This window comes from Candidatus Pseudomonas phytovorans (assembly GCA_029202525.1).
Taxonomy (GTDB): domain Bacteria; phylum Pseudomonadota; class Gammaproteobacteria; order Pseudomonadales; family Pseudomonadaceae; genus Aquipseudomonas; species Aquipseudomonas phytovorans.
Genome location: CP119325.1, coordinates 1,457,491 through 1,918,863, shown reverse-complemented (window position 1 = coordinate 1,918,863; position 461,373 = coordinate 1,457,491). Strand labels below are relative to the sequence as shown.

Genomic DNA, 461,373 nt, shown 5'->3' with positions numbered 1-461,373 from the left:
CCCTTGAAATCAGATCTCGACCTGGGTTCCCAGCTCGATTACCCGGTTCAGCGGCAGGTTGAAGAAGCGCAGGTTGCCGTTGGCATTCTTCAGCAAGAACGCGAACAGGTTACCCCGCCAGCGCGACATCCCTTCCAGCCGTGAAGCGATCACCGTCTCACGGCTGAGGAAGTAGGTGGTACGCATCGGGGTGAAATCCAGATCGTCCAGGTGGCACAGCTTCAATGCCGCCGGCACGTCCGGCTCGTCCATGAAGCCAAAGTGCAACAGCACGCGGAAGAACCCGTCGCCATAAGCCTCCACCTCGAAGCGCTCCTGCTCCGGCACCCGCGGCCGGTCTTCGCTGACCACGGTCAGCAACACCACCTGGTTGTGCAGCACCTGGTTATGCAGCATGTTGTGCAACAGCGCGTGGGGCACGGCATCGGACCGGGCAGTGAGGAACACCGCCGTGCCTTCGACCCGGTGCGGCGGCTGTATGCGGATACTGCTGATGAACAGCGGTAACGGCAGCGCACCTTCGTCGATGCGTTCGACCAGGATCTGCTTGCCGCGCTTCCAGGTGCTCATCAGCAGGAACAGCACGCCACCTGCCAACACCGGGAAGGCACCGCCCTGGACGATTTTCGGCACGTTGGCGGCGAAGAACAGTCCATCGACAAACAGGAAGCCCACCAGGATCGGCACGGCCAGCACCGGTGGCCACTTCCACAGCAGCAGCATCACCGCCGACACCAGAATGGTGGTCATCAGCATGGTGCCGGTCACCGCCACGCCGTAGGCCGCAGCCAGTGCGCCGGACGACTCGAAGCCGATCACCAGCAGCACCACGCCCACCATCAGCGTCCAGTTCACCGCACCAATATAGATCTGCCCCTGCTCGTCGCTGGAGGTGTGCTGGATCTGCATACGCGGAATGTAGCCCAGCTGGATGGCCTGACGGGTCAGGGAGAAGGCCCCGGAAATGACCGCCTGCGAGGCGATCACCGTGGCCATTGTCGCCAACCCGACCAACGGCAGCAGCGCCCAGCTCGGCGCCAGCAGGTAGAAGGGATTGCGTGCCGCCTCCGGGTTTTGCAGCAACAGTGCACCCTGGCCAAAATAGTTGAGCACCAACGCAGGCAGCACCAGGATGAACCAGGCCCGGGCGATCGGCTTGCGGCCAAAATGCCCCATGTCAGCGTACAGGGCCTCGGCGCCGGTCAGCGCCAGCACCACGGCGCCGAGGATGGCCACGCCCATGCCCGGGTGAACCACGAAGAAGTTGACCGCCCAGCCCGGGTTGAAGGCCTTGAGCACTTCCGGGCTCTGCGAGATGCCGTGCACGCCCAATGCGCCCAGCACCACGAACCAGGTGACCATGATCGGGCCGAACAGCTTGCCGATTTTCTCGGTCCCGTGCTTTTGCACCAGGAACAGCGCCACCAGCACCACCAGCGAAATCGGCACCACCCAGTGGTCAATACCGTCAAACGCCAGGCCCATGCCTTCCACGGCCGACAGCACCGATACCGCCGGGGTGATCATACTGTCGCCGTAGAACAGCGAAGCGCCGATCAAGCCGCAGATCACCATCAACGTACGCAACAGTGGGTAGGCGGCCGTGGCTCGCCGCGCCAGCGCGGTCAGCGCCATGGTGCCGCCCTCGCCCTGGTTGTCGGCGCGCAGGATGAACATCACGTACTTGAACGACACCACCCACAACAGCGACCACAGGATCAGCGACAGGATTCCCAACACGCCATCATGGTTGACCGGCACCCCGTAACCGCCGGTGAAGACTTCCTTGAGGGTATACAGCGGGCTGGTGCCGATATCGCCATAAACCACCCCGACCGCCGCCACGAGCAGGCCCACCGACCGCGCCGCCCCCTGCTTCCCCGCGTGCCCGCCCTCGGCGTGACTGCTTGCCTGAACCATCGACCACTCCCGCAGACGGCCATCTCGGCCTTTAGTATTCACTCGCGCACCAGGCCTCCAAAGGCACCTTCACGCAACGGCGCGAAGCATAGCGCAGCGTTCGTCGTATTTCTGCTGGTCAAGCGACCTTGCGCTCGCTAGAATTGCGCACTTTTTGATCAGAGGCGCTAAAAAGCGCCCGTCAAGATCGCCCGCGATTCCGGCCGGGCGACCTGCATTCAATACCGAGGTTAGTCATGTCCACCACGCCCGCCACCCCCAAGGTAGGTTTCGTAAGCCTGGGTTGCCCAAAAGCCCTGGTCGATTCCGAGCGCATCCTTACTCAGTTGCGCATGGAAGGCTATGAAGTCGTGCCCACCTACGAGGACGCCGACGTGGTGGTGGTCAACACCTGCGGCTTCATCGACAGTGCCAAGGCCGAGTCGCTGGAAGTGATCGGCGAAGCGATCAAGGAAAACGGCAAGGTCATCGTCACCGGCTGCATGGGTGTCGAGGAAGGCAGTATCCGCGATGTGCACCCAAGCGTGCTGTCGGTGACCGGCCCACAGCAGTACGAGCAGGTGGTCAACGCCGTGCACGAAGTCGTGCCGCCACGCCAGGACCACAACCCGCTGATCGACCTGGTGCCGCCACAGGGCGTCAAGTTGACCCCGCGCCACTACGCCTACCTGAAGATTTCCGAGGGCTGCAACCACAGCTGCAGCTTCTGCATCATCCCGTCGATGCGTGGCAAGCTGGTCAGCCGCCCGGTGGGTGAAGTGCTGAGCGAGGCCGAGCGCCTGGTCAAGGCTGGCGTAAAGGAAATCCTGGTGATTTCCCAGGACACCAGCGCCTACGGCGTCGACGTCAAGTACAAGACCGACTTCTGGAACGGCCGCCCGGTCAAGACCCGCATGCTGGAGCTGTGTGAGGCCCTGAGCAGCCTGGGCGCCTGGGTCCGCCTGCACTATGTGTACCCATACCCGAACGTCGACGACGTGATCCCGCTGATGGCCGCCGGCAAGATCCTGCCGTACCTGGACATCCCGTTCCAGCACGCCAGCCCGAAAGTGCTCAAGTCGATGAAGCGCCCGGCCTTCGAAGACCGTACCCTGGCGCGCATCAAGAACTGGCGCGAGCAGTGCCCTGAGCTGGTGATCCGCTCCACCTTCATCGTCGGCTTCCCGGGCGAGACCGAGGAAGACTTCCAGTACCTGCTGGACTGGCTGACCGAGGCCCAACTGGACCGCGTGGGCTGCTTCCAGTACTCGCCGGTAGAAGGGGCCCCGGCCAACGACCTGGGCCTGGAAGACGTGCCGGACGACGTCAAGCAAGCGCGCTGGGACCGCTTCATGGCTCACCAGCAGGCCATCAGCACTGCCCGCCTGCAACTGCGCATCGGCAAGGAAATCGAAGTGCTGATCGATGAAGTGGAAGAGCAAGGCTCGGTAGGCCGCAGCTTCTTCGATGCCCCGGAAATCGACGGCAGCGTGTTCATCGATGGCGACCATGGCTTCAAGCCAGGCGACAAAGTACGTTGCCGTGTAGTGGATGCCGACGAATACGACATGTGGGCTGAGCCTGTGTAAAGCGGTTTAAGCCTGAAAAGCCCCTGCCCCGGCACTCCCCACAGGGAATGACCGGCGCAGGGGCTTTTTTCGTCAGAACGTGTGAAACAGCATCAACCCGCCTTCGGCATCCGGGCTGGCATCGGAAAAGCCTTTGACCGCGTAGAGCTGTACTTTCCATTGCTGGTTGAGCTTGTGGGTGAGGAACAGGGTCAGCTCCTGGATCTGCGAGCCGGTCGAGACCACTTTCTGCCGCCAATCGTAGGAAGCGCCTGCCGATGTGCCGACCGCCACCGGTATGGCGAAACCGAGGCTGGCGAAGATCGGGTCGTCGAAGTTGCTGTCGGGCGGGTCGCCAAACTTTTTCCAGCCCAATGTGGCGAAGCCGGTGACCGGGCCAAAGCCTTTGGTGATGTCGACCTGGGCGGTGTAGTCGTACTCGCCGGTGCCCAGGCACTGGTCTTCATCAGCGGTGGGGAATTTGACCTTGCCGATCAGGTCGAGCATAAGGCCGCCGTCACTGCCATCGAGCAACGCATAGCCGGCGCTGGCAACCGTATCGCCCAGCCCGCTTTCCACATCATGGCAACCACCAGGCAAGGGGTCACCATTGGGGCCTACTTCAGGGTTGGTAATGCGCAACCAGGGCACGGTGACCTTGTAGGTCATGGGGCCGGTCTCATATTTGCCGACCACCGGGATGTACCAGATCTCCGACGTGGTACCGGTGCCGTAGTCGCCACTTGAATAGTCCATACCCGTAGCGATGCTGAAGCTATCGGCCAAGGCGCAAACACTGGTACATGACAGCACGCAGGCGATAAGAGGAAGCGCGGGTCTCGTCGGCATCTCAGTACCCGTTGGGCAAGTTGGGTAGGAATTACCCCAGCCTAGTTGGCTAACGCCCCGATCGCTCCGGATGCTCCACTTTTTCCGGGGTCTCTACCTTTTCCGGCTTTTCGACCTTCTCGATTTTCTCGACCTTTTCTACCTTTTCAGGCAGTTCTATCTTCTCCACCTTTTCGACTTTTTCTACTTTCTCGACTTTCTCGACTTTCTCGACTTTCTCGACTTTCTCGACTTTCTCGACTTTCTCTACCTTCTCGACTTTCTCTACCTTCTCGACTTTCTCTACCTTCTCGACTTTCTCTACCTTCTCGATCTTTTCAGGTTTCTCGACCTTTTCTGCCTTCTCGACTTTCTCCGGTTTTTCGACTTTCTCTATTTTTTCAACCTTTTCGACCTTCTCGGCTTTTTCCACCTTTTCGACTTCGACCTTTTCTACCCGCTCAGAGCGGCCGCTGTTGCTGTTCTCGGGCTGCTCCACGGTTTCGGCACGTTCGGACTTGCCCGACTTGTCCACGCTTTCGGAACTGCCGCGCCCACTCGAATCCTCAACGGCGCTCTGTCCATTGTGGTCGTCATTGCTTTCACTACGATCGCTGGTGGCATCGCTCGCGCCATGGCCGCTGCTACTGGAGCCATCGTTACTACCACTGTCATGCCCGCTGCCATGCCCCGAATGACCTCTGTCCGGATTGTCGGCACGGTCATCCTGGAACTCCACGCGGGTTGCCCGCAGTTCGTGGCTGCCGTTAAGCACCCCACTCACCCGAACGCGTTGATCAAGCGCCAATACCGCGGGCTGTCTGCCCACAATCACGGTGCCCTGCCCCAACGTCACATTGATGCCGCCGACCACCAGTTGCCGTGCCTGCACGCGCTGTACCAGCCCTTCGACCACCGCCTGCTGGACACGGCCAGCAAACGGCAGGCTCGGGTCTGGCCGGGTTTGTGCCACTTCCAGCTGGCGCCCGGTCCACTGGCCGCGCACCAGCACTTCCCGCATGGGGGCTACGCGGGTCCCCAATTGCAACCCCTGCAGGTTACCTGGGCGGTCGATTGCACCTATGGCACTCGCCTCTCTAAGGTCCGGCGCCCGTTCGATACGGGTTGCCACCACCTCGCCCTTGGCGTCGCGCAGGCCGCTGACCCGGACCGGTTCGCCAGCACGCAGCCCCTCAGCGACCCGCGCACCGGCTGCGAGCCGCACGGGCTGGCCCATCACCCGCAACGGGGCCGAAGCATTGGGGAGCGCTGTCAGCGGCCCTTCGTAGACGTTGAGAATCGAGATACGCCCTGCCTGAAGACCGCGCTGTGTGGCAATTGCCTCCACTGCAATAACCTGCCCGATTGCCAGGTGGGCACTGCTGGCGGGTGCACCGTTTTCACTTACTGGTACGTCTTTGCCGTAGTGGACTTCCATGCCATTGACGCAGATCGAAGCAAACCCGGTGATGGTGCCGACAATGCCGGTACCACCCGTACCGCCTGGGCGCAGGATCGGCGCGCCGGTACCGCCCACCCCGCCGTTACCGTGATCGAAGTAGGTGCCGTCCACACCCTCGGCCACCGCGCCGGTACCGCCGGTTCCGCCGGGGCGTTGCGGAAGGGGCGCACCCGTGCCGCCGACGCCACCATTTTCACGGCGTACACCGGTACCGCCCGTGCCCCCCGGCATCTGCAGGGCTGCGGCACCGGCCATGCCCACTTCGTCGCGGCTGACACAAACCGGGGCTGCGACTACCTCGGCAGGCGCCACCAGGTTCAACCCCAAGACCAGGGCAAAGGCAACCACACTGAGGCAGCGCTTGAGGGGGGTCATGGTCCTGGCGTCTTGGATATATCGGGATCGGTAGCTTCAGTGTAGAAATAAAGCCCGACAGTGATGCGTTGACGTTGCTCGATGCTGGGTTCATCAACGCTTTCCAGATCTGCTGCGAGCCGGCTGAAGGCAAGCAGCGCCTGCATGCCGTCTTTGGCAACCACGTCACGCAATTGCTCGACGCTGGCCGGGCTCAGGGCATCGTAGTGCGTGCTGCGTTCAAAGAACGGCAGGCCTTCGCCGCTGAGGTTGTGCACCGCAGCGCAGGCATGGTCATGCAGGTTGTGGCCGAAATATGCGGCTTTTTCATCGAAGCCTTGCTGCGGCACGAATGCCTGGGCTTCCAGGTGCACGCAATCCTGTTCATCAAGCCGGACGATGCCAAGGCGTAACCACTCATCCAGCACCACCCGGCCACGGATATCGGTGCTGACCGTGGCCACCAGGGCATCGAATGAGCACTCGCCACCCACACTCGCCAAACGCGGCAATGCCAGTGCCTGGCCAGGTGCCGAGCAGAACGGCGGGCGGGTGGTCCATGCAGTCACCAACTGTGCGCCCAGGGTGATGTTCGCCGGCAAGGCCTCGAGTGCCGTGCCACCTTCGCTGCGCAGCCGCCGGACATCCTTGCGGTGCACACCGGTAAGCAGGCTGACGCGGCTGTCGGTGGGCGCGGTGCCATCCAGGCGAAACTCGCGATGGGCTACGTCGACGAACACCTCCTTCAGAAGATCGGCGAACACCGTGTAGGTCACCCCCTTGCGCAACATCAAGCGCACCAGCGGGCGCATGACGCGCCGCAGTGCGCTTAACATCGAAGGGGGTAAGGTTGGGCTGATCAACGCCTGTCAGCTCCTGCTGTTGTCATCACCCGGTTCGCCACCCACATGGTTGCCGTGATCGTCACCAGGTTCACCACCAACGTGATTGCCGTGATCATCGCCAGGCTCGCCGCCGACATGATTACCATGATCATCCCCGGGCTCACCGCCAACATGGTTGCCATGATCGTCACCGGGCTCACCGCCAACGTGATTGCCGTGATCGTCACCGGGCTCACCACCCACGTGATTGCCATGATCATCACCCGCTTCAGCATGGTTGCCGCTGCGTCCGGAGTTTGAGTCACCGGCTTGGCCCTGGCCGGAGTTGCCATGGCCGCTGCCACTGTTGCCGGCATGGCCGCCGCCTTCTCCTCCACTGCCGTGGCCGCCACCGCCGCCACTACCACCACCGCTTCCACCGCTTCCACCGCCACCGCCGCTTCCGCCGCCACCACCGTGGCCACCACCGCCACCGCCGCTTCCGCCACCACCACCGTGGCCACCACCGCCACCACCGTGGCCGCCACCGCCACCGCCACCGCCATCTTTGGCGTAGGCGCTGGAGCCATGAGAAACCGAGTCAGGGATCAGAACAATCGACGTCGACAGCACGCCAGCTACAGCAACCGCTAGTAAAGCCTTCTTGAACAGCAGGTGGATTTGCATAGTCCGTCTCCAGATCGTCGCCACGAGAACGCCAAATCAGTCAGGAATCTTGTTTTCGGTTGTTCTTTTCTTTATGTGGGATTTTTTCCCACGCTTAATTAATAGACCCCTGCCCCCCTCGGTTCAAGCGCAGCGCGCACAAGCCGACCGGTGGTTGGCCTGCTATGTTTTCCTTATCGCCATGGAGGACCACCGGCATGCAATCGCTACTGACGCTGCAAACCCCGCACTTGCGCGACTACGGCGAGCTGGTACAGGTCTGGGAGGACTCGGTACGCGCTACTCACGATTTTTTGCCAGACGGCTACATCGTTTTACTGCGGGAACAGGTGCTGCGCCGCTATCTCGACGCGGTGATGCTGATCTGCTGCAAGGACCGGCAACGCATCTGTGGCTTCGCCGGGGTCGCCAACGGGCGCGTGGACATGCTGTTTGTTGCACCTGACTACTTTGGCAAAGGGGTGGGCAAGCGCCTGCTGCGCTATGCAATCGACGAACTGAATGCCGAGCGCCTGGACGTCAACGAGCAAAACCCTCAGGCCTTGGGCTTCTATCTGCATGAAGGCTTCGAGGTCACTGGCCGATCGGAAACCGACGGGCTGGGCCAGCCCTACCCCCTTCTGCACATGCGCCTGAGCAAAACGGCGTAAATGACACAGATTCCCAGCCCCTCTGCCACTCAGGCAGGTACAATGCTGGCCTTTCCCTGCCTTTGCGAATTGCCGTCATGTCCGAACCCGTCCGCCTGTCCAAACGCCTTATCGAGCAACTTGGCTGCTCTCGCCGCGATGCCGAGCTCTATATCGAAGGTGGCTGGGTCACGGTCGATGGCGTGGTGGTCGAGCAGCCGCAGTTCAAGGTCGAAGACCAGCGCGTCGAACTGCTCCCGGGTGCCCGCGTCGAAGCACTGGAGCCGGTAACCCTGCTGCTCAACCAAGCGGCCGGCGTGGACAGCGAAACTGCCCGCGCCAGCATGAACATGGGCAACCTCAGTGAAGCGCACAGCGAAGGCGTACGTGCCCTGCACGGGCATTTTACCCGCCAGGCCTGCGTGGCACCGCTGGAACGCGGCGCCAGCGGCCTGCAGGTATTCACCCAGGACTGGCGGGTGGCCCGCAAGATAGAGGCCGATCTGCGTAAACTGGAGCAGGAGTTCATTGTCGAAGTGCGCGGCGAGACCACACCTCAGGCGCTGGAACGCCTGGCGCGCGGCGCCACACGCAACGACCGCGAGTTGCCCAAGGCCAAGGCCAGCTGGCAGAACGAGACCCACCTGCGCATGGTCGTGAAAAACCCCCAGCCCGGGCAGATCGGCGAACTGTGCGCCTACCTGCGCCTGGAACTGGTCAGCATGCGCCGCATTCGCCTGGGTGGCGTGTCGATGGGCAAGCTGCCCCTGGGCCAATGGCGCTACGTGGCGACCACCGAACGTTTCTAAGCAATACGCCACGCACCCGCGTGGCACCTGAACAGGATTCTGCAGCAATGAACCACAATGACGTCCTGCGCAGCCTGCGCTACATGCTCAAGGTGAACGACGCCAAGATGGCCGAGATCATCGGGCTTTCCGGCCTCGAAGTGCAGCCACTGGTATTGGCCACCTACCTGAAGAAGGAAGAAGAGGAAGGCTTTGTACGTTGCCCTGATCGGGTAATGGCACATTTCCTCGATGGCCTGGTGATCCACCGCCGCGGCAAGGACGACAGCCGCCCGCCGCAGCCGGTCGAACTGCCCGTGACCAACAACCTCATCCTCAAAAAGCTGCGGGTGGCCTTCGAACTCAAGGAAGACGACCTGCATGTGATCCTCAAGTCGGTCAACTTCCCGGTCAGCAAGCCTGAACTCAGCGCGTTGTTCCGCAAGGCCGGCCACGAAAACTACCGCCCATGCGGCGACCAGTTGCTGCGCAACTTCCTCAAAGGCCTGACCCAGCGCGTGCGCGGCTGAGTGGCCATGCAGCATACGGTTGCCCCCGTCGGTATTGTCCGCTCCTGCTTCAAGGAAAAATTCGCCATCCCGCGCCAGCCCCGGCTGGCGCCTGCGGCGCGTGGCGTGCTTGAACTGCTGCCGCCGTTCGACCAGGGTGATGCGGTCGAAGGCCTGGAGCAGGTCAGCCATGTCTGGCTGCTGTTCCTGTTCCACCAGGCCCTGGAAGACAAGCCGCGCCTGAAAGTGCGGCCTCCGCGTCTGGGCGGCAACAAGAGCATGGGCGTGTTCGCTACCCGCGCCACCCACCGGCCAAACGGCATCGGCCAGTCGGTGGTGCGCCTGGAAGGTGTGGAGCCTGGGCGCCTGTTGCTGTCCGGGATCGACCTACTGGACGGCACGCCTGTACTGGACATCAAGCCCTATGTGCCGTATGCCGACAGCATTGCAGACGCCAGCAACCAGATGGCCAGCGCAGCGCCCGTCGCGATTGCCGTGCAATGGGGCGACAACGCCCTGCCCCAGGCCCGCGAGCATGCACTGCGGCTGGGCGAGCCGCTGGTGGAACTGATCGAGCAATGCCTGGCGCAAGACCCACGGCCCGCCTACCAGCTGCCACCCCCGGAGCGCGTGTACGGGGTGAAGTTCTGGGATGTCCAGGTGCGCTGGCATTACCCTCAGCCGGAGGTGATCCGGGTGTTGGAGGTAGTGTTGGCCTGAGCTCTAATCAAGCCTGTCACGCGCATGAAAAAGGCGACCCGAAGGTCGCCTTTTGCGTTCTACTGCCCCGCGATCAGCGGGCTGGGCCTTCGGCGACGCCCAGGTCATCGGTCGGACGGGTATCGACCAGCGGCGCACCACCAGAAGCCAGTTCCGAGGCCAGCTTGTCGTTGTCCATTTCATTGACCCACTTGGCCACCACCACAGTGGCAACGGCATTACCCACCAGGTTGGTCAGTGCACGGGCTTCGGACATGAAGCGGTCGATGCCGAGGATCAGTGCCAGGCCGGCTACCGGCAGGTGGCCAACAGCCGACAGGGTGGCGGCCAGCACGATGAAGCCCGAACCGGTCACGCCGGCAGCACCTTTGGAAGCCACCAGCAGCACCAGCAGCAGGGTGATCTGGTGGGTGATGTCCATGGTGGTATCAGTGGCCTGAGCGATGAACACCGCAGCCATGGTCAGGTAGATCGAGGTGCCGTCCAGGTTGAACGAGTAACCGGTCGGGATGACCAGACCAACCACCGACTTCTTCGCGCCCAGGCGCTCCATCTTGGCCAGCATGCGTGGCAGGGCCGACTCCGAGGAGGACGTACCCAGCACGATCAGCAGCTCTTCACGGATGTAGCGGATCAGCTTGAGCACGCTGAAACCGTGGGCGCGGCAGATACCGCCCAGCACCACCAGCACGAACAGCAGGCAGGTGATGTAGAAGCAGGCCATCAGGTAGCCCAGTTGCACCAGCGAACCCACGCCGTACTGGCCGATGGTGAAGGCCATGGCGCCGAAAGCACCGATCGGGGCCAGCTTCATGATCATGTTGATGATGTTGAACATGACGTGGGCGAAGCGGTCGATCATGTCCAGCAACGGCTTGCCGTAGCTGCCCAGGCGGTGCAGGGCGAAGCCGAACAGCACCGAGAACATCAGCACCTGCAGGATATCGCCGTTGGCGAAGGCGCCGACCACCGTGTTGGGGATGACGTTGAGCAGGAAACCGACGGTGGTCTGCTGCGCGCCGGCAGCGGCGTAGGCAGCCACACTGCTGGCGTTCAGGGTGGTGACGTCGATGTGCATGCCAGCGCCTGGCTTGACCACGTTGACGACGACGAGGCCGATGATCAGGGCGATGGTGGAGACGACTTCAAAGTACAGCAACGCGTAGCCGCCGGTCTTGCCGACCGACTTCATGCTCTGCATGCCGGCGATGCCGCTGACCACGGTACAGAAGATGATCGGGGCGATGACCATCTTGATCAGTTTGACGAAGCCGTCACCCAAGGGTTTGAGGGCAACGCCCGTTTCCGGATAGTAGTGGCCGAGCAGGATACCGATGGTGATGGCAACGATCACCTGGACATACAGGGATTTGTACAGCGGCTGACGTGTCGTCATGGCTCATTTTCCTCAAGTGTGCCGGTTCACCCTTCCCAGGGTGATGGGGCACCTGAATCGCTAACCCTCCTGCACCTGGAGGGATTTGTCGTTGTGTTCGAGCTGCCTGGGCAGGCCTCTGACATGATCCATAGCAAGGGTGGTGCCAAAACGCCCATGAAGGGTGCAACGGCCGTATTTGCTAGGGATAAATGCCCAACGACGGGGCGATTTGCCTGAGAAAGCTGGCGGATTTCCGCCCGGTGGCGGGATTTGTACAGGGGTGTTGGCGGGAATCCGCCCTTTGTGGTTTGCCTGTGCCGGCCTCTTCGCGGGTGAACCTGCTCCCACAGGTATTGCGCAGTACCTGAATGCAGCGCGGTCCCTGTGGGAGCGGGCGAGCCCGCGAAAGGGCCGGTACTGGCTAAGAATCACTCCAGGTTGAAGGTAATCCTGAACGCCGCCCCACCCAAAGGCGAATCCCCCAGGCTCAGCACAGCGTCATAGCTGTCGACGATATCCTTGACCACCGCCAGCCCGATGCCCTGCCCCGGGTGCTGGCTGTCCAGCCTTTCGCCACGCTCCAGAATGCGCTCGCGCTGGTCGGCCGGCACCCCAGGCCCATCGTCTTCGATACACAAGATCAACTGCCCGGGCGCCTGCTCCAGGCTCACCCGCACCTGGCCCAGGCTCAGGCGGTAGGCGTTTTCCAGCAGGTTGCCGAGCATTTCCAGCAAGGCGCCCTTCTCCATCGGCACCTGTGCCGCATCAGGCAACTCCAGGGCCACGTTCACCTGCTTGTCCCGGTACACCTTGGCCAACGTGCTGCACAGGCTGTCGAGCAACGGCCGCAGCCTCACGCTGTGGCGCACCAGGCCGCTCTTGCGCAGGCTGGCGCGTTGCAACTGGTAGTCGATCTGCTGGCTCATGCGCTCGATCTGGCTTTGCAGCACCCGTGCCTGCTCGCGCTCACCGCTGCGCTGCTGCAGGCTTTCGCCCACACCTTGCAACACCGCCAGTGGCGTCTTCAGGCTGTGCGCCAGGTCATCCAGCGAATCGCGGTAGCGCGTGCGCTGCTCACGCTCACTGCGCAACAGGCGGTTGAGCGAGCGGGTCAGGCGCAGTAGCTCGCGAGGGTGCTCGCCGCTCAAGCCATCGCGTGCCCCGGACTCCACCTCATCCAGCTCGTGGCTGAGCCGGCGCAACGAGCGCAGCCCCCAGGTCAGGCCTGCCCAAAGCAGCCCCATCAGTGCCAGCAAGGCCGCACCGAAGCCAAGGTAGAGTTTTTCCCGCAGGCCATTGAGGGTGGCCTTGTATTCGCTCACCGGCTGCAGGGCAACAATGCTGTAGGCGGCGCTCTGGCCACCCAACAACTTGATCTCGACGTCGTAGACGAAGAACTCTTCGCCATCGGCCTGATGGATACGGGCAAATTCGTTGCCGCGCCCGTCGTAGCGTGGGCGGTAGTTGATATGCCGGTCAGCGGTGGCCCGCGACTGCCAGACCAGGTTGCCGTCGCGGTCGAAGATGTAGCCGAGCAGGCCGGTATACGGCAGGTTGTAACGCTCGTCCGGCAGCAGCGTCGGCATCTGCAACTGGCCATGCTCGATGCGTGCTGCGGAAATCAGCGTGGTCACATCCGAAGCCAGGCGCTGCTCGATCGATTCCTGCAGGGCCAGGCTGAAGGCCTTCTGCAAAGCAGGCAGCAGCGCCAGCATGAACAGCAGAGCCAGTACTGCGGCGGCCAGCATCAGGCGCACCCGCAGCGAGCGGATCATCGGCAGCGCTCGGTGAACAGATAGCCCAGGCCGCGAACCGTGTCGATAGGTTTGAAGCCGCGCTCGCCTTCAAGCTTGCGGCGCAGGCGGCCGACCAGAACTTCGATGACATTGGGGTCGCGCTCTTCGTCTCCCGGGTACAGCTGCTCCATCAGGCGGTCCTTGGCCACCACCTGCTGATGATGGCGCATGAGGTATTCGAGAATGCGGTATTCGTAGGCGGTCAGCGCCAGCGGCTGTTCGTCGAGGGTGGCCTGCTTGCGGTTGAGGTCGAGTACCAATGGGCCTGCGGCGATGGTCGACTGGGTGAAGCCGCTGGAGCGGCGCAACAGGGCGTTGAGCCGTGCTTCCAGCTCTTCGAACTGGAACGGTTTGACCAGGTAGTCGTCGGCACCGGCGGCCAGGCCCTCGACCTTGTCCTGCCAGTTGCCGCGGGCGGTGAGGATGAGAATGGGGAAGGTCTTGTCCTGGCTGCGCAAGCGCGTGATCAGCTCCAGGCCACTGATACCGGGCAGGCCCAGGTCGATGATGGCCAGGTCGAAGTGGTACTGCCCGGCCTGGTACAGCGCCTCCTCGGCATCGGCGACCGCCTCGACCACATGGCCGCTTTCGCCCAGGCGGGTGTAGAGGTGATGGCGAAGCAGCGCTTCGTCCTCGACCACCAGCAGTTTCATGTGCAGCTCCTTATGTGTATTGCCTGTACCGGCCCTTTCGCGGGCACGCCCGCTCCCACAGGAATCGCACAGTTTCTGAAGCTTGTGCAGTACCTGTGGGAGCGGGCGTGCCCGCGAAGAGGCCGGTACAGGATAGCGCGGCTCGCCCGTCAGAACTTGTAGCTGGCTGCCAGGTAAGTCTGGGCACTGCTGGTCAGACGCAGGGTGCCGTCCTTCGGCCCGCCATGCTCACCCACTTCGGTCGCAGCATTGGTGCGCAGGTAACGGTAGCCCAGCTCCACCGAGGCCCTGTCGGTGATGTCCTGGATCACGCCGGCCTGCAGGCCGTAGGCATAACCGTAGTCGGTATCCCGGCTGGCGCCTGGCGAGTCCTGGGTGAGCTTGGTCATGCCCAGGCTGCCACCGCCGAACAGCTTGGTAGTATCACCCACCGGCAGGAACAGGTCGTAACTGCCCAGCAGGTTTTCCTGGCGCAGCTTGAGGCCGCTGTGGTCACCCGAGACGTTGTCATAGGTCATGTAGTAGCGGCCCTGATCATTGATCTTGCCCACACGTACACCCCAGGTGTCGTCCTTGCCGATGATACCGTCGGCATTGAGGCTGTCGGTATTGCGCTGCAGCAGGCCCGATTTGCGAACCTTGTCGCTGGTCTGGCCGTAGGTCAGGCTGGCGAAGTTGTCGTCGGCGGCCTGGGCGGAGGTGATGCCAGCGGCGCAGACGGCCATGGCGGCAAGCAGGGTATTGAAGGTTTTCATGGCTGGATACTCCAGTTGGGTGCGCTGTTTCGGTCTGGAAGCTAGAGTAAGGAAGGCACCCTGAACCGCGACTGAACCCTGGCTGAACCCCGGCTGAACGAACTGTCTGCAAGACAAGGAGTAGTAAAGATGCGTGCCCTGCTGGCCCTGACCCTGATGTGCAGCGCCGCCCTCGCCCAAGCGGCAGTGGTGACCCGCGAGATCCCCTACCAGGACGCCGACGGCAACCGCCTGGTCGGCTACTACGCCTACGACGACGCGCTGGACGACAAACGTCCAGGTATCGTCGTGGTGCATGAATGGTGGGGCCTGAATGACTATGCCAAGCGCCGTGCAAGAGACCTTGCGGCCCTGGGCTATAAAGCGCTGGCCATCGACATGTACGGCGATGGCAAGCACACCGAGCATCCGCAGGATGCCCAGGCATTCATGGCCGAAGCGATGAAAGACCCGGCCGCGGCGGCAGCGCGCTTTGACGCGGGCCTGGATTTGCTGAAAAAACAGCCGAACGTCAACAAGCATGAGCTGGGCGCTGTGGGCTACTGCTTTGGCGGCAAGGTGGTGCTGGACGCCGCACGCCGGGGAGTGAAACTGGACGGTGTGGTGAGCTTCCATGGCGCGCTGGCCACTCAGACGCCGGCCAAGCCTGGTGTGGTGCGTGCGGACATCCTGGTTGAACATGGCGCGGCGGACAGCATGGTCACCCAGCAGCAAGTGGACGCGTTCAAGGCGGAAATGGATGCGGCCAAGGTCAACTACCAGTTCGTCAGCATTGAAGGGGCCAAGCACGGGTTTACCAACCCCGATGCTGACCGCCTGAGCCATGGCGACCATGGTGGACCGGACATTGGCTATAACAAGGCGGCAGACGAGAGCTCTTGGGCGGATATGCAGGCGTTCTTCAAGAAGGTGTTCAAATAAGGATTGCCAGGGGCCGCCTTGCGGCCCCGGCAATCCCACCTCCCACACCGCCGCTGCGGCTGGCACAATAGCCCCATGAACACTCTCCCCGCCTGCTGCGCCCCACTCCAGCACCACTGGCCCTTACCCCGCCCGCTGCCCGGCGCGGTGCTGGTCAGCTGTACCTTCGACCCTGCCCGCCTGGCACCCGACGATTTCCAGCGCGCCGGCGTGGTGCCCAGCGCCAGCCTGCAGCGCTCGGTGGCCAAGCGCCAGGCCGAGTACCTGGCCGGTCGAGTATGCGCCCGCGACGCGCTGCAGCGCCTGGACAGCCGTGACTACGTGCCGGGTACCCATGAGGACCGTTCACCGGTCTGGCCGGCGGGCATCCACGGCTCGATCACCCACGGCAAAGGCTGGGCCGCCGCCGTGGTCGCCGCCGAAGGCAGTTGCCAAGGCCTTGGGCTGGACCAGGAAGCCCTGCTGGATGACGAACGCGCCGAGCGGCTGATGGCCGAAATCCTCACCCCGCCCGAGCTCGAACGCCTGGACCGCCGCCAGCTCGGCCTGACGGTCACCCTGACCTTCTCGCTGAAGGAAAGCCTGTTCAAGACCCTCTACCCGCTGACCCGCCAGCGCTTCTATTTCGAACACGCCGAAGTGCTCGACTGGTCCACCGAAGGCCTGGCGCACCTGCGCCTGCTCACCGACCTGTCGCCGCAGTGGCGCCACGGCGCCGAGTTGCAAGGCCAGTTCTGCCTGCAGGACGGCCACCTGCTCAGCCTGGTCAGCGTCTGACCTTTACAGTGGCGCCTGCTGCCGTGGCCAATTCAGGCTGAAGCAGGCACCACCCAGCGCTTCGCTGCGCCCCACCGTCGCCCGGCCCGTGTGCCAGTAAATGATTCGCCGCACGATAGACAGGCCCAGGCCATGCCCACCTGACGCACGGGTGCGGCTGTCATCCAGGCGAGTGAACGGGGTGAAGATGCGGTCCCAGAAACCCTCCGGGATCCCCGGGCCGTCATCCTCCACATCGATGCGGCACCGCTGCTGGCCCAACTGGTAGCTCACACGCACCTCGGCGCCGGCGTGGCGCATGGCGTTGCTGACCAGGTTCTGCAGCGCCCGGTGCAGGTAACGCGGCTCGGCTTCGACCCAGGCCCCTTCGGCATCCGCGCCCTGGCAGTCGCCGCGCACCACCCGCACCTCGGCACGCAACGGTGCCAACTCTTCGATCACCCGCGCGAGCAAGGCATCCAGGTCGACCCGCTGGAACTTCAAGGCCGGCGCACCTTGCTCCAGGCGAGCGTAGGTCAGCATTTCGTCGACCAGCTTATCCAGGTCCTGGATATCCCCGTCCATGCCCGCCAGGTGCTTGGCCCGCGCCTGTTCGGTGGTAGCACTTTCGATCATCTCCAGGCCAAAGCGCAGGCGCGCCACCGGCGTGCGCAACTCATGGGACACCGCCCGCACCAGCTCGCGCTGCATGGTCAGCGAGCGTTGCAGGTGCTCGGCCATGCCATTGAAGGCAGCGGCCAGGCGCCCCACCGAGTCGGCGTCACCAGCGGGCACGCGGGTGTCCAGGCTGCCCTGAGCGATGCGTGTGGCTGCCATCTCCAGGCCCGACACGCGGCGCTCCAGTTGGCGCACCAGCAGGTAGACCACCAGGCCGATCAGGCACAGGCCGAGGAAGGTAATCAGGATCAGCAACTGTGGCGGGTACGGGTTGAGCTGGTGCAACGGGCCGATTTCCAGCACCCAGGGCGAGCCTGCCAGCCCGGCAAACACACGGATCGAGTCGCCGTCCCTGCCGAGCGCCATGACCGTGTCACCCTCCTCGACCCGGCGCCGCTGGTCATCGTCCAGGCTCACCCGCTCGATGCGTTGCAGGGCGACGCCAAAGCCGAAGCCCTTTTCCTGCTTGATCTGCGCCAGCCGCTGTTGCTGCTCGGTGATCGGGTAGCGCACCAGTTCATCGGCCAACAGATACAGCGTGGCCCGCGCCAGCTGCTCACTGATCTGTTTGATCTGCGCCACCAGCATCAGGTCTTCCTGGCCGACCTTGCGCAGTACTTGCGCCGCATGCGGGCCGGTCTTCTCCACCACTACCAAGCCGCGATACAGGCGTGCCCGCTGGCCGCCGTCAAGGCTGCGCGCCGTCATTGGCTGCAGCGTCAGCGGCACACCCAGCAGTCGCTCCCACATCAGCAGCGAGCGCTTGCGCTCAGTTGTATTCTGCTGTGCCAGGTTGTCAGCCATCAGGCTGAAGGTGCCCTGGGCCAGGCCCTCGCGGTGCTGGGCGGCGCGTACTTCGTTGACCAGGTGCAGGCTGAGTACGCCGAGCAGGGCCACCAGTACCAGCACAGCCAGCATGCCGCCGTAGATGCGTAGAAAAATCGAGTTGTTCATGGTGCTTCGCCGACAAACAGGTAGCCCTTGCTGCGCAGGGTCTTGATCAGCCGAGGCTGAAGCGGGTCATCGCCGATCTTGGGGCGGATTTTCGAGATGCGTATGTCGATGGAGCGGTCTTGGCCGTCGTAGCCGACGCCACGCAGTGCAGTAAAGATCTGTTCGCGGGTCAGTACCCGGCCGGCGTTGCTGGCCAGCAGCCAGAGCAGGTCGAACTCGGCGCCGGTCAGCTCGATCAGCTGTTCACCCAGGCGCGCCTCACGCAAGCGGTTGTCGATGCGCAGCGCGCCGAAGGCCAGGTCCTGGCGCTTGTTGTCAACGCCGTCGCTGCGGCGCAGCAGGGCCTGGATGCGCGCCAACAGCAAGCGTGGGCGCACCGGTTTGCAGACGTAGTCGTCGGCCCCAAGGTCCAGGCCCTGGACCTGGTCAAGTTCGTCGCTGCGTGCGGTAAGCATGAGAATCGGCCCGGGGTACTGGTTGCGTACCCGGCGGCAAATGCTCAGGCCGTCTTCGCCGGGCAGCATGAGGTCGAGGATGACCAGATCGGGCTGGCTGTCGACGATGCGGCGCGCGGCGCGGGCACCATCGCCCTCCACCGCGACCTCGAAGCCGTTGGCCTGCAGGTACTCGGCGGTGAGCTCGGCCAGGCGCTGGTCGTCTTCGACGATGAGGATGCGGGGTGCGGGGTGGTCCATGGCTCTGGCCTTTACTTGTTATTTTTCTGGTGGCTGTACCGGCCTCTTCGCGGGCACGCCCGCTCCCACAGGGACCGCACCGTTTCCAAAGCCTGTGCAGTACCTGTGGGAGCGGTCGTGCCCGCGAAGAGGCCGGTACAGGCAACTACCCTTTTAACCTGAAAGCAACATTACAGCCGGATACTAAGCCCCGCCCCCGGCACTGCCAACCCACTCGTAGCGCCCTGGACTGAACCGTTTTTTGTGATAGGGTCCGCCCCCGAAAAAAACTGCCCAAGGCCGGCAAGGCGCAGAAAAATACTGCAAACCACTTGGCACAAGGCCTACAGCGAATACTCACCTTTCACCCACAATCTACCCACATGTTATCCACAGGCGCTCGCCTTGCAAAGACGCCAAGACCGCATTATCTTGTATGCCGAACGCGGCAAACCACTATATGTTGGGTTTAGCCCCAAATCGCAAACACAAGTCAGCGCGGAAATTCAAGCGCTTTTTCTGGCTGAACTTGGCGCGATTTCAACAGCCAAACCGCTCCAGCGGCAAACTGAACAGCAGTTTTTGGGCACGTCCCAAAACCTTTGACTTCGGCCAGGGAGCGGCAAGCTATTGCCCCTTATTCCTGAGTCTGTCCCGAAGTCGGTACGCCCGAGTTGGCGGATGCGTGTGCATTACGCGTCCCCGCGAGGGTCATCGAGCAAGTGGACGGAACGGTGGGCGCCCAAAAGGCGCCTGAACAATATAGAAACTGTGGAGACACCCACCCATGCAAACCGACACAACTCGCGAGAACCCGCAGGCCCAGGTGCCGCAGACCAACGATTCCAATCAGGATCTGGCTGCCACCGCCCCCGGCCAACTGCGCGTGATCAAGCGTAACGGCACTGTTGTCGCCTACACCGACGACAAGATTACCGTGGCCATCACCAAGGCGTTTCTCGCAGTTGAAGGCGGCACCGCCGCCGCTTCGTCGCGCATCCACGACACCGTAGCGCGTCTGACCGAGCAGGTCACCGCCACGTTCAAGCGTCGCATGCCATCGGGTGGCACCATCCACATCGAAGAAATCCAGGACCAGGTAGAGCTGGCCCTGATGCGCGCTGGCGAGCAGAAAGTTGCCCGCGACTACGTGATCTACCGCGACCAGCGCGCGAAAGAGCGTGCCACCCGCGCCCACACCGACGCCGTGGTCGAGCCGCACCCAAGCATTCGCATCACCCTGGCCAACGGCAGCCTGGCGCCGCTCGACATGGCCCGCATGAACACCATCATCAGCGAAGCCTGCGAAGGCCTGGCCGAAGTGGATGGCGAGCTGATCCAGCGCGAAACCCTGAAGAACCTGTACGACGGCGTGGCCATCAAGGACGTCAACACCGCCCTGGTGATGACCGCCCGTACCCTGGTAGAGCGCGAGCCGAACTACTCGTTCGTGACCGCCCGCCTGCTGCTGGACACCCTGCGTGCCGAAGGCCTGGGCTTCCTTGAGGTTGCCGAAAGCGCCACTCACCACGAGATGGCCGACCTGTACGCCAAGGCCCTGCCGGCCTATGTGGCCAAAGGTATCGAGTTCGAACTGCTGAACCCTGCCCTGGCCGACTTCGACCTGGAGCGCATGGGCAAGGCGATCAACCACGAGCGCGACCAGCAGTTCACCTACCTGGGCCTGCAGACCCTGTACGACCGCTACTTCATCCACAAGGATGGCGTGCGCTTCGAGCTGCCGCAGGTGTTCTTCATGCGTGTGGCCATGGGCCTGGCGCTGGAAGAGAAAGACAAGGAAGCCCGCGCGATCGAGTTCTACAACCTGTTGTCGTCCTTCGACTACATGGCCTCGACCCCGACCCTGTTCAACGCCGGCACCCTGCGCCCGCAGCTGTCCAGCTGCTACCTGACCACTGTGCCGGACGACCTGTCGGGCATCTACCACGCGATCCACGACAACGCCATGCTGTCGAAATTCGCCGGTGGCCTGGGCAACGACTGGACGCCTGTGCGTGCACTGGGTTCCTACATCAAGGGCACCAACGGCAAGTCCCAGGGCGTTGTACCGTTCCTGAAAGTGGTCAACGACACCGCCGTTGCCGTGAACCAGGGTGGCAAGCGCAAAGGCGCCGTGTGTGCTTACCTGGAAACCTGGCACCTGGACATCGAAGAGTTCATCGAGCTGCGCAAGAACACCGGTGATGACCGCCGTCGTACCCACGACATGAACACTGCCAACTGGATCCCTGACCTGTTCATGAAGCGTGTCTTCGATGACGGCAAGTGGACCCTGTTCTCGCCTTCGGAAGTGCCAGACCTGCACGACCTGACCGGCAAGGCCTTCGAAGAGCGTTACGAGTACTACGAAGCCCTGACCGAGTACAACAAGATCAAGGTGTTCAAGACCATCCAGGCCAAAGACCTGTGGCGCAAGATGCTGTCGATGCTGTTCGAGACCGGCCACCCGTGGCTGACCTTCAAGGACCCGTGCAACCTGCGTTCGCCGCAGCAGCACGTGGGCGTGGTCCACAGCTCGAACCTGTGCACCGAGATCACCCTGAACACCAACAAGGACGAGATCGCGGTCTGCAACCTGGGCTCGATCAACCTGCCGAACCACATCGTCGATGGCAAGCTGGACACCGCCAAGCTGCAACGCACCGTGAACACCGCCGTGCGCATGCTCGACAACGTGATCGACATCAACTACTACTCGGTGCCGCAAGCGCGCAACTCGAACATGAAGCACCGCCCGGTTGGCCTGGGCATCATGGGCTTCCAGGATGCACTGTACCTGCAGCACATCGCCTACGGCTCCGACGCTGCCGTCGAGTTCGCCGACAAGTCGATGGAAGCGGTCAGCTACTTCGCCATCCAGGCATCGTGCGACCTGGCCGATGAGCGTGGCGCCTACGAGACCTTCCAGGGTTCGCTGTGGTCCAAAGGCATCCTGCCGCTGGATTCGCAACAGATCCTGATCGAAGCCCGTGGCCAGAAGTACATCGACGTCGACCTGAACGAGACCCTGGACTGGGCACCGGTGCGTGCCCGCGTACAGAAAGGTATTCGTAACTCGAACATCATGGCCATCGCGCCAACCGCGACCATCGCCAACATCACCGGCGTGTCGCAGTCGATCGAGCCGACCTACCAGAACCTGTACGTGAAATCGAACCTGTCGGGCGAATTCACCGTGATCAACCCGTACCTGGTCCGCGACCTGAAGGCCCGCGGCCTGTGGGACTCGGTCATGATCAACGACCTGAAGTACTACGACGGTTCCGTGCAGCAGATCGAGCGTATCCCGCAAGAGCTGAAAGACCTGTACGCCACCGCGTTCGAAGTCGACACCAAGTGGATCGTCGATGCTGCCTCGCGTCGCCAGAAGTGGATCGACCAGGCTCAGTCGCTGAACCTGTACATCGCCGGCGCCTCGGGCAAGAAGCTGGACGTGACCTACCGCATGGCCTGGTACCGTGGTCTGAAAACCACCTACTACCTCCGTGCCCTGGCTGCGACCAGCACCGAGAAGTCGACCATCAATACCGGCAAGCTCAACGCCGTTTCCAGCGGTGGCGACAGCGCCCCGGTCCAGGCAGCCGGCCCAGCGCCAGTGCCGAAGGCCTGCGCGATCGACGAGCCGGATTGCGAAGCCTGCCAATAAGGTTTCAGCACCGCTGAAGTGAACATGCCGCCTCAACCGCCTTCGGGTGATTGGGGCGGTATTTTTTTGCCCGCAAAACGCCGGGTTACCCGTGCAACTGTGCGGGTTTATCGGGGCGTCGAACCGCCGCGAAAGGGCCCGTGCAGGCAACACAAGCCCTAGGCCATGACCAAGATCAAAACACTATATACAGTGGGGAAAAAAAATAATCACACAAGATATAGGATCAACTCTCATTTAGAGCTAGACTCACACCCCGTAGCAAACGGTGAACAAGAGCACGTGATGCAGGTCGAAAAATTACGCCGCCCGTGCCCTTTGCCACCCCGATTCAAAGTGAATTCCGGTATACTTTGCCCCCCGAAAAATGGGTTGAGTAATGAGTGACTGCGTGAAGCAGGCCCTACCGGGCCAAACCGCAGGTTTCATCGTTGCCATACAGCTTTCAGGCACCCAGCCCGCTCACTCGAGCAACGGCCAGGCGCTGATCCAGAAACTTTCAAACGTGACGAGAGCCCGCTCTCACCGCCTGCCGTAACGCCTGATTGGCCTTACGCAGTACAGGCATCACTTCAAAATCCAACCGGTTGCCACACGCAACCCTCAAGCAGGAGCCAAACCATGCTGAGCTGGGACGAATTCGACAAAGAAGACGGCGAAGTAGCCGCCAAAGGCCACACCCCTGCGCAGGCCGCTGCCGCCGCCACCCTCGACAAGCTCGACAGCGCCGGTGGTGCCGCCGCCCTGGAAGCCCGTGCTGCCACCGCTTCTGACTCCGAAGCCGTCAAGCGTGCCAAAGCCTCGCTGAACGACCTCGACATCGCCGAAGGCCTGGCCGAGCTGGAAGGTTCTTCTGCCCGCGTCGCGGTAGACGAAAAGCGCATGATCAACTGCCGCGCCGACCTGAACCAGCTGGTACCGTTCAAGTACGACTGGGCCTGGCAGAAGTACCTGGACGGCTGCGCCAACCACTGGATGCCGCAAGAGGTCAACATGACCGCCGACATCGCCCTGTGGAAGAGCCAGGACGGCCTGACCGAAGACGAGCGCCGCATCGTCATGCGCAACCTCGGCTTCTTCTCCACCGCCGACTCGCTGGTTGCCAACAACCTGGCCCTGGCCGTGTACCGCCTGATCACCAACCCGGAGTGCCGCCAGTACATCCTGCGCCAGGCCTTCGAAGAGGCGATCCACACCCACGCCTACCAGTACTGCATCGAATCGCTGGGCATGGATGAAGGCGAGATCTTCAACATGTACCACGAGATCCCGTCGGTCGCTAAAAAAGCCGCCTGGGGCCTGAAGTACACCCGCGCCATCTCCGACCCGGAATTCAACACCGGCACCGTCGAAACCGACAAAGAGCTGCTGCGCAACCTGATCGCCTACTACTGCGTACTGGAAGGCATCTTCTTCTACTGCGGCTTCACCCAGATCCTGTCGATGGGCCGCCGCAACAAGATGACCGGCGTGGCCGAGCAGTTCCAGTACATCCTGCGTGACGAGTCGATGCACCTGAACTTCGGTATCGACGTGATCAACCAGATCAAGATCGAGAACCCGCACCTGTGGGACGCATCGATGAAGGAAGAAGCGACCCAGATGATCCTGCAAGGGACCCAGCTGGAGATCGAATACGCCCGTGACACCATGCCACGCGGCGTGCTGGGCATGAACGCCGCGATGATGGAGGACTACCTCAAGTTCATTGCCAACCGTCGTTTGACCCAGATCGGTTTGAAGGAAGAGTACCCGGGGACTACCAACCCGTTCCCTTGGATGAGCGAGATCATGGACTTGAAGAAAGAGAAGAACTTCTTTGAGACGCGGGTGATCGAGTATCAGACTGGTGGTGCGCTGAGCTGGGACTGATTGTCCGGGCTTAACATCGAGAAGGCTGCCGAATGGCAGCCTTTTTTATTGGCTGGGAAGTGGCAGAACATGTTGCTGTATTGTGGATGCGCGGGGTTTAGCGGGCAGTTTTGACTGTGCTGGCCACATCGCGGGTGAACCCACAAAGTTCGAGCTAAGCAGGAAACTTGATGCTGGGCCAGGGAGCGCTCGATCTCATCCGGTCAGTCGCTGCGCAAATGGAGGGGCCCCGCCCACGCCGACAAGGGGGGTACGGCACCAACGAGGATGCCGGGACTGGACATGCCAGTCTACGTGGTCGAGGGCGAGGCCTGATTTGAAGGTAGCGCAGGGAAGCGGCAGGGTCCACTACCAGCCCGGATTGATTTGTAAACCATGTCTCCGGTTTGCTCGAAAAGCAAACGCTGACGTTGTCATCGTATGTCTTTACAGAGTGCGCGATAGAGCTGCTACGCGTTGATTTTCGGGTGCTTCAGCTGTAATCAATAGGCCATTATGCGTTGACAGCCCACATCCCCCTTGCTAATAATCGCCCACAGTTGTACGACAACACATAACAAAAACAACAATCAGTGGACGAACTCATGTCGACACCCATCTCGCTGCACCCACGTCTTTTGCACACCCCTCTTCCCCCGGCTTGCTGGCGTACACCTTCCAGCACGTAGCGCCCGGTTACCGCGCATTCACCCCAGGCCCTTACTGGCCCGTTAACTACCCGCCCCTGCCGCAGGCCGCTTGTGCGTGCCCGGTGGACGGGCTGCCATACCCTTCGGGAGCACAACAATAATGAAAATCTGCCACACCCTGCCCTTCGCCCTGCTTGGCGCCGGGGTTATCGCCGGCCTGCCGGGTACCAGCCTGGCTGCGGGTTTTGTCGAGGACAGCAAGGCCACGCTCGGGCTGCGCAACTTCTACATCAACCGCAACTTCACTAACCCCAGCAACCCGCAAAGCAAGGCTGAAGAGTGGACGCAAAGCTTCATCCTCGATGCCCGTTCGGGGTTCACCGAGGGGCCGGTCGGCTTCGGCGTAGATGTGCTGGGGCTGTGGTCGGTCAAGCTTGATGGCGGTGGCGGCACCTACGGCACGGCGTTGCTACCGCGCCATGACGATGGCAAGCCGGCAGATGACTATGGGCGCCTGGCGGTGGCGGGCAAGGCGCGTATCTCGAAGACCGAGCTGAAAATCGGCGAGTGGATGCCGGTGCTGCCGATTCTGCGTTCGGACGACGGGCGTTCGCTGCCGCAGACGTTCCGTGGCGGGCAGGTCACCTCCAACGAGATAGCCGGGCTGACTGTGTATGGTGGGCAGTTCCGCGGTAACAGCCCGCGCAACGACGCCAGCATGGAAGACATGAGCTACGGCGGTGGTGTGTCAGACCGTTTCAACTTTGTCGGTGGCGAGTACAAGTTCAACAAAGACCGCACCTTGGTCGGGCTTTGGAATGCGGTGTTGAAGGACGTATATCAGCAGCAGTATCTGCAACTGAGCCACAGCCAGCCAGTGGGTGACTGGACCCTGGGCGCCAACCTGGGCTACTTCCATGGCGATGACGACGGCTCCAGACGCGCTGGCGAACTGGACAACAAAACCTACTCGGGGATGTTTTCGGCCAAGTACGGGGGCAGCACATTCTGGGTCGGGCTACAGAAAGTTGATGGCGATACCTGGATGCGTGTTAACGGCACCAGTGGCGGCACTCTGGCGAACGACAGCTACAACTCCAGTTTCGACAACGCCAATGAGCGCTCGTGGCAGGTACGCCATGACTTCAACTTCGTCACCGTCGGGGTGCCGGGGCTGACCCTGATGAACCGCTATATCAGCGGGCGCGACGTGCACAGCGGGGTGGTGACTGATGGCAAGGAGTGGGTGCGTGAGACGGAGCTTGCCTATGTGATCCAGAGCGGGGCGTTCAAGGATTTGAGTGTGAAGTGGCGTAATTCGTCGATTCGGCGGGATTACAGCAATAACGAGTTTGATGAGAACCGGTTGATTTTCAACTATCCGCTCTCGTTGTTCTGATCAAGACCTGCGGCTGGATGGCACGGGCTTCGCCCGTGTTCGCGGCGGTTCGACGCCTCGATGAACCCGCTCCCACAGGTGCGACGCTACCCGCGAGGTTGTTGCTGTCCCTGTGGGAGCGGGTTTACCCGCGAAGAGGCCGGCAAAAGCCACACAAGCCTCATTGACAACCACCAGACGCACCGCCAATAATCACCGCAGTCATACGACAACCTACAACAATTAACAACAAGAGCCGGCCATGACCACTACCCCCCTCAATCGCCTGCTGCTCACCGGAGCCGCAGGCGGCCTGGGCAAGGTCCTTCGCGAACGCCTGCAAGGCTACGCCGAGGTCCTGCGCCTTTCCGACATCAGCCCCATGGCACCTGCTGCAGGCCCGCATGAAGAGGTCATCACCTGCGACCTGGCCGACAAAGCTGCGGTACATGCCCTGGTCGAAGGCGTCGATGCCATCATCCACTTCGGCGGCGTGTCCACCGAGCACTCATTCGAAGACATCCTCGGCCCCAACATCTGCGGCGTGTTCCATGTCTACGAGGCGGCGCGCAAGCATGGGGTGAAGCGCATCATCTTCGCCAGCTCCAACCACACCATCGGCTTCTACCGCCAGGACGAGCGCATCGACGCCCACTCCCCGCGCCGCCCCGACAGCTACTACGGGCTGTCCAAGTGCTATGGCGAGGATGTCGCCAGCTTCTACTTCGACCGCTATGGCATCGAGACCGTCAGCATCCGTATTGGCTCGTCGTTCGCCCAACCGCAAAACCCGCGCATGCTCTGTACCTGGCTGAGCTATGAAGACCTGGTACAGCTGATTGAGCGCGGGCTGTTCACGCCCGACGTTGGCCACACCATTGTCTACGGCGCCTCCGACAACCGCACCGTATGGTGGGACAACCGCCATGCCGAGCACCTTGGCTATGCACCCAAGGACAGCTCGGAGCCCTTCCGCGAAGCCGTGGAAGCCCAGCCGGCGCCCGCCGCCGATGACCCAAGCATGGTCTACCAGGGCGGCGCCTTCGCCGTGGCCGGGCCGTTCAACTGACTCACGCACGCCAGGAGGCACGCCATGAATTGCGAACTGATCGTCGACGCCCGCAACGGCACCGGCGAAAGCCCCGTGTGGCACCCCAGCGAACAGGCCCTGTACTGGGTCGATATTCCCGCCCGCCAGTTGCACCGCTGGCAGGCGGCCGATGGTAGCCATCAGGTCTGGCAAGGCGACGAGATGCTGGCCTGCATCGCCCGCAGCGGCCAGGGCTGGGTTGCGGGTATGGAAAGCGGCATCTTCCAGCTACAGGCCAGGGCCGATGGCAGCCTTGATAGCCGCCTGCTCAGCAGCGTGCCGCACGCCCAAGGCGGCATGCGCTTCAACGATGGCCGCTGCGACCGCCAGGGCCGCTTCTGGGCCGGCACCATGCTGCTGGACATGCAGCAAGGTGCCCACGTGGGTGCGCTGTACCGGCATGATGGAGAAAGCCAGCTGCACCTGCAGCAAGACGGCATGATCGTGCCCAACGGCCTCGCCTTCAGCCCCGACGGCACACGCATGTACCTGTCCGACTCGCACCCCAACGTGCAAAAGGTCTGGGCTTTCGATTACGACATCGACAGCGGCACGCCGCACAACAAGCGGCTGTTTGTCGACATGCGCGCCTACCCTGGTCGCCCAGATGGCGCGGCAATCGACCAAGAGGGCTGCTACTGGATCTGCGGCAACGATGCCGGGCAGATCCACCGCTTCACCCCTGACGGCCGTCTCGACCGCTCGCTCAGCGTGCCGGTGAAAAAGCCGGCGATGTGCGCCTTCGGTGGCGCCAACCTCGACATTCTGTACGTCACCTCGATCCGCCCCGCGGGCACAGACCTTAGCGACCAGCCACTGGCTGGCGGGGTATTTGCCCTGAACCCTGGCACCAAGGGCCTGGAGGAACCTGCCTACCGGGGCTGACGCCCCTTGCCGTACCCACACTTGCACGCACGAAACCAGATAATAAAAACCACGGAGTTTCATCATGACGTTCAAACGCAAGCTGCTTCTTGCCGTATTCCCCTTCGCCTGCAGCCTGGCCATGCCCGCCTCGGCACTGGACATCAAGTTCGCCGAAATCCACCCGGCCGGCTACCCGACCGTGGTCGCCGAGCAGAACATGGGTAAAAAGCTGGAACAGGCCAGCAACGGCGACATCACTTTCAAAATGTTCGCTGGTGGCGTGCTGGGCTCGGAGAAGGAAGTGATCGAGCAGGCGCAGATCGGTGCCGTGCAGATGACCCGCGTCAGCCTGGGGATCGTCGGCCCGGTGGTGCCGGATGTGAACGTGTTCAACATGCCGTTCGTGTTCCGCGACCATGATCATATGCGCAAGATCATTGACGGCGACATCGGCCAGGAAATCCTCGACAAGATCACCAACTCCGATTTCAACCTGGTGGCGCTGGCCTGGATGGACGGCGGCTCGCGCAGCATCTACACCAAGAAGCCGGTACGCAGCCTGGAAGACCTCAAAGGCATGAAGATTCGCGTGCAAGGCAACCCGCTGTTCATCGAGATGATGAACGCCATGGGCGGCAACGGCATCGCCATGGACACCGGGGAAATCTTCAGTGCCCTGCAAACCGGCGTGATCGATGGTGCCGAGAACAACCCGCCCACCCTGCTTGAGCACAACCACTTCCAGAGCGCCAAGTACTACACCCTGACCGGCCACCTGATCCTGCCGGAGCCCGTGGTGATGTCCAAGACCACCTGGAACAAGCTCAGCCCCGAGCAGCAGGCACTGGTGAAGAAGGTCGCGCGTGAAGCGCAGATGGAAGAACGCGCGTTGTGGGACGCCAAGTCTGCCGCCAGCGAAGAGAAGCTGAAGGCGGCTGGAGTCGAGTTCATCACTGTCGACAAAAAACCGTTCTACGACGCCACCGCTTCGGTACGCGAAAAATACGGCGCGCAGTACGCCGACCTGATGAAGCGCATCGACGCCGTCCAGTAACGCCGGCCCCTTCCTGAACGACCTCGGCAGTGCGGCGCCCGCCGCCCTGCCGCTTTGGTGATGCCCATGAAAAACCTTTTTCTGCGTGCGAACGACACGCTGTATCGCGGCTGCATCTGGATCGCCGGCCTGTCGATCCTGACCATGTCGCTGATCATCCCTTGGGGCATCTTTGCCCGTTACGTGCTCGGTACCGGCTCCAGCTGGCCAGAGCCGGTGGCCATCCTGCTGATGGTGGTGTTCAGCTTTGTCGGTGCCGCCGCCAGCTACCGGGCCGGGGCGCACATGGCCGTGGCAATGGTCACCGACCGCCTGCCCCCACTGCAGCGCCGGCTGGTCGCGCTGCTGGTGCAGGTGCTGATGATTGTGGTGTGCGTGTTCATGACCTGGTACGGCACCAAGCTGTGCATCACCACCTGGAACCAGTTTCTGGCGTCGTTGCCGGGTGTGCGGGTGGGCATGACCTATGCGCCGATCCCGGTGGGTGGCGTGCTGACCCTGGTCTTTGTGCTGGAAAAACTCCTGCTGGGCGACCAGAGCCACCGCAAGGTGGTGCGTTTCGACCACGTAGAAGAAAGCGAAGGAGCGGCATAAATGGATGCGTTCATTCTGTTGGGCAGTTTCATCGCACTTATCCTGCTGGGCATGCCCGTGGCCTATGCCTTGGGCCTGTCAGCGTTGATCGGTGCCTGGTGGATCGACATTCCGCTGCAGGCGATGATGATCCAGGTGGCCAGTGGGGTTAACAAGTTCTCGCTGCTGGCCATTCCGTTCTTCGTACTGGCCGGTGCGATAATGGCCGAAGGCGGTATGTCACGGCGGCTGGTGGCCTTTGCCGGGGTGCTGGTGGGCTTCGTGCGTGGCGGCCTGTCGTTGGTCAACATCATGGCCTCGACCTTCTTCGGAGCGATCTCCGGTTCGTCTGTTGCCGACACCGCGTCGGTGGGCTCGGTGCTGATCCCGGAGATGGAGCGCAAAGGCTACCCGCGTGAGTTTTCCACTGCCGTGACCGTGAGCGGCTCGGTGCAGGCACTGCTGACCCCGCCCAGCCACAACTCGGTGCTGTACTCGCTGGCGGCAGGCGGCACGGTGTCGATTGCCTCGCTGTTCATGGCGGGTGTCATGCCCGGTTTGCTGCTGAGCGCGGTGATGATGGGCCTGTGCCTGATCTTCGCCCGGAAGCGCAACTACCCCAAGGGTGAAGTGATCCCGCTGCGCCAGGCGTTGAAAATTGCCGGTGAGGCGCTGTGGGGCCTGATGGCGATGGTCATCATCCTCGGCGGTATCCTGTCGGGCGTGTTCACCGCAACCGAGTCGGCAGCCGTGGCGGTGGTGTGGTCATTCTTCGTGACCATGTTCATCTACCGCGACTACAAGTGGCGCGACCTGCCCAAGCTGATGCACCGCACGGTACGGACCATCTCCATCGTGATGATCCTGATCGGCTTTGCCGCCAGCTTCGGCTACGTGATGACGCTGATGCAGATCCCGTCGAAGATCACCACGGCGTTCCTGACCCTGTCGGACAACCGCTACGTGATCCTGATGTGCATCAACTTCATGCTGTTGCTGCTGGGCACGGTGATGGACATGGCGCCGCTGATCCTGATTCTCACGCCGATTCTGCTGCCGGTGATCAACGGTATCGGCGTGGACCCGGTGCACTTCGGCATGATCATGCTGGTGAACCTGGGGATCGGGCTGATCACGCCGCCGGTGGGGGCTGTGCTGTTCGTGGGCTCGGCGATTGGCAAGGTGAGCATCGAATCGACGGTGAAGGCGCTGCTGCCGTTCTACCTGGCGTTGTTCATGGTGCTGATGGCGGTGACTTATATTCCGGCGATCTCGCTGTGGCTGCCTAGCGTAGTGTTGTAAAAAAAGCGGGGCCGCTTTGCGGCCCATCGCCGGCAAGCCAGCTCCCACAGGTATTGCGCAAGCTTTGAAAGCGGTGCGGTCCCTGTGGGAGCTGGCTTGCCGGCGATGGGCTGTGAAGCAGCCCCCTTGGCCCTCCCTGCAAACGGATCCTGCACATGGCTGTCCCCTCCTCTGCTCTCCCCCTGTTCCCACGCAAGCTGGCCATTGCCCTGCTGGCTCTGCTGGCCTGCTCATTCGCAGGCAACCACATCGCTGCCCGCATCGCCTTCGATGACGGCACCGGCGTGTTGCTGGCGATTCTCTGTCGTTCGGGCATCACCTTGCTGGTGCTGGCCTGCCTGCTGCTATGGCAACGCCAGGCGTTGGGCATGCCCGCTGGCACCCGACATTGGCAGCTGCTGCTTGGCCTGCTGATCGCTACCCAAAGCCTGTGCCTGTACTCGGCGGTGGCGCGCATTCCGGTGGCCTTGGCGCTGCTGGTGGGCAACACCTTCCCGATGCTGCTGGCGCTGCTGACTTGGGCGCTGGGTGGCGCACGCCCCACTGGCCGCACCGTGCTGTTTATGGGCCTGATCCTGTGCGGACTGGTACTGGCGCTGGATGTGCCGGCACGCCTGTCCGACAGCGGCGCGGCCAACCCCCACTGGGTGCCAGGGATCAGCCTGGCCTTCGGCGCCGCTTGCGCCTTCGCCTGTGCCTTGTGGATCACCGACCACAAACTGGCAGGCGTACGCGGGCCGGTGCGCAGCCTGCTGACCTTGCTGATCGTGTTCTCCAGCATGCTGGTTGCAGGCGCCAGCGGCGTGATGCCATCCGGTTTGTCACTGCCCGGAAGCAGCAATGGCTGGGTGGCCTTGGCCAGCCTGGTGGTGCTCTATGGCCTGGCCTTCACCTTGCTGTTTGTGTGCGTGCCACGGCTGAACATGGCGCAGAACGCACCGGTGATGAACGTCGAACCCATCGCCACCCTCCTGCTGGGCTGGGCCTTGCTCGGACAGCAGCTGAGCCCCCTGCAATTGCTTGGCGGCGGCGTAGTGGTGTGCGGCATCGTGCTGCTCACTTACCGCCGGGCCAGCTGAATTTTCAAAGGAGCCTTGAATGGCTGTGACCGAACTCCACCTGCAGGACCGCCTGACCCGCCTGAGCCTGGCGCCTGAACTGGGCGCCAGCCTGGTCAACTGGGAAGTGAAAGCGAGCGGGCAGCCGTTGCTGCGCCACTCTGACCCGGCCGCGCTGACCAGTGGTACCCCACGACGCCTGGCCTGTTACCCGCTGGCGCCATGGTCCAACCGCATTGCCCAAGGCGGCTTTGCCCGGCCGGAAGGCTGGCAGGCGCTGACGCCCAATACCGGGCACGATCCCTACCCGATTCATGGCAGCGCCTGGCAACAGGCCTGGCAGGTGGAACATCACAGTAAACGGCGTGCACGGCTGACGTTGAACAGCGAAGTGCCGTTTGCCTACCAGGCAACCCTTGATGTGCACTTGCATGAGGGGTGCCTGAACCTGGACCTGCATGTGACGCACCTTGATGAGTCGGCCAACTGGTACGGGTTGGGGCTGCATCCTTACTTTCCGCGCTACCCCGATACCAGGCTGTATGCAGCGGCCCGCAAGGTGTGGCTGGCCGAGGATGGGCGCTTGCCGTCGTATGAGGCCGAAGTGCCGGAGCAGTGGCGATTCGAGACGTTTGGCAACCTGCCGGAGACGGTGGTCGATCACGCGTTCAGTGGCTGGCCGGGTGAATGCGTGATTGAGCAGCCGGGTGCCGGGTATCGGTTGGCGTGCAGCGCCAACGGAGCTGAGCACTTCCTGCTGTTCTGCCCGCAGGGGCAAGACTTTTTCTGCTTTGAGCCGGTAAGTCACCCGATCAATGCGCATCACCTGCCCGGGCGACCGGGGCTGAGGCTGTTGCAGCGCGGGGAGACGATGAGCCTGAAGTTCAGGATGCAATATCAAGCACTGTAATCGTGTCGCCTGGAATTGGGGCTGCTTTGCAGCCCCTAAATCTCAAGCCCTACGCAAGTGCCTCAGCCGGTGTGGCCATCGGCTTTTCAGCCGAGCTACCACGCACCTCCCGCGCCACCCTCCACACCAGCACCGCCGCGACGATATCGAACGCCGCCAGCACCACGAACAGCGGGCTGTAACCAATCTGCGTGACCAGGATGCCGAACACCAAGGTAAACACCGCCGCCCCCAGGTACCCGCACATGCCCCCCATACCCGTTGCCGTTGCCACCTGGTCCTTGCTGAACGAGTCCGAGGTTATGGAGTACAGGGCCCCCGATAGCGTCTGGTGGGCAAACCCGCCAATGCACAGCAGCAGGATCGCCGTATAAGGGCTTTCAACCAGGCCGATGCAGGCCGGTCCGATCATGCAGCTGGCACCGAACACCAGCACCATCTTGCGCGAGGTGAACAGCGACACCCTGAAGTAGCGGTGGAACAACGGGCTCAAATAGCCGCCCAGTACACAGCCGATGTCGGCAGCCAGAAACGGCAGCCAGGCGAACATTGCGACTTCCTTGATGTTCATGTGCCGCTCGGTCATCAGGTACAACGGAATCCAGGCGTTGAAGGTTTGCCAGGCCGGTTCGGAGAGTATCCGCGCCGAAGCGATGGCGTAGAAGTTGCGGGTCTTGAAAATGCGTTTCCACGCGCCTTTCTCGCGGCTGTCCTGTTTGAAGTGCGCTTCCTGCCCGGCGAGGATGTAGTCGCGTTCTTCATCACTCAGGCGCTTCTGGTCGCGCGGGTGCTTGTACAACAGCATCCACAGCAGGGTCCAGACAATGCCCGAGACGCCAACGATCACGAATGCCAGCTGCCAACCACTGTGCAGAATGGCCCACACCACCAGCGGCGGCGCCAGCAAGGCGCCAAGCGACGAGCCGATGTTGAACCAGCCGATCGCCACCGAGCGCTCCTTGGCCGGGAACCACTCGGTGGTGGCCTTGACCCCGGCCGGCAATCCGGCAGCTTCGGTCATGCCCAGCAGCCCCCGCATGAAGGCCATGCTCTGCCAGCCGGTGGCCAGGGCCGCGCCGGCACAAGCCACCGACCAGGCCATGGCGAACACGGCAAAGCCAAGCTTGGTACCAATAAAGTCGATGAACCAGCCGGCAACCGGCTGCATGAGTGCGTAGCACACCTGCCAACTGGCAACGATCTTGGCGTATTGCTCGGTGCTGATGGAGAGGTCGGTCATCAAGGTGGGGGCGGCCACCGAGAGGGTGTTACGGGCGAGGTAGTTGACGACGAGCCCAGCCGTGACAAGGCTGACCATCCACCAACGGATGCCTTTCATCTTCATGGTTCACCTGAATTTCTTGTTTTTAGAATGGCGAGCAACTGACGCAAATGCCGGCAGGGCTATTTGCGACAAATTGTTTCAGGCGAAAGAGTGCCATGTCATAGGTCGTCGTACAACATTTATTATTTCTGGATGTTTTACCTTGCGTTGTACGATCTCAATCCAGCTGCTGCGCCCGTAGCGCCTGCGCCAGCATGTCGATGAAGGCCCTGACCTTGGCCGAGCCGTACTTGCTCTCGCGGTGCAACACATGAATCGGCCAGGGCGCTTCTTCATATTCGGCCAGGATCACCTGCAACTGCCCACTGGCCAGCTCATCTGCCACTTGGTACGACAACAGGCGGGCAATCCCCAGCCCGCCACAGGCGGCAGCGATCGCCCCGTCATTGCTGGTCACCGTCAGGCGCGGCTTCATGCGCACCAGGGTTGGCTCTTCGGTCACGCCAAAGCGCCATCCTGCACGAGGCGACAGGTTGGTAGTGCCGATCACCGCATGCCCGGCCAGGTCCGAAGGATGCTTCGGCACGCCATGGTGTGCCAGGTAGTCGGGGGAGGCACACAACATGCGTCTCACCCTGCCGACCCGCAACGCTTTCAAGCCGGAGTCGGGCAACGGGCCGATACGCACGGCCACATCCATGCCCTCCTCGACCATGTTCACCACGCGGTCCAGGAAGTAGGCGGAAACATCCACTTCCGGGTACTGCTTCAGGTAGCGGACGATACATGGCATGACGAACTTCTTGCCGAACAGGATCGGGGCGGTGACGGCCAGGTCACCTTTTGGGGTGGCGTTGATGCCAGCGGCCGCTTTGTTGGCCTCTTGAATGCTGGCGAGGATATGCCGGGTGTCTTCCAGGTAGCGGCCACCCGCTTCGGTCAGGCGCACGCTGCGGGTGGTGCGCAGCAGTAGCCTGACCCCAAGCTGGTCTTCCAGAGCGCTGACGGCGCGGGTGACAGCGGCCGGGGAGATGTCCAGACGGCGGGCCGCAGCGGCGAAGCTTTCCAGCTCGCCGACAGCGACGAACACCTTCATCAGGTGGATCTGGTCCATGCGGGCTCCTGGGGGTTATGAAGTGCCGGGATTATCTTTCATTTAATTGGTTTGTGTTGCCTGTCCCGGCCTCTTCGCGGGCACGCCCGCTCCCACAGGGGCCCCCGCAGGTCTTGAGGGCGGTGTAGTACAGGCAATTTCAGATATCCAGCACCAGCGCCTGTACCCCCTCCTCCACTTTCGCCGGCACCGCGCAACAAATTAGCACCGACCCCGCCTCCGGCAGCTCTGCCGGTGGGTTCGGGTAATGCACCTGGCCGCTCACCAGCCTGGTCTTGCAGGTACCGCACGACCCACCTCGGCAACTGAACTCCGGCGCCAGTCCACGCGCTTCGGCCAGTTCCAGCAGGGTGCCGCTACCCGGTACCCAACGCGCCTCCTTGGCCGAAGCCGCAAAATAGACCGGCACCGGCTCAGTGGCAGCGGGCGGTTGTTGCAAGGTGGGCAGGTCCCCGTCGGTGTGCCGCCGCAGCGTCGAGGGGCCAAAGGCTTCGGCATGAATCCGTGCATCTGGCACATGCACCTTGCGCAGGCCTTCGTACAGGTCCTGGGTAAAGCTGCCCGGGCCGCACAGGTAGAAATCGTAGTCGTCCAGTGCGAGCGTCGCCTTGACCTGCTCGATGCCCAACCGGCCGGCAAACTCATAATCGTGACCCGCTACAGCTTGGTCTTCTGGCTGACTCAGGGCGCGATGAACGCTCAGCAAACCGCCAGCCTGTTGCCGCAAACTCGCCAGTTCCTGCCCGAATGGCAGGTCGGCCAGGCTGCGAGCGCCATGGAACAAATGGATACGCCGTACCGGCCCTTTGCTCAGCTGTTCACGCAGCATGGCCAGCAACGGTGTGATACCCACGCCCGCACCAATCAACACGAGCGGGCGCGTACTCTGCTCATCCAGTGTGAAACTGCCCATGGGCGGCCGCACGTGAAGCACATCACCTGGCGCGATGTGCTCATGCAGGTGCCGTGAGGCGGGCCCCTGGGCTTTTACGCTGATACGCAGATAACCATCGGAGGGTGCACTGGACAAGCTGTAGGTACGGATCATTGCAGCCTGATCGCCGACCTGAACTTGCACCGGAATGTGCTGCCCCGGGGCAAAGACCACACTGCTGTCGCCGGGCGGCTCAAGGTAGAACGAGCTAATGTCGCGGCTCTCCTGCTCTACCCGCAGCACACGCCAGGCCTGCCATTGGCGCTGTCGCTGGCGTTGCTGCAGGCGTGCGTCGGCTTCTGCCCAGGTGCCGGTCATCAGGCTGGTCGGTGCGTACTCCTTGAAGGCCCAGCGCAGGGAAACCGCAGCAGGACGCCACACGACCTGCTCAACCTCCAGCGTCCACAGCCGCTCGGCACCTTCAAAGGCCTGGATGGCCGGGCTATCCAGCAGCACCTCGGCACGCCCGCACAGTTGCAGTACGTTGCCGTTACTGAAATCGATGAACAGCAAGCCTGCCTGCGGGTTCACCAACAGGTTGCCCAAGGTGTTGAAGTGCAGGTTGCCGGCATAGTCGGGAATGGTCAGCTGATTGCCCTGGACCTTGACGAACCCGGGCCGCCCTCCACGGTGCGAGACATCAACCGAACGCTGACCGTTATCGTGGTCGACATAGCTGGCGACGAAGAAGGTATCGGCGGCCTCGATCATGCTGATGGCCGTGGCATCCAGTGTTTGAGCATCGAAACGCCCAAGGCTAGGTTGATCGACGCGGGTATAGTCCCTCAGCTGGATGTATTGCGGGCAGTTGCCGAACGATTGCTCCACAACCACCTGCAACTGCCCTTGTGCTGCTTGCTGGAGCTGCCCGTTGATACGGTTACGCCGCCGGGTGTGCAACTCGATGCCCAACAGGCCAATCGCTTTCCCGGCTGTCAGCCCCGGGGTGGCGGGGTCGTCAGCAGCCAGCGTGGTGTCGATCACCAACTGCCGAGGATCAGGCGAGCCGACGAACCCTTCCGGGCCCTCCAGCAGCGTCGCCCAAGGCCGGCCCTGGACGTCCACACTGGCAGCGACCATGAACGGCAGCTGGTGATAGAAAATGCGGTGCTGCTCGGGCATGTGATCACGAATGACCTTTTGCCCGAACGCCTCCATGCGCTCTGCTACACCGACCTTTTCCTGCAGGGTTTTTTCGCCCGCATGCCAGGGCGAGGGGCGTTGGTCCGGAGTCTGTTGCATGGCGGCGATCCTCCCGATGGTGGGGTGTCAGGCGCTGGTCTGCAGCCCGATCACTGTGCGCGGCATGGGCACGAAGCCCGGCAGCGACTCGACCCGTGCCAGCCAGCTGCGCACGTTGGCGTAAGGCTCCAGCGACACGTTGCCTTCCGGGGCGTGGGCGATGTACGAGTAGTTGGCGACGTCGGCGATGGTAGGTGTGCTACCCGCCAGGAATGGCGTGTTGGCCAGCTCGGCGTCGATTACCTTGAGCAGGGAGTGGGCACGGCCAATCACTTCGTCGGTGTTGAACGCAGCGCCGAACACGGTCACCAGGCGCGCGGCAGCGGGGCCAAAGGCCAGCGGGCCGGCGGCCACCGACAACCAGCGTTGCACGCGGGCAGCGGCAGCAGGTTCTTCGGGCAACCAGCTGCCGTTGTCATATTTTTTGGCGAGGTAGACGAGGATGGCGTTGGAATCGGCAATCACCGTACCGTTGTCATCAATCACCGGCACCTGACCGAACGGGTTGATGGCCAGAAAGTCCGGCTGCTTGTGCGCGCCTTTGGCCAAATCGACGAACACCAGCTCGGTGGGCAGGTTCAGCAGCGAAAGCATCAGCTCGATGCGATGAGCGTGGCCAGACTTGGGGAAGTTATAGAGCTTGATCGGGTTCGACATGGGTTTGGCTCCTGGTCAGCACCGGGATGGGCTGGTGGAGCACATGCTGCACTGGATCGGCTGGCAGCAGAATCAGTGCGCAGGGGAAACCATAATTTCGCGGGGCGTAATAATACGGCTGTGCAGCGACCACACCCTGCGGTTATCACTGAACACGCGCAATGTGGTGGACAAGGACGACATCGAGACCATTTCCAGTGCGGGGAATTATGCGGGGGGGGCCGGCATCGCTGGTGGCGACGGTCAGCCTGGGGTTCTGAGCGGGGGGGGCCGGTGCTGCAGGCTTGCCAGCGAAGAACCTGCAGCATCCTGCACATGTCCGATCAGTGCAGCTTTTTGAAATACCGGAACAGCCCGCGCGCGGCATCGATTACCTGCGGTACACAAGCCTGAATGTCTTCATCGCTCATCTGATCCAACAGCTCGAAATTATCCTCAAGCCCGTGTAACGAAATGCTCTTGAGCAGTTGGTCCTTCTCGGGCGGCAACTCGCTCCAGCCGGCGATCTGGGTACCGCGCATGTAGCCGAAGCACCACTCTTCCATCACGATTACGGGGCCCTGCTCGCCTTCGCTCTCCTCAAACAGCGGCTCGAACTGTTCGACATCGTGGGCCAGCGTTTCTGCTACCTGGCTGGCATAGCGCAGCATCAGTGCCACATAGGCTTCTTCATGCTCTGGCTTCTTGAACTTCGGCACCTTGCCACCGGCCACGGCAGGCAACCAATGCTCCGGCGTGACGGTGGATGGCGAGCTGGCCAGTGCAGTGAAAAAGCCGTTGAGCTCGGCCAGGTTGAGCACCGAGTAGTCATTACCGTAGGTGATCAGCAGGTCTTCGAGACGGTCGAGTTCTTTCTGGCTGAGTGCAGGGAGCATGGGGTGAGAATCCTGGGAAGCAAAAGTGGGTGCACCGTAGCACAACGGGCCACCCTGGGTTGCGGCAACCCGGGATGGCGTTGGAGGAATGGAGCCAGCCTTGGGGCTGGCTCAGTACCTTGGGGCTTACACCGCCAGCGCGCGCTCACGCAGTTCGCTGTTGAGGATGCGGTCGTTCTCGCTGTAATCGACCGGGCAGTCGATCACGTGCACGCCCGGGGTCTTGATGCAGTGTTCCAGCAGCGGCAGCAGGCCTTCGGCGCTTTCAACGCGGTGACCATTGGCACCGTAGGCTTCGGCGTACTTGACGAAGTCCGGGTTGCCGTAGTCCAGGCCGAAATCGGTGAAGCCCATGTTGGCCTGCTTCCAGCGGATCATGCCGTAGCCGTCGTCACGCAGGATCACCACGGTGATGTGCATACCCAGACGCACTGCCGTTTCCAGCTCCTGGCTGTTCATCATGAAGCCGCCGTCACCGCATACCGAAATTACCGGGCGGTCCGGGTGTACCAAGTGCGCAGCCATGGCCGATGGCAGGCCGGCGCCCATGGTCGCCAAGGCGTTGTCCAGCAGCACGGTGTTCGGCTTGTGTGCCTTGTAGTTACGGGCAAACCAGATCTTGTAGATGCCGTTGTCCAGAGCGACGATGCCTTCGGACGGCAGTACCCGACGGATGTCGGCCACCAGGCGCTGCGGGTAGACCGGGAAGCGGTTGTCGTCGGCGCCTTCGGCAATTTGCGCTTCGTTGGCTTCACGGATGGCCAGCAGGCGGGTGAAGTCCCAGTGCGCGGTGTCGTTCAGGGCTTCGCTGATCTGCCACACGGCGTTGGCGATGTCGCCGATCACTTCGACCTGCGGGAAGTACACGGCATCGACTTCGGCGGAGCGGAAGCTGATGTGGATGACTTCGGTACCGCCACGGACCATGAAGAACGGCGGCTTCTCGATCACGTCGTGGCCGATGTTGATGATCAGGTCAGCGGCTTCGACGGCGCGGTGGACGAAGTCACCGGACGACAGTGCTGCGTTACCCAGGAAGCGTGGGTGGCGCTCGTCGACCACACCTTTACCCATCTGGGTGGTGATGAACGGGATGCCCGTCTTGTCGATCAGCTGCTTGAGGACCTTGGCGGTCATCTTGCGGTTGGCACCGGCACCGATCACCAGGATCGGGCTGCGCGCCTTCTGCAGTTTTTCCAGGGCGGCTTCGATGGCCACATGCTCGGCCAATGGGCGGCGGTGCAGGCTGCGTGGAATCGGCAGTGCGTCGGTCTGCTCGGCGGCGATGTCTTCCGGCAGCTCCAGGTGGACCGCACCCGGCTTTTCTTCTTCAGCCAGGCGGAAGGCTTCGCGCATTCGCGCCGGGATGTTGTCGGCCGAGGCAAACTGGTGGGTGTACTTGGTGATGGGGGCCATCATGCCGCACACGTCGATGATCTGGAAGCGGCCCTGCTTGGACTTCTTGATCGGCTTCTGGCCGGTGATCATCATCATCGGCATGCCGCCCAGGTAGGCGTAGGCGCTGGCGGTGACCAGGTTGGTGGCGCCAGGGCCGAGGGTCGACAGGCTCACGCCGGTCTTGCCGGTCAGGCGGCCGTAGGTGGCAGCCATGAAACCTGCAGACTGCTCGTGACGGGTCAGTACCAGCTTGATCTTCGACTTGCGCAGGGATTCGAGCAGGTCGAGGTTTTCTTCACCGGGAATGCCGAATACATACTCGACACCTTCGTTTTCCAGGCATTGCACAACGACATCGGCGGCCTTGGCCATCTTGCTTGCTACCTCAAGTGATGGGACGGTGGAAGTCCGGAAATGCGCAGCACGGTACGCTGGCATCGCCAGGTCCAGGGGCAGGAATGCCCTGAACCTAAGTCTTGACGTAGGGGGGATGCGGTAAAGTCACGTTAATGTGACGGGAATATTGTCGTAGTCAGGGGACAAAGGCGCGAGAAAGACAAAACCCCTACCTGCATGCGCAGATAGGGGTTTTGCGAAATGAATCTTGACGATGACCTACTCTCACATGGGGAAACCCCACACTACCATCGGCGATGCATCGTTTCACTACTGAGTTCGGGATGGGATCAGGTGGTTCCAATGCTCTATGGTCGTCAAGAAATTCTGTAGCCAGAATGTCCAGATGGACAGCCCAGCGAATCCGGATATGTGATATTTGTGGGTACGTTCGAACTTTCGGTTCTTTCGTCTTCACCACCACAATTTGGCGCTTCTTGTTCAGAGGCCTGCACAAATTGCTTGGGTGTTATATGGTCAAGCCTCACGGGCAATTAGTATTGGTTAGCTCAACGCCTCACAGCGCTTACACACCCAACCTATCAACGTCGTAGTCTTCGACGGCCCTTCAGGGGATTCTAGATCCCAGTGAGATCTCATCTTGAGGCAAGTTTCCCGCTTAGATGCTTTCAGCGGTTATCTCTTCCGAACATAGCTACCCGGCAATGCCACTGGCGTGACAACCGGAACACCAGAGGTTCGTCCACTCCGGTCCTCTCGTACTAGGAGCAGCCCCTCTCAAATCTCAAACGTCCACGGCAGATAGGGACCGAACTGTCTCACGACGTTCTAAACCCAGCTCGCGTACCACTTTAAATGGCGAACAGCCATACCCTTGGGACCGGCTTCAGCCCCAGGATGTGATGAGCCGACATCGAGGTGCCAAACACCGCCGTCGATATGAACTCTTGGGCGGTATCAGCCTGTTATCCCCGGAGTACCTTTTATCCGTTGAGCGATGGCCCTTCCATACAGAACCACCGGATCACTAAGACCTACTTTCGTACCTGCTCGACGTGTGTGTCTCGCAGTCAAGCGCGCTTTTGCCTTTATACTCTACGACCGATTTCCGACCGGTCTGAGCGCACCTTCGTACTCCTCCGTTACTCTTTGGGAGGAGACCGCCCCAGTCAAACTACCCACCATACACTGTCCTCGATCCGGATAACGGACCTGAGTTAGAACCTCAAAGTTGCCAGGGTGGTATTTCAAGGATGGCTCCATGAGAACTGGCGTCCCCACTTCAAAGCCTCCCACCTATCCTACACAAGCAAATTCAAAGTCCAGTGCAAAGCTATAGTAAAGGTTCACGGGGTCTTTCCGTCTAGCCGCGGATACACTGCATCTTCACAGCGATTTCAATTTCACTGAGTCTCGGGTGGAGACAGCGCCGCCATCGTTACGCCATTCGTGCAGGTCGGAACTTACCCGACAAGGAATTTCGCTACCTTAGGACCGTTATAGTTACGGCCGCCGTTTACCGGGGCTTCGATCAAGAGCTTCGCTTGCGCTAACCCCATCAATTAACCTTCCGGCACCGGGCAGGCGTCACACCCTATACGTCCACTTTCGTGTTTGCAGAGTGCTGTGTTTTTAATAAACAGTCGCAGCGGCCTGGTATCTTCGACCGGCATAAGCTTACGGAGCAAGTCCTTCACCTTCGCCGGCGCACCTTCTCCCGAAGTTACGGTGCCATTTTGCCTAGTTCCTTCACCCGAGTTCTCTCAAGCGCCTTGGTATTCTCTACCTAACCACCTGTGTCGGTTTGGGGTACGGTTCCCAGTTATCTGAAGCTTAGGAGCTTTTCTTGGAAGCATGGTATCAACCACTTCGTCGCCTAATGGCAACTCGTCATCAGCTCTCGGCCTTGAAATCCCGGATTTGCCTAAGATTCCAGCCTACCACCTTAAACCTGGACAACCAACGCCAGGCTGGCCTAACCTTCTCCGTCCCTCCATCGCAATAACTGGAAGTACAGGAATATTAACCTGTTTTCCATCGACTACGCTTTTCAGCCTCGCCTTAGGGACCGACTAACCCTGCGTCGATTAACGTTGCGCAGGAAACCTTGGTCTTTCGGCGTGGGAGTTTTTCACTCCCATTGTCGTTACTCATGTCAGCATTCGCACTTCTGATACCTCCAGCAAGCTTCTCAACTCACCTTCACAGGCTTACAGAACGCTCCTCTACCGCATCATCATAAGATGATACCCGTAGCTTCGGTGCATGGTTTGAGCCCCGTTACATCTTCCGCGCAGGCCGACTCGACTAGTGAGCTATTACGCTTTCTTTAAAGGGTGGCTGCTTCTAAGCCAACCTCCTAGCTGTCTAAGCCTTCCCACATCGTTTCCCACTTAACCATGACTTTGGGACCTTAGCTGACGGTCTGGGTTGTTTCCCTTTTCACGACGGACGTTAGCACCCGCCGTGTGTCTCCCATGCTCGGCACTTGTAGGTATTCGGAGTTTGCATCGGTTTGGTAAGTCGGGATGACCCCCTAGCCGAAACAGTGCTCTACCCCCTACAGTGATACATGAGGCGCTACCTAAATAGCTTTCGAGGAGAACCAGCTATCTCCGAGCTTGATTAGCCTTTCACTCCGATCCACAGGTCATCCGCTAACTTTTCAACGGTAGTCGGTTCGGTCCTCCAGTTAGTGTTACCCAACCTTCAACCTGCCCATGGATAGATCGCCCGGTTTCGGGTCTATACCCAGCGACTAAACGCGCTATTAACACTCGCTTTCGCTACGCCTCCCCTATTCGGTTAAGCTCGCCACTGAATATAAGTCGCTGACCCATTATACAAAAGGTACGCAGTCACCTAACAAAGTAGGCTCCCACTGCTTGTACGCATACGGTTTCAGGATCTATTTCACTCCCCTCTCCGGGGTTCTTTTCGCCTTTCCCTCACGGTACTAGTTCACTATCGGTCAGTCAGTAGTATTTAGCCTTGGAGGATGGTCCCCCCATATTCAGACAAAGTTTCTCGTGCTCCGTCCTACTCGATTTCATTGACAAGAGATTTTCGTGTACGGGGCTATCACCCACTATGGCGGCACTTTCCAGAGCCTTCCACTAATCTCAAACCAACTTAAGGGCTGGTCCCCGTTCGCTCGCCACTACTAAGGGAATCTCGGTTGATTTCTTTTCCTCAGGGTACTTAGATGTTTCAGTTCCCCTGGTTCGCCTCTTGCACCTATGTATTCAGTACAAGATAACCAGCTTATGCTGGCTGGGTTCCCCCATTCAGAGATCTCTGGATCACAGTCTGTTTGCCGACTCCCCAAAGCTTATCGCAGGCTACCACGTCTTTCATCGCCTCTGACTGCCAAGGCATCCACCGTATGCGCTTCTTCACTTGACCATATAACCCCAAGCAATCTGGTTATACTGTGAAGACGACATTCGCCGAAAATTCGCACGTTGCTCTTTCGAGCAGAACTCACAAATTTTACCTTAGCCTGATCACACACCAGTGAAAGTGCATGTCAGTCTATTTCTATCACATATCCGAATTTTTAAAGAACGATCTGACAAAAGTCAGAAATCAACATTCGAAGCGAATGCTCATTTCTGAGTTTGATCAAGCTAAACGTGTTACCGCAGAAAGTGGTGGAGCCAAGCGGGATCGAACCGCTGACCTCCTGCGTGCAAGGCAGGCGCTCTCCCAGCTGAGCTATGGCCCCGCATATTGGTAGGTCTGGGCAGATTTGAACTGCCGACCTCACCCTTATCAGGGGTGCGCTCTAACCAACTGAGCTACAGACCTATATAGGGTCTTGATCGTCTTCAACTTCTTGAATCAAGCAATTCGTGTGGGTGCTCATCAGCAGGCTGATGTCGTCGATTAAGGAGGTGATCCAGCCGCAGGTTCCCCTACGGCTACCTTGTTACGACTTCACCCCAGTCATGAATCACACCGTGGTAACCGTCCTCCCGAAGGTTAGACTAGCTACTTCTGGTGCAACCCACTCCCATGGTGTGACGGGCGGTGTGTACAAGGCCCGGGAACGTATTCACCGCGACATTCTGATTCGCGATTACTAGCGATTCCGACTTCACGCAGTCGAGTTGCAGACTGCGATCCGGACTACGATCGGTTTTGTGAGATTAGCTCCACCTCGCGGCTTGGCAACCCTCTGTACCGACCATTGTAGCACGTGTGTAGCCCAGGCCGTAAGGGCCATGATGACTTGACGTCATCCCCACCTTCCTCCGGTTTGTCACCGGCAGTCTCCTTAGAGTGCCCACCATAACGTGCTGGTAACTAAGGACAAGGGTTGCGCTCGTTACGGGACTTAACCCAACATCTCACGACACGAGCTGACGACAGCCATGCAGCACCTGTGTCAGAGTTCCCGAAGGCACCAATCCATCTCTGGAAAGTTCTCTGCATGTCAAGGCCTGGTAAGGTTCTTCGCGTTGCTTCGAATTAAACCACATGCTCCACCGCTTGTGCGGGCCCCCGTCAATTCATTTGAGTTTTAACCTTGCGGCCGTACTCCCCAGGCGGTCAACTTAATGCGTTAGCTGCGCCACTAAAATCTCAAGGATTCCAACGGCTAGTTGACATCGTTTACGGCGTGGACTACCAGGGTATCTAATCCTGTTTGCTCCCCACGCTTTCGCACCTCAGTGTCAGTATCAGTCCAGGTGGTCGCCTTCGCCACTGGTGTTCCTTCCTATATCTACGCATTTCACCGCTACACAGGAAATTCCACCACCCTCTACCGTACTCTAGCTTGCCAGTTTTGGATGCAGTTCCCAGGTTGAGCCCGGGGCTTTCACATTCAACTTAACAAACCACCTACGCGCGCTTTACGCCCAGTAATTCCGATTAACGCTTGCACCCTCTGTATTACCGCGGCTGCTGGCACAGAGTTAGCCGGTGCTTATTCTGTCGGTAACGTCAAAACACTAACGTATTAGGTTAATGCCCTTCCTCCCAACTTAAAGTGCTTTACAATCCGAAGACCTTCTTCACACACGCGGCATGGCTGGATCAGGCTTTCGCCCATTGTCCAATATTCCCCACTGCTGCCTCCCGTAGGAGTCTGGACCGTGTCTCAGTTCCAGTGTGACTGATCATCCTCTCAGACCAGTTACGGATCGTCGCCTTGGTGAGCCATTACCTCACCAACTAGCTAATCCGACCTAGGCTCATCTGATAGCGCAAGGCCCGAAGGTCCCCTGCTTTCTCCCGTAGGACGTATGCGGTATTAGCGTTCCTTTCGAAACGTTGTCCCCCACTATCAGGCAGATTCCTAGGCATTACTCACCCGTCCGCCGCTGAATCGAAGAGCAAGCTCTTCTCATCCGCTCGACTTGCATGTGTTAGGCCTGCCGCCAGCGTTCAATCTGAGCCATGATCAAACTCTTCAGTTCAATACTGCTTGGGTTTTTAAGAAACCCTAAACTTGGCTCAGCAATCTCAAATGACTATGTGATTTCTCGCATGGTCACTTGTGATGCTGATAATCTTTTTGACTATCAGTCCATACTCACAAGCACCCACACGAATTGCTTGATTCAATTTGTTAAAGAGCGTTTGGTTAAGATCCTTTCGTCTCAACCGAGGTGCGCATACTACGCTTTCCTCATTTGCTGTCAAGCGTTTATTTTGAAGTTTTTTACCACCGCTTCCTTTCGAAAGCTAACAACTTCAAACACTTACCGCTTGCCCCGAAGCGTTTGTCGCTGCGAGGAGGCGAATAATACGCGCTTTGAAATTAGAGTCAACACCTTGATCTAAAAAACTTTCCGAATGTGTCGGCTGCCATCAGGCAACTAATGAAAGCGCAGCGGATCTGTAATGAATCACCCCCACAGAGCGTAGCGGCCATGAGCGATGCGCAAAGCGAGAAAACCCCGGGCCTGTCTGCAGATGAAGAGCAGGAAGTCAGCCACAACCAGCCGCCGCGGGCGGCAGTGCTGCACGAGATCATTCGCTCTCAGGGCGACCAGGAGCTGGAGCGAACGCTGGCCGCACTGTGGTGGTCGGCACTGGCCGCGGGCTTGTCCATGGGGCTCTCGCTGATGGCCATGGGGCTGTTCTACGCGCGCCTGCCGGACGGTGACAGTGCCCAAGTGGTTGCCAGCATCGGCTACAGTGCCGGTTTTCTCGCCGTAATCCTGGCACGTCAGCAGTTGTTCACCGAGAACACCCTCACCGCCGTGCTGCCAGTCATGACCTCCCCCACCCTGGCCAACTTCGGTCGCCTGTTGCGCCTGTGGGGCGTGGTATTGCTCGGCAACCTGGCCGGTACCTTGCTGGTGGCCTGGGTCATGCTGGAGCTGCCGATCTTCGACAGCAAAACGGATGTTGCCTTTCTGGAGATCGGCCGCAAGGTGATGAAGAACGACGTCAGCCAGATGTTCGCCAAGGGCATCGTCTCGGGCTGGATGATTGCCACCATGGTCTGGATGATTCCGTCCATGGAGCACGCCAAGGTCTGGATCATCCTTATGATCACCTACCTGATGGCCCTGGGCGACTTTACTCATATAGTAGTGGGGTCAGTCGAGGTGTCTTATCTGGTCTGGGCAGGTGATGAGACCTGGCGCAGCTTCTGGCTGGAGTTCGCCTTGCCGACCTTGGCGGGCAACATCATTGGCGGCAGCTTCATCTTCGCCCTGATCAGCCATGCTCAGGTACGCAGTGACAGCGGCAAGCCGCCCTCGCAATTGTTGAAAGACGATCCTGTCCGGCCCCCGCCCAACAGGGACGACAAACATTGATGCTCAGCGTGCCGCCATGGTGCGTTCGTTCGCCTGGCCCCGCGGACGCACAGGCCGCGGCTGCCACCAGTTCTGCCCGGCATGCGGAGAATCAAGGCTGACCCGCTCGCCCATCTGCGGCGTGCTCAGGCGCACCTGAGCCTGGTTGGCCAGCGCCAGGATGCGTTCGAAGGGCTCCTGCCAGCCGTGTGTGGACAGGTCGAAAGTGCCGTTGTGTATCGGCAGCATCCAGCGCCCGCGCAAATCCAGATGGGCCTGCAGGCTCTGTTCCGGCTGCATGTGCACATCGGGCCAGGCGACGTTGTATGCGCCGGTTTCAATCAGGGTCAGATCGAACGGCCCGAAACGCTCGCCTATCTCCCTGAAACCGTCGAAGTACCCGGTATCGCCACTGAAGAACACCCGCACATCCTCATCGACGATCACCCAGGACGCCCATAACGTCCTATTGCTGTCCAGCAGCCCACGCCCGGAGAAGTGCTGGGCCGGTGTGGCTACAAAGCGCACGCCGTCAACGACGCTTTCCTGCCACCAGTCCAGTTGCCGCACCTTCGCCGGGGCCACACCCCAGCTCAGCAGCAGGTCACCCACGCCCAGTGGCGTCAGGAACACCCCGGTGCGCGGTGCCAACTGACGAATCGCCTGCTCGTCCAGGTGGTCGAAGTGATCGTGCGACAGCACTACCGCAGCCAGGGGCGGCAACTGGTCCAGTGCCAGCGGCGGCGCATGGAAGCGCAACGGGCCGGCCCACTGCACGGGTGAGGCGCGCTCGGCGAAGACCGGGTCGGTAATGAAGAAGCGCCCACGCAACTTCAGCAATACCGTGGAATGGCCCAGGCGCCACAAGCTGTGGTCCGGAGCATCGAGCACCTGCTGGCGGGTCATGGGCTGGAGGCTGATCGGTGCGGCCGGCCGGGTTTGTGGCGGTTTGCGCAGGAACAGGTACTTGAGCCCGATACGCAGCTTTTTCAACACGCCATCGTGGGGCAGCAACGCCTGATTGTGGAAACGCCCATCCTGCTGTGGTGCCGGCTCGCCGGCATGGTTGGCCAAGGGGACCATCAGCAATACTCCAAGCAACAGGAAAGGCTTCATGTTACCCCACAGTGATCGCATCAACCGTGAATTGGCTTGTAAGGTCATTTTTCGCCGATGAAACAGTGTTCAACAATATTCATGTGAGTTATGCGATAAACGGCACCCCGGTAGAAGAACGATGAGCATGATGGACAACCGCAGCGGCAAAGGCCTTTCATTCGTCAAGCGCATCTATTTGCCGCGCATTATCGGCCTGGGCATCGGTCTGCTCAGCGTCATGGCTGGCGTGGCTCCGCTGACGCCACCTGCCTGGGTATGGGGGCTGCTGCTGTTCAACGGGCTGCTGTGGCCGCACGTGGCCTACTTCTGGGCTGCCCGCTCGGCAACCCCGTACCAGGCAGAACAGCGCAATTTGCTGCTAGATTCAATGATGGGCGGGTTCTGGACCGCCGCTATGCACTTCAACCCGTTGCCCAGCGTGACGGTGCTGTCGATGATGGCCATGAACAACGTTTCTGCCGGCGGCAGGCGGCTGGTCGTGCGCGGGGCACTGGCCCAGCTGGCCGGCATGCTGATCGCCGTCTTGGTGCTGGGCCCCGGCCTGCAGCTGAATGCCACCCCCCTGCAAATTTATGCCTGCCTGCCGATGCTGACGCTGTACCCGCTGGCCCTGGGCTGGGTGTGCTACCAGCTGGCGATCAAGCTGGCAGACCACAAGCGCCGGCTGAGCGCCCTGAGCCTCACCGACAGCCTGACCGGGCTGCTCAACCATGGTGCCTGGAAAGACCTGCTGTTGCTGAAGTTCCAGGCCTGTAAGCAGCAACAGGGAGACGCGGTCATCGCCCTGATCGACATCGACCATTTCAAGACCATCAACGACACCTTCGGCCACGTGGTCGGCGATTGTGTACTGCGCCAGCTCAGTGCCGAGCTACGGCGCAACCTGCGCGAAGGCGACCAGGCCGGGCGCTATGGCGGCGACGAGTTCTGCGTCATTCTGCCGGACACCACTGAAGCTAACGCCTGCCAAGCCATGGAGCGCCTGCGCGAACGGGTTGCCAATTACCGCAACCCGCAGTTACCGCACCTGCGCATCAGCCTCAGCATTGGCCTGTCAGCGTTCGAGGCTGGGCTGGATTCCCCGGAGCACTGGCTGGAACAAGCGGACAAGGCGCTGTACACCGCCAAGCACGCAGGCCGTGACCAGGTCAATTTTGCCCGCGGCGAGGCTACGACGCTCAGGCTGGCCTATCCTGATTGAACCTCCTGCCTGACTTTCCGGCGGAAGGCTGCTTGAAGGAGCCGCTCGCGCATGGCCAGGACCGCCAACCTTCCACCCGCAAACCCCACGCCGCGTTTTCAGGTGCGCCACCTGATTGCCGGTTTCAGCGCTGTTTTCGGGCTGGCCTGCCTGGTCACCCTCGGAGCGCTGTTCAATATCGCGACCACGCTCGACCAGCAAGAGCGCCAGCGTAGCGCCTTTCATGCGAACCAGGCGCTGGAACAGCGGGTGCTGGCCTCGCGCCAGTTCCTGTCCAGCTATGCCGTATGGGATGCGGCCTTCGAGCACCTGGTGGGCCACACCGACTGGCAATGGGCCTATGAGGAAAAGAACGTAGGCGAGTCGCTTTACAGCGCCAGCGGCTACGAAGGGGTGTTCGTGGTGGAAAACGATCGCACCACCTATGCCTTGTTCAAAGGCCAGCCCAGCCAGGCAGGCGCCAACACATATATAGACGCAACACTCCAGCCGATCATAGACCAGGCCCGCGCGGCGGCAATTCCCCGCGAGCAGATTACCCGTTTCGTGCTCTTCAATGGCTGGCCGGCCGTTCTCAGCGCCGCTGCGATACGCCCGGACCGCGACGTCACCGACAGCGAGGTAAGCCAGGCGCCAGTGATGCTGTTCGTCGACCAGCTTACCGAAGAGAAACTGGCGCAGCTGGGCAACGGTGCAGGTCTGACCGGCATGCACGTGGAAAAGGAGGACAGGCAGCAGCATGACCACCTGCGTATCGACCTGGGCAATACCGGCTACCACCTGTCCTGGAGCAGCCCGCTGCCAGGGCACCAACTGTTGTGGGCAGTAATGCCAGCCCTGTTGAGCGCGCTGCTGATACTTGGCCTGATCATGCTGTACCTGTTCCGCCTCACCTTGCGCAGTTCGCGGGCGATCGGCCTTACGCTTTCGCACCTGCAGCAGAGCAACCAGGCCCTGGAGGCCAGCGAGCAGCGTTTTCGCGCGGTGGCCGAGTCAGCCTCCGACTGGATCTGGGAAACCGACCGGCAACAACGCCTGACGTACCTGTCCCAGCGCTTTGCCAATGTCACCGGCTACCCGGTCGACGACTGGCTGGGTCACCCGCTCAACCAGTTGCTGGCCTGCGATACCACGCCGCTCTCGCCCTGGCTGGACGCCCTCGCCAACGCCGACCCGCAACAATTGGCCAACCTGCGTTGCACTTACCGCGACCAGAATGGCCAGAACCGCTACTGCAGGATCTCGGCCCGCGCCATCTGGCATGACGACCAGCCTATCGGCTTTCGTGGCACCGCCAGCGACATCACCGACGAAGTCGACGCCCACGCGCGCATCCAGCACCTGTCGCTGCACGACCCACTCACCGGGCTGGCAAACCGCAACAAGCTCGCCAGGCACCTGGAGCAGGCCCTGCTGCGTGGCAGTGACTCGCCGCCACTGACCCTGCTGCTGCTGGACCTTGACAACTTCAAACCAATCAATGACTCCCTCGGCCATGCGGCCGGGGATGCCGTGCTGCAAGAAGTGGCGACGCGCCTGCGCGACACAACCCGCGATGGCGACCTGGTTGCACGTCTGGGCGGCGACGAGTTCATTCTGGTCCTCAGCGGCATGGACAACCGCAGCGAAGTCGACCGCTTCTGCGCACGGCTGATCGGCCTGTTGCAGCAACCCATCGCCTTCGACAGCCAACCGCTGCACATCGGCGTCAGTATCGGCGTCGCCCAGACCCGAACCCAAGGGTTCGATGCCGGCGAGCTGATCCGCTGCGCAGACATCGCCCTGTACCAGGCCAAGGCCGATGGCAAGAACACCTGGCGCTACTTTGCCGCCGAAATGAACCAGCAGATCCAGTACCGCCGCCAGTTGGAAAACGACTTGCGCCGGGCCCTGCGCAACCAGGAGTTCGAACTGCATTACCAGCCGCGCTACCGCCTTGGCGACCTGCGCATCGTCGCGGTCGAAGCCTTGCTGCGCTGGCAGCACCCACAGGAAGGGTTGCTGGGGCCGGACATCTTCATTCCGCTCGCCGAGCAGAGCGACATCATCGTCGCACTGGGCCGCTGGGTGCTGCGCGAAGCCTGCCGCACTGCCCAAGACTGGCCCGCAGACATTCTGGTTTCGGTGAACCTGTCGCCTGCCCAGTTCCTGCGTAGCGACGTAGTCGCCGACGTGCGCGAGATCCTGCTGGAAACCGCCTTCCCGGCCCAGCGCCTGGAGCTGGAAATTACCGAGAACGTGATGCTCAACGACATCGAGGGCGCGCTAGGCACCATGCTGTCGCTCAAAGAGCTAGGGGTGCGCCTGAACATGGACGATTTCGGCACCGGCTACTCGTCGCTGGGCTACCTGCGTACTTACCCGTTCGACAGTATCAAGATCGACAAGCGCTTCATAAGTGGCCTGAACAGCAACGGCGGCAGCGACCGCGCCGTGGTTCAGGCCATCATCAACCTGGGGGAGGCGATGGGGTTGACGGTGACGGCCGAGGGGGTAGAAAGCGAACAGCAGCTCAAGGCGCTGGAGAACGACCGCTGCCATGAGGTGCAGGGCTATTACATGAGCCGTCCGCTGGACAGTGCAGGGCTGGCGGCGTTGTTGCAGCGCCCCTCTCAAGGCACCGTACAATCCCAGTAAAGCGTCACGGCCCCTGTGGGAGCGGGTTCACCCGCGAACACCGGCGAAGCCGGTGCCATAAACGAGTTGGATTCTTCGCGGGTAAACCCGCTCCCACAGGGACCGCTTGGGTATGTGAAACGTTAACAAGGCTGCTGCACGCTGCGCTCTGCCACGATCTCTGGCAGGTCTTGGCGGCGCAGGTAGGCGCGCAGTGGCTCAGCAATATTCAGGCGGTCATCCACATGCTGATCCAGCAGCAACGCGAGCCGCTCACGGCACAGCGCCATGCGCTGCCCTTGCTCGGGGCGCCAGACAAATTCGTTACAGGGGATAATGCTGTCGTCGGCCACGTCCATACCGAACGCGTCCTCGGAAAAGCGCACGATATGCACGCCGCGCTTGCCATGAAAACCGACAAAGCCCTTGAGCTGGTCGGCGGCGTTGCAAATGTCCTGTGAAGTGATGGCCATGACGTAACCTCGCAATGAAATCGGAAGATACGCACGCCTGGCGGGGGTCGGTCGCCTCTGTCGGGCAACTCGCAAGGGGCAGCCTAACGCAAGTGGCAGGCCGTTCGCCAAGGTTTTTCGTGCGTGCCCGACACCTCTGCACCTGCGGCCGACATCCTGTTCAGGGTTCACTTGCCGCGGGGTCGACCTGCGACGCCAGCACCGCCGCCAGCCACTGCATGAATGCCTGAACCCGGCGTGGCACGTGCCGTTGCCGGGCATACAGCAGTGACACCGGCATCGCCGGGGCCTGCCAGCTTTCCAGCAGTGAAACCAGCTCGCCTCGCTGCAGGTGCTCGGCCACACCCACCGCCGGTACCTGGATCAACCCCAGCCCGGCCAGGCAGGCCGCCGAGTAGGCCTCGGCGTTGTTGACCGTGACCACACCCGCCATGGCCTGAGAGTGCAGCTCACCTCCTTGCAGGTATTCGAACCCGGCGCTGCGCGCACCCAGGGTACGCACGTAGTGCACCAGCTGGTGCCCGGCCAATGCCTGCGGCGTCTGCGGCACGCCGTAGCGGGCCAGGTAGGCGGGGCTGGCACAGTTGCGCATGCTCAGTTGCCCGACGGGTCGCGCTACTACATCCAGGTCCTGCAGGGCACCAATGCGCATCACGCAGTCAAACCCTTCACGCAGCAGATCGACCTGGCGGTCGGTGCAACTGAGCTCTACTTCCAGCTGTGGGAAACGCTGCAGAAACTGCGGCAACGCCGGGATGATGACCCGCCGGGCCATCATGGTCGGCAGGTCGATACGCAGGCGACCGGCCAGTTCGGCATCGTCGGCGCTGAACAGGCTCTCGATCTCGTCCATGCCGGACAGCAGGTCCTTGCTACGCTCGTAAAGCAAGGCGCCATCCTGGGTCGCCTGGACCCGGCGGGTAGTCCGGTTGAACAACTGCGTGCCCAGCAGGCGCTCCAGCGCCTTTACCTGCTCTGACACGGTCGACCGTGGCAGCCCCAGGCTCTCGGCAGCCAGGGTAAAACTGCTGACTTCACTGACCCGCACGAAGGTGCGCAACAACTCCAATTTGTTCACTCAGGCCTCGACTGTCCGGTTTTAGCGAACAGTATTTCCATTTTTGCAGGATTTAACAGCCTCGGAACGACCAATAACCTGCCTTCATCAACCCACCCAGAGGTTTTCACCATGACCCGCAAAATTGCCCTGATCACTGGCGCCAGCCGCGGCCTCGGCCGTAATGCTGCCGAACACCTGGCCGCACGCGGTATTGATGTAGTCGGTACTTACCACAGCAAGGCGGACGAGGCCCAAGCCGTAGTCGCCCGACTGGAACAGGCCGGGGTCAAAGCGGCCATGCTGCAACTGGACGTCAGCGACAGCAGCAGTTTTGCCAGCTTCGCCGAGCGCCTGGGCACCACCCTGCAGCAGCACTTTGGCCGCGAACGTTTTGACTTTCTGGTGAACAATGCCGGGATCGGGCTGAACGTGCCGTATACAGAAACCAGCGAGGCGCAGTTCGACCAGTTGCTGAACATCCAGCTGAAAGGGCCGTTTTTCCTCACCCAGCGCCTGCTGCCGCTGTTGGTCGACAATGGCCGCATCGTCAACATTTCCACCGGCCTGGCGCGCTTTGCGCTGCCGGGGTATGCCGCCTATGCCGCGATGAAGGGTGCCATGGAGGTGCTCACCCGCTACCAGGCCAAGGAACTGGGCGCGCGTGGCATTCGCGTGAACATTCTGGCGCCAGGGGCGATCGAGACCGACTTTGGGGGCGGTGTGGTGCGGGATAACCAGCAGGTGAATGAGTACATTGCCGGCAACACGGCGCTGGGGCGAGTGGGCTTGCCGGATGATATCGGGGCGGCGATTGCGCTGTTGCTGGAAGACGGCAATGGCTGGATCACCGGGCAGCGGCTGGAGGTTTCTGGCGGGATGTTCCTCTAGATCCAAGATTTTGGGGCCACGTTGTGGCCCCGGCATCACTGCTCATGCACCTGCACGCTGGCGGTCATCCCGGCGCTCAGGGTCACTCCTTCCGGCACCTGATCCAGACGAATCCTCACCGGTATGCGCTGGGCCAGCCGCACCCAGTTGAAGGTCGGCTCCACCTCCGGCAGCAACTGGCTGTCCGGGTTGCTGTTGCGGTCGGTGATGCCGCGGCTGATGCTCTCCACATGCCCTTGCATCGGCTCACCCGCGCCCATCAACCAGACTTTCACCGTGTCCCCGACGCGAATACTCGGCAGCTTGGTTTCCTCGAAGTAGGCCTGGATATAGAAGGTTGAATCATCCACCAGGGCCATTACCGATTGCCCGGTGTTCACATAGTTGCCCTCGGCCAGACGCAAGTTGGTGATATGCCCGCTGCGCGGTGCCCGCACTTCACTGCGCGCGAGGTTGATCTTGGCAACCTGCAACTGCGCTTCGGCCTCATGCAGTTCGCCGCGCGCGATGGCGGCATTGATCTGGGCGTTTTCACGCAACTCGGCACTGATCGCCTCTGGCCCCAGGGCAGTACGCCGGGCTGCTTCGCGCTCGCGCAAGCGCAGTTGCTGGGCGCGGGTATCAGTCACCGCGCTGGCCTGGTCGAAGGCCGCCTGAAAGCGCTCGCGGTCGATGCTCATCAACAAGTCGCCAGCCTTGACCTGCTGGTTATCACGGGCCTTGAGCTCACGCACCCAGCCGGACACGTCCGGGGCGATCACCACCACATCGGCACGCACACGGGCGTCGCGGGTCCAGGGTGTAAGCATGTAGTACTGCCACAGCTGGTAGCCGGCCAACACGGCCAGAGCCACCACACACAGCGTCACCAGGGTACGTACGGCCGCACGCATCGAAACACTCCTTTATAAGGCTCCCAGCAGCCTCACCACCAGGAACAACACACAAACGAACAGCGCTGTGTCGAACAACGCTTCATGCCAGATCCAGCGCCCTAACGGCGTCGCCTGTACCACCAGGCGCAACACGCCGGTGATCACCAGCGCCAGCAACACATAAAGCAGAAACGGGCTGAGCAGCACGCCGCCCACCTCCCATTCACGCAACCCCATGGGCGTCCTCCTGCCAGCGGCACCATTTGCTCCAGCTTTTCTGCAATTGCAGCACCGCACCTTCGGCCAGCCGCAGCGGGTCACTCGCAGGCAGTTGGCGCACGGCGGCAATGAATTGTTCACTGGCGGCGTCCAGGCGCTGCCCACGCCCGGCGGCCGGCCCTTTGGCCAGCACCGCCTCTACCTGCTGCAGGTACTCGCGCTCGGCCCGCCCCAAGGGGGCCTGGGCGACCGCCAGGCACATACGCAGGTGCACCAGTTCATCGCCGATATCCAGCCCATGCAGGCCGTCATCCCAGCGCTTGCGCTCGCTTTCGGGCAACTCGCCAGCATGCCGCGCCAGCTGCATCAGGCGGTCGGCCATGCGCCCGCCAAACCAGCTGTCGGCACCGCGCAGGTCGCGCCGGGTCAGGCGCACCAGGTCGCTCTGGGTGGCCGCACGCAGTCGCCTGCCCAGCCAGGCCGGGTGACGGAACACCAGTAAACGGAAAGCCATCACCGCCGCAGATACCCCTACCAGCATCGCCAGCGCACTGTTGAGCATGGTCGCCACGCCAAACTGCATGGCGTTGAGCGGGGACACCAGCACAATGAAATGCAGGCAGTAGGATGTGGCGGTGGCCCCGGTACGCGGGTGGGCCATGCCCAACGCGCCGAGAAACAGCGGCACGCCCATCGCCAGGCAAAGCATGGCGAAGCTGCTCCACTGCGGCAGCAGGATCTGCCCGACCAGAAACGCCGCCGGTATCGCCAGGAAGATCCCACGCAGAAAGCTCAAGCCGATCTGCGCACCGTTCTCGCGGCTGGCGAACAGGCTACAGACCACGCAGGTCAGCACCAGGCCACCCGGCGCCGAAGGCCATGCGGTCGCCAGCCAGAAGCCGCTCATCACCAGAAAGGCCAGTGCACTGCGTGAACCGAACAACAAAGCCAGGGACCAGTCGCGGTGCGCGGCCAAGCCCTGGGACACGTCCTTGGGCGCCCTGCCCGCCTCCACATCCTCCAGCGCCAGGCTGGCGGCCATGGCGTAATCCAGCAGCAAGGTCATGCGCGCCAGGCAGAAGTGCTCCGCCGAACTGATCTGCTCATCATGGGCGGCATCCCAGATGCGTTGGCGCAGCAGCAACAGGCTGGGCTGGTCGGGTTTGGCCAGTAGCGCACGAACCTCTTCCAGCCAGTGTGCGAGGTGCGCGGCCTCCTGCTCATCGAGTTGTCGCCACTGCCGGCGTACTGAGCGCGAGATGCGCAAAAGCACCATCAGCTTCTGGCTCAGGCCACGAATGGCGCGGGCTCGCTGGCGGCCGCGGTTGCCCTCGAACCAGGCATGCTCACGCTGGCTGTCGATGGCAACGATACGCCCAAGGCTGTCCAGCAAGCCTTTGCGCGCCTCGTCTGCGCCGCCCAGCATGGCACTGGCCGCCTGCAGGCCGTTGTGCCAGGCCTGCCGGGCCTGCCCGCCCAATTGCTGCTCCACCCGCATTGGCCAGAGCAAGGCGCTGCTGGCGGTGGCGCACACAATGCCCAGACAGATCTCGGTACAGCGCGCCACGGCCTGGTCGAACACTTGCAGCGGGTGGTCGATGGCTGGCAAGGCAATGATCGCGGCGGTGTAGCCCGCCAGTACAAAAGCGTAGGCCCAGGCGCTGCGCAGTTGGGTCGAGGCTGCGGTGCACAGCGCCAGCCACAGCGCCAAGGTAATCAGGAACAGGCCAGGGGTCTGGGCGAACAGGCCGATGAACAGCACCGACATCACTGTGCCGACCAAGGTACCCGCCAGCCGCGCCAGGCCTTTTTGCACCACCATCCCTGACAGTGGCTGGGCAACGATGAACGCGGTCATCAGTGCCCAGGACGGTTGCTCCAGGCCCCAGCGCATCGCCAGCCACAGCGCCAGTCCGCCACCGAGCAAGGTCTTGAAAGCGAACTTGAGGGCGAGGCTGCTGGGGGCAAACAGGGCCTGAAGAGTGATGGGCACGAGGCGGACCTTGCGGGGATGGTCTTGGTAAAACGATAGACAATGGTGGGCAGGATAAGGTAGAAATGAATAATTAGCTAGCTAATCATCTTTTCATGTGCTGGCCTCTTCGCGGGCTCGCCCGCTCCCACAGGTACTGCACAGGCCTCAAGCACCGAGTACAGACAAACACAAACGCCAGGCAAAAAAAATGGGCGACCGAAGTCGCCCTAAATGCCTTGCGTGCTCGTGTACCTGAAAGGTCAGCGCGGCTTGCGCTTGTTCGAGTCCTTCCAGATGAATATGCCCAGACCGGCAAAGAAAGCGACCATCAACCCGACCGTTACCACACCGGCGATAACCACGTTGTCGAAGAACATGTCGGCCTCCCCATTCGTTTGCCGTTGTCCGATGGGTGCACGTTAACCAATGTGGGGATGGAGAAAATTGATCGGGGTCAATGGTGCCCGGGGCCGGGCACGCGAGGCGGGTGCAGGGTTGACCTGCGTCAAGTTTCAGCGCTTCTTCGGTTTGCCCTTGGGCTTCTTTTTCTTGCTGGTGCTCAATGGAAGGGCCTGCTCGAACGCGTTGCGCATATCGTTCAGGCGCTTTTCCTTGAGGTCGTGAACACGCTTGGCGCGTTCGGCATCGAAATCGATGAGGTTGTCTTGGCTCATGGGCGGGCTCGACGATCAACTGAGGCTTGCATGATGAAGCCAGGCGCAGGCGCTGACCAGCCCCGCGTCAGACTTCGATGTCCACCAGCAGCCCCTGGCGTACGTGCTCGTCCATAAGCGGCGCCACCGGCACGGTGTTGTCGGCGTTGACCTCGTCACCTGGCACCGCACTGTAGCGGCCCTGGTTGCCCTGCTTGCGACGTTGCTGCTGGCGTCGCTGCTCATCGCGCAGCAACAGCGCCTGCTCCTGCGGGTCGCGCTGCTGCTTGAGGTCGATGGCACTTTCGCCGGACGCAGGCTGTGTCGGCACCACCGGCTTGATGTCGGGGGTTGGCTTGACCGGGTCCTGTTGCGAAGTCACCGGGGCGGCGCTGAGCGGTATGATGGGCGGCAGCATGGGCGTTCTCCTATGCCCCCTGTATCGGCAGGCGCGGGTTTACCTTGATGTCATGGACAACAATTACTCGGTTTCTTCGTCAGGGTCGTCGTCGCTTGGCGGGCTGGCTTCGCTCCAGGGCCGCTTGTAAACCTGCTGCCAGACTGCATCCATATGATCGCGCAACACCTGCGGCGCGGTTTTGAGCGAGGCGCTATCATCACGATCGCCGCCGATCGGCTCTTCACCCGCCGGGCTGATCAGCGACTGACCAGTGATGGTGTAACTGGCCTGGCCTTCGCGCATTTCGATGGCGATGTCGTGCGGGTCGATGCCACCGCCACAGAAGGCATGGCTGGCCACCGTCACCTCGGCTACTCCGTCCTTGTTAAGGTCGCTGACATCACTGACGTCGTTGTAGAAGTCCACATCCAGGTCCAGCCCCGGGCAGGTGGTTTCCTGCTCGATCTGCCAGCGCGCCTTGAAGGCATCGCTTGCGCCAGTGCGCCCGTACAAGGTGGCCTTGAGTACCACCTTGTCCACCTCCTGCTCGCTTTCCGGATCGCTGGCCTGGCCATCGCTGCGGCTCAGTACCAACAGGCCTTCACCGTCGCGGTCACGAAAGTGCACGCTCTTGATCGGCGTCTGCACGCCCAGTACCTCAAGCTGCTCCGTCGGGATAGCAGACAAGGTCTCGAAGTTTTTCTGCTCGCAGGCGGCCAGCAGCAACAGGCTGCCCACGGCCATGGAGGCGCTGATCCAGCGGTGCTTGGCAGACATCTTGATCCGGGGCCCTCGTCAGCTGCACGGTACGAGGCGATGAAACGGCTAGACTGACTAACTTCCTGTTGTCGTTCGGCACCTTTCGGTGCGTTCGCACTTTGGTCTGACCGGCCGATCCGTTAACATAATCGGCTTTTTCATCGCGGGAGTTCAGGCAGTATGGCGCAGCAGTATCAACCGGGGCAACGCTGGATCAGCGACAGCGAAGCAGAGCTCGGCCTGGGTACCATCCTGGCGCAGGATGGCCGCCTGTTGACCGTGCTCTACCCGGCCACTGGCGAAACCCGCCAGTATTCCCTGCGCAACGCGCCGCTGACCCGCGTGCGCTTCTCGCCAGGTGACCAGATCACCCACTTCGAGGGCTGGAAGCTGACCGTGCGCGAGGTCGATGACATCGACGGGCTGATGGTCTACCACGGCCTGGACGGGCAGAACCAGCCGCGTACCCTGCCAGAAACCCAGCTGTCGAACTTCATCCAGTTCCGCCTGGCCAGTGACCGGTTGTTCGCCGGGCAGATCGACACGCTGTCGTGGTTCAGCCTGCGCTACAACACCCTGCAGCACAACAGCAAGCAGATGCAGTCGGCGCTGTGGGGCCTGGGCGGCTGCCGCGCGCAACCCATCGCCCACCAGTTGCACATCGCTCGCGAAGTCGCCGACCGCAGCGCCCCGCGGGTACTGCTGGCCGACGAAGTGGGCCTGGGTAAAACCATCGAGGCCGGCCTGGTGATCCACCGCCAGCTGCTGTCGGGCCGCGCCAGCCGCGTGCTGATCCTGGTGCCGGAAAACCTCCAGCACCAGTGGCTGGTGGAAATGCGCCGCCGCTTCAACCTGCAGGTCGCCCTGTTCGATGCCGAGCGCTTTATCGAAAGCGACGCCAGCAACCCGTTCGAGGATGCCCAGCTGGCGCTGGTTGCCCTGGAGTGGCTGGTCGACGACGAAAAGGCCCAGGACGCACTGTTTGCCGCTGGCTGGGACCTGATGGTCGTCGACGAGGCCCACCACCTGGTCTGGCACGAAGACCAGGTCAGCGCCGAATACGGCCTGGTCGAGCAACTGGCCCAAGTGATCCCGGGCGTGCTGCTGCTCACCGCCACCCCCGAGCAACTTGGCCAGGACAGCCACTTCGCCCGCCTGCGCCTGCTCGACCCCAACCGCTTCCACGACCTGGCAGCCTTCCGTGCCGAAAGCGAACACTATCGCCCGGTAGCCGAAGCCGTTCAGGAACTGCTTGAAGAAGGCCGCCTGTCGCCCAAGGCCCACGCCACCATCCAGGGCTTCCTGGGTGCCGAAGGCGAAGCCCTGCTGGCCGCGGTCAACGACGGCGACAGCCAGGCCAGCGCTCGCCTGATCCGCGAACTGCTGGACCGCCACGGCACCGGCCGCGTCCTGTTCCGTAACACCCGCGCGGCGATCCAGGGCTTCCCTGAGCGCCAGCTGCACCCTTACCCGTTGGCCACACCCGAGCAGTACCGCGACCTGCCAGCCGGCGAGCACGCCGAGCTGTACCCGGAAGTTGCCTTCCAGGCCCAGGGTGATGTGGCTGACGACGAGCGCTGGTGGCGTTTCGACCCTCGCGTCGACTGGCTGATCGACACCCTGAAGATGCTCAAGCGCACCAAGGTACTGGTGATCTGCGCCCACGCCGAAACCGCCATGGACCTGGAAGACGCCCTGCGTGTGCGCTCCGGCATTCCGGCCTCGGTGTTCCATGAAGGCATGAACATCCTTGAGCGCGACCGCGCCGCCGCCTACTTCGCCGATGAAGAGTTCGGTGCGCAAGTGCTGATCTGCTCCGAGATCGGCAGCGAAGGCCGTAACTTCCAGTTCGCCCACCACCTGGTGATGTTCGACCTGCCAGCGCACCCGGACCTGCTCGAACAGCGCATCGGCCGCCTGGACCGGATCGGCCAGAAGCACACCATCCAGTTGCACATCCCGTACCTGCAGGACAGCCCGCAAGAGCGCCTGTTCCAGTGGTACCACGAAGGCCTCAACGCCTTCCTCAATACCTGCCCTACCGGCAACGCCCTTCAGCACCGGTTCGGCCCGCGCCTGCTGCCGTTGCTTGAAGGTAGCGACAGCAAGGCCTGGGATACCCTGGTGGCTGACGCCCGCAGCGAGCGCGAACGCCTGGAAGCCGAACTGCACACTGGCCGTGACCGCCTGCTGGAGCTCAACTCCGGCGGTGCCGGCGAAGGCCAGGCGCTGGTCGAGGACATTCTCGAACAGGATGACCAGTTTGCCCTGCCGATCTACATGGAAACCCTGTTTGACGCCTTCGGCATCGACAGCGAAGACCATTCCGAGAACGCCCTGATCCTCAAGCCGAGCGAAAAGATGCTCGATGCCAGCTTCCCGCTGGGCGATGACGAAGGCGTGACCATCACCTACGACCGTGCCCAGGCGCTGTCGCGTGAGGACATGCAGTTCCTCACCTGGGAGCACCCGATGGTGCAGGGCGGCATGGACCTGGTGTTGTCCGGTTCGATGGGCAACACCGCGGTGGCGCTGATCAAGAACAAAGCGCTCAAGCCGGGCACCGTACTGCTTGAATTGCTGTTCGTCAGCGAAGTGGTAGCACCACGCAGCCTGCAACTGGGCCGCTACCTGCCGCCTGCGGCACTGCGCTGCCTGCTCGACGCCAACGGCAACGACCTGGCTTCCCGCGTGGCCTTCGAAACCCTCAACGAGCAGCTTGAAAGCGTGCCGCGCGCCAGCGCCAACAAGTTCGTCCAGGCCCAGCGAGATGTGCTGGCCAAGCGCATCAGCGGCGGTGAAGAGAAGATCATGCCGACTCACGTCGAGCGCGTCGCCGAAGCCCAGCGCCGCCTGGCGGCTGAGGCCGACGAGGAACTGGCCCGCCTGGTGGCACTGCAAGCGGTGAACCCGAGCGTGCGCGACAGCGAAATCGACGCCCTGCGCAAGCAGCGTGAAGATGGCCTGGCGATGCTGGACAAGGCTGCCTTGCGCCTGGAGGCCATTCGCGTACTGGTGGCTGGCTAAGCAATCAGGAACCGCTCCCCTTGTGGGAGCGGGCGTGTCAAGGCGTCGAACCGCCGCAAACACCGGCGAAGCCGGTGTCATCCACCGCGTTGGATTCTTCGCGGGCACGCCCGCTCCCACAGGGATCGCACAACGGCCCAAATCCATATTCCTGACTGCGATTAGGTTGATAACCAAATCGTAGAAATCAATGTGCCATTATTCAGGAAGGCTTAAACACCTCTTCCTATACTGCCTCTGGACAGTCTGCACAGGGTTGTAGCGCAGACGAGTGAAAACTCGATCATGGGGCACTCAATGGAATGGCTGGGGCTGCAACTGTTCGCCGATGTTCCGGCAACCGGGCGCATCGTTATCGATTGCCGCCATGAACCGTTTCTGGTTCTACTCGCCTACTTCGTTGCCTGCGCGGCTTGCTTCGCGACCCTGGACATGGCCGAGCGCCACGCCCAAAGCGAAGACCCCACGGCCCACCGACAATGGCACATGCTTGGCGCCTGCTGCCTGGCCGGTGGCATCTGGGCCATGCACTTCATCAGCATGCTGGCCTTCCAGGCCCCGGTGGAGGTGCACTACGACGTTTCCCTGACCATTATTTCGCTGCTCATAGCCTTGGCCGTCGGCTGGGCGACCATGCACAGTCTCGACCGCCGCCACATGCGCGCGCATCATTACCTGCTAAGCGCACTACTGATCGGCCTGGGCATTATCCTCATGCACTTTGTCGGCATGGCCGCGATGGAAACCGGCGCCCATCAGTATTACCAGACTGGCCTGCTGCTGGCCTCTGCCGCCATCGCCCTGCTCACCAGCCTGGCTGCGTTGTGCCTGGCCCGGTACTTGCGCCATGGCAGCGGCACCCTGCAACAGGCCATGAAGTACGGCGCCAGCCTGCTGATCGCCGGGGGTATCGTCGCCACCCATTTCACCGCCATGACGGCCATGACCCTGGTGATCCCGGCCGATACGGCACTGCGCCTGCCCTCTGGCGATAACAGCCTGCAACTGGGGCTGGGCATCGGTTTCATTACCCTGTTGATCAGTGGCGCCAGTATCAGCGCCGCACTGGCCGACAAGAAACTGCAAAGCAAGGAACACGACCTGCGCCGGGTCAGCGTACTGCTCAGCCAACTGGACCAGGCCCGCGCCTCACTGCAGCAGGCGGCGCACTACGATGCCCTGACCAACCTGATCAACCGCCGTGGTTTCAATCAGGTGTTCGCCGAGCGCCTGGCCGACCACCAGGCCACTGAAAACCGCCTGGCGGTGATGTTCCTCGACATCGACCATTTCAAGCGCATCAACGACAGCCTTGGCCACGACGCTGGCGACGAACTGCTCAAAGTGATCGCCAATCACATCAAGGCCGCCACCCGCCATCAGGACCTGGTCGCACGCCTGGGCGGCGACGAGTTCTGCGTGGTCACCAGCCTCGGCAACTGTGACGAAGCCCGCCACCTGGCACAGCGCATCATGCAACGGATGAAAGAGCCCATCGACCTGGGTGGTCGGCGCATGGTCATGACCACCAGCATTGGCGTGAGCATCTTCCCCGACGACGGCACCAACGCCGAAGAATTGCTCAAGCATGCAGACCTGGCCCTTTACCAGTCCAAGGACAGTGGACGTAACAGCCTGCACTTTTTCAACGAAAACCTGAAAACCCGGGCCTCCCTCGCCTTGCAACTGGAAGAAGAACTGCGCCTGGCCCTGCTCGAAGAGCGTGGCTTGTGCGTGCATTACCAGCCCATCTTCGACATGCGCAGCGGGCAGGTCGCCAAGCTTGAAGCCCTGGTGCGCTGGCATCACCCGCAGCACGGCCTGCTGGGGCCCGACCGCTTCATCGGCATTGCTGAAGCCAACGGCCTGATCATCGACCTTGATCTGTGGGTGATGCGCCACGCCTGTGCCGACCTGAAACATCTGCAGCGCCACGGTTATGGCGACATCAAGGTGACGGTCAATTGCTCGGCAGTAACCCTTAGCCACGACGAACTGCCCATTGAGGTGGAGAAGGCGCTAGTTCACACCGGCCTCGCGCCCCGGTACCTGGAGCTGGAGGTGACCGAAAACGCCCTGATGGGTGATATCCAGCGTACCGTCAACCTGCTCAAGCGCGTTCGTGCGCTGGGCGTGGCGTTGTCGATCGACGACTTCGGCACTGGCTACTCTTCACTGGCCTACCTCAAGCGCCTGCCGCTGGACGTACTGAAGATCGACCGCACCTTTCTGCAGGACGTGCCGGGCAGTCAGAAAGACCGCGAGATCGTCCAGGCGATCATCGTCATGGCGCACACCCTGCACCTACAGGTAGTCAGCGAAGGCGTGGAAACCGTCGAACAGCAGGCATTCCTTGAAACCCATGGCTGTGACTACCTGCAGGGGTACCTGCTGGGGCGCCCGGTACCGCTGGCCGACCTGCGGCCGCTACTGGAGCGGCTGCAGAGCCAAAGCGATGTACTCAGACCTTGTTGCGGTACAGTTCTACAAGGGTCGCCGGATCTTTTTGCAGGTAACCCTGGCTACCGTGCAGGCGCATCAGCTGCGCGGCGAGGCCACTGAGCGGTGTCGCCGAACCTTGCTCGCGGGAAAACCTGACCGCGCCATCGAGGTCCTTGAGCAGCGTACGCACGTGCCACTTGATCGGCTCGAAACGGCTTTCAGCCATTTGTGGCGCAAGGATCTGCAGCGGCCTGGAATCGGCAAAACCACCGGCCAGCGCTTCGGCGATCAGCGTTGCGTCCACGCCGGACTGTTCGGCCAGCGCCACCACTTCGGCGATCACCAGGGCATTGCACGCCACGATCATCTGGTTGCAGGCCTTTGTCACCTGCCCCGCGCCCACTGCCCCCATGTGTGTCACGCGCTGGCCCAGCACCCGCAGCACTGGACGTGCGCGTTCCAGGTCGGCCGCTTCACCGCCCACCATGATCGCCAGGGTTCCGGCCTCGGCACCTGGCGTGCCGCCGGACACTGGGGCATCGAGCCAGGCCATGCCGCACAGCACCGCAAGCTCGGCGGCCATTTCACGGGTGGCGGTGGGTTCCAGGCTGGAGAAATCGATCAGCAACTGGCCACTGCGCCCACCTTGGGCAATGCCTTTCTCGCCAAACACCACCTCACGCACCACAGCCGTGTCGGCCAGGCACAGCAGGACCATGTCGCTGCTCTGGCTCAGTTCGGCGGGGCTGTTGGCAAGGCGCGCGCCGGCTGCGACCAGCGCGGCGCACTTGTCCGGGCTGCGGTTCCACACGGTCAGCGGGTACCCCGCAGCCAACAGGCGTCGGCACATGGGCAGGCCCATCAGGCCGATCCCGGCGAATCCAAGCGAAGGTAGTGCAGTGCTCATTGATGACTCCTGACTATTCGAATTGTTTTCCAGGCTGGCAAGAACGGTGAATACATTACGCATCCCGTAAACTGTTACCGCCACGCCGAATTGTTACTTACCTCTACCCGCCTTGAACGCCTTCAAGCACCAAAACGGGGCTGCTGTGCATTTTTGCGCACCAAAAACGATCACACCTGAGCCGCAGGCTTCACCTGAATAACGATGAACGGCGAAACCACCACCGCCCAGATCTCTGGATCGCGGCTTTGCAGGTCCAGTGCCTGCTCGGCCGACACCGGCCCAACAGTGCCATCACTACGCCACTTGGCGAAGATCTCGCCGCGATTCTCGGCCATCGCCTCGGCAACGGTGATCAGGTCCAGGCTGGGGTCGACCCAAATCAGGTCACCCTTGGCCCAGAAACGCTCCAGCGCTTTCCACTCGATGATTGCCGTCTCGCCAAGCAATTTGGCATAGAGGGTGCTTGTTTGATCAGTCATGGGTGGTATCCGCAAAAATCGGCCAATAAAAAAGGCCGGCATTTTTGCAGAAAAACCCGGTTTCAAATATGTAATTTGGTCGATTGACCCCGAACTTGTGGGGCGGGGTCGCAGATACAGGCAATTTGATGGCGCCTTTTTGTATCTTTCTGTCGAACAAGCGACAACCCAGGAAACAGGCACTTTTTGACCGCTTTTCAAGCGCTCGAACAGCGCTCTACACTGTACCGGTACAGTTCCGGGACATGTTCCGGGGGAAGGTGGGCTTGCGCGTTGGCATGGCCACGCCGCAAATCCCGCCCGGTCTGTAGCCCTGGCCGCCAGGACTATAAGAATTACAACAGAATGAGTGGAGCACTATGATCAAGATTTCCAAGCTGTTCGCCGCAATGGTACTGGCCGGGGTAGCCAGCCATTCGTTTGCCGCCGATACCATCAAGATCGGCATCGCCGGTCCGAAGACGGGTCCTGTGACCCAGTACGGCGACATGCAGTTCATCGGCGCCAAGCAAGCCATCAAGGATATCAACGCCGCGGGCGGCGTCGATGGCAAGATGCTCGAAGCCAAGGAATACGACGACGCGTGCGACCCTAAACAGGCCGTGGCAGTCGCCAACAAAGTGGTCAACGACGGCGTCAAGTTCGTCATCGGCCACCTGTGCTCCAGCTCCACCCAGCCTGCGTCCGACATCTACGAAGACGAAGGCGTGATCATGATCACCCCGGCCGCCACCTCGCCGGAAATCACCGCCCGTGGCTACAAGCTGATCTTCCGCACTATCGGCCTGGACAGCGCCCAGGGCCCGGCCGCCGGCAACTACATCGCCGACCACGTCAAACCGAAGGTGGTTGCCGTGCTGCATGACAAGCAGCAATACGGTGAAGGCATCGCCACCGCAGTCAAGCAAACCCTCGAGAAGAAAGGCACCAAGGTTGCCGTGTTTGAAGGCCTGAACGCTGGCGACAAAGACTTCTCCTCGATCATCCAGAAGCTCAAGCAGAACAACGTCGACTTCGTCTACTACGGCGGCTACCACCCGGAGCTGGGCCTGATCCTGCGCCAGGCACAGGAAAAGGGCCTCAAAGCCAAGTTCATGGGCCCAGAGGGCGTGGGTAACGACTCGATCTCGCAGATCGCCCAGGGCGCTTCTGAAGGCCTGCTGGTTACCCTGCCGAAGTCGTTCGATGCCGACCCGGCGAACAAGAAGATCGCTGACGCCATCAAGGCTGACGGCAAGGATCCAAGTGGCCCGTTCGTGTTCCCTGCCTACTCGGCTGTCGAACTGATCGCCCAGGGCATCAAGGCCGCCAAGTCCGAAGACACTGCCAAGGTGGCCGAAGCCATCCATGACGGTACTTTCAAGACGCCGACCGGCGACCTGTCCTACGACGCCAAAGGCGACCTGAAAGACTTCAAGTTCGTTGTCTACGAATGGCACTTCGGCAAGCCGAAGACCGAAGTCTCCCCTCAGTAACTGCGTGACTAAATAGCTGACCGTAAAAAGCCCACTGTGCGAGCAGTGGGCTTTGTTTTACGAGGTTCATGGGCCAGATCCCCGCGATCCGGGGGCAGGCCCACCTGAAAATCTTAAAACCGTCACCCGCGGTTTCCTGGCCTTACCCCCGCCAGCGAAATGCAAATCAGGTTTTTAGGAGCGCTGTAATGCCTGAGATCTACCATTTCTTCCAACAACTGGTTAATGGATTGACCATCGGCAGCACCTATGCCTTGATCGCCATCGGTTACACGATGGTGTACGGCATCATTGGCATGATCAACTTCGCCCACGGCGAGGTGTACATGATCGGTTCCTATGTGGCCTTCATCGCCCTGGCGGGCCTGGCCATGATGGGTATCCATTCGCTGCCGATCCTGATGACCGTTGCCTTCGTCGCGACGATATTCGTCACCAGTGCCTATGGCTACAGCATCGAACGGGTTGCCTACCGCCCCTTGCGTAACAGCAATCGCCTGATCCCGCTGATTTCCGCCATCGGCATGTCGATTTTCCTGCAGAACACGGTTTTGCTGTCGCAAGACTCCAAGGATAAATCCATCCCCAACCTGATCCCCGGCAGCTTCTCGTTCGGGCCGGGCGGTGCTGAAGAAGTCCTGATCAGCTACATGCAGATCCTGGTGTTCGTGGTCACCCTGGTAGCCATGACCCTGCTCACCCTGTTCATCTCCCGTTCCCGCCTGGGCCGCGCCTGCCGCGCCTGCGCCGAGGACATCAAGATGGCCAACCTGCTGGGCATCAACACCAACAACATCATCGCCCTCACCTTCGTCATCGGTGCCGCCCTGGCAGCCGTGGCGGCCGTGCTGCTGAGCATGCAGTACGGGGTGATCAACCCTAACGCCGGTTTCCTGGTGGGCCTGAAGGCCTTTACCGCGGCGGTGCTGGGTGGCATCGGCAGCATCCCGGGCGCCATGCTCGGCGGGCTGGTGCTGGGCGTGGCCGAAGCCTTTGGCGCCGACATCTTCGGCGACCAGTACAAGGACGTTGTGGCATTCGGCCTGTTGGTTCTTGTCTTGCTGTTCCGGCCGACCGGCATTCTGGGCCGCCCGGAGGTTGAAAAAGTATGAACAAAAATCTCAAACAGGCGTTCTTCAGCGCCTTGCTGGTCTGGGCCGTGGCCTTTCCGGTACTGGGCCTGAAACTGAGCATCGACGGCATCAGCCTGGTCGTGCACAGCCAGGGTTCGTTCACCATCAGCATCATTGCCGTGTGCTCGGTACTGATGTTCCTGCGTGTGCTGTTCGACAAGCAGTGGAGTTCGGTAATGGGCCGCCGTTCGGATCGCAAGCTGATCCCACCGGCCGTCAGCAACTACCTGACCCTGCCCAAGACCCAGCGCTATGTGATCATTGGTCTGATCGTTGCGGCACTGGTGTGGCCGTTCTTCGGCTCGCGCGGTGCGGTCGACATTGCCACGCTGATCCTGATCTACGTGTTGCTGGGCCTGGGCCTGAACATCGTGGTCGGCCTGGCGGGCCTGCTCGACCTCGGTTACGTGGGCTTCTACGCCGTCGGTGCCTACAGCTACGCCATGCTCTCGCACTACCTGGGCTGGAGCTTCTGGGTGTGCCTGCCGATCGCCGGCCTGATGGCCGCCACCTTCGGCTTCCTGCTTGGCTTCCCGGTGCTGCGCCTGCGCGGTGACTATCTGGCGATCGTGACCCTCGGCTTCGGCGAGATCATCCGCCTGTTCCTGCGCAACCTCACCGACTGGACCGGCGGCCCCAACGGCATCAGCAACATCCCCAAGCCGGAGTTCTTCGGCCTGACCTTCGAACGCCGTGCTGCCGAGGGTATGCAGACCTTCCACGAGTTCTTCGGGCTGGAATACAACTCGATCAACAAGGTCATCTTCCTTTACCTGGTGGCCCTGCTGCTGGCCCTGCTGGCGCTGTTCGTGATCAACCGCCTGCTGCGCATGCCGATCGGCCGTGCCTGGGAAGCCCTGCGTGAGGACGAGATCGCCTGCCGTGCGCTGGGCCTGAACCCGACCATCATCAAGCTTTCGGCCTTCACCCTCGGTGCCTGCTTCGCCGGTTTCGCCGGCAGCTTCTTCGCTGCCCGCCAAGGGCTGGTGACGCCGGAGTCGTTCACCTTCATCGAGTCGGCAATCATCCTCGCCATCGTCGTGCTCGGCGGCATGGGCTCACAACTGGGCGTGATCCTCGCGGCCATCGTGATGATCCTGCTACCGGAGCTGATGCGTGAGTTCAGCGAATACCGGATGCTGATGTTCGGTGCGCTGATGGTGTTGATGATGATCTGGCGTCCGCAAGGCCTGCTGCCTATGCAACGTCCCCACATGGAGCTGCATCGATGAGCCGTGAAATTCTGCAAGTCAGCGGCCTGAGCATGCGCTTCGGTGGCTTGTTGGCGGTCAACGGCGTGGCCCTGACCGTCAAGGAAAAACAAGTGGTGGCGCTGATCGGCCCGAACGGCGCCGGCAAAACCACCGTATTCAACTGCCTGACCGGCTTCTACAAGCCCAGCGGCGGCACCATCCTGCTCGATGGCCAGCCGATCCAGGGCCTGGCCGGCCACCAGATCGCCCGCAAGGGCGTGGTGCGGACTTTCCAGAACGTGCGCCTGTTCAAGGAAATGACTGCACTGGAAAACCTGCTGATTGCCCAGCACCGCCACCTGAACACCAACTTCTTCGCCGGCCTGTTCAAGACCCCGAGCTTCCGCCGCAGCGAGAAGGAGGCCATGGAACGCGCGCAGTATTGGCTGGAGAAGGTCAACCTGACCGAGTTCGCCAACCGTACCGCCGGCACCCTCGCCTACGGCCAGCAACGCCGGCTGGAAATCGCCCGCTGCATGATGACCCAGCCGCGCATCATCATGCTCGACGAACCGGCAGCGGGCCTGAACCCGAAAGAAACCGAAGACCTCAAGGCACTGATCGCCTACCTGCGTGAGTCGCACAACGTCACCGTGCTGCTGATCGAGCACGACATGAAGCTGGTGATGAGCATTTCCGACCATATCGTGGTGATCAACCAGGGCACCCCCCTGGCCCACGGCACGCCGGAAGAGATCCGCGACAACCCTGATGTGATCAAAGCCTACCTGGGGGAAGCGTAAATGCTGAAGTTCGAAAACGTTTCCACCTTCTACGGCAAGATCCAGGCGTTGCACAGCGTCAACGTGGAGATCAACCAGGGCGAGATCGTCACCCTGATCGGCGCCAACGGTGCCGGCAAGTCGACCTTGCTGATGACCCTCTGCGGCTCGCCGCAGGCGCATAGTGGCAGCATCAAGTACCTGGGTGAAGAACTGGTCGGCCAGCCGTCCTCGCACATCATGCGCAAGAGCATCGCCGTGGTGCCGGAAGGCCGCCGCGTGTTCGCCCGCCTGACCGTCGAGGAAAACCTGGCCATGGGCGGTTTCTTCACCGACAAGGGCGATTACCAGGAGCAGCTGGACAAGGTGCTGCAGCTGTTCCCGCGCCTGAAGGAACGTTACATCCAGCGAGGCGGTACCATGTCCGGTGGCGAGCAGCAAATGCTTGCTATTGGCCGGGCGCTGATGAGCAAACCCAAGCTGCTGCTGCTCGACGAACCTTCGCTGGGCCTGGCGCCGATCATCATCCAGCAGATTTTCGACATCATCGAACAGTTGCGCCGCGATGGCGTGACAGTGTTCCTGGTGGAGCAGAACGCCAACCAGGCGCTGAAGGTCGCTGACCGGGCGTATGTGCTGGAGAACGGCCGGGTGGTGATGCAAGGGACGGGTGAAGCATTGTTGACTGACCCGAAGGTGCGCGACGCGTACCTGGGCGGTTGATCGGGAAAGGGCCTTCGGGCCCTTTTTCATGCCTGCTGAATGTGTATGACTTGTGATCCCCGCACACCCTGCGTAACGTGGCCAGCTTTCACGGCAAAGATCCCCCGGAGCCCGCCCCATGCGCCTCACCCACACCCTGCTGCTCACTGCCCTGCTGCCCCTGCTGCCCCTGTTCGCCGGCTGCCAGCTTATGGCTGAGGCCCCAAGCGACCCGAACATCGGCACCACGCGCATGCAGGGCGAACTGCGGGCCGCCGGTGGCCAGCTGCTGTTCAAGCCGTGCAGTGAAAACCGCACCTTCGTGATCAACGACGTCGGCGCAACCGGCATCTTGCAAGAAGCTGCCAACCTCGCCAAAGACGCCAATGACAAGCTGTTCGCCGACGTCCGTGGCCGCCTCACCGGTAGCAAGCAGGCCAACAACGACGGCCAGCTGGAAGTGCGCCGCCTGTACCGCCTGGAACCCTCCACGCGTGCCTGCGAAGACCCGAACTTCAAGCAGCTGACCCTGCGCGCCAACGGCCATGAACCCGAGTGGGACATCAAGGCCAGCGGCAAGGGCATGGTGCTCAATCGCGTGGGCCAGCAGCCCCTGCCCCTGCCATTTCTGGAAGAAGAAGTGCCCGGCGGCGGCCTGACCCTCACCAGCGAAGCCAACGGCCAGCACGTGGAACTGTGGGTTGCCCCGCAGCGCTGCGTAGACACCGCCACTGGCGCCATCCACCACCTGCGTGCCGAACTGCGGATCGACGGCAAAACCCTGCAGGGCTGCGGTTACTACGGCGGTGCACGCGACAACTGATCGCCGGGTGCTTTTATCCTGCCAGTCGGGGCGGCTAACAGCTTATACTTGGCGGTTTGTGTAACGCCGCCGGCCGCCCATGGCCGGGATACTGGACCCTGCCATGCTACGAATCACCGAACTCAAGCTGCCCCTGGACCATCCCGACGAAGCGCTGCGTGAAGCCATCGTCCAGCGCCTGGGCATCCGCGACGAGCAACTGCTCAGCTTTAACCTGTTCAAGCGCAGCTACGATGCACGCAAAAAGAACAGCGAGTTGCTGTTCATCTACACCATCGACCTCGAAGCCAGCAACGAAGCCGAGCTGCTCAGCAAGTTCGCCGACGATTACAACGTCGTCGTGGCACCGGACGTGACCTACAAGTACGTCGGCCATGCCCCGGCCGACGTGCAGGAACGCCCGATCGTGGTCGGCTTCGGCCCGTGCGGCATCTTCGCCGGCCTGTTGTTGGCGCAGATGGGCTTCAAGCCGATCATCCTTGAACGTGGCAAGGAAGTGCGCCAGCGCACCAAGGACACCTGGGGCCTGTGGCGCAAGAGCGTGCTCAACCCCGAGTCCAACGTGCAGTTCGGTGAAGGCGGCGCCGGCACGTTCTCCGACGGCAAGCTGTACAGCCAGATCAAGGACCCGCAGCATCACGGCCGTAAAGTGCTGGAAGAGTTCGTCAAGGCCGGTGCGCCGGACGAGATCCTGTACATCAACAAACCGCACATCGGCACCTTCCGCCTCACCGGCATGGTCGAGCAGATGCGCCAGGACATGATTGCCCTGGGTGCCGAGGTGCGCTTCCAGGAAAAGGTCACCGACCTGCTGGTCGAGGACGGGCAGCTGACCGGCGTGGTGCTGGAGAGTGGCGAACAGCTGCACTCGCGCCATGTGGTTCTGGCCCTTGGCCACAGTGCCCGCGATACCTTCCGTATGCTGCACGCCAAGGGCGTGTACATGGAAGCCAAGCCGTTCTCGGTGGGCTTCCGTATCGAGCACCCGCAGACGCTGATCGACAAGGCGCGCCTGGGCAAGTACGCCGGCCACCCGAAACTCGGCGCCGCCGACTACAAGCTGGTGTACCACGCCAAGAACGGCCGGTCGGTGTACAGCTTCTGCATGTGCCCGGGTGGCACCGTGGTCGCCGCCACCAGCGAACCGGGCCGGGTGGTCACCAACGGCATGAGCCAGTACTCGCGTAACGAGCGCAACGCCAACTCCGGCATCGTCGTCGGCATCGACCCCGAGCGCGACTACCCGGGCGGCCCGCTGGCCGGCATCGAACTGCAGGAGCGCCTGGAAGCGCATGCCTACGTGATGGGCGGCAGCAACTACCAGGCCCCGGCGCAGCTGGTGGGTGACTTTGTCGCCGGCCGGCCGTCGACCGCGCTGGGCAGTGTCGAGCCGTCCTACAAACCAGGCGTAACCCTGGGTGATCTGGCGCCGAGCCTGCCGGACTTCGCCATCGAAGCAATCCGTGAGGCACTGCCGGCATTCGACCGGCAGATCAAAGGCTACAACCTGCATGATGCCGTGTTGACCGGGATCGAGACGCGGACCTCGTCGCCACTGCGCATTACCCGGGGTGAGGATTACCAGAGCTTGAACGTGAAGGGACTGTTCCCCGCAGGTGAAGGCGCGGGGTATGCCGGCGGGATCTTGTCGGCAGGTGTCGATGGGATTCGTATTGCCGAAGCCGTGGCACGGGATATGCTCGGCCTCTGATCCGTTATTGCCTGCCAGGGCCTCTTCGCGGGTAAACCCGCTCCCACAGGTATTGCACAGCTTTCAGATTCTGTGCAGTACCTGTGGGAGCGGGTTTACCCGCGAAGAGGCCCTGGCAGGAATCAGAATTATCCGACCCACACATCAGACTTTCCCTCCCCCCTTCCTCTCCCTTCTGCATCTAGGCTTCACACAGCCCAGCCGGCAACACCATATAACAAAAACGAATATAGTTTTTGTTTTAAAGCATATCGCCACAGGCTAGGGTGTACGCCCGTACCATTCGTAAACTGCTCATGGAGAGCCTAAAGCCCGTGCGTAGCCTGTTCACCCGTTTCTTCCAGCTTGAAGCCGCCAGCGGCCTGCTGCTGATCGCCGCCGCCGTTCTGGCACTGGTCATCAACAACTCGCCACTGTCCTACCTGTACAGCGGACTGCTCGATGTCCCCGTCGCCGTGCAAGTAGGCGCGCTGAACATCGCCAAACCCTTGCTGCTGTGGATCAACGACGGCCTCATGGCCCTGTTTTTCCTGCTAATCGGCCTGGAGGTCAAGCGTGAGGTGGTCGACGGCCACCTTTCAAAGCCGTCCCAGGTAATCCTGCCTGCCACTGCTGCCGTGGGCGGCATGGTGGTGCCGGCATTGATCTACTGGTTCATCAACCGAGACAACCCGGCAGCCGTTGCCGGCTGGGCGATCCCCACCGCCACCGACATCGCCTTTGCCCTCGGCGTACTGGCCCTGCTGGGCAAGCGCGTGCCGGTGTCGCTGAAGCTGTTCCTGATGACCTTGGCCATCATCGACGACCTGGGTGCGATCATTGTCATCGCCCTGTTTTACTCCGGTACCCTGTCGAGCGTGTCGCTGCTATTGGCCGCAGCCTGCCTGGTGGTGCTGATCGCGATGAACCGGCTTGGCGTTGTCAAGCTTGGGCCGTACATGATCGTGGGCCTGATCCTGTGGGTCTGCGTACTCAAGAGCGGCGTGCATGCCACCCTGGCGGGTGTCGCCCTGGCCTTGTGCATTCCGCTGCGTACGCGTAACGCCGAGACTTCGCCACTGCTGGCCCTTGAGCATGCCCTGCACCCTTGGGTCGCCTACGCCATTTTGCCACTGTTTGCCTTCGCCAACGCTGGCGTCTCGCTGGCAGGCATGACCGTAGAAAGCTTCACCCACCCGGTGCCGATGGGCATCGCGGTTGGCCTGCTGCTGGGCAAGACGGTGGGCGTTTTCGGCCTGACCTGGCTGGCGATCAAACTGCGCCTGGCTGCATTGCCTGAGGGTGCTGGCTGGGGGCAAATACTGGGGGTGGCGATACTCTGCGGCATTGGCTTCACCATGAGCCTGTTCGTTGGCTCACTTGCCTTCGCGCCGGGTAGCAGTGATTACGCCGGCATGGACCGCATAGGTATTCTCACCGGCTCGTTCTTCGCCGCAGTGATCGGCTACATCGTCACCGCCATGGCCAGCCGCAAAACCCGTGTTGGTTGACTTGGCTGAAGCATGAAAAAACCCCGACTGGCAGCAGCCATGTCGGGGTTTTTTCTTACTGCGCTTCGGTCAGTGCGAAACGCGGCTGGTACCGTCAACCGTCATGATGCGCACGCGATCGCCCACACGGAAGATTTCATTCTCCTGCACGGCCTGAACATAGGCACGCATGCTGCCGTCGTCCTCACGCACGGTGACTTCGACGCCTTGGGTACGGGTCAGGCCTTCTTCTGCTGCGGAACCTGCCAGACCACCAGCCACGGCGCCGATCACGGCGGCAACGATACTGCCGCGGCCACCGCCGACGGCGCTGCCGGCCACACCACCGACGATGGCGCCAGCGCCGCCGCCGATCGGGGTCTTGGTACCTTCGATCTTGACCGGGCGCAGGGATTCGATGGTGCCCATGCGCACGGTCTGCACGCGGCGGGCTTCGTCACGGGAGTAGCTGTCACCGGTCAGGCTTGAGGCACAGCCCCCCAGCAGCAGCGACATGGTGGTAAAGGTCGCCACCAGCAAAGCGGATTTACGCATGGGTAAAGTCTCCATAAGTCAGGTGCTCATTAGACGCTGCACGTTGACGGCTGTCACGGTACAAACGTAATAAAATTGTTTTCATTCAGCCGGGGTACAGCCGGTGCGGTTGTGCCATTGGCCATGCAATTGAGACCAAGGATAGCCATGGATTACTTCATCGTCGTGGTCACCACCGTTGCGGGGCTGTATTTCCACGGGTGGTTGTATGTGCGCATGCGCCGCTGGATGGACCGTGACCTGGCGTTGTCGCTGGCGGGGGCGGACCAGGGGAAGCGGGACTTTATGCTGAAAAGGCTGGAACAGGCGCGGGTGGAGAAGGTGAAGCGCAGGGAGCTGGCGGGGTGGTTGGAGCGGGAGGCGGCGGGGTATACGGATTAGCCTGGAGGAGTTTTTGGGGCCGCTTCACGGCCCCAAAAATCTCAGGGTGCCAACCGTTCCCGAAGCCATTGTCCATCGACAAAACGGTAGTTCAACCGGTCATGCAGGCGGCTCGTCCGCCCCTGCCAGAACTCAACGCGTTCGGGCAGCAGGCGGTAACCGCCCCAATGCTCCGGACAATGCGGCTGGGTGTCGGAGAAGCGGGCTTCGGTGGCCTTGACCAGACCCTCCAGCTCTTCACGCCCGGCAATCACCCGGCTCTGCGGCGAAGCCCAGGCCCCCAGGCGGCTGCCCAACGGGCGTACCTGGTAGTAGGCATCCGACTCCTGAGCCGACACCTTTTCCACCCGCCCTTCGATGCGGACCTGGCGCTCCAGCGCCGGCCAGAAGAACGTCATGGCGGCAAAGGGTTTGGCTTGCAGTTGCTGGCCCTTGGCGCTGTCGTAATTGGTGAAAAAGGTGAAGCCCTGCTCGTCGAGCCCCTTCAGCAGCAATACACGGCAATGCGGGCGGCCTTCACCATCAACAGTCGCCAGGGTCATGGCGTTGGCTTCCACCGGCGCCTGTTCGGTTTTCACCGCATCGGCAAACCACTGGTGAAACAAAGCGAACGGCTCCCCCGGCGCCTGGGCTTCTGCCAGGCCATCACGGGTGTAGTCGCGGCGCATATCGGCCAGGGATTGGGTCATTGCTGCGTTCCTTGACGATCAGTTGGTCTTCGCAGGGCTGTTGGCAGCTACTTTCTTGTCAGCGGTAGCTTTCTTGGCGGCTGGCTTGGCAGCTGCCTTGGCCGGCGCGGCTGTTTTCTTGGCCGCGGTCTTGGCAGGAGCCTTGGCCTTGGCAACTGGTTTTTTGGCCGCAGGCTTCTTCGCTGCTGGCTTGCTGTCGACAGCTTTGGCGGCAGGTGCCTTGGCATCCTGCACCGCAACCATCGAAGCAGGTGCAGCTGCCGGAGTGGCCTGCTGGTACTTGGCCAACAGCGCGACCATGGTGTTCTGCGGGGTCAGCAGCATTTCCACGCGGCGGTTCAGGGAACGGCCCTCAGCACTGTCGTTGGCCGCGCGTGGCATCACCGAGCCCATGCCCTTCAGAGTCAGGCGGTCACGCTGCAGGCCGCTGAGGCGGAAGATGGCCGACACCGAAGCGGCGCGCTCCAGGCTGAGTTTCTGGTTGGCAGCGGCAACACCGCTGCTGTCGGCATGGCCCAATACCAGCACGGCAGTCTTGGTGTCACCTTCGACGGTCTTGGCCACGCGGGTGATCGGGCCAAGGGTCATTGGCAGCAACATGTTCGGGCGATCAGGGTTGTACGAGCTGTCCACCGGCAGCGTTACCGCCAGCACATTGTCGCGGCGCTCCAGCTCCAGCTTGCTGTCCTTGATGGCTTCGCGCAGCTTGGGTTCGTACTTGTCCAGCCAGGCCTGGGTGGCCTTCTGGTCGATCTTCGGCACGACCGGCCCTTTGGCCTGCTTGTCATCACCGCCGAACGGCCACCACCAGCGGCTTGCGCTTTCGGATTTGGCATCGGCCTTGGCCACATTTTCAGTGACGGCTGCCTTCACTTCCTGCTCGGCGACCTTGTCCGAACCGAAAGGCCACCAGCTGGAGCCACCTTCCTTGGAGCCGTCCGGAGAATGACTGGCGCAGCCGGTAACGGCGGTCAGGCACAGGGCGAGTGCTAAGGTTTTATGTGAAGACATCAGCGATACACCATGAAATAGAAAGAGATTTTGCCAACACAACTAGCGCGTTGGCATTGAGGATAGTCAAAGGGGTGGGGCAATACCCGCATTACCCGATCAAAGGCAATCGGCAAGGACACGTACCAGTTTCTGGGCGCGTGGGTCCATGAGCACGTACGGGCCGAGGGTATTGACCACGAAACCGAAGGCCACATCGTGCTCCGGGTCGGCAAAGCCGACCGAGCCACCTGCACCTGGGTGGCCGAAGGCACGGGCGCCGAGGCCAAAGGTGGCATTGGCCACATCGGGCTGGTCGAGCATGCAGCCCAGGCCAAAGCGAGTCTGGGTAAGCAAGGTACGGTCCTGGCCGAGGCTGTGCTCGCGGGTCAGTTCGTCAAGCAGTTCGGATTCGAGCAGGCTGCCGTCCAGCAACCCGGCATAGAAACCCGCCAGGCTGCGGGCATTGCCATGGCCATTGGCTGCTGGCTGTTGCATGCGCCGCCATTCCGGCTTGTTGGTGCTGGTGAGGATCGCCGGCGGGTTGGTGAAGGCACGGGTCGACAGCGCCTCGGGCTCGCGCATGGTCACCTGCAGCAAGCGCTGCGCGGCAGCATCCCCGGGGTTGCCTTTGCCACGGGCGATGTGCGCCACGCGGTAGAACTCCTCCTCGGCCAGGCCAACATGGAAGTCCAACCCCAACGGCCGGGCGGTGCGTGCCACGATCGAGTCGCCAGGGCCTCGGCCATCGGCGCGGCGAATCAACTCGCCGATCAGCCAACCATAGGTGATGGCGGCATACCCGTGTTCGCTACCGGGGGTCCACCACGGTGTTTCAGCCGCCAGGGCATTGACCATGGCCTGCCAGTCATACAGGGCTTCAGCTGGCAGCAGCTCGCGGATGGCCGGCAGGCCGGCGCGGTGGCTGAGCAGCTGGCGCAAGGTGATCGACTGCTTACCGGCCTGGGCGAACTCAGGCCAGTAGTTGGCCACCGGGGCATCGAGGGCCAACTTGCCCTCACCCACCAGTTGCAGGGCGGTGACGGCAGTGAACGTTTTGGTACAGGAGAACAGGTTGGCAATGGTGTCGCTGTGCCAGGCCTGCTGGCCATCTTTGTCGGCACTGCCGGCCCACAAGTCGACGACGGTTTCGCCACCGACCTGAATGCACAGCGCAGCGCCACGCTCCTGGGGATCTTCGAACAGCGCGGCAAAGGCTTCGCGCACGGCTTCGAACTTCAGCTCATAGTGACCCTGGATCTGCACCCGCTGTACCCCGTACGACCATGTCCAAAAAAGGTGTGCATTGTTTCAGTAGTTGGGGGTTTTGCAAACTGGCTTGGGCCAAATGGTCGCGACGAACGGTAGCTTCGTGCTCAGGGTGCCGGTTTTTCCAGCTGGGTGCGTAACTGGCCCATCGCCTGCAAATTGCTCTTGCGCACGGCATCGACAAACCCCGTGTACGACACATCGGTAATCGCCACCAGGCCAAGGTGGCCGTTCTCGCCGTCAAGCAGGCGACCACTGGCTGGCTGGTCGAGGTACTGGAACCAGTGCGCGCCAACGATCATCGGCTGCGCCAGGGCCGCCTTGAGGAAGTTGCCATAGGCCGGGCCACGGTCTTCTTCTCGCGCCAACTCCAACGGCCCCGGCCAGAACGGCCCGCGATCGCGCGAACCAAACTGGAACTCGGACACCAGCACCGGTTTGTCCAGCTCGGCCAGCCGAGCGAAGTCGTAGCCGTCCTGCGGCTTGAGGGTATAGAAGTTGAAGCTGAGCACATCGCAGAACTCGGCACAGGCCTTGACCGCCTCTGGCGTGCTGACCGCATAGCGGCCACCGAGCAGCAGGTGATTGGGGGCATGCCACCTCAAGGAGTCGGCAATGGTCTTGAAGTAGGTCTCGGCGAACACCTGCTGGAAGTACTGGTAGTCGCGCTCGATTTCCGGGTGTTGCGGGTCAGGCAACGGCGCCTCGAAGCCCGGGTCTTCCATCAGCTCCCAGGCGGTCAGTTCGATGCCCCACGCCTTGGACAGCCCTTCCTGGTTACGGTACTTGTCGCGCAGCTGCTTGAGGAAGGCGCGCTTGGCCGGTACATCGGTGGTCAGGCGCAAGGTGCCGTAGGCCAGACCATACCGGGCCTTGGGGTCGCTGCCCGGGGCAGCCCAGGCCAGCTCGTTGTCGGCAAAGTAGCCGATCAGCCAAGGGTCGTCACGGTGATCACGGGCGGCGATGGCCACGGCGCGCTCGGTGGCCATGGCAAAACGCGGGTCGAACGGGTCGGGCATGCTGCCCCACCAGTCCATGCCGGTGCTGATGCTGGCGTAATCACCCACGATCGACAGCGGCAAGGTGTAGGGCATACGTTTGGCCTGGCCCAGGGCGGGTTCGCTCCAGTTACCAACCGTGTTGAAACCCCAGGCTTGCAGCCGGTCGAGCGCGTGCGCTTGCCAGCGGCTAGCGTCCAGTGCCAGTGGCGGGCAGTTGGCCGGCTGCCCTTGTGCGGCAGGCGGGCAGGGTTTGCCGTAGGTACGCTGCACATTGGCGGCATAGAAGTCGAACCAGCGCCCTTGCTTGAAGTTGCGCCCTTGCGACGAGGCATTGCCATCGTCGTTGTTGCCGTCGCCATAGAATGCGGCCAGTGCATCGCCCTCGCCCGGCAACGCCTTGAACATGCTTTCACGGCCGGCAACGTAAGTACGCCCACCGTCTGCAGCAACGGCATTCACCCCCAGGGAATAGAACGGGTGCCCCTCCGGCGTTACCAGGTACCAGCGGCCATCACGCTTTTCGGTGCGAAAGAAGCCCTTCGCCTCGAACGCAGGCCCGGCCAGCAGCCCGCCGTAACCGTCCAGTTGCTGTTTGTCACGCTCAGCCAGCCAGCCTTTGAGCTGTTGCTGTTCACGCGTATCGGCCGCCTTGAGCTGCTCGTCATTGGCGACCTTCTCGGGCCAGTTGCCGCGAGTGGACTGACCATAGGCATCGATCAGGTCCAGATACGCCGCCTTGTAGGCCTGGTCGTCATCCTGGATGCCCACCCGCTCGATCAGCAGGTTCTGCGCGACCTTGGGGTTGGGGATGCTCAGGCTGACCGAGGCCACCTGCTTGAGGTCTACCGCGCCGGCGCTGCTGGTCAGCAGCAAGCGCTGGCCGTCATGGTTCCACGGCATGGGCGGGCCGGCGCGCATGCCCTGGCTCAGCGGCGAGCTGGCCGTCAGCGGCACCATCACGGTTTGCGCGGGGCCGGCCGGCAGGTCGATCCGGCTGGTCAACGTGCGGCCATCGCTGCCCTGCACCGTGACATCCACCGTCAACGCCCAGTCCATGGCACTTTGCAGGCGCAAGGTGAGGAACTGCCCGGCGGACCAGTCCCACACTCCATCTTGGGGGCTCAGGCGCAGAGTCGGCCGCTGGGCCGGGTTGAACACCACACGCCGCAACACCTCGCCCTGCGCCGTCTGCTCCGCGTTGTACTGCGGCATGCCGGCATCCTCGGTCGCCACGTTGACCACCGAGGCCGGGCGTACGAAGCTGAACAGCGTCTGCTGCCCGGCCAGCAAGGGCGAGCTGAACAACAGGGCGAAAACAGCGGGCAGGGTACGGCGGACCATAAGGCTGGGGCTCTCCTTCAGGGCCGGCATGGCCCAGGACTGAGTAATGGACAACGCGCCGGAGCAAGTGCTCCGGCGCGTCAGCAAATCTCCCGCCGGAACGGCGGCAGCGCATTGAGAATAGCCTTGCCGTAGCGCTGGGTGACCAGGCGCCGATCCAGCAAGGTAATGACACCACGATCCTGCTCGGTACGCAGCAGGCGACCGCAAGCCTGGATCAGCTTCAATGAGGCGTCGGGCACTGCAATTTCCATGAACGGGTTGCCGCCCCGGGCCTCGATCCACTCCGCCAGCGCGGCTTCGACCGGGTCATCGGGCACGGAAAATGGAATCTTGGCAATCACCACATGCTCGCAATAGGCGCCAGGCAAGTCGACACCCTCGGCAAAGCTTGCCAGGCCGAACAGCACGCTGTGCTGGCCATCGTCGACCCGCGCCTTGTGCTTGTTCAGGGTTTCCTGCTTGGACAGGTTGCCCTGAATCAGTACCAGCTTGCGCCAGTCACGGTCCAGGCCATCGAACACGTCCTGCATTTGTTTGCGCGAGGAGAACAGCACCAGAGCGCCGCGGGCACCTTCGACGATGTTCGGCAGCTCGCGGATAATTGCCGCGGTGTGTGCCGCCGCGTCGCGTGGGTCGGCCTTGAGGTCGGGTACCCGCAACAGGCCGGCGTCGCCGTGCACGAACGGGCTGGGCACCACACAGGTCACCGCATCACGCGGTAAACCCGAGCGCATGCGGAAGCGGTCGAACTTGCCCAGCGCGGTCAACGTCGCCGACGTCACCAGCGCACCGTGGGCAACGCTCCACAGGCTGCGGCGAAGCATTTCGGCGGCAAGGATGGGGCTGGCGTTGACCTCGATGTCGAACATCGCACCGCTCTCGGCCAGCGTCAGCCAGCGCGCCATGGGCGGGCTGTCTTCCGGATCTTCGGCGGTAAAGGCCGTCCACAGTTCCCAGTTGCCCTGGGCACGGGTGACCAGGCTACCGAACAACGGGTACCACTCCTCGGCCTGATGGCTGGCGATGCCAATGTTGACCTCGCCGTCCATGCCTTCCTTGAGCAGGTCGGCCAGGCGGGTGAACAGATCGTTGAGGCGGGCAAAGCCCTTCTTCAGCTCGATGCCCACTTCGCGTATCTGTTCCGGCACGACGCCGCCTTCGAAGCGATAGCGCGGGCGCTCACGGCCCTCGGTGTCTTCACTGGGGCGGAAGTCGGCAACCTGTTCGCAAAGGGTGAACATGAACTGCTGCTGGGTGCGCACTTCCCGCGCCAACTCCGGCACCTGCTCGATGTACTTGCCCAGGTCGCCGGGCAGCGGGTGCTGGGCCAGCAACTTGGTCAGGTTCTTGGCGGTCTGTTCCAGCCAGTCTGCGGTTGAGCGCAGGCGCGAATAGTGGGCGAAGTGGCCGATGGCCTTGTCTGGCAGGTGGTGGCCTTCGTCGAACACGTACATGGTGTCGCGCGGGTCGGGCAACACCGCACCGCCGCCCAGGGCCAAGTCGGCCAGCACCATGTCGTGGTTGGTAACGATCACATCGACCTTGCCCATGCCTTCACGGGCCTTGTAGAACACGCACTGCTGGAAATTCGGGCAGTGCCGCCCGGTGCACTGGCTATGGTCGGTGGTCAGGCGGGCCCAGTCCTGATCTTCCAGGGCTTCTGACCAACTGTCACGGTCACCGTCCCAGCGGTTGCCGGCAAGCTTCTCGATCATGCTGTTGAACAGCTTCTGGCTGCGCTCGTCGACTTCGATGCGGAAGCCTTCTTCCTCGAACAACTGGGCAGTGGCCGACTGGGCGTGGCCCTCCTGCAGGAGGATGTCGAGCTTGGACAGGCACAGGTAGCGGCCACGGCCTTTGGCCAGCGCGAAGCTGAAATTCAGGCCACTGTTACGCATCAGGTCGGGCAGGTCCTTGATGACGATCTGCTCTTGCAGGGCCACGGTCGCAGTGGCGATCACCAGGCGCTTGCCGGCTGCCTTGGCAGCCGGGATCGCAGCCAGCGCGTAGGCCACCGTCTTGCCGGTACCGGTGCCCGCCTCGACGGCAACCACGGCAGGCTCGCCCGCGCGGCGGCCTTCATCGTCGCAGGCGATGTCGCCAAGTACCTTGGCCACTTCGGCGATCATCAGGCGCTGGCCATAGCGCGGCTTGAGGCTTTTGGCTTCGAGAAAACGCGAGTAGGCGCCCTGGATGGTGGCTTTGAGTTCGGTGCTGATCATGGTCTGCAGGCGCCCGTAGGGCTGGATATATTTTCAGTGTTTCGCATGGGCGGCTATCATACCCCGCTATTGCCCTTTATGCCGCATGGAGATCCGGATGCTGGCCTTTGCCCTGCCCTACACACTGCATGTTCTGGCTGCCCTGGTATGGGTCGGCGGCATGTTCTTCGCCTGGCTGGTGCTGCGCCCGGCAACGGTTGCGGCCCTTGAAGGGCCTGCGCGGCTGCGCCTGTGGGTGGAAGTTTTCCGACGCTTCTTCGGCTGGGTCTGGCTGGCGGTGGCGATATTGGCGATAAGTGGTATCGGCATGTTGCACATGCGTTTCAGCGGATTCGAGACTGCGCCAAAGTATGTGCAGGTGATGATTGGCGGAGGCATCGCCATGTTTGCCTTGTTCATGCGCATTCAGGCGTTGCTGCTGCCGGAATTGAAAACGGCGGTGCAGGCCGAGGACTGGCCGACAGGGGCGGCGGTACTCGGGCGCATCCGGCGGATGGTAGGGGTTAACCTGCTGCTGGGCCTGGCGGTGGTAGCGGTGGCCAGTTCGCGCCTGATGTTCTGACAGGCGCTGCCCGGTTCCTGCCGGGGCGCCTCAGAGGTGCTGCAGAATCAGCTCACCTGCGGCACCCGCCAAGCCTGGTTGCCCCGGCTGCCCTGGCCGGCCATTGGCGCCAGCATCGGTGCTGTATACCAGGCACCCCTTGCTAGCCCCACCTTTACCCGCCTTGCCTGCCGCCCCAGGCTTGCCCGGGGCGCCGCCATCCAGGCGCACGACAACGCGCTCTTGCGCGAAGCCCTGCGGCACGCTCAGGCGAATGCGTCCTCCCGGTGCACCATCGTGCCCATTGCCGCCGTCATCGCCATTGGCACCACGGCTGGCCTGGCCCCAGGTGCAGCCACCCGCCTGGCCGTTGCCACCATCAAGCCCCACGTAACCGGGTGCACCTGCACCGCCACGGGCATCGATCACCACCCGCTCGGCATCCACTTCAGTCAGCTTCAGGTCCAGACTACGGCCGGAACGGGCTGCCCGTTGGTAACTGCCCGCTGCCCCGGTCGCAGTGAATTCACTGCCCTCACCCAACCTCGCGCTGCGCGCCTCGATCAGCAGGGGGCTATCGGAGGGGGCAATGGCAATACGCGCATCACGCCCCAGTTCCAGCTGGTCGACTTTCAATTGCGCAAGCGAGGCAGGCAGCAGCAGGGTTGCCGCATCTGCGACGCGCAGGTGCGTGAAGTGCACGCTGGCCGACTTGTCGGGCAGGCGCAGCATGGAGTTGGCAGCAACTTCCAGGCTTTCAGCCTGGGCCAAGGGCGCGGCCAACATGGCCAGCAACATCAGATTACGCATTTCGCGGCGCCTCCTGCGCACGGGGAATGGACATGACATGGAAGATACCTGTCAGCAGGATCTGCAAACGATCGAACCAACGGTGGCTACGCCCACGCAAGCTGCCATTGAAGAACAGCACTTCGAGCAGGTGCAAGCCAAACAGGACGATGCCAGCGGCATTGATCAACAAATTCAAGGGCAAGGGCTGCGGCATCAGCTGATTGAACAACACCACGCCCCAGAAAGCGACCGTCAGGATCTTGCCCAGGCCCAGAATGAACTTCATACCCCCGCCCCTACAGGTTGTTGTTATGTCGAGACGACCCGTTCGAGCGGGCCGTGCGCCCCACATTAACTGCAATGCCAAGGCAGGCGCCAGCACCGCTCAGTTGAGGTGCAGCTCCACCCGTCGGTTGCGCGCGCGGCCCTCCTCTGTTTCGTTGTCGGTGACGGGCTGGCTTTCGCCACGGCCCTGGCTGGTGACCTTGCCCGGCTCCAGGCCCTGGCTGATCAGGTACTCGGCAACGCTGCTGGCACGGCGCTCGGAAAGCCCCTGGTTGTAGCTGTCGGAACCCACGCTGTCGGTGTGCCCGATCACGCTCACCTTGGCTATTGTCGGTGAGTCGAGCTTCGCCACCAGGCCTTGCAGCCGTTGCTGCGCCGCCGGGGTCAGGTCGGCGGAGTCGAAAGCAAACATCACCGCACCGTTGTCGTCGAGGATGATCACCTCTGGCGAGGGCTCAGGTGCGGTGGCGGGCGCAGCGGCCGGATACTCCTTCAGCGGGCAACCCATGTGGTCGACTGCAGTGTTGGCGGGAGTATCGGGACAGTGATCGCGGCGGTCGAAAATACCGTCGCCATCTTCGTCACCATCCTGGGCGTAGCAGATCAGCCCACCGGCGATGGCGCCCAGGGCGCCGCCACCTGCGGCCCAGGCAGAATTTTCAATAGCGCCCAGGCCGCCACCGGCCAGGCCGCCCAGCAGGCTGCAGATGGGCCAGGTCCTTTGGTTGAGCGGCGCGCTACCATCGCTGTGGGTTGCACAACCCGCAAGCAGGCTGGCAGCCACCAACAGCGGCAATGCCGCCTTCGACGTCACACTCATGCTGAATGCTCCTGTGTCATTGGCCACGAACGGCTGACCGGCATGAAGACGCGCCCGCGCCACTGCTCAAGGCACGGGCGCACACCGTCTACCGCTGGATCTTGATTTCGGTACGACGGTTCATGGCACGCCCTTCGGCCGTGGCATTGTCAGCCACCGGCTGGGTTTCACCAGCACCTACCACCGACACAAAGCTGCTGCGTGGTACACCGCTCTCGATCAGGTAGTCGGTCACCGAGTGGGCGCGGCGCTCGGACAGTTTCTGGTTGTAGCTGTCGGAGCCAACGCTGTCGGTATGGCCGCTGACGCTCAGGCGGGCGGATGGCGCTTCCTGCTTCAGGCGCGTGGAAATGGTATTGAGGCGCTCTTTGTCACGGGCAGTCAGGCGGGCAGAATCGAACTCGAAGTGCACGTCGCGGATAACGATGACTTCTTCCTTCTGCACCACCACTTCCTCGACCACGGCAACCGGCTCAGGCGGGCATCCGTTGGCATCGACCTGCACCCCACGCGGGGTACCCGGGCACTTGTCACGGCTGTCTGGCACGCCGTCGCCATCCTCGTCGCCATCGCCATGGGCCCAGCAATAGCCCGCCGCCAGGCCACCGCCCAGCAAAGCACCCCAGCCAGCCCAACTGGAGCTTTCTATAGCGCCCAACGCGGCGCCGCCTACACCCCCGACGGCAGCACACTTCGGCCAGTCGGTTTTTTGCAAACCTGCACAACCAGTCAACACACTGGTGAGCAGTACCAGGGGTAACGCTGTGCGTACTATGCTCATTTCATTGCTTCTCCTAGGGGGAATCGGCATAAGGCCGATCTCTGGGAGTAAAGACCGCGCATTCCAACCCTGCCAGCAATAAGCCACGACGTGATCACATGCCTCTTTGCCCGCACGCTGCGGCCCGCTAGTCTTGGACGACTTGAACGAGGACTGGCAATGACCGACGGTTTTTCCCAACGCACCCCGCAGCAGGCTCTGGCGGCCCTGCTCGAACGCTTCACCCCGCAACGCCTGCTGCTGGTCGGCACGCGTTTTCCGGCGCTGGACGCCTTCGCCCAGGCCCACCCTCAGGTGACTATCGCCACTGCTGCCCCGGGCCCGCTCCCCGCGGAAATGGCGGCCCAGCGTTTTGACCTGGCGGTGCTGGTGGACTGCCTGGAACACCTGCCCAAGCGCACCGGCCTCGAACTGCTCGGCGGCATTCGCAACCTCAATGCCAGCCGGGTAGCGGTGTTGGCCGACCTGGCCGCCTGCGGCTGGCAAGACACCGATTTTTTTGCCCTGGCCCTGTCGGCCAGCGAGAAATTCCGCCGTGACCAGCAGGTATTGAGCCTGTTCACCTATGATCTACATGACTACAAGCAGGTCCCGGACTGGCTCAACGCCAGGTTCTGGGCCAACCCTGAAAACTTTGGCAAGTACTGGTGGTGATGATGAGTGTCTCGGTCTGCCCTTGCGGCAGTGGCAACCTGCTCGACGCCTGCTGCGGGCACTACCATGCCGGTACCCCGGCACCTGATGCCCAGGCGCTGATGCGCTCACGCTACAGTGCCTACGTGCTGGGCCTGGTCGACTACCTGGTGGCCACTACCCTGCCGGCCCAGCAAGCCGACCTGGACCAGACCGCCATGGCGGCCTGGAGCGCCCAAAGCACCTGGCTGGGCCTGGAGGTGGAAGGCGCCGAAGTGCTGGGCGGCCAGCCAGAGCACGGGTTTGTCACCTTCACCGCGCGCTGGCACGACCAGGGTGGCGACCACCAGCACCGTGAACGGTCGGCGTTCGTCCAGCATGCCGGGCGCTGGTACTTCATCGACCCTACGGTCGGGCTCAAGGCAGGGCGCAATGACCCCTGCCCCTGCGCCAGCGGGCAGAAGTTCAAGAAATGCTGCGCCAGCTACGTGGGTAGCTGAGCATGATAGCCCGCGCCCGTCTGCTGCTGCCCTGCACACTGCTGGCATGCCTGGCGTTGCTGGCGGGCTGTGCCAGTTGGGGGGGTGACGACTGGCGCGAACCCCAAGTGCACCTGGTCGAGGTCGAAACGGTCAAGGCCAGGTTGCTGGAGCAGGAGTTCGTGCTGCACCTGCGGGTGGACAACCCCAATGACAGCCGCCTGTTCATCCGCAACCTGTCGTATGCAATACGCCTCAACGACCTGCTGCTGGTGCAGGATGAAGCCAGTGTATGGCGCAGCGTGGGCGGGCACGCCGGGCGCACCTTCAAGATCACTGCACGAACCAACCTGTGGCAGCACCTCAAGCCACTGGCCAAACTGCTTAGAAGCAAGCAGCCACTGCATTACACCCTGCAGGGCGAACTGGCCACCGGGTTGCTCATCCATCGGGACCTGCACTTATCGCGCAGTGGTGAGATAATCCCCGGCGATCACATCCCGGAGTAACCCTGCAATGTCCCAACAACCCCACGTTCATGGCCCTGACTGCAACCACGACCATGATCATGACCACCACCACGATCATGGCCATGTCCACGGCCCGCACTGCAACCACGGCCACCAGGAGCCGGTACGCAACGCCCTGAAGGACGTTGGCCGTAACGACCCTTGCCCTTGCGGCAGCGAGAAGAAATTCAAGAAGTGCCACGGCGCCTGACCTGATCAGGCACCTGCTGTGGGCGCTCGCCTAGGCGGCCTTTCGCCGGGTCGCCCCCAGCAAGTCCTGGTACCAAAGGCCGGCGTCATAGGCGATGGTGACCAGGGTGGTCGCCGCATAGCGCGGGTGCTGGGCCATGCGCTGGGCAACGGCGAGGCAGGCTGCGGCGGTATTCCCCACGAAAATGCCGCTTTGCATGTAGAACCAGCGCTGTGCCGCCAGCATTTCTGCATGCTGCACCTGAGCCCGCTCGCCCACCAGCGACCAGTCCAGGAAGGGCGGGCAAACACCCACGGCCATGCCCTCAAAACGATGGTCCGTGAACACGCCCGCCCTTGAATCACAACCGCTGGGGTCGACCAACACCGTCGACACCTCGAAACCGTGATCCTTCAACCCCAGGGTGATACCGGTGAAGCTTGCACCCGTGCCGGCGCAGCCGACAAACAGGATTTCCCGCCCCGCCCCGACGTTGGTCAATTGCACGGCAAGTTCGCTGGCCGTCTGGTAACGATGGGCTTCAATGCCCACCGGGTTATTGAATTGATCGGTGTAGAAGTAGGACTTGCCCAGCGCGGCCTGGTTTTCCAGGTGATGCATCACGACATCCTTGGGCGTGGCACCGGCAACCAGCATCTCCTTGCCGATCAGCCTGGCACCAAAACACTCCAGCAAATCCCGTTTGGTCTGGCTGAAGCCAAGCCCTACCGCCAGTTCGACGGCAACCTGGTACTTGTGACAGGCCGCCAGCAAACCGAAACCGAAACTGCCACCGGTTTTTTCAATGACCGTGGTCACACCCGGGATGATGTCGCCATTGCGCAGGGCATGTTCGACGATGCGCCGGGCCGCCCGGTACTTGTGGCTGCCGCCTGGGTTGTTCATTTCCAGTTTGGTATAGATGCGCTCGCTGACGCTGATGAGCTCGCTCATTTGCGGCTACCTTCCATTGAAGTATGCAGGCAGGCCTTGTTCTGCAGCAGGCCAGCCGTGGCGAAGAGCAAACCGATGCACAGGGCCATGCAGATGGCATTGGTGCCATCCCAGCCAACCGTACTCAGCAACAGCGATGGGCTGAACGCACCGACGGTTGCCAGAATGGCAATGGCCAGGTCGTTCTTGCCCTGCATCTGCATCGCTGCCGGGCTGTTCTGCAGCGCCTGGGCCAGCAATGCTCCGCCGCCGACATACGTCAGGTTCCAGCCCAGCCCGAGGGCAATCAGCGCCAGGGTCATCATGGCGTAGCTGTGCGACCAGATATTCAGCGCCGAGCAACCGATCAACAGGGCCAGCCCGGCACAGATGGTGGTCTTGATGCCCAGCTTCTGGATGATTGCGCCGGTGAAAAATGACGGTGCAAACATGGCAACCACATGCCACTGGATTGCCAGGCGAACGTCCGAAAAGTCCTCATGCATGTGCTTCATGTGCATCGATGCCTGAATCATGAGCAGGTTCATGATCCCGTAGCTCAGCGCCGCAACAGCCATGGCCACTTTCACGGACGGGCTGAACGGCTCGGCGCGCAGCGTGGCGGATTTTTCCGCTTGCTGGCTGGCGCTGGCGATGCCGGTATCGTTGGGCAGGCAAACAGCAATCAACAGCGACAACACCGCCAGGCCAACAAACGAGGCATAACACAGCGAAAACAGCGGGTAGCCGCCAACGTCCCTGAGCCATTCGGTCAGTGTCGGCCCCACCACGGCGGCAATCACGCCCCCGGCCACAACCAGTGAAAGGGCTTTGGGCTTGAGGCTCTGGGCCAGGTTGTCAGTTGCCGCGAAGCGGTTGAAGTTGGCGAATGCGATGTAAACGCCCAACGCCGAATGGCTCAGTACCAGTAGCTGGAAATGCTGGTACTCCACCGCCAGATAACCGCTGATACCAGAAGCCGCCAAGGGGATCGACCCCAGCATGAAGGCCTTCTTGCGACCGATACGGCTCATCAACCTGGAGACCGGGTACGTAGCCAGCATCAGGCAGAGAAACTGGAACCCGTATGGCACGGTGGACCACGCAGCAGCCGGCGCCAATGCCGCACCGACGATGGCGGCCATGGTCACGGACATGACAGCGGTCGTCAGGTTGATCGACTGGGCGGTGAAGTACAGGTAGGTACGCCGCGGGAGTGTGCTGTTCATAGCGCAGGCTCGTGATAGGTGGACACATCGATTTCGGCATCGGGGAATATGCAGATCAGCCGCTCTTTGCCTTTGCCCAGGCGTTTGCGGCGCACGGACACATGCCCGATGCGCCGAGGCGACTCAAGGTGTGTGCCGCCACACGGGATTTCGATGCCGTTGTAGGTCCACAAGCGCGCGTCTTCCAGGCCCTGCACCGCGTAGTGTTCGATGGGCGCATCGCAGGCGATCAGCTCGTTTGCACGCCGTTCTATCTCAACCACGTCCTCGGCAGTGAAGGCGTCTTCGACCAGAAAATCGAAACGCGCCGAGTCTTCCTTGATATGGCAGCCGATGGTCCACTGTTGCAATTCTTCACGCAGGCTGATGGCGGCGGCGTACAGGAAGTGGCTGGCACTGTGAGACAGGGTCAACCGTTCGCGCCGTTCAATATCAATGCTGACGCGCGCCGGCATGCCAACGGTGACCTCATCCAGCAGGTGCAGGTCATCAGGGTGCAGGCTGTGAATAATGATGCCGCCCAGTTTTCCGCCTTTGAAACCCTCCAGCCGAATAGGGCTGCCGTAAAGTTTTTTAACCCAGACAAAGCGCACAGTGCCTATCGGGAGTTCAATCGTGCCGAAGTCCGCCTCCTGGCCGCCGCCTTCGGGGTAGGCCACAGTACTTTGCAATTCGATACCGTCACTGTGCACCCGCGTTACTTGAGTATTCGCACCCGCCAGGTGTTGGTCCTTGTAATACAGTTTCTCGGTATTGCGTAATACTTCATAGTTCAGAGCGTTCATGATTCAAGTACCACCTGCAATGATGTTTTTACCTGTACCCGGGCGGCGGCAGGCACGTCTTTGGTAATAATGCAGCCCGGCCCGATAAATGCGCCGTCGCCGACGTGGATGGCGCCCAGCACACTGGCGAATGCGCCGATCTGTACCCGATTGCCCAAAGTCGGGTGCCTGGCGCTCGAAGGGTTGTCACTGATGCCGCGAGCGCCCAGCGTTACGCCGCCAAGCACGTAGCAATCGTCACCAATGGTCGATGTTTCGCCAATGACGGTGCCCATACCATGGTCGATGATGAAGCGCGCACCGATACGGCTGCGGAAATGGATCTCCGCCCCCGAAAGCATTTTTCCGCGCCGGGAGATCATGGCGGCCAGGCATTGGCCGCCGGCGCCATAGCTAGAAGCCGTATTGCTGTAGATCCAATGGGCAAGTCGATAATGCAAAACTGCAGAATAAGAAGTGTAGGTCTTTGCAATGAATACCAGATCGCAACCGGCCGCTGGATCTTTCCGGGCGAAGGCCTGCAAGTCGGCATGGGCCTGCTCTGAAACACTTTCAATAATCCGTGTTTCTTGCAGCGCTTCGAACTCGTCGATTGAGCAGCACTCCAACAACGCCGAGGTCACAAGATTCTTTACAACTTTGAATGATGCCGGTTCATCAGGCAAAGGGAGCCTGGCAATCACGGCTGATTGCATGTCCATAGTTTGCATGGGCTTGATATCCAGTTGTCTGGTGTGCACAGACGCTAAAAGTGCCGCCTTGGCTGGCAGCCGAAAGTTCCGACAAGGGGATAGTGGCAGGTACTGGCCATTTGCAAACGAACAGTCGACAAGCATTTCCGTTAACTGTTAGGCTTTTTTTTCTAACAGTTTCGGACCTGCCATGAACCCCTGCAGCCTTCATCACTTGTTGAAACAGCGCCTGGATGCAGGCGAGTGGTTGCCAGGGCAGCGCATGCCCTCCATTCGCAAACTGACGGCCGCCGTCGACTTCAGCTACCACGACGTTGTATCGGCCTATGCCCAGCTGGTCAGCGAAGGTGTGCTGACGGCCTCACCCGGCCGGGGCTACTTCGTCGCAAACCGCACCCGGCAGACCAGCGTGATTCACGAACCCGAGTGCATGGCCGGCGACCCACTGTTCCGCCTGCTGCAGGGCGGCCAGCACTACACCAAACTGGGCAGCGGCTGGCTGCCCCCGGCATGGCGCGACACCGAGCTGCTGGCCAAGGCGATCAGGCGCACGGCGCGGCTGGAGCAAAGTTCGCTGGCAGAGTACGGCGACATCCAGGGTTACCTGCCCATGCGCAAACAGCTGTGTGTCCACATGAAACGGCTGACACGTGTCGAAGCCCGCCCCAACCAGTTGCTGACCACACTGGGCGCCACGCAAGGCCTGGACCTGGTTGCCCGGCTGCTGATCAAGCCAGGCGATCACGTTTTCGTCGACGAACCGGGCAACGGCAACCTGATCAAGCTGATCCAGCTGGCGGGTGGACACGTCGTCGGCATTCGCCGGACCCAGGACGGGCCGGACGTGGAAGAAATGCGCAGCTACCTGGCCAGCCACAAGGTCAAGGCGTTCTTCTGCAACAGCACCTTTCACAACCCGACCGGCAGCAACATCAGCCCGCACAACGCGTTCAGCGTGCTGCGCCTGGCGGTGGAGCACGAGTTCTTTGTGGTCGAAGATGACGTGTATGGCGACTTCAGCCCCGCCGTGCGCCAGACGTTCGCCGAGCTGGACAACCTGGACCGGGTCATCTACATCGGCAGTTTCTCCAAATGCCTGTCGGCCTCATTGCGCGTGGGCTTCATCGCTTGCTCGCAAGACCTGATAGAGCCGCTGACCCGCCTGAAACTGCTGACCTGCGTTGCCGTGCCAGCGTTTTGCGAGCGTTTCGTCAACACCATATTGTCGGACGGCACCTATGCCCGGCACATGAAGGATGTGCAGCAGCGCCTGATCAGGCAGCAAGTCCAGACCCAACGTTTATTGCTCGACCGCGGCTGGCAGTTCGAGATCGCGCCGCAAGGGGGCATGTTCCTGTGGGTCTATCACCCAGACCTGCCAGACCTGCAGCCTCTGGTACGCAAACTGGAGCAGCACAAGATCCTGCTGATGCCCGGCTCTGCGTTCGCGGTCACCCGTGACTATCGACGCTATGCGCGTATTAATTGCACGCACTTTTCCGACGCGCTGGCAGACCACTTCAACGTTTGAGCCTGCGCGGGTAAATATTCCGACCTGGGACCTTGCACGGCGGCTGCGCGCTTACTACCTTAGCGCCTTTCGAAACCCGCCTCGCCTTGCAGGAGCCCTTGTCATGGCCGCCCCCGCCTTTCCTCCCTTCCGCCTGCGGTTTGCAACCGCCGCCACACTGCTCGGCATGCTCGGGCTGGCCGGCTGCCAGACGGGCGGCCACCAGGACAGCGTGCCACCGACCAGCGGCGTGCAGCCGCTCAAAGGCCTGGCACAGAACGTCTCGGTACGCCGTAACGCCATGGGCGCGCCGTTGATCGAAAGCAGCAGCTTCCATGATGCGCTGTTCAGCCTGGGCTACGTGCACGCTGGCGACCGTATCGAACAGATGGTCGCCATGCGCCTGCTCGCCCAGGGCCGTTTGGCCGAACTGGCCGGCAGCGAAGCGCTGGACATCGACCGAATGATGCGCGCTGCCAACCTCAAGCAGAGCGCAGCCCAGCAATACGCCGACGCTTCGCCACGGCTCAAGCGCTTCTTCGAAGTGTATGCACGCGGGGTCAACGCCTACCTGTTCCGCTACCGCGACAAGCTGCCAGCCGAACTGGCCAACAGTGGCTATCGCCCCGAATACTGGAAGCCCGAGGACTCGGCGCTGATCTTCTGCCTGTACGCATTCAGCCAGTCGGTGAACCTGCAGGAAGAACTGAGCGCCCTGACCCTGGCGCAGAAGGCCGGCAGCGACAAACTGGCCTGGCTGCTGCCCGGCGCCCCGGACGAGCCATTGGCCGAATCAGAAGTGGACAAGCTCAAGGGCCTGAACCTGGCCAGCCAGTTGCCGGGCCTGCCAGCCCTGGCAGCCGCCAGCCAGAAACTGGCCGACCTTGACCTGCTCGGCAGCCCGGGCTCGGCCAACCTTGCCCTGGGCCCGCAGCGCAGCCGCAGTGGCAAGAGCCTGCTGGCCAGCGACAGCCGCGCCGCCTGGGCCCTGAGCCCGGTACAGATCCACACGGGCAAGTACCAGGCCGCCGGCCTGTCGTTGCCCGGTTTGCCGATCGTGCTGGCTGGCTACAATGGCAAGCTGGCCTGGAGCAGCAGCGCAGTGATGGCCGACAACCAGGACCTGTACCTTGAGCAACTGCGACGCCAGGGCAGCCAGCTGAGCTACCTGGCCGATGGCAAATGGCAGCCGGCCCGTGCCCGCAGCGAAACCTTCTTCGTCCGCGGCCAGCGCCCGCTGCGCGAGGTAATGTACGACACCCGCCACGGCACCCTGCTGGCCCAACCCGACAACGCCAGCCTGGGCCTGGCGCTGAACCTGCCGCAGTTCAAAGGCGACCGCAGCCTGGATGCACTGTTTGACCTGACCCGGGCCAAGACCGTGGAGCGCGCCTTCGACAGCACCCGTGAAGTGACCGCCGCCGCGCTCAACTTCGTCTTTGCCGAGCCCGACCATATCGGCTGGCAGGTCAGCGGCCGCTACCCCAACCGCCGGGAAGGCCAGGGCCTGCTGCCCTCGCCGGGCTGGGACGGGCGCTATGACTGGGACGGCTATGCCGACCCGATGCTGCACCCTTATGACCAGGACCCACCCGCCGGCTGGATCGGCCACGCCAACCAGCGCAGCCTGCCGCGTGGCTATGGCATGCAGCTGTCCAGCACCTGGTATTACCCGGAACGCGCAGAGCGCCTGGGCCAGCTGGCCGGCAATGGCCGCCACGACAGCCGCAGCCTGATGGCCCTGCAGAACGACCAGGTGACCCTGCTGGCGGGCAAGCTCAAGCAAATGTTCGATGCCCCCGGCATGGCCCAGCCCCTGAAGCAGGCGATCGCTGCCCTGCCCGCCGTACAGCGTGACAAGGCCAATGACGCACTGGCCCGGCTCAAGGCTTTCGACGGCCGCCTGAGCCCGGTTTCGGCAGATGCAGCGCTGTACGAACTGTTCCTCCAGGAAGTTGCCCGGCAGACCTTCCTCGACGACCTTGGCCCGGAGTCTGGCCCGGCTTGGCAGGCCTTCGTCAACAATGCACGGTTGTCGTTCTCGGCGCAGGCCGATCACCTGCTGGGCCGCGACGACAGCCCGTTCTGGGATGACCGCAGCACCCCGCAGAAAGAAGACAAACCCGCCATCCTCGCGCGCAGCCTGGCTGGCGCAGTGGATGCCGGCACCGCGCAACTGGGTGCCGACCGCCGCGCCTGGCAGTGGGGCAAGCTGCACCAGTACCGCTGGCCGGCACCGGCCTACCACGGCCTGGGCGACGCCACCCGCAGGTCACCGCTGGCGGCGGGGGGCGACTTCACGACCCTGGCCCTCACCCCGTACGCCTGGGGCAGCGACTTCGACACCCGCCTGCCGGCCTCGGCGCGGATGATCGTCGACTTCGGCCAGGCCGAGCCGTTGCAGGTACTGACCAGCAGCGGCCAATCCGGCAACCCGGCCAGCGCGCACTACAGCGATGGGCTGGATGCCTGGTTCAAAGGGCGCTTCATGAGCCTGCCGCTGCAACCGCAGAACTTCGGGCGGGCGTATGGCAGCCAGCGACTGACCTTGGTGCCCGGCAAGTAAACGGCATCGCCTGTTTTGGGGCTGCCTGGCAGCCCATCGCCGGCAAGCCAGCTCCCACACTGACCGCGTTGGTCTCAAACCTATGCCCGTCTGTAGGTCCCTGTGGGAGCTGGCTTGCCGGCGATGGGGCGCGAAGCGGCCCCAACCATTTCCAGTCGAACTTCCTTTCTCCTGCATGGCTCCTAACTGGTAACTCCAAACCAGCGCCCATGCCATGGACCTCGTCATCGCCCGCCCCGAAGGCCTGTACTGCCCCCCCGGTGATTTCTACATAGACCCGTGGCGACCCGTGGACCGCGCCGTGATCACCCATGGCCACGGTGACCACGCACGGACCGGCAATGCCCACTACCTGACCGCCGCCCCAGGCGCCGGCATTCTGCGCAGCCGCCTGGGCCAAGGCATCAACTTGCAGACCCTGCCCTACGGCGAATGCCTGCTGCACCACGGGGTGACCCTGAGCCTGCACCCGGCCGGGCATGTATTGGGCTCGGCGCAGGTGCGCCTTGAGTATCAGGGTGAAATCTGGGTCGCCTCTGGCGACTACAAGGTCGAGCCCGATGGTACCTGTGCCCCCTTCGAACCGGTGCCGTGCCACACCTTCATCACCGAATCGACCTTCGGCCTGCCGATCTACCGCTGGCCAAGCCAAGGCGAGATCTTCGCAGGCATCAATGCCTGGTGGCGGGCCAACAGTGAGCAGGGCAAGGTCAGCGTGCTGTTCTGCTATGCCTTCGGCAAAGCCCAGCGGATTCTGCACGGGCTGGACGCCAGCATCGGCCCGATCCTCGTGCATGGCGCCGTCGAGCCCCTGAACCGGGTGTACCGGGAGGCCGGCATACATCTGCCAGAAACCCGCTATGCCGGCGATATCCCGCGCAACGACCCTTTGCTGCGCCACGCGCTGGTCCTGGCGCCGCCCTCGGCCGGTGGCAGCAGCTGGATGCGCCGCTTCGGCGAGTACAGCGATGCCTTCGCCAGTGGCTGGATGCTGCTGCGCGGCACCCGTCGCCGGCGCGGCGTGGACCGGGGCTTTGTGCTTTCGGACCATGCCGACTGGCCCGGCCTGTTGTGGGCAATCGGCCAGACTGGCGCTGAACGGGTGATGGTTACCCACGGCTCGGTCAACGTGCTGGTGCGCTACCTCAGCGAACAAGGCCTTGATGCACGCGCCTTCGCCACCGAATACGGCGACGAGGACGACGTCGTCACCACCGAGCCCGCGTCATGAAAGCCTTCGCCACGCTGTACCTGCGCCTGGATGCGACCACGTCCAGCAACGCCAAGCTTGAGGCCCTGCGCGACTACTTCGCCAATGCCCCCGCAGCAGATGCGGCCTGGGCCGTGTACTTTCTGGCCGGCGGACGTCCGCGCCAACTGGTGCCCACGCGCGTATTGCGCGAACAGGCAACGGCCCAGGCCGGGTTGCCAGATTGGCTGTTCGACGAAAGCTACCAGGCAGTGGGTGACCTGGCCGAAACCATTTCGCTGCTGTTGCCCGTACACGCCGATGGCAGCGATGAAGGCCTTGCCACTTGGGTGGAACAGCATCTGCTGCCCCTGCGCGGGCTACCGCCTGAGCAGGTTCAGCAGCGCCTGCAGCCGCTCTGGGCGCAACTGGACCGCCCCAGCCTGATGCTGTGCCTGAAGCTGATCACGGGCAGTTTTCGCGTGGGCGTGTCCAAGCTGCTGGTCACCCGCGCCTTGGCGCAACTGGCCGGGCTGGATGCCAAACGCGTAGCCCAGCGGCTGGTCGGCTACACCGATATCAGCCACCGCCCCACAGCGGCCAGCTACCAGATGCTGATTGCCGCCGAGTCGGCCGACGAACACCGCCAGCGCGGCGGCCAGCCCTACCCGTTCTTCCTGGCGCACCCGCTGCAAGTGCCAACCGAACAGTTCGACACACTGCTAGGCCCACCAAGCGCCTGGCAGATCGAGTGGAAATGGGACGGTATCCGCGCCCAGGTGGTCAAGCGCGAAGGCCAACTGTGGGTCTGGTCGCGTGGCGAGGAGCTGGTTACCGATCGCTTCCCCGAGCTGCACAGCCTGGCGCAGACGTTACCCGATGGCGTCGTGCTGGACGGCGAAATCCTGGTCTGGAAGCCAGGCGGTAGCTCCGCTGAACTGGCCGTACAGCCATTTGCCGTATTACAGCAGCGCATCGGCCGCAAGACGCTGGGCAAAAAATTGCTGAACGATGCCCCGGTGGTACTGCAAGCCTACGACCTGCTGGAGTGGCAAGGCGAAGACTGGCGCAACCGGCCGCAGCACGAACGCCGCCGGCAGCTGGAACGGTTGGTGGAGGGCCACCCACTGGCCCCGGTGCTGCTTTCGCCCCTGCTCGAAGGCCCGGACTGGGCCGACCTCGCCCACCAGCGTGAGCAATCACGCAGCCTGGGCGTCGAGGGCCTGATGCTCAAGCAGCGTGAAGCCCTGTACGGCGTGGGCCGCACCAAGGACATGGGCACCTGGTGGAAGTGGAAGATCGACCCCTTCAGCGTCGATGCCGTGCTGATCTACGCCCAGCGCGGCCATGGCCGGCGGGCCAGCCTGTACAGCGACTATACCTTTGCCGTGTGGGACGCACCGGCCGGCACCCCGGGGCGTGCACTGGTGCCCTTTGCCAAGGCCTACTCCGGACTCAGTGACGAAGAAATGCGCAAAGTCGACGCCATTATTCGCAAGACCACGATAGAAACCTTCGGCCCGGTACGCAGTGTGACGCCGACACTGGTGTTCGAGCTGGGCTTTGAAGGCATCGCATTATCAAAACGCCACAAAAGCGGCATAGCCGTGCGCTTTCCGCGCATGCTGCGCTGGCGGCTGGACAAACCGGTGGAAGAGGCGGATGACCTGGCAACCTTGCAGGCATTGCTGGCCTGACAAAGCGCTGGCCAGAAAACACCGATGGAGGCGCAAGGCCAAAAACTATGCTTCTATCTTTGAGCCGACCCGTGTCGCAGACCGTATTCGCCACGCACTCAGGACCACCATGCACCATTCAACCCACGACCTGCTCTCACCCGTTCCGGGCATCACCCGCCAATTGCACAGCTTTCACTTCGGCCCCCGCGGTGGCGCCAAGGTTTATATCCAGGCTTCGCTGCATGCCGACGAGCTGCCGGGCATGCTGGTGGCCTGGCACCTCAAGCGCCGCCTGGCGGAACTGGAACAACAAGGCCGCCTGCAGCGTGAAATCATCCTGGTGCCGGTGGCCAACCCGGTCGGCCTGGAGCAAGTGCTGCTGGATGCGCCACTGGGGCGCTTCGAACTGCAAAGCGGCGAGAACTTCAACCGCAACTTCGTCGACCTGTCGGACACCATCGGTGACCAGATCGAAAAACACCTGACCCAGGACCCGGCGCACAACATTGCGCTGATCCGCGAATACCTGCGCCGAGGGCTGGACGCACACCCGGCCCGCACGCCTCTGCAGGCCCAGCGCCTGATCTTGCAACGCCTGGCCTGCGACGCCGACCTGGTGCTGGACCTGCACTGCGATTTCGAGGCAGTCGAGCACCTGTACACCACACCAGACGCCTGGCCGCAAATCGAACCGCTGGCCCGCTACCTGGGCGCCCAGGCCAGCCTGCTGGCCACCGACTCGGGCGGGCAGTCGTTCGACGAATGCTTCAGCCTGGTGTGGTGGCAGTTGCAGCAACGTTTCGGCAAGCGCTTCCCCATCCCGCTGGGCTGCTGCTCGGTGACTGTCGAACTGCGCGGCCAGGCCGATGTCAGCCATGACCTGGCCAGCAAGGATTGCCAGGCGATAATCGACTTCCTGACCCACGCAGGGGTTATCGAGGGTGTCAGCAGCGCCCTGCCCCCCTTGCTGAGCCCCGCCACGCCACTTGCCGCTGTGGAACCTGTGTCGACGCCACTGGGCGGCTTGCTGGTGTATCACGCAAAACCTGGGCAGCACCTGGAAGCCGGCCAGTTGATCGCAGAAATCATCGACCCGCTCAACGACCGGGTAACCGCTGTGCGCAACAGCCAGCCAGGCCTGTTGTATGCCCGCAGCGTGCGCCGCATGGCAACAGCGGGCATGGTCATCGCCCATGTGGCAGGCGAGCAGGTGTGCCGCAGTGGCTATCTGCTGGGCAACTGATTCGGTAAAACCATTACCCATGGTGGGTGGTCTGTAGAAGCACAACCTTCGACGGACCGCTGCCTCATGCCCGCCGCCACCGACCTTGCCAATACCTGGTTCGCCAAACGCGGCTGGAAGCCGTTCGCTTTCCAGCGACGCGTCTGGGCAGCCGTCGAGCGCGGCGAGTCTGGCCTGTTGCATGCCAGCACCGGCGCCGGCAAGACCTACGCCGTGTGGCTCGCAGCGCTTCGCGCTTTCAACACCCAGCCCCAGGGCAGCCAACCTGTACCCCTGCAGGTGCTGTGGGTCACGCCCATGCGGGCCTTGGCCACAGACACCGCGCGCGCCTTGCAGGCGCCGCTGGATGAACTTGAACTGCCTTGGCGCGTGGGGGTGCGCAGCGGAGACACCGGCAGCGCCGAACGCGCCCGGCAAGCACGGCGCCTGCCCAGCGTGCTGGTCACCACCCCCGAAAGCCTGACCTTGCTGCTGACCCGGGCACAGGCGCGCGAAGATTTCGCCACGCTGCGCCTGGTGGTGGTGGATGAATGGCACGAACTGCTGGGCAACAAGCGTGGGGTACAACTGCAACTGGCCCTGGCCCACCTGCGTCAGTGGCACCCGGCCCTGCCTACCTGGGGCCTCTCTGCCACGCTCGGCAACCTTCAACACGCGCTGGAGGTACTGCTGCCGCAAGGTGGCTTGCTGGTAGAAGGGCGCCAGGACAAGGCGCTGCAAGTCGATACCCTGCTGCCGGTGGCGATCGAGCGCTTCCCCTGGGCGGCGCACATGGGCCTCAAGATGCTCGAGCAGGTCTGCCAGGAAATTGATGCCAGTGCCAGTTGCCTGGTGTTCACCAACACGCGCGCCCAGGCCGAACTGTGGTACCAGGCGCTGCTTGAAGCCCGCCCCGACTGGGCCGGGCTGATTGCCTTGCACCATGCCTCGCTGGCGCGAGACACCCGTGACTGGGTCGAGCGCAGCCTCAAGCAAGGCAGCCTGAAGGCAGTGGTCTGCACGTCCAGCCTGGACCTGGGCGTGGATTTTCTGCCGGTGGAGCGGGTGCTGCAAATCGGCTCGGCCAAGGGCATTGCCCGCCTGATGCAGCGGGCCGGTCGCTCCGGCCATGCACCGGGGCGGCGCTCGCGGATAACCCTGGTGCCTACCCACAGCCTGGAACTGGTGGAAGCGGCGGCGGCGCGACAGGCACTGGCAGCCGGGCACATCGAAGCGCGCTTCTCGCCACGGCTGTGCATGGACGTGCTGGTGCAGCATCTGGTCAGCATGGCCCTGGGCAGTGGCTTTAGCGCCGAAAAGCTGCTGGCCGAAGTACGCAGCACCTGGGCGTTTGCCGAGTTGCGCGACAGCCAGTGGCAATGGGCCCTGGACTTCGTCTGCCACGGCGGTGGCTCACTCAGCGCCTACCCGGACTACCAGCGCGTGGAACGCCAGGCCGACGGGCAATACCGTGTGGCCAGCGAGCGCCTTGCGCGGCGCCATCGCATGAGCATCGGCACCATTGTCAGCGATGCCAACCTGCAACTGAAATACTGGACCAAGGGCAGCGGCGGCAAAACGCTGGGCAGTGTCGAAGAGGCATTCATCTCGCGCCTGAGACCCGGTGATACGCTTGTGTTTGCCGGACGGGTACTGGAACTGGTACGCGTGGAAAACATGACGGCCTACGTACGTCGCAGCACTGCGCGCAAGGCCGCGGTGGCGCGCTGGAATGGCGGGCGCATGCCGCTTTCGAGCGAACTGGCCGACGCGTTGGTCGAACAATTGGATGCCGCAGCCCACGAACGCTTCGACGGCCCGGAGATGCGTGCGGTGCGCCCGTTGCTGGCGCTACAGGCCAAATGGTCGGCCTTGCCCACCACAGGCACGTTGCTGGCCGAGACCTTCAAATCCCGCCAGGGCTGGCACTTGTTCCTGTACCCATTTGCCGGGCGCATGGCCAACATGGGCCTGGCCAGCCTGATTGCCTGGCGGGTCAGCCGCGTGCAGCCGCTGTCGGTGTCGATTGCCGTCAACGATTACGGGTTCGAACTGCTTAGCCCCGGCAACGTGGACTGGGCGGCGCACTTGCCCCAGGCGCTGACTACCGGGCAGCTGCTGGAGGATGTGCTGGCCAGCCTGAATGCGGGAGAAATGGCATTGCGCCGCTTTCGCGAGATCGCCCAGATTGCCGGGCTGGTGTTTGGCGGGTATCCGGCAGCGCAGAAAAGCACCCGGCAGATCCAGGCATCCAGCGGGCTGTTCTACGAAGTGTTCCGCAAGCATGACGCCGAGAACCTGTTGCTTGGCCAGGCGCGGGATGAGGTGCTGAGCGAGGAACTTGAAATTGAACGGCTGCGTCGGCAATTGCTGAAAATGGGCGGCCTGCGGCTGGACCTGCGCACCTTGAAGCGGCCGGGACCGTTGGCGTTTGCCTTGTTGGTAGAGGGCATGCGCGAGACGCTGAGCACCGAAAAACTGGCGGACCGTATTGCACGGATGGTGGCTGAATTGGAGAGTGCTGCAGATGGTCGATAAATGGAGTGGTTTAAGAGGACGGCAATGGACTAGGCCTGAATGAATCATCAGCCCATCCAGCACTGCGGCGAAGTACTCTGGCTACTCGCCGAAAAGGCCATCTACTGGCCCGCTCGCCGCGCCCTGCTGGTGGCCGATGTGCACATCGGCAAAGCCGCCAGCTATCGGGCCCTGCATCAACCGGTGCCACGTGGCACTACCGAGGCCACCCTCGCCCGGCTTGATACCTTGCTGGCCGCTTATGACTGTGAGCTACTGGTCATTCTGGGCGATTTTCTTCATGCCCGAACGGCCCGTGCACCCGCAACGCTGGCCAATGTGCATCAATGGCGGGAGCGCCATGAAGAACTCAACATCGTGCTGATACGCGGCAATCATGACCGCCACGCTGGCGATCCACCCGCGACGCTGCGCATCGAGGTGCAGGACGAACCTTGGCTGCTGGAGCCGTTTGCGCTACAGCACGAACCTGTGCCGCACGCGACGCAGCCGGTGCTGGCGGGCCATGTGCACCCGGTTTTCGTCCTGCGCGGCAAGGCCCGTCAACGCCTGCGCCTGCCATGCTTCGTGATCGACAAGGGTGTCAGCCTGCTACCGGCATTCGGTGAGTTCACCGGCGGCTGGACCATCGCGCCAAGCGGTTCAGGCCAGATATACCTGGCTGGCGCAGGGCGCGTCTGGCCGCTGTGACAGCGTTCACGCTACAGGCGCTGGAGGCGGCTCGTCCGGCAAGGTTGGCTCACCAGGTTCCATGGGTTGCGTTTCACCCGGTTCCGGTGGCTGGGGCGTATCGGGACCAGGCTGGTGGGGCACGCCCCCCGCCTGCATCGGCAGCGGGTGCGCCAGCAGTGACCAGGGCAACAACCCGACGTGGTTGGGCTGCAGGCCTGCCAGCTTGGCACTGATTGCGGGATGGAGTTTCATTGGCTGCTCCTGACGAAGGCCGGTGCACATCATGCGCACCGGCATTACTGCGTTGGAGTACCAAAGGCACGGGGAATTCCCCGCGTTTGTCGGCTCAGGTGCGTGGCAGGGTAACGCCGCGCTGGCCCTGGTATTTGCCGCCACGGTCCTTGTAGGACACTTCGCACTCTTCGTCCGACTGCAGGAACAGCATCTGTGCCACGCCTTCGTTGGCGTAGATTTTCGCCGGCAGCGTTGTGGTGTTGGAGAACTCCAGCGTCACATGGCCTTCCCACTCAGGCTCGAGCGGGGTGACGTTGACGATGATGCCGCAACGGGCGTAGGTGCTCTTGCCCAGGCAGATGGTCAGCACGTCACGTGGAATGCGGAAGTACTCGACGGTGCGGGCCAGGGCGAAGGAGTTCGGCGGGATGATGCACACGTCGCTCTTGATGTCGACGAAGCTGCCGGCATCAAAGTTCTTGGGGTCGACGGTGGCCGAGTTGATATTGGTGAAAACCTTGAATTCGTCGGCGCAGCGCACGTCGTAGCCGTAGCTGGAGACACCGAAGGAAATGACCCGGCTGTCCTGCTCGCCGCGCACCTGGCGCTCGACGAACGGTTCGATCATGCCGTGTTCCTGCGCCATGCGGCGAATCCACTTGTCCGATTTGATGCTCATGGCGGAAGTTTCCTGAAGAGTTGCGTGGTAAAAATCGTGATCCGCATCTTACCGGTCCCTGCGCCCAGGTTAAAGTTCTATGCCGCATCCCGCGCCGGGCGGAGGCTGCAGCCGCCGTCGATCCGAATTTGCGTAATGCACCTTCAGACCATTGGCAGGTTGCGGAAAGTGGGGTAAGGTGGCGCCACTGTGCTGCACGTGACACCGAGAATCTCTAGTTTGATGCACGATCAAGATCGAACCATCGCTGAATTTTCTGCTCTCTTTGCGCTCAGTCCCGGGAAGGGTTTTTCCTGACCGTAATCAAATTGTCCAAGGAGACAGAAAAATGTCCAACCGTCAAAACGGTACCGTTAAGTGGTTCAACGATGAGAAAGGCTACGGCTTCATCACCCCTCAGTCGGGCGACGACCTGTTCGTGCACTTCAAAGCCATCCAAGCTGACGGCTTCAAAACCCTGAAAGAAGGCCAGGCTGTTACTTTCGTCGCTACCCGCGGCCAGAAAGGCATGCAGGCTGAAGAAGTTCAAATCGCCTAAGTCGATTTAGCTTCCTCGCTTTCAAAAAAACCCGCCTTCTGGCGGGTTTTTTTATGCCTGACTGAAAATCGGCGCTGGCTTCTTCGCGGGCTTGCCCGCTCCCACAAGGGCTGCGCAAGCCTCAAGTGCTGTGCAGTCCCTGTGGGAGCGGGCAAGCCCGCGAAGCAGGCGACTCGGTCCGGCAGGTCAGTCTTCGCTGATGGTAATGCTCGGCATCGCTGGCGCCGCCGCTTCCTGCAGCACGATCCGCGCGCCCACCTGGCGGGCCAGCTCCTGATAGACCATGGCAATCTGGCTTTCCGGCTCGGCAATCGCCGTGGGCTTGCCGCTGTCGGCCTGCTCGCGGATCAGCATCGACAACGGCAGCGATGCCAGCAGGTCGACACCATACTGGCTAGCCAGCTTCTCGCCGCCGCCTTCGCCGAACAGGTGCTCGGCATGACCGCAGTTCGAACAGATATGCACGGCCATGTTTTCGACCACACCCAGCACCGGGATGTTGACCTTGCGGAACATCTCCACGCCTTTCTTGGCATCCAGCAACGCCAGGTCCTGCGGAGTGGTCACGATCACCGAACCGGCCACCGGTACCTTCTGCGCCAGGGTCAACTGAATATCGCCGGTGCCCGGGGGCATGTCGATCACCAGGTAGTCCAGGTCGTCCCAGGCGGTCTGGGTCACCAGTTGCAACAGCGCGCCGGAGACCATCGGGCCACGCCAGACCATCGGCGTGTTGTCGTCGGTGAGGAACGCCATGGACATGACTTCCACACCATGGGCCTTGATCGGCACAAACCACTTCTGCTCACGGATCTGCGGGCGGGTGCCTTCGGCGATACCGAACATCACGCCCTGGCTTGGGCCGTAGATGTCGGCATCGAGAATACCCACCCGCGCGCCTTCGCGTGCCAGCGCCAAGGCCAGGTTGGCGGCAGTGGTCGACTTGCCAACACCACCTTTGCCCGAGGCTACGGCGATGATGTTCCTGACACCGGCCAAGGCCGGCACCTGGGCCTGGGCCTTGTGCGCGGCCACCTGGCAATCGATTGACACCAGGGCGCTGCTGACACCCTCAACGTTGCCGATGGCGGTCTGCAGCACCTGGGCCCAGCCGTTCTTGAACAGCCCGGCGGCATACCCCAACTGCAATTGCACGCTGACCTGCCCGCCCTGGATATCGATGGCGCGCACGCAACCGGCGCTGACCGGGTCCTGGTTCAGGTAGGGGTCGGTGTACTGGCGAAGCACGCCTTCGACGGCGGCACGGGTGACGGCACTCATGGAGACTCCCATTGGCAAACTTAATGTAAAACAGGCGCCTATCCTAACCCGTCAATCGTCAGCATATGCTTCTGCTGGGTGAAATATCTTCGCCAGCCCTTTATAGTGGCCGATCACCCTCATTTTTACCCCGTAGCCAGATAAGTAGCCGAGCCACCATGTCCGAGCCACGTCAGATTCTCGTCACCAGCGCCCTGCCCTATGCCAATGGATCAATCCATCTAGGCCATATGCTCGAGTACATCCAGACAGACATGTGGGTCCGCTTCCAGAAAATGCGCGGCAACCAGTGCATCTACGTCTGCGCCGACGACGCCCACGGCTCGGCCATCATGCTGCGCGCCGAAAAGGAAGGCATCACCCCGGAGCAGCTGATCGCCAACGTTCAGGCCGAGCACAGCGGCGACTTCGCCGACTTCCTGGTGGACTTCGACAATTTCCACTCCACCCACAGCGAAGAAAACCGCGAACTGTCGAGCCTGATCTACACGCGCCTGCGTGAAGCCGGGCACATCGCCACCCGTTCGGTTACCCAGTACTTCGACCCGGAAAAGGGCATGTTCCTGGCCGACCGTTTCATCAAGGGCACCTGCCCCAAGTGCGCGGCCGAAGACCAGTACGGCGACAACTGTGAGAAATGCGGCGCCACTTACGCGCCGACCGAGCTGAAGAACCCCAAGTCGGCGATTTCCGGTGCCACCCCGGTACTGCGTGATTCCCAGCACTTCTTCTTCAAGCTGCCAGACTTTCAGGCCATGCTGCAGCAGTGGACCCGCAGCGGCACCCTGCAGGACGCAGTGGCCAACAAGCTGGCCGAGTGGCTGGATTCCGGCCTGCAGGAGTGGGATATCTCCCGTGATGCGCCGTACTTCGGCTTTGAAATCCCGGGCGAACCGGGCAAGTACTTCTACGTGTGGCTGGACGCGCCCATCGGCTACATGGCCAGTTTCAAGAACCTGTGCGCACGCCGCCCCGAGCTGGACTTTGATGCCTTCTGGAAGGAAGACTCCAAAGCCGAGCTGTACCACTTCATCGGCAAGGACATCGTCAACTTCCACGCCCTGTTCTGGCCCGCCATGCTCGAAGGCGCCGGCTTCCGCAAGCCGACCGCAGTCAACGTGCACGGCTACCTGACCGTCAACGGCGCCAAGATGTCCAAGTCGCGCGGCACCTTCATCAAGGCCCGCACCTACCTTGACCACCTGCAGCCGGAATACCTGCGTTACTACTACGCGGCCAAGCTGGGCCGTGGCGTCGACGACCTGGACCTGAACCTGGAAGACTTCGTGCAGAAGGTCAATTCCGACCTGGTTGGCAAGGTGGTCAACATCGCCAGCCGCTGCGCCGGGTTCATCCACAAAGGCAATGAAGGCGTGATGGTGACTGGCGATGCCGCACCGGAGCTGACCGAGGCCTTCCTGGCCGCAGCCCCGTCGATCGCCGAAGCCTACGAGGGCCGCGACTTCGGCCGTGCCATGCGCGAGATCATGGCGCTGGCCGACCGCGCCAACGCCTGGATTGCCGACAAGGCACCGTGGTCGCTGGCCAAGCAGGAAGGCAAGCAGGACGAAGTGCAGGCGATCTGCGCCCAGGGCATCAACCTGTTCCGCCAGCTGGTTATCTTCCTCAAGCCAGTGCTTCCGGTGCTGGCCGTCGATGCGGAGACCTTCCTCAATGTTGCCCCGCTGGCCTGGACCGACCACCAGTCGCGTCTGGAAAACCACCAGCTGAACCCGTTCAAGGCACTGATGAGCCGCATCGAACTGGCCAAGGTCGAAGCCATGGTCGCCGCCAGCAAGGAAGACCTGCTGGCCGCCGAAGCCAAGGCCCCCGCGGGCAATGGCGAGCTCACCAAGGACCCGCTGTCGGCAGAAATCGAGTTCGACACCTTTGCTGCCGTTGACCTGCGCGTGGCACTGATCGTCAAGGCCGAAGCCGTAGCAGGTGCCGACAAGCTGCTGCAACTGACCCTGGACATCGGTGACGAGCGCCGCAACGTGTTCTCCGGCATCAAGTCGGCTTACCCCGACCCGTCCAAGCTGGAGGGCCGCCTGACCATGATGGTTGCCAACCTCAAGCCACGGAAGATGCGCTTTGGTGTGTCCGAGGGCATGGTCATGGCCGCAGGCCCCGGCGGTGAAGAAATCTACCTGCTGAGCCCGGACAGCGGCGCCAAGCCAGGCCAGCGCATCAAGTAACGCCCCTGCCCCGGCCCTCGTGCCGGGGCAGTTCCTTCTGCGCCTTGATTGCCGGACAATCACCCCCATTCCCGGCTATCGTCTTCTCATGAGCGACTACATCCTGGTCCTGATCAGCGCCGCGCTGGTCAATCACCTGTGCCTGCTACAACCGTCAGCCCCCAGGCTGCAGCTGCATGTGCACGGCCTGGCCTGCGCGCTATGCATTGCGCTGGGCGTGATCGGGGCTCAGTTGCTGGTGCGAGGGGTGCTTGCTCCGCTGCACATTCACGACCTTGCACTGTTCGTGTTATTGCCATGGCTGGCATTGCTCGCATGGGGCGTGCCGTGGCTGCTGGCCAAATGGCGCCCGGCCTGGCCCGTTACGGGGTTGCCAGCCCTGCTCTTGAGCAATGCCGCAGCGCTGGGGCTGGCGCTGCAACAGGCCAACGATGACAGCAGCTGGCCAGCCATACTGCTGCAAGCCCTGCTGGCAGGTGGCGGCTTCTGGCTGGCGCTGGTCTTGCTCACCGACCTGCGCCAGCGCACTGCCCATGCCGACATCCCCGGCGTACTGCGCGGCCTGCCCATCGAATTGATCGGTGCTGGGGTAATGGCCATGGCGTTTTCCGGCTTCAATGGATTGTTTGCCCAATGAGTACTGCCCCCGACCCGCGACTACGCACCAGCATGGGCCTGGTCTTGCTGGCCTGTACACCTGGCCTGCTGGCACTGCTTTGGCTGCACGGCTGGGGTTTTCTGCTGAACCTGTTGCTCTGCACCAGTGGCGCCTTGCTGTGCGAAGGCCTGCTGCTGGCAATGCGTGCGCAACCGCTGAAGCCTGCGCTTAACGACGGCAGCGCACTGGTAACCGCCGTCTTGCTGGCGTGCGCCCTACCCACCCTGGCCCCGTGGTGGTTGCCGGTGGTCGCCACGAGCGTTGCCATCGGCATCGGCAAGCAGGCCTTTGGCGGTGTCGGACGCAACCTGTTCAACCCGGCCATGGTCGGTTATGCCTTCGTGTTGCTGAGTTTTCCGTTGCAGATGAACCATTGGCCAGGGCCTGCACCCGGCCTGCTGGAAAGCCTGCAGCAGGTGTTTGCGGGTGGCGAACACATTGATGCCTGGGCCCGGCCTACGCTGCTCGACGGCCTGCGGCACAACCGCAGCCTCACCATTGACGAGCTGTTCGCCAGTCACCCCGGCTTCGGCAGTATCGGCGGGAGGGGCAGTGAATGGGCCAACCTGGCGTTCCTGGTCGGCGGCCTGTTCCTGCTGCAGCGTAAGGTGATCAGCTGGCATGCGCCTGCGGGCTTGCTGGCAGGGTTGTTCGTGTTCAGCCTGTTGGGCTGGAACGGTTCGGGGTCGGACTCCAACGGCTCACCCTTGCTGCACCTGTTCTCCGGGTCGACCATGCTAGCGGCGTTCTTCATTGCCACCGAGCCCGTCTCCGGCCCCAGAAACGAGTGGGCCAGGCTGTGCTTCGGCTTGGGAGCAGGGCTGCTGATCTACCTGATCCGCACCTGGGGCAATTACCCCGATGGCACGGCATTCGCGATCCTGCTGATGAACCTCATGGTTCCCTGCCTTGAGCGCCTGGCCTTGCAGCGTCAGCAGGCCGCCCGATGAGCCGCCTGGCGCGTGATGCAGGCCTGCTGCTGCTGACTGGGGCACTGGCTGTGTCTGCCACGCTGACGTGGCGACAATGGACCAGTACCGCCATCGCCAGCGCCGAGAAGCAACTGCAAAGCCGCCAGCGACTGGCAGTGCTGCCTGAAGGCAGTTACGACAACCAACCACTGGACACGCCCCTGCCAAGGCCCGCCGCACAGCGGCCAAACAGTCGTATCCTGGCAGCCTACCGGGCCACGCGGGCAGGTGAGCCAACCGCAGTCATCCTGATCACCCAGGCCCAAGGCTACGCCGGGCCTATCGTGCTGAGCATTGCCATCGCCACCGACGGCAGGCTGATCGGCAGCCAAGTGGTTGAGCAACAGGAAAGCCCGGGGCTGGGTGCACGCTTGGGAGACCCGCAGGTGCACTGGCTGGGGCAGTTTGCCAACCGTCAGTTGGGCGACCACTGGGCGCTGAAGCGGGACCAGGGTGACTTTGACCAACTGGCCGGCGCAACCGTGACCTCACGGGCAGTGATCACAGCCTTACAGGAAGCCCTGAGCTATTTCGATGAGCAGCGCAGCATGCTGTTAGAGGGCACCTCGCATGAATAGCGTCTACTGGCTGGCGGCAAGCCTTGTCCCCTTACTGGGCGCCACCGGCACGCTACGCGAGGGCGCCGCCATCAGCTTGTGCGCGATCGTGATGAGCAGCCTGCACCAGCTGTTGCTGGCCCCCTTGCGCCAGCGACTGGCCAGCTGGGCATACGTGTTAGCCAGCCTGCTGTTGCTGGCCGCCCTGGCCAGCTGCCTGCAGCTGGCCCTGCGTGCGTGGCTGCTGCCACTGGCCATTGCCCTTGGCCACTATCCCGCGCTGCTTTGCCTGCCATGCCTGGCCTACGACCACCTGCTTCCCAGCCAGGGTCGCTGGCGCCTGCTCGCCCGGCACCTTGGCGCTGTGCTCGCCATCTGCCTGCTGCTCGGCGCCAGCCGCCAAGGGCTGGCCGAGTTCGCCGGCCTGCACCTGGCCAGCCTGGCCCCCGGCGCGTTGCTACTGCTCGGACTGCTGCTGGCCTTGTACAATCGCCTGCGCCCGGGCTCCGCCCACTCACGTCGTCAAGGAAAGCTCTGATTTCATGAATGCCGCCAAACGCCTGGAGATCTTTCGCAGGCTGCACGAAGACAACCCCGACCCTAAGACCGAACTGGCCTACACCACCCCGTTCGAACTGCTGGTCGCCGTGACGCTGTCTGCGCAATCCACCGACGTCGGCGTCAACAAGGCCACCGCCCGTCTGTTCCCCGTCGCCAATACCCCCGAGGCCATCCATGCCCTGGGCGTTGAAGGCCTGAGCGGGTACATCAAGACCATCGGGCTCTACAACAGCAAGGCCAAGAACGTCATCGAAGCCTGCCGGATGCTGATAGAGCAGCACGGCAGCCAGGTGCCGCAAACGCGCGAAGCCCTGGAAGCGCTGCCCGGCGTCGGCCGCAAAACCGCCAACGTGGTGCTTAACACTGCATTCCGCCAGCCGACCATGGCGGTAGATACCCATATCTTCAGGGTCAGCAACCGCACAGGCATCGCGCCAGGCAAGACGGTGCTGGAGGTGGAGAAGAAACTGGTCAAGTTCGTGCCGAAGGACTACCTGCTCGACGCCCATCACTGGTTGATCCTTCATGGGCGCTATGTATGCCAGGCACGCAAGCCAAGGTGTGGCAGTTGCCGGATCGAAGACTTGTGCGAATACAAGCACAAGACCAGCGACGATTGAGCCGATAGCACAAAACCACTCCCAGCGATTGAAAAAATCTTTTTTACCGGCGCCTGCTTTCTGGTTATAAGGACGGCCAATGGCCCCTTGGCTTGGAGCGACTCATGAGCACCGATAAAGACGACCTGTCGATCGAAGATGATTTTGTTGCCACAGAAGATGAAGCGCAACCCCAGGTGGAAACCGCAAAGACCAACCTGAGCAAACGCCGCACCATCGACAACATGCTGGAAGAACGGCGCTTGCAAAAACAGCTGGCCGATTTCGACTACGATCTGTAGCGCTGCTCTGGAGCCTTGGCAAAGCCCCCCGGCGGGAGGCTTTGCGGCCTGGCGGTCAGTTAAGACCTTGCCGCTGCGCCAGTTCGATCAGGTCAACCAGCGACCGCGCATTAAGCTTGAGTAATAGCCGGGACTTGTAGGTACTGACCGTCTTGTTGCTGAGGAACATGCTTTCGGCAATTTCCTTGTTGGAGCGCCCGCGCGCCAACTGCTGCAACACGGTCATCTCGCGCGCGGAAAGGCGGTTGACCATATCTGCCTCGCTCCCCCCTCCCCTGGCGCGCGACGCATGCAAGGCCTGGTTGGGGAAGTAACTGTAACCCGACAACACAGCCTTGATGGCGCTTAGCAGTTCGGTGAGTTCCTGCTGCTTGCACACGTAACCCGATGCCCCCGCCTGCATGCAGCGCATCGAGAAGTTGCCGGGGGCCTGTGATGTCAGCACCAGCACCTTGCTGCCCGGGCTGAAAGTTGCCATGCGCGCGATCACCTCCAGACCATCCAGCCTGGGGATGCCAATATCGAGCACCACGATGTCCGGCAGGTGTTGCCGTGTGAGTTGCAATGCAGCCACCCCGTTGTCGGTCTCCGCCACGACGTCATACCCATGCCGCTCCATCAGCATGCGCACGGCCAGGCGTATGACCGGATGATCATCCACGATAAGCACTTTATTCATGCGATATCCATTGATTCATTATTTTTGCTTTGGCACGCCACGATAACCGACAGGGCGCCCGATGGCGCGACGAATTCCCGGCGAAACTCATGAGCAGATAAAACCTACATCACTTACAGAAATTTCCTACAAGTTATGGCAACAGTTGTAACAATTGAACTGCTTATTACCAAATTGACGGTATCAGTTGGCTGCAAGTATGTACCAGTTGAAAACGGGCGCTCGCTTGAGGAAAGATCCCATTCAAACAAGGTGAAAATTCACAGCGGGCCGGCTATCTGCCGATTAGTCCTCATCTGGAAATCAATCCAGTCTTTAGTTGAGCCCAACAGTAGGGTAAAGATGGGCAAAACCGCTGGAGACGGCCCAAATGACCCAAGCACAACCTGTCGCCCCGCTGACGATCATTGCCATCTTCGCGGGGATTATCGAAGCCTCCGCCCTTGCTACATTGCCGTTTCTCAGTGAGTCCAGCCAAAAGCTCTAAACCTGGTTTCTGGTGGGCTTCCCATTCTTTCTGACTGCACTGTTCTTCCTGACGCTCAACTTCAACTACAAGTCGTTCTACAGCCCATCACCTGGCAAAACGGCGAACGACAACGCGTTGGCTGCGAACAGCGTGGCCACTGCTGCCATGGCAAACGATGCCCGCAAAGCGGTTCAAGGCGAACCTGTCACGTTCATGTTTTCCGGCCCCGACGCCAACCGCATGATGGAGCAGCAACTGCTGTCTGCACTTGCCCAGCACCCCGTGCCAGCGCGTACCTGGCGCTTTTGCAATCTGGACAGACGGCAATGTGCACAACTGTCGATCAGTGCACTTGAAGACAACGCCATGCACGACGAGCACTGAACACCAAGGTTTGTTTACACCAATAAAAAACCCCGGCCTGAGCCGGGGTTTTTACAACACACGCCAGCAATCAGAGAAGCGAACGGCCCTTGTTGGCAGCGATGCGCATGCGCAGTGCGTTCAGCTTGATAAAGCCGGCAGCGTCCGCCTGGTTGTAGGCGCCGCCATCTTCCTCGAAGGTCGCGATGTTGGCATCGAACAGCGAGTCGTCCGACTGGCGACCGACCACGGTGACGTTGCCCTTGTACAGCTTCAGGCGCACCACGCCATTCACGTTCACCTGCGAGGCGTCGATCATCTGCTGCAGCATCAGACGCTCCGGGCTCCACCAGTAGCCGGTGTAGATCAGGCTGGCGTATTTCGGCATCAGCTCATCTTTCAGGTGAGCGACTTCTCGGTCCAGGGTGATCGACTCGATGGCACGGTGGGCCTTGAGCATGATGGTGCCGCCAGGGGTCTCGTAGCAGCCCCGGGACTTCATGCCGACGTAGCGGTTCTCGACGATGTCGAGACGGCCGATGCCGTTGGCGCCGCCGATACGGTTGAGGTCGGCCAGCACGGTGGCCGGGGACTTCTCGACGCCGTCGATGGCAACGATGTCACCATTGCGGTAGGTCAGCTCGATGTAGGTGGCCTGGTCCGGGGCGTTCTCAGGGGAGACGCTCCATTTCCACATGTCTTCTTCGTGCTCGGTCCAGGTATCTTCCAGGACACCGCCTTCATAGGAGATGTGCAGCAGGTTGGCGTCCATCGAGTACGGCGACTTCTTCTTGCCGTGGCGCTCGATCGGGATGCCATGCTTCTCGGCGTAGTCCATCAGCTTCTCGCGGGACAGCAGGTCCCACTCGCGCCATGGGGCGATGACCTTGACGCCTGGTTTCAGGGCGTAGGCACCCAGTTCGAAACGAACCTGGTCGTTGCCTTTGCCGGTAGCGCCATGGGAAATGGCGTCAGCGCCGGTTTCGTTGGCGATTTCGATCAGGCGCTTGGCGATCAGCGGGCGGGCAATGGAAGTACCCAGCAGGTACTCGCCTTCGTAGACGGTGTTGGCGCGGAACATCGGGAACACGAAATCACGCACGAACTCTTCGCGCAGGTCGTCGATGTAGATCTCTTTCACACCCATTGCCTGTGCCTTGGCACGGGCCGGCTCGACCTCTTCGCCCTGACCCAGGTCAGCGGTGAAGGTCACCACTTCGCAGTTGTAGGTATCCTGCAGCCACTTGAGAATCACCGAAGTATCAAGGCCGCCGGAATACGCCAGTACGACCTTATTTACGTCCGCCATGCCATCACTCCACGGGGTTGTACGGAAAGGGATCGATTCTAACGGCCTTGCGGATAAATTTACAGTGGGGCGACAGCTTCTGACGACAAAGCGACAGGAACTGTCGGAAGGGCGACGGTCGGTGTGGATGGATGGTTAAAGGATGTCTCAGGGCGCCTTCGCCCCCGGCGCGGCAGCAGCCGGGCTGGCGGGGGCTGTGGCCGGAGCAACAGGCGCCGCTGGCTCAACCGGTTTCTCCACGGGTTTCACAACCACGGTAATCTGGTCCAGCTCAATGTTCACCCGGCGATTGCGCGCACGGTTGGCAGCACTGTTGTTCTTCACCAACGGGTACTGCTCGCCATGGAAGCGCACGACAATCTGTTCCTCAGCGACGCCATGGGCCTTGAAGTAATCGGCCACTGCCAGCGCGCGACGGCGCGACAGGTCGCGATTGGTCAGGCGGTTGCCGCTGTTGTCGGAGTGGCCGTCGAGTTCGATGTGGTTCACCGTCGGGTCGGCTTTCATGTAATCCAGGATCACATCCAGCCGTGCACGCGCTGAAGCATCGAGCTCGGTGCCGCCCCCCGGGAACCCGACCTGGATCTGGCGCACCTGGTCGTAATTCATCGGCAGCAGCTTGCCGGCACAGGCCTGGTAGTCGCTGTAAGCCTTGGCGAAGCTGACCGGTAGCACGCGCACTTCCATCGGCCTGCCGGCCTCACCGGTGTAGTTGCGCACCACCGTGCTGCGCCCGTCGAGCAAGCCGTTGATCAGGCGGCTGGCCTGGCCTTGGGAAGAACTGAACAGCACGCCGGTGCGGGCCATGCGCACGCTGCCCAGGTTGATATCACCCCGCCCAGGCTGCCACGGCGCCGCCGCCGCAAGCAGGCTCGCGGTACCTGCACCCAGTACGTTGCTGTCCGAACGCAGCTGGAACACGGGCTGCTCACCCGCCCGGCGCACGAACTCACCGCTGCCGAAACCTTCTATCGGCTGGATCAGTCGGCATTCGAACTGGTCGCCCTCGACCTTCCAGGCGATGTTCTCCATGCGCGTCTGGAAAGTCAGTGCGCCGGCCGGCAGGCTGGCGAACAGGGTCAACAGGGTTAGGTAACGCTGGCGCACGGGCGGCTCCACAATTCTGACGGCTTACCTGCAGGCTATCGGACGCCGTCCGGAAAACTTGATAGCCGTGCTCGCCCCAGGGTTTTCCGGTAGCATTGGGGCTTGAGTTCGACCCGCCTGGAATCCCCAATGTCCGATCGCCTGACCCTCCTGCGCCCCGACGACTGGCACATCCATCTGCGCGATGGTGCCGTCCTGCCCCACACCGTTGGCGACGTGGCGCGCACTTTTGCCCGTGCCATCATCATGCCTAACCTGGTTCCTCCGGTGCGTAATGCCGGCGAGGCTGGCGCCTACCGTGAGCGCATCCTGGCCGCCCGCCCTGCCGGCAGCCGCTTCGAGCCTTTGATGGTGCTGTACCTCACCGACCGCACCAGCCCCGAAGACATCCGCGCGGCCAAGGCCAGCGGCATCGTGTACGCCGCCAAACTGTACCCGGCTGGCGCCACCACCAACTCCGATTCGGGCGTGACCAGCATCGACAACATCTTCCCGGCCATCGAGGCGTTGGCAGAAGTTGGCATGCCACTGTTGGTACATGGCGAAGTGACCCGCAGCGATATCGACGTGTTCGACCGCGAAAAGCGTTTCATCGACGAGCATATGCGCCGTGTGGTCGAGCGTTTCCCGACGCTGAAAGTGGTGTTCGAGCACATCACCACCAGCGATGCCGCGCAGTTCGTCACCGAGGCCCCGGCCAACGTCGGCGCGACCATCACCGCGCAGCACCTGCTGTACAACCGCAACCACATGCTGGTTGGCGGCATTCGCCCGCACTTCTACTGCCTGCCGATCCTCAAGCGCAACACCCACCAGGTGGCGCTGCTGGACGCTGCCACCAGTGGCAACCCGAAGTTCTTCCTGGGCACCGACTCGGCACCGCACGCCCGTCACGCCAAGGAAGCCGCCTGCGGTTGCGCCGGTTGCTACACCGCCTATGCGGCCATCGAGATGTACGCCGAAGCGTTCGAGCAACGTAACGCGCTGGACAAGCTGGAAGGCTTTGCCAGCCTGCACGGCCCGGCGTTCTACGGCCTGCCGGTGAACACCGACACCATCACCCTGGTGCGTGAAGAGTGGACCGCTCCAGACAGCCTGCCGTTTGGCGAGCAGACCGTAATCCCGCTGCGCGCCGGTGAAAAACTGCGCTGGCGCTTGCTGGAGGAAAACGCGTGAGCGAAGACCTTTACGAAGACGACATGGACACCCAGGGCAGCAGCGGTTCGCGCCACCCGATGGCCGAGCGCTTTCGCGGCTACCTGCCGGTAGTGGTGGATGTGGAAACTGGCGGTTTCAACAGCGCCACCGATGCCCTGCTGGAAATTGCCGCAGTCACCATTGGCATGGACGACAAAGGCTTCCTGTTCCCCGAACACACTTACTTCCATCGCGTGGAGCCGTTCGAGGGTGCCAATATCGAACAGGCGGCACTGGAGTTCACCGGCATCAAGCTGGACCACCCGCTGCGCATGGCCGTCAGCGAGGAAAGCGCGCTGACCGACATTTTCCGTGGCATCCGCAAGGCATTGAAGGCCAATGGCTGCAAACGGGCGATCCTGGTCGGCCACAACAGCAGCTTCGACCTGGGGTTCCTCAATGCGGCGGTGGCGCGCAACGACCTGAAGCGCAACCCGTTCCACCCGTTCTCCAGCTTCGACACCGCTACCTTGGCGGGCCTGGCGTATGGCCAGACCGTGTTGGCGCGGGCCTGCCAGAGCGCCGACATCGACTTCGACGGGCGTGAGGCGCATTCGGCGCGTTACGACACCGAGAAGACAGCTGAACTGTTCTGCGGCATCGTCAACCGCTGGAAAGAGATGGGCGGCTGGCGCGACTTCAACGACTGAGTCCGGATCCTGGGAGTGCTCCACACTCCCAGACCCCAGGCACAAAAAAACCGGCCACCAGGGCCGGTTTTTTCATGCACGCAGCAATTACAGCTTGCCGGCGTTCTCGCTCAGGTAGGCAGCAACGCCTTCTGGCGAAGCGTTCATGCCTTTGTCGCCTTTTTTCCAGTTGGCAGGGCAGACTTCGCCGTGCTCTTCGTGGAATTGCAGGGCGTCGACCAGGCGCAGCAGTTCGTCCATGTTACGGCCCAGTGGCAGGTCGTTGATGATCTGCGAACGGACAACACCGTTGGTGTCGATCAGGAAGGCGCCACGGAAGGCCACGCCGCCTTCGGACTCGACGTCGTAGGCTTTGCAGATTTCATGGGTCATGTCGGCAGCCAGGGTGTACTTGACCTGACCGATGCCACCGTTGTTCACCGGGGTGTTACGCCAGGCGTTGTGGGTGAAGTGCGAGTCGATCGAAACGCCGATCACTTCGACGTTGCGCGCCTGGAAGTCCGGAATGCGGTTGTCCAGGGCGATCAGCTCGGACGGGCAGACGAAGGTGAAGTCCAGCGGGTAGAAGAACACCAGGCCGTACTTGCCCTTGATGGCCGAAGCCAGGTTGAAGCTGTCGACGATCTCGCCATTGCCCAGCACGGCCGGAACGGTGAAATCGGGGGCTTTCTTACCAACGAGTACGCTCATTGTAATCTCCTGATGAGGGTGAAAAACCGTTTGCCGGGCCAGACGGCTAGCCCGACATCCAACAAAGGCCGCCCATCATACACGGCTTCTGATGACAGGCCGAATCCCTCGACAAAGCAACCACCGGTCGCTCAAACACAGCCCTTCCAGAAAGTATTTTGACAAGCATTCTCATTAACATTAAGCTCCAATCCATCGACTCAACCAGCGATGGTCAGCCCTTATGTATGTGTGTCTTTGTGTCGGCGTCACCGACGGACAGATCCGCGATGCGATCTATGAAGGATGCTGCAGTTACAAGGAAGTGCGAGCCGCGACGAATGTCGCCAGCCAGTGTGGCAAATGTGCCTGCCTGGCCAAGCAAGTGGTCCGGGAGACCCTGACCGAGCTTCAGGTCAGCCAGGCAGCCCTGCCCTATCCCGTAGAATTTACTGCGGCCTGAACACCCCTATTTTGAAGAACCGGACCCTGTGTCCGGTTTTTTTATGCCTTAAATTCAATAAGTTAGCCCCGCAACGCGGTTCACAAACATTCTTATTCCTATTAATTTTCACTTATTATTCAACAACTTAGGTTTGACACTCCTAAGTATCGGGCTCAAACTTCACTGTATTGGCACACTTCTACAGGGCAGGAACCCGCAATGAAAGGCGACGTAAGCGTCATCCAGCATCTCAACAAGATCCTCGGAAACGAGCTGGTCGCGATCAACCAGTACTTCCTGCACGCACGTATGTACGAAGATTGGGGCCTGAACAAACTCGGCAAGCTCGAGTACAAGGAATCCATCCACGCGATGAAAGACGCTGACAAACTGATCAAGCGTATTCTCTTCCTCGAAGGCATTCCGAACGTTCAGGAGCTGGGCAAGCTGATGATCGGCGAGCACACCAAGGAAATGCTCGAGTGTGATCTGAAGCTCGAGAAGAAAGCCCTGGCAGACCTCAAGGCGGCCATTGCGCATTGCGAAACGGCTGGCGACTTCGGCTCGCGTGACATGCTTGAAGATATTCTCGAGTCCGAGGAAGAGCACATCGACTGGCTGGAAACCCAACTGGGGCTGATCGACAAGATCACTATCGAGAATTACCTGCAGTCGCAGATGGGCGAAGAGTAATTATTCGCCGCATAAAAAAACCCGCGATCAGCGGGTTTTTTTATGCTTGCCGAAAGATCAGGCTTCGGAAGCCTTGGCTTTGGCAGCAGCGTCCTTGATCAGGGTCTGCAGCTCGCCGTTCTGGAACATTTCCAGCATGATATCGCTACCGCCAACCAGCTCACCGGCTACCCACAGCTGCGGGAAGGTCGGCCAGTTGGCATACTTTGGCAGGTTGGCGCGGATTTCCGGGTTCTGCAGGATGTCGACGTAGGCGAACTTCTCGCCACAACCCATCACAGCTTGCGATGCCTTGGCCGAGAACCCGCATTGCGGGGCATTCGGCGAGCCTTTCATGTAAAGCAGAATGGTGTTGTTGGCAATCTGCTCTTTGATCGTTTCGATGATATCCATGTAGCACCTCGGCTGAACTTTGCGACGCTGTCGTCGGCACGGTGGCGCATTGTAACGGAAAGCCGAGCAGCGTGCTCGGCCTTACTATTCCTTACGCGGCCTCCACCTGCACGGGCACGCCATTGAGCGCAGCGTTGCCGGACACCGAGTCCCGCAAGCATTCGTCGGTCAAGTCGTTGGCGCTCACGCCAGGTTGCGCCTGGGCGATCTGCAGGTGCACGCCCGGGCGACCATGGCCGAAGCCATGGGGCAGGCTGACCACACCGGGCATCATGTCCTCACAGGCTTGCACCTCGACTTCCAGAGCCCCCGTGCGCGAGCGGATACGCACCCGCTGGCCGTCCTGCAACTGCCGCTGTTGCAAGTCTTGCGGGTGCATCAACAACTGATGCCGTGGCTTGCCTTTCACCAGCCGATGGGAATTGTGCATCCACGAGTTGTTGCTGCGCACATGGCGACGACCGATCAGCAGCAATTCGCCCGGTGCCGGAGGTACCAGTTGCGCCACGCGGTGCAGGTCGTCCAGCAACACCTGGGGTGCCGCCTCCACCGTCTTGCTGGCAGTCGCCAGGCGCGCAGCGAGGTTGCTGCGCAATGGCCCGAGGTCGAGGCCGTGCGGATGGTCATCGAGTGTTGCCAATGAAAGCCGCCAAGGCGTTGTTTCGCCATAGCGCCCCTTGCGCAAGGCCAGGTCGATCATCTGCGCAGGTGCCAAGGTGGGTTTCAATTCAAGCTCGGCACGCCTGGCAAAAGCCTGGGCCAGACCGACGAAGATTTCCCAGTCATGCAGTGCCCCGTCCGGCCTGGGCAGGATCGACCGGTTGAAACGCGTGACGTTGCGCACCGCCAGCAAGTTGAAGGTGCTGTCGTAATGGTCGTTTTCCAGCGCCCAGGTGGACGGCAGGATCAGGTCGGCATGCCGGGTGGTTTCGTTGATATAGAGGTCGATGCTGAGCATGAACTCCAGGCCTTCCAGTGCCGCATCCAGCTGGCGCCCGTTAGGCGTGGACAGCACCGGGTTGCCGGCCACGGTCACCAAGGCGCGCACCTGCCCTTCGCCAGGGGTCAGCATCTCCTCGGCCAAGGCCGCCACGGGCAGCTCGCCGCCGTACTCGGGCAAGCCCGACACCCGGCTCTGCCAGGCGTTGAAATGGCCGCCGGAGGTGGTGGCCACCAAGTCGACTGCAGGCTCGGTGCACAACGCGCCGCCTTCACGGTCGAGGTTGCCGGTTACCAGGTTGATCAGTTGCACCAGCCAGTGGCAGAGGGTACCGAAGGCTTGGGTGGAGACGCCCATGCGGCCATAGCACACTGCCTTGCCTGCTGCGGCGAAGTCCCGTGCCAACTGGCGGATGTGCGTTGGGGCAATGCCGCAGTGGCGGCTCATGGCTTCGGCACTGAGCGGTGCAAGGGCTTCGCGCACCTGCTGCAGGCCATTGATCGGCAAGTGCGAACCTTGCGCCAGGCCCTCCTCGAACAGGGTGCTGAGCAAGCCGCACAACAAGGCGGCATCGCCACCAGGGCGGATAAACAGATGGCTATCGGCGATGGCTGCCGTTTCGCTGCGCCGAGGGTCCACCACCACCAGGCGCCCGCCCCGCCCACGCAGGGCCTTCAGGCGCTTTTCCACATCTGGCACGGTCATGATGCTGCCGTTGGAAGCCAGAGGGTTACCGCCAAGAATCAGCATGAAGTCGGTTTGGTCGATGTCAGGGATCGGCATTAGCAGGCCATGGCCATACATCAGGTGGCTGACCAGATGTTGCGGCAACTGGTCCACAGAAGTGGCAGAGAAGCGGTTGCGGGTCTTGAGCAATCCCAGAAAGTAGTTGCTGTGGGTCATCAAGCCGTAGTTGTGCACGCTGGGGTTGCCTTGATAGACCGCCACAGCATTACGCCCATGAGTTTGCTGGACCGCCCACAATTTGTCGGCGGCAAAGGCAAAGGCCTCGTCCCAGCCGATGGCCTGCCAATCCTCGCCTACGCGCTTGTGTGGCTGGCGCAGGCGGTCCGGGTCGTTCTGGATATCTTGCAGGGCCACGGCCTTGGGGCAGACATGGCCACGGCTGAACGGGTCCTGGGGGTCGCCTTTGATCGAGCTGATCAGCGGCCGCACGTCGTCCTCATGGCTGACTTCGATATTAAGCCCGCAGATCGCTTCGCACAGGTGACAGGCACGGTGATGCAGGGTCTTGGTCATGGCCGCCTCTGCCTTGTTGTTGTCGAACACTGACTATGCGCCCGGCCCCTGCCCCAGGCCAGCGCGCTTCGCCGCGTGAATCCACCGACATCAGGCCCACGATTTGCGACAGCCATTTGCCAAATTGCCAGCAAGCCGTGTACAACCTCCTGTAGCAAATAAAAAACAGCACAGGCCACTGGGTGAAGACACCCTTTGCAACACCCTTTGCAATCAGGCCGCTGTTTCCCCCCTTGGCTTCAGGCGACATTTACTTATAGTATTGCGCCTTTCCCTATTTTCGTCCGCCCCGTGCGGCTTACGCCGCAGGTCACTCCCGTTGTCAAAAAAAACCATACGGTCGACCTGCATACCGTTGCAGATAAGGTAGTCAATCATGAGCGCTAGGCACTTTCTCTCCCTGCTGGACTTCACCACCGACGAATTGCTCGGGGTGATCCGCCGCGGCATCGAGCTGAAGGACCTGCGCAAACGAGGCGTGCTGTTCGAGCCCCTGAAGAGCCGCGTGCTGGGCATGATCTTCGAGAAATCCTCGACCCGTACCCGCGTGTCGTTCGAGGCCGGTATGATCCAGCTTGGCGGCCAGGCCATCTTCCTGTCGCCGCGCGACACCCAACTGGGGCGTGGCGAGCCGATCGGTGACAGCGCGATCGTGCTGTCGAGCATGCTCGATGTGGTGATGATTCGTACCCACGCCCACAGCACCCTGACCGAGTTCGCCGCCAAATCGCGCGTGCCGGTGATCAACGGCCTGTCCGACGAGTCGCACCCGTGCCAACTGCTGGCCGACATGCAGACCTTCCTCGAGCACCGCGGCTCGATCCAGGGCAAAACCGTGACCTGGATCGGCGATGGCTTCAACATGTGCAACTCCTATATCGAGGCCGCCAGGCAGTTCGATTTCCAGCTGCGCATCGCCTGCCCCGAAGGCTACGAGCCGGATCAGCGCTTCATGGCGCTGGGCGGTGACCGCGTGCAGATCATCCGCGATGCCAAGGAAGCGGTGCGTGACGCACACCTTGTGGTCACCGATGTCTGGACTTCCATGGGCCAAGAGGAGGAAACTGCACGGCGCCTGGCGCATTTCGCGCCTTACCAGGTTACCCGCGAACTGCTCGACCTGGCGGCACCCGATGTCCTCTTCATGCACTGCCTGCCCGCCCACCGTGGCGAGGAAATCAGCCAGGACCTGCTCGACGACCCACGGTCGGTCGCCTGGGACGAGGCTGAAAACCGCCTGCATGCACAGAAGGCGCTTCTCGAATTCCTTGTAGAACCGGCTTACCACCACGCATGAGTCAACCCCTACTGCTCAACCTGCGCAACCTCGCCTGCGGCTACGGCGACCAGCGCATCGTCCAGAACCTCAACCTGCACCTGAACGCAGGCGACATCGGTTGCCTGCTGGGCTCATCCGGTTGCGGGAAAACCACCACCCTGCGCGCGATTGCCGGTTTCGAACCGGTGCACGAAGGCGAGATCCAGCTGGCCGGCGAGGTCATTTCCCGCGCCGGCTTCACCCTGGCCCCGGAAAAGCGCCGCATCGGCATGGTATTCCAGGACTACGCGCTGTTCCCGCACCTGACCGTGGCGCAGAACATTGCCTTCGGTATCGCCAAGCATCCACGCCAGGCCGCCGTCATCGAAGAGATGCTCGAACTGGTCAAGCTGGGCGGCCTGGGCGGGCGTTACCCGCACGAGCTGTCTGGCGGCCAGCAGCAACGGGTCGCCCTGGCCCGCGCACTGGCGCCTGAACCGCAGCTGCTGCTGCTCGACGAGCCGTTCTCCAACCTTGACGTAGAGCTGCGCCGGCGCCTGAGCCATGAGGTTCGCGATATCCTCAAGAGCCGTGGCACCAGCGCCATCCTGGTGACCCATGACCAGGAAGAAGCCTTTGCCGTCAGCGATCAGGTCGGTGTGTTCAAGGAAGGCCGGCTGGAGCAGTGGGACACGCCCTACAACCTTTACCACGAACCGCAAACGCCCTTCGTGGCCAGCTTCATTGGCCAGGGGTACTTCATCCGGGGGCAGATGAGCAGCCACGAGGCGGTCAATACCGAGCTGGGCGAACTGCGCGGTAACCGTGCCTACATCATGGCGCCCGGCAGTTCGGTAGACGTGCTGCTGCGCCCCGACGATATCGTGCATGCACCAGGCAGCGCGCTGCAGGCGAACATCGTCGGCAAGAGCTTCCTGGGGGCATCGACCCTGTACCGCCTGCAACTGCCGACCGGCAGCCAGCTGGAGGCGATCTTCCCGAGCCATAACGACCATCAGGTCGGTGAAGATGTGGGGATTGCGGTGAAGGCCGATCACCTGGTGCTGTTCCCGGTGCCGGGCAGTGTGGCGGCGCAATTGCCGCGGCAGGAGAATGGTGTTCGCCGGTACAGTTCGGCGACCTGATTCTGCATCCATGGGGCCGCTTTGCGGCCCCAGCAATCTCAGCCCCGGCCGATCCCGGCAAATTTGCCTTGGGTGTGCTCGGCCAGCACCGCCGCCGCCAGCTCCACTTCCAGCCCACGCCGTCCGGCACTGACATGAATGGTTGCAAAGTTCTGCGCTGACTCGTCAATGAACGTACGCAGCCGCTTCTTCTGCCCCAGCGGGCTGATCCCACCCACCAGATAACCTGTAGCCCGCTGCGCCGCCGCCGGGTCCGCCATCTCGCATTTCTTTACCCCGGCAGCATGAGCCAGGGCCTTGAGGTCGAGAGTGCCCACCACAGGCACCACTGCCACCAGCAACTCGCCCTTCTCGCTGCTCGCCAGCAAGGTCTTGAACACCTGCTGCGGGTCGAGCCCGAGCTTTTCCGCCGCCTCCAGACCGTAGGACGCCGACTTGGGGTCATGCTCATAACTGTGCACACGGTGCTCGGCGCGATGCTTCTTCAACAGGTCTAGGGCGGGGGTCATGCAAGTGCTCCGGTCTGGGACGGCTCGGCGGCTACTTTAGGACAATTCCCACAGCGCAGCCAGCGCACCGCAATCGCGCACCTCTAGTACGGGGATCCGCCGCTGATTTCAGCGACCATTTCGTGACTGGTCGTTCACTTTCGACCTTTGACATCAGCGTTTCTTGTCTATATTTTTTCGCTTCTGAACAAATGGCGCACTTTTAAGGTGCGTTTCCTGTACTTGCCTGGGGTCAATGGGGATCGACACCGGGCTTTGCTGTCGAGCGCCACGCGCCTCACAACAAAAACAACGAGGTCATACATGACGACTGCTCTACGCCAACCCACGCTATCCAGCCAATGCCTGGCCGAATTTATCGGCACTGCCCTGCTCATCTTCTTCGGCACCGGTTGTGTCGCCGCGCTCAAGGTTGCCGGCGCCAGCTTCGGCCTGTGGGAGATCAGCATCATCTGGGGCGTCGGCGTGAGCATGGCGATCTACCTCACCGCCGGCATTTCCGGCGCGCACCTGAACCCGGCGGTGAGCATCGCCCTCACCCTGTTCGCCGGTTTCGACAAGCGCAAGCTGCCGTTCTACATGCTCGCCCAGGTCTGCGGCGCATTCTGCGGTGCGGCGCTGGTCTACACCCTGTACAGCAACCTGTTCTTCGATTTCGAACAGGCCCATGCCATGTTGCGCGGTAGCGAAGCCAGCCTGGAGCTGGCCTCGGTGTTCTCAACCTACCCACACCCGTCACTGTCCACCGGCCAGGCGTTTCTGGTCGAGGTCGTCATCACTGCTATCCTGATGGCCGTGATCATGGCCCTGACCGACGACAACAACGGCCTGCCACGCGGCGCCATGGCCCCGCTGCTGATCGGCCTGCTGATCGCGGTGATCGGCAGCGCCATGGGCCCACTGACCGGCTTTGCCATGAACCCTGCCCGCGATTTCGGGCCAAAACTCATGACCTTCCTGGCCGGCTGGGGTGAAATCGCCTTCACGGGCGGCCGAGACATACCGTATTTCCTGGTTCCGGTGTTTGCACCGATCCTTGGCGCCTGCCTGGGTGCGGCGACCTATCGCGGCCTGATTGCCCGCAACCTGCCAGTAGCAGCTGCCGCGAACCCTGAGACAAATGACAATCGCCAGGGCGATACTCAAGCCAATTGATGCCGGCAACCCGCCCAGCCCTGACCTCCTATTCTTGCAAGGCCTACGACCATGACAGACACCCAGGACAAGCACTACATCATCGCCCTGGACCAGGGCACCACCAGTTCGCGTGCCATCATTTTCGACCGCGACGCCAATGTGGTGGGCACCTCCCAGCGCGAGTTCGCCCAGCACTATCCGCAGGCGGGCTGGGTCGAGCACGACCCGATGGAAATCTTCGCCACGCAGAGCGCGACCATGGTCGAGGCCTTGGCCCAGGCCGGCATCAGTCATGCCCAGGTAGCCGCAATCGGGATCACCAACCAACGCGAAACCACCGTGGTGTGGGACAAGGAAACCGGCCGCCCGGTTTACAACGCCATCGTCTGGCAGTGCCGCCGTAGCACCGAGATCTGCGCCCAGCTCAAGCGTGACGGCCATGAAGACTATATTCGCGAAACCACCGGCCTGGTCACCGACCCTTACTTCTCGGGCACCAAGCTGAAGTGGATCCTCGACAACGTCGAGGGCGCCCGTGAACGCGCCGAGCGTGGCGAACTGTTGTTCGGCACCATCGATACCTGGCTGATCTGGAAGTTCTCGGGCGGCAAGGTGCATGTCACCGACTACACCAATGCCTCGCGCACGCTGATGTTCAACATCCATAGCCTGGAGTGGGACGACAAGCTGCTGGAAATCCTCGGCATCCCGCGGCAGATGCTGCCTGAGGTTCGTTCTTCTTCCGAAGTATATGGCCAGACCAAAAGCGGCATCGACATCGCCGGTATCGCAGGTGACCAACAGTCGGCATTGTTCGGCCAGATGTGCGTGGAGCCGGGCCAGGCCAAGAACACCTACGGCACCGGCTGCTTCCTGCTGATGAACACCGGCGAACAGGCAGTGAAGTCGTCCCACGGCCTGCTCACTACCATCGCTTGCGGCCCGCGTGGTGAAGTGGCCTATGCGCTGGAAGGCGCGGTGTTCAACGGTGGTTCCACTGTGCAGTGGCTGCGTGACGAACTGAAGATCGTCAATGACGCCCTGGATACCGAATACTTCGCCAGCAAGGTCAAGGACAGCAACGGCGTCTACCTGGTGCCGGCGTTCACCGGCCTGGGTGCACCGTACTGGGACCCCTATGCCCGTGGGGCGCTGTTTGGCCTGACCCGGGGTGTGAAGGTGGACCACATCATCCGCGCCGCACTGGAGTCGATCGCCTACCAGACCCGCGACGTGCTCGATGCCATGCAGCAGGACTGCGGCCAGCGCCTGTCCGAACTGCGTGTGGACGGTGGCGCGGTGGCCAACAACTTCCTCATGCAGTTCCAGGCCGATATCCTCGGTACGTGCGTAGAGCGCCCGCAAATGCGCGAAACCACAGCCCTGGGCGCTGCTTACCTGGCCGGCCTGGCCTGCGGTTTCTGGAGCGGGCTGGACGAACTGCGCGACAAGGCAATCATCGAGCGCGAGTTCAGCCCACAACTGGATGAAACGCAAAAAGAGAAGCTGTATGCCGGCTGGAAGAAAGCCGTCGAACGTACCCGTGACTGGGAAGATCACGAGGCGTAAAGCACATCGGGGCCGCAACGCGGCCCCAATCGTCCACTGGCCGTCATCCCCTTCCTACGGCATCATTGCAGAATTTGTCCGGCTGCCCCAAAGGACCGCCCATGAATCTGCCCCCCCGCCAACAACAAATCCTCGAACTGGTGCGCGAGCGCGGTTACGTCAGTATCGAAGAAATGGCGCAGCTGTTCGTCGTGACTCCGCAGACTATCCGTCGAGATATCAACCAGCTTGCCGAGCTCAACCTGCTTCGCCGTTACCACGGTGGCGCAGCGTATGACTCGAGCATCGAGAACACTGCCTACGCCATGCGTGCCGACCAGATGCGCGATGAAAAGCAACGCATCGCCGACGCCGTGGCGCAGCAGATTCCCGACCATGCTTCGGTGTTCATCAACATTGGTACCACCACCGAATCCATCGCCCGTGCACTGCTCAACCACAGCCACCTGAAGGTCATCACCAACAACTTGCACGTGGCTGCGATCCTGGCCGCCAAGGACGATTTCGAAGTGCTGGTAGCGGGTGGCACGGTGCGCCGCGACGGTGGTGTAGTGGGCCAGGCCAGCGTCGACTTCATCAACCAGTTCAAGGTCGATTTCGCCCTGGTGGGGATCAGCGGTATCGACGAGGACGGCAGCCTGCTCGATTTCGACTACCAGGAAGTGCGGGTATCCCAGGCGATCATCGCCAATGCCCGGCAAGTGATTCTCGCCGCCGACTCCAGCAAGTTCGGGCGCAATGCCATGGTACGCCTGGGCTCCATCAGCCTGGTCGACTGCCTGGTGACCGACCAGGCGCCCACCCCCACCCTCACCGAGTTGCTCAATCAGTACAAGATACGCCTTGACGTGGTTTGAGCAGCAAATGGGCCGTCCGGCGGCCCGTGATTTTCGATAATGTTCACTTTATTGTCATCCGATCAGTTTTTTCTATAAAGACTGACTGGCTACCCGCCTTCTGTTGCGCTAATATTTTCGGAAACGAACATCGATGTTCATATTCGATGCGAACAGCCTCAGGAGGCCTTGCCCGTGTCCCAGCCCGTTTCGTCCCAGCCACCACTCGCCGACTGCTATGACCTCGCCGTGATCGGCGGCGGCATCAATGGCGTGGGCATCGCTGCCGACGCCGCGGGTCGTGGCCTGAAGGTTTTCCTTTGCGAAAAGGACGATCTGGCCCAACACACTTCGTCGGCCAGCAGCAAGCTGATCCACGGTGGCCTGCGCTACCTGGAGCATTACGAGTTCCGTCTGGTCCGTGAAGCCCTGGCCGAGCGAGAAGTGTTGCTGGCCAAGGCCCCGCACATCGTCAAACCGATGCGCTTCGTGCTGCCACACCGCCCGCACCTGCGCCCGGCCTGGATGATTCGCGCCGGCCTGTTCCTGTACGACCACCTGGGCAAGCGCAAGCGCCTGGGTGCCTCGCGAAGCCTGCGCTTTGGCCCGGGGTACCCGCTCAAACCTTCGATCACCCGTGGCTTTGAGTACGCTGACTGCGCCGTCGACGACGCCCGCCTGGTGGTGCTCAACGCCATGACCGCCCGTGAGCACGGCGCGCACCTCCACACCCGCACCCGCTGCTTGCGCGCCGAGCGTATCGACGGCCTGTGGCGGGTCGAACTGCAACATGCCGATGGCACTTTGCAGACCATTCAGGCCCGCGCACTGGTTAATGCTGCCGGTCCCTGGGTCGCCAGTTTCATCAAGGACGACCTCAAGCTCGACGCCCCGTATGGCATCCGCCTGATCCAGGGCAGTCACTTGATCGTGCCGCGCCTGTATGAAGGCGACCACGCCTATATCCTGCAGAACGAGGACCAGCGCATCGTCTTCTGCATCCCCTACCTGGAGCGTTTTACCCTGATCGGCACTACCGACCGCGAATACAGCGGCGACCCGGCCAAGGTTGCAATCACCGAGCAAGAAACCGACTACCTGCTAAACGTAGTCAACGCGCATTTCAATCAACCGCTGAGCCGTAGCGACATCCTGCACACGTACTCCGGTGTTCGCCCTCTGTGTAACGATGAGTCGGATAACCCATCCGCCGTTACCCGTGACTACACCCTGGCGCTGTCTGCTGGCGACAGCCAGGCGCCGTTGCTGTCGGTGTTCGGTGGCAAGCTGACCACCTACCGCAAGCTGGCTGAGTCGGCGATGGCTGAACTGAAGCCGTTCTTCCCGCAGATGCGCGGAAGCTGGACGGCCACAGCGCCCCTGCCAGGTGGCGAGAACATGACCACTGTGCAGGCATTGACCGATGCGGTACAGGCACGCTGTGGCTGGCTTCCAGTGGATATCGCCAAACGTTGGGTACTGGCTTACGGTAGCCGCGTGTGGCGCCTGCTCGACGGCGTCCACGGCCCCGAGGACCTGGGCCAGGCGATCGGCGCGGGGCTCTTCGCCCGTGAGGTCGATTATCTGATGCAGGAAGAATGGGCCGAACACGCCGATGACATTCTTTGGCGTCGTGGCAAACTCGGCTTGTCGATGACTGCACAGGAGCAACAGGTACTGCTGGACTACCTGCAACGCGCCAGCAAGGCGCGCGCAGACAGCCGCGCCGCCTGACTGCCCCCGCGACCGGGAAGCCTCAGAGGTTGTTGGGCAACCACCGCTGCCAGGCTTCCCGTGCCAAACGTGCAATCAATGCACGTTCAGCCTGCTCGTAATCGACCTTCAACGCCTGGCAGCGCTGCAGGTACTGCCACTCATCGATCACGTTTTCGTCCGCCTGAGCCTGCAGCGAATCCAGACGCGTCTGCAATGGCTGCAGCGTTTCTTCAAAGCGCTGCGCGTAGGCCTCACGGGCATGGTGCTCCCAGAATGGACGTTGTGCCAGCGAGGCAATCAACGTATCGGCATTCTCTGCCTCCAGCACCTGATCCTGAACCTGTAACAGGTCACGTGACGTAACATTGGCGAAGCCTGGGTAGTGCATGTCATCACTCTCGACTGGCAAGCCGAGTGAACGTGACAGCCGCAGGCGATAGAACAGCCGTACCTCAATTTCGTCGACCAGCACAAGGTGCTCGGCATGCATGCGCTGAATGTGCAACATGGCAAGCCGGTCGACCTCATCCAGACGGTACAAGCCACGCGCCAGGCCGAGCAGGCGGGCTTCCCGCTGCGCAGGCAGCGCGTCCTCCAGCGCACGCTCCACCGTCACACCCAGTTCCAGCTGCTCAAGCAGGAACAGCATCCTGTCTTCACACGTGCGTGGGCCAGACACCTCCAGGAAAAGCCGCTGGCGCAACTGCTCGTGGTGCCGGCAGGCCTCCATTATCCGCCAGATCCGGGTTCGGTAATGCCCGGGGTGACGCTCGAAATCATCCGCGCTGGCGAAGTCGGCAAGAAAGCGGAACAGGCCGATGGACTGAGGTTCCTGCCGCAGGTCCTGCCAGATATCCAGTTGGCGATCGCGCTCGGCACCCGTCACCATGCCAGCCCAGGTATCGAACAGCTCGTCCGTAAGCGGCTGATGCCGCACAGCAGACGAACCACGCTGCCCTGCCGTTACGCCACGGGCTTCGTCCAGCAAGGCCTCATCGGCTTCGCCCAACGGGTTGTCATGCAACGACATCTGGCCTATCTGCAGGCGCAACTGACGCAGCTCATGGCGCAGTTCACGGATGCGGTTGTTGCGCAGATCGACAGTGGCGCGAAATGAAACCCGATCAGGAAAATCCGAAAGGCCGACCCACCGCAAGTTGACTTCACGCAGGTTGGCAAGGCGGGTCAGAACCGGGGCACGGCCCAGCGGATTATGGCTCAGGTCCAGTTGCTGCAGTGAATCAAGCCGGGTCAAGCGCAGTTCTCCAGGGTCGTCCAGCACCACCCTGTTACCTTGCAGGTGCAACCGGCGCAGCTGCTGCATCTGTTCGATCCCCTGGGGGACCGTGGTCAACCGGTTGCCGGAGAGGTCCAGCTCCACAAGGTTGGGAAAGCGCTGGAGAAAGTCAGAGGAGATTTCCCGCAGCCCCAGGTCACGCAGCACCAGGCGCCGTACATGGTCATAGCGTACACCCGGTGGCAAGTCAGGCAGGCTGCCGACACGCTCACCGTCGATCACCAGCACATAGTCACCTGCCAGATCGGTGATCTTGCGCCGCCAGCAGCGTCGCAATGCAGTGGCAACCCTTCGGCGACGCATTGCCTCCAGCGGGTTTCCCGTGTCACGGCGCCACTGCTGAAGGCTGCCACGTAAAGCCGCCAGTTGGTCCCTGAGTTGGCTGTAATGCTCCCACAAGCCCACCCTCCGGCTCATCAGCTCCAGCAGATAGGCGTCCAGCTCGCCCTCTTCCAAGGCGGGGAAAATTTGATGAATACCTTGGGCGATAGCCCTTCGGCTACTGCCTTGGCCACCGCTCAGGGTGTAGCCGAGGCGCCCGTCACCTAGCCGGCGCGGTGGGCGCAGCCCTTCGCCCTGGCGCACCATGCCGCAGAGCTCGGCTGCCTGCGTACGGTTCTGCGATGCAGCCTCGGCCAAACGTTCGCCCAAGGCGGCGGGCGTGACTATCGCATCACCCAGTGCCGACTTCTGCTCATCGCTCAAGGTGGCCAGCAGGGCTTGCATGAATGACCCCGATACCGGTGGCTCGACAACCCTGTATTCACTGCCGGTGCGCAGGATGCAGCGCACATGCCCGGCGCTGTCACCGCCTGCACTGGCCAGCACTCGCCCGTTGGAGCTGGTTTCGCGCAGCTCGACCCGCAGGCTGTCAGGCCAGGTATTCAGGCGCGCAAGCAAACCCAGCGCCAAGCGCTCGGTATCGGCGTTGACACAACGCGGCAGTCGCAACCCAGCGCAAGCCTTGTCCAGCCGGCTCTCGTGCAAAATCCAGCGCGCACGCTCCGCCACGGCCAAAGGTATGCGCCGCTGCTCGCCCATCATGTCGAGCTGCGCGCCCGTACTTTGCTGCAGCACTTCCTGCGTGGCCCGCGTCGACAAACCTGGAAACGCACGCTGCAACAACCGTTCGCTGGCATTGGGTTGCGTTTGCCGCGCCGCTACATGCTGCGCCACGGCTGGCGCGCCCAGGTCGGGATGCAGGTCGTGCACCTGCTTGAGTTCCAGGGCATCCAGCAAACGCGCGGGGGCTGCCACGCTTTCCACATGCAGGCGGCGCAGCTGCGCCTCGCTGAGCCCGGTCACCTCAAGCAGATACTCACAGGTAGCATCCGGGAGATCAGCCAGCCGCGCACTGAAGCGGCGCACCAGGTTCGCTGGCCCGCTCCAGCGCTGAGGCGCTTCCAGCTCATGCCGCCACCCGCCACTGCCATTGGCCTCGATCAACGGCTGATAAGCGCTGGAGCGTCCAGGATGCTGAATTCTGGACGCCCCCTCTTTCGGCACATCGATGACCCGATAGTGGCGCTCATCCACATGCCACAACCATTCACTTCCCCCCGAACCACGCCTGGGCTCAGCGTGGTAACCGGGCAGGTCCGCTGCCATCAACCGGGTGTGGCCAGCCGATGCCTGCACCGGCACCAGTTCATCGACGAAGGCAACGCGCTTCAGTGCCCCCAGGCCAAGCTGACTGCCCTTGGTGATCAAAGCCCCGACCACCACGTTCTCGGCAACGTTGAAAAGGTGATCCATTGCCCCTTCACGATCGCCGATACGCCAATCCTGATAGCCTTCGTAAACCTCGTCGGCAATCTGCAGCACATTGGCCACGATCATCACCTCGCCAAGGCCCGGCACAAAAAAGCCCGCCAGGTTCAGCGCGTTCAGGCCCAGTTCGAGGTAGCCCTGCAGCCGTGCATTGCGGTCTTCTTCGTCTTCGACGCCGGTGGGCACTGCGAGCACCTTGGCATCGTCGATACGCTTGTCCACGTATTGCTTGCGCAGGTACTCGAAGATTGGCATGGCGATGGGTGCGTCCCTGACATCAAGCTCCACGCCGGAGGCCGGAGCCTGATGGACGCGCGCTGCCAGCACCCGGTAGAAGTTGATACGGTCGCGCTCGGCGATGAAGCGCGTAAAGAACCTGCGGTAGGCCGGGTCGAGAAAACGCAGACCCAGGCAGCGGTTCAGCGCAGCCCAACTGGCATGGCAGGACACGGGGGTTTGTGGATCGCCTGGTATCCAGAGGATCACCGCCTCCACAGGCTGGTCAGGCGCGGGCCGCACCTCCAGGGTCAAAACCCCGAAGATGCGCCGCCCCATCAGATACAGCTGACGCGGCACCACGCAGGCTTCAAGTGCGGGCACCACCGGCTGCTCGGCCATGATCGGCAGCGTCAGCAGGTAGGCGCGCTCATCAAGGTCACGTTTCAGCACCGCCATCCGCACGGCGACCTCGAAATTGTTACGAAAACCTTCCTGAATCAGCGTATTCAGCCGCGTGACTGCTTCCCCCTGCGCCTCACCTGACGCACTCGGCGGCTCGAGGTGTTGTTTTAACGCTTCCTGGTAACGGCGGCCAGCATCCACTTCCCGGCACATTCCGGCAAAAGCCTCCAGGCCCAGCGGCAGGCCACGACCGTGACGATCCACCAGATCGCCCTTGCGGTGCAGCGCAGGCCGCGTTTCGCTGCGGTGAAAGTTGTGCAGCGCAGCTTCCAGCAATGAGCACTTGGAGCGTCGTGTGAACATGGGTTGCGGCAGCGCAGGCGAACCGGTCGGCAGCACCACGCGTTGGGAGATCCGCACTTTACTCCCGCGCACATCCGGGTGGGCTATGCCCGCCCTGCGCAGTGCGTCTTCAAGCAAGCCTGCGACGAAGGTATCCAAGGGTGGTATAGCGCCCAGCACCCGCTCCAGACTGCGCGTATGGTTCACCTGCCGGCGTAGTGCCCGACGCAATGCCCGAAGCCGGTCTGGAGTGGCATGGTTGACCAGCCAGCCTGGCACACGCTGGGCGATCAGGCTGTCGACGGAGTCGGGGTTGGCTTGAGCATCTGTCATGTCGGCATCTCTGTGGATAGAGACGTCAGCACAACACCCTCCGGAACCCCGGACGCACTGCATAGCTGCCACCTGTCCTGCCGCAGCCACGCGACAAGAGCCAACCGTTCGGATTGCCGAGTGCGTATTGCGCAATTCATTCGGCTTTACGAACGCTGGCGACACAACCTGAAACTGTCAAACCCGCGTCACCATGCGCCTTTAAGGTCGACACCATGGCTTGGCACGAGTCATGCTCTACACTTGGTAGCCGAATGCACTCGCTTCTTGCGGTATTCGTTGAACGAAAGAGTCCGCCAACGGCTCCATAAAAAAAACAAACACGTCGAGGAAAATTTGATGCGTATCGTTCGTCAATTGCTGGGCGCCGCCATCGCGGCCGCTGTGATCGCTTCGCCGGCCATGGCCGAAGAACTGACTGGTACCCTGAAGAAGATCAAGGACTCGGGCACCATCACCTTGGGGCACCGCGACTCCTCCATCCCGTTTTCCTACCTGGCAGGCAAGCCGGAGCCCGTGGGTTACTCCCACGACATCCAGCTGGCCGTGGTCGAAGCCCTGAAGAAGCAACTGGGCACCGACATCAAGGTCAAGTACAACCTCGTTACCTCCCAGACCCGCATTCCGCTGGTGCAGAACGGCACCGTCGACCTTGAATGCGGTTCCACCACCAATAACGTCGAGCGCCAGCAGCAGGTCGGTTTCACCGTGGGCATCTTCGAAGTCGGCACGCGCCTGCTGACCAAGGTCAAGGACGGTCAGCCTTCTTACAAGGACTTCCCGGACCTGGCCGGCAAGAACGTGGTGACCACCGCCGGCACCACCTCCGAACGCTTGCTGAAAGCGATGAACGCCGACAAGCAGATGAAGATGAACGTGATTTCCGCCAAGGACCACGGTGAAGCCTTCAACATGCTCGAAAGCGGCCGCGCCGTGGCCTTCATGATGGACGATGCCCTGCTCGCCGGCGAAATGGCCAAGGCCCGCACGCCATCGGACTGGGTCATCACCGGTACCCCACAGTCGTACGAAATCTACGGCTGTATGGTGCGCAAGGATGACGCGGCCTTCAAGAAAGCGGTCGATGACGCCATCGTCGGTTACTTCAAGTCGGGCGAAGTCAACAAGAGCTTCGACAAGTGGTTCAACCAGCCGATCCCGCCAAAAGGCCTGAACCTGCAGTTCCCGATGAGCGATGAGCTGAAAAAACTGATCGCCGAGCCGACCGACAAGGCGGCGGACGAGAAGAAGTCCTGATCCTCAGCAAATAGTGGCCTGGTGCTCACGAGCACGAATCAATTCTGCAGGCCACTCATTAGTGTCTAACCTTTCATCCGAGGGCGCGCGGCGCCCTTGGATGCTCGAAGGTGCCCGTGAAACAACCGTCTGAGGGGAAATCCCGATGAATTACAACTGGGACTGGGGCGTGTTCTTCAAGTCCACCGGCGTGGGCAGTGAAATCTATCTGGACTGGTACGTCACCGGTCTGGGCTGGACTATCACCATCGCTATCACCGCCTGGATCATCGCGCTGCTGCTGGGGTCACTGCTCGGTGTCATGCGTACCGTGCCGAACCGCGTGGTGTCGGGTATCGCTACCGCCTATGTGGAGCTGTTCCGCAACGTTCCACTGCTGGTGCAGCTGTTCGTCTGGTACTTCCTGGTACCGGACCTGCTGCCTGAAAGCTTGCAGGAATGGTTCAAGCAAGACCTCAACCCGACCACCTCGGCGCTGATCAGCGTGGTCATCTGCCTTGGCCTGTTCACCGCCGCGCGCGTCTGCGAACAGGTGCGTACCGGTATCCAGGCGCTACCCAAAGGCCAGGAAGCCGCCGCCCGCGCCATGGGCTTCAGCCTGCCGCAAATTTATACCAACGTGCTACTGCCGCAAGCGTATCGAATCATCATTCCGCCGCTTACTTCGGAATTTTTGAACGTGTTCAAAAACTCCTCGGTGGCGTCGCTGATCGGCCTGATGGAGCTGCTGGCGCAGACCAAGCAGACCGCGGAATTTTCCGCCAACCTGTTCGAAGCGTTCACCCTGGCCACACTGATCTACTTCACCCTGAACATGGGCCTGATGCTGCTGATGCGTCTGGTCGAGAAAAAAGTTGCCGTGCCTGGCCTGATTTCCGTGGGGGGCAAATAAATGGACATGGATTTCAGCGAAATCATCCCCGCCCTGCCTGCCCTCTGGGGCGGTATGGTCATGACCCTGCAGCTGATGGTCATGGGCGTTGTCGGCGGTATTGCGCTGGGCACCGTCCTGGCACTGATGCGCCTGTCGTCGAGCAAGTTGCTGTCACGGGTGGCAGGCGCCTACGTCAACTACTTCCGCTCGATCCCGTTGCTGCTGGTGATCACCTGGTTCTACCTGGCGGTGCCGTTCGTACTGCGCTGGATTACCGGCGAAGACACACCAGTCGGTGCGTTCACCTCCTGCGTAGTGGCCTTCATGATGTTCGAGGCCGCATACTTCTGCGAGATCGTGCGCGCCGGCGTGCAGTCGATTTCCAAAGGCCAGATGGGCGCCGCGCAAGCGCTGGGCATGAACTACGCGCAGACCATGCGCCTGATCATCCTGCCCCAGGCCTTCCGCAAGATGACCCCGCTGCTGCTGCAGCAGAGCATCATCCTGTTCCAGGACACCTCGCTGGTGTACACCGTGGGCCTGGTGGACTTCCTCAACTCGGCACGTTCCAACGGCGACATCATCGGGCGCTCCCATGAGTTCCTGATCTTCGCCGGCATCGTCTACTTCCTCATCAGCTTCTGCGCTTCGTGGCTGGTCAAGCGCCTGCAAAAAAGGATCACCGTATGATTTCCATCAAGAACGTCAACAAGTGGTACGGCGACTTCCAGGTACTGACCGACTGCAGCACCGAGGTCAAGAAAGGTGAGGTGGTGGTGGTCTGCGGCCCATCGGGCTCGGGCAAGTCCACGCTGATCAAATGCGTCAACGCGCTGGAGCCGTTCCAGAAGGGCGACATTGTGGTCGATGGCACCTCGATTGCCGACCCCAAGACCAACCTGCCCAAACTGCGTTCGCGAGTGGGCATGGTGTTCCAGCATTTCGAGCTGTTCCCGCACCTGAGCATCACCGAAAACCTGACCATTGCCCAGCGCAAGGTATTGGGCCGGAGCGAGGCAGAAGCCTCCAAGAAGGGCCTGGCCCTGCTTGAGCGCGTAGGGCTCAGTGCCCATGCCAAGAAGCACCCCGGCCAGCTCTCCGGCGGCCAGCAGCAGCGTGTGGCGATTGCCCGTGCCCTGGCCATGGACCCGATCGTCATGCTGTTCGACGAGCCCACGTCGGCACTGGACCCGGAAATGGTCAGCGAGGTGCTGGACGTGATGGTGCAACTGGCTCACGAAGGCATGACCATGATGTGCGTGACCCACGAGATGGGCTTTGCCCGCAAGGTCGCCAACCGGGTCATCTTCATGGACAAGGGCAGCATTATCGAAGACTGCACCAAGGAAGAGTTCTTTGGTGATCAGAGCGCCCGCGACCAGCGTACCCAGCATTTCCTCAGCAAGATCCTGCAGCACTAAGCCGGCCACAGCAACCGCTGCCACGGGACCCACCGGGCAGCGGATGCTGGTCGTGACAAGGCCACTGTGATGAAATGCGACCCCTCGCTACTGCTCCCTGCCAAGCCTGCCGTGAATTCCCGTCTGATCCGCCAATTGCTGTTACCGCCCCTGATCATCCTGCTGATGATCGGCTTAGGGCTGGCTGGCTACCTGATCAGCGAGAACAACGGCATCCGCACCCTCAGCGAAAACGGCGAGCGCCAGCTGGAGCTGCACGCGCGCACGGTAGAAAGCGAAATCAGCAAGTACACCTACCTGCCGAGCCTGCTGGAGCTGGAAGACAGCGTCTCGCACCTGCTCACCGACCCGGACGGCGGCTCGCGCCAAGCGGTCAACGAATACCTGGAGGGCCTGAACCGGCGCAGCCGTAGCCGCGCAATCTTCGTCCTCGATACCAATGGCCGGGTACAGGCCACCAGCAACTGGCGCGATGCCGATTCGTTCCTCGGTGAAGACCTGTCGTTCCGCGCCTACTTCCAGACCGCCGTGCGCGGCGAGCCCGGGCGTTTCTACGGCATCGGCAGCACCACGGGCGAGGCCGGCTATTACCTGGCCCATGGGCTTGAAGAGCACGGCAAGATCATTGGCGTGGCGGTGATCAAGGTGCGCCTGGACACTCTTGAGGAGCGCTGGCAGCGTGCCCGGCTGGAGGCGTTCGTCAGCGACGAGAACGGCATCATCATTCTCTCCAGTGACCCGGCCCGGCGCCTGAAGTCGGTGCGCCCGCTGACACCGCAAATCAAGGAGCGCCTGGCGCGCAGCCTGCAATATTACTGGTGGCCGCTCAACGAACTGCAGCCACTGGCCCGGGAAACCCTGGCCGATGGCGTGGAAAAGCTGACCTTTCCGGCAAACAGTGAAACCGCACAGGGCAAGCAGCACGAAGTCGCCTACCTCGCCCAGACCCGGCGCCTGGCCGACACGCCCTGGCACTTCACCCTGCTGACCCCGCTGCAGGACCTGCGCCGCGAGTCAATGGTGCAGGGCATTCTGGTGGGCGTGGCCTTTGCCTTGCTGGCGATCCTCGGCATCGCCTGGAACGAGCGGCGCAAGGTGATCGCCACCCGCCTGGCGGCCCGCGAAGCCCTTGAAGAAGCCAACAGCCAGCTGGAGCGGCGCATTGCCGAACGCACGGCAGACCTGCGCGCCAGCAACGAACGCCTGAAGGGCCAGATTCGCGAACGCCGGCATGCCGAGCAGACCTTGCGCCACGCCCAGGACGAGCTGGTGCAGGCGGGCAAGCTGGCCGCCATCGGGCAGATGTCCACCAGCATTGCCCATGAGCTTAACCAGCCGCTGGCCGCGCTGCGCACGTTGTCTGGCAACACCGTGCGTTTCCTCGAACGCGGGGCACTGGAAACCGCCAGCGCCAACCTGCGCACCATGAACGACCTGATCGACCGCATGGGGCGCATCACCGCCAGCCTGCGCTCGTTCGCCCGGCGTGGTGACGACAGCGGGCAGGCCTCGCTGGGCAAGGCCGTGGAGGCCACCTTGCAGGTGTTGGCCAACCGCATCAGCGCCTGCCATTTGCAGTTGCACCACCAGTTCGAGGATCAGCAACTGGCGATCGACCAGACCCGCCTGGAGCAGATTCTGGTCAACCTGATCGGCAACGCCCTCGATGCCATGGCCGTGCAACCGTTGCCCGAGCTATGGCTGGAAGGCGAACTGCAAGGCGACAAGTACCGCCTGCAGGTGCGCGACAACGGTCACGGCATCGACGCCGAGGCGCGCAAGCACCTGTTCGAACCTTTCTTTACCACCAAACCGGGCGAACATGGCCTGGGCCTGGGCCTCACCCTGTCGGCGAGCCTTGCTGCCGCCGCCAAGGGCAGCCTCAACGTCGAGCACCCCGCCACTGGCGGCACGGCCTTCGTCCTCGCCCTGCCCCTGGTCTCCCCCCCTAGCGAATCGGCAGAGCACCCATGAACCAAGCGCCTCTTACCGTACTGATCGTCGAAGACGACCCGCATGTGCTGCTCGGCTGCCAGCAGGCACTGGCCCTGGAAGACATCGCCTGCGAGGGCGTGGGCAGCGCTGAACAAGCGCTGGAACGCATCGGCGACGATTTCGCCGGCATCGTCGTCAGCGACATTCGCCTGCCGGGCATCGATGGCCTGGAGCTGCTCAACCGCCTTAAGGCCCGTGACCGCAGTCTGCCGGTGGTGTTGATCACCGGCCATGGTGATATCGACATGGCAGTCGGCGCCATGCGCAATGGCGCCTACGATTTCATGGAAAAACCATTTTCCCCGGAGCGCCTGGTCGACGTGGTGCGCCGCGCCCTGGAGCATCGCGGGCTTTCACGCGAGGTGGTGGCCCTGCGCCGCCAACTGGCCGGGCAGAGCAGCCTGGAGGGCCGCATCATCGGTCGTTCACCGGCCATGGAACACTTGCGCGAACTGATTGCCAACGTCGCCGACACCTCGGCCAACGTGCTGATCGAAGGCGAGACCGGTACTGGCAAAGAACTGGTGGCCCGCTGCCTGCACGATTTCAGCCGCCGCCAGGGCCAACCCTTTGTGGCACTGAATTGTGGCGGCTTGCCCGAAAACCTGTTCGAAAGCGAGATTTTCGGCCACGAGGCCAACGCCTTCACCGGTGCTGGCAAACGCCGCATCGGCAAGATTGAACACGCCAACGGCGGCACGCTGTTCCTCGATGAAGTCGAGAGCATGCCGATCAACCTGCAGATCAAGCTACTGCGCGTGCTGCAGGAGCGCACCCTGGAACGGTTGGGCTCGAACCAGAGCATTGCCGTGGACTGCCGGGTGATCGCTGCGACCAAGGCCGACCTCGATAGCCTGGGCCAGACAGGCCAGTTTCGCAGCGACCTGTACTACCGGCTGAATGTGGTGACCCTGGAGTTGCCGCCGCTGCGCGAGCGCCGTGAAGATATCCTGCAGTTGTTCGAACACTTCCTGCAGCAATCGGCCCTGCGTTTCGACCGGGAAACCCCGACGCTCGACAGCCAGACCCTGTCGCGCCTGATGACCCACGACTGGCCGGGTAACGTGCGCGAATTGCGCAACGTGGCCGAACGCTATGCCCTCGGCCTGCCGGCATTCAAGAAAGGCCCCAGCGGCGGCGCCAGCCAGGGCCTGGGCTTTGCAGAAGCGGTGGAAGCGTTCGAACGCAACCTGCTCGGCGATGCCCTGCAACGCACGGGGGGCAACCTGAGCCAGGCCAGCCAGGAGCTGGGCATGGCCAAGACCACGCTGTTCGACAAAGTGAAAAAGTACGGCCTCGGCTGACCTCAACCCAAACTGGAAAGACATCGTGGATCTGGTATTCAAAGCTGCCTTGGGCGCTGGCGTGGTGCTGCTGCTGGCGGTGCTGTCGAAGACGCGCAACTACTACATCGCCGGGCTGGTGCCGCTGTTTCCCACTTTTGCCCTGATTGCCCACTACATCGTGGGCAAGGGACGCAGCGTTGCCGACTTGAAAACCACCATCCTGTTCGGCATGTGGTCGATCATTCCGTACTTCGTGTACTTGGCGACCCTGTATGTACTGGTCGACCGCTTGCGCCTGGAGACGTCGCTGGCACTGGCCACGGTGGCCTGGTTGATGGCCGCGACCGTGCTGGTGACCTTGTGGGTGCGGATGCATTGACCAAAATCGGCGCTGGCTTCTTCGCGGGCTTGCCCGCTCCCACAGGTTCCCCCATTGCCTCAGCTCTGTGCCGATTCAGAGCCCTGCGATATGTGTGACATCCTGCCGATGCGCCTGCAGGTAGGGCAGCACTGCCCCCAGCAGCGGTGCCTTGAACTGTTCCTGAAAGCGGTGCGCCAGCCCCGGGATCAAACGCAACTTGCTGCCCTGAATATGCGCCGCCAGATGCACCCCATGCATCACCGGAAGCAACGGGTCGGCCGTGCCATGCACCACCAACGTCGGCACCCTCAGTTGATTAAGTAACTCGACCCGGCTGGGCTCGGCCAGTATTGCCATGATCTGGCGCTTGGCCCCATCAGGGTTGAACGCCCGGTCATAGGCAAGCGCCGCCTGGTGCAGCAACACCGCACGCTCATCCCGTACCTCGGGGCTGCCCAACGCCGCCAACAGGTCGGCCTGCTGCTCGATGGCCACTTCGCGGTTCGGCGCACTACGCCGGGCCAGCAGTTGCACCAGCGCCGGATCCGGCGCCGGCAGCCCCGCCGCCCCTGAACTGGACATGACCAACGTCAGGCTGCGCACGCGCTCGGGTGCCATGGCCGCCAGATGCTGGGCAATCATGCCGCCCATGCTCACGCCCAGTACGTGGAACTGGCGCACACCCAGCGTGTCCATCAGGCGCAGGCCGTCATCGGCCATGTCCGTCAGCGTGTAGGGCGCCGCTACCGGCAGACCCAGCTTGTAGCGCAACAGTTCGACCGTCAGGTTGGCCGACGGTGGCATCTGGTTCCAGCGTGACAGGCCGACATCGCGGTTGTCGTAGCGGATCACACGAAAGCCCTGCCGGCACAACGCCTCGACCACATCGTCCGGCCAGTGGATCAATTGCCCGCCCAGGCCCATGACCAGCAGCAAGGCCGGGTCGCGTGGCGCCCCGACGCTCTGGTACACCAGGCTGACCGCGCCCACATCGGCACGCTGCACCGGCACATGGGCGTCACAACGCTGTTCGGCGAAACTCGCAGGTACGCTGAATATGAAGAAAATAAAAAGCCAAAAAGCCCGCATGAAAAAACACCAGAATGCAGATCCCCAGTAGAGCGCGAGTCTGATGAATTCTGTTCGAGCGCGCTGCCACAGTTCAGTGACAGTTTCATGACTCCCGCCAGGCGGTGCGACCGAACGCGCAGTCGACAGCCGTGCCAACATGAGGGAAACTCAACTCATTCCCTGTTTATTCAAACCTACACCCCGGAGTCAGCAGTGCTGGAGATCCGTCACCTGAAAACCCTTCATGCCCTGCGCGAGTCTGACAGCCTGGTGGAGGCCGCCGAACGCCTGCACCTGACCCAGTCGGCGCTGTCGCACCAGTTCAAGGAACTGGAAGAACGCCTGGGCCTGCCGCTGTTCGTGCGCAAGACCAAGCCGATCCGCTTCACCAGCGCCGGGTTACGCTTGCTGCAACTGGCCGATGCCACCCTGCCCCTGCTGCGCGGCGCCGAGCGTGACATCGCGCGCCTGGCCGGCGGCACTGCCGGGCGCCTGCACATGGCCATCGAATGCCACAGCTGCTTCCAGTGGCTGATGCCAACCATCGACCAGTTCCGCGACGCCTGGCCGGAAGTGGAGCTGGACCTGGCCTCCGGCTTTGCCTTCGCCCCGTTGCCGGCCCTGGCGCGCGGCGATCTGGACCTGGTGGTGACCTCCGACCCGCTGGACCTGTCGGGCATCACCTACGTGCCACTGTTCACCTACGAGGCGATGCTGGCGGTGGCCAACCAGCATGCGCTGGCCAGCAAGCCCTACATCGTGCCACAAGACCTGCTCGACCAGACGCTGATCACCTACCCGGTAGAGCGCGACCGCCTGGACATCTTCACCCGCTTTCTGGAGCCGGCCGACATTGAGCCGGCCGCTGTGCGCACCTCGGAGCTGACGGTAATGATGATGCAGCTGGTGGCCAGCGGCCGTGGGGTGTGCGGCATGCCACATTGGGCGCTGCACGAATACAGCTCGCGCGGCTATGTGAAGGGCAAGCGCCTGGGCGAGAAAGGCCTGTTCGCCACCCTTTATGCCGCCGTGCGCACCGACATGCTCGATGCGCCTTACATGCGCGACTTTTTGCTGACGGCCAAAGACACCTCGTTTGCCACCCTCGATGGTGTCAGCGCGGTGCGTTGAGTACCTGGCGGTACAGCGGCAGGATCAGGTCGCGGGTCAGCGGTGCCAGTTGCATGACGGGCACCTGATCTGCGGCCAGCCACACCACCTCTTCGATTTCAGCAGCCGGCAGCACGGCTGCGGCGCTGTCGACACGAAACAGTTCGGCCTGCACTTCAAAGCCCGGTTCGTTGGCGGCCGGGGCACTGAACTGGCCCAGATACACGGCGTGGGCAGGGTCGATGCGCAGGCCGAGTTCCTCGTGCAACTCGCGCACCAGTGCCTGCACCGGCGTTTCACCGGCATCGATCTTGCCGCCTGGCTGCATGAAGGCCTCAGTACCGCGCTTGCGCACCAGCAGGGTGCGGCCCTGAGCGTCGATCAGCAGGGCGGCGGCGATGCGGATGGTGTTGGGCATGAGCTGGGCTCGCTGGAAACAATGGCTGGGGAGGATCCCATGGGCTCATTGGCCTGACAAGGCCAGCCTGGGACCTTGCCCGATTCGAGAATGATTTTCGCTACCCCGATTTTAATTTGCAGCGCCCTGCAACTTGGCTATGGTCGGGGTTTGCCCCCAGGCCCTGAGCCTGACCGCGCCATCGCAAGGACCCTGTATGAGCCTGTCACTTCTCAGTCGCTATGCCTTCTTCGCCGCCTGCGTGCTGTTCACCCTGGCGAGCCTGCCCTTTACCCACCATGAGTGGTTGTGGCCGTTCACCCTGACCACTGGAGTCCTCAGCCTGATCGGCCTGTTCGACCTGCTGCAGCAACGCCATGCAGTACGTCGCAACTACCCGATCCTGGGCAACATCCGCTATCTGGTCGAGGCCATCCGCCCGGAAATCCGCCAGTACCTGCTGGAGTCCGACAGCGACGCCTTGCCGTTCTCCCGCGCCCAGCGTTCGCTGGTGTATGCCCGCGCCAAGAACGAGGCATCCGACAAACCGTTCGGCACGCTGATCGATGTGTACCAGTCGGGCTTCGAATTCATCGGCCATTCCATGCGTCCGGCACCGCTGACCGACCCGTCCAGCTTCCGCATCATCGTCGGCGGGCCGCAGTGCAGCCAGCCATACTCGGCATCGATCTTCAATATTTCAGCAATGAGCTTCGGCTCGCTCAGCGCCAATGCCATCCGCGCGCTGAACCAGGGCGCCAAGCTGGGCAACTTCCACCATGACACCGGCGAAGGCAGTATCAGCCCCTATCACCGCGAGCATGGTGGCGACCTGGTCTGGGAGCTGGGCAGCGGCTACTTCGGTTGCCGCACGCCGGACGGGCGCTTTGACCCCGAACGCTTCGCCGCCCAGGCGCGAACCCCGCAGGTGCGGATGATCGAAATCAAGATGAGCCAGGGCGCCAAGCCCGGCCACGGCGGCATCCTGCCAAAACACAAGGTGACTCAGGAGATCGCCGAGACCCGGGGCGTACTGATGGGCGAAGACTGCATTTCGCCTTCGCGCCATAGCGCTTTCTCGACGCCGATCGAAATGATGCAGTTCATCGCCCAACTGCGTGAGCTGTCCGGCGGCAAACCGGTCGGTTTCAAATTCTGCCTGGGCCACCCGTGGGAGTTCATGGGCATTGCCAAGGCCATGCTTGAAACCGGCATTCTGCCCGACTTCATTGTTGTCGATGGCAAGGAAGGCGGTACCGGCGCGGCACCGGTGGAGTTTACCGACCATATCGGTGTACCGCTGCGCGAAGGCCTGCTGTTCGTGCACAACACGCTGGTTGGCCTGAACCTGCGCGACAAGATCAAGCTAGGGGCCAGCGGCAAGATCGTCAGCGCCTTCGACATCGCCAGCGTGCTGGCCATTGGGGCTGACTGGGCAAACTCGGCGCGCGGCTTCATGTTCGCCATCGGCTGCATTCAGTCGCAGAGCTGCCACACCAACAAATGCCCGACCGGCGTGGCCACGCAAGACCCGCTACGCCAACGCGCCCTGGTGGTGCCGGATAAAGCCCAACGGGTGCTGAACTTCCACCACAACACCTTGCGTGCCCTGGCCGAAATGCTCGCGGCAGCGGGCCTGGAACATCCGGCGCAACTGGAGGCCAAGCACCTGGTGCGGCGCATCTCGGCCACCGAGATCAAGCTGTTCTCGCAGATGCATGTGTTCTTGAAGCCTGGCGAGTTGCTGACCGGCGAAGTGAACGGGCAGTTCTATTCGCGCATGTGGCAACTGGCGCGGGCCGACAGCTTTGAGCCGCACAGTGAGGTGGCAGCCTGACAGAGCCCCGGGGCTGCTTTACAGCCCCAGGGATTTCAGATCAGGAAGCGGTAGAAGCCACACACTGCGACTCTTTGGGCGCCAACCGGAACGCGTAATAAAGCACCGTCAACAGCACCAGGAACGCCGGGCCGATGTACAACGCCACGCGGGTATCCTCGAAGTACGCCATCAGGCCGACCACCAGTACCAGGAAGCCCAGTGCCAGGTAAGAACTCAGCGGCCACAGCCACATGCGGTACTTCAATGCCTTGCGCTCAGCGGTAGTCAGGCCCGCGCGGAACTTGAGCTGCGCCAGCAGGATCATCACCCAGGTCCAGATTGCACCAAAAGTGGCGATCGAAGTCACCCAGACAAACACCTTCTCCGGCACCAGGTAGTTGGCCAGCACGCCCAGCAACAACGCACCGATCGACAGCAGCAGCGCATTGCGCGGTACGCCGTTCTTCGAGGTGCGGGCGAAGGCCGCCGGGGCCTGGCCGTTCTGCGCCAGGCTGTAGAGCATGCGCCCGGTGCTGAAGATGCCGCCGTTGCACGACGAAAGCGCTGCAGTGATGACCACGAAGTTGATGATGCCGGCGGCGGTCTTGATGCCGAGGCGCTCGAAGGTCATGACGAACGGGCTGCCCTGGCTGCCGATTTCGTTCCACGGGTAGATCGACAGGATCACGAACAACGCCCCGACGTAGAACAGCAGGATGCGCCAGAACACCGAGCCAATGGCCTGCGGGATGGTCTTTTGCGGGTTGCGTGCTTCGCCGGCGGTCAAACCGATCATTTCCACACCCAGGTAGGCGAACATCACCATCTGCAGCGACATCAGCACCCCGGTCACGCCATTGGGCATGAAACCGCCGTTGCTCCACAGGTTGGCAACACCCAGGGCCACACCGTCATTGCCGAAGCCGAAGGCAATGACGCCGATGCCGCCAAGGACCATGGCGATGATGGTGACGATCTTGATCAGCGCAAACCAGAACTCAAATTCACCGAACGCCTTTACCGCCACCAGGTTGACCGCACCCATGCTGCCCAAGGCCGCCAGGGCCCAGATCCAGCGGGGCACGTCGGGGAACCAGATACCCATGTAGATGGCCACTGCAGTAATTTCGGCGACACAGGTCACCAGCCACAGGAACCAGTAGTTCCAGCCGGTGAGGAAGCCCGCCAGCGGGCCGAGGTAGTCCTGGGCATAGCGGCTGAACGAACCGGCGACCGGGTTGTGCACAGCCATTTCGCCAAGGGCGCGCATGATCACCAGGATGGCCAGGCCACCGATGATGTAGGACAGCATGATGGCAGGGCCGGCCATTTCGATGGCTTTGGCCGAACCCAGGAAAAGACCGACACCGATACAGGCGCCCAGCGCCATCAGGCGAATGTGCCGTTCGCCCAGTTCACGCTTGAGCGGGCCGCCTTCATTGGCCTGGCCATGGGCAGAGTGGTTGCCGACTGGCATAGCAATACAACCTCATTTTGTTATTGGATTTGACCTTCGTGCAGCACCGGTCATGCCGATAGGCGTGACGTTGGCTTGCCAGGCTGGCCTCGTGGGCCGGCCCGTGTGCCGGGATAGAGCGCCCGGCAGGGCGAAGGGGGCGAGCAGTATAGGAAGACCGATGTAGGGATTTTCGCTGTATATACAGGAATAATCAGCGAGTTTTCTGGAGCCGCTGCACCTTAGCAACATCGCCGCGTGAAGAAACCCACACCAAAGCCGCATAGCCCTACGCGACTTTTCTCCACTTCCTACAAATTTTTCACCTCATCCGCTCAACGTCTAAGCTTCAGACAAGCAAGACGAAAACACCTGGCCGGATTGAAGACTATGGGCGCACTGTGGCAATCGGAACCAAGCAGAACGGAAGCACCCGAGATACCTCCGGCCGAGACGCCACAACCCAAGTCCCCCCGTCAGCGTCGGCTATGGTGGCGGCTGATCATCCTCATCCTGCTGGTGGCGCTGGTCGCCATTGGTTTCGCTGCGTATGACGAATTCCGCACCTCCGAACTGCAATCGCGCGAGTTCAGCAAACTGGCCGGTACGCTGACCTACTCGCTGGAGCCCGGCCCCAGTGATGCAATCGTCTACCCCGGTGAAGGGCCATTCGACAGGCGCCTGGGCTATAGCGCGCTGGGCGAATTCCTGCCACGCCTGCTCAAGCGCGACTACCTGATCACGGAGCAGGTGAAATTCTCACCCGCGCTGATGAACTACGTCGATCATGGGCTGTTCGCACCCTATATCGAGAAAATTCAGGCCGGCCTGTCGATCACCGACTGCCGCGGCGACACGCTGTACCAGTACAACTATCCACAGCACCTGTACCCAGACTTTGCCGCCATCCCGCCAGTGATGGTCAACAGCCTGTTGTTCATCGAAAACCGCGACCTGCTCGATACCCAGGACCCGCGCAACAACCCGGCCGTGGACTGGCCACGCTTCGCCAAGGCCGCCTACAGCCAGATTGCCAAGTACCTTGCGTTGCCTGGCCAGTCCGCAGGCGGTAGCACCCTGGCCACGCAACTGGAAAAGTACCGTCACTCACCGGACGGCCTGACCGTGTCGGGTGCCGAAAAAATCCGCCAGATGATTTCAGCCAGCGTGCGCGCCTACCAGGGCGGGCCTGATACCACCGAGGCACGCCAGCGCATCGTGCGCGACTACCTCAACAGTGTGCCGCTGTCGGCGGTGCCCGGGCACGGCGAAGTGCACGGCATGGCCGAAGGCTTGCGGGTGTGGTACGGCGCCGATTTCGACCAGGTCAACCAAGCCCTGAATTCCACTGCCAGTGACGCCGAAAGCATGGCCGCACGCGGCCTCGCCCTGCGCCAGGTGATGTCGCTGATGATCGCCCAGCGCCGCCCATCACACTACTTGTCCAAGGGCCGGGTCGAGTTGGCCGAACTCACCGATTCGCACATCCGGGTACTTGCCGCCAACAATGTGATCGAGCAGCCACTGGCCGATGCCGCGCTGGCCAGCAAGGCGGTATACCGCGACTGGGTCGCTCAGCCGACCATCGTGCCGATTGTCACCAACAAAGGCATCAGCCTGGCGCGCAACCGCCTGGCGGCCATGCTCAACCGCCCACTTTACGACCTCGACCGCCTTGATGTTTCGGCCACCAGTACCCTGCAGGCCGACCTGCAGCTGCAAGTCAGCCAGTACCTGAAAAACCTTGCCGACCCGGCGTTTGCCGCGCAGATGGGCCTGATCGGCGAGCGCCTGCTCACCTCCAAGACCACCGATCAGGTGAGCTACAGCTTCACCCTGTTCGAGCGCACCGCCGACGGCTCGCGGGTACGGGTGCAAACCGACAGCACCAACCAACCTTTCGACATCAACGAAGGCAGCAAGCTCGAACTGGGCTCCACCGCCAAGCTGCGGGTGCTTACCACGTACCTGGAAATCATCGCCGAACTGCACGACAAGTACGCCGGCAAGCCCGCTGCCGAGCTGAAGAAGGTCGATGTCGCCGAACTCGACCGCATCACCCAGTGGTCGCTGGAGTGGCTGACGCAGAACAGCAAGAACCAGAGCCTGGACGCCATGCTCGACGCCGCGCTGGAGCGCAAATACTCCGCCAATACCGGTGAAGCCTTCTTCACAGGCGGTGGCATGCACGTGTTCAACAACTTCCGCAAGGAAGACAACAACCGCAACCCGACGCTCAAGGATGCGCTGCGCGAATCGATCAACCTGCCGTTCATCCGCCTGATGCGCGACCTGGTGCGCTACGTGACCTACCAGCAGCCATTCAACCGCGTGCCGTTGCTCAAGGATGACGCCGACCCTCGCCGCCAGGAATACCTGGCCCGCTTCGCCGACAAGGAAGGCACCAACTACCTGATGCGTTTCTGGAAGAAATACCAGCGCAAGACTTCGCAGCAGCGCCTGGATACCTTCCTCGACAGCATGCGCGTGACCCCGCAGCGGCTGGCGGCGGTACACCGCTACCTGTTCCCCGAAGCAGGGCAGGAAACCTTCAATGCCTTCGTACGTGCCCACCTCAAGGGCGACAAGGTTGCCTTGGGCAAGCTGACCGACGGTCGTCTGTCTGAGATGTACGATTCCTATGGCCCAGGCAAGTACGACCTGCCCGATCAGGGCTACATTGCCAAGGTTCACCCGCTGGACCTTTGGTTGCTGGGCTACCTGCTGAAGAACCCGAACTCGACCCTGACCGAAATGGTCAACGCCAGCCACTTCGAGCGCCAGGAGGTGTACAGCTGGCTGTTCAAGAGCCGCCACCAGGGCGCCCGCGACAGCCGCATCCGTACCATGGTCGAGATCGAAGCCTTCCTCGACATTCACCAGCGCTGGAAACGCGTAGGCTATCCGTTCGACCACCTGGTGCCTTCGCTGGCCACCGCCATCGGCAGCTCGGGCGACCGCCCTGCCGCCCTCTCGGAACTGGTCGGCATCATCCAGAACGACGGTATTCGCCTGCCCACCCTGCGCATCGACACCCTGCACTTTGCAGCCAACACACCTTATGAGACCAAGTTGATTACCGACCCGGACCGGGGGGTGCGGATTCTGCCGGTGGAGGTGGCGCGTGCGCTTAAAGGCGCCATGTCGCAAGTGGTAGATGCAGGCACTGCGCGGCGTATTTCCGGCAGCTTCAAGCTGCAAGACGGCACGCCATTGGTGATGGGTGGCAAGACCGGTACCGGTGACAACCGCATCGAAAGCTTCGGCGCTGGCGGGCGGCTGATTGGCTCGCGCTCGCTAAACCGCACCGCCACCTTCGTGTTCTTCCTGGGCGACAACCACTTCGGCACCCTTACCGCCTTTGTCCCAGGGCGTTCGGCGGAAGCGTTCAAATTCACCTCGGCGCTACCGGTGCAGGTGCTCAAGGGCATGGCCCCGATCCTTATGCCGTACCTGCAGCCAGGCAATCCAAACGAGTGCAAATCGCCTCAAGTCGCAGTAAACACATCCACGGCTAAAGGGGACGCATCGAACAACTAGATGATAATCATCTGCAATTAAGGGCTTGTCTTTAGATATATCTTGAGTAATATCTTACGATATATCGCAAAGAAGGAGCCCTATCCCCATGCGTGAACATACCCCCCATGACCCTTTTGAGCGGCGCCCCGGCCGTGGCGAGCGCGGCCCCCGCGTGTTTGCCCCCGGTGACCTCAAGCTGCTGATGCTGGACCTGCTCGGCGAGCAGCCCGGCCACGGCTACGACCTGATCCGCCAGATCGAAAACCTGTTCGACGGCAGCTACAGCCCTAGCCCTGGGGTGATCTACCCCACACTGAACTTTCTTGAGGAGGCCGAGCTGATCAGCGGCCAGGTGCAGGGCAGCAAGCGCTTGTATGCCATCACCGACGCCGGCCGCAGCGCCCTGGCCGAGCAGGCTGTCGCGCTGGACGGCGTGCGCATGCGCATCGAAGTCAGCAAGCGCGCCCTGCGCGGCCACGACCGCCCGCCAGAGATCCATGAAGCGGTCGGCAACCTGCGCCATGCACTGCACATGCACAGCGGCCGCTGGACACCGGAAGAAATCCAACGGGTCCGCGACTTGCTCAACCATACCGCCAAGGCCATCGCCACCGGGCCGGCCGAACCTGTCAGGGAGACTTCCCATGAGTGACACCATCCACCGCGTCAACCACGAGATCCGTCAACGCCGCCTGCAAGTACTGCGGGTCACTGAACTCACCCCACGCATGCGCCGCATCACCCTCGGCGGGGCCGAACTGCAAGGTTTCACCAGCGTCGGCAGTGACGACCACATCAAGTTGCTGTTCGCCGAAACGCCGGAGCAACAACAGGCCATCGAGGCCCGTAACCTGGGCCGGGACGGTGGCGCGCGACCCACCATGCGCGAATACACGCCACGGCGCATCGACCTGGTGGCCAATGAAATGGACATCGACTTCGTGCTGCACGGTGATGGCCCTGCCTCCACCTGGGCGGCCCAGGCCACACCGGGGCAAACCCTGGACATCGCCGGGCCACGGGCGTCGCTGGTGGTGCCGGATATTTTCGACAGCTACCTGCTGATCGGTGATGAAACCGCCATTCCGGCGATTGGTCGCCGGTTGGACGAACTGCCGGCTGGCCGCCAGGTGCTGGCGGTGATCCAGATTGAAGATGAGCAGGAGCGCCAGCCGCTGCCGAGCAAGGCACAGGTGGAAGTGATCTGGGTACGGCGCCAGCAGGAAGATTTGCTGGCGCTGGTGAAGAACCTGACCTTGCCGCAAGGCCGGTTGTATGCCTGGGTGGCGCTGGAAAAATCCCTCACCCGCCAGGCCAAGACGTTGTTGCAGGAGAAAGGCGTACCCGAGGATGCGCTGAAGGCTGCAGCCTACTGGCGGGCCGATGGGACTGCGGACGACGAGTGATTGATATCGCCTGTTCCGGCCTCTTCGCGGGCATGCCCGCTCCCACAGGTACTGCAGCGCTGGTGAGGGCTGTGGTCAACATGTGGGAGCGGGCGCGCCCGCGAAGAGGCCGGCACAAGGCTAGGCAAACCTCTGCGTTCCCCGCCACCGATCCAGCCCCAGCAACACCAGCCCGATCCCCCAGAACCCCGCCAGCACGCCCAGGGCATTGAGCATCACCTGCCCATACCCCAGGCTCGCCACGTCGATGAACGGATAGGCATACACGCCAATCTCGCTCCCCCGCCACAGCGCATAGGCGAAGTACACCGCCGGGTACAACGCCCAGACCAGCAAGTGCCATAGCCGCAGCCTACCCTTGGGCACTTCGTGCCACCAATACAGGGCATACAGCACCGGCATCACGTCGTGCAGCAACTCGTCCGCCAGCCACTGCCAGCCCTGCGGTTGCCACAAGTGGCGGAGCAACACGCTGTAGGCCAGCGCCACCAGCACGATGCTGGCTGCCACGGCAGCACTCACCGACGGTGACAGAAAAAAGCGCTTGGCTCGGCCTTCACGACCGAACGCCGCATAACTGAGCACCGTCGCCACCAAGGTGTTGGTCAACACGGTGAAGTAGCCGAACACATTGATCAGGCCGCCAATCAGGCTGGCCTGTTCCTGCCAGCGTGCCAGCAACACCAGGTACAGCTGCACGGTCAGGCCGAACCAGCCCAGCACAGCCATGCCGGTCAGCCAGGGGCGGCGTGGCATGTCAGGCCTTGCGCTGCAGCTTCACATACAGCTGCTCGACCTTTTCCCGCGCCCACGGCGTTTTGCGCAAAAAAGCCAGGCTGGACTTGATGCTGGGGTTGCTCTTGAAGCAACGCACATCGATGCGCTCGGCCAGGCCCTGCCATTGGTAGTGCGCCACCAGCTCGGTAAGGATCTGTTCAAGGGTCTTGCCGTGCAGCGCGTTGTGTTGGGCCGTGCTCATGCTGTGCTCCGTAGGAAAGATGCGCACCTTACACGAGTGTAGTGGCGGGTGGGATGCGTCAAGTCGACAGAAAAAATGCTGGCCAAGGGCAAAACCTCTGTGCTGAAATAGTTATGTTATGTTGTAACACTATAAAGCATCTGCCAAGGAACGCCCCATCCCCATGCTGTACTCACCGCTCCGCCTCTCCCCTCTTGCTGTCGCGCTCTGGCTGGCTGCATCGCCCAGCCAGGCCGTGGAACTCGAACCTCAGGTCATTACCGCCAATCCGCTGGGCAACCGCCAGCTGGCCGCCCCCAGCACCGTGCTCGAAGGCGACAACCTGCTGCAACAACAGCACGGTAGCCTGGGTGAAACCCTGAACAAGCAGCCCGGTGTCGCCTCTACCTGGTTTGGCCCTGGCGCCAGCCGCCCGGTGATCCGTGGCCTGGATGGCGACCGCATCCGCATCCTGCGCAATGGCGTCGGCGCGCTGGATGCCTCGTCGCTGTCTTACGACCATGCCGTGCCGCTGGACCCGGTCACCGTCGACCGCGTCGAGATCGTCCGTGGCCCGGCCGCCCTGCTTTATGGCGGCAACGCCATCGGTGGCGTGGTCAACACCTTCGACAACCGCATCCCGGACGCGCCCATCGACGGCATCCACGGCGCTGGTGAACTGCGCTACGGTGGCGCCGACACCACCCGCAGCAGCGCCGGCAAGCTGGAGGCGGGCAACGGTACCTTCGCCCTGCACCTGGATGCCAACAGCCGTCAGTTCAACGACCTGCGCATCCCCGGGTATGCCCGCAGTGCCAAGGTGCGTGATGCCGATGAGCCTGGCAGCAAACACCGGCTGGAAAACAGTGACGGCCGCCAGGACGGCGGTGCAGTCGGTGGTGCCTATCACTGGGATCACGGTTACGCCGGCCTGTCGTACAGCCGCTACGACAGCAATTACGGCTCGGTGGCCGAATCCGGTGTGCGCCTGGACATGAAACAGGACCACTACGCCTTCGCCTCCGAGCTGCGTGACCTGGACGGCCCGTTCAGTTCGGTCAAGGTCGATGCTGGCTATACCGACTACGAACACAGTGAGATCGAAGAAGGCGAGGTGCACACCACCTTCAAGAACAAAGGCTACGAAGCACGTATCGAAGCCCGCCACCAACCGCTCGGCCCGGTGGAGGGTGTGATTGGTGCCCAGGTCAGCCGCAACGAATTCTCCGCCTTGGGTGAAGAGGCTTTCGTCCCACACACCAATACCGACAGCGTGGCGCTGTTCATGCTGGAGCAATGGCAGGCCACAGAGCGGCTGAACCTGAGCCTGGGCGCTCGCCTGGAGCACACCCGGGTAGACCCGGATGCCAAAGGCAATGAAAACTTCGTCGATGCCGACAGCGCCAGCAGCTTCAATGCCTTCAGCCTTTCCTCAGGTGCGGTGTACCAGCTTGATCCGATCTGGTCGCTGGCCGCCAACCTCGGCTACACCGAGCGCGCCCCGACGTTTTACGAGCTGTACGCCAATGGCGCGCACGTGGCCACCGGTGCCTATGAAGTCGGCGATGCCAGCCTGAACAAGGAAAAGGCCATTTCCGCCGACCTTGCGCTGCGCTTCGACAACGGCACCCACAAGGGCAGTGTCGGCGTGTTCTACAGCCACTTCCGCAACTACATCGGGCTGATCGGCACCGGCAACCTGCGCGAGGGCGGGCATGACCACGACCACGGCGAGGATGACCACGACCACGATCATGACCACGATGGCTTCCCGGAATACCAGTACCAAGGCGTGCGGGCGCGCTTCTATGGCATCGAAGCCCAGGACCGCTGGCAACTGGTCGAGAACCGTTACGGCAGCTTCGCGCTGGAGTTGTCCGGTGACTACACCCGGGCCAAGAACCTCGACAGCGGCGAACCGCTGCCACGCATCGCTCCACTGCGCCTTAACAGCGGGTTGGTCTGGGAGCTGGACCGCTGGCAGGCGCGGGTTGATCTGCAGCATGCCGCGTCGCAGCAGCGCAAACCGGCCAACGAAACCAGCACAGATGGCTACACCACGCTGGGGGCGAGCGTTGGCTATCGCTTCGAAGTTGGCCAGAGCCAGTGGCTGGCGTTTGTGCGCGGCGAAAACCTGACCGACCAGACCGTGCGTTATGCCAGCTCGATCCTGCGCGATATCGCGCCAGCACCCGGGCGTAGCGTGGAAGTGGGACTGCGTACCACCTTCTAATTGCGAACGAGCATCTGTGGGAGCGGGCATGCCCGCGAAGAATCCAACGAGGTGGATGGCACCGGCTCCGCCGGTGTTCGCGGGCATGCCCGCTCCCACAGAGTTCTGGCAAGCTTTCAGATTTTGAGCGCCGGTATTGACTGTTACCCGGTGAGCAACAATCAACTGCGACAAATTGTCTTTTTTTCTTACAACTTCCGCTATATCCTCCCCGCCTGAAGCTGAATCGCTTCACCTTGACCATCTAGTCGCCATATCCATTGAAGGCCCCGCCCTTCGATGCGCTTGCCGTTTTTTTCAATAATCAAAAGATAGCGCTATCTCATGCTCCGACTGCCCAAAACCTGTTACATCGGCCTCGCCCTCAGCGCCTTGGCGACACCCGTCAGCGCCAGCGAAATGTTCGCCAGTGATTCCCCGTGGATGCTGGGAGACTGGGGCGGCACTCGCAGCGAATTGCTGGAAAAAGGCTACGACTTCACCCTCGGCTACACCGGCGAGATGGGCAGCAACCTGCACGGCGGCTACGACCACGACCGTGCCGCACGCTACAGTGACCAGTTCACCTTTGGCAGCCATCTGGATCTGGAGAAGATCCTCGGCTGGCAAGACACCGAATTGCAGCTGACCATCACCGAGCGCCACGGCGACAACATCAGCAACGACCGCATCAACGACCCGCGCGTGGGCGGCTTCACCTCGGCCCAGGAAGTCTGGGGCCGTGGCGAAACCTGGCGGCTGACGCAGATGTGGATCAAGCAGAAATACTTCGACGGCGCGCTTGACGTGAAATTCGGCCGCTTCGGCGAAGGCGAGGACTTCAACAGCTTCCCTTGCGACTTCCAGAACCTGGCCTTCTGTGGCTCGCAGGTGGGCAACTGGGTGGGTGGCATCTGGTACAACTGGCCGGTCAGCCAGTGGGCGCTGCGCGTACGCTACAACCTCAGCGACGAGCTTTACACCCAGGTCGGGGTGTTCGAGCAGAACCCCTCCAACCTCGAATCTGGCAACGGCTTCAAGCTCAGCGGCAGCGGCACCCAGGGCGCGGTGATGCCGGTCGAACTGGTATGGACCCCACGTATCCAAGGCCTGAAAGGGGAATATCGCGCCGGCTACTACTACAGTAATGCCAAGGCACAGGATGTTCTCAAGGACAGCAACGGCCAGCCGGCCGCCCTCAGCGGCGCCGCCTACCGCAGCAGTTCGAGCAAGCACGGCATGTGGCTCGGCGCCCAGCAGCAGGTAACTTCGCTGGCATCCGACCAGTCGCGTGGCCTGAGCCTGTTCGCCAACGCCACGGTGCACGACAAGAAGACCAATGCCATCGACAACTATGTGCAGGCAGGACTGGTATACAAAGGGCCTTTCGACGCCCGCGCCAAGGACGACATCGGGTTCGCCCTGGCCCGCGTGCACGTCAACCCTGCCTACCGCAAGAACGCCCGCCTGGCCAACCAGGCCGCCGGCCTCTACGACTACGACAACCCCGGCTTCCTGCCCGTGCAGGACACCGAGTACAGCGCCGAGCTGTACTACGGCATCCATCTGGCCGACTGGCTCACGGTACGCCCCAACCTGCAGTACATCCGCCACCCGGGCGGGGTGTCGCAGGTCGATGGCGCCCTGGTCGGTGGCCTGAAGATCCAGAGCAGTTTCTAACCCCTTTATCGACCTGACGGAGAACCTACGATGAGCACTGAAGGTGCCAACCAAGGAAGCCGCTGGCTACCTCGCCTGATCGGCGCGTTGCTGCTACTGATGGGCCTGGCCCTGTTGGCCGGCGGTATCAAGCTGAGCCAACTGGGCGGATCGCTGTATTACCTGATCGCCGGCATCGGCTTTGCCGTCTCGGGCATTCTGCTGCTGGCCCAGCGCCGCATTGCCCTTGGCCTGTACGGCCTGGTGCTGCTGGGCAGCACCGCGTGGGCCTTGCTTGAAGTGGGCCTGGACTGGTGGCAACTGGTGCCACGCCTGGCCATCTGGTTTGCCATCGGCGTAGTGCTGTTGCTGCCATGGGCACGTCGCCCGCTGATCGGCCCTGCCGTCAAAGCCAATACCGCTTTGCTCAGCGTTGCAGTGGTCGCTTCGGGTGCTTGCGCAATCGCCAGTCAGTTCACCCACCCCGGCGAAGTGTTCGGTGAAGTGGGTCGCGAAAGCAGCGAAATGGCCAGCGCCGCCCCGGCCATGCCCGATGGCGAATGGCAGGCCTATGGCCGCACCGAGCATGGCGACCGCTATTCGCCGCTGCGCCAGATCACCCCGCAGAATGCCTACCGCCTGGAAGAAGCCTGGCGTATCCGCACCGGTGACCTGCCGACTGAAAACGACCCGGTGGAGCTGACCAACCAGAACACCCCGTTGAAGGTCAACGGCATGCTCTACGCCTGCACCGCACACAGCCGCGTACTGGCCCTGGACCCGGACACCGGCGCAGAGATCTGGCGCTATGACCCGCAGGTCAAGAGCCCGACCGGCACCTTCAAGGGCTTTGCCCACATGACCTGCCGCGGTGTTTCGTACTATGACGAAAACCGCTACGTCAGCCGCGACGGCAGCCCGGCGCCGAAAATTACCGACGCCGGCCAGGCCGTGGCACAGGCCTGCCCGCGCCGCCTCTACCTGCCCACCGCAGATGCCCGCCTAATTGCCATCAACGCCGATAACGGCAAGGTGTGCGAAGGTTTCGCCAACCAAGGCGTGATCGACCTGACCACCGGCATCGGCCCATTCACTGCCGGCGGCTACTACTCCACCTCGCCCGCTGCAGTCACCCGTGACCTGGTGATCATCGGTGGCCACGTCACCGACAACGAGTCGACCAACGAGCCGTCCGGCGTGATCCGCGCCTACGACGTGCACGATGGCCACCTGGTGTGGAACTGGGACAGCAACAACCCGGACGACACCAAGCCACTGGCTGCCGGCAAGCTGTACAGCCGCAACTCGGCCAACATGTGGTCGATCGCCAGCGTCGACGAAGACCTTGGCATGATCTACCTGCCGCTGGGCAACCAGACCCCGGACCAGTGGGGGGCAGACCGCACCCCCGGCGCCGAGAAATACAGCGCCGGCGTGGTAGCCCTTGACCTGGCCACCGGCAAGGCCCGCTGGAACTACCAGTTCACCCACCACGACCTGTGGGACATGGACGTGGGCAGCCAGCCGACTCTGGTCCACCTGAAGACTGACGACGGCGTAAAACCTGCGGTCATCGTGCCGACCAAGCAAGGCAGCCTGTACGTGCTCGACCGCCGCGACGGTACGCCGATTGTGCCGATCCGCGAAATCCCTACTCCGCAAGGCGCGGTAAAGGGCGATCACACCTCGCCGACCCAGGCCCGCTCCGACCTCAACCTGCTCGGCCCCGAGCTGACTGAGCAGGCCATGTGGGGCGCGACGCCGTTCGACCAGCTGCTGTGCCGCATCCAGTTCCGCGAGCTGCGCTACGAAGGCCAGTACACCCCACCGTCCGAGCAGGGTTCGCTGATCTACCCAGGCAACGTGGGGGTGTTCAACTGGGGCAGCGTGTCGGTCGACCCGGTGCGCCAACTGCTGTTCACCTCGCCCAACTACATGGCCTTCGTGTCGAAGATGGTGCCGCGCGAGCAGGTGGCCGAAGGCAGCAAGCGCGAAAGCGAAACCAGCGGCGTGCAGCCGAATACCGGCGCGCCGTACGCGGTGACCATGCACCCGTTCATGTCGCCGCTGGGCGTACCGTGCCAGGCCCCGGCCTGGGGCTATGTTGCCGCCATCGACCTGTTCACCAACAAGGTGGTGTGGAAGCACAAGAACGGCACCACCCGTGACAGCACCCCGGTACCGATCGGCCTGCCGGTTGGCGTGCCGAGCATGGGCGGATCGATCGTCACCGCCGGTGGCGTCGGCTTCCTCAGCGGCACCCTCGACCAGTACCTGCGCGCCTATGACGTGAACAACGGCAAGGAACTGTGGAGTGCCCGCCTGCCGGCAGGTGGCCAAGCCACGCCGATGACCTACACCGGCAAGGATGGCAAGCAGTATGTGCTGGTGACCGCCGGCGGCCATGGCTCGCTGGGCACGAAGATGGGCGATTACATCATCGCTTACAAACTGGCTGAGTAAAGCTACCGAGCCCCTCCTCAGGGGCTCATTCACCTGTGCCGGCGATGAGGCCAGTACAGGCACCCAAAGATGAAGCCTCTCCCCTGCTGCCTTGGTCTACCATTGAAACCGAACCACCCCCGCCCCATCTAAGCACCATAGCCATTCACGCAGGTGCCCCATGAGCGACCAGCAGGATTTCCCGGAACACCCCGACGAACACAGCGAAGTCGAGCACACCACCCAGGCCGAACCCGGCCACGCCCTCGCCCTGCCCGGCCAGCAACTGCCGGACAAGGTCTACGTGATCCCGATCCACAACCGCCCGTTCTTCCCGGCCCAGGTCCTGCCAGTCATCGTCAATGAAGAACCTTGGGCCGAAACACTTGACCTGGTGGCCAAGTCCCCGGACCACTGCCTGGCGCTGTTCTTCATGGACACTCCGCCAGAAGACCACCGCCATTTCGACACCTCGGCCCTGCCGCAGTACGGCACGCTGGTCAAGGTGCACCATGCCAGCCGTGAAAACGGCAAACTGCAGTTCGTCGCCCAGGGCCTGAGCCGGGTACGCATCCGCAACTGGCTCAAGCACCACCGCCCGCCCTACCTGGTCGAAGTCGAATACCCGCGCCAGTCCGCCGAGCCGACCGACGAGGTCAAGGCCTACGGCATGGCCCTGATCAACGCGATCAAGGAACTGCTGCCGCTCAACCCGCTGTACAGCGAAGAGCTGAAGAACTACCTCAACCGCTTCAGCCCCAACGACCCGTCACCGCTCACCGACTTCGCCGCTGCGCTGACCTCGGCCACCGGCAACCAGTTGCAGGAAGTGCTCGACTGCGTGCCCATGCTCAAGCGCATGGAAAAGGTGCTGCCGATGCTGCGCAAAGAGGTGGAAGTCGCGCGCCTGCAGAACGAGATCTCTGCCGAGGTCAACCGCCAGATCGGCGAGCACCAGCGTGAGTTCTTCCTCAAGGAGCAACTCAAGGTCATCCAGCAGGAGCTGGGCCTGACCAAGGACGACCGCAGCGCCGACCTCGAACAGTTCGAACAGCGCCTGCAAGGCAAGACCCTGCCGCCCCAGGCGCGCAAGCGCCTCGATGAAGAGATGGGCAAACTGGCCATTCTCGAAACCGGTTCGCCCGAGTACGCCGTCACCCGCAACTACCTCGAATGGGCAACCGCCCTGCCATGGGGCGTATACGGCAAGGACAAGCTCGACCTGCAGCATGCCCGCAAAGTCCTCGACCAGTATCATGCCGGCCTCGACGACATAAAGGAACGTATCCTCGAATTCCTCGCCGTGGGTGCCTGGAAAGGCGAGATCAGCGGCTCGATCGTGCTGCTGGTAGGCCCGCCCGGGGTGGGCAAGACCAGCATCGGCAAATCCATCGCCGAATCGCTTGGCCGGCCGTTCTATCGTTTCAGCGTCGGCGGCATGCGTGACGAGGCGGAAATCAAAGGCCACCGCCGTACCTACATCGGCGCCCAGCCCGGCAAGCTGGTACAGGCCCTGAAAGAGGTCGAAGTGATGAACCCGGTCATCATGCTCGACGAAATCGACAAGATGGGCCAGAGCTACCAGGGCGACCCGGCCTCGGCATTGCTGGAAACCCTCGACCCGGAGCAGAACGTCGACTTCCTCGACCACTACCTTGACCTGCGCCTGGACCTCTCCAAGGTGCTGTTCGTGTGCACCGCCAATACCCTCGACTCGATCCCCGGGCCGTTGCTTGACCGCATGGAAGTGATCCGCCTGTCCGGCTATATCACCGAGGAAAAACTGGCCATCGCCAAGCGTCACCTGTGGCCCAAGCAGCTGGAAAAAGCGGGTGTTGCCAAGACCAGCCTCAGCATCAGCGACAGCGCCCTGCGCCTGGTGATCGATGGCTATGCCCGCGAGGCGGGCGTGCGCCAGTTGGAGAAGCAACTGGGCAAGCTGGTGCGCAAGGCCGTGGTCAAGCTGCTGGAAAACCCAGAGGCCAAGCTGAAGATCGGCACCAAAGACCTGGAAGCCGCACTGGGCATGCCGGTGTTCCGCAGTGAGCAGGTACTGGCTGGCAAAGGTGTGATCACCGGCCTGGCCTGGACCAGCATGGGCGGTGCCACGCTGCCGATCGAGGCAACCCGCATCCATACCCTCAACCGGGGGTTCAAGCTGACCGGCAAGCTGGGGGACGTGATGAAGGAGTCGGCCGAAATTGCCTACAGCTACGTCAGCGCCAACCTCAAGCAATTTGGCGGTGACCCGGGTTTCTTCAATGAAGCCTTCATCCATCTGCATGTGCCTGAAGGCGCCACCCCCAAGGACGGCCCAAGCGCTGGCGTCACCATGGCCAGCGCCCTGTTGTCGCTCGCCCGCGATCAGATACCCAAGAAAGGCGTAGCGATGACTGGCGAGTTGACCCTCACCGGCCAGGTGCTGCCGATTGGCGGTGTGCGCGAGAAAGTGATTGCGGCGCGGCGGCAGAAGATCTTCGAACTAATCTTGCCGGAGCCTAACCGCGGCGACTTCGAAGAACTGCCGGAGTACCTGCGCGAAGGCCTGACAGTGCATTTCGCCAAGCGCTTTGCCGACGTGGCCAAAGTCCTGTTCTAGCCTGTACCGGCCCTTTCGCGGGCTCGCCCGCTCCCACAGGGAAATCACAGTTTCCGAATACTGTGCAGTACCTGTGGGAGCGGGCAAGCCCGCGAAGAGGCCAGCACAGGCAACACAAAAACCCGGCAGCATCGGTTATCCTCAGGCATCGCCAGCCTCTGGAGCCAACATGACCGCCCCTCGTCTGCTCGTTCCCCTGAGCTTCGCCCTGCTTTCTGCCTGCGCACAACAACCCACGCAGCCCGTCGAACTGGACGCCGAAAGTGAATGCCCGACGCGGCTGCAGGTAGGCCAGGCACTGACCCTGAGCTTGCCTGGCAACCCGTCCACGGGCTACCGCTGGCGTGTCGAAAATGCCGCGTCAAGCGTGCTCCGCAGCCTCGGCCCGGAGGTCTATAGCGCCCCCGAAGAGGAGGACGTAGTCGGTAGCGCCGGCGTCTCCACCTGGCGCTTCCAGGCCAGCAGCACCGGGGATGGGCGACTGGTACTGGTCTACCAGCAGCCATGGGCCGCAGACGTCGCCCCGGTGCAAACCTTCGACTGCAAGGTTATCGTCCGCTGAAGACGATCAACTGCGGTCGTACATCAACTGTACAACCTTCAGGTAATCGCACAGGTCTTTCAGCGCGACCGTGGCAGCTTCCAGATCCATTGCCGCGTTGAGTTTTGTGGCCTGCGCCTGCCACTCCAGCTCCGTCAGGCGAAGCTCGCGCAGCCAGTCGTTCTTCAAAGACTCAACCGCTGACAAAGCCTTGACCGCCTCCACCTCATCCTGCGCCGCCTTCAAAGTTCGCTGTACCTGCTGTTGGTCGCCCAGCGCTTCCTCGATTTTTGCATCAAGCCGGGCACGGGCTTTACCCAGGTCGCTGAATGTCTTGGCCCCCTCCAGCGCATCAGCGTGGCTGGCAAGTTTTTGCGTCACGACCTTAAGCAGGCCGGCGTCGAATTTAGGGTCAGTGATCAATCCCATTATCTGATCAATTTCGTCATCACTCGGGATGAGGCCCTTCAGTGCGCTGGCAACCGAAGGTTTTTCAAAAACCTCGATCGCCTGGACGATATCTGCCCGCTGTTGTTGCAGCTGCTCCAACCGTTGATCGAAGGCGACCGCCTGCCCCTGAAGGCCAGCCGTTCGTTCCGCCAACGCTGCCAGTGAGTCGACAAGGGCTGATAGAGAGAACAGCTCCAACCGCAAATTTTTCCTGACCAGATGCGCATGATGCTGGCTCAAGCGTTCCAGCACACTGGCAAGCCTTTGGTGCGCAACGGCGCCCTCATTCCCCGTTACGAAGTCCCGCTCGTCCAGCAACGTGATACCGCCTATCAGGCTCTCCTTGAACGCGCGCTCGACAGCCAGCATCAGGGAGCGCAGTTCATCCAGTTGCTCGCGCGCGGCTGGAAGCACGTTCATCTCCCAGCTTTCCATGAGCTGGAACATGTGTTCCTGCACTTTCTGCATCTGCACAAAATCCGGTGTGACGGATTGAATATTAGCAACTTCCATATCAGACTTCCTCATACTCTTCAATCAACTCATTGAACAACTCGGACAGCACGTGGCAGATACCGCCTATCTTTGTCCACGGTTTGATTACCTCTGAAAAATCATGCACAAAGGATTCAAGCTGGGAAACGGTGCTCAGCTCTTTGGCTTCATTGACAGAGTTATTGGCGTACGAGGCGAGGAATAACCACACATCGGCCAACCGCCTGGTTGCCGCCGAGAGGTCCTTGCACCTGAACTGCAAGTCTCTGACCAAGGTAGTCACCCGTTCGAAGTCGTTCAGGGCTGGCTCCACCTTGCCCAACGCACGCGCCAATTCGTCACGCCTTTCAATCAGCACATTCTTCGTGGCCCTGATATTTTCTGCCTTGTGGCCAAACACGCCGCCGGTAATCACCAGGCCAACCGGCCCAAGCAAGATACCGGTGAACGCGTAACCCACATTGGCATCGTACTCGGACTTCAACTGCTCGATCTGCTCGTCCCACTGATCTAGCTGCCTGCGCTTTTGCAGCGTTTCCTCATGGGACACCCTCTCATCGAAGTGCTTCAACAAGCGCCCCATGCGCGGTTTCAGCTCCCGCTTGATTTCATTGTTAAACCAGTTCGCGCGGGCATCGACGTCATCGATACGCCGCCGAGTGCCTTCAATTTCCCTGACCAGTTCGGAAATGCCGGGGGTCAGCACACTGGCGATCTGCGCTTGCTCTTCCTCACTCAACTGCACGGTGTAAACATCATCGCCCTGCTCGGCCTTGCGCTTGCTGATCGCCATGAAGACGTCGCTGCTTTCAAGGTTCTCCAACAGGCTACTGCCACGCAGCACCAGGCTTTCAGCAAACAATTCAACTTCTGGCCCCAACTGTTTTATGCTGCGCTCCAGTATGTCCCACTCACAGGCATGCCGGTGCAGTGCCACATAAAGGTCATTGACCATCGATGCCTCGATCCCCAGGGCTGCGTAATCAACTTCCCTCTCGATTTCCAGCTGTGTCCGGGGTAACTGATTGACGGTATTGACGTACCGCTTGATGACTTTCAAATTATCAGCCGTCAGCAAACTGCCAATTTGCTGCCCCCCGTCCAGCCGGCTTTCAATGAATGAAAAATACCGTTCCGGCAACATTTTCACTTTGGACACCAGGTCCAGTTCCTCTACCGGTAGTTCTTCCTGCCCAGTTGTGATATTCATCTTTCAACCATGAATCCAATAAATTAAAGGCCGTTCAAGTTTCCACTTGCCTCACACTGAATACATGGGTCTGAATAACTGAATGCCGTGGGAAAGTTCGCTGCTATCCGCATGAACGTTCCGCCCCTGAAGCTTGGCCATGGCAAGATGCGTGGCCATTGGATAAAATGCGCCCCCGTTTCACCCTGTATCGAGCCCACCGTGAGCAAACAACCCGACCGCCTTTTCTCCCAACCCCTGGAGCAGGTGCCTGACTTCGTCTTCAACGAAGACGTGGTGCGCGTGTTTCCGGACATGATCAAGCGCTCGGTGCCCGGTTACCCCACCATCGTCGAAAACCTCGGCGTACTGGCGGCGCGTTTCGCCCAGCCAGGCACCGCACTGTACGACCTGGGCGCATCGCTGGGTGCAGTCACCCAGTCACTGCGTCGTCATGTTCGCAGCGACGGATGCAGGGTGATCGCGGTGGACAATTCCGCCGCCATGGTCGAACGCTGCCGGCAGTACCTGACCGCCCAGGACTCGATGTTCCAGGAGCTGCTGCCGGTGCAAGTGCTGGAAGCCGATATCCTTGCCCTGCCCTTTGAGCCCGCTTCAGTCGTGGCGATGAACTTCACTCTGCAATTCATCGCCCCCGACCAGCGCCTTGAGCTGCTCGGCCGTATCCGCCAGGCGCTGTTGCCCGGTGGCGCATTGATCCTGTCGGAGAAGCTGCGCTTCGCCGATGAACAAGAGCAGGACCTGCTCAATGAACTGCACCTGGACTTCAAGCGGGCCAATGGCTACAGCGAACTGGAAATCGCCCAGAAGCGCAGCGCCATCGAGAACGTGATGCGCCCCGATACGCTAGAAGCCCATCAGGAGCGCCTGCGCGCCGCCGGCTTTTCCAAAGTGGTGCCCTGGTTCCAATGCCTTAACTTTGCCTCGTTGATAGCCCTGCCATGATCGATCTGTCCCCCCTCGTCCGCCGCCTGGCGGGCACGCCCCTGGCTTCCTGGTCGCAAGGCCTGCAAGCGCAACTGGAAGCCAAGCTGGAGAAAGGCCACGGCGACCTCGAACGCTGGCGCGGTGCAATCGATGCCCTGCCTGCCCTGAAACCCACCGAAATCGACCTGGTCAACGGGCTAAGCCTGGACTGCGATTGCGACGACGCTACCCGCGCGCAAATGCGCCAGGCACTCATGGGCCTGTCGCCATGGCGCAAAGGGCCATTCGATCTGTTTGGGGTGCATGTAGACACCGAATGGCACTCGGACTGGAAATGGTCGCGGGTAGGCCCGCACCTGGACCTCAAGGGCAAGCGCGTGCTCGACGTCGGCTGCGGCAACGGCTACTACCAGTGGCGCATGCTCGGTGCCGGCGCCGACATGGTGATAGGTGTCGACCCCAACTGGCTGTTCTTCTGCCAGTTCCAGGCTGTGCAGCAGTACCTGCCTGAGCTGCCTGCCTGGCACCTGCCGTTCGCCCTGGAAGAGTTGCCTGCCAACCTGGAAGGCTTCGACACGGTCTTTTCCATGGGCGTTTTCTACCATCGCCGCTCCCCGATCGAGCACCTGCTGGCACTCAAGGACTGCCTGGTCAAAGGGGGTGAACTGGTGCTGGAAACGCTGGTGATCGAGGGCGACGAAAACCAGGTGCTGGTGCCTGAAGACCGCTACGCACAGATGCGCAACGTCTGGTACCTGCCGTCGGTACCCGCGCTGGCGCGCTGGTTGCGCCGTGCCGGTTTCAGCGATGTGCGTTGCGTCGATGTCAGCGTGACCAGCGTCGAGGAACAGCGCAGCACTGACTGGATGCGCTACCAGTCGCTGGGCGACTTCCTCGATCCGAACGACCACAGCAAGACCATCGAAGGCCTGCCTGCGCCACGCCGCGCCACCCTGCTGGCGCGCAAATAAAAAGGCGCCCGAGTGGGCGCCTGAATGCACCTGCGCCGAGGAGCTGTCGCAGCGCAGGTGTTGTTACCTCAGTCCTTGGCCACCTCACGGGCCTTCTCTTGCGCCTTGCGCTCGCGTTCGGCAACGGCCTGTTGCTTGTCGCCGTGCAGCCGCTGCTGGTCTTCGCGGAAGGCTTGCCAGAACTGCTTCGAGCGCTCCGCACCGCCCTCCGCATAAACACTGGCACTGCCCAGGGCGAGGGCGGCCAACAGCAGGTATTTGGTCAGGTTCATCGTGGTTGCCTCGTGATAACCGATCAGACAGCGCCATTCTGGCGAGTGCCGGCTAACAGCAAGGTGAGGCGGGGATTACAGTCCTGCAATGTGGGCGTGTTTCGTCTGTTCCGGCCTCTTCGCGGGCACGCCCGCTCCCACAGGTACTGCACGGTTCTCAGACCTGTGATGATCGTGTGGGAGCGGGCGTGCCCGCGAAAGGGCCGGAACAGGCAACCAGATAACACCAGGATTACAAATCCGTTATCTGCACCGCAGCCCCATTCTCATGCCGTAACATCCAGCCCCTTGACCCTGATGTCACTACAGGGTCGAGAATCGCCTCCTTTCATTACACCGAGCCCCCCATGCGCCTACTGATCATCGAGGACGAACTGCGTACCGCCGATTACCTGCAACAAGGCCTGCGCGAAAACGGCTACGTGGTCGACTGCGCCCACACTGGCACCGACGGCCTGCACCTGGCCCGTCAGCAGCCTTACGACCTGGTCATCCTCGACGTCAACCTGCCAGAGCTCGATGGCTGGACCGTGTTGCAGCGGCTGCGCGCCGAATCGGCCACGCGCATCATGATGCTCACCGCCCACGGTCGTCTGGCCGACCGGGTCAAGGGCCTGGACCTCGGCGCCGATGACTACCTGCTCAAACCCTTCGAGTTCCCTGAGCTGCTGGCCCGCATCCGCAGCCTGCTGCGCCGCAACGACCAGCAACTGCAACCCAGCACCCTGCGTGTCGCCGACCTGGAGCTGGATCCCGGCCGCCACCGCGCCTACCGCGCCGGGCGGCGCATCGACCTGACCGCCAAAGAGTTCGCCCTGCTGCACCTGCTGATGCGCCAGACGGGCGAAGTGCTTTCGCGCACGCAGATCATCTCGTTGGTATGGGACATGAATTTCGACTGTGACACCAACGTCGTCGAGGTTTCGATCCGCCGCTTGAGGGCGAAGATTGACGACCCGTTCGACAACAAGCTGATCCATACCCTGCGTGGCGTAGGCTATGTACTTGAGGCCCGGGTTTGAAAAACGCCAGCCTGTCGCTGCGCCTGGGCCTGAGCGTGACACTGATGGGCGCCGCACTGGTGCTGCTGCTGGCCTGCCTGGCGGTGTTTGCGCTGGATCACGAACTGGACAGCCGCGCACGCAAGGACCTGACGCGCAAGATGCTGCAGGTCGAGCACAACCTGCGCGTCGATCTGCGCAGTGAGGACCTGGGCAGTCGCGCCCATCCATTGCTTGATCTGGTAATGGGGCATGACAACCTCAGCCTCAGCGTACTGGCCCTGGAGGGGCGCCACCCGCACCTGCTCAGCCTCGGCCCGGCCATGGAGTCACGGGTGAGCGGGTTGCGCACCGAGGCCCGTCTGGCCTTTCACGCATGGCGCGACAGCAGCGGTAACCAGATCCTCACAGTGACCCGGCTGATGCGCCTGCGTGACAACACGCCGGTCAAAGTGATGATGTCGCTCAACCGCGCCGACGACAACGCCTTGCTGCAGGCCTACCTGCATTCGACCCTGCTGGCCCTGCCATTGCTGCTGGTATTGATTGGCGCGGGTGCCTGGTGGCTGATGCAGCGTGGCCTGAAACCGCTGCGGCGCTTCCGGCGCATTGCCGGGCAAGTCTCGGCTCAGGACCTGCAACACCGACTACCGGCTAACGGCCTGCCGCAAGAGCTGGCGGAACTGGCCAACGGTATCAACGTGATGCTCGACCGCCTCGATCAGGGCGTGAGCCAGTTGTCGCAGTTTTCCGACGATCTGGCCCACGAGCTGCGCACCCCGTTGAGCAACCTGATGGGCAAGGCGCAGGTGACCCTGGCCCGTGAGCGGGACAACGCCAACTACCGGGAAGTGCTGGAAGACAGTATCGAGGAGCTGACCCGACTCAACCGCATCATCAACGACATGCTGTTTCTCGCCCAGGTCAGCCAGCCGCAAACGCAGGTTGCATTGAAACCCTTGGCACTGGCAGAGGAAGCAACACGGGTTGTCGAGCTGTTTGCCTTCAGTGCCGAGCTAAAAATGGTTGAGGTGCGGGTACAGGGCTGGGGGACGGCGCTGGGGGACCGACTGATGTTTCAACGGGCAGTATCGAACCTGTTGAGCAATGCCATTCGGCACAGCCCTGAGGGCGAGCCGGTCGAGTTGCGTATCGAGCGCCAAGGCAGCGGCGTTCGACTATCGGTAGAGAACCAAGGGCCTGGAATTGCTGCCGAACATCAGTCGCGCTTGTTCGAGCGGTTTTACCGGGTGGGCTCGGGGCGCTCGCGGCTGGAGGGCGGGACCGGGTTGGGGTTGGCGATAGTGAAGTCGATCATGCAACTGCATGGCGGGCGGGTCGAAGTGAACAGCAGCCCTTTGGGACCTACTCGCTTCACTCTGGTGTTTCCTGCCGAGTAGTCGGCTGTCTGACCTGGCCCTTTCGCGGGCTTGCCCGCTCCCACAGGATCCCACAACTCCTGAAAACTGTGGGGTACATGTGGGAGCGGGCAAGCCCGCGAAGAGGCCGGTACAGGCGATCAATCAGCGCGAAGCTGCCACGATCAGTGCCTTCATCTCAGCCACAGCAGCCTTGAAACCGACAAACAGGGCATGCGCCACCAGCGCATGGCCAATGTTCAGCTCATTGATACCCTTGATAGCCGCCACCGCCTCGACGTTGTGGTAATGCAGCCCGTGGCCAGCATTCACGATCAGCCCCTGCCCCACACCAAATGCCACGCCATCAACAATACGTTGCAACTCCTCGGCCACTTCGGTCGGGGTTTGGGCATCGGCGTAACGCCCGGTGTGCAGCTCTATGGCCGGCGCACCCACACGGCGCGAAGCCTCGATCTGCCGTTCGTCGGCATCAATGAACAAGGACACCTCGGCACCGGTACGTGCCAGCCGCTCCACTGCCGCCTTGATCCGCGCCTCCTGCCCCGCTACGTCCAGGCCACCTTCAGTGGTCAGTTCCTGGCGGGTTTCAGGCACCAGGCAGATATGCGCCGGGCGGATCTTCTCGGCAAAGGCCATCATCTCTTCGGTGACGCCCATTTCGAAGTTCATGCGCGTCTGCAGCACATCCTTGAGCAGCACAACGTCGCGCTCCTGGATGTGTCGACGGTCTTCGCGCAGGTGCACGGTGATGCCATCGGCGCCGGCCTCTTCGGCGTCCAGGGCAGCCTTGACCGGATCAGGGTAACGCGTGCCCCGAGCCTGGCGCAGGGTCGCCACGTGGTCGATGTTTACGCCGAGAAGCATGCGGTTGCTGTGAGTCACGAAAGGCTCTCCTGAAGGTTTAGCCCCACAGCATACGTCGTGATCAGCGCTTGCGAAACAGTTCCCGGCTGACCAGCGGTTTTGCGCCAAGGTGAACCGCCAAGGCCTGGCGCATCAGGCGCTTGGCCGCGAGCAAAGCGCCTGGGGTGTCCCAGTCGGCGTCGGCCAGAGCCATTAGCTCGATGCCACGGAACAGGCCGGGCTGCACCAGTTCGACCCGCTCCAGGCCGGCATCCACACGCAAGCGGTACAGGCCGTCGGCCACGATGGGTTGGTCGTTGACGTCATGGTTCAAGGAGAACGCATAACCGAGTTCGTCCAGCAGCCGCCATTCGAACGAGCGCAGCAGCGGCTCCAGCGGTCGCCCCTCGGCCAGGGCTTGCAAGGTCAGGGCGTAGTGCGCGAACAGGGCCGGGAATGGCGCTTCGGCGGGCAACAGGCGCATGAGCAGTTCATTGAGGTACAACCCGCTGAACAGGGCGTCACCGTGCAGCCAGGTGGCGATGCCGGCGCCGTCCATGCGCCCGACGTTTTTCAGCTCGCCACGCCCACGCAGCTCTACCTCAAGTGGCACGAACGGCCGCACCAGGCTGCCGCCCTTGCCACGCGCACGGCGCAGCACCGCGCGCATGCGGCCCTGCGGCGTGAAGAAGTCCACCAGCGCGCTGGTTTCCTTGTAGGCACGGCTATGCAGGACGTAGGCCGGTTGGCCGACTGGCTGTTCCATAAAAGATCACTCGTTACCTGCGCCCCGGCAATACTGCTAATTGGGGCTGCTGTGCAGCCCATCGCAGGCAAGCCAGCTCCCACAGGTACTGCACATGACTTGAAGTCGATGCTGTCGGTGTGGGAGCTGGCTTGCCTGCGATGGGCCGCATAGCGGCCCCAAGAGCATTACTTAGAGGTCGCCGTAGCCCAGCGAGCGCAGGGCGCGCTCGTCGTCGGACCAGCCGCCTTTCACCTTGACCCACAGGTTGAGCATGACCTTGGAATCAAACAGCACTTCCATGTCCTTGCGCGCCTCGGAGCCGATGCGCTTGATGCGCTCGCCCTTGTCGCCAATGATGATTTTCTTCTGACCGTCGCGCTCAACCAGGATCAGCGCGTGGATGTGCAGCACATGGCCCTGCTGCTTGAACTCTTCGATCTCTACGGTGATCTGGTACGGCAGCTCCGCACCCAACTGACGCATGATCTTCTCGCGAACCAGTTCAGCGGCCAGGAAGCGGCTGCTCCGGTCGGTGATCTGGTCTTCCGGGAAGAAGTGATCGTTCTCTGGCAGGTGCTTGGCAATCTGCGCTTCCAGCGCTTCGAGGTTGTGCCCCTGCTGCGCGGAAATCGGCATGACCTCGGCATTCGGCAGTTGCTCTTGCAGCCACTGCAGGTGCGGGATCAGCTCGGCCTTCTCTTCCATGCGGTCGGTCTTGTTGACCGCGATGATCAGCGGGCCGGTCACATACTGCACGCGCTCCAGCACCAACTGGTCTTCGTCGGTCCACTTGGTGCGGTCGACAACGAAGATCACCACATCGACGTCCTTCAGGGCGGCCGATGCAGTGCGGTTCATGTAGCGGTTCAGGGCCTTGTCGTTGGCCTTGTGCATACCGGGGGTATCGACGTAGATCGCCTGCACATCACCTTCGGTCTTGATCCCGAGCATGTTGTGGCGGGTGGTCTGCGGCTTGCGCGAGGTAATCGCCAGCTTCTGGCCGAGGATGTGGTTGAGCAGGGTCGACTTGCCGACGTTGGGGCGGCCGACAATGGCTACGTAGCCACAGCGGGTCGGGTTGTTATCAGTCATTGCCATTCTCCACGCCCAGGGCGATCAGTGCAGACGCGGCAGCGACTTGCTCGGCAATACGCCGGCTAACGCCCTGACCACGGCTCTTGTTGTTCAGCAGCACGACTTCGCATTCGACGAAGAACGTGCGGCAGTGCGGTTCACCCTGGATATCCACTACTTCGTAACGCGGCAGCTCACAGCTACGCGATTGCAGGAATTCTTGCAGGCGGGTTTTCGGGTCCTTGTTGGTGTCGACCAGGGTCAGGCCTTCAAACTCGTCGGCCAGCCAGGCCAGCACGCGCTCCCGGGCCGTGTCCATGTCGGCGTCCAGGTAGATGGCACCAATCAGTGCCTCCAGGGCGTCGGCCAGGATCGACTCGCGACGAAAACCGCCACTTTTGAGTTCTCCCGAACCCAGGCGCAAGTATTCGCCCAGGTCAAAACCACGGGCCAGACGGGCCAGGGTCTCGCCCTTGACCAAGCGCGCGCGCAGGCGCGACAGCTGGCCTTCGCGGGCCTGCGGGAAGCGCTCGAACAGCGCTTCGCCGGCGACAAAGTTGAGAATGGCGTCACCGAGGAACTCCAGGCGCTCGTTATTGCGCCCGGCGTAACTGCGATGGGTCAGCGCCAGGAGCATCTGGTCCTGGTTCTTGAAGGTATAACCGAGCTTTCGCTCCAGATGGGCAAGGGAAGCAGTCATGCAACCACCCGTTTGTTGTTCAACGCGTTGTTCAAATCAACATCCTGAAAGACTGTTTGGCTGTGGTCCGCCGCCGTATGCGACGAATGTCCCGATCCCTGAGAACACAGCCTATGTCAGAAATGCATTCGGCGCTGTCTGCTGGACAGCGCCGAAGGGTATCAATGGATCAGGCCGACCCGCGACAGGTTGGGCAAGTGGCTGAGCTTGGGCTCTGGCCAGCTCATCCACACCGCAAAGGCCTTGCCGACGATGTTCCGGTCCGGAACCATGCCATGCAATTCCTTCGGGATGTTCGGGTCATCCCAGTAACGGCTGTCGTTGGAGTTGTCGCGGTTGTCGCCCATCATGAAGTAATGGCCTGCCGGCACGGTCCACTGCTGGTCCGGCGGCATGCGATAACGGCTCATTTCCTTGCGGATCAGGTGTTCGGCCTCGCCAAGCTTTTCCTTGTACAGCTCGGCGCTGCCCAAGGTACCCGGCTCGGCGCCCACCAGTTGTTCGGCAATCGGCTGGCCGTTAACGAACAGACGCTTGTCGTTGGTGTAGCGGATCTGGTCACCTGGCAGGCCGACCACACGCTTGATGTAGTTGACGTTCGGGTCGCTCGGGTAGCGGAACACCATTACATCACCGCGTTGCGGGTCACCCACCTCTATGACTTTCTTGTCGATCACCGGCAGGCGAATACCGTACGAGAACTTGTTCACCAGGATGAAGTCGCCCACTTCCAGGGTCGGTTTCATCGACCCCGAAGGGATCTGGAACGGCTCGACCAGGAATGAACGCAGCACCAGCACGATGAACAGCACCGGAAAGAACGATTTGCCGTACTCGACCAGCAACGGTTCCTTGTTCAGGCGCTCGACCACGGCCATCTCGGGCTGGCTGACGCTGCCCTGATAGTTGGCGATTGCCGAACGCCGGCGCGGGGCCAGGAACAGCAAGTCGATCAAGCCCAGCAGACCGCAGACGAAGACGGCGATGACTAGCAACAGCGGGAAATTTAGCGACATAGGACCTAGCTATCCAACCTGAGCACGGCGAGGAAGGCTTCCTGTGGAATTTCCACGTTGCCTACCTGTTTCATGCGTTTCTTACCGGCCTTCTGCTTCTCCAGCAGTTTCTTCTTACGGCTGACGTCACCACCGTAGCACTTGGCCAGTACGTTCTTTCTGAGCGCCTTGACGGTTGTCCGCGCAATGATCTGGCCGCCAATGGCTGCCTGGATCGCCACATCGAACATCTGCCGAGGGATCAGTTCCTTCATCTTCTCGGTCAACGCACGGCCTTTGTAGGCCGCGTTGTCGCGGTGCACGATCAATGCCAGGGCATCGACCTTGTCGCCGTTGATCAGTACGTCCAGCTTGACCAGGTTGGCCGACTGGTAGCGATCGAAATGATAATCCAGCGAAGCATAGCCGCGGCTGGTGGACTTGAGCTTGTCGAAGAAGTCCAGTACCACCTCGTTCATCGGCAGCTCGTAGCGCACCTGCACCTGGCTGCCAAGGAACTGCATGTCGCGCTGCACGCCACGCTTCTCGATGCACAGGGTGATGACATTGCCCAGGTGTTCCTGCGGCACCAGGATCGTCGCGCTGACAATCGGCTCGCGGAAGTCAGTGACGGACGAAACGTCAGGCAGCTTCGAGGGGTTGTCGACGATGATGGTTTCGCCGGTCTTGAGCTCGAGCTCGTAGATCACGCTTGGCGCTGTGGTGATCAGATCCAGGTCGTATTCGCGCTCCAGGCGCTCCTGGATGATCTCCATGTGCAGCATGCCGAGGAAACCGCAGCGGAAACCGAAGCCCAGGGCATCGGAGCTTTCCGGCATGTACTGCAACGAGGAGTCGTTGAGCGTCAGCTTTTGCAGCGCATCGCGGAAGTCTTCGAAATCTTCGGAGCTGACCGGGAACAGGCCGGCATAGACCTGGGGCTGGATCTTCTTGAAGCCTGGCAGTACTTCGACATCGGGGGTCGTGGACAAGGTCAGGGTGTCACCTACCGGCGCACCGTGAATGTCTTTGATGCTGGCGATGATGAAGCCTACTTCGCCGGCTTTCAGATCAGCGGTCTGGGTGTGTTTCGGGGTGAACACGCCCACGCTGTCGACCAGGTGCACCTTGCCGGTGGACTTGACCAGAATCTTGTCGCCCTTCTTGACGCGGCCCTGGCGCACACGCACCAGCGAGACGACGCCCAGGTAGTTGTCAAACCAGGAGTCGATGATCAAGGCCTGCAACGGTGCTTCGATGTCGCCTGTCGGTGCAGGGATGGTGTGCACCAGGCGCTCGAGTACTTCGTCAACGCCCATGCCGCTTTTGGCGCTACAGGCCACGGCGTCGGTAGCGTCGATGCCGATGATCTTTTCGATCTCGTCCTTGACGCGGTCCGGGTCAGCCTGGGGCAGGTCCATCTTGTTCAGGACCGGCATGACTTCCAGGCCCTGCTCGATGGCGGTGTAGCAGTTGGCCACGGATTGGGCTTCTACACCCTGGCCGGCGTCCACCACCAGCAGTGCGCCTTCACAGGCCGCCAGCGAGCGGGAGACTTCGTAGGTGAAGTCGACGTGGCCGGGGGTATCGATGAAGTTCAGCTGGTAGGTCTTGCCGTCTTGCGCCTTGTAGTGAAGCGTGACGCTGTGGGCTTTGATGGTAATCCCGCGTTCGCGCTCCAGGTCCATCGAATCAAGTACCTGGGCTTCCATTTCGCGCGCCGACAGGCCACCGCACATCTGGATGAAACGGTCGGCCAGCGTCGACTTGCCATGGTCGATGTGGGCGATGATGGAGAAATTGCGGATATGACTCAAATCACTCACGGGTCAACACTCGAAAAGGCTGCGAGCCGGTACGCCCGCCGAAAAATAGCCGGGAATTGTACCTCAAGCAGCAGGGATATGGGAGATTCCTCTATCGGGCTGTACAGCGCTTTGGCGCCTGCAATTGTGAATTTTCATGAAAAAGGGCAGCCGTAGCTGCCCTTTCCTACCTGCAAAACCGCTTATTCAGCGAGCTTGAAGGTGATGAAGCTCGCACGCCCCTGACGCAGAACGCGCATGGACACCGAGCGGTTCTTCGGCAGTTCCTTGGCGATTTCGGTGAATTCCTTGGCCGAACCGATGGCCTGGTTGTTCAGGTGGCTGATGACATCACCCGGACGCAGGCCGATCATCGCTGCCGGGCCATCCTGTACTTCCTTGATCACCACGCCGCCCTTGAGTTCGAGGGACTTTTTCTGCTCGGCGGTCAGGTCGGCTACCGAAACGCCCAGGCGGTTGCTGCTGCGCTCGGCGCTGCCTTCGGCACCGGTACCGATGTCGGCATCGTCATCCGGCATGGCGCCCACACCCACATCCAGGGTCTGGCGCTTGCCGTTGCGGATGATCTCCAGCTTGGCCTTTTCGCCATCCTTGAGGCTACCGACCAGGTGCGGCAAGTCAGCCGACATGACAATCGGCTGGCCGTTCATGCTCAGGATCACGTCACCCACCTGCAGGCCGCCTTTGGCTGCCGGGCCGTTTTCCAGCACCTGGGCCACCAGCGCACCAGCCGGTTTGTCCAGGCCGAAGGATTCAGCCAGGTCCTTGTTGACCTCCTGAATCACCACACCCAGCCAGCCGCGGCTGACCTTGCCGTCTTTCTTCAACTGGTTGGATACATCGATCGCCACATCGATCGGGATGGCGAACGACAGGCCCATGAAACCGCCAGAACGGGTGAAGATCTGCGAGTTGATACCCACTACTTCGCCCTTCATGTTGAACAGCGGGCCGCCCGAGTTGCCCGGGTTGATGGCCACGTCGGTCTGGATGAACGGGACGTAGGTCTCGTTAGGCAGGGTCCGGCCCTTGGCACTGACGATACCTTTGGTCACCGAATGGTCGAAGCCGAACGGCGAACCGATGGCCAGCACCCACTCGCCCACTTTCAGCTTCTCGGAATCACCCAGCTTCACAGTCGGCAGGTTCTTGCCTTCGACCTTGAGCAGGGCCACGTCGGTACGCTGATCGGTACCGATCAGCTTGGCCTGCAGTTCGCTGCGGTCCGACAGGCGGACGATGATCTCATCGGCATCGGCCACCACGTGGTTGTTGGTCAGCACGTAGCCGTCGCTGGAAATGATGAAGCCCGAGCCCAGCGACATGGCTTCACGCTGGCGGTCGCCACGCGGGGAACGCGGCTGCTGCGGCATGTTGCGCTCGAAGAACTCGCGGAACATCGGCGGCAGGCCTTCCAGGTCCGGCATCTGGCCCTGGGCGACGCGGCGGTCCGGCAGCTTCTGCTTGGTACTGATGTTGACCACGGCCGGCGAGGCCTGCTCGACCAGCGTGGTGAAGTCCGGCAGGGCTTCCTCGGCTTGGGCGGTGAGCACCTGGCCGAGCATGAGCACTGCGGCGAACATCGATAGGTAGGATTTCAAGCGTGGTGTTGACATACGGCTCCCGTCACAACGAGCGGTAGTTTAGAAAGGCCCCTGCACAAAGCAGGAAAGGCCAGGCTCCAAGAAGCCTGACCTATAGAAAATTTGCCAGTGGATTGCAAATGACAATGCTTTAATTTCATTTCAGGCGCATATCCTTTCGCCTTGGCATGGGCCGCAAAGGCGCACCATTACTGGCGCGCCTGAGCATCCTGGGGGCGCATCGACAATGCGACGCGTTCTGCCGTACCTAACGGTATTTCGCCAACCACGGTGACCATCACCTTGCCTTTGGGCGTGTTAAGGCGACGCGAAACTGCCGAGGTCGGGCCAAGCTGGGTACGCACGTCGGTGCCGGCATCGTCCTTCACGGGTTCAAGGAACACCGAGAAGCGCGCCAGCCCATCATCGTACATCAGGCTACTGACCGTGCTGTCCCGTTTGGGGTCGCGCCGCACCGAACTGTTGACCAGCTCGAACCCTGGCGGGAGCCAGTCCGAGCGCCAACCCGCGACGCTGTCATTACTGGCAGAGGCGACACGCTGCACGGGCTTGCATGCAGCACTGGGGCGCAGGTCATCGTCGGCAGGCGGCTTGTCGGTTTCGAGGCGCGTCATCTGGAAGCGTTCGAGCAGCTGCCCTTTGTCGTTGAGCATCAATGAGCGCAGCGGCAGGCCAGTACTGCGGTCCAGGTGCAATTCGAAGGCATAGCGGTGCTGGTCGCGGGGGGTAAGTGTGACGATTACGGCATCGCGCCCGGCGACCCGTGACTTGCCCGCCACGCTCAAGTCGTACCAGCCCATCAGTTTCAGGGGATCCAGCACACGCTGTGCAGCGTCCGCAGGGCTGGTCACACCGCTGACCAAGGCCCCACTGACACACTCCACCTTGCCATCCACGCGCAGGATTTCCTGGGCGGCGCCATCGAGCTGTAACAGCCGCTCGCTGACCTTGCCGTCCTGAACCCTGTGCCAGATATCGTGGGAAGAGAAGCTACCGTTGCGTTCGTAGACGAACGAACCCTGATAACTCTGCTTTTGCTCGGCTTGTGCCAGCTTGTTAAGCCACTCACTCGCCTGGGGCGAGGAATTGGCTGCCAATGCCGGCACGGTCATGCAGCTGCCAATAAGCAGCGACAGAAGAGGTAGCGCGCGCATGATCCTCCTTACTTAGCGGGGTTTCCCATGCTGGCGGCACGGGCGTACGGCAGGGCAGTTTCAGTGCCTTGGAGCGCGGACTCCTGAGCGTGCTGGCGCAGATAGCCCGGCAGGCGCTGATCCCAGCCGGCCTGATTTTGCAGCACGCCGTTAGCCATTGGCCCGGTCGGTTGCTCACTGCTTTCACTATAGCCTGCCAAAACAGCCGGACCCTGAGTTTGTGGCATGCTCAGGCCTTGTTGCGCAGGCTGCTGCGAAGCCAGCTCGGCGCCGGTTATTTCGTCCTGGTTGTACATGCGCACGCCTGCCAGCACCGCAACGGTGACCGAGGCGGCAACCGCCAGGCGAGCAACGCTGCGCCATGGGCCCTTGTTGACCTTGGCCGGCACGGCTTCGTCAGCCAGCGCCGCAGACACCGCCGAAGCGATATCCAGGTTGGGCAGCAGCAGCTCCTTGTGCATGGCTGCACGGGCTACCTGGTAACGCGACCAGGTGGCACGGGTTTCTGCATCGTCGACGGCGCTCAGCACCCGACGCAGTTCCAGTTCGTCCGCTTCGTTATCCATCACCGCGGACAGCGATTCCTGCAACGCTTCACGACTCATGGCGGTTCCTCTCTTGGCTGTCGCCGCTGTCTCAGGTTTCCTGCAACAACGGCTGCAGGGCTTTATCTATGGCCTCCCGAGCGCGAAAAATTCGAGAGCGCACGGTACCCACCGGACATTGCATGACACTGGCAATGTCTTCGTAACTCAGCCCGTCGAACTCGCGCAGGGTCAAAGCCGTACGCAGGTCTTCGGGGAGTTGCTGGATGGTGCGATGGACAGTGCCTTCGATTTCATCCCGCAACAACGCGCGCTCTGGTGACTCGAGATCCTTGAGACCATGATCGCCGTCGTAAAACTCCGCATCCTCGGAGCTCACATCACTGTCTGGCGGCCGTCTTCCACGGGACACCAGGTAGTTCTTCGCCGTGTTGATGGCGATGCGGTACAGCCAGGTATAAAACGCACTGTCACCGCGGAAATTGCCTAGCGCACGGTAGGCCTTGATAAAGGCTTCCTGTGCTACATCCTGGGCCTCGTGGGTGTCGTGAACGAACCGCACGATCAACCCGAGAATCTTGTGCTGATACTTCAGCACCAACAGATCGAACGCTCGCCTGTCTCCGCGCTGAACGCGCTCGACAAGCTGCTGATCCTCTTCCTGGGTTAGCATGAACACTCCTCAGTGAACTCGAAGGAGCGTTGCAACACCCATCGATCAGGCTTGCAACCATAGACTCGGGCTTTACGCAAAAGTTCTCCCCTCCAAGCAAGTTTCCTGCAGCCCTTGGTCGGCCTGCACGGAAGACGCGGCGCGGTCACGGCCGGCTACGTCGATAATCAGGTTTCGAATACGCAGGTACAGCCCGAAAAGGCCTGCCACCCTGCGTCGCCGCGGCAAAAATTGGCGTGCGGACAGCCTTCATAGGATTTCCACTGATGTCGGAAAGTTCCCACAAAGGTTGCCGCAACCTGGCAAGTGGCATGGAAATTGGCCACCCGGGGCTGCTATAAAGACAACCCGGCCAAGTTTAACGATAGTTTCACATTGCCATCGGCGCGTGACTATTGTGCCGTGCCCCTTCCGCAGATTACTAGTGTCCCGACATGAGCCAACAATTCCAACATGATGTCCTGGTGATCGGCAGCGGTGCCGCCGGTCTCAGCCTGGCACTGAACCTCCCCAGCCACCTGCGTGTTGCCGTGCTCAGCAAGGGAGACCTGGCCAACGGCTCGACCTTCTGGGCCCAGGGCGGGGTCGCTGCAGTGCTGGACAACACCGATACCGTGCAGTCGCATGTCGAGGACACCCTCAATGCCGGCGGCGGCCTGTGCCATGAAGAAGCGGTGCGTTTCACCGTCGAACACAGCCGCGAAGCCATCCAGTGGCTGATCGAGCAAGGCGTACCCTTTACCCGCGACGAGCACTCCAGCGTTGACGACGGAGGCTTCGAATTCCACCTCACCCGTGAGGGCGGCCACAGTCACCGGCGCATCATCCACGCCGCCGACGCTACCGGCGCAGCCATTTTCACCACGCTACTGGAACAGGCGCGCCGGCGCCCGAACATCCAGTTGCTGGAGCAGCGCGTGGCGGTCGACCTGATCACCGAACGCCGCCTGGGCCTGCCCGGCGAGCGCTGCCTGGGCGCCTACGTGCTCGACCGCAACACCGGTGAGGTGGACACCTTCGGCGCGCGATTCACCGTGTTGGCCACGGGCGGTGCAGCCAAGGTCTACCTGTACACCAGTAATCCCGATGGCGCCTGCGGTGACGGCATCGCCATGGCCTGGCGAGCCGGCTGCCGGGTGGCGAACCTGGAATTCAACCAGTTCCACCCGACCTGCCTGTACCACCCGCAGGCCAAGAGTTTCCTGATTACCGAAGCCCTGCGCGGTGAAGGCGCGCTGCTGCGCCTGCCCAATGGCGAGCGTTTCATGCCCCGCTTCGATCCGCGCGAAGAACTCGCCCCGCGCGACATCGTGGCGCGCGCCATCGACCACGAGATGAAGCGCCTGGGCGTGGACTGCGTGTACCTGGACATCACCCACAAGCCGGCCGAGTTCATCATGGGCCACTTCCCCACCGTGTACGAGCGCTGCCTGGCCTTTGGGATTGACATTACCCGCCAGCCGATCCCGGTAGTACCGGCGGCGCATTACACCTGCGGCGGCGTGATGGTGGATGATCGCGGCCACACCGACGTGCCCGGTTTGTATGCCATCGGCGAAACCAGCTTCACTGGCTTGCACGGTGCAAACCGCATGGCCAGCAACTCGCTGCTGGAATGTTTCGTCTATGGCCGTGCCGCTGCTGCCGACATCGAGGCGCACCTGGAACAAGTGGCCATGCCCAAGGCCCTGCCCGGCTGGGATGCCAGCCAGGTCACGGACTCGGACGAGGACGTGATCATCGCGCACAACTGGGATGAACTGCGGCGCTTCATGTGGGACTACGTGGGCATCGTGCGTACCAGCAAGCGCCTGCAGCGGGCCCAGCATCGCATTCGTCTGCTGCTGGACGAAATCGACGAGTTCTACAGTAACTACAAGGTCAGCCGCGACCTGATCGAACTGCGCAATCTGGCGCAGGTGGCCGAGTTGATGATCCTGTCGGCGATGCAGCGCAAGGAAAGCCGTGGGTTGCACTACACACTGGATTACCCGGGAATGCTCGACGAGGCCAAGGACACCATTCTTAGTCCGCTCTGAAATTTGCAGCGCCTGTGAGATCGAGCGCCGCCCGCGCGGCGCTTCGCGGGACAAGCCCGCTCCCACATTTGTTGCAACGTGACCCTGCCTGTGAAGGAGGCGTTGTCAGCCTTGATACAAGACTGAAGACGGATGAGGCGCCAGTAACGCCAGCCAAGAAATTGCGTCAAGGCAACAAGGCTGGCAACCATGGCCTGACAAGTTTGGCACGTTGCAACAAATGTGGGAGCGGGCTTGCCCCGCGAAGCGCCGCGCGGGCGGCGCTCGATCTCACAGGCGCCGAACCTGCCAAGGCGAGCACCTGTTAGCCCTCACTCGCACCTACGCCTACCCACCTGCGCCGGCTGAACTTCAAGCGCACCCGCAAGCGCCGATGCTCATCCGCCCCTAGCGCATCCTGCGGTATGCACTGGCTCTCCCCCACCCATCGCCCCGCCCGCTCAAAGCGCAACACCACCAACCGCGGCAATGCCACGCTGTCCCGACACAAACGCACCGGCTGCCAGCCACGGGCACGGCTGAACACCTGCCAGCCGCGCATATCACGGCGCAGGCCGACAACGGCATGCTCATGGGTCAACAGGATACGACGGGGAATGGCCCAGGCAGCGTGGGCGATACAGGCAGCGACAACAGAAAGGGCCAACCACCCTGGCAAAGGGCTCGCCCACACGGCAAGCCACGCCAGCACCTGGCAAGCCAGGTAGGCCGCTAGCAGCAGGCGCGAGCCTTGCCAACGGCACTCGAAACACTCACTTGGGTTGGACACGGTCCAGAATGATGCGGACCATGCGCTGCAGCTCCGGGTCTTCGGACTCGGTACGCTCCATGAACCAGCCGAACATGTCCTGATCCTCGCAGCTCAACAGACGCACATACAGCTCACGATCGGCCTGGTTGAGGGTGGAGTAGACTTCCTGGGTGAAAGGCACCAGCAGTACGTCCAGTTCCAGCATGCCACGGCGGCTATGCCAGAAAAGCCGGTTGAGTTCAGTTTGTTCGACCATGGGGCCCTCCTCGAATGGCCGGCCAGTATACAGCCCGGCGAGCGTAGCGACACCGGGCGTTGGTCTACTCACCTACCTATTTTGTTACCGGCGTTCTATGATGGCCGCCAGTCTTTAGCCACCGCGATGACCCATGGCCGATTCCGCTTTCTTCTGCCCCCTGTCCCACGAGGGCATCCTCGCCGTCCGCGGCTCCGATGCAGGCAAGTTCCTGCAAGGCCAGCTGACCTGCAACATCAACTACCTCAGCCAGGAACACGCCAGCCTCGGCGCCCGCTGCATGGTCAAGGGCCGCATGCAGTCGAGCTTCCGCATACTGCCCGAAGGCAACGGCTACCTGCTGGCCATGGCCAGCGAACTGCTTGAGGCCCAACTGGCCGACCTGAAGAAGTACGCTGTGTTCTCCAAGGCCACGCTGACCGATGAAAGCGCCGCCTGGGCACGCTTTGGGCTGCAAGGCGGCGACGCTGCGCTGCAGGCGCTGGGGCTCGATGTACCCGCAGGCGCCGGCAGCACCGTGCGCCATGAAGGCCTGATCGCCATTGCCGTGTCCCCTGGACGTGTGGAGCTGTGGGTGCCGGTGGACAACGCCGACACGGTACGCCAGACCCTTGCCAGCACTCTGGCTGAAGGCAGCCTCAACGACTGGCTGCTAGGCCAGGTTCGAGCTGGTATCGGCCAGGTCATGGGGCCGACCCGTGAGCAGTTCATCCCGCAGATGATCAACCTGCAGGCCGTGGACGGCGTCAGCTTCAAGAAAGGCTGCTACACCGGCCAGGAAATCGTCGCCCGCATGCAGTATCTGGGCAAGCTCAAGCGCCGCCAGTACCGCCTGGCACTGGACCAGCAGGCCATTCCGGCCCCGGGTGCCGAGATCTTCTCGCCCACCCACGGGTCGTCAGTCGGTGAAGTGGTCATAGCCGCTGGCAACGGTGCGGGTTGCGAACTGCTCGCGGTGCTCAGCGCCGACGCGGTGGCAGACGACAACCTGCACCTGGGCAGCCTCGAAGGCCCGCGCCTGCAGGTACTGACCCTGCCCTACGAACTGGACCGCGACCGGGAAATCCAGCGCTGACCAGCCTGCCCCGCCCTATGGCGGGGCTGCCCCACCACTGCGGTAGACACGCCCATGAACAAGCTGGCCGAGATGGTTCAAGCACAGTTGCTCGATGCCATCGAAAAGGATGACCTGGTCCTGCCAACCCTGCCCGAGGTTGCCTTGAGCATCCGCGAGGCAGCGGAAGACAGCGAGATCAGCGTAGCGGCCCTGAGCAAAGTGATCGGTCGCGACGCGGCCCTTTCAGCGCGCCTGATCAAGGTGGTCAACAGCCCGCTGCTGCGCGCAGCGGTCGAGGTCACCGACCTGCATACTGCCATTACGCGGCTGGGTATCAACTACAGCTGCAACCTGGCCATTGGTTTGGTGATCGAGCAGATTTTCCACGCACGCTCGTCGGCAGTTGAGCAGAAACTGCGTGATATCTGGGCCAACAGCCTGGAAGTGGCAGGTATCAGCTACGAAATCTGCCGTCGCTTTACGCCTCTCAAACCCGACCAGGCCACGTTGGGCGGGCTGGTCCACCAGATTGGCGCGCTGCCGGTACTGATCTATGCCGAAGAGCACAACGAACTGTTGTCCGATCCGGTTTGCCTGCACTACGTGATCGAGCAGATCCAGCCGGTGCTGGGGGACAAGATCCTCAAGGCCTGGGAATTCCCGGAGCAACTGGTCAACCTGCCAAGTCAGGTTCAGGACCTGGACCGGCAGACCGACAAGGTCGACTACATCGACATCGTGCAGATCGCCCGCTGTATCAGCCAGCGAGGCCGCAACCGGCCGTTGGCAGCACTGCCGGCGTACCGCCACCTGGGGTTGCCGTTTGGTACCGAGCTGGAGGTGGATGAGCTGCTAGAGGCGCGGAGCATGTTGCGCTAAAGGGTATCAGCCTTGCAGGCCTCTTCGCGGGCATGCCCGCTCCCACAGGGACATCACCGCTTTAACGGGCTGCGCCGTATCTGTGGGAGCGGGCGCGCCCGCGAAGAGGTCAGCACAGGTAATCCATCAGTCGGCAATAAAACTCACCCGCACCCGCAGCCCGCCCTTCTCGCCATCATGCAGGCTCACCTGAGCCAGATGCGCCCGGCAGATCTCGCCGACAATCGCCAGGCCAAGCCCGCTGCCCTGCGCACTGCGGCGGTAGAACCGCTCGAATACCCGTTCGCGCTCGGCCTCGGGAATACCCGGCCCGTCGTCTTCCACTTCCAGTACCGCTGGCGCCACCACCCGCAAAATCACGTTGCCGCCAGCCGGGGTATGCGCCAAGGCGTTGTCCACCAGGTTGCTCAACAGCTCGTTGAGCAGCGTCGGCTCACCCTTGAGCCATACCGGGGCCTCGGCCTCCAAGGCCAGAGCAACACCACGCTTGTGCGCCAAAGGCGCCATGGCCATGCCCAGCTCACGGGCCAGTTGGCTCAGGTCGAGGCGCTGTGCGCCACCTTCGGCAATCGCCCGGGCACCATTCTCGACCCGCGCCAGCGACAGTAACTGGTTGGCCAGATGGGTCAGGCGGTCAGTGCCCTGAACCGCAGATTCCAGCGTCTGCCGCCACTCCTGTGGCTCGGATGAGCGCAAGCCAAGTTCCACCCGCGCCTTCAAGGCAGCCAGCGGCGTGCGCAGTTCGTGAGCAGCATCGGCAATAAACTGCGCCTGGCGCTCGAACTGGCCACGTAAGCGCTCGGTAAAGTGATTCAAGGCCCGCACCAGCGGGCCAAGCTCACGTTGCACCTGCACCACCGGCAACGCCCGCAAATCATCCGGCTGGCGCTCCTCTACCGCCGTGCGCAGGCGCTCCAGCGGCCGCAACGCCGCACTCACGGCAAACCACACCATCACCAGCGCGCCCAGCGCCAGCATGCCCAGGCGCAGCAGGGTGTCGGCCATCAGCCCACGGGCCATGCGCACCCGCGCCTCCTCGGTCTCGGCCACGCGGATTTCCGCCATGCCGTTCATGTTCGGCTCGGTGACGGCCTTCAGCAGGCTGACCACGCGCACATCCTGGCCAAGGTAGGTAGCGTTGTAGAACCGCGCCAAGGCCGGGTAGTCATCGGTACGCGGCGTGCCGGGCGGCGGTGGTGGCAGGTTTTCGTAGCCGGAAATCAGCCGCTGCTTGATGTCCAGCACCTGGTAGTAGATACGCCCGGCACTGTCGTAGGCGAAGGTGTCCAGCGCCACGTAGGGCACATCTGCGCTCAGCGAACCGTCACGCTGCGACAGGCCGGCGGCGATGGTCCGTGCCGAGGCCAGCAGGGTGCGGTCGTAAGCCGTGTCGGCGGCTTCGCGGCCGTTCCAGTAGGCACTCAGGCCGCTGGCCAGCATCAGCACCACCAGCAACAAGGCCAGGTTGCCCAGCAGGCGCCCGCGCAGGCTGCCGTTGTCACGCATCGCGGTGCTCTAACAGGTAGCCCAGGCCGCGGAAGGTGACAATCGCCACCGGGTGGCCGTCGAGCTTCTTGCGCAGGCGATGGATGTAGATTTCGATGGCGTCGGGGCTGGCTTCTTCATCCAGGCCGAATACCTGGGCAGCCAACTGCTCCTTGCTCATCACCCGCCCCGGGCGAGCGATCAGCGCTTCCAGCACGCTTTGTTCGCGCGAGGTCAGGGTCAGGTTGTCGTCGCCGAGGCTGAAGCGCCGGGTATCCAGGTCGTAAACCAGCGGCCCGCAGCGTTGCTGGCGCTCGCCACCGAGCACACTGCGGCGCAGCAGGGCCTTGACCCGCGCTTCCAGCTCGGTCAATTCGAACGGTTTGGCCAGGTAGTCGTCGGCGCCCAGGTTCAGGCCGTGGACCCGGTCCTTGACGTCACTGCGTGCAGTCAGCATCAGCACCGGCACGGTCTTGCCACGGCCGCGCAGGCGCGCCAGTACCTCGAAGCCGTCCATGCGCGGCAAGCCGACATCCAGCACGACCACAGCGTACTCCTCGCTGGCCAGGGCCAGGTCGGCAGCCACGCCGTCATGCAGCACATCCACGGTCAGGCCGTGGCTTTTCAAGGCCTGGGCCACGCTTTCGGCCAGTTGCAGATGGTCTTCGACCAGCAGCACACGCATCGGTTTCTCCCTGCTCGGGTGGGGCGGTGGCGCGGAGTGTACCGCTGTCCTCGGGCCTGTGAAGCCCCTTGTAACAAACCTTTCTCACTGAAAGGTTAGCGAAAGGTTCGTTGCCTAGCATCGCACCACGGTCGCTCTTCGCGCCGAAAAAAGCACCAGCAAGGTGCAACGAATAAGAACAATAAACGGAGTCATCGACGATGCTGTCATCGCAGCCGCAGGCGTTCGCGCCTACCCGTTCCTTTGCCGCACGCCCCTCTGCCATCGCCAGCGCCCTCGCGCTTGCCGGTGTCGCCCCGATGAGCCAGGCCGCCTTCTTCGAAGACAGCACGGCCACCTTCGAAACCCGCAACATGTACTTCAACCGCGACTTTCGCGACGGCACCAGCGCGCAGCAGTCCAAGCGCGACGAGTGGGCCCAGGGCTTCATCCTCAACTTCGAGTCCGGCTACACCGATGGCACCGTAGGGTTCGGCCTGGACGCACTGGGCATGCTCGGCATCAAGCTTGACTCCAGCCCCGATCGCACCGACACCGGCCTGCTGCCGACCCACGATGATGGCAAGGCTGCCGACGAATACTCAAAGCTCGGCCTGACCGGCAAGGTGAAGATCTCGCAGACCGAACTGAAGATCGGCACGCTGATCCCGGAGCTGCCGACCCTGCAGCCCAACGACGGGCGCATCCTGCCGCAAACCTTCGAAGGAGGCCTGCTCACCTCGAAGGAAATCAAAGGCCTGACCTTCACCGGCGGGCGCCTGGACAAAGCCAAGGACCGCAACGACACCAACTGGGAAGACCTGGCCCTGAACAACAAGAACGGCCGCTTCGGTGGCTCGTTCAGCGCTGACAACCTGACCCTGGGCGGCCTCGACTACCAGTTCACCGACCGCATCACCGGCAGCTACCACTTCGCCCAGCTCGACGACATCTACCGCCAGCACTTCATCGGCATGGTCGCCACCCAGCCATGGGGCCCGGGTACCTTCGGCGCCGACCTGCGCCTGGCAGTCAGTGACGACGCCGGTGCCGCCAAGGCCGGCAACATCGACAACACCACCGTCAACGGCATGCTCAGCTATGCCCTGGGCGGGCACAAAGTCAGCGCCGCCTGGCAGCAACTGTCCGGCGACAGCGCCTTCCCGTATGTCGATGGCGCCGACCCGTATCTGGTCAACTTCGTCCAGATCAACGACTTCGCTGGGGCCGACGAACGCTCCTGGCAGGCGCGTTACGACTACAACTTTGCCGCGCTCGGCGTACCTGGCCTGACCTTCATGACCCGCTACATCAGCGGCGACAATGTCAGCCGTGCTGCCGGTGGCGAAGGCAAAGAGTGGGAACGCAACACCGAACTGAAGTACGTGGTACAAAGCGGCCCGTTGAAAAACGTCGCCGTGCGCCTGCGCAACGCTACCTTCCGCTCCAACTTCGCCCGCGACGCGGACGAAGTGAGGCTGTTGGTCAGCTACAGCGTAGCGCTGTGGTAACCCCATAGCGGTAATCCAAAAACAACAACGCTCACGGAGATAGACGATGACCTTTTCACTGCGCCGCCTCGTCCTCGCTACCGGCTGCCTGCTGTTGGCCGGCAACGCCCTGGCCGCCGAACCCAAACGCCCCGAATGCATCGCCCCCGCCTCGCCCGGCGGGGGCTTCGACCTGACCTGCAAGCTGGTGCAAAGCGCCCTGGTGCAGGAAAAGATCCTCAGCAAGCCAATGCGCGTCACCTACATGCCCGGCGGTGTCGGCGCGGTGGCCTACAACGCTGTGGTCGCTCAACGCCCAGGCGATGCCGGTACCCTGGTGGCCTGGTCCAGCGGCTCGCTGCTGAACCTGGCCCAAGGCAAGTTCGGCCGCTTCGACGAAAACGCAGTGAAGTGGCTGGCTGCTGTCGGCACCAGCTACGGCGCCATCGCAGTGAAAAGCGACTCGCCCTATAAAACCCTCGACGACCTGGTCGCGGCCCTGAAGAAAGACCCGAGCAAGGTGGTGATCGGCTCCGGCGGCACCGTCGGCAGCCAGGACTGGATGCAGACCGCGCTGATCGCCAAGGCCGCCGGCATCAACCCGCGCGACCTGCGCTACGTGGCCCTGGAAGGCGGTGGCGAAATTGCCACGGCACTGCTGGGCGGTCACATCCAGGTCGGTTCTACCGACATCTCCGACTCCATGCCGCACATCCAGAGCGGCAACATGCGCATCCTTGCGGTGTTCTCGGAAAACCGCCTGGACGAGCCCGAAATGAAAGACATCCCCACCGCCAAGGAGCAAGGCTACGACATCGTCTGGCCGGTAGTGCGCGGCTTCTACCTGGGGCCAAAGGTGAGCGACGAGGACTACGCCTGGTGGAAAGCCTCGTTCGACAAGATGCTGGCCTCTGAAGACTTCGCCCAACTGCGTGACCAGCGCGAGCTGTTCCCCTTTGCCATGACCGGCGAAGAGCTGGACGGCTATGTGAAGAAGCAAGTGGCTGACTACAAGGCACTGGCCAAGGAATTTGGCCTGATTCAGTAAATCGAGCACCCACTCGGTCCCTGTGGGAGCGGGCGTGCCCGCGAATGCGCCAGTCGCAACAGCATTGTTGTGTGATCAATCGCATTCGCGGGCACGCCCGCTCCCACAGGGAAGTATCAAAGCTGCTTCCTTCGAGGATTCCTTCATGATCCTGCAACGCATCTTCGCCCTGGCCCTGCTGGCGGTGTGCGCCGCCTTGGCCGTGATGGCCTGGCCCTACCAGGCGGCGTTTTCCTATGAACCGGTCGGCCCGCGCGCCTACCCGCTGCTGATGCTCGGCCTGATGGGCCTGGGCCTGCTTTACCTGGCCATCCGCCCTACCCCGATCGTGCACAAGGACGACGAGCCAGCACTGGACCGCGAAACCCTGATCAAGATCGCTGCCTGCGTCGGCCTGCTGATCGTTTTCGCCGCTACCTTCGAGCCCCTGGGTTTCATCCTCAGCGCCATCCTGGTCGGCCTGCCCATGGCTCGGCTGTACGGCGGCCGCTGGCTGCACAGCGCCATCGTGGTGGTTGGCATGAGCCTGCTGCTCTACTGGCTGTTCGACCGTGTGATGGATGTGCCCCTGCCCCTTGGCCTGCTGAGCGTACTGGAGAACTGACACATGGATACCTTGAGCTACCTGGGCCAGGGCTTCGGCGTTGCACTGTCCCCTTACAACCTGGTCACTGCCCTCTGTGGCACCTTGATCGGCACCGTGGTCGGCCTGCTGCCGGGCCTGGGCCCGATCAACGGCGTGGCCCTGCTGATCCCCATCGCCTTCGCCTTGGGCCTGCCGCCAGAGTCGGCGCTGATCCTGCTGGCTGCGGTGTACCTGGGCTGCGAGTACGGCGGGCGAATCAGCTCGATCCTGCTGAACATCCCGGGCGAAGCCTCGACCGTGATGACCACCCTGGACGGCTACCCGATGGCTCGCCAAGGCCTGGCGGGCGTGGCGCTGTCGCTGTCGGCGTGGAGCTCGTTCATCGGCGCCTTCATCGCCACCTGCGGCATGGTGCTGTTCGCCCCGCTGCTGGCGAAATGGGCCATCGCCTTCGGCCCGGCGGAATACTTCGTGCTTATGGTGTTCGCCATTGTCGCCCTGGGCGGCATGGCGGGTGACAAACCGTTGAAAACGTTCATTGCCGCACTGATCGGCCTGTTCCTGTCGGCGGTTGGCATCGACGCCAACAGTGGCGTGTACCGCTTCACCGGCGACAGCGTGCACCTGGCCGACGGCATCCAGTTCGTGGTGCTGGTGCTGGGCCTGTTCTCCATCAGTGAAATCCTGCTGCTGCTGGAAAAGACCCACCATGGCCACCAGGCGGTAAAAGCCACCGGGCGCATGCTGTTCAACTTCAAGGAAGCAGCCTCGGTGTTCGTGGTCAACATCCGTTGCGGCCTGCTCGGCTTCATCATGGGCGTGCTGCCCGGCGCCGGCGCGACGCTGGCCAGTGCCGTGGCCTACATGACCGAGAAACGCCTGGCCGGGGAAAGCGGCAAGTTCGGCAAGGGCGATGCCCGTGGCCTGGCCGCGCCGGAAACCGCCATCGGCGCGTCCTGCTGTGGCGCCCTGGTCCCGATGCTGACCCTGGGGGTACCGGGCTCCGGCACCACCGCCGTAATGATCGGCGCGCTGACCCTGTACAACATCACCCCCGGCCCGATGCTGTTCGAACAGCAGCCGGACATCGTCTGGGGCCTGATCGCTTCGCTGTTCATTGCCAACATCATGCTGGTCATCCTCAACATCCCGATGATCCGCATCTTCACCCGCATCCTCGCCGTGCCGAACTGGGCGCTGGTGCCAGTGATCGCCATCATCACGGCGATTGGCGTCTACGCCGTGCATGCCACCACATTCGACCTGTTCCTGATGGTCGGCATCGGCATCATGGGTTACATCCTGCGCAAGCTGGACTTCCCGCTGTCGCCGATCCTGCTCGGTTTCATCCTGGGTGGGCTGATGGAGCAAAACCTGCGCCGCGCACTGTCGATCTCCAACGGTGAACTGGGCATCCTCTGGTCGAGCCCGATCAGCATGGGCGTCTGGGCGCTGGTGGCGCTGATGCTCACCCTGCCGCTGCTGCGCATCTGGCGCAAACGCAGCCAGCAGCGTCGGGCGTTGGCCGATGCCTGATCGACCGTTGCCGCTGTTTGTAGCAACCGGGCTGGTTGGCCTTGCTGGCGGTTACCTCGCCAGCCAGGTCGGCTGGCCTTTGCCATGGATGGTAGGTTCGCTGCTGGCCATCATTCTGGTGCGCTGCCTGACGCCCTGGCAGTTGTCGGAGATTCCCAACGGTCGCAAATGTGGCCAGTGCATCATCGGTATCGGCATTGGCCTGCACTTTACCCCAGCGGTGATCGAGCAGGTGGGCAGCCATTTTGCGCTGATCTTCTTCGGTGCTTTGTTCACTACCCTGTCCAGCGTGATCAGCGTGTGGCTGCTACGGCGCACCGGCGAAGACCGCGCCACGGCGTTTTTTGCCAGCATGCCGGGGGGCTCGGGGGAGATGGTCAACCTGGGCGCCCGCAACGGTGCAGTGCTCAGCCAGGTAGCCGCAGCGCAGAGCCTGCGGGTGCTGGCGGTAGTGCTGTGCGTGCCGGCACTGTTCAAGTTTCTGCTGGGTGACGGGGTACCGCTCAACCACGCAGGCAGCGTGAGCTGGGGCTGGCTGGCACTGGTTGCCCCGCTGGGTGTTGCCGTGGCGTTGCTGTGGCAGCGCTTGCGCCAGCCTAACCCGTGGTTGTTCGGGCCGCTGCTGGTGGCGGCCACGGTGAGCCTTGCAGGCAACCTGCAGATCGCCTTGCCCAACGGCGCCAGCCAGATTGGCCAGTGGTTGATCGGCAGTGGCCTGGCTTGTCACTTCAACCGGGCGTTCTTCCGCCGCGCGCCATCGTTCCTCGGGCGCACGCTGCTGGCCACGGCTCTGTGCATGGCCATTGCCGGCAGTGCCGCATGGGTATTGAGCGTGATGACAGCGCTGGACTTGCGCTCGCTTACGCTGGGGATGATGCCGGGCGGGATTGCCGAGATGAGCCTGACGGCGGAGACCCTACAATTGTCGGTGCCGTTGGTGACAGCGCTGCAGGTGATGCGGCTGCTGTTAGTGCTGTTTCTGGCGGAACCGTTGTTCCGAGTGTGGAACGCAAACCAGGAATAACCGCGTCGCCCGCTCCCACAGGGTGGACTGCCCCCCAAAAGTTGGACAGTTCTATGCTGCCGCCTGGGTCCTGTACTCGACAGGGCTCAGGCCATTGAGCCTTAGCTTGATGCGGTCATGGTTGTAGTAGTGAATGTACTCATCCAGGCCCGCTTTCAATTCATCAATACTCTCGAAACGCTTGAGGTAGAAAAATTCTGACTTGAGCGTGCCGAAGAAGCTTTCCATAGCTGCATTGTCTAGGCAATTGCCTTTACGAGACATGCTCTGTTTCACCCCACGACTGCGCAGCTGGTGGCGATACTGACCCTGCTGGTACTGCCAGCCCTGGTCGGTGTGGAGCACCAGCTTCGGCTTTTCTCCCAAGGTTTTGAGTGCCTTGTCGAGCATGTTCCCAACCAGGCTGTACTGAGGGCGACTCGCCGTCTCGTAAGCGATGATTTCTCCGTTGTACAAATCCATCACAGGCGAAAGATAGAGCTTCTGTTCAGCCACTTTGAACTCAGTTACGTCACTCACCCATTTCTGATTAGGACGCTGGGCAACGAAATTTCGCTCCAGCAGATTCGGCGCTATCTTGCCAACAACACCTCGGTACGACTGATACTTCTTAGGTCGCACCAGTGACTGCAGACCCAGGGCAGCCATCAGCCTCTCGATGACCTTCTTGTTGACCAGTACCCCACCTTTTCTGATCACGAGTGCAACGCGTCGATAGCCGTAACGCCCTTTCTCTTTGCGATAGACCTGCTGAATCTGCTCTTTAAGCTCGGCATATTTGTCCGGCTTCTGCTGAGCTTGCACCTGATAGTAAAAGGTACTGCGAGCCAGCCCGACCAGACGCAGCAGGTCAGGCAAAGGGAATCTAGGCTTGAGCCTCGAAACGATCAGGACTTTTTCCCCGACATTCGTTCCTTTTCCTCTCGCAAAGCCTTGAGCTCCTTTAAGACAGCGTTCTCCATGCGCAGATATTCGAGCTCCGCCATCAGCTGGTCTCGGGGCTTTTGCGAATCGTCAGTATTTGTGGGTTTTGCTGGTTTGATCTTCTTCGGCACTTTGATCGGCTTTTTCTGGCGGTCGACAGGGGCTATAGGGTCACCACTGTAGTACTGCCGCTGCCAGCTGCCTATCTGCGATGATTGACCGAGGCCAAAATGTGCTGCGGTTTGCCGCATGGAAAGGCGATGTTCGTGCATGTAGCTCAGCACCTGTCGCTTGAAATCGTCGTCATAACGCCGCCCATGTGAGCGTGAAGAAAGGCTGGATTCGCTCTGATGGCTGGAAACCCACCGGCGGAGCAGGCTGAAATCAACATCGAAATGCTGGGCTACCTTTCGGAAGCCATTATTGCCATCCAGGTAGGCTGAGACGGCTGTGAGCTTGAACTGCTCTGTGTATTTGCCCATAGGTCCCCCAAGGGTTGGATTTTTTGTCCAACTTCTTGGGGGCAGTCCAGGGACCGCACCGGGCCTGATGGCGGAGCAGTACCTGTGGGAGCGGGCAAGCCCGCGAAGCAGGCGACGCGGTATTTCAAGTGATCACAGCGGCGGCAATGCCCAATTGATCGGCGCCAGCCCGCGCTGTTCGAGGAAGCTGTTGGTCCGGCTGAAATGCCCACAGCCCAAGAACCCGCGGTAAGCCGACAACGGCGACGGATGCACCGACTTCAGCACCAGGTGCCTGGTCCCGTCGATCAGCTTCTGCTTGCTTTGCGCATGCGCGCCCCACAGCAGGAACACCACGTTCGGGCACTGCTCGCTGACCACCTGGATCACCCGATCGGTAAAGAACTCCCACCCCTTCTTGGCATGCGACGCCGCATTGGCACGCTCCACGGTCATGGTGGTGTTGAGCAGCAGCACGCCCTGCTCGGCCCAGCTTTGGAGGTAGCCGTGGCTGGCGATCGGGATGTTCAGGTCGCGCTGCATTTCCTTGTAGATATTGACCAGCGACGGCGGCGTGGCCACGCCAGGCTGCACCGAGAAGCACAGGCCGTGTGCCTGGCCCGGGCCGTGGTAAGGGTCCTGCCCGAGGATCACCACCTTGACCTGGTTCAGCGGTGTCGAGTTGAGCGCGTTGAAAATCAACGGCCCTGGCGGGTAGATCTCCTTGCCGGCTGCGTACTCGCCACGCAGGAACTCGCGCAGCTGGTGCATGTAGGGTTGCTCGAATTCACCGCGCAATGCGGCCTTCCAGCCGGGTTCGAGTTTGATGCGATCGTCGTCAGTCATGGGGCCATCCGTAAACAATGGCGCGACACTAGGTAAGCCCTCCCCGCTTGTCAAACGATCCGACCGACGACCGGCATGTTCGGTCAGGCAGGCCATACTTGTGCGATGACTGAGCGAGGTAGTCCATGGCCATTCATTGTGAGGTACTCACCGGCGCCGACGGCGCCCGCATCGGCATCGCCACCCTGGATGCGCCCAAAGCACTCAATGCCCTGAACCTGCCGATGATCGAGGTGCTGGGCGACCAACTCCACGACTGGGCGCGCGACCCTGGGGTCGTCTGCGTGCTGCTGCGCGGTAACGGCGCCAAAGCCTTCTGCGCCGGGGGTGATGTGCGTGCGCTGGCGCAGGCCTGCCGTGACCACCCCGGCAGCGTACCGCCCCTGGCGGCCACCTTCTTCGCCGCCGAGTATCGGCTGGATCATGCCCTGCACACCTACCCCAAGCCGCTGCTGTGCTGGGGCCACGGGCATGTGCTGGGCGGCGGTATGGGGCTGCTGCAGGGCGCCAATGTACGCATCGTCACGCCCAGCAGCCGATTGGCCATGCCGGAAATCAGTATCGGCCTGTACCCCGATGTGGGGGCCAGTTGGTTCCTGGCCCGGCTGCCGGGCAAGCTGGGGTTGTTCCTGGGCCTGACGGGTGCGCCAATCAATGCGCGCGACGCCCTTGATCTGGGCCTGGCCGACCGTTTTTTCGGCGAACACCAGCAAGAGGCCCTGATCGAAGAGCTGCTGCAACTGAACTGGCAGGAGCAGACCGCCCTGCAACTGAACAGCCTGCTCAAGGCCGAACAGCACCGCGCCTGCGCCGAGCTGCCCGCAGCCCAATGGTTACCACGGCGGCGGGTCATCGATGCGTTGCTCGACGTGGCCGATGCTGCTGCGGCCTGGCGGGCGCTGGAGGGGCTCAAGCAGCATGACGACCCACTGCTTGCAGACGCAGGCCAGCGGCTGCACGAGGGCTGCCCGCTGACCGCGCACCTGGTGTGGGAGCAGATTCGCCGGGCACGGCACCTGTCGTTGGCGCAGGTGTTCCAGATGGAATACAGCATGAGCCTGAATTGCTGCCGCCACCCTGAGTTCAGCGAGGGCGTTCGCGCCCGCTTGCTGGACAAGGACAACCACCCCCGCTGGCACTGGCCGGATGTGGCCCAGGTGCCAGCGGCGGTGGTCGAGGCGCACTTTTCCAAGGTGTGGGAGGGGAGGCACCCTTTGGCAGATCTTGGTTGAGATCTGCAATCTGGGGCGCTTCATTCACCTAGCGCTGCCAGTTGCCCCCTCGCCCCTGTCCGCGCTGGTCATCGCCGCGCCCGCCGTCATTGCGCTGCCCGTTGGAATGCCAGTCACGCTGCTGGTAGCGCTGGCTGCCATCACGATAATCGTGCCGGTCCCGATCCTGCCCGTAGTCCTGCCGCTGGCGGTTGCCGTAGTCATTGCGAGGGTTGCCGTGCCACTGGTTCATCCCCGGCTGCGGTTGCGGGCGATAATAAGGCGGCGGTGCCGAACGGTAGTAGCGCGGCGCTGGCTGGTAGTAATAACGCGGCTGCGGTGTCACGTAGTAACGGTCGTAGCGGTAATAACCCGGCGCGACATAGCGGTCGGTGGAGTAGTAATCCGAGCGGTAATAGCCCCCGCTCTCGTAATACGGGGCGCAGGCAGAAGTCATCAGCCCTAGCAGGGCGATCAACAGGATTCGGTAGGACATGGCGGCCTCCTGGACCGCTGGAGTGCCCGAACAGCGGCGCTGGCGAGCGTCGATGCGTAATGCGTTCATCGACACTGATTCAGACAGCGAAGCCGAGGTGCAGTGCCATTTCTGCAATAATTTGATACACGTGCGATAACCCTGAAAAACTTGCAGTCATTTGCCGGTCATCTCACTAGAATGGGCGCCCAGGCACACATCACGGGAAGATCATGCCGCTACGTTCCGCTCTGTTTTCGCAGCGCTCGCTGATCTTTACCCTGCTGGTGCTGCTGGCCTGCGGCTTCCTCGCCACTTCACTGCTCAGCTACTTCGCCTCGCGCAGCGCTATCCGCGACGGCATCATCAATACCGAGTTGCCGCTGACATCCGACACTGTCTATTCGGAAATCCAGAAGGACCTGATCCGCCCGGTGTTGATCGCCTCGATGATGGCCCAGGACACTTTCCTGCGCGACTGGGTGTTGTCCGGCGAGCAGGATACCGAGCGCATGACACGCTACCTTGGTGAAGTCATGGGCAAGCAGGAGATCTTCACGTCCTTTTTCGTGTCTGATCGCACCCTCACCTATTACCAGGCCAAAGGGGTGCTCAAGAAGGTCGAACCCGACACCTGGCGCGATGCCTGGTATTTCCGCCTGCGCGACCTCAAGGCCCCCTATGAAATCAACGTCGACCTGGACATGGCCAACCAGGACAGCCTGACCGTCTTCATCAACTACCAGGTACACGACTACCAGAACCGCTTCATCGGTGCCGCCGGCGTCGGGCTGAGCGTATCGTCGGTGGTCAAACTGATCGACCAGTATCAACGCCGCTACCAGCGTTCGGTGCTGTTCACCGACGCCAAGGGCAAGGTACTGATGACAGGTTCCGAAGGTGGCCCGCATGGTTTGCGGGTCGGCCAGCCGCTCAGCGACAACCCCGAACTGAATGACTTACTGGCAGAGCAGTTGGTGCCCGGCGAAGGCAGCCACGAATACCGCGACAGTGACAACCACAGCCATTTCCTCAACGTGCGCCACCTGCCCGAACTCGACTGGTACCTGTTGGTCGACAAGCGCGAAACCGGCGCGCTCGACCGCATCCGCCACTCCCTGTACCTGAACCTGGCCATCTGCGCGATGATCACCCTGGTGGTGCTGGCACTGGTGCATGCCATGGTCCGCCGTCACCAGGCCAGCACCGAAGCCCTGGCCACCCTCGACAGCCTCACCGGCCTGCCCAACCGGCGCAGCTTCGACCTGCTGGCGGCCCAGGCCCTGCACGAAGCCCAGCGCGACAGTGGGCCGCTGGTGGCATTGCTGATCGACCTGGACCACTTCAAGGCACTGAACGACACCCACGGCCACCTGGCAGGCGACGAAGTGCTGCGCCAATTCGCCAATGTACTGCAAGGCAGCCTGCGCCAGTCGGATATACTGTGCCGCTGGGGCGGCGAGGAATTCATCGTGCTGCTGCGTGAAACCGAGGGCCGCCAGGCCATTGAAGTGGCCGAAAAGATCCGCCGCCGCACCGAACAGTTGACCTTCAGCTACGAAGAAAAACCGCTGCGCCTGACCACCAGCATCGGCATGAGCAGCCTGCAACCAGGGGATACCCTGCACGCCCTGCTGACCCGCGCCGACCGTGCGCTCTATCGTGCCAAGCAGGCCGGCCGTAACCGCGTCTGCAGTGAAACCCACCATGAATGACAGCCAACACTGCCCCGCTTGCGGCGCACTCAACCAATGCAGCCTGGCCGACCCGCGCCGCGCCACCCAGGCCTGCTGGTGCTACGGCGTGAGTATCGATCCCGCCGTGCTGCAGGCGCTGCCCGCCGAGTTGCGGAACAAAGCCTGCCTGTGCCCGCGCTGCGCTGCCGTTGAAGAACAACTCCGATCCACCACTGCTCACTGACCTGTTGCGATGCGCCTCGACCGTTTTCTTGCCAACCTTCCCAGCCACAACCGCCAGCAAGTCCGCCTGATGCTGGCGCAACGCCGTGTGCGGGTGGATGGCCAAGTAGTCAGTGACCCGCTGACCGAGGTACGCGAATTCAGCCGTGTCGAGCTGGACGACCAATTGCTCCAGGCCGGCCGCCCCGCGCGTTACCTGATGCTGCACAAGCCCGCTGGTTGCGTCAGTGCCACCCAGGATCCGCAACACCCCACCGTGCTCGACCTGCTGCCCACAACATTACGCGATGACCTGCACATTGCCGGGCGCCTGGATTTCAACACCACCGGGTTGATGATTCTGACCAACGATGGCCAGTGGTCACGGCGCCTTACCCAGCCTGCTACCAAGCTGCCCAAGCACTACCTGGTGGAAACCGAGGACGAGATTGGCGACCATTACGAGGCCAAGTTCCGAGAGGGTTTCTACTTCGCCTTTGAAGACCTCACCACCCTGCCCGCCCAGCTGGACATCCTTGGCCCGCGTCAGGCGCGACTGGCGATCGTCGAAGGGCGTTATCACCAGGTCAAGCGCATGTTCGGGTTCTTCGACAACAAGGTGGTGGGGTTGCATCGGGAGAGCATGGGGGCGATCCGCCTGGACCCGGGGCTGGCGCCTGGGGAGTTTCGTGAGCTGACGGCTGAAGAAGTAGCCACTGTCTAAGTCGCCTGCTCGGGCCTCTTCGCGGGCACGCCCGCTCCCACAGGTACCCCACACTGTTCAGGACATGTGTTATCCCTGTGGGAGCGGGCGCGCCCGCGAAAGGGCCGGAACAGACAGCACAAGGTCGTCATACGACCGCTCAGCGACAAAAGTCACATTTATCCCCGAACGGCACTTGCGCGATCGCTGACCCACTGCTTGAATCCAAATCGTCAGTCTGCATGTGACTACCAAGTCACGATCGCAGTCGAGACGCCTTTTGCCGGCTACCCAAGGCCTCGATGCCTTGGGGCACGGCAAATTGCCCGCCAAAAACAATACCGTCGACGCAAGTGCCAAGGATCGACACAGGGCCCCCCGGATACTCTTCAGGCAAATGCCTACCTGTCATAAAGAACGTGCACCCTAGGTGACGCGAATACCCTTTTTGCGCCAGGAGTCGATGACATGAGGCCAGAAATTGCTGTACTTGATATCCAAGGTCAGTACCGGGTTTACACGGAGTTCTATCGCGCGGAAGCGGCCGAGAATACGATCATCCTGATCAATGGCTCGCTGGCTACCACCGCCTCGTTCGCCCAAACGGTACGTAACCTGCACCCGCAGTTCAACATAGTACTGTTCGACCAGCCGTATGCCGGCAAGTCCAAACCGCACAACCGCCAGGAACGTCTTATCAGCAAGGAGACCGAGGCGCATATCCTCCTTGAGCTGATCGAGCACTTCCAGGCAGACCACGTGATGTCTTTCTCGTGGGGTGGCGCAAGCACGCTGCTGGCGCTGGCGCACCAGCCACGGAACGTGAAAAAGGCGGTGGTGAGTTCGTTCTCGCCAGTGATCAACGAGCCGATGCGTGACTACCTGGACCGTGGCTGCCAGTACCTGGCCGCCTGTGACCGGTATCAGGTCGGCAACCTGGTCAACGACACCATTGGCAAGCACCTGCCATCACTGTTCAAGCGCTTCAACTACCGGCACGTCAGCGGCCTTGATAGCCACGAGTACGCGCAGATGCACTTCCACATCAACCAGGTGCTGCACCACGACCTGGAACGAGCGCTGGATGGGGCGCGTAATATCGACATACCCGTGCTGTTCGTCAACGGCGACCGCGACGAATACACCACGGCCGAAGATGCCCGGCACTTCGGCAAGCATGTGGGCAGAAGCCAGTTCAGCGTGATCCGCGACGCGGGCCATTTCCTCGACATGGAAAACAAGACCGCCTGCGAAAACACCCGCAGCGTCTTGCTTGGTTTCCTCAAGCCGACCGTGCGTGAACCTCGTCAACGCTATCATCACGTACAACAGGGGCAGCATGCATTGGCCATCTGAGCAGCTCGGCGCCCTCTGGCAGATACCCGCAGACTACAGGGTGCCGACAAGCTTTTTTATAACTTGGGCTTCTAATTCGTGGAAGGTTCTGGTAAAAAGTGCTGCGCAGACGCGGGTATAGTTTAGTGGCAAAACGAAAGCTTCCCAAGCTTTAGTTGAGGGTTCGATTCCCTCTACCCGCTCCACATCGCATTCCAGCATGACGTTCCAGCAACGTCATCGCAGTCAAAAGGAGCCTTGGCTCCTTTTTTCGTTTCTGCCCCCCTCCCTTTGATCTGCCCCATGGCCATTTCCCTAACGATCCGCTTCAATGCGTAGATGGTTTCGTGAAACATTTCGAAAGGAAGACGCATGTTTCTCTCCCGCTGGCTACCGGGCCTTGCCAACCTGCTGCACTACCGACGCGAGTGGCTGCATGCCGACGTGCAGGCCGGGCTCTCGGTAGCGGCAATCCAGATCCCCATCGCCATCGCCTACGCGCAAATCGTCGGCCTGCCGCCCCAATACGGCCTGTATGCCTGCGTCCTGCCGATGATGGTCTATGCCCTTGTTGGTAGCTCGCGCCAACTCATGGTCGGCCCCGACGCGGCCACCTGCGCGATGATCGCCGGGGCCGTGGCACCACTGGCCATGGGCGACCCCCAGCGCATCGTCGAACTGTCGGTGATCGTCACGGTGCTGGTCGGCGTAATGCTGATTGCCGCCGGCCTTGCCCGGGCCGGCTTCATCGCCAGTTTTTTCTCACGGCCAATCCTGATCGGCTACCTCAACGGCATCGGCCTGAGCCTGATCGCCGGGCAACTATCCAAGGTGGTGGGGTTCAAGATCGAAGGCGACGGTTTCATTCTCAGCCTGATCAACTTCTTCCAGCGCCTGGGCGAAATTCACGTGGTCACGTTGCTCATCGGCCTCGCCGCGCTGGGCCTGCTTATCTGGCTGCCGCGGCGCTACCCGCGCCTGCCGGCAGCACTGATGGTGGTGGCGCTGTTCATGCTGCTTGTCGGCCTGTTTGGCCTCGACCGCTTTGGCGTCGCCATCCTCGGCCCGGTACCTGCCGGCATTCCACAACTGGCCTGGCCACACAGCAACCTGGCGGAAATGAAGAGCCTGTTACGCGACGCCCTGGGTATCGCCACCGTCAGTTTCTGCAGCGCCATGCTTACGGCACGCAGCTTTGCCGCCCGGCACGGCTACGCGATCAACGCCAACCACGAATTTGTCGCCTTGGGCGTCAGCAACCTGGCAGCTGGGGTTTCTCAGGGTTTTGCCATCAGCGGCGCCGACTCACGTACTGCCGTAAATGACATGGTGGGTGGCAAAAGTCAGCTGGTGGGCATCATCGCTGCGCTGGTCATTGCCCTGATCCTGCTGTTCTTTACAGCGCCCATGGCGTGGATCCCGCAGGCTGCATTGGGCGCGGTATTGTTGATGGCCGGCTGGGGGCTGATCGACATCAAATCGCTGGGGCGTATCCGCCGCCTGAGCCGCTTCGAGTTCTGGCTGTGCCTGCTGACCACGGTCGGCGTGCTGGGCCTGGGCGTGCTGCCCGGTATCGTGTTTGCCGTAACCCTGGCGATCCTGCGCCTGCTGTACAGCATCTACCAGCCCACCGATGCCGTGCTGGGCTGGCTGCCGGGCACCGAAGGTCAGGTCGACATCCGCAAATTCAAGGACGCGCGTACCGTGCCGGGCCTGGTGGTGTACCGCTTCGACGATGCGATCCTGTTCTTCAACGCCGACTACTTCAAAATGCGCCTGCTCGAAGCCGTGCAAAGCCAGGACCAGCCCAAAGCCGTGCTGTTCGATGCCGAAGCGGTCACCAACATCGACGTCAGCGGCATCGCTGCCCTGCGCGAAGTGCGCGACACCCTGGCAGCACAGGGCATCTTCTTCGCCATCGCACGCGCCCGCGGCACGTTCCTGCGCATGCTGGTGCGCTCGGGGATGGCGCGAGAGATGGAAGACAAACTGCTGTTCGGCTCGGTACGGGCGGGGATTCGGGCGTATCGGGTTTGGCGCAACCGGAGCCGCAGTGTGCCGGTTGCAGAGCAGGGCTGAACCTGGCGCTCTTGCTACCGGTTCAACTGCTGTAGAGAAAAGGACTACCCGGCTCTCAGAAAGGGATGATCGGCTAGTTGCGACCAGATTCGCTAGCCTCGCTATCCCGCCTGAAGTAAGGCCAGGCAGTCCTTTTCTGTAGCACTGGGCAACCGGAAGCTACGCCATTGGCGTACCAATCTGCTATGCTTTTCACCGAAACAACCTTGTTTACCAAGCGAGTCAAAGAACTCCTCGATGACGATGCCTACCGCCTACTGCAAGTCAGGCTAATGGTTTCGCCTGAGGCAGGGGATGTGATTGAGGGGACGGGCGGCCTGCGCAAAATACGTGTGGCCGCAAACGGCCACGGAAAACGAGGCGGCGCCAGAGTTATCTACTACCACTTCATATCCAGATCACAGATAGCCATGCTCTATATCTACTGCAAAAATGATCAGCCCGACCTGTCCAGTGAACAACGCCAGGCACTGAGGTCGATCATCGAACACTGGAGGCCTGCATGAACCGTTTTTTTGACGAGTTGATGGAAAGCGTTCAACAGATGGACGACATCGTCCAGGGTAAGCGTGCACCCTCTCGTGAATTCGAGATCGATGCACTCCAGGTCCGTAGTATTCGTAAGGCGACAGGGCTCACGCAAGCACGCTTCGCCGAGATCATCGATGTTCAGGTAGCAACTTTGAGAAATTGGGAACAGGGGCGGCGAGAACCCACTGGACCTGCCAAGGCGTTACTGCGTGCAATACGCAACGATCCTGACCATGTATTGAAGGCCTTGGCTCACTGACAAAACCGTGCAGCGTTCAATAGCCTAAAGTTTCCGGCGATGGGCCAATCCAGGCAACACAATGCCCTTGCCTCGACACCAACCCTCGCACGCCTTGCATCACATGCTAAAGTCGCCCCCGTTCCCCGCTCCGCCCAACGGACTTAAGCATGCCCGCACTTGACGCCACTCTCACCCCCTGGCCAGAACTCGCCGCCCGCCATCCCTGCGACGCCCTGCTACTGGGCAACGGCGCCAGTCGGGCAGTGTGGAAGCCGTTCAGTTACTTCTCGCTATATGAGGAAGCGCAACGCGCCGGGCGCAAGAAAGGCTTGGCAATCAGTGACCAGGCGCTGTTCAAATCCTTGGGCACGGAGCTGTTCGAGCCCGTGCTCAGCGCTCTCAACACCACCGTGCGCGCCAACGCCGCGCTGGCCATCAACTCCACCGCGCCGCTGAACCGCTACTACTCGATCAAGGAAGCGTTGATCCACGCCGTGCGCACCGTGCACCTGCCTTGGCCACTGATGCCGCCAACCACCCTGGCAGCCCTCAACCAGGCCCTGCGCGGCTACCGCAGCGTCTACACCAGCAACTACGACCTGCTGCTGCCATGGGCCGTGCAACACGCCCCGCACGGCTTCGCCAAGCTGTTCGACGAGCAAGGCTTCTTCGATGTACGCCGCACCCAAAGCGAAGGCACTCGGGTGCTGCACCTGCATGGCGGCCTGCACTTGCTCAAGCTACCCGACGGCACCACCCGCCAACGCAGCGCCGACAACGCCGAACTGCTCGGTGGCTTTGCGGTGAACATTCCGGGAGAGGTGCCGCTGTTCGTCAACGAAGACCGCAGCGATGAAAAACTGCGGGCCATCCGCCACTCCGATTATCTGAGCTGGTGCCTTGGGCAATTGGCCCAAGAGAGCAAAGGGCTATGCCTGTTCGGGCAGCACCTGGACAGCAGCGACCAGCACCTGCTCGAAGCCATCCGCCAGGCCCGGCCACAGTATCTGTCGATCGCCATCAGGCCGTTGAGCGAGGCCTCGGTGATCAATCAGAAGCAACATTACATTGATCGATTCGGGGATCTAGCGGGGACGCAGGTGCATTTCTTTGATGCCAGTACGCATCCGTTGGGGCTGGCAGATCTGGCAATCGCGCCACCCGCCGCCCGACGCTAGTACGCGCCCCGCAGGAGCGCGCCCGCAGGCTTGCCGGTGGTTGCCATCAGAGCAACCCATCCGCCCGCAATAACGTCTCCAGGCAATGCTCCTGCACCCCGTAGAAGCCCTTGAGCTGGCCTATCTTCTCCAGCAAAGCCCCGTTGTCTCCTGCCTTCTGCCGCTTCACAGCAAGAATCATCTTGTTCTTGTTGGTGTGCTCCAGGGAGATGAACTCGAACACCTTGGTTTCGTAACCGCAGGCTTCCAGATAGAGCGCACGCAGGCTGTCGGTCAGCATTTCGGCCTGTTGGCCCAGGTGCAGCCCGTACTGCAGCATGGGTTGCAGCAACCCTGGGCTGTGCAGTTGCGGACGGATCTGCTTGTGGCAGCACGGCGAACACATGATGATCGCGGCGTTGCAGCGGATGCCGGTATGGATGGCGTAGTCGGTGGCGATGTCACAGGCATGCAAGGCGATCATTACTTCGATGGCCTCGGGCACCACGCTGCGTACATCACCGCACTGGAATTCCAGGCCTGGGTGCTCCAGGCGCGAAGCAGCAGCGTTGCACAAGTCGACCATGTCCTGGCGCAGTTCTACACCGGTGACCTGTGCCTCGCGGCCCAGGCTGTTGCTCAGGTAGTCGTGCATGGCGAAGGTCAGGTAGCCCTTGCCCGAGCCAAAGTCCGCCACCCGCAGGGCTTGCCCGGCCGGCACCGGGGCGCTGGCCAGGGCGTGGTCGAAGACCTCGATGAACTTGTTGATCTGCTTCCATTTGCGCGACATCGACGGGATCAACGCACCCTGTGCATCGGTTACGCCCAGGTCACGCAAAAACGGGCGCGACAGCTCCAGATAACGCTTCTTTTCGCGGTCGTGGCCGCTGCTGGCAGTGACTTCACGCGGTGCCTGCGCGCCGTGACGCTGCAGCATCGGCTTGCCCTTTTTGCTGAAGGTCAGCTGTACTTCGCCGTCATTATCGAACAGGTGGGCGTTGCGGAAGCTGTCAGGCAGCAGCTCGGCGACCAGCGCCTGGGCCTGGTCCAGCGGCAGGTTACGGGTGATGTCGCGGGTCTGGTGGCGGTAGACCAGCGACAGGCACGGCTGGCCCTTGACCTGCAGCGGCTTGGCAATGATCCGTTGCAAGGTCTGATCGGCACCGACATGGCGCGCCAGCACCAGTTTGACCAAGGTGTTGCCGTGCAGGGCGGCGTTCAGCAGGTCGAGAAACTGAGCGCGGGCATCCGGCGCGGACGGGGCAGTATTACTGGCGGACATGAAAAAGAGGCCTTGGGTAGCGGAATGCATATTCTACCGTGTGCCCGGCACCCTGTGGGAGCGGGCGTGCCCGCGAACACCGGCACAGCCGGTGCCAGACACCGTGTCGCCTGTTTCGCGGGCACGCCCGCTCCCACCGGAATTGCGTTAAGCCATCGGACTACGAATCAATCGAGGATAACCAGGCGGTTAGGCAGCTCGTTACGCGCATGAGTAGGCGGCACATGCTCGCTGAGCAGTTCGCCGCAGGCATCGACGCACTCGACGAAGCCCTGCAAAGTCCGGCCTTGACGTACCTGCTCGGCAAAGCGCGCGACGATAGACGCGCGGGCTGTGGCATTCAGGTAATGCTCGATGCCGCTGTCGACCAGTATCTCCACATGCCGCTCCGCCTCGCTGACGAAAATCAGCACACCGGTTGCGCCTGCGGTGCGCTGCAGGTTCTGCTCACGAAACTGCTGGCGGGCCAGCCGTGAAGCACGCCAGCGACGCAGGGCACGGGGAATCAGCCAGCCGGCCAGGCGCGGGTTGCGCAGCAGCAGGCACAAGCCGACGAACAGCAGCACGTTGGCCACCAGCAAGCCACGCACGCTGGGCCAACCCAGCAGCCAATGCAACAGGCCTGGCACTGCCAGCGCCAGCACGGCGGCCCACAACAGTGGCCAATAGGCGTAGTCATCGGCACGGCGGGCCAGCACCGTCACCAGTTCGGCATCAGTGCGCCGTTCGGCACGCGCAATGGCTTCGGCAATCTGCCGTTGATGGTACTCGTCGAAGGGGGTCATGCCGTCGGTCTCTTGAGCGTTCTTATTGTTGTTGTCCCGGCATTCGGGGCTTCATCCGCAGGCGACATATTCAGGCATAATCCGCTGCTGGAAAGTAAGCCTGCGAATCGTACAACAATAGCCGCCTGAAAACTTCGGCCGCGCGCGTATCACCCCTGGATACGGCAGAGGCCCCACAACGGAATTGATGATGAAACTGTCTTTGCTGGGCCTGGCCATGGGCCTTGCCAGTCAGGCGGCCCTTGCCGCCCCCTACGCCCCGCCCCTGCAGGACAAGCAGGCGTTCATCGAGCACCTGATCAGCCAGATGACCGAAGCCGAGAAAATCGGCCAGCTGCGCCTGATCAGCATCGGCCCGGAAATGCCCCACGAAAAGATCCGCGAAGAAATCGCCGCCGGCCGCATCGGGGGCACCTTCAACTCGCGCACCGCGCCCGAAAACCGCCCGATGCAGGATGCGGCCATGCGCAGCCGCCTGAAGATCCCGATGTTCTTTGCCTACGACACCATTCACGGCGAACGCACCATTTTCCCGATCGGGCTTGGCATGGCCGCCACCTGGGACATGGACGCCGTCGCCAAAGTCGGCCGTACCTCAGCCATCGAAGCCTCGGCCGACGCCCTGGACATGACCTTCGCACCGATGGTCGATATCGCCCGCGATCCGCGCTGGGGCCGTACCAGTGAAGGTTTCGGCGAGGACACCTACCTGACTTCGAAGATCGGCCAGGTGATGGTGCGCTCGTTCCAGGGCAGCAGCCCCGCCAACCCCGACAGCATCATGGCCATCGTCAAGCACTTCGCACTGTATGGTGCAGTGGAAGGCGGGCGCGACTACAACACGGTCGATATGAGCCTGCCGAAAATGTACAACGATTACCTGCCGCCCTACCGCGCTGCGCTCGACGCCGGTGCTGGCGGCGTGATGGTGGCGCTGAACTCGATCAACGGTGTGCCGGCTACCTCCAACACCTGGCTGATGAACGACCTGCTGCGCAAGGAGTGGGGCTTCAAGGGCGTGACCATCAGCGACCACGGCGCCATTCAGGAACTGATCCGCCACGGCGTCGCCCGCGACGGCCGTGAAGCCGCCAAGCTGGCGATCAAGGCCGGCATCGACATGAGCATGAACGACACCCTGTACGGCGAAGAGCTGCCAGGCCTGCTGAAGTCCGGCGAAGTGACTCAGGCCGAGCTGGACCAGGCGGTGCGCGAAGTGCTGGGTGCCAAGTACGAGATGGGCCTTTTCAAGGACCCGTACGTGCGCATCGGCAAGGCTGAAACCGACCTGAAAGACTATTACAGCAACGACCGCCTGCACCGCGAGGCCGCGCGTGATGTGGCACGCCGCAGCCTGGTACTGCTGGAAAACAACCGCCAGACCTTGCCGCTGAAAAAGGCCGGTACCATCGCCCTGGTCGGCCCACTGGCCGACGCACCGATCGACATGATGGGCAGTTGGGCCGCCGACGGTAAGCCGATGCATTCGGTGACCGTGCGCGAAGGCCTGCGCCGCGCCGTGGAAGGCAAGGCCAAGCTGGTCTACGCCAAAGGCTCCAACGTCACTGGCGACAAGGCAATCCTCGACTACCTGAACTTCCTCAACTTCGATGCCCCGGAAATCGTCGACGACCCGCGTCCGGCGGCCGTGCTGATCGACGAAGCGGTCAAGGCAGCGAAACAATCCGACGTGGTCGTGGCAGTGGTAGGCGAGTCCCGTGGCATGTCCCACGAATCTTCCAGCCGCACCACCCTGGAAATCCCGGCCAGCCAGCGCGAGCTGATCAAAGCCCTGAAGGCCACCGGCAAGCCACTGGTGCTGGTGCTGATGAACGGCAGGCCGCTGTCGATCGACTGGGAGCGTGAACAGGCTGACGCCATCCTCGAGACCTGGTTCGCCGGTACCGAAGGCGGCAATGCCATCGCCGACGTGCTGTTCGGTGACTACAACCCGTCCGGCAAGCTGGCCATTACCTTCCCCCGTTCGGTCGGGCAGATCCCGATGTACTACAACCACACCCGCATCGGCCGGCCGTTCACCCCTGGCAAGCCCGGCAACTACACCTCGCAATACTTCGAGGAACCCAACGGCCCGCTGTACCCGTTCGGCTATGGCCTGAGCTACAGCAGCTTCGAGCTGTCGGGCCTGAAGCTGTCGAACAAAGACCTGAAGCGCGGCGACACCCTTGAGGCCAAAGTGACGGTGGCGAACACCGGCAAGGTAGCAGGTGAGACCGTAGTGCAGTTGTACCTGCAGGATGTGTCGGCGTCGATGAGCCGCCCGGTCAAGGAATTGAAGAACTTCCAAAAGCTGATGCTCAAGCCGGGCGAGTCGCGCACCTTGACCTTCCGCATCAGCGAAGACGACCTGAAGTTCTACAATGGCCAGCTGCAGCGGGTTGCCGAGCCAGGGGAGTTCAATGTCCAGGTCGGGCTGGATTCCCAGGCAGTGCAGCAGCAGAGCTTCGAACTGCTGTAACTGAAAGGTGGCCTGTACCGGCCCTTTCGCGGGCTTGCCCGCTCCCACAGGTACTGCACAGATCCATCGGGCTGTGAGTATCCTGTGGGAGCGGGCAAGCCCGCGAAGAGGCCGGCCCCGATATCCCAATCATCTGGATCCGCCCCGATGCCCTTTTCCTTTCGCGCCCTGCGTCTGGGGCTGATCACCCTGCTCATTCTGCTGGGCACCGCCCTCAGCGCCGGTTGGGCCATGCACCAGGCCAAGCGCCAGGCCATGGAAGACGACGCCCAGCGTGCCAGCCAGCAGCTGGGCCTGTACGCCAACACCCTGCACACCCTGATCGACCGCTACCGTGCCCTGCCCGCCGTACTGGCGCTGGACCCGGAACTGATCGCTGCCCTGCGCGACCCGGTCAGCCAACAGGTGCAGGACGCCCTGAACCGCAAGCTTGAACGCATCAACGGCGCCGCAAACTCCTCCACCCTCGAACTGCTCGACCGCACCGGCCTGGCCATTGCTGCCAGCAACTGGCGGCTGCCCAGCAGCTACGTCGGTTCCAATTACGGCTTCCGCCCCTACTTCAAGCAAACCCGCAGCCAGGGCAGTGGCCGCTTCTATGCCGTAGGCGTGACCAGTGGTGTGCCGGGCTACTTCCTTGCCAGCGCGGTGAACGACGAGCATGGCCGCTTCCTCGGTGCCATGGTGGTGAAGCTGGAGTTCCCTGAACTGGAACGCGAGTGGCGCCAAGGTAGCGACATCCTGCTGGTGAGCGACGCCCGCGGCATCACCTTCATCGCCAACCAGGACGGCTGGCGCTACCGCGAGCTGCAGCCGCTCAGTGGTGCCGACCGTGCCGAGCTCGCAGAAACCCGCCAGTACGACAAGCAGCCACTGGTCCCGCTGCAGCACCAGGCGCTGACCCGGTTTGCCGCCAACAGCACCCTCAGCCGCGTACAGGGCCCGGAAGGCAGTGCCGAGTATTTGTGGGAAAGCCTGCCACTGGAGGGCGAAGACTGGACCTTGCACCTGCTACGCAAGCCACAAGTCACTGCCGACGGCCGCAATGCTGCCTTGGGCGCCGCCGCCGTGTGGCTGAGCCTGGTGTTCGCCGCGCTGTTCGTCAGCCAGCGGCTGCGCCTGGCCCGCCTGCGCCAGCGCAGCCGCGAAGAGCTCAAACGCCAGGTCGAGGAGCGCACCCGTGAACTGCGCACGGCTCAAGAGGGCCTGGTGCAATCCGCCAAGCTGGCCGCGCTGGGGCAGATGTCGGCCGCCATGGCCCACGAAATCAATCAGCCGCTGACCACCCAGCGCATGCAACTGGAAACCCTGCGGCTGCTGCTTGACCATGGCCGCCATGACGAAGCGCGCCAGGCCCTGGAGCCACTGGAGCAGATGCTCACACGCATGGCTGCGCTCACCAGCCACCTGAAAACCTTTGCCCGCAACAGCCCGGTCGGCCTGCGCGAGCGCCTCGACCTGGCCACCGTGGTCGATCAGGCCCTGCACCTGCTGGAGACCCGCATTCGCAGCGAAGCGGTAGAGGTTGCCCTGTACCTGGCGCGCCCCGCCTGGGTACGCGGCGATGCCATTCGCCTGGAGCAAGTGCTGATCAACCTGCTGCACAATGCCCTCGACGCCATGGCCGACAAACGCTACAAACGCCTGGAGGTCCGCATCGAACTCGACGGCGAGCGGTGGCGCCTGAGCGTGCAGGACTCGGGTGGCGGCATTGCCGAGGCCGACCTGGCCAAGGTTTTCGACCCGTTCTTCACCACCAAACCGGTGGGCGAAGGCCTGGGCCTGGGGCTGGCCATTTCCTATGGCATCGTCCACGAAGCCGGTGGCCAGCTGCAGGCCGAAAACCTGCCCGGTGGTGCACGCCTGAGCCTTACCCTGCCCCGTGACCTGGAGCCTGTATGTTGAATTCAGTGATCGTCGTCGATGATGAAGCCAGTATCCGCACTGCAGTCGAACAATGGCTGAGCCTGTCCGGCTTCAGCGTGCAACTGTTCGCCCGCGCTGAAGAGTGCCTGGCACACCTGCCACGGCACTTCGCTGGGGTCATCATCAGCGATGTGCGCATGCCGGGCATGGATGGCCTGCAATTGCTTGAACGCTTGCAGGCAGATGACCCCGACCTGCCAGTGATCTTGCTGACCGGCCACGGTGACGTGCCCATGGCAGTGGATGCCATGCGCAGTGGCGCCTACGACTTCCTCGAAAAGCCTTTCACCCCGCAGCACCTGCTGGGCAGCCTGCGCCGGGCCCTGGAAAAGCGCCAGCTGGTGTTGGAAAACCGCCGGCTGCACGAACAGGCAGACCTCAAGTCACGCCTGGAAGGCACCCTGCTGGGCATGTCACACGGCCTGCAACAGCTGCGCCGACAAGTGCTGGAACTGGCCGGCCTGCCGGTCAATGTGCTGATCCGTGGCGAAACCGGCAGCGGCAAGGAGCGCGTGGCCCGCTGCCTGCACGATTTTGGGCCGCGCGCGGGCAAACCCTTCGTCGCACTCAACTGTGCGGCCATCCCCGAGGCGCTGTTCGAGGCCGAGCTGTTCGGCCATGAAAGCGGCGCCTTCACCGGCGCCCAGGGCAAGCGCATCGGCAAGCTGGAGTACGCCAACGGTGGCACGGTGTTTCTCGACGAAATCGAGAGTATGCCGTTGGCGCAGCAGGCCAAGTTATTGCGCGTGGTACAGGAGCAGAAGCTGGAGCGCCTGGGCGCAAACCAAAGCATCAGCGTCGACCTGCGCATCATTGCCGCAACCAAGCCCGACCTGCTCGAAGAGGCGCGGGCCGGGCGCTTTCGTGAAGACCTTGCCTACCGCCTGAACGTGGCCGAGTTGCACCTGGCACCGCTGCGTGAGCGGCGTGAGGACATTCCTCTGCTGTTTGAGCACTTTGCCCGTGCCGCTGGCGAAAAACTTGGCCGCGCGGCCCCGCTGCTGTCGGGTGTACAACTGGCGCAGCTGCTGTCACATGACTGGCCGGGCAATGTGCGTGAGCTGGCCAATGCGGCGGAGCGGCACGCATTGGGGCTGAGTTCGCCGAACATCGAAGTGGCACCTGCAGGGCAGTCGCTGGGCGAGCAGATGGAAGCGTTCGAGGCGCAGTGCTTGCGCGCGGCGCTGCGTCAGCATGGGGGAGCGATCAGTGCGGTGATGGAGGCATTGCAGCTGCCGCGGCGGACGCTGAACGAAAAGATGCAGCGGCATGGATTGGTACGCGAGGATTTTGTTTCGCGGGAATGAGCGGAAATCCGCCTATCACCCAAAGCCAACGAGCAAAAAACCGCTCATAACCAGGTTTTTTGGGGCTGCGTTGCAGCCCTTCGCGGGCACGCCCGCTCCCACACCGAAATGTTGAACAACAGGGATTGCGCGGTCCCTGCGGGAACGGGCATGCCCGCGAAGGGCGCACAGCGCCCCCATCTGGATCATCACGCACCCATTTGGCACACCTTCTGCAATTGCCTTGGCAAGCTGCGCCACGGCGCGCTCCACAAAAACAACGAGAAGGTATCCCTGATGGATAACGCCACCTCCCTGCCCGCCGGGGCGGCCACTGTGCCCGCCGCAGAAAAAACCACCGCCAGCCGCCTGAAGTCGATCTTCAGCGGGTCCATCGGCAATATGGTCGAATGGTACGACTGGTACGTCTACGCTGCATTCTCGCTGTACTTCGCCAAGGCCTTCTTCCCGGCCGGTGACTCCACTGCACAATTGCTCAACACCGCTGCGATCTTCGCCGTGGGCTTCCTGATGCGCCCGATCGGTGGCTGGCTGATGGGCCTGTACGCCGACCGCAAAGGCCGCAAGGCTGCACTGATGGCTTCGGTACTGCTGATGTGCGCAGGCTCGCTGGTCATCGCCCTGACCCCGGGCTATGAAACCATCGGCGTCGCCGCGCCGATCCTGCTGGTCATCGCGCGCCTGCTACAAGGCCTGTCGGTGGGTGGCGAATACGGCACCTCGGCCACCTACCTCAGCGAAATGGCCAGCAAGGAACGCCGTGGTTTCTTCTCCAGCTTCCAGTATGTGACCCTGATCTCCGGGCAGCTCATCGCCCTGGCAGTGCTGATCGTTCTGCAGCAGACCCTGACCACAGAGCAGCTGTATGCCTGGGGCTGGCGCGTGCCGTTCGTGATCGGTGCACTGTGCGCCGTGGTTGCCCTGTACCTGCGTCGCGGCATGGAAGAAACCGCCTCGTTCACCAAGAAGGAAAAGGCCAAGGAAAGCCTGATGCGCACCCTGCTGCGCCACCCCAAGGAGCTGATGACCGTGGTCGGCCTGACCATGGGCGGCACCCTGGCCTTCTACACCTACACCACCTACATGCAGAAGTACCTGGTCAACACCGTGGGCATGAGCATCAGCGACTCGACCACCATCTCTGCAGCCACGCTGTTCCTGTTCATGTGCCTGCAGCCGGTGATCGGTGGCCTGTCCGACAAGATCGGCCGGCGCCCGATCCTGATCGCCTTCGGTGTGCTCGGTACCCTGTTCACCGTACCGATCCTCACCACCCTGCACACCATCCAGACCTGGTGGGGCGCGTTCTTCCTGATCATGGCGGCGCTGATCATCGTCAGCGGCTATACCTCGATCAATGCCGTGGTCAAGGCAGAGCTGTTCCCGACTGAAATTCGCGCCTTGGGCGTGGGCCTGCCGTACGCCCTGACCGTGTCGATCTTCGGTGGCACCGCCGAGTACGTGGCCCTGTGGTTCAAGAGCGCCGGCATGGAGAGCGGCTACTACTGGTACGTCACCGCCTGCATCGCCTGCTCGCTGCTGGTCTACGCGACCATGAAAGACACCAAGCAGCACTCGCGGATTACCACTGACTGACGCTGGTCTGGCAACACTGAACGGGGCGCTCCATTGTATGGAGCGCCCCTTTTTCATGACGCACGAAATCCTGTGAGCCGATTAACGGCGCTATTCGGCTCACAGCTTGAGCCGAATAGCGCTATCATTCGGCTCATTGAGTGAGCCGAATAGCCGGCTTATTCGGCTCACAGGATGGATCGGCACACGCATGAACAGCCCTTTGTGGATCTGGCAGCAACCTGCGTGGCCCCAGTTCACCTGGCAAAACGAAGCGATCGCCCCGCTTCTGCGCAGCTGCATCGACATGCAGGGGCGTTTGCTGGGCAAGATCGGCAGCGTCGATGAGCTCAGTGAGTGCCAGAACATTCTGGATACGCTGCTGCAGAACATTGTTACTTCCTCGGCGATCGAAGGTGAGCAGCTGAATGTGGGCTCGGTGCGGTCTTCTCTCGCCCGCCGGTTGGGCATGGAAGAACAGGGAGCTACCAGTGCCCGCAGCGAAGGGCTGGCGGAACTGATACTGGATGCAACACAAGGCTATGACCGACCACTGACCCTGCAGCGGCTTTTCACTTGGCACCAATGGCTATTCCCGGTGGCGCAAGGCACCTTGAGCAAGGCTGTGCTGGTCGGACAGCTACGTGATGAAGCGCCCATGCAGGTGATTTCTGGTCGCCTTGACAAGCCCACCGTACATTTCCAGGCACCGCCGCGAGATGGCCTTGAAACACAGCTCGCGGAGTTTCTCGACTGGTTTGCCAACAGCCTCGATAACGCCGGCCTGGATCCGTTGCTACGCGCCGGTATTGCCCACTTCTGGTTCGTCACGCTGCACCCGTTCGACGATGGCAATGGTCGACTGACCCGGGCGATCACCGACCTGGCGCTAGCCCAGGGTGAGCGCCAGGCCATTCGCTTCTATGCGATGTCCGCCAGCATCCTCGAAGACAGGGCCGGCTACTACCAGATCCTGGAAAGCAGCCAGAAAGATGGCCTGGATATCACCCGCTGGATGTCCTGGTTCCTTGCCACATTGCTGCGCAGCCTAGAACAGGCACTGGCAAACATTGACCGGATACTGGCCAAGGCCAGGTTCTGGCAGGCTCATCGCGCAGATGGCCTGCTGCCCGAGCAGGTCAAGGTGCTGAACAGGTTGCTTGATGGCGGCCCCCGCGGTTTCGAGGACGGCATCAACGCCACGCAGTACCAGGCAGTGGCAAAGGTTTCCAAGGCCACTGCGACCCGCCACCTTACCGACCTGCTCGACAAGGCTTGCCTGGTGCGCCTGCCAGGCGGGGGCCGCAGTACCCGCTACCGCATCAACACTCAGGACATCTCCAGCGCCTGACGCGGCTCACGGCGCTGGTACCAGCTGGCCATCAGCACCAGCACCAGCAGCACCCCGCCCAACACAGCCGACGACCCGATGGTGCCGAAGTCCAGGCCGCCCTTTTCATGAGGCTTGGTAAGGAAATCGCCCAAAGTGGCGCCAAACGGGCGAGTGAGTACAAATGCCACCCAGAACAACACCACGCCCGGGATGCGCGTCCAGTAGCGGGCCACAACCACCAATGCAATGGCGCTGCCGATAAACAGCGCGCCGCCGGCAAAGCCAAGCCCCGAATCATCGGCCAGGTAATCCCCCAGGGCGGTGCCAAGCGTGTTGGAAAACAGGATCGCTACCCAGTAAAACAGCTCGCCCGACCGGTTCTTGATGCGGGTGACATCCAGTGGGTTACCGCTCAGGCGCCAGACCAGGAAGGTCAGCAGCAGGATACCGATGAGCAGGACCGAACCTGTGGCATAGCCCAGGCCCAGGGTGCGGTCCATGAAGTCGGACATGGTGGTGCCAGCGGTACTGGTGGACAGAATCACCAGCCAGTACAGCATCGGGTGGTAGCGGCGCGAGTAGAGCTGGCCGACCAAGGTCAGCAGGAACACGCTGATCAGCATCAACGAGCTGAGTGCATAGCCGATGTTCAACGTCATCGACAGCAAGTCGCCTGCCGTTTCGCCCAGGGTGGTAGCGCAGATCTTCATGACCCAGAAGGCCAAGGTGATTTGCGGGAGTTTGTTCATTGTTGTGCCGCTCCAGTTTGAGGTGCGGCGATGGTGCTGAGCAGCGTCTGAAAAATCGGTTGGTGATGTATGAAAAAAGCGTTGATCGGACTTTGAAACAAGATAATTCGTTCTTAACGCCCCATTAATTCACGCCCCTCAAGCTGCAATGGCTGACGAAACGACGACGCGAGGGCATGCGGCCAATGCATGACACCACTGCCTGACTCATGCGAAGCGCGCCTAAATACATCTATTAATTCGATTTTTAGATGCTATTTTTTGCGCTTTTTAATCAAATTAATCGGCGTAGCATTAAACCCATAGAAACAAACAACCTCCCACCCCTGGAGCAACGACCATGAAAAACAAACTGATCCTCACCCTGGCCCTCTCGGTTTTCGCTGCTGGCGCATTTGCCGAAGATGGCTTCGATCGCACCAACGCACACACCTTTGCCGCGGCTCAAACCCAGTCCGCCAGCTACGCTGAAGACGGCTTCGACCGTACCGGTGGTCAACGCTTCGCTGAAGACGGCTTCGACCGCACTGGCGGCCAACGCTTCGCCGAAGACGGTTTCGACCGCACTGGCGGCCAACGCTTCGCCGAAGACGGCTTCGACCGCACCAACGCCCACCGCATCAGCTGAAACCTGATGCGAGCAACCAGCCCGGCTTTGGCCGGGCTTGATCATTTGCAGGCGAGCACAGGCTTGGCACACTAGGCACCTTGTCCACCAGGAGGTAGGGCCAACAAGCCCAGCACAGATGTATTACTACGAACCTGCCAAAGGCCACGGCCTGCCCCACGACCCGTTCAACGCCATCGTCGGCCCCCGCCCGATCGGCTGGATTTCCTCGCACGACCGCGAAGGCCGCCTGAACCTGGCGCCCTACAGCTTCTTCAACGCATTCAACTACATCCCACCGATCATCGGTTTCTGCAGCGTCGGGCGCAAAGACAGCCTGAACAACATCGAGCAGACCGGCGAATTCGTCTGGAACCTGGCCACCCGCCCACTGGCCGAGCAGATGAACCAGAGCTGCGCGCCGGTTGCTGCCGGGGTGAGCGAGTTCGAATTGAGCGGCCTGACCGCTACGCCATCGAGCATCGTCGGCGTGCCCCGCGTAGGCGAAACCCCGGTGGCGTTCGAGTGCAAGGTCACCCAGATCGTCCAGCTCAAGCGGGCCGACCAGGAACTGGTACCCAGCTGGCTGATCCTCGGTGAAGTGGTGGCGGTGCACATTGCCGAGCACCTGCTGAAAAACGGTATCTACGATACCGCCGCCGCCGAACCGATCCTGCGTGGTGGTGGCCCGGCGGACTATTTCGAACTGGGCAACCTGTTCAAGATGGCCCGCCCGCCGGCCTGATCACCAGACCAGCTCACCCTCTTCGCTGACGCCTTGCAGGCGTTGTAGCTCGGCCGTGGCAGCTTCGTCGGCAGCCACGGCGCCCTTGAACAACTGCCCGTCGAGAACCTTGTGGAAGCGCGGCGCACCGCCCATGTTCAGGGCCTTGACCGCAATGGCCGCGTTGTAGCCGCCACCGTCCACCGGCACCATCGCCGAGACCGCTTCGAAATGAGTGAATTCCCTACGTGCCATGTCGCTATCCGCTTGGTTGAACAAGGCCGTCACTTTACCTCATCCACGCTCAATCGAAGGTATGCAAGTCCAGGCTGCTGACCACCCGCGCCTGCACCAGCTCGCCAAACACATCCAGGGTCGGCGAGGCAAAGTAGCCACTCATCGCCTGCTGATCCTGCCAGCTGCCACTGAGCAACCACAGGTCCGCATCAGCCTGTGAACGCTGCACCGTGAAACTCAGGCAACCTGGCGCACGCCGCGAAGGTTCGAGCAGGTCGCGCAGGCGCGCGCCCAGCTCTGCCGAGCGCCCGCAGCTGGCACGAATGAAAGCAAGATGGGTGACCGGTTGTTTTAGGGTCATTGCGCAATCTCCTTGAAGCAGGCGGACGGAAAAGCCAGGCTGCCAAGGTTAGGGGCTCACCCGCGCGGCGTGCTAGGCCATTACTGCTCGCCGATTGCCTGATCCTGCAGCGCGGCAGGATCAGGCAATCGATGTGCAGCTTTCGACTAGCGCCCGTCTTTGCCCAAACCTATGCTGCGTCGGTCAGTAGAGGAAACCCATCATGACCACCGCCACGTCCACCGACCCGACCCTGGAATTGCAGCGCCTGGAGCTGGCCGAGCTGATTACCCGCCACGCCGGCGCGCCGCACGGCCCGGCATCGGCCATTGATGACCTGTATCTGGTGCGCTACACCGAAAGCGTGCGCTCGGTGCCAACCTTCGCGCAACCTGCGCTGTGCGTCCTTGCCCAGGGGAGCAAAAGCCTGTTCCTCGGAGACGAGCAGTACGCCTACGACCCACTGCATTACATGGTGGTCTCGGTGACCTTGCCGCTGAGCGGCGTGAAGCTCGACGCCAGCCCGGAGAACCCCAGCCTGGGCCTGCGCATGGACCTGGACCCGGCAGAGATCAGCCAGCTGATCGCCGAGAGCGGGCCGATGCTGGTACCCAACCTGCCTTCGGGGCGTGGCCTGTATGTAGAGAAAACCGACGCCGCGTTGCTCGACGCCCTGCTGAGGCTGATCCGCCTGTTGGATACCCCGCGCGACATCGCGATGCTGGCGCCATTGATCCGCAGGGAGATTCTGTACCGCATGCTGCGTGGGCCGCAGGGTTACCGGTTGTATGAGATTGCTTTGGCCAACAGCCAGACCCACCGCGTGTGCCAGGCCATTACCTGGCTCAACAACAACTACCAACAGCCACTGCGCATCGAGGACCTGGCGCGTGAGGTCAACCTGAGCACCTCGACCTTGCACCACCGCTTCAAGGCCGTGACGTCGATGAGCCCGTTGCAGTACCAAAAGCAATTGCGCCTGCAAGAGGCGCGGCGGTTGATGCTCAACGAGGGGCTGGAGGCGGCCGTTGCGGCCTATCGGGTGGGGTATGAAAGCCCGTCGCAGTTCAGCCGGGAATACAGCCGGCTGTATGGTGCACCGCCGATTCGGGATGTGGCCAGATTGAGAGCCACCGCTGGCTAGAACCTCTTGGTGGCTGTACCGGCCTCTTCGCGGGCTTGCCCGCTCCCACAGAGACCGCGCAGATTTCAACCTTAGTGCAAAACCTGTGGGAGCGGGTTTACCCGCGAAGAGGCCGGTACAGACAACAGCTTCACTTCAACCTGAAACTGTCCCTTGCCACTGATTCTGATCCACCTGAATCAAGGTCGGCCCCTTGCGCTCCACCGCCTGCCCCAGCGCCGCCTGCAATTGCGCCACATCCGCTACGTTCTCCGCAGCCGCGCCCAAGGCCCGCGCCACACCGATGAAGTCCGGGGTATGGATATCCACGCCAACTGGCTCGATTGCCCGGTTGACCATGTACTTCTTGATTTCCTCGTACCCCTGGTTGTTCCACAGCAGCACGATCAGCGGCACCTGCGCCTCTACGGCACTGGCCAATTCAGGCAGGGTGAACTGCAACCCCCCATCGCCAATCAGGCACACGGCAGGCGCACGCCCGTCGAGCTGCTCGGCACTGCCCAACCAGGCGCCCATGGCCGCTGGCAGCGCATAACCCAGGGTGCCATAGCCCGTCGAAGCATTGAACCAGCGACGTGGCTGGTCCATGTCCAGGGTCAGGTTGCCGGTGTACACCGGCTGGGTCGAGTCACCCACCAGAATGGCATTGGGCAAGCGTTCGAGGATCGCACTCAGCAAACGCGTCTGGCTCAAGGTGGGTTGGTCCCAGCCCGCTGCCAGTGCCTGGCGCAGACCTGCTACACGGGCCACACCCCACGTGCTTTCGTGCACAGGTTGCGGCTGAGCCTGCAAGGCGCCGAGCAGCGCTTCGGCGGCCAGCTCGGCATCGGCCACCAGGGCAAGCTCCGGCAAATAATTGCGCACGGTCTGGTCAGGGTCGATGTCAATGCGCAACAGGCTGGCCGGGATCTCGAAACCACCCTTGAAGGTCACGTCATAGTCGGTCTCGGCCAATTCGGTACCGATCGCCAGCACCACATCGGCTTCTGCCACCAGTGCCCGCGTGGCCGGCAGCGACTGGGTCGAACCGATCTGCAACGGGTGGCTGGCCGGCAGCAAACCCTTGGCATTGATGGTCAACGCCACCGGGGCCTGCAGGTGTTCGGCCAGGCGCGCCAGCGCTGCACCAGCAGCCAGCGCACCGCCACCGGCCAGGATCAAAGGCCGGCGAGCATTGGCCAGGCGTTCAGCCATCTGCGCCACGGCCAGAGGTGCAGCCCCTGCCCGGCTGCCACGTACCGGGCGGCCTGGCAGCAGTTGGTCGGCCGGTTCAACCAGCACGTCGAGCGGGATCTCGATATGCACCGGGCGCGGCCGGGCGCTGTCGAACACCGCGAATGCCCGGGCCAGCACCTGCGGCAGGTCCGCAGCACTCATCAAGGTGTGGGAAAACGCCGCCACGCCCGCCACCAACGCTGACTGGTTGGGCAACTCGTGCAGCTTGCCGCGGCCACCGCCCAACTGGTCACGCGACTGCACGCTGGAAATCACCAGCATCGGAATCGAGTCGGCATAGGCCTGGCCCATCGCGGTGGTGATATTGGTCATGCCCGGGCCAGTGATGATGAAGCACACCCCGGGTTTGCCCCGGGTGCGCGCATAGCCGTCAGCCATGAACCCGGCACCCTGCTCGTGGCGTGGGGTGATGTGGCGAATGGACGAGCCGGCCAGGCCACGGTAGAGCTCCACAGTATGTACACCGGGAATGCCGAAGACATGGTCCACGCCATAGCCTTCAAGGAGTTTGACCAATACTTCGCCGCAGGTTGCCATCAGGTTTCACCATGGATCTTGTTGGAAATTACCCGTATTGGACCCAGCTACGGCTATCGCCACAATGCAAAAAAACACATACTAGCCATGTTCTGTGATCATGGCTTATCGCAATGAAACGGCTTCCGCCCTTGTCTGCACTGCACACTTTTCTGGTCACCGCCCAGCACTGCAACTTCACCCGCGCCGGGCAGCAGTTGCACATCACTCAGGGGGCGGTCAGCCGGCAGATCGCAGCCCTCGAACAGCACCTGGGTTATGCCCTGTTCCAGCGTGAGGCTCGCGGATTGAGCCTCACGCGCGAAGGCCAGGACTGGCTACCGCGGGTGCAGCAGGTGTTTGCGCTGGTCGAGCAAGGGGTGCACGAAGTGGGTGGGCGCAGCGCCACCTTGCAGCTCAAGGCACCCACCTGCGTGATGCGCTGGCTGTTGCCACGGCTGATGGAATGGCAGGCACTGCGCCCGGATGTGCCTGTGGAGCTGACCACCACGGTGCAGCATGGGGTGGATTTTCGTCGCGAGGGCTTTGATGCAGCGGTGGTCTATGGCGATGCTCCGAATCACGGGCTGCATGTGCGCAAGCTGTTCGATGAGCAACTGACGCCAGTGTGCGCACCCTCGCTGCGTGAGGGACCGATACCGTTGCAGCAAGTGGAAGACCTGGCGCGGCACATGCTGCTGCACCCCTCGCGGGATGAACATGACTGGCAGTTGTGGTTACAGGCAACCGGGGTGACGCTGGCCACTCATGGGCCCAAGCAGCATTTCGAGACGCTGGACATGGCGATGGCCATGGCTTCGCAGGGGACGGGCGTGGCCATTGGCGACTGGTCGCTGATTGGCGATGACTTGCGCGGGGGGCGGCTGTGCATGCCGTTTGCGCTCAAGGTGGTGACTGGTAAGGGGTATTACCTGGTGAGCCAGCCCAGAAGCTTGCCGCCGGGGTTGCTGGAGTTACTGGATTGGCTGGAGGGCCAGGCCAGCCTGTGAAGGCCTCTTCGCGGGCATGCCCGCTCCCACAGGTACAGCACAGGATTTGAAAGCTGTGCAGTAACTGTGGGAGCGGGCGCGCCCGCGAAGCAGGCGACTCAGTAGCCGACTGTGAACCGCTGACGTGAATGCTGCGGTTTCTCCAGCTCGTCGAGCATCGCAATCGCATAATCGGCAAAGGTGATCCAGCTCTTGCCATCCGCACCAATCAGCAAATGATCCTTGCCCAACGTATACCGCCCACTGCGTTCCCCTTCAACAAACTCTGCCGACGGCGAGAGGAAGGTCCAGTCCAGGCTTGGCTCGCGCTGCAACGCCTCCAGAAAACGCCCCCCGGCAGTGGCCTCGGCCTTGTAGGCTTCCGGGAAGTCCGGGCTGTCGATCACTCGCTGCCCCGACGGTAGCAACAGGCTGCCGGCACCACCCACCACCAGCAGGCGCTTTACCCCGGCTCGCTTGACCGGCTCAATGATTGCCTGCGGCTCGATCGTGGCGAAATGCGCCGCGCTCAGCACCGCATCAACACCCGTTACCGCCGCTTGCAGGGCTGCACTGTCCTTGGCATCCAGCGCCTTGACGGTCACCCCTTCACGGCCCTGCAACTGCGAGGGGTCGCGGGCGATGGCCAGTACACTGTGGCCGCGACGCAGCGCCTCTTCCAGCAACTGGCTACCAGCGCGACCAGTAGCACCGATGATTGCGATCTTGCTCATGGGAATACTCTCTCTCAATTGAACGGAATTACCACTTCATCTCACCCTTGGCGACCTTGGCCCCGAGCTCCAGCGAGCTTTCGTCGGCCAGGCCCGGGTAACGCTGCTTCATGGCATCGATCAGCGCGTTGGCGTCTTTCGCCTTGGCCGCTTCAGCATCGAACCCACGAATGTAGTCGGCCGTGAAGCGCACAGCCTGCAGTGAACGGCTGCTGTCTCCGAGGAAGTGCCCCGGGATCACCGTGCGCGGCCCCAGCGCTTCGATGTGCGCCAAGGTGCCAAGCCAGTCGGCATGGGACTTGGCCGACTGAGTATCAGCCATCCACACATGGATGTTCTCGGACACCACCACGCCACCGACCACCGCCTTTATAGACGGGATCCACACGAAACTGCGGCCTGGCTGCGGGCCGTCCAGGCCAACGACATCGAGGGCCTGCCCTTCCAAGGTCAGGTGGTTGCCTTCAAGTACCTGCGGCAGCACCAGCCGCGCCGGTTTGTCTGCCCCCATCTGCGGCCCCCAGTACGCCAGCTTGGCGTCCATGGTCTGGCGGATATGAGCTACCGTGGCGGCAGAAGCCAGCACCTTGGCATCGGGGAAGGCCTGGGTCAGCGTGTCCAGGCCAAAGTAGTAGTCCGGGTCGCCGTGGCTGATGTAGATGGTGGTCAAGTGCTTGCCGCCATCGCGCAGGCGTTGCACCAGCTGCTGGGCCTGGGCCTTGCCGAACTGGGCATCGACCAGCACGGCATCGTGCTCGCCACTGACAATCACCGAGCTGACGGGGAAAATGGCCTCGTGCCCGGGGTTGTAGACGTCCAGTTGCAACGGTTCGGCGGCCAGCGCCGGGCCTGCCAGGGTGACGCAGGCCAGTAGCAGGCCTCGCAAAGGGGTAAACAGGGACATGGCCTAGGCCTTCAATTGAACGATGCCCAACAGCTTAGTTGCCCGATCCATGACAAAAAATGCCATGCTTGAACATAGTTTGTTTCTAAAAGCGGACAAATCATGGACCGTCTCAACGCCATGCGCGTTTTCGTCACCGTCGTCGATCTGGGGAGCCAGTCGGCGGCGGCGGATCATCTGCAACTGTCGCGGCCGGTCGTGTCACGCTACCTGGCCGAGTTGGAAGACTGGGTTGGCGCACGGCTGATGCAGCGCACCACACGCAAGCTCAGCCTCACCGCCGCCGGCCAGGAAACCCTGCCCCGCTGCCGTCAACTGCTGGAAATGGCCGGCGACCTGCAGGCCGCCGTACAGCAACCGGACGATGCACCCAAAGGTGCATTGCGCATCAGCGTCAGCACCTCTTTCGGCCAGGCACAGCTGGTGGATGCGGTGGCTGCCTATGTGCGCCGCTATCCTGGGGTGAAGGTGGAATTGCAGATGCTCGATCGCACCGTCAATCTGGTGGATGAGCGCATCGACCTGGCCATCCGCACCAGCAACGACCTAGACCCCAACCTGATCGCCCGACGCCTGAGCGTGTGCCGCTCGGTGGTATGCGCGGCCCCGGCCTACCTGCGTGAGCACGGCACGCCGCAACGGGTCGAGGATCTGAGCCGGCACAACTGCCTCACCCATGCCTATTTCGGTCGCAGCCTGTGGCATTTCGAAGTAGCTGGGCAGCAGGTCGCGGTGCCGGTGGAAGGTAACATCAGTGCCAACGAGGCGATGACGCTGCAGAAGGCAACGCTGGCCGGTGCAGGCATCGCCATGCTGCCGACCTACCAGGCCGCCGATGCCCTGCGGCGGGGTGAGCTGGTACGCCTGCTGCCGGAGGCGCAGCCGCGTGAACTTAACCTGAACGCGGTGTACACATCGCGCAAACACATGCCGGCGACCTTGCGCAGCATGCTGGATTTTCTGGTGCAGCGGTTCAAGGACGAACCGGAATGGGATCGGGACCTGTGACGCTGAAACTGGCCTAAGCTGGAAGGTATCACCTATTGCTGTAACAGGAGGTGAGTACCGTGGGCATCAAATCCAGAAGAGTCGCCCTTGTCATGGCCCTGACCGCCGTCGCAGGGCTGTATGGTTCTGCTTGCTGGCGCGCCGAGCTGCTTCGCAGTCAGCCCAGCGCCGCAGCCAGCTGCGAGCAGGCACATTGCGTGCCTCACACTGCAACCTTGAGCGCCGTCCGTTGAGTTGACGGCGCCCTGCCGGTCACTCTTCGACGCTCATGTATTCCTTGGCCCAGCGGATGTAGTCCTCGGGCTGGGTGTAGGTGTGCGAGAGTTCGGTGGCGCTCAGGTTCTCCGACTTGTTCTGCTTGCCGCGCTGCAAGCGCAGGCAATCGTAGGTGGCCTTGATCGAAGCAAAGTAGGCACCATGGCCATCGACCGCAATCCGCACGCCCAGTCGCGCCAGGCGTTCATCGTCATGCAGGTTGGGGTTGCCATAGGTGACCAGCATCAACGGCACGGTCAGGTGCTCGGAAATCCGTTCGAGCTGTTCGAAGTCTTTCACGCCCACCATGCAGATACCATCGGCACCGGCCTTCTGGTAGCTCTGGGTGCGCACGATGATTTCTTCGGTGGTGAGCACGCCAGCGTTGGTGCGGGCAATGATCGACAGCGACGAATCGACCCGCGCCTCCAGGGCCGCACGAATCTTGCCGACGCCCTCATCGACAGGAATCAGGTCGGTGGATTTGCGCCCGAACTGGGCAGGCAGCAAGGTGTCCTCGATGGTCAACGCAGCCACACCGGCGCGCTCCAGTTCGGTGACCGTGCGCATCACGTTGAGTGCGTTGCCATAGCCGTGGTCGGCGTCAGCCAGTACTGGCAGTTGCGCTACCCGGCCAATGCGGGTGGCTTGCTCGACGAACTCGCTGAGGGTAATCAGGGCGAAGTCTGGCGCGGCCAGTACCTGCAACGAAGCGACGGAGCCGCCGAGGATGCCGACCTCGAAGCCCAGGTCTGCGGCAATGCGGGCCGACATCGGGTCAAACACCGATGCAGTGTGGTAACAGGAACCTGAAGCGAGCAGTTCGCGGAAGGCAAAACGCAGATCTTGATGGGAAGCCTTGGGCATGATCACTCCGCAAATAAGTTGAAATTTGAACGGTAACTACCGACCCCTGTAATCGGGTCTACCTGACCTGATCCAACCGTCGCCATCTAGGCGGTCATGCTCGACATGCAGGCAGAGGAATAAAAGGTGTGGGAGACAGCGGCCTGAAAAACCTGCGGCATCTTGTTGCACCAAGCTGGTGCAAGCCCCGGATTTCAGCCCCTGTGGCATACCAACGATATCACGCAGCCATGCATCACTGAATGAATGCGCCAATGCCGATTCGGCATAGGGGATGCAGATAGTACATAGGAAGCTACCTAACTCAGGTTACAATCCGACTTGCCCGCGAAGAGGCCGCCACACACAAACAAGGTATTCCCGTGACCGCCGCCCTGCCCCCCACCACCCTGCGCAACGTGCTCACCGCCCTGATGCTGGCGATCTTCCTCGGCGCACTGGACCAGACCATCGTCGCTGTCTCACTGCCGGCCATCTCGGCCCAGTTCAACGACGTCGGCCTGCTGGCGTGGGTCATCTCTGGCTACATGGTGGCAATGACCGTGGCCGTGCCGATCTACGGCAAGCTGGGTGACCTGTACGGGCGGCGGCGGATGATCCTGACCGGGATCAGCCTGTTTACCCTGGCCTCGATCGCCTGCGCACTGGCCCAGGACATGCAGCAGCTGGTGCTGGCCCGCGTGCTGCAGGGCATTGGCGCGGGCGGCATGGTTTCGGTCAGCCAGGCAATTATCGGCGACTTCGTGCCCCCCCGCGAACGCGGCCGCTATCAGGGCTACTTCAGCAGCATGTATGCGGTGGCGAGTGTCGCCGGGCCCGTGCTGGGTGGATGGTTGACCGAGTACCTGTCGTGGCGCTGGGTGTTCTGGATCAACCTGCCGCTGGGGCTGGTAGCCTTGTGGGCGATCCACCGCGCCCTCAGTGGCATGCCGGCGCAGCGCCGTGAGGCGCAGGTGGACTACCTCGGTGCCGTGCTGCTCACCCTCGGCCTGGGCAGCCTGTTACTGGGCATCACCCTGGTTGGCCAGGGCCACACCTGGGGCGACCCGGCCGTACTGGCCCTGTTCGCCTGCGCCGTGCTGGGCCTGGGGCTGTTCATCGTTCATGAGCGCCGCTGCCCGGAGCCGCTACTGCCCTTGGGCCTGTTCGGCAACCGGGTCGCAGTGCTGTGCTGGGGCGTGATCTTTTTCGCCAGCTTCCAGTCAATTTCCCTGACCATGCTCATGCCGTTGCGCTACCAGGGTATCACCGGCGCAGGTGCCGACAGCGCCGCCCTGCACTTGCTGCCACTGGCGATGGGGCTGCCCCTGGGGGCCTTCACCGGCGGGCGCATGACCAGCCGCACCGGGCGTTACAAACCGCAAATCCTGGCCGGTGCACTGCTGATGCCAGTGGCCATTTTTGCCATGGCGTTGACCCCGCCGCAGTCTGGGTGGCTCAGTGCATTGTTCATGTTGCTGACCGGCGTTGCCTGCGGGTTGCAGTTCCCGACATCGCTGGTGGGCACGCAAAGCGCGGTGGACAGCAAGGACATTGGCGTGGCCACCAGCACCACCAACCTGTTCCGCTCGCTGGGCGGGGCCATGGGCGTGGCTTGCATGTCCAGCCTGTTGCTGGCGTTGCTGCACCAGGGTGGGTTCGAAATACTGGGGAATCCATTGCTGGGGAGCCTGAAGGCCGGTGAAGTGGACCTGGCGACGCAGGGCCGCCTGATTGAGACATTCCGGCACTTGCTGACGGGGAGTGCGCTGATTGCGCTGCTCGGGCTTGTGGCGGCAATCGCATTGCCCGACCGGCAACTGCGTGGACGCTGAGGGCTGGGGCCGCCCGGTAGCCCCGCCTTTAATCCCCTCTTAATACAAAGGGCAAAAACTCCCTCACAATCCTTAACAAAGTGTCATTTGCGCAGAGCCGGGCTCAAGCGCAGCATATCCAGCCCGGTGTCGACCCATTTTTCGACATCACCCAACAAATCTACACTGTCAGGCAGCAACAGCCAGCGCCCGATCAGGCCATCGACATAGGCAAACATGGCCACCGCTGCGCGCTCGACATCCAGCGCGTCAGGCAGCTGGCCCCGGCGAACGGCATTGGCCAACGCCAGGGCAATGCCTTTGTGGCAATCCAGCACTGCGCCCTGGCGCTGCTGGCGAATTTCACACATGTCATCGGTGAACTCGCACTTGTGATGCAGAATTTCATTGATACGCCGGGTTCGGGCATCGAGCACCAACTCGTTGAACACTTGCAACAGCAGCTTGCGCATGCAGCCAAGCGGGTCGACTTCGTCCTCGCTTTCACTCGCCCGCGCCAAGTGGTCATGGGTTTCGTGCAGGCTGTCGAGCAGTGCCTGCACCAGCTCGGCCTTGTTGTTGAAGTGCCAGTAGATCGCCCCGCGCGTAACACCCGCCAGTTCGGCGATGTCGGCCAGGGTGGTTCGCGCAACCCCGCGCTTGTAGAAGGCCTTTTCCGCGGCTTCGATGATCTGGGCGCGGGTTTCCTGGGCTTCTTCTTTGGTTCGACGGACCATGGCAGTACAACCTCATCTGGCCCGAACGCACGGCGCGGACGGGGAACGCTCCGGGGTCACCTCTGCAGGGTGCCTCGCGGATGAGCTAATAAAGAGCTGTGGCAGTACCCAAGTACAACCCAGCGGTATTTACAAACAACCATGAATGTAAGTATATTCCTTAGCAAGCTATTTATCCACTCGATAGCAATTTTTCCAGATCAAGACTCTTCCACTACTCTTGAGCGTCTCCTGCTCCAGCGCCCCGAGGATCCTCATGCAATTCAAGCCAGCCGTTACCGCTCTGGTTTCCGCCGTCGCCCTGGCAACCCTGCTCAGTGGCTGTAAGAAAGAAGAAGCAGCGCCTGCGGCGCAGGCTCCTCAGGTCGGCGTGGTTACCCTCCAGCCGCAAGCCTTCACCCTGACCTCGGAATTGCCGGGGCGCACCAGTGCCTACCGCGTCGCCGAAGTGCGCCCACAGGTCAATGGCATCATCCTCAAGCGCCTGTTCAAGGAAGGTAGCGACGTCAAGGAAGGCCAGCAGCTCTATCAAATCGACCCTGCCGTCTATGAAGCCACATTGGCCAATGCCCAGGCCAACCTGCAGGCTACCCGATCGCTGGCCGAGCGCTACAAGCAGCTGATCGACGAGCAAGCGGTGTCGAAGCAGGAATACGACGACGCCAATGCCAAACGATTGCAGGCCGACGCCGCGCTGAAAACAGCCCAGATCGACCTGCGCTATACCAAGGTGCTGGCACCGATCAGCGGCCGTATCGGCCGTTCGGCATTCACTGAAGGTGCCCTGGTCAGCAATGGCCAGACCAATGCCATGGCCACCATCCAGCAGCTGGACACGATGTACGTCGATGTGACCCAGTCCACTGCCGAACTGCTCAAGCTGCGCCGTGACCTGGAAAGCGGCCAGTTGCAGAAGGCTGGCGAAAACGCGGCCTCGGTGCAGCTGGTGCTTGAAGACGGTAGCCTGTTCAAGCAGGACGGCCGCCTGGAGTTCTCCGAAGTCTCGGTCGACGAAACCACAGGCTCGGTCACCCTGCGTGCAGTGTTCCCCAACCCCGATCACACCCTGCTCCCAGGCATGTTCGTGCATGCGCGGCTGAAGGCCGGGGTCAACGCCAATGCCATCCTGGCCCCGCAACAGGGCGTGACCCGTGACCTGAAAGGCGCACCGACCGCGCTGGTGGTCAACCAGGAGAACAAGGTCGAACTGCGCCAGCTCAAGGCTAGCCGTACCTTGGGCAGCGATTGGCTGATCGAGGAAGGCCTGAACCCCGGCGACCGCCTGATTACCGAAGGGCTGCAGTACGTGCGCCCGGGCGTTGAAGTAAAGGTCAGCGAAGCCACCAACGTCCAGAAGCCGGGCAGCCCTGATCAGGCCAACGCGGCGAAAGCAGACGCCAAAGCGGAGTAAACCATGTCGAAGTTCTTTATCGATCGCCCGATCTTCGCCTGGGTGATCGCCTTGGTGATCATGCTGGTCGGCGCCTTGTCGATCCTGAAGTTGCCAATCAACCAGTACCCCAGCATCGCGCCACCGGCGATCGCCATCTCCGTGACCTACCCGGGCGCCTCGGCGCAGACCGTGCAGGACACCGTGGTGCAGGTCATCGAGCAGCAGCTCAACGGTATCGACAACCTGCGTTATGTATCGTCGGAAAGTAACTCCGACGGCAGCATGACCATTACCGCTACCTTCGAGCAAGGCACTAACTCCGATACCGCGCAGGTGCAGGTACAGAACAAGCTGAACCTGGCCACCCCGCTGCTGCCGCAAGAAGTGCAGCAGCAAGGTATCCGCGTTACCAAAGCCGTGAAAAACTTCCTGCTGGTGATCGGCCTGGTGTCCGAAGATGGCAGCATGACCAAGGACGACCTGGCCAACTACATCGTTTCCAACATGCAGGACCCGATTTCGCGGACTGCCGGTGTAGGTGACTTCCAGGTGTTCGGGGCGCAGTACGCCATGCGTATCTGGCTCGATCCGGCCAAACTGAACAAGTTCCAGCTGACCCCGGTCGACGTCAAGACCGCAGTAGCCGCGCAGAACGTGCAGGTGTCCTCCGGCCAACTGGGCGGTCTGCCCGCCCTGCCAGGCACCCAGCTCAACGCCACCATCATCGGCAAGACCCGCCTGCAGACTGCCGAGCAGTTCGAAAAGATCCTGCTCAAGGTCAACAGCGATGGTTCGCAGGTACGCCTGAGAGACGTAGCGCAGGTCGGCCTGGGCGGTGAAAACTATGCGGTCAGCGCCCAGTTCAACGGCAAGCCGGCCTCCGGCCTTGCGGTCAAACTGGCCACCGGCGCCAACGCCCTGGACACCGCCAAGGCCCTGCGCAGCACCATCAGTGAACTGGAGCCGTTCTTCCCGCCAGGCGTGAAGGCCGTGTTCCCGTATGACACCACCCCGGTGGTCACCGAATCGATCAGCGGGGTAATCCACACCCTGATCGAAGCCGTGGTCCTGGTGTTCCTGGTGATGTACCTGTTCCTGCAGAACTTCCGCGCCACCATCATCACCACCATGACCGTTCCGGTGGTATTGCTGGGTACGTTCGGTATCCTGGCCGCCGCGGGCTTCAGCATCAACACCCTGACCATGTTCGCCATGGTTTTGGCCATCGGCTTGCTGGTGGACGATGCCATCGTCGTGGTGGAGAACGTCGAACGGGTCATGTCCGAGGAAGGATTACCACCCAAGGAGGCGACCAAACGCTCGATGGAGCAGATCCAGGGCGCCCTGGTAGGTATTGCCCTGGTACTGTCGGCGGTACTGCTGCCCATGGCGTTCTTCGGTGGGTCCACAGGTGTGATCTACCGGCAGTTCTCCATCACCATCGTGTCGGCCATGGGCCTCTCGGTGCTGGTAGCGCTTATCTTCACCCCGGCGCTGTGCGCCACCATGCTCAAACCGTTGAAAAAGGGTGAGCATCACACGGCCAAGGGCGGCTTCTTCGGCTGGTTCAACCGCAACTTCGACCGCGGCGTGCTGGGTTACGAGCGCAGCGTGGGCACCATCCTGCGCAACAAGGTGCCGTTCCTGCTGGCTTACGCACTGATCGTGGTCGGCATGATCTGGCTGTTCGCCCGCATTCCCACCGCCTTCCTGCCGGAAGAAGACCAAGGCGTACTGTTCGCCCAGGTGCAGACCCCGGCCGGATCCAGTGCCGAGCGCACCCAGGTGGTGGTGGATCAGATGCGTGAGTACCTGCTGAAGGAAGAAGCCGACACCGTAGCTTCGGTGTTCACCGTCAACGGCTTCAACTTCGCTGGCCGTGGCCAGAGTTCGGGTATGGCGTTCATCATGCTCAAGCCGTGGGGCGAGCGTTCAGCCGAGAACAGCGTGTTCAACCTGTCGCAACGGGCGCAGCAACACTTCTTCGGCTTCCGCGATGCAATGGTGTTCGCCTTTGCCCCGCCGGCAGTACTGGAACTGGGTAACGCCACCGGCTTCGATGTGTTCCTGCAGGACCGCGCCGGTGTCGGCCACGCCAAGCTGATGGAAGCCCGCAACCAGTTCCTGGCCAAGGCCGCACAAAGCAAGATCCTCATGGCAGTGCGCCCGAACGGCCTGAACGATGAGCCGCAGTACCAGCTGACCATTGATGACGAACGTGCCAGCGCCCTGGGCGTGACCATTGCCGACATCAACAACACCCTGTCGATTGCGCTGGGTGCCAGCTACGTGAACGACTTCATCGACCGTGGCCGGGTCAAGAAGGTGTACATCCAGGGTGAACCGAACTCACGGATGAGCCCTGAAGACCTGCAAAAATGGTACGTGCGCAACGGCGCCGGCGAGATGGTGCCGTTCTCCTCCTTCGCCAAGGGCGAGTGGACCTTCGGTTCGCCGAAGCTGTCGCGTTACAACGGTGTAGAAGCGGTCGAAGTCCTGGGTGCCCCGGCGCCTGGCTACAGTACCGGTGAAGCCATGGCTGAAGTCGAGCGCATTGTTGGCGAATTGCCTACCGGCATCGGCTACTCCTGGACCGGCATGTCCTACGAGGAAAAACTCTCCGGCTCGCAGATGCCTGCGCTGTTCGCCCTCTCGATCCTGTTCGTGTTCCTGTGCCTGGCAGCCCTGTACGAAAGCTGGTCGATCCCGATCGCCGTCGTGCTGGTAGTCCCACTGGGTATCATCGGTGCGTTGATTGCGACCAGCCTGCGCGGGTTGTCCAACGACGTGTACTTCCTGGTCGGCCTGTTGACTACGATCGGCCTGGCGGCGAAGAACGCGATCCTCATCGTCGAATTCGCCAAGGAACTGCATGAACAAGGCCGCAGCCTGTTCGACGCAACCATCGAAGCGTGCCGCATGCGCTTGCGCCCGATCATCATGACCTCGCTGGCGTTCATTCTCGGCGTGGTACCGTTGACCATCGCCAGTGGCGCCGGTGCTGGCAGCCAGCACGCCATCGGTACCGGTGTGATCGGCGGCATGATCAGTGCGACCGTGCTGGCCATCTTCTGGGTACCCCTGTTCTTCGTAGCAGTGTCGTCGCTGTTCGGCAGCAAAGAGCCGAAAAAAGACGCCACCCCTGAAACTCCACGTTATGAGGCTGGGCAATGACCAAGTCTTTGTTGTCCCTGGCGGTAACCGCTTTCATTCTCGGCGGCTGCTCGCTGATCCCTGACTACCAGACCCCGGAAGCGCCGGTGGCAGCGCAGTGGCCGCAAGGCCCTGCCTACTCGCCGACGCAATCGGCAGACGTTGCTGCCGCCGAACAGGGCTGGCGCCAGTTCTTCCACGACCCGGCACTGCAACAGCTGATCCAGACTTCGCTGGTCAACAACCGTGACCTGCGCGTTGCAGCGCTGAACATCGACGCCTACCGCGCGCAGTACCGCATTCAGCGTGCCGACCTGTTCCCGGCGGTTTCAGCCACCGGCAGCGGCAGCCGTCAGCGCGTGCCGGGGAACATGTCGCAAACCGGTGAATCAGGCATCACCAGCCAGTACTCGGCCACTTTGGGCGTTAGCGCCTATGAGCTGGACTTGTTCGGGCGTGTACGCAGCCTGACCGAACAGGCCCTGGAAACCTACCTGTCCAGCGAGCAGGCGCGCCGCTCCACGCAGATCGCCCTGGTGTCCAGCGTGGCCAACGCCTACTACACCTGGCAGGCCGACCAGGCCCTGTTCAAGCTGACCGAAGAAACGCTGAAGACTTATCAGGAAAGCTACAACCTGACCCGTCGCAGCAACGAAGTCGGTGTGGCATCTGCGCTGGACCTTAGCCAGGCGCGCACTGCCGTCGAAGGCGCCCGGGTCAAGTACTCGCAGTACCAGCGCCTGGTCGCCCAGGACGTCAACAGCCTGACCGTGCTGCTGGGCACCGGCATTCCTGCCGACCTGGCCAAGCCGCTGGAGCTCAACGCCGACCAGCTGGCCAAGGTTCCGGCCGGCCTGCCGTCCGACATCCTCCAGCGTCGCCCGGACATCCAGGAAGCCGAGCACCTGCTCAAGGGCGCCAATGCCAACATTGGCGCCGCACGTGCAGCGTTCTTCCCGAGCATCAGCCTGACAGCCAACGCCGGCAGCCTGAGCCCCGACATGGGGCACCTGTTCGCGGGTGGCCAGGGCACCTGGCTGTTCCAGCCGCAGATCAATCTGCCGATCTTCAACGCCGGCAGCCTGAAGGCCAGCCTGGACTACTCGAAGATCCAGAAGGACATCAACGTCGCCAAGTACGAAAAAACCATCCAGACCGCCTTCCAGGAAGTCTCCGATGGCCTGGCCGCGCGTAAAACCTTCGAAGAGCAGTTGCAGGCGCAGCGCGACCTGGTGCAGGCGAACCAGGACTACTACCGCCTGGCCGAACGCCGCTACCGCATCGGTATCGACAGCAACCTGACCTTCCTCGACGCCCAGCGCAATCTGTTCAGCGCCCAGCAATCGCTGATTACCGACCGCCTGTCGCAGCTGACCAGCGAGGTCAACCTGTACAAGGCGCTCGGCGGTGGCTGGTACGAGCAGACCGGGCAGGCCAACCAGCAGGCATCGGTGCAAGCACCGAAAGGCTGATTGGTTTTTGTAGCTGCTCCAAGCCCACCCTCGCGGTGGGCTTTTTTGTTTCAGGTCGCCGCAGAAGGACAATTAACCAACTGGAACATTCCGTTCGATTATCGCCCCGTTCCGTTTGCGGCGAATTGCCTCACCCCCGCACTACCCCGCAACATCCCCTTACGCAACGTTGCCCAAGTTCATCAAAAAAGCCCCGCACCTGCAGGCCGCATCCTGCAGCGCACGGGCTCACCCATAAAAACAAGAGATCCACGACAGATGAGCACTTCGCACACCGCACGCCAGCTGCTGCCCGGCCTGTTGGCCATGTCCTGCGCCTTCCCCCTGTTCGCCGCAGAGGGCGGTTTCATGGAGGACGCCAAGGCCACGCTTAACCTGCGTAACTTCTACATCAACCGCAACTTCGTCGACCCGGCTCACCCACAGGCCAAGGCCGAAGAATGGACGCAAAGCTTCATTCTCGACGCCCGCTCCGGCTTCACCCAAGGCACCGTCGGTTTCGGGGTGGACGTGTTAGGCATGTACTCAGTCAAGCTCGACGGCGGCAAAGGCACCACCAACACGCACCTGCTGCCCGTGCATGACGACGGCCGCCCGGCTGATGACTTTGGTCGTCTGGGTGTAGCGCTGAAAGCCAAGCTGTCCGAAACCGAGCTGAAAGTCGGTGAATGGATGCCGGTGCTACCCATCCTGCGCTCGGACGATGGCCGCTCGCTGCCACAGACCTTCCGCGGTGGCCAGCTGACTTCCAAGGAGATTGCCGGCCTGACCCTGTACGCCGGCCAGTTCCGCGGCAACAGCCCGCGCAACGACGCCAGCATGGAAGACATGTCGATGAACGGCAAAGGCGCGTTCACCTCCGATCGCTTCAACTTCGGCGGCGGCGAGTACACCTTCAATGACAAGCGCACCATGATCGGCCTGTGGGATGCCCAGCTCAAAGACATCTACCGCCAGCAATACCTCAACCTGACGCACAGCCAGCCGCTGGGCGACTGGACCCTGGGCGCAAACCTGGGCTACTTCATCGGCAAGGAAGACGGCGCAGAGCGCGCCGGCAAGCTGGACAACCGCACCGCCTCCGCCATGCTTTCGGCGCGCTACCAGGGCCACACCTTCTACGTAGGCTTGCAGAAGGTCAGCGGCGACGACGCCTGGATGCGCGTCAACGGTACCAGTGGCGGCACCCTGGCCAACGACAGCTACAACTCCAGCTTCGACAATGCCAAGGAGCGTTCCTGGCAGGTGCGGCACGACTTCAACTTTGCCACCGTTGGCGTACCGGGGCTGACCCTGATGAACCGCTACATCAAGGGTGACAACGTCACCACCAGTAGCGTGGATGATGGCAAGGAATGGGCACGCGAGACCGAGCTGGCCTATGTGGTGCAGTCGGGGAGCTTCAAGGACCTGTCGGTGAAATGGCGTAACTCCACCATGCGCCGGGACTTCAGCACCAACGCGTTCGATGAGAACCGGCTGATCGTGAGCTACCCGCTGAATCTCCTCTGAGTTCTTCGCGGGCACGCCCGCTCCCACAGGGACCGCACTAGCATTGAGACATGTGCGCACTCTGTGGGAGCGGGCGTGCCCGCGAAGAGGCCAGACGCCCCGTGTAATAACCTTAAGATATAAACAAATCTAAAAACATTCCTTTACGACATATGCGGTAACAGCTTGAATAGGCCCCCGATCCCCGCCCCAGAGCCGTGACATGGACCTCCGCCAGCTGCGCTACTTCATCGCCCTCACCGAATACCGCAGTTTCGTCCGTGCCGCCGAGGCCATGGGCATCACCCAACCCGCCTTCAGCCGCGCCATCCAGGGCCTGGAGCACACCTTCGGCTGCCCGCTGGTGGACCGCGCCAGCAAAGCCCTGCTGCCAACCCCCGAGGGCCTGGTGGTATTGCAACACGCCCGCCGCCTGGTACAGGGCGCCGCGCAACTGAGCAACGAGGTGCTGCAAATGACCAAGCTCGACGCCGGCGAGCTGCATTTCGGCAGTGGCCCGGCGCTGGCCGTACGCCTGGTGCCCGACGCCTTGCGCCACTTCATCGAGCGCCATCCGGGCATCCGCACCTCGCTGCTGGTGGACAATGCCGAACGCCTGGGCCAGGCCCTGCGCCGTGAACAGATCGAGTTTTTTGTCGACGACATTCGCCCGTTCGAAGCCGACCCCAACTTCCACACCGAGCCCCTGTCGCCACGCCCCGGCCTGTTCTTCTGCCGGCCGGGCCACCCCTTGCTGGCCAAGGACAGCCTCTCGACCAACGACCTGTTCAGCTTTCCACTGGCCAGCGCCCTGCTCGCCCCTGGCGTGCGCAAGCGCCTGGCCAACCTGAGCGGGCGCAGCGACTTCATCCCGCACCTGCAAACCGAGCACCTGGCCATACTGCGCAGCGTGGTGCAGGCCAGCGACGCCATCGGCACGGCCAGCGAAGAGGCCGTGGCCGAAGACCTGGCTGCCGGCACACTGGTGCGCCTGCACTGGCGCAACCTGCCGCCGGCGCTGGAGGTACTGAGCGTGCGCTGCGGAGTGGTCAGCCGTAGCGGTTACCGGTTGTCGCCTGCAGCGCGGGCGATGATCGAGACACTGGTGGGCCTGGATGCACCAATGAAGGCTGCGGCCATTCGCTGAACTGATGATGGTGGTGGCTGCGGGCTATCCTGATCACTATCAGGTCACTGGTTGCTTGTACCGGCCTCTTCGCGGGCTTGCCCGCTCCCACAGGTAATCCACCAAGTTTGAAAACTGTGGTGATCCTGGACTGCCCCCAAGAAGTTGGACAAAAAATCCAACCCTTGGGGGACCTATGGGCAAATACACAGAGCAGTTCAAGCTCACAGCCGTCTCAGCCTACCTGGATGGCAATAATGGCTTCCGAAAGGTAGCCCAGCATTTCGATGTTGATTTCAGCCTGCTCCGCCGGTGGGTTTCCAGCCATCAGAGCGAATCCAGCCTTTCTTCACGCTCACATGGGCGGCGTTATGACGACGATTTCAAGCGACAGGTGCTGAGCTACATGCACGAACATCGCCTTTCCATGCGGCAAACCGCAGCACATTTTGGCCTCGGTCAATCATCGCAGATAGGCAGCTGGCAGCGGCAGTACTACAGTGGTGACCCTATAGCCCCTGTCGACCGCCAGAAAAAGCCGATCAAAGTGCCGAAGAAGATCAAACCAGCAAAACCCACAAATACTGACGATTCGCAAAAGCCCCGAGACCAGCTGATGGCGGAGCTCGAATATCTGCGCATGGAGAACGCTGTCTTAAAGGAGCTCAAGGCTTTGCGAGAGGAAAAGGAACGAATGTCGGGGAAAAAGTCCTGATCGTTTCGAGGCTCAAGCCTAGATTCCCTTTGCCTGACCTGCTGCGTCTGGTCGGGCTGGCTCGCAGTACCTTTTACTATCAGGTGCAAGCTCAGCAGAAGCCGGACAAATATGCCGAGCTTAAAGAGCAGATTCAGCAGGTCTATCGCAAAGAGAAAGGGCGTTACGGCTATCGACGCGTTGCACTCGTGATCAGAAAAGGTGGGGTACTGGTCAACAAGAAGGTCATCGAGAGGCTGATGGCTGCCCTGGGTCTGCAGTCACTGGTGCGACCTAAGAAGTATCAGTCGTACCGAGGTGTTGTTGGCAAGATAGCGCCGAATCTGCTGGAGCGAAATTTCGTTGCCCAGCGTCCTAATCAGAAATGGGTGAGTGACGTAACTGAGTTCAAAGTGGCTGAACAGAAGCTCTATCTTTCGCCTGTGATGGATTTGTACAACGGAGAAATCATCGCTTACGAGACGGCGAGTCGCCCTCAGTACAGCCTGGTTGGGAACATGCTCGACAAGGCACTCAAAACCTTGGGAGAAAAGCCGAAGCTGGTGCTCCACACCGACCAGGGCTGGCAGTACCAGCAGGGTCAGTATCGCCACCAGCTGCGCAGTCGTGGGGTGAAACAGAGCATGTCTCGTAAAGGCAATTGCCTAGACAATGCAGCTATGGAAAGCTTCTTCGGCACGCTCAAGTCAGAATTTTTCTACCTCAAGCGTTTCGAGAGTATTGATGAATTGAAAGCGGGCCTGGATGAGTACATTCACTACTACAACCATGACCGCATCAAGCTAAGGCTCAATGGCCTGAGCCCTGTCGAGTACAGGACCCAGGCGGCAGCATAGAACTGTCCAACTTTTGGGGGGCAGTCCAATCCTGTGGGAGCGGGCAAGCCCGCGAAGAGGCCGGTATAGGCAAAACAAAGCTGAACAGGGAGGCACAACAATGAAAACCCTCGTCGACCACCTGAGCCAATACGCCAGCTACCACCGCGACCCACGCAACATCGCCACCCATTTCGTCGGCATCCCCATGATCGTGCTGGCGGTCACCATCCTGCTGTCGCGCCCTGGCGGGGAAGTGGCTGGCATGTGGCTGTCCCCTGCCCTGCTGGCAGCGGCTGCCTCGGTGTGGTTCTACCTGCGCCTGGACCTGCGCTTCGGGCTGGTGATGGGGCTGTTGCTTGGCCTGTGCCTGTGGGTAGGCCAGGTGCTGGCAGTACAGACGACAACGCTATGGCTCAGCGCCGGGCTGGGGGCATTCGTGGTGGGCTGGGTGATCCAGTTCGTCGGCCATTACTACGAAGGCCGCAAACCTGCATTTGTCGACGATGTCAGCGGCCTGATCATCGGGCCGCTGTTCGTGGTCGCAGAAGCGGCATTCATGCTGGGCCTGTGCCCGACCCTGAAATCGGCCGTGGAAACCAATGCAGGGCCGGTAGCCATGCGCGCTCTGTAGAAGAGCGCGTAGCTGTCAGCTGCGCGATTCGACGCCCAGTTCATCCCACACCGACTCGGCCATGTGGAACGTGGCGTTGGCCGCCGGGATGCCGCAATAGATCGCACTCTGCATCAGCACTTCCTTGATCTCGTCACGGGTCACGCCGTTGTTGGCAGCCGCGCGCAGGTGCAGTTTCAGCTCGTCGTTGCGGTTCATGCCGATCAGCATGGCGATGGTAATCAGGCTGCGGGTATGGCGCGGCAGGCCCGGGCGGGTCCAGATATCACCCCAGGCGTGGCGGGTGATCATCTCCTGGAACTCGCCGTTGAAATCAGTCAGCTTTTCCAGGCTACGGTCCACGTGGGCATCGCCAAGCACCGCACGGCGCACTTGCATGCCGGCGTCGTAACGTTGTTTCTCATCCATGGCGTTTTCCTCAGTGAGCCAGCAGGAAGTCGAGCACGCGGCGGCTGAATGCCTCACCGATTTCGACGTTGGACAGGTGCGCTGCCGGGAAGTCGACATACTCGGCACCGTTGATACCGGCCTGCATGAAGCGGCCATGCTCGGGGGTGGTGACCACGTCTTCGGTACCGGCCACGATCAGCGCAGGCACCTGAATACGGCCCAGTTGCTCACGGTAATCGGCATCACGCACCGCTGCACAGTTACCGGCATAACCTTGCGGGCTGGTTTGCGCCAGCATCTGGCAAATGCGCTGGGCTTGCTCGGGCTGGGCCTGGGCAAAGCCCGGGGTGAACCAGCGGGCGATGGAGCCATCGCGCAGGTCGACCATGGCCTGCTGGCCACCCTTGAGCACGGTGTCGATACGGGTGTTCCACACCTCGTCATTGGCGATCTTGGCGGCGGTGTTGCACAGGGTCAGGCTGTGCAGGCGCGGGCCTGCGTTGATGCCCAGCCACTGGCCGATCAGGCCACCCATCGACAGGCCGACGAAGTGCGCCTTCTGGATGTCCAGGCCATCGAGCAGGGCCAGCAAGTCACGGCCCAGCTGTTCGATGCTGTAAGGCCCTTCGGTGACCAACGATGCGCCATGGCCACGGGTATCGTAGCGCAGCACACGCAAGTGCTGGCTCCACAGCGGAATCTGGGTGTCCCACATGCCAAGGTCAGTACCCAGCGAGTTGGACAGGACCAGCACCGGGGCGTTTTCCGGGCCATCGATCTGGTAGTTCAAAACGCCATCGGCCAGTTGCAAATGCGCCACAGCAGTCTCCTTCAGGCAGTGAAATGTTGATGTTCGGATACGGCGCGCGCCACCCAGACGCGGGCCTGGCCCAGGTAATGGGCAGGGTCGAGCAGGCGATCAAGTTCTTCGGCAGACAGCTCGGCACTGACCTGCGGTTCGTCACCCAGCACCGCACGCAGGTGGCGCTGCTCGGCCACGGCGCGCTGGCAGCACTGTTCGAGCAGGTGATGGGCACGATCGCGGCCCAGGCGCTGGGCCAGGACAATACTCACCGCCTCTGCCAGCACCAGCCCTTGAGTCAGGTCGAGGTTACGGCGCATGCGCGCTACGTCCACTTCCATGCCCTCGGCAATCACCTGGGCCTGGCGCAGCGCGCCGGACACCAGGCAGCAGATATCCGGCAGGGTTTCCCATTCTGCATGCCACAGGCCCAGGCTGCGCTCGTGCTCCTGGGGCATGGCGGCGAACAGCGTCGACACCAGCCCCGGTACTCGGGTCGCGGCGCCGATCAGCACCGCAGCGCCCACCGGGTTACGCTTGTGCGGCATGGTCGAAGAGCCGCCCTTGCCCGGCGCAGAAGGCTCGAACACCTCCCCCGCCTCGGTCTGCATCAGCAGGCTGACATCGCGGCCGAACTTGCCCAGGCTGCCGGCCACCAGGCCCAGTACCGAGGCAAACTCCACCAGGCGATCACGCTGGGTGTGCCAGGGTTGCTCGGGCAGGGTCAGCTTCAACTGCTCGGCCAAGGCCTCGGCCACCGGCATCGCCTTGCTGCCCAGCGCGGCCAGGCTGCCCGAGGCACCGCCGAACTGCAGCACCAACAGGCGCGGGCGCAGTTCCTGCAGGCGCTGGCGGTGACGGGTCAAAGCCCCCAGCACGCCAGCCAGTTTCATGCCCAAGGTCACCGGGGTAGCGTGCTGCAGCCAGGTGCGGCCCACCAAGGGCGTATCGGCATGCTTCAAGGCCTGCTGCGACAGGGTATCGGCCAGCTTGGCCAGGTCGGTTTCGATCAGGTCCAGAGCATCGCGCAACTGCAGCACCAGCCCGGTGTCCATCGCGTCCTGGCTGGTGGCACCCAAATGCACATAGCGCTCGGCCTCGGGCACGCCACTGGCAATCACCTTGCCCAACGCCTTCACCAGCGGGATGGCCGAGTTGCCAGCGGTGGCGATGGCATTGGCCAGTGCCCCCACGTCATAGCGCTCGGCCTGGCATGCCGCCTCGATGGCGGCCACGGCGCTGTGCGGCACCAGCCCCGCAGCGGCTTCGGCACGGGCCAGCGCGGCTTCGAAATCGAGCATGCCCTGCAAGCGGCCACGGTCGGAGAAAATCTCGCGCATGGCCGGCGCGGTGAAGTAGGCGTCGAACAGTTGGTTGGTCATGCCACGTCCTTAGTCATCGTGGTGCAGGTACGCGGCCTGCTTCGGCAGGCGCAGGCTGAACAGGAAGGCAATCGCCATCATGGCCGTCACGTACCAGTAGAAAGTGTTTTCCATGCCCAGGGTCTTCAGGCCCAGGGCCACGTACTCGGCGGAGCCACCGAATGCCGCGTTGGCCACTGCATAGGCCAGGCCCACCCCCAGTGCACGCACCTGTGGCGGGAACATCTCGGCCTTCACCAGGCCGCTGATCGAGGTGTAAAAACTGACAATACACAACGCCAGGCTGATCAGCACAAAGGCCATGAACGGACTGGTCACGGTTTTCAGCGCCATCAGCAGCGGCACCGTGCACAAGGTACCGAGCGCACCGAACAACAGCATCGAATTGCGCCGACCGATACGATCGGACAGCATGCCGAAGAACGGCTGCACCACCATGAACAAAAACAGCGCGCCGGTCATCACGTAGCTGGCGTTTTTCGCCGTCATGCCGGCGGTGTTGACCAGGTACTTCTGCATGTAGGTGGTGAAGGTATAGAAAATCAGCGAGCCGCCAGCGGTGTAGCCAAGCACGGTGATGAAGGCCGCCGCATGGTTGCGGAACAGGCCCTTGATGCTGCCTGCATCCTTGTCGTTGCGGGCTTCGGCACTGCTGGTCTCGTGCAACGAGCGGCGCAGCATCAACGAAATCAACGCGGCGATGGCGCCAACCACGAACGGAATCCGCCAGCCCCAGGCGCGCAGTTCGTCCTCGGTGAGCAACTGCTGAAGAATCACCACCACCAGCACTGCCAGCAACTGGCCGCCGATCAGGGTGACGTACTGGAACGAAGCGAAGAAGCCGCGCTGGCCGCGCAGCGCCACTTCACTCATGTAGGTGGCGGTGGTGCCGTATTCGCCACCCACCGACAAGCCCTGGATCAGGCGGGCCAGCAACAACAGCGCCGGGGCCCAGGTGCCGATGCTTGCATAGGTGGGCAGGCAGGCGATCATCAGCGAGCCGAAGCACATCATCAGCACCGAGATCATCAGGGAATTCTTGCGACCATGGCGGTCAGCGAGGCGGCCGAAAATCCAGCCACCGATGGGGCGCATCAAAAAGCCTGCGGCGAACACCCCTGCCGTGTTCAACAGTTGCACGGTAGGGTCGTCGGAGGGGAAGAAGGCCGGGGCGAAGTAGATGGCGCAGAAGGCGTAGACGTAAAAGTCGAACCATTCCACCAGGTTGCCTGATGAGGCACCGACGATGGCGAAGATGCGCTTGCTGCGTTCTTCGCCGGTGTAATAGGTTGAGGTCATGACGGGTTTACTCCAGGAGGGTCACAGGTAAGTCTAGACATACCTGGTAACACACTCGTTCCGCTATCAAGCTGGCCATTAGCCTTATGTCGAAGCTACCGGCCCTATCGCGGGCAAGCCCGCTCCTACAGGGAGAGCGTGGTTCCTTGTAGGAGCGGGCTTGCCCGCGATAGGGCCGGTACAGGTCAAACCCGTTCGATGGCCAGTGCCAAACCTTGGCCAACGCCCACACACATGGTCGCCAAGCCTTTACGCCCACCACTCTTCTCCAGCTGGTGCAGAGCAGTCAGCACCAAGCGCGCACCGCTCATGCCCAGCGGATGGCCCAAGGCGATTGCACCGCCATTAGGGTTCACCTGCGGCGCATCGTCGGCCACGCCCAGCGCACGCAGAACCGCCAGGCCTTGGCTGGCAAAGGCTTCGTTAAGCTCGATCACGTCGAAATCACTCATCGCCACACCCAGGCGCTCGGTCAGCTTGCGCACCGCCGGCACCGGGCCAATGCCCATTACCCGTGGCGCAACACCGCCACTGGCCATGCCCAATACCCGGGCACGCGGGGTCAGGCCGTGCTTCTTCACCGCTTCCGCCGACGCCAGGATCAGCGCCGCGGCACCGTCGTTCACGCCCGAGGCGTTGCCGGCGGTGACTGTCTTGTCCGGGCCGTTGACCGGCTTGAGCCTGGTCAGTGCCTCAAGCGTGGTCTCCGGACGCAGGTGCTCGTCACGCTCGACAATGGTTTCGCCCTTCTTGTGCGCAATGCGCACCGGCACGATCTCTTCGGCGAAGAAGCCCGCAGCCTGGGCGGCTGCAGCTTTTTGCTGGCTGCGCAGGGCGAAAGCATCCTGGTCAGCGCGCGAAACCTGGTAATCGTCGGCCACGTTGTCGGCGGTTTCCGGCATAGAGTCCACACCATACTGGCTCTTCATCAGCGGATTGATGAAACGCCAGCCGATGGTGGTGTCTTCAAGCTTCATGTTGCGCGAGTAGCCGCTTTCAGCCTTGCCCATGACGAACGGTGCGCGCGACATCGACTCGACGCCGCCAGCAATCGCCAGCTCCATTTCGCCACTGGCGATGGCGCGGAAGGCGGTGCCAATGGCATCCATGCCCGACGCGCACAGGCGGTTCAGGGTGACGCCCGGGATGCTCTCCGGCAGGCCGGCCAGCAGCAGCGCCATGCGCGCCACGTTGCGGTTGTCTTCACCGGCCTGGTTGGCGCAGCCGAAGAACACTTCATCAACCTGGTCCCACTGCACGGCAGGGTTGCGCTCGATCAGCGCTTTCAGCGGCACGGCCGCCAGGTCGTCGGCACGCACGCCAGCCAGGGCGCCGCCGAAGCGGCCGATCGGGGTGCGGATGGCGTCACAGATAAATACGTCGCGCATTAGGCTTCTCCTGCCACTGGCGATTGGCCGCGGCGGTACGTGTGGAGGCTACTGGTCAGGGTGCTTCGATGAGCTCAGATTAAGGAGACTGGCGGTAGACTTACAATCCGATAATCGACTATTTGTGCGATTAGCGAACAATTTGTTGCGCTGCTATCCATCTCCATTGCGGGGCCGCAAAGCGGCCCCCGCCTTATCAGGTAGCGTCGGCGTGGCTCACAAAGCCCTTCACGATCACAGCAACCGCAGCAAGTCCCGCAGGCACCAGCAACGCCGTCAGCACCTGCTCGAAGTTCCACCCCAGCCCCAGCAGCGTAGCGCCGCTCCAGGCCCCGAGAATCGCACCGAAACGGCCGATACCAAGCATCCACGATACACCGGTGGCACGGCCTTGGGTCGGGTAGAAACGGGCCGCCAGCGACGGCATCGCCGACTGCGCACCGTTTACACACATACCAGCAATCAGCACCAGCGTGGCCAACACGGTAATGTTGCCCAGGCTCTGCCCCACGGCGTAGGCGAACACCCCGGCCAGCAGGTAGAAAATACCGATCACCTTGTGCGGGTTGTAGCGGTCCATGGCCCAGCCCACACCCACGGCACTCAGCACGCCGCCGAACTGGAACAGCGCACCGATAAACGCGGCCTGCTCCATGCTCGCGCCGCTGTCACGCATCAGGGTTGGCAGCCAGCTGGTCAGCAGGTACACGATCACCAGGCCCATGAAGTAGGTCAGCCACAGCAGCATGGTGCCCACGCCATAGGTGCCGGAGAAGATCACCGCAAACACGCTGCGCGCGGCGACGGCCTTTTGCTCTGGCACACTGAAGCTGCCCGCCTCGGCCACCACCTGCGGTGCGATGGGCGCCAGGGTTTTGCGTATCTTGTCGGTGCCACGGTTGCGCACCACCAGGAACCGCGCCGACTCCGGCAGCCAGACCATCAACACCACCGCCAGCAGCAGTGGCAACACGCCGCCGATTACCAACAGGCTGTGCCAGCCATAAGCCGGGATCATCTTCGCCGAAATGAAGCCACCACCGGCCATGCCCAGGTTGAAGCCGCAGAACATGCTGGTCACCAGCAGCGACTTCAGGCGCTCGGGGGTGTATTCGGACAGCAGCGTGGTGGCATTGGGCATGCCGGCACCCAGGCCCAGGCCGGTCAGAAAGCGCAGCACCAGCAACTGGTCGACGTTGGTGGCATAGGCCGAGGCCAGACTGAAACCACCAAACACCAGCACCGCCCCCACCAGCACGCCTTTACGGCCGAAGCGGTCAGCCAACGGCCCGGAGCCCAGGGCACCGAACACCATGCCGATCAACGCGGCGCTCATCACCGGGCCGAGGCTGGCCCGGTCGATGCCCCACTCCTGCGACAGCGCCGGGGCGATGAAGCCCATGGCGGCAGTGTCCAGGCCATCAAGGAAGACGATCAGGAAGCACAGCAACACGACCCGCCACTGATAGCGGGACAGCGGCTGCTGATTGATGAACGACTGGACGTCGAGGCTTTTGCCGACGCTGTTTTGCGCTTGGTTCATTGTTGTTATCCAGAATGTAGGGCACAGCCAGACCACTGCACGCGGGCAACCGGCACAGAAGACGATGATTGGGGAACAGGGCCTGCGTCAGCCTGGATACAACGGTACTGCGTGCGGGTGCGGCCGCAGCAGCGAAGTGACAGTATTCATGGGTAAGTGCCTCTTATGTTTTTCTTGTTCGGTCGGCAGGGCCGACCTTTGCGAGAGACATTAATCAGCGGGCGCAAGTGAAGCAATTCGCCCGGAACGACACTGTGCGTTTATCGCACAAGAAACGGTTTTGCCTGTTCTAATTCGGGGCCGCTTTACGACCCCTGCAATCTCAGCCGAACAACTGATGGCAAAGGTCCCGGCTGGCCGCCAGCAAGATCGGCAGGAAACGCTGCTCCAGCTCGCTGCGCGTCACCCGCCCCACATGGGTGCTCACGTTCAGCGCCGCCAGCACCTGCCCCGAAGCGTCATAGATCGGCACGGCAATCGAACGCAGCCCCTGCTCCAGCTCCTGGTCCACCACGCACCAGCCCTGGGCGCGCACCTGCTGGATACAGGCGAACAGTGACTCAGGATCATGCAGGGTACGGCTGGTGCGCGCCTTCAGGTCGGCACGTTCCAGGTATTCACGCAGGCTGGTGTCGTCCATGGCCGCCAGCAGAATGCGCCCCATCGATGTGCAATAGGCCGGCAGGCGCCCGCCCACCGACAGGTCGACCGATATCAGCCGCTCTACCGTGGCCGAACGGGCTATATAAAGAATGTCGTCGCCTTCAAGGGTCGCCATGTTGGCGGCTTCGTGCAGTTGGTCACTGATACGGTCCAGATAAGGCTGGGCAGAAATCGCCAGTGGCGTCGACGACAGGTAGGCGTGCCCCAGCGTCAGCACTTTGGGCAACAGCGAATAGGTACGCCCGTCGGAAGTGGCGTACCCCAGCTTGATCAGCGTGTGCAGGCAGCGGCGCACCGCTGCCCGGGGGATTTCGGTGCGGTGGCTGATCTGGGCGATGGTCAGGTGGCGCTTGCGCTCCTGAAAGGCCTGAATCACGGCCAGGCCACGGGCCAGGGAGGTCATGAAGTCGGGATCGCCGGTAAACGCCTGGATGCGTTTGGCCGGGGAAGCCACGATCGGCGGCGCCATGGCGGCCGAAGCGGGTCGCGCCGGCTCTGGATTGACCGAATCGTTGGCCAGGGTTTCGTCGTTCATCGCACACCTCAAAAAAAACGCCCGTTCGTGCGATTATCGAACAAACGGCCGATAATCGCAATTGACCGCTGACACTTTTGCTTATACCTTTCCCCTGCCACTTGTGGCTTCTTTGGAGAGACTGGTCAGGTACCCACCGTAGAAGTCCCAGGCAACGGCCTCGCCTTTTGGCGAGGCCGTTTTTCATTCAGGCGCAGGCGCCGGTATTGCCGCGAACTTTTATCCGCCATGCCTTTCAAACTTGTACGAAAGGTCCAAACTGTTCGCCGGCACCTGCTACTACTTACGTCAGATGATGTCAGCGTTCAGTAAATAACGATGTTCGGCGATTTATCGGTTGCTATAATCGACTGCGCAGGCCCCGACGCTAGCTTGGTAATGGAACCTTCCGCTGACTCTAGCCGTTGCGGCCAGCAAGGCATGTGCATGCTGCACAACGCATAACAACAGTCATTACACTTATTCAGGTACTGCATGTGACGAAAGATGAACTGCGCGCTGAACTCGAGCGCCAGGCTGAACGTTACAAGGATGTTTACGGTGGTGAAGTCACCACTTACGCCGCACAACCGGATCCGGAACGCAAACCTTGGCGCAAACGTGCCAGCGTGCGCGACCAGGCGTTCAACCAGGAACTGGAACGCATTGAAAAGGAACTGCGCAGCGACAATCCCTGACCCGGGACCACGCCAGCGCGTCGCCGCCCGGCCAGCCCGGGCGCGGTCGATCTTTACCGCCTGACCGAAGATGAAATGGAATTACACAAATTTCATACAATCGTTTGAATGGTGACGAAACGGCCATTTCTTTGCTTTTTTGCCTGATTTAGCCAGGCTTTGCGCTTTTTAGCCGATATTTACCTGCCTGAATGCCCCAACGTGCACCCCGCGCTCAGGCCATGAAGATTGCCATCGGTCTGTAGCAGGTGCATCGATTGCCAAGGTTTTCTGGCATAATCCCGCCCCCCTATGACCGCCAGACAACCTTCATGATCGATTTATTCAGCGGACTGGATGCCTGGGTGTTGGTGAGCCTGCTGCTCGCCTTGACCTTCGTACTCGCCTTCGAGTTCATCAATGGCTTTCATGACACCGCCAACGCGGTAGCTACCGTCATCTATACCAAAGCCATGCCGCCGCACCTCGCCGTGTTCTTCTCCGGCGTGTTCAACTTCCTTGGCGTTCTGCTCGGCGGTGTCGGGGTGGCCTATGCCATCGTGCACCTGCTGCCGGTAGAGCTGCTGATCAATGTGAACACCGGACACGGCCTGGCCATGGTCTTCTCGCTGCTGGCTGCGGCCATCACCTGGAACCTGGGCACCTGGTACTTCGGCATCCCCGCCTCCAGCTCGCACACGCTGATCGGCTCCATTCTCGGGGTTGGCCTGGCCAATGCGCTGATCAACGACATCCCGCTGGGCGATGGCGTCAACTGGCAGAAGGCGATCGACATCGCCATGTCGCTGGTGGTTTCGCCAATGGCCGGCTTTGCCGTTGCAGCGCTGGTGCTGATCGGCCTGAAGTGGTGGCGCCCGCTGTCGAAGATGCACAAGACCCCCGACCAGCGCCGCAAGCTTGACGACAAGAAGCACCCGCCATTCTGGAACCGCATGGTGCTGGTGGTTTCGGCCATGGGCGTGAGCTTCGTGCACGGCTCCAACGACGGCCAGAAAGGCATCGGCCTGATCATGCTGGTGCTGATCGGTATTGTCCCGGCCAAGTTCGTCCTCGACCTGAACAGCACCACCTATCAGATCGAGCGTACCCGCGACGCCACCCTGCACATGAGCCAGTTCTACCAGCGCAACGCCGCCACCCTGGGCGACTTCCTGGCACTGGGCAAGGCCAAGTCCAGCGACCTGCCTGAGCAGTTCAGCTGCAACCCGCAGCAGACCGAACCTACCATCGCCGCTCTGCAGTCTTCGCTTCAAGGCGTGACCGACTATCACAGCCTGGATGCCGACAAGCGCGTTGAAGTGCGCCGCTACCTGCTGTGCCTGGATGACACCGCGAAGAAGGTTGGCAAGCTGCCAGGCCTCGATGCCCGTGAAAAGGCCGACCTGGAAAAACTGCGCAAAGACCTTACCGCCACCACCGAGTACGCGCCGTTCTGGGTGATCGTGGCCGTCGCGCTGGCCTTGGGCCTGGGCACCATGGTTGGCTGGAAGCGTGTGGTACTGACCGTTGGCGAGAAGATCGGCAAGCAAGGCATGACCTACGCACAGGGCATGTCGGCACAGATCACCGCAGCCTGCGCCATCGGCATGGCCAACGTGTTCGCACTGCCTGTATCGACGACCCACGTACTGTCGTCCGGCGTGGCCGGCACCATGGTCGCCAACAAAAGCGGCCTGCAGGGCGGCACCGTGAAGACCATCCTGCTGGCCTGGGTACTGACCCTGCCGTGCTCGATGGGCTTGGCGGCCGGCCTGTTCTGGCTGGCGTCCAAAGCCATTGGCTGAGTGACACCACCCTAGAAAAGGCGCCTTCGGGCGCCTTTTTCATATCTCCAGCCGGACTCATTTTCTTGTGGGAGCGGGCGAGCCCGCGAACACCGGCAAAGCTGGTGCCATCCACGGCGTCGCCTGCTTCGCGGGCATGCCCGCTCCCACAGGTACAGCGCAAGCCTGTACTACTTTTTCTTGCCCCCCAACAACGACCCCATCAACCCGCGCACCAGCTGCCGCCCCAACTGGTTGGCCGCCTGGCGCACCGCCGACTTGATCGCCTGCCCCGCTGCACTCTGCAAGAAGTCACCGGCCTTGTCGGCAAAGCTTTCTTCGCCAGCTTTCGGCTGCGGAGCCGGCTCCACCGCCTCGCCCTTGCGCTGGGTCAGCATTTCATAGGCCGATTCACGGTCCACCGGCTTGTCATAGCGCCCTACCAGCGGCGAAGCGGCAATCAGCGCACTGCGCTCGGCCGCACTCAAAGGCCCGATGCGCGACTGCGGCGGTGCAATCAGCACCCGCTGCACCATGGCAGGCGTGCCCTTCTCTTCCAGCGTACCCACCAATGCTTCGCCAATCCCCAACTCGGTCAGCACCGCCAGGGTGTCGAACGCCGGGTTGGGGCGAAAACCATCGGCCACCGCCCGCAGTGACTTCTGCTCCTTGGCGGTAAACGCCCGCAAGCCATGCTGAATGCGCAACCCCAACTGGGCCAGCACTGCATCGGGCAGGTCTCCCGGCGACTGGGTAACGAAGTACACGCCGACACCCTTGGAGCGGATCAGCCGCACCACCTGCTCAAGGCGGTCCTGCAGCGCTTTGGGCGTACCGTTGAACAGCAAGTGCGCTTCATCGAAGAACAGCGCCAGTACCGGCTTGTCGGCATCGCCCCGTTCGGGCAGCTGCTCGAACAGCTCGGCCAACAGCCACAGCAGGAAGGTCGCGTACACCTTGGGCGCCTCATGCACCAACCGACTGGCGTCCAGCAGGTGGATGCGGCCACGGCCATCCAGGTCTGGCCGCAGCAAGTCTTCGAGCTGCAGCGCTGGCTCGCCGAACAGTGCCTCGGCGCCCTGCTGCTCCAGGGTCGCCAGCCGTCGTAACAACGCCTGGGTAGAGGCCGTGGTCATCAATGCGCTGTCTTCACCCAGCAGTTGCGGGTTGTCCTTCAAGTGCGCGAGCAGGGCCTTGAGGTCCTTGAGGTCGAGCAGCAACAGGCCCTCACGGTCGGCCACCTTGAAGGCCGCATACAGCGCCGCCAGCTGACTGTCGGTCAGCTCCAGCAGGTTGCCCAGCAGCAACGGCCCCATTTCGCTGAGGGTGGTGCGCAGCGGGTGGCCGGACTGCCCGGCGATGTCCCACAGGCTTACCGGGTAAGCCCGGGGCGTGTGCCCCAGCCAGGGCATGCCGGCGATGCGCTCGGCCACCTTGCCCTGCGGCGTGCCGGCAGCACCCAGGCCACACAAGTCACCTTTGACATCGGCCGCGAACACAGCCACCCCTGCGTCGCTGAACGCCTCCGCCAGGTGCTGCAAAGTCACCGTCTTGCCGGTACCGGTCGCGCCTGCCACCAGGCCGTGGCGGTTGGCCAGCCGCATCGCTTGCCCGACTGGCTGGCCATCCGGGCCAGCGCCTACAACTATGGTCGAAGTTTCCGACATCTCTGTAATCCTCTGCTCAAGCTTTACCTTAATTCGGCCGATACCTTTGGGTGATATTCGCCTTAATTAGAGAGGAACAACCGAAAAGGGACTTTTCGGGATGTTGCACAGCTTTGCGGCTCCACCCGTGCGAACGCCTGATATAACACCTTAGCGGAACCGATTACGCCATGAACAAAAGCCTTCGTTTCAGCCACAAGATTCTTTTGGCAGCATCATTGATCGTGATACTCGCCTTCAGCCTGTTCACGCTCTACAACGATTACCTCCAGCGTAATGCGATCCGCGAGGACCTGGAAAACTATCTGGCTGAAATGGGCGCCTCCACTTCTACCAACATCCGCAACCTGTTCGACGGCCGTATCAAGCTGGTGGAAAACCTGGCACAGAACATTGCCCAGGAGCCAACCAACGCCGAAACCCTGATGGGCCAGAATGCGCTGATTTCCAGCTTCCTCACCGTTTACCTGGGCAAGGTGGACGGCGGGTTCAGCGTGCGCCCGGACGCCAAAATGCCGGATGGCTACGATCCGCGCACCCGCCCCTGGTACAAGGACGGCATGAACGCCACTGGCGCGACACTGACCGAACCGTACATCGACATGACCACCAACAAGATGGTCATCGGCATCCTCAGCAAGGTTTCCAACGGTGTTGGCGTGGTCGGTGGCGACCTGGCCCTGGACGGCCTGGTGCAGATCATCAACTCGCTGAACTTCGGCGGCATGGGCTACGCCTTCCTGGTCAACGACCAGGGCAAGATCCTGGTGCACCCAGACAAAGATCTGGTAATGAAGTCGCTGTCGGACCTGTTCCCGCAGCACACGCCGAAGCTAACCGGTGAGCTGACCGAAGTGCAGAGCGAAGGCCAGGCTCGCCTGCTGACCTTCACCCCCATCACCGGCCTGCCTTCGGCCAACTGGTACATCGGCCTGTCGGTAGACAAGGACAAGGCCTTCTCGATGCTCAGCACCTTCCGCACCTCGGCGGTGATCGCCACGGTGGTGGCGGTAGTGATCATCATCGGCCTGCTCGGTCTGCTGATCAGCGTACTGATGCAGCCGCTGCACACCATGACCCGCGCCATGGAAGACATCGCCGAGGGGGAAGGCGACCTGACCAAACGCCTGCGCATTCACAACCACGACGAGTTCGGCATCCTGGGCACCGCCTTCAACCGTTTCGTCGAGCGCATCCACAGTTCGATCAGCGAAGTGTCTTCGGCCACCGCGCAGGTCAACGAAGTGGCCCTGCGTGTCATCAGCGCCTCGAACTCGTCGATGACCAACTCTGATGAACAGTCCAACCGTACCAACAGCGTAGCCGCCGCCATCAACGAGCTTGGCGCCGCTGCCCAGGAAATCGCCGGCAACGCCGCACAGGCATCGCAGCATGCCAGCTCGGCTCGCCTGCTGGCCGAAGAGGGGCAACAGGTGGTCGAGCGCAACATTGCGGCCATGAACCGCCTGTCTGACCTGATCGTCACCTCCAGCGGGCACATCGAGACGCTGAACAACAAGACCGTCAACATTGGCCAGATCCTCGAAGTGATCACCAGCATTTCCCAGCAGACCAACCTGCTGGCGCTGAACGCCGCGATTGAAGCGGCCCGGGCCGGTGAAGCTGGCCGTGGCTTTGCCGTGGTGGCCGATGAAGTGCGCAACCTGGCACACCGCACCCAGGAATCGGCGCAGCAAGTGCAGACCATGATCGAAGAATTGCAGGTTGGCGCCCGCGCGTCGGTCGAGACCATGGACCAGAGCCAGCGCCACAGCCAGGACAGCGTGCAGATCGCCAACCAGGCCGGTGAGCGGCTGGACAGCGTTACCGTGCGCATCGGCGAGATCGACGGTATGAACCAGTCTGTGGCCACCGCCACCGAAGAGCAGACCGCCGTGGTCGAAGCGATCAACATGGACATCAACGAGATCAACATGCTCAACCAGGAAGGCGTGGAGAACCTGCAAGCCACCCTGCGCGCCTGCTCGGACCTTGAGCAGCAGGCCGGCCGCCTGAAGCAGCTGGTGGGCAGTTTCCGCATTTAACCTTAGACCGCGCCGCCTGCTTCGCGGGCACGCTCGCTCCCACAGGAATAACGCCAGCCTCAGCCGCTGTGCGGCCCTTGTGGGAGCGGGCGCGCCCGCGAAGAAGCAAACACCGCTCTCCAGCCCTACCCCCGCCCAACCCCGATCGAACAAACTATCCTTCAAAAAGGTCCACCTTTAGGCGCGTCATCACCGGCAGTTACAGCCGGCTGACAGACCCGAAGATGATCCCGGAGGGATGCTGATCGTGCACATCGCCGACATCACCATGTTCTACGCCCCGGCCAGCGGCGGCGTACGTACCTATCTTGATGCCAAACACCACCGCCTCGACGCCATTCACGGCGTACGCCACAGCCTGCTGATCCCCGGCGCCAGCGCAAAGCACGCCGATGGTATCTACCAGGTACCCGCCCCACCGCTGCCATTCGGCAAGGGTTACCGCTTCCCGCTACGCTTGGCCCCCTGGTGCAGTGAACTGCGACGGCTCAAGCCCGACCTGATCGAAGTCGGCGATCCCTACCTGACCGCCTGGGCAGCGCTGGAGGCACGGCGTCAACTGGATGTGCCGGTGATCGGCTTCTACCATTCCGACCTGCCGTTGTTGGTCAGCAACCGCATGGGCAACTGGTTCACGCCCAATGTCGAGGCCTACGTCAGCAAGCTGTACGGCAATTTCGACCGGGTGCTGGCGCCCAGCCAGGTTATGGCCGACAAATTGCGCCGCCTGGGTATACGCGATGTGCATGTACAGCGCCTGGGCGTGGACCTGGCCACCTTCAACCCCGAGCAACGCGACCCGCACCTGCGCGCGCAGCTGGGCATTGCCGACACCAGCCGCCTGCTCATCTATGCCGGCCGCGGCTCGCGGGAAAAGAACCTGCCCGTGCTGCTCGACTGCATGCAGCAGCTGCGTTCCCCTTACCACCTGCTGCTGGTGGGCTCGAACATGCCGGCCAACGTGCCGCGCAACGTCAGCGTGATCGACCGCTTCTGCCCCATACCGGAAGTTGCCAGGCTGCTGGCCAGTGCCGACTTGCTGGTGCACGCCGGAGACCAGGAAACCTTCGGCCTGGTCATACTCGAAGCAATGGCCAGCGCCACCCCCGTGGTGGCCGTGCGCGCCGGTGCCTTCGGCGAAATCGTCAACGAACAGTGCGGGCGCCTGTGCCGCCCCAACGATGGCCAGGCCATGGCGGTGGCTGTACACGAGGCATTCGAGGCCGGCGTACGCAAACTCGGGGCCCAGGCCCGCCGCCACGTAGAGCAGCACTATTCATGGGACAACGTGGTCTGCGGCCTGCTGCAGCACTATCAGGCCGTGCTCGGCCAAACGCCACAGGCCCGTGCCCATGGCTGAGGCACGGCCGACAACCCGCAGCCTGATGCTGGTGCTGCACGATGTCGCGCCCGAAACCTGGCCAGATTACCAACCCTTCGTCGAGGCCATCGACACGCTTGGCGGCATCCCCATGACCTGGCTTGTGGTGCCGGACTTTCACCGGCGCAACCTGCTGCTGCGCTCACCCACCTTCTGCCGCTTGCTTGACCGGCGCCTGGCCCAAGGGGACGAACTTGCCCTGCACGGCTACTACCATGCCGACAACGGCCCGCCGCCACGCACGCCCAGCGAGTACTTCATGCGCCGCATCTACACCCACGAAGGTGAGTTCTACGGCCTCGACCAGCAGCAGGCACTGCAACGGCTGGAGCGTGGCCTGGCGCTGTTCGATCAGCAGGGATGGCCCGTAGCAGGCTTTGTCGCGCCGGCCTGGCTGATGAGCGAAGGCACCCGCCAGGCCCTGCGCCGCCTACCCCTGCGGTACACCAGCACGCCGCAGCACTTGTACCGCTTGCCGGAGTTCACCGCGATCCAAGCCCCGGGGCTGGTATGGAGTGCCCGCAGCGCCTGGCGCCGAGGGCTTTCCAGGGTGCTGTGCGACTGGCAATGCCGCCGCTGGCGCGACGCCGAGACCCTGCGCCTGGGCCTGCACCCTGTAGACATGCGCCACCGCACCTCGCGGGACTACTGGCTGAACACCTTGCGCAGCTTGCTGGCTGAAGGCCGCGAGCCACTGACCAAGTCGGCCTGGCTGGAGCGCAAGGTCAACGCATGAACCGCCTGGCTGGGCCAGGCACTACTCGGCGGCGGGTATTCGTGGGCCTGCTGGCGCGTCCGTTGCTGGAGCGCTGGCGGCGTCAGACGGGTTGAGCTGTTGCCAAAGTTCGGCAGCGCCGGGGAAGTCGGTGCCGTCAGAGTCATCCAGGGCTTCGGGGTCGTAGCGGGCCAGGCAGCCTTCGCCCAGGGTGGGTGGCGGTGAGGCGGTGGGAGTATTGCGTTGCTTGGCCATCGGTTTGTCCATCAAGGTTGCCTGGGCTGCAAAGCAGCCCCTGCATCATCAATCGAAAACTACAGTCTTGTTGCCATGCACCAGCACCCGGTCTTCCAGGTGATAACGCAGGCCACGGGCCAGCACCATCTTCTCGACATCGCGGCCAAAGCGGACCATGTCCTCGATGCTGTCGGCATGGTTTACGCGCACTACGTCCTGCTCGATGATCGGGCCAGCGTCCAGCTCTTCGGTGACGTAGTGGCAGGTCGCACCAATCAGCTTCACCCCACGCAGGGAGGCCTGGTGATACGGTTTGGCGCCAACAAACGACGGCAGGAAGCTGTGGTGGATGTTGATCACCTTTTCAGCAAAGTCCCGGCACAGTTGTGGCGGCAGGATTTGCATGTAACGGGCCAGCACCACCACATCAGCGGCGTGCTCCTGCACCAGGCGCGACACCTCGGCAAAGGCCGGTGCCTTGTCCTTGGGGTCGACCGGTACGTGGAAGAACGGAATGCCGTGCCACTCGACCATGCTGCGCAGGTCGTCGTGGTTGGAAATCACGCAAGGGATCTCGCAATCCAGCTCATCGGTGTGCCAGCGGTGCAGCAGGTCGGCCAGGCAGTGCGACTCGCGGCTGGCCATCAGTACCACGCGCTTTTTCTGCGCCGAGTCGGTCACGCGCCAGGTCATGGAGAACTCTTCGGCGATTGGCGCAAACGCCTCGCGGAAAGCGTCGATACCGAACGGCAGCGATTCGGCGCGGATCTCATGGCGCATGAAGAACCAACCGCTCTGCTCATCGGAGTGGTGGCTGGCTTCGTTGATCCAGCCGTTGTACAAGGCCAGGAAATTACTGACTTTCGCCACGATGCCTACACGGTCGGGGCAGGCGATCACCAGACGATAGGTGCGCATGAATGAGACTCCAGAACTTCGCAAAGGCGCCCATTCTAGCGGCCCGCCAGAAAAAACGCAGTATTGATCGCAGCCGCAGTGGCGCATACCGGTGCCTGCAGGGCGCAGGCATTGTCTGACAGACAGGACAAAATGCCGGGTTAGTAAGTAAATTTTTGTTCACGTAGAGACATGTTGTCACAGCTTAATTAACAGTTAATCGCGGAATATCATGTTTACTTGCGAGTATCGCCTGTCTATTATTGGCCCACACATTTCTGAACACGCATTAAAGGAACACTCCATGTCCCTGATCAACGAGTACCGCGCTACCGAAGAAGCCATCAAGGAACTTCAGGCCCGCCTGGCCAACCTGTCGCAGGATGACAAGCTGAAGCAAGAACTGGAGTTCGAAGGCAAACTGCGCGCACTGATGGGCGAGTACTCCAAGTCGCTGCGCGACGTGATTGCCCTGCTCGACCCAGAGTCGAAACTGAGCAAGGCACCACGCGGTGCGGTCAAGCCGACTGCCACCAAACGTGCGCGCAAGGTCAAGCAGTACAAAAACCCGCACAACGGTGAAGTGATCGAAACCAAAGGCGGCAACCACAAAACCCTGAAAGAGTGGAAAGCTACTTGGGGTGGCGATGTGGTTGAAAGCTGGGCAACCCTGCTGGACTGATTGTCCGCATTCGCCTCTTGCTTATCGCAACAAAAACGCCGGCCTATTGCCGGCGTTTTTGTTTGCCTCGCTGTCAGCCAATTGCAAATTGTGCCTGCAATTGCCGGGCATGGATTTGCCAAGCCTCCAGCACACGCCGTCCAGCCTCGTCAGCGCCTTCCCAGGCCTGTTGACGCGCCTGTTCGAAGTCGCCCAGCGTATTGGGCGCTCCCCACTGCGGGTCAACCAGGCGCTGCTGACAGAAGCCATACCAGCGCTGGCGCTCTTCCTGGGTCAACGTCTCGGGGAAGTTGCGCGCCCGATAGCGGAACAGCAGTTCCGGTAAGCGAGGGTCATCAAACATCCATTGCCCACGGCCCAACTGCGCGGGTTCCAGTGTACGCACTTGCTCACATAAGCGGCGGTCCCGGTCCCCCACAAAACCGTCATACAGTTGTTGTTCCGGGTCTTCACTCGGGGCAAAGTCTTCCTTGCCGTAGATGTGCTCCAGCTTGTCTTGCCATTGCGCCTGTTGATTCGCCAACTGTTCGCCGCGCAATTGTAACAACGTCAAGTCCAGCCCCAGGCGTTGTTGATCGGCCGGGCGCAATACCGAGAGTGGCGCCAGTACCGGGCAACGATTGATTTGCACCAGTTTGAGCGGCACTGGTAATTCACCTTCTGCCAACGCTTCGTGGCGGGTGTACAAACGCTGGCGCAGAACTTCAGCACTTTCCCTCAGTAACGGTAGGGTTTCCTGATGCAGGTCGCACACAATCAGTGCATTGCGATTACGTGGGTGCCATGCCAATGGCAATACGACCCCCAGGTAATTACGCGCGGCCGAAAAGCGCCCGGATATATGCACCATTGGCTGCAACATACGGATCTGCTCCATCACTTTATGCTTGCTGCGCAACTGGAACAGCCAGTCATACAACTTGGGCTGTTTCTGCCGAATCAGACGAGCCAGGGCAATGGTTGCCCGCACGTCGGAAAGCGCTTCGTGAGCATGCCCATGGTCAATGCCATTGGCCTTGCTCAACAGTTCAAGGCGCAGGCTGGTGCGCCCGTCCTGTTGCGGCCATTGAATACCATCAGGGCGCAAGGCGTAGGCAGTTCGCACGATGTCGATCAGGTCCCAGCGGCTGTTGCCACCTTGCCACTCCCGGGCATACGGGTCGAAAAAGTTACGGTACAAGCTGTACCGGGTCACTTCATCGTCGAAGCGCAGGGTGTTGTAGCCCGCGCCACAAGTACCCGGCTGCGCCAGTTGCGCATGCACCCGGGTCATGAAATCGGCCTCGCACAAGCCTCTCTCGGCCAGCAATTGCGGGGTGATGCCAGTCACCAGGCAAGCCGCCGGGTGCGGCAGGATGTCGTCGGAGGGCCGGCAATAAAGGCTGATCGGCTCGTCGATTTCGTTAAGGTCGAAATCGGTACGCACACCGGCCACCTGCAGCGGCCGGTCGCAGCGCGGGTTGATGCCGGTGGTTTCGTAGTCGTGCCAGAAAATGCTTGAGGTCACGGGGTCGTCCTGTATCAAGGTCGACCCGATTCTAGCGCAGCCTCAGACAGAAGCGTTGGCAGGAAGGAAGCTGAAATAATCGCGCAATGAGCGCACGAACTCGTCGAATTCGCGCGGCGCCTGCAACAGCATGAAGCCCGAATCGTAGTGCCCAGGCGTCTGGTCCTCGCGGCACCACAGACAACTGGCGGTCAGGTTGACGAACTGATACCCGCCGCCGACCAGCGGCAAGCGCAATTGCAGTTCGTAATCGGGACCCACCAGTACAGGCAGCTGGCTGATGACCATCAGGCCATCTTCGGAGGCATTGCCCAGCTGGCCGATCTCCTGGTCGGTAAAACGGTTGAATACCTTGAGGACACAAGGCAGCTGGTGACGTTCGATGTGGCGCTTGTTGAACATGATCGCGAGTGTATTCCGTACCTGATGCCAGGAATACAAGGTACTGGCGGTTGTTGTAACAGCTGAGTTACAGATTAGCGCAGGGCGCGCAGCAAATCTCGTGAAATAAACCACACCTTGGTGTTATCGCCAAGGTGCAATCGTCACCGGGCTGGCCACAGCCGCTTCGCCGCTACGGGCGTGGCCGAGTTTTTCAAGCGTCTGCAGGCGTGCCCGGGCACGGTAGGCGTATTCGTTGCCCGGGTATTTCTGGATCAGGTACTGGTAGGTCTGTGCGGCATCCACGTACAGCGCCTGGCGCTCCAGGCACTGGCCACGCAGCAGCGACACCTCAGGGTGGATGAACGGCCGCGAACGGCTGGTACGGTCGACCTGCGACAGCTCCAGCATGACCCGTGCACAGTCGCCACGGTCGTAGGCGCGATAGGCATTGTTCAGGTGGTGGTCCATGGACCAGCGGGTGCAGCCGACGGCGCTGGCCGCCAGGGCTAAAACGATCAGGGCTCGCATGGGGATCTCCTTTAATGCCTGTGTATCGGCCAACGCCAACAAATCTTCACACGCTTTTGCAAGCATACTCCGGCCGTTCAAATGCCACCCTGCCTTGGTCGCAGGTAGTGCAACGGAACAATGACTACAGCGAGATTCAGGAGTAGCCTTTCGCTGCGCTTCACTATAGGAGTCTGTGCATGACCATCCGCCGTACCAAAATCGTCGCCACCCTTGGCCCCGCCAGCAACTCGCCGGAAGTGATCGAGCAACTGATCCTTGCCGGCCTGGACGTGGCACGCCTGAACTTCTCCCACGGCACCCCGGACGAGCACAAGGCCCGCGCTCGCCTGATCCGTGACATCGCCGCCAAGAACGGCCGCCATGTCGCGCTGCTGGGCGACCTGCAGGGTCCGAAGATCCGCATCGCCAAGTTCAGCAACAAGCGCATCGAACTGAAAGTCGGTGACAAGTTCACCTTCTCCACCGTCCACCCGCTGACCGAAGGCAACCAGGACATCGTCGGGATCGACTATCCCGACCTGGTCAAGGACTGCGGCGTAAACGACGAACTGCTGCTCGACGATGGCCGCGTGGTCATGCGTGTCGAGACCGCCACCGCTGATGCCCTGCACTGCGTGGTGATCGTCGGTGGCCCGCTGTCGGACCACAAAGGCATCAACCGCAAAGGTGGCGGCCTGACTGCCCCGGCCCTGACCGAAAAAGACAAGGCCGACATCAAGCTGGCTGCGGAAATGGACCTGGACTACCTGGCCGTCTCCTTCCCGCGTGACGCCAAGGACATGGAATACGCGCGCAAGCTGCGTGACGAGTCCGGCGGCAGCGCCTGGCTGGTGGCCAAGATCGAACGCGCCGAAGCCGTGGCCGACGACGAAACCCTCGACGGCTTGATCGCCGCGTCGGATGCCGTCATGGTTGCCCGTGGCGACCTGGGTGTAGAAATCGGCGACGCCGAACTGATCGGCATCCAGAAAAAGATCATCCAGCACGCCCGCCGCAACAACAAGGCAGTGATCGTTGCGACCCAGATGATGGAGTCGATGATCCAGAACCCGATGCCGACACGCGCCGAAGTGTCCGACGTGGCCAACGCCGTACTCGACAACACCGATGCGGTGATGCTGTCGGCCGAAAGCGCCGCCGGTGCCTACCCGATCGAAGCCGTCCAGGCCATGGCGCGGATCTGTCAGGGGGCCGAGAAGCACCCTACCAACCTGAAGTCCAGCCACCGTCTGCACACCACCTTCGAGCGTTGCGATGAAAGTATCGCTCTGGCAGCCATGTACACGGCCAACCACTTCCCCGGCGTCAAGGCGATCATCGCCCTCACCGAAAGTGGCTACACCCCGCTGATCATGTCGCGCCTGCGTTCGCACGTGCCGATCTACGCCCTGACGCCACACCGCGCCACCCAGGCCCGTGCCTCGATGTTCCGCGGCGTCTACCCGATCGCCTTCGACCCGGCCTCGCTGCCGGCCGACAAGGTAAGCCAGGCAGCGGTCGACGAGCTGCTCAAGCGCGGCCTGGTAGAACAGGGTGACTGGGTGATCCTGACCAAAGGTGACAGCTACCACACCATCGGTGGCACCAACGGCATGAAAATCCTGCACGTTGGTGATCCGCTGGTCGGCTGATCTGCTGCTACAAAAAAAGGGGCCGCTTTGCGGCCCCCTTTCATTCAGGCATGTTCGACAAACACATCGGCAAACACCTGGTTCCTTGGTACCCCTGCAATAAACAGCCGCCGCGCAAACTGCTCCACACTCGCCGGCGAGCCACAGACCAGTGCAACCGTTTGCCGTGATGACGGCCGCAATGTCGCGAGCGCTTCGTCCAACTGCTCCGTCAGCACCAGTTCGACACTCACGCCCTCCATCGCCTGCAACGGCTCAGCCAGGTAATGCTGAACGTGGCCATGCGCCACATGCACCATCCTGATCTCCCCGTGATGCCCCTGCCGCATCGCCTCGCGTAAAATGCCCCACAAGGGCCCAAGCCCGGTACCCGCGGCCAGCAACCAGAGCGGTCGCCCCTGCCAGTCCGGGTCATAATGCAACGCTCCGCCCCTGAGCTCCCCCAAGCGTATCGAGTCGCCAACCTTGAGCTCTCGCGCCTTGTCGCAAAAAGCACCTGGCCGTTGGCAGTCGATATGAAACTCCAGAAAATCGTCTTCACCCGGCAGGCTTGCCAGAGAGTAGGGCCGCGCTACCGCCCCGCTCCACAGCACCACATGCTGGCCCGCCTGGTACCGAAGTGCTCGCTCCGGGCGCAGGCGCAGGCGTAACACGTCACCCAACCAGTCCAGTGCACAAACTTGTGCGGGAATACCATCCTGCTGCGGGTCGAACACCGCCACACGCAAGTCACCCACTACCCGACACTGGCAAGCCAGTCGCCAGCCCTGGGCGTGTTTTTCCAGCGCCAGTGCCTCGGGCAAGGCATCCGCTGGCAGCCCGTCCAGGCAATGCACCAGGCAGGCGTGGCAGCTGCCGGCGCGGCAGCTGTAGGGCACGTTTAGGCCGGCCTCGTTCAAGGCATCGAGCAGGTTGCTGCCGGTCGGCACCGCCCAGCGGCGCTCGCCCACGCATAGTTCGGGCATGTTCGGTGTTTCTCCAGGTATTCGAGGCTCACTGTAAGCCAAGCGCAGCACGTCAGCAAAAAGGATGCCTGCCCACAGCCGACCATCGTCCAGACCGGCCGAAGGTGTGCCGGGCACGGATGCGCGCTATACTGCCGCGCCTTTTTCCGCCGGCCTGACCTGCCGGCGCCTTGCAAGGCGTTTCGACATGCTGGTCGGCACCGTCGAGCGTCTTTATGAATGTTCCCGTCTTTAAGAGGAGCGCGCTGCATGACCGTGATCAAGCAAGACGACCTGATTCAGAGCGTCGCCGACGCCCTGCAATTCATCTCGTACTACCACCCCGTCGATTTCATCCAGGCCATGCACGAGGCCTATCTGCGTGAAGAGTCGCCTGCTGCGCGCGATTCCATCGCCCAGATCCTGATCAACTCGCGCATGTGCGCCACCGGCCACCGCCCGATCTGCCAGGACACCGGTATCGTCACCGTGTTCGTGCGCGTGGGCATGGACGTGCGCTGGGACGGCGCCACCCTGAGCGTCGACGACATGATCAACGAAGGTGTGCGTCGCGCCTACAACCTGCCTGAAAACGTGCTGCGCGCTTCGATCCTGGCCGACCCGGCCGGTGCCCGCAAGAACACCAAGGACAACACCCCGGCAGTGATCCACTACTCCATCGTGCCCGGCGACAAGGTCGAGGTCGATGTCGCAGCCAAAGGCGGCGGCTCGGAGAACAAGTCGAAGATGGCCATGCTCAACCCGTCCGACTCGATCGTCGACTGGGTGCTGAAGACCGTCCCGACCATGGGCGCTGGCTGGTGCCCGCCTGGCATGCTCGGCATCGGCATCGGCGGTACCGCCGAGAAGGCCGCCGTCATGGCCAAGGAAGTGTTGATGGAGTCCATCGACATCCACGAGCTGAAAGCCCGTGGCCCGCAGAACCGCCTCGAAGAAATCCGCCTGGAGCTGTTCGAGAAGGTCAACCAGCTGGGCATTGGCGCCCAGGGCCTGGGTGGTCTGACCACCGTGCTCGATGTCAAGATCATGGACTACCCGACCCACGCCGCGTCGCTGCCGGTGTGCATGATCCCCAACTGCGCCGCCACCCGTCACGCCCACTTCGTGCTCGATGGCACAGGCCCGGCCGAGCTGGAAGCACCGTCGCTGGACGCCTACCCGGAAATCGTCTGGGAAGCTGGCCCGAGTGCCCGTCGCGTCAACCTCGACGACATCACTCCGGAAGAAGTCGCCAGCTGGAAGCCGGGCGAAACCATCCTGCTCAACGGCAAGATGCTGACCGGCCGCGATGCCGCGCACAAGCGCATGGTCGAAATGCTCAACCGTGGCGAAGAGCTGCCGGTAGACCTGAAAGGCCGCTTCATCTACTACGTAGGCCCGGTCGACCCGGTCGGTGACGAAGTGGTAGGCCCTGCCGGCCCGACCACCGCAACCCGCATGGACAAGTTCACCCGCCAGATCCTTGAGCAGACCGGCCTGCTGGGCATGATCGGCAAGTCCGAGCGTGGCCCGACCGCCATCGAAGCGATCAAGGACAACAAGGCCGTGTACCTGATGGCCGTCGGCGGCGCTGCCTACCTGGTGGCCCAGGCCATCCGCAAGTCGAAGGTCCTGGCCTTCGCCGAGCTGGGCATGGAAGCGATCTACGAGTTCGACGTCAAGGACATGCCGGTGACTGTTGCCGTAGACAGCAACGGTGAGTCGGTTCACATCACCGGCCCTGCCCTGTGGCAGAGCAAGATTGCCGAGAGCCTGGCAGTCGAAGTGAAGTAAACCTGATGTAACAACAGCGGCCCCAACAGGGGCCGTTGTTGTTTTCACAGGGTCAAGTTGGCAGTTCCTTGGTCCAGAACGACATGATCTTTTCCGAGCTTTCCTGCGCGTCCAGGTCACGCCAGGCGTAACGGGTGCGCAGGGATGGGTCATGCAGGAACCCGCGGTTGCGCCAGAAGCCCTGCAGCGGTTTGTAGTCCGCAGGCCGCAGCGGATGCACGCCGGGGCGCTCCACGGCGCAGAAGGCGCAGTAATCGAACTCGGCCAGTTTGTGCGCGTAGGACTCGCGCTCGATGAAAAAGCGCACCCCCAGGCCCTGACCGCGATATTCCGGCAGCACCAGCGACTCACCGAAGTAATACACCCCGGCCGGGTCACGCCCATGGGCCAGAAACGGCTGCTGGAATTCGGCTGCAACATCCACCAGCGGCAGGCCCGTGGAGGCCCCCACCAGCTTGCCATCGTCCAGTGCCAGCACTACCAGGCTGCGCCCGGAGCGGGCATAGGTGGCAAGGTAACTGGCCTCGTACTCAGGGGTGCCATCGTAAAGGAAGGGATACTCGCGGAACACTGTCAGGCGCAGGCGAACGAGGTCATCGATGTATGGCGCGATAGCGGCGCCGTGCAACAGGCGTATTTCCATGCTTGGCGGTCGTTTTGTCGATGTGGATGACGCGCTCGGCTAAGCCGGGCTTGAGGGGAAACCCTATCATCCGAGGCAATGAGCCGCCTTTTCCCTACACGACAGGTATTGTTCCATGACCGCTACCGAGCTGGTAAATGCTTACTACGCCGCCTTCAACGCCGGTGACATGCCGGGCTTACTGGCGCTGCTCAACGAGGATGTGATCCACGACATCAACCAAGGCGAGCGGCAGATGGGCAAGGCCCGGTTTGCTGCGTTCATGGACAAGATGAACCGCTGCTACCGCGAACGCCTGGCCGATATCGTGGTGATGCAGAACGCCGACGGCAGCCGCGTGGCCGCAGAATTCACCGTACATGGGGAGTATCTGGCCGATGACGAAGGGCTGCCGGCAGCGAACGGGCAGACCTATGTGCTGGCGGCGGGGGCTTTCTTCTATATCCACTGCGGCAAGATTGCCCGGGTGACCAACTACTACAACCTCAATGACTGGGTTGAGCAGGTGGCTTAAGCCTGTTCGAGGGGTGTTGCCTGTATTGGCCTATTCGCGGGCATGCCCGCTCCCACAGGGATCCCACTGCTCTTGGGGTGAGTGGTAATCCTGTGGGAGCGGGCGTGCCCGCGAAGGGGCCCTATCAGGCGATACGAGTGCCCAGAGCCTTGAGGAAAGCAGCCAGCCACGCCGGGTGCGCTGGCCAGGCCGGAGCGGTCACCAGGTTGCCGTCCACATGGGCCTGGTCCACCGCAATATCGATGAACGTGCCGCCCGCCAAACGCACCTCCGGCGCACATGCCGGGTACGCGCTACATTCACGCCCTTCCAGCACGCCCGCCGCCGCCAGCAGTTGGGCACCGTGGCACACTGCCGCAATCGGCTTGCCTGCCTGGTCGAACGCCCGCACCAGCTCCAGCACCTTTTCATTCAGGCGCAAATATTCCGGCGCACGGCCACCCGGGATCAGCAGCGCGTCATACCCCTCGGGCCGCACCCGCACGAAGTCATAATTCAGCGCAAAGTTGTGCCCCGGCTTTTCGCTGTAGGTCTGCTCACCCTCAAAATCATGGATGGCAGTGCGCACGGTCTGCCCCGCCAGTTTCTCCGGGCATACCGCATGCACCGTATGGCCCACCATGCTCAAGGCCTGGAACGGCACCATCGCCTCGTAATCCTCGACGTAGTCGCCCACCAGCATCAGTATCTTCTTCGCCGTCATCGCAGCCACTCCTTCGGTTAACCGTGAACAGTCAATGCACGATAGCTGCTGTCAGTCACGGCGGTCGAGCACGTTGACCACCAGTCGGTCGAGCCAGCCCCAGATCCGCTGTTTCACCCTGCGCCACAGCGGCCGGGCATGCCAGTGGTCGAGGTCAACTTCCTCACTCTGGGCAAAGTCACGCTCGAAGCTCGCCACCACCGCCGCGGTCAACGGCGGGTCCAGCGCTTCGATGTTGGCCTCAAGGTTGAAGCGCAGGTTCCAGTGGTCGAAGTTGCACGAGCCCACACTGACCCAGTCGTCTACCACGGCCATCTTCAGGTGCAAGAAGCACGGTTGGTACTCGTAAATCCGCACCCCGGCGCGCAGCAGACGTGGGTAGTAGCGGTGCCCGGCGTAGCGGACCGACGGGTGATCAGTGCGTGGCCCGGTCAGCAACAGGCGCACATCAAGCCCCTTGCTGGCGGCACGGCGCAACGAACGGCGCACGCTCCAGGTCGGCAGAAAGTACGGCGTGGCCAGCCATACCCGTTGCTTGCCACTGTTCAGCGCCCGCACCAGCGAATGCAGGATGTCCTGGTGTTGGCGGGCGTCGGCATAGGCCACCCGGCCCATGCCCTGCCCGTGGGCAGGCACCTTGGGCAAGCGTGGCAGGCCAAAGCCTTCGGCAGGGCGCCAGGCGGTACGGCGGTTGTTCGCATACCACTGGCGATCGAACAGCAGCTGCCAGTCATTAACCACCGGCCCCTGAATCTGCACCATCACCTCATGCCATTCGCTGGTCGCGTCGCCCGGTGTCCAGAACTCGTCGGTAACGCCCGTGCCGCCCACCACCGCCCAGCGTTCGTCCACCAGCAGCAGCTTGCGATGGTCGCGGTACAGATTGCGCAGGCCACGCTTCCAGCGCAGGCGGTTGTACCAGCGCAGGTATACACCGGCCTCCAGCAGGCGCTGGCGCAGGGCGCTGTTGAAGGCCAGCGAGCCATAGTCATCGAACAGGCAACGCACCCGCACACCACGCCGGGCGGCCTGTTCCAGGGCTTCGACCACCGCCTCGGCACAGGCACCGGCCTCCACCAGGTACAGCTCCAGGTCGACCTGAAACTCGGCCCGCACGATGGCCGCCAGCATGCGCGGAAAAAACTCGGGGCCGTCGATCAGCAGTTCGAACTGGTTGCCATCCCGCCAAGGGAAGACCGGCCCCGGCATGTCAGCGGGCGGTGAAAATCAGCACCGCGCTAACCGGCACCGACGGGTTGATGGATTTGAGCCCGGCAAACTTGCGCAAGGTCTGCAGCCCTGGCAGCAGGCCGAAATCCTCGGCACGCAGCACCAGGGGTTCGAGGGTCACCACCTGAAAGCGCCGCTCGTCCAGGCGGGTGGCCAGCAACAGGGCGTTATAGCTGTGCGACTGGCCATGCAGGGTGACGGTGAGCGGCAGGCGCAGTTCGATCTGGGCACCGTTGGCCAAGTCGTTGATCGGCCGCAGGTCCAGTTGCGCCCGCACCTGGGCTTCGGCAAAGCGCTCGACCTCGAACAGGTCGTCACGCATGCGTTCGTCACGCAGTGCAATGCCACTGCTCACCGAGTCCATCTCGATGCTCAGCCCCGCCACGCCTTTGCGGTCGACTGTGCCATGCAGCACCAGAAAACGGTGCACCTCGGCGGTGTCACCGTTCTTGCCGGTGATAAACGACAGGCGCGACGATTCGCCATCGAGGTGCCAGTTGGCGTGGGCGGGCAGGCACAAAGCCAGCAACAAGGCGGGCAGCAGGCGGGGCAGCTTGAACATGACAGATCTCGTGAAACCAGGCCGCCAACCTTACCCGCACGCCTTCATGGCAGCAAGCGGCAGCCCTCGCGCGGGCCCTGCCACGCAGCCTGATTGCGCCGCCCCAGCCCCTCGGCAGTAACCAGCCGCTGCTGGCTGTTTTCCTCCAGCAGGCTCAGCGGCAGCCATTGCTTTACATAGCCCTGGCAGTAGGCCTGCTCGAAGCCCATGACAAAGCGGCACGAGCAGTATTCCTTGGCCGAGTAGGCCGAGAGGATGCCGGGGAAATCCGCCAGGGCCTGACGCTCCTGCCAGGTCCAGAACAGCAGCACCAGCAGCACCAGCAACAAGGCCCGCTTCATGCGCCCTCCCGGGCCAATGCGGCCAGCACCCGCCTGAGCAGTTCGTTGTGCTGGTAACTGCCGTCGCGGTCATCGGCGTAGCGCACGATCACCAGCTTTTGCGCAGGCAGCACGTACAGCGCCTGGCCCCAGTGACCAAGGGCAGCGTAGGTGCTTTCGGGCGCACTCGGCCAAGGCCGCTCGGTGCCGGCCAGCGGCTGGTTGAGCCACCAGTGGCCGCCAGGGTTGGCTTCACCGGGTACAGGCTGGGCACGGTCAAACGCTGTGCGGTTGAAGGCCACCCAGGCCTTGGGCAGCAGTTGCCGGCCTTGCCACTGCCCGTCGCGCTGCATCAACAAGCCGATACGCGCCAAGTCTCGGGCGCTGAGATACAGATAGGAAGAGCCCACGTAGGTGCCCGCCCGGTCACGCTCCCACACCGCGCTTTCGATACCCAACGGGGTGAACAGCGCGTGCCAGGGGTAATCGGCGTACTGCGCGGCATCGAGCATGCCGCGCAGCGCAGCGGCCAGCAAATTGCTGTCGCCACTGGAGTAGAGGAATCGCTGACCGGGACTGGCCGCCATGCCCCGCGCCGCCGTATAGGCCGCCATGTCCTCGCGGCCACGGGTATACAGCATGGCCACCACCGAAGACTTGAGCGGGGCGTATTCGTAGTCTTCCTGCCAGTCCAGGCCGCTGGCCCAGTGCAACAGATCAGCCATGCGTATGCCGGGATGGCCGCGCATGCCCGAATAGAAACGGGAGACAGGGTCTTGCAACTGGAAGCGTCCTTCGCCTTGGGCCACGCCCAGCAGCGTGGCGAGGACGCTCTTGCTGACCGACCAGGTCAGGTGTGCGGTGGCGGCGGTGGTGGGGGCTGCGTAGCGCTCATGAAGGATGCGGCCATCGCGGATGATCAGCAGGGCGTCGGTGCGGATGCCGCTGCGCCCGGAGGGGGAACGTGCGGGGAAGGCGTAGGCGTCGACGGCGTGCCAGTCGAGGGTAGCATTATCGATCGGCCAGTCAGGCTGAGGCCAATCTTCTGCCCAGGCGCAACACGTAACCATCGCCAGTGTAAGCAGGAGTGCCTTCATTCATTCGTGCTCGCCTTTTTTGGGGCTGCTGTGCAGCCCATCGCCGGCAAGCCAGCTCCCACAGGTACTGCAGGTACTGCAGGTACTGCAGGTACTGCTCAAACCTTGGGCATTGTGCGATCGATGTGGGAGCTGGCTTGCCGGCGATGGGCCGCAAAGCGGCCCCAGGATTCAATAGTTCACGATAACCTATCAGGCATTCATGACAATCCCGCAGCAGCCCAAGCCTTGTTCAGCCGCTTCTCCCGAGCCGCCGCAGCCAACGCCATCACCCCCTGGTCACGCTGCCAGATTTGCGCCCAATGCGCCGGCCCTGCCGCCAATGCCGCATCAATCTCCCCCCGCAACGCCTGAAACTGTGCGAACAAACCACCCAGCAGCAAATGGCCACCGGTGCTGTCGGCACAGTGCCGGCTGCCCTCGGCGCAGCCTGCCAGCAACCCAAGCAATTGCAGGCGCAACCCCTGTGGCCACGCACACTCCTGCCCCACGCCATACAACCAGGCCGTCAGCGCCGTAAGCACATACAAGTCCTCCAGCGAGCGAAACGGCTTCACATAAGCATCCCATCCGTCACCGGCCAGCAACTCGCACGCCGCCTGCTCCAGCAGCAAGCGCCCATGGCCTACTTCCGGCATAAGCGGCAGGGTCGGCAATGGTTCCAGGGTCACCCCTGGTTCCCCGGGGTAGACCACCGCCAGGTTCAACCGTGGTGCCTCGCCAGCCGCTTCGCTACGCGCCGCCACCAGTAGCCACTCCGCTTCCAACCCAGCCGTGACGAAATCCTTGCTTCCCGTCAGTCGCAAGTCATCAAGGCGCGTGTGCATGTCCGCCGGCCGCACACTGCGCCGTTCGGTTGCGCACAAGGCCCCGAGGCTAGCCGGCGCACTGGGCCACAGCACCCGCAAGGCAGCCTGGTAGCCCACCAGGAACGCCAGGCCCGGCGTCGCCATCGCGCGCGCGCCCAGTACCGCCAGTTCGAAGGGGGCCACCGGGCCGAGGCGCTCAAGCAGTGCGCCATAGGTTTCGCCCAGGGTACCCGCCAGCGCATGACGAAACGGGTCATTCAATCGTTGCAACCAGGCCATGGGACGGCTCCTTGCTGGGGCTTTCTGGTCAAGTTCCGGGGGGTGTCACGCAAGCATCACCAAAGATTCACAGGGGTGACACCGCGTCTACCTAGGCTGACTTTGCACAACAAAGCCGACCGGCCGCAACCCTTCATGGCTGGCTTATGGAGACTCGTAATGACTCGGATCGCTCATTCTGGCGACAACAGCACTGAACGCCGTCTGCAAGCCGAACGCCTGGTTGGCGCCGCGGCGCTGCAAGAGGCCCAGGCCCTGCGTTTCAAAGTGTTCAGCGCAGAATTCAAAGCCAAGCTCAAGGGTGCCGAGCAGGGCCTGGACATGGACGACTACGACGTGCACTGCCGCCACATTGGTGTACGTGATCTGAGCACCGGCGAGCTGGTGGCCACCACCCGCCTGCTCGACCACCAGGCTGCCAGCAGCCTGGGCCGCTTCTACAGCGAAGAAGAATTCCGCCTGCACGGCCTGTTGCAGCTGCAGGGCCCGATCCTCGAACTGGGCCGCACCTGCGTAGCCCCCGACTACCGCAACGGCGGCACCATCGCCGTGCTGTGGGGTGAACTGGCCGAAGTGCTCAACGAGGGCCGCTACAGCTACCTGATGGGCTGCGCCAGCATCCCCATGCAGGACGGCGGCGTGCAGGCCCATGCCGTGATGCAGCGCCTGCGTGACCGTTATCTGTGCACCGAGCACCTGCGTGCCGAGCCGAAGAACCCGCTGCCAAGCCTGGCCCTGCCGGGCAACGTCATCGCCGAAATGCCTCCGCTGCTCAAGGCCTACATGCGCCTGGGCGCAAAGATTTGCGGCGAGCCGTGCTGGGACGAGGACTTCCAGGTGGCCGACGTGTTCATTCTGCTCAAGCGCGACGACCTGTGCCCGCGCTACGCCCGCCACTTCAAGGCAGCGGTCTGATGCCGAAGCTGCGGGTTGTAGCCCGCCTGACTCGCTTGCTGCTGGTGCTGTTGCTGGGCATGTTGATGGCCAGCCTGATCGCCCTCGGCGAACGCCTGGGCTTCAAGGCCCCCCTCGAACGCCGCCAGCGCTGGGCCTGTCTGTTCATGAAACGCCTGGTCGCCGCCCTGCCCTTCGACGTGAAGGTCGTAGGCGAGCTGCCGCAGCGGCCGATGCTGTGGGTCAGCAACCATGTGTCGTGGACCGATATCCCCCTGCTCGGCATGCTGCTGCCGCTGTCGTTCCTGTCCAAGGCCGAAGTGCGCCACTGGCCTGTAGCCGGCTGGCTGGCGGAAAAAGCCGGCACCCTGTTCATCCGCCGTGGCGGCGGCGACAGCCAGCGCCTGCGCGAGCAGATCGCAGGGCAACTGGGCCTGGCACGCCCGCTGCTCATCTTCCCCGAAGGCACCACCACCAGCGGTCACACCTTGCGCACCTTCCATGGTCGCCTGCTGGCTGGTGCCATCGACCGGGGTGTGGCAGTGCAGCCGGTGGCTATCCAGTATCTGCGTGATGGCCAGATCGACCCGGTGGCGCCGTTCATTGGCGATGATGATCTGGTGTCGCACCTGATGCGCCTGTTTGCCCAGCCGCGGGGCGAGGTGCGCATTCACCTGCTGCCTCCGATTGGCAGCGTGGGCAAGGAGCGCGCGGTGCTGGCGCTGCAGGCGCAGCAGGCGATTCACCTGGCGTTGTTCGGCACTGAAGAAGTTGAGCTGGCGCCACGGCGACATGCGCGGGCGGCCTGAGACTCTCGCGCTTTCTGATCTGGCCTATTCGCGGGCTTGCCCGCTCCCACCTCGACCGCACAGCCCTCCAGCCATGTGCAGTACCTGTGGGAGCGGGCAAGCCCGCGAAGAAGCCAGCACAGAACTAACTGTCAGGCATCCGCCCGGCCGCCGCAAACGCCTGCAACTGCGGGTAGAACTCGCGGAAATCCGCCATCAGCGGCTCATACAGCCGCTCCAGCTCACCCATCACCCCTGCCATTCCCTCCGGCCGCGACAACCTTCGGGCAATGCCGTTGAACACCTGCTCCAGCATGGCAAAGTCGCCATACGCCCCCAACCAGTCGTCGGCAGCCATGAACGGTGCAATCCGCGCCAGCCGCCCCGGCAACTCCGGTTCTGCCAGCAACACCCGATAGAACTCCCCTGTGAACTGCTCCAGCGGCTGCTCGGCATAGTTACCCCAATGCCGCGCCAGGCAATGGTCAAAGAACACATCCAGCACGATACCGGCGAAGCGTCGCCTTTCGCGCGGAAAGCGCGCCAGTGCCGCCAGCACCACCGGGTGCCGATCGGTGTAGCTGTCGATATGCCGGTGCAGCCGGATAGCCGCCTCCAGCGCCGGTGGGAAGCGCCCTTCCAGCGAGCCTTTGACGAAATCGCCATACAGGCTGCCCAGCAGTTGTTGCGGCGCCGGGCCGCCCAGGTGCAGGTGTGCGAGGTAGTTCATGAGCGCAGTCTAGCACTGCCCGGCCATATATCGTTATAACGCGATATAGCGATTCGTGCTCAGCTCAGAACCTCTTCATATTTGTATATCGGGAACGGGCGATTTACATTTCGTCCTATCGCGATATGCCGCTACAACGAGCCTTGACCCATGCCTCTCGATCTCGACGAAATCATAAAAGCGCTGGCCCATCCGGTCAGGCGAGAAATCCTCAGCTGGCTGAAAGACCCGGCAACGCAATTCCCCGACCAGTATCACAGCACCGAAAACGGTGTGTGTGCCGGGCAGATCGACCAACGCTGCGGCCTGTCGCAGTCGACCGTCTCCGCCCACCTGGCCACCTTGCAGCGCGCCGGGCTGATCAGCAGCCAGAAGATTGGCCAGTGGCACTTCTTCAAACGCGACGAAGCCACCATTGAGGCGTTCCTCGAACAACTGCGCCAAGCACTTTGACAAGGCAGGTAACCGCTATGACCACGCTTTTCGATCCGATCACCCTGGGCGACCTGCAACTGCCCAACCGCATCATCATGGCCCCGCTCACCCGTTGCCGTGCCGACGAAGGCCGCGTGCCCAATGCGCTGATGGCCGAATACTATGTGCAACGCGCCAGCGCCGGGCTGATCCTCAGCGAGGCGACTTCGGTCAGTGCCATGGGCGTCGGCTACCCGGACACCCCCGGTATCTGGAACGATGAGCAGGTGCGTGGCTGGAACAACGTCACCAAGGCCGTGCATGCCGCCGGCGGGCGAATCTTCCTGCAACTGTGGCACGTTGGCCGCATCTCCCACCCCAGCTACCTGAACGGCGAACTGCCGGTTGCCCCCAGCGCGATCCAACCCAAAGGCCATGTTAGCCTGGTGCGCCCGCTGAGTGACTTCCCCACCCCACGCGCGCTGGAAACCGAAGAGATCATCGATATCGTCGAGGCCTACCGCAGCGGCGCCGAGAATGCCAAGGCTGCCGGTTTCGACGGGGTAGAGATCCACGGCGCCAACGGCTATCTGCTTGACCAGTTCCTGCAAAGCAGCACCAACCAACGCACCGACCGCTACGGCGGGTCGCTGGAAAACCGTGCACGCTTGCTGCTGGAAGTGACCGATGCGGCCATCGAAGTGTGGGGTGCGAATCGCGTTGGTGTGCACCTGGCGCCGCGTGCCGATGCGCATGACATGGGGGATGCCAACCGCGCCGAAACCTTTACCTACGTGGCTCGTGAGCTGGGCAAACGGGGCATTGCCTTCATCTGCTCGCGGGAGCGGGAAGCCGATGACAGCATCGGCCCGCTGATCAAAGAGGCATTCGGTGGCCCGTACATTGTCAATGAGCGTTTCGACAAGGCCAGTGCCAATGCGGCCCTGGCCAGTGGCAAGGCGGATGCGGTGGCGTTTGGTGTGCCGTTTATCGCAAACCCTGACCTGCCAGCGCGGCTGGCGGCGGATGCGCCGTTGAACGAGGCGCGGCCGGAGACTTTCTACGGAAAGGGGCCAGTGGGGTACATCGATTACCCGCGGCTTTGATTGAGGGCCATTCGCGGGTAAATCGGACCGCCGCACCGCCGCTCCCACAGGGACAGCACAACATTCAAGCTTGTCACTGTACCTGTGGGAGCGGGCGTGCCCGCGAAGAAGGCCTAGGTGATCTCAGGGCCGGGCGTTGATCTGCTGCTGCAGGTTCTGCACCTGGCTCTGCAAAGTATTCAGGTTGCGGGTCATCTGCGCCCGGAACGCATCGAACTCCTGCACCGACGCACCACCGGACGCTGCCGCAGCCGGGCGGTTATCTATCTGGCTTTTGAGCACGACCATGTCCTGCTCCAGGCTCTGGATAGCGGAGCTCGGGTTGCCCTGCTTCTTCAGCGCTGCCACATCACTGCCCAGGCTCTTGAGCTGCACGTCCAGCTTGCCGCCATCCACCTGCGCGGCCTTCAACGCAGCAACCTGCTCGTTCAGGCCCTTGAACTGGGTGTCCAGCTTGCCACCATCAACCTGACCCGACCGCAACGCGGCCAGCTCGCCATTCACCAGTTTCAACTGCGCCTGCAACTGGCCTTGCAGCTCGGTCACAGCCTTCTGCTGTTCACGGGTATCGGCCAACACCTGCTCCAGGCGCTTGCCCAGGTCGCCGGTCTGCCCGGCTACACCCTTCTGCAACTGGCGCAACTGCAGCTTCAGCGCCTCGCTGCTGGTAGTCACACCGGACTCGCTGGCCTCCACCTTGCCACTGATCGCCTGCAAACGCCCGGCGGCTTCTTCACTGATGCGGGCAAAGCTTTCCTGGGTCGCCACCAGTTGCTGCTCCATCAGCGAGATCTGCTGAAAGCTCCACCAGCCCAGGCCCGCCAACGCGATGAACGAGGCGCACAGCAGTGCCCACAGCGGCGCAGTGCTGGCCCCACGGGCGGCTTTCTGGCGGCTGCGCACCACGTGCGCCGGCATCAGTTCGTCATCATCAACGGTGCCCGCCCGCAAGGTAGGCACGTCATCGTAGTCATCGTGAGCATGGTTACGCATGGATACATTCAACCGCGGTAGTCGCAAAGAGGCACGAGTATAAACCGCAAGCGCGGCGCGTTGATGACCATCGTCACTGCAGCAGCTTCACTGCCCAGGCGGCAAATGCTTCCACCAGCCGCAGAATTCATCCAATGCTGTCCACAAACTGACCTTGGGCTGGTAGTCCAGGTATTGGCGGGCGCGGCTGATATCCAGGGTGAAATCACGGCTCATCACCTGCATTCCCAAGCGCGACAAGGTTGGTTGTGGGCGCCCCGGCCACAGCATACAAGCCGCCTCGTTCAACGCGGCCAGGCTGTAGGCCAGGCCGTAGGAACGGTAGCGGGTAACCTGCGGCAGCTGCATCTGGCGCATCACGTAGTTGACAACGTCCCACAGCGGCAGCGGCTGGCCGTTACTGATGTTGTAGGCCTGTCCCAGCGCACGGTCGTCGGCGAACAACGCACTGAGCAGGGCTTCGTTGAGGTTGTGCACGCTGGTGAAATCGACTTTGTTCAGGCCGTTGCCGATGATCGCCACGCGGCCTTTGCGCTGCATCTGCATCAGCCGAGGGAAAATGCTGGCATCGCCAGCGCCCGTGACAAAGCGCGGGCGCAGCGCCAGCACTTCAAGGCCGAACTCCTGGGCACCAAACACTTTTTGCTCGGCGAGGTGCTTGGTCTGCCCGTAATGATCGTGAAAACGGCGCGGCACCTGCTCTTCGCGAATGTCCAGGCGCGAACGGCCATTGAAATAGATCGATGGCGATGACAGGTGCACCAGGCGCCGCACATGCTCCTTAAGGCAGCCCTCGACCACGTTTTCGGTAACCACCACATTGCCTTGGTAGAAGTCCTGGTAGCGCCCCCAGTTGCCCACTGCGCCGGCGCAGTGCACCACAGCCTCGATGCCTTGGCACAGGCGCCGGGCCAGCTCTGGGTCGCCCAGGTCGCCGGGGATGAACTGGGCGCCGCGCTTGATCAGGTGCTCGACCCCTTCGGCGCGGCGGCCGCTGACCCGCACGTCCAGGCCCTGCTCCAGAGCGAAGCGCGCAAAGCGCCCGCCAATGAAGCCACTCGCGCCGGTGACCAGAATTCGCATGTAAGACTCCGTCTTGCCAGATTTCAGATGCAACTGACGCCAGCCGTGGCTACAAGGGCACCAGCCATTGCCGTGCGGTGTGCCGCAGGTGGTCGGTCAGTTGCGCGAGCAATTGCCCGCCATTGCGCCAATGATGCCAGTACAGCGGCACGTCGATGGGGGTATCGCTGCAGATTTCCACCAACTGCCCGCTGGTCAGTTGCTCTGTGGCCTGTAATTCGGGCACCAGCCCCCAGCCCAGCCCGGCCTCGGTCATGCGCAGGAAGCCTTCGGATGACGGGCACAGATGGTGCAGGAAACCGTCCTCGATGCCCAGCGATGCCAGGTAGCGATGCTGCAGGAAATCATCCGGGCCGTACACGATCGCCGGTGTGCGGGCCAGCCGGCTGGCGACAAAGCCTTGGGGAAAATGCCGCGCCATGAACCCAGGGCTGGCCAGTGCCCGGTAGCGCATGGCGCCCAATGGCAGGCTGCGGGCCCCGGCCACCGGGCGCTCACTGCCACAAAGGCAGGCCGCAACCTCGCCAGCACGCATGCGTTTCAGGCCCACTTCCTGGTCTTCCACCACCAAATCGGTCAGCACGTTCTGCTGCGCGCAAAAGTTGCCCACCGCGCCGGCCCACCAAGTGGCCAGGCTGTCGGCGTTAAGGGCAATGCGCAGGCGCTCCGGCATGCCCTCTTCGTCCAGCGCCGGCACCTGGCGTTGCAGGTCGCGTTCAAGCAGGCGCACCTGCTGCACATGGTTGAGCAATTGGCGGCCGACTTCGGTCGGGCTGGGCGGCGTGGCACGCACCAGCACCGGTTGCCCGACCCGCGCCTCAAGCAGCTTGATGCGCTGGGAGATAGCCGACTGCGACAAACCCAGCACCTGGGCCGCACGCTCGAACCCCCCCTGTTCGATCACCGCCGCCAAGGCGGCCAGCAACTTGTAGTCGAACATCGATTTTCCTAATGCCTGATCAGCTTTATTTGTTTTTCTTATACAGCGCCGAACATCACAATAGCCAGCATCTTTCATGAGCCTTTTTTGGAGCGCCCTGCCATGTGGCAAAGCTATCTCAACGGCATGCTGGTAGCGTTTGGCCTGATCATGGCCATCGGCACCCAGAACGCCTTCGTCCTCGCGCAAAGCCTGCGCCGTGAGCATCACTTGCCGGTGGCGGCGCTGTGCATCATCTGTGACGCCATCCTCGTTGCGGCCGGGGTATTCGGCCTGGCCAACGTGCTGGCACATAATCCGACCTTGCTGGCGGTGGCCCGCTGGGGCGGCGCAGTCTTCCTCATCTGGTACGGCGCCAAAGCCCTACGCAGTGCCTGCTCCAAACAAAGCCTGCAGCACCAGCAAGGCCAAGGCACGCGCTCGCGGCGTGCGGTGCTGCTCAGTGCTCTGGCGGTGACGCTGCTCAACCCCCACGTTTACCTTGATACGGTGCTGCTGATCGGCTCGCTGGGCGCCCAGCAGACCGAGCCTGGTGCTTATGTGGCCGGGGCGGCCAGCGCCTCGCTGCTGTGGTTCTCGACCCTGGCGATTGGCGCGGCCTGGCTGGCACCATGGCTGGCACGGCCGGCGACATGGCGCATGCTCGACCTCATGGTGGCGGTGATGATGTTCGCGGTGGCGGCGCAGCTGATCTTCAACTGACCTCAGGGTTTGACGCAGCATCTTTGTCGCCTGTGAGATCGAGCGCCGCCCGCGCGGCGCTTCGCGGGGCAAGCCCGCTCCCACATTTGTTGCAACGTGGCCATGCCTGTGGGAGAGGCGTTGTCAGCCTTGGAGTAAGGCTTGAGTCATGCGGGGCGGTATTGGTGCCAACTCGGAAATCCAGTCAGCCCTACCAAGCTGGCAACCATGGCCTGACAGGTTTGGCACGTTGCAACAAATGTGGGAGCGGGCTTGCCCCGCGAAGCGCCGCGCGGGCGGCGCTCAATCTCAAACCCAACACATGCGCAACGACAAACACCACCGGTCGGTATCGTGAACCGCTCTGGAACCTCTATTCCCTATGTTTGTTGCGTGGTTATGCGCGGGGGCTGGTGCTATGATCGACCCCTTGCGTCGCAAAGAGTACAAACTCGCCGACGCTCATAGGGCCGCCCGTGATCGGCCCTGCGCAAACCGCGAACTAGACCTGAATCAGGAGATCCACCATGGCTTTTGAATTGCCGCCGCTGCCGTACGCCCACGATGCCCTGCAGCCGCACATCTCCAAGGAAACCCTGGAGTTTCACCACGACAAGCACCACAACACCTATGTCGTGAACCTGAACAACCTGGTCCCAGGCACCGAATTCGAAGGCAAGACCCTGGAAGAGATCGTCAAGACCTCTTCGGGCGGCATCTTCAACAACGCCGCTCAGGTCTGGAACCACACCTTCTACTGGAACTGCCTGGCTCCAAACGCCGGCGGTCAACCGACCGGTGCCCTGGCTGATGCCATCAACGCCGCTTTCGGTTCCTTCGACAAGTTCAAGGAAGAGTTCACCAAGACTTCGGTTGGCACCTTCGGTTCCGGCTGGGGCTGGCTGGTGAAGAAAGCTGACGGTTCCCTGGCCCTGGCCAGCACCATCGGCGCCGGCTGCCCGCTGACCAGCGGCGACACCCCGCTGCTGACCTGCGACGTCTGGGAACACGCCTACTACATCGACTACCGGAACGTCCGTCCGAAGTACGTCGAGGCGTTCTGGAACCTGGTCAACTGGAAGTTCGTTGCCGAGCAGTTCGAAGGCAATACCTTCAAGGCCTGATTCCTTCAGCCTTGAACAGAAACCCGGCCATGTGCCGGGTTTTTTTGTGCCTGTGCCCGCGAAAAGGCCGGCACGGTTTTGCTTGCTCAGCCCGCATACCGCGCTAACATCAAACCTCTGGAAGATTGACACAGCGCACTCAAGTTGCGGGGTCAGGCAACCGATACACTGCTCATGATCGGCCGATAGTGTATCGTCATCGTTGATGGCAAAATGATGCCATGCGCATGGATTAAGGAAACCCCATTGAAGCTGGAATTGCGGAACAGCTTGTCGGTCAAGTTGCTCAGGGTCGTGCTGCTGTCGGCGTTGGCGGTTGGCGTCGTGCTCAGCTGTGCGCAAATTGTCTACGACACCTACAAGACCCGCCAGGCCGTGAACAACGATGCCCAGCGCATCCTCGACATGTTCCGCGACCCCTCCACCCAGGCGGTGTACAGCCTCGACCGGGAAATGGGCATGCAGGTGATGGAAGGCCTGTTCCAGGACGAATCGGTGCGCATGGCGTCCATCGGCCACCCCAACGAAACCATGCTGGCAGAAAAATCCCGCCCGCTGCAGGACATGTCCATGCGCTGGCTGACCGACCCGATCCTCGGCCAGGAACGCACCTACACCACGCAACTGGTCGGCCGCGGCCCCTACAGCGAATACTACGGCGACCTCAGCATCACCCTCGACACCTCGTCCTACGGCGAAGACTTCCTGATCAACGCGGTGATCATCTTCATTTCCGGCGTCCTGCGGGCCCTGGCCATGGGCCTGGTGCTGTACCTGGTCTACCACTGGCTGTTGACCAAGCCGCTGTCCAAGATCATCGAGCACCTCACCCAGATCAACCCCGACCGCCCCAGCCAGCACCAGATACCGCTGCTCAAAGGCCACGAGAAGAACGAACTGGGCCTCTGGGTCAATACTGCCAACCAGCTGCTGGCGTCGATCGAGCGCAACACCCACCTGCGCCATGAAGCTGAAAACAGCCTGCAGCGCATGGCCCAGTACGACTTCCTCACCGGCCTGCCCAACCGCCAGCAACTGCAGCAGCAACTGGACAAGATCCTCGTCGATGGCGGCCGCCTGCAACACCGTGTGGCGGTGTTATGCGTTGGCCTGGACGACTTCAAGGGCATCAATGAGCAGTTCAGCTACCAGGTGGGTGACCAGCTGCTGCTGGCCCTGGCCGACCGCCTGCGCGCCCACAGCGGCAGGCTGGGCGCCCTGGCGCGGCTGGGCGGTGACCAGTTTGCCCTCGTGCAGGCCAATATCGAGCAGCCCTACGAGGCGGCCGAACTGGCGCAGAGCATCCTCGATGACCTGGAAGTGCCGTTCGACCTCGACCACCACCAGCAGATCCGCCTGCGCGCCACCATCGGCATCACCCTGTTCCCCGAAGACGGCGACAGCACCGAGAAGTTGCTGCAGAAAGCCGAACAGACCATGACCCTGGCCAAGGCCCGTTCGCGCAACCGCTACCAGTTCTACATCGCCAGTGTCGACAGCGAGATGCGCCGCCGCCGCGAGCTGGAAAAAGACCTGCGCGAAGCCCTGCCGCGCAACCAGCTGTACCTGGTGTACCAACCACAGATCAGCTACCGCGACCACCGCGTGGTCGGCGTCGAAGCACTGCTGCGCTGGCAGCACCCAGAGCTGGGCATGGTGCCGCCGGACCAGTTCATTCCGCTGGCCGAACAGAACGGCAGCATTATCAGTATCGGCGAATGGGTACTGGACCAGGCTTGCCGGCAACTGCGCGAATGGCACGACCAAGGCTTCAGCGAGTTGCGCATGGCGGTCAACCTGTCCACCGTGCAACTGCACCACAGTGAGCTGCCACGGGTGGTCAACAACCTGCTGCAGGCCTACCGCCTGCCGCCACGCAGCCTGGAGCTGGAAGTGACCGAAACCGGCCTGATGGAAGACATCAGCACGGCCGCCCAGCACCTGCTGAGCCTGCGCCGCTCCGGGGCGCTGATCGCCATCGACGATTTCGGTACCGGCTATTCGTCACTCAGCTACCTGAAATCGCTGCCGCTGGACAAGATCAAGATCGACAAGAGCTTCGTCCAGGACTTGCTCGACGACGATGACGACGCCACCATCGTTCGCGCCATCATCCAGCTGGGCAAGAGCCTGGGCATGCAGGTGATCGCCGAAGGCGTGGAAACCGCCGAACAGGAAACCTACATCGTTGCCCAGGGCTGCCACGAGGGCCAGGGCTATCACTACAGCAAGCCACTGTCAGCCCGTGAACTGACCAACTTCCTCAAGCAGGCGCAGCGCAACCAGGTTTCGATGCTCTGAGCCGGCCGGCCTGGTGACAGGCTGTGACCGGCAATTACATGAATTGCGCGCCCGCCCCTTTACAGCAAATGCAAATCTTTCGCATGATGTTGCGGTTTCGCGTGCCACGGCGCACGGTCCACCCCTTGGTCCAACCACACGACGCAGGAAAACCAATAATGATTCGAATGCCTCTGGCCTCCGCCAGTCTGCTGGCCATCGCCATCGCTCTCGCCGGTTGCGGTGAAGGCAAGGACGACAAAGCCGCCGCGCCGCAAGCCCAGGCACCTGCTGCCGCCAGCACCACCGCTGCTGCACCAGGGGCTGTCGACGAAGCTGCCGGCAAAGCCGTGGTCAAGCACTACGCCGAAATGGTCTACGCCGTGTACAGCGACTCGCTGAGCACCGCCAAGACCCTGCAGACCGCCGTCGACGCGTTCCTGGCCAAGCCCAGCGACGAAACCCTGAAGGCCGCCAAGGACGCCTGGTTCGCCGCGCGCGTACCTTACCTGCAGAGCGAAGCCTTCCGCTTCGGCAACACCATCATCGACGACTGGGAAGGCCAGGTGAACGCCTGGCCGCTGGACGAAGGCCTGATCGACTACGTCGACAAGAGCTACGAGCACGCCTTGGGCAACCCGGCCGCCAGCGCCAACATCATCGCCAACACCGAGATCCAGGTGGGCGAAGAGAAGGTCGACGTCAAGGACATCACCCCTGAGAAACTGGCCAGCCTGAACGAACTGGCAGGTTCCGAGGCCAACGTGGCCACCGGCTACCACGCCATCGAATTCCTGCTCTGGGGCCAGGACCTCAACGGCACCGGCCCAGGCGCTGGCGCCCGCCCGGTTTCCGACTACCTGGAAGGCCAGGGCGCCACCGGTGGCCACAACGAGCGCCGCCGCGCCTATCTGAAAGCGGTTACCCAGCTGCTGGTTACCGACCTTGAAGAGATGGTCGGCAACTGGGCGCCGAACGTCGCCGACAACTACCGCGCCAAGCTGGAAGCGGAGCCTGTCAACGACGGCCTGCGCAAGATGCTGTTCGGCATGGGTAGCCTGTCGCTGGGCGAACTGGCTGGCGAGCGCATGAAGGTTTCGCTGGAAGCCAACTCGCCGGAAGACGAGCAGGACTGCTTCAGCGACAACACCCACTACTCGCACTTCTACGACGCCAAGGGCATCCGCAACGTCTACCTGGGCGAGTACACCCGCCCGGACGGTACCAAAGTGAGCGGCCCGAGCCTCTCGTCGCTGGTAGCCAAGGCTGACCCGGCTGCCGACGCCGCCCTCAAGGCCGACCTGGAAGCCACCGAAGCCAAGATCCAGGTGATGGTCGACCACGCGCAGAAAGGCGAGCACTACGACCAACTGATCGCCGCCGACAACGCTGCCGGCAACCAGATCGTTCGCGATGCTATCGCCGCCCTGGTCAAACAGACCGGTTCGATCGAGCAGGCTGCGGGCAAGCTGGGTATTGCCAACCTGAACCCGGATACTGCAGATCACGAATTCTGATTCTGCTGTATAGGTGTTTTGAAAGAGGCGGCCTTCGGGTCGCCTTTTTTGCTTCTGGCCCTATCGCCGGCAAGCCAGCTCCCACAGGTACAACTCAGGCCGTGAAGCCAGTGGTGTACCTGTGGGAGCTGGCTTGCCGGCGATAGGGCCGGTGCTGCACATGAAAATGCTGGGGTTTCACATCCTTTTCACCCAGGTAACTGCAAATTGCTCTTATTCAAAAAACACTGGCCTGCTAAGCTTGCACGCTGGTTTTTCGCCCACGCCCAGGATTTTGCATGTCCTCGTCGCTGTCCCGACTCTCCCCCCTGCTCCTGACCCTTGCCCTCGCCGCCTGTGACGACGCCCCGCGTTTCACCCAGGCCGAGCCCGGCGAAGCGTTGTCGGGTGGCAAGGCGACCGTGCAGCGCAGCGACCGCAACGCCTATTCCCTGCCCTCGGCCAACCTGTCGCCCGAGCGGCGTCTGGACTTCGCCGTGGGCAACAGCTTCTTCCGCAACCCCTGGGTGATCGCACCGTCCACCACCACTGCACGTGATGGCCTGGGCCCACTGTTCAACACCAATGCTTGCCAGAGTTGCCACGTGCGCGATGGCCGTGGCCACCCGCCAGAGCCAGGCGATAGCAACGCAGTGGGCATGCTGGTAAGGCTGTCGATCCCCGACCAGCCCTACCTGGCCAAGGTGATCGAGCGCCTCGGCGTAGTGCCAGAGCCGGTGTATGGCACCCAGCTGCAAGACATGGCCATCCCAGGCGTGGCCCCGGAAGGCAAGGTACGGGTGAGTTACAGCAGCGAAACGGTAACGTTCAACGACGGCCATCAGGTCGAGTTGCGCAAGCCAAGCCTGCAGATCACCCAGCTCGGCTATGGCGTGATGCACCCCGACACCCGTTTTTCGGCGCGGGTGGCCCCCCCGATGATCGGCCTGGGCCTGCTTGAAGCCATCCCCGAAGCCGACCTGCTGGCCAACGAAGACCCGGACGACCGCAACCGCGACGGCATCCGCGGGCGGGCCAACCGCGTGTGGGACGACGCCCAGGGCAAGACCGTGATCGGCCGCTTCGGCTGGAAAGCCGGGCAACCCAACGTCAACCAGCAGAACGTGCACGCCTTCGCCGGTGACATGGGCCTGACCAGTACCCTGCTGCCCAAGGACGATTGCACCCCGGCCCAGGCCGACTGCCTGGCAGCGCCCAACGGCGACGGCGCCGATGGCGAAAAGGAAGTCAGCGACAATATCTTGCGCCTGGTGACCTTCTACACCCGCAACCTGGCCGTACCGGCCCGTCGCGATGTGGGCGCGCCGCAGGTGTTGGCGGGCAAGAACCTGTTCTACCAGGCCGGCTGCCAGGGCTGTCACACCCCGCAGTTCACCACGGCCGCCGATGCCGCCGAGCCGGAGCTGGCCAACCAGGTCATCCGCCCCTACAGCGACCTGCTGCTGCATGACATGGGCCCGGGCCTGGCTGACGAGCGCACCGAATTCGCCGCCAACGGCCAGGACTGGCGCACCCCGCCACTGTGGGGCGTGGGCCTGAATGAAACGGTCAACGGCCACAGCCAGTTCCTGCACGACGGCCGCGCCCGCAACCTGCTTGAAGCCGTGCTCTGGCATGGTGGTGAAGCCGAGGCGGCACGCAACTTCGTACTTACTTTCAATGCCGAGCAGCGCACTGCGTTGCTGGCGTTCCTGAACTCACTTTAAAACGCGCAAAGGAGCCGGGCATGTTCCGACCCAAACTGTTGTTCACCAGCCTCGCCGCACTCGCCCTCGGTGCCTGCTCGCCGCAGGACCCGCAAGCCGTTACTTCCGCTGCCATTGCCAAGCAGGTGATCCTGCCGACGTACAGCCGCTGGGTCGAAGCCGACCGCCAACTGGCAGTCAGTGCCTTGGCCTACTGTGAAGGCAAGGCAAGCCTGGACACCGCCCGCGCCGACTTCCTTACCGCGCAAAAGGCCTGGGCTGAACTGCAGCCGCTGCTGGTTGGCCCGCTCGCCGAAGGCAACCGCGCCTGGCAGGTACAGTTCTGGCCCGACAAGAAGAACCTGGTCGGCCGCCAGGTCGAACAGCTGGTCAACGGCGACAAGCCGGTCGATGCCGCCACCCTGGGCAAGGCCAGCGTGGTGGTACGCGGCCTCTCGGCCTACGAATACATCCTGTTCGACAGCAAGCCGGACATCGCCACTGCCGAGCAGAAAGCCCGTTACTGCCCGCTGCTGGTGGCCATTGGTGAGCACCAGAAGGTCCTGGCCGAGGAGATCCTCAAGGGCTGGAACAGCACCGATGGCATGCTCTCGCAGATGACCAAGTTCCCTAACCAGCGCTACGCCGATTCCCACGAAGCCATCGCCGACCTGTTGCGTTCTCAGGTCACCGCCCTGGATACCCTGAAGAAGAAGCTGGGTGCGCCAATGGGTCGCCAGAGCAAGGGCATCCCGCAGCCGCTGCAGGCTGAAGCCTGGCGCAGCCACAACTCGCTGAAGAGCCTGGAAGCCACCCTCAAGGCGGCCGAAACCGTTTGGGTCGGGGTCGACAACCAGGGCCTGCGCGGCTTGCTGCCCAGCGATCAGAAAGCGCTGGCGGACAAGATCGACGCCGCTTACGCTACTTCGCTCAAACTGCTGGCCGACAACCAGAAAACCCTTGGCGAGCTGCTGGCCGACGACGCTGGCCAGCAAACCCTCAACCAGATCTACGACAGCCTGAACGCCGTCCATCGCCTGCACGAAGGCGAGCTGGCCAAGGCGCTGAACATCCAGCTGGGCTTCAATGCCAACGACGGTGACTGATCATGCTGCGACGCCAGGCCCTCAAACTCGGTAGCGTATTGCTCAGCGCCCTCACCTTGGGCGGCTGGAGCCTGTCCCGCAACAAAGGCAGCGAACCCTTGCTGCTTTCGGCGCGCGACGACGGCGACGGCAAGCACTATGCCGTCGGTTTTCGCCTGGACGGCACCCAGGTGTTCAGCACCCAGGTCGCCCAGCGTTGCCATGCCATCATCCAGCACCCCGAGCAGCCGATCGCCCTGTTCGTCGCCCGCCGCCCCGGTACCGAAAGCTACCTGGTCGACCTGCGCGACGGGCGCCTGCTGCAAACGGTAACGTCGCAGCCGAACCGGCACTTCTACGGCCACGCCGTGGTGCACAAAGGCGGCGAATGGCTGTATGCCACCGAGAACGACACCACAGACCCGGGGCGCGGCGTGCTTGGTGTATACCGCTTCGAAGGTGAGCGCCTGGTGCACACCGGCGAAATCCCGACCCACGGCATCGGCCCGCACGAGGTCGCCTGGCTGCCGGACGGCGAAACGCTGATCGTGGCCAATGGCGGTATTCGTACCGAAGCCGAGAGCCGGGTGGAGATGAACCTCAACGCCATGCAGCCGAGCCTGGTGCTGATGCAGCGCGACGGCACCCTGCTGAGCAAGGAAACCCTGGCCCAGCAGATGAACAGCGTGCGCCATCTGGCGGTGGGCAGCGATGGCACCATCGCCGCCTGCCAGCAGTTCATGGGCGATGCCGACGAAACTGCCGAGTTGCTGGCGATCAAGCGCCCGGGTGAGCCGTTCAAGGCCTTCCCGGTGCCGGAGCGGCAATTGCAGGCCATGGCCCAGTACACCGCCAGCGTCGCCATCCATAGCGAGCTGCGGCTGGTGGCGCTGACTGCGCCACGGGCCAACCGGTTGTTTGTCTGGGACCTGGACAGCGGCGCGGTGCGGCTGGATGCGCCCATGCCCGATTGCGCGGGGGTTGGCGCGGTGAACGACGGGTTTGTGGTTACTTCCGGGCAGGGCCGTTGCCGGTTTTATGATTGCACCAAGGCAGAACTGGTCGGGCAGCCGATGAACCTCCCGTCGGGGTTCTGGGACAACCACCTGCATCTCGTCTGATTCTTCTACTGCCTTCACTGGCCTCTTCGCGGGCAAGCCCGCTCCCACAGGGACCGTACAATCCGCTGACTACGCGGTTTCTGTGGGAGCGGGCTTGCCCGCGAAGAGGCCCTCACAGGCATTTCACACCCTTCCCACAAAAAAAGGTCAATACTTCCCCCATCCGCACGTGGGCAGGATCGCCCGTTGTCGTGTCCAAGCGAATAACAACCGAATCCAAGGAACCGGACCTATGCTGCCCCGCCGCATGCTCATCATGTTGGCCGTGGTTCTGCTGATCGTGCTGGCCCTGGGGGGCTACAAGGCCTTCTCGATCTACCAGCAGATCCAGATGTTCACTGCCCCCAAGCCGCCCATCACCGTAGCGGCAGCCTTGGCCGAACAGCGCCAGTGGCAACAGCGCCTGCCCGCCGTCGGCAGCCTCAAGGCGCTGCAAGGCGTTGAGCTGAGCCTTGAGGTGGAGGGCATCGTCAAAACCCTGTATTTCGACTCTGGGCAGAAGGTAAAAGCCGGGCAACTGCTGCTGCGCCTCAATGACGACCAGGAAACCGCCCTGCTCGGCACCGCCGAGGCCGACCTGGGCTTGGCCAAGGTCGACTTCGGCCGCGGTAGCCAGCTGGTGGGCGATTCGGCCATTTCCCGCGGCGAGTTCGATCGCCTCAACGCCCAGTATCTGCGCAACAAGGCGGTGGTCGAGCAACTCAGGGCGTCGAAAACCAAGAAGAGCATCAGTGCCCCCTTCAGCGGCACCATCGGCATCCGCCAGGTGGATGTCGGCGGTTACCTTGCCGCCGGCACAGTGATCGCCACCCTGCAGGACACGTCCAGCCTGTACGTCGACTTCAACGTGCCGGAACAGGCCCTGCCACAGTTGAACCTGGGCCAGCAGGTCCTGGTACAAGTGGCCGCCTACCCGGGCCAGACCTTTCCCGCCAGCCTCAGCGCCATCAACCCGAAGGTTGAGGAAACCACGCGTAACCTGCTGGTGCGCGCAACCATGGCCAACCCCGACGGCAAGCTGCTGCCAGGCATGTTCACCAGCCTGCTGATCCTGCTGCCCAACCCTCAACCGCAAGTGGTAGTGCCTGAAAGCGCCATTACCTACACCCTGTATGGCAACTCGGTGTACATCGCCACCCCGAAAAAGGACAAGGATGGCAAACCGGAAACCGACGACAAGGACCAACCCCAGCTGGTTGCCGAACAACGCACGGTGCAAACCGGCGAGCGCCGCGATGGCGTGGTGGTGGTCAGCAAGGGTTTGCAGGCCGGTGAACAGGTGGTCACCGCCGGGCAACTGAAACTCACCCCGGGCGCCGCGATCCGCATCGGCCAGGGCAAGGCCCTCAAGCCCGAGCAGGGCGCACCGGGCAAGGACTGACAGGAGGCTGGCATGGCGTTTACCGACCCGTTCATCCGTCGCCCGGTGCTGGCCAGCGTGGTCAGCCTGCTGATCCTGCTGCTGGGCTTTCAGGCCTGGAACAAACTGCAGATCCGCCAGTACCCGCAAATGGAAAACGCCCTGATCACGGTGACCACCGCCTACCCCGGGGCCAACGCCGAGACCATCCAGGGCTACATCACCCAGCCGCTGCAGCAAAGCCTGGCCAGTGCCGAAGGCATCGACTACATGACCTCGGTGAGCCGGCAGAACTTTTCGATCATCTCCATCTACGCGCGCATCGGTGCCGACAGCGACCGGCTGTTCACCGAGCTGCTGGCCAAGGCCAACGAAGTGCGCAACCAACTGCCGCAGGACGCCGAAGACCCAGTGCTCAGCAAGGAGGCTGCCGACGCCTCGGCGCTGATGTATGTCAGCTTCTACAGCAAGGAAATGAGCAACCCGCAGATCACCGACTACTTGTCACGGGTCATTCAGCCCAAGCTGGCCACCTTGCCAGGCATGGCCGAGGCAGAGATCCTCGGCAACCAGGTGTTTGCCATGCGTATCTGGATAGACCCGGTGAAGCTGGCCGGCTTCGGCCTGTCGGCCACTGACGTGACCAATGCGGTACGCCGCTACAACTTCCTCTCGGCTGCCGGCGAGGTGAAGGGCGAGTACGTGGTCACCAGTATCAACGCCAGTACCGAGCTGAAATCAGCCGAGGCATTCGCCGCCTTGCCGGTCAAGACCAGCGGTGACAGCCGCGTACTGCTGGGCGATGTGGCGCGGGTCGAGATGGGCGCAGAAAACTACGACACGGTCAGCTCGTTCGACGGTACCCCGTCGGTGTATATCGGCATCAAGGCCACCCCGGCCGCCAACCCGCTGGATGTAATCAAGGAAGTGCGGCGCATCATGCCCGAGCTGCAAAGCCAGTTGCCCTCGGCGCTCAAAGTGTCGATCGCCTACGACGCCACGCTGTTCATCCAGGCTTCCATCGACGAAGTGATCAAGACCCTCGGCGAAGCCGTGCTGATTGTCATCGTGGTGGTGTTCCTGTTCCTCGGCGCCCTGCGCTCGGTGCTGATCCCGGTGGTGACCATTCCCCTGTCGATGATCGGCGTGCTGTTCTTCATGCAGATGATGGGCTACTCGCTCAACCTGCTGACCCTGCTGGCCATGGTGCTGGCCATCGGCCTGGTGGTGGACGATGCCATTGTCGTGGTGGAAAACATCCACCGGCACATGGAGGAAGGCAAGTCGCCGTTCGACGCGGCCCTTGAGGGCGCCCGTGAAATCGCCATGCCGGTGGTATCGATGACCATCACCTTGGCCGCCGTCTATGCACCGATCGGCTTCCTCACCGGGCTCACAGGGGCCTTGTTCAAGGAGTTCGCCCTGACCTTGGCCGGGGCAGTGGTCATCTCTGGCATCGTTGCCCTGACCCTGTCGCCGATGATGTGCGCCCTGCTGCTGCGCCAGGAGCAGAACCCCAGCGGCCTGGCCCATCGCCTGGACCAGATCTTCGAGCGCCTGAAGGTGCGCTACCAGCGCCTGCTGCACGCCACCCTCGACAGTCGGCCGGTGGTACTGGTGTTTGCCGTGATCATCCTGTGCCTGATCCCGGTGCTGCTCAAGTTCACCCAGAACGAACTGGCGCCGAACGAGGACCAAGGGGTGATTTTCATGATGAGCAGCTCGCCGCAGCCGGCCAACCTTGATTACCTCAACGCCTATACCGACGAGTTCACGCCACTGTTCAAGGCCTTCCCGGAATACTACTCGTCGTTCCAGATCAATGGTTTCAATGGTGTGCAGACCGGCATTGGTGGCTTTTTGCTCAAGCCCTGGAACGAGCGCGAGCGCACGCAGATGGAGCTGTTGCCGCTGGTACAGGCCAAACTTGAAGAAATCGGCGGCCTGCAGATCTTCGGCTTCAACCTGCCCTCGCTGCCCGGCACTGGCGAGGGCCTGCCGTTCCAGTTCGTGATCAATACCGCAGGCGACTACCCGGCACTGCTGGAGGTGGCCCAGCGCATCAAGACGCGCGCCCAGGAATCTGGCAAATTCGCCTTCCTCGACATCGACCTGGCGTTCGACAAGCCTGAAGTGGTGGTCGATATCGACCGGGCCAAGGCGGCGCAGATGGGGGTGTCGATGGACACCTTGGGCGGCACGTTGGCAACCTTGCTGGGCGAAGCGGAAATCAATCGATTCACGCTTGAAGGCCGCAGCTACAAGGTGATTGCCCAAGTCGAGCGGCCCTACCGCGACAACCCCGGCTGGCTGAACAACTACTATGTGAAGAACGACCAGGGCCAACTGCTGCCGCTGTCGACCCTGATCACCCTCACTGACCGCGCCCGCCCGCGCCAGCTCAACCAGTTCCAGCAGCTGAACGCGGCGATCATCCAGGGCGTGCCCATGGTCAGCCTGGGCGAAGCGCTGAAGACGGTGCAGGACATCGCCCGCGAAGAAGCCCCGGAAGGCTACGCCTTCGACTACGCCGGGGTGGCCCGCCAGTACGTTCAGGAAGGCAGCGCGCTGTGGGTTACCTTTGGCCTGGCACTGGCGATCATCTTCCTGGTGCTGGCAGCGCAATTCGAAAGTTTCCGCGACCCGCTGGTGATTCTGGTGACGGTGCCGTTGTCGATCTGCGGGGCGCTGCTGCCGCTGTTTCTGGGCATCTCGAGCATGAACATCTACACCCAGGTCGGGCTGGTGACCTTGATCGGGCTGATCAGCAAACACGGCATTCTCATCGTCGAATTCGCCAACCAGCTGCGTGAGGAACGCGGCCTGAGCGTGCGCGAAGCGATCGAGGAAGCAGCGGCAATCCGCCTGCGGCCGGTGCTGATGACAACGGCGGCGATGGTGTTCGGCATGGTGCCGCTGATTCTGGCGACCGGCGCCGGAGCGGTCAGCCGCTTTGACATCGGGACGGTGATTGCTACCGGCATGTCGATTGGTACGCTGTTTACCTTGTTTGTACTGCCTTGTATCTACACCTTGCTGGCGCACAAATCGGTGGTCAAAGGGCCTGTTGTGGCCTGATCCGGCCTCTTCGCGGGCTTGCCCGCTCCCACAGATACGGCGCCAGCTTCAGAACCGGCGCTGTACCTGTGGGAGCGGGCAAGCCCGCGAAGAGGCCGGTGAGGCACATGCAAAAATGCCAGAGGCCCCGCAATTGCGGGGCCTCTGGCATTTCTAGCTCACACCGGGCTCAACCGAACGGCCGCAACCCCTGACGCAGGCCAAACAGGAACAGCAACAGGTCCTGATCCGGCGCGGCCTGTGCCTGTTGCTGCGGTTTCACATCCCGCGGCAACGCACACTGGTCGGCCATCTCAGCCTTGCTGAACACAGTTGGCCTCGGCTCTTCCCAGGCAGCCACCGCCACGGTGGTCACCGCCAGGCCAGCCACCAGGAACAAAGCTCGAGCTAATTCTAGTTTCATTACCCTAACCCTTTGACAGCGCTGCCAAACGCCATCTTGTAAAAGTAGAGCAGCGTTTGCCATTCCGCGTCATTGATCGACGAATGGCGGCGCAGTTGGCGCAGGTCGTTACCTGCAGCACGCTGGCAACTGATACGTCGGCGGCACTTTTCCAGGTCCAGCAGCGCCACCTCGACGCGAGCCTGCTCGCCCTCGCCAATCACCTTGATGAATACGTGCTTGCCGTACAGGCAGCCATGCTGCCAGTGCCCCAGGTGCATACGCGCCAGGTTGTCCGCCAGGTCTTTGAACATGCGCTCATGCACCACCTGCGGGTAGCGCTCGCGGGCACCTTCGGCATGCCAGGTGTCGAGTTCGACAAAGCCGTCCAGCGCTTCGCTCACCAGCAGCGCACGCCACTGGTGGTCGGCATCGCGTTCGGCACCACAGAAGACAATGCGCGGTACGCGCACGCCCAGTTGCTCGAAGCTGTTCAGCGCATCGAGTTCACGCAATACGGTCGGCCGGCCAAAAGGGTGCAGCAGGCTGCGGTAGATGTGCCCGACCTGGCGCTTGGCATACAGCAGCTTGCCGCTGGCATCGTTGAGGCGTTGTACACCACTCTCGCCGCCGCGGCGCTGGTTAGGCTCCTCGACCCACTCGCCTTGCTGGCGCCAGTAAAAATCGAACCGCGACTCCCCTTTCTGGGCTACAGCCATCAAACACTACCCCTTACGCAATACGTAGACCCGCCACATGGCATAGAACGGCAGGAAGTCGAGGCGTTCCTGGATTCTGAAGCCGGCGGCCATGAATTCTTCTTCGACCGTTTCGGCCGGTAACACAAAACGGTTCTGGTAATTGTCCTGCTCGGTCTTGGCGCTGCGGCGCTGTTCCAGTTTCTTACGCCGCCAAGCCTTGAAATTGCCATCCACCCACAGTGACAGGATCACACTATCACGGCTAACTCGCTGAAATTCCGAAAGAATGGTCTTTCTGTGGGCAGCTTCGCCAATGTGGTGGAACAGACGCATACAGAAAATGCTGTCCACCGAGTTGTCCGGCAGGTCAATTGCAAACGCAGAAGTCTGCAAAGGGCGTACCCGCGCCACCACTTCTGGCGGTTGCGCGGCGCACGCTGTCTCGATCATCGCTTCGGAGTTGTCGGCACCGATGATTACCCGGTTGGGCTTTTCGGCCAACAGTGGCCAGAAACGGCCAGCACCGCATGGCAAGTCCAGGACCAGCCCGGGCTCGCCGGCCATTGCCAGCGCGCGACGCGCCAACTGCTCATCTCGCTTGTGGGAAAGGCGTCGCGCAAGGCCATCCTGGTGCTTGAGAAAGTACTCGCGCGCATGGTCTTTGTCGTACTTCTCGGAAAATTCAAGCTTGATGGGGCTACGCATTGGGCATCTCCAGACTCATTGCGCCCACATTAGGGAGGCGAGCGTCGGAATCAGGTCATGCCAATGTGAAAAATATGTTGCGCCCCAATACACCTGTTACAAGAAATTACCCAACCAATGCCTCTGAATCACCCTTCGCTGCGGTGTTACTCAGGTCCACCCGGAAACGGCAGCCGTGCGGCAAGGTTGACGTCAGGGTGACCTGCCAGCCCTGGTCGTCACAGATACGCTGCACCAGCGACAGCCCAAGGCCCAGACCCTCACCACGCCGCTCATCGCCACGCACGAACGGCTTGAACATCGCCTCCCGCTGCTCTTCGGGGATGCCTACGCCGCTGTCCTCCACGCTGAAGCCGTTGGCTTCCAGGCTCAGGCGAATGTAGCCGCCGTCGGTGTAATGCGCAGCATTGCGCAGCAAGTTACCCATTACCGACTGCAAGAAGGTGGCGTTGTACAGGACCGGGCTTGCACTGACACGACCATCGAAATACAGGGTGAGGCCCTTCTGCTCGATGGTGTCGCGCCACACCCCGATAAGCTCGTCGGCCACTTCGCGCAGGGTCGCCCGCGACGCCACCGCGCCCTCATCGCGCTGCGCGCGAGCCAGCATCAGGAAGGTCTTGACCAGTTCACGCATTTCTTCAGTGGCCCGCGCTACGCGCTCCACCTGGCTACGCGCGCGGGTGTCGAGGTTGGGGTTTTCTATCAGCAACTCGCAGGAGGTGGCCAGCACCATCAACGGCGTGCGCAGCTCATGGCTGACGTCACTGGTGAACAGCCGTTCGCGGGTCAGCGCGTCGCGCAGGCGGCCCAGGGTGTCGTCGAAGGCTACGGCCAACTGGCCGACTTCGTCTGCGGCATAGTCCGGTGCCAGCGGCGGGGCCAGGCCCAGCAACTGGTCGCGGTGGCGTACCTGGCGTGCCAGGCGTATCACCGGCGCCATCACCCGGCGCGCCACCAGCCAGCCCAGAATGACGGCCAGCACCAGGCTGAGCACGAAGCCCACCACCACCACCGCGAACAGTACGCGCTCGCGTTCTTCGAAGTCGCTCTGATCCTGCAGCAGTACATAACGGCGGCCATCGACGATCTCGACCATGGCGTGGTACGACAGCTGGTCGCGAAACACCTCGTGGAAACCGCGATCGAGGTGACGCAGGTCTTTGGGCAGCTCGAAGTCGTCACGCCCACCGCTGAAGTAGAACAGCTGATCCGGGCGTGGCCGGTGGCTCCAGTCGCCGACGCTGTCCATGCGCAGCAGGCGCTGCAAGTCACCGCCCAATACCGAGGAAATCAACCGCTCTTCGACCAGATGCACAGTGGCAACGATGCCGAAGGCGAAAGCCCCGGCCACCAGCGCGCTCATCAACGCAAAGGCAATGATGATGCGCTGGGCAAGGCTTTGCTTAAACTCCATCGCGGCCCTCGGCGAGGCGATAGCCGACGCCATGGACGGTATGCAGCAACGGTTTTTCAAACGGTTTGTCGATCACCTGACGCAACTGGTGAACATGGCTGCGCAGGCTGTCACTGTCCGGGCAATCGTCGCCCCACAAAGCCTCTTCCAACACCTCGCGGCGCAGAACGTGCGGGCTTTTCTGCATCAGCACTGCCAGCAGCTTGAGGCCGACCGGGTTGAGCTTGAGCAGGCGCCCCTGACGAGTGACCTCCAGGGTGTCGAGGTCGTAGCTGAGGTCGGACACCTGCAACGTGCGGCGCCCGCCCCCTTGGGCACGGCGCAGCACCGCTTCGATGCGTGCCGCCAGCTCTGACAGGGCGAACGGCTTGAGCAGGTAATCGTCGGCCCCGGAGCGGAAGCCTTGCAGGCGGTCGTCCAACTGGTCGCGGGCGGTCAGCATGATCACCGGTGTGTCGCGGCGGGCGTCTTCGCGCAGCCGCTTGCACAGGGTGTAGCCATCGATGCCGGGCAGCATGATGTCCAGCACGATCAGGTCGTAGTGTTCGGTGGCAGCCAGGTGCAGCCCGGACAGGCCATCCTGGGCGCAGTCGACGGTGTAACCCTTCATGCCCAGGTAATCGGCCAGGTTGGCCAGGATATCGCGGTTGTCTTCAACCAAAAGAATGCGCATCGGTTTCTCCTGTGCGGCGCTCCTCGCTGTGGTGCGCGGCAGGCGCAGCTTAAGGCCTATGCCTGCACGGTGCCAGCCCCCAGAAAAATTCACTGCACTTGACGGTTTTTTCACTGATCCTTCACGGACACAGGATAGCGGGCGGCTGACAATGCCCGATCTTTTTCGTGTTCTGGAGTCGTCATGCAGCACCCCACCCACCCTCGCCCGATCAACTACTGGCTGTATCTGGGAATACCCTTGGCGACCGCGCTGGCATTGATTCTGCTGGAACTGACCTCGGTCGACATGCAGGTGGCCCAGCTGTTCTTCGACCCCGCTGCCGGGCAGTTCATTGGACGCCACAGTTACCTGCTGGAAAACATCCTGCACGACCGGGTCAAGCAGGTGGTGATCTTGTTGGGTGTGTTATCGCTGCTGACCTTTGCCGCCAGTTTCTTCTGGAAGCGCCTGTTCGGCTGGCGCCGCGAGCTAGGCTGCATGGTGCTGGCACTGGGCCTGTCCACCGCGTTTGTCACGCCACTGAAGGAGGTGACCCAGGTGCAATGCCCGTGGAGCCTGACCCAGTTTGGTGGCACCGAAACCTACAGCAAGCTGCTGGAGCCAAGGCCGGCGACCGACAAGCCTGGGCTGTGCTGGCCGGGCGGCCATGCGGCGACCGGGTTCTGCCTGTTCGGGCTGTTCTTCATGTTGCGTGATCGCAAGCCGCGGTTGGCTCGGGTGGCGTTTGTCGTGGCCTTGATAGCAGGTTCAGTGCTGTCGGTGGGCAGGATGATGCAAGGCGCGCACTTCCTGTCGCACAACATCTGGACGGCAGTGTTCTGCTGGTTGATCGGGTTAGGGTCGTATTACCTGGTTCTGTATCGCCGAGGGCAGGCTGAGGTGCCCGTCGCCGAACGCAGCGTCGCCTGAAAGAGGGGCCGCTTTGCAGCCCTAATGGCTCTAACAGGTAAAACGAAAAAGCCCCGGTTCTCACGAACCGGGGCTTTTTCATACTACTGGGGGTAAGGCTGGCTTACATCATGCCGCCCATGCCACCCATGCCGCCCATGTCTGGCATGCCGCCGCCAGCAGGACCTTCGCTCGGAGCGTCAGCAATCATGGCTTCGGTGGTGATCATCAGACCGCCGATCGAAGCAGCAGCTTGCAGGGCCGAACGGGTGACCTTGGCTGGGTCCAGGATGCCCATCTCGATCATGTCGCCGTATTCGCCGGTAGCAGCGTTGTAGCCGTAGTTGCCCGAACCTTGCTTGACCTTGTCAGCGACAACGCTTGGCTCGTCGCCGGCGTTGGCAGTGATCTGGCGCAGCGGAGCTTCAACAGCGCGACGCAGCAGGGCGATACCGACGTTCTGGTCTTCGTTGTCGCCTTTCAGGTCAACGATGGCCGACAGAGCACGTACCAGGGCAACGCCGCCGCCAGGTACCACGCCTTCTTCAACGGCTGCACGGGTAGCGTGCAGGGCGTCTTCAACGCGGGCTTTCTTCTCTTTCATTTCAACTTCGGTACCGGCACCGACCTTGATCACGGCAACACCGCCAGCCAGCTTGGCCAGACGCTCTTGCAGCTTCTCACGGTCGTAGTCCGAGGAAGTATCTTCGATCTGGGCGCGGATCTGCTTGACGCGTGCCTGGATGTCATCTTCAGCGCCAGCGCCGTCGATGATGATGGTGTTTTCCTTGGACAGGGTGACGCGCTTGGCGTTGCCCAGGTGCTCAATGGTAGCGGTTTCCAGGGACAGGCCGATTTCTTCGGAGATGACCTGGCCGCCAGTCAGGACGGCGATGTCCTGCAGCATGGCCTTGCGGCGGTCGCCGAAGCCCGGAGCCTTGACCGCAGCAACCTTGACGATGCCGCGCATGTTGTTGACTACCAGGGTAGCCAGCGCTTCGCCTTCAACGTCTTCGGCAACGATCAGCAGTGGGCGGCCGGCCTTGGCAACGGCTTCCAGAACTGGCAGCAGCTCACGGATGTTGGAGATCTTCTTGTCGACCAGCAGCAGCAGCGGGCCTTCCAGCTCGGCAACCATGGTGTCCGGCTTGTTGACGAAGTACGGCGACAGGTAGCCACGGTCGAACTGCATGCCTTCTACGACAGACAGTTCGTTTTCCAGGCCCGAGCCTTCTTCAACGGTGATCACGCCTTCTTTACCGACTTTTTCCATGGCTTCGGCGATGATCTCACCGATGGAGCTGTCGGAGTTGGCAGAGATGGTACCTACCTGGGCGATGGCCTTGGAGTCAGCGCATGGCTTGGACAGGTTCTTCAGCTCGGCAACAACGGCAATGGTGGCCTTGTCGATACCGCGCTTCAGGTCCATCGGGTTCATGCCGGCAGCGACGGCTTTCAGGCCTTCGTTGACGATGGCCTGAGCCAGAACGGTAGCGGTGGTGGTGCCGTCACCGGCAGCATCGTTGGCCTTGGAAGCAACTTCCTTGACCAGCTGGGCGCCCATGTTTTCGAAGGCGTCTTTCAGTTCGATTTCTTTGGCAACCGAAACACCGTCTTTGGTGATGGTCGGTGCGCCGAAGCTCTTGGCGATTACAACGTTGCGGCCTTTCGGGCCCAGGGTCGCTTTTACCGCGTCAGCCAGAACGTTGACACCAACCAGCATCTTCTTGCGAGCGGAATCGCCGAATTTTACGTCTTTAGCAGCCATGATCGTTTAATCCTTGGAATTCTTTGGAGTAACGGGAAGTCGGGGAAATCAGCCTTCGACAACGGCGAGGATTTCGTTCTCGGCCATGACCAGCAGGTCTTCGCCATCGACTTTCACGGTGTTGCTGCCCGAGTAAGGGCCGAAAACCACTTTGTCACCCACTTTCACGGCCAGCGCGCGAACTTCGCCGTTGTCCAGGATGCGACCGGTGCCGACGGCAACAACTTCGCCGCGGTTTGGTTTTTCAGCGGCCGAACCCGGCAGGACGATACCGCCAGCGGTTTTCGATTCTTCTTCGCTGCGACGGATAACGACGCGGTCATGCAGAGGACGAAGCTTCATTGTCGATCTCTCCCAAATTGTGGTTTTCATCGGCCGGTATCGACACCGGCAGGTTGATGCTGTCCGGCGTTGCCGGGGAGTGGCCCGCAAAGGGCGAACCACCTGTGTCATGTCTGGCGTTGCCACCAGTAACCTTGCGGTGACCACATACATGAGGCCGCCATATTCAATTACAAGGTTTGTTTCAGAAAATTTTTCATTAGCCAGAAAAAGCAGAGGGCCGCAAAACGGCCCTCGGGTATTACTTGTCGCGGCGTTCGTACTCGCCTTCGATCACGTTCGGGCGGTGGCCGCCATCACGCGGCTGCGCCTGGAACGGCGCATCCTGAAACGCGCGCTGGCGCATGGCCTGGGCCTCGCCACGTTCACGCATCTTGCGCGCGGCCAGGCGGCGGGTGAACGGCAGGAGGCACAGCAGGCCCAGCACGTCGCTGATGAAGCCCGGCAGCAACAGCAGGCCACCACCAACGGCCAGCATCATGCCCTGGAACATGTCCTCAGCGGGCAGTTCGCCGCGCTGCAGGCTTTCACGGGCACGCAGTGCGGTGGCCAGCCCGGCCACGCGCATTACCAGCACACCCAGGGCGGAACCGGCGATGATCAGCAGCAGCGCCGGGAAGAACCCGATGGCGGCGCTGACCTTCACGAAGACGAACAGCTCCAGCACGGGAAAAATCAAAAACAGCAATAGAAAAGCACGCATCAAGGATTCCTCGCGGAAGTGAACCTTCCAGTAAGACCTCAGATGGATGCACGCGCTCAGGATTTCAACCCTCGATTTCAGTCGCAACTGGCCACTGGTCGGCACGCGCCAGCAAAACCAGGGCTTCGCGGACTTGTGTCGGCGTGTTGCAAATGCTTGGGAAAGGCAACCAGTACACTGCCTGGCCAATGCGCAGGTGCATGCCCTCGCTGTCCACACCCGCCATCTGCGCCGGCACATGCTGTGGCAGGTCGGTCAGCGCTACATAGTGGGCGATGGCGTTGGCGTGATCACTGTTCATGTGCTCGACCATGCTCGCCTCGGCCTTGCCGGCGAACGGGTTGGCCAAGGTCACCTGGTCCAGCCAGTGGATCGCGCCGAAGCCGCCAATGTAGCGGTGACGCACTGGCTGCAGCACCCAGAAGTCGAAGTCGTGGGCCTTGTGGTAGTTGGCGGCGTCCGGGAAGTAGCGATAGTAGCGTTCGGCGGCAGCCTCGACCGCGCCCTCGTCGACCAGCTTGTGCGCCTCGGCCATCACGGTCAGGCGCCCTACGGCCTGCACATCCTCGGCCTCACGCTCACCCACCAGCAGTGAGCACTTGGGGTCTTTCTGCAGGTTGTGGGTGTGCTGGGCGATGCGGCTGATGAGGATCAGCGGGTTACCGTCGGCATCGAGGCAATACGGCACGACCGAACCGAACGGAAAACCGGGCATCGACTTGGAATGGGTCGAGAGCACGCCGCGGTACTCCTTGAGCAGCAGTTCCCGGGCGGGGCGGATGGCGTTGGTACTCACTTGGGGCGGCTCCTGATGGGGGGACTGAATGCAGACAAGATAAGCATTATCAGTTCCAGTGCCAATGGGGCTGCTTTGCAGCCCATCGCCGGCAAGCCAGCTCCCACAGGTACTGCACAAGACTCAGGCCTGTGGTGACCCTGTGGGAGCTGGCTTGCCGGCGATGGGGCGCATAGCGGCCCCAAGACTTACCAGGTTACGCCGAAGCCTGCGGTATAGCGGGTCTTGTCCAGATCACTCTCACGCGTACCGGTGATGATGTCCTTCTCCGCCTTGAGGTTGAGCGAGGCCCACTCGGTGACCTTGTAGCGCAAGCCCACCTCGGCATCCAGCGAGTAATCGGCCACGCCACCCAGCGGTTTGGCGAACTCGCCATTGGTGAACAACTGCACGTTCTTACCGATCAGGTAACGGGTGTAGTCCCACTTCACAGCGGCGGAATAGAAGTTGTCCTTACCGCCGTCCTGGTACTCGAAGTCGGTACGGTTGATCAGCGAACCCAGCGAAAACGCCCCCAGCTCATCGTCCCAGAACTGGTAACCCGGACCAGTACCGACAGTGCGCTGGCGGGCCAGGTCTTCGATGCGGTCACGCTTGTATTCCGCACGCCCCTGCCAGAACCACTTCTCGGTGATGAAGCGGTCCAGTGCGTACTCGGCGCTCCAGTTGTCGGTGGTGGTGACGTCGTCCTTGGTCTCGCGGTTGTACTCACCTTCAGCGTTGTGGCGCCACCGGCCGTGGCGGGCGGTGGTCTTGAAGCCGATGTCGTAATCGTCGGTGTCGTTCTCGGCACGCTTGTAGTCCAGCGCCACATCGACGTTGCCCTTCCACACGAAGTCCTCGACCAGCGGCCTGGGCTTCATGATCTGCTCGATGCTCGCCAGATCCACAGTTTTCGGCGCCTCGCCGTTGGCCAAGGTCACCTTGCCAGGCTCGGCAGCTTTCAACGACTTGGCTTTTTCACCGGTGTAGGCATCTTGCTTGACCAGCATCTCCTGATCGCTTTCCAGGGTCTGGACTTCTTTCCAGTCCAGCGCGATGGACCCACCGTAGGGGGTCTCCAGCAACAGCTTGCCGCCGTCGAAGACTTTGATCTTGCCACTGAGCCGGTCACCGTTCTTCATCCACACGGTATCGGCCAACGCCGGGGAGGCGCACAAGGAAGCAGCTAGCAGGCACAACAAGGATCTAGAATACATAGGCAGACTACGGTTTCGATTTGACAAAAAAGCCGGGCATTATCCAGATACCGACGACCAGAGCAAGGACAGACCGGGCACATGGCGTTGAGTTCAACTCTCATTTGCCGGACCACTGGTCCAGTTTCATCTGCAGCCCAAGGGGGGCGTGATGTCAGACGGATATGAACACGCCCTGGACAGCGCCGAGGGCCGACGAACGGCGCTGTATTCGGTGCTTGGCCAAGTGCCGCCCGGCAAGGTGGTGAGCTACGGTCAACTGGCCGAGCTGGCGGGGCTTGGCCGCGCAGCACGCTGGGTCGGACGCACGCTTGGGCAGCTGCCGGCAGACACCCGCCTGCCCTGGCATCGGGTGCTCGGCGCAGGTGGCCGACTGAGCCTTGCACTGGGCACCCCGTCGGGGGATGAACAACGGGCGCGATTACGTGCGGAGGGTGTGAATGTAACCAACAATCGTGTGGATATGACGCGCCATGGCTGGCGCCCAATGGAGCACAGCGGTTAGAGTGCGCGCTTTGTTTTCGCAAACTTGAGGCAGATGTTGGCCCATGCCCCGTAAAACCTGGCGCGCTGCGCTTGCTGCCTATGCCAGCCCGTCAACCTTGGTACTTTTGCTACTCGGTTTCGCCGCCGGCCTGCCCTACATGCTGGTGTTCTCGACCCTGTCCGTGTGGTTGCGCGAAGCCGGCGTTGCCCGCGAAACCATTGGTTACGCCAGCCTGATCGGCCTGGCCTACGCCTTCAAGTGGGTGTGGTCGCCGCTGCTCGACCAATGGCGCCTGCCGCTGCTCGGCGGCCTGGGGCGCCGGCGTTCGTGGTTGCTGCTGTCACAAGCGCTGGTGGTGATCGGGCTGGTTGGCATGAGCCTGTGCGACCCGCAACAGCACCTGTCATGGCTGATCGCCATGGCGGTACTGGTCGCGTTTGCCTCTGCCACACAGGATATCGCCGTCGACGCCTATCGCCTGGAAATCGCTGACGACCAGCGCCAGGCCGCGCTCGCCGCCAGCTACATGGCCGGTTACCGGGTTGCTGCATTGCTCGCCACGGCCGGTGCCTTGTTCTTCGCGGAGTGGTTCGGCTCCACAGGTTTCAGCTACCTGCACAAGGCCTGGGCCGGCACCTATGTGATGTTCGGGGTGATGATGGTGCCCGCCCTGTTCACCACGCTGGTCATGCGCGAACCGCCAGTGCCCCTGCGTACCCAATTGTCGGCAGCGCGCTATGGGCTGGTGCACCAGCTGGCGTCTGTGTTCGTACTGATCATCCTGCTGGTGTCGGTACCGGCCAGCTTCACCCAGATGTTCAATACCGGCTGGTCCACCGTCATTTCCGGTGATGCCACGCCGCTCGACCTGCTGCTGGAAGACCGCGCATTCCTGCGACTGATCCTCTACGTGCTGCTGAGCTGGGCGTGCCTGTCCAGCCTGGGCCGCCGCGGCCTGGCCCCGGTGCTGACCCCGGTCAACGACTTCATCACCCGCTACCGCTGGCAGGCGCTGCTGCTGCTTGGTCTGATCGCTACGTATCGCATGTCGGACACCGTGATGGGCGTGATGGCCAACGTGTTCTACATCGACATGGGCTTCACCAAGGACCAGATCGCCAGTGTCAGCAAGATCTTCGGCCTGATCATGACCCTGGTCGGCGCCGGGGTCGGCGGCCTGCTGATCGTGCGCTTCGGCATCATGCCCATCCTGTTCATCGGCGGTGTCGCCTCGGCCGGCACCAACATCCTGTTCCTGATGCTGGCCGACATGGGGCCGAACCTGGAAATGCTGGTGGTGACCATCTCGCTGGACAACTTCAGCTCCGGCATGGCCACCTCGGCGTTCGTGGCCTACCTGTCGAGCCTGACCAACCTGAAGTTCTCGGCGACCCAGTACGCGCTGCTCAGCTCGATCATGCTGCTGTTGCCGCGGCTGATCGGCGGGTATTCGGGGGTGATGGTGGAGAAGTTCGGGTATCACGACTTCTTCCTGATCACCGCACTGCTGGGCGTGCCTACGCTGATACTGATTGCCCTGCAGTGGCGGCAGGAGGCTGGTCGGGGTACGCCAGTGGCAGAAGAAGGCTCGGCGGCCGAGCGGCCCTGACAGATTTTTAGCGCCTGTGCAGGCCTCTTCGCGGGCTTGCCCGCTCTCACAGGAATCGCACAGATCTCAAGGGCTGTGCTGCACCTGTGGGAGCGGGCGAGCCCGCGAAGAGGCCGGTGCAGGCAAAGACGATTACTGAGTAACAGCCCCTTCCCCAGGCCGCCCACCCACCACAAACCACAGCGGCCACAACGCCAATGCCCCCGCCACACCCGCCGCCAGGGCAAAGTGCAGCAGGCTCGCACCCGCACCGATCATCGCCAGCAGCGCCCCACCCAACCCCAGCAAGGCAATTGTGATCATCCCCAGCATGGCCGAAACCAGGCCCTTGCTCTGCTCGCTGGAGAACAGCGTCATGCGGTAAAGCACCGCGTTGGCCACGCCCAGGCCCAGCGCGTACAGCGACATGCCCGCCACCACGCTGGTCACGCTCGGCCAGTACCAGGTCGCCAGCACCATCAGGCACAGGCCTGCGAGGTATGGCCACAGCGCGCCCCGGACCAGGGCCGGCAGCGGGTAGCGGTCGGCGATGCGGTTGATGATCAGGTTACCGAGGATCAGCCCGCCAAACACCGGCAGCTGCCACAAGGCGTACTCCATCGTGCTCAACCCCTCATCGTGGATGAGCAGCACCGGCGACAGGCCGATCCAGCCAATCAACGGCAAACCGACCAGCCCCAGAGCAGCGCTGCCAGCGACAAAGCGACGGTTGGCCAGTAACTGACCATAGCCGGCCAGCAGTGGCAGCAAATGAATCGGCGTGAACGCCAGGCGCGTGCCGTCACGGCGTTCCACGCCGAGGGTTTCCGGCATCAAACGGTACAACAGCCCCCACACCAGCACGGCGCCGATGGCAAAGGCCACGAACAGCCAGCGCCAGTTCAGCCACTGCAGCAGCAAGGTGCCCACCAATGGCCCGAGCAACGGTGACAGCAAGGCGATGTTGGCCAGCAAGGCCATCATGCGCACGGCATCCGCCTCGCTGAAGGCTTCGTTCAGGGCTGGGTAGCTGACCGTGACCACGAACCCCAGGCCAATGCCCTGCAACAGGCGCAGCAGGTTGAACAAGCCGATGTCGTGGGCCCAGAAGCTGGCCAGGCAAGCCAGGCCGAAGAACGCACAGCCAACCAGCAGCAACGGACGCCGGCCATAGCGGTCGGCCAGCGGGCCGATCAGCCACTGCAGCACCACTCCGCCCAGCAGGTACAGGTTCAGCGCATGGGGGATGTATTCGGGGCTGGCGTTCAGGTCACCCACCACCACCGGCATGGCCGGCATGACGGCGTCGCTGGCCAGGTAGGTCAGCAACTCGAACAGGGCCAGGGTCAGACCGAACAGCAAGGCGCGCAGCGGGGTAATGTAGAGCAGTGGTTTCATGATGGCATATCAGGTGTGGCAGGTGGGGTCAGGCTATATGCCAGAAATGACCGGCAATTGCTGTGAACAAGTGTAAAACCGGGGCCTTGCGCCCCGGTCTCAATGCGGTATTACTGCGCGGCCGTCTCCTGCACCACGCGAATCACCCGCTGCGGAAAAGGAATGTCGATCCCTTCAGCTTTCAACCGGTCACGCGCATGCTCATTGAGCATGAACATCACATCCCAATAGTCCGAAGTCTTGGTCCAGATGCGCAGCGACACCGTGATCGAGCTGTCACCCAGCGTCGAAATCACCGCCTGCGGTGCCGGTTCAGCCAGCACACGCGGGTCCTGCGCCAGCTCCAGCAATACATTGCGCGCTTTCTGCAGGTCGGCCTCGTAGTCCACCCCAACGTCAAACACTACCTTGCGCGTTGGCTGGCGATTGGTGTTGGTGATGATGCCGTTGGACAGGCTGCCGTTAGGCATGATCACAGTCTTGTTGTCGCCGGTACGCAACACGGTGTGGAAGATCTGGATGCTGTCGACAGTGCCGGAAACGCCCTGAGCTTCGATCCAGTCACCGATACGAAACGGGCGGAACATCAGAATCAGTACACCGCCGGCGAAGTTCGCCAGGCTGCCCTGCAAGGCCAGGCCGATGGCCAGGCCTGCGGCACCAATGGCGGCAACGAACGAGGTGGTCTCGATACCGATCATCGAAGCCACGCTGACCATCAGCAGCACCTTCAGCACGATGTTCGCCAACGTGCTGATGAAGCCCTGCAGTGCCAGATCAGCGTTGCGCATGCCAACCAGCTTGCCAAGGCGGGCGCTGACCCTGTTGATGATCCACCAGCCGACCGCCAGGGTCAGCAGCGCCAGCAGCACACGGCTGCCGTATTCCATGATCAAGGGGATCCAGGTTTGCGATTGGCGGACCAGCTGATCGACTTCAGCGTTCAAATCCATGTTCATCTCCTGATGCCGAACGGCATGTACTCGGTAAAACTGGCCGCAGGCATTTCAGCGGCCATGGCCCCCATGGACATCATTACGCCATTGGGGTTCCGGGCGGCGCCTGCATCAGTCGCGGAAGTTGTTGAACTGCAGCGGCATGTCGAATTCCTTGGCACGCAAGGCTGCAATGGCCTCTTGCAGGTCGTCGCGCTTCTTGCCTGTCACACGTACCTGCTCACCCTGGATGGCGGCCTGAACCTTGAGTTTGGCGTCCTTGATGTGGGCGACAATCTTCTTCGCCAGCTCTTTGTCGATACCTTCGCGGAACTTGGCTTCCTGCTTCATTTCCTTGCCGGAGGCATAAGCGTCCTCGGTTTCCAGGCACTTGACGTCGATCTTGCGTTTGACCAGCGCACCGCGCAGGATTTCAAGCATCGCCTCAAGCTGGAACTCAGCCTCGGCGGTCATCAGCACGGTCTGGTCTTTGTCCTTGAACTCGAAGCTGCCTTTGCCTTTCAGGTCATAGCGGCGGTCCAGTTCCTTGATAGCGTTGTCGACCGCGTTTTGCACTTCGTGCTTGTCCAGTTCCGAAACCACGTCGAACGACGGCATGGGGATTCTCCAAAAAAAGAAAGCGCGCTCAGTCTGAAGATGGAGCGCGTCAGGGTTAGACGGTTAAAATGCGGACTCATTATAACGGGTTGCGAAACGCATATGAGCAGCACCTGGCATATTCTCGGCGCCGGTAGCCTGGGCAGCCTGTGGGCCTGCCGCCTGGCGCGCGCAGGCAAGGCCGTGCGCCTGATCCTGCGTGACGGGCAACGCCTCCAGGCATATCAGCAGGCCGGCGGCCTGACCCTGGTCGAACAGGACCAGTCTCGCCACTATGCCATCCCTGCCGAAACCGCACAGGCGCAGGGCCCGATCCACCGCCTGCTGGTGGCGTGCAAGGCCTACGACGCGGCCCCGGCCATTGCCGGCTTGGCGCCGCGGCTGGCCGAGGGCGCCGAAGTGCTGTTGCTGCAGAACGGCCTGGGCAGCCAGGACGAAGTGGCCGAGCTGGTGCCCCACGCACGCTGCATTTTCGCCTCCAGCACCGAAGGCGCCTTTCGCGAGGGGGACTGGCAGGTGCGCTTTGCCGGCCACGGTTTCAACTGGCTGGGCGACCCTCGCAACCCGGCAATCCCCACGTGGTTCGATGACCTGCACGAAGCCGGTATCCCTGCCGAATGGACGGTAGACATCCTCACCCGCCTATGGCGCAAGCTGGCGCTCAACTGCGCCATCAACCCGCTGACCGTGCTGCACGAATGCCAGAATGGCGGGTTGCTGGGGCACCTGGGTGAAGTCGATGCGCTGTGCGTCGAACTGGTCCAGTTGCTGCAGCGTTGCGGGCAGCCGCAAGCGGCAGACGAGCTGAACGAAGAAGTGCAGCGAGTGATCCTTGCCACCGCGGCCAACTACTCTTCCATGTACCAGGATGTGCGCGCAGGCCGACGTACCGAGGTCCACTACCTGCTTGGCCATACTTGCCGTGCGGCCGGGCGCCACGGCCTGCAGCTGCCCCGACTGGAACGCCTGCACCAGCGCCTGGTCGATAACTTGCGCCTGCGTGGCTTGCCCTGCGACTGACGCGCCCTTTCAACCGGATACGGACATTGCCTAGCCCATGACCTTGCGCCAACGCCTGGAAAACCTCCCGGTCGGGCAGAAGCTGCTGGCGGCCCTGCTGGTATTGCTGGTGACCATCCTGCTGGTGGCCAACCTCACCTTCATCAGCGCCGCCTACTGGATCACTCAGGAAAGCATGGCACCCCAAGCTCTGCAGACCATCGGCCGGCTGGTGGCCAACCCTCAGCTTGCAGCCCGCGCCGGCGATAACCCGGAAACCGCCAACGCCCTGCTCAATGAACTACACAGCTACACGCCGCTGCGCGCCGCCGCTGTCTACGGCGGCGATGGGCGCATGCTCGCGCAGTTGCAGCATGGCGAGCCACTGGCGCTGCCCAAGCGTTTTCGTAACATCGACGGCTGGCGCCTGATGGAGTTTCGCAGCACCCAGCTGATCCGCATCCCGCGCGACGCCAACCCGCCTGCACACCTGCTGCTGGTGGCCAGCAGCGAGCTGCCCACAGCCTTCTATACCGGCACCCTCAGCGCCAGCCTGGGCATCCTGGTGTTCAGCATCCTGCTGTGGATTGTGGTCGCCCGGCAGATAAAACGCCTGATTACCCAGCCGATCAATCAGCTCGAAGAACTCAGCCGCCAGGTCACCCGTGAAGAGAGCTATGCCCTGCGCGCCAGGCGCGGCAACGATGACGAAATCGGTAGCCTGGCTGAAGCCTTCAACACCATGCTCTCGCGCATCGAGGGCCGCGAGCAGCAGCTCAAGCGCGCGCGAGACGAATTCCAGAGCGCCTACGATCAAGCCCAGGGCCTGGCCGAGGAAACCCGCCACACAAACCGCAAGCTTGAGCTGGAAGTGCAGGTACGCAGCAAGATCGAGAAAAAACTCACGGGCTTCCAGAACTACCTCAACAGCATCATCGACTCCATGCCCTCGGCGCTGATCGCCCTCGACGAGCAGCTGTATGTGACCCAGTGGAACCACGAAGCCACGGTACTTTCAGGTACGCCACTGGACGAAGCGCTGAACCAGCCGGTGTTCATCGCCTTCGAGCCGCTCAAGCCGTTCTTGCCGCAGTTGAAGGAAACCGTGGAAAAGCACCGGGTAGCCAAGATCGAGCGGGTCACCTGGGCCAAAGGCGATGACCTGCGCCACTACGCCCTGACCTTCTACCCGCTGACAGGCGGTGGCGGGCGCGGCGTGGTCATCCGCATCGACGACATTACCCAGCGCCTTTCACTTGAAGAGATGATGGTGCAATCCGAGAAGATGCTCTCGGTCGGTGGCCTCGCGGCGGGCATGGCCCACGAGATCAACAACCCGCTGGGCGCCATCCTGCATAACGTGCAGAACATCCGTCGGCGCCTGTCGCCCGAGCTGCCGCGCAATCAGGAACAAGCCGATGAGATAGGCATCGACCTGGCCACGGTCAACCGCTATCTGGACAACCGCGAGGTGCCACAGCTGCTTGATGGCATTCAGCAGGCCGGTGCCAGGGCAGCCAAGATCGTCACCCACATGCTCAGCTTCAGCCGGCGCAGCAACCGCCAGTTGGCGCCATGCGACCTGCCGGCACTGATCGACCAGGCGGTGGAAATTGCCAGCAATGACTTCGACCTGACCATCGGCTTCGACTTCAAGGGCCAGGCCATTGTGCGCCAGTTCGACCCTGAACTGGGCCCGGTACCCTGCACCGCCAACGAACTGGAACAGGTACTACTAAACCTGCTGAAAAACGCGGCTCAGGCCATCCACATGCGGCCCCAGCCCAGCGAGCCCGGGCGCATCACCCTGCGCACCCGGCTGAACCCGCCATGGGCAGAAATCCAGGTCGAGGACAATGGCGTGGGTATGCCCGAGGCGGTGCGCAAACGCACCTTCGAGCCGTTCTTCACCACCAAGGAAATCGGCCAAGGCACTGGTCTGGGCCTGTCGGTTTCGTATTTCATCATCACCAACAACCACAAGGGGCAGATGGAAGTGCAGTCCACGCCCGGCCAGGGCACCTGCTTTACCCTGCGCCTGCCCCTCGGCCAGCCGGCGACGCCGGCCAACACGGAGAAGTGACATGGGCTATCGCCTGTCGAAGATCTACACACGCACCGGCGACAAGGGCGAAACCGGCCTGGGCGACGGGCGCCGTGTGCCCAAGGACCACCCGCGGATAGAAGCGATTGGCGAGGTGGACAGCCTGAACAGCCAGTTGGGCCTGCTGCTGGCGGGGCTGGACAAGCAAGGTATGGATGAGGTGAGCGCCGTGCTGGTGCCGTGCCAGCATCGCTTGTTCGACCTGGGCGGTGAGCTGGCGATGCCGAGCTATCAGGCGTTGACCTTGGCAGAAGTGGAGCGCCTGGAAGCCGCCATCGATGTGTGGAACGAAGAGCTGGGGCCGCTGAAGAACTTCATTCTGCCCAGTGGTTCGGCGCTGGTGGCGCAGGCCCATGTGTGCCGCAGCCTGGCGCGCAGTGCGGAGCGGCGGTGCCAGCAGTTGAATGCGGTGGAACCACTGGAAGGGGTTGGGTTGGCGTATATCAACCGGCTTTCCGATCTGCTTTTTGTGGCGGCTCGGATCATTGGGCGGCGGCAGGGGGTGGCTGAGGTTTTGTGGCAGCCTGCCGAGAAACCGAAAGGCTGATATCTCTGGGGCTGCTTTGCAGCCCATTCGCGGGACAAGCCCGCTCCCACAGATACCTCACTGCCCTCAGGTCCGGCGCACTACCTGTGGGAGCGGGCATGCCCGCGAATGGGCCGCAAAGCGGCCCCTGTTACAGGCGACTCAGGCCTCAGGCCAGAAGGCCCGGATCCCGGCAACACCTTGTGCCCCGGCGTCCCAGGCTTGCTCGCGCTGATCAGGCCCTACCCCGCCCAGCAAATAAACCGGCTTGCTGAACCCGGCAATCAACCGCTGCGCCTCATCCCACCCCAGCGGCACCGCCTCTGGGTGAGTCTGGGTGGCCTGGACCGGCGACAAGGTAACGAAGTCCACCCCCATCTGCTCAGCCAGCGCCAGCTCCTCGGCATTGTGGCAAGACGCCGCCAGCCAGCGCTCCTTGGGGAACGGCCGGCCCTTGGCAGCGTACTTGCGCAATTGCGCCGCCGTCAGGTGCCAACCGGCCGAAGGGAAATCACCCAGCCACTCCAGCGGCCCTTTGAGCATCAGTTGCGCCTTGCTCCCACACAACCCGACCGCATCCACCGCCACATCACGGTACTTGGGGTCGTACATGTCCGGCGCTCGCAGCTGGATCAGGCGAATACCGTTGGCCACTGCCTTCTGGATGCCCTTGAGCATCTGTGGCACTTCCAGGCCATCCGGGGTAATCAGGTACTGGTCCGGAAGCCGCGCTGCAGCGACGATGGGTTTGTTGGCTTCCGGGAATTCGTATTGCGACAGATCACGCGGGTTCACCCATTCCAGCGGCTGCCCTTCTGCGCCATGAGGTTCGCCCGTAAACGCTTCGACCTCGCGCACGTCCAGCAGCACCTGTTTGTCGGGGTAGTCATGGCTGACCTTGATCAGCGCACGTGAACGGGCCACCTCGATGCCCAGTTCCTCGCGCAGTTCACGCGCCAGCGCTACTTCCACGGTTTCGCCGGCTTCTACCTTGCCGCCTGGAAACTCCCAGAGGCCGCCCTGGTGCTGGGTATCGGCCCTGCGTGCAATCAGAATGCGGCCGTCAGCCCCGCGAATGACCGCAGCTACAACATGTATCCGTTTCACCCTTCACGCTCCGCCAGGCCGGCCTGCTGCCAAGCCTTGAAGGCTGGCCACTGATAAATGGTTTCGATGTAGGCTGCCGCCTCTGCCGGCACTTCCACCCGGTAGGTGCGCAGGCGCACAGCCACCGGGGCGAAGAAGGCGTCGGCCAGGCTCGGTATGCCGAACAGGAACGGGCCGCTGTCCTTGGCCACCACGCGGCATTCGGACCACAGCGCGACGATACGGTCGATGTCGACCTGCACGTCCAGCGGCACATCGTCCAGGGCCTGGTCACGCGACAGGTCGAACGGCATGGCACCACGCAGGGCCAAGAAACCGCTGTGCATCTGCGCGCAAGCCGAACGGGCCTGGGCACGGGCGGCAACGTCGGCAGGCCACAGCTGGGCGTCGGGGTGCTGTTCGTTGAGGTATTCGGCGATGGCCAGGGAGTCGGCGATCACACCGTGCTCTGTCTTCAGCAACGGCACCTTGCCGGTAGAGGAGAAAGCGAGGATGCGCTGACGGGTGTCAGGCTGGTCGAGCTTGATCCGGGTTTCTTCGTAGGGCACGCCGGCCAACTCGAGGGCCAGGGCGCCACGCAGTGACCAGGAGGAGTACAGCTTGTCGCCGATGATCAGTTGATAGCTCATGTTTCGGCTCCATGTATCTGGGATTTCGGGGCTGCTTTGCAGCCCTTCGCGGGCTTGCCCGCTCCCACAGGTACCGCACAACATTCAGGCCTTGTGCTGTACCTGTGGGACCGGGCAAGCCGCGCCAAGCGGCCGCAGCATTAAATCAGGTACGGTACTCGGCGTTGATCTTCACGTACTCGTGGGACAGGTCGGTGGTCCAGATGGTTTCGCTGCACTGGCCACGGCCCAGCTCGATACGGATGGTGATCTCTTCCTGGGCCATCACTGCCGAGCCTTGGGCTTCGGTGTAGCTCGGGTTGCGGCCGCCTTTGCTGGCGATGCACACGCTGTCCAGATACACGTCGATCAGGCTCACATCCAGCTCCGGCACGCCAGCGCGGCCAACGGCGGCCAGAATGCGGCCCCAGTTCGGGTCGGAGGCGAACAGTGCGGTCTTGATCAGGGGCGAATGGGCCACGGCATAGCCGACGTCCAGGCATTCCTGGTGGTTGCCACCACCGTTGACCTGCACGGTCACGAACTTGGTGGCGCCTTCGCCGTCACGGACGATGGCCTGGGCCACTTCCATGCACACTTCGAACACGGCCTTTTTTAGCGCTTCGAACAGCGCGCCGCTGGCTTCGGTCACTTCCGGCAGGTTGGCCTTGCCGGTCGCGATCAGCATGCAGCAGTCGTTGGTCGAGGTGTCGCCGTCGATAGTGATGCGGTTGAACGACTTGTTGGCGCCGTCCAGCATCAGGTCCTTGAGCACCGCCGGGGCAACCTTGGCGTCGGTGGCGATGTAGCCGAGCATGGTGGCCATGTTCGGGCGGATCATGCCTGCACCCTTGCTGATGCCGGTGACGGTAACGGTCACGCCATCGTGCTGGAACTGGCGGCTGGCACCCTTGGGCAGGGTATCGGTGGTCATGATGCCGGTGGCGGCTTCAGCCCAGTGGTTTTCCGACAGGTTGTCGAGAGCCATCTGCAGTGCACCTTCGATCTTCTCGACCGGCAGTGGCTCGCCGATGACGCCAGTGGAGAACGGCAGTACCGACTCGGCGGGTACGCCGGTCAGCTCGGCCAGCTTGGCGCAGGTACGTTCGGCTGCGGCCAGGCCTGGCGCGCCGGTGCCGGCGTTGGCGTTACCGGTGTTGGTCAGCAGGTAGCGCACAGTGCCCTGTACACGCTGCTTGGACAGGATCACCGGCGCTGCGCAGAAGGCATTGAGGGTGAACACGCCAGCCACGCTGGAGCCTTCGGCACAGCGCATGACCACCACATCCTTGCGCCCCGGGCGCTTGATACCGGCAGAAGCGATGCCGAGTTCAAAACCCGGAACCGGGTGCAGGGTGGGCAAAGGACCAAGACCAACAGCCATTAGAGCGCTCCTAGAAAATACGGTTGATGTCAAAAAGCGGGGCCGCAAAGCGGCCCCGGGATGTGTCAGGTTACAACAGCCTTGTCAGATCACTCGATCTGCCCGTGGCAATGCTTGAACTTCTTGCCCGAACCACAGTAGCACGGCTCGTTGCGGCCCAGCTTCTGGTCGTTACGCACCGGCGCCATGGCTACCGCCACTTCGGCACCCTCCTCGCTCAGTTGCTCGCTTTCCAGGCCCGGCGCAGCGGCGTGCTGGAACTGCATGCGGCTGGCCAGCTCCTCGGCCTCGCGGCGCAGGCGAGCTTCTTCTTCGATCGGGTCTTCGCGGCGAACCTGAACGTGCGACAGCACGCGAATGGTGTCGCGCTTGATCGACTCCAGCAGTTCCTGGAACAGGCTGAACGACTCGCGCTTGTACTCCTGCTTGGGGTTCTTCTGCGCATAGCCACGCAGGTGAATACCGTGACGCAGGTGGTCCATGGTCGACAGGTGGTCTTTCCACAGGTCGTCCAGCACGCGCAGCAAGATCTGCTTCTCGAAGGTGCGCAGGGCGTCGATGCCGGCCTGGTCTTCCTTCTCGGTGTAGGCGGTGGTGATCTCGTTCAGCAGCTTCTCGCGCAGGGTCTCTTCGTAGAGGTGATCGTCCTCGTCGAGCCACTGCTGGATCGGCAGTTTCATGGCGAAATCGCTGGCCAGTGCCGCTTCCAGGCCGACCACATCCCACTGCTCGGGCAGCGACTGCGGCGGGATGTGCTGGCTGATGGTAGCGTCCAGTACTTCCTTGCGGAATTCGGCGATGGTGTCGCCGATGTTCTCGGCGGCCAGCAGGCTGTTGCGCATGTGGTAGATCACCTTGCGCTGCTCGTTGGCCACGTCGTCGTATTCGAGCAATTGCTTACGGATGTCGAAGTTGCGGCCTTCGACCTTGCGCTGGGCCTTCTCGATGGCGTTGGTGACCATGCGGTGCTCGATGGCCTCGCCCGACTGCATGCCCAGTGCCTTCATGAAGTTCTTCACCCGGTCAGAGGCGAAGATGCGCATCAGGCTGTCTTCCAGCGACAGGTAGAAGCGGCTGGAGCCCGGGTCACCCTGGCGGCCGGAACGGCCACGCAGCTGGTTGTCGATACGGCGCGATTCGTGGCGCTCGGAAGCGATCACGTGCAGGCCACCGGCTTCGATCACCTGCTGGTGACGCTTCTGCCAATCGGCCTTGATCTGGGCGATCTGCTCGGCGGTCGGGCTTTCCAGCGCGGCCACTTCGGATTCCCAGTTACCACCCAACAGGATGTCGGTACCACGGCCAGCCATGTTGGTGGCGATGGTCAGCGCACCCGGGGCACCGGCTTGCGCGATGATCTCGGCTTCCTTCTCGTGGTACTTGGCGTTCAGTACCTTGTGCTCGATACCTTCCTGCTTCAGCAGGTTCGACATGTGCTCGGAAGTTTCGATGGTCGCAGTACCCACCAGGATCGGCCGGCCCTGGGTCATGCTTTCCTTGATGTCGGCGATGATCGCGGCGTATTTCTCGTCAGCGGTCAGGTACACCAGGTCGTTGAAGTCTTTACGCGCCAATGGCTTGTTCGGCGGAATGACCATCACGTTGAGGGCGTAGATCGACTGGAACTCGAACGCTTCGGTGTCGGCGGTACCGGTCATGCCGGACAGCTTGGCGTACAAGCGGAAGTAGTTCTGGAAGGTGGTCGAAGCCAGGGTCTGGCTCTCGGCCTGGATATTCAGGTTCTCTTTTGCCTCGATGGCCTGGTGCAGGCCTTCAGACAAGCGACGGCCCGGCATGGTCCGGCCGGTATGCTCGTCGATCAGCAGGACCTGGCCGTCCTGAACGATGTATTCAATGTTGCGGTGGAACAGCTTGTGCGCGCGCAGGCCAGCGTAAACGTGGGTCAGCAGGCCCAGGTTGTGCGCGGAGTACAGGCTCTCGCCCTCGGCCAGCAAACCGGCCTGGGTCAGCATCTCTTCGATGAACTGGTGGCCGGCTTCGTTCAGCTCGACCTGACGGCTCTTCTCGTCGATGGTGTAGTGGCCTTCCTGGGTGACCTGGCCTTCGACTTCTTCGATGTGCTGGGTCAGGCGCGGGATCAGGCGGTTGATCTCGATGTACAGCTTGGAGCTGTCCTCGGCCTGACCAGAGATGATCAGTGGGGTACGCGCTTCGTCGATGAGGATGGAGTCGACTTCGTCGATGACGGAGAAGTTAAGTTCACGCTGGAACTTCTCTTCCTGGCTGAACGCCATGTTGTCGCGCAGGTAGTCGAAACCGAATTCGTTGTTGGTGCCGTAGGTAATGTCGGACGCATAGGCGGCGCGCTTTTCTTCCGGCGGCTGGAAGGCCGAGACGATTCCGACCGACAGGCCGAGGAACTCGTACAGCGGGCGCATCCAGTTGGCGTCACGGCGGGCGAGGTAGTCGTTGACGGTGACCACGTGCACGCCCTTGCCGGACAGTGCGTTGAGGTACACGGCCAGGGTACCGACCAAGGTCTTGCCTTCACCGGTGCGCATTTCTGCGATCATACCCTCGTGCAGGGTCATGCCACCGATCAGCTGCACATCGAAGTGGCGCATACCCATCACGCGCTTGCCGGCCTCTCGGGCCACGGCGAAGGCTTCAGGCAGCAATTGGTCCAGTGTTTCGCCTTTGGCCAAACGCTCCTTGAACTCTGCGGTCTTTCCCCGCAGTTGCTCGTCGGAGAGGGCCACCATCTTCTCTTCGAAGGCATTGACGATACTCACCGTCTTGAGCATGCGTTTGACTTCACGCTCGTTCTTGCTTCCAAAAAGTTTTTTTAACAAAGGCGCAAACATATCGGCAGGATCTTCCACACGTAGGGATGGAGGGCGGCCCCATGAGTCGCCCGTGCAGCCCTGAGGCCGCATGCGAACGAGCATTCTACCCGGAAACGATGGTGAGGAAAGTGGTGGATTTCCACGATGCTATTACAGCGTTTTGGCAGGGGCCTGTGTTAGATAAGGGCATTTTCCCTGAGTTCAAGGTTTGGCAACATGAAAGGTATCGAGAATTAGTCTTATCTTGTTTTGCCTGCACCGGCCTCTTCGCGGGCATGCCCGCTCCCACAGGATCACCACAGGCCTGAAGGTTGCGCAGTACCTGTGGGAGCGGGCGCGCCCGCGAAGAGGCCGGCACAGGCAGCAGAGGTGTTAAACTGCTGCTCTTGCAACCTCTTGCGAAGCCCATGGCCTACAAACCCTCCCCTGCCCAGCCGCCCTCCGCATTGCTGCGCCAGGTTCGCCCGCTGCGCCTGCTGTTGAACCAGGCCGAGCGCCTGGAACACCTGCAACGCCTGCTGGAAAGCCAGCTGCAACCGGCTGCCCGCGAGCACTGCCACGTGGCATCGTGGCGCGATGGCACCTTGTTGCTGGTGGTCACCGACGGGCATTGGGCAACACGCCTGCGCTACCAGCAGAAGCGCCTGCTGGCGGCATTACAGGCCATGGAAGCGTTCGGCAACCTCAGGCGCATCCTGTACAAGGTGCAGCCACCGCTGGTGCCGGCCAAGCGTGGCGGGCATGTTGCAGAGCTGTCGAACAGCGCCGCCGAGAGCCTGCGTGACACCGCCGAGGGCATCACCGACCCCAAGCTGCGCGCAGCGCTTGAACGGCTGGCGGCCCACGCCAAGGACAAGCTATAAAAAAGGCCACCCGAAGGTGGCCTTGATAACACTAGAGAGAGTGTTCGAACTTACACGGCCGCTACAGGGCGCATGTAGGAGATCGGTGCCGTGCTGGCATCTTCGAAAGTAACCACTTCCCAGGCATCGGTTTCAGCAATCAGCTTGCGCAGCAGCTGGTTGTTCAGCGCGTGGCCGGACTTGTAGCCCTTGAACTCGCCGATCAGGCTGTTGCCCAGCAGATACAGGTCGCCAATGGCGTCGAGGATCTTGTGCTTGACGAATTCGTCATCGGAACGAAGGCCGTCTGCGTTAAGCACACCGGTCTCGTCGACCACGATAGCGTTCTCGACACTGCCGCCCAGCGCAAGGTTGTGCTTGCGCAGGTACTCGATGTCACGCATGAAGCCGAAGGTACGCGCGCGGCTGACTTCCTTCACAAACGAGGTGCTGGAGAAGTCGACGACCGCACTCTGGGTCTGGCCCTTGAGGACCGGGTGATCGAAGTCGATCTCGAAGCTCACCTTGAACCCTTCGAAAGGCAGGAACGTGGCGCGCTTGTCGCCCTCTTCCACGGTTACCTCACGCAGGATGCGGATGAACTTCTTGGCTGCGTCCTGCTCTTCCAGGCCGGCAGACTGAATCAGGAATACAAAAGGACCGGCGCTGCCATCCATGATCGGCACTTCCGAGGCGGAGAGCTCGACGTAGGCGTTATCGATGCCCAGGCCCGCCATGGCGGAGAGCAGGTGCTCGACCGTATCGACCTTGACGTCACCGTTGACCAGCGTCGTCGACATGGTTGTCTCGCCAACGTTGGCCGCACGCGCTGCGATTTCGACCACAGGGTCGAGATCGGCGCGGCGGAAGACGATGCCGGTGTCTACAGGTGCAGGCTTGAGGGTCAGGTAAACCTTCTCCCCAGAGTGCAGACCGATACCTGTGGCACGGATGGTATTCTTCAGGGTGCGTTGTTTAATCATGGCATTGGCCGCTTCAGCGCAAATTGCGAACAGGTATCAACAAAGGCTGGGGATGATAACAGACCCAACCTTTGATGAATACCAATCACCTTTATACCCCTGATAAATTCCATTAATCAGCCTGACGACGCAGGAAAGCCGGGATATCGAGGTAGTCCAGGTCATCCTGAGGGTTCAGTTTAGCGGCCGCAGCAGCACCTGCATGGGCCTGGTTGCGCATTACGGTCGGGCGCTCCAGGTCACGGTAGTTGACCGCAGGCTGCTCCTGGCGAACCGGTGCAGGGTTGGACGCTTCGTACGCCTGCTGAGCGGTTTGCAGGGTGTTGTCGACCACCTTCACAGGCTTCTCGATACGCGCGCCCAGGCCAGTGGCCACAACGGTCACGTGCAGTTCGTCACGCATGTCCGGGTCGATCACGGTGCCGACCTTGACCATGGCGTGGTCCGAGGCGAAGGCTTCGATGATGCTACCCACATCGGAGTATTCACCCAGCGACAGGTCCGGGCCTGCGGTGATGTTCACCAGGATGCCACGGGCGCCCTGCAGGTTGACGTCTTCCAGCAACGGGTTGCGGATCGCCGCTTCAGTGGCTTCACGCGCACGGTTCGGGCCGCTGGCACAGCCAGTACCCATCATCGCCATGCCCATTTCACCCATTACGGTACGCACGTCGGCGAAGTCGACGTTGATCATGCCCGGGCGTTTGATGATGTCGGAGATACCGCGAACGGCACCGGCCAGTACATCGTCGGCCTTGGCGAAGGCGGACAGCAGGCTGGCATCCTTGCCCAGGATGGTCAGCAGCTTCTCGTTGGGGATGGTGATCAACGAGTCGACGCTTTCAGCCAGCATGCGGATGCCTTCATCGGCGATCTGCATACGCTTGCGGCCTTCGAACGGGAACGGACGGGTCACCACGGCTACGGTGAGAATGCCCATTTCCTTGGCCACTTCGGCAATGATCGGCGCTGCACCGGTACCGGTACCGCCACCCATGCCAGTGGTGATGAACACCATGTTGGTGCCCTGCAGCACTTCGGCGATGCGCTCACGGTCTTCCAGCGCAGCCTGACGGCCGACTTCCGGATTGGCACCTGCACCCAGGCCCTTGGTCACACCAGTGCCCAATTGCAGGATGGTACGCGCGCCAATGCTTTTCAGCGCCTGGGCATCAGTGTTGGCGCAGATGAATTCCACGCCTTCGATGCTGCTCTTGACCATGTGGTTGACGGCGTTGCCGCCACCACCACCAACGCCGATCACCTTGATGACCGGGCTTTGCGGGACGTTGTCTACGAGCTCGAACATTTTCCCTCTCCTTACAGTTCTCTAGTTGTTGCGCCTACCACTACTGCTTTGAAACTTAGAAGTTGCCCTGGACCCACTTCTTGAAGCGCTCAAGTACTGGGGCCTTCGGTTCATCGCCATAGCTGTTGTTGCTGCTGTTGGTGTTACCGGTCAGGATCAGGTCTTCGGACTGCTTCAGCAGACCGTAGGTGAGCAAGCCCACGCCGGTGGAATAGATCGGGTTGCGAACCACGTCGCTCAGCCCCCGAACGCTGTGCGGTACACCCAGGCGTACCGGCATGTGGAAGATTTCCTCGGCCAGTTCCACGGCGCCTTCCATCTTCGCGGTGCCGCCGGTGAGGACGATGCCGGCAGGCACCAGGTCCTCGTAGCCGCTGCGGCGCAGCTCGGCCTGGATCAGGGTGAAGAGCTCGTCGTAACGTGGCTCTACCACTTCAGCCAGGGCCTGGCGCGACAGCTCACGCGGTGGGCGGTCGCCCACACTCGGCACCTTGATGGTCTCACCGGCGCCGGCCAGTTTGGCCAGGGCGCAGGCGTAGCGGATCTTGATTTCTTCGGCGTACTGGGTAGGGGTACGCAGGGCCATGGCGATGTCGTTGGTCACCTGGTCGCCGGCGATCGGGATCACCGCGGTGTGGCGGATGGCGCCCTCGGTGAAGATGGCGATGTCGGTGGTGCCGCCACCGATGTCGACCAGGCACACGCCGAGCTCTTTCTCATCGTCGGTCAGCACCGAGTAGGCCGAGGCCAGTTGCTCGAGGATGATGTCGTCGATTTCCAGGCCGCAGCGGCGTACGCACTTCTCGATGTTCTGCGCCGCGTTGACTGCGCAAGTGACCACATGGACCTTGGCTTCCAGGCGCACGCCGGACATGCCCAGCGGCTCGCGGACGCCTTCCTGGTTGTCGATCACGTAGTCCTGCGGCAGGGTGTGCAGCACGCGCTGGTCAGCCGGAATCGCCACGGCCTGGGCAGCGTCGAGTACGCGCTCCAGGTCCGCCAGGCTGACCTCGCGGTCGCGGATGGCGACGATGCCATGGGAGTTCAGGCTGCGGATGTGGTTGCCGGCCACCCCAACGAAGGCCGAGTGGATACGGCAGCCGGCCATCAGCTGCGCTTCTTCCACGGCGCGCTGGATCGACTGCACGGTGGACTCGATGTTCACCACCACGCCTTTCTTCAGGCCGCGGGACGGATGAGTGCCGATGCCGACGATTTCCAGGGTGCCGTCTTCGCCCACTTCGCCCACCAGCGCCACCACCTTGGAGGTGCCAATGTCCAGCCCGACGATCATTTTGCCGCTATGCGCGTTTGCCATGGTCCTGCCTCTCTCTAATTCTTCGCAACGGCGGGTTGGGCCGTCGTCGGTGCAATCGGTTCCCGCCAACCAACGGCAAGTCCGTTGGAATAACGCAGATCAATGCGGGCGATAGTGGTGATCTGGTCTTTGAGTGTCTTGTCGTAAATGGCAATGAAACGGCGCATCTTCTCCACCAGATGGTCGCGCCCCAGCAGCAGCTCGATGCCTGGCCCGGCGCTGCTCGCACCGGTGGTCAGGAACCAGCTGCCTCGCTCGCGCAGCTCCAGGCGAGCGATGGAAAAGCCCATGGGGCGCAACATCTGGCTCAGTACCTGATACTGCTGCATGACTTGTTGCTGAGCACGCTGCGGCCCGGCCAGCTGCGGCAGGTGCTCGTAGTTGGCCAGTTCACGCGGGGTAAACGCCTGGCCCTGATTGTTGAGCAAGGCTGCGTCACCCCAGCGCGCCACCGGCAGCTGTTCTTCCAGGCGGATCACCACCTCGTCGGGCCACACCCGGCGCACTTCGGCGTGGGCGATCCAGGGCATCTGTTCCAGCTCCGCACGCATCGCCGGCAGGTCGACGCTGAAGAAGCTCGCCGCCACATACGGAGCGATACGCTGCTGCACCGACTGCTGGCTGATGTAGCTGAGGTCGCCCTGCACGTCGATCTTGGTGATCGGCCGGTCGGCATACGGCATCAGGCGAATGGCGCCCTCGTAGGCACCAAAACCGGCCGCCACCAAAAGCACCGGCCACAGCAGGCGCTTCAAGCCGCCCAGGCTTGGCCGCGGCAGGCGCGCCGATACGGGCTCGTCGGCCACCAGCCGGCTGGCACCACGCGCCGCCGGCTTGCTACGGCCGGGAACGGGTTGCTGCTGACGTATCATCGCGCCTTGCATGGTTCTTAACCTCGCGTCGTCACGCTTTCAGCCAGGATTGCCAGCACCAGTTGCTGGAAGTCCAGGCCGGCCGCGCGGGCCGCCATGGGCACCAGGCTATGATCAGTCATGCCCGGTGCGGTGTTGACTTCGAGCAGCCAGAACCGGCCCTGCTCGTCCTGCATCACGTCCAGCCGCCCCCAGCCTTCGATGCCAATGGCATCACAGGCGCGAGCGGTAAGGTCGATCAGTTCCTGTTCCTTGACGCTATCCAGGCCGCACGGGATGCGGTACTGGGTATCGTTGGCGATGTACTTGGCGTCGTAGTCGTAGAACACGTGCGGCGTACCCAGGGCGATCGGCGGCAGCACCTGGCCGCGCAAGACCGCGATGGTGAACTCCGGGCCGTGGATCCACTGTTCCACCAGTACCTGGGAATCGTATTGGGCGGCGTCCTGCCAGGCGGCGACCAGTTCCTGGGCGCTGTTCACCTTGGCCATGCCGATGCTAGAGCCTTCATGGGCGGGTTTGACGATAAGCGGGAAGCCCAGTTCCGTACTGGCCAACAAACAATCGCTTTCGCTCGCCAGCACGGCGTGACGCGGGGTCGGAATACCGAGGCTTTGCCACACCTGCTTGGTGCGCAGCTTGTCCATGGCCAGCGCCGAGGCAAGGATGCCGCTGCCGGTGTAAGGGATGCCCAGGCACTCCAGCAGGCCTTGCATGCTGCCGTCTTCACCGCCACGGCCGTGGAGGATGATGAAGGCGCGGTCAATCTTTTCGCTTTGCAGGCGGTCGAGCAGGTCGTCACCGACGTCGATGGCGACCACGTCGACACCGGCAGTGGTCAGCGCGTCGATCACTGCGGCGCCGGATTTGAGCGACACTTCTCGCTCGGCGCTCTTGCCGCCGTACAACACGGCAACGCGGCCGAACGCCTTGACGTCCAGGGTCGAGTGCAGCTTTTCGTAGGCGCTGGTCATTTCGACTTCTCCTGCTTGGCGCCAGCGAACAGCGGGCTTTTCATCAGTTGCGGGGCCAGGCCGCCGACATCACCGGCACCCTGGCAGATCAGGATGTCGCCAGCGCGCAGCAGTGGCTTGACCAGCGGTGCCAGCTCGGCGCCACGCTCGATGTAGATCGGGTCCAGCTTGCCGCGCTGGCGGATGCTGTGGCACAGCTGGCGGCTGTCAGCACCGGGGATAGGCTCCTCGCCGGCCGGGTAGACCTCCATCAGCAACAGCACGTTGGCATCACCCAGCACCTGAACGAAATCGTCGTACAGGTCGCGGGTACGGCTATAGCGATGTGGCTGGTAAACGATCACCAGGCGACGGCTTGGCCAGCCACCGCGCACGGCCTTGATCACCGCAGCCACTTCGGTCGGGTGGTGGCCGTAGTCGTCCACCAGCATCACGCTGCCGCCTTCGACCGGCAGTTCGCCGTACACCTGGAAGCGTCGGCCTACACCCTGGAAGCCGGACAGACCCTGGACGATGGCTTCGTCAGTGATGCCTTCGTCAGTGGCGATGGCAATGGTGGCCAGGGCGTTGAGCACGTTGTGGTTGCCGGGCATGTTCACCGACACCTCCAGCGGCTCGCAGTCACGGCGCAGCACGGTGAAGTGGGTCTGCATGCCCTGCTGACGCACGTTGATGGCGCGGATGTCGGCCTCTTCGCTGAAGCCGTAGGTTACCGTCGGGCGTTTCACCTGCGGCAGGATTTCGCGCACGACCGGGTCGTCCAGGCACATCACGGCCAGGCCGTAGAAAGGCAGGTTATGCAGGAACTCGACAAAGGTTTTCTTCAGCTTGTTGAAGTCACCTTCGTAGGTCGCCATGTGGTCGGCGTCGATGTTGGTGACCACGGCCACCATTGGCTGCAGGTGCAGGAAGCTGGCGTCGCTCTCGTCCGCTTCGGCGATCAGGTAGCGGCTGGTGCCCAGCTGGGCATTGGTGCCGGCAGCAGTCAGACGACCACCGATGACGAAGGTCGGGTCCAGGCCACCGGCGGCGAACACCGACGCCAGCAGGCTGGTGGTGGTGGTCTTGCCGTGGGTACCGGCAACCGCCACACCATGACGGTAGCGCATCAGTTCGGCGAGCATCTCGGCACGCGGCACCACCGGAATGCGTCGCTCAAGGGCGGTAGCCACTTCCGGGTTGGCGGGGTTGATGGCACTGGACACGACCAGCACGTCAGCGCTGGCGGCGTTCTCGGCGCGGTGGCCGACGAAGATTTCGGCGCCGAACGACTCCAGGCGCTCGGTCACCGGCGACGCTTTCAGGTCCGAACCGGACACTTCATAGCCCAGGTTCAGCAACACTTCGGCAATGCCGCACATGCCCACGCCGCCAATGCCCACGAAGTGAATACGGCGGATACGGCCCATCTTGGGATGGGGCATGGCTTTCTGGTTCTCAACCATGGGCCACCTCCAGGCAAATATCGACCACGGTGCCGGTTGCAGCAGGTTTGGCCAGGCGCCGCGCGGTGCCTGCCATGACGTTGAGTTTCTCGGGTTGCATCAGCACCTCGTTCAGGCGTTCAGCGAGCTGCGCTGCGCCAGTTGTCGCTTGTGGCATCAGGAAGGCAGCGCCTTCGCGGGCCAGATATTGGGCGTTGTGGGTCTGGTGGTCATCGATGGCGTGGGGCAAAGGCACCAGCATCGAAGGCAGGCCTGCTGCCGCCAGCTCGCTGACGGTCAGGGCACCGGCCCGGCATACCACCATGTCGGCCCAGCCATAGGCTTGGGCCATGTCCTTGATGAAGGGCTCTACCTGAGCTTCGACGCCCGCCTCGTGATAACGCTCGGCGGTGATTGGCGCGTGTTGCTTGCCGGCCTGGTGGAACACCTCTGGCCGCAGCGCGGCAGGTACTTCGGACAGGGCCTTAGGCAACAATTTGTTCAATGGTTCCGCACCCAGGCTGCCGCCGAGCACCAGCAGGCGCGCACGGCGCTCGGCCAGGGGCGTGCGTTGTGCATCCATGAACAGCTCCGGGCGCACCGGGTTGCCGGTGGTACGACGCTTGTCGCTAGCCTCGAAGGTGTTCGGGAAAGCTTCGCAGACCCGCGCAGAGAGTGGCACCAGCAACCGATTGGCGGTACCGGCGCGTGCGTTCTGTTCGTGGATCACCAGTGGCACGCCGCACAGCCGCGCGGCCACACCACCGGGGCCGGTCACGTAACCGCCAAAGCCCAGTACGCAGACAGGTTTGAGCTGGCGAATGATGCGCCGCGCCTGCAGCACGGCCTTGACCAGGGTGAACGGCGCCTTGAGCAGCGACAGCTTGCTCTTGCCGCGCAGGCCGCTGACCTGGATCAGATGCAGTGGCAGGCCGGCCTGGGGCACCAGTTCGTTCTCGATGCCACGTGGCGTGCCCAGCCAGTGCACGGTGAAACCACGCGCCTGGAACTCACGGGCACAGGCCAGCGCCGGGAATACGTGCCCCCCGGTGCCGCCCGCCATGATCAGTATGTTCTTGCCGTCAGCGGCCATGACTGGTCTCCTCGGCAAAATCGCTTTCGCTGAACTCGTGTTCTTCGCTGCCCAAGTGTGTTCGGCTCTCCCACTCGATACGCAGCAACAGGCCCACGCAGGCGCAGCAGATCACCAGCGAACTGCCCCCGTAGCTGAGGAACGGCAGGGTCAGACCCTTGGTTGGCAGCAAGCCGACGTTTACGCCGATGTTGATCAGGAACTGGCCGATCCACAGGAATGCCAGGCCGAAGGCGACATAGGCGGCAAAGAACTGCTTGGCCTTCTCGGCCCACAGGCCGATGTACAGGGCACGCACGGTCACGAACACGAACAGTGCAATGGTCAGCAGCGAGCCAACCACGCCCAGTTCTTCGGCCAGTACCGAGAACACGAAGTCGGTGTGCGCTTCAGGCAAGTAGAACTGCTTCTGCACACTGTTGCCCAGGCCAACGCCCAGCCACTCGCCACGGCCGAAGGCGATCAGTGCCTGGGTCAGCTGGTAGCCCGAGCCGAACTGATCGGACCACGGGTCGGTGAAGGTAATAAGCCGCGCCATCCGGTAGGGCTGCGCCTGCACCAGCACAAACACCGCCAGCACCGCCAGCACCACCATGAGGCTGAAGCGGAACAGCCCCACCCCGCCGAGGAACAGCATGGCCGCAGCCGCGCCCATCATCACCACGGTGGCACCGAAGTCCGGCTCCATCAGCAGCAGGGCAGCCATGGGCAGCAGCACGATGAACGGTTTGAAGAAGCCCATCCAGGTTTCGCGCACCTCGGTCTGCCTGCGTACCAGGTAACCTGCCAGGTAGACGACCACGAACACTTTGGCAATTTCCGAAGGCTGGACGTTGAAGAAGCTGAAGCCGATCCAGCGCATCGAGCCGTTCACTTCACGGCCGATACCCGGCACCAGCACCAGCACCAGCAGGCCGAAGGCACCCAGCAGCATCATGAAGCCCATGCGCTGCCAGGTGGCGATCGGTACCAGCATGGTCGCGCCACAGGCAACCAGGCCAAGGGACACGTACACCAGGTGGCGGAACATGTGGTAAAGCGGATTGCCTGACTGCACCGCGGCCACTTCCGAGGAGGCAGAAGTGATCATCACCAGCCCCAGGCCGAGCAAGGCCAGGCAGCCGGCCAGCATCGGGAAGTCCAGGTCGATGCCACGGCCGCTGATCAGCGGCGACGGGTAGGGCTTGAAGATGCCGAAAATCATGCAAGGCCTCCTGCTGCCTGGGCAAACAGGCGGCCGCGCTCTTCAAAGTTCTTGAACATGTCGAGGCTGGCGCACGCTGGCGAAAGCAGCACGGCATCGCCGGCCTGGGCCAGTTCGGCACACTGCTGCACGGCGTCATCCAGGGTCTTGACCCGCACCAGCGGCACGTCATCACCCAGCGCTTCGGCCAGGCGCTCGGCATCACGACCAAGCAATACCACGGCGCGGCAGAAACGTCTGACTGGCTCGCGCAGCGCTGTGAACTCGGCACCTTTACCATCGCCACCGGCGATCAGCACCAGCTTGCCTTCGATATCGGCCCCCAGGCCCTCGATGGCAGCCAGGGCCGCACCGACGTTGGTCGCCTTGGAATCGTCGTACCAGTTCACGCCATTACGCTCGCGCACCCACTGGCAACGGTGGGCCAAGCCACCGAACTCACGCAGGGCTTCGAGCATGGGCTCGAACGGCAGGCCTGCGGCATGCCCCAGGGCCAATGCCGCCAGGGCATTGCTCTGGTTGTGAGCACCACGCACCTTCAGCTCGCGCGCCGGCATCAGCGCCTGGAACTCGAACGCCAGGTATTTTTCGCCGTCCACTTCGCGCAGGCCGAAGGCCTTGAAGTCTGGTTGGTTGAGGCCGAAGGTCCAGCAAGGGATGCCTTCCACCGGCAGTGGCCGGCTCAGGGCGTCCTGGCGGTTGACCACCACCTGCTTGGCGCCGCGGAAGATCCGGTGCTTGGCCAGGTGGTAGGCCGGCAGGCCGCTGTAGCGGTCCATGTGGTCTTCGCTGATGTTCAGCACGGTGGCTACTTCGGCGTTGAGCTGGTCGGTGGTTTCCAGTTGGAAGCTGGACAGCTCAAGCACGTACAGCTCGACATCATCAGCCAGCAGGTCCAGCGCCGGGGTCCCGAGGTTGCCACCCACCGCCACGCGTTTACCGGCCTTGGCGGCCATGTCTCCGACCAGGGTAGTGACGGTGCTTTTGGCGTTGGAACCGCTGATGGCAATGATCGGTGCCTTGGCGAAGCGGGCGAACAACTCGATATCACCCGACAGCTTCACGCCGCGCGCCGCTGCCTGCTGCAGGGCTGGGGTGGCCAGCGCCAGGCCAGGGCTGACGTACAGCTCGTTGGCGCGGCACAGGAAGTCGACGTCCAGCTCTCCACAGCGCACTTCCACCTGCGGGTAATCACGGCGCAGGGTATCCAGTTCCGGCGGTTGCTCACGGGTGTCGGCGACCGCAAAGGCAATGCCCCGGCTCGCCAGGAAGCGAACCAGGGACATGCCGCTCTTGCCGAGGCCGACAACGATGCGGAATTGGTCGGAAGCGATCAATGACACGCTCTTCTACCTCAATTTCAGGGATGCAAGGCCAATCAGGACCAGGATCACGGTGATGATCCAGAAGCGGACAATCACCCGTGGCTCTGGCCAGCCTTTGAGTTCAAAGTGGTGGTGGATCGGCGCCATGCGGAACACGCGCTTGCCGGTCAACTTGAAAGAGGCAACCTGGATCACCACCGACAGGGTTTCCACCACGAAGATGCCGCCCATGATGAACAGCACGATTTCCTGGCGGACGATCACGGCGATGGTGCCCAGCGCGGCGCCCAGCGCCAGCGCGCCGACGTCACCCATGAAGACTTGCGCCGGGTAAGTGTTGAACCACAGGAAGCCCAGGCCAGCGCCGATCAGCGCGCCGCAGAACACGATCAGCTCACCCGAGCCCGGCACATAGGGGATCAGCAGGTATTCGGCGAATTTCACGTTACCCGACAGGTAGCAGAAGATGCCCAGGGCACCGCCGACCATCACCGTTGGCATGATTGCCAGGCCGTCGAGGCCATCGGTAAGGTTGACCGCGTTGCTGGAGCCGACGATGACGAAGTAGGTCAGCACCACGAAGCCAACACCCAGCGGGATGGTGACATCCTTGATGAACGGCAGGATCAGCGTGGTTTCGACGCTGGTCGGCGCAGTCTTGTACAGGAACACGGCAGCAGCCAGGCCGAACACCGACTGCCAGAAATACTTCCAGCGGCTTGGCAGGCCGCGGGAGTTCTTTTCAATCACCTTGCGGTAGTCATCAACCCAGCCGATCGCGCCGAATGCCAGGGTGACGATCAGCACCACCCACACGTAGCGGTTGGACAGATCAGCCCACAACAGCGTGCTGATGGCGATGGCCGACAGGATCAGTGCGCCACCCATGGTCGGGGTGCCGGACTTGGACAGGTGCGATTGCGGGCCGTCGTTACGCACGGCCTGGCCGATCTGGCGAATTTGCAGGGTACGGATCATCCACGGCCCCAGCCACAGCGCCAGGGACAACGCGGTCAGTACGCCAAGAATCCCGCGCAGGGACAGGTACTGGAAGACCGCGAAGCCTTTGTGGAACTGTTGCAGATACTCGGCCAACAGCAGCAGCATTAATGTTTCTCCCCGCTGGCACCGCACAATGCCGCCACGACGTTTTCCATCGCAGCGCTGCGCGAGCCCTTGATCAAGATAGTGGTGTCGCTGGCATTTTCGGCGCTAACCGCGTCGATCAGCTCAGCTTGAGTAGCGAAATGGCGGCCATTGGCGCCAAACGCCTGGACCGCATGTGTCATGTTGGAACCCACTGCGTACAGGGCATCGACCTTGCCGCGCGCGTAGTCACCCACCTGACGGTGGCCTTCCTCCGCCCATTGCCCCAATTCGCCGATATCCCCAAGCACCAGGACGGTGCGTCCGGAAAAGCCGGCGAGTATATCAATGGCGGCGCACATGGAGGTGGGATTTGCGTTGTAACTATCGTCGATCACCCGCACACCGTTCGGCGCGACCTGCGCCACGGTGCGGCCCTTGACCGGTTGCACCGCAGCCAGGCCGGCAGCAATGCCACTGAGGCTCAGACCAACGGCATGGGCAGCGGCGGCAGCGGCCAGGGCATTGCTGACGTTGTGGATACCCAGAAGGTTCAGTTGCACCTGCACACTGCCATCAGGGCCGTGCAGGGTGAACGACGGGCAGCCCCGGGCGTCGCGGCCGATGTCGCTGGCGTGGAAATCAGCCTGCGGGTTATCCAGCGCGAACGTAAAGATGCGGTGGTTGCCGGCACGCTTGCGCCAGATATCGAACGCCTTGTCGGCCAGGTTGAGGATGGCGACACCGCCCTCGCCCAGGCCTTCGAGAATCTCGCCCTTGGCTTCGACGATTTTCTCGGGGCCACCGAATTCGCCAACGTGGGCGGTGCCGGCGTTATTGATGATGACCACCTGAGGTTTGGCCAGGCCGACGGTGTAGCGGATTTCACCGATGCGCGAAGCGCCCAGCTCGATGACTGCGGCGCTGTGCTCCGGGGCGATCTCCAGCAAGGTCAGCGGCGCTCCGAGGTCATTGTTCAGGTTGCCGCGGGTGGCGTGCACCAGGCCTCGGGTGCGCAGGATGCTGGCAAGCATCTCTTTGACCGTGGTCTTGCCACTGGAACCGGTGATGGCCACCACGGGCTTGTCGAAAGCGGCGCGGTTCAGGGCGCCGAGCTGACCCAGCGCTACCCGGCAATCCTTGACCAGCAATTGCGGCAGGTCGACACCGGCCACTTCACGCTCGACCAAAGCGACTACTGCGCCCTTGGCTTTGACATCAGCCAGGTAGTCATGGCCATCGAAACGCGGGCCGGCCAAGGCGACGAACAGTTGCCCGCTACTGACGCTGCGGCTGTCGATGCTGACACCGGTGAATGTGGCGTCGGCACCGATTTGCTGACCACTCAGTGCTGTAGTCAGCTGGCTGAGCGTCATCGGCTTAAGCATGTGGAGCCTCCCAGGCTGCAAGGGCCTTCTCGGCTTCGATAAGGTCGGAGAAATCATGGCGCTCGCCATTGATCTCCTGGTAATCCTCATGCCCCTTGCCGGCCAGCACGATCACGTCGTCGGCAGCAGCAGTAGCAATCAGGTGCGCAATGGCCTCGCCGCGGCCGGCAACGAACTCGACACCGGCAGGCTTGGCGAAACCGGGGCGAATGTCGTCAAAGATGCGCAGCGGGTCTTCGGTACGTGGGTTGTCGTCAGTGACCAGAACGCGATCAGCCAACCGCTCGGCCACCTCTGCCATCAGCGGGCGTTTGCCACGGTCACGGTCACCACCGCAGCCGAACAGGCACAACAGCTTGCCATGGGCGTGCGGGCGCAGGGCTTCGAGTACTTTTTGCAGGGCGTCTGGTGTGTGTGCATAGTCGACCACCACCAGCGGCTTGTCGCCGCCACCCAGGCGCTGCATGCGACCAACCGGGCCTTGCAGTTTCGGGGTGACCTTGAGGATTTCGTCCAGCGAATAATCAAGCGCCAGCAGCGTAGCTACGGCGGCGAGCATGTTGCTCAGGTTGAACCGCCCCAGCAGCTGGCTGCGCAGTGTGCGCTCACCTTGGGCGGTAACCAGCGTGGCGCGCACGCCATCGTCATCGAACCGGGCCTCAGGGCAGAACAGCGACGCATCCGGGTTTTCCAGGCTATAGCTGATCAGCCGGGTCTCGATACGATCGGCAATCGGCTTGCGGGCGAAATCCTCAGCCAGCCGGCGCCCGAAGTCATCATCCAGGTTGACCACCTGACAACGCAGGTTTGGCCAGGCGAACAGCTTGGCCTTGGCCGCTTCGTAGGCCTGCATGCTGCCGTGGTAGTCCAGATGATCACGGGACAGGTTGGTCATGACCGCGATGTCGAATGCCAGTGCGGCGACACGCCCTTGCTCCAGGGCGTGGGAGGAGACCTCCATGGCCACGGCCTTGGCGCCCTGCTTTTTCAGGTCATAAAGGGTCGACTGCACGGCAATCGGGTCTGGCGTGGTCAGCCGGCCACTTTGCAGGTCCCCGTAGAAGCCGGTACCCAACGTGCCGATAAGACCGCAGCGCTGGCCGAGCACATCAAGCGCCTGGGCCACCAATTGGGTAACGCTGGTCTTGCCGTTGGTACCGGTCACGCCCACCAGGTTGAGTTGGCGGCTAGGTTCGCCATAAAAGCGCCCGGCAATGTCCGACAGCTGGGCGATTAGGCCTTTGACCGGAATCAGCGGCACATCGGTCAGCGGCAGCACATTGGCGCCCTGCTCTTCATAGGCCACGGCGGCAGCGCCACGGGCCAAAGCATCGGCGATATGCTCGCGGCCATCGACCTTGGCGCCCGGCACGGCCAGGAACAGATCGCCCGGGCGTATGTTGCGGCTGTCCAGGGTCAGTTCACGAATCAGCGGATCACGGCGGGCGTGAGCGAAAAGTTTGCTTAATGGCATTGTCATCATCCACGCCCTCCCTTGGCGGCTGCTGCATTGACTTGCGACTGTTCGGCGGGTGCCGGTGGCGGCAGGTTATCTGGCGGTACGTTCATCAGGCGCAGGGTGCCGGACATGACCTTGCTGAACACCGGGGCCGAAACCAGGCCACCGAAGTAACCACCCTTGCCCGGCTCGTCGATGACCACGACGATGGCGTAACGCGGGTCGCTCATCGGCCCGAAGCCGGCGAACAGCGAACGGTAGGCGTTTTCGGTATAACCCTTGGAACCCACGGTGGCTTTACGCGCGGTGCCGGACTTGCCGGCCACGTGATAGAACGGCACCTGGGCACGGAACACGCCACGCGGGGCTTCGATCACCTGTTGCAGCATGCCCTGAACGGTTTCGGCGGTTTCCTTCGGAATGGCCTGCACGGCATCCGGCGCCTTGTCGACCTTGATGATCGACAGCGGCACCATCTTGCCGTCGTTGGCCAGTGCCGCGTAGGCATGCACCAGCTGCAAGGCGGTTACCGACAAGCCATAGCCATACGAAAGGGTCGCGGTTTCAGCCTTGCGCCACTCGCGGTGGTTGGGCAGGTTGCCAACACGCTCGCCCGGGAAGCCAAGGCCGGTGTACTGGCCCAGGCCGACCTGCGACATGACCCGGTAGATGGCCTCGCCGCCGATATCGAAGGCGATCTTGCTCATGCCGACGTTACTGGAATTGATCAGGATGCCGGTCAGGTCGAGGATCGGGCCTTCGCTGCGCGACACGTCCTTGATGGTGTAGCGGCCGATCTGCAGGCTGCCCGGGTACACCTCGACCTTGTCGGTCGGTTTCCAGCGACCACTCTGCAGTGCCGCACTCATGGAAATCGGCTTGACCGTGGAGCCGGGCTCGAACACGTCGATGATCGCCCGGTTGCGCATTGCTGCCGGGAACATGCTGCGGCGGTTGTTCGGGTTGTAGGTTGGCTGGTTGACCATGGCCAGGACTTCACCGGTCTTGACGTCCATGATCACCAGGCTCCCGGCCTTGGCGTCCTGTTCGGCAATGGCGTTGCGCAGCTCGCGGGTGGCCAGGTACTGCAGGCGCAGGTCTATCGACAACGCCAAGGTCTTGCCGGCCTTGGCGTTCTTGGTTACCTGAATGTCCTTGATCAGCCGGCCACGCCGGTCCTTGATCACCTGGCGCTTGCCGGGCACGCCGGCCAGCCACTCGTCGTAGGCCAGCTCCACCCCTTCGCGACCATGGTCGTCGAGGTCGGTGAAACCAACCATATGCGCGGTCACATCACCGGCTGGATAGAAGCGGCGGAATTCTTCCAGGCCGTACACACCTGGCACTTTCAGGTCGAGCACGTGCTGGCCCTGCTCCGGGGTCAGGCCGCGAACCAGGTAGATGAACTCTTTGCCGGCCTGCTGGGTCAGGCGCTCGACCAATTGCTGCGGGTTCTGCCCCAGCGCCGCAGCCAGCTGTGGCCAGCGCTCTTTGGACGCCTGCATTTCCTTGGGGTTGGCCCACAAGGTGGTGACCGGGGTACTCACGGCCAATGGCTCACCGTTGCGGTCGGTAATCAGGCCGCGGTGCGCCGGGATAGGGATATGACGCAAGCTGCGTGCATCGCCCTGCCCCTTGAGGAAATCACGGTCGACCACCTGCAGGTCGATGATGCGCCAGCAAATGGCGCCGACCATGATTGCCAGCAAGCCGATCACCACGCGGAAACGCCACGGGTAGAGTGCGCCTTCGAGCTTCATCATGGCGCCACCATCCGCACTTCGTCAGCCGCAGGCACGCGCATCTTCAGCTGCTCGGAAGCCAGGTTTTCGATACGGCTGGCGGCGGTCCATGTGCTCTGTTCAAGAATCAGCCGGCCCCACTCAGCCTGGGCCTTGTCACGCTCGCTCAACTCGCCGTACAGGGTATTAAGCAGCTGGCGATTCCAGTGCGCGCTGTAAGACACGGCAACCGCCGAAACCAGCACAGCGACAAACAGCAGAAGCATCAGGAAGCTTCCGCCTGGCAAAGGCTTGGCAAAAAGCCTGCTCACCGCAGCTTCTCCGCCACACGCATCACGGCGCTACGCGACCGTGGGTTGGCCTTGAGCTCGGCTTCGGAGGCGAACTGGGCCTTGCCGATGAGCTTGATTTTCGGCTCGAAGACCTTGTGCTGCACCGGCAGGTTGCGAGGCAGGTTGTCGGCCTCGCCCTTGACCAGCTTGCGCATGAACAGCTTGACGATCCGGTCCTCAAGCGAGTGGAAACTGATCACTGCCAGGCGGCCACCGACCTCAAGCGCATCCAGTGCAGCCTCCAGGCCAGCCTCCAGATCACCCAGCTCGTTGTTGACATGAATCCGCAGGCCCTGGAAGGCACGGGTAGCCGGGTTCTTGCCTTTTTCCCAGGCAGGATTGGCCACCTTGAGCACTTCCGCCAGGTCGGCAGTACGGGTGAACGGCTCTTTTTCGCGGCGCTCGACCACGGCACGGGCCATGCGGCCGGAGAAGCGCTCTTCACCGTACTCTTTGAAGACGCGGGCGATTTCTTCCACAGGCGCGGTGGCGATGAACTCGGCGGCACTGATGCCCTGGTCCGGGTTCATGCGCATGTCCAGCGGGCCATCGTTGAGGAAGCTGAAGCCACGCTCGGGGTCGTCCAGCTGCGGCGAGGACACGCCCAGGTCCAGCAGCACACCGCTGACCTTCCCGTCCAGGCCGCGCTCGGCCACTTCTGTACCCAGCTCGGCAAAGCTGCGCTGCACAATGACAAAGCGGCCGTCTTCGGCCGCCAGCGCTTGCCCTGTGGCAATCGCCTGTGGATCTTTGTCGAAGCCCAGCAGCCGCCCTTGCGGACCGAGCTTGCTGAGAATCAGCCGACTGTGTCCGCCACGGCCAAAGGTGCCGTCCAGATAGCAACCGTCGGCGCGCAGGGCCAATGCCTCGACAGCTTCGTCGAGCAGGACGGTAATGTGGTTGAAGCCGCTATCTATGGTCACAGGATCAGGTCACGCAATTCGTCGGGCATGGCGCCCGGTTGTTGAATAGCTGCAAGGTCGGCTGCCGAAACCGTGTTCCAGGCATCTTCATCCCACAGCTGGAATTTGTTCAGCTGCCCCACCAGCATCGCCTTCTTGTCGAGCTTGGCGTACTCCCGCAGGCGGGGCGGTACCAGGAAACGCCCACTGCCATCGAGCTCCAGGTCAACCGCATTACCGATCAGCAAGCGCTGCAGGCGGCGGTTTTCCTCACGCAACGATGGCAAGGCACGCAACTTGGCTTCTATCTGTTCCCACTCATCGAGGGGATAAACACACAAGCAGGGATCTACGGCGTCGATGGTCACGATCAGCTGACCATTGCAACGCGAATCGAGCTCGTCACGGTACCGGCTCGGCATGGCGAGACGGCCCTTGGCATCGAGGCTGACGGCGTTGGCTCCGCGGAACACGGCTGCGATTCCCCACAATGGTATCGTTTTTGTGCCAGAAAACCCACTTCATCCCACTTTCTGCCACTTGCGCACACTATAGGAATCCGCCCGCAGCACCGTCAAGGCACGTTCGGAAGGAAAAGCCTTACGGGACCGAGATTTAGCGCGATAAAGGAATGTGGAAGGACTACCAACGAGAAGAAAACACGATAAAAATCAAACCCACTCAGGCGAATGGAGTTAGAAGTTAAAGTGATTTATCAAGAGTAAGATTTTTTCGGTATTACCAGCGAGGATCTGCTATCGAATCAAGCAGGAGAGGAAAAGGTGGAGAGTCGATCTGTAAGCCGGGTTTTGTCGAGGACAGTCATTCCTCTACGACGGCCATCACTGGACGCCTCTAGCAACCTACCCGGTTCCGACGCGGGCCACGCCTGATGGAACCCTATTTGGTCTTGCTCCGAGTGGGGTTTACCTAGCCACGAACTGTTGCCAGCCGTGCGGTGCGCTCTTACCGCACCTTTTCACCCTTACCGGCACCGAAGTGCTTAGGCGGTTATTTTCTGTGGCACTTTCCGTAGGCTCGCGCCTCCCAGGCGTTACCTGGCACTCTGCCCTATGGAGCCCGGACTTTCCTCCCCCTGCTGCTCGCACAACTAAAAGTTGCGGAACAAAAACAGGCAGCGACTGTCCGATCGACTCTCCGCCGCCAAGGTTACCGACACACGCTCACAAGAACAAGCAATACCGACACTTATATCAAACTGCCACTATTCGGTTTTCTGCTTTTCCAGGGCAAGTTGGTACAACAGGTTCTTGCGCACACCCGTAATTTCCGCCGCCAGCGCCGCCGCCCGCTTCAGTGGCAACTCGGCCAGCAGCAGGTCGAGTACGCGCTGGGCCTCGGCACTGATGGCCTGCTCGCCCTCTGGCCCGCTCCAGCCTCCGACCAGTACCACGCATTCACCGCGCTGCTGGTTGCTGTCGCCGGCAACGAACGCACGCAGCTCAGCCAGCGGCAGGCCCTTGAGGGTCTCGAAGGTCTTGGTCAGCTCGCGCGCCAGCAACGCCGGCCGCTCGCCACCAAATACCAGCTCCATGTCTTCAAGGCATTCGAGGATACGGTGCGGGGCTTCATAGAAGATCAGCGTACGCGGCTCTTCCTTCACCTGCTCAAGGCGCGCCCGGCGCCCCGCCTGCTTGGCCGGCAGGAAGCCTTCGAAGATGAAGCGGTCCGACGGCAGGCCGGCCGCCGACAGCGCGGCGATCAGGGCACAGGCGCCAGGCACCGGCACCACGTTCACCCCCGCTGCCCGCGCCTGGCGCACCAGGTGGTAGCCCGGATCGGAAATCAGCGGCGTGCCAGCATCGGAAACCAGCGCCACATTCTCGCCAGCCAGCAGCTTGGTGAGAAAACGCCCACCCTCATCACGTTCGTTGTGTTCATGGCAGGCCGCCAGCGGTGTGTCGATGCCAAAGTGTTGCAGCAGGCGGATCGAATGGCGGGTGTCTTCGGCGGCGATCAACGCCACGTCCGCCAGCACCTTCAGCGCCCGGGCGCTCATGTCGTCGAGGTTGCCGATGGGGGTTGCCACCACATACAGCGTCCCCACCGTGGATTTCGAAGCCCCTGCCACATCAGTCACTGCGCACACCTGTCATTCGGATCAAAGGCGCCATTGTAGCCCGAGCGCCTGCAACAGGGCGCAAAGAACTTCACCCGCGACCGGCGGCAGGCCACCTATAGTGAAGGATCAGCACAGCAACATCGCGCCCCGGCCAGTGCTTGGGTACAATTGCCGGCCAACTTGATCGAGTAACAGGACCATTACATGATCGCTTGCCTGCGGCTGCTCACAGCCCTCTGCCTCGCTGCCCTGCTGGCCGCTTGCGCCAGCTCGCCCTCATCCAGCCTGGGCGAACTGCCACGCACCCCGGACGCCAGCATCGAGCAACTGCTCGAAAAGGCCGCTTCCAGCAAGTCTGCAGAAGACGCCGCCCTGCTGCGCCTGAGTGCGGCCGACCTGGCCTACAAGCAGAAGGACTTCCCCCGCGCCGCACGCATTCTCGAGCAAGTCCCGCTGGACACGCTCAAGCCGGCCCAGCAAGTGTTCGCCAGCACCCTCGCTGCCGAGCTGGCCATGAGCCGCAACCAGCCCAAGGCGGCCCTGACCGCCCTGGCTCACCCCAGCCTGCAGCGTGTTGCCGAACTGCCTGCAGAACAGCAAGCGCGCACCTACAGCGTGCACGCCGCCGCGCTTGAGGCCGATGGCCAGGCCCTGGCTGCCGCTCAGCAGCGCGTACTGCTGGCACCGCTGCTCAGCGGCCAGGCCGCGAGTACCAACAATGACGCCATCTGGGCCTTGGTCGCCTCGCTGCCGGCAGAGCAGTTGCAGCAACCCGGCAACGACCAGACCCTGAACGGCTGGGCCAGCCTGGCCTTCGCCGTGAAAAGCGCCGGCACCCTGGAACAGCAGCAAGCGGCCATCGAGACCTGGGTCAAACAGCATCCGGACCACCCAGCCGCCCAGCAACTGCCGCTGGCCTTGACCAAACTCAAAGAGCTGGCCAGCCAGCCATTGACCAAGATCGCCCTGCTGCTGCCTCAGGAAGGCCCGTTGGCCGGTGTTGCCCGCGCCCTGCGTGACGGCTTCATGGCTGCGCACTTCCAGGCCCAGCAAGCCGGCCAGCCGGCGCCTGCGGTGCAGGTGTTCGACAGCTCGCGCATCGGCTCGCTCGACGACTTCTATCGCCAGGCCCAGGCCGCTGGCGTGCAACTGGTCATCGGCCCGCTTGAAAAGCCTTTGGTCAAACAACTGGCCGCCAAACCACAGCTGCCAATCACTACGCTGGCCCTGAACTATGCCGACGCAGGCCAGAAAGCCCCGCCGCAACTGTTCCAGTTCGGCCTGGCTGCCGAAGACGAAGCCCGCGAAGTAGCCCGCCGCGCACGTGCCGACGGCATGGTCCGCGCTGTGGCCCTGGTGCCAAGCGGCGAATGGGGTGACCGCGTGCTGGCGGCCTTCCGTCAGGACTGGGAAGGCAATGGCGGCACGCTGCTCGCCGCCGAGCGCATCGCCCAGCCGGTTGCCCTGGCCCAGCAGATCGCCGACCTGTTCCAGCTGCGCCAGAGTGAAGGCCGCGCCAAGAGCCTGCAAAGCACGGTAGGTGGCAGCATCGCCGCTCAACCGTCGCGCCGCCAGGATATCGATTTCATCTTCCTGGCCTCGACCCCGCAACAGGCCCAGCAGATCAAGCCGACCCTGAACTTCCAGTACGCAGGGGACGTGCCGGTCTACGCCACCTCGAACCTGTACAGTGCCAGCGGCGATGTCAACCAGTACAACGACATGAACGGCATCCGCTTCTGTGAAACGCCGTGGCTGCTCGACACCAGCAACAGCCTGCGCCAGCAGGTGGTACAGCAATGGCCGCAGGCCGCAGGCAGCCTTGGCCGCCTGTACGCCATGGGCGTCGATGCCTACAGCCTGGCACCGCGCCTGGGCCAGCTGAAAGCGCTGCCGGACAACCGCGTCCTGGGCCTTTCGGGCAGCCTGAGCATCAACGCCAACCAGCGCGTAGAACGCCAGCTGCCATGGGCCGAGTTCGCTGGCGGCCAGGTCAAGCGCCTGCCTGACACCGCACGCTGATGGTAGCAGCGTCGCCCACCAGCGCCGGGCAGGCAGCAGAAACCCAAGCCCTTGAGTACCTTCAAGGGCAGGGTCTGCAGTTGCTGGCGCGCAACTGGCGATGCAAAGGCGGTGAGCTTGATCTGGTCATGCTTGACGCCGATACAGTAGTATTCGTCGAAGTCCGCTACCGGCTGCACGCTTGCTTCGGTGGCGCCCTCGGCAGTATCGACGGGCGCAAGCAGAAACGGCTGGTGCTTGCCGCCAGCCTGTATCTGCAGAAGGAGCCCCACTGGGGCAACCACCCGTGCCGCTTCGACGTAGTCGCCCTGCAGGGCAGCCACCATGCAGGCAGACCGCTTCAATGGCTGAAGAACGCCTTCGAATGCTGAACCCACTTCGTTTTCTTTGCTCTATGTTTCGCGGGCTGGTCGTTGTTGCGCGTAGCAAAGGCCACCGCCCCACTTAAGGTCACCAGATGGACATGCAATCCCGAATCCGCCGGCTGTTCCAGGCCAGCATCGACACCAAGCAACAGGCAATGGACATCCTGGCACCGCACATCGAGCAGGCCAGCCTGGTCATGGTCAATGCGATGCTCAACGAGGGCAAGATGCTCGCCTGTGGCAACGGCGGCTCGGCCGGTGATGCCCAGCATTTTTCGTCAGAACTGCTTAACCGTTTCGAGCGCGAACGCCCGAGCCTGCCAGCCATCGCGCTGACCACCGACAGCTCGACCCTGACCTCGATCGCCAACGACTACAGCTACAACGAAGTGTTTTCCAAGCAGATTCGCGCCCTGGGCCAACCCGGCGACGTTCTGCTGGCGATCTCCACCAGCGGCAACTCGGCCAACGTGATCCAGGCGATCCAGGCCGCACATGACCGCGAAATGATTGTCGTAGCATTGACGGGCCGCGACGGCGGCGGCATGGCTTCGCTGCTGCTGCCCGAAGACGTGGAAATCCGCGTACCTTCGACGGTTACCGCACGCATCCAGGAAGTCCACCTGCTGGCGATCCACTGCCTGTGTGATCTGATCGACAGCCAACTGTTCGGGAGTGAAGAATGACCCCTATGCGCCTCGGCCTGATGGCCCTGACCCTGTGCCTGAGCGTCACCGGTTGCAGCTCGGTACTCACCTCTACCCGCAACTCGCCGATCGAGGATGATCGCGGTACGCGCACCATTGGCAGCAAGATCGACGACTCGCTGATCGAGACCAAGGCCTCGGTGAACATTTCCAAGGCCAGCCCTGACCTGGACAAGGGCTCGCACATTGTTGTCAGCAGCTACAACGGCATCGTCCTGCTGGCCGGCCAAACCCCACGCGCCGACCTCAAGAGCCTCGCCGAGCAGACCGCTGGCCAGGTGCAGCGCGTCAAGAAAGTGCACAACGAACTGCAGGTGATGCAGCCCTCCTCCATCCTGGCACGTAACAACGATGCCTGGCTGACCACCAAGATCAAGACTCAGATGCTGGGCGACAACGCCGTGCCCAGCTCGCGCATCAAGGTGATCACCGAGAACGGTATCGTCTACCTGCTCGGCCTGGTCACCCAGCAGGAGGCCAACTCGGCCACCGCAGTGGTGCAGGGCGTGTCGGGCGTGCAGAAGATCGTCAAGCTGTTCGAGTACATCGACTGATTCACTGATTGCCTGTCAGGGCCTCTTCGCAGGTTCACCCGCGAAGAGGCCTGACAAGCGACCACAATGCCCCACCTTTCAGAATCCCAGGAAACACCGCATGAAAAAGCTTCTGCTGCCTGCCCTGCTGATCGGCACCTTCGCCACTCTGGCCGGCTGCTCCACCCCAAGCCTCATCACCCTCAACGATGGCCGTGAAATCCAGGCTGTCGACGCCCCCAAGTACGACCGCGACGCCGGCTTCTACGAGTTCCAGCAACTCGACGGCAAACGCACCCGCATCAACAAGGATCAGGTCCGCACCATCAGCGACCTGTAACCTGAAACTGGCGGCAAATAAAAAGGCGATCCGGTTGGATCGCCTTTTTTGTTACTTGACCACTTTCAGGCTTGGCCGACCACTTGGGCGCGGCGGCTGACCACCCCCTTCCGGCGGGCCATCGTCGTCGGGCTGCACATCATCGTCTTCCAGCTCATCGCCCTCCATAGGCGAATCCAGCTCAAAGACCATGCCTTGGCCATTTTCACGGGCATAGATACCCAGGATGGCACCAACCGGCACGAACAGCGAATGGGCAACGCCACTGAAGCGGCCCTCGAAGCTGACCGCGTCGTTATCCATGTGCAGGCTGCGCACGGCACTTGGCGAGATATTCAAGACGATCTGGCCATCACTGGCGAAACCATCCGGCACCTGGACTTTCGGGTATTCGGCATTGACCAGCATGTGGGGCGTGCAATCGTTGTCGACGATCCACTCATACAGTGCTCGAACCAGATAGGGGCGACTGGAGTTCATCAACAGCTCCTTAAAGCTTGCGCATTTCACGTTCTACGGAGGACAGGCTCGCCAGGAAAGGCTCGCGGGCGAACTGCCGCTCCATGTAATCCAGCAGCGGCTTGGCTTGCCGCGGCAATTCGATACCCAACACCGGCAAACGCCAGAGTATGGGCAATAGACAGCAATCGACCAGGCTTTGCTCATCGCTCATGAAACAGGCGAATTCATTGAACAATGGCGAAACGCCGGTCAGGCTTTCGCGCAGGGCCTTGCGTGCTTCGGTACGGGCAGCTTCGCTGCTGCGCGAGTCGAGTACGGTATCGGCCAGGGCACACCAGTCACGCTGGATGCGGTGTATCAGCAAACGGCTGTTACCGCGCGCAACCGGGTATACCGGCATCAGCGGTGGGTGCGGGTAACGCTCCTCGAGGTATTCCATCACCACGGTCGATTCATACAACGCCAGGTCACGGTCGACCAGGGTCGGCACGCTGCCGTAAGGGTTGACCTCAGCCAGCTTGGGCGGCAGGCGGGCCGGGTCGACATCGATGACCTGCACACTGACACCCTTCTCGGCCAGCACCAGGCGTACCCGATGAGAGTAATGATCAGCGGGATCGGAATAGCAGGCTAACCTGTTGGTTGCGCCCATGTAGCGGCTCCTCGCACGGGATGCTTGTGCAACTGTAAATGAAAACGCGCCCGGGGCCCCCCAGCAGTTTTGCCAGGGCGCCACGGGCGCGTTCAACAACCAGAAACTACTGCGTGATCAATGCACGTCCTTCCAGTATTCACGCTTGAGCAAGTAGGCGAATATGAAGAAGAAAGCCAGGTACAGCAACACATAGGTACCGATGCGCTGGCTTTCCAGTTTGACCGGGTTGGCCGAATAGGCCAGGAAGGTCACCAGGTTCTTGACCTTCTCGTCGAACTGCTCGGTGGTCAGGGTACCGGATTTCGGCGTAATGGTCAGCTGGTCACAGGCTTCGTGAGTAATCGGGCTGCCGGTCAATGGGTCGAATTGCTTCTTGCCATCGGTCACCGTCTGCACCTGTTTGCAGCCAATCACCTGGTTACCCTGCAGGCCGACCAGCACGTTAGGCATGCCGACGTTCGGGAACACCTTGTTGTTCACCCCGTAAGGCCGTGACGGGTCCTCGTAGAAGCTGCGCAGGTAGGTGTACAGCCAGTCGGTACCACGCACGCGAGCCACCAGGGTGAGGTCGGGCGGTGCGGCGCCGAACCATGTCTTGGCATCATTGGGCTTCATGCCGATCTGCATGTGGTCACCGATCTTGGCACCGGTGAATACCAGCTTTTCGAGCATCAGCTCGTGCGGGATACCCAGGTCATCGGCTACCCGCTCGTAACGCTGGAACTTGGCACTGTGGCAACCCATGCAATAGTTGGCAAAAGTGCGCGCACCATCCTGCATGGCGGCCTTGTCACTCAGGTCGATATCGGCCTTGTCCAGCTCCAGGCTGTGTTCGGCAGCGAAGGAAAAGGCAGGCATCACTGCCAGCAAAAATACTGCAATCAACTTTTTCATCAGCCAGTCACCCTTTCCGGAACCGGTTTGGTCTTCTCGAGCCTTGTGTAGAACGGCATCAGCAGGAAGTAGGCGAAGTACAACACCGTGCACACCTGCGACAGCAAGGTACGCCCAGGTGTCGGCGCCAGTACGCCCAGCACGCCGAGGATGACGAAGGCCACGCAGAACACCAGCAGGAAGACCTTGCTGATCCAGCCCTTGTAACGCATCGACTTCACCGGGCTACGGTCGAGCCATGGCAGTACGAACAGCACGGCAATGGCCGCGCCCATGGCTATTACGCCCATCAGTTTGTCAGGCACCGCACGCAAGATTGCGTAGAACGGTGTGAAGTACCACACCGGCGCAATGTGCTCAGGCGTCTTGAAGGCGTTGGCCTGCTCGAAGTTCGGTTTTTCCAGGAAGTAACCGCCCATTTCCGGGAAGAAGAACACCACAGCGCAGAACACAAAGAGGAACACCACCACGCCGACGATATCCTTGACGGTGTAGTACGGGTGGAACGGAATACCGTCCAGCGGAATGCCGTTTTCGTCTTTTTTCTTCTTGATGTCGACACCATCGGGGTTGTTCGAACCCACTTCGTGCAGAGCAAGAATGTGCAGCACCACCAGGCCGAGAATCACGATTGGCAGGGCAACCACATGCAGGGCAAAGAATCTGTTCAGGGTGATACCCGAGATCAGGTAGTCACCACGGATCCACTGGGTGAGGTCGTCACCGATCACCGGGATGGCACCGAACAGCGAGATGATCACCTGGGCACCCCAGTAAGACATCTGGCCCCACGGCAGCAGGTAGCCCATGAACGCTTCTGCCATCAGCGCCAGGTAGATCAGCATGCCGAACAGCCAGACCAGCTCACGTGGCTTCTGGTAGGAGCCGTAGAGCAGCCCGCGGAACATGTGCAGGTAGACCACGATGAAGAACGCCGACGCACCGGTGGAGTGCAGGTAGCGCAGGATCCAGCCGTATTCCACATCACGCATGATGTACTCGACCGAGGCGAACGCCTCTTCCGCCGAGGGTGTGAAGCTCATGGTCAGCCACACACCGGTAACGATCTGATTGACCAGCACCAGCAATGCCAGGGAGCCGAAGAAGTACAGGAAGTTGAAGTTCTTGGGCGCGTAATACTTGCTCAGGTGGTCTTCCCACATCTTGGTGGCGGGGAAGCGAGCGTCAACCCAGTCCATGAACTTGCTCATCATGCTTTCTCCTGGTCGACGCCGATGACGACGATGTCGTCCGACTCATAAGAGTGCGGCGGCACTGGCAGGTTAAGAGGTGCCGGCTGCGACTTGTAGACACGGCCAGCCAGGTCGTAGTGGGAGCCGTGGCACGGGCAGAAATAGCCACCTACCCATTTCGGACCAAGGTCAGCAGGTGCAACTTCCGGGCGGAAGGTGGGCGAACAACCCAGGTGCGTGCACAGGCCGACGAGAATGAGGACTTCCGGCTTGATCGAGCGAACCTCAGGGTCGACGTAGGTCGGCTGCACCGACGCCTTGGACTCTGGATCGGACAGCTCACCCGTGATTTTTTTCAGGTTGCCGAGGATTTCCTGCGTTCGCCGCACGATGAATACCGGCTGGCCACGCCACTCGGCCACCATCTGCTGCCCGGCCTCGACCTTGGCGATATTGACCTTCACCGGTGCACCCGCGGCTTTCGCCTTGGCACTGGGAAACCATGACCCCACGAACGGTACCGCAGCCCCTACTGCTCCCGCTGCCCCGACCACGGATGTCGCGGCTACGAGGAAGCGGCGCCGGCCTGCGTTGACGCCGTCATTGCTCATTCAGTCCTCTCCCATCAGCTTGCTTTGGCCTGTTGAACCAGACCTGTATTTAGGTTGTGTCAGTGGCACTAAAATTTGGTCGCCATGGTAAGAAACAAATCCACACACTGACAAGGTGATTACCCCGGCAAGGGCCCTCTACCCGCGGTTTGCTTGATCTGTGTCTATGCGACAAGCGGCCACTGACATGCTGACAGGTTAGTTCAAGGCAAAAAAAAAGCCCGGTTCCAAGGAACCGGGCTTTTTTCGACTGCCGAAGCGGTATTAACGCTTGGAGTACTGAGGACGCTTACGCGCTTTACGCAGACCCACTTTCTTACGCTCAACTTCACGAGCGTCGCGGGTAACGAAGCCAGCACGACGCAGAGCGCCACGCAGGGTTTCGTCGTATTCCATCAGAGCGCGGGTGATACCGTGACGGATCGCACCGGCTTGACCGCTGACACCACCACCGGAAACGGTGACGTAGATGTCGAACTTCTCAACGGTTTCGGTCAGCTCGAGCGGCTGACGAACAACCATGCGAGCGGTTTCGCGACCGAAGAACACGTCCAGAGAACGGTTGTTGATGGAGATGTTACCAGTACCCGGACGCAGGAATACGCGAGCGGTTGCGGTCTTGCGACGGCCAGTGCCGTAATTTTGAGTCGCCGACATAATGAACTATCCCCTTAGATCTTCAGTTCTTGAGGCTGCTGAGCAGTGTGTGGGTGAGCAGCACCCGCGTACACTTTCAGCTTACGGTACATGTCGCGACCCAGCGGGTTCTTAGGCAGCATGCCTTTGACCGCGGTTTCGATAACACGCTCAGGGGCTTTGGCGATCAACTTCTCGAAGTTGATTTCCTTGATGCCACCTGGGAAACCGGAGTGGGAGTAGTACATTTTGTCGGAAGACTTGGCACCAGTCACACGGATTTGCTCGGCGTTGATAACGACGATGTAGTCGCCGGTGTCAACGTGAGGGGTGTATTCTGGTTTGTGTTTGCCACGCAGACGGCTAGCGATTTCGGTAGCCAGACGACCCAGGGTCTGGCCAGCGGCGTCGACTACGAACCACTCGCGCTTTACTGTTTCCGGTTTAGCAGTAAAAGTTTTCATTCTCTAAAGCCTCAGAGGCCGCCCAGCGAAAAATAGACGGCGAATCTTACTGGATAGTGCACAGCTTGCCAAGGGCAAGCGCGCAGCCGAACACTGACGCTTTTGGGGGCTCGGGTCGGGCACGCCAATATTCGACGGGGTTCTTCCTGCGTGGTGGTGCATCACTCCCTCCACACGGAGAGGCGGTGAATTATCCAGATTGCGCGAAAAATTTCAACCTGATTTGATGGGCGTCTATTGCCAAGGAGTGTTTACCTGATGGAATACCGCCAGCTCGGCCGTACCGACCTCAATGTCAGCGCCCTGTGCCTGGGCACCATGACCTGGGGCGAGCAGAACGTTCAGGCCGAGGCCTTCGAACAGATTGCCCGGGCCAAGGGCGCCGGGGTCAACTTCATCGACACCGCAGAGATGTACCCGGTGCCACCCCGCCCTGAGACCTACGCGGCCACCGAGCGCATCATCGGCAACTGGTTCCGCGAAAACCGTGACCGCGACGACTGGGTGCTGGCCAGCAAGGTCGCAGGCCCTGGCAACGGCATCAGCCACATTCGCGACGGCCAGCTCAAGCACAACCGCCAGCACATCGTCGCGGCACTGGAAGAAAGCCTCAAGCGCCTGCAGACCGACCGCATCGACCTGTATCAACTGCACTGGCCAGAGCGCAGCACCAACTTCTTCGGCAAGCTGGGCTACCAGCACCTGCCGCAAGACCACTTCACCCCGCTGGAAGAAACCCTCGAAGTACTCGATGAGCAGGTGCGCGCTGGCAAGATCCGCCATATCGGCCTGTCCAACGAAACGCCGTGGGGCACCATGAAGTTCCTGCAACTGGCCGAGAGCCGAGGCTGGCCGCGGGCAGTGTCGATCCAGAACCCGTACAACCTGCTCAACCGCAGCTTCGAGGTGGGCCTGGCGGAAGTGGCCATCCGTGAGCAGTGCGGCCTGCTGGCCTATTCGCCGCTGGCTTTCGGCATGCTCTCGGGCAAGTACGAGAACGGCGCACAGCCCGACAACGCGCGCCTGACCCTGTTCAGCCGCTTTGCCCGCTACTCCAACCCGCAGACCGTGGCGGCCTGCAGCCGTTATGTGCAACTGGCCCGCGAGCACGGCCTGGACCCGGCGCAGATGGCCCTGGCGTTCGTCACCCGGCAGCCGTTCGTGACCAGCAACATCATTGGCGCGACCAGCCTGGCGCAATTGGACAGCAACCTGGCCAGCCTTGAGTTGAACCTGAGTGACGAGTTGCTGGCAGCGATCGAGGCGATTCACCAAGAGCAGCCCAACCCAGCGCCTTGAGCTGAAAGGGGCTGCTTCGCGGCCCCTCTGTTACATGGGGTAGACACCATCGCCAAAAAATAAGACGATCCAGCCGGTGATTGACCACTCTACCCTATAAGAACAATGACAATGATGTTTACCCAACCCTCCGCGTCGCTGCGGCGCGTCAGCATCCTGGCCATTGACAAGGTGTTTGCTTCGACCTTGATGCAGGCCAAAGACTTCTTCCACCTCGCCAGCTTGCGCTACAGCAAGCAGCTGGGCCTGGGCGTGCAGCCCATGTTCGAGATCTGTCTGGTGAGCCCCGACGGCCAGCCCGTCGACAGCTTCAGCAATGTGCAGCTACCGGTCGACGGTGGCCTGGACGACGCCGATGTGATCATCCTCCCGGCCTACTGGGACGACTTCGACAACCTGCTGCAACGTTATCCACAGGTGCTGCCGTGGCTGCGTGAACAGCATGCCCGCGGCGCGGTGCTGTGTGCCGAGGCCAGTGGTGTGTTCTGGCTGGCCGAATCGGGCCTGCTCGATGGCAAGGAAGCGACCACCTACTGGCGCTTCTTCACCAGCTTTGCCGAGCGCTTCCCGAAGATCCGGCTGAACCAGGACAAGCACCTGACCGACGCCGACAATATCTATTGCGCTGGCGGCGCCACTTCGGCCTGCGACCTGTACATCTACCTGATCGAGCGCTTCTGCGGCGCCAACGTGGCCCGCGCCGTGGCCCGCGACATCCTCTACGAGGTGCAGCGCAACTACACCCCGGGGCGCATGGGCTTTGGCGGGCAGAAGCTGCACCAGGACCTGATCATCCTGCAGATCCAGCATTGGCTGGAGGAACACTTCGCCGACAAGTTCCGCTTCGAGGACGTCGCCCGCAACCACGGCATGAGCATTCGCAACTTCATGCGCCGCTTCCAGGGTGCTACGGGGGACAAGCCGCTGCACTACCTGCAACGGCTACGGATCGAAACCGCGAAGGGGTTGTTGTCGAGCACGCGCAAGAGCATCAAGACCATCAGTTATGAGGTCGGCTATGACGATGCCAGTTTCTTTGCGCGGTTGTTTCGCCAGCACACCGAGCTGTCGCCAAACCAGTATCGACAGCAGTTCATGCAAGAGGCTTGAGGCCTTTTGGGGCCGCTTCGCGCCCCATCGCGACACAAGGCCGCTCCTACAGGGAATCGCGTAATCCTGTAGGAGCGGCCTTGTGTCGCGATGGGGCGCGAAGCGGCCCCAAAATTTTATGGCTTGTGCGCGCGGGACAGGAATTCGTGCGACTGCATCTCCAGCAACCGGCTGAGGGTACGCTGGAACTCGAAGCTCAGGCGACCACCGGTATACAGGTCCTTCAGCTCCACTTCGGCCGAGATGATCAACTTGACGTTACGGTCGTAGAACTCGTCCACCATGTTTATGAAGCGGCGGGCGATGTCGTCGGTGGCGACACCCATCTGCTCCACATTGCTCAGCAGCACGGCGTGGAAAATCTTGCCCAGTTCGATGTAGTCGTTCTGGCTGCGCGGCCCGTCGCACAGGGCGCGGAAGTCGAACCAGGCAACGTCGTCGCAGGTACGCAAGGCGTTGATCGGGCGGTTCTCGATCATCAGCACGTCGTTTTCGACTGCCTGGGTGCACTCGGGCGTCAGCGCCTTGAAGCTGGCGCGCATGCTCTCGTGCGCCGCATCGTTGAGCGGGTAGTGGAACAGTTCGGCCTGTTCCAGGTGACGCAGGCGGTAGTCGACCCCGCTGTCAACGTTCACCACGTCGGTGTACTGCTTGATCATGGCGATGGCCGGCAGGAAGCGCGCACGCTGCAGGCCGTCCTTGTACAGGCCGTCCGGCACGATGTTGGAGGTGGCCACCAGCGACACGCCGTTCCTGAACAGCTCTTCCATCAGGGTGCCGAGGATCATGGCGTCGGTAATGTCCGACACGAAGAATTCGTCGAAACAGATCACCCGGGCTTCGTCACTGAAGCGCTTGGCGATGATGGTCAGCGGGTTCTTCTCGCCCTTGAGGGTTCTCATTTCCTCGTGCACACGCTTCATGAAGCGGTGGAAGTGCGTACGCATCTTCTGCTTGAACGGCAGCGCTTCGTAGAAGGTATCGACCAGGTAAGTCTTGCCTCGCCCTACCCCACCCCAGAAGTACAGGCCCTTGACCGGGGTCTGCTCTTTCTTGCCGAACAGCTTGCCGAACACACCCGGCTTGTTGTTCTGCGCCTGGACCAGGTCGTCGTACAGGCGTTGCAGGTGACGCACCGCAGTTTCCTGCGCCGCGTCATGGAAGAAGTCGGGACGTTTCAGATCTGCTTGATATCGTTCTAGGGGCGTCATGATTTCGTTAGCGAGGCAACAAAAAACGGGCCGTCACTGTAGCGACAGGCCCGCTTAATGGCAATCAGACTTGCGTCAATATGCCTCAGTCCTGCTGTGGTGCCAGGGCTTCGTGCAGGTTTTGAATGGCCGTGTCACGGGCTTCGGCGCTGTCGAACTGCGGCCCGTCGGCCACCTGCTCGCCGTTCAGCCACAGGCCGAAGCCCAGGCCTTCGATGCGCACATCGGCTTCGCCACCCTGCTGCAACTGCTTGCTCACCGCGCCGGCGCTCTTGCCGTCGGCGAAGCTGCGCGACAGCAGCAACTGCTCGCCGTCGGCGGCCAACAGGCGGAAACGGAAGCTGCCATCTTCATCACGGAAGCTGACGAAACGCGCGCTCTTGGCGGTCTTCTTTTTCACTTCGGTGCTGGCCTGCACGCTGCTGCGGAACGAACGCAGGCCAACGGCTTCGCGCAACTGTTCAAGGAACGGAGTGGCAGTCTTGCGGGCCTTGGCGGCGCCAGCCAGCAGGATGTCCTCCAGGTCCGCCGCGCGGGCGATCAGCTGATGGTAGTACTCGCGCTTCTCGGCCAATTGGCCATCCAGCAGCTGGAACAGGCGCTGCTTGGCATCGCCCCAGCCCAGGCCCTGCAACAGTGCTTCGCGGAACTCGGCACACTGTTCTGGCGTGGAGAACGCCTGATACAGGGTGAACAGGTGCGAGTCGTCCGGGTCTTTAGCTTCGCCTGGCGCGCGCGAGTCGGTGACGATGCGCGAGATGGCGTCTTTCATGTCTTTGGCGCTGGTGAACAACGGGATGGTGTTGTCGTAGCTCTTGGACATCTTGCGCCCGTCCAGGCCCGGCAGCGTCGCCACGCTTTCCTCGATCACCGCCTCCGGCAGGGCGAAGAAGTCCTTGCCCTGGCCGAACAGGTGGTTGAAGCGCTGACCGATGTCGCGGGCCATTTCCACGTGCTGGATCTGGTCACGGCCGACCGGCACCTTGTTGGCGTTGAACATCAGGATGTCTGCGGCCATCAGCACCGGGTAGCTGAACAGGCCCATGGTCACGCCGGCGTCCGGGTCTTCGCCGTTCTCGACGTTCTTGTCCACCGAGGCCTTGTAGGCATGCGCGCGGTTCAGCAGGCCCTTGGCGGCAACACAGGTCAGCAGCCAGGTCAGCTCGGGAATTTCCGGGATGTCCGACTGGCGGTAGAAGGTCACCTTGTCCGGGTCCAGGCCACCGGCCAGCCAGGTGGCGGCGATTTCCAGGCGCGAACGCTGGATGCGCAGCGGGTCGTCGCACTTGATCAGGGCGTGGTAATCGGCCAGGAAGTAGAACGAGTCGGCACCGGGCTGCTGGCTGGCACGGATCGCAGGGCGGATGGCGCCGGCGTAGTTGCCCAGGTGCGGAGTGCCGGTGGTGGTGATACCGGTAAGAATGCGCGTGGTCATGGGTGTTCGCTTATTCAGGCTTGGCTCAGTTCGAAAGGCGCGGCAGCAGCAGATCCTTCAGATCGGTCAGCTTGCCATGGAAGAAGTGTCCGCATTCTGCCACTTTCAGCAGCTCATGGGGGCGCGACAGGCTGTCGGACCATTCGTAAACCAGCTGCGGCGCGACCACTTCGTCGGCATCCGGCTGCACCACCGTGATCGGGCAGTGCTGTGGCAACGGGAATTCGGCGGTCAGGCGCATGACTGCCGGGGCAATCATGAACAAGTGTTGCAGCGATACCCCGGCGGCCTCCAGGCGGCCAGCCAGGCTGGTGGCAACGAAGCCGCCGAAGGAAAAGCCCATCAGCACCAATGGCAACTCGGGGTGGCTGGCACGCAACCAAGCCGCAGCAGCTTCAGCATCAGCCACTTCACCAGCCCCCATGTCGTGGCTGCCGGCGCTCTGGCCCACGCCACGGTAGTTGAAACGCAAGGTCACATAGCCGGCATCACGGGCGGTGCGTTGCAGCGTCGAGACCACCTTGTTGAGCATGGTGCCGCCCTGGACCGGGTTGGGGTGGCAGATCAGCACCGCGCCACGGGCGTCGGCCACGTCCAGGTACAAGGCTTCCAGCTGGCCGCCGGGGCCATCGATGAACAAGGGGGTTTCGCGGACAAGCAAGGCACTACTCCGTGACCTCGGGAAGGGTCGTTTCGTCTAGGTAGGGAATTCTGTTCTGATTTGCGATCGCTCGCGGTATACAGCGCAGGTCTGAGCCGTTAACGTAAAGCAAAGCCGTTTATAGAGGAAGGACTCGTGGAACTCTCGCTCCTTGTTTGGTTGTTGCCGACCTTGGCCCTGGTCATTGGTGTGGTCGTTGGTTTCGTCGTGGCCCGCCTGCTGCCCAATGCGGCGCCAAGCAGCACCCAGCGTCAGCTGGATGAAATGCAGAAGCGCTTCGACAGCTACCAGAACGAAGTGGTCACCCACTTCAACAGCACCGCCATGCTGGTCAAGAAACTGACCCAGAGCTATCAGGACGTACAGGATCACCTGGCCGAAGGCGCCAACAGCCTGGCCCTCGATGACGTCACCCGCCAGCGCCTGCTGGCTGCGCTGCATTCCGAAGCGCAAGGCCCGCGTGACCGCCTGACCCCGCCGAAAGACACCGCCGAAGTGCCGCGCGATTACGCGCCGAAAGCACCCAACTCGCCGGGCATGCTCGACGAGAGCTACGGCCTCAAGCGCTAATCTGCCACACATGAAGAAGGCCTCGCGAGAGGCCTTTTTTTGTGCGCTGGATTTACCGGCCTCTTCGCGGGCACGCCCGCGAAGAGGCCGGTACAGGCTGCCTATTTACACGCCTGCAATGCCTGCTCGACATCCTCAAGCAGATCTTCCACATCCTCCAGCCCCACAGACAACCTCACCAGCCCCTCCGAGATCCCGTGATGCGCCCGCTCCTGGGGCGTGTAGCTGGAGTGGGTCATGCTCGCCGGATGCTGCGCCAGCGACTCGGCATCCCCCAGGCTCACCGCCCGTGCAAACAGCTGCAGGGCATTCATGAAGCGCCGCCCGGCCTCAATGCCACCCTTCAGCTCAAAGGCAATCATCCCGCCCGGCAACCGCATCTGCCGCTGCGCCAGCGCGTACTGGGCGAACGATGGCAACCCCGGATAATGAATCAGCTCAACCTGCGGCTGACGGGCCAGAAACTCCGCCACCCGCTGTGCATTCGAGCAGTGGCGATCCATGCGCAATGCCAGGGTCTTGATACCGCGCATCAATAACGCAGCGTCATGCGGGGACAGCACCGCCCCGGTCATATCCTTCAACCCTTCAAGACGAATACGATCAATCAACGCCTTGCGGCCCACCACCAGTCCGGCAGTGATATCGCCATGGCCGCTGAGGTACTTGGTCGCCGAATGCACCACCAGATCTGCCCCAAGTTCCAGTGGCCGCTGCAGGTACGGCGTGCAGTAGGTGTTGTCGACCACCACAAGCACATCATGCCCTCTCACGCCTTCGACGACCGCCGCTATGTCCACCAGTTGCATGTTGGGGTTGGCCGGTGTTTCGAAGTAGATCATCCGCGTTTTACTGTTGATCGCCGCTTTAATGGCCTCGGCATCGTTGAGGTCTACATGGTGAATCTTGACCCCGAACTCGCCAATGCCATGATGCAGAAACGCGAAAGTGCAGCCATACAAGGTACGCCCGACGATCAACTCATCACCCGGCCGCAGCAGCGTCCAGATAGTCGAGGTTATTGCCCCCATCCCCGACGCCAGCGCCAATCCCGCTTCACCACCCTCAAGCGAGGCCATGCGTTGCTCCAGCAAGGCCAGGGTGGGGTTGGAAATGCGGCTGTAGAAGTGCCCCGCCTCTTCACCGGCGAAACACGCAGCGCCGTATTCAACGGTAGGAAAGGCGTAGGTAGCGGTCTGGTACACCGGCGGCACCAGGGCCCCACCATGCGAAAGCGGGTCGTAGCCATGGTGAATGGCCCGTGTGGAAAAACCGGTGTTGTTATGGGAGTCGCGCATGGCAACAGCCTCTTGTGGTTTGTTATAAGCTTATGCCACCGAGCCGCCCGATTTTTTCCAAAATAGCCCACGTATCTGCGTGGTTGCTGGAACAAAAACAATAATTAACGAATCAGGAGGGCAAAATATGCCTTCAAGCCTCGACCGCACCGACCGCGCCCTGCTCGCCGCCCTGCAGGACAACGCCCGCCTCACCGTCGCCGAACTCGCCGACCAGGTGGCACTGACCACCTCGCCCTGTTGGCGACGGGTCAAACTGCTGGAAGACAACGGCTACATCACCGGCTATCAGGCCATCCTCTCGCCCAAGTCGCTGGGTTTTGGCGTGACCGCGTTCGTCAGCATCATGATGGACTCGCACACCAAGGACATGGCCTTGGCCTTCGAGCAGCGGCTGATGGAAATTCCCGAGATTGTCGCCTGTCACAACATCTCCGGGCGTTATGACTTTCTACTGGAGATTCTGGCGCGGGATCTGGAATCGTTTGGCGAATTTACCCGGGAAGTGCTGCAACGGTTGCCGGGGGTGAAGGAGATCTATTCGAGTTTTTCGTACAAGGCGGTGAAGGAGAAACGGGTAATACCTGTGTCGGAAAAACACATCTAAGACACATCGTTCCAATCAGTAGGAACGTTCCTACTGACAGACAGCCCGCCTCTGACATACAGAAAGCGTATCCCTGGGCACACTTCCCAAGCCTTTCACCCAAGGGACTACTCCATGGCCAGCTTTCTTCCAGAGTTCATTATCCAAAAACTCGCAGGTCGAACATTCGACAGTTTCGACCAGTTCTACCGTTCCTTCTGGCTAGCAATTGCAGATGACCCGATTTCCAGCCAGCAATTCATCCCCGCACAGCTCAACCGCCTCAAGAACGGCTGGCCACCCCGTGCGCCCTTTTGTGACACCGCGAAAGGCTTGCGCTCCTACCAGATTATCCACCTGCACCTGCCCGAATGGGGTGGGTTGATGAACGACGCCGCGAACCTACGAATCATGAGCACCATGCAGTATGCACTGTCCTCGGAGGCGCCATGGTGACCAGCGGGAAGCACTGCCTTGCGGACTATACACACGCTGAATTTCAGTCGATTGTTGAAGCGTTGATACAGGCGGAGGGTTCTCCAGCCTCGCAGGACCGGCTACTGGAGCTGTTTATCGAGTTGGTAGCACATCCCGCCGGCTCGGACCTGATCTACTACCCAGGCAACGAAGAGGATGGCAATGCCGAAACAGTAATGGCACTCATCGTTAAGTGGAGAAAGTCGAAGGGGCTACCACTGTTCAGGGATCAGAAATGTGAGCCAAATAGCTGATCAGGTGCAGGAAGCACTGCGAACGGAGAAACGGTAATAGAATTTCTAGATACCCTGGGTGTAACACTGGAGTAGAGGCACAAGCCGAATCTCCTGGGTAAGCCAGGTATTACTGCCCTGCTACAAAAGCATTCTTGAAGTCACGCTGGATGATTTCCAAGGCTGCACTGTCATCCAGCAATTCGAAACGCGGCAACTCGTTGTCCGGCTCTCCAGGATCGGAGAAGTCCATCCTACCGACCAAATGCTGAACCAGACAATTCATGCCCTCGATGTCCGCAGGATTTACATCGAGCGACGTAATCAGCGCCTCAACAACTACTCTCGGCCGGTTTTCCTCAAACTGAAACGACGGATAGAATTTTCTGCGATTGCCAGTATTGGTGTAAGCGAGCAGCTTTCCTGCCTTTGTCTTCTGACTCAGCGCTTGTTTGCTGATACCCAGTATTTCACTGACTGCCTTGGCATCCAGCAACTCGCAACGGCTGGCGACACGGTCGAATGCGCGCGCCTTCATCCTGGCGATGGCTTCCTGGTCGCGGGTTGCAACACTGCGCTTCGTTTCAACATCGACTTTGGCTAGCGCAACAAACGCTTTTTCGTCAGCCTGGGCCACCGCTTCCAGCAACACCGTTTCAGATGCACGTGCAAGGTGCTCCTCGAAACGCTGCCGCAGGGCAGCTTTGGCAGCTTCGATGCAGGCGAATGCCGGGTGGAGCGCTTCGCGAGTAGCAGTGGCCATGGGGAATCCTTTAGTACTTTAGATGCTCTTGGTAAATAAGATAGGGTCTCGATTTTTCATCGTCAACTTGTCAACAAGTCAATTTGTAAAATACCTCAACTGACTCGGGGCTGCTGCGCAGCCCATCGCGACACAAGGCCGCTCCTACACGGATCGCGTCAGCCTGTGGAAAACACAAATAAAAAACCCCGCCGAAGCGGGGTTTTTCTTACAGGCAGCCCAGCGCTTAGATCGCACCACGCTGACGCAGCACATCCAGCACCAGCTTCACACCTTCGTCCACACGGGTGGACTGGGTGTCGATCACCAAGTCTGCATCCAGCGGCACATCGAACGGGAAGCTTTCGCCCGGGATGTTGTCGCCACCTGCAGCGTACAGGCCTTGCGGGTCACGCTCACGGCAGGCCAGCGGCGAGGCCTGGACGTAAACGGTCACCAGGCGCTCTTTGCCGATGAGCGCCTTGGCCTGTTCGCGGCCTTCGGCATCCGGGGCCACGAACGCGGCCAGGGTCAGCATGCCGGCTTCGTTGAACTGGCGCGCCACATGGGCGGCGCGGCGCCAGTTCTCGGTGCGGCCGGCGCGGTCTTGCGGCAGGCCCTTGTTCAGGTCGTGGCGCAGGTTCTGGCCATCGAGCACGTACACTGCACGGCCCATGTCGAACAGCTTGCGCTCCACGGCGTAGGCCAGGGTGCTCTTGCCAGCGCCGGACAGGCCGCTGAACAGCACGGTGGCTGGCTGCTGACCGAAGCGCAGGGCGCGCTCTTCGGTGGACACGTGGGCCTGCTTGCCATGCTGGCCGGTGCTGCCGTGCGGCAGGACTGGCTGGGCGATGATCATGCCGGCGCCGACGGTGCCGTTGGTCAGGCGGTCGATGACGATGAACGCACCGGTGGTGCGGTTGCTGTCGTAACCGTCCAGGGCAATGGCGCTGTCCAGGGATACCTTGACGCGGCCAATCTCGTTCAACTGCAAGGCGCTGGCAGCGTCCTTCTCGAGGGTGTTCACATCAACCTTGTGGGTGATGCTGGCAATCGAGCCCGGCACGTAGCTGGTGGCGCGTTTGATGTCGTACTTCTTGCCTGGCAGCATCGGCTCTTCGGCCATCCATACCAGCATGGCGTCGAACTGGTCGGTCACTGGCGGCACGTTGTCGGCATGTACCAGCAGGTCGCCACGGGAGATGTCGATCTCGTCTTCCATGGTCAGGGTCACGGCCTGGCCTGGGCCGGCGTTTTCCAACTCACCTTCGTAGGTGACGATCGACTTGACGCGGCTGCTCTTGCCCGACGGCAGCACGACGATTTCGTCGCCCTTGTGCACCACGCCGCTGGCGAGGGTGCCGGCAAAGCCGCGGAAGTTCAGGTTCGGGCGGTTGACGTACTGCACCGGGAAACGCAGGTCGGTGAAATTGCGGTCGGCCGCAACCTCGACGGTTTCGAGGATTTCCATCAGCGTCGGGCCGGTGTACCACGGCGACTGCTCGCTGTGGTTGACCACGTTGTCACCCTTGAGCGCCGACATCGGCACGAAGTGCAGGCTGCTCGGGTTCAGGTTGATGGCTTCGGCGAACTGCAGGTAGTCGGCCTTGATCGACTCGAAGACGCCTTCATCGAAGCCCTTCAGGTCCATCTTGTTGACCGCGACCACGATGTGCTTGATACCCAGCAGCGAGGCAATGTAGCTATGGCGGCGAGTCTGGGTCTGCACACCGTAGCGGGCATCGACCAGGATGATCGCCAGGTCACAGGTGGACGCACCGGTGGCCATGTTACGGGTGTACTGCTCGTGGCCCGGGGTGTCGGCGATGATGAACTTGCGCTTGGCGGTGGAGAAGTAGCGGTAGGCAACATCAATGGTGATGCCTTGCTCGCGCTCGGCCTGCAGGCCGTCTACCAGCAACGCCAGGTCGATTTCTTCGCCGGTGGTGCCGACTTTCTTCGAATCACGGGTGATGGCTTCGAGGTGGTCCTCGTAGATCATCTTGGAGTCGTGCAGCAGGCGCCCGATCAGGGTGCTCTTGCCGTCGTCAACGTTGCCGCAGGTCAGAAAGCGCAGCAGTTCCTTGCGCTCGTGCTGGGCCAGGTAGGCGAGGATGTCCTCGCTGATCAGATCAGATTGGTGCGACATGGAGTAACCCTGAAATTAGAAGTAGCCTTGGCGTTTCTTGTCTTCCATGGAACCGGCGCCATCGTGGTCGATGACACGGCCCTGGCGTTCGGACGTTCGGGTCAGGAGCATTTCCTGAATGATGTCCGTCAGGGTCTCGGCTTCAGACTCGACAGCGCCCGTGAGCGGGTAGCAGCCGAGGGTACGGAAACGCACCTTCTTCTTGACGATGCGGGCTTTCTCTTCCTCGGAGAGGTGCTCGAGGATGCGCTCGTCGTCGATCATGATCAGGGTGCCATTCTTCTCGATGACTTCACGCTCGGCGGCGAAGTACAGCGGCACAATCGGGATGCCTTCAAGGTAGATGTACTGCCAGATGTCCAACTCGGTCCAGTTCGACAGCGGGAAAACGCGGATCGACTCGCCCTTGTTGACCTTGCCGTTGTACACGTTCCACAGCTCGGGGCGCTGGTTTTTCGGGTCCCAGCGGTGCTTGCTGTCGCGGAACGAGTACACACGTTCCTTGGCCCGCGACTTCTCTTCGTCACGGCGCGCGCCACCGAAGGCGGCGTCGAAACCATGCTTGTCCAGTGCCTGTTTCAGGCCCTGGGTCTTCATGATGTCGGTGTGCTTGGAGCTGCCATGGGTGAACGGGTTGATGCCCTGCGCCACACCCTCTGGGTTGACGTGGGTGATCAGTTCCAGGCCCATTTCCTCGACCATCTTGTCGCGGAAGCTGTACATCTCCTGGAATTTCCACTGGGTGTCGACGTGCATCACCGGGAACGGCAGCTTGCCCGGGAAGAAGGCCTTGCGCGCCAGGTGCAGCATCACGGCGGAATCCTTGCCGATCGAGTACAGCATCACCGGGTTGTCGAACTCGGCGGCCACCTCGCGGATAATGTGGATGCTTTCCGCCTCCAGCTGTTTCAAGTGCGTCAGTTTGTCGACCATGGCTACTCACGAAAAACGATCTTATGGACGGCCTGCGGGCCGTGTTCGAGCGAGCCACTTTATCACAGCGGTCGCTTCTATTTAGGAGGCGGGCTAGATCGAAAAGGTCTAACGATATGACTGCGGGTTTGGCTTGGCAGGGGCGACCTCTTCGCGGGTAAACCCGCTCCCACAGGGATCGCGCCAAGCCTGATGCAGTGCAGTAACTGTGGGAGCGGGTTTACCCGCGAAGAAGGCAACGCCGATATCAGATCGGGTTCGGGCAATCGATGAACAGGTGCTCCACGGCAAAGCGCCGCGCCAGGTAATCACCCAGTGCCTGCACCCCGTAACGCTCGGTAGCATGGTGCCCGGCCGCAATGAAGCTGACGCCATTCTCGCGCGCACTGTGGTAGGTCTGCTCAGACGCCTCGCCGGTCAGGTACAGGTCCACTCCGGCCGCAATAGCGGTGTCGATGTAACCCTGCCCGCCACCTGTGCACCAGCCAACGCGGCGGATCATCTCGTCCCCTTCCACCAGCAACGGCTCACGCCCCAGCACTTCCTGCACGCGCCGGGCAAAATCACGCGCGGTCACAGGCTCCACCAGCGAACCGACCAGCCCGACCACCTTGGGGTTCTCCGGGTCCAGCGGCCCTTCGACAGTGATGTCCAGTTGCCGCGCCAGCTGCACGTTGTTGCCCACCTCCGGGTGCACATCCAGCGGCAGGTGAAACGCCAGCAGGCTGATATCGTTGTTCAGCAAAGTCTTCAGCCGACGCTGGCGAATACCGGTAATGCAAGGGTTCTCGCCTTTCCAGAAGTAGCCATGGTGCACCAGCACCAGGTCGGCCTGGGCCTCGACAGCAGCATCCAACAGGGCCTGGCTGGCGGTAACGCCACTGACGATACGGCTGACCTGCGGCCGGCCCTCCACTTGCAGGCCATTGGGGCAATAATCCTGGATCTTCGCGCTGCCCAGGTAACGCTCGGCTTCCTCGACCAGGGTATTTAGAGCGACGGCCATGAAAATCTCCTCGAAAACTGCGCTTTTCTCGGGCACAACGCCAATGGAACGCCCGTATAATGCCGGCCATTATGGGCCGTCGCCGGCACTGGGGGAACCGGTGCATGATCACGCGCTCATGCCCCACCGCGCGGCCACCGGCCCTCGCTCTTTCCAGGATTCGTTCATGTTCAAGGCGTTGCGTTACTTTGGCTGGCCCCTGCTTACCGGCGTACTGATCGCCATACTGATTATCCAGCGCTACCCGGAATGGGTCGGCCTGCCCAGCCAGGACGTCAACCTTCAACAGGCACCGCAGACCACACGGATCATGCAAGGCCCGGTGTCGTACGCCGACGCCGTGACGCTGGCTGCACCTGCAGTGGTCAACCTGTACACCACCAAGGTGGTGAACAAGAGCGCCCACCCGCTGTTCGAAGACCCGCAGTTCCGCCGCTTCTTCGGCGACAACCTGCCCAAGCAGCGCCGTTGGGAGTCGAGCCTGGGCTCGGCGGTAATCATGAGCCCCGAAGGCTATCTGCTGACCAACAACCATGTCACCAGCGGTGCCGACCAGATCGTCGTGGCCCTGAAAGATGGCCGTGAAACCTTGGCCCGAGTGATCGGCAGCGACCCGGAAACCGACCTGGCGGTGCTGAAAATCGACCTGAAGAACCTGCCGGCGATCACCATCGGCCGCTCCGACACCATCCACATCGGCGATGTGTCGCTGGCCATCGGCAACCCGTTCGGCGTCGGCCAGACCGTGACCATGGGCATCATCAGTGCCACCGGCCGCAACCAGTTGGGCCTGAACAACTACGAAGACTTCATCCAGACCGATGCCGCGATCAACCCGGGCAACTCCGGCGGCGCGCTGGTCGATGCAAATGGCAACCTGGTCGGCATCAATACCGCCATCTTCTCCAAGTCTGGCGGTTCGCAGGGCATCGGCTTCGCCATCCCGGTCAAACTGGCACTGGAGGTGATGAAGTCGATCGTCGAGCACGGCCAGGTGATCCGTGGCTGGCTGGGCATCGAAGTGCAGCCGCTGAGCCAGGAGCTGGCCGAATCGTTCGGCATGAAAGACCGCCCGGGCATCGTGGTGGCAGGTATCTTCCGCGAAGGGCCGGCAGCCAAGGCCGGGTTGCAACTGGGTGACGTGATCCTGAGCATCAACGGTGAACCGGCCGGTGACGGGCGCAAGTCGATGAACCAGGTGGCGCGGATCAAGCCCACCGACAAGATCACTATCGAGGTGATGCGCAATGGGCAGCAGCTGAAGCTGATTGCCGAGGTGGGGCTGCGGCCGCCGCCTGCGCCAGCGGCCAACCCGGAAGAGAAGTAAATCTGGGGCCGCGTGGCGGCCCTGCGCGGGCTTGCCCGCTCCCACAGGTACTACGGTGGTTTCAGAACCTGCGCTATTCCTGTGGGAGCGGGCAAGCCCGCGAAGGGCTGCAGCGCAGCCCCAACTGCATCAGTGCAGGATCTGGCTCAAGAACAACCGGGTCCGGTCACTGCGCGGCCGGTCGAAGAAGTCATCCGGCGCCGCCTGTTCCACAATCTCGCCCTTGTCCATGAAGATCACCCGGTTCGCCACGGTGCGGGCAAAGCCCATTTCGTGGGTCACGCAGAGCATGGTCATGCCATCTTCGGCCAGGCCTACCATGGTATCGAGCACTTCCTTGACCATTTCCGGGTCCAGCGCCGAGGTCGGCTCGTCGAACAGCATGATCTTCGGCTTCATGCAGAGTGCGCGGGCAATCGCCACACGCTGCTGCTGGCCACCGGACAACTGCCCTGGATACTTGTGCGCCTGCTCGGGAATACGCACACGCTCCAGGTAGTGCATGGCGATTTCCTCAGCCTTGCGCCGCGGCATCTTGCGCACCCACATCGGCGCCAGGGTGCAGTTTTCCAGAATGCTCAGGTGCGGGAACAGGTTGAAGTGCTGGAACACCATGCCCACTTCACGGCGGATGGCCTCGATCTGCTTGAGGTCGTTGGTCAGTTCCACGCCATCGACCACGATACGCCCCTGCTGGTGCTCTTCGAGGCGATTGAGGCAACGGATGGTGGTGGACTTGCCCGAACCGGACGGCCCGCACAACACGATACGCTCACCCTGACGCACGTTCAGGTTGATGTCCTTGAGCACATGAAACTGGCCGTACCACTTGTTCACACCCTGCATCTGGATGATGCCTTCGGGGCCGGCAGGCTGCTTGATCGCTTCACTCATTTCGAAACTCCTAACGCTTGTGGCCAGTGTCCAGCTTGCGCTCCAGGTGCATGGAGTAGCGGGACATACCGAAACAGAAAATCCAGAACACCAGAGCGGCGAATACATAGCCCTCGGTAGCCATGCCCAGCCAGGCCGGGTCGGCGGCGGCTTGCTTGACGCTGTTCAGCAGGTCGAACAGGCCGATGATGATCACCAGGCTGGTGTCCTTGAACAGGGCAATGAAGGTATTGACGATGCCGGGGATCACCAGCTTGAGCGCCTGCGGCAGAATCACCAGGCCCATCGAGCGCCAGTAGCCCAGGCCCATGGCCGCGGCGGCTTCGTACTGGCCCTTGGGAATGGCCTGCAGGCCGCCACGCACCACCTCGGCGATGTACGCCGACTGGAACAGGATCACGCCGATCATCGCCCGCAGCAGCTTGTCGAAGCTCATGCCTTCGGGCAGGAACAACGGCAGCATCACCGAGGACATGAACAGCACGGTGATCAATGGCACGCCGCGCCAGAACTCGATGAAGGTCACGCACACCACCTTCACGGCCGGCATCCTCGAGCGCCGGCCCAGTGCCAGCAGGATGCCCAGCGGCAAGGCACCGACGATACCCACGGTCGCGATCACCAGGGTCAGCATCAGCCCGCCCCACTGGCTGGTCTGGACGTTTTCCAGGCCCAGGTATCCCCCATGCAGCAGGGTGTAGGCCAACACCGGGTACAGCACCAGGAAGCCCAGGCCGTAGAGGGCCTTGCGCGGGAAGCGCTTGATGAACAGCGGCGCAGCACCGATGACCGCAAGCCATACCGTAAGGTCTACCCGCCAGCGCAGCTCGGCCGGGTAGTAGCCATACATGAACTGGCCAAAGCGCTGCTGCACGAACACCCAGCAGGCGCCCTCTTTGGTGCAGTCGGCGCGGGTGGTGCCGACCCAGTTGGCATCGATCAACGCCCACTGCAGCAGCGGTGGCACGATCAGCCAAACCAGGTAGATGGCGAAAAGGGTCAACAAGGTGTTGAGCCAGCTGGAGAACAGATTGGCACGCATCCATGCGAGCACGCCGACGGTTTTTACCGGTGGCGGCATATCGGGTTTGAAAACATGGGCATTCACGGGCGTATCCTCACCGCTCGATCAGCGCAATGCGCTTGTTGTACCAGTTCATCAGCAGCGAAATGCTGATGCTGATGGCGAGATAGACACTCATGGTGATCGCAATCACCTCGATGGCCTGGCCGGTCTGATTGAGCACGGTGCCGGCGAACAGCGAGACCATCTCCGGGTAGCCGATACCGGCCGCCAGCGACGAGTTCTTCGCCAGGTTCAGGTACTGGCTGGTCAGCGGCGGAATGATCACCCGCAGTGCCTGGGGGATGATCACCTTGCGCAGGGTCGGGCCCTCGCGCAGGCCCAGCGAGCGCGCAGCTTCGGTTTGGCCATGGCTGACCGAACGAATGCCGGAGCGCACGATTTCAGCGATGAAGGCTGCCGTATAGATCGTCAGCGCAAGGGTCAACGCCAGCAGTTCGGGGATCAGCACCCAGCCACCGACAAAGTTGAAGCCCTTCAGCTGCGGCACTTCCCATGTCACCGGGCTACCGAACAACAGCACGCTCAGGCCCGGGATGGCAACTAACAGCGCCAGCCCCACCCAGAACTTGTGAAACGGCACGCCAGTCTCGTTGAAGCGCTTGTTGGCAAAGCGCACCATCACGACAATGGCGGCAATGGCCACTGCCAAGGCAACCACGAACGGCCAGAAACCATCGGCCATGGACGCGCCAGGCATGTTCAGGCCACGGTTGCTGATGAAGAACATATCGTCGATGTTGATGCTGCCCCGCGGCCCCGGCAGGGTCAGGAACACGGCGAAGTACCAGAACAGGATCTGCAGCAACGGCGGAATGTTGCGGAAGGTTTCCACATACACGGTCGCCAGTTTGTTGATCATCCAGTTCGGTGACAGGCGAGCCACACCAATGATGAAGCCCAGAATCGTCGCCAGAATGACGCCGATGAAGGTGACCAGCAGAGTATTGAGCAGGCCGATGACGAACACCCGCGCATAGCTGTCTGACTCTACATACGGGATCAGGTGCTGGGCGATGCCGAAGCCGGCACTGCGGTCGAGGAAGTCGAAGCCCGAAGTGATACCCCGGTGCTGCAGGTTGGTTTGCGTGTTGTGGAACAGGTACCAGCCCACGCCTACCACGAAGACGATCGTGAGGACCTGGAACAGCCACGCGCGCACACGCGGATCGTTAAGGGACAAGCCCTTGGGTGCGCCGATTTGATTTTGCATGAAGTGCCCCGGACAGTAGGGATTCGAACAGCCTGCGGCGGCGGAATGCCGCCGCAGGGTGCAGCCATCAGCGCACAGGTGGCGCGTACTGGATGCCGCCGTTGTTCCACAGGGCGTTCATGCCACGGTCGATCTTCAGGTCGGTGCTCTGGCCCAGGTTCTTCTCGAACACTTCGCCGTAGTTGCCGACTTGCTTCACGATTTGCACTACCCAGTCTTTGGGCAGCTTGAGGTCCTTGCCGTACTCACCATCCGCACCCAGCAGGCGGGCGACGTCCGGGTTCTTGGTGCCTTTGGCTTCGGCCTCGACATTTTTCGAGGTGACGCCCGCCTCTTCGGCGTTGAGCATGGCGAACAGGGTCCACTTGACGATGCTGAACCACTCTTCGTCGCCTTTACGCACCACCGGGCCCAGCGGCTCCTTGGAGATGGTTTCCGGCAATACCACGTAGTCGGTCGGCGCAGCCAGTTTGGAACGCTGGGCGAACAGCTGCGACTTGTCCGAGGTCAGCACGTCGCAACGGCCCGACTCCAGCGACTTGGCGCTCTCGTCAGAGGTGTCGAAGGTGATCGGGGTGTACTTCAGGTTATTGGCGCGGAAGTAGTCCGACACGTTCAGCTCGGTGGTGGTACCGGCCTGAATGCAGATGGTCGCGCCATCAAGCTCCTTGGCACTTTTTACCCCTAACTTGTTGTTGACCAGGAAGCCAACGCCGTCGTAGTAGGTGACGCCTGCGAACACCAGGCCCATGCCGGCATCGCGCGAGCTGGTCCAGGTGGTGTTGCGCGAGAGCACGTCGACCTCGCCCGACTGCAGGGCGGTGAAGCGTTCCTTGGCGTTGAGCTGGCTGAACTTGACCTTGGTCGCGTCGCCGAACACGGCGGCGGCCACGGCGCGGCAGACATCGGCGTCGATACCGACGATCTTGCCTTGCGCATCAGGTACCGAGAAGCCCGGAAGACCGTCGCTCACGCCACACTGGACGAAGCCCTTCTTCTTTACCGCATCGAGAGTGGCGCCGGCCTGGGCATTGCTCACGGCGCCCAGTGCGGCGGCAGCGGTCAGGACTGCCAGGGTGGTTTTCAACACATTCATTCACAACCTCCAAATCGCTCTTGTTGTACGAGCCGGAATTGCACCGCACCCTTTTGAGGCGCATCCGACCCATGTTGGCTTGTTATTGGGTCAATTGGCGCAATGGACTGTTCTATGACAGCCTTCGCTTACAAAGGGTGTTACCGTCGCGGCCTGCCCTTTGCATCACAGGTTGAACTGCAAAGCGCGTACCAGATTTGCTGGCTGTAGCGTTTAAGCGCTCGTCAAGTAGGGAAAGTTGTATCGTTGCGACATTCTTTTTCCGACAATCATTTCCAGCGCCTTCTTTTCACGCATGCCATAACAAGACCCGCACACTTTCGGAGCAGTCATGACCAACCCACTGATCCTCGAACCCCAGAAAACCGCAGACGCTTGTGTGATCTGGTTGCACGGTTTGGGTGCCGACCGTTACGACTTCCTACCGGTCGCCGAATTCATGCAGGAACGCCTGCTCAGCACCCGGTTCATCATGCCGCAGGCCCCGACCCGCCCCGTCACCATAAATGGCGGCTATGCCATGCCCAGCTGGTATGACATCAAGGCCATGACCCCGGCCCGCGCCATTGACGAAGCGCAGCTGGAAGAGTCGGCCGAGCAAGTGGTGGCCCTGATCAAGGCCGAGCAGGCCAAAGGCATCAACCTGTCGCGAATTTTCCTGGCCGGTTTCTCCCAGGGTGGTGCGGTGGTGCTGCACACGGCCTATATAAAGTGGCAAGAAGCCCTGGGCGGGGTGATCGCCCTGTCCACCTACGCCCCCACCTTCAACGACCAGCACCAGTTGAGCGCCTGCCAGCAACGCACCCCGGCCCTGTGCCTTCATGGCGTGCACGACCCGGTGGTGATCCCGTCCATGGGCCGCACCGCCTTCGAGTACCTGAACACCTGGGGTGTCGCCGCCCGCTGGCACGAATACCCGATGGAGCACGAAGTGGTGGTCGCAGAACTGAACGACGTCCACGACTGGTTGAGCAAGCAGCTGCAATAGGCTGGCTCTGCTGTAGTTGTGGGCGTATTCCGCTACGCCGAGCCCGGATCTTGCATTACACTGCCCGGCGTACATTCCTTAATCAGTTGATGAGACGATCGTGCTCAAAGCACTCAAGAAAATATTCGGCAAGGGAGACGCCGCGCCAACAGCCGTCGCTCCTGCTGCCAGCGTGACGCCGCCAGCGCCCGCACCCTCCAGCGAGGCTCAGCCCGCTGCACAACCGGCCGTACCGCGCGCCAACCCCGCCCCCAAGGCTGAACAACCCGCTGCTGCTACGCCACCTGCCGACAAAGCAGCCAAGGACAAACCTCGTCGCGAGCGCAAGCCCAAGCCACAGGCCAGCCTGTGGAAGCCGGAAGACTTCGTGGTCGAGCCGCAGGAAGGCAAAACCCGCTTCCATGACTTCAAGCTGTCCAACGAGCTGATGCACGCCATCCACGACCTGGGCTTCCCGTACTGCACGCCGATCCAGGCGCAGGTGCTGGGTTACACCCTGCGTGGCCAGGACGCCATCGGCCGGGCTCAGACCGGCACTGGCAAGACTGCAGCGTTCCTGGTTTCGATCATTTCCCAGCTGCAGCAGACGCCACCGCCCAAGGAACGCTACATGGGCGAACCGCGCGCGCTGATCATCGCGCCCACCCGCGAGCTCGTGGTGCAGATCGCCAATGACGCCATCGCCCTGACCAAGTACACCGGCCTGAACGTGATGAGCTTCGTCGGCGGCATGGACTTCGACAAGCAGCTCAAAGGCCTGGAAGCACGCTACTGCGACATCCTGGTAGCCACCCCGGGCCGCCTGCTGGACTTCAACCAGCGCGGCGAAGTGCACCTGGACATGGTCGAGGTGATGGTGCTGGACGAAGCCGACCGCATGCTCGACATGGGTTTCATCCCGCAGGTGCGCCAGATCATTCGCCAGACGCCGCCGAAAAGCGAACGCCAGACCCTGCTGTTCTCCGCCACCTTCACCGAAGACGTGATGAACCTGGCCAAGCAGTGGACCACCAACCCGGCGATCGTCGAGATCGAGCCGGAAAACGTGGCCAGCGAGACGGTCGAGCAACACGTGTATGCGGTGGCCGGCAGCGACAAGTACAAGCTGCTGTACAACCTGGTGACCCAGAACAAGTGGGAACGGGTGATGGTGTTTGCCAACCGCAAGGACGAAGTGCGGCGCATCGAGGAAAAACTGGTACGAGACGGCATCAATGCCGCCCAGCTGTCGGGCGACGTGCCGCAGCACAAGCGCATCCGTACCCTGGAAAACTTCCGCGAAGGCAAAGTCACGGTACTGGTGGCGACTGACGTGGCAGGGCGTGGCATTCATATCGATGGCATCAGCCACGTGATCAACTTCACCCTGCCAGAAGACCCCGACGACTACGTGCACCGTATCGGCCGCACCGGCCGGGCGGGCGCTGAAGGTGTTTCGATCAGCTTTGCCGGTGAGGATGACTCCTACCAGCTGCCAGGTATCGAAGCGTTGTTGGGGCGCAAGATCAAGTGCGAAATGCCGCCAGAAGAGCTGCTCAAGCCGGTGCCGCGCAAGCATCATTGATCGGTGGTGCCTTCATCGCGGATGAATCCGCTCCTACAGGAACCGCGCTGAACCTGTAGGAGCGGATTCATCCGCGAACCGGGGCAACGCCCCGGCCATTCACAAAAAGCCTACCAGCGCCCCGCCGCATCCTGGTCACTCTGCTTCCCTTCCACCCACCTAGGCCCTTCCTGGGTATTCTCCTTCTTCCAGAACGGCGCCCGGGTCTTCAGGTAGTCCATGATGAAGTTGCAGGCATCGAACGCCGCCTGCCGATGGGCACTGGCCACACCGACAAACACGATCGGCTCGCCCGGCTCCAGCGCACCGATGCGGTGTAACACTTCCACTTTCAGCAACGGCCAACGCTGCTCAGCCTCGACCACGATCTTGGCCAAGGCCTTTTCGGTCATGCCGGGGTAGTGCTCAAGGAACATCCCCGCCACCTCCCGGCCATCGTTGAAGTCACGCACATAGCCGACAAACCCGACCACCGCGCCCACGCCAACATTGGCCGCATGCATGGCGTTGACCTCGGCCCCCGGGTCGAACGCGCCTTCCTGCACTCGCACTGCCATGTTCAGCCTCCGGTCACCGGAGGGAAGAACGCCACTTCATCACCCTCTTCCAACGGCTCATCGAGCTTGCACAACTCTTCGTTGCGCGCGCACATCAGGTTCTGCTCGGCCAGCAGTTCATACTGCCCGCCCTTGCCCAGCAATGCCTGGCGCACATCCTCGACAACCTTGAACTCACCCTCCACACGCTCGGCATCCACGCCCAGCCGCTCGCGGTAACGGGCGAAGTACATCACCTTGATCTTCATCACGCCTGCACCTTGTAGTGGCCACTCTTGCCGCCGACTTTCTCCAACAGGCGCACCTGTTCAATCACCATGCCTTTATCCACAGCCTTGCACATGTCGTAGATCGTCAGCGCAGCAACGCTGGCAGCGGTCAGCGCTTCCATCTCAACACCGGTCTGCCCGGCCAGTTTGCAGCGGGCGACGATACGCACGGCGTCCTCGCCCTCAGCGCTGAGCTCGACTTTGACGCTGGTCAGCATCAGCGGGTGGCACAGCGGGATCAGGTCGCTGGTCTTCTTCGCCGCCTGGATCCCGGCAATGCGCGCCACGGCGAACACATCGCCCTTGGGATGCTCGCCGTCGACGATCATCTGCAAGGTCTGCGGCAACATCCGCACCCGCGCCTCGGCGGTGGCCTCGCGCTCGGTCACGGCCTTTTCAGTGACGTCGACCATGTTGGCCCGCCCCTGGGAATCAAGATGTGTCAGCACTGCTCTGCTCCTGTGAAGGGAGTTCGCAGTGTAAACCTGTGGGTCAGGTTTGAGCAGGGGTATGTGCCAGCGAAGAGGCCGGGCAGTGGCCTGCCCGGCTGTATGGCTTTACAAGTGCGACTCGGCGTACTCGGCCAGCACCGACCGTGGCACACCTTGCAGCGTCAGGTGCACACCGTGAGGGAAGTCCTTGAAGCGCTCGGTCAGGTAGGTCAGGCCCGAGCTGGTCGCGGACAGGTAGGGGGTGTCGATCTGCGCCAGGTTACCCAGGCAGACCACCTTGGAGCCTGAACCGGCCCGGGTGATGATGGTTTTGATCTGGTGCGGGGTCAGGTTCTGGCACTCGTCAATCAGGATCAGGCTTTGCTGGAAGCTGCGACCGCGAATGTAGTTGAGCGACTTGAACTGCAACGGCACGCGCTCAAGGATGTACTCGACGCTGCCATGAGTGCTTTCATCATCCATGTGCAAGGCTTCAAGGTTGTCGGTAATCGCACCCAGCCAGGGCTCCATCTTCTCCGCTTCGGTACCCGGCAGGAAGCCGATCTCCTGGTCCAGCCCCTGCACGCTGCGGGTGGCGATGATGCGCCGGTAGCGCTTGCTGACCATGGTCTGCTCGATGGCCGCAGCCAGTGCCAGGATGGTCTTGCCCGAACCCGCTGGGCCGGTCAGGTTGACCAGGTGGATATCCGGGTCGAGCAGGGCAAACAGGGCCAGGCTCTGATGGATGTCGCGCGGTTTCAGCCCCCATGCCTCCTGGTGCAAAAGGGGCTCCTGGTGCAAATCGAGCAATAGCAGCTCATCGTTGCGGATACCTTTGATCCAGCCGACGAAGCCTTGCTCATCGATTATGAACTCGTTGACGTGAACAGCCGGCAGGTTGTCGATCATCTGCACCCGATGCCAGGTGCGGCCGCGCTCCTGGCGGGTATCGACCTTGCTGACGCGGTCCCAGAACGAACCCGTTACCGAGTGGTAACCTTTGGACAGCAACGACACGTCATCGACCAACTGGTCGGTGCTGTAGTCTTCGGCGGCAATGCCACAGGCACGCGCTTTCAGGCGCATGTTGATGTCTTTGGTAACCAGCACTACGTCCAGGTCGGTGCGCCGTGCCCGGACTTCGAACAGCTGGTTGATGATGATGTTGTCGTTGAGGGTTTCCGGCAGCAGCTTGTTCGGCTCGTTGCGCGGGGTCATCAGGATGGACAGGAAGCCCTTGGGCCCGCTCTTGCCACGCTGGATCGGTACGCCCTGCTCGACATCACTGGGCGATGCGTCACCCAGGGTCTGGTCGATCAGGCGGATGGCCTGGCGGCATTCGGCGGCGATGGTCTGTTTGCCGGTCTTGAGCTTGTCGAGTTCCTCCAGCACCGTCATCGGGATGGCGACATGGTGCTCCTCGAAGTTCAGTAACGCGTTGGGGTCGTGAATCAGGACGTTGGTATCGAGCACATACAGGATTGGCTTGCTGGAGGAAGGGTTGCGTCCTTGGTCATCCATACTCGGTCACCTTATGTCGAAGCCACACGGCACGCTCTCTAGTGCGCCGCAGAGTGACTGCCGTTCTCCCCGTATCCGCGTTGCTACGGGCGGGAAGCGAACCTTGCAAGGTGGGCTGGATGACGCCACCTGTGCTGCAGGAATCGGCTGTCTGGTTTCTTCATACCGCAAAAACCATGACCGGAAAAAGCATTTTTACGCATTTTTGAAGTTTATTTTTCCGATTGACCAAGAGGCCTTGGCGGCGGCCCCAGACGGGACTACAGTCAGAAGTCATACCCTCTATTCGCTATATCCATATTCCCGACAATCCTCCCAGCCAATGCCGCTCTGGGCGGTATTTTGCAGCAACCATTCCACTGCTGGCTGCGCCTTGGGCAGGCTGTCGTGGAACTGGATCACCCCCTTGCGCCACAGCAGCATCAGGGTCAGCACGCGCTGCGCAGAAGCCTCCGGACTCAGCGCGCCATCATCCTCAGCATCGATATCCCACAACGAAACCCGCAACTGCTGGCTGGCCATGAATGCCTCGCCATCGGCCCGACGCTGGCCATAGGGTGGCCGGAACAACGGCACATATTGCTGCGGCAGGTCGGCCTGCACCCGCGCCTGGCTGCGGCGCAACGAGTCCTGCCAGTCGATCCACTGCGCGTGGGAGCGATATTCCCAGCCCTGGATACCCACGCACTGCCCGTCGTATAAATCACGCAAGGCATTCGATGCCCCGCCATCACGGCGTTGCTGCAGGCGGTTGCCAAGCACGAAGAATGTGCCTTCGAGCTTTTGCCGGCGCAGATAATCGGTCAACTGATCGGTGCTTGCGCCATCGGCCCCCGGTCCGCCCACGAACGTCAGCAGGAACATGCGGTCGTTCAATTCGTCACCATTGCGCTCGCGCGAAGACAGCCGTTCGACCTCGCTGCTGGTCTGTGGCAGCAAGGCGGCCTTGCGCAGTTGTTCATCCAGGTAGCGCACATGGAACTGGTGGCTCGGCTCGATCCAGCCGGTATAAAACGTGCCGACATCAGTAGCGAACGTCACCGCTTGTGTACGTAAATTCGCCATCGATGTAACTGGATAGCAGAACGATGCATCCTGCTCGCAACTGCGCTGCGCCTGTTGATAACCTTCCCACAACCGCTGCCACATACGTGCCCGCAGCTGGCGCACCTTCTGCAGGTTGATCTGTCGCAGGCCCAGCCGCGCCGCCAGCGCCGCATCATCGAGTAGCTCGCTTTCGTGCAGCACTTGGGCGAACGAGAGGATTTCTGCCCGCGAGGCCACATCGAACAGCGCCGGGCTGTTCAACTGCTCGGGCCAGAGGCTGCGGTCGAGGCTGACCGGGGGTGACGGGGCTGCTTGCACGGCCAGGCTCAACAAAACGGCCAGCAAGGTAAAGGCAATGCGCACGGTTGAAGGCTCCGCAACGGCAAAACGCGAACTATAGCGCCTGCTTCGGCCATGGTCTGTGACTATCGTCGGCATAGTTTGGCGTTGCACCGCCCAGCCCGTAGAATCTCCGACCAACGATGCCAGGAGCCGACCCGATGCTGACGGTGATTTCCCCCGCCAAGACCCTCGACTACGACACCCCGCCTGTGACCGAGCGTTTCACCCTGCCCCAGTACCTGGACGACTCCCAGGCACTGATCCAGCAGCTGCGCGAACTGTCGCCGGCGCAGATCAGCGAACTGATGCACCTGTCCGACAAGCTCGCCGGCCTGAATGCTGCGCGCTTCGGCAGCTGGACCCCGGATTTCACCCCGGCGAATGCCAAGCAGGCACTGCTGGCGTTCAAGGGTGACGTGTACACCGGCCTTGACGCCGAGAGCCTGGGCGAAGACGACTTCAGCTACGCGCAAGACCATCTGCGCATGCTCTCGGGCCTTTACGGCCTGCTGCGCCCGCTCGACCTGATGCAACCCTACCGCCTCGAAATGGGCACCAAGCTGGCCAACGCCCGCGGCAAGGACCTGTACGCCTTCTGGGGCACCCGCATCAGCGAATGGCTGAACCAGGCCCTGGCCGAACAGGGCGATGACGTGCTGCTGAACCTGGCCAGCAACGAGTACTTCAGTGCGGTGAAACGCAGCGCCCTGAAGGCTCGGGTGATCAACGTCGACTTCAAGGACTGGAAAAACGGCCAGTACAAGATCATCAGCTTCTACGCCAAGAAAGCCCGCGGCATGATGAGCCGCTTCGTCATCGAGCAACGCATCAGCGACCCGGAGCAGCTCAAGCAGTTCGATGTGCAGGGCTACTACTACAGTGCAGAGCAGTCCAAGCCAGATCACCTGGTGTTCCTGCGCGACCAACCCGCCGAGTAAACCTGCAAGGCCCTGTGGGAGCGGCCTTGTGTCGCGAAAGGGCCGCGCAGCGGCCCCATTCAATCTGTGCATCTGCGCTGACATCCTGGGGCCGCTTTGCGGCCCTTTCGCGACACAAGGCCGCTCCCACAAAAAAGCAGTCCCTCCTTACCTTCTGCCCTGCAACGGGGCAAGATTCAAAGCGCCACCAAGTCATTATTCCGACGCCAAAAAACCATCACTCACCTGTTTCTCCCCAAACGCCATAAGACCGCTCATACCTTTTTTGACGATTTTTGAAAAATATTTTCCGATACTGGCATAAAAATATCTCGCAACAGTTTCACCCTTGATACACAGGGGTAAAACCCCCGCGTGCTATCAAATTGAAACTGTCTACAACTGAATAAATATTTAGAAATCTTTCATCCGGGCAAAACCCGCTCAGGAACTTCTACTGCGAGCAACCGCTCATAGTGCCGTAACGATTTTCCTGCCCACGGGCTGTGAGAGATGACTTACAGATGACAAGGGCAGATATCTATCACCCCCTTGATAACTTCGACAGGTATGGCGGCCCCCCCCGTAAACCCTGTCCACGCAGGAGAGACGCGCCCTTACAATTCGTCCTAGTGGTTGATTTCAAAGGATTTTTACACTTGAAAGAACAAGCACAGCAACGCGCCAAGTAGCGCTTTGCAATAAAGACGGCTGCATTTCAGGGCACGTTTTTTAATAGATGGCTTTTTACTGCCAACTTTGAGCGCATAACTTTTTGCGCTCCGAACTTATTTTGCCTGCGCTCGGCGAAGTGTGCATTCGCCATGGATCCGTGCGCCCTAAAACTGTTGTTAATCAACCCGGCCGTGCTCTTCCCGGAGGAGCCGGCGTGATCAACACACATGAGGTGACAGCGATGCGTATCAGTATTTTCGGTTTGGGTTATGTGGGTGCAGTCTGTGCAGGCTGCCTGACGGCGCGTGGCCATGAAGTGATTGGTGTGGACGTGTCCAGCACCAAGATCGACCTGATCAACCAGGGCAAATCGCCCATCGTTGAACCTGGCCTGGAAGCACTGCTGCAACAGGGCATCGCCAATGGCCGCCTGCGCGGTACTACCGACTTTGCCGAAGCCATCCGGGCCAGCGATGTGTCGATGATCTGCGTGGGTACGCCCAGCAAGAAAAACGGCGACCTGGGCCTGGAGTACATTGAGTCGGTGTGCCGCGAAATCGGCTACGTGCTGCGTGACACCACCCGCCGCCACACCATCGTGGTACGCAGCACCGTGCTGCCAGGCACCGTCAAGAACGTGGTCATCCCGATTCTCGAAGACTGCTCGGGCAAAAAGGCCGGCGTCGACTTCGGTGTTGCGGTCAACCCGGAATTCCTGCGTGAAAGCACCGCGATCAAAGACTACGACCAGCCACCGATGACCGTCATCGGCGAACTGGACAGCGCCAGCGGCGACATCCTGCAAGCCCTGTACGAAGAGCTCGACGCCCCGGTCATCCGCAAGCCGATCGAAGTGGCCGAGATGATCAAGTACACCTGCAACGTGTGGCACGCCACCAAGGTCACCTTCGCCAACGAAATCGGCAACATTGCCAAAGCGGTAGGCGTTGATGGCCGCGAAGTGATGGACGTGGTCTGCCAGGACACGGTACTGAACCTGTCGCAGTACTACATGCGCCCAGGCTTTGCCTTCGGCGGCTCGTGCCTGCCCAAGGACGTGCGCGCCCTCACCTACCGTGCCGCCAGCCTCGACGTGCGCGCACCGCTGCTCGACTCGCTGATGCGCAGCAACGAATCGCAGGTGCAGAACGCCTTCGAGCTGATCGAAGCCCACGACAAGCGCAAGGTCGCCCTGCTGGGCCTGAGCTTCAAGGCCGGTACCGACGACCTGCGCGAAAGCCCACTGGTGGAGCTGGCCGAGCGCCTTATCGGCAAGGGCTACCAGCTGGACATCTACGACGAGAACGTTCAGTACGCCCGTGTGCACGGGGCCAACAAGGACTACATCGAGTCGAAGATCCCGCACGTGTCGTCGCTGCTCAACGCCAACTTCCAGCAGGTGATCGACAACGCCGACATCATCGTCCTTGGCAACCGTGACGAGCAGTTCCGCGCGCTGGCCCAGCATGCGCCAGCCGGCAAGCAGGTCATCGACCTGGTCGGCTTCATGAGCAAACCGACCAGCTCCACCAGCCGCACCGAAGGCATCTGCTGGTAAGTGCCCGGCCGGGCAGCCACAGCCTCCCCTGTCGCTGCCCACCCTTTCCCGAATTCTCGACGGATGCTGAACATGCAAAGGCTCCAGACCGTGCTGTTGCAGGGCGCCGGGTGGCTGCTCTACATGAGCCTGCTCATGTTGATCGCCCTGGCCCTGCCAGCCGATATCTTCGACTCGCAATCGAAGCACTTCATCTTCCTGGTCGGCGCAGTCGGCATCTGGCGCTACTCCATGGGCGCCACCCATTTCATCCGCGGCATGATCTTCCTCTACGGCGTGTACCCGTATCTGCGCCGCAAGGTGCAAAAAATGGGCGACGCGACCGACCCGTCGCATGTCTACCTGATGGTCACCAGCTTCCGTATCGAAGCCCTGACCACCGCCCAGGTGTACAGCTCGGTGATCCGCGAGGCGATCACCTGCGGCTTCCCCACCACCGTGGTCTGCTCGCTGGTGGAAATGTCCGATGAACTGCTGGTGAAGAGCCTGTGGGCCAAGTACAACCCGCCAGCCCATGTGAAGCTGGACATCGTGCGTATCGCCGGCACCGGCAAACGCGATGGCCTGGCCTACGGTTTCCGCGCCATCTCGCGCATGCTGCCGGACGAAAATGCCGTGGTGGCCGTGATTGACGGCGACACCGTGCTGGCCGATGGCGTGGTACGCAAGACCGTGCCGTGGTTCAAGCTGTTCCCCAACGTGGGTGGCCTGACCACCAACGAGTTCTGCGAAGTGCGCGGCGGCTACATCATGAGCGAGTGGCACAAGCTGCGCTTCGCCCAGCGCCACATCAACATGTGCTCGATGGCCCTGTCCAAGCGCGTGCTGACCATGACCGGGCGCATGTCGATGTTCCGCGCCAGCGTAGTGACCAACCCCGAGTTCATCGCCGACGTCGAAAGTGACTCGCTGATGCACTGGCGCCTGGGCCGCTTCAAGTTCCTTACCGGTGACGACAAGTCCAGCTGGTTCAGCCTGATGCGCCTGGGCTACGACACCTTCTACGTGCCGGACGCTGCCATCAACACGGTCGAACACCCACCGGAGAAGAGCTTCTTCAAGGCCAGCCGCAAGCTGATGTACCGCTGGTACGGCAACAACCTGCGGCAGAACTCCCGTGCGCTGGGCCTTGGCCTGGGCCGCCTGGGCCTGTTCACCAGCATCGTCCTGTTCGACCAGCGCGTGTCGATGTGGACCAGCCTGCTGGGGCTGACCGTGGCGGTGATCGCCAGCCTCAAGTTCGGCCTCGCATTCCTGCTGGTGTACCTGCTGTGGATCGGCATCACCCGCCTGATCCTCACCATCATGCTGCTGTGCTCCGGCCACAACGTAGGCCCGGCCTACCCGCTGATTCTCTATTACAACCAGATCATCGGCGCGCTGATGAAGATCTACGTGTTCTTCCGCCTCGACAAGCAGTCGTGGACGCGTCAGCCCACTGCCCTCAAGCGTGACCTCGCCAGCTTTCAACAATGGTTCAACACCTGGTCCTCGCGGACCATGACCTTCTCGGCTGCCAGCATCTTCGTTGCTGTGCTGTTCATGGTCGTGTGAGCCCAACCCGGATCGGATCTAACAGGAACAAACCACCATGAATACCGCCGTGAACGTCAATGTCGTGCATGAGTCCGAAGCCCAGCGCCAACACGCCCGGGTGCGCATTCCCGCCAAGCTGCGTTTCCTGGACGCCCAGCGCCAAACCCACGAAGTGAAGGTCGACGACCTTTCCGCCGGTGGCCTGAGCTTCCACACCAAGCAGCCACTGTCTGTTGGGGATGTACTGCGCGGGCGCTTGCAGTTCGTGGTCGACAACCTGGGCCTGTCGATCGACATCGAGTTCCAGGTGCGCTCCTACAACCCGGGCAACGGCCGCACCGGCGCGCAGTTCCAGAACCTTGAACCCCGCGACATCGCCACGCTGCGGCACATCATCACCAGCCACCTGTCCGGTGAGTTGATCAGCATCGGCGATGTGCTCAGCACCTTGCAGCGCGACAACTTCACCAAGGCACGCAAGCAGAAGGACGGGGGTTCGGGGCTAAGCGCGTTTGGCCGACTCAAGGCGGTCACCGTCACCCTCGGCGTATTTGTGGTCGGCGTCGCCGCTTTCGGCTTTATCGCCAAGTCGCTGTACGGCATGTACTTCGTCAGCCACGCCGAAGCCGGTGTGGTCGCGGTACCCACCACCACTGTGACCATGCCGCGCGACGGCACCGTCAGCAGCCTGGTCGAAAGCGGTGGGCAGATCGCCAAGGGCGCACCCCTGGCGAGCTTCACCACCAGCATGCTGGACATGCTCAAGGGCAACCTTGACGACGCGCAGCTGGAGCCGGCGAAGATCGAGGAGCTGTTCGGCAAGCAGCTGTCCGGCACCCTCACCAGCCCCTGCGATTGCGTGGTCGCCCGCCAGTTGGTGGACGACGGCCAGTACGCGGCCAAGGGCCAGGCGATCTTCCAGCTGATCCCGCGCACCACCACACCGATGGTCGAAGCGCGTTTCAGCTACCGCCAGTTCGACGAGGTCAAGCCAGGTACCCAGGTCAACTTCCAGGTGGCCGGCGAAGACGAAGTGCGCACCGGCCAGATCGTCAGCAGCACCAGCCTCAACAGCGAAGATCTGTCCTCCGACATTCGCGTGCAGATCAAGCCCGACAGTGGCATGCCCGCCGAACTCGCCGGCCGCCCGGCAGCAGTCAACAGCGACCGTGGCCCTTCGTTCAACTGGCTGATCGACAAAGCCGTGGCCCGTGGGCTGTAAGAGGATCACAGCATGATTCCCTACAAGAAGAGCGCAAGCCTGGGCCTGTGTGCCCTGGCGGCTGCCATCACCTTGGCCGGCTGTGCAGGCCTGCCTGACCAGCGCCTGGCCAACGAAGCCATGAAGCGCGGCGACACGGCACTGGCCGAGCGCAACTACAAGGCCTTGGCCGACCTGGGCTACAGCGAGGCCCAAGTGGGCCTGGCGGACATCAAGGTGGCGACCCGCGACCCGTCGCAAATCAGGGAAGCCGAGGCCACCTACCGCGCCGCAGCCGCCACCTCGCCGCGTGCTCAGGCCCGCCTTGGCCGCCTGCTGGTGGCCAAGCCCGACAGCACCCAGGCTGAACGTGAGGAAGCCGAAGCCCTGCTAAAGCAGGCCGCGAAACAGGGCGAAAGCAACACCCTTATCCCGTTGGCAATGCTCTATCTCAGCTATCCGCAGAGCTTCCCCAAGGTCAACGCGCAGCAGCAGATCGACCAGTGGCGTGCGGCCGGCAACCCTGAAGCCAGCCTGGCTCAGGTGCTGCTGTACCGCACCCAAGGCACCTATGATCAGCACCTGGACGATGTGGAAAAAATCTGTAAGGCCGCGCTGAACAGCACCGACATCTGCTACGTCGAACTGGCCACCGTGTACCAGAAGCGCGGCCAGGCCGACCAGCAAGCTGCTCTGCTCGCCCAGCTGAAATCCGCCTACGCCCGTGGCGCAGTACCAGCTACCCGGGTCGACAGCGTTGCCCGGGTACTGGCCGATCGCAGCCTCGGCCAGACCGACGAGAAAACCGCCAAAGACCTGCTGGAACAGGTAGCCCCGGCCAACCCTGCATCCTGGGTCAGCCTGGCACAACTGCTGTACGACTTCCCTGAACTGGGCGACACCGACCAGTTGCTGGCCTACATCGACAAGGGCCGTGAAGCCGAACAGCCTCGTGCCGAACTGCTGCTGGGCCGCCTGTACTACGAAGGCAAAACCCTGCCGGCCGACGCCAGAAAAGCCGAGCAGCACCTGCAAGCCGCCGCCGACGCCGGTGAGATCAGCGCCCATTACTACCTGGGCCAGCTGTACCGCCGCGGCTATCTGGGCAATGTCGAGCCGCAAAAGGCCGTCGACCACCTGCTGGTCGCCGCCCGTGGCGGGCAGAACAGCGCCGACTATGCCCTGGCCCAGCTGTTCAGCGAAGGCCACGGCATTCGCCCGCAACCCGGCAACGCCTGGGTGTTCGCCCAGCTGTCGCAGGCCAACCCGACGCCGCAGTCGGCTGAACTGCTGCAGCAACTCGATCAGCAACTGGCACCTGACCAGCGCAGCCAGGCCCAGCAGCTGCTGGGCCAGGAGAAGCGTGCACGCGGCAGTATGGCCCAGGGCGCGAACAGCACCCTGGCCATCGAAGCCCTGCAGGACGACGAAAAAGAAGTAGACGGTGAGGACTCGCTATGACGCTCAATCCCTTCGTGAAAGCCGGCATCGGCCTGAGCTTCGCCCTGCTGTGGTCCTGCCCGACCCTGGCGGAAATGACCGCCGAGAAAAACTTCGGCCTGGACGTGAAAATCACCGGCCAGTCGGAAGACGACCGTGACCTGGGTACCCGCCCCGGCGGCGACGTCAACGGCCTGGGCCTGGACCTGCGCCCCTGGGTGTACGGTAAGCGTGGCGACTGGAGCGCCTACGCCATGGGCCAGGCAGTCGGGGCCACTGACACCATCGAAACCGACACCCTGCGCCAGAACGACGACGGCACCAGCACCGACACCAGCGAGCACGGCCGCACGCCCGAGAAAAACTACCTGGCCATGCGCGAGTTCTGGGTCGGCTACAGCGGCCTCACCGCCTACCCGGGCGAGGAACTGCGCCTGGGTCGCCAACGCCTGCGCAACGACGACGGCATGTGGCGCGACACCAACATCGAGGCGCTGAACTGGACCTTCGACACCACTCTGCTCAAGGCGGACCTGGGCGTGGCCCAGCGCTTCAGCGAATACCGCACCGACCTCACCGAGCTGGCCCCGGAAGACAAGGACCGTACCCACCTCTACGGCAACATTGCCACGCAGTGGACCCCGGGCCACTGGGTCGGCGTGCGCGCCCACCACACCCATGACAGCGGCGGCCTGAAAAACCCCGGCGAAACTGTCGACGCACTGGACAAGACCCGCACCGGCGACCTGACCTGGCTGGGCCTTGAAGCCAACAGCGACGCCTACAACTGGCGCAACGATCACACCGTCAACTACTGGGGCAGCGTCACCTGGCTGACCGGAGACCGCGACACCCTCAGCAGCCAGGCTGTAGGCGACGAACAGGTTGCCACCGGCAAGCAGAGCGGCGACGTCAACGCCTGGGCCACCGACCTTGGCATCCGCCTGCGCCTGGACCCGCAATGGCAAGTCGGTGCGGCCTACGCCCGTGGCAGCGGCGGCGGTGGCGACGACGGTTCGAACAACTTCGAGCAGACCGGCCTTGAGAGTAACCGCTCCAACTTCACCGGCACCCGCTCACGCGTGCACCGCTTCGGTGAAGCGTTCCGTGGCGAGCTGGGCAACCTGCAGGCCGCCACCCTGTTCGCCTCCTGGCAGCTGCGCGACGACTACGACGCCAGCCTGATCTACCACAAGTTCTGGCGCGTCGATGGCAACCAGAACATCGGCTCCAGCGGCATCAATGCCGCCGTGAACGACAACGGCATCAGCCGCCAGCTGGTCGACGGCGAAAAAGACCTTGGCCAGGAAATGGACGTGGTCGTGACCAAATACTTCAAGCAAGGCCTGCTGCCGGCTTCGATGAGCCAGGCCATCGACGAACCGTCTGCCCTGGTGCGCCTGCGTGCCGGTGTGTTCAAGCCGGGCGACGCCTACGGCAAGGAAGCGGACTCGTACATGCACCGTGCCTTTGTCGATGTGATCTGGCGCTTCTGAGGCCGCTAGGGGAATGACCGTTATGAACCTTCACCCGCATTTGCGTCACAGCCTGTTGGCCAGCGCCTTGCTGCTGGCCAGCGGCCTGGTCGCTGCCGCAGAACCCCAGGTGATCGCCAAGGGGCTGCAGCAGGCCAAGACCTACACCGTGGCCAGCGCACCGATCGAGCCGCTGCAGATGGACCCGCCAAAACTGCCCGACCTGACCGGTTTCACCGCAGAAGCGGTGCAGAAGAAGATCGACCGCCGCCACAAAGGCAAGGTCAGCCTGCGCCGCATGTTCCAGGAGGACACCCTCAAGGAATTCGTCGGCGGCGACAACAAGGCCGCCGAGTGGGTGCAGCGCCAGCACGGCATCCCGCAGGCGATCTTCGTCGATGACGGCCATGTCGACCTGGTAGAACTGAGCAAAAAGGTACCCAAGCAGTACTTCAGCGAAGTCGAACCCGGCGTGTACCTGGCACGTCTGCCGATCGTGGTCGGGCAAAAGGGCATTCTTGAGATCGACGGCAAGGTCAAACAACTGCGCCTGTCCCAGGAAGGCGGTTCGTTCCTGGTCAACGACGGCAAGCTGTTCGTCACCGATACCCAGGTGACCGGCTGGCGCGAAAAAGACAACGGCCCGGCAACCTTCCGCTCGCCCAAGGAGTTCCGCCCGTTCCTGCTTTCATGGGGCGGGACCGAGACCTACATCGTCAACACGAAGATGGCCAGCTTCGGCTATGCCAAGTCCAAGTCGTATGGCGTGAGCATTTCGCAGTACACGCCGAACATGGCCAAGCGCATGGGCCGTGCAGAACCCACCGGCTGGATCATCGGCTCAGAATTCAGTGACATGTGGTACGGCTTCTACTGCTACGAAACCCAGGACTTCGTGGTCAAGGACAGTACCTACCGCGACAACATCGTCTACGGCATCGACCCGCACGACCGTTCGCACCGCCTGATCATCGCCGGCAACACGGTGTACGGCACCAAGAAGAAGCACGGGATCATCGTTTCACGCGAGGTCAACGACAGCTGGATCATCAACAACAAGAGCTACGACAACAAGCTCTCGGGCGTGGTGATCGACCGCAACAGCGTCAACAACCTGATCGCCTACAACCAGATCTACCGCAACCACACCGACGGCATCACCCTGTACGAAAGCGGCGACAACCTGATCTGGGGCAACAAGCTGATCAACAACCGCCGCCACGGCATCCGTGTGCGTAACAGCGTGAACATCCGGCTGTACGAAAACGTCGCCATGGCCAACGGCCTGGTCGGCGTGTACGGCCACATCAAAGACCTGTCCGACACAGACCGCGACATCGCCCTCGATCCGTTCGACACCAAGGTGTCGCTGATCGTGGTCGGTGGCGAGCTGGCGGCCAACGGCTCCGGCCCGCTGTCGATCGACTCCCCGCTGTCGGTCGAGCTGTACAAGGTGTCGATGCTCGCCCCGCGCAAGGCCAGCGGCATCAGCCTGAACGGCATCCTCGGTGAGCGCCAGGACGAAATCCTCGACCTGCTGGTGCGCCAGCAAAAGGCTGTGCTGATCGACCCGGTCGAACGCCAGACCGAAATGATCGATTAAGGAAGCCCAGACCATGACCCCACACCTGATGAAACTGCTGGGCCTGTCCGCTGCCCTTCTGGCGATCAGCCAAGGCGTGCGCGCCGACGAAGTGAAGGCCCCTGTCTTCAGCGCCGAACCTTGCTGCCAGCTGTGCCCCGAGGCGCACGACGCCAGCCGCTACACCACCCGTTACCAGCAGAACTTCACCACGCTGGTGCAGGCCCACGGTGACTGGCTGTTCCGTACCCGCGAAGACCTGCGCACCGAGTTCAACACCACCCCGGCCGGCTACAAGCGCCTGCAGCAGGTGCATGACGCGTTCAAGAAGCGCGGCGTGGAGCTGGTGGTGGTGTACCAGCCGACCCGTGGCCTGGTGAACCGCAACATGCTCAACCCGGCCGAGAAAGCCGCCTTCGACTACCAGAAAGCCTTGGGCAACTACCAGGCCATGCTCAAGCGTTTCGCCGGCATGGGCTACAACGTGCCCGACCTGTCGCCGCTGACCAACGAGCAACTGGCCGCCGCCGACCAGGGCAAGGACTTCTACTTCCGTGGCGACCAGCACTGGACGCCGTATGGTGCCGAGCGCGCAGCAAAAATCGTGGCCGACACCGTGCACAAGATGCCGGCCTTCGAAGGCATCCCGCGCAAGGAATTCGAGACGAAGAAATCCGGGCGTATGGGCAAGACCGGCACCCTGCATAACGTTGCCGGTCAACTGTGCGGCACCAGCTACGCGGTCCAGTACATGGACCAGTTCGCCACCGAACCGAAAGGCTCAAGCGGCGGCGACGACCTGTTCGGTGACGGCGGCAACGCGCAGATCACCCTGGTCGGCACCAGCCACAGCGGCAAGAACTACAACTTCTCGGGCTTCCTCGAACAGTACATCGGCGCCGACGTGCTCAACGTCGCCTTCCCTGGCGGTGGCCTGGAAGGTTCGATGATCCAGTACCTGGGCAGCGAAGAATTCCAGAAGCACCCGCCGAAGATCCTGGTGTGGGAATTCTCCCCGCTGTACCGCCTGGACCAGGAAACCATCTGGCGGCAAATCCTTGGCCTGCTCGACGACGGCTGCGACGACCGCCCGGCCCTGATGAGCGCCAACACCACCCTCAAGCCCGGCAAGAACGAGCTGATGGTCAACGGCAAGGGCGGCGTGATCAAAGACCTGATCAACCGCAACCTGCAGATGGACGTCAAGTTCGAGGACCCGTCGGTGAAGGTGTTACAAGCCACCCTGTGGTACCTCAATGGCCGCCACGAGGACATCAAGCTGGAAAAACCGGAAACCTCCGACACCGACGGCCGCTTTGTCTTCCAGATGCGCGAAGACGAGGACTGGGCCAGCCAGAGCCTGCTGGCATTCGAGATTCAGGGGCCGGAAAAAGGCACCCAGAAGGTTGAGGCCAAACTCTGCAAACGCAACAACTTCGCCGTGCCTGCGCAAACCGCGCAGGCCGGCCAGTGAGGCGATCATGACCACGTTCAAGCGAATCTTCCGCCCTGCCCTGCTCGCACTGGCCCTGTTCGGGGGTGCCGCGCAAGCTGCGCTGGTACCCCCCCAGGGTTATTACGAAGGGATCGAAAAGCTAAAGACCAGCGACGGCAATTTCCGCTGCGAGTCGGCGCCCAAACCGTATACCGGCGCGCTGCAGTTTCGCAGCAAGTACGAAGGCTCGGACCAGGCTCGCGCAACCCTGAACCTGGACTCCGAACAGGCCTTCCGCGACTCCACCAAGGACATCACCACCCTTGAGCGTGGTGTGGCCAAGATGGTCAACCAGTACATGCGTGACGGCCGCCCGGCGCAGCTCGACTGCACCCTCGCCTGGCTGGGCACCTGGGCGCGCGCCGATGCACTGCTGTCCACCAACTACAACCACACCGGCAAGTCGATGCGCAAATGGGCGCTGGGCAGCATGAGCGGCTCGTGGCTGCGCTTGAAGTTTTCCAACTCGCAGCCGCTGGCCGCGCACCAGGCCGAGGCCGAGCTGATCGAAAAATGGTTCGCCCGCCTGGCCGAGCAAACCGTGCGCGACTGGAGCAACCTGCCGCTGGCGAAAATAAACAACCACAGCTACTGGGCGGCCTGGTCAGTAATGGCCACTGCCGTGGCCACCGACCGCCACGACCTGTTCGACTGGGCGGTCAAGGAATTCAAGGTCGGCGCCAACCAGATCGACGACCAGGGCTTCCTGCCTAACGAAATCAAACGCAAGCAACGCGCGCTGGCCTATCACAACTACGCCCTGCCGCCGCTGGCGATGATTGCCAGTTTTGCCAAGGCCAACAATGTCGACCTGCGCAGCGAAAACAACTTCGCCCTGCAGCGCCTGGGCGAAGGCGTGCTGGCCGGCGCTCGCGATCCACGTCACTTCGCTGAACGTGCGGGTGAAAAGCAGGACATGAAAGACCTCAAGGTCGACAGCAAGTACGCCTGGCTTGAGCCGTGGTGCGCGCTGTACCAGTGCGTCGGCGACACGCTGGAGCGCAAGCATGGCATGCAGCCGTTCGACAGCTTCCGCCTCGGCGGCAACCTGACCCGGGTCTACGACCCGAGCGCAGAACCGAAAAAGTAACGCAAAACCCTTGTAGGAGCGGGCTTGCCCCGCGAATGGGCCCGAAAGGGTAAAGGCGATGTCCGCACTGACGCCTTCGCGGGACAAGCCCGCTCCTACAGGGATCTAGGTAGCCCGCCACATTTTTGTGGGGGGTTTGGGGGGCGCTGTGCCCTGGATGCTGTGAACAAATTAGGAGAACCGGGATGGTCTTCTCGTCCAACGTGTTCCTGTTCCTGTTCTTGCCGATATTTCTCGGCCTGTACTACCTGAGCGGGCAACGTTATCGCAACCTGCTGCTGCTGGTCGCCAGCTACATCTTCTACGCCTGGTGGCGGGTGGACTTCCTCGCCCTGTTCGCCGGCGTCACCCTGTGGAACTACTGGATCGGCCTTAAAGTCGGCGCCGCCGGTGTGCGCACCAAGCCGGCGCAGCGCTGGCTGCTGCTGGGCGTGGGCGTCGACCTGGCAATCCTCGGCTACTTCAAGTACGCCAACTTCGGCGTCGACAGCCTCAACGCCATCGTCAGTTCGTTCGGCCTGGAGCCGTTCATCCTCACCCATGTGCTGCTGCCAATCGGTATCTCGTTCTACATCTTCGAGTCGATCAGTTACATCATCGATGTGTACCGCGGCGACACCCCGGCTACCCGCAACCTGATCGACTTCGCGGCGTTCGTGGCGATCTTCCCGCACCTGATCGCCGGCCCCGTGTTGCGCTTCAAGGACCTGGTCGACCAGTTCAACAACCGCACCCATACCCTGGACAAGTTCTCCGAAGGCTGCACCCGCTTCATGCAGGGCTTCATCAAGAAAGTCTTCATCGCCGACACCCTGGCGGTGGTGGCCGACCACTGCTTCGCCCTCCAGAACCCGACCACTGGCGATGCCTGGCTCGGCGCACTGGCCTACACCGCGCAGCTGTACTTCGACTTTTCCGGTTACAGCGACATGGCCATCGGCCTGGGCCTGATGATGGGCTTCCGCTTCATGGAGAACTTCAAGCAGCCGTACATCAGCCAGTCGATCACCGAGTTCTGGCGGCGCTGGCACATCAGCCTGTCGACCTGGCTGCGCGACTACCTGTACATCACCCTGGGCGGTAACCGCAAAGGCACCTTCAACACCTACCGCAACCTGTTCCTGACCATGCTGCTGGGCGGCCTTTGGCACGGCGCCAACTTCACCTACATCATCTGGGGCGCCTGGCACGGCATGTGGCTGGCCATCGAACGTGCCCTGGGCATCGACACCAACCCGCAACGCTTCAACCCGGTGAAGTGGGCCTTCACCTTCCTGCTGGTGGTGGTCGGCTGGGTGATCTTCCGCGCCGAAAACCTGCACGTGGCCGGCCGTATGTACGGCGCCATGTTCAGCTTCGGCGACTGGCAGCTGTCGGAACTCAACAGCACCCAGCTCACCGGCCTGCAAGTGGCCACCCTGGTAGTCGCCTACATCACCCTGGCGTTCTTCGGCCTGCGCGACTTCTACCGCAATGCAAAGCCAACGCCCAAGGCCATGCCGGTACAGGTCAACAACGACGGTTCGATCGGCCTGGGCTGGGCCCGGGTGATGACCCGCGCCCTGGTGCTGCTGCTGTTCGTGGCCTCGATCCTCAAGCTTTCGGCGCAGAGCTACTCGCCGTTCCTGTACTTCCAGTTCTGAGGCCGATGACATGAACCGTACCTTACGCATCACGTATTCACTGTCGTTCCTCGGCTTGCTGGTGGGCATGGGCGTGTGGTCCACCGGTGGCCTGCAAAGCTTTCAGCGCACCGAGCAGATGACCCTGCTCAATGGCAAGCTGGCGAAGGCCGCCGAGACCCACTACGACGCCGAGTTCCCGATCAAGCGCCTGGGCACCAACCTCTGGGCGGCAATGGACTTCAAGCTGTTCAACGAAGGCCGCCCCGGCGTGGTGCTGGGCCGTGACCAATGGCTGTTCAGCGACGAAGAATTCAAACCCACTGCTGACGCCGAGCAGTTGATGCAGGAAAACCTGGCGCTGATCCGAGGCGTACGCGACACCCTGCAGCAGCACGGCAGCCAGCTGGTACTGGCGATCATCCCGGCCAAGGCACGCCTGTACTCGGAGTACCTGGGCAAGGAGCAGCCGGCCAGCCTGCATGACGACCTGTACAACCAGTTCCATGCCCAGGTGCGCCAGGCCAACGTGTTCGCCCCCGACCTGCAAGCGGCCATGGAACAAGCCAAGGCTCGCGGCCAGGTATTCCTACGCACCGACACCCACTGGACACCGATGGGCGCCGAAGTCGCCGCCCAGGCACTGGCCGAGGCGGTCAGCCGGCAGAACCTGCTTAACGGTGACCCGCAAACCTTCGTCACCGAAGCCGGCAGCACGGCGCCCTACAAAGGCGACCTGACCAACTTCCTGCCACTCGACCCACTGTTCAGCAACCTGCTGCCGGCCCCGGACAACCTGCAACAACGCAGCACCCGCCCGGCGCAAGCCGAGGGTGAAGGCGACGACGCACTGTTCGCCAACAACCAGATCCCGGTCGCGCTGGTGGGTACCAGCTACAGCGCCAACCCGCACTGGAATTTCCTCGGCGCGCTGCAGCAAGCCCTGCGCAGCGACGTCGCCAACTACGCCGAAGACGGCCATGGCCCGCTGCTGCCAATGCTCAAGTACCTGCAAAGCGATGCCTTCAAGAGCGCCGCACCGCAAGTGGTGGTGTGGGAATTCCCTGAACGTTATCTGCCCATGAAAAACGACCTGAGCAGCTTCGATCCGCAGTGGATCGCACAGCTGAAAAACACCCGTAAATCCGAAGAAAACCTGGCCTTGTCGTCCGCCCGGACGAGCCACTGATAGAGAGGAACACGCACATGACTACCAAGACTTCCATTGCCAAAGCCCTCACCCTCGCGGCCGGCCTTTCCCTTGCTTCAATGCAGGCCTTTGCCGGCGCCGACGCCGCGCTGTATGGCCCGAGCGCACCTAAAGGCTCGACTTTCGTGCGCTTGTTCAACGCCGGCAGCGCACCGGCCGCCGCCAGCGTCGGCAACACCCAGATCAAACAGGTTGGCGCTCAGGCCAGCAGCGACTTCAGCTTCCTGCCAGGTGGCGACTACACCGCCCAGGTCGGCGGCAAGAGCGTGCCGGTGAAGCTGGCCTCGGACAAGTACTACACCCTGGTCAACAGCAGCAGCGGCAACCCACAGCTGATCGAAGAACCACCGTTCAAGAACAAGCAGAAAGCCTTGGTGCGCGTGCAGAACCTGAGCGACCAGGCGCTCACCCTGAAAACAGCCGACGGCAAGACCGAAGTGATCAAGCCGGTGGCCGCCAACGGCCGTGGCGAACGTGAAATCAACCCGGTCAAGGTCAACCTGGCGCTGTATCAAGGCGACAAGAAAGTCGGCGACGTGAAACCCGTCGCGCTGGAGCGCGGCGAAGCCGCCGTGTTGTACGTAACCGGTTCCGGCAACGCCTTGTCGCCGGTGTGGGTAACTCGCCCCGTGACTAGCAACTGATCCCCTCTGCCTCTTTCGAACCTTATTGGAGAAACACAATGATCCCGGTAATTCTTTCTGGTGGTAGCGGTTCCCGTCTGTGGCCTCTGTCGCGCAAGCAGTTCCCTAAACAGTTCCTGGCCCTGACCGGCGAACACACCCTGTTCCAGCAAACCATCGAGCGCCTGGCGTTTGATGGCATGGACGCGCCGATCGTGGTCTGCAACAAGGACCACAAATTCATCGTCCAGGAGCAGTTGTCCGCACTCAAGCTGGAAACCCAAGGCATCCTGATGGAGCCCTTCGGCCGCAACACCGCCCCAGCCGTAGCCATGACGGCCATGAAACTGGTCAACGAGGGCCGCGACGAGCTGATGCTGGTGCTGCCCGCCGACCACGTGATCGACGACCAGAAGGCCCTGCAACGTGCCCTGGCCCTGGCCACCATCGCCGCCGAGCGTGGCGAAATGGTGCTGTTCGGCGTGCCGGCGACCAAGCCGGAAACCGGCTACGGCTACATCCGTTCCAGCCAGGACGCCCTGCTGCCTGAAGGCGTGGCGCGGGTTGCGCAGTTCGTCGAAAAGCCCGATGAAAAGCGTGCTGCCGAATTCGTCCAGGCCGGTGGCTACTTCTGGAACAGCGGCATGTTCCTGTTCCGCGCCAGCCGCTTCCTCGAAGAGCTGAAAAAGCACGACGGCGACATCTACGACACCTGCGTGCTGGCCCTGGAGCGCAGCGAGGAAGAGGGCGATGTGCTGAACATCGACGAAGCCACCTTCGCCTGCTGCCCGGACAACTCCATCGACTACGCGGTGATGGAAAAGACCCAGCGCGCCTGCGTGGTGCCGATGTCGGCCGGCTGGAGCGACGTGGGCTGCTGGTCGTCGCTGTGGGAAGTGCACGAGAAGGACGACAACGGCAACGTCACCAAGGGCGACGTGGTGGTGCAGGACAGCCGCAACTGCATGATCCACGGCAACGGCAAACTGGTGTCGGTGATCGGCCTGGAAAACATCGTGGTGGTCGAGACCAAGGACGCCATGATGATTGCCCACAAGGACAAGGTCCAGGGCGTCAAGCAGATGGTCAAGACGCTCGACGAGCAGGGCCGTACTGAAACCCAGAACCACCTGGAAGTGTATCGCCCGTGGGGCTCGTACGACTCGGTGGACATGGGCGGCCGCTTCCAGGTCAAGCACATCACCGTCAAACCGGGTGCCAGCCTGTCGCTGCAGATGCACCACCACCGCGCCGAGCACTGGATCGTGGTGTCCGGCACGGCCGAGGTCACCTGCGACGAGAACGTGTTCCTGCTGACCGAAAACCAGTCGACCTACATCCCGATTGCCTCCATCCACCGCTTGCGCAACCCGGGCAAGATCCCGCTGGAGATCATCGAGGTGCAGTCCGGCAGCTACCTGGGCGAAGATGACATCGAGCGTTTCGAAGATGTGTATGGGCGCAGTTCCACGCCGGTGGAGCGTGGTGTTTCAGTCAAGACAATCGCGCAGTAAGTGAGACCCGGGGGCCGCTTTGCGGCCCATTCGCGGGACAAGCCCGCTCCCACAGTGATCGCGTAGCCTTGTGCATTGAAGATCCCTGTGGGAGCGGGCTTGTCCCGCGAATGGAGGGCAAAGCCCTCCCCGCTTTCAGGCATTTCCGGCTACGATGGTCAGACCTCGCGCAACCAAGGTCTGCAAGCGCCATGATCATCGGTGCCTTCCTCATCCTCACCTGGCTGGTGCTGCTGTTGCGGTACCCGGCCAAGGCCCTGCCAATCTCGCTGGCGGCGGTAGGCGGCCTGGGCCTGGTTGCCCTGTTCGTGGCCTGGCAAGACACCCGCGAAGCCACGCAACTGGCGCGCCTGGATCTGCGCCTGAGCTACAACCCCGACCAATGCCCTGCCGACCGCACCCTGCAGGTGCGCATGAAAAACGGCAACAAGGCCCCGCTGACCGAACTGCGCTGGCGCGTTGCGGCCTATGCGCCGGGCGACACCGTGAACCTGGCCGAGAGCACCTACAACGCACCACGCTACCGAGGGCCGGGCGACTTGCAGCCGGGGGTTGAGTGGAAGGACTGCCTGCCATTGCCGCCGCTGCGCTCCGGCTACCGCCCGCAAACCCTGGAATTTCGTGCCGAGCACCTGCAAGGCACATTCGCCAATTAATCGAAGGCCACCCACATGCCCACCGTTCTGATCACCGGTTGCTCCAGCGGCATCGGCCGCGCCTTGGCCGACGCCTTCCGCGATGCCGGGCACCATGTCTGGGCCACCGCCCGCAAGCCTGAAGATGTCGAGCAACTGACTGCCGCCGGCTACACCGCCCGGCAGCTGGATGTGAATGACAGCGAAGCCCTGACCCGCCTGGCCGATGAGCTGCAAACCCTCGATATCCTCATCAACAACGCCGGTTACGGCGCCATGGGGCCGCTGCTTGATGGTGGTGTGGATGCGTTGCGCCAGCAGTTCGAAACCAACGTGTTCGCCGTGGTCGGCGTTACCCGCGCGCTGTTCCCGCTGTTGCGCCGTTCACGAGGAACGGTGGTGAACATCGGCAGCGTTTCCGGCGTACTGGTCACGCCATTCGCCGGCGCCTACTGCGCCTCCAAAGCCGCCGTGCATGCGCTGAGCGATGCCTTGCGCCTGGAACTGGCGCCATTTGGTGTGCAGGTGATGGAAGTGCAGCCGGGGGCGATTGACACCCAGTTCGCCAACAACGCCCAGCGCCAGGCTGAGCAGGTACTGGCGGCGGATTCGGCGTGGTGGCCGTTGCGCGAGCATGTGCAGGCACGTGCACGGGCTTCGCAGGACAGGCCGACTTCCGCGGCGGTGTTTGCCCGTGGGGTGCTGGGGGCTGTCGGCAAGACACCGATGCCGGCGGTGGTGCGGTTGGGTAATGGCAGTACTACGTTGCCACTGATGGCCCGCTTGCTGCCGCGACGGTTACTGGATTGGGCGCTGCGCAAACGCTTTGGGCTCCTGCGCCCTCTCTGAATTTTCGGCTGCCTGTACTGGCCTCTTCGCGGGCTCGCCCGCTCCCACAGGTATTGCACCCTCTTCGGGAGCACACTACTCCTGTGGGAGCGGGCATGCCCGCGAAGAGGCCAGTACAGGCAACACAGAATCAAGCAATGGAGCGCAGTACCCCGCCATCCACCCGCAAAGCAGCCCCGGTAGTGGCGCTGGCCTGCATCGAAGCCAGGTACACCACCATGTTGGCCACTTCTTCCACCGTCGCCAGCCGCTTGATCAGCGATGTCGGCCGGTGCTCAGCCAGGAAATTGGCTTCCAGTTCATCAGTCGACACCCCCTGCTCCTGCGCCAGCTTGGCAAAGAAGTCGCCCACACCCTCCGAGCGCGTAGGCCCCGGCAACACGGCATTAACCGTCACCCCGGTTCCCGCCAGGGTTTCAGCCAGCCCACGCGACACCGCCAGCAATGCAGTCTTGGTCATGCCGTAGTGAACCATTTCGGTCGGGATCTGCAACGCCGACTCGCTGGACAGGAACACCACCCGCCCCCAGTTGCGCTCGGCCATACCCTGAGCGTAATGACGCGACAGGCGCACAGCGCTGAGTACGTTGACGTCGAAGAACCGTTGCCAGTCCTCATCCTCGATCTCGAAGAACGGCTTGGGCTCGAAGATGCCCAGGTTGTTGACCAGGATGTCGGCGTGCGGCACTTGATCGAAGAGTTTCTGCGCACCGTCCTTGCTGCCGAGGTCGGCGGCAATGCCGATGATGCGCGCCTGGGGCAGGCGTTCGCGCACGGCCTTGAGAGCTTCGTCGACGCGGGCCTGGGTGCGACCGTTGAGAACCACTTCGGCGCCCGCCTCGGCCAGGCCGATGGCGATGGCCAGGCCAATGCCGGCGGTAGAGCCGCTGACGATGGCGCGCTTGCCGTTCAAGGAAATATGCATCTGTGCTCCCTCTTAGCTGTGAGAATTCTGCGGCTGCTCATCGAATGCCTGCCAGCCACCACCCAGGGCCTTGTACAGCCCCACCAGCGCCTGCGACACAGCGGCCGAGCTGTCGATCCACTGCTCCTCGCTAGCCAGCAAGGCACTTTGCACCGTCAGCACATTGAGAAAGTCCACCGCCCCTTCCACATACTGGCGCTGGGCGGTCTCCAGGGCGATGCGGTTCTGCCGCACCGCCTCGGCCAGGTGGTCACGCCGCAACTGGCTGGCGTTGTACAGGCGTAGCACATCGTCAATTTCATGCCAGGCCCCCAGCACCACTTTGCGGTAGTTCAGCGCCGCCTCCTGTTGTTGCGCCTCGCGCAGATCCAGGGTGCCCTTGAGCCGGCCACCCTCGAAGATCGGCAGCGACAGCTGCGGCCCAAAGGCGAAGCGGCGCGAATCCCAGCCGCCAAAATCGGACAGTTGCATGGCCTGAAACCCCATACTTCCCGACAGCCGGATGCTTGGGTAGAAGTCGGCCTTGGCCACGCCAATGCTGGCGGTGGCGGCATGCAGGCGGGCCTCGGCCTGGCGGATGTCCGGGCGGCGCTCGGCCAGTTCGGACGGCAGGCCGATGGCGAATTTCTGCTGCGGCGCTGGCAGCTCGCCGCCTTGCAGCAATTGGGCTTGCAGGCTGCGCGGTGGCTCGGCAGCGAGCAGGCTGAGGGCGTTGATCAGGTCATCGCGTCGGGCTTCCAGGCTTGGCAGGCGCGATTCGATCGAAGCGACCTGGGCGCTGGCCTGGGCTACATCCAGGCGGGTGGCAACGCCTTCGGCCTGGCGATTTTCAGACAGCTTCAGGCTGTGCCTCGCGACCTTCAGGTTGTCCTGCGTCACCTCGATCGTGTGCTGCACCGCGCGCAGCTGGATATAGTTGCCGGCGGTTTCCGAAAGCAGCGCCAACAGCACCCCGCGGCGGTCGTTCTCGGCCACTTCGACAGTGGCGTCGGCCGCTTCGACCTGGCGCCGTACGCGGCCCCACAGGTCCAGCTCCCAACCGGCGACAAGGTCGCCTTGCCAGAGGTTGTACGCCTCTTTGCCCGCTTTGCCAGACGGGTCGCTCAGGCCTTCGGCGCTATTGCGGGCGCGGCTGTAACCGGCGTTTACATCCACCGACGGCATTTCATCGGCGGCCACGGTACTGCGCAGGGCGCGGCTTTGCAGCAAACGGGCGCTGGCCATCTGCAGGTCGAGGTTGCGCTCGGCAACGCGCTGGATCAAGGCACTGAGCTGTGCGTCATGAAAGGTTTCCCACCAGCGCAGTTCCAGCGGTTCGGCCTGCGGCTGGCTGGCCGCCGCCTCGCCTTGCAACGGCGCCCACTGCTGCGGTGCCTGGCTGCCTGGGCGCAGGAAGTCCGGGCCCATGGTGCAGCCGGTCAGCAACACGGTCAGCACCAGTGGGCTCAAGCGTAATGCCGGTTTCATCGTGCGCTTACCTCTTTGCCGTCCAGCTTGTCGCCACGGGTATCGATGGTCGCCTCCACCGACATGCCGACACGCAAGCGGGTGAGCAGCGCCTGGCCATCGTCGAAGACGATCTTCACCGGAATGCGCTGCACCACCTTGGTGAAGTTGCCGGTGGCGTTGTCTGGTTTGACTGCCGCGAAGGTGACGCCGGTGGCCGGAGCAATGCTTTCCACATGGCCTTGCAGCTTTTCGCCAGAGAAGGTGTCGACGCTGATGCTCACCGGCTGCCCCGGTTGTACGTGGGTCAGCTGGGTTTCCTGGAAGTTGCCGACCACATAGGCCTGCTGCAAGGGCACCACCGACAACAGACGAGCGCCAGGGTTGACGTAGGCCCCGACCCGCAGCGCACGCTCGCCGACCATGCCGTCCACCGGCGCGGTGATGCGCGTGTAGGACAAGTCGAGCTGGGCCTTTTCCAGCCCCGCTTCAGCGCGTTTCAACTGGCCATCCGCGCTGGCTACCTGGGCGGTGAGGATATCCACCTGTTTACGCGTCGCCAGCAGCGCCGCCTGAGTGTTGGCCAGTCGCGCGCGGGCCTGGTCGACCCCGCTGCGCGCCTGCTGGGCGTTCTGCACGGTGCCGGCGCCTTGCTCGGCCAGGCGGCTGTAGCGGTTGACCTCGTGGTCGGCAAATGCAGTTTCAGCCTGGGCTGCTTTTACGGCCGCCTCGGCCTGGGCAATCAATGCGCCCTGGCGTTCGAGGGTGGCGCGGGCATCGGCGCTTTGCGCCTGGGCCACCAGCAACTGCGCCTGCGCGGCATCCAGGGCGGCCTGGTAATCCCGGGCATCAATGGTCGCCAACAACTGGCCGGCAGTGACCTGCTGGTTGTCCTCCACCAGCACTTCCTTGATAAAGCCGGCCACCTTGGGCGCGACCACGGTGTAGTCGGCATTCACGTAGGCGTCATTGGTGCTCTGGCGGTGGTCGCTGCCGAACATCCAGGGGCCGACGATGGCAGCCAGAACGGCCACGGCCAGCACCGAGCCGATGAACAGGGTTTTGCGGTTGTTGGTCATTTCAGGGGGTCTCGAATTCATCCAGGGTTCAGGCCACCGCACGCGGCGGATAGACCCGGGTCGGCACGAAAGGAATCAGGCAGATCAGGGCCACGGCGATGCAGGCCAGGACCAGGTAGAGGTCGGCGGAGGTCAGTACCAGCGCCTGGTCGTGAATGCGCTTGGCAAGGCCTGCGCTGTTGCCGTCGATCAGCGGGGCGTTGCCCAGGCTGTCCACCAGGTGGTTGGAATGAAAATGCCGGCGCAGGGTGCCAAGGGCATCCAGCAGACCACCAGCGATCACTGCGGCCAGGCCTTTCACGGTGTTGAACCAGCTGGAGGCGAACGGGCCTTCCTGCGGCGTCATGCCGTTGGTAGAAAGCATCAGCAGCGGCAGCACCGCCATCGGCTGGCCGAACACCTGCAGCAGGTAGAACGGGTAGAAGTCGCCACGGATCCACTCGCTGGTCAGCAAGCTGCTGCCGACACAGGACACCGCCAGCATCGCCAGGCCAATGCCCAGCACCCAGCGGCAGTCCACCGCGCGGATGTTGCACAGTGCTGCCGTCAGCGGCAGGGCGATCAACTGCGGCATGGCCACCAGCATCATCAGCGGGCTGGTCTGTGCCGGGCGGTAGCCCTGGATCTGCGCCAGGTAGGCCGAGGGAATGCTGCCCACGCCGGACAACACGATGAGCACGCCGGCCAGGGTCACCAGGGCGAAACTCAGGTTGCGCCGCGACAGCATACGCAACTGGAAGAACGGCAACGGCTCGGACCACTCGTTGTACATGAACAGCACCAGCAACAGCAGGCCACCACCAAGCAGCCAGCAGATCAGCGGCGAATCGAACCAGCCCCAGCGGTCACCCAGCGAGAGGCCCAGAACGATGCAGCTGATGGCGGGCAGGCCAAGCAATACACCGCGCCAGTCGAACTGTTTGAAACGCTCCAGGCGCAGCGGATCTTGCGGCAGGCCCCAGCCCACGCAGAAGATAGCCAGCGCCGACGGCAGAATGATCTGCCAGAACGCCCATTGCCAACCGACGTATTCGGTCCACAGCCCGGCCAGTGGCGTGCCCAGGTTGGGGCCGAAGGTGGCGGTCAGGGCATAGCAGGCCAGGCCGTAAACCTTGATGCCCGGGGGCAGGAAGCGCAGGGCCACGCTCATCAGCATCGGTGGCAAAGCGCCAGAGGCGAAACCTTGCAGCACGCGCAGCAGCATCAGACTGTGCAGGTTGGGGGCGAACGGTTGCAGCAAGCCGAGCACAGCGAACAGGCCAATGGCGCTCATGGTGAAGCGCCGTAGCGAGAAGGTAGTGGCCAGCCACGGCGCAAAGGCCATGGCCGACACCGAAGCAGCGCTGTACACCGCCAGCAGCCAGGCACCTTCGTCGGCACCGATGCCCATGGCCCCACGAATATCGGCCAGGGAAATCTTGGTCACCGACTCGTTCAGGCCCGCACAGAGCACGGCCAACAACACACCGAACAACCCCACTACCACCTGCAGGCCAAACGCCGTCTGCGCAGGGGCAGCCGGCGCGGGGGCGGCGGCAATTGCGGCAGAGGGGGCGGTCAGGGAACTCATGGGTAGACATCTCCAGCAACAAAATTACGACTGGAGCAAGTCTAAGAAGGTCGAATGCTGACGAAAACTGAATTCTCGGTAGTGTTATGTTGCGTCAGACGCAATCCACTTCAAAATCGAGTCGCCTGCCTCGCGGGCACGCCCGCTCCCACAGGTACACCACTGCTCGCAAGACCTGTGTCATTCCTGTGGGAACGGGCATGCCCGCGAAGAAGCCAACCCGGTATCACGGGTCCATGCTGCCGCAAGCTTTAAGTGTCTGACGCAGCCAGCGGTGTGCCGGGTCGTTGTCAAAACGCGGGTGCCACGCCTGTTTGACGTTCACTTTTTCAAGTGGCACGGGGATTTCGAACGACCGCAATGGCAGTTTCAGCCGGTTCACACTGTTAAGGATATTGGCCGGAATCGGCAGGATCAGGTCCGAATCGGGCAACGAGAACATGGCGGAATGGAAGCTCGTGGTGATCAGTGCGACCCGCCGCTCCACCTTGTGAGCGGCCAGCGCCACATCGATCGGCCCATTGGCACGGCCGCGCCGGGACACACTGATCTGCGGGTAGTTGGCGAAGCGCTGTGGGGTAATAGGTGCATCGAAGATCGGGTGCCCTTCCCGGGCCAGTCCTACGAAGTAGGTATTAAACAGACTCTGGACCTTTATCTCCGGGCCCAGCTCAACGGCTGAACTGATGATCAGGTCGATTTGCCCGTTGCGCAGCACAGCATCATCGTCGCCACTGCCCTCCGGCACAAAACGCAGCACCGTGCGCGGCGCCTGGGCCAGCATCATGCGCAGCAGCTGGGCACCGTACAGGGCGATGAACAAATCGTTGGTGCGAATATTGAACGCGCGGGTCAGGTTCACCAGGTCCACATCATCCCGGCTACGGAACACCTGCCCGGCCTGCTCCACCAGGCCGTGCACCTGCTCGCGCAGGGCCAATGCCCGTGGCGTGGGCACCAGGCCACGGCCGGCGCGCACCAGGATCGGGTCGCCCAATGCGTCGCGGATACGCCCCAAGGTGCGGCTCATGGCTGCCGGGCTCAGGTTCATGCGCTGCGCTGCGCCCACCACACTGCCTTCATCGAGCAAGACATCGAGGGCAATGAGCAGGTTCATGTCCGGGAGTTGCATGGCCGTTTTCCGTTACAGCGGTGGGGAATGGCGATGGTAGCAGGTTGAAGGATTGCATCAGACGCAATGCGCTCGTGCGTGGTGGGGCATTTATTCGAGGGGTAGTCTGGGCCAAGAATGGTACATGGCAGGTCTGGCCTCTTCGCGGGTGAACCCGCTCCCACAGGTACTGGGCAGCTTCTGGAGACTGTGCCAACCCTGTGGGAGCGGGTTCACCCGCGAAGAGGCCGGGCCAGACAACCCCAATTCATAAAGGATCCCGCATGCCCAGCCCCGTCCTGATCGCCATCGACGCCTCCCCCGGCTCCACCGCCCTGCTCACCCTCGCCCGCCGCTACTGCCGCCCTGGCGAACACGAACTGCACGTGCTGCTGGCCATCGATTCCACCTTCGCCGTGCACGAGCAACCCGCGCCCTACACCGCCGAGGAACTGGACGAATACCCCGCAGCCTGCGAGGAACAACAACATGCCGACCACGCCGTAGCCGAGGCGGTGCGCGCGTTGCAGCAAGCCGGCTTCGCCAGCCAGGGCTGCATGGTGGCCGGGCAGCCGGTCGAGGCTATCGTGGCCAAGGCGCATGAGCTGAACTGCGAGCTGATCATCATGGGCCACCGCCACCTGTCGAGATTGGGGCGGTTGCTGGATCCGTCGATTAGCGCGAAGGTGATTGATCGGGTTGAGGTGCCGGTGTTGGTGGGGGCGGCGAAGGCTTGACTTTAGAAGTGTATCGCCTGGGTAATCGAGCGCCGCCCGCGCGGCGCATCGCGAGCTGCGCTCGCTCCCACGTTTGTTTCGGGCCAATTATTCCTGGGGAGTTTTCGCGCGAACCCTTTGGTGCTCGGCTCGATATCGAGTCGTACCAACCAGGCGGTCGCGCACGCCTGTCACAGGAGTTACTGGCCCGAAACAAACGTGGGAGCGAGCGTAGCTCGCGATGCGCCGCGCGGGCGGCGCTCGATTGCACTTGCGATACTCATCTCAAGGCTTACCCGGCTTCACCACCACCGTACAAGTCGTCCCCGCCGCCAGCAAAAACCCGTCCGGCACCTCATCGATGTGAATCCGCACCGGCACCCGCTGCGCCAGGCGCACCCAGTTGAACGTCGGGTTCACATCGGCAATCAGCTCGCGGCTCTGTGGGTTGTCGCGGTCGTAGATGCCGCGGGCAATGCTCTCCACATGCCCTTTGATGCGCTCGCCGCTCATCATCTGCAGCTCGGCCTGGTCACCTACCTTCACATGCGGCAGCTTGGTCTCTTCGAAGAACCCGTACACCCAAAACGAGTTCTCGTCGACCACGGCCATCACTGCTTCACCAGTCCGCGCATAATCGCCCTTGTGAATGTTCAGGTTGGTCACGTAGCCGTCCACCGTGGCCACGATGTGGGTGCGTGTGAGGTTCAACTCGGCGGCCGCCAGTTCGGCAAGGGCTTGCTGGTAGTCAGCCTGGGCAGAGTTGGCGATGTTGCTGGCGTCGTCGCGGTTTTCCCTGGAGATGACCAGGTTGTCCATGTCGGCACGGCGCTTGGCGTTGACCTTGCGCATCTCCCAGGTAGCCTTGCGCGAAGCAACCAGCGCCTTGGCCTGGTCGACCGCCAACTGGTAGTGCTCGGGGTCGATCTGGATCAGCAGGTCGCCCTTCTTCACCCGCTGGTTGTCCTTGACCGGCACGCCCACCACGTAGCCAGGCACGTCGGCGGCGACGTTGATGATGTCGGCACGCACGCGGCCGTCGCGGGTCCACGGGGTGGTCATGTAGTGCAGCCACAACTGGCGGCCGATGGCCACGGCAGCGACCAGCACCAACAGGGTGGCGATCAGGCTGAAGAACTTTTTCATCGAAGGTTTCTCACCAGTAGACAGTAAGCGCCATGGCGCCGAACAGGCAGACGAACAGGCTCAGGCGCAGCAGCGCCGGGTGCCAGAAGAAGCGGTAGCCATCATGGCTGGCGATGAACCGGTCCAGGCCCCAGGCCAGGCCCAGGGCGAACAGGAACATCAAGGTCATGGTGGGCATGTACACGCCATGGAAGGCGATTTCACGGGGCATGCTTTCACGGAGCATCGTGCAGTCCTTTCGCCGGTACCAGCGGCGACAGTGGGTCCAGCAGGGAAGAACGGATGAAATGCAGGTAACTTTGCGAACGGCGTAGCACCGAGGTGTCGAAGTGCCGCGCGAAGGGCTCGTCGGTGGCCTGTACGCGGGCGATGGCGTGGTCCACCGCCACCAGCGCGCGTTCGTGATTGCTGGCGCTGGGCTGCAGGAACAGCCGCGCAAGGGCACGGCCCATTACGCGGATGGCCTGGCGCCATGGCTGAGACTCGGCATAGGCCGGGTGCACCGGTGCGCGGGCCTGCTCCTTGCGCAACTCGATGACCGCATGGCCGATTTCCAGCACGGTGAACATCCAGCCCATCAACTGGCTTTGCACCTGTGGCTTGCCGGCCGCCAGGCCATAGGCCTGGTGCAGCAGATCGCGGGTGCGGCTTTCGAAGGCGGTACCGATGCCACGCAGGCGGCCGCTGATGGCAAACAGCACCTGCTCGCGCAACTCCTGCTCCAGGCGGCTCCACAACCAGCGGCTGTTGGGCGGCAGGATAATCGCCCCGGCAGCGGCGCAGACAAACATGCCGATGACCATGCCGATGTAGTCGTTGATGAAGGTATACGGGTCATACACGGTGAGGTTGTTCGGCACCGAGCCAATCGCGAAGAACACCAGCAGGCCGATCCCATAACCGGCATAGGCCGGGCGTGACGAAAGAAACGCGCCGAGCACGAATACCGGCGCCAGCACCATGCACAGCAGCGGGAAACCGTCGATCCAGGGGAACACGAAGAAGGTTTCGAAGAAGCCGACAAAGGCGCCGATGGCCGTGCCGCAAGCCATCTGGAACGCCATACGTTTGGGGTTCGGCGAAGCTGCAGAAAGGCCCACGGTGACGGTGGCGATCAGGGTCATCATGGCGCCGCTGGGCCAGTCGCTCAGCAGCCAGTAGCTGCCCAGCAGCAACAGTACTGCCGAAGCGCGCACACCCGCCGCCAGTGACACCAGCCAGCTGGTCTGCGCCACGTAAGGCTCGTCCCACTGCTCGCGTTCGTGCTTGTGCGCAGCCAGCGAGGCGTGGGTTTCGGCGTAGCTATACATCTCGTCAACGAAGCGGTACAGCAGTTCGAATGCGGTGTGGAAATCGAGCAGATCAGACTCGCTGGGCTCGGTTGCCTGATACTCGGCGCGCAGTCCACGCACCTGGGCTTGCAGGCCTTCCTTGTAGGCGGCCAGCTCCAGGGTCAGGCGCAGTGCATCGGCGTCGGTCAACGCACGGCCCACGTAAGGCTGCAGCAGCTCCACCAGGGTATTCAGGCCAGGCTCGATGGCACTGACGATCTGCAGCGGGCCACGGGCACGCAGCCGTTCGAGCAAGCGGTGCAAGGCATTGAAGCGCGTGGTGATGGCCATGAACTCGCTGTTCATCCGCACCAGCCGGCCACTGCGCCGGCGCATGTGCGGGTCTTCGAAGGCGGTGACGTTACGCAGGCTCTCCAGCCCCACGGCCTCGGCAACGAAGCGCACGTTGCTGCTCTCGAAACGGTCCTTCTGGCTGTCACCACGCAGGGCCTCGACCACCACCCCGGCGAACACGCCAAAGCGCTGGTACAAGGCGTTGCGCATGGCAGCACTGGCCGACTGCGGCAGGATTGCGGCACTGACAAAAGTCGACACCAGAATCCCCAGGGCAATCTCCAACACCCGCCATACCGCCGCCATGAACGCCTGGTCGGGGTGCTGCAGTACTGGCAGGCCGATCATCGCAGCGGTGTAGCCGGCCAGCACAAAGCCGTAGGCGCGGAAGGTGCGATAGCGCATGGCACCGGCCGAGCACAGGCCGACCCACAGCGCCAGGCTGGGCAGGAACAGTTCAGTGTTCTGCGGGAAGATGGCAATCAGCGCCACCATCATCGCCGAGCCGGCCAGGGTGCCGAGCACCCGGTAGAAGCTCTTGGCGAACACATGCCCGCTTTGCGGCTGCATGACGATGAACACAGTGATCATCGCAGTGCGCGGCTGTGGCAGCTCCAGGCGCATGGCCAGCCATAGCGTGATGAACGCGGCGGCCAGCACCTTGAAGATGTACACCCACGTCACCCCGTCGGTGCGCGCCCAGGCAAAGAAGCCCCGGCGCCATTCCAGGCTTTGCAGCCAGCGCACGGGCAAACTGGAAGTGCTCATTCGGCGTTGTCCGGCTTCTTGTCGAAAATGGCCAGGGTGGCCGGGGTTTTCGGCGCTGCCTGGCGTTGCTCTTCTGGCACATCCTGACCGGCCTGCAGGCCGCCACCCAAGGCAGTGACCAGCTCGGCATGGGCGATCAGGCGGGCGGCCTGCACCTGTTGCTGCACCCGCTGCTGGCGGAACAGCAAGGTCTGCGCGTTGAGCACGTTCAGGTAGTCGGTAAGGCCGCGCTGGAAGGCGACCCTGGCGATGTCGTAGGTTTTCTGCGCCGCAGCCACCGACTCGGCGGCGAAGTGCGACTGTTCTTTCATCGACGCGCGGCGGATCAACTGGTCGGAGATGTTCTTCAGCGCGCCTACAACGGTCTGGTTGTAGCGGGCCACGGCCACATCGTAGCCAGCCGAAGCCTCGCCCAGCTGCGAGCGCAGGCGGCCACCGTCGAAAATCGGCAAGCTGATGGCCGGGCCGACGTTGTAGTTGAACTTGCGCCCGGTCAGGAACTCCAGCGGGCCGCCACCGGTGGCCATGAAGCCCAGGCTGCCGACCAGGTCGACGTTGGGGAAGAAGCCGGCATGGGCGACGTCGATGCCACGCGCCTGTGCAGCCACCTGCCAGCGGCTGGCGACCACGTCGGGGCGCTGGCCGACCAGTTCGGCGGGCAGGTTCGATGGCAGTTTCAGCGGTGCGGCCAAGGCCAGGGCCGGGCGCTGCAATTGCGCGCCTTCCCCCGGGCCCTTGCCGGCCAGTGCAGCCAGTTGGTTGCGGGTCAGGGCAATGTCTTCGTCCAAGCTGTCGAGCTGGCGGTGGGTTTCCGGCAGTGGCGCCTCGGCCTGGCTGACTTCGAAATGGGTGCCGATGCCGGCATCCAGGCGGCGCTTGGCCAAGGCCAGGATCTGCGTTTGTTGCTCCAGCTCGGCCTTGACGATATCGCGCTGGGTAAAGTGCAGGCTCAGCTGAATGTAGGCACGTACCACGTTGTTCTGCAGCTCCAGCTGCGCCTGGCGGGCTTCGGCCACGCGCATGTGCGCCTGGTCCACGGCCTGTTCGCTGGCATTGCGCTCGCGGCCCCAAAGGTCGAGGGCGTAGCTGAAGCCGAACGCGGCATTGTTGTCCCACGTGTTGGCGCCGGACAACGCACCTGGGCCGTAGAATTGGTCTTCGGGCCAGTTGTGGCGCTTGAGCGTGGCCTGGCCATTGACCTGGAGCTTTTCTGCCGACTCGACCACGCCGGCCATGGCCTTGGCTTCGCGCACCCGCGCGGCGGCCATGGCCAGGCTTGGGCTACCGGCCACGGCCAGGGTAATCCAGCGGTCAAGCTGCGGGTCGCCATAGGCACGCCACCACTGCTGGTCTGGCCAGTGGGCGTCGGTCGCGGCTTCGCGTATGGCCGCGTCGGTGCTCAGGCTATTGGCTTGCAGCGTCTTGCTTTGCGGGGCAATGCCCCAGGTTCCGATACAGCCGCTCAAGGTGAGGGCAAGGGCACAGGCACTGAACGCATTGAGCGTTCTGATGATGCGACGCGGCACAGCTGCGATTTCCCGAGGAAGAGGTAAGGGGGCCGAGCAATTCTAGGGGGCTGCAGCACTGGCGATAAGCGCAGATTCCTGCGAATCTTTGTTACCAAAACAGCGATAATCCGCCTTTGGTCGAAGACAACTTTTCATCTGTTCATCGTTACTTCGTGACACAATTTTGTCCTCTAGCTTGAGAGTGACCCATGGACACCCTGCAAAACATGCGTGCTTTCAGTTGCGTAGCCCAGCTCGGCAGCTTTACCGCTGCTGCGGCGCAACTGGATACAACCACCGCGAACGTGTCGCGGGCGGTCTCCAACCTGGAAGCCCATCTGCAAACAAGGCTGCTCAACCGTACCACCCGCCGCATTGCGCTGACCGAAGCCGGCAAGCGCTACCTGATGCGCTGCGAACAGATTCTTACCTACGTTGAAGAAGCCGAGGCCGAGGCCAGCGATGCCCATGCCCGCCCGGCCGGGCAGTTGAAGGTGCACTCGATGACCGGGGTGGGTCAGCACTTTGTGGTCGATGCCATCGCCCGCTACCGCGAATCGCACCCGGACGTGACCTTCGACCTGACCATGGCCAACCGCGTGCCCGACCTGCTCGACGAGGGCTATGACGTGTCCATCGTGCTGGCCACCGAGTTGCCCGACTCGGGGTTCGTCTCTCAGCGCCTGGGCATCACCTACAGCATCGTCTGCGCGTCGCCCGCCTACATCGCCCGCCACGGCAACGCGCACAAGCCCGTCGACCTGCTCAAGCACGCCTGCCTGCGCATGGTCAGCCCGGTGATCCCGCTGGAGAAGTGGCTGTTCGACGGCCCGGAAGGCCAGGAGATGGTCAACATCACCAGCTCGCCGTTCATGGTCAACACCGCCGATGCCATGAAGACCGCAATCCGCAGTGGCATGGGCGTGGGCGTGCTGCCGATTTATTCGGCCATCGACGGCCTGCGTGACGGCAGCCTGGTGCGGGTGCTGCCCGAATACCGGCTGCAAGAGCTGAACCTGTATGCCATCTACCCGTCACGGCAGTACCTGGATGCCAAGATCAAGACCTGGGTCGAGTACCTGCGCAATTCGCTGCCGGAGATTCTTGCAGCCCATGAAGCGGACCTGAGAACCCATCAGGTGCTGATAGCCAACTAAAAAGCTGCTGCATTGCGGGGGTGGACAATGGTAGGTTGCTAACCATTGACCACCACCGCCTTGCAGAGAAGTTGCCCGATGAAAAAGACCGTCCTGGCCTTCAGCCGTATCACCCCGGCCATGGCCGAGCGCCTGCAGCAAGACTTCAACGTGATCCTGCCCAACCCCAAGCTGGGTGACATCAACGCCCAGTTCAACGAAGCCCTGCCCGAGGCCCACGGCCTGATCGGTGTGGGCCGCAAACTTGGCCGCGCCCAGCTCGAAGGCGCGGCCAAGCTGGAAGTGGTGTCCAGCGTGTCAGTTGGCTACGACAACTACGACCTGGACTACTTCAACGAACGCGGCATTGCCCTGACCAACACCCCCGACGTGCTCACCGAAAGCACCGCCGACCTGGGTTTCTCGCTGATCATGGGCTGCGCGCGCCGCACCGCCGAGCTGGATGCCTGGACCAAGGCCGGCAACTGGCAGGCCACCGTGGGCCCGGCCCACTTCGGCAGCGATGTGCATGGCAAGACACTGGGCATCGTCGGCATGGGCAACATTGGCGCCGCCGTGGCTCGCCGTGGCCGCTTCGGTTTCAACATGCCGATCCTGTACAGCGGCAACAGCCGCAAGACCGCGCTGGAACAGGAGCTGGGCGCGCAGTTCCGCAGCCTGGAGCAGCTGCTGGCCGAAGCGGATTTCGTGGTCATCGTCGTGCCGTTGTCCGACGCCACCCGCAAGCTGATCAGCACCCGCGAGCTGAAACTGATGAAGCCGAGCGGGTTCCTGATCAACATTGCCCGTGGGCCGGTGGTCGATGAAGCCGCACTGATCGAAGCGCTGCAGAACGGCACCATTCGCGGAGCAGGCCTGGATGTGTACGAGAAAGAACCGCTGAGCGATTCGCCGCTGTTCAAACTGCCCAATGCGTTGACCTTGCCGCACATTGGTTCGGCCACTGCCGAAACCCGTGGGGCCATGGCCAACCGCGCGATGGACAACCTGCGCGCGGCGCTGCTGGGTGAGCGGCCGCAGGATCTGGTGAACCCACAGGTGTGGAAAGGCTGATAGCTCTCTACTGCCCGCACCGGCCTCTTCGCGGGCTTGCCCGCTCCCACAGGTACTGCACAGGTCTTGAGGGCTGTGATTTACCTGTGGGAGCGGGCAAGCCCGCGAAGAGGCCGGTGCGGGCAACAGATTATCTATTTGGCCACCAAAACACCCTCAGCCACCTTGGCCTTGGGCTTGCGAAACACCAGCACATTCCCCGCCATCACCGCCACCAACCCCATCAGGGCCGGCGCCGTCCACTGATACCCCTCGGCCACCGCCGACACATTCAGCGCCACCAACGGGAACAGCACCGTGCAATAGGCTGCCCGCTCTGGCCCCATGCGCCCGACCAGGGTCAGGTAGGCCGTGAAGCCGATCACCGAACCCGGGATCACCAGATACATCAGCGAACCGATGTAGCGGGTGTTCCACTCCATGGTGAAAGGAATGCCGCTGAACAGGCAATACACCATCAGCATGCTAGCCCCGTAGACCATGCCCCAGGCATTGGTGGTCATGGGCTTGAGCCCGGCCTTTTGCTGCATGCTCGACAGCATGTTGCCCGCCGAGAAACACAGCGTACCGAGCAGCGCCAGGCCGAGGCCGTACAAGGTTTCACGGCTGGCCGCGTGGTGCGACAGCTCTGGCCAGAACAGCAGCCCGAGACCAAGCAGGCCCAGTGCACCTCCGCCCAGTACGTTGGCGGCGATCTTCTGCCCGAAGAACACCCGCGCGTTAAGTGCGTTCCACAGGGTCGCAGTGGAGAACACCACAGCGATCAGGCCACTGGCAATCCACTGGCTGGCCGTGAGGAAACACATGAAATTGACGCAGAACAGGCACAAGCCCTGGGCCAGGCAGATCTGGTGGCCACGGCGGTTCATGGGTTGCAGGCGACGGGTGAGCAGCAGGATGGCGAACAGGATGAGGCCGGCCAGGGCGAAGCGATAGACAATCGAGACCGGGATGGCGACCACGCCCAGCTGGAGCTTCAGGGCAATCCAGGTGGTGCCCCATATCAGGACAGTGAGCAGGTAGAGTGACAGGTTCATGGCGATGGTTCCTTGGGCCTTTCAAGATCGGTGCCCGACTTTTCGCGGGCATGCCCGCTCCCACAGGTTGACGCGGTCCCTGTAGGAGCTGGCTTGCCTGCGATCGAGGGCGCAGCCCTCGCCGGCCATTCCAGTGTTCTCCTGTCCAACACCTGCGCGCTTGCACAAACTTGCGCATTTGTCCCGCCAATGGCTGTAACCCCGCCCAAGGCGCAGTAGGATGGGCTACAGAGGAACTGCTGATGACGCCACTCACCCAACTGCAAGTGTTCAACGCCATGCACGCCTCGCCCCACGCGCGGCTGGAGCTGAGCGCGCAGCTGGGCGACGGGCTGGCGGCGGCGTTGTGGAGCAACCGCGACGATGCCCGCGACTATCAGGCGCCGACCCACCACACCCTGTCGTGCTACATCGCCGACGGCACCGGCACCTTCCGCCGCCAACGGCCGGCCGACAAGGGCGCGCCAGGCAAGTTGTGCGTGATGCCGGCCGGGCAGGAGTCGAACTGGGTGGTCAATGGCGCGATACGCCTGGCGCACCTGTATGTCAGCGAAGCGCAGTTCGGCTTGGGTTGCGTGCGCCTGCTCGACCGCGAACCGCGAGAGCTGCAGTTACAGGAAGCGACCTTTCTCGACGACCCGCAACAGGCCGTGCGCTTTCGCCAACTGATAACCCTTAAATGGGACGAACCCGGCGAGCGCTTGCTGGCCAGCAGCCTGGCCCACGAAATCGTCGACCATGCGCTGCTCAGCCAGGTCGGCCTGCGCCAGGGCCTGCGCCTGAAAGGCGGGCTGGCGCCGAACCTGCGCCGGCAACTGGTCGATTACATCGAGGCGCACCTGGACCAGCCAATTACCCTGGGTGAACTGGCCTTGCGCTGCAACCTGTCCGAATACCACTTTGCGCGCATGTTCCGCACCAGTTTCGGGCTACCGCCGCACCAGTACCTGCTGGCCCGGCGACTGCACCGGGCCTGCCAGCTGCTGCAACTGGGGGTGATGCCACTGGGGGAAATTGCCCTGGTGTGCGGGTTTGCCAGTGCCAGCCATTTCAGCAACCGGTTCCGCCAGGCGATGGGTGCAACACCTGGAGAATACCGTTTGGCCATTCGCGGCTGAAGCCGCTCCCACAGGACCGCGGCAGTCTCCAAGACAGCGCTGTACCTGTGGGAGCGGCTTTAGCCGCGAATAGGCCGGAACAGGCCGACTCAGAACTCGAAGGTGCTGGACAAGCTCACCTGCCGCGCATCGCCAATCGCCACAAAGTACTGGTTCACCGCCGAGCTGTAATACACCTTGTCGAACAGGTTCTTCACATTCAATTGCAGCCGGACATTGTGCTCGTCGAGCTTGGTCTCATAGGTGGCAAACGCATCGGCCACGGTGTACGACGGCAGGTCGAAGGTGTTGGTCGAGTTACCTGCCCGTTCACCCACGTAGCGTGCGCCTGCACCGAACCGTAGCTTGTCGCCACCGAACAGGCTGCCGAAGTCGTAGACAGCCGATAACGAGCCCGTGTGCTTGGCCACGTTCTGCAGGCGGTTACCCTCAAGGTCAGGGTCTTTCGTCACCTTGGCATCGGTAAAGGCATAGCTGCCGATCAAACTCCAGCGATCACTGAGCTGGCCGGTCAGGTCGAGTTCCACACCTCTTGAATTGACCTCACCGGCATTGCTGTAGACCGTCTCGCCAGTCCCGCTGTCGAAATTGGCGACCAGTACATTACGCTTGGTGATGTCGAACAGCGCCAAGGTACCGGTCAGGCGACCCGGCATGTCCAGCTTGGCCCCCAACTCCCACGACTTGCCCTCCTCGGGTGCAACGGACGAGTCCAGTACTACGCCGCCCGTCAGCGGCGCAATGCTGGAGTTGGGCTTGAACGACTCGCTGTAACTGCCATAGAACGACAGCTGGTCATCGACCTTGTAGACAATGCCGGCATGCGGAACCCAGGCCTGGCCGCTGTTATCGGTATTGGCCGTGAACGGGCGACCGCGGCCGGCATACTGGTCGAACTGCTGAAAGCGCGCGCCGGCCACCAGGATCCAGTGATCATCCAGGTGCAACGCGTCCTGCACGAACAGTGCATCGGTGCGCAGCTTGTCGGTCTGGTCGCTGTCACTGGCACGTACGCTGGTGCCTTCCACCTCCTGACCGTAAACGGGGTTGAGGTAGCTGAAGGTGGAGCGGGCAGTCTGGCGGATCAGGTCGCCGCGATACACCTTGCGGTCTTCATGGTCGACGCCGAACAACAGGTCATTCTGCATGCCGGCCAACTCCACATTACCGGCCAGGCTGAGGGTGGCGAACTGGTCGCGGCTCATGGCGTTGTGGGTGCCGTCGATGCTGCGTGTCAGTGTGCCTTTGGCTTCGTTGACGCCGGTCACCCGCACCTGGCTTGCATCGTAGGTCTCGCGGTTGAAGCTGTAGCCAAAGTGCAGTTTCCAGTCATCGGCCAACTGATGATCGACTTCCAGGCGATACAGGTCAGAGCGCCCCTCCATGTCGTTGAACGGTTCGTCCAGGCGGCGCGTGGCGGGGATGTTCAGCGGGTGGCCGTTGCTGCCGAACGCGGTGCCACGGTCGAAGGGGTAGAGAAATTCGCGGTGCTCGTAGGCCAGCACAACCTGGGTGTCTTCGCCCAGCCAGGCCAGCGACGGCGCGACCAGCGATTCGCGGTGCACGCCGAAGTTGCGCCAGTAGTCTTCGTCTTCGTGGTCGACGATCAAGCGGTAGGCGAATTTGCTGTCGCCCAACGCACCGGTGCTGTCGAGCCCGCCACCACTGCCGTTCTTGCCACTGCCGTAGGTCGAGCCGCGCACGGTCAGGGCGTTGTACTGCTCAAGTTGCGGGCGCTTGCTGACCACGTTGATCACCCCGCCCGGGTCCTGGATGCCGTACAGCAGTGAGGCCGGGCCCTTGAGCACTTCTACCCGCTCGGTGCTGGCGTTGAGGCTGCGGCCCTGCACGATGGGCATGCCATCGCGCATGATCGAGCCGTCGCGGTTGTCGCCGAAGCCGCGCTTCATCACCGTGTCGGAGGTGCCGCCAAAGTTGTTGCCGTGGGTAATTCCGCTGACGTTCGCCAGGGCATCATCGAGGTTGCGCGGAGCCTGGTCGCGGATGACCTGGGCCGGTACCACATTGATGGCCTGGGGGATGTCCTGGTTCGGGCCCTGCCCGCGCATGATCGATGCACTGGCCGGGGGCTGGTAGCTGTAGACGTCCAGTTGCGAGGTCACGTTGGTGGCCTGCAGGTTGAGGGCGCCTGAGGTGTCGGCGGCTTCGAGGGTAAGGGTGCGTGCGTCAACGCGGCGCCAGGCCAGCCCGGTGCTGCCCAGCAGTTGTTGCAGCGCCTGCTCGGCGCTGAGTCGGCCGTTCAGTGCCGGCGCCTGCACGCCCGGCAGTTCCAGGGTGTAGACCACACTCTGGCCGGTGGTGCGGCTAAAGGCGTTGAGCGCCTGGGCCAGGGGCTGGGCCGGCTGGGCGAAGGCATAGGTCTGCTGTTGCTCGGCGGCACTGGCCAAGGGGGCGACAGCAACGGCCGGGAGCATGGCAAGGCCGAACCAGAGAGGGACGCAACGCGGGGAGAACTTCATGGACGCTGACCTGTGAGAGGGTGATGACTGCGAATGAATCGCACTTTCACTCATTACACGGATGCCACGTCCTGTTACCTCACCCGCTTTCTGAAAATATTTTTCCTGTGCCGGCCTCTTCGCGGGCAGGCCCGCTCCCACAGGAATGGCACAAGCCTCAAATCCGGCACAGTACCTGTGGGAGCGGGCGTGCCCGCGAAGAGGCCGGTGCAGGCGACTACCGAACCAAGGTCAAACGCCCCAACACGGTCTGCCGCGAAAAGCCCATCACCTTGCCCAGCGAATCCAGCGCCAGCAGTGGCTCGCCCACCGGGAAACTGCCACTGACCTTGCGCTGCCCCAGTGCGCCATCCAGCAACACGATGCGCCCCGGGTAGTAGCGCCGCAGGTCATCGACCACCTGTGCCAGCGGCACCTGGTAGTAATTCAGCCAGCCTTGGCGCCAAGCCAGGCGGTTATCACTGTCCACCGCCAGCGTGTCGCCTACCCGGCCTGCGCTATAGGCCACCTGCTGGTTGGCCGTCAGCACCGGTGCCACGGAGCCCGGTGCCGGGCTCACCGCCACGCGCCCGCTGCGCACCGTGACCACTGCACCGTCAGCCTGCTCGCGCACTTCGAACTGAGTGCCGAGCACGCGCACCTCGCCACCACCCGATTCGACCACGAATGGCGCGCCGGTATGGGTGACCTGGAAGAACGCCGCGCCATGCAGCAACCGCACACGGCGCTCGCCCTGGGCAAAATCGACCGCAATGGCGCTGCCTGCATCAAGCGTCACCTGCGACTGGTCGGCCAAGGTCACCTGGCGAATCTGCCCGGCGCTGCTGTAGTCAGCCTGCAGGTCCTGCAACCAGTACCCCGGGTGCCAGCCACCGGCAACGCCCACGGCCAGCACCAGGCAGGCCGCCATCGCCAGTGCCGCTACGCGCTGCCACGGGCCGCGGGTCGGCGGCCTGGCCATGGCATCGAGGTAGCGCTGCAAGGCGTCCTGTTCTTCGTCCGCCAGCAGCAAAGCCGGGGTGGCGCTTTTCTGCCACAGTGCCTGGGCCTGTTGGTAGGCGTCACGGTGCCCGGGGTCGGCCAGCAACCAGCGCTTGAATGCAGCCCCTTCGGCTTGCGCAGGCTGCTCATTGATGCGGCTGAGCCACTGCAGGGCGGCCTGGGATTGCACTTCGGTGATCGGGGGCAAACGGCTCATCGACGGGCACTCCCTGGCCGGCGTGGGGTGGACGCGGGCTCGGCAACACTCGCCTTGCACGCTTCAAGGGCGCGCATCATATGCTTTTCCACGGCACTCTGTGACAGCTGCATGGCCTTGGCAATTTCGCCGTACTTGCAGCCGTGAATACGGTTGAGCAAAAAGATCTGCCGGGTGCGTTCGGGCAAGGCGCGCAAGGCGGCTTCGATGCGCTGCAAGTCGTGGTCGACCTCAAGCGCTTGCTCGGGTGCTTGAACCATGGCCACCTCGTCCATCGGCAAAGCGGCTTCGGCCACGCGTTCGCGGCTACCTTCGCTGCGCAGGTGGTCGATCGCCAGGTTGCCGGCACAACGCAACAGATAGGTGTCCAGCGCCTCGACCTTGACCTCGGGGCGGCGCCAGAAACGCAGGAACAGCTCCTGCACCAGGTCTGAAGCCGTGGCGCGGCAGCCAACACGCCGGCTGACAAGCGCCTCCATGCGCGCCCGCTGGGCCAGAAATACCTGGACGAAACGGGCACGTGCGCCAGCGCTGTCGGCGTCGGGTTCGATGATATCCCCCTGCTCGCTCACGGGCTCACACGGCAAACATGGCCAGCAACGGGCCCAGCACCACGCTGGCAGCTGCCAAGCCCAGCAGCAGGCGCGGCTGGTAGGGCAGGCCGAACACCCATAAGGTCACCCCTGCCATGATCACCGCCGTCCACTCCACCAGGCCATGGGCCCAACCACGCAGATGCACGCTGAGGGCCAGCGACAGCATCAGCAGCAGCCAACCGGCGACACGCAGCAGCCGCAACTGCCCAGGGCGCGGCTTGCGCCCGAGCAAATCGCTGAAGTGCTTTTCCATGGCCAGGCACAGGGCGACAAAACCTGCGAATGCGATCAGTGCGTTACCCAGCATCAGCTCACCTGCGCTGTTTCAGTGCTCGGCTTTTTTGCCGCGCGTGGTCGTTTGGCCACCGGTTTGGGGCTGCGCAGCATCTTGCCGGCCAGCCAGGCCAGGAACAGGCCGGTACCCAGGGCCGTCAGGTCGAAGCCGGCCATGGTCCAGTCACCTGCCTGCAACGAATGGTTCAAGCCCCGGTCGGTGCTCAAGCCATTGAGAAGCGGCAACAGGGCAAAGGCCAGCGCTCCCAGCGCCAGTTGCTCGCCCCACGCCCGGCGCCCGCTGCGCAGCACGGCATGCACCAGTGACAAGCCCCAGGCGATGAAGAAGGCATTGACCTCCCAGTCGGCGCGACCCTCGACGCCCACCGGGACAAGCCGGTTGGCCCAGAAGAAGCCCGCCACCGCCAGCAGCAGGCCGCTCATGCTGGCGATATTGAGTACCTCGACCAGGCGCAACTCACCCGGCATGTGCGGGCTCTTGGCATGCTTGAGCTGGCGCTTGCCCAGCCACATCACCAGCCCGGTACCGATCACCGCAGTGCCGGCCACGCCAAAGAAGAAGTACAGCCAACGCAGCCAGGGCCCTGCGAAGTTGCCCATGTGCAGGCCGGCAAAGCTGAACGCGGTCATCATCGCCCCGCTCTCTGGCTTGCCCTGGCTCAGCAGCGCGCCACTGGCGCCGTCGAAGGTCCAGTTGGCGCTGCGTCGATAAGCTACGTGGTCGGCAGCCGATTGGGTGAAGGTGACGCGGGCATTGCTGTCGCCGGGGTTCTGCACCTGGATGAAGCCGATACGCGCGCCCGGCTGCAGCGCCTGCACCTTGGCGTACAGGCTTGGCAGCGGTACCAGCGGCGTGGCCACCTGGGCCGCTTTGGGCGTATCGTCGCGGCCGAACAGGTCGTTGAAGTACTTGCCGGTGTCATTGCCATAGCTGGCCATGATGCCTGCCGGCATCACCATATACATGAACAGCACCAGGCTGCTGTAGCTGATCATGAGGTGAAACGGCAGCACCAGCACGCCGATGGCGTTGTGCCCGTCCAGCCAGGAGCGCTGGCCCTTGCCGGGGCGGAAGGTGAAGAACTCCTTGAAAATCTTCTTGTGGGTGATGATGCCGGTGACCAGCCCCAGCAACATGATGAAAGCGCAAAAGGTCGACAACCAGCGGCCAAACGGATGGGGCATCTGCAGCTGGAAGTGGAAACGGTAGAAGAAATCGCCACCCCGGCTGTCGCGCGCTTCTACCGGCTGGCCGGACTGCGTATCGAGGGTCTTGTTGACAAAGCCACGCGGCCCGCCGTTGGGGTCGCGATAGCCCACGCTCAAGCCGGCTTCGCGCTCGCTGGGCATGTTGATGAACCAGGAAGCGGAATGCCCGGCTTTCTGCTCCAGGTAGTGCTGGGCCATATCCAGGCTACGTGCCGGGTCCAGGGCATGGCTGCGCACTTCGGGCTGCGCCCAGTGGGTGATTTCATCCTTGAAGTACGACAACGTGCCGGTCAGGAAGATGGCGAACAGCAGCCAGCCGAAGATCAGGCCGGTCCAGGTGTGCAGCCAGGCCATCGCCTGGCGGAAGCCTTCTTTCATGGGTTTTTCATCCAGTAGGCAACGCCGCTGATCATGCCCAACAGCAGGCTTGGCGCCAATACGCCCAGCCAGGCACGCCAGGCGCTGCGGCAGGCGAAGCACCAGATGAATGCCAGCAGGTAAAAGACAAACGACAACAGCAGGCCGGTCAGCGTGGCATCGACTTTTGGCAGCGGTGCCACCAGGGCAATGCAGGCACTGGCCATGGACGCCAGCAGGTAGCCGCCCAACAGCGCGGCCAGGCTGCGTGAGGCAACGGCTGCCCGATAGCTGAGCGAGAGGCCGGCAGTTTTGCGCGTCATGGCGAAGGTCCGGGCGTTTTTGGGGGTGCAATAATAATGATTTCAATTCTCATAAGCAAAGCCCGCAGACGGGTGACGATTGCCGAAAAACCCATCAGTCAATACAATGCGAACAATTATTACTACCAGTTGCGCTGAATAGCGCCGGAGTATCACGGTGCCCAGCGCGCTCTCTTCCACGGTCGAAGGCCTTTATCACGCCCATCACAACTGGCTCACCGGCTGGTTGCGCCGCCGCCTTGGCTGCCCGCAGAGTGCCGCCGACCTGGCCCAGGACACCTACCTGCGCCTGCTGCAGGCCCGCGAGGCACCGCAGTTGGTCGAGCCGCGCGCCTTCCTTGCAACGGTAGCCAAGCGCGTGCTGTGCAACCACTTTCGCCGCCAGGAGCTGGAACGTGCCTACCTGCAGGCACTGGCGCAGGTGCCTGAAGCAGTCGCCCCGTGCGAGGAGCAAAAGGCGATCATCTTCGAGACCCTGCTGGAACTCGACCGCCTGCTGGACGGTTTGCCGCCACTGGTCAAACGCGCGTTCCTGATGGCCCAGGTCGATGGCCTTGGCCAAGGTGAAATCGCCCGCGAGCTGGGTATCTCGCTGGCCACAGTCAAGCGCTACCTGAGCAAAGCGGCCATGCGCTGCTACTTCGCCCTGTGAACGCCTCGTTTTCCCCGCAGGTGGCAGAGCAAGCCGTGCACTGGTTGATCGAGTCCCAGGGCGATGACTTTGGCCAGGCGCAGCGGTTGGCGCTGGAACACTGGCTGGGGGCCGACCAGGAGCATCAGCGTGCCTGGGCCCATATTCAGCAGGTAAACCAGCGCCTGCGCGGGGTGGACTCGCCTGTGGTGCATGCCACCCTGCAAGCCCCCCACTCGCCGGCCCGGCGGCGCGCACTCAAGGCCTTGCTGCTGGTGGGCGTGGCCAGTGCCACCGGGCTTGGGCTGCAGCAACACAACCCCATGCCGGGCCTTATGGCCGACTACCGCAGCCCGGTCGGACAGCGCCGGCGCATGGGCCTGGAAGACGGCAGCGTGTTGCAGCTCAACACCCGCAGTGCCGCCGACGTGCGCTTCGACGGGCAACAGCGCCGAGTGCGGCTGTTCGAAGGCGAACTGGCGCTGCAGGTGGCCAACGATACCCGGCCGTTGCTGCTGCATACCGGCGAAGGGGCATTACGCCTGGACCGCGGGCGCTTCAACGTGCGCCAGTTCGACGGCTACAGCCTGGTGTCCGTGTTTGAGGGTGTGGCCAGCGTCGCGGGGCAACCGTTACTGGCTGGGCAGCAGGCACGCTTCACGGGGGGCTGGCAGTCGATCTCGGCGCTGGACCGCAATGTCGGCGCCTGGGTCGACGGCATGTTGGTGGCCTCGCAAATGCGCCTGGCGGATTTTCTTGCCGAGCTAGGGCGCTATCGCCATGGACAGCTGGGGTGCAGCGAGCAGGTCGCCGGCTTGCGCATTTCCGGGTCGTATCCGCTGGATGACAGTGAGCGCATCCTGCAAATGCTGGAAGTCGCGCTGCCGGTGCGAGTGCGACGGTTCACCCGGTACTGGGTAACCGTCGAGCCAAAAATCGGCTAGGGCCGGCAGATGCATATTTTTTTCCAATCAACTGAGCCATTTTCCCAACCTCGCGTGACAGACATGGCAGAACCCCTCTCTCAGGACCCGACCCATGCCGTTGCGCCCCAGCCCCCTGTTCCACGCCCTGTTGCTCACCACCACGCTCGGCCTGGCCATGCCTGCCGCCCATGCCGAAACCCGCAGCTACCACATCGCCGCCGGCTCGCTTGAAGACGCACTCAACCAGTTTGGCCGCGAAAGCGGAGCGCTGATTTCGTTCGGCTCGCAACTGACCCAGGGCATCAGCACCCAGGGCCTGGACGGCCAGTACGATGTGCGCCAAGGCCTCGACGCGCTGCTGCGCGGCAGCGGCCTGCAGGTGCGGCAGGAAACCGACAACGCCTTCAGCCTGCAGCCCGTCGGCAGCCCCGCTGCCAACGCCCCGGTCGAGCTCGGCGCCTCTACCGTGGTCGGCGACTGGCTGGCCGAAGCGCAACAGGACAATGTGTTCGAGCACCCCGGCGCCCGCGACGTGGTGCGCCGCGAGGAATTCGAGCGCAGCGGCGCTACCACCGCCCGCGAAGTGCTTAACCGCATCCCGGGAGTCAACGCCCCCGACAACAACGGCACCGGCAGCCATGACCTGGCTCTGAACTTCGGCATCCGTGGCCTCAACCCGCGCCTGGCCTCGCGTTCGACCGTACTGATGGATGGCATTCCGGTGCCGTTTGCCCCCTATGGCCAGCCGCAGCTGTCGCTGGCCCCGCTGAGCATGGGCAACATGGACGCCGTGGATGTGGTGCGCGGGGGCGGCGCGGTGCGCTATGGCCCGCAGAACGTCGGCGGCATCGTCAACTTCGTCACCCGGGCGATCCCCGAGGAGGCGACCTTCAAGGCCGCCATGCAAAACCAGATCAGCCCCTCCTCCAGCCACGATGGTTTCAAGAACAGCGCCAACCTGCTGGTGGGCGGCACCAATGCCAACGGCCTGGGCGGCGCCCTGCTGTACTCTGGCACCCGTGGTGGCGACTGGCGCGAACACAGCGACACGCAGATCGACGACCTGATCCTCAAGGGCAAGTTGCAACTGGACGAAGCCAACAGCCTGCACGCCATGGCCCAGTACTACGAGGGCGAGGCCGATATGCCCGGCGGCCTGAGCACCGCCGACTTCGCTGCCGACCCGTACCAGTCCACGCGCCTGAAAGACAAGTTCTGGGGCCGCCGCACCCTGTTCAATTTCGGCTACGACTACAAGCAGGACGACCGCCAGTTCAGCGTCAACAGCTTCTTCACCAAGACCCTGCGCAGCGGCTACCTGGACCAGGGCAGCTTCGTCTCGCTGTCGCCACGCGAGTACTGGGTGCGCGGCATCGAAACCCGCTTCTCGCAGGGCTTGGCCCTTGGTGACAGCTGGCACGAACTGGGCGTCGGCTACCGCTACGTCAACGAAGCCGGCCACGAACTGCGCTTCCGCGAGCCGGTGAACGGCAACCTGCCGACCACCGCCAGCCGCAACGACCGCGACACCCGTGGCAGCACCGAAGCCCACGCCATCTACCTGGATGACCGTATCGACATCGGCCGCTGGACCATCACCCCCGGTGTGCGCTACGAGATGATCGACTCCGAGCAGAGCAACAAGCTCAACGGCCAGCGCTACCAGGGCAGCTACAACACCGCGCTGCCGGCGCTGAACGTGATGTACCACCTGACCGACAGCTGGAACCTGTACGCCAACACCGAAGGCTCGTTCGGCAGCGTGCAGTACAGCCAGATGCCCAACCGCGTCAGCAGCGGCGAGGTAAAACCGGAAAAGGCCCGCACCTGGGAAGTCGGCACCCGCTACGACAACGGCGACCTGCAGGCCGAGATCGGCGCGTTCCTGATCAACTTCGACAACCAGTACGAAAGCAACCAGACCAACGACTCGGTAATCGCCCGTGGCGAAACCCGTCACCAGGGTATCGAAACCAGCATCCGCTATGCACTGGACGGCCTGAGCCCGGCCTTGGCCGGCTTCGATGTGCACGCCAGCTATGCGTTCGTTGACGCCACCATCCGCGAAGACGGGCCAAACAAAGGTAACCAGGTGCCGTTCTCGTCGCGGCACAAGGGCAACCTGGGCGTGGGCTACACCGATGGCCCTTGGCAGTTGAACCTGGACGGCAGCTTCCAGAGCAGCCAGTACGCCGACAATGCCAACACCGGCACTGAAAGCGCCGATGGCAGCACCGGGCGCATTCCGGGCTACATGCTGGTCAGCACCCGCGCCGGGTACGATTTTGGCGCGCAGCTGTCGAACCTGAAAGTGGCGGTCGGGGTGAAGAACCTGTTCAACCGCGAGTACTACACGCGCTCTTACGATGACAACAACAAGGGCAAGTACGTGGGTGAGCCACGGACCTTGTATGTGCAGACGTCGGTGGAGTTCTGACCGATTGTCGGGGCCGCTGTGCGGCCCTTCGCGGGCATGCCCGCTCCCACAGGGATAGTGCATTCCTGCACCGGCGCGCAACCTGTGGGAGCGGGCGTGCCCGCGAAGGGCTGCACAGCAGCCCCCATTTGCAACAAGACATTTATTTTCAAAAAGGGCTTGAATTCGTATCCCAGTTGCCTGACCTTAGAGTCAAGAGGCGCAGAAATTCCAAGGGTCTCAAGGGCCTAGGCGCGTCTCCATGCGAGCAAGCTGAATAAGGATTGAATCATGCAAATCCAGGTCAACAGCAGCAACCATTTCGAAAGCAACGCCCGTCTCGATCAGTGGGTCCGCAGCACACTGCAAACCTCACTGGAACGTTACGAAGAAGACCTCACCCGCATCGAGGTTCACCTGCGCGACGAGAACGGCGCCAAGCCCGGACCGCATGACAAACGCTGCCAGATGGAGGCTCGCCCCAAAGGCCACCAACCGATTTCGGTGACCCACACTGCCACTTCGGTAGACCAGGCAGTCGACGGTGCCGCCACCAAGCTCAACCACGCGCTGGAACACTTCTACGGCAAGCTGCGCAGCAAGCGCGGCGCCCTGGAACTGAGTGACCCGGAGGCCTGACCGCAAAAATGAAAACGCCCGGCCAAATGCCGGGCGTTTTTATTAAAGGTCATTTATTGCCTCTCTCAATTCACCGCCCTCAGTTTTGGCTCGGGGAACAGGTTCTCCAGGGTTTTAAGCAAACGTGCGTGATAAAGCGGCTTGCGGAAAAAATCTACCACCTGCAGGTGCAGCAGTTCGCTGACGTCATCCAGGTCGGCCTGCCCGGACATCACGATCACCGGCAGGTGCAGGCGGGCCGTGTGGTCACGCATGCGCCTTATCAGACCGATGCCGCTTTCCTCCGGCATGCGCAGGTCGGTGATCACGAGGGCAATGTCGGGATGCCGGGTAAGCTGCTTCAATGCCGCCTGTACCGATGTCGCAGTCAGGCAGGCGAAGCCTTCGTTATCGAGAAGTTCGGCCAGCTCCAGCAGAACGTCCTGCTCGTCATCCACCAAAAGGATCTGCTGGCGCGAGGAAGCGTTCTGCATGGCGCTGGCTCCTGGTCACCGGTCAAAGGGCATTTTTGATCGTGGTGAAGGTGGCGTTGACGGCCGTGGAGATATCGCCGACGAACGCGGCTAGCACCACTGCGACCATCGTCGCAATGACCGCGTATTCGATACCAGACGCCCCGTCCTTGCGATGCAGGAAGGTCATGCAGTGCAGAATGAACAGTTTCATGGGCCAAGCTCCTTGCGGCATGCATGCCGACGATGGCGGTATCAAAGTGACACCTGTTTGCCATCAGAATCGTCAAGCTGAGGCGGACTGCAAATGTATTAAAGGATTAATCCAAAAGCATTAATCCAAGAGGATTAACGCCTGGGAAATTGCTAACCCTCTGTATTGCCTCGACTTAATCACAATCCCGAAAAAAACCGCTCTGGCTCATGGCAAATGGCGATGGCTGCGCTACCGTCCTATAGCGAAATAGTGACTTTTTGCCATCAGTCGATGCGTGCAGGGAGGCCGAGATGAGCAGTCGCTTGACCCTATGCCTGGCTGCGTTCTTTCTGCTGGCAGCTCTTTTGGCCGGCTACTGGGGTGTTGTGCTGAGCCGCCCTGCGGATGCGCCCGCGCCGGTTAGTCCTGCGGCCGACCAGCCGACTGCAGCCGTCGCCCCACCACCCGCCGTCGCCCCAGAGCCACCGCGTACCGCCGTTGTGGTGCTGCGCAAGGATCTGCCCGCCAATACGCCGGTCACTGAAGACGATGTGCTGATCGAGCGCCTGCAGGTTGCCCCCACCGGTGCCTACCAGCAAACCGCCCAGGTGGTCGGGCGCATCAGCGCCAGGCCACTTGCAGCGGGCACCTGGCTGGATGACTCCAACTTCCAGGCTGGCGGGCCGCTGGCGCGGATGATCCGTGCCAACGAGCGCGCCGTGGCGGTGGGTGTGGACGAAGTGGTCGGCGCCGCCGGCCAGCTGCGCCCGGGCGACTACGTGGACGTGCTGCTGTTCCTGCGTGAAGAACCCAACAACCCGCAAGCTTCTGCCCAGGTGGTGCTGCCGGCCTTGCGCGTGCTGAGCGTCGGCGAGCAGACGGGCCTGGCCAACGACGGTCGCCCGGCACAAACCGCTGAAGAACAGAAAGCCCGACGTGAACAAGCCAGCATGAACGGCAACGCCACCCGCACCGTGGCGCTGGCAGTGCCCGAGGCCTTGGCCAGCCGCCTGATGCTGGCAGCCCAGGCCGGCACCTTGCGCCTGGCCGTGCGCAGTGCCGATGAACAACGCCTGGCCCGGTACTGGAACGAACCCGATGCCAAGCCGCAGGTGGAAGCCGCCAACCGCGAACTCTACCGCTTCAGCCAGCTATCCCAGTCGCCGGTGGCCAACGCTGCCAGCCTGGCGACCACTAAATCTGCACCCGCCATGCACATCATCCGTGGCGCCCAGGTTGAAGACACGAACAAAACCCCCTGACCCGGCAAGGATGCAGCGATGCGTAGTTCCTTTTTCACACAAGCATGTTGTACCGGGCTGCTGGCCGCGCTGATGCCCCAAGCCCAGGCGGCGGGCAAAGGCTGCGAAGCGATCAACCAACTGCCCTCGGTCATCGAGATAGACCAGGGCCTGCAGCAGGAAGTGCGCCTGCCGCTGGCAATCAGCCGGGTTGCCGTGGGCGAGCCGAAGGTGGCCGATGTGCAGGCCAGCGGCGAGCGCGGCGTGGTCATTACGGCGGTAGCCCAGGGCAATACCACCTTGATGTTGTGGACAGCATGCTCCCCATCACCACACCGGGCCATGGTGTTCGTCAAAGGCCGGGCCAGTGCCGACATGGCCGAAGACAGCTTTTTGCCGTCGCAGGATGCACAACTGATCAGCCAGGTGCAGGCCGACATCCGTTTCGTGGAAGTCCGCCGCAGCAAATACAAGGAGGCCGGTGCACGGTTGTTCTTCAAGGGGTCGAACAACAGCCTGATCGGCTCGCCGGGGACCGTGCCCGGCACGTCCGTCAGCCCCGGCTCGGTGCCAAACGTGACCCCGTCGATCCCCCTCGATGACACCGTCTTCAACATCGTCTGGGGCGGCGGCAGCAGCCGTTTCCTGGCCATGATCAACGCCCTGGAAAACAGCGGCTTCGCCTACACCCTGGCGCGCCCAAGCCTGACCGTGCTCAGCGGCCAGACGGCAAGTTTCCTGGCCGGTGGCGAAATTCCGATCCCGGTGCCCAGTGCGGGCAGCGACAACGTGTCGATCGAATACAAGGAGTTCGGCGTACGCCTGGCGCTGACACCGACCGTAGTCAGCCCAGGCAGGATCACCCTCAAGGTGGCGCCGGAGGTGAGCGAGCTGGACTACAGCAACGTGGTGACCATCGCCGGCACACAGGTGCCGGGTTTGACGGTAAGGCGCACCGACACCAGCATTGCCCTGGCCGATGGCGAAAGCTTCATCATTAGCGGCCTGGTCAGCAACAACACCCGGTCTGCGGTCGATCGGCTGCCCGGCCTGGGTAGCCTGCCGGTACTGGGTGCGTTCTTCCGCAACTCGGCCATGCGCCGCGAAGAAACCGAACTGCTGATGATCGTCACCCCGCACCTGGTCCAGCCGCTGGCCGCCAACGCACGGCTGCCGCAGCTGCCAGGCGAGAACCTGCGCAACTACGACCCCAGCTGGGGGCGCCTGTTCTTCCTGGAGAACGGCAACTTCGATGGCCAAGGCGGGTTATCGCAATGAACGAGAGCCTGAACCCCACCTTCCTCGCCATCACTCGCAACGAAGAGGATCTGCACTGGCTGCAGGGCGCACTGGCGCCGCAAGGCCAGGTGATCGGTGCCAGTGCCGGCAGCCTCGACGAGTTGCTGGCGCTGGTCAACGCCACCTTCAGCAACCTGATGTTCATCGGCCTGGACCGCGAACAACTGGTCAGCCAGTGCGCCTTGATCGAGGGGGTGCTGGAGGCCAAGCCGATGTTGGCGATCGTCGCCCTCGGCGATGGCATGGACAACCAACTGGTGCTGCACGCCATGCGCGCCGGCGCCCGTGACTTCGTCGCCTACGGCTCGCGGGCCAGCGAGGTGGCCGGGCTAGTGCGGCGCCTGGGCAAGCGTATGCCGGCGGTGGCCAGCAACCCCAGCCTCGGTGGGCTGACAGTGCTGTTCGGCGTACAAACCAGTGCCGACGGGGCATTGCTCACCACCCACCTGGCCCGGGTGGTGCAGGAGAGCGGCCAGCAAACCCTGTTGCTGGACCTGGGCCTGCCGCGTGGCGACAGCCTGGCGCTGCTCGGCCTGGAAGCTTCGTTCTTCTTTGGCGACGCCCTGCGCCACCTACGCCGCCTCGACACCACACTGATCGACAGCGCATTCACCCGCGACAAGAAAGGCCTGCGCCTGCTGACCTACGCCGAGGCCGACGACCCGCTGCAACAGACCAGCGCCGCCGAGCTGTACATGCTGTTAAGCGCCCTGCGCCAGCACTTCCAGCACATTGTCGTGAACCTGACCGGGCATGCCGACAGCGAAGCCCTGCGCACCCTGGTCAGCCATTGCGACAAACTGATCGTCTACACCGACCAGAACATCCTCGACTGCCGGCGCAATCTTGAGGTGCTCGACCTGTGGCGTGATCACGGCATGAAACTGGAACACGCCAGCCTGTTGGTGGACCGCTACCTGAACAACGTTGCACCCGACGCCGACACCCTGGCCAAACGCTATGGGCTGCCCTTGCTCAAGGCCATCCCCTACAGCCCCGAAGTGCGCCTGAACGTGAAAAACCAGGGCCTGAGCCTGTTCGAACTGGCCCCGCGTGAAAACCTCACGCAAGCCCTGCGCAGCCTGGGCGAACGCCTGGCACGGCGCTCAGAAAACCTTGCGCCGCCAGCCTTTACCTGGCTGCGTCGGCTTTGGGGCAGCAAATGAGCAATGACCAACCCTTTGGTGGCCAGCAACACGCCTCTGGCGACCCCTACGCGCTCAAGCGTGCCCTGCACCGCTTTGCCATCGACGCCATCGAGGACAGCGGCCGCAACCTGCTCGAAGGCGCACGGCCCGCGCTGACCCAGTTCGTGCTGGAACAGGTGGGCGATTACGTCGCGCGCCTGCGCCTGGCCATGTCGCGCTATGAAATGGAGCGCCTGGCCGAAGAGCTGGTAGATGAGCTGACCGGCTTCGGCCCGCTGGAAGTGCTGCTGCGCGACCCCACTGTCACGGAAATTCTGGTCAACGGCCCCCACCGGGTGTTCGTGGAGCGGGCGGGTCTGTTGCAGCAGACCGACCTTCGCTTCATCGACGCCCACCACGTGGAGCGGGTAATGCAGCGCATCCTCGCCCCGCTCGGCCGACGCCTGGACGAATCCTCGCCAATGGTCGACGCGCGCATGCCCGACGGCAGCCGGGTGAATGCGATCATTCCGCCTGTGGCGCTGGATGGCCCGTGCCTGTCGATCCGCAAGTTCCGCCAGGACATGCTCAAGAGTGCCGACCTGCTGGCCACCCGTGCCATCGACCAGCATATCTTCGACTTCTTCGAGCGCGCCGTGGGCAAGCGTTGCAACATCCTGGTGAGCGGCGGTACCGGCACCGGCAAGACCACCCTGCTGAACATCCTCAGCCAGATGATCGCGCCCCGCGAACGCTTGGTGACCATCGAAGACGTCGCCGAACTGAATTTGCACCATCCCCACGTAGTACGCCTGGAAACCCGCCCGCCGAATGCCGAAGGGCATGGCGAAGTCAAAGCAAGCGAACTGATCCGCAACGCCCTGCGCATGCGGCCCGACCGCATCATCCTGGGGGAGATCCGCGGCAGCGAAGTGCTCGACGTGCTCACCGCGATGAACACCGGCCACGATGGTTCGATGAGCACGGTGCACGCCAACACCGCGCAGGATGCGCTGCTGCGCCTGGAAACCCTGGTCGGCCTGAGCGGCCGGCAAATTGCCGAAAAGACCATGCGGCAAATGGTGTGCGCGGCGCTGGATGTGGTGATCCAGCTGACCCGCCTGCCCGACGGCCGACGCTGCGTCAGCGAGGTGCTGGAAGTGGTCGGCGTGCGCGACGAGGTGTACGTGACCAATACCCTGTTCCGCCTCGATCGCCGTGGCGGCGATGCCTTTCTGCGCGAAGCACCCAACCCGGCAGGCAGCAAGCTGCGCGCCGAGGGCGTGCTGTGACCGGCCCGGTGCTGCTGGCGCTGTCGCCGCTGTTGCTGGGCGTGGCCCTGCTGCTGTTGCGCCGTGGCCTGTACAAGCGGCATGAAGAGCGCATCCTGCAACGCCTGGGGCGGGCGTTCAGCATTGTGCGCAATGGCACCGCCCGGCGCGAATGGCTCGACGCCCTGATGCAGCGCGCCGGCCTGGGGGCTTTCGAATTCGAGCCACAGCGCTGGTTGCTGGCGTGGCTGGGCGTGGTGCTGCTGGCGCTGATCGCCGCCGGCTGGGTGGCTGCATTGATGCTGCTGATCGGCCTGCCAAGCCTTGCGTATCTGATCCTGAGCTGGCAAAGCCGCCGGCAGATGCGCCAGATCGTCGACCAGTTGCCCAGCCTGCTGGACTACAGCGTGCGTAGCCTCAAGGCCGGCCGCACCCTCAATGACGCGGTGCTGGGCGGTATCGACAGCAGCCGCGACCCCTTGCGCGCCACCATGGCGCGGGTGCGGCGCAACGTGCAGCTGGGCGTGGCGCTGGAGGATGCGGTGAGCGAGCTGGCCGAACTGCACAAGCAGGACGAACTGCGGCTGTTCGCCCTCGGTTTGCGCATCAACCAGCGCTACGGTGGCAATGCCAGCGAGTTGATGGAAAACCTGATCAAACTGATCCGCGAGCGTGAACAAGGGGTGCGTCAGCTCAAGGCGATGACCGGCGAAACCCGCATCACCGCGATCATTCTCGGCTCGTTGCCGCTGGCGATGGTCGGCTACTTCCTGATGGCCAACCCGCATTACCTGCTGGCCATGTGGCGCGACAGCAGCGGCCAGATGATGCTGTTGATGGCCTTCGCCCTGCAGGTGGTCGGTTGCCTGGTACTGTGGCGCATGATGAGGAGCCTGTGACCATGGCCTTGCTGATCTGCGCCCTGTGCCTGTTCATTGCCGCCAGCCTGCTTGGCCTGCAGGCGGTTCGCCAATGGCGCGCCCGGGTACTGGTGACCCGACGGTTGCAAGGGCGACTGACCCGCGACGAGCGCCTGGGCGACTGGCTGCACTGGCTGGGCAGCAGCCCGTGGGGGCAGCGGCTGCAGAAATTCGACAGCGAAAGCCAGGCCCTGCTCGAACGTATCGGCTGGCGCCGCAGCCGCCAGCGCGCCCTGTTTGCCGCCGTTCAACTGGGCCTGCCGCTGCTGGCGGTGGCGATGACGCTACTGTTGCAACAGGGGTTCAAGGGCAGTGCCGCAGCCGGCTGGGTGGTCTGGCCATTGTGCGCGCTGGGCGTCGGTTACCTGCTGCCCAAGCGCCTGTTGGCCATGGCTGCAGCACGTCGCCAGCAACGCATCGCAGAAGAGGTCAGCCTGTTGATCCCCTTGCTGCGGATTCTCTTCGAGACCGGCCTTGCCGTTGAGCAGGCGCTACGCGTGCTGAGCCACGAAGGGCAGACGCTGATCCCGAACATCAGCGCAGAGCTGCGCCAGGTGCTGCAACGGGTGGATTCGGGCATGGCGCTGGGCCCGGAGCTGGAAAAGGTCGCCCAGCTGCTGGCGGTGGACGAGTTCACTGATACCTGCGTGATCCTGCGCCAGTTGCTGGCGCAAGGCAGCGGCGCGATGAAGTCGCTGCAGGCACTGAAGGCGCTGCTCGACGACCGCCGCCTGACCCGCCTGCAAGAACGGGTATCGATGATGTCGGCAAAGATGTCGGCCGTGATGATGGTGTTCCTGTTTCCGGCCTTGCTCATTGTCCTTGCCGGGCCAGGCTTTTCTGCATTGGCGCGGGCGTTGAGCCCATGAGGACTGAATGATGAAGACAATCCTGTTGTGCGCAAGCCTGGTGTTGTTGACCGGGTGCGCCGGGCAACAGCCTGAAGGGCTGCGCCAGTTGTTCACCACCACCAGTTGCAGCAAGCCGGACGCCGACCAGCAACTGGCGCTGAACCTGGCGGACGAAATGCTCAACGACGGGCGCCCGCACGCCAGCCTGGCCCACTTGCAGCAACTGCCGGACACCTTCGACCAGGTGCGCCTGCGCAAAGCCAAAGTGTCACGGCTGCTTGGCCTCGGCGAGGCCGAGCCGCTGTACCGCAGCCTGCTCGGTGGTTGCCTGGCCGCCGAAGGTGAACACGGCCTGGGCCAATTGGCCTCGGCGCGGGGCGACGACGTACAGGCCCTGCAGAACCTGCAGCGTGCAGTTCGCCTGGCGCCAACCGACGAGCGGGTGCGCAACGACCTTGGCGTAGTGCTGATGAACCTGGGCCGCTATGAACAGGCGCGCTTTGAGTTGCTGACGGCAATCGAACTGAAAGACGACAACACACTGCCTGCGGTCAACCTGGTGACCTTGGCGCTGGTGCAGGACAACTGGCAGCAGGCCACCGACCTGGTAGGCCGGTTGCAGCTCAAAGCCGGGCAATTTGCCGAAGCCCAGGCACGGGCCAGCAAGATCAAGGCCGGCGGCCGAGGCCCGATCGCATCGGCCAAAGCTCCGGACATGATGGTCAATTGATACGCGGAGGTGATCATGATCAGATACGTGATGCTACTGGCCTGCTGCGTAGGCAGCGCAACGTTACAGGCCGAAGAAAGCCCTCGCCACGCCCCTCTGGACGAAACAGCCACCGAAAGGTTGTTGCGCGTGCAGTCCAGCGGTGAGCAGGCATCCCGCCGCCTGCAAGTGCAAACCGCGCGCGAGCGTGACCAGTCCATGCAGCGCTGGCTGGACACCTACAAGTACGAAATTCCGGACTTCTACCGCTGGACCAAGATGACAGAGCGCAACAACTAACCGGCTTGCAGCATCAGCCAAGCCAGGCAAGTGAAACGGCAAAACCGGCCAGCAAGAAAGGCGCAAACGGCTTTTTCTCCCGAGGCTGGCGTACTTTTCGCCGCACCAATTGCCATACCACCAGTGCCACACCGGCACCGATGAAGGTGCCGAGAACGTGGTCCAGGCTGGTGGCCAGCGCCAGCGCGCCGAGCAGCTTGACGTCGCCCGCGCCGAACTGGCCGAGCATGTAGCCGGGCAGCGTGAGTAGCAGGACGATGAAGAAAGCCAGCGCGGCATCGCTGCCCTGGGCCCCAAGCCAGCTGTGCCCGGTGGCCAGCAACCAGGCCAGCGCACAGGCGGCAACACCTAGTGTCAGCACATTGGAAATCTGCCGTTCCCAGGCATCCTGCCCAGCGCAAAGCACAAGCCAGACCAGCACTGCAAGGCTATGCATAGGCAAATGGCCATCCCTGTTCGTCGATCGGTTCTATGCTGTTACTCAGGATTCATGGTCAGGGTAGACGCAAACATGAAAGCAGGCCCGGCAAAACGGCAAAAAGGCGCGGCTGCCATTGAGTTCGCCGCCGTATTCATGATCTTTTTCGCGGTGTTCTACGGCCTGGTCAGCTACACCCTGCCCATGTTGATGCTGCAGTCATTCAACCAGGCCAGCGCTGAAGCCGTGCGCCGCTGCGTGGCCCTGGACCCGGACAGCGCCAGTTACAGCACCGATGTGCAGAACCTCGCCCACCAGGTCATCAGCCAACAGTTGCAGTGGATGCCCGCCGCGTTCAACTTCCAGCCCGCCAGTGATGCAAGCGTGACCCTGGGCGCCGACAAACTGCTGACCGTGGCCATCAACTACCCCAAAGCGAAACTGACCAACGTGCTGCCGATGCTGGTACTGCCGCTGATCGGTGAGGTGCCGCGCCTGCCTGATCGCCTGCGGGCCGAAGCGAGCTTGCAGCTATGAGCGGGTTGTTCGATCGCTGGCTGGGCGGCCAGGCCACCGAGCAGGCTGAGCCGGCCACGCAAGCGGTGGGCCTGCAACTCTGGCTGGATGATCAGGGGCATGTGATGCGCCTGGCCGGGCCCCTGCGCACGGTGCTGCCTGCAAAGTCACACAGCGCCCTGCGCGTGCATGACTACCTGCAACGGCAAAGCTGGCTGGTGCTTGAAGGCCCCCCCGCCGACTGGCAGGGGCAACCGCTGGACCTTGATTTCGCCACCGTGCACGGCCCTGCCCTGCACACCCGTGGCTGGCTTCAGCGCCAGGCCGATGGCTGGCTGCTGCAGGTGTTCGATATTGGTGACCTGCTGGGCGAGCGCGAGCAGCACGGCCAGCGCCTGACGCAGCAGAAGCTCGCCGCGGAGCTTGGCCGCAGCCTGCGTGATTGCGACGAAGAACGCCTGATGCTGACAACCACCGAACAACTGCAACACCTGGCCGAACACTGGCATGCCGGCTCTGTGCGCCTGATGCTGCCGGGTGATTGCGGTTGGCACACCTACGCCTGCAGCGACAACGACTGGCCCTGGGCCGATGACGAGCGCTTGCGCCCCTGGCTGCAAACGCTGCCACCACGGAGCCGGGAAGTTGCCGCTGTAAACCCGCTGTTGCAGTCATCGTGTGCCGGCTTGCCATTACTGGCCGTGCCCTACCTGCACGGCCATGCCGTACAAGCCTGGTTGCTGTGCGCAGGTGCGCAAAGGACGCCGGTAAGCGAAACGGTCGCTGCCCTGCTGCAAGCACTGATCGAGCCCCTGCTCACCCGCCTGCGCCAGCACCAGTTGCGGCAACGTTCACGCCACCTGGATGAGCTGCAACAGCAACTGGGCGCGGGCTGGTGGTCATGGCCACTGCAGGGGCCGCTGCAGTTTGACCCAGCCCTGGCCTTACACCTGGGTGTACCGCCCGAAGCTACCGTCGAGCAATGGCTGGGGCGGGTGCACCCGGCCGATCGTGAAGCCGCACGCATGGCCTTGGAGCAACTGCGCGAAGGGATTGCCTTGAACCTGAACCTGCGCCTGCTACCCGCCAACAGCCTGGCAAGCCCCCGCTGGCTGCAGTGGGTAGGCCAGTTGCAAGGCCGTCAGGTACAGGGGTTCCTGCTCGATATCAGCGCACTCAAGTCTCAGGAACTGCAGGCTGGGGCCGCACGCGCCCGGCTCGAAAACCTGATCGCCAGCTCGCCCGCAGTGATTTACATCCAGCGCTATGCCGACGGCGCCCTGCACAGTGAATTCTTCAGCGCCAGCCTCACCCCGCTGCTGGGCTGGGAGCCGGACAGCGAACAGGCCCGCCAGCCTGGCCAGGCGCTGCACCCCGACGACCGTTGGTTGTGGCTGGAGCGCACCCGCACACTGTTGCGCGACGGCCAGGCCAGCAGCCGCTATCGCTTGCGCGATCACCTTGGCCGCTACCACTGGATACTGGACGAGGCCCGCCTGCTGCGTGACGATCTGGGCCAGCCTGTCGAGGCTATCGGCCTGTGGCTGGATGTCAGCGAAGCGACCGAGGCGGCCGAGCAGGTGCGCCAGAGCGAGGCGCGCTACCGGGCGTTGGTAGAAGACTCGCCGGCCATGATCTGCCGTTATCGCCCAGACCTTGAACTGCTGTTTGGCAACCACCCGCTTGCAGAGCAACTGGAGTGCGCGCCGCAACTACTGGCGGGCATGAACCTCGGCCAGTGGTTGTCCGACAGCCAGCGTGCGGCCTTTCTCCAGCGCTTGGCGACGTTGACGCCAGAGCAGCCGTTGGCCAGTGCCGAAATCTGCTTGCATTTGCCCGGCTGCAGAACCGCCTGGTGGGTGTGGGCCGAGCGTGGCCTGTTCGATGAGCACGGCCAGTTGCAGGAAGTGCAGGCGGTGGGGCGCGACAACACCGAGGTGCGCCACAGCCAGCAGCAATTGCTGCAAGGGGCCAAGATGGCCACATTGGGCGAACTGGCAACGGGTTTGGTGCATGAAATCAACCAGCCCCTGAGCACCATGCGCCTGGCGCTGGTCAATACCCTCAAGCGCCTGGAAAGCGGGGAGGTGGATGCCGAGTATGTGACAGGCAAGCTGCAGCGCATCGACGCCCAGGTCGAGCGCGTAGCGCAGCTGGTCGAACACCTGCGCACCTATGGGCGCCGCTCCGAGGTCGAACAGCATGTGTTCGCAGCCTGGGTAGCGGTGCAAGGGGCGCTGGGGTTGCTGGCTGAAGGGTTGAGCGGCAAAGGCGTGGCATTGCACATCGAAGAGCCCGACCTGTGCCCGGAAGTGCTGGGTCATGAGGACCAGCTCGAACAGGTACTGATCAACCTGCTGGTCAACGCCCGTGATGCGTTGCTCGAACGGCGGGTTGCCAAGCCGCGGATCAGCGTGAGCCAGCGCGTCGAGGAAGGGCAACTGTGCCTGTTGGTTGAAGACAACGGCGGCGGTATCGACCCGCGCCTGCTAGAGCGCATTTTTGAACCGTTCTTCACGACCAAGCCCGTCGGCATGGGCACCGGCCTCGGGTTGTCGGTCAGCCACAGTATTGTCGAAGCAATGGGCGGCCGGCTGGAAGCGCACAACTGCAACGAGGGTGCGTGCTTGCAGGTGTGGTTGCCGCTTTACAGCGCCAGCTGAGCGCGGCCGCCGGAACAACTGAGGTTGGCGCCGACTTCGGCGTTTACCAGGTCGATGCCCAACACCTTGAGGAGCAGGTTGATTATTGGGTCGAGCAACGGGCTGAGCAGGTTTTTGATCAGGGGATCAACGATGCCCTTTATCCCGTCGAGTACGTTGGTGACGATCACCAAAACTGCGCCAAGGCCACTGTTGCCTGTGGGCTTGTAGGCTTCCAGATGTACGCCTGACAGGGTATCGCTGAGGCTGCCGACGACGTTGTTGTTGGCGGTTTGCATGCTCAGGTAAGCAGGGGCCAGGCCGATGTTTGGCGGGGTGCTGTTGGGCGACTGGAATAGCAGGGGGCGTTCGACCGCACCGCTGCCCAGCACCTTGCTGTCGACACGCAGGCCAAGGCCGCCGCCGGCGAAGGGAATGCGCGCGTCACAGGTTGCAGGCAGTATCAACAGCCGGGTGCAGCGTTTGGTGCCGATGTCTACCAACGGTAAAGCTTTGACGACCGTGGTGCCGTTGGTGAAGAACGCGTTGGCGGACTCGAAACGCCCAATCGCAACCTTGGCGGCCGAGCTCTGGGTCTGTGTCGTCAGACGCTTGGGTGAGCAACTGAACGTGTCAGGCGATAACGGGTTAAGCCTGGTCGTCGCCTCTGCCACCTCAATACCAATGTCCAGCGACAACTTGTCCGGGACCAGGACTATGTCGGTGACAGTACAGGGCACGGCGATCAGGCAAAGCACCGATTGCAAGGTACTGGCGAGATTCAGGCTGAGCAGATTGTTGAGCACGTTGGTAATCGGCCCGACCAGGTCCAACACCGCATTGACCAATCCAAGCACTGTGTTGAGCAATGGCAAATCCAGCGAAATCATCGCCCGCACTTGTGCCGTATGCACCCGCAACTCATTCGTGCGCGGGTCGCCCACCGCCGAAATCTGCTGCGGCTCGATCACCTTCAGGCGCACCCGGCCATTGACCAGCCCCAGTACGGTTATTGGCAAATCCACCGTTGCCGCACTTTCGCTGACCGCCAGCTGAATGAACCCCTGCACCAATTGCAACAACTGAATATTGGCATCCAGCCCGGCCTGCGCCGTGCCGTTCTGAATATCGAGCAAATCCCCTAACTGCAGCAACGTACTGTTGCTGGCGCCAAGTGCCAGTTTGCCCAGATTGGTCACCACACTGGCCGCCGCCCCGCTCTGCTGCAGCACCTTCACCGCCGCTTGCAGCAACTGCGTAGCGGTGGCATCGGCGGTGAGCAATTGCTGGTAATCGCCCGCCTTGAGTTTGAGGTCGATTGCCAGTTGGTCAAGGTAGCTGAGCAAATTGATCTGAGTACTGGCGATGCCTTGCCAGCCGGCCAGATCAAGCTGAACGTTACCGCCCAGGGCGCCGAGCAGTGCATTGAGCAAAACCGACTGCCGCGAATCGACGGTCGCCAGCGTGGTGCGAACACTCAACATCGCCTGCGGCGGTATGGGCGACGACGCCACTGCGTGCGCCTGCAAGGTCGTAGTAGCGGGTACGCCATTGCCCTGCGCCAGGCTGTACACCCCCGCAGCCACACTGGTAGGCACCGTGTTGCTCACATCCACCCGGATGGCTTCATTGCGATTGTTGTCACTGGTGAAGGTACGCAAGCTGTTGGCGCCGGTCTGCAAGTACCCGCAACTGGCGGTCAGCGGGTTGCTGGCCGCATGGCCGTTGCGTGTGGCGGCGACGCGGGCGATGGCCGTGGCCTGGGGCCCGCTGCCGGTGCACACGGCAAACTGGCCAGCCGCCTCCAGCGCCGACATGTCGGCAATGCGCTGCAGCTTGCGCTGCTCAAGGTACAGCCGGCCGCTGTCGATCACCACCAGCATGAACAACAGGGCAAGGCCCAACGTAACCACCGCCATGAGGCCAATTGCGCCACGTTGACGGGCAGCAGATGAGGGAACCACGGGCACTCCTTTGCCGGCCACTGGCCATGCGTCGCGGCTGCGATTCAAGGAGTGTAGTTGTGGTAATGGCTAATTGCCTGCCAGGAACCAACCTGGCGCTGGCCGGTCAACTTCTGCAGATTATTTTTGCAGGGCCAAGACATGAATAACCCTTTCGACCGAATCAGCGCCGCGTTCGCCCCCGAATACCGGGTCAACCTGAGCATTGCCAACCTCGACGGCAGCATCATGCTGACCCTGTCGGACGATGCCGGCGTGGTCGCCAAGCGCCTCATCAGCCAGGCCCAGCGCAACGACCCGGTGCGCCTGCAACGGGTGATCGACAGCATTCGCCTGGGCCTTGCAATCGAACTCAGCCAGAACCCCATGCAAGTGCTGGCTGCGCTCACCCGTGACGCCCGCCACGCGCCGCGCCATTTCGTTGCCAACTGAGGGCTACTTGCCCTCCTCCACTTCCTTGCCGTTGGCGTCCAGCACCTTGGTCGAGGGGTAGCGGTACGAGGCGTAGCGCACCACCAGGATCGAGAACGCCAGCAACAGGATGCCCCCGCACAGGTACAGCAGCCCTTCGTCCGGTGCCTTGTGGTGCGAGACATCGCCGATCAGCAGGCGGGTCAGCGCGGTGATGGCTACGTACAGCAGAAAGCGGATCGGCATGTGGTTGGTCTTGAAGTAGATGCCGACCATGGCCCCCAGCTCCAGGTAGATGAACAGCAGCAGGATGTCATCGACACTGATCCCGCCCTTGCCCAGCATGTCCAGGAACGTCATCACCGCCGCATAGGCGGTGATCGCGCCAATACCGAACAACGCCAGGTAATGGAACGCCTCGACGCACAGGTTGCCCAGCGAGTCGGCCGAGCCGTGCAGGCCCTTGCGCAGTTTTTCTGCCCATTTGATGTTCACGATGTTCCATTCCCCGATACGTCTTTAAGGATGATGCGCCAGCGGTGTGACGCTTGTGCCATGCAGTTAAAGGGCCAGGCCCTTGTCTTGGAAGGCGACCGATTGCCGCAAGGCACCTGTATTCGAGGCCAGTGGTTACAAAGTGCGCTATAAAAATGCCATCAATGCGAAAACGGGATTGCATTTGAGCTTTTACTGTATGAACATACAGCAATCATTCGGGGTATTCCCCTCTTTACACCGCACACGCTGACGAGGCCTGACCATGGCTGTTGAAACCCTGTACCGCAGCTCTCGCGACCTGGAGACTCTTTTCGTGGACCGCAAACTCGCCGACGCCCATGACCAGATGCTCGAGCTCGCCGAGGCCCTGACCGAAGTCTTGATGAAGAACGTTGCCGGCCTGTCCGAAAAACAGGCCGAGGATGCGGGCATCTTCATGGCGAAAAACCGGTCAGTGTTCGCTACCGCGTTCAAGAGCAACGCCTCTGCACTCCACGAACTGGGCCAGCAAGGCGAATGACTGCGTATGGAGCGGCATTAGCCAGTGCCGCTCCTCGGTAAGCCCCTTACCACCCGGGAACGGCAGGTGCTCGAATGGGTCGCCCGCGGTCTGAGTTGCAAGGCCATCGCATCTGAATTGGCCATAAGCCCACTGACAGTGCGCAAACATCGCAGCCACATCATGGCCAAAACCGGCCTCAGGCACTCCGCCGCACTTCATGCGTTGGCCGTCGAACACGCATTTCATCCCAGATATCAGCACGCTTGCCTGCCCTCGTAATGCAGCATTGACCGTCCGCGAGTGCGAAATCGCCCAAGGGATCCTCAGCGGCCTGACCAGCAAGCAAATCGCCCATCGACTAGGGGTTAGCGACCTGACAGTGCGCAAACACCGTGAAAACCTTTACCGCAAACTCAACGTACACAGCCTGGCCGAGCTGGCTCGACACTGTCGCGAACAGGCTGAGCTTGATAACTGAAAACCCTACGCCATCGGTGGTATTGCGACGCCTTTCCCCGTTCTCCAATCATTTCATTGCAACTCACCACTTTCTTGCATGAAGCATCGGAGACAAGGGATGTCCACACTCACCATCATGCTGGTCGATTCACACGCATTGTTCCGTCAAGGGCTTGCGGCTTTGCTGGCCCCGCAGGACAAACTGCAGGTCATCGCTCAACTTGGCGACCCTGAGCAGTTGCTCACCGCGCTGGCCTTCCATCAGCCGCAGTTGCTGATCATCGATCCACTGATAGCCACCCGGCCGTACGCCGATATCGTGCTTCGGGTGCACCGGCGATTCCCCGACACACGCATTCTGTGCATCTCTTCCACGGCAGAGCCCCATCAGGTCAATGCAGCACTCGACGCCGGGGCATCTGGCTACCTGCTCAAGGACAGCGGTATCGAGGAATGCCTGAAGGCCATCCAGCAATCAGCCAGGGGCCAGGTATACCTTGGCGCAGAGCTTGCCACCGCCTTGGCATTGAGCCAGCGCGCCGCGCCTGCCATGGGAAAACCGTTACTCAGCCAGCGAGAGCGTCAGGTGCTGCTGTTGCTGGCCGAAGGGTTCAGCTCACGGGAAATCGCCGAGCGCCTGCATATCGGCAGCAAGACGGTAAGTACACACCGCGAGCACATCATGCACAAGCTCGGGCTCAAGGGTATCGCCCAACTTACCCGCTATGCCCTTAACGAGGGCTGGCTTAAATCCTGAGGGCATCGGCAACCCTGCTGATAGGCCATTCAGTGCTGCCCTGGCATGCAAATCAGCAAAGCTGACGATTCGCCCCTGTTCGACGAACCGTAATCTTGGCTCCAGGCGGTCGGCTTGCAGAAGCAGCCGCCAAAGGGAGCCGCGCCCTACGCCGCGGCTGCCTTCCTCACAACGGAACTGGAGCAAATGGAAATGGCAAACGTCGACACTCAAGACCTGTGGCAAAAATGGATGGGGGCGGTGCAGGCAGCGGCTTTACCCGGCGGCATCAATGGCCAGCAGCAGTTCAGTGCAGGCTCGACCACCCTGAACATCGATCTTGGCAACGCAGACCCAGCGGTGGTCAATTACTACATCCACGGATTGGGTAACGTGGTACCGGCCAACAGCCCATCCTACTCAGCCGGCAGCAGCCTGTTGTCGAGCTATGCTGTGTTCCTGGACTGGATCGACCCAGGCGCCGTGCTCAACCCGAACCTGGACAGCCAGATCAATCTGGCCACCAGCACACTGAATACCGCCCAGACCACCTTCAACTCGGTTCAGGTGCAAGCAGCCCAGGCCTATACCACGGCCAAGACCCTGTTCCCCAACGTGCCATCCTTCCAAGATTGGGTGGGGATCAACTATCCACCCTATGTGCAGGCCAACAACGCCCTGTTGGGTGCCGCCAGCGCCTTTGACAACCTGATGATCCAGAAGTACGGCCCTGGATATGCCGTGCTGCAGACTGCCAAGGCCAAGGTCGGCGTAAATGGCGCGCAAAGCCTGATGCAGCAGAACAGCTACAACATGGCGGTGAAATCGGGCAGCATCGCCCCGGCTGGTGCACAACCAGTTGTCATTGGTGGCACCACCCCGCCCCCGGCCAGTACCTTGGTGTCCAGCTTCGTGCCGGCGTATTCCCTGCAGGCTTTCACTGGCAAATATGGTGAGTGGCAAGCTGCGAGCGTAGCCGGCAAGACCAATGCCGGTGCCTCGATCAGCATCAGCTCCAGCACCTCCAGCTACAGCCTCGACAAATCGGGATGGAGCACGTCGGCCAACGCCTCCCTGTTCGGTAGTTTCTTCAACTTCACCGTGAGCGGTTCAGCAAGCGGCGAGAAAGTCAGTATCGACACCAGCAGCAGCGAGTTTTCCCTGCAGGTCGACTTTACCGGCTTTGGCGCCTTCCCTATCGCGCCCGGCCAATGGTGGGATGCCGGCATCGTGGCGACCTACAAGCAGCAACTCAAGGCCGGCGCCCCGGACTTCTTTGGCGCAGGCGGGTCGCTGTCGGCAGTGCCCACGCAGATCGTGGTGGGTTTCGAGCCAACCATCAACCTGAAAATGAGCGCCAGCGACTACAGCAACGTCAAGAGCAGTTGGCAGGCACAGGCGACCACATCCATCGGCATTGGCCCCTTCCGCCTCGGCTCACTCAGCGGTTCGGCCAATGGCACCAAACAGGACATCAACTTCGATGATGCCTCGGCTTCGGTGACCATCGGCCCGTTGAAAAGCGCGCTGCCAGTCCTGCTGGGTGTGATCAGCCAGAAACTCGGGGCCTGATGCACACCGGTCACCGTCGGCGTGCTGCGCCGACGGTGACCGGTCTCAAGGATGACACGCTACACAAGGAAGCGCAGGCATGCTCGACAGCCCTACGATCTGGCAGCTCTACATCAATACCTTGTCCGACTGGGCCCAGGTGCCAGCGCGTGACGTATTCAGCGTAACGGCAATCAATACCTTCAGCGACCTGGGCGATATCAGCCCGGCTGTGAGTAACCTGTCGATGTTCCAGTTGGGCAACAGTGTGCCCGCGCCAGGTAGCAACTACTCCCCACGCAGCAGCCTGTTCGTCTCGTACTGGCTGTATCTGACCTACCGTTTGCAAGCATTGGGCAGCGCCCCACAGAGCCTGTTCGGCGCTACACGGCCTGCACCGGATTTCGAACTTTATCGGCAGCTGGTGAATTCACAGCATCCCGGCAATGTAACCGTTAACTACGCCTACGCCAGCAACGCTGCCGCCACCAGCGGCATGCTCAATACCGTGCACGAACAGTTCAAAGACCACTTCGCCTCACGTGCTCCAGCGCTTTACAAGGCTCTGGACGGCTGTCGTCGTGCCAACCTGCAGCAGGTCAGCGACCTCAATATGTTGTGCGCCGACAACGCCCTGGCGGGCACTCGCTGCCCCCTCTACCGCGTAGCCCAATGGCCGCAGATGCTCCACGAGTGGCGTTATCGCCCTGCACTTTCGTTATTCGGCAAGCCCATGTTGAAGGTACTTGACCGGGTAAAAATCGACTTGGCCAACACCACGCCTGCGATGAGCGGGCGTGCCTTTGCAGCGCTTGGCCAACCTGAATTCATAACCCTGAACCCCGAGGCTTCGCCGATGGCCTGCAGCGCAGTCAGCATGAGCCTGGCGATGGAGCGCTTCGGCACCTACGCCATCAACCCCGGCCCTTGGTTCGACATGAGCCAGCTGGACCGCAGCCAAGCAAAGCCCAGCCCCGATGCGCCCGACTTCCTTGGCATTCAGGGGGCCATGGGGCTGCTGCCCGTACAAGCGCTTATCGGTTTCCGGCCAACCCTGACCTTGCACGTCAGCAGCCTGGCGCACGCGCAATCACTGGCCGACAGCGTGACACGGGTAGGCCCGTTTGCGGTGAAGGCCGCGGCCACCCTGCGCCTGGCGGCGGGCAGTACGGGTGAAGTGAACATCGACTTCGACAGCCAGGATTGCGACCTGCCGGTATTACTGGGCGTGGTCAGCCGCCGGGCACAGGGATGAAATATCCAAGCGTCACACCAGCAGCATGGAGCAAAGGCGTTACACCGAGCAGAAACCACAGCACTAGATGCATTAACCCGTAACTCATGAAGAAATGAAAAGGAGCTTCACCATGCCCAAATACTGCAAGCAGAAATTTGAAAACACCCAGACCGGAGAAGAACGGATCTACTACTGGCGCCAAGACAAACATGTCCACGATGCCACGATACAAACCGACATAGCCAAGTGGCTAGGGCCTGAATGGAGCCCCCGCACCAACAGTTATCAAAGTGGCTTGTCATCGCCGCCGGTGAACGGTATCGAATACTCGTAGACCTTTGCCGAAGGAGGCGCAAGCCTCCTTCATTTCAGCCGTACAACAACCGCTCCGCCAGCAACTGCGCCACCCGCGCCGGCGAGCGCTTCTCCGCCTGCGCATGGCCAAACACTTCGGTCAGCCGTGAAGGAATCCGCGCCAGGTGCGCGGTGATGGTGCCCAGGTCTTCGCCACGGTGGGTCAGCGCCACATAGATCAGCCCACCGGCATTGATCACATAGTCAGGCGCATACAGTATCCCGCGTGACTCCAGCTGGTCTGCCACCTGCAGGGTCGTCAGCTGGTTGTTCGCGGCCCCGGCCACTGCCGCACAGCGCAGCTGCATCACGCTCTGCCCGTTCAACACTGGCCCCACGCCGCAAGGGGCGAAGATATCGCAAGGGGTGCTGATCAGCGCATCGTTGGTCACAGGTTTCGCATCGAACTGCTCCATCGCCAAGCGCACACGCCCTGGGTCCAGGTCGCTGACCAGCAGCTCGGCTCCCACCGCATGCAGTTGCTCCGCCAGCGCATAACCGACATTGCCCAGCCCCTGCACTGCTACCCGCAGGCCTCTCAGGTCATCGCTGCCCAGCCGGAACGAAGTGGTGGCGCGAATACCTGCGAATACCCCCATCGCCGCATGCGGCGAGGGATCACCCGAGGCCGTGGTGCTGGTCACATGGGGTGTGCTCTGGGCGATGCAGTCCATGTCCAGGGTGGAGGTGCCGCTGTCTACGGCGATGATGAAACGCCCATCCAGGGTGTCGATGAAGCGGCCAAACGCCTCGAACAGCGCAGCGCGGTTCTCCACATGCGGGTTGCGCATGATCACCGCCTTGCCGCCACCCAGCGGCAAGCCCGCCAGTGCCGCCTTGTAGCTCATGCCCTGGGCCAGGCGAATGGCATCGGTCATGGCACTTTCGTCGTCGGCGTAAGGGAGGTAGCGGCAGCCGCCCATGGCTGGGCCCAACTGTTCGCTGTGGATCGCCACAACCGCTTTCAGGCCCGTCGCCGGGTCGTTGAACAGGTGCAGTGACTGGGTGCGGGTACTTTGCATCAGTGCGAACATCGACGGGCTCCCCCACGAGGTGCTCCTTCCAGTATAGGCACGGCCTCAAAGCTGGCGTGGTTGCCGGACCACTGGACGAAATCGCCCGCCACGGCTAATACTCAAGCGTGTGTGGAGATACCCCATGAAGCCACGTCAAGCCTGCCTGGCCTGCCTGGAACGCGAGCCTGCCGCCCTGCTGGAAGCCGCATTGTGGATTGCCGCCGAGCACGACCGTAGCGTCGAGCCCGCGGCCAGCCTTGCCACGCTGCATGACCTGCAGCGCGAGATAAGCGCCAGCCTGCCAATGTTGCCACTGTGCGAACTGGCCCAGCCGCTGCTGCGCCAACTCAATGCCCTGGGCTTTCAGCAGGACGAATACCATCCACTGCGCCCGCAGGCGGCAATGATGGACAAGGTGCTGCAACGCCGCCGCGGCCAACCGCTGACCCTGGCCATCCTGGCCCTGGAGCTGGCCCGGCGCCTGTCCATCCCGCTGGAGGGCGTGGGCTTCCCAGGCCATTTCCTGCTGCGCGTGCCGGGTGCCGATCACCTGCTCGACCCTTGTGGCGGCAGGCGCCTTTACCCCAGCGATTGCCGTGAGCTGCTGGCTCGCCAGTTCGGTCCGCACGTTGCGCTGACCGCAGAGCACATGCGCAGTGCAAGCCCGCTGCAGATGCTGCAACGCCTGTCGCGCAACCTGCGCCAGTTACACATCAGCAACGACAACCACCTCGCGGCCTTGATTGATGCCGAGCGCATCATGCAACTGGGCCCGGTGCAGGTCAGCGACTACGTTACCCGCGCCTCGCTGTACCAGCACCTGGACTGCCCACAGGCCGAGCGCTTCGACCTGGAGCATGCGTTACTGCTGACGGAAGACCCGGTCCAGCGCCTGAAGCTGTCCGAGCGTATCGGCAAGCTTCCGACGGCGAACCGTTCGCTTCACTGAGCCGGGCTGTCGGGCTGCTGGGCAGGGTGAGCCTTGGCAAATGCCGGGTGCCCGGCCGCCAGTGCCGCAACCCGCAGGATACGCGGGAAGCTGTCGAGGTCGATGTTGAAGCGTTCGGCGGCATACAGCTGCGGGATCAGGTACACATCCGCCAGCCCCGGTTGGTCACCGAAACAAAAGCCCTCATCACCAATCAGTTGCTCCACCGCCGCCAACCCCTGGCTGATCCAGTGGCCGATCCACTGGTTGACCTGGCCCTCGTCCTGGCCGGCCTGGCGCAGCCGGTTGAGTACGCTGACGTTGTGCAGCGGATGAATGTCGCAGCCGATGATGGCCGCCACGCCTCGGACCCTGGCACGTGCTTCGGCCGCAGCCGGCAGCAGTGCAGGCTGTGGATAAACCTCTTCCAGGTATTCGATGATCGCGGGCGACTGGACCAGCACTTCGCCGCCGTCGGTGCGCAAGGCCGGTACGCGGCCCTGCGGGTTGACGGCGACATAGCCGGGACCGCGCTGCTCACCCTGCAGCAAGTTGACCGGCAGGGACTGGTAGGTCAGCCCCTTCAGTGCCAAGGCAATGCGCACCCGGTAGGACGAGGTGGAACGGTAATAGGTGTACAGCTCCATGCCCGTGCCTCCTCAGTTCGCCGCGATGACCGTGCCACGGCATTCGCCGAAGCCGATGCTGGCCACGCCGTCACGCGTGCAGCGGGCACGCAGGATGACCTCGTCGCCGTCTTCGAGGAACTTGCGCACCTCGCCACTGGCCAGCTCAACCGGCACTTTGCCGCCTTCGGTGATCTCCAGCAGGCTGCCGTACGAACCCGGCGTAGCGCCCGACAGCGTGCCCGTACCGAACAGGTCACCCGGCTGCAGCTGGCAGCCATTGACACTGTGGTGGGCCACCAGTTGCGCGACGGTCCAGTACATGCTGCGGCTGTTGCTCAAGGTCAGGCGGTGCGGGGCAGCGCCCTGCTCGCGCATGCGCTCGGTCAGCAGCAGCACTTCAAGCTCGATGTCGAATGCACCGGCGGCCTGGTCGCGCTTGTCCAGCAGGTAAGACAGTGGCTGCGGGTCGCCTTCCGGGCGTGCCGGCTGGGCGCAGCGGAAGGGCTCCAAGGCTTCGGCAGTGACCACCCATGGCGAGACCGTGGTGATGAAGCTTTTCGACAGGAACGGCCCCAATGGCTGGTATTCCCAAGCCTGGATATCACGCGCCGACCAGTCGTTGAGCAGGCACAGGCCGGCTACGTGCTCGGCAGCATCGCCAATCGGGATCGCTTGGCCCATGTCATTGCCCTGACCAACCCAGACGCCCAGTTCCAATTCGTAGTCGAGCCGCGCGCACGGGCCGAAGCTCGGCTCAGTGTGCCCGGCCGGCAAGGTCTGGCCCTTGGGCCGGCGCACATCGGTGCCGGACGGGCGGATGGTCGACGCGCGGCCGTGATAACCGATGGGCACGTACTTGTAGTTGGGCAGCAGCGGGTTATCGGGGCGGAACAGCTTGCCCACGTTCTTGGCGTGCTCGATACCCACGTAGAAGTCGGTGTAGTCACCGATCTGCGCTGGCACATGCAGCTGGCAGGCGCTGGCAGGGTACAGGGCAGCGTTCAAGGCAGACTGGTGTTCGCTGTGCTCGCCCAGCAGCACCTGCAAGCGCTCGCGAAGCGCCACACGGGCACTGCGGCCCAATGCGAAGAATGCGTTCAGCGCCCCGCCACGGGTGGCTTCGACGGCAGACTTGGCGGCCCCGTCGAACAAGCCGGCGGCCAGTACCGCCTCCAGATCAAGGATCGCGTCACCGATGGCCACGCCACAGCGCCTGGCTTCACCCGGCCGGCTGAAGATACCCAATGGCAGGTTCTGCAGCGGGAAGTCGCTGTGCCCGTTGGCGTGCTCGACCCAGCTACGGGCATTGGCAGTGTGATTCATGGGTTATCTCCGGTTCGGGTTGAAGGTGCTCGGCAAGGTGGCCCAGCAACTGTCGTAGTCGGCCTGCAACTGCGGGCATTCAAGGGCTTGCAGGCTCGGGCGCAGCACTTGGCTGGTCTCGAACATGAAGGCCATGGTGTTGTCGATCTTGTGCGGCGCCAGGTCGGCGGCAATGGCTTTTTCGCAGGTTTCGGCGTCGGGGCCATGGGCGCTCATCACGCCGTGTAGCGAGGCACCACCGGGCAGGAAACCCTCGGCCTTGGCATCGTAGGCACCGCTGATCAAGCCCATGAACTCGTTCATCAGGTTGCGGTGGAACCATGGCGGACGGAAGGTGTTCTCGGCCACCATCCAGCGAGGCGGGAAGATCACAAAGTCCATGTTGGCCAGGCCATGCACGCTGGTCGGCGAAGTCAGCACGGTGAAGATCGACGGGTCCGGGTGGTCGAAGCTGACCGTACCGATGGTGTTGAAACGGCGCAGGTCGTATTTGTACGGCACGTTGCTGCCGTGCCAGGCCACCACATCCAGCGGCGAATGCTGCAACTCGCAGGCCCAGTGCTCACCGAGGAACTTCTGCACCAGTTGCACCGGCCCTGCGGCCTCTTCGTAGTGCGCCACCGGGGTGAGGAAGTCGCGCGGGTTGGCCAGGCCGTTGCTGCCGATCGGGCCCAGTTCCGGAATGCGCAGCGGTGCACCGTGGTTTTCGGCGATATAGCCACGGGCCTGGCCGTCCAGCAGTTCGACGCGGAACTTCATGCCACGCGGAATCACCGCGATTTCCAGGGGCTCGACCTCCATCACACCCAGTTCGGTGGCGATGCGCAGGCGGCCCTGTTCCGGCACCAGCAGCAGTTCACCATCGGCGTTGAAGAACACCCGCTCCATGGAACGGTTGGCGCGGTAGATGTAGATGCTCACGCCGGCCGGTTTCTGCGCCGCGGCGTTGGCCACCATGGGCAGCCAGCCTTCGACGAAATCGGTCGGTTCGGCAGGCATCGGCTGGGGGCTCCAGCGCAGGCGATTGGGGTTGATGGCCCCCAGCGGCCCGGTCAGCGGCTGGCGTGCCAAGCGCTCGAAGCGCGGGTGCAATGCGGACGGGCGGATACGGTACAGCCAGGTACGGCGCAGCTCGCTGCGGGCCATGGTGAACGCCGTGCCCGAGAGCAACTCGGCATACAGCCCGTAGGGCGCCTTCTGCGGCGAATTCTGCCCGACCGGCAAAGCCCCTGGCAGCGCTTCGCTGGCAAACTCGTTGCCGAAGCCGCTGAGGTAGTGAAGGTCGGGTGATGTGTCGCGATTCATCGATGCCTCCGGGCTCTGGCCGAGCCGTTACGGGCAGTTGGCTGCTGGCCCGATGAGGGGTGGCAGCACGTCTGCGTTGTTTTTATCGTAATCAGATTACGAATAACGTAATTTGCTACGGGCATGGCGTCAAGCTATAAAGGCGCGACTTGAAGAATCCGGAAGCCGATGTCCATGACCAAAGCCAGCTCCTCCACCGACAATGGCAAGCAGAAAGTCCGCTCGGCGGAGGTTGGCACAGACATCCTCAAAGCCCTTGCCGAGCTCTCCCCGTCCACTTCGCTGTCACGCCTGTCAGAACATGTGGGTATGCCGGCGAGCAAGGTGCACCGCTACCTGCAGGCGCTGATTGCCAGCGGCTTCGCCGAGCAGGATGCGGCCACCAACCATTACGGCCTGGGCCGGGAGGCATTGCGGGTGGGGCTGGCGGCGCTGGGCAGCATCGACGTGCTGAAGATTGCCGCACTGCCGCTGTCGCAACTGCGCGACGAACTGAACGAAAGCTGCTTCATTGCGGTGTGGGGCAACCAGGGCGCAACTGTGGTCAGCATTGAACCGGCGGTGCGTGCAGTTACCGTGGTCACGCAGATGGGCTCGGTGCTACCGCTGCTCACCTCGTCCACCGGCCTGGTGTTTGCTGCCTACCTGCCCGAGCGCGAAACCCTGGAATTGCGCGACCGGGAACTGGCTGCCCTGCAGCAGAGCGCCGACGACTACCAGGCGGTGCTGGCGGGCATTCGCGACCGTGGCCTGCACCATGTGCACGGGCTGCTGATGCCGGGGGTGGATGCGCTGTCGGCGCCGGTGTTCAACGCCATGGGGCAGATCGCTGCGGTCATGACCGTGGTCGGGCCGACGTCGATCTTCCATGCCGACGAGCATGGCCCGGCGGCGCAACGGCTGCTGGCGTCAGCGCGGGAAACCAGCTGGCGCATGGGCTATTCGCCTGCTGCCTGAACGCCTGCGGCACTATTGCCCGATACGTAAAGGTGAATGTCATAAGCCGCTATTTTTCCCACGGGATCAAGCGCTTATTCTTTACTCACTGGCCGGCACGAAGGGCACTCCCCCCGCCTTTCAGGCCTGCGAGGTTCACCGACGTGGATTTTGAAGCTCCTTGATCTGACGTCTCGATTGGCCGCTGCGGCTTGCAGCGGCCTTTTTTTTGCCCTGAAAAAGCCGTTCGGCTTTACCGGTGTCAGGACCACGCCACTTTCTGCGGGTAAAAGCTCAGAGGCTGCTCACGAAAGGCCAGGTAGTGACGCAGCACCTGCACTGGCGCTTCGGTGTGCGGATAGTGGCCAATGCCTTGCAACTGCACGGTGTCCGGTTCAGGCACCAGTTGCCGGTAACGCTCTAGCATATGCGCACCGGAAAGCGGGTCGACGACACCATTGATAAAACGCAGTGGTACACCTTTGCGCTGCATCGCCCCGACCCAGCGTTCACGGTGCACGCTGCGCTCGGGCATGTAGCTCACCAGCTTGTGCAGGATCCGCGTGCCTCGGTTGGCGACGATCAGGCTCCAGAAATCATCCAGGGCACTCTCGCTGGGGTGCGTGCAAGGGCCGTACACCTGGGTCACGTTGCGCACCAGGTCGTCACGCCCGAACGAGCGCCCGACCAGCCAGCCGAATCGGCTGAGCAGCAGCTTCTGGATCAGCAGCATGCGGCAGCTTTCGGCGAACAGCCCGCTGTTGAGGAATACGCAGCTGGCCACCTCGACACGCCGTTCATGGTGCCGCGCCAGCAACTCCTGGGCGACGCTGCCGCCGTAGTCGTGAGCCAACAGGTGCACCGGCTGGTCGACCTGCAGGTGGGTAAGCAGGGCCTGTTGCAAGTCGGCCTGCTCCATCAGGCTGTAGGCATGGTCGACCGGTTTGGCCGAATCGCCAAAGCCAAGCATGTCGCACGCGATCACCCGGAAGCGTTGGGTCAAAGGCCCCCACAGGTAGTGCCAGTCCCAGCTGGCAGTGGGGAAACCGTGTAACAGAAGCAGGGGCTCTCCTTGCCCTGCGGTCCAGTAGCGGATGCTCTGGCCCCGGAAAGTGAAACTTTGTCCCCGGGTACGCCAGACGCACAATGGAATTTCGGCCATAGGCATCAGAAGTAACCCGGTGAAGTGAGGGGGACGGGATAGGGCAAGGCTGCGGTCATTGCATGTCACCTCGGCACATACATGTGCTCTCTATGTCGAGGCAGAGTCTAGCCAGCCGCCCAAGGCCTGAAACTTGCGTTGCCAGCCAGCTTGATGACTGTGCGAGTCAGTGGCACGAACGGTCAGAGCAGCATGCCTGACAGCGAGGCATGCATTGTCCGTGCGGGCCTCTTTGCGGGTAAACCCGCGCCCACAGGGGCCGCGCAAACCTTGTGGGCTGCGCGGCCACCTTGTGGGAGCGGGTTTACCCGCGAAGAGGCCGTGTCAGGCTGAGTAAATGGGTCAGGCTTTCAAAGCTGCTGCCAACTCAGCCAGCCAAGGCTCGGCATCCGCCTCTGGGGTCACTGTCTCGCTGGCATCCAGGCGCAGCATTGGCTGCACTTCCCGCACGCCCAGCTCAGCAAATAGCTCACGCAACTGCTCGCCACCACCGCAATAGGTGTCGCCATAACTGGAATCACCCAGCGCAATCACCGCACCCGGCAAGCCACGCCAGGCCGCAGGCAGGGTGTCACGGATGCTGCTGTACAAGGGCATGAAGTTGTCCGGCAGCTCGCCCATGCCGGTGGTCGAGGTCACGGCCAGCAAGGCGTCAGGGGCAAAACCTTCAAGATCCTGCAAGGTGGCACGCGCCGCATGCCAGGCCTCCAGGCCTGCTGCCTTGAGCAGCGACTCGGCGTGACGGGCGACTTCATCGGCGGTGCCATAGACCGATCCGGAAATAATGGCGACTTTCATCGGGTAGAGGATTCCGAAACTGAGTGAAAACGTAGGATACTAGCATCGAGCGGTGGCAAAAGGCCGCCTCTACCAAAGTCGCCGCCCTCAGCCTTTCTTTGCCCAATGGCCCGAACATGATCAACGCGCAATTGCTGCAATCGATGGTCGATGCGTCCAATGACGGGATCGTGGTCGCCGAACAGGAAGGCGACGACACCATTCTGATCTACGTGAACGCCGCCTTCGAACGCCTGACCGGCTACAGCCGTGACGAAATCCTCTACCAGGATTGCCGCTTCCTGCAGGCCGACGACCGTGACCAGCTTGGCCGTGCCCGTATCCGCAAGGCGCTGGCCGAAGGCCGGCCCTGTCGCGAAGTGCTGCGCAACTACCGCAAGGATGGCAGCGCGTTCTGGAACGAGCTGTCGATCACCCCGGTCAGGCTCGACGCTGAACAGCGGACCTATTTCATCGGTATCCAGAAGGACGTCAGCCGCCAGGTTGCACTGGAACGGGAGCTGGCAGAACTGCGCGCTGGTCTGAAAACCGACGAACGCGCCTGAACCAAGTACGCCACGCACGGTCAATTCCGTTGAAGAAATCGCCACCGCCGAGTTCGATCATGCAAGCAGACGCGCTCCTGACCCAGGACGAGCTGGATTTCATCCAGAGCATGCAGCATTCGCCCCAGTTGAACCTGGCCGACTCCATGTCGAGCCTGCTGGTCAATGGCGACCGTCGCATCCAGAGCTTGCTGACCCGCCTGGTGGCCAACGAACAGGTGACCTTGCAGGCCCAGTTCAATAACCAGCAGATCAGCTTCCCGCTGCAGCTGGTGGAAGACGAGTTCCACGCCCTGCACCTGCAACTGGGCTCACCGGAAATCTACGAAGACGGCCCCATGCTGCGCGCGTGGCGCCTGTCGATGGAAACGCCCAGCCCGCTGCTCGATAGCCACAATCAGGAAAGCGGCCTGTGGGTTCGCGATATCTCATTCAAAGGTGTACTGCTGGAGATCCGCGGCTTGCCAGCAGCGCCCACCCGCTTCGAGTTGCGCTTCGCCCCGGGCGACATCAACCCTATCGAATTGCACGGCGTACTGGGCCGTCGCATCGGCCCGGACCTGGCGGCCTATGACCTGGGCCAGAGCCCTGTCGAAGAGATCGACCGCCTGCGCGACTACATCCTCCAGGCCCATCGCCGGGCTCACCCCGAACTGCACACTCAGGTATCGAGCTGACCGGCCAGGAACTGCCGCAAGCGCTGGCGCATCACACTGCCCTGCGCACCAAGGCAGGCAATCGGGCTGCCTGCCAGTTGGTCCTGTGCCATTTCCGCCGCTTCGCCGGCCAGTAACAACGGGCATTCCAGCACTGCAGCCAGGCGCGCCAATCGTCGGGTAAGTTCCGCCGTGGGTGGCTGGTGGGAAAACAGCACCAAGGCATCGGGTTTCAAACGTTCGCAGACCAGCGCCAGCTCCTGCAGCGGCTGACCACTCGCCAATGGCGTCACGCCAACCTCGTCGCAGCCCAAGGTCAGGCCCGTCACCAGCAACTCCAGTTCGTGACAGTGCCCCGGCAACGCGGCCAGCAGCACCGTGCGGCGACGTGGTACGTGGGCAAGCTGCAAACGGGCAAACACCCGGCCACGCAGGAACTGGTCGAGGAACAGCCACTCGCTGGTCTGCCCATAGCCGCCCTGGCTGGCCGCCAAATCGTGCCAAACCGGCATGAACACCTCGGCGAACACCTGGTCCAGCGTACAGGCGGCAAACACCTCGTCGAACAGGCGGCCCAGGCCAGCCGTGTCAAATCGCTGCACGGCTTGACGCGTCTGGTGCTGCCAGCCCAACCAGGCGTCCGTCGCACCGCTGGCCTGCACGGCAAGGACATGGCTGCGAGCGAGGATGCTGCCCACCTTGCTCACCGCCACACCGCGCTCCAGCCAGCCGACGATACGGCGAATTTCATCAATGTCGGCCTGGGAGTACAGACGGTGACCACTGTCGGTTCGGGTTGGCTGAATCAGCCCGTAGCGGCGCTCCCAGGCGCGCAGGGTCACAGCGTTGACGCCCGTCAGCCGGGACACTTCACGGATCGGAAACAGCTCCTGCTGCTCAAGACCCACCTCGATCAGCGGATTACGTCCCTGTTCGTTCATCTGCACGGGCTACCCTGAGTGCGGAAGTTGAACGCGCATTCTACTACGTCAACACCGGTCGCAGGGTGCAACCGTTTGCCGCCCGACATTTGCCGACGTTCACACATGCGCGATAATCCGCGCCCGATTCTTGCATGCACACGTGCGTCGCCCACCACCCCGGGCCACGCAGCCGAAGGGGCCAGCTACCCGCCAGCCCCGTTGCCAGGAGATACACGATGTCTACCCCACCCGTCACCTTGATGGTGTCGCGCCGCGCCGCCCATGGCCGCTACCAGGACCTGCTGGCCTGGCTGCATGAAGGCGAGCAGCTGGCCACCGACTTCCCCGGCTACCTCGGTTCAGGCATCCTCGCCCCGCCCCGCGATGGCGACGAATTCCAGATCATCTTCCGCTTTGGCGACGAACCGACCCTGCATGCCTGGGAGCATTCCGCCTCGCGCCGGGCCTGGCTGCAACGCGGCAACGGCCTGTTCGAGCGCCCCAAAGAGGCGCGCGTCAGTGGCATTGACGACTGGTTTGGCACCAATACGGTGCAAAAACCACCGCGCTGGAAGCAGGCCGTGGCCATCTGGCTGGCGTTCTTCCCGGTCTCGCTGGGGTTCAACCTGTTGTTCGGCCACTGGTTGGCGCCTTTGGAGCTGATGCCTCGGGTACTGCTCAGCACACTGGCCCTGACCCCGCTGATGGTCTACCTGTTCATCCCCCTGTCCACCCGCCTGCTGGCCAGCTGGCTGCACGCCTCACCGGCCACGGCTGGCGCCTTGCGCAGCCGCTGAGGCCAGGCCATACAACCGGGAAACAGTTCGGGTATGCTGGGCGGCAACCAAAGGACAGACAAGTTGACCGCCCCGAACATGAACAGCCCCATTCTCGTTACTGGAGCCAGCCAGCGCGTCGGGCTGGCCCTGGCCCTTGAACTGGCACAGGCCGGCCATACGGTGGTCAGTGCCAGCCGCAGCGTCCAGCCACAAACGGCCCACCCGAACATTGTGCAGTTTCAGGCCGACCTGTGCCTGGCGGCCGACCGCCAGGCACTGATTGACTATCTGCACAACCATTACGACGGCCTGCGCGCCATCATCCACAACGCCTCGCTGTGGCTCGATGACGGGCTCGACAACCTCGAGACCATGTTCCGCCTGCATGTCGAAGCGCCCTACCACCTCAATCTGGCCCTGGGCGACCTGCTGGCCAAAGTGGAAAAGGCCGACATCATCCACATCTGCGACGAGACCTCTTCACGCGGCAGTAAAAGCCACATTGGCTATGCAGCCACCAAAGCTGCGCTGCAGAACATGGTGCTGTCTTTCGCTGAAAAATATGCGCCCAAGGTGCATGTGAACGGTATCCTGCCCGGGCTGCTGATCCTCAAGGAAGGGGGTGACGAAGCTTACCGCCAGCAGGCCCTGAAAAAGGCCCTGCTGCAGTTCGAACCCGGCGCCGGCCCGCTGATCGAGACGGTCAAGTACCTGCTCGCCAGCCAGTACAGCACCGGCAGCCAGGTGGTCATCAACGGTGGCCGCCACCTGAAGAACCGCATGACCTGAGAGAAGCCCATGACCCCACAGCAACAGCTCGGACTCGAAGCCGCCGCGTTCCGGCGCCTGGTCGAACACCTGCAAAAGCGCACCGATGTACAGAACATCGACCTGATGAACCTGTCCGGTTTCTGCCGCAACTGCCTGTCCAAGTGGTACAAGGCCGCAGCCGACGAGCGCCAGCTCGACCTGAGCCTGGATGACGCCCGCGAAGCCGTGTACGGCATGCCCTACGCCGAGTGGAAAGCCCAATACCAGAAAGAAGCCAGCGCCGACCAGCAAGCGGCGTTTGAAAAAGGAAAACCTCGTGACTGATCTGAATACCCTGCGTGCCAGCCTGGCCAGCGGCCAACATGTGTTTGCCGACACCCTGGCATTCATTGCCGACCACTACAGCTACCAGCCGCAAGCTTTCAACAATGGCGGTGTAGAGAATGCAGCCGGGCAGAACGAAGGTTCGTGCAAGACCCTGGGTTTGGCTTTTCTGGAAGGGCTGAGCGACCAGGAAGCGCTGCTGGCCTTTGGCGAGCATTACCGTGATGTGGTGGCCACGCCTGAGGGCAGTGACCATGGCAATATCCGGGCGCTGATCAAGCATGGGCTGGCCGGTGTGGAGTTCGCCGCGCAGCCGCTGTCGCGCAAGGCTTGAGATAGCCGGGGCTGCTTTGCAGCCCCACATTATCAAACAACGACATCAATCGATCAGAGCTCCCGGCACTCCTTCTTCCAACCCGCCCTGCTGCAACCACTGCAACGCCACAGGCCACAGGCTCTCGCGGAACCGATCATGGAAAAACGCGAAATGGCCTACTTCCTCGACCGAGATATCCACAGGCGCGATACGCAGGTGCCGAGCACCCTGTAGATAACTCAGCAATCGCTCTGTCGCCGCTACGGTGCCGAATGGGTCGTCAGTCAGGCTGATCGCCAGCGTCGCCGCGCGCACCTGGGCGAACGGTAGCGCCGCCAGTGCCCGCCCGCTGGGCCGGTGTTCATACCGCGTGGTACGGCTGGTCCAGTCATGCACCACGCCGGCCGGCGTGTCCTCCAGCCAACCCAGACGTTTACCTGGGAAGTAGCCGAATACCCGGGTAAGCAGCGGCATGAGCACATGCCACTTGCCGAACAGTTGCCAGCGCTGGTCGGCTGCGTAATCGCGCCAGTAGGCAAACTGTGCGCCTACCATCACTACCCTGCGTATCTGGCCGGCCGACGGTGCCAGGCCTACTGCACAACCGCCGAAACTGTGCCCCACCACGTCCACTGGCTGGCCGGGGAAATGTTCGGCCGCATGTGCCAGCATGGCTTCGAAATCCAGCCGGCCCCAATCGCTCCACGATGCCTGGAAACCGCGTAACGAAGCCGGCCGGGATTCGCCGATGCCACGGTAGTCGTAGGTCAGCACGTCACAGCCCTGAGCGAACAGGTAGTCGGCAAAGCGGAAGTAATAGCGGCAGCGTACCGAAGTGGCAGCGTTGATGATCACCAGCGGGCGCTGGGGGTCAGGCAGGGCGTGGCGCCAGATGAAGCCGCCGAGGGTGTAGCCGTCGGCTGCGGTGTGGCGGAACGGGGTGGCGGGTTGGGTGAGGCTACTCATGGCGCATTCCCTGTTGTTGTGCGCCAAAGCTAGCAAAGATTTTGTAGCCTGTACCGGCCTCTTCGCGGGTAAACCCGCGAAGAGGCCGGTACAGGCTGACCCGATTACAGCTCGACGCAGTCGAACTTCACATCGGTAGCCACGTCTTTGTCGTAGTCGACGTCAGCGCGTTCAAAGCCGAACAGGTTGAGGAACTGCTTCTTGTAACCGGCATAGTCGGTCAGCTCGAACAGGTTCTCGGTAGTCACCGTTGGCCACAGGGCCTTGCAAGCGTCCTGCACGTCTTCGCGCAGCTCCCAGTCGTCCAGGCGCAGGCGGCCCTTCTCGTCGACTTCGGCCGGCGCACCGTCAGCGCGATACAGGCGGTCGCGGTACATGCGGTCCAGCTGGTCCTGGGTGCCTTCGTGAACGCCTTTCTCCTGCATGATCTTGAAGACCATCGACAGATAAAGCGGCATCACTGGAATGGCCGAGCTGGCCTGGGTAACGACAGATTTCAGCACGGCCACGTTGGCGCCGCCTTTCACTTCACCGGCCAGTTTCTGGTCCAGGCGCAGGGCCGTGTCGTCCAGGTCCTGTTTGGCCTGGCCCAATGCACCGTGCCAGTAGATCGGCCAGGTGATGTCGCTGCCGATGTAGCTGAAGGCCACGGTACGGGCGCCTTCGGCCAGCACGTTGGCGCCTGCCAGGGCGTCGATCCACAGCTGCCAGTCCTGGCCACCCATCACGGTAACAGTGTCGGTAATTTCCTGCTCGGTGGCCGGCTCGATGCTGGCCTCGATGATGGTGTCCTTGTTGGTGTCGATGGCGGTCGACTTGTAGGGCTGGCCGATCGGCTTGAGCGCCGAGCGGATCAGTTCACCGGCCTTCTCATGGCTCTGCGGCAGTTTGCGCACAGGCGAGGCCAGCGAGTAGATGACCAGGTCAACCTTGCCACCCATCTCGTTCTTGATCAGCTCGATGACCTTGGCACGGGCTTCGTCGGAGAAGGCGTCACCGTTGATCGACTTGCTGTACAGGCCCTCGGCCTTGGCAAACTTGTCGAAGGCAGCGGAGTTGTACCAGCCTGCAGTGCCGGCCTTGGTCTCGGTGCCTGGTTTTTCGAAGAACACGCCCAGGGTGTCGGCCTTGAAACCGAACGCCGCAGTGATGCGGGCTGCCAGGCCGTAGCCGCTGGAAGCACCGATGACCAGGACCTTCTTCGGCCCATCCTCGCGCACGCCCAGCTTGCGGGTGGCTTCGATCTGGTCACGGACGTTGAGCTCGCAGCCCTTCGGGTGAGTCGTGGTGCAGATGAAACCGCGAACCTTAGGATGAATGATGGCCAATGTCTGTACCTCGTCAGGTTTATGCCGGGGAAGCGCCGCTTGGGGCGATTCCGATTGATCAGAGGGTGAGACTACCCCCACAGGTTATCCGACACATATTACGGGGTGATCATGGGGATGCAAAACCGGGGTTTGCCTGTACCGGCCTCTTCGCGGGCATGCCCGCTCCCACAGGTACTGACCAGGGCTCGGGACTTATGCGGTCCGTGTGGGAGCGGGCGTGCCCGCGAAAGGGCCGGCAAAGCCTGTATCAATCTATCGAGAGAGCCTCTTTCAGCCACACCAGAAACTGCCGGGCCAGCGGATCATCCTGGCTATCCCGGTGCACCAGGCAAGCCCACGCCGGCCCCCGCACCCGCTGCACTGACAATGCCTGCAGACGCCCTTCCTCCATCGCCCGCCGCGCCAGCAACTGGCTGACCAGCGCCACCCCCAGCCCCTCGCTGGCCGCATCCAGCAACAGCCCTGGGTCGGAAAAATTCAGCCCCTTGCCCTGCTGCCCCACATCTTCGCCACCTTCCAGCTGCCAGTGGCTCCAGTCCATCTCCCGTTCGCCGTGCAAGGTAGTGCGCACCGCCGAAGTCGCCAGCGAGGGATGGCAAGCCGGGTACAACCGGTCCTGATAAAGCACGCTGAAGCTGCACTCAGCCTGGGCACTGAGGTCGTCACGGATGGCCAGGTCGATGGTTTCGGTGGCCATGTCCGGCACCTCGAAACTGGTGAACAACCACAGGTCCACTTCAGGGCAGCGCTGGTGAAAGTCAGCCAGCCGCGGCAACAACCAGTGCCTGGCAAACGCCGGGCTGGTATTGACCACCAGTTGGTTGGGCTTGCGGTACTGGTCAAGCCGGCGAATGCCAACGGCCAGGTGCTGCAACAGCGATTGCGTGGTGCTGAGCAGGTCATGCCCGGCATCGGTCAGGCTCACACTACGCCCACTTCGGTGGAACAGCGGCTGCTCCAGGTAGGTTTCCAGGCTGCGAACCTGCTGGCTGATGGCCGACTGGGTCAGGTTCAGCGCCTCGGCAGCCTTGTGGAAGCTGCCCAGCCGCGCCGCAGCCTCGAAGCCGCGCAGGGCATTCAGGGGTGGCCAGTGTTTAAGCATGATTGATAAGCCCTGCTGATCAGATGTGCGCTAAATCTATCGTTTGTCGCCGGCCAGGCCTAGTCATAGCATTGACACCAACACCCGCGACGGCGGGCTTCGTTGATAAAAATCCTTAATTGACCGGAGTTCACTATGCACCTGTCCCTCGACAGCGGCTGGCGTATGCCTGCCGAATGGGCCCACCACGCGGCGACCTGGATGGTCTGGCCGCACAATCAGGCATTGTGGGAAAGCGGCTGGCACGTGCGCCTGGCCGATGTACAGCAGGACTACGCCCGGGTCGCCGCGGCCATCGCCCGCTTCGAGCCGGTTAAAATGGTGGTCGACCCGTCTGCCATGGCCAGCGCCCGCGCCCTCTGCGGCGCCAACATCGAGCTGATCGAACTGGCGGTGGACGACAGCTGGTGCCGTGACAGCGGCCCGACCTTCGTCTGCCACCCGCAGCATGGCCTGGCCGGGCTGAGCTGGCGCTTCAATGCCTGGGGCGGCAAGTCGCAACATAGCCTGGACCGCAGCCTGGGCCGGCGCATCCTCGACCAACTGGGCCTGGACGGTTTCAGCACATCACTGTGCAACGAAGGCGGTGCGATTCATGTCGATGGCGAAGGCACGCTGATCACCACCGAATCGGTGTTGCTCAATCCCAACCGTAACCCTGGCATCAGCAAGGCTGAATTCGAAGCCTGCTTCGCCCGCTACCTGGGCATCAGCAAGACCATCTGGCTACCGGGTGACCCGCAATACGTTACCGGCGACATGACCGACGGCCACGTCGATGGCGTATGCGCCTTCGCCCGCCCCGGTGTATTGCTGGTCGATGCCACCCATGATCAGCACTCGGTGTACGCCGAAGTGGTGCGCGAAAACCGCCGCGCGCTGGAACTGGCCACCGACGCCCACGGCCGCCATTTCGAACTGCTCGACCTGTACGAAGCCAGCGCCGCCGTCGATCAGGACGCCGAGGTGTTCTGTGCGTCCTACACCAACTTCTACATCGCCAACGGCGCGGTCATCATGCCGGCCTATGGCATCGCTGCCGACCAGGACGCTGCTGCACAGCTGGCCCAAGCCTTCCCAGGCCGGGAGATCGTGCCGGTGCGCATTGACCACATTGCCTACGGCGGTGGCGGCATTCATTGCATCACCCAGCAACAGCCGCAGGTGCAGCCATGAGCCTGCTGCGCGTGGCCACCACGCAAATGCCGTGCAGCTGGGACCTGCCCGGCAACCTCGACCGCGCCGAACAGCTGGTGCGCCAGGCCGCTGCAAAGGGCGCGCAGGTGATCTTGCTGCAGGAGCTGTTCGCCACCCCGTACTTTTGCATCGAACAGGACCACCAGCACCAGGCCCTCGCCCAGCCCTACCCCGACAGCCCGATCCTGCAGCGCTTCGCCGCGCTGGCCGGCGAACTGGGCGTGGTGCTGCCGCTGAGCTGGTACGAGCGCGCCGGCAATGCCTTCTTCAACTCGCTGACCGTGGCTGATGCCGACGGCCGCCTGCTCGGTGTGTACCGCAAGACCCATATCCCCAACGCTATCGGCTATCAGGAGAAGGAGTATTTCAGCCCAGGCGACACCGGTTTCAAGGTTTGGGACACCGCGTTTGGCCGCCTGGGTATCGGCATCTGTTGGGACCAGTGGTTTCCCGAAACGGCCCGCTGCCTGGCGCTGATGGGCGCCGAAGTGCTGCTGTTCCCCACCGCCATCGGCTCAGAGCCCGGCTGCACTGAACTGGACTCGCGCGACCATTGGCAGGTAGCCATGCGCGGTCATGCCGCCGCCAACCTGCTGCCGGTGATGGCGGCAAACCGTGTTGGCGAAGAAGTCGCAGCCAGCGACGCCTCGTTGAGCATGCGCTTCTACGGTTCGTCGTTCATCTGCGACCACAAGGGCGCCATGCTTACCGAAGCCGACCGCGAAAGCAGCGGCATCTGGCTGCACGACCTGGACCTCGCGGGCATGCGCGATGACCGCCTGAGCTGGGGCATCTACCGTGATCGTCGCCCGGAAATGTACGCAACGCTGCTGACCCTGGACGGCACGCACCCACACACCCTGAGGGCCTGAGCATGAAACGCCACGTTCTAGCCGTATTGGCACTGGCCATTTGCGCCAGCCAGGTCCAGGCCGAGCAGCCCGTTCTGCGCCTGTACAACTGGGCCGACTATTTTGCCGAGGACACCCTGAAGCAGTTCACCGCCGAAACCGGTATCCAGGTGATCTACGACGTGATGGACGGCAGTGAAGTGCTCGAAGCCAAGCTGATGTCCGGGCGCAGTGGCTACGACCTGGTGTTCCCCGGCGACACCGTTGCCGAGCGGCTGATGCGCGCCGGCAGCCTGCAGCCCCTGGACCACAGCCGCCTGGAAGCACTCGACGATATCGAACCCGGCCTGCGAAAACTGCATGCCCAGTACCCCAAGGCCAGCCAGGCGACCGTACCCTACACCTGGGGCACCATCGGCCTGACGGTGAATGCCGAAAAAGTCCGCCAGCGCATGCCCGATGCGCCGCTGGACAACCTTGACCTGCTGTTCAAACCGGAGCTGGCCGCCAAGTTCGCCGACTGCGGTATCTCGGTCATCGACTCGCCCGACGAAGTATTGGCAGTGGTCCTCAATTATCTGGGCCGAGAGCCACGCAGCGCCAAGCGTGAAGACCTGGCCGCCGCAAGCGAACTGCTCAAGGCCATTCGCCCGTATGTGCGCAAGTTCCAGTCGCAGCCGGTGACCGAACTGGTCAACGAGAACCTGTGCGTGTCCCTGGGCTACAGCGGCGACGTGATCCAGGCCCAGCGCACCGCCGAGGCCGCAGGCAAGCACCTGGACTTCCAGTACCGCGTACCCCGCCAAGGCACCACGGTGTGGATGGACACCATGGCCATCCCGGCTGATGCCAAGCACCCGGAATACGCCTATCGTTTCATCAACTTCGTCATGCGCCCGGCGAACATGGCCGCCATCAGCAACTTTACCGGTTACCCCACTGCCAGCGCCAAGGCGCGCCAGGCGGTGGACCCGCGCATGCGCGACAACCCCGATATCTATCTTGACGAAGCGACCTATGCCCGACTGATACCAGGCCGCGATATTCCACAGGCCGACATGCGGGCACGCATGCGCGTGTGGACACGCTTCAAGACTGCACAGGACTGAACCATGCCAAGCCGTAGAACCTTTCTTCAACTGTCACTGGCCGCCGGCGTCGGCGCCAGCCTTGGCTTGCCCCTGGGCCTGGCTCGCGCCGAAGAACCGGGGCGTTGGTTCATGCCCGATGAGGGCGAACCGCAGCAACGCGCCTTCATCGCCTTTGGCGCCCAGGATGCCATCTGGGAAGACTTCACCGCCGATGTACAAGCCGCCCTGGGCCGCATTGCCCAGGCCATCGCGCGTTATCAGCCGGTTACCGTGTTCTGCCGCGCCAGCGAACGCAAACTGGCCGAGCAACACTGCGCCAGCCCGCGCACAAGCTTTGTCGAGTGCAACCTGGACGACATCTGGATGCGCGACATCGGCGCCAATTTCGTCCTCGATGACGACGGCGCGCTGGGCGCGGTGGACTTCAACTTCAACGGCTGGGGCAACAAGCAGCGCCATCGCAACGACGCCGAGCTGGCCAAGCGGGTCGCTACCCTCGCCGGCGCCCGCTACCAGCACAGTGAACTGGTGGGTGAAGGTGGCGCCATCGAAGTGGATGGCCATGGCACCGGCATCATGACCGAGAGCAGCTGGATCAATGCCAATCGCAACCCGGACTGGAGCAAGGCCGAGGTCGAGGCCGAGCTCAAGGAGCGACTGGGGTTGGGCAAGGTTATCTGGCTGCCGGGCATCGCCGGCAAGGACATTACCGACGGGCACGTGGACTTCTATGCCCGCTTCGTGCGGCCAGGGGTGGTGATCGCCAACCTGGACAACGACCCGGATTCGTATGACTACGCGGTAACGCGCAAGCACCTTGAGGTTTTAAAGCGCGCCACTGACGCCGAGGGGCGCAAGTTGCAGATTCATGTGGTGTCGCCACCGCAGCGCGGCAGGCGCAACAGGTTCAGCAAAGGCAACGACGACTTTGCGGCGGGCTACATCAATTACTTCGTGATCAATGGTGCGATCATCGCGCCGCAGTTTGGCGATGTGCAGGCAGATGAAAAGGCTCGGGCGCTGCTGGCGGCGTTGTATCCGGGGCGGGATATCGTGCTGGTGGATATTGATGCCATTGCTGCCGGGGGTGGGGGGATTCACTGTGTGACCCATCAGTGCCCGGCTGTTTGATTGGTATTGCCTGTACCGGCCTCTTCGCGGGCTTGCCCGCTCCCACAGGTATTTCACAAACCTCAAGGCCTGTGCAGTACCTGTGGGAGCGGGCAAGCCCGCGAAGAGGCCGGCACAGGTTTACTTAATCGCGATGCTGACGACGCCCGGTGATCATCGACAACGGCAGGTTCTCGCGTAGGCGCACACTCTCGACGATGGCCGCCAGCACATGCACGCAAACCAGCACCAGCACGGCATCGGCCAACCAGCTATGCACATCGGTCGGCCAGTCTTCTCCCCACAAGGCATCCACTTCTTGCGATGCCCACCCGGTAAGAACCAGGCCTGCGATACCGGTCAGCATCAGCACCATCACCAGTGCACCAATGGGTGAATGCCCCAGGCGATGGTAAGGCTCCCCACGCAGCAGGGCCCGGGCATGCCCGGCAAGCCGCGCCGGGGTAGGCCAGAAGTCGGACCAGCGCGCACTGCGTGGCCCGACAAAGCCCCAGACGACGCGCAACACCACACAGGCCAGGGCGTAATAGCCCAGCCACTGGTGCCAGTCGTCACCCTCTTCATTGAAGAAGTAATCGGCGAAAAACACCCCGGCGATCGACAGATGGCACAGCCGCAGGAGCGGGTCCCACAGCGGCACCGTGCCGTCGCTGTTCAATCGTGGTACTCGGACTTGACCGCTTTGCCGGTCACCGGATCATGGTAGATCTCGACCTTGCGACCATCTTTGTCGAAACCATAGATCTCGTAGCAGTTGCCCTTGGTAACCTTGAACTTGTTGATCTTGTAGCCCTGTTCCTTGAGCTGCGCCTGGAACTTGCCCTGGTCTTGCCAGGTGCTTTTGTCTGCGGTGGTGCACTGGGTGGCGGCGAATGCTGTGCTGCTGCCGATCAGAAGTGTCAGGGCGATGAGGATGCGCATGGGTATGGGCTCCATTCAGTTGAGTGAAACAGCACGCAATTGAGCTTAGTTGGATAGCACGCCGCGCGCCCATTGATTTGCTTTTCACATCAATCCGAAAGAAAAACAAACTTAACAAATAAGCCAAAGCCACCGATGCTTGGCGCATTACGCCCATCGCACGGAGAACAACAACATGAACGACGTGGTCATCGTCGCCGCAACCCGTACCGCCATCGGCAGCTTCCAGGGCGCCTTGGCCACGGTACCTGCGGTCGACCTCGGCGCCGCTGTGATCAAACGCCTGCTGGAGCAGACCGGGCTGGACCCGGCGCAGGTCGACGAAGTGATCCTCGGCCAGGTGCTCACCGCCGGCGCCGGGCAGAACCCGGCACGCCAAGCGGCGATCAAGGCCGGCCTGCCCTTCAGCGTACCGGCGCTGACCCTGAACAAGGTCTGCGGCTCGGGCCTCAAGGCCTTGCACCTGGCCGCCCAGGCAATCCGCTGCGGTGACGCAGAGGTGGTGATCGCCGGTGGCCAGGAGAACATGAGCCTTGCCCCCTACGTGATGCCCTCGGCCCGCACCGGCCAGCGTATGGGCCACGGCCAACTGGTCGACAGCATGATCACCGACGGCCTGTGGGATGCGTTCAACGACTACCACATGGGTATCACCGCCGAGAACCTTGTGGACAAGTACGGCCTGAGCCGTGAGCAGCAGGACGCCTTCGCCGCCGAATCGCAGCGCAAGGCCGTAGCGGCCATCGAGGCCGGGCGCTTCAATGATGAAATCACCCCGATCGTGCTGCCACAGAAAAAGGGTGAGCCCAAAGTGTTTGCCCAGGACGAACAACCACGCCCGGATACCACGGCCGAATCGCTGGGCAAACTACGCCCGGCATTCAAGAAAGATGGCAGCGTCACTGCCGGCAATGCCTCCAGCCTGAATGACGGCGCGGCCGCCGTGCTGCTGATGAGCGCTGCCAAGGCCAAGGCACTGGGCCTGCCCGTGCTGGCGAAGATCGCCGCCTACGCCAGTGCCGGGGTAGACCCTGCAATCATGGGCATCGGCCCGGTTTCGGCGACGCAGCGCTGCCTGGACAAAGCCGGCTGGCAGCTGGCCGACCTGGACCTGATCGAAGCCAACGAAGCCTTTGCCGCGCAGGCACTGGCGGTAGGCAAGGCGCTGGAATGGGATGCGGCGCGGGTCAACGTGAATGGCGGGGCGATTGCCCTGGGCCACCCGATTGGTGCATCCGGGTGCCGGGTGCTGGTGACCTTGCTGCACGAGATGATCAAGCGGGATGTGAAGAAGGGCTTGGCCACCTTGTGCATTGGTGGCGGGCAAGGCGTGGCCCTGGCCATCGAGCGTTGATCCTGGATTGATGTGGACAGGCCCGGCCTCTTCGCGGGCTTGCCCGCTCCCACAGGGACTGCACAAACTTCGATGTTTGCGCTGTACCTGTGGGAGCGGGCAAGCCCGCGAAGAGGCCGGGCCTGCTTATAAAGCTTTAGAACCGCTCATCGGCAATCGCCGGCAAGGTAAGTTCCCGCACATAGCTCGCCGCCGACAGTTCCAGCAGCGAACGCACCATCAGCACCACATCATGCAGCGGTATCAACGCCCCTTCCCCACGCGCTGCAGCCTCGGCCAACGGCACATCCAGGCCATCCTCGGTATTCAGGTATCCAAGGTTCAGGCACGTCACCCCAAGGCCCTGCCCCCGATAGCCTTCGCGCAACGCCTCGGCGATGCCACGCAGGGCGAATTTCGAGGCGGCGAAGGTCACTTCCGGCCGACCACTCTGGGGCAGGCCCGAGGTGGAACCGGTCAGAATGATCCGTGGTTTTTCGCTTTTGAGCAGCAGCGGCAGTAGCCGCTTGATCAGCAGGATGGTCGCCGTGATGTTGCAGTCGACCATGCGCTGCAATGCCACATCACGGTCTTCGAGGAAGCTGTAATGCGCCTCGAATGCTTCGGCCTCCCACAAGCCGAGGTTGTAGATCAGCGTGTCCACCCCGCCCTGGGCCACTGCTGCGGCAATGGCCTCGACGGCGGCAGCGGGCTGGCCGAGATCGGCCTCGATCCACTGGGCCTGGATGTCCTGACCGGTGTTCACGGCCGCAGGCGCTTTGCGCGACACACCGATCAACGTATCGCCGGGTTTGCCCAGCCCCTCCATGAATGCCTTGCCCAGCCCTTTGCTGGCGCCGACTACCAGAATGCGCATCACATCACTTCCCTGTGGATTTGATCGGAGTCGGCATTCTAGGAGGTTTGTATTGCCTGTGCCGGCCTCTTCGCGGGCAAGCCCGCTCCCACAGGGACCACAAATGTTTCAAGGTTTGTGTAAGAGCCAATGATCAAGCTGCGATTCGGGTCTGCTCCAGCGCAGCAGCCAGCTGGGCCACTTCCTGGCA

General features: G+C 62.3%; 422 protein-coding genes, 3 tRNA genes, 3 rRNA genes, 1 other RNA gene and 1 pseudogene (1 of these 430 only partly in view). 216 read left to right on the top strand and 214 right to left on the bottom strand.

The annotated features are described in order from the left end of the window. Positions 1-9: 9 nt before the first annotated feature. Positions 10-1,920 (bottom strand): potassium transporter Kup, encoded by a 1,911-nt coding sequence (locus tag P0Y58_08530; GenBank protein WEK32228.1) that lies wholly within the window; start codon positions 1,918-1,920, stop codon positions 10-12. A gap of 236 nt (positions 1,921-2,156) precedes the next feature. On the opposite strand from P0Y58_08530, the gene rimO reads away from it, so the two are divergent. Next, the gene (rimO, locus tag P0Y58_08525; GenBank protein WEK32227.1) at positions 2,157-3,488 is read left to right on the top strand and encodes a 30S ribosomal protein S12 methylthiotransferase RimO; all 1,332 of its coding nucleotides are present in this window, start codon (positions 2,157-2,159) and stop codon (positions 3,486-3,488) included. A 72-nt stretch (positions 3,489-3,560) separates the two neighbouring features. On the opposite strand, the gene P0Y58_08520 is transcribed toward rimO, so the two are convergent. The 4 genes from P0Y58_08520 to P0Y58_08505 form a co-directional block, all read right to left on the bottom strand. After that, positions 3,561-4,223 (bottom strand): hypothetical protein, encoded by a 663-nt coding sequence (locus tag P0Y58_08520; GenBank protein ID WEK32226.1) that lies wholly within the window; start codon positions 4,221-4,223, stop codon positions 3,561-3,563. Positions 4,224-4,365: 142 nt separating this feature from the next. Next, positions 4,366-6,132, bottom strand: coding sequence for a DUF5666 domain-containing protein (locus tag P0Y58_08515; GenBank protein ID WEK32225.1), 1,767 nt, complete (start codon positions 6,130-6,132; stop codon positions 4,366-4,368). Further along, positions 6,129-6,923 (bottom strand): DUF6502 family protein, encoded by a 795-nt coding sequence (locus P0Y58_08510; GenBank protein WEK32224.1) that lies wholly within the window; start codon positions 6,921-6,923, stop codon positions 6,129-6,131. Before P0Y58_08510 ends, P0Y58_08515 begins: the two co-directional genes overlap by 4 nt. Before the next feature lie 57 nt (positions 6,924-6,980). Beyond that, positions 6,981-7,610 carry a hypothetical protein gene (locus P0Y58_08505; GenBank protein WEK33294.1) on the bottom strand — a complete coding sequence of 210 codons (630 nt, stop codon included), beginning with the start codon at positions 7,608-7,610 and terminating at the stop codon, positions 6,981-6,983. 209 nt (positions 7,611-7,819) lie between these two features. Here P0Y58_08505 and P0Y58_08500 point away from each other — a divergent pair, with 209 nt between their 5' ends. From P0Y58_08500 to tsaA, 4 genes are all read left to right on the top strand, one after another. Continuing rightward, the gene (locus P0Y58_08500; GenBank protein WEK32223.1) at positions 7,820-8,272 is read left to right on the top strand and encodes a GNAT family N-acetyltransferase; all 453 of its coding nucleotides are present in this window, start codon (positions 7,820-7,822) and stop codon (positions 8,270-8,272) included. Between the two features lie 77 nt (positions 8,273-8,349). Next, positions 8,350-9,060, top strand: coding sequence for an rRNA pseudouridine synthase (locus tag P0Y58_08495; protein ID WEK32222.1), 711 nt, complete (start codon positions 8,350-8,352; stop codon positions 9,058-9,060). A 47-nt stretch (positions 9,061-9,107) separates the two neighbouring features. Then, positions 9,108-9,569, top strand: coding sequence for a DUF1456 family protein (locus tag P0Y58_08490; protein WEK32221.1), 462 nt, complete (start codon positions 9,108-9,110; stop codon positions 9,567-9,569). Between the two features lie 6 nt (positions 9,570-9,575). Continuing rightward, the gene (gene tsaA, locus P0Y58_08485; GenBank protein ID WEK32220.1) at positions 9,576-10,268 is read left to right on the top strand and encodes a tRNA (N6-threonylcarbamoyladenosine(37)-N6)-methyltransferase TrmO; all 693 of its coding nucleotides are present in this window, start codon (positions 9,576-9,578) and stop codon (positions 10,266-10,268) included. A 73-nt stretch (positions 10,269-10,341) separates the two neighbouring features. Here the strand turns inward: tsaA and P0Y58_08480 are convergent, their stop codons facing one another. The 4 genes from P0Y58_08480 to P0Y58_08465 all read right to left on the bottom strand — a co-directional run bounded on the left by P0Y58_08480 (position 10,342) and on the right by P0Y58_08465 (position 14,850). Next, on the bottom strand, positions 10,342-11,664 hold the full coding sequence (locus P0Y58_08480) for a dicarboxylate/amino acid:cation symporter (GenBank protein ID WEK32219.1): 1,323 nt from the start codon (positions 11,662-11,664) through the stop codon (positions 10,342-10,344). A 410-nt stretch (positions 11,665-12,074) separates the two neighbouring features. Further along, complete coding sequence (locus P0Y58_08475) at positions 12,075-13,421, bottom strand: ATP-binding protein (protein ID WEK32218.1); 1,347 nt, start codon at positions 13,419-13,421, stop codon at positions 12,075-12,077. Further along, complete coding sequence (locus P0Y58_08470; GenBank protein WEK32217.1) at positions 13,418-14,095, bottom strand: response regulator; 678 nt, start codon at positions 14,093-14,095, stop codon at positions 13,418-13,420. Before P0Y58_08470 ends, P0Y58_08475 begins: the two co-directional genes overlap by 4 nt. Positions 14,096-14,244: 149 nt before the next feature. Continuing rightward, positions 14,245-14,850: a hypothetical protein gene (locus P0Y58_08465; protein ID WEK32216.1), complete on the bottom strand. Its 606-nt coding sequence runs from the start codon at positions 14,848-14,850 to the stop codon at positions 14,245-14,247. Between the two features lie 129 nt (positions 14,851-14,979). Here P0Y58_08465 and P0Y58_08460 point away from each other — a divergent pair, with 129 nt between their 5' ends. After that, positions 14,980-15,771, top strand: a complete 792-nt coding sequence (locus P0Y58_08460; protein ID WEK32215.1) for a dienelactone hydrolase family protein — start codon at positions 14,980-14,982, stop codon at positions 15,769-15,771. Between the two features lie 75 nt (positions 15,772-15,846). Beyond that, positions 15,847-16,548, top strand: a complete 702-nt coding sequence (locus P0Y58_08455; GenBank protein ID WEK32214.1) for a 4'-phosphopantetheinyl transferase superfamily protein — start codon at positions 15,847-15,849, stop codon at positions 16,546-16,548. A 3-nt stretch (positions 16,549-16,551) separates the two neighbouring features. Here P0Y58_08455 and P0Y58_08450 read toward each other — a convergent pair whose 3' ends face one another. Then, positions 16,552-18,159: an ATP-binding protein gene (locus tag P0Y58_08450; GenBank protein ID WEK32213.1), complete on the bottom strand. Its 1,608-nt coding sequence runs from the start codon at positions 18,157-18,159 to the stop codon at positions 16,552-16,554. Further along, positions 18,156-18,854: a response regulator transcription factor gene (locus P0Y58_08445; GenBank protein ID WEK32212.1), complete on the bottom strand. Its 699-nt coding sequence runs from the start codon at positions 18,852-18,854 to the stop codon at positions 18,156-18,158. Before P0Y58_08445 ends, P0Y58_08450 begins: the two co-directional genes overlap by 4 nt. Positions 18,855-19,238: 384 nt before the next feature. Here P0Y58_08445 and P0Y58_08440 point away from each other — a divergent pair, with 384 nt between their 5' ends. The 11 genes from P0Y58_08440 (at position 19,239) to P0Y58_08390 (ending at position 33,233) form a co-directional block, all read left to right on the top strand. Beyond that, positions 19,239-19,439 carry a hypothetical protein gene (locus P0Y58_08440; protein ID WEK32211.1) on the top strand — a complete coding sequence of 67 codons (201 nt, stop codon included), beginning with the start codon at positions 19,239-19,241 and terminating at the stop codon, positions 19,437-19,439. A 181-nt stretch (positions 19,440-19,620) separates the two neighbouring features. Further along, the gene (locus P0Y58_08435) at positions 19,621-22,500 is read left to right on the top strand and encodes a ribonucleoside-diphosphate reductase subunit alpha (protein ID WEK32210.1); all 2,880 of its coding nucleotides are present in this window, start codon (positions 19,621-19,623) and stop codon (positions 22,498-22,500) included. 621 nt (positions 22,501-23,121) lie between these two features. After that, the gene (locus tag P0Y58_08430) at positions 23,122-24,372 is read left to right on the top strand and encodes a ribonucleotide-diphosphate reductase subunit beta (GenBank protein ID WEK32209.1); all 1,251 of its coding nucleotides are present in this window, start codon (positions 23,122-23,124) and stop codon (positions 24,370-24,372) included. Between the two features lie 789 nt (positions 24,373-25,161). After that, a complete protein-coding gene (locus tag P0Y58_08425) occupies positions 25,162-26,400 on the top strand; it encodes an OprD family porin (GenBank protein WEK32208.1) in 1,239 nt (412 codons plus the stop codon). Between the two features lie 241 nt (positions 26,401-26,641). Next, the gene (locus P0Y58_08420; protein WEK32207.1) at positions 26,642-27,448 is read left to right on the top strand and encodes an NAD(P)-dependent oxidoreductase; all 807 of its coding nucleotides are present in this window, start codon (positions 26,642-26,644) and stop codon (positions 27,446-27,448) included. A 24-nt stretch (positions 27,449-27,472) separates the two neighbouring features. Continuing rightward, complete coding sequence (locus P0Y58_08415) at positions 27,473-28,354, top strand: SMP-30/gluconolactonase/LRE family protein (GenBank protein WEK32206.1); 882 nt, start codon at positions 27,473-27,475, stop codon at positions 28,352-28,354. 64 nt (positions 28,355-28,418) lie between these two features. After that, entirely contained in the window at positions 28,419-29,390 is a 972-nt protein-coding gene (locus tag P0Y58_08410; GenBank protein WEK32205.1) for a TRAP transporter substrate-binding protein, read from the top strand. Between the two features lie 66 nt (positions 29,391-29,456). Further along, on the top strand, positions 29,457-29,984 hold the full coding sequence (locus P0Y58_08405) for a TRAP transporter small permease (protein WEK32204.1): 528 nt from the start codon (positions 29,457-29,459) through the stop codon (positions 29,982-29,984). Next, positions 29,985-31,265 (top strand): TRAP transporter large permease, encoded by a 1,281-nt coding sequence (locus tag P0Y58_08400; GenBank protein WEK32203.1) that lies wholly within the window; start codon positions 29,985-29,987, stop codon positions 31,263-31,265. Between the two features lie 155 nt (positions 31,266-31,420). Next, a complete protein-coding gene (locus P0Y58_08395; GenBank protein ID WEK32202.1) occupies positions 31,421-32,344 on the top strand; it encodes an EamA family transporter in 924 nt (307 codons plus the stop codon). A 19-nt stretch (positions 32,345-32,363) separates the two neighbouring features. Then, entirely contained in the window at positions 32,364-33,233 is an 870-nt protein-coding gene (locus tag P0Y58_08390; protein WEK32201.1) for an aldose 1-epimerase, read from the top strand. Between the two features lie 49 nt (positions 33,234-33,282). Here P0Y58_08390 and P0Y58_08385 read toward each other — a convergent pair whose 3' ends face one another. The 11 genes from P0Y58_08385 to P0Y58_08335 all read right to left on the bottom strand — a co-directional run bounded on the left by P0Y58_08385 (position 33,283) and on the right by P0Y58_08335 (position 46,521). After that, positions 33,283-34,578 carry an MFS transporter gene (locus P0Y58_08385; protein WEK32200.1) on the bottom strand — a complete coding sequence of 432 codons (1,296 nt, stop codon included), beginning with the start codon at positions 34,576-34,578 and terminating at the stop codon, positions 33,283-33,285. Positions 34,579-34,735: 157 nt separating this feature from the next. Continuing rightward, positions 34,736-35,632 carry a LysR family transcriptional regulator gene (locus tag P0Y58_08380; GenBank protein WEK32199.1) on the bottom strand — a complete coding sequence of 299 codons (897 nt, stop codon included), beginning with the start codon at positions 35,630-35,632 and terminating at the stop codon, positions 34,736-34,738. A 139-nt stretch (positions 35,633-35,771) separates the two neighbouring features. Beyond that, positions 35,772-37,808, bottom strand: coding sequence for a pyridoxamine 5'-phosphate oxidase family protein (locus P0Y58_08375; GenBank protein ID WEK32198.1), 2,037 nt, complete (start codon positions 37,806-37,808; stop codon positions 35,772-35,774). A gap of 27 nt (positions 37,809-37,835) precedes the next feature. After that, a complete protein-coding gene (locus P0Y58_08370) occupies positions 37,836-38,465 on the bottom strand; it encodes a glutathione S-transferase (GenBank protein WEK32197.1) in 630 nt (209 codons plus the stop codon). Between the two features lie 323 nt (positions 38,466-38,788). Next, entirely contained in the window at positions 38,789-39,340 is a 552-nt protein-coding gene (locus tag P0Y58_08365) for a UPF0149 family protein (GenBank protein WEK32196.1), read from the bottom strand. Between the two features lie 126 nt (positions 39,341-39,466). Further along, complete coding sequence (locus tag P0Y58_08360; GenBank protein ID WEK33293.1) at positions 39,467-41,110, bottom strand: acetolactate synthase large subunit; 1,644 nt, start codon at positions 41,108-41,110, stop codon at positions 39,467-39,469. 230 nt (positions 41,111-41,340) lie between these two features. Beyond that, positions 41,341-41,456, bottom strand: a 5S ribosomal RNA gene (gene rrf, locus P0Y58_08355). 151 nt (positions 41,457-41,607) lie between these two features. Next, positions 41,608-44,500 (bottom strand): 23S ribosomal RNA (locus P0Y58_08350). A gap of 246 nt (positions 44,501-44,746) precedes the next feature. Next, positions 44,747-44,822: transfer RNA gene (locus tag P0Y58_08345), tRNA-Ala, on the bottom strand. A 6-nt stretch (positions 44,823-44,828) separates the two neighbouring features. Continuing rightward, a tRNA-Ile gene (locus P0Y58_08340) sits at positions 44,829-44,905 on the bottom strand. A 79-nt stretch (positions 44,906-44,984) separates the two neighbouring features. Then, positions 44,985-46,521, bottom strand: a 16S ribosomal RNA gene (locus tag P0Y58_08335). The 16S, 23S and 5S rRNA genes sit together here with 2 tRNA genes alongside, the layout of an rRNA operon. A 456-nt stretch (positions 46,522-46,977) precedes the next feature. On the opposite strand from P0Y58_08335, the gene P0Y58_08330 reads away from it, so the two are divergent. Further along, the gene (locus P0Y58_08330) at positions 46,978-47,874 is read left to right on the top strand and encodes a formate/nitrite transporter family protein (protein WEK32195.1); all 897 of its coding nucleotides are present in this window, start codon (positions 46,978-46,980) and stop codon (positions 47,872-47,874) included. A 3-nt stretch (positions 47,875-47,877) separates the two neighbouring features. On the opposite strand, the gene P0Y58_08325 is transcribed toward P0Y58_08330, so the two are convergent. Further along, a complete protein-coding gene (locus P0Y58_08325; GenBank protein WEK32194.1) occupies positions 47,878-48,969 on the bottom strand; it encodes an MBL fold metallo-hydrolase in 1,092 nt (363 codons plus the stop codon). Positions 48,970-49,099: 130 nt separating this feature from the next. On the opposite strand from P0Y58_08325, the gene P0Y58_08320 reads away from it, so the two are divergent. Continuing rightward, complete coding sequence (locus P0Y58_08320) at positions 49,100-50,173, top strand: diguanylate cyclase (protein WEK33292.1); 1,074 nt, start codon at positions 49,100-49,102, stop codon at positions 50,171-50,173. Positions 50,174-50,224: 51 nt separating this feature from the next. Further along, positions 50,225-52,810, top strand: a complete 2,586-nt coding sequence (locus P0Y58_08315) for an EAL domain-containing protein (protein ID WEK32193.1) — start codon at positions 50,225-50,227, stop codon at positions 52,808-52,810. Positions 52,811-52,932: 122 nt separating this feature from the next. On the opposite strand, the gene P0Y58_08310 is transcribed toward P0Y58_08315, so the two are convergent. Then, positions 52,933-53,262 carry a DUF2025 family protein gene (locus tag P0Y58_08310; GenBank protein ID WEK32192.1) on the bottom strand — a complete coding sequence of 110 codons (330 nt, stop codon included), beginning with the start codon at positions 53,260-53,262 and terminating at the stop codon, positions 52,933-52,935. A gap of 160 nt (positions 53,263-53,422) precedes the next feature. Next, positions 53,423-54,340: a LysR family transcriptional regulator gene (locus P0Y58_08305; GenBank protein WEK32191.1), complete on the bottom strand. Its 918-nt coding sequence runs from the start codon at positions 54,338-54,340 to the stop codon at positions 53,423-53,425. 111 nt (positions 54,341-54,451) lie between these two features. On the opposite strand from P0Y58_08305, the gene P0Y58_08300 reads away from it, so the two are divergent. After that, entirely contained in the window at positions 54,452-55,210 is a 759-nt protein-coding gene (locus tag P0Y58_08300; GenBank protein ID WEK32190.1) for an SDR family oxidoreductase, read from the top strand. A gap of 35 nt (positions 55,211-55,245) precedes the next feature. On the opposite strand, the gene P0Y58_08295 is transcribed toward P0Y58_08300, so the two are convergent. The 6 genes from P0Y58_08295 to P0Y58_08270 all read right to left on the bottom strand — a co-directional run bounded on the left by P0Y58_08295 (position 55,246) and on the right by P0Y58_08270 (position 60,109). Continuing rightward, positions 55,246-56,103 carry an HlyD family secretion protein gene (locus P0Y58_08295; GenBank protein WEK32189.1) on the bottom strand — a complete coding sequence of 286 codons (858 nt, stop codon included), beginning with the start codon at positions 56,101-56,103 and terminating at the stop codon, positions 55,246-55,248. A 12-nt stretch (positions 56,104-56,115) separates the two neighbouring features. After that, positions 56,116-56,322 (bottom strand): DUF1656 domain-containing protein, encoded by a 207-nt coding sequence (locus tag P0Y58_08290; GenBank protein WEK32188.1) that lies wholly within the window; start codon positions 56,320-56,322, stop codon positions 56,116-56,118. Beyond that, the gene (locus P0Y58_08285) at positions 56,309-58,297 is read right to left on the bottom strand and encodes an FUSC family protein (GenBank protein ID WEK32187.1); all 1,989 of its coding nucleotides are present in this window, start codon (positions 58,295-58,297) and stop codon (positions 56,309-56,311) included. The genes P0Y58_08290 and P0Y58_08285 overlap by 14 nt, the downstream gene beginning before the upstream one ends. Positions 58,298-58,791: 494 nt before the next feature. Beyond that, entirely contained in the window at positions 58,792-58,953 is a 162-nt protein-coding gene (locus P0Y58_08280; GenBank protein ID WEK32186.1) for a hypothetical protein, read from the bottom strand. A gap of 67 nt (positions 58,954-59,020) precedes the next feature. Next, a complete protein-coding gene (locus tag P0Y58_08275) occupies positions 59,021-59,350 on the bottom strand; it encodes an aspartate-semialdehyde dehydrogenase (protein ID WEK32185.1) in 330 nt (109 codons plus the stop codon). Between the two features lie 63 nt (positions 59,351-59,413). Continuing rightward, entirely contained in the window at positions 59,414-60,109 is a 696-nt protein-coding gene (locus P0Y58_08270) for a hypothetical protein (GenBank protein WEK32184.1), read from the bottom strand. A gap of 162 nt (positions 60,110-60,271) precedes the next feature. Between P0Y58_08270 and rapA the strand changes: the two genes are divergently transcribed. Next, complete coding sequence (rapA, locus tag P0Y58_08265) at positions 60,272-63,118, top strand: RNA polymerase-associated protein RapA (protein WEK32183.1); 2,847 nt, start codon at positions 60,272-60,274, stop codon at positions 63,116-63,118. Between the two features lie 297 nt (positions 63,119-63,415). After that, positions 63,416-65,680: an EAL domain-containing protein gene (locus P0Y58_08260; GenBank protein ID WEK32182.1), complete on the top strand. Its 2,265-nt coding sequence runs from the start codon at positions 63,416-63,418 to the stop codon at positions 65,678-65,680. Here the strand turns inward: P0Y58_08260 and P0Y58_08255 are convergent. Together P0Y58_08255 and P0Y58_08250 are read right to left on the bottom strand one after the other, a co-directional pair. Next, positions 65,580-66,467: an NAD(P)-dependent oxidoreductase gene (locus P0Y58_08255; protein WEK32181.1), complete on the bottom strand. Its 888-nt coding sequence runs from the start codon at positions 66,465-66,467 to the stop codon at positions 65,580-65,582. The genes P0Y58_08260 and P0Y58_08255 overlap by 101 nt on opposite strands. Before the next feature lie 170 nt (positions 66,468-66,637). Next, complete coding sequence (locus P0Y58_08250; GenBank protein ID WEK32180.1) at positions 66,638-66,949, bottom strand: DUF2288 domain-containing protein; 312 nt, start codon at positions 66,947-66,949, stop codon at positions 66,638-66,640. Positions 66,950-67,308: 359 nt separating this feature from the next. Between P0Y58_08250 and P0Y58_08245 the strand changes: the two genes are divergently transcribed. The 8 genes from P0Y58_08245 to nhaA all read left to right on the top strand — a co-directional run bounded on the left by P0Y58_08245 (position 67,309) and on the right by nhaA (position 76,258). Continuing rightward, positions 67,309-68,424 carry a branched-chain amino acid ABC transporter substrate-binding protein gene (locus P0Y58_08245; protein ID WEK32179.1) on the top strand — a complete coding sequence of 372 codons (1,116 nt, stop codon included), beginning with the start codon at positions 67,309-67,311 and terminating at the stop codon, positions 68,422-68,424. A 188-nt stretch (positions 68,425-68,612) separates the two neighbouring features. Further along, positions 68,613-69,536: a high-affinity branched-chain amino acid ABC transporter permease LivH gene (livH, locus tag P0Y58_08240; GenBank protein ID WEK32178.1), complete on the top strand. Its 924-nt coding sequence runs from the start codon at positions 68,613-68,615 to the stop codon at positions 69,534-69,536. Further along, a complete protein-coding gene (locus P0Y58_08235) occupies positions 69,533-70,789 on the top strand; it encodes a high-affinity branched-chain amino acid ABC transporter permease LivM (protein ID WEK32177.1) in 1,257 nt (418 codons plus the stop codon). The genes livH and P0Y58_08235 overlap by 4 nt, the downstream gene beginning before the upstream one ends. Further along, positions 70,786-71,553, top strand: coding sequence for a high-affinity branched-chain amino acid ABC transporter ATP-binding protein LivG (livG, locus tag P0Y58_08230; GenBank protein WEK32176.1), 768 nt, complete (start codon positions 70,786-70,788; stop codon positions 71,551-71,553). Before P0Y58_08235 ends, livG begins: the two co-directional genes overlap by 4 nt. After that, on the top strand, positions 71,554-72,255 hold the full coding sequence (locus tag P0Y58_08225) for an ATP-binding cassette domain-containing protein (protein ID WEK32175.1): 702 nt from the start codon (positions 71,554-71,556) through the stop codon (positions 72,253-72,255). A gap of 118 nt (positions 72,256-72,373) precedes the next feature. Beyond that, positions 72,374-73,057 (top strand): hypothetical protein, encoded by a 684-nt coding sequence (locus tag P0Y58_08220; protein ID WEK32174.1) that lies wholly within the window; start codon positions 72,374-72,376, stop codon positions 73,055-73,057. A 103-nt stretch (positions 73,058-73,160) separates the two neighbouring features. After that, complete coding sequence (locus tag P0Y58_08215) at positions 73,161-74,768, top strand: NAD(P)/FAD-dependent oxidoreductase (protein WEK32173.1); 1,608 nt, start codon at positions 73,161-73,163, stop codon at positions 74,766-74,768. A gap of 296 nt (positions 74,769-75,064) precedes the next feature. After that, positions 75,065-76,258: a Na+/H+ antiporter NhaA gene (gene nhaA / locus P0Y58_08210; GenBank protein ID WEK32172.1), complete on the top strand. Its 1,194-nt coding sequence runs from the start codon at positions 75,065-75,067 to the stop codon at positions 76,256-76,258. 69 nt (positions 76,259-76,327) lie between these two features. On the opposite strand, the gene P0Y58_08205 is transcribed toward nhaA, so the two are convergent. After that, complete coding sequence (locus P0Y58_08205; GenBank protein ID WEK32171.1) at positions 76,328-76,792, bottom strand: glycine zipper 2TM domain-containing protein; 465 nt, start codon at positions 76,790-76,792, stop codon at positions 76,328-76,330. Positions 76,793-76,939: 147 nt separating this feature from the next. Here P0Y58_08205 and P0Y58_08200 point away from each other — a divergent pair, with 147 nt between their 5' ends. Beyond that, on the top strand, positions 76,940-77,173 hold the full coding sequence (locus P0Y58_08200; protein WEK32170.1) for a hypothetical protein: 234 nt from the start codon (positions 76,940-76,942) through the stop codon (positions 77,171-77,173). Positions 77,174-77,214: 41 nt separating this feature from the next. On the opposite strand, the gene pdxH is transcribed toward P0Y58_08200, so the two are convergent. From pdxH to dinG, 5 genes are all read right to left on the bottom strand, one after another. Beyond that, positions 77,215-77,862 (bottom strand): pyridoxamine 5'-phosphate oxidase, encoded by a 648-nt coding sequence (gene pdxH / locus P0Y58_08195; protein WEK32169.1) that lies wholly within the window; start codon positions 77,860-77,862, stop codon positions 77,215-77,217. Positions 77,863-77,880: 18 nt separating this feature from the next. Beyond that, a complete protein-coding gene (locus tag P0Y58_08190; GenBank protein ID WEK32168.1) occupies positions 77,881-78,873 on the bottom strand; it encodes an OmpA family protein in 993 nt (330 codons plus the stop codon). Positions 78,874-78,972: 99 nt separating this feature from the next. Then, a complete protein-coding gene (locus P0Y58_08185; protein ID WEK32167.1) occupies positions 78,973-80,118 on the bottom strand; it encodes a serine hydrolase in 1,146 nt (381 codons plus the stop codon). 110 nt (positions 80,119-80,228) lie between these two features. After that, entirely contained in the window at positions 80,229-82,463 is a 2,235-nt protein-coding gene (locus tag P0Y58_08180) for a beta-galactosidase (GenBank protein ID WEK32166.1), read from the bottom strand. A gap of 80 nt (positions 82,464-82,543) precedes the next feature. Then, on the bottom strand, positions 82,544-84,688 hold the full coding sequence (gene dinG / locus P0Y58_08175; protein WEK32165.1) for an ATP-dependent DNA helicase DinG: 2,145 nt from the start codon (positions 84,686-84,688) through the stop codon (positions 82,544-82,546). A 97-nt stretch (positions 84,689-84,785) separates the two neighbouring features. Here dinG and P0Y58_08170 point away from each other — a divergent pair, with 97 nt between their 5' ends. Continuing rightward, positions 84,786-85,250 carry a CopD family protein gene (locus tag P0Y58_08170; protein ID WEK32164.1) on the top strand — a complete coding sequence of 155 codons (465 nt, stop codon included), beginning with the start codon at positions 84,786-84,788 and terminating at the stop codon, positions 85,248-85,250. A gap of 30 nt (positions 85,251-85,280) precedes the next feature. Here the strand turns inward: P0Y58_08170 and P0Y58_08165 are convergent, their stop codons facing one another. From P0Y58_08165 to P0Y58_08150, 4 genes are all read right to left on the bottom strand, one after another. Next, a complete protein-coding gene (locus P0Y58_08165; GenBank protein ID WEK32163.1) occupies positions 85,281-86,039 on the bottom strand; it encodes a collagen-like protein in 759 nt (252 codons plus the stop codon). Then, positions 86,032-86,307, bottom strand: a complete 276-nt coding sequence (locus P0Y58_08160) for a DUF1145 domain-containing protein (GenBank protein ID WEK32162.1) — start codon at positions 86,305-86,307, stop codon at positions 86,032-86,034. The genes P0Y58_08165 and P0Y58_08160 overlap by 8 nt, the downstream gene beginning before the upstream one ends. Positions 86,308-86,406: 99 nt before the next feature. Continuing rightward, the gene (locus tag P0Y58_08155; protein ID WEK32161.1) at positions 86,407-87,126 is read right to left on the bottom strand and encodes an OmpA family protein; all 720 of its coding nucleotides are present in this window, start codon (positions 87,124-87,126) and stop codon (positions 86,407-86,409) included. Positions 87,127-87,214: 88 nt separating this feature from the next. Then, a complete protein-coding gene (locus tag P0Y58_08150; protein ID WEK32160.1) occupies positions 87,215-87,907 on the bottom strand; it encodes an OmpA family protein in 693 nt (230 codons plus the stop codon). A gap of 159 nt (positions 87,908-88,066) precedes the next feature. Between P0Y58_08150 and P0Y58_08145 the strand changes: the two genes are divergently transcribed. Genes P0Y58_08145 through P0Y58_08130 form a run of 4 tightly spaced genes read left to right on the top strand, consistent with a single transcriptional unit; the run spans position 88,067 to position 89,739 of the window. After that, positions 88,067-88,561, top strand: coding sequence for a DUF6231 family protein (locus tag P0Y58_08145; GenBank protein WEK32159.1), 495 nt, complete (start codon positions 88,067-88,069; stop codon positions 88,559-88,561). 2 nt (positions 88,562-88,563) lie between these two features. Further along, the gene (locus tag P0Y58_08140) at positions 88,564-89,040 is read left to right on the top strand and encodes a YchJ family protein (protein ID WEK32158.1); all 477 of its coding nucleotides are present in this window, start codon (positions 88,564-88,566) and stop codon (positions 89,038-89,040) included. A gap of 2 nt (positions 89,041-89,042) precedes the next feature. After that, positions 89,043-89,528 (top strand): LEA type 2 family protein, encoded by a 486-nt coding sequence (locus tag P0Y58_08135; GenBank protein WEK32157.1) that lies wholly within the window; start codon positions 89,043-89,045, stop codon positions 89,526-89,528. A 7-nt stretch (positions 89,529-89,535) separates the two neighbouring features. Further along, on the top strand, positions 89,536-89,739 hold the full coding sequence (locus P0Y58_08130) for an SEC-C metal-binding domain-containing protein (GenBank protein ID WEK32156.1): 204 nt from the start codon (positions 89,536-89,538) through the stop codon (positions 89,737-89,739). A 30-nt stretch (positions 89,740-89,769) separates the two neighbouring features. Here the strand turns inward: P0Y58_08130 and P0Y58_08125 are convergent, their stop codons facing one another. Genes P0Y58_08125 through P0Y58_08110 form a run of 4 tightly spaced genes read right to left on the bottom strand, consistent with a single transcriptional unit; the run spans position 89,770 to position 93,375 of the window. Further along, complete coding sequence (locus tag P0Y58_08125; protein WEK32155.1) at positions 89,770-90,672, bottom strand: pyridoxal-phosphate dependent enzyme; 903 nt, start codon at positions 90,670-90,672, stop codon at positions 89,770-89,772. Then, positions 90,669-91,880, bottom strand: coding sequence for an MFS transporter (locus P0Y58_08120; protein WEK32154.1), 1,212 nt, complete (start codon positions 91,878-91,880; stop codon positions 90,669-90,671). Before P0Y58_08120 ends, P0Y58_08125 begins: the two co-directional genes overlap by 4 nt. Beyond that, positions 91,877-92,665 carry an alanyl-tRNA editing protein gene (locus P0Y58_08115; GenBank protein ID WEK32153.1) on the bottom strand — a complete coding sequence of 263 codons (789 nt, stop codon included), beginning with the start codon at positions 92,663-92,665 and terminating at the stop codon, positions 91,877-91,879. The genes P0Y58_08120 and P0Y58_08115 overlap by 4 nt, the downstream gene beginning before the upstream one ends. Next, complete coding sequence (locus tag P0Y58_08110) at positions 92,662-93,375, bottom strand: serine O-acetyltransferase (GenBank protein WEK32152.1); 714 nt, start codon at positions 93,373-93,375, stop codon at positions 92,662-92,664. Before P0Y58_08110 ends, P0Y58_08115 begins: the two co-directional genes overlap by 4 nt. Before the next feature lie 172 nt (positions 93,376-93,547). On the opposite strand from P0Y58_08110, the gene P0Y58_08105 reads away from it, so the two are divergent. The 7 genes from P0Y58_08105 to pdeM all read left to right on the top strand — a co-directional run bounded on the left by P0Y58_08105 (position 93,548) and on the right by pdeM (position 104,751). Beyond that, the gene (locus tag P0Y58_08105; protein WEK32151.1) at positions 93,548-94,888 is read left to right on the top strand and encodes a PLP-dependent aminotransferase family protein; all 1,341 of its coding nucleotides are present in this window, start codon (positions 93,548-93,550) and stop codon (positions 94,886-94,888) included. A gap of 103 nt (positions 94,889-94,991) precedes the next feature. Further along, positions 94,992-97,433 carry a penicillin acylase family protein gene (locus P0Y58_08100; protein WEK32150.1) on the top strand — a complete coding sequence of 814 codons (2,442 nt, stop codon included), beginning with the start codon at positions 94,992-94,994 and terminating at the stop codon, positions 97,431-97,433. 214 nt (positions 97,434-97,647) lie between these two features. Beyond that, entirely contained in the window at positions 97,648-98,664 is a 1,017-nt protein-coding gene (locus P0Y58_08095) for a ligase-associated DNA damage response exonuclease (protein WEK32149.1), read from the top strand. Next, entirely contained in the window at positions 98,661-100,319 is a 1,659-nt protein-coding gene (locus P0Y58_08090; GenBank protein WEK32148.1) for an ATP-dependent DNA ligase, read from the top strand. The genes P0Y58_08095 and P0Y58_08090 overlap by 4 nt, the downstream gene beginning before the upstream one ends. A 109-nt stretch (positions 100,320-100,428) precedes the next feature. Next, entirely contained in the window at positions 100,429-101,544 is a 1,116-nt protein-coding gene (locus P0Y58_08085) for a M14 family metallopeptidase (GenBank protein ID WEK32147.1), read from the top strand. Between the two features lie 66 nt (positions 101,545-101,610). Next, complete coding sequence (locus tag P0Y58_08080) at positions 101,611-104,061, top strand: ligase-associated DNA damage response DEXH box helicase (GenBank protein WEK32146.1); 2,451 nt, start codon at positions 101,611-101,613, stop codon at positions 104,059-104,061. 39 nt (positions 104,062-104,100) lie between these two features. After that, positions 104,101-104,751, top strand: a complete 651-nt coding sequence (gene pdeM, locus P0Y58_08075; GenBank protein WEK32145.1) for a ligase-associated DNA damage response endonuclease PdeM — start codon at positions 104,101-104,103, stop codon at positions 104,749-104,751. 6 nt (positions 104,752-104,757) lie between these two features. Here pdeM and P0Y58_08070 read toward each other — a convergent pair whose 3' ends face one another. Both P0Y58_08070 and dcd read right to left on the bottom strand, forming a co-directional pair. Next, complete coding sequence (locus P0Y58_08070) at positions 104,758-104,985, bottom strand: hypothetical protein (protein ID WEK32144.1); 228 nt, start codon at positions 104,983-104,985, stop codon at positions 104,758-104,760. Between the two features lie 94 nt (positions 104,986-105,079). Then, positions 105,080-105,646, bottom strand: a complete 567-nt coding sequence (gene dcd, locus P0Y58_08065) for a dCTP deaminase (protein WEK32143.1) — start codon at positions 105,644-105,646, stop codon at positions 105,080-105,082. A gap of 328 nt (positions 105,647-105,974) precedes the next feature. Between dcd and P0Y58_08060 the strand changes: the two genes are divergently transcribed. Then, positions 105,975-106,184: a cold-shock protein gene (locus P0Y58_08060; protein ID WEK32142.1), complete on the top strand. Its 210-nt coding sequence runs from the start codon at positions 105,975-105,977 to the stop codon at positions 106,182-106,184. A gap of 186 nt (positions 106,185-106,370) precedes the next feature. Here the strand turns inward: P0Y58_08060 and apbC are convergent, their stop codons facing one another. Further along, positions 106,371-107,465: an iron-sulfur cluster carrier protein ApbC gene (apbC, locus tag P0Y58_08055; GenBank protein WEK32141.1), complete on the bottom strand. Its 1,095-nt coding sequence runs from the start codon at positions 107,463-107,465 to the stop codon at positions 106,371-106,373. A gap of 158 nt (positions 107,466-107,623) precedes the next feature. Between apbC and metG the strand changes: the two genes are divergently transcribed. From metG to P0Y58_08020, 7 genes are all read left to right on the top strand, one after another. Next, positions 107,624-109,663, top strand: a complete 2,040-nt coding sequence (metG, locus tag P0Y58_08050; GenBank protein ID WEK32140.1) for a methionine--tRNA ligase — start codon at positions 107,624-107,626, stop codon at positions 109,661-109,663. A gap of 88 nt (positions 109,664-109,751) precedes the next feature. Then, positions 109,752-110,300: an Rnf-Nqr domain containing protein gene (locus P0Y58_08045; protein ID WEK32139.1), complete on the top strand. Its 549-nt coding sequence runs from the start codon at positions 109,752-109,754 to the stop codon at positions 110,298-110,300. Beyond that, complete coding sequence (locus P0Y58_08040) at positions 110,297-111,271, top strand: RnfABCDGE type electron transport complex subunit D (protein WEK32138.1); 975 nt, start codon at positions 110,297-110,299, stop codon at positions 111,269-111,271. The genes P0Y58_08045 and P0Y58_08040 overlap by 4 nt, the downstream gene beginning before the upstream one ends. Beyond that, entirely contained in the window at positions 111,268-111,870 is a 603-nt protein-coding gene (locus P0Y58_08035) for an RnfABCDGE type electron transport complex subunit G (protein ID WEK32137.1), read from the top strand. The genes P0Y58_08040 and P0Y58_08035 overlap by 4 nt, the downstream gene beginning before the upstream one ends. Further along, positions 111,863-112,387 (top strand): NADH:quinone oxidoreductase, encoded by a 525-nt coding sequence (locus tag P0Y58_08030; protein ID WEK32136.1) that lies wholly within the window; start codon positions 111,863-111,865, stop codon positions 112,385-112,387. The genes P0Y58_08035 and P0Y58_08030 overlap by 8 nt, the downstream gene beginning before the upstream one ends. A 4-nt stretch (positions 112,388-112,391) precedes the next feature. Next, the gene (nth, locus tag P0Y58_08025) at positions 112,392-113,030 is read left to right on the top strand and encodes an endonuclease III (GenBank protein ID WEK32135.1); all 639 of its coding nucleotides are present in this window, start codon (positions 112,392-112,394) and stop codon (positions 113,028-113,030) included. A 104-nt stretch (positions 113,031-113,134) separates the two neighbouring features. Next, on the top strand, positions 113,135-113,311 hold the full coding sequence (locus P0Y58_08020; protein WEK32134.1) for a hypothetical protein: 177 nt from the start codon (positions 113,135-113,137) through the stop codon (positions 113,309-113,311). Positions 113,312-113,366: 55 nt separating this feature from the next. Here P0Y58_08020 and P0Y58_08015 read toward each other — a convergent pair whose 3' ends face one another. Beyond that, entirely contained in the window at positions 113,367-113,990 is a 624-nt protein-coding gene (locus P0Y58_08015; GenBank protein WEK32133.1) for a response regulator transcription factor, read from the bottom strand. A gap of 370 nt (positions 113,991-114,360) precedes the next feature. Here P0Y58_08015 and P0Y58_08010 point away from each other — a divergent pair. Then, a pseudogene (locus P0Y58_08010) lies at positions 114,361-114,843 on the top strand (hypothetical protein). A 70-nt stretch (positions 114,844-114,913) separates the two neighbouring features. On the opposite strand, the gene P0Y58_08005 reads toward P0Y58_08010, so the two are convergent. Both P0Y58_08005 and P0Y58_08000 read right to left on the bottom strand, forming a co-directional pair. Then, positions 114,914-116,131, bottom strand: coding sequence for an argininosuccinate synthase (locus P0Y58_08005; GenBank protein ID WEK32132.1), 1,218 nt, complete (start codon positions 116,129-116,131; stop codon positions 114,914-114,916). 147 nt (positions 116,132-116,278) lie between these two features. Further along, positions 116,279-117,238, bottom strand: coding sequence for an OmpA family protein (locus P0Y58_08000; GenBank protein ID WEK32131.1), 960 nt, complete (start codon positions 117,236-117,238; stop codon positions 116,279-116,281). Positions 117,239-117,367: 129 nt separating this feature from the next. On the opposite strand from P0Y58_08000, the gene pyrC reads away from it, so the two are divergent. Beyond that, the gene (gene pyrC / locus P0Y58_07995) at positions 117,368-118,414 is read left to right on the top strand and encodes a dihydroorotase (protein ID WEK32130.1); all 1,047 of its coding nucleotides are present in this window, start codon (positions 117,368-117,370) and stop codon (positions 118,412-118,414) included. After that, the gene (gene rnt / locus P0Y58_07990; GenBank protein ID WEK32129.1) at positions 118,411-119,085 is read left to right on the top strand and encodes a ribonuclease T; all 675 of its coding nucleotides are present in this window, start codon (positions 118,411-118,413) and stop codon (positions 119,083-119,085) included. Before pyrC ends, rnt begins: the two co-directional genes overlap by 4 nt. An 87-nt stretch (positions 119,086-119,172) precedes the next feature. Here rnt and P0Y58_07985 read toward each other — a convergent pair whose 3' ends face one another. After that, on the bottom strand, positions 119,173-119,775 hold the full coding sequence (locus tag P0Y58_07985) for a peroxiredoxin (GenBank protein ID WEK32128.1): 603 nt from the start codon (positions 119,773-119,775) through the stop codon (positions 119,173-119,175). 223 nt (positions 119,776-119,998) lie between these two features. Between P0Y58_07985 and P0Y58_07980 the strand changes: the two genes are divergently transcribed. Together P0Y58_07980 and bfr are read left to right on the top strand one after the other, a co-directional pair. Further along, complete coding sequence (locus P0Y58_07980) at positions 119,999-120,217, top strand: bacterioferritin-associated ferredoxin (GenBank protein WEK32127.1); 219 nt, start codon at positions 119,999-120,001, stop codon at positions 120,215-120,217. A 201-nt stretch (positions 120,218-120,418) separates the two neighbouring features. Beyond that, the gene (bfr, locus tag P0Y58_07975) at positions 120,419-120,892 is read left to right on the top strand and encodes a bacterioferritin (protein WEK32126.1); all 474 of its coding nucleotides are present in this window, start codon (positions 120,419-120,421) and stop codon (positions 120,890-120,892) included. Positions 120,893-120,949: 57 nt separating this feature from the next. Here bfr and grxD read toward each other — a convergent pair whose 3' ends face one another. Then, the gene (grxD, locus tag P0Y58_07970; protein WEK32125.1) at positions 120,950-121,285 is read right to left on the bottom strand and encodes a Grx4 family monothiol glutaredoxin; all 336 of its coding nucleotides are present in this window, start codon (positions 121,283-121,285) and stop codon (positions 120,950-120,952) included. A gap of 91 nt (positions 121,286-121,376) precedes the next feature. Then, positions 121,377-123,485 (bottom strand): molybdopterin-dependent oxidoreductase, encoded by a 2,109-nt coding sequence (locus P0Y58_07965; GenBank protein WEK32124.1) that lies wholly within the window; start codon positions 123,483-123,485, stop codon positions 121,377-121,379. A 376-nt stretch (positions 123,486-123,861) separates the two neighbouring features. On the opposite strand from P0Y58_07965, the gene argF reads away from it, so the two are divergent. Both argF and P0Y58_07955 read left to right on the top strand, forming a co-directional pair. After that, entirely contained in the window at positions 123,862-124,782 is a 921-nt protein-coding gene (gene argF, locus P0Y58_07960; GenBank protein WEK32123.1) for an ornithine carbamoyltransferase, read from the top strand. Continuing rightward, a complete protein-coding gene (locus P0Y58_07955) occupies positions 124,779-125,888 on the top strand; it encodes an ABC transporter ATP-binding protein (protein WEK32122.1) in 1,110 nt (369 codons plus the stop codon). The genes argF and P0Y58_07955 overlap by 4 nt, the downstream gene beginning before the upstream one ends. Before the next feature lie 38 nt (positions 125,889-125,926). Here the strand turns inward: P0Y58_07955 and ybaK are convergent, their stop codons facing one another. Next, a complete protein-coding gene (ybaK, locus tag P0Y58_07950; protein ID WEK32121.1) occupies positions 125,927-126,397 on the bottom strand; it encodes a Cys-tRNA(Pro) deacylase in 471 nt (156 codons plus the stop codon). A 303-nt stretch (positions 126,398-126,700) separates the two neighbouring features. Between ybaK and P0Y58_07945 the strand changes: the two genes are divergently transcribed. The 4 genes from P0Y58_07945 to glpD all read left to right on the top strand — a co-directional run bounded on the left by P0Y58_07945 (position 126,701) and on the right by glpD (position 131,673). Continuing rightward, positions 126,701-127,552 carry an aquaporin gene (locus P0Y58_07945; protein ID WEK32120.1) on the top strand — a complete coding sequence of 284 codons (852 nt, stop codon included), beginning with the start codon at positions 126,701-126,703 and terminating at the stop codon, positions 127,550-127,552. A gap of 51 nt (positions 127,553-127,603) precedes the next feature. Then, the gene (glpK, locus tag P0Y58_07940) at positions 127,604-129,103 is read left to right on the top strand and encodes a glycerol kinase GlpK (protein ID WEK32119.1); all 1,500 of its coding nucleotides are present in this window, start codon (positions 127,604-127,606) and stop codon (positions 129,101-129,103) included. A gap of 101 nt (positions 129,104-129,204) precedes the next feature. Then, positions 129,205-129,960 (top strand): DNA-binding transcriptional repressor GlpR, encoded by a 756-nt coding sequence (glpR, locus tag P0Y58_07935; GenBank protein ID WEK32118.1) that lies wholly within the window; start codon positions 129,205-129,207, stop codon positions 129,958-129,960. Between the two features lie 174 nt (positions 129,961-130,134). Then, a complete protein-coding gene (glpD, locus tag P0Y58_07930; protein WEK32117.1) occupies positions 130,135-131,673 on the top strand; it encodes a glycerol-3-phosphate dehydrogenase in 1,539 nt (512 codons plus the stop codon). A gap of 22 nt (positions 131,674-131,695) precedes the next feature. Here glpD and P0Y58_07925 read toward each other — a convergent pair whose 3' ends face one another. Continuing rightward, complete coding sequence (locus P0Y58_07925) at positions 131,696-136,018, bottom strand: NEL-type E3 ubiquitin ligase domain-containing protein (protein ID WEK32116.1); 4,323 nt, start codon at positions 136,016-136,018, stop codon at positions 131,696-131,698. A 339-nt stretch (positions 136,019-136,357) separates the two neighbouring features. Here P0Y58_07925 and P0Y58_07920 point away from each other — a divergent pair, with 339 nt between their 5' ends. From P0Y58_07920 to P0Y58_07890, 7 genes are all read left to right on the top strand, one after another. Further along, a complete protein-coding gene (locus P0Y58_07920) occupies positions 136,358-137,275 on the top strand; it encodes a glutamate/aspartate ABC transporter substrate-binding protein (GenBank protein ID WEK32115.1) in 918 nt (305 codons plus the stop codon). Between the two features lie 145 nt (positions 137,276-137,420). Continuing rightward, a complete protein-coding gene (locus tag P0Y58_07915) occupies positions 137,421-138,167 on the top strand; it encodes an amino acid ABC transporter permease (protein ID WEK32114.1) in 747 nt (248 codons plus the stop codon). Beyond that, positions 138,168-138,839, top strand: coding sequence for an ABC transporter permease subunit (locus P0Y58_07910; GenBank protein WEK32113.1), 672 nt, complete (start codon positions 138,168-138,170; stop codon positions 138,837-138,839). It abuts the gene before it with no gap. Beyond that, complete coding sequence (locus P0Y58_07905; protein WEK32112.1) at positions 138,836-139,570, top strand: amino acid ABC transporter ATP-binding protein; 735 nt, start codon at positions 138,836-138,838, stop codon at positions 139,568-139,570. Before P0Y58_07910 ends, P0Y58_07905 begins: the two co-directional genes overlap by 4 nt. Positions 139,571-139,639: 69 nt before the next feature. Next, positions 139,640-141,544 (top strand): ATP-binding protein, encoded by a 1,905-nt coding sequence (locus tag P0Y58_07900; protein WEK32111.1) that lies wholly within the window; start codon positions 139,640-139,642, stop codon positions 141,542-141,544. Then, positions 141,541-142,869, top strand: coding sequence for a sigma-54 dependent transcriptional regulator (locus tag P0Y58_07895; GenBank protein WEK32110.1), 1,329 nt, complete (start codon positions 141,541-141,543; stop codon positions 142,867-142,869). Before P0Y58_07900 ends, P0Y58_07895 begins: the two co-directional genes overlap by 4 nt. 25 nt (positions 142,870-142,894) lie before the next feature. Beyond that, positions 142,895-143,230 carry a GlpM family protein gene (locus P0Y58_07890; GenBank protein WEK32109.1) on the top strand — a complete coding sequence of 112 codons (336 nt, stop codon included), beginning with the start codon at positions 142,895-142,897 and terminating at the stop codon, positions 143,228-143,230. 75 nt (positions 143,231-143,305) lie between these two features. Here the strand turns inward: P0Y58_07890 and P0Y58_07885 are convergent, their stop codons facing one another. Then, positions 143,306-144,301: an alpha/beta hydrolase gene (locus P0Y58_07885; protein ID WEK32108.1), complete on the bottom strand. Its 996-nt coding sequence runs from the start codon at positions 144,299-144,301 to the stop codon at positions 143,306-143,308. A 195-nt stretch (positions 144,302-144,496) separates the two neighbouring features. On the opposite strand from P0Y58_07885, the gene metR reads away from it, so the two are divergent. Beyond that, complete coding sequence (gene metR / locus P0Y58_07880; GenBank protein ID WEK32107.1) at positions 144,497-145,414, top strand: transcriptional regulator MetR; 918 nt, start codon at positions 144,497-144,499, stop codon at positions 145,412-145,414. Here the strand turns inward: metR and P0Y58_07875 are convergent. After that, entirely contained in the window at positions 145,398-145,811 is a 414-nt protein-coding gene (locus P0Y58_07875; GenBank protein ID WEK32106.1) for an NUDIX domain-containing protein, read from the bottom strand. The genes metR and P0Y58_07875 overlap by 17 nt on opposite strands. A gap of 196 nt (positions 145,812-146,007) precedes the next feature. Here P0Y58_07875 and P0Y58_07870 point away from each other — a divergent pair, with 196 nt between their 5' ends. After that, positions 146,008-147,627 carry an FMN-binding glutamate synthase family protein gene (locus P0Y58_07870; GenBank protein ID WEK32105.1) on the top strand — a complete coding sequence of 540 codons (1,620 nt, stop codon included), beginning with the start codon at positions 146,008-146,010 and terminating at the stop codon, positions 147,625-147,627. 40 nt (positions 147,628-147,667) lie between these two features. On the opposite strand, the gene P0Y58_07865 is transcribed toward P0Y58_07870, so the two are convergent. Continuing rightward, the gene (locus P0Y58_07865) at positions 147,668-149,086 is read right to left on the bottom strand and encodes an amino acid permease (protein WEK32104.1); all 1,419 of its coding nucleotides are present in this window, start codon (positions 149,084-149,086) and stop codon (positions 147,668-147,670) included. Positions 149,087-149,455: 369 nt separating this feature from the next. On the opposite strand from P0Y58_07865, the gene P0Y58_07860 reads away from it, so the two are divergent. The 3 genes from P0Y58_07860 (at position 149,456) to P0Y58_07850 (ending at position 153,993) form a co-directional block, all read left to right on the top strand. Beyond that, positions 149,456-152,605 (top strand): transglycosylase domain-containing protein, encoded by a 3,150-nt coding sequence (locus tag P0Y58_07860; protein WEK32103.1) that lies wholly within the window; start codon positions 149,456-149,458, stop codon positions 152,603-152,605. Between the two features lie 88 nt (positions 152,606-152,693). After that, positions 152,694-153,239 (top strand): PadR family transcriptional regulator, encoded by a 546-nt coding sequence (locus tag P0Y58_07855; protein ID WEK32102.1) that lies wholly within the window; start codon positions 152,694-152,696, stop codon positions 153,237-153,239. Beyond that, positions 153,232-153,993: a siderophore-interacting protein gene (locus tag P0Y58_07850; protein WEK32101.1), complete on the top strand. Its 762-nt coding sequence runs from the start codon at positions 153,232-153,234 to the stop codon at positions 153,991-153,993. Before P0Y58_07855 ends, P0Y58_07850 begins: the two co-directional genes overlap by 8 nt. Before the next feature lie 120 nt (positions 153,994-154,113). Here P0Y58_07850 and P0Y58_07845 read toward each other — a convergent pair whose 3' ends face one another. Both P0Y58_07845 and P0Y58_07840 read right to left on the bottom strand, forming a co-directional pair. Beyond that, entirely contained in the window at positions 154,114-154,749 is a 636-nt protein-coding gene (locus tag P0Y58_07845; protein ID WEK32100.1) for a Pr6Pr family membrane protein, read from the bottom strand. A 1-nt stretch (position 154,750) separates the two neighbouring features. After that, the gene (locus P0Y58_07840) at positions 154,751-154,972 is read right to left on the bottom strand and encodes a VF530 family protein (GenBank protein WEK32099.1); all 222 of its coding nucleotides are present in this window, start codon (positions 154,970-154,972) and stop codon (positions 154,751-154,753) included. Between the two features lie 163 nt (positions 154,973-155,135). On the opposite strand from P0Y58_07840, the gene P0Y58_07835 reads away from it, so the two are divergent. The 5 genes from P0Y58_07835 to P0Y58_07815 all read left to right on the top strand — a co-directional run bounded on the left by P0Y58_07835 (position 155,136) and on the right by P0Y58_07815 (position 164,425). Further along, positions 155,136-157,184: a TonB-dependent receptor gene (locus P0Y58_07835; GenBank protein ID WEK32098.1), complete on the top strand. Its 2,049-nt coding sequence runs from the start codon at positions 155,136-155,138 to the stop codon at positions 157,182-157,184. A gap of 324 nt (positions 157,185-157,508) precedes the next feature. Continuing rightward, the gene (locus P0Y58_07830; GenBank protein WEK32097.1) at positions 157,509-158,843 is read left to right on the top strand and encodes a carbohydrate porin; all 1,335 of its coding nucleotides are present in this window, start codon (positions 157,509-157,511) and stop codon (positions 158,841-158,843) included. 30 nt (positions 158,844-158,873) lie between these two features. Beyond that, positions 158,874-161,285 (top strand): glucose/quinate/shikimate family membrane-bound PQQ-dependent dehydrogenase, encoded by a 2,412-nt coding sequence (locus tag P0Y58_07825; protein WEK32096.1) that lies wholly within the window; start codon positions 158,874-158,876, stop codon positions 161,283-161,285. Between the two features lie 160 nt (positions 161,286-161,445). Next, complete coding sequence (gene lon, locus P0Y58_07820) at positions 161,446-163,863, top strand: endopeptidase La (GenBank protein ID WEK32095.1); 2,418 nt, start codon at positions 161,446-161,448, stop codon at positions 163,861-163,863. A 169-nt stretch (positions 163,864-164,032) separates the two neighbouring features. Then, on the top strand, positions 164,033-164,425 hold the full coding sequence (locus tag P0Y58_07815) for a protease inhibitor I42 family protein (protein ID WEK32094.1): 393 nt from the start codon (positions 164,033-164,035) through the stop codon (positions 164,423-164,425). Between the two features lie 6 nt (positions 164,426-164,431). On the opposite strand, the gene P0Y58_07810 is transcribed toward P0Y58_07815, so the two are convergent. Together P0Y58_07810 and P0Y58_07805 are read right to left on the bottom strand one after the other, a co-directional pair. After that, positions 164,432-165,367, bottom strand: a complete 936-nt coding sequence (locus P0Y58_07810; protein ID WEK32093.1) for an alpha-xenorhabdolysin family binary toxin subunit B — start codon at positions 165,365-165,367, stop codon at positions 164,432-164,434. Position 165,368: 1 nt separating this feature from the next. Further along, positions 165,369-166,559, bottom strand: coding sequence for an alpha-xenorhabdolysin family binary toxin subunit A (locus tag P0Y58_07805; protein WEK32092.1), 1,191 nt, complete (start codon positions 166,557-166,559; stop codon positions 165,369-165,371). A gap of 201 nt (positions 166,560-166,760) precedes the next feature. Between P0Y58_07805 and cmoA the strand changes: the two genes are divergently transcribed. Beyond that, the gene (gene cmoA / locus P0Y58_07800; GenBank protein ID WEK32091.1) at positions 166,761-167,504 is read left to right on the top strand and encodes a carboxy-S-adenosyl-L-methionine synthase CmoA; all 744 of its coding nucleotides are present in this window, start codon (positions 166,761-166,763) and stop codon (positions 167,502-167,504) included. Next, positions 167,501-168,457 carry a tRNA 5-methoxyuridine(34)/uridine 5-oxyacetic acid(34) synthase CmoB gene (gene cmoB / locus P0Y58_07795; protein ID WEK32090.1) on the top strand — a complete coding sequence of 319 codons (957 nt, stop codon included), beginning with the start codon at positions 167,501-167,503 and terminating at the stop codon, positions 168,455-168,457. The genes cmoA and cmoB overlap by 4 nt, the downstream gene beginning before the upstream one ends. A 68-nt stretch (positions 168,458-168,525) precedes the next feature. Here the strand turns inward: cmoB and P0Y58_07790 are convergent, their stop codons facing one another. After that, positions 168,526-168,729, bottom strand: a complete 204-nt coding sequence (locus P0Y58_07790; protein ID WEK32089.1) for a hypothetical protein — start codon at positions 168,727-168,729, stop codon at positions 168,526-168,528. A gap of 347 nt (positions 168,730-169,076) precedes the next feature. Here P0Y58_07790 and P0Y58_07785 point away from each other — a divergent pair, with 347 nt between their 5' ends. After that, positions 169,077-169,751, top strand: coding sequence for a heavy metal response regulator transcription factor (locus tag P0Y58_07785; protein WEK32088.1), 675 nt, complete (start codon positions 169,077-169,079; stop codon positions 169,749-169,751). Further along, entirely contained in the window at positions 169,748-171,130 is a 1,383-nt protein-coding gene (locus tag P0Y58_07780) for a heavy metal sensor histidine kinase (protein ID WEK32087.1), read from the top strand. The genes P0Y58_07785 and P0Y58_07780 overlap by 4 nt, the downstream gene beginning before the upstream one ends. A gap of 123 nt (positions 171,131-171,253) precedes the next feature. Here the strand turns inward: P0Y58_07780 and pdxJ are convergent, their stop codons facing one another. From pdxJ to rpoE, 10 genes are all read right to left on the bottom strand, one after another. Next, entirely contained in the window at positions 171,254-171,994 is a 741-nt protein-coding gene (gene pdxJ, locus P0Y58_07775; protein ID WEK32086.1) for a pyridoxine 5'-phosphate synthase, read from the bottom strand. A 43-nt stretch (positions 171,995-172,037) separates the two neighbouring features. Next, complete coding sequence (gene recO, locus P0Y58_07770) at positions 172,038-172,721, bottom strand: DNA repair protein RecO (protein WEK32085.1); 684 nt, start codon at positions 172,719-172,721, stop codon at positions 172,038-172,040. A 171-nt stretch (positions 172,722-172,892) separates the two neighbouring features. Then, positions 172,893-173,795, bottom strand: a complete 903-nt coding sequence (gene era / locus P0Y58_07765; GenBank protein WEK32084.1) for a GTPase Era — start codon at positions 173,793-173,795, stop codon at positions 172,893-172,895. Then, positions 173,788-174,477, bottom strand: a complete 690-nt coding sequence (rnc, locus tag P0Y58_07760; GenBank protein ID WEK32083.1) for a ribonuclease III — start codon at positions 174,475-174,477, stop codon at positions 173,788-173,790. The genes era and rnc overlap by 8 nt, the downstream gene beginning before the upstream one ends. Before the next feature lie 161 nt (positions 174,478-174,638). Continuing rightward, on the bottom strand, positions 174,639-175,493 hold the full coding sequence (gene lepB / locus P0Y58_07755; protein WEK32082.1) for a signal peptidase I: 855 nt from the start codon (positions 175,491-175,493) through the stop codon (positions 174,639-174,641). A gap of 5 nt (positions 175,494-175,498) precedes the next feature. Beyond that, a complete protein-coding gene (gene lepA / locus P0Y58_07750; protein WEK32081.1) occupies positions 175,499-177,298 on the bottom strand; it encodes a translation elongation factor 4 in 1,800 nt (599 codons plus the stop codon). Positions 177,299-177,480: 182 nt separating this feature from the next. Further along, entirely contained in the window at positions 177,481-178,914 is a 1,434-nt protein-coding gene (locus tag P0Y58_07745) for a DegQ family serine endoprotease (protein WEK32080.1), read from the bottom strand. Between the two features lie 176 nt (positions 178,915-179,090). Next, positions 179,091-180,056 (bottom strand): MucB/RseB C-terminal domain-containing protein, encoded by a 966-nt coding sequence (locus P0Y58_07740; protein WEK32079.1) that lies wholly within the window; start codon positions 180,054-180,056, stop codon positions 179,091-179,093. An 8-nt stretch (positions 180,057-180,064) separates the two neighbouring features. Further along, complete coding sequence (locus tag P0Y58_07735) at positions 180,065-180,661, bottom strand: RseA family anti-sigma factor (protein ID WEK32078.1); 597 nt, start codon at positions 180,659-180,661, stop codon at positions 180,065-180,067. Between the two features lie 31 nt (positions 180,662-180,692). Beyond that, on the bottom strand, positions 180,693-181,274 hold the full coding sequence (gene rpoE, locus P0Y58_07730) for an RNA polymerase sigma factor RpoE (GenBank protein WEK32077.1): 582 nt from the start codon (positions 181,272-181,274) through the stop codon (positions 180,693-180,695). Between the two features lie 434 nt (positions 181,275-181,708). Between rpoE and nadB the strand changes: the two genes are divergently transcribed. Continuing rightward, positions 181,709-183,313, top strand: coding sequence for an L-aspartate oxidase (gene nadB, locus P0Y58_07725; GenBank protein ID WEK32076.1), 1,605 nt, complete (start codon positions 181,709-181,711; stop codon positions 183,311-183,313). A gap of 304 nt (positions 183,314-183,617) precedes the next feature. Here nadB and P0Y58_07720 read toward each other — a convergent pair whose 3' ends face one another. Both P0Y58_07720 and P0Y58_07715 read right to left on the bottom strand, forming a co-directional pair. Next, a complete protein-coding gene (locus P0Y58_07720; GenBank protein ID WEK32075.1) occupies positions 183,618-184,082 on the bottom strand; it encodes a hypothetical protein in 465 nt (154 codons plus the stop codon). After that, positions 184,066-184,320, bottom strand: a complete 255-nt coding sequence (locus P0Y58_07715) for a succinate dehydrogenase assembly factor 2 (GenBank protein WEK32074.1) — start codon at positions 184,318-184,320, stop codon at positions 184,066-184,068. The genes P0Y58_07720 and P0Y58_07715 overlap by 17 nt, the downstream gene beginning before the upstream one ends. Before the next feature lie 133 nt (positions 184,321-184,453). On the opposite strand from P0Y58_07715, the gene P0Y58_07710 reads away from it, so the two are divergent. Together P0Y58_07710 and P0Y58_07705 are read left to right on the top strand one after the other, a co-directional pair. Beyond that, positions 184,454-185,395, top strand: coding sequence for a folate-binding protein YgfZ (locus tag P0Y58_07710; GenBank protein WEK32073.1), 942 nt, complete (start codon positions 184,454-184,456; stop codon positions 185,393-185,395). A 54-nt stretch (positions 185,396-185,449) separates the two neighbouring features. Beyond that, positions 185,450-186,256: an HDOD domain-containing protein gene (locus P0Y58_07705; protein WEK32072.1), complete on the top strand. Its 807-nt coding sequence runs from the start codon at positions 185,450-185,452 to the stop codon at positions 186,254-186,256. A gap of 126 nt (positions 186,257-186,382) precedes the next feature. Here P0Y58_07705 and P0Y58_07700 read toward each other — a convergent pair whose 3' ends face one another. Further along, a complete protein-coding gene (locus P0Y58_07700) occupies positions 186,383-187,762 on the bottom strand; it encodes a sensor histidine kinase N-terminal domain-containing protein (GenBank protein ID WEK32071.1) in 1,380 nt (459 codons plus the stop codon). Then, the gene (locus P0Y58_07695; GenBank protein ID WEK32070.1) at positions 187,755-188,426 is read right to left on the bottom strand and encodes a response regulator; all 672 of its coding nucleotides are present in this window, start codon (positions 188,424-188,426) and stop codon (positions 187,755-187,757) included. The genes P0Y58_07700 and P0Y58_07695 overlap by 8 nt, the downstream gene beginning before the upstream one ends. Positions 188,427-188,626: 200 nt before the next feature. On the opposite strand from P0Y58_07695, the gene P0Y58_07690 reads away from it, so the two are divergent. The 5 genes from P0Y58_07690 to P0Y58_07670 all read left to right on the top strand — a co-directional run bounded on the left by P0Y58_07690 (position 188,627) and on the right by P0Y58_07670 (position 194,089). Beyond that, positions 188,627-189,916 carry an OprD family porin gene (locus tag P0Y58_07690; GenBank protein ID WEK32069.1) on the top strand — a complete coding sequence of 430 codons (1,290 nt, stop codon included), beginning with the start codon at positions 188,627-188,629 and terminating at the stop codon, positions 189,914-189,916. A gap of 46 nt (positions 189,917-189,962) precedes the next feature. Next, complete coding sequence (locus tag P0Y58_07685; protein ID WEK32068.1) at positions 189,963-190,943, top strand: tripartite tricarboxylate transporter substrate binding protein; 981 nt, start codon at positions 189,963-189,965, stop codon at positions 190,941-190,943. 145 nt (positions 190,944-191,088) lie between these two features. Beyond that, the gene (locus tag P0Y58_07680) at positions 191,089-191,547 is read left to right on the top strand and encodes a tripartite tricarboxylate transporter TctB family protein (GenBank protein WEK32067.1); all 459 of its coding nucleotides are present in this window, start codon (positions 191,089-191,091) and stop codon (positions 191,545-191,547) included. 3 nt (positions 191,548-191,550) lie between these two features. Further along, complete coding sequence (locus P0Y58_07675) at positions 191,551-193,065, top strand: tripartite tricarboxylate transporter permease (GenBank protein ID WEK32066.1); 1,515 nt, start codon at positions 191,551-191,553, stop codon at positions 193,063-193,065. Then, entirely contained in the window at positions 193,058-194,089 is a 1,032-nt protein-coding gene (locus P0Y58_07670) for an AbrB family transcriptional regulator (protein WEK32065.1), read from the top strand. The genes P0Y58_07675 and P0Y58_07670 overlap by 8 nt, the downstream gene beginning before the upstream one ends. 51 nt (positions 194,090-194,140) lie before the next feature. On the opposite strand, the gene P0Y58_07665 is transcribed toward P0Y58_07670, so the two are convergent. Next, positions 194,141-195,495, bottom strand: a protein-coding gene (locus P0Y58_07665; protein WEK32064.1) for an IS3 family transposase whose coding sequence is annotated in 2 segments (ribosomal slippage) — positions 194,141-195,003 and positions 195,003-195,495 — 1,356 coding nt in all. Because the reading frame shifts where the segments join, the coding sequence is not laid out codon by codon here. A gap of 132 nt (positions 195,496-195,627) precedes the next feature. Beyond that, positions 195,628-196,320 (bottom strand): uracil-DNA glycosylase, encoded by a 693-nt coding sequence (gene ung / locus P0Y58_07660; GenBank protein ID WEK32063.1) that lies wholly within the window; start codon positions 196,318-196,320, stop codon positions 195,628-195,630. Between the two features lie 125 nt (positions 196,321-196,445). Between ung and P0Y58_07655 the strand changes: the two genes are divergently transcribed. Beyond that, positions 196,446-197,552, top strand: a complete 1,107-nt coding sequence (locus P0Y58_07655; protein ID WEK32062.1) for an enoyl-CoA hydratase/isomerase family protein — start codon at positions 196,446-196,448, stop codon at positions 197,550-197,552. A 28-nt stretch (positions 197,553-197,580) separates the two neighbouring features. On the opposite strand, the gene P0Y58_07650 is transcribed toward P0Y58_07655, so the two are convergent. Then, entirely contained in the window at positions 197,581-198,027 is a 447-nt protein-coding gene (locus P0Y58_07650) for a hypothetical protein (GenBank protein WEK32061.1), read from the bottom strand. A 212-nt stretch (positions 198,028-198,239) separates the two neighbouring features. Here P0Y58_07650 and P0Y58_07645 point away from each other — a divergent pair, with 212 nt between their 5' ends. From P0Y58_07645 to P0Y58_07625, 5 genes are all read left to right on the top strand, one after another. Further along, positions 198,240-199,721 (top strand): diguanylate cyclase, encoded by a 1,482-nt coding sequence (locus P0Y58_07645; protein WEK32060.1) that lies wholly within the window; start codon positions 198,240-198,242, stop codon positions 199,719-199,721. Beyond that, complete coding sequence (locus P0Y58_07640; GenBank protein ID WEK32059.1) at positions 199,714-199,926, top strand: cysteine-rich CWC family protein; 213 nt, start codon at positions 199,714-199,716, stop codon at positions 199,924-199,926. Before P0Y58_07645 ends, P0Y58_07640 begins: the two co-directional genes overlap by 8 nt. 9 nt (positions 199,927-199,935) lie before the next feature. Next, entirely contained in the window at positions 199,936-200,628 is a 693-nt protein-coding gene (locus P0Y58_07635) for a pseudouridine synthase (GenBank protein ID WEK32058.1), read from the top strand. Between the two features lie 447 nt (positions 200,629-201,075). Beyond that, positions 201,076-201,963 (top strand): alpha/beta hydrolase, encoded by an 888-nt coding sequence (locus P0Y58_07630; GenBank protein ID WEK32057.1) that lies wholly within the window; start codon positions 201,076-201,078, stop codon positions 201,961-201,963. A gap of 111 nt (positions 201,964-202,074) precedes the next feature. Beyond that, positions 202,075-202,148 (top strand) — tRNA-Gly (locus tag P0Y58_07625). Here the strand turns inward: P0Y58_07625 and P0Y58_07620 are convergent. Beyond that, complete coding sequence (locus P0Y58_07620) at positions 202,137-202,316, bottom strand: hypothetical protein (protein ID WEK32056.1); 180 nt, start codon at positions 202,314-202,316, stop codon at positions 202,137-202,139. The genes P0Y58_07625 and P0Y58_07620 overlap by 12 nt on opposite strands. Here P0Y58_07620 and P0Y58_07615 point away from each other — a divergent pair. From P0Y58_07615 to P0Y58_07600, 4 genes are all read left to right on the top strand, one after another. Next, positions 202,315-204,021: a SulP family inorganic anion transporter gene (locus P0Y58_07615; GenBank protein WEK32055.1), complete on the top strand. Its 1,707-nt coding sequence runs from the start codon at positions 202,315-202,317 to the stop codon at positions 204,019-204,021. The genes P0Y58_07620 and P0Y58_07615 overlap by 2 nt on opposite strands. 185 nt (positions 204,022-204,206) lie before the next feature. Beyond that, positions 204,207-204,527, top strand: coding sequence for a type II toxin-antitoxin system RelE/ParE family toxin (locus tag P0Y58_07610; protein WEK32054.1), 321 nt, complete (start codon positions 204,207-204,209; stop codon positions 204,525-204,527). Further along, entirely contained in the window at positions 204,524-204,811 is a 288-nt protein-coding gene (gene nadS, locus P0Y58_07605) for a NadS family protein (GenBank protein ID WEK32053.1), read from the top strand. The genes P0Y58_07610 and nadS overlap by 4 nt, the downstream gene beginning before the upstream one ends. Positions 204,812-204,960: 149 nt before the next feature. Continuing rightward, a complete protein-coding gene (locus tag P0Y58_07600; protein ID WEK32052.1) occupies positions 204,961-205,971 on the top strand; it encodes a DUF4917 family protein in 1,011 nt (336 codons plus the stop codon). Between the two features lie 46 nt (positions 205,972-206,017). Here P0Y58_07600 and P0Y58_07595 read toward each other — a convergent pair whose 3' ends face one another. Both P0Y58_07595 and P0Y58_07590 read right to left on the bottom strand, forming a co-directional pair. After that, positions 206,018-207,232 (bottom strand): SAM-dependent methyltransferase, encoded by a 1,215-nt coding sequence (locus P0Y58_07595; protein WEK32051.1) that lies wholly within the window; start codon positions 207,230-207,232, stop codon positions 206,018-206,020. Between the two features lie 167 nt (positions 207,233-207,399). After that, complete coding sequence (locus P0Y58_07590; protein ID WEK32050.1) at positions 207,400-208,017, bottom strand: TPM domain-containing protein; 618 nt, start codon at positions 208,015-208,017, stop codon at positions 207,400-207,402. A gap of 187 nt (positions 208,018-208,204) precedes the next feature. On the opposite strand from P0Y58_07590, the gene bglX reads away from it, so the two are divergent. The 5 genes from bglX to P0Y58_07565 all read left to right on the top strand — a co-directional run bounded on the left by bglX (position 208,205) and on the right by P0Y58_07565 (position 216,655). Then, complete coding sequence (bglX, locus tag P0Y58_07585; protein WEK32049.1) at positions 208,205-210,496, top strand: beta-glucosidase BglX; 2,292 nt, start codon at positions 208,205-208,207, stop codon at positions 210,494-210,496. Between the two features lie 147 nt (positions 210,497-210,643). Continuing rightward, positions 210,644-212,401 (top strand): ATP-binding protein, encoded by a 1,758-nt coding sequence (locus P0Y58_07580; protein ID WEK32048.1) that lies wholly within the window; start codon positions 210,644-210,646, stop codon positions 212,399-212,401. Next, on the top strand, positions 212,395-213,729 hold the full coding sequence (locus P0Y58_07575) for a sigma-54 dependent transcriptional regulator (protein ID WEK32047.1): 1,335 nt from the start codon (positions 212,395-212,397) through the stop codon (positions 213,727-213,729). Before P0Y58_07580 ends, P0Y58_07575 begins: the two co-directional genes overlap by 7 nt. A 276-nt stretch (positions 213,730-214,005) precedes the next feature. Next, positions 214,006-215,325, top strand: coding sequence for an MFS transporter (locus tag P0Y58_07570; GenBank protein WEK32046.1), 1,320 nt, complete (start codon positions 214,006-214,008; stop codon positions 215,323-215,325). 190 nt (positions 215,326-215,515) lie between these two features. Then, positions 215,516-216,655: a Fic family protein gene (locus P0Y58_07565; protein ID WEK32045.1), complete on the top strand. Its 1,140-nt coding sequence runs from the start codon at positions 215,516-215,518 to the stop codon at positions 216,653-216,655. Here P0Y58_07565 and P0Y58_07560 read toward each other — a convergent pair. Next, a complete protein-coding gene (locus tag P0Y58_07560) occupies positions 216,634-217,386 on the bottom strand; it encodes a hypothetical protein (protein WEK32044.1) in 753 nt (250 codons plus the stop codon). The genes P0Y58_07565 and P0Y58_07560 overlap by 22 nt on opposite strands. A gap of 340 nt (positions 217,387-217,726) precedes the next feature. Here P0Y58_07560 and P0Y58_07555 point away from each other — a divergent pair, with 340 nt between their 5' ends. Together P0Y58_07555 and P0Y58_07550 are read left to right on the top strand one after the other, a co-directional pair. Beyond that, entirely contained in the window at positions 217,727-218,014 is a 288-nt protein-coding gene (locus tag P0Y58_07555; GenBank protein WEK32043.1) for a hypothetical protein, read from the top strand. 118 nt (positions 218,015-218,132) lie between these two features. Further along, positions 218,133-218,738 (top strand): flavin reductase family protein, encoded by a 606-nt coding sequence (locus P0Y58_07550; GenBank protein WEK32042.1) that lies wholly within the window; start codon positions 218,133-218,135, stop codon positions 218,736-218,738. On the opposite strand, the gene P0Y58_07545 is transcribed toward P0Y58_07550, so the two are convergent. Both P0Y58_07545 and P0Y58_07540 read right to left on the bottom strand, forming a co-directional pair. Then, a complete protein-coding gene (locus P0Y58_07545; protein WEK32041.1) occupies positions 218,739-219,005 on the bottom strand; it encodes a hypothetical protein in 267 nt (88 codons plus the stop codon). A gap of 16 nt (positions 219,006-219,021) precedes the next feature. Further along, entirely contained in the window at positions 219,022-219,315 is a 294-nt protein-coding gene (locus P0Y58_07540) for an antibiotic biosynthesis monooxygenase (GenBank protein WEK32040.1), read from the bottom strand. 202 nt (positions 219,316-219,517) lie between these two features. Between P0Y58_07540 and P0Y58_07535 the strand changes: the two genes are divergently transcribed. Further along, positions 219,518-220,438, top strand: coding sequence for an AraC family transcriptional regulator (locus P0Y58_07535; protein ID WEK32039.1), 921 nt, complete (start codon positions 219,518-219,520; stop codon positions 220,436-220,438). Between the two features lie 135 nt (positions 220,439-220,573). On the opposite strand, the gene P0Y58_07530 is transcribed toward P0Y58_07535, so the two are convergent. Next, complete coding sequence (locus tag P0Y58_07530; GenBank protein WEK32038.1) at positions 220,574-222,211, bottom strand: 5-guanidino-2-oxopentanoate decarboxylase; 1,638 nt, start codon at positions 222,209-222,211, stop codon at positions 220,574-220,576. Between the two features lie 113 nt (positions 222,212-222,324). Between P0Y58_07530 and P0Y58_07525 the strand changes: the two genes are divergently transcribed. Then, positions 222,325-223,200 carry a LysR substrate-binding domain-containing protein gene (locus tag P0Y58_07525; GenBank protein WEK32037.1) on the top strand — a complete coding sequence of 292 codons (876 nt, stop codon included), beginning with the start codon at positions 222,325-222,327 and terminating at the stop codon, positions 223,198-223,200. 98 nt (positions 223,201-223,298) lie between these two features. Here the strand turns inward: P0Y58_07525 and P0Y58_07520 are convergent, their stop codons facing one another. Together P0Y58_07520 and P0Y58_07515 are read right to left on the bottom strand one after the other, a co-directional pair. Beyond that, a complete protein-coding gene (locus P0Y58_07520) occupies positions 223,299-223,913 on the bottom strand; it encodes an NAD(P)-dependent oxidoreductase (protein WEK32036.1) in 615 nt (204 codons plus the stop codon). A 28-nt stretch (positions 223,914-223,941) separates the two neighbouring features. Then, positions 223,942-224,817 carry an MBL fold metallo-hydrolase gene (locus P0Y58_07515; protein WEK32035.1) on the bottom strand — a complete coding sequence of 292 codons (876 nt, stop codon included), beginning with the start codon at positions 224,815-224,817 and terminating at the stop codon, positions 223,942-223,944. Positions 224,818-224,919: 102 nt separating this feature from the next. Between P0Y58_07515 and P0Y58_07510 the strand changes: the two genes are divergently transcribed. Next, on the top strand, positions 224,920-225,825 hold the full coding sequence (locus P0Y58_07510; protein WEK32034.1) for a LysR family transcriptional regulator: 906 nt from the start codon (positions 224,920-224,922) through the stop codon (positions 225,823-225,825). Positions 225,826-226,077: 252 nt separating this feature from the next. On the opposite strand, the gene P0Y58_07505 is transcribed toward P0Y58_07510, so the two are convergent. Beyond that, on the bottom strand, positions 226,078-226,947 hold the full coding sequence (locus tag P0Y58_07505) for an oxaloacetate decarboxylase (GenBank protein ID WEK32033.1): 870 nt from the start codon (positions 226,945-226,947) through the stop codon (positions 226,078-226,080). Positions 226,948-227,309: 362 nt separating this feature from the next. On the opposite strand from P0Y58_07505, the gene P0Y58_07500 reads away from it, so the two are divergent. Continuing rightward, the gene (locus P0Y58_07500; protein ID WEK32032.1) at positions 227,310-228,761 is read left to right on the top strand and encodes an MDR family MFS transporter; all 1,452 of its coding nucleotides are present in this window, start codon (positions 227,310-227,312) and stop codon (positions 228,759-228,761) included. An 83-nt stretch (positions 228,762-228,844) separates the two neighbouring features. Here P0Y58_07500 and ttgR read toward each other — a convergent pair whose 3' ends face one another. Continuing rightward, entirely contained in the window at positions 228,845-229,477 is a 633-nt protein-coding gene (gene ttgR / locus P0Y58_07495) for an efflux transport transcriptional regulator TtgR (GenBank protein ID WEK32031.1), read from the bottom strand. 256 nt (positions 229,478-229,733) lie between these two features. On the opposite strand from ttgR, the gene ttgA reads away from it, so the two are divergent. The 7 genes from ttgA (at position 229,734) to P0Y58_07460 (ending at position 240,276) form a co-directional block, all read left to right on the top strand. Beyond that, positions 229,734-230,888 (top strand): toluene efflux RND transporter periplasmic adaptor subunit TtgA, encoded by a 1,155-nt coding sequence (gene ttgA, locus P0Y58_07490; protein WEK32030.1) that lies wholly within the window; start codon positions 229,734-229,736, stop codon positions 230,886-230,888. Positions 230,889-230,891: 3 nt separating this feature from the next. Beyond that, a complete protein-coding gene (ttgB, locus tag P0Y58_07485) occupies positions 230,892-234,044 on the top strand; it encodes a multidrug efflux RND transporter permease subunit TtgB (GenBank protein ID WEK32029.1) in 3,153 nt (1,050 codons plus the stop codon). Beyond that, a complete protein-coding gene (locus P0Y58_07480) occupies positions 234,041-235,495 on the top strand; it encodes an AdeC/AdeK/OprM family multidrug efflux complex outer membrane factor (GenBank protein WEK32028.1) in 1,455 nt (484 codons plus the stop codon). The genes ttgB and P0Y58_07480 overlap by 4 nt, the downstream gene beginning before the upstream one ends. A 258-nt stretch (positions 235,496-235,753) precedes the next feature. Continuing rightward, positions 235,754-237,007, top strand: a complete 1,254-nt coding sequence (locus tag P0Y58_07475; protein ID WEK32027.1) for an OprD family porin — start codon at positions 235,754-235,756, stop codon at positions 237,005-237,007. Positions 237,008-237,209: 202 nt separating this feature from the next. Then, entirely contained in the window at positions 237,210-238,133 is a 924-nt protein-coding gene (locus tag P0Y58_07470; GenBank protein ID WEK32026.1) for a LysR family transcriptional regulator, read from the top strand. A 175-nt stretch (positions 238,134-238,308) separates the two neighbouring features. Further along, positions 238,309-239,663, top strand: a protein-coding gene (locus P0Y58_07465; protein WEK32025.1) for an IS3 family transposase whose coding sequence is annotated in 2 segments (ribosomal slippage) — positions 238,309-238,801 and positions 238,801-239,663 — 1,356 coding nt in all. Because the reading frame shifts where the segments join, the coding sequence is not laid out codon by codon here. A 100-nt stretch (positions 239,664-239,763) separates the two neighbouring features. Then, positions 239,764-240,276 (top strand): DUF962 domain-containing protein, encoded by a 513-nt coding sequence (locus P0Y58_07460; protein ID WEK32024.1) that lies wholly within the window; start codon positions 239,764-239,766, stop codon positions 240,274-240,276. 15 nt (positions 240,277-240,291) lie between these two features. Here P0Y58_07460 and pcaC read toward each other — a convergent pair whose 3' ends face one another. From pcaC to pcaR, 7 genes are all read right to left on the bottom strand, one after another. Further along, positions 240,292-240,684: a 4-carboxymuconolactone decarboxylase gene (gene pcaC / locus P0Y58_07455; protein ID WEK32023.1), complete on the bottom strand. Its 393-nt coding sequence runs from the start codon at positions 240,682-240,684 to the stop codon at positions 240,292-240,294. A 10-nt stretch (positions 240,685-240,694) separates the two neighbouring features. After that, the gene (gene pcaD, locus P0Y58_07450) at positions 240,695-241,486 is read right to left on the bottom strand and encodes a 3-oxoadipate enol-lactonase (protein WEK32022.1); all 792 of its coding nucleotides are present in this window, start codon (positions 241,484-241,486) and stop codon (positions 240,695-240,697) included. A gap of 11 nt (positions 241,487-241,497) precedes the next feature. Further along, positions 241,498-242,850 (bottom strand): 3-carboxy-cis,cis-muconate cycloisomerase, encoded by a 1,353-nt coding sequence (locus tag P0Y58_07445; protein WEK32021.1) that lies wholly within the window; start codon positions 242,848-242,850, stop codon positions 241,498-241,500. Between the two features lie 9 nt (positions 242,851-242,859). After that, a complete protein-coding gene (locus P0Y58_07440) occupies positions 242,860-244,149 on the bottom strand; it encodes an MFS family transporter (protein WEK32020.1) in 1,290 nt (429 codons plus the stop codon). A 185-nt stretch (positions 244,150-244,334) separates the two neighbouring features. Then, the gene (gene pcaF, locus P0Y58_07435; protein WEK32019.1) at positions 244,335-245,537 is read right to left on the bottom strand and encodes a 3-oxoadipyl-CoA thiolase; all 1,203 of its coding nucleotides are present in this window, start codon (positions 245,535-245,537) and stop codon (positions 244,335-244,337) included. Between the two features lie 196 nt (positions 245,538-245,733). After that, complete coding sequence (locus tag P0Y58_07430; protein ID WEK32018.1) at positions 245,734-247,080, bottom strand: MFS transporter; 1,347 nt, start codon at positions 247,078-247,080, stop codon at positions 245,734-245,736. A 322-nt stretch (positions 247,081-247,402) separates the two neighbouring features. Next, complete coding sequence (gene pcaR, locus P0Y58_07425) at positions 247,403-248,278, bottom strand: pca regulon transcriptional regulator PcaR (GenBank protein WEK32017.1); 876 nt, start codon at positions 248,276-248,278, stop codon at positions 247,403-247,405. A gap of 476 nt (positions 248,279-248,754) precedes the next feature. Between pcaR and P0Y58_07420 the strand changes: the two genes are divergently transcribed. Both P0Y58_07420 and P0Y58_07415 read left to right on the top strand, forming a co-directional pair. Beyond that, entirely contained in the window at positions 248,755-248,955 is a 201-nt protein-coding gene (locus P0Y58_07420; GenBank protein ID WEK32016.1) for a hypothetical protein, read from the top strand. Positions 248,956-249,266: 311 nt separating this feature from the next. Next, on the top strand, positions 249,267-250,739 hold the full coding sequence (locus P0Y58_07415) for an inorganic phosphate transporter (GenBank protein ID WEK32015.1): 1,473 nt from the start codon (positions 249,267-249,269) through the stop codon (positions 250,737-250,739). 170 nt (positions 250,740-250,909) lie between these two features. Here the strand turns inward: P0Y58_07415 and P0Y58_07410 are convergent, their stop codons facing one another. Beyond that, positions 250,910-252,385 (bottom strand): DUF853 family protein, encoded by a 1,476-nt coding sequence (locus P0Y58_07410; GenBank protein WEK32014.1) that lies wholly within the window; start codon positions 252,383-252,385, stop codon positions 250,910-250,912. 170 nt (positions 252,386-252,555) lie between these two features. Between P0Y58_07410 and P0Y58_07405 the strand changes: the two genes are divergently transcribed. From P0Y58_07405 to P0Y58_07395, 3 genes are all read left to right on the top strand, one after another. After that, positions 252,556-254,430: a methyl-accepting chemotaxis protein gene (locus P0Y58_07405; GenBank protein ID WEK32013.1), complete on the top strand. Its 1,875-nt coding sequence runs from the start codon at positions 252,556-252,558 to the stop codon at positions 254,428-254,430. Between the two features lie 238 nt (positions 254,431-254,668). Then, positions 254,669-255,790 carry a glycosyltransferase family 1 protein gene (locus tag P0Y58_07400; GenBank protein ID WEK32012.1) on the top strand — a complete coding sequence of 374 codons (1,122 nt, stop codon included), beginning with the start codon at positions 254,669-254,671 and terminating at the stop codon, positions 255,788-255,790. Beyond that, positions 255,783-256,547, top strand: coding sequence for a DUF2334 domain-containing protein (locus tag P0Y58_07395; protein ID WEK32011.1), 765 nt, complete (start codon positions 255,783-255,785; stop codon positions 256,545-256,547). The genes P0Y58_07400 and P0Y58_07395 overlap by 8 nt, the downstream gene beginning before the upstream one ends. 21 nt (positions 256,548-256,568) lie before the next feature. On the opposite strand, the gene P0Y58_07390 is transcribed toward P0Y58_07395, so the two are convergent. Then, a complete protein-coding gene (locus tag P0Y58_07390) occupies positions 256,569-256,781 on the bottom strand; it encodes a hypothetical protein (protein ID WEK33291.1) in 213 nt (70 codons plus the stop codon). Between the two features lie 48 nt (positions 256,782-256,829). Further along, entirely contained in the window at positions 256,830-257,681 is an 852-nt protein-coding gene (purU, locus tag P0Y58_07385; GenBank protein WEK32010.1) for a formyltetrahydrofolate deformylase, read from the bottom strand. A gap of 283 nt (positions 257,682-257,964) precedes the next feature. On the opposite strand from purU, the gene P0Y58_07380 reads away from it, so the two are divergent. Next, positions 257,965-258,342, top strand: a complete 378-nt coding sequence (locus tag P0Y58_07380) for a DNA binding protein (protein ID WEK32009.1) — start codon at positions 257,965-257,967, stop codon at positions 258,340-258,342. A gap of 73 nt (positions 258,343-258,415) precedes the next feature. Here P0Y58_07380 and sbcB read toward each other — a convergent pair whose 3' ends face one another. From sbcB to P0Y58_07365, 3 genes are all read right to left on the bottom strand, one after another. Further along, positions 258,416-259,849 carry an exodeoxyribonuclease I gene (gene sbcB / locus P0Y58_07375; protein ID WEK32008.1) on the bottom strand — a complete coding sequence of 478 codons (1,434 nt, stop codon included), beginning with the start codon at positions 259,847-259,849 and terminating at the stop codon, positions 258,416-258,418. 42 nt (positions 259,850-259,891) lie between these two features. Continuing rightward, entirely contained in the window at positions 259,892-260,251 is a 360-nt protein-coding gene (locus tag P0Y58_07370; protein ID WEK32007.1) for a PilZ domain-containing protein, read from the bottom strand. A gap of 123 nt (positions 260,252-260,374) precedes the next feature. After that, the gene (locus P0Y58_07365; GenBank protein WEK32006.1) at positions 260,375-260,761 is read right to left on the bottom strand and encodes a tetratricopeptide repeat protein; all 387 of its coding nucleotides are present in this window, start codon (positions 260,759-260,761) and stop codon (positions 260,375-260,377) included. Between the two features lie 179 nt (positions 260,762-260,940). On the opposite strand from P0Y58_07365, the gene pyk reads away from it, so the two are divergent. Further along, positions 260,941-262,395: a pyruvate kinase gene (gene pyk, locus P0Y58_07360; GenBank protein ID WEK32005.1), complete on the top strand. Its 1,455-nt coding sequence runs from the start codon at positions 260,941-260,943 to the stop codon at positions 262,393-262,395. A gap of 44 nt (positions 262,396-262,439) precedes the next feature. Here pyk and P0Y58_07355 read toward each other — a convergent pair whose 3' ends face one another. After that, complete coding sequence (locus tag P0Y58_07355) at positions 262,440-263,360, bottom strand: iron-sulfur-binding ferredoxin reductase (protein ID WEK32004.1); 921 nt, start codon at positions 263,358-263,360, stop codon at positions 262,440-262,442. Between the two features lie 249 nt (positions 263,361-263,609). Between P0Y58_07355 and P0Y58_07350 the strand changes: the two genes are divergently transcribed. Then, positions 263,610-265,133 carry a fumarate hydratase gene (locus tag P0Y58_07350; protein WEK32003.1) on the top strand — a complete coding sequence of 508 codons (1,524 nt, stop codon included), beginning with the start codon at positions 263,610-263,612 and terminating at the stop codon, positions 265,131-265,133. A 52-nt stretch (positions 265,134-265,185) separates the two neighbouring features. On the opposite strand, the gene P0Y58_07345 is transcribed toward P0Y58_07350, so the two are convergent. Then, positions 265,186-265,776, bottom strand: a complete 591-nt coding sequence (locus P0Y58_07345) for a GNAT family N-acetyltransferase (protein WEK32002.1) — start codon at positions 265,774-265,776, stop codon at positions 265,186-265,188. Positions 265,777-265,891: 115 nt separating this feature from the next. Here P0Y58_07345 and P0Y58_07340 point away from each other — a divergent pair, with 115 nt between their 5' ends. After that, a complete protein-coding gene (locus tag P0Y58_07340; GenBank protein WEK32001.1) occupies positions 265,892-266,290 on the top strand; it encodes a nuclear transport factor 2 family protein in 399 nt (132 codons plus the stop codon). 124 nt (positions 266,291-266,414) lie between these two features. Here the strand turns inward: P0Y58_07340 and P0Y58_07335 are convergent, their stop codons facing one another. The 6 genes from P0Y58_07335 to P0Y58_07310 form a co-directional block, all read right to left on the bottom strand. Next, positions 266,415-266,993, bottom strand: a complete 579-nt coding sequence (locus P0Y58_07335) for a DJ-1/PfpI family protein (GenBank protein WEK32000.1) — start codon at positions 266,991-266,993, stop codon at positions 266,415-266,417. A gap of 51 nt (positions 266,994-267,044) precedes the next feature. After that, the gene (locus tag P0Y58_07330; protein ID WEK31999.1) at positions 267,045-268,202 is read right to left on the bottom strand and encodes a phosphatidylserine/phosphatidylglycerophosphate/cardiolipin synthase family protein; all 1,158 of its coding nucleotides are present in this window, start codon (positions 268,200-268,202) and stop codon (positions 267,045-267,047) included. Between the two features lies 1 nt (position 268,203). Continuing rightward, on the bottom strand, positions 268,204-268,785 hold the full coding sequence (locus P0Y58_07325; protein ID WEK31998.1) for a YceI family protein: 582 nt from the start codon (positions 268,783-268,785) through the stop codon (positions 268,204-268,206). Positions 268,786-268,829: 44 nt separating this feature from the next. Continuing rightward, positions 268,830-269,126: an amidase gene (locus P0Y58_07320; protein WEK31997.1), complete on the bottom strand. Its 297-nt coding sequence runs from the start codon at positions 269,124-269,126 to the stop codon at positions 268,830-268,832. Beyond that, positions 269,123-270,202 (bottom strand): serine hydrolase, encoded by a 1,080-nt coding sequence (locus tag P0Y58_07315; protein WEK31996.1) that lies wholly within the window; start codon positions 270,200-270,202, stop codon positions 269,123-269,125. Before P0Y58_07315 ends, P0Y58_07320 begins: the two co-directional genes overlap by 4 nt. A 200-nt stretch (positions 270,203-270,402) precedes the next feature. Next, positions 270,403-271,290, bottom strand: coding sequence for an acyl-CoA dehydrogenase (locus P0Y58_07310; protein ID WEK31995.1), 888 nt, complete (start codon positions 271,288-271,290; stop codon positions 270,403-270,405). Positions 271,291-271,449: 159 nt separating this feature from the next. Here P0Y58_07310 and P0Y58_07305 point away from each other — a divergent pair, with 159 nt between their 5' ends. Beyond that, positions 271,450-272,205, top strand: coding sequence for a GNAT family N-acetyltransferase (locus tag P0Y58_07305; GenBank protein ID WEK31994.1), 756 nt, complete (start codon positions 271,450-271,452; stop codon positions 272,203-272,205). Further along, the gene (locus tag P0Y58_07300; protein WEK31993.1) at positions 272,205-272,993 is read left to right on the top strand and encodes a lysophospholipid acyltransferase family protein; all 789 of its coding nucleotides are present in this window, start codon (positions 272,205-272,207) and stop codon (positions 272,991-272,993) included. Before P0Y58_07305 ends, P0Y58_07300 begins: the two co-directional genes overlap by 1 nt. A 124-nt stretch (positions 272,994-273,117) precedes the next feature. Here P0Y58_07300 and P0Y58_07295 read toward each other — a convergent pair whose 3' ends face one another. Beyond that, positions 273,118-273,702, bottom strand: coding sequence for an ACP phosphodiesterase (locus P0Y58_07295; protein WEK31992.1), 585 nt, complete (start codon positions 273,700-273,702; stop codon positions 273,118-273,120). 150 nt (positions 273,703-273,852) lie between these two features. On the opposite strand from P0Y58_07295, the gene P0Y58_07290 reads away from it, so the two are divergent. Both P0Y58_07290 and P0Y58_07285 read left to right on the top strand, forming a co-directional pair. After that, the gene (locus P0Y58_07290) at positions 273,853-274,155 is read left to right on the top strand and encodes a helix-turn-helix transcriptional regulator (GenBank protein WEK31991.1); all 303 of its coding nucleotides are present in this window, start codon (positions 273,853-273,855) and stop codon (positions 274,153-274,155) included. A gap of 17 nt (positions 274,156-274,172) precedes the next feature. Continuing rightward, positions 274,173-275,222: an alkene reductase gene (locus P0Y58_07285; protein WEK31990.1), complete on the top strand. Its 1,050-nt coding sequence runs from the start codon at positions 274,173-274,175 to the stop codon at positions 275,220-275,222. Between the two features lie 123 nt (positions 275,223-275,345). Here the strand turns inward: P0Y58_07285 and P0Y58_07280 are convergent, their stop codons facing one another. From P0Y58_07280 to P0Y58_07270, 3 genes are all read right to left on the bottom strand, one after another. After that, positions 275,346-276,215: an ATPase gene (locus P0Y58_07280; GenBank protein WEK31989.1), complete on the bottom strand. Its 870-nt coding sequence runs from the start codon at positions 276,213-276,215 to the stop codon at positions 275,346-275,348. An 87-nt stretch (positions 276,216-276,302) separates the two neighbouring features. Beyond that, positions 276,303-277,298, bottom strand: coding sequence for an NAD(P)-dependent oxidoreductase (locus P0Y58_07275; protein ID WEK31988.1), 996 nt, complete (start codon positions 277,296-277,298; stop codon positions 276,303-276,305). 49 nt (positions 277,299-277,347) lie between these two features. Beyond that, positions 277,348-278,238 carry a LysR family transcriptional regulator ArgP gene (locus P0Y58_07270; protein ID WEK31987.1) on the bottom strand — a complete coding sequence of 297 codons (891 nt, stop codon included), beginning with the start codon at positions 278,236-278,238 and terminating at the stop codon, positions 277,348-277,350. Between the two features lie 102 nt (positions 278,239-278,340). Between P0Y58_07270 and P0Y58_07265 the strand changes: the two genes are divergently transcribed. The 9 genes from P0Y58_07265 (at position 278,341) to P0Y58_07225 (ending at position 292,169) form a co-directional block, all read left to right on the top strand. Further along, complete coding sequence (locus tag P0Y58_07265) at positions 278,341-278,940, top strand: LysE/ArgO family amino acid transporter (GenBank protein ID WEK31986.1); 600 nt, start codon at positions 278,341-278,343, stop codon at positions 278,938-278,940. A 506-nt stretch (positions 278,941-279,446) separates the two neighbouring features. Continuing rightward, the gene (locus P0Y58_07260) at positions 279,447-280,043 is read left to right on the top strand and encodes a Fe-Mn family superoxide dismutase (protein ID WEK31985.1); all 597 of its coding nucleotides are present in this window, start codon (positions 279,447-279,449) and stop codon (positions 280,041-280,043) included. 246 nt (positions 280,044-280,289) lie between these two features. Further along, positions 280,290-282,344, top strand: a complete 2,055-nt coding sequence (locus P0Y58_07255) for an EAL domain-containing protein (GenBank protein ID WEK31984.1) — start codon at positions 280,290-280,292, stop codon at positions 282,342-282,344. A 158-nt stretch (positions 282,345-282,502) separates the two neighbouring features. After that, positions 282,503-283,840: an imelysin family protein gene (locus tag P0Y58_07250; protein ID WEK31983.1), complete on the top strand. Its 1,338-nt coding sequence runs from the start codon at positions 282,503-282,505 to the stop codon at positions 283,838-283,840. A 278-nt stretch (positions 283,841-284,118) separates the two neighbouring features. Next, the gene (locus P0Y58_07245) at positions 284,119-285,546 is read left to right on the top strand and encodes a di-heme oxidoredictase family protein (protein ID WEK31982.1); all 1,428 of its coding nucleotides are present in this window, start codon (positions 284,119-284,121) and stop codon (positions 285,544-285,546) included. Positions 285,547-285,566: 20 nt separating this feature from the next. Next, positions 285,567-286,631, top strand: coding sequence for an imelysin family protein (locus P0Y58_07240; protein ID WEK31981.1), 1,065 nt, complete (start codon positions 285,567-285,569; stop codon positions 286,629-286,631). A gap of 2 nt (positions 286,632-286,633) precedes the next feature. Further along, positions 286,634-287,731: a DUF1513 domain-containing protein gene (locus P0Y58_07235; protein WEK31980.1), complete on the top strand. Its 1,098-nt coding sequence runs from the start codon at positions 286,634-286,636 to the stop codon at positions 287,729-287,731. Positions 287,732-287,963: 232 nt separating this feature from the next. Further along, on the top strand, positions 287,964-289,112 hold the full coding sequence (locus P0Y58_07230; protein WEK31979.1) for an efflux RND transporter periplasmic adaptor subunit: 1,149 nt from the start codon (positions 287,964-287,966) through the stop codon (positions 289,110-289,112). A gap of 12 nt (positions 289,113-289,124) precedes the next feature. Then, the gene (locus P0Y58_07225) at positions 289,125-292,169 is read left to right on the top strand and encodes a multidrug efflux RND transporter permease subunit (protein ID WEK31978.1); all 3,045 of its coding nucleotides are present in this window, start codon (positions 289,125-289,127) and stop codon (positions 292,167-292,169) included. Positions 292,170-292,338: 169 nt separating this feature from the next. Here the strand turns inward: P0Y58_07225 and P0Y58_07220 are convergent, their stop codons facing one another. The 5 genes from P0Y58_07220 to colR form a co-directional block, all read right to left on the bottom strand. After that, positions 292,339-292,572 carry a hypothetical protein gene (locus P0Y58_07220; GenBank protein ID WEK31977.1) on the bottom strand — a complete coding sequence of 78 codons (234 nt, stop codon included), beginning with the start codon at positions 292,570-292,572 and terminating at the stop codon, positions 292,339-292,341. Beyond that, positions 292,572-293,270, bottom strand: coding sequence for a lipopolysaccharide kinase InaA family protein (locus P0Y58_07215; protein ID WEK31976.1), 699 nt, complete (start codon positions 293,268-293,270; stop codon positions 292,572-292,574). The genes P0Y58_07220 and P0Y58_07215 overlap by 1 nt, the downstream gene beginning before the upstream one ends. A 6-nt stretch (positions 293,271-293,276) precedes the next feature. Next, on the bottom strand, positions 293,277-293,957 hold the full coding sequence (locus tag P0Y58_07210; protein ID WEK31975.1) for a class I SAM-dependent methyltransferase: 681 nt from the start codon (positions 293,955-293,957) through the stop codon (positions 293,277-293,279). A gap of 106 nt (positions 293,958-294,063) precedes the next feature. Then, entirely contained in the window at positions 294,064-295,374 is a 1,311-nt protein-coding gene (locus tag P0Y58_07205; GenBank protein ID WEK31974.1) for a HAMP domain-containing sensor histidine kinase, read from the bottom strand. Continuing rightward, positions 295,364-296,047 carry a two-component system response regulator ColR gene (gene colR, locus P0Y58_07200; protein ID WEK31973.1) on the bottom strand — a complete coding sequence of 228 codons (684 nt, stop codon included), beginning with the start codon at positions 296,045-296,047 and terminating at the stop codon, positions 295,364-295,366. Before colR ends, P0Y58_07205 begins: the two co-directional genes overlap by 11 nt. 183 nt (positions 296,048-296,230) lie before the next feature. Here colR and P0Y58_07195 point away from each other — a divergent pair, with 183 nt between their 5' ends. Next, positions 296,231-296,959 (top strand): phosphatase PAP2 family protein, encoded by a 729-nt coding sequence (locus tag P0Y58_07195; protein WEK31972.1) that lies wholly within the window; start codon positions 296,231-296,233, stop codon positions 296,957-296,959. A 103-nt stretch (positions 296,960-297,062) separates the two neighbouring features. Here the strand turns inward: P0Y58_07195 and groL are convergent, their stop codons facing one another. The 5 genes from groL to P0Y58_07170 form a co-directional block, all read right to left on the bottom strand. Then, positions 297,063-298,706, bottom strand: a complete 1,644-nt coding sequence (gene groL / locus P0Y58_07190; protein ID WEK31971.1) for a chaperonin GroEL — start codon at positions 298,704-298,706, stop codon at positions 297,063-297,065. A 48-nt stretch (positions 298,707-298,754) separates the two neighbouring features. Further along, a complete protein-coding gene (locus P0Y58_07185; GenBank protein ID WEK31970.1) occupies positions 298,755-299,048 on the bottom strand; it encodes a co-chaperone GroES in 294 nt (97 codons plus the stop codon). 241 nt (positions 299,049-299,289) lie between these two features. After that, entirely contained in the window at positions 299,290-299,751 is a 462-nt protein-coding gene (fxsA, locus tag P0Y58_07180) for a membrane protein FxsA (GenBank protein WEK31969.1), read from the bottom strand. A 64-nt stretch (positions 299,752-299,815) separates the two neighbouring features. After that, positions 299,816-300,547, bottom strand: coding sequence for a HugZ family protein (locus P0Y58_07175; GenBank protein WEK31968.1), 732 nt, complete (start codon positions 300,545-300,547; stop codon positions 299,816-299,818). A 188-nt stretch (positions 300,548-300,735) separates the two neighbouring features. Continuing rightward, the gene (locus P0Y58_07170; GenBank protein ID WEK31967.1) at positions 300,736-301,746 is read right to left on the bottom strand and encodes a DUF481 domain-containing protein; all 1,011 of its coding nucleotides are present in this window, start codon (positions 301,744-301,746) and stop codon (positions 300,736-300,738) included. A gap of 151 nt (positions 301,747-301,897) precedes the next feature. Here P0Y58_07170 and P0Y58_07165 point away from each other — a divergent pair, with 151 nt between their 5' ends. Both P0Y58_07165 and P0Y58_07160 read left to right on the top strand, forming a co-directional pair. Next, positions 301,898-302,251 carry an MGMT family protein gene (locus tag P0Y58_07165; protein ID WEK31966.1) on the top strand — a complete coding sequence of 118 codons (354 nt, stop codon included), beginning with the start codon at positions 301,898-301,900 and terminating at the stop codon, positions 302,249-302,251. A 43-nt stretch (positions 302,252-302,294) separates the two neighbouring features. Next, a complete protein-coding gene (locus P0Y58_07160; GenBank protein ID WEK31965.1) occupies positions 302,295-303,842 on the top strand; it encodes an AmpG family muropeptide MFS transporter in 1,548 nt (515 codons plus the stop codon). A 132-nt stretch (positions 303,843-303,974) separates the two neighbouring features. On the opposite strand, the gene P0Y58_07155 is transcribed toward P0Y58_07160, so the two are convergent. The 3 genes from P0Y58_07155 to P0Y58_07145 all read right to left on the bottom strand — a co-directional run bounded on the left by P0Y58_07155 (position 303,975) and on the right by P0Y58_07145 (position 306,772). Then, positions 303,975-305,219, bottom strand: coding sequence for an MFS transporter (locus tag P0Y58_07155; GenBank protein ID WEK31964.1), 1,245 nt, complete (start codon positions 305,217-305,219; stop codon positions 303,975-303,977). A gap of 110 nt (positions 305,220-305,329) precedes the next feature. Further along, a complete protein-coding gene (locus P0Y58_07150) occupies positions 305,330-306,172 on the bottom strand; it encodes a mechanosensitive ion channel family protein (GenBank protein WEK31963.1) in 843 nt (280 codons plus the stop codon). A 114-nt stretch (positions 306,173-306,286) separates the two neighbouring features. After that, on the bottom strand, positions 306,287-306,772 hold the full coding sequence (locus P0Y58_07145) for a YajQ family cyclic di-GMP-binding protein (GenBank protein WEK31962.1): 486 nt from the start codon (positions 306,770-306,772) through the stop codon (positions 306,287-306,289). 102 nt (positions 306,773-306,874) lie between these two features. Here P0Y58_07145 and P0Y58_07140 point away from each other — a divergent pair, with 102 nt between their 5' ends. Genes P0Y58_07140 through P0Y58_07130 form a run of 3 tightly spaced genes read left to right on the top strand, consistent with a single transcriptional unit; the run spans position 306,875 to position 310,422 of the window. Then, on the top strand, positions 306,875-307,792 hold the full coding sequence (locus P0Y58_07140) for a putative 2-dehydropantoate 2-reductase (protein ID WEK31961.1): 918 nt from the start codon (positions 306,875-306,877) through the stop codon (positions 307,790-307,792). A gap of 37 nt (positions 307,793-307,829) precedes the next feature. After that, a complete protein-coding gene (locus P0Y58_07135) occupies positions 307,830-309,854 on the top strand; it encodes an ATP-binding protein (protein ID WEK31960.1) in 2,025 nt (674 codons plus the stop codon). A 1-nt stretch (position 309,855) separates the two neighbouring features. Next, positions 309,856-310,422 (top strand): cob(I)yrinic acid a,c-diamide adenosyltransferase, encoded by a 567-nt coding sequence (locus P0Y58_07130; protein ID WEK31959.1) that lies wholly within the window; start codon positions 309,856-309,858, stop codon positions 310,420-310,422. 141 nt (positions 310,423-310,563) lie between these two features. Here the strand turns inward: P0Y58_07130 and P0Y58_07125 are convergent, their stop codons facing one another. The 4 genes from P0Y58_07125 to secA all read right to left on the bottom strand — a co-directional run bounded on the left by P0Y58_07125 (position 310,564) and on the right by secA (position 316,325). Continuing rightward, a complete protein-coding gene (locus tag P0Y58_07125; protein WEK31958.1) occupies positions 310,564-311,508 on the bottom strand; it encodes a Nudix family hydrolase in 945 nt (314 codons plus the stop codon). Then, positions 311,505-312,137: a glutathione S-transferase family protein gene (locus P0Y58_07120; protein ID WEK31957.1), complete on the bottom strand. Its 633-nt coding sequence runs from the start codon at positions 312,135-312,137 to the stop codon at positions 311,505-311,507. The genes P0Y58_07125 and P0Y58_07120 overlap by 4 nt, the downstream gene beginning before the upstream one ends. Before the next feature lie 145 nt (positions 312,138-312,282). Further along, positions 312,283-313,500, bottom strand: a complete 1,218-nt coding sequence (gene argJ, locus P0Y58_07115) for a bifunctional glutamate N-acetyltransferase/amino-acid acetyltransferase ArgJ (GenBank protein WEK31956.1) — start codon at positions 313,498-313,500, stop codon at positions 312,283-312,285. An 89-nt stretch (positions 313,501-313,589) separates the two neighbouring features. Then, positions 313,590-316,325, bottom strand: coding sequence for a preprotein translocase subunit SecA (secA, locus tag P0Y58_07110; GenBank protein ID WEK31955.1), 2,736 nt, complete (start codon positions 316,323-316,325; stop codon positions 313,590-313,592). Positions 316,326-316,714: 389 nt separating this feature from the next. On the opposite strand from secA, the gene P0Y58_07105 reads away from it, so the two are divergent. Further along, entirely contained in the window at positions 316,715-317,170 is a 456-nt protein-coding gene (locus P0Y58_07105; protein WEK31954.1) for a DciA family protein, read from the top strand. Between the two features lie 50 nt (positions 317,171-317,220). On the opposite strand, the gene lpxC is transcribed toward P0Y58_07105, so the two are convergent. The 18 genes from lpxC to rsmI form a co-directional block, all read right to left on the bottom strand. Continuing rightward, the gene (gene lpxC / locus P0Y58_07100; GenBank protein WEK31953.1) at positions 317,221-318,132 is read right to left on the bottom strand and encodes a UDP-3-O-acyl-N-acetylglucosamine deacetylase; all 912 of its coding nucleotides are present in this window, start codon (positions 318,130-318,132) and stop codon (positions 317,221-317,223) included. Between the two features lie 112 nt (positions 318,133-318,244). Continuing rightward, the gene (ftsZ, locus tag P0Y58_07095) at positions 318,245-319,441 is read right to left on the bottom strand and encodes a cell division protein FtsZ (protein WEK31952.1); all 1,197 of its coding nucleotides are present in this window, start codon (positions 319,439-319,441) and stop codon (positions 318,245-318,247) included. Positions 319,442-319,496: 55 nt separating this feature from the next. After that, positions 319,497-320,759, bottom strand: coding sequence for a cell division protein FtsA (gene ftsA / locus P0Y58_07090; GenBank protein WEK31951.1), 1,263 nt, complete (start codon positions 320,757-320,759; stop codon positions 319,497-319,499). Positions 320,760-320,773: 14 nt separating this feature from the next. After that, positions 320,774-321,643: a cell division protein FtsQ/DivIB gene (locus P0Y58_07085; GenBank protein ID WEK31950.1), complete on the bottom strand. Its 870-nt coding sequence runs from the start codon at positions 321,641-321,643 to the stop codon at positions 320,774-320,776. Between the two features lie 5 nt (positions 321,644-321,648). Next, the gene (locus tag P0Y58_07080; GenBank protein WEK31949.1) at positions 321,649-322,605 is read right to left on the bottom strand and encodes a D-alanine--D-alanine ligase; all 957 of its coding nucleotides are present in this window, start codon (positions 322,603-322,605) and stop codon (positions 321,649-321,651) included. Continuing rightward, a complete protein-coding gene (murC, locus tag P0Y58_07075) occupies positions 322,602-324,050 on the bottom strand; it encodes a UDP-N-acetylmuramate--L-alanine ligase (GenBank protein ID WEK31948.1) in 1,449 nt (482 codons plus the stop codon). Before murC ends, P0Y58_07080 begins: the two co-directional genes overlap by 4 nt. Further along, positions 324,043-325,122 carry an undecaprenyldiphospho-muramoylpentapeptide beta-N-acetylglucosaminyltransferase gene (murG, locus tag P0Y58_07070; GenBank protein WEK31947.1) on the bottom strand — a complete coding sequence of 360 codons (1,080 nt, stop codon included), beginning with the start codon at positions 325,120-325,122 and terminating at the stop codon, positions 324,043-324,045. The genes murC and murG overlap by 8 nt, the downstream gene beginning before the upstream one ends. Next, positions 325,112-326,323, bottom strand: coding sequence for a putative lipid II flippase FtsW (gene ftsW, locus P0Y58_07065; GenBank protein ID WEK33290.1), 1,212 nt, complete (start codon positions 326,321-326,323; stop codon positions 325,112-325,114). Before ftsW ends, murG begins: the two co-directional genes overlap by 11 nt. Continuing rightward, positions 326,323-327,669, bottom strand: coding sequence for a UDP-N-acetylmuramoyl-L-alanine--D-glutamate ligase (gene murD / locus P0Y58_07060; GenBank protein WEK31946.1), 1,347 nt, complete (start codon positions 327,667-327,669; stop codon positions 326,323-326,325). The genes ftsW and murD overlap by 1 nt, the downstream gene beginning before the upstream one ends. A 6-nt stretch (positions 327,670-327,675) precedes the next feature. Continuing rightward, positions 327,676-328,758, bottom strand: coding sequence for a phospho-N-acetylmuramoyl-pentapeptide-transferase (mraY, locus tag P0Y58_07055; protein ID WEK31945.1), 1,083 nt, complete (start codon positions 328,756-328,758; stop codon positions 327,676-327,678). Next, entirely contained in the window at positions 328,758-330,125 is a 1,368-nt protein-coding gene (locus P0Y58_07050; GenBank protein ID WEK31944.1) for a UDP-N-acetylmuramoyl-tripeptide--D-alanyl-D-alanine ligase, read from the bottom strand. Before P0Y58_07050 ends, mraY begins: the two co-directional genes overlap by 1 nt. Next, positions 330,118-331,608: a UDP-N-acetylmuramoyl-L-alanyl-D-glutamate--2,6-diaminopimelate ligase gene (locus P0Y58_07045; protein WEK31943.1), complete on the bottom strand. Its 1,491-nt coding sequence runs from the start codon at positions 331,606-331,608 to the stop codon at positions 330,118-330,120. The genes P0Y58_07050 and P0Y58_07045 overlap by 8 nt, the downstream gene beginning before the upstream one ends. Further along, complete coding sequence (locus tag P0Y58_07040; GenBank protein ID WEK33289.1) at positions 331,605-333,344, bottom strand: penicillin-binding protein 2; 1,740 nt, start codon at positions 333,342-333,344, stop codon at positions 331,605-331,607. Before P0Y58_07040 ends, P0Y58_07045 begins: the two co-directional genes overlap by 4 nt. Next, a complete protein-coding gene (gene ftsL, locus P0Y58_07035) occupies positions 333,344-333,637 on the bottom strand; it encodes a cell division protein FtsL (protein WEK31942.1) in 294 nt (97 codons plus the stop codon). Before ftsL ends, P0Y58_07040 begins: the two co-directional genes overlap by 1 nt. Then, positions 333,634-334,575: a 16S rRNA (cytosine(1402)-N(4))-methyltransferase RsmH gene (gene rsmH, locus P0Y58_07030; protein ID WEK33288.1), complete on the bottom strand. Its 942-nt coding sequence runs from the start codon at positions 334,573-334,575 to the stop codon at positions 333,634-333,636. Before rsmH ends, ftsL begins: the two co-directional genes overlap by 4 nt. Positions 334,576-334,577: 2 nt before the next feature. Then, positions 334,578-335,033, bottom strand: a complete 456-nt coding sequence (gene mraZ, locus P0Y58_07025; GenBank protein WEK31941.1) for a division/cell wall cluster transcriptional repressor MraZ — start codon at positions 335,031-335,033, stop codon at positions 334,578-334,580. 309 nt (positions 335,034-335,342) lie between these two features. Next, an RNA gene (gene rnpB, locus P0Y58_07020) (RNase P RNA component class A) lies at positions 335,343-335,718 on the bottom strand. 67 nt (positions 335,719-335,785) lie between these two features. Next, positions 335,786-336,661 (bottom strand): 16S rRNA (cytidine(1402)-2'-O)-methyltransferase, encoded by an 876-nt coding sequence (gene rsmI, locus P0Y58_07015; protein ID WEK31940.1) that lies wholly within the window; start codon positions 336,659-336,661, stop codon positions 335,786-335,788. Positions 336,662-336,847: 186 nt separating this feature from the next. Here rsmI and P0Y58_07010 point away from each other — a divergent pair, with 186 nt between their 5' ends. The 5 genes from P0Y58_07010 to P0Y58_06990 all read left to right on the top strand — a co-directional run bounded on the left by P0Y58_07010 (position 336,848) and on the right by P0Y58_06990 (position 340,610). Then, on the top strand, positions 336,848-338,665 hold the full coding sequence (locus tag P0Y58_07010) for a penicillin-binding protein activator (GenBank protein WEK31939.1): 1,818 nt from the start codon (positions 336,848-336,850) through the stop codon (positions 338,663-338,665). After that, positions 338,665-339,036 (top strand): YraN family protein, encoded by a 372-nt coding sequence (locus P0Y58_07005; GenBank protein WEK31938.1) that lies wholly within the window; start codon positions 338,665-338,667, stop codon positions 339,034-339,036. The genes P0Y58_07010 and P0Y58_07005 overlap by 1 nt, the downstream gene beginning before the upstream one ends. 86 nt (positions 339,037-339,122) lie before the next feature. Then, entirely contained in the window at positions 339,123-339,716 is a 594-nt protein-coding gene (locus P0Y58_07000) for a phosphoheptose isomerase (protein WEK31937.1), read from the top strand. Then, positions 339,713-340,291: a BON domain-containing protein gene (locus P0Y58_06995; GenBank protein WEK31936.1), complete on the top strand. Its 579-nt coding sequence runs from the start codon at positions 339,713-339,715 to the stop codon at positions 340,289-340,291. The genes P0Y58_07000 and P0Y58_06995 overlap by 4 nt, the downstream gene beginning before the upstream one ends. A 100-nt stretch (positions 340,292-340,391) precedes the next feature. Beyond that, entirely contained in the window at positions 340,392-340,610 is a 219-nt protein-coding gene (locus P0Y58_06990) for a YgdI/YgdR family lipoprotein (protein ID WEK31935.1), read from the top strand. Positions 340,611-340,661: 51 nt separating this feature from the next. On the opposite strand, the gene P0Y58_06985 is transcribed toward P0Y58_06990, so the two are convergent. The 7 genes from P0Y58_06985 to rplM form a co-directional block, all read right to left on the bottom strand. Further along, complete coding sequence (locus tag P0Y58_06985; GenBank protein ID WEK31934.1) at positions 340,662-341,090, bottom strand: ClpXP protease specificity-enhancing factor; 429 nt, start codon at positions 341,088-341,090, stop codon at positions 340,662-340,664. A gap of 10 nt (positions 341,091-341,100) precedes the next feature. Next, positions 341,101-341,724 carry a glutathione S-transferase N-terminal domain-containing protein gene (locus P0Y58_06980; protein WEK31933.1) on the bottom strand — a complete coding sequence of 208 codons (624 nt, stop codon included), beginning with the start codon at positions 341,722-341,724 and terminating at the stop codon, positions 341,101-341,103. A 117-nt stretch (positions 341,725-341,841) separates the two neighbouring features. Then, positions 341,842-342,621, bottom strand: a complete 780-nt coding sequence (locus tag P0Y58_06975) for a cytochrome c1 (GenBank protein WEK31932.1) — start codon at positions 342,619-342,621, stop codon at positions 341,842-341,844. Further along, positions 342,621-343,832, bottom strand: coding sequence for a cytochrome bc complex cytochrome b subunit (locus P0Y58_06970; protein ID WEK33287.1), 1,212 nt, complete (start codon positions 343,830-343,832; stop codon positions 342,621-342,623). Before P0Y58_06970 ends, P0Y58_06975 begins: the two co-directional genes overlap by 1 nt. After that, positions 343,832-344,425 (bottom strand): ubiquinol-cytochrome c reductase iron-sulfur subunit, encoded by a 594-nt coding sequence (petA, locus tag P0Y58_06965; protein ID WEK31931.1) that lies wholly within the window; start codon positions 344,423-344,425, stop codon positions 343,832-343,834. Before petA ends, P0Y58_06970 begins: the two co-directional genes overlap by 1 nt. Positions 344,426-344,689: 264 nt before the next feature. Beyond that, the gene (gene rpsI / locus P0Y58_06960) at positions 344,690-345,082 is read right to left on the bottom strand and encodes a 30S ribosomal protein S9 (GenBank protein WEK31930.1); all 393 of its coding nucleotides are present in this window, start codon (positions 345,080-345,082) and stop codon (positions 344,690-344,692) included. 14 nt (positions 345,083-345,096) lie between these two features. Beyond that, complete coding sequence (gene rplM / locus P0Y58_06955) at positions 345,097-345,525, bottom strand: 50S ribosomal protein L13 (protein WEK31929.1); 429 nt, start codon at positions 345,523-345,525, stop codon at positions 345,097-345,099. A gap of 258 nt (positions 345,526-345,783) precedes the next feature. Here rplM and P0Y58_06950 point away from each other — a divergent pair, with 258 nt between their 5' ends. Continuing rightward, complete coding sequence (locus P0Y58_06950) at positions 345,784-346,824, top strand: NADP(H)-dependent aldo-keto reductase (GenBank protein ID WEK31928.1); 1,041 nt, start codon at positions 345,784-345,786, stop codon at positions 346,822-346,824. Between the two features lie 189 nt (positions 346,825-347,013). Beyond that, on the top strand, positions 347,014-347,934 hold the full coding sequence (locus P0Y58_06945; protein WEK33286.1) for a GlxA family transcriptional regulator: 921 nt from the start codon (positions 347,014-347,016) through the stop codon (positions 347,932-347,934). Between the two features lie 116 nt (positions 347,935-348,050). Here the strand turns inward: P0Y58_06945 and zapE are convergent, their stop codons facing one another. From zapE to P0Y58_06930, 3 genes are all read right to left on the bottom strand, one after another. Then, positions 348,051-349,145 (bottom strand): cell division protein ZapE, encoded by a 1,095-nt coding sequence (gene zapE / locus P0Y58_06940; protein ID WEK31927.1) that lies wholly within the window; start codon positions 349,143-349,145, stop codon positions 348,051-348,053. A gap of 85 nt (positions 349,146-349,230) precedes the next feature. Then, a complete protein-coding gene (locus tag P0Y58_06935; GenBank protein ID WEK31926.1) occupies positions 349,231-350,580 on the bottom strand; it encodes a tryptophan--tRNA ligase in 1,350 nt (449 codons plus the stop codon). Between the two features lie 25 nt (positions 350,581-350,605). Continuing rightward, complete coding sequence (locus tag P0Y58_06930; protein WEK31925.1) at positions 350,606-351,241, bottom strand: alpha/beta fold hydrolase; 636 nt, start codon at positions 351,239-351,241, stop codon at positions 350,606-350,608. A gap of 135 nt (positions 351,242-351,376) precedes the next feature. On the opposite strand from P0Y58_06930, the gene P0Y58_06925 reads away from it, so the two are divergent. Then, entirely contained in the window at positions 351,377-351,811 is a 435-nt protein-coding gene (locus tag P0Y58_06925; GenBank protein ID WEK31924.1) for a DUF1043 family protein, read from the top strand. Positions 351,812-351,912: 101 nt separating this feature from the next. Here the strand turns inward: P0Y58_06925 and P0Y58_06920 are convergent, their stop codons facing one another. Further along, positions 351,913-353,109, bottom strand: a complete 1,197-nt coding sequence (locus P0Y58_06920) for a methionine gamma-lyase (protein ID WEK31923.1) — start codon at positions 353,107-353,109, stop codon at positions 351,913-351,915. A gap of 127 nt (positions 353,110-353,236) precedes the next feature. On the opposite strand from P0Y58_06920, the gene P0Y58_06915 reads away from it, so the two are divergent. The 3 genes from P0Y58_06915 to P0Y58_06905 all read left to right on the top strand — a co-directional run bounded on the left by P0Y58_06915 (position 353,237) and on the right by P0Y58_06905 (position 354,426). After that, positions 353,237-353,716 carry an Lrp/AsnC family transcriptional regulator gene (locus P0Y58_06915; GenBank protein ID WEK31922.1) on the top strand — a complete coding sequence of 160 codons (480 nt, stop codon included), beginning with the start codon at positions 353,237-353,239 and terminating at the stop codon, positions 353,714-353,716. Between the two features lie 114 nt (positions 353,717-353,830). Then, positions 353,831-354,151, top strand: coding sequence for an S-type pyocin (locus tag P0Y58_06910; protein ID WEK31921.1), 321 nt, complete (start codon positions 353,831-353,833; stop codon positions 354,149-354,151). After that, positions 354,145-354,426: a bacteriocin immunity protein gene (locus P0Y58_06905; protein ID WEK31920.1), complete on the top strand. Its 282-nt coding sequence runs from the start codon at positions 354,145-354,147 to the stop codon at positions 354,424-354,426. The genes P0Y58_06910 and P0Y58_06905 overlap by 7 nt, the downstream gene beginning before the upstream one ends. Positions 354,427-354,535: 109 nt before the next feature. Here the strand turns inward: P0Y58_06905 and P0Y58_06900 are convergent, their stop codons facing one another. From P0Y58_06900 to P0Y58_06885, 4 genes are all read right to left on the bottom strand, one after another. Continuing rightward, a complete protein-coding gene (locus tag P0Y58_06900) occupies positions 354,536-355,168 on the bottom strand; it encodes a hypothetical protein (GenBank protein WEK31919.1) in 633 nt (210 codons plus the stop codon). Positions 355,169-355,394: 226 nt separating this feature from the next. After that, positions 355,395-357,296: a sulfate adenylyltransferase subunit CysN gene (cysN, locus tag P0Y58_06895; GenBank protein WEK31918.1), complete on the bottom strand. Its 1,902-nt coding sequence runs from the start codon at positions 357,294-357,296 to the stop codon at positions 355,395-355,397. A 15-nt stretch (positions 357,297-357,311) separates the two neighbouring features. Further along, positions 357,312-358,229: a sulfate adenylyltransferase subunit CysD gene (gene cysD / locus P0Y58_06890; protein ID WEK31917.1), complete on the bottom strand. Its 918-nt coding sequence runs from the start codon at positions 358,227-358,229 to the stop codon at positions 357,312-357,314. Positions 358,230-358,476: 247 nt separating this feature from the next. Further along, entirely contained in the window at positions 358,477-359,235 is a 759-nt protein-coding gene (locus P0Y58_06885) for a Nif3-like dinuclear metal center hexameric protein (protein WEK31916.1), read from the bottom strand. A 166-nt stretch (positions 359,236-359,401) separates the two neighbouring features. Here P0Y58_06885 and algW point away from each other — a divergent pair, with 166 nt between their 5' ends. Further along, complete coding sequence (algW, locus tag P0Y58_06880) at positions 359,402-360,562, top strand: Do family serine endopeptidase AlgW (protein ID WEK31915.1); 1,161 nt, start codon at positions 359,402-359,404, stop codon at positions 360,560-360,562. Positions 360,563-360,691: 129 nt separating this feature from the next. On the opposite strand, the gene P0Y58_06875 is transcribed toward algW, so the two are convergent. From P0Y58_06875 to P0Y58_06860, 4 genes are all read right to left on the bottom strand, one after another. After that, a complete protein-coding gene (locus tag P0Y58_06875) occupies positions 360,692-361,456 on the bottom strand; it encodes an amino acid ABC transporter ATP-binding protein (protein ID WEK31914.1) in 765 nt (254 codons plus the stop codon). 10 nt (positions 361,457-361,466) lie between these two features. Next, positions 361,467-362,564, bottom strand: coding sequence for an amino acid ABC transporter permease (locus tag P0Y58_06870; GenBank protein WEK31913.1), 1,098 nt, complete (start codon positions 362,562-362,564; stop codon positions 361,467-361,469). Positions 362,565-362,574: 10 nt separating this feature from the next. Continuing rightward, entirely contained in the window at positions 362,575-363,753 is a 1,179-nt protein-coding gene (locus tag P0Y58_06865) for an amino acid ABC transporter permease (GenBank protein ID WEK31912.1), read from the bottom strand. A gap of 67 nt (positions 363,754-363,820) precedes the next feature. Continuing rightward, a complete protein-coding gene (locus tag P0Y58_06860; GenBank protein WEK31911.1) occupies positions 363,821-364,849 on the bottom strand; it encodes an amino acid ABC transporter substrate-binding protein in 1,029 nt (342 codons plus the stop codon). 331 nt (positions 364,850-365,180) lie between these two features. Between P0Y58_06860 and P0Y58_06855 the strand changes: the two genes are divergently transcribed. Together P0Y58_06855 and rhlB are read left to right on the top strand one after the other, a co-directional pair. After that, positions 365,181-365,837 (top strand): alpha/beta fold hydrolase, encoded by a 657-nt coding sequence (locus P0Y58_06855; protein ID WEK31910.1) that lies wholly within the window; start codon positions 365,181-365,183, stop codon positions 365,835-365,837. 100 nt (positions 365,838-365,937) lie between these two features. After that, on the top strand, positions 365,938-367,401 hold the full coding sequence (rhlB, locus tag P0Y58_06850) for an ATP-dependent RNA helicase RhlB (protein WEK31909.1): 1,464 nt from the start codon (positions 365,938-365,940) through the stop codon (positions 367,399-367,401). A gap of 110 nt (positions 367,402-367,511) precedes the next feature. On the opposite strand, the gene moaE is transcribed toward rhlB, so the two are convergent. The 5 genes from moaE to P0Y58_06825 form a co-directional block, all read right to left on the bottom strand. Then, on the bottom strand, positions 367,512-367,958 hold the full coding sequence (gene moaE / locus P0Y58_06845; GenBank protein WEK31908.1) for a molybdopterin synthase catalytic subunit MoaE: 447 nt from the start codon (positions 367,956-367,958) through the stop codon (positions 367,512-367,514). A 2-nt stretch (positions 367,959-367,960) separates the two neighbouring features. Next, positions 367,961-368,206, bottom strand: a complete 246-nt coding sequence (moaD, locus tag P0Y58_06840) for a molybdopterin converting factor subunit 1 (GenBank protein ID WEK33285.1) — start codon at positions 368,204-368,206, stop codon at positions 367,961-367,963. Then, positions 368,206-368,676, bottom strand: a complete 471-nt coding sequence (moaC, locus tag P0Y58_06835; GenBank protein ID WEK31907.1) for a cyclic pyranopterin monophosphate synthase MoaC — start codon at positions 368,674-368,676, stop codon at positions 368,206-368,208. Before moaC ends, moaD begins: the two co-directional genes overlap by 1 nt. Before the next feature lie 108 nt (positions 368,677-368,784). After that, complete coding sequence (locus P0Y58_06830) at positions 368,785-370,179, bottom strand: PhoH family protein (protein WEK31906.1); 1,395 nt, start codon at positions 370,177-370,179, stop codon at positions 368,785-368,787. 282 nt (positions 370,180-370,461) lie between these two features. Continuing rightward, the gene (locus P0Y58_06825; GenBank protein WEK31905.1) at positions 370,462-371,589 is read right to left on the bottom strand and encodes a polysaccharide deacetylase family protein; all 1,128 of its coding nucleotides are present in this window, start codon (positions 371,587-371,589) and stop codon (positions 370,462-370,464) included. Between the two features lie 137 nt (positions 371,590-371,726). Between P0Y58_06825 and yaaA the strand changes: the two genes are divergently transcribed. The 15 genes from yaaA (at position 371,727) to P0Y58_06750 (ending at position 390,990) form a co-directional block, all read left to right on the top strand. Continuing rightward, positions 371,727-372,506: a peroxide stress protein YaaA gene (gene yaaA / locus P0Y58_06820; protein ID WEK31904.1), complete on the top strand. Its 780-nt coding sequence runs from the start codon at positions 371,727-371,729 to the stop codon at positions 372,504-372,506. Positions 372,507-373,401: 895 nt separating this feature from the next. Then, positions 373,402-374,718: a UDP-glucose/GDP-mannose dehydrogenase family protein gene (locus P0Y58_06815; protein WEK31903.1), complete on the top strand. Its 1,317-nt coding sequence runs from the start codon at positions 373,402-373,404 to the stop codon at positions 374,716-374,718. Positions 374,719-374,790: 72 nt separating this feature from the next. Then, positions 374,791-376,272, top strand: coding sequence for a glycosyltransferase family 2 protein (locus tag P0Y58_06810; protein ID WEK31902.1), 1,482 nt, complete (start codon positions 374,791-374,793; stop codon positions 376,270-376,272). 37 nt (positions 376,273-376,309) lie between these two features. After that, entirely contained in the window at positions 376,310-377,476 is a 1,167-nt protein-coding gene (locus tag P0Y58_06805) for an alginate biosynthesis protein Alg44 (GenBank protein WEK31901.1), read from the top strand. Between the two features lie 12 nt (positions 377,477-377,488). After that, entirely contained in the window at positions 377,489-378,916 is a 1,428-nt protein-coding gene (gene algK / locus P0Y58_06800; GenBank protein ID WEK31900.1) for an alginate biosynthesis TPR repeat lipoprotein AlgK, read from the top strand. Beyond that, positions 378,913-380,391: an alginate export family protein gene (locus tag P0Y58_06795; GenBank protein WEK31899.1), complete on the top strand. Its 1,479-nt coding sequence runs from the start codon at positions 378,913-378,915 to the stop codon at positions 380,389-380,391. Before algK ends, P0Y58_06795 begins: the two co-directional genes overlap by 4 nt. Positions 380,392-380,413: 22 nt before the next feature. Further along, on the top strand, positions 380,414-381,973 hold the full coding sequence (gene algG / locus P0Y58_06790; protein ID WEK31898.1) for a mannuronan 5-epimerase AlgG: 1,560 nt from the start codon (positions 380,414-380,416) through the stop codon (positions 381,971-381,973). A 13-nt stretch (positions 381,974-381,986) separates the two neighbouring features. Then, positions 381,987-383,426 carry an alginate O-acetyltransferase gene (locus P0Y58_06785; GenBank protein WEK31897.1) on the top strand — a complete coding sequence of 480 codons (1,440 nt, stop codon included), beginning with the start codon at positions 381,987-381,989 and terminating at the stop codon, positions 383,424-383,426. Between the two features lie 7 nt (positions 383,427-383,433). After that, the gene (locus P0Y58_06780; GenBank protein ID WEK31896.1) at positions 383,434-384,537 is read left to right on the top strand and encodes a mannuronate-specific alginate lyase; all 1,104 of its coding nucleotides are present in this window, start codon (positions 383,434-383,436) and stop codon (positions 384,535-384,537) included. A gap of 185 nt (positions 384,538-384,722) precedes the next feature. Beyond that, the gene (locus P0Y58_06775; GenBank protein ID WEK31895.1) at positions 384,723-386,180 is read left to right on the top strand and encodes an MBOAT family protein; all 1,458 of its coding nucleotides are present in this window, start codon (positions 384,723-384,725) and stop codon (positions 386,178-386,180) included. A 10-nt stretch (positions 386,181-386,190) separates the two neighbouring features. Further along, positions 386,191-387,348: an alginate O-acetyltransferase gene (locus P0Y58_06770; protein WEK31894.1), complete on the top strand. Its 1,158-nt coding sequence runs from the start codon at positions 386,191-386,193 to the stop codon at positions 387,346-387,348. Positions 387,349-387,365: 17 nt separating this feature from the next. After that, entirely contained in the window at positions 387,366-388,013 is a 648-nt protein-coding gene (locus tag P0Y58_06765) for an alginate O-acetyltransferase AlgF (protein ID WEK31893.1), read from the top strand. Positions 388,014-388,051: 38 nt separating this feature from the next. Further along, entirely contained in the window at positions 388,052-389,506 is a 1,455-nt protein-coding gene (locus P0Y58_06760) for a mannose-1-phosphate guanylyltransferase/mannose-6-phosphate isomerase (protein ID WEK31892.1), read from the top strand. A gap of 191 nt (positions 389,507-389,697) precedes the next feature. Next, a complete protein-coding gene (locus tag P0Y58_06755) occupies positions 389,698-390,162 on the top strand; it encodes a multidrug transporter (protein WEK31891.1) in 465 nt (154 codons plus the stop codon). A 15-nt stretch (positions 390,163-390,177) separates the two neighbouring features. Then, positions 390,178-390,990, top strand: a complete 813-nt coding sequence (locus tag P0Y58_06750; protein WEK31890.1) for an SDR family oxidoreductase — start codon at positions 390,178-390,180, stop codon at positions 390,988-390,990. A gap of 130 nt (positions 390,991-391,120) precedes the next feature. On the opposite strand, the gene P0Y58_06745 is transcribed toward P0Y58_06750, so the two are convergent. From P0Y58_06745 to P0Y58_06725, 5 genes are all read right to left on the bottom strand, one after another. Continuing rightward, complete coding sequence (locus P0Y58_06745) at positions 391,121-391,915, bottom strand: SDR family NAD(P)-dependent oxidoreductase (GenBank protein WEK31889.1); 795 nt, start codon at positions 391,913-391,915, stop codon at positions 391,121-391,123. Positions 391,916-391,927: 12 nt separating this feature from the next. Beyond that, positions 391,928-393,382, bottom strand: coding sequence for an efflux transporter outer membrane subunit (locus tag P0Y58_06740; protein WEK31888.1), 1,455 nt, complete (start codon positions 393,380-393,382; stop codon positions 391,928-391,930). Continuing rightward, the gene (locus P0Y58_06735) at positions 393,379-394,440 is read right to left on the bottom strand and encodes an HlyD family secretion protein (GenBank protein ID WEK31887.1); all 1,062 of its coding nucleotides are present in this window, start codon (positions 394,438-394,440) and stop codon (positions 393,379-393,381) included. Before P0Y58_06735 ends, P0Y58_06740 begins: the two co-directional genes overlap by 4 nt. A gap of 28 nt (positions 394,441-394,468) precedes the next feature. Further along, positions 394,469-396,010, bottom strand: coding sequence for an MFS transporter (locus tag P0Y58_06730; protein ID WEK31886.1), 1,542 nt, complete (start codon positions 396,008-396,010; stop codon positions 394,469-394,471). Between the two features lie 226 nt (positions 396,011-396,236). Then, positions 396,237-397,142, bottom strand: coding sequence for a LysR family transcriptional regulator (locus P0Y58_06725; protein ID WEK31885.1), 906 nt, complete (start codon positions 397,140-397,142; stop codon positions 396,237-396,239). A gap of 263 nt (positions 397,143-397,405) precedes the next feature. On the opposite strand from P0Y58_06725, the gene P0Y58_06720 reads away from it, so the two are divergent. After that, positions 397,406-397,858 carry a universal stress protein gene (locus tag P0Y58_06720; GenBank protein ID WEK31884.1) on the top strand — a complete coding sequence of 151 codons (453 nt, stop codon included), beginning with the start codon at positions 397,406-397,408 and terminating at the stop codon, positions 397,856-397,858. Between the two features lie 264 nt (positions 397,859-398,122). On the opposite strand, the gene P0Y58_06715 is transcribed toward P0Y58_06720, so the two are convergent. Genes P0Y58_06715 through P0Y58_06700 form a run of 4 tightly spaced genes read right to left on the bottom strand, consistent with a single transcriptional unit; the run spans position 398,123 to position 402,902 of the window. Continuing rightward, positions 398,123-398,983 carry an HlyD family secretion protein gene (locus tag P0Y58_06715; GenBank protein ID WEK31883.1) on the bottom strand — a complete coding sequence of 287 codons (861 nt, stop codon included), beginning with the start codon at positions 398,981-398,983 and terminating at the stop codon, positions 398,123-398,125. A gap of 10 nt (positions 398,984-398,993) precedes the next feature. Next, a complete protein-coding gene (locus tag P0Y58_06710; GenBank protein ID WEK33284.1) occupies positions 398,994-399,194 on the bottom strand; it encodes a DUF1656 domain-containing protein in 201 nt (66 codons plus the stop codon). Between the two features lie 4 nt (positions 399,195-399,198). Further along, positions 399,199-401,376 (bottom strand): FUSC family protein, encoded by a 2,178-nt coding sequence (locus P0Y58_06705; protein WEK31882.1) that lies wholly within the window; start codon positions 401,374-401,376, stop codon positions 399,199-399,201. After that, complete coding sequence (locus P0Y58_06700) at positions 401,373-402,902, bottom strand: efflux transporter outer membrane subunit (GenBank protein ID WEK31881.1); 1,530 nt, start codon at positions 402,900-402,902, stop codon at positions 401,373-401,375. Before P0Y58_06700 ends, P0Y58_06705 begins: the two co-directional genes overlap by 4 nt. Positions 402,903-403,093: 191 nt before the next feature. On the opposite strand from P0Y58_06700, the gene P0Y58_06695 reads away from it, so the two are divergent. Both P0Y58_06695 and P0Y58_06690 read left to right on the top strand, forming a co-directional pair. Continuing rightward, on the top strand, positions 403,094-404,041 hold the full coding sequence (locus P0Y58_06695) for a LysR family transcriptional regulator (GenBank protein WEK31880.1): 948 nt from the start codon (positions 403,094-403,096) through the stop codon (positions 404,039-404,041). A gap of 78 nt (positions 404,042-404,119) precedes the next feature. Then, the gene (locus tag P0Y58_06690; protein WEK31879.1) at positions 404,120-405,094 is read left to right on the top strand and encodes a D-glycerate dehydrogenase; all 975 of its coding nucleotides are present in this window, start codon (positions 404,120-404,122) and stop codon (positions 405,092-405,094) included. A 134-nt stretch (positions 405,095-405,228) separates the two neighbouring features. Here P0Y58_06690 and P0Y58_06685 read toward each other — a convergent pair whose 3' ends face one another. After that, a complete protein-coding gene (locus P0Y58_06685) occupies positions 405,229-406,131 on the bottom strand; it encodes a DMT family transporter (protein ID WEK31878.1) in 903 nt (300 codons plus the stop codon). 242 nt (positions 406,132-406,373) lie between these two features. Between P0Y58_06685 and P0Y58_06680 the strand changes: the two genes are divergently transcribed. Then, positions 406,374-407,249, top strand: a complete 876-nt coding sequence (locus P0Y58_06680) for an AraC family transcriptional regulator (protein ID WEK31877.1) — start codon at positions 406,374-406,376, stop codon at positions 407,247-407,249. 89 nt (positions 407,250-407,338) lie between these two features. Here P0Y58_06680 and P0Y58_06675 read toward each other — a convergent pair whose 3' ends face one another. The 6 genes from P0Y58_06675 to P0Y58_06650 form a co-directional block, all read right to left on the bottom strand. Then, on the bottom strand, positions 407,339-409,729 hold the full coding sequence (locus P0Y58_06675) for a TonB-dependent receptor (GenBank protein ID WEK31876.1): 2,391 nt from the start codon (positions 409,727-409,729) through the stop codon (positions 407,339-407,341). Between the two features lie 217 nt (positions 409,730-409,946). Continuing rightward, on the bottom strand, positions 409,947-410,927 hold the full coding sequence (locus P0Y58_06670) for a FecR family protein (GenBank protein ID WEK31875.1): 981 nt from the start codon (positions 410,925-410,927) through the stop codon (positions 409,947-409,949). Beyond that, positions 410,924-411,499 carry an RNA polymerase sigma factor gene (locus tag P0Y58_06665; protein WEK31874.1) on the bottom strand — a complete coding sequence of 192 codons (576 nt, stop codon included), beginning with the start codon at positions 411,497-411,499 and terminating at the stop codon, positions 410,924-410,926. Before P0Y58_06665 ends, P0Y58_06670 begins: the two co-directional genes overlap by 4 nt. A 4-nt stretch (positions 411,500-411,503) precedes the next feature. Beyond that, positions 411,504-411,830: a DUF3325 domain-containing protein gene (locus tag P0Y58_06660; protein ID WEK31873.1), complete on the bottom strand. Its 327-nt coding sequence runs from the start codon at positions 411,828-411,830 to the stop codon at positions 411,504-411,506. After that, positions 411,830-413,404, bottom strand: coding sequence for a PepSY-associated TM helix domain-containing protein (locus tag P0Y58_06655; protein WEK31872.1), 1,575 nt, complete (start codon positions 413,402-413,404; stop codon positions 411,830-411,832). Before P0Y58_06655 ends, P0Y58_06660 begins: the two co-directional genes overlap by 1 nt. Next, a complete protein-coding gene (locus P0Y58_06650) occupies positions 413,401-413,706 on the bottom strand; it encodes a DUF3649 domain-containing protein (protein WEK31871.1) in 306 nt (101 codons plus the stop codon). The genes P0Y58_06655 and P0Y58_06650 overlap by 4 nt, the downstream gene beginning before the upstream one ends. A gap of 157 nt (positions 413,707-413,863) precedes the next feature. Here P0Y58_06650 and P0Y58_06645 point away from each other — a divergent pair, with 157 nt between their 5' ends. From P0Y58_06645 to P0Y58_06630, 4 genes are all read left to right on the top strand, one after another. Continuing rightward, positions 413,864-414,358, top strand: a complete 495-nt coding sequence (locus P0Y58_06645; GenBank protein ID WEK31870.1) for a sigma-70 family RNA polymerase sigma factor — start codon at positions 413,864-413,866, stop codon at positions 414,356-414,358. After that, on the top strand, positions 414,355-415,281 hold the full coding sequence (locus P0Y58_06640) for a FecR family protein (protein ID WEK31869.1): 927 nt from the start codon (positions 414,355-414,357) through the stop codon (positions 415,279-415,281). The genes P0Y58_06645 and P0Y58_06640 overlap by 4 nt, the downstream gene beginning before the upstream one ends. Positions 415,282-415,375: 94 nt before the next feature. After that, entirely contained in the window at positions 415,376-417,700 is a 2,325-nt protein-coding gene (locus tag P0Y58_06635; protein ID WEK31868.1) for a TonB-dependent siderophore receptor, read from the top strand. Between the two features lie 270 nt (positions 417,701-417,970). After that, entirely contained in the window at positions 417,971-418,318 is a 348-nt protein-coding gene (locus P0Y58_06630) for an HPF/RaiA family ribosome-associated protein (protein ID WEK31867.1), read from the top strand. Positions 418,319-418,383: 65 nt separating this feature from the next. On the opposite strand, the gene P0Y58_06625 is transcribed toward P0Y58_06630, so the two are convergent. Continuing rightward, positions 418,384-418,791 carry a response regulator gene (locus P0Y58_06625; GenBank protein WEK31866.1) on the bottom strand — a complete coding sequence of 136 codons (408 nt, stop codon included), beginning with the start codon at positions 418,789-418,791 and terminating at the stop codon, positions 418,384-418,386. A 22-nt stretch (positions 418,792-418,813) separates the two neighbouring features. Beyond that, positions 418,814-418,984, bottom strand: coding sequence for a Flp family type IVb pilin (locus P0Y58_06620; GenBank protein WEK31865.1), 171 nt, complete (start codon positions 418,982-418,984; stop codon positions 418,814-418,816). Positions 418,985-419,277: 293 nt separating this feature from the next. On the opposite strand from P0Y58_06620, the gene cpaB reads away from it, so the two are divergent. The 8 genes from cpaB (at position 419,278) to P0Y58_06580 (ending at position 426,684) form a co-directional block, all read left to right on the top strand. Further along, complete coding sequence (gene cpaB / locus P0Y58_06615; GenBank protein WEK31864.1) at positions 419,278-420,228, top strand: Flp pilus assembly protein CpaB; 951 nt, start codon at positions 419,278-419,280, stop codon at positions 420,226-420,228. Positions 420,229-420,300: 72 nt separating this feature from the next. Continuing rightward, a complete protein-coding gene (locus P0Y58_06610) occupies positions 420,301-421,485 on the top strand; it encodes a type II and III secretion system protein family protein (protein ID WEK33283.1) in 1,185 nt (394 codons plus the stop codon). Next, positions 421,482-422,672: a pilus assembly protein gene (locus P0Y58_06605; protein WEK31863.1), complete on the top strand. Its 1,191-nt coding sequence runs from the start codon at positions 421,482-421,484 to the stop codon at positions 422,670-422,672. Before P0Y58_06610 ends, P0Y58_06605 begins: the two co-directional genes overlap by 4 nt. Next, entirely contained in the window at positions 422,669-423,925 is a 1,257-nt protein-coding gene (locus P0Y58_06600) for a CpaF family protein (GenBank protein WEK31862.1), read from the top strand. The genes P0Y58_06605 and P0Y58_06600 overlap by 4 nt, the downstream gene beginning before the upstream one ends. Then, entirely contained in the window at positions 423,922-424,803 is an 882-nt protein-coding gene (locus P0Y58_06595) for a type II secretion system F family protein (GenBank protein ID WEK31861.1), read from the top strand. The genes P0Y58_06600 and P0Y58_06595 overlap by 4 nt, the downstream gene beginning before the upstream one ends. 2 nt (positions 424,804-424,805) lie before the next feature. Then, positions 424,806-425,693 (top strand): type II secretion system F family protein, encoded by an 888-nt coding sequence (locus tag P0Y58_06590; GenBank protein WEK31860.1) that lies wholly within the window; start codon positions 424,806-424,808, stop codon positions 425,691-425,693. 10 nt (positions 425,694-425,703) lie between these two features. Then, positions 425,704-426,405: a tetratricopeptide repeat protein gene (locus P0Y58_06585; GenBank protein ID WEK33282.1), complete on the top strand. Its 702-nt coding sequence runs from the start codon at positions 425,704-425,706 to the stop codon at positions 426,403-426,405. Between the two features lie 15 nt (positions 426,406-426,420). Then, positions 426,421-426,684: a DUF3613 domain-containing protein gene (locus tag P0Y58_06580; protein WEK31859.1), complete on the top strand. Its 264-nt coding sequence runs from the start codon at positions 426,421-426,423 to the stop codon at positions 426,682-426,684. 13 nt (positions 426,685-426,697) lie between these two features. On the opposite strand, the gene P0Y58_06575 is transcribed toward P0Y58_06580, so the two are convergent. Beyond that, positions 426,698-427,120: a prepilin peptidase gene (locus P0Y58_06575; protein ID WEK31858.1), complete on the bottom strand. Its 423-nt coding sequence runs from the start codon at positions 427,118-427,120 to the stop codon at positions 426,698-426,700. Positions 427,121-427,195: 75 nt separating this feature from the next. Here P0Y58_06575 and P0Y58_06570 point away from each other — a divergent pair, with 75 nt between their 5' ends. Both P0Y58_06570 and P0Y58_06565 read left to right on the top strand, forming a co-directional pair. Further along, complete coding sequence (locus P0Y58_06570) at positions 427,196-427,639, top strand: pilus assembly protein (GenBank protein ID WEK31857.1); 444 nt, start codon at positions 427,196-427,198, stop codon at positions 427,637-427,639. Beyond that, positions 427,636-430,281 (top strand): ATP-binding protein, encoded by a 2,646-nt coding sequence (locus tag P0Y58_06565; GenBank protein ID WEK31856.1) that lies wholly within the window; start codon positions 427,636-427,638, stop codon positions 430,279-430,281. Before P0Y58_06570 ends, P0Y58_06565 begins: the two co-directional genes overlap by 4 nt. Here the strand turns inward: P0Y58_06565 and P0Y58_06560 are convergent. Beyond that, a complete protein-coding gene (locus P0Y58_06560; protein WEK31855.1) occupies positions 430,266-432,224 on the bottom strand; it encodes a pilus assembly protein TadG-related protein in 1,959 nt (652 codons plus the stop codon). The two genes, P0Y58_06565 and P0Y58_06560, sit on opposite strands and share 16 nt — an antisense overlap. A gap of 141 nt (positions 432,225-432,365) precedes the next feature. On the opposite strand from P0Y58_06560, the gene P0Y58_06555 reads away from it, so the two are divergent. Continuing rightward, positions 432,366-432,656: a DUF3509 domain-containing protein gene (locus P0Y58_06555; GenBank protein WEK31854.1), complete on the top strand. Its 291-nt coding sequence runs from the start codon at positions 432,366-432,368 to the stop codon at positions 432,654-432,656. Between the two features lie 3 nt (positions 432,657-432,659). Here the strand turns inward: P0Y58_06555 and P0Y58_06550 are convergent, their stop codons facing one another. Next, positions 432,660-433,130, bottom strand: coding sequence for a phosphate-starvation-inducible PsiE family protein (locus tag P0Y58_06550; protein WEK31853.1), 471 nt, complete (start codon positions 433,128-433,130; stop codon positions 432,660-432,662). A gap of 265 nt (positions 433,131-433,395) precedes the next feature. On the opposite strand from P0Y58_06550, the gene P0Y58_06545 reads away from it, so the two are divergent. The 5 genes from P0Y58_06545 (at position 433,396) to P0Y58_06525 (ending at position 437,636) form a co-directional block, all read left to right on the top strand. Next, complete coding sequence (locus tag P0Y58_06545; GenBank protein ID WEK31852.1) at positions 433,396-433,653, top strand: YebG family protein; 258 nt, start codon at positions 433,396-433,398, stop codon at positions 433,651-433,653. A 268-nt stretch (positions 433,654-433,921) separates the two neighbouring features. Further along, the gene (locus P0Y58_06540) at positions 433,922-434,113 is read left to right on the top strand and encodes a LuxR family transcriptional regulator (protein WEK31851.1); all 192 of its coding nucleotides are present in this window, start codon (positions 433,922-433,924) and stop codon (positions 434,111-434,113) included. Positions 434,114-434,212: 99 nt separating this feature from the next. Continuing rightward, entirely contained in the window at positions 434,213-434,851 is a 639-nt protein-coding gene (locus P0Y58_06535; GenBank protein ID WEK31850.1) for a response regulator transcription factor, read from the top strand. Positions 434,852-435,043: 192 nt separating this feature from the next. After that, positions 435,044-436,402 carry a hypothetical protein gene (locus P0Y58_06530; protein ID WEK31849.1) on the top strand — a complete coding sequence of 453 codons (1,359 nt, stop codon included), beginning with the start codon at positions 435,044-435,046 and terminating at the stop codon, positions 436,400-436,402. Positions 436,403-436,481: 79 nt separating this feature from the next. Then, complete coding sequence (locus P0Y58_06525; protein WEK31848.1) at positions 436,482-437,636, top strand: hypothetical protein; 1,155 nt, start codon at positions 436,482-436,484, stop codon at positions 437,634-437,636. Here the strand turns inward: P0Y58_06525 and P0Y58_06520 are convergent. After that, positions 437,614-437,835: a hypothetical protein gene (locus tag P0Y58_06520; GenBank protein WEK31847.1), complete on the bottom strand. Its 222-nt coding sequence runs from the start codon at positions 437,833-437,835 to the stop codon at positions 437,614-437,616. The two genes, P0Y58_06525 and P0Y58_06520, sit on opposite strands and share 23 nt — an antisense overlap. 151 nt (positions 437,836-437,986) lie before the next feature. After that, positions 437,987-439,006 (bottom strand): Glu/Leu/Phe/Val dehydrogenase dimerization domain-containing protein, encoded by a 1,020-nt coding sequence (locus P0Y58_06515; GenBank protein ID WEK31846.1) that lies wholly within the window; start codon positions 439,004-439,006, stop codon positions 437,987-437,989. A 124-nt stretch (positions 439,007-439,130) separates the two neighbouring features. Between P0Y58_06515 and P0Y58_06510 the strand changes: the two genes are divergently transcribed. Next, positions 439,131-439,937: a tetratricopeptide repeat protein gene (locus P0Y58_06510; GenBank protein ID WEK31845.1), complete on the top strand. Its 807-nt coding sequence runs from the start codon at positions 439,131-439,133 to the stop codon at positions 439,935-439,937. Here P0Y58_06510 and maiA read toward each other — a convergent pair. The 3 genes from maiA to hmgA are packed head-to-tail and all read right to left on the bottom strand — an operon-like array spanning position 439,931 to position 443,173. Next, complete coding sequence (gene maiA / locus P0Y58_06505; GenBank protein WEK31844.1) at positions 439,931-440,563, bottom strand: maleylacetoacetate isomerase; 633 nt, start codon at positions 440,561-440,563, stop codon at positions 439,931-439,933. The genes P0Y58_06510 and maiA overlap by 7 nt on opposite strands. Before the next feature lie 12 nt (positions 440,564-440,575). Then, on the bottom strand, positions 440,576-441,868 hold the full coding sequence (gene fahA / locus P0Y58_06500) for a fumarylacetoacetase (protein ID WEK31843.1): 1,293 nt from the start codon (positions 441,866-441,868) through the stop codon (positions 440,576-440,578). 3 nt (positions 441,869-441,871) lie between these two features. Beyond that, positions 441,872-443,173: a homogentisate 1,2-dioxygenase gene (gene hmgA, locus P0Y58_06495; protein WEK31842.1), complete on the bottom strand. Its 1,302-nt coding sequence runs from the start codon at positions 443,171-443,173 to the stop codon at positions 441,872-441,874. Between the two features lie 174 nt (positions 443,174-443,347). Between hmgA and P0Y58_06490 the strand changes: the two genes are divergently transcribed. After that, the gene (locus tag P0Y58_06490; protein ID WEK31841.1) at positions 443,348-444,130 is read left to right on the top strand and encodes an IclR family transcriptional regulator; all 783 of its coding nucleotides are present in this window, start codon (positions 443,348-443,350) and stop codon (positions 444,128-444,130) included. A 241-nt stretch (positions 444,131-444,371) separates the two neighbouring features. Here the strand turns inward: P0Y58_06490 and P0Y58_06485 are convergent, their stop codons facing one another. Both P0Y58_06485 and P0Y58_06480 read right to left on the bottom strand, forming a co-directional pair. Next, positions 444,372-445,277, bottom strand: a complete 906-nt coding sequence (locus P0Y58_06485; protein ID WEK31840.1) for an alpha/beta hydrolase — start codon at positions 445,275-445,277, stop codon at positions 444,372-444,374. Between the two features lie 336 nt (positions 445,278-445,613). Beyond that, positions 445,614-446,069, bottom strand: a complete 456-nt coding sequence (locus P0Y58_06480) for a flavodoxin (GenBank protein ID WEK31839.1) — start codon at positions 446,067-446,069, stop codon at positions 445,614-445,616. A 116-nt stretch (positions 446,070-446,185) separates the two neighbouring features. Between P0Y58_06480 and P0Y58_06475 the strand changes: the two genes are divergently transcribed. Both P0Y58_06475 and P0Y58_06470 read left to right on the top strand, forming a co-directional pair. Next, entirely contained in the window at positions 446,186-446,614 is a 429-nt protein-coding gene (locus P0Y58_06475; GenBank protein ID WEK31838.1) for a PAS domain S-box protein, read from the top strand. Positions 446,615-446,673: 59 nt separating this feature from the next. Beyond that, the gene (locus P0Y58_06470) at positions 446,674-447,291 is read left to right on the top strand and encodes a hypothetical protein (GenBank protein ID WEK31837.1); all 618 of its coding nucleotides are present in this window, start codon (positions 446,674-446,676) and stop codon (positions 447,289-447,291) included. Here the strand turns inward: P0Y58_06470 and P0Y58_06465 are convergent. Continuing rightward, a complete protein-coding gene (locus tag P0Y58_06465; protein WEK31836.1) occupies positions 447,276-448,211 on the bottom strand; it encodes a MerR family transcriptional regulator in 936 nt (311 codons plus the stop codon). The genes P0Y58_06470 and P0Y58_06465 overlap by 16 nt on opposite strands. Positions 448,212-448,429: 218 nt before the next feature. On the opposite strand from P0Y58_06465, the gene P0Y58_06460 reads away from it, so the two are divergent. From P0Y58_06460 to P0Y58_06445, 4 genes are read left to right on the top strand one after another with little or no spacing between them, the layout of a single operon-like run. Further along, on the top strand, positions 448,430-448,990 hold the full coding sequence (locus tag P0Y58_06460) for an antibiotic biosynthesis monooxygenase (GenBank protein WEK31835.1): 561 nt from the start codon (positions 448,430-448,432) through the stop codon (positions 448,988-448,990). 33 nt (positions 448,991-449,023) lie between these two features. Further along, positions 449,024-449,761: a dihydromonapterin reductase gene (folM, locus tag P0Y58_06455; protein WEK31834.1), complete on the top strand. Its 738-nt coding sequence runs from the start codon at positions 449,024-449,026 to the stop codon at positions 449,759-449,761. A gap of 9 nt (positions 449,762-449,770) precedes the next feature. Continuing rightward, positions 449,771-450,067 carry a DUF1244 domain-containing protein gene (locus P0Y58_06450; protein WEK31833.1) on the top strand — a complete coding sequence of 99 codons (297 nt, stop codon included), beginning with the start codon at positions 449,771-449,773 and terminating at the stop codon, positions 450,065-450,067. Then, positions 450,060-450,401 (top strand): HopJ type III effector protein, encoded by a 342-nt coding sequence (locus P0Y58_06445; GenBank protein WEK31832.1) that lies wholly within the window; start codon positions 450,060-450,062, stop codon positions 450,399-450,401. Before P0Y58_06450 ends, P0Y58_06445 begins: the two co-directional genes overlap by 8 nt. Positions 450,402-450,446: 45 nt before the next feature. On the opposite strand, the gene P0Y58_06440 is transcribed toward P0Y58_06445, so the two are convergent. The 3 genes from P0Y58_06440 to P0Y58_06430 all read right to left on the bottom strand — a co-directional run bounded on the left by P0Y58_06440 (position 450,447) and on the right by P0Y58_06430 (position 453,782). Further along, on the bottom strand, positions 450,447-451,349 hold the full coding sequence (locus P0Y58_06440) for an alpha/beta fold hydrolase (protein ID WEK31831.1): 903 nt from the start codon (positions 451,347-451,349) through the stop codon (positions 450,447-450,449). Between the two features lie 104 nt (positions 451,350-451,453). Next, complete coding sequence (locus P0Y58_06435; GenBank protein WEK31830.1) at positions 451,454-452,677, bottom strand: trans-2-enoyl-CoA reductase family protein; 1,224 nt, start codon at positions 452,675-452,677, stop codon at positions 451,454-451,456. A gap of 250 nt (positions 452,678-452,927) precedes the next feature. Further along, positions 452,928-453,782, bottom strand: a complete 855-nt coding sequence (locus tag P0Y58_06430; protein ID WEK31829.1) for a LysR substrate-binding domain-containing protein — start codon at positions 453,780-453,782, stop codon at positions 452,928-452,930. A gap of 135 nt (positions 453,783-453,917) precedes the next feature. Here P0Y58_06430 and P0Y58_06425 point away from each other — a divergent pair, with 135 nt between their 5' ends. From P0Y58_06425 to P0Y58_06410, 4 genes are read left to right on the top strand one after another with little or no spacing between them, the layout of a single operon-like run. Continuing rightward, on the top strand, positions 453,918-454,958 hold the full coding sequence (locus P0Y58_06425) for an agmatine deiminase family protein (GenBank protein WEK31828.1): 1,041 nt from the start codon (positions 453,918-453,920) through the stop codon (positions 454,956-454,958). Beyond that, positions 454,955-455,851 (top strand): N-carbamoylputrescine amidase, encoded by an 897-nt coding sequence (gene aguB, locus P0Y58_06420; GenBank protein ID WEK31827.1) that lies wholly within the window; start codon positions 454,955-454,957, stop codon positions 455,849-455,851. Before P0Y58_06425 ends, aguB begins: the two co-directional genes overlap by 4 nt. A 2-nt stretch (positions 455,852-455,853) precedes the next feature. Continuing rightward, positions 455,854-456,939: an extracellular solute-binding protein gene (locus P0Y58_06415; GenBank protein ID WEK31826.1), complete on the top strand. Its 1,086-nt coding sequence runs from the start codon at positions 455,854-455,856 to the stop codon at positions 456,937-456,939. 3 nt (positions 456,940-456,942) lie between these two features. Then, positions 456,943-458,052, top strand: a complete 1,110-nt coding sequence (locus P0Y58_06410) for an agmatine deiminase family protein (protein WEK31825.1) — start codon at positions 456,943-456,945, stop codon at positions 458,050-458,052. Positions 458,053-458,176: 124 nt separating this feature from the next. Here P0Y58_06410 and P0Y58_06405 read toward each other — a convergent pair whose 3' ends face one another. Together P0Y58_06405 and P0Y58_06400 are read right to left on the bottom strand one after the other, a co-directional pair. After that, a complete protein-coding gene (locus P0Y58_06405) occupies positions 458,177-458,710 on the bottom strand; it encodes a cytochrome b/b6 domain-containing protein (GenBank protein ID WEK31824.1) in 534 nt (177 codons plus the stop codon). Continuing rightward, positions 458,707-458,973, bottom strand: a complete 267-nt coding sequence (locus tag P0Y58_06400) for a PepSY domain-containing protein (GenBank protein ID WEK31823.1) — start codon at positions 458,971-458,973, stop codon at positions 458,707-458,709. Before P0Y58_06400 ends, P0Y58_06405 begins: the two co-directional genes overlap by 4 nt. 175 nt (positions 458,974-459,148) lie before the next feature. Here P0Y58_06400 and P0Y58_06395 point away from each other — a divergent pair, with 175 nt between their 5' ends. Beyond that, positions 459,149-460,327 (top strand): acetyl-CoA C-acetyltransferase, encoded by a 1,179-nt coding sequence (locus P0Y58_06395; GenBank protein ID WEK31822.1) that lies wholly within the window; start codon positions 459,149-459,151, stop codon positions 460,325-460,327. A gap of 136 nt (positions 460,328-460,463) precedes the next feature. Here the strand turns inward: P0Y58_06395 and P0Y58_06390 are convergent, their stop codons facing one another. After that, positions 460,464-461,183 (bottom strand): SDR family NAD(P)-dependent oxidoreductase, encoded by a 720-nt coding sequence (locus P0Y58_06390; protein ID WEK31821.1) that lies wholly within the window; start codon positions 461,181-461,183, stop codon positions 460,464-460,466. A 133-nt stretch (positions 461,184-461,316) separates the two neighbouring features. Next, positions 461,317-461,373: the 3' portion of a 5-methyltetrahydropteroyltriglutamate--homocysteine methyltransferase gene (locus P0Y58_06385; protein ID WEK31820.1), read on the bottom strand. It continues 768 nt past the right edge of the window; the window shows 57 of its 825 coding nt (coding positions 769-825); the start codon falls outside the window, past its right edge — the gene reads right to left on this strand; its stop codon occupies positions 461,317-461,319.

Coding starts and splice junctions, on each gene's coding strand:
- P0Y58_08530 (WEK32228.1), bottom strand. CDS start 1,920: ATGGTTCAGGCAAGCAGTCACGCCGAGGGCGGGCACGCGGGGAAGCAG.
- rimO (WEK32227.1), top strand. CDS start 2,157: ATGTCCACCACGCCCGCCACCCCCAAGGTAGGTTTCGTAAGCCTGGGT.
- P0Y58_08520 (WEK32226.1), bottom strand. CDS start 4,223: ATGGACTATTCAAGTGGCGACTACGGCACCGGTACCACGTCGGAGATC.
- P0Y58_08515 (WEK32225.1), bottom strand. CDS start 6,132: ATGACCCCCCTCAAGCGCTGCCTCAGTGTGGTTGCCTTTGCCCTGGTC.
- P0Y58_08510 (WEK32224.1), bottom strand. CDS start 6,923: ATGCGCCCGCTGGTGCGCTTGATGTTGCGCAAGGGGGTGACCTACACG.
- P0Y58_08500 (WEK32223.1), top strand. CDS start 7,820: ATGCAATCGCTACTGACGCTGCAAACCCCGCACTTGCGCGACTACGGC.
- P0Y58_08495 (WEK32222.1), top strand. CDS start 8,350: ATGTCCGAACCCGTCCGCCTGTCCAAACGCCTTATCGAGCAACTTGGC.
- P0Y58_08490 (WEK32221.1), top strand. CDS start 9,108: ATGAACCACAATGACGTCCTGCGCAGCCTGCGCTACATGCTCAAGGTG.
- tsaA (WEK32220.1), top strand. CDS start 9,576: ATGCAGCATACGGTTGCCCCCGTCGGTATTGTCCGCTCCTGCTTCAAG.
- P0Y58_08480 (WEK32219.1), bottom strand. CDS start 11,664: ATGACGACACGTCAGCCGCTGTACAAATCCCTGTATGTCCAGGTGATC.
- P0Y58_08475 (WEK32218.1), bottom strand. CDS start 13,421: ATGATCCGCTCGCTGCGGGTGCGCCTGATGCTGGCCGCCGCAGTACTG.
- P0Y58_08470 (WEK32217.1), bottom strand. CDS start 14,095: ATGAAACTGCTGGTGGTCGAGGACGAAGCGCTGCTTCGCCATCACCTC.
- P0Y58_08465 (WEK32216.1), bottom strand. CDS start 14,850: ATGAAAACCTTCAATACCCTGCTTGCCGCCATGGCCGTCTGCGCCGCT.
- P0Y58_08460 (WEK32215.1), top strand. CDS start 14,980: ATGCGTGCCCTGCTGGCCCTGACCCTGATGTGCAGCGCCGCCCTCGCC.
- P0Y58_08455 (WEK32214.1), top strand. CDS start 15,847: ATGAACACTCTCCCCGCCTGCTGCGCCCCACTCCAGCACCACTGGCCC.
- P0Y58_08450 (WEK32213.1), bottom strand. CDS start 18,159: ATGAACAACTCGATTTTTCTACGCATCTACGGCGGCATGCTGGCTGTG.
- P0Y58_08445 (WEK32212.1), bottom strand. CDS start 18,854: ATGGACCACCCCGCACCCCGCATCCTCATCGTCGAAGACGACCAGCGC.
- P0Y58_08435 (WEK32210.1), top strand. CDS start 19,621: ATGCAAACCGACACAACTCGCGAGAACCCGCAGGCCCAGGTGCCGCAG.
- P0Y58_08430 (WEK32209.1), top strand. CDS start 23,122: ATGCTGAGCTGGGACGAATTCGACAAAGAAGACGGCGAAGTAGCCGCC.
- P0Y58_08425 (WEK32208.1), top strand. CDS start 25,162: ATGAAAATCTGCCACACCCTGCCCTTCGCCCTGCTTGGCGCCGGGGTT.
- P0Y58_08420 (WEK32207.1), top strand. CDS start 26,642: ATGACCACTACCCCCCTCAATCGCCTGCTGCTCACCGGAGCCGCAGGC.
- P0Y58_08415 (WEK32206.1), top strand. CDS start 27,473: ATGAATTGCGAACTGATCGTCGACGCCCGCAACGGCACCGGCGAAAGC.
- P0Y58_08410 (WEK32205.1), top strand. CDS start 28,419: ATGACGTTCAAACGCAAGCTGCTTCTTGCCGTATTCCCCTTCGCCTGC.
- P0Y58_08405 (WEK32204.1), top strand. CDS start 29,457: ATGAAAAACCTTTTTCTGCGTGCGAACGACACGCTGTATCGCGGCTGC.
- P0Y58_08400 (WEK32203.1), top strand. CDS start 29,985: ATGGATGCGTTCATTCTGTTGGGCAGTTTCATCGCACTTATCCTGCTG.
- P0Y58_08395 (WEK32202.1), top strand. CDS start 31,421: ATGGCTGTCCCCTCCTCTGCTCTCCCCCTGTTCCCACGCAAGCTGGCC.
- P0Y58_08390 (WEK32201.1), top strand. CDS start 32,364: ATGGCTGTGACCGAACTCCACCTGCAGGACCGCCTGACCCGCCTGAGC.
- P0Y58_08385 (WEK32200.1), bottom strand. CDS start 34,578: ATGAAGATGAAAGGCATCCGTTGGTGGATGGTCAGCCTTGTCACGGCT.
- P0Y58_08380 (WEK32199.1), bottom strand. CDS start 35,632: ATGGACCAGATCCACCTGATGAAGGTGTTCGTCGCTGTCGGCGAGCTG.
- P0Y58_08375 (WEK32198.1), bottom strand. CDS start 37,808: ATGCAACAGACTCCGGACCAACGCCCCTCGCCCTGGCATGCGGGCGAA.
- P0Y58_08370 (WEK32197.1), bottom strand. CDS start 38,465: ATGTCGAACCCGATCAAGCTCTATAACTTCCCCAAGTCTGGCCACGCT.
- P0Y58_08365 (WEK32196.1), bottom strand. CDS start 39,340: ATGCTCCCTGCACTCAGCCAGAAAGAACTCGACCGTCTCGAAGACCTG.
- P0Y58_08360 (WEK33293.1), bottom strand. CDS start 41,110: ATGGCCAAGGCCGCCGATGTCGTTGTGCAATGCCTGGAAAACGAAGGT.
- P0Y58_08330 (WEK32195.1), top strand. CDS start 46,978: ATGAGCGATGCGCAAAGCGAGAAAACCCCGGGCCTGTCTGCAGATGAA.
- P0Y58_08325 (WEK32194.1), bottom strand. CDS start 48,969: ATGAAGCCTTTCCTGTTGCTTGGAGTATTGCTGATGGTCCCCTTGGCC.
- P0Y58_08320 (WEK33292.1), top strand. CDS start 49,100: ATGGACAACCGCAGCGGCAAAGGCCTTTCATTCGTCAAGCGCATCTAT.
- P0Y58_08315 (WEK32193.1), top strand. CDS start 50,225: ATGGCCAGGACCGCCAACCTTCCACCCGCAAACCCCACGCCGCGTTTT.
- P0Y58_08310 (WEK32192.1), bottom strand. CDS start 53,262: ATGGCCATCACTTCACAGGACATTTGCAACGCCGCCGACCAGCTCAAG.
- P0Y58_08300 (WEK32190.1), top strand. CDS start 54,452: ATGACCCGCAAAATTGCCCTGATCACTGGCGCCAGCCGCGGCCTCGGC.
- P0Y58_08295 (WEK32189.1), bottom strand. CDS start 56,103: ATGCGTGCGGCCGTACGTACCCTGGTGACGCTGTGTGTGGTGGCTCTG.
- P0Y58_08290 (WEK32188.1), bottom strand. CDS start 56,322: ATGGGGTTGCGTGAATGGGAGGTGGGCGGCGTGCTGCTCAGCCCGTTT.
- P0Y58_08280 (WEK32186.1), bottom strand. CDS start 58,953: ATGAGCCAAGACAACCTCATCGATTTCGATGCCGAACGCGCCAAGCGT.
- P0Y58_08275 (WEK32185.1), bottom strand. CDS start 59,350: ATGCTGCCGCCCATCATACCGCTCAGCGCCGCCCCGGTGACTTCGCAA.
- P0Y58_08270 (WEK32184.1), bottom strand. CDS start 60,109: ATGTCTGCCAAGCACCGCTGGATCAGCGCCTCCATGGCCGTGGGCAGC.
- rapA (WEK32183.1), top strand. CDS start 60,272: ATGGCGCAGCAGTATCAACCGGGGCAACGCTGGATCAGCGACAGCGAA.
- P0Y58_08260 (WEK32182.1), top strand. CDS start 63,416: ATGGAATGGCTGGGGCTGCAACTGTTCGCCGATGTTCCGGCAACCGGG.
- P0Y58_08255 (WEK32181.1), bottom strand. CDS start 66,467: ATGAGCACTGCACTACCTTCGCTTGGATTCGCCGGGATCGGCCTGATG.
- P0Y58_08250 (WEK32180.1), bottom strand. CDS start 66,949: ATGACTGATCAAACAAGCACCCTCTATGCCAAATTGCTTGGCGAGACG.
- P0Y58_08245 (WEK32179.1), top strand. CDS start 67,309: ATGATCAAGATTTCCAAGCTGTTCGCCGCAATGGTACTGGCCGGGGTA.
- livH (WEK32178.1), top strand. CDS start 68,613: ATGCCTGAGATCTACCATTTCTTCCAACAACTGGTTAATGGATTGACC.
- P0Y58_08235 (WEK32177.1), top strand. CDS start 69,533: ATGAACAAAAATCTCAAACAGGCGTTCTTCAGCGCCTTGCTGGTCTGG.
- livG (WEK32176.1), top strand. CDS start 70,786: ATGAGCCGTGAAATTCTGCAAGTCAGCGGCCTGAGCATGCGCTTCGGT.
- P0Y58_08225 (WEK32175.1), top strand. CDS start 71,554: ATGCTGAAGTTCGAAAACGTTTCCACCTTCTACGGCAAGATCCAGGCG.
- P0Y58_08220 (WEK32174.1), top strand. CDS start 72,374: ATGCGCCTCACCCACACCCTGCTGCTCACTGCCCTGCTGCCCCTGCTG.
- P0Y58_08215 (WEK32173.1), top strand. CDS start 73,161: ATGCTACGAATCACCGAACTCAAGCTGCCCCTGGACCATCCCGACGAA.
- nhaA (WEK32172.1), top strand. CDS start 75,065: ATGGAGAGCCTAAAGCCCGTGCGTAGCCTGTTCACCCGTTTCTTCCAG.
- P0Y58_08205 (WEK32171.1), bottom strand. CDS start 76,792: ATGCGTAAATCCGCTTTGCTGGTGGCGACCTTTACCACCATGTCGCTG.
- P0Y58_08200 (WEK32170.1), top strand. CDS start 76,940: ATGGATTACTTCATCGTCGTGGTCACCACCGTTGCGGGGCTGTATTTC.
- pdxH (WEK32169.1), bottom strand. CDS start 77,862: ATGACCCAATCCCTGGCCGATATGCGCCGCGACTACACCCGTGATGGC.
- P0Y58_08190 (WEK32168.1), bottom strand. CDS start 78,873: ATGTCTTCACATAAAACCTTAGCACTCGCCCTGTGCCTGACCGCCGTT.
- P0Y58_08180 (WEK32166.1), bottom strand. CDS start 82,463: ATGGTCCGCCGTACCCTGCCCGCTGTTTTCGCCCTGTTGTTCAGCTCG.
- dinG (WEK32165.1), bottom strand. CDS start 84,688: ATGATCAGCACCGAACTCAAAGCCACCATCCAGGGCGCCTACTCGCGT.
- P0Y58_08170 (WEK32164.1), top strand. CDS start 84,786: ATGCTGGCCTTTGCCCTGCCCTACACACTGCATGTTCTGGCTGCCCTG.
- P0Y58_08165 (WEK32163.1), bottom strand. CDS start 86,039: ATGCGTAATCTGATGTTGCTGGCCATGTTGGCCGCGCCCTTGGCCCAG.
- P0Y58_08160 (WEK32162.1), bottom strand. CDS start 86,307: ATGAAGTTCATTCTGGGCCTGGGCAAGATCCTGACGGTCGCTTTCTGG.
- P0Y58_08155 (WEK32161.1), bottom strand. CDS start 87,126: ATGAGTGTGACGTCGAAGGCGGCATTGCCGCTGTTGGTGGCTGCCAGC.
- P0Y58_08150 (WEK32160.1), bottom strand. CDS start 87,907: ATGAGCATAGTACGCACAGCGTTACCCCTGGTACTGCTCACCAGTGTG.
- P0Y58_08145 (WEK32159.1), top strand. CDS start 88,067: ATGACCGACGGTTTTTCCCAACGCACCCCGCAGCAGGCTCTGGCGGCC.
- P0Y58_08140 (WEK32158.1), top strand. CDS start 88,564: ATGAGTGTCTCGGTCTGCCCTTGCGGCAGTGGCAACCTGCTCGACGCC.
- P0Y58_08135 (WEK32157.1), top strand. CDS start 89,043: ATGATAGCCCGCGCCCGTCTGCTGCTGCCCTGCACACTGCTGGCATGC.
- P0Y58_08130 (WEK32156.1), top strand. CDS start 89,536: ATGTCCCAACAACCCCACGTTCATGGCCCTGACTGCAACCACGACCAT.
- P0Y58_08125 (WEK32155.1), bottom strand. CDS start 90,672: ATGAGCGAGCTCATCAGCGTCAGCGAGCGCATCTATACCAAACTGGAA.
- P0Y58_08120 (WEK32154.1), bottom strand. CDS start 91,880: ATGAACAGCACACTCCCGCGGCGTACCTACCTGTACTTCACCGCCCAG.
- P0Y58_08115 (WEK32153.1), bottom strand. CDS start 92,665: ATGAACGCTCTGAACTATGAAGTATTACGCAATACCGAGAAACTGTAT.
- P0Y58_08110 (WEK32152.1), bottom strand. CDS start 93,375: ATGCAAACTATGGACATGCAATCAGCCGTGATTGCCAGGCTCCCTTTG.
- P0Y58_08105 (WEK32151.1), top strand. CDS start 93,548: ATGAACCCCTGCAGCCTTCATCACTTGTTGAAACAGCGCCTGGATGCA.
- P0Y58_08100 (WEK32150.1), top strand. CDS start 94,992: ATGGCCGCCCCCGCCTTTCCTCCCTTCCGCCTGCGGTTTGCAACCGCC.
- P0Y58_08095 (WEK32149.1), top strand. CDS start 97,648: ATGGACCTCGTCATCGCCCGCCCCGAAGGCCTGTACTGCCCCCCCGGT.
- P0Y58_08090 (WEK32148.1), top strand. CDS start 98,661: ATGAAAGCCTTCGCCACGCTGTACCTGCGCCTGGATGCGACCACGTCC.
- P0Y58_08085 (WEK32147.1), top strand. CDS start 100,429: ATGCACCATTCAACCCACGACCTGCTCTCACCCGTTCCGGGCATCACC.
- P0Y58_08080 (WEK32146.1), top strand. CDS start 101,611: ATGCCCGCCGCCACCGACCTTGCCAATACCTGGTTCGCCAAACGCGGC.
- pdeM (WEK32145.1), top strand. CDS start 104,101: ATGAATCATCAGCCCATCCAGCACTGCGGCGAAGTACTCTGGCTACTC.
- P0Y58_08070 (WEK32144.1), bottom strand. CDS start 104,985: ATGAAACTCCATCCCGCAATCAGTGCCAAGCTGGCAGGCCTGCAGCCC.
- dcd (WEK32143.1), bottom strand. CDS start 105,646: ATGAGCATCAAATCGGACAAGTGGATTCGCCGCATGGCGCAGGAACAC.
- P0Y58_08060 (WEK32142.1), top strand. CDS start 105,975: ATGTCCAACCGTCAAAACGGTACCGTTAAGTGGTTCAACGATGAGAAA.
- apbC (WEK32141.1), bottom strand. CDS start 107,465: ATGAGTGCCGTCACCCGTGCCGCCGTCGAAGGCGTGCTTCGCCAGTAC.
- metG (WEK32140.1), top strand. CDS start 107,624: ATGTCCGAGCCACGTCAGATTCTCGTCACCAGCGCCCTGCCCTATGCC.
- P0Y58_08045 (WEK32139.1), top strand. CDS start 109,752: ATGAGCGACTACATCCTGGTCCTGATCAGCGCCGCGCTGGTCAATCAC.
- P0Y58_08040 (WEK32138.1), top strand. CDS start 110,297: ATGAGTACTGCCCCCGACCCGCGACTACGCACCAGCATGGGCCTGGTC.
- P0Y58_08035 (WEK32137.1), top strand. CDS start 111,268: ATGAGCCGCCTGGCGCGTGATGCAGGCCTGCTGCTGCTGACTGGGGCA.
- P0Y58_08030 (WEK32136.1), top strand. CDS start 111,863: ATGAATAGCGTCTACTGGCTGGCGGCAAGCCTTGTCCCCTTACTGGGC.
- nth (WEK32135.1), top strand. CDS start 112,392: ATGAATGCCGCCAAACGCCTGGAGATCTTTCGCAGGCTGCACGAAGAC.
- P0Y58_08020 (WEK32134.1), top strand. CDS start 113,135: ATGAGCACCGATAAAGACGACCTGTCGATCGAAGATGATTTTGTTGCC.
- P0Y58_08015 (WEK32133.1), bottom strand. CDS start 113,990: ATGAATAAAGTGCTTATCGTGGATGATCATCCGGTCATACGCCTGGCC.
- P0Y58_08005 (WEK32132.1), bottom strand. CDS start 116,131: ATGGCGGACGTAAATAAGGTCGTACTGGCGTATTCCGGCGGCCTTGAT.
- pyrC (WEK32130.1), top strand. CDS start 117,368: ATGTCCGATCGCCTGACCCTCCTGCGCCCCGACGACTGGCACATCCAT.
- P0Y58_07985 (WEK32128.1), bottom strand. CDS start 119,775: ATGAGCGTACTCGTTGGTAAGAAAGCCCCCGATTTCACCGTTCCGGCC.
- P0Y58_07980 (WEK32127.1), top strand. CDS start 119,999: ATGTATGTGTGTCTTTGTGTCGGCGTCACCGACGGACAGATCCGCGAT.
- bfr (WEK32126.1), top strand. CDS start 120,419: ATGAAAGGCGACGTAAGCGTCATCCAGCATCTCAACAAGATCCTCGGA.
- grxD (WEK32125.1), bottom strand. CDS start 121,285: ATGGATATCATCGAAACGATCAAAGAGCAGATTGCCAACAACACCATT.
- P0Y58_07965 (WEK32124.1), bottom strand. CDS start 123,485: ATGACCAAGACCCTGCATCACCGTGCCTGTCACCTGTGCGAAGCGATC.
- argF (WEK32123.1), top strand. CDS start 123,862: ATGAGCGCTAGGCACTTTCTCTCCCTGCTGGACTTCACCACCGACGAA.
- P0Y58_07955 (WEK32122.1), top strand. CDS start 124,779: ATGAGTCAACCCCTACTGCTCAACCTGCGCAACCTCGCCTGCGGCTAC.
- ybaK (WEK32121.1), bottom strand. CDS start 126,397: ATGACCCCCGCCCTAGACCTGTTGAAGAAGCATCGCGCCGAGCACCGT.
- P0Y58_07945 (WEK32120.1), top strand. CDS start 126,701: ATGACGACTGCTCTACGCCAACCCACGCTATCCAGCCAATGCCTGGCC.
- glpK (WEK32119.1), top strand. CDS start 127,604: ATGACAGACACCCAGGACAAGCACTACATCATCGCCCTGGACCAGGGC.
- glpR (WEK32118.1), top strand. CDS start 129,205: ATGAATCTGCCCCCCCGCCAACAACAAATCCTCGAACTGGTGCGCGAG.
- P0Y58_07925 (WEK32116.1), bottom strand. CDS start 136,018: ATGACAGATGCTCAAGCCAACCCCGACTCCGTCGACAGCCTGATCGCC.
- P0Y58_07920 (WEK32115.1), top strand. CDS start 136,358: ATGCGTATCGTTCGTCAATTGCTGGGCGCCGCCATCGCGGCCGCTGTG.
- P0Y58_07915 (WEK32114.1), top strand. CDS start 137,421: ATGAATTACAACTGGGACTGGGGCGTGTTCTTCAAGTCCACCGGCGTG.
- P0Y58_07910 (WEK32113.1), top strand. CDS start 138,168: ATGGACATGGATTTCAGCGAAATCATCCCCGCCCTGCCTGCCCTCTGG.
- P0Y58_07905 (WEK32112.1), top strand. CDS start 138,836: ATGATTTCCATCAAGAACGTCAACAAGTGGTACGGCGACTTCCAGGTA.
- P0Y58_07900 (WEK32111.1), top strand. CDS start 139,640: ATGAAATGCGACCCCTCGCTACTGCTCCCTGCCAAGCCTGCCGTGAAT.
- P0Y58_07895 (WEK32110.1), top strand. CDS start 141,541: ATGAACCAAGCGCCTCTTACCGTACTGATCGTCGAAGACGACCCGCAT.
- P0Y58_07885 (WEK32108.1), bottom strand. CDS start 144,301: ATGCGGGCTTTTTGGCTTTTTATTTTCTTCATATTCAGCGTACCTGCG.
- P0Y58_07875 (WEK32106.1), bottom strand. CDS start 145,811: ATGCCCAACACCATCCGCATCGCCGCCGCCCTGCTGATCGACGCTCAG.
- P0Y58_07870 (WEK32105.1), top strand. CDS start 146,008: ATGAGCCTGTCACTTCTCAGTCGCTATGCCTTCTTCGCCGCCTGCGTG.
- P0Y58_07865 (WEK32104.1), bottom strand. CDS start 149,086: ATGCCAGTCGGCAACCACTCTGCCCATGGCCAGGCCAATGAAGGCGGC.
- P0Y58_07860 (WEK32103.1), top strand. CDS start 149,456: ATGGGCGCACTGTGGCAATCGGAACCAAGCAGAACGGAAGCACCCGAG.
- P0Y58_07855 (WEK32102.1), top strand. CDS start 152,694: ATGCGTGAACATACCCCCCATGACCCTTTTGAGCGGCGCCCCGGCCGT.
- P0Y58_07850 (WEK32101.1), top strand. CDS start 153,232: ATGAGTGACACCATCCACCGCGTCAACCACGAGATCCGTCAACGCCGC.
- P0Y58_07845 (WEK32100.1), bottom strand. CDS start 154,749: ATGCCACGCCGCCCCTGGCTGACCGGCATGGCTGTGCTGGGCTGGTTC.
- P0Y58_07840 (WEK32099.1), bottom strand. CDS start 154,972: ATGAGCACGGCCCAACACAACGCGCTGCACGGCAAGACCCTTGAACAG.
- P0Y58_07835 (WEK32098.1), top strand. CDS start 155,136: ATGCTGTACTCACCGCTCCGCCTCTCCCCTCTTGCTGTCGCGCTCTGG.
- P0Y58_07830 (WEK32097.1), top strand. CDS start 157,509: ATGCTCCGACTGCCCAAAACCTGTTACATCGGCCTCGCCCTCAGCGCC.
- P0Y58_07825 (WEK32096.1), top strand. CDS start 158,874: ATGAGCACTGAAGGTGCCAACCAAGGAAGCCGCTGGCTACCTCGCCTG.
- lon (WEK32095.1), top strand. CDS start 161,446: ATGAGCGACCAGCAGGATTTCCCGGAACACCCCGACGAACACAGCGAA.
- P0Y58_07815 (WEK32094.1), top strand. CDS start 164,033: ATGACCGCCCCTCGTCTGCTCGTTCCCCTGAGCTTCGCCCTGCTTTCT.
- P0Y58_07810 (WEK32093.1), bottom strand. CDS start 165,367: ATGGAAGTTGCTAATATTCAATCCGTCACACCGGATTTTGTGCAGATG.
- P0Y58_07805 (WEK32092.1), bottom strand. CDS start 166,559: ATGAATATCACAACTGGGCAGGAAGAACTACCGGTAGAGGAACTGGAC.
- cmoB (WEK32090.1), top strand. CDS start 167,501: ATGATCGATCTGTCCCCCCTCGTCCGCCGCCTGGCGGGCACGCCCCTG.
- P0Y58_07790 (WEK32089.1), bottom strand. CDS start 168,729: ATGAACCTGACCAAATACCTGCTGTTGGCCGCCCTCGCCCTGGGCAGT.
- P0Y58_07785 (WEK32088.1), top strand. CDS start 169,077: ATGCGCCTACTGATCATCGAGGACGAACTGCGTACCGCCGATTACCTG.
- recO (WEK32085.1), bottom strand. CDS start 172,721: ATGGAACAGCCAGTCGGCCAACCGGCCTACGTCCTGCATAGCCGTGCC.
- era (WEK32084.1), bottom strand. CDS start 173,795: ATGACTGATAACAACCCGACCCGCTGTGGCTACGTAGCCATTGTCGGC.
- rnc (WEK32083.1), bottom strand. CDS start 174,477: ATGACTGCTTCCCTTGCCCATCTGGAGCGAAAGCTCGGTTATACCTTC.
- lepB (WEK32082.1), bottom strand. CDS start 175,493: ATGTCGCTAAATTTCCCGCTGTTGCTAGTCATCGCCGTCTTCGTCTGC.
- P0Y58_07745 (WEK32080.1), bottom strand. CDS start 178,914: ATGTCAACACCACGCTTGAAATCCTACCTATCGATGTTCGCCGCAGTG.
- P0Y58_07740 (WEK32079.1), bottom strand. CDS start 180,056: ATGCGCGCGCTACCTCTTCTGTCGCTGCTTATTGGCAGCTGCATGACC.
- P0Y58_07735 (WEK32078.1), bottom strand. CDS start 180,661: ATGAGTCGTGAAGCGTTGCAGGAATCGCTGTCCGCGGTGATGGATAAC.
- rpoE (WEK32077.1), bottom strand. CDS start 181,274: ATGCTAACCCAGGAAGAGGATCAGCAGCTTGTCGAGCGCGTTCAGCGC.
- nadB (WEK32076.1), top strand. CDS start 181,709: ATGAGCCAACAATTCCAACATGATGTCCTGGTGATCGGCAGCGGTGCC.
- P0Y58_07715 (WEK32074.1), bottom strand. CDS start 184,320: ATGGTCGAACAAACTGAACTCAACCGGCTTTTCTGGCATAGCCGCCGT.
- P0Y58_07710 (WEK32073.1), top strand. CDS start 184,454: ATGGCCGATTCCGCTTTCTTCTGCCCCCTGTCCCACGAGGGCATCCTC.
- P0Y58_07705 (WEK32072.1), top strand. CDS start 185,450: ATGAACAAGCTGGCCGAGATGGTTCAAGCACAGTTGCTCGATGCCATC.
- P0Y58_07700 (WEK32071.1), bottom strand. CDS start 187,762: ATGCGTGACAACGGCAGCCTGCGCGGGCGCCTGCTGGGCAACCTGGCC.
- P0Y58_07695 (WEK32070.1), bottom strand. CDS start 188,426: ATGCGTGTGCTGCTGGTCGAAGACCATCTGCAACTGGCCGAAAGCGTG.
- P0Y58_07690 (WEK32069.1), top strand. CDS start 188,627: ATGCTGTCATCGCAGCCGCAGGCGTTCGCGCCTACCCGTTCCTTTGCC.
- P0Y58_07685 (WEK32068.1), top strand. CDS start 189,963: ATGACCTTTTCACTGCGCCGCCTCGTCCTCGCTACCGGCTGCCTGCTG.
- P0Y58_07680 (WEK32067.1), top strand. CDS start 191,089: ATGATCCTGCAACGCATCTTCGCCCTGGCCCTGCTGGCGGTGTGCGCC.
- P0Y58_07675 (WEK32066.1), top strand. CDS start 191,551: ATGGATACCTTGAGCTACCTGGGCCAGGGCTTCGGCGTTGCACTGTCC.
- P0Y58_07670 (WEK32065.1), top strand. CDS start 193,058: ATGCCTGATCGACCGTTGCCGCTGTTTGTAGCAACCGGGCTGGTTGGC.
- ung (WEK32063.1), bottom strand. CDS start 196,320: ATGACTGACGACGATCGCATCAAACTCGAACCCGGCTGGAAGGCCGCA.
- P0Y58_07655 (WEK32062.1), top strand. CDS start 196,446: ATGGCCATTCATTGTGAGGTACTCACCGGCGCCGACGGCGCCCGCATC.
- P0Y58_07650 (WEK32061.1), bottom strand. CDS start 198,027: ATGTCCTACCGAATCCTGTTGATCGCCCTGCTAGGGCTGATGACTTCT.
- P0Y58_07645 (WEK32060.1), top strand. CDS start 198,240: ATGCCGCTACGTTCCGCTCTGTTTTCGCAGCGCTCGCTGATCTTTACC.
- P0Y58_07640 (WEK32059.1), top strand. CDS start 199,714: ATGAATGACAGCCAACACTGCCCCGCTTGCGGCGCACTCAACCAATGC.
- P0Y58_07635 (WEK32058.1), top strand. CDS start 199,936: ATGCGCCTCGACCGTTTTCTTGCCAACCTTCCCAGCCACAACCGCCAG.
- P0Y58_07630 (WEK32057.1), top strand. CDS start 201,076: ATGAGGCCAGAAATTGCTGTACTTGATATCCAAGGTCAGTACCGGGTT.
- P0Y58_07615 (WEK32055.1), top strand. CDS start 202,315: ATGTTTCTCTCCCGCTGGCTACCGGGCCTTGCCAACCTGCTGCACTAC.
- P0Y58_07620 (WEK32056.1), bottom strand. CDS start 202,316: ATGCGTCTTCCTTTCGAAATGTTTCACGAAACCATCTACGCATTGAAG.
- P0Y58_07610 (WEK32054.1), top strand. CDS start 204,207: ATGCTTTTCACCGAAACAACCTTGTTTACCAAGCGAGTCAAAGAACTC.
- nadS (WEK32053.1), top strand. CDS start 204,524: ATGAACCGTTTTTTTGACGAGTTGATGGAAAGCGTTCAACAGATGGAC.
- P0Y58_07600 (WEK32052.1), top strand. CDS start 204,961: ATGCCCGCACTTGACGCCACTCTCACCCCCTGGCCAGAACTCGCCGCC.
- P0Y58_07595 (WEK32051.1), bottom strand. CDS start 207,232: ATGTCCGCCAGTAATACTGCCCCGTCCGCGCCGGATGCCCGCGCTCAG.
- P0Y58_07590 (WEK32050.1), bottom strand. CDS start 208,017: ATGACCCCCTTCGACGAGTACCATCAACGGCAGATTGCCGAAGCCATT.
- bglX (WEK32049.1), top strand. CDS start 208,205: ATGATGAAACTGTCTTTGCTGGGCCTGGCCATGGGCCTTGCCAGTCAG.
- P0Y58_07580 (WEK32048.1), top strand. CDS start 210,644: ATGCCCTTTTCCTTTCGCGCCCTGCGTCTGGGGCTGATCACCCTGCTC.
- P0Y58_07575 (WEK32047.1), top strand. CDS start 212,395: ATGTTGAATTCAGTGATCGTCGTCGATGATGAAGCCAGTATCCGCACT.
- P0Y58_07570 (WEK32046.1), top strand. CDS start 214,006: ATGGATAACGCCACCTCCCTGCCCGCCGGGGCGGCCACTGTGCCCGCC.
- P0Y58_07565 (WEK32045.1), top strand. CDS start 215,516: ATGAACAGCCCTTTGTGGATCTGGCAGCAACCTGCGTGGCCCCAGTTC.
- P0Y58_07560 (WEK32044.1), bottom strand. CDS start 217,386: ATGAACAAACTCCCGCAAATCACCTTGGCCTTCTGGGTCATGAAGATC.
- P0Y58_07555 (WEK32043.1), top strand. CDS start 217,727: ATGAAAAACAAACTGATCCTCACCCTGGCCCTCTCGGTTTTCGCTGCT.
- P0Y58_07550 (WEK32042.1), top strand. CDS start 218,133: ATGTATTACTACGAACCTGCCAAAGGCCACGGCCTGCCCCACGACCCG.
- P0Y58_07540 (WEK32040.1), bottom strand. CDS start 219,315: ATGACCCTAAAACAACCGGTCACCCATCTTGCTTTCATTCGTGCCAGC.
- P0Y58_07535 (WEK32039.1), top strand. CDS start 219,518: ATGACCACCGCCACGTCCACCGACCCGACCCTGGAATTGCAGCGCCTG.
- P0Y58_07530 (WEK32038.1), bottom strand. CDS start 222,211: ATGGCAACCTGCGGCGAAGTATTGGTCAAACTCCTTGAAGGCTATGGC.
- P0Y58_07525 (WEK32037.1), top strand. CDS start 222,325: ATGAAACGGCTTCCGCCCTTGTCTGCACTGCACACTTTTCTGGTCACC.
- P0Y58_07520 (WEK32036.1), bottom strand. CDS start 223,913: ATGAGCAAGATCGCAATCATCGGTGCTACTGGTCGCGCTGGTAGCCAG.
- P0Y58_07515 (WEK32035.1), bottom strand. CDS start 224,817: ATGTCCCTGTTTACCCCTTTGCGAGGCCTGCTACTGGCCTGCGTCACC.
- P0Y58_07510 (WEK32034.1), top strand. CDS start 224,920: ATGGACCGTCTCAACGCCATGCGCGTTTTCGTCACCGTCGTCGATCTG.
- P0Y58_07505 (WEK32033.1), bottom strand. CDS start 226,947: ATGCCCAAGGCTTCCCATCAAGATCTGCGTTTTGCCTTCCGCGAACTG.
- ttgR (WEK32031.1), bottom strand. CDS start 229,477: ATGGTCCGTCGAACCAAAGAAGAAGCCCAGGAAACCCGCGCCCAGATC.
- ttgA (WEK32030.1), top strand. CDS start 229,734: ATGCAATTCAAGCCAGCCGTTACCGCTCTGGTTTCCGCCGTCGCCCTG.
- ttgB (WEK32029.1), top strand. CDS start 230,892: ATGTCGAAGTTCTTTATCGATCGCCCGATCTTCGCCTGGGTGATCGCC.
- P0Y58_07480 (WEK32028.1), top strand. CDS start 234,041: ATGACCAAGTCTTTGTTGTCCCTGGCGGTAACCGCTTTCATTCTCGGC.
- P0Y58_07475 (WEK32027.1), top strand. CDS start 235,754: ATGAGCACTTCGCACACCGCACGCCAGCTGCTGCCCGGCCTGTTGGCC.
- P0Y58_07470 (WEK32026.1), top strand. CDS start 237,210: ATGGACCTCCGCCAGCTGCGCTACTTCATCGCCCTCACCGAATACCGC.
- P0Y58_07460 (WEK32024.1), top strand. CDS start 239,764: ATGAAAACCCTCGTCGACCACCTGAGCCAATACGCCAGCTACCACCGC.
- pcaC (WEK32023.1), bottom strand. CDS start 240,684: ATGGATGAGAAACAACGTTACGACGCCGGCATGCAAGTGCGCCGTGCG.
- P0Y58_07445 (WEK32021.1), bottom strand. CDS start 242,850: ATGACCAACCAACTGTTCGACGCCTACTTCACCGCGCCGGCCATGCGC.
- P0Y58_07440 (WEK32020.1), bottom strand. CDS start 244,149: ATGACCTCAACCTATTACACCGGCGAAGAACGCAGCAAGCGCATCTTC.
- pcaF (WEK32019.1), bottom strand. CDS start 245,537: ATGCGCGACGTATTTATCTGTGACGCCATCCGCACCCCGATCGGCCGC.
- P0Y58_07430 (WEK32018.1), bottom strand. CDS start 247,080: ATGAACCAAGCGCAAAACAGCGTCGGCAAAAGCCTCGACGTCCAGTCG.
- pcaR (WEK32017.1), bottom strand. CDS start 248,278: ATGAACGACGAAACCCTGGCCAACGATTCGGTCAATCCAGAGCCGGCG.
- P0Y58_07415 (WEK32015.1), top strand. CDS start 249,267: ATGATCGATTTATTCAGCGGACTGGATGCCTGGGTGTTGGTGAGCCTG.
- P0Y58_07410 (WEK32014.1), bottom strand. CDS start 252,385: ATGTCGGAAACTTCGACCATAGTTGTAGGCGCTGGCCCGGATGGCCAG.
- P0Y58_07405 (WEK32013.1), top strand. CDS start 252,556: ATGAACAAAAGCCTTCGTTTCAGCCACAAGATTCTTTTGGCAGCATCA.
- P0Y58_07400 (WEK32012.1), top strand. CDS start 254,669: ATGCTGATCGTGCACATCGCCGACATCACCATGTTCTACGCCCCGGCC.
- P0Y58_07395 (WEK32011.1), top strand. CDS start 255,783: ATGGCTGAGGCACGGCCGACAACCCGCAGCCTGATGCTGGTGCTGCAC.
- P0Y58_07390 (WEK33291.1), bottom strand. CDS start 256,781: ATGGCCAAGCAACGCAATACTCCCACCGCCTCACCGCCACCCACCCTG.
- purU (WEK32010.1), bottom strand. CDS start 257,681: ATGCGCACCTATCGTCTGGTGATCGCCTGCCCCGACCGTGTAGGCATC.
- P0Y58_07380 (WEK32009.1), top strand. CDS start 257,965: ATGTCCCTGATCAACGAGTACCGCGCTACCGAAGAAGCCATCAAGGAA.
- P0Y58_07370 (WEK32007.1), bottom strand. CDS start 260,251: ATGTTCAACAAGCGCCACATCGAACGTCACCAGCTGCCTTGTGTCCTC.
- P0Y58_07365 (WEK32006.1), bottom strand. CDS start 260,761: ATGCGAGCCCTGATCGTTTTAGCCCTGGCGGCCAGCGCCGTCGGCTGC.
- pyk (WEK32005.1), top strand. CDS start 260,941: ATGACCATCCGCCGTACCAAAATCGTCGCCACCCTTGGCCCCGCCAGC.
- P0Y58_07355 (WEK32004.1), bottom strand. CDS start 263,360: ATGCCCGAACTATGCGTGGGCGAGCGCCGCTGGGCGGTGCCGACCGGC.
- P0Y58_07350 (WEK32003.1), top strand. CDS start 263,610: ATGACCGTGATCAAGCAAGACGACCTGATTCAGAGCGTCGCCGACGCC.
- P0Y58_07345 (WEK32002.1), bottom strand. CDS start 265,776: ATGGAAATACGCCTGTTGCACGGCGCCGCTATCGCGCCATACATCGAT.
- P0Y58_07340 (WEK32001.1), top strand. CDS start 265,892: ATGACCGCTACCGAGCTGGTAAATGCTTACTACGCCGCCTTCAACGCC.
- P0Y58_07335 (WEK32000.1), bottom strand. CDS start 266,993: ATGACGGCGAAGAAGATACTGATGCTGGTGGGCGACTACGTCGAGGAT.
- P0Y58_07330 (WEK31999.1), bottom strand. CDS start 268,202: ATGCCGGGGCCGGTCTTCCCTTGGCGGGATGGCAACCAGTTCGAACTG.
- P0Y58_07325 (WEK31998.1), bottom strand. CDS start 268,785: ATGTTCAAGCTGCCCCGCCTGCTGCCCGCCTTGTTGCTGGCTTTGTGC.
- P0Y58_07320 (WEK31997.1), bottom strand. CDS start 269,126: ATGAAGCGGGCCTTGTTGCTGGTGCTGCTGGTGCTGCTGTTCTGGACC.
- P0Y58_07315 (WEK31996.1), bottom strand. CDS start 270,202: ATGAAGGCACTCCTGCTTACACTGGCGATGGTTACGTGTTGCGCCTGG.
- P0Y58_07310 (WEK31995.1), bottom strand. CDS start 271,290: ATGGCCTGGTTGCAACGATTGAATGACCCGTTTCGTCATGCGCTGGCG.
- P0Y58_07305 (WEK31994.1), top strand. CDS start 271,450: ATGACTCGGATCGCTCATTCTGGCGACAACAGCACTGAACGCCGTCTG.
- P0Y58_07300 (WEK31993.1), top strand. CDS start 272,205: ATGCCGAAGCTGCGGGTTGTAGCCCGCCTGACTCGCTTGCTGCTGGTG.
- P0Y58_07295 (WEK31992.1), bottom strand. CDS start 273,702: ATGAACTACCTCGCACACCTGCACCTGGGCGGCCCGGCGCCGCAACAA.
- P0Y58_07290 (WEK31991.1), top strand. CDS start 273,853: ATGCCTCTCGATCTCGACGAAATCATAAAAGCGCTGGCCCATCCGGTC.
- P0Y58_07285 (WEK31990.1), top strand. CDS start 274,173: ATGACCACGCTTTTCGATCCGATCACCCTGGGCGACCTGCAACTGCCC.
- P0Y58_07280 (WEK31989.1), bottom strand. CDS start 276,215: ATGCGTAACCATGCTCACGATGACTACGATGACGTGCCTACCTTGCGG.
- P0Y58_07275 (WEK31988.1), bottom strand. CDS start 277,298: ATGCGAATTCTGGTCACCGGCGCGAGTGGCTTCATTGGCGGGCGCTTT.
- P0Y58_07270 (WEK31987.1), bottom strand. CDS start 278,238: ATGTTCGACTACAAGTTGCTGGCCGCCTTGGCGGCGGTGATCGAACAG.
- P0Y58_07265 (WEK31986.1), top strand. CDS start 278,341: ATGTGGCAAAGCTATCTCAACGGCATGCTGGTAGCGTTTGGCCTGATC.
- P0Y58_07260 (WEK31985.1), top strand. CDS start 279,447: ATGGCTTTTGAATTGCCGCCGCTGCCGTACGCCCACGATGCCCTGCAG.
- P0Y58_07250 (WEK31983.1), top strand. CDS start 282,503: ATGATTCGAATGCCTCTGGCCTCCGCCAGTCTGCTGGCCATCGCCATC.
- P0Y58_07245 (WEK31982.1), top strand. CDS start 284,119: ATGTCCTCGTCGCTGTCCCGACTCTCCCCCCTGCTCCTGACCCTTGCC.
- P0Y58_07240 (WEK31981.1), top strand. CDS start 285,567: ATGTTCCGACCCAAACTGTTGTTCACCAGCCTCGCCGCACTCGCCCTC.
- P0Y58_07235 (WEK31980.1), top strand. CDS start 286,634: ATGCTGCGACGCCAGGCCCTCAAACTCGGTAGCGTATTGCTCAGCGCC.
- P0Y58_07230 (WEK31979.1), top strand. CDS start 287,964: ATGCTGCCCCGCCGCATGCTCATCATGTTGGCCGTGGTTCTGCTGATC.
- P0Y58_07225 (WEK31978.1), top strand. CDS start 289,125: ATGGCGTTTACCGACCCGTTCATCCGTCGCCCGGTGCTGGCCAGCGTG.
- P0Y58_07220 (WEK31977.1), bottom strand. CDS start 292,572: ATGAAACTAGAATTAGCTCGAGCTTTGTTCCTGGTGGCTGGCCTGGCG.
- P0Y58_07215 (WEK31976.1), bottom strand. CDS start 293,270: ATGGCTGTAGCCCAGAAAGGGGAGTCGCGGTTCGATTTTTACTGGCGC.
- P0Y58_07210 (WEK31975.1), bottom strand. CDS start 293,957: ATGCGTAGCCCCATCAAGCTTGAATTTTCCGAGAAGTACGACAAAGAC.
- P0Y58_07205 (WEK31974.1), bottom strand. CDS start 295,374: ATGGAGTTTAAGCAAAGCCTTGCCCAGCGCATCATCATTGCCTTTGCG.
- colR (WEK31973.1), bottom strand. CDS start 296,047: ATGCGCATTCTTTTGGTTGAAGACAACCGCGATATCCTGGCCAACCTG.
- P0Y58_07195 (WEK31972.1), top strand. CDS start 296,231: ATGCAGCACCCCACCCACCCTCGCCCGATCAACTACTGGCTGTATCTG.
- groL (WEK31971.1), bottom strand. CDS start 298,706: ATGGCTGCTAAAGACGTAAAATTCGGCGATTCCGCTCGCAAGAAGATG.
- P0Y58_07185 (WEK31970.1), bottom strand. CDS start 299,048: ATGAAGCTTCGTCCTCTGCATGACCGCGTCGTTATCCGTCGCAGCGAA.
- fxsA (WEK31969.1), bottom strand. CDS start 299,751: ATGCGTGCTTTTCTATTGCTGTTTTTGATTTTTCCCGTGCTGGAGCTG.
- P0Y58_07170 (WEK31967.1), bottom strand. CDS start 301,746: ATGTATTCTAGATCCTTGTTGTGCCTGCTAGCTGCTTCCTTGTGCGCC.
- P0Y58_07165 (WEK31966.1), top strand. CDS start 301,898: ATGTCAGACGGATATGAACACGCCCTGGACAGCGCCGAGGGCCGACGA.
- P0Y58_07160 (WEK31965.1), top strand. CDS start 302,295: ATGCCCCGTAAAACCTGGCGCGCTGCGCTTGCTGCCTATGCCAGCCCG.
- P0Y58_07155 (WEK31964.1), bottom strand. CDS start 305,219: ATGAAACCACTGCTCTACATTACCCCGCTGCGCGCCTTGCTGTTCGGT.
- P0Y58_07150 (WEK31963.1), bottom strand. CDS start 306,172: ATGGATTTGAACGCTGAAGTCGATCAGCTGGTCCGCCAATCGCAAACC.
- P0Y58_07145 (WEK31962.1), bottom strand. CDS start 306,772: ATGCCGTCGTTCGACGTGGTTTCGGAACTGGACAAGCACGAAGTGCAA.
- P0Y58_07140 (WEK31961.1), top strand. CDS start 306,875: ATGAGCAGCACCTGGCATATTCTCGGCGCCGGTAGCCTGGGCAGCCTG.
- P0Y58_07135 (WEK31960.1), top strand. CDS start 307,830: ATGACCTTGCGCCAACGCCTGGAAAACCTCCCGGTCGGGCAGAAGCTG.
- P0Y58_07130 (WEK31959.1), top strand. CDS start 309,856: ATGGGCTATCGCCTGTCGAAGATCTACACACGCACCGGCGACAAGGGC.
- P0Y58_07120 (WEK31957.1), bottom strand. CDS start 312,137: ATGAGCTATCAACTGATCATCGGCGACAAGCTGTACTCCTCCTGGTCA.
- argJ (WEK31956.1), bottom strand. CDS start 313,500: ATGGCTGTTGGTCTTGGTCCTTTGCCCACCCTGCACCCGGTTCCGGGT.
- secA (WEK31955.1), bottom strand. CDS start 316,325: ATGTTTGCGCCTTTGTTAAAAAAACTTTTTGGAAGCAAGAACGAGCGT.
- P0Y58_07105 (WEK31954.1), top strand. CDS start 316,715: ATGGCCTACAAACCCTCCCCTGCCCAGCCGCCCTCCGCATTGCTGCGC.
- lpxC (WEK31953.1), bottom strand. CDS start 318,132: ATGATTAAACAACGCACCCTGAAGAATACCATCCGTGCCACAGGTATC.
- ftsZ (WEK31952.1), bottom strand. CDS start 319,441: ATGTTCGAGCTCGTAGACAACGTCCCGCAAAGCCCGGTCATCAAGGTG.
- ftsA (WEK31951.1), bottom strand. CDS start 320,759: ATGGCAAACGCGCATAGCGGCAAAATGATCGTCGGGCTGGACATTGGC.
- P0Y58_07085 (WEK31950.1), bottom strand. CDS start 321,643: ATGCAAGGCGCGATGATACGTCAGCAGCAACCCGTTCCCGGCCGTAGC.
- P0Y58_07080 (WEK31949.1), bottom strand. CDS start 322,605: ATGACCAGCGCCTACGAAAAGCTGCACTCGACCCTGGACGTCAAGGCG.
- murC (WEK31948.1), bottom strand. CDS start 324,050: ATGGTTGAGAACCAGAAAGCCATGCCCCATCCCAAGATGGGCCGTATC.
- murG (WEK31947.1), bottom strand. CDS start 325,122: ATGGCCGCTGACGGCAAGAACATACTGATCATGGCGGGCGGCACCGGG.
- mraY (WEK31945.1), bottom strand. CDS start 328,758: ATGCTGCTGCTGTTGGCCGAGTATCTGCAACAGTTCCACAAAGGCTTC.
- P0Y58_07050 (WEK31944.1), bottom strand. CDS start 330,125: ATGCTTAAGCCGATGACGCTCAGCCAGCTGACTACAGCACTGAGTGGT.
- P0Y58_07045 (WEK31943.1), bottom strand. CDS start 331,608: ATGATGACAATGCCATTAAGCAAACTTTTCGCTCACGCCCGCCGTGAT.
- P0Y58_07040 (WEK33289.1), bottom strand. CDS start 333,344: ATGAAGCTCGAAGGCGCACTCTACCCGTGGCGTTTCCGCGTGGTGATC.
- P0Y58_07010 (WEK31939.1), top strand. CDS start 336,848: ATGATCGCTTGCCTGCGGCTGCTCACAGCCCTCTGCCTCGCTGCCCTG.
- P0Y58_07005 (WEK31938.1), top strand. CDS start 338,665: ATGGTAGCAGCGTCGCCCACCAGCGCCGGGCAGGCAGCAGAAACCCAA.
- P0Y58_07000 (WEK31937.1), top strand. CDS start 339,123: ATGGACATGCAATCCCGAATCCGCCGGCTGTTCCAGGCCAGCATCGAC.
- P0Y58_06995 (WEK31936.1), top strand. CDS start 339,713: ATGACCCCTATGCGCCTCGGCCTGATGGCCCTGACCCTGTGCCTGAGC.
- P0Y58_06990 (WEK31935.1), top strand. CDS start 340,392: ATGAAAAAGCTTCTGCTGCCTGCCCTGCTGATCGGCACCTTCGCCACT.
- P0Y58_06985 (WEK31934.1), bottom strand. CDS start 341,090: ATGAACTCCAGTCGCCCCTATCTGGTTCGAGCACTGTATGAGTGGATC.
- P0Y58_06980 (WEK31933.1), bottom strand. CDS start 341,724: ATGGGCGCAACCAACAGGTTAGCCTGCTATTCCGATCCCGCTGATCAT.
- P0Y58_06975 (WEK31932.1), bottom strand. CDS start 342,621: ATGAAAAAGTTGATTGCAGTATTTTTGCTGGCAGTGATGCCTGCCTTT.
- P0Y58_06970 (WEK33287.1), bottom strand. CDS start 343,832: ATGAGCAAGTTCATGGACTGGGTTGACGCTCGCTTCCCCGCCACCAAG.
- petA (WEK31931.1), bottom strand. CDS start 344,425: ATGAGCAATGACGGCGTCAACGCAGGCCGGCGCCGCTTCCTCGTAGCC.
- rpsI (WEK31930.1), bottom strand. CDS start 345,082: ATGTCGGCGACTCAAAATTACGGCACTGGCCGTCGCAAGACCGCAACC.
- rplM (WEK31929.1), bottom strand. CDS start 345,525: ATGAAAACTTTTACTGCTAAACCGGAAACAGTAAAGCGCGAGTGGTTC.
- P0Y58_06950 (WEK31928.1), top strand. CDS start 345,784: ATGGAATACCGCCAGCTCGGCCGTACCGACCTCAATGTCAGCGCCCTG.
- P0Y58_06945 (WEK33286.1), top strand. CDS start 347,014: ATGCAGGCCAAAGACTTCTTCCACCTCGCCAGCTTGCGCTACAGCAAG.
- zapE (WEK31927.1), bottom strand. CDS start 349,145: ATGACGCCCCTAGAACGATATCAAGCAGATCTGAAACGTCCCGACTTC.
- P0Y58_06935 (WEK31926.1), bottom strand. CDS start 350,580: ATGACCACGCGCATTCTTACCGGTATCACCACCACCGGCACTCCGCAC.
- P0Y58_06920 (WEK31923.1), bottom strand. CDS start 353,109: ATGCGCGACTCCCATAACAACACCGGTTTTTCCACACGGGCCATTCAC.
- P0Y58_06915 (WEK31922.1), top strand. CDS start 353,237: ATGCCTTCAAGCCTCGACCGCACCGACCGCGCCCTGCTCGCCGCCCTG.
- P0Y58_06910 (WEK31921.1), top strand. CDS start 353,831: ATGGCCAGCTTTCTTCCAGAGTTCATTATCCAAAAACTCGCAGGTCGA.
- P0Y58_06905 (WEK31920.1), top strand. CDS start 354,145: ATGGTGACCAGCGGGAAGCACTGCCTTGCGGACTATACACACGCTGAA.
- P0Y58_06900 (WEK31919.1), bottom strand. CDS start 355,168: ATGGCCACTGCTACTCGCGAAGCGCTCCACCCGGCATTCGCCTGCATC.
- cysN (WEK31918.1), bottom strand. CDS start 357,296: ATGTCGCACCAATCTGATCTGATCAGCGAGGACATCCTCGCCTACCTG.
- cysD (WEK31917.1), bottom strand. CDS start 358,229: ATGGTCGACAAACTGACGCACTTGAAACAGCTGGAGGCGGAAAGCATC.
- P0Y58_06885 (WEK31916.1), bottom strand. CDS start 359,235: ATGGCCGTCGCTCTAAATACCCTGGTCGAGGAAGCCGAGCGTTACCTG.
- algW (WEK31915.1), top strand. CDS start 359,402: ATGTTCAAGGCGTTGCGTTACTTTGGCTGGCCCCTGCTTACCGGCGTA.
- P0Y58_06875 (WEK31914.1), bottom strand. CDS start 361,456: ATGAGTGAAGCGATCAAGCAGCCTGCCGGCCCCGAAGGCATCATCCAG.
- P0Y58_06865 (WEK31912.1), bottom strand. CDS start 363,753: ATGCAAAATCAAATCGGCGCACCCAAGGGCTTGTCCCTTAACGATCCG.
- P0Y58_06860 (WEK31911.1), bottom strand. CDS start 364,849: ATGAATGTGTTGAAAACCACCCTGGCAGTCCTGACCGCTGCCGCCGCA.
- P0Y58_06855 (WEK31910.1), top strand. CDS start 365,181: ATGACCAACCCACTGATCCTCGAACCCCAGAAAACCGCAGACGCTTGT.
- moaE (WEK31908.1), bottom strand. CDS start 367,958: ATGGCAGTGCGAGTGCAGGAAGGCGCGTTCGACCCGGGGGCCGAGGTC.
- moaD (WEK33285.1), bottom strand. CDS start 368,206: ATGAAGATCAAGGTGATGTACTTCGCCCGTTACCGCGAGCGGCTGGGC.
- P0Y58_06830 (WEK31906.1), bottom strand. CDS start 370,179: ATGGATGACCAAGGACGCAACCCTTCCTCCAGCAAGCCAATCCTGTAT.
- yaaA (WEK31904.1), top strand. CDS start 371,727: ATGCTGACGGTGATTTCCCCCGCCAAGACCCTCGACTACGACACCCCG.
- P0Y58_06815 (WEK31903.1), top strand. CDS start 373,402: ATGCGTATCAGTATTTTCGGTTTGGGTTATGTGGGTGCAGTCTGTGCA.
- P0Y58_06810 (WEK31902.1), top strand. CDS start 374,791: ATGCAAAGGCTCCAGACCGTGCTGTTGCAGGGCGCCGGGTGGCTGCTC.
- P0Y58_06805 (WEK31901.1), top strand. CDS start 376,310: ATGAATACCGCCGTGAACGTCAATGTCGTGCATGAGTCCGAAGCCCAG.
- algK (WEK31900.1), top strand. CDS start 377,489: ATGATTCCCTACAAGAAGAGCGCAAGCCTGGGCCTGTGTGCCCTGGCG.
- P0Y58_06795 (WEK31899.1), top strand. CDS start 378,913: ATGACGCTCAATCCCTTCGTGAAAGCCGGCATCGGCCTGAGCTTCGCC.
- algG (WEK31898.1), top strand. CDS start 380,414: ATGAACCTTCACCCGCATTTGCGTCACAGCCTGTTGGCCAGCGCCTTG.
- P0Y58_06785 (WEK31897.1), top strand. CDS start 381,987: ATGACCCCACACCTGATGAAACTGCTGGGCCTGTCCGCTGCCCTTCTG.
- P0Y58_06780 (WEK31896.1), top strand. CDS start 383,434: ATGACCACGTTCAAGCGAATCTTCCGCCCTGCCCTGCTCGCACTGGCC.
- P0Y58_06775 (WEK31895.1), top strand. CDS start 384,723: ATGGTCTTCTCGTCCAACGTGTTCCTGTTCCTGTTCTTGCCGATATTT.
- P0Y58_06770 (WEK31894.1), top strand. CDS start 386,191: ATGAACCGTACCTTACGCATCACGTATTCACTGTCGTTCCTCGGCTTG.
- P0Y58_06765 (WEK31893.1), top strand. CDS start 387,366: ATGACTACCAAGACTTCCATTGCCAAAGCCCTCACCCTCGCGGCCGGC.
- P0Y58_06760 (WEK31892.1), top strand. CDS start 388,052: ATGATCCCGGTAATTCTTTCTGGTGGTAGCGGTTCCCGTCTGTGGCCT.
- P0Y58_06755 (WEK31891.1), top strand. CDS start 389,698: ATGATCATCGGTGCCTTCCTCATCCTCACCTGGCTGGTGCTGCTGTTG.
- P0Y58_06750 (WEK31890.1), top strand. CDS start 390,178: ATGCCCACCGTTCTGATCACCGGTTGCTCCAGCGGCATCGGCCGCGCC.
- P0Y58_06745 (WEK31889.1), bottom strand. CDS start 391,915: ATGCATATTTCCTTGAACGGCAAGCGCGCCATCGTCAGCGGCTCTACC.
- P0Y58_06740 (WEK31888.1), bottom strand. CDS start 393,382: ATGAAACCGGCATTACGCTTGAGCCCACTGGTGCTGACCGTGTTGCTG.
- P0Y58_06735 (WEK31887.1), bottom strand. CDS start 394,440: ATGACCAACAACCGCAAAACCCTGTTCATCGGCTCGGTGCTGGCCGTG.
- P0Y58_06730 (WEK31886.1), bottom strand. CDS start 396,010: ATGAGTTCCCTGACCGCCCCCTCTGCCGCAATTGCCGCCGCCCCCGCG.
- P0Y58_06725 (WEK31885.1), bottom strand. CDS start 397,142: ATGCAACTCCCGGACATGAACCTGCTCATTGCCCTCGATGTCTTGCTC.
- P0Y58_06720 (WEK31884.1), top strand. CDS start 397,406: ATGCCCAGCCCCGTCCTGATCGCCATCGACGCCTCCCCCGGCTCCACC.
- P0Y58_06715 (WEK31883.1), bottom strand. CDS start 398,983: ATGAAAAAGTTCTTCAGCCTGATCGCCACCCTGTTGGTGCTGGTCGCT.
- P0Y58_06710 (WEK33284.1), bottom strand. CDS start 399,194: ATGCCCCGTGAAATCGCCTTCCATGGCGTGTACATGCCCACCATGACC.
- P0Y58_06705 (WEK31882.1), bottom strand. CDS start 401,376: ATGAGCACTTCCAGTTTGCCCGTGCGCTGGCTGCAAAGCCTGGAATGG.
- P0Y58_06695 (WEK31880.1), top strand. CDS start 403,094: ATGGACACCCTGCAAAACATGCGTGCTTTCAGTTGCGTAGCCCAGCTC.
- P0Y58_06690 (WEK31879.1), top strand. CDS start 404,120: ATGAAAAAGACCGTCCTGGCCTTCAGCCGTATCACCCCGGCCATGGCC.
- P0Y58_06685 (WEK31878.1), bottom strand. CDS start 406,131: ATGAACCTGTCACTCTACCTGCTCACTGTCCTGATATGGGGCACCACC.
- P0Y58_06680 (WEK31877.1), top strand. CDS start 406,374: ATGACGCCACTCACCCAACTGCAAGTGTTCAACGCCATGCACGCCTCG.
- P0Y58_06675 (WEK31876.1), bottom strand. CDS start 409,729: ATGAAGTTCTCCCCGCGTTGCGTCCCTCTCTGGTTCGGCCTTGCCATG.
- P0Y58_06670 (WEK31875.1), bottom strand. CDS start 410,927: ATGAGCCGTTTGCCCCCGATCACCGAAGTGCAATCCCAGGCCGCCCTG.
- P0Y58_06660 (WEK31873.1), bottom strand. CDS start 411,830: ATGCTGGGTAACGCACTGATCGCATTCGCAGGTTTTGTCGCCCTGTGC.
- P0Y58_06655 (WEK31872.1), bottom strand. CDS start 413,404: ATGAAAGAAGGCTTCCGCCAGGCGATGGCCTGGCTGCACACCTGGACC.
- P0Y58_06650 (WEK31871.1), bottom strand. CDS start 413,706: ATGACGCGCAAAACTGCCGGCCTCTCGCTCAGCTATCGGGCAGCCGTT.
- P0Y58_06635 (WEK31868.1), top strand. CDS start 415,376: ATGCCGTTGCGCCCCAGCCCCCTGTTCCACGCCCTGTTGCTCACCACC.
- P0Y58_06630 (WEK31867.1), top strand. CDS start 417,971: ATGCAAATCCAGGTCAACAGCAGCAACCATTTCGAAAGCAACGCCCGT.
- P0Y58_06625 (WEK31866.1), bottom strand. CDS start 418,791: ATGCAGAACGCTTCCTCGCGCCAGCAGATCCTTTTGGTGGATGACGAG.
- P0Y58_06620 (WEK31865.1), bottom strand. CDS start 418,984: ATGAAACTGTTCATTCTGCACTGCATGACCTTCCTGCATCGCAAGGAC.
- cpaB (WEK31864.1), top strand. CDS start 419,278: ATGAGCAGTCGCTTGACCCTATGCCTGGCTGCGTTCTTTCTGCTGGCA.
- P0Y58_06610 (WEK33283.1), top strand. CDS start 420,301: ATGCCCCAAGCCCAGGCGGCGGGCAAAGGCTGCGAAGCGATCAACCAA.
- P0Y58_06605 (WEK31863.1), top strand. CDS start 421,482: ATGAACGAGAGCCTGAACCCCACCTTCCTCGCCATCACTCGCAACGAA.
- P0Y58_06600 (WEK31862.1), top strand. CDS start 422,669: ATGAGCAATGACCAACCCTTTGGTGGCCAGCAACACGCCTCTGGCGAC.
- P0Y58_06590 (WEK31860.1), top strand. CDS start 424,806: ATGGCCTTGCTGATCTGCGCCCTGTGCCTGTTCATTGCCGCCAGCCTG.
- P0Y58_06585 (WEK33282.1), top strand. CDS start 425,704: ATGAAGACAATCCTGTTGTGCGCAAGCCTGGTGTTGTTGACCGGGTGC.
- P0Y58_06580 (WEK31859.1), top strand. CDS start 426,421: ATGATCAGATACGTGATGCTACTGGCCTGCTGCGTAGGCAGCGCAACG.
- P0Y58_06575 (WEK31858.1), bottom strand. CDS start 427,120: ATGCATAGCCTTGCAGTGCTGGTCTGGCTTGTGCTTTGCGCTGGGCAG.
- P0Y58_06570 (WEK31857.1), top strand. CDS start 427,196: ATGAAAGCAGGCCCGGCAAAACGGCAAAAAGGCGCGGCTGCCATTGAG.
- P0Y58_06565 (WEK31856.1), top strand. CDS start 427,636: ATGAGCGGGTTGTTCGATCGCTGGCTGGGCGGCCAGGCCACCGAGCAG.
- P0Y58_06555 (WEK31854.1), top strand. CDS start 432,366: ATGAATAACCCTTTCGACCGAATCAGCGCCGCGTTCGCCCCCGAATAC.
- P0Y58_06545 (WEK31852.1), top strand. CDS start 433,396: ATGGCTGTTGAAACCCTGTACCGCAGCTCTCGCGACCTGGAGACTCTT.
- P0Y58_06535 (WEK31850.1), top strand. CDS start 434,213: ATGTCCACACTCACCATCATGCTGGTCGATTCACACGCATTGTTCCGT.
- P0Y58_06530 (WEK31849.1), top strand. CDS start 435,044: ATGGCAAACGTCGACACTCAAGACCTGTGGCAAAAATGGATGGGGGCG.
- P0Y58_06525 (WEK31848.1), top strand. CDS start 436,482: ATGCTCGACAGCCCTACGATCTGGCAGCTCTACATCAATACCTTGTCC.
- P0Y58_06515 (WEK31846.1), bottom strand. CDS start 439,006: ATGTTCGCACTGATGCAAAGTACCCGCACCCAGTCACTGCACCTGTTC.
- P0Y58_06510 (WEK31845.1), top strand. CDS start 439,131: ATGAAGCCACGTCAAGCCTGCCTGGCCTGCCTGGAACGCGAGCCTGCC.
- maiA (WEK31844.1), bottom strand. CDS start 440,563: ATGGAGCTGTACACCTATTACCGTTCCACCTCGTCCTACCGGGTGCGC.
- fahA (WEK31843.1), bottom strand. CDS start 441,868: ATGAATCACACTGCCAATGCCCGTAGCTGGGTCGAGCACGCCAACGGG.
- hmgA (WEK31842.1), bottom strand. CDS start 443,173: ATGAATCGCGACACATCACCCGACCTTCACTACCTCAGCGGCTTCGGC.
- P0Y58_06490 (WEK31841.1), top strand. CDS start 443,348: ATGACCAAAGCCAGCTCCTCCACCGACAATGGCAAGCAGAAAGTCCGC.
- P0Y58_06485 (WEK31840.1), bottom strand. CDS start 445,277: ATGCCTATGGCCGAAATTCCATTGTGCGTCTGGCGTACCCGGGGACAA.
- P0Y58_06480 (WEK31839.1), bottom strand. CDS start 446,069: ATGAAAGTCGCCATTATTTCCGGATCGGTCTATGGCACCGCCGATGAA.
- P0Y58_06475 (WEK31838.1), top strand. CDS start 446,186: ATGATCAACGCGCAATTGCTGCAATCGATGGTCGATGCGTCCAATGAC.
- P0Y58_06470 (WEK31837.1), top strand. CDS start 446,674: ATGCAAGCAGACGCGCTCCTGACCCAGGACGAGCTGGATTTCATCCAG.
- P0Y58_06465 (WEK31836.1), bottom strand. CDS start 448,211: ATGAACGAACAGGGACGTAATCCGCTGATCGAGGTGGGTCTTGAGCAG.
- P0Y58_06460 (WEK31835.1), top strand. CDS start 448,430: ATGTCTACCCCACCCGTCACCTTGATGGTGTCGCGCCGCGCCGCCCAT.
- folM (WEK31834.1), top strand. CDS start 449,024: ATGCTGGGCGGCAACCAAAGGACAGACAAGTTGACCGCCCCGAACATG.
- P0Y58_06450 (WEK31833.1), top strand. CDS start 449,771: ATGACCCCACAGCAACAGCTCGGACTCGAAGCCGCCGCGTTCCGGCGC.
- P0Y58_06440 (WEK31831.1), bottom strand. CDS start 451,349: ATGAGTAGCCTCACCCAACCCGCCACCCCGTTCCGCCACACCGCAGCC.
- P0Y58_06430 (WEK31829.1), bottom strand. CDS start 453,782: ATGCTTAAACACTGGCCACCCCTGAATGCCCTGCGCGGCTTCGAGGCT.
- P0Y58_06425 (WEK31828.1), top strand. CDS start 453,918: ATGCACCTGTCCCTCGACAGCGGCTGGCGTATGCCTGCCGAATGGGCC.
- aguB (WEK31827.1), top strand. CDS start 454,955: ATGAGCCTGCTGCGCGTGGCCACCACGCAAATGCCGTGCAGCTGGGAC.
- P0Y58_06415 (WEK31826.1), top strand. CDS start 455,854: ATGAAACGCCACGTTCTAGCCGTATTGGCACTGGCCATTTGCGCCAGC.
- P0Y58_06410 (WEK31825.1), top strand. CDS start 456,943: ATGCCAAGCCGTAGAACCTTTCTTCAACTGTCACTGGCCGCCGGCGTC.
- P0Y58_06400 (WEK31823.1), bottom strand. CDS start 458,973: ATGCGCATCCTCATCGCCCTGACACTTCTGATCGGCAGCAGCACAGCA.
- P0Y58_06395 (WEK31822.1), top strand. CDS start 459,149: ATGAACGACGTGGTCATCGTCGCCGCAACCCGTACCGCCATCGGCAGC.
- P0Y58_06390 (WEK31821.1), bottom strand. CDS start 461,183: ATGCGCATTCTGGTAGTCGGCGCCAGCAAAGGGCTGGGCAAGGCATTC.